We start from the raw sequence: 451,053 nt of genomic DNA on the forward strand, positions 1-451,053 counted from the left end.
CAGCTTGGCCGAACCCTTGATGATGGGGGTGTCGTCGCCGGGGAAGTCGTACTTGGACAGCAGCTCGCGCACTTCCATTTCCACCAGTTCCAGCAACTCGGCGTCGTCCACCATATCGCACTTGTTCAGGAACACGATGATGTACTTCACGCCCACTTGGCGGGCCAGCAGGATGTGCTCGCGGGTCTGGGGCATCGGGCCGTCAGCGGCCGAGCACACCAGGATCGCGCCGTCCATCTGTGCGGCGCCGGTGATCATGTTCTTCACATAGTCAGCGTGGCCGGGGCAGTCCACGTGAGCGTAGTGGCGGTTAGCCGTCTCGTACTCGACGTGGGCGGTGTTGATGGTGATGCCGCGAGCCTTTTCTTCGGGTGCTGCGTCGATCTGGTCGTAGGCCTTGGCCTCGCCGCCGAACTTGGCCGACAGCACGGTTGCGATTGCAGCCGTCAGCGTGGTCTTGCCGTGGTCAACGTGACCAATGGTGCCGACGTTGACGTGCGGCTTGGTACGTTCAAACTTGCTCTTTGCCATTTCTGCGCTCCTGCGAGGGACTCTGATCAGACCAGAAGAAAAAAAAGAAAGCGAAAGACTGAGGAATTGTGGTGCCCATGACGCGGATCGAACGCGTGACCTCTCCCTTACCAAGGGAGTGCTCTACCACTGAGCCACATGGGCATCGACACGGGTTTGCAGACCTGAGATGCAAACCAACAAACCGGTATCGACGACTACTTCCGGCATTTGCTAACGACACCGACCCAGACGCTGGAGCGGGAAACGGGAATCGAACCCGTGTCATTAGCTTGGAAGGCTAAGGTTCTACCATTGAACTACTCCCGCCCGGGAGCCTTACCTTATCTCTCAATCTCTGAAGATCGAGTCGCCAGAACTTCTGGCGACTCGAGTCAAGCGATTGGTTTGCCTTGGTGGAGGAGGCTGGATTCGAACCAGCGTACGCGTTAGCGGGCAGATTTACAGTCTGCTGCCTTTAACCACTCGGCCACCCCTCCTAGGCAAGCCCGCAACTATAGCAGAGCTTTTCAGGCTCAGCCAAGGTTTTTTGAAAAAGAATTGAAGAAGCCAGCCCACCAGACACCCCAAGCCAGCCGCAAAGCCCCTGGTCATGGGACTTCCAAGCCCTTCACAAGGCCAAGCCACGCCCCAAAAAATTTTCACATCCAAAACGCCAGGCCCATGCCCACAGCCAAGCGCTTGAAGCCCCCTCCTCGCCACCCCGAGCAAACCCTGGCATCGCAGTCCACTGCAGACCAGCACCCCAGCACTTTGCGGCAAAGCGCCAATACCAATTCCCTACCAAGCCCGGACGGCTTCTATTAGTGGTCCTACACCGCAGTAGCAGGCCAGTGAGCAGATTTCAAGGGGGTGGCGGCGCTGCGACAGCAGGGAAAACACGGCCCCGAAACTGGTAGCAAAGTGGCACTACTGAATCGTATAGTGGCATGGCATTGGTTGCATTCGTATGAAAATTGGGGGCATCAGGAACACACCATCCCTCGGATTGGTATGAGCCTGGTTCCGTTAGAAACTGGCCAGTTGCGAGAGTCAAGGCCACATCGAGGAGCATTTATGAAGATCAAACCAAGTCCGATCGCTGCCGCGGTCACCATGACGCTACTGAGCGTCGCATTCGCCGCCCAGGCGCAACAAGCAGACAAGGCCCCGGCTGCCAAGTCCGAAGCCGCTCAGCTCGAACAAGTGGTGGTGACGGGCATCCGTGCTTCGCTGCAGTCGGCCACCAATATCAAGCGCAATTCCACGGCCGTTGTGGATGCCGTGTCGGCCGAAGATGTGGGCAAGCTGCCTGACTCGGACGTGGGCGAATCCCTGGGCCGTCTGCCCGGCATTACCGTGGGCCGGGCCTTCGGCCAAGGCGCTTCGGTGTCCGTGCGCGGCTCCGACCCCCAAATGACCTATACCACCCTGAATGGCCAGACCGTGGCCTCGACAGGCTGGTACGACCAGGCGACCGTTGATCGTTCGTTCAACTACAGCCTGCTGCCCTCCGAATTGATCGGCGGCATGGAGGTCTACAAGTCCTCGCAAGCCGACCTGACCGAAGGCGGTATCGGCGGCACCGTGATCGTCAAGACCCGCAAGCCTCTGGACCTGAAGGCCAACACGGTTTTTGGCAGCGTCAAGTTCGGCAAGGGCACGGTCAGCACCGATCTGTCCAAGGACGTGGCAGGCCTCTACAGCTGGCGCAATGAGGGCAAGACTTTCGGCGTGCTGGTGGCCGGCGCGCGCGAGAACAGCCAGTACATCCGCCGCGGCATTGAGTCCGACGCAGGCTGGGCCGGCGACGTCGCCCCCGCCACCTTTGTGCAAGATCGCAAACGCTCCGCCATCAACCTGACCCTGCAGGCCAAGCCGACGGACAGCATCGAACTGGGCCTGAACTATCTGAGTCTGGAACTGACCGGTGACAACACCAACAGCAATCTGTACCTGTTCACGGGCCAGAACGATCCCAATGCCGAGCAACCCAACGCCATCACCAACTGCGTGCAGAAGAACGCGGCCGGTCTTTGCGTGAAGGCAGAAGCCGGCGCCAACAACCCCGTCAACACCTTCATCCAAACCTGGGCCCGCCAAGGCAAGATGAGCTCCGACAGCCTGGTGCTGAATGGTGCCTTCAAGGGCGACTCCTTCAAGCTCGAAGCCGTGGCCGGTGAAACCAAGGCCAAGGGCGGTACCAGCCACACCATGAACTACGGCGTGGGCTGGTGGGATGCGGGCCAGAGCCTGCCCAAGTTCAAAGGCACCATCGACGCGACCGGCAAGCAAATCAGCATTTCCCCCAGCGTTCCCATGGACGTCAGCGTGTCGAACTTGCCCAAGCAATTGGCACCGACCGGCTGGGCCACCGACCAGCAGCAACCGAATTCGGACAAAGAGCGCTTTGGCCAACTCGACGCCACCTTCGACTTCGACTGGGCAGGCCTGACCGCCTTCAAAACCGGCCTGCGCACGACCAGTCACAAGTACGCGCAAAGTGCCTTGCGCGCCAAGTTCAACAAGGACGTGACACTGGGCAACGCCAGCGATCTGTACAGCGGCGGCACCATCAAGATGGGCCCCAATGGCTGGGACTTCCCCAAGGCCAATCTGTCCGCCATGGCCGACCTCTATGTGAAGAACACTGCGTCCTGGACCGAGCAGCGCTCCTCCTTCGCCGAAATCGAAGAGAGCAACTCGGCCGCCTACGGCATGTTCGAATTCGAGAAGGCGGGCTGGCGCGGTAACTTCGGTCTGCGCTACGTCAAGACCGATGTGAGCTCGCGCGGCTACAAGTTTGACGGCACCCCCTTGGCCGCCAACGACGTGCCCAATAACGACGGCTGGGGCCGCTCGATCGACGAGCAAAAGGCCAGCTATAGCGACTGGCTGCCGAGCCTGAATGCGGCCTACAACATCGACAAGAACTTGGTGCTGCGCATCGCTGCGGCAAAGGCCATCACCCGCCCCAACTTCGAGTACATGTTCCAAGCCAAGCAAGCCGGCTACAACGACGACCGCGCCGGCAACCTGTCCATGACCATGGGCACGGTGAGCCTGAAGCCTCAGTCGTCCAAGCAGTTTGACTTGGGCCTGGAGTACTACTATGGCCGCGGCAATATGGTCTCGGCAGCGGTGTTCCACAAGACCATTGACAACTTCGTGACCGCTCAAGTCCAGACCGGCGTGGATCTGAAGGTCTATGACCCGCGTTTCCCTGCCGACCGCTGGACGGTCAACAACTACCTGAACGCAGGTGGTGGCAAGATCAACGGTCTTGAGGCTCAGATCAACCACAGCCTGGACAACGGCTTCGGTTTTGCTGCCAGCTACACCTATGCTGACGCCAAGGCTCCCGGCACCAGCTACCCCGACCGTCTGGCCTTGTTCACGCAATCGTCCAAGCACACCGCCAATCTGGTGGGCTTCTACGAGAACGAGGTCTACTCGGCACGCGTCGCCTACAACTGGCGCTCCAAGTACATGATTCGTGAAACGGGCTACTACAGCTACCGCATGCACGATCCCTATGGTTCCTTGGACGTCAGCGCAGGCTGGAACATCAACAAGAACCTTCGCTTGAGCCTGGAAGCCGTCAACCTGCTGAAGCAGGATGATGTGCAGTACGGTGCCGCCGATGCGTCGAACACCAATGTCAAGGGCAGCATGCGCGCTGGCTATCCGGCTTGGTCCTTCATGGGCGAAACCACCTACCGCGTCGGCCTGAGCGCCAAGTTCTGATCGAACTGATCGCCGACAACAGAAAGGGCACCCGGTTCAATCCATATCAATCTGGCACTGAGCCGAAGGCCTGAAGACAATGCCCTGCAGCGTGAGTTGCAGGGCATTTTTCTTATGGTTATGGGATACCCAAAAATAGCGTTGAACGGCCAGGCGACGTAGCCTCGGCACACCCACGACAACGGCGCTGCGCGCTGGTGTTTCTGACGCCTGCAAGCAAAAAAACGCCCCGAAATCTCGGGGCGCTTGGCTATCGGCGCGGTCGATCGCGCCCGTTTGGGCTCAAACTGGATGGGGCGCCCTTTGCCAGGGTTCCGCACGATCCGCAAAAGGAGCAGACCCGCCCGCAGCCCACTATCGCACTCACCGCCGGTGGCAGATCGACGCCGCCGGGTCTTCAGCAGCAGCCATGACGCCAGCCTCCGGCAATGCACCTACCGTGCTAGCAATAGCCGATGAAGCCAGGCGTTTGGGCCGAGTGCGTGCCGACTTGCGCCCTCTGCTCAAACCTTGATGTAAACGCCCCGCTTGTCCAGCACCTTCACGATCAAGGCCCACACAGCCACAAAGGCCAGGGCGAAGGCCAGGGATTGGCCATACGGCCCGACCAGAGGCTGCAGCCAGCCAAAGCCCTGGGCGTACAAGGGCGCCATCAGCCCCAAACCCTCCAGCAAGACGGTACACATCCAGGCCCCCGCATAGGCCGCGATGGCGTTGACGCCGAAAGCGCGACCTACTGGCGGCAGGCCGCGGCGGTCGATCAGCCAGTGCGCCAGGGCCAGGGCCAGGCAGGCCAGGCCGCCGGTCCACAGCACGAAGGAGGCGGTCCATAACTGCTTGTTGAGCGGCAGACCCAGCTGGTCCAGCAGCAGGCCGGCCAGGGCAGCCACCGCGCCAAAGGCCAGCAGCGGGCGCAGCGCCGCCCGGCGCAGCCATTCACCCGCGCGCAGGCCCAACAAGGTCGTGGCCAAGGCGCCCAGGGTACTGACCACGCCTTCCGGATCATGGCCCAGGCCGGTCTGCGCATTCCACTCGTAGCCGAAGCGGCCCAGCAGCCAGGCATCGGTTTGCGAGGCGATATTGCCCACCTTGTCCAGGCTGCCGCCCCACAGCAGCAGGCCGGCATAAGCCAGCAGCAAAGCGGCGATCAAGCCCCATTGCGCGCGCTCGCGCAGATAGATGGCGGCCAGGCCGGCCAGCGCAAAACAAATGCCGATGCGCTGCAAGACGCCGGGAAGGCGCAGCTCCGACTTGCCCATGATCCACCAGGCCAGCAGATGCAGGGCCAGACCCAGCAGCAGGATGCGGCCGGCGCGCTTGAGCACCGTCGCCGCCATCGGCGCCGCCGGCGCGCCGGCGGCGATGCGCCCCCCCATGGCCAGCGCCAGGGAGACGCCGACGATGAAGAGGAAGAAGGGGAAGATCAGATCGGTGGGCGTGCAGCCATGCCAGGCCGCATGCTCCAGCGGGTCCATCACATGGCCCCAGTCGCCGGGATTGTTGACGAGCAACATGCCCGCCACCGTCAGGCCCCGCAGCGCATCCACCGATGCATAGCGCTTTGTCGAGCTCATCGCCCACCTCTCACAAAAACTCAAAAATCACAAAGGCTGGGCAAGGCCGGCTGGGCGGCGGGCACCGTATCCATCTGCTTGACGCCGGCCGCACGCAAGCGCTTCACCTCGGCCAACACCTGCTTGGGGCTCAGGACCTGATTGCGGGCATGGAAGACCCAGTCCACATCTTCCTCGTAGACCCGCGGCTGATCGCTCTTCTCCAGCAGGCCATCGGGCGAGAACCAGAGATTGAAGTTGATGGACATCAGCGAAACCGGGTAGTTGCGCCCGCCATGCTGGGCCAGCAAGCGGCCGTCCAGATAAAGCCGGGTCTTGCCCCCGGCGATCTGCATCATCAGCACATGCCAGCCATCCAGCGAGCCCATTTCCTCGTGGCTCTGGTTGAAGGCCTGCCAGGGCTCAAGCTGCACCGTCTGCCAGCTGATGCCGTACAGCCGCGTCTTGTCGCTGCCCCAGCCGCCGTTGGGCAAGTACTCGAAGTCCAGCTCCGAGAACAAGGGGTCGAAGTCGTGCCTGAGCGGGCTGACGACGTAGAAGGTCTGGATCACCGGGTCGCCATCCAAGCCGCTCAAGGGCTGGTCGCTGAAGCGCACCCGGGCGGCATAGGTGCCCTCCAGATACTTGCGCGCATGGCAGAGCTGGGCCTGGCGGCTGCCGGCGCCCGTGCCGTCGGTCTGGGCCCGCATGCGCAAGAGGCGGTTGCCCGGCTGCTGGGGGTCGGCCACCAGGCTGAACTGCTCGGCCGACCACAGCGCGCCGGGCACGCCCGGGTGGCCGGGCTTGCTGCGGGGGGTCCAGCCGGCCGCGCTCAGGGCCGCCAGATCGGGCTGCGAGAAGTCGTCAAAAAAAACCTCGGCCTGGGCCGGCAGCATGAAAGACAACAAGGCCGCAGCAGCGGCCTTGCAGCAACGCGAAGACAGAGACATGCAGAACACTCAGCTTGAAGAGGCCGCCGCCGCAGGGTCGGCGGCCGCGGGTTCGGCCGCCTGGGGCTTGGGCATCTTGACGAAGAACAGCAGCACAAACACCGGCAGGCCGCACAGAATCGTCCAGAGGAAGAACTGCTCATAGCCCATGGCCAGCTGGATATCGCCGCTGATGGTCTTGGAAAAGATGAAGCCCAGCTGCATGATGCCCGTGCCCAGCGCGTAGTGCGCGGTGGAGAACTTGCCCGGCGCCAGCACCTGCATGATGAACAGAATCATGCCGACAAAGCCGAATCCATAACCAAACATCTCCACGGTGACGGCGGCGCCGATGTGGAACAGGTCCGGCGGCATGGTGGAGGCCAGGTAATAGAAGGTCAGATTGGGCACCAGCATGGCCAGCAGCAGGATGGGCATGGCCCGCTTCAGGTTCAGCCAGGAGGTGAAGTAGCCGCCGGCAATGCTGCCGGCCAGAAAAGCCGCCGTGCCGAAAGTGCCGTAGATGCCGCCCACCTGTTCGGTCGTCAGGCCCAGGCCGCCCTTATCGCGGGCCTCGATCAGGAACAGCGGCCCGATGGTCTGCACCTGGCCCTCTGCAAAGCGGAACAGCACGATGAACAGAATCATCAGCCAGATGCCGGGCTTTTTCAGCAGGTCGGCAATCACCTCTTGCAAGGTGGCGGCCACGCTGGCGGCGCTGACCTTGCCCGCCGCCGCATTCAGCACATCGGGCAGGGCGCGGGCGTTGTAGGCGGCCAGGCCAGCCAGCAGCAGGGCCAGGGCCGCGAAGATCACGCTCCAGGCATTGAACACGCCCAGGCTTTTTTCCATATGGCCGGCCAACACCAGCAGGCCGCCCAGGGTGAGGAATTTGGAAGCGTTGAAGAAGGCACCCTGCCAGCCCGCATAGGCCGCCTGCTGCTTGCTGTCCAGCGAGGCGAGGTAAAGCCCGTCGCAGGCGATGTCGTGCGTGGCGGCGGCGTAGGCGATCAGGAACAGCACCGCGATGCTGGCAGCGAAATACATCGGTACTTGCACGGCCAGAGCCATCAGCGCCAAGCCCGCCGCGCCGGTGAACTGCATGGCCACGACCACGCGCTTCTTGCTGCGCGCCAGCTCCAGAAAAGGGCTCCACAGCGGCTTGACGGCCCAGGCCAGGCCCAAGAGGCCGGTCCAGCGGGCGATCTGGTCGTTCGGCACGCCCATATTCTTGAACATCAGGCCGGCCAGCAGCATGACGACGAAGAACTGCATGCCCTGCACAAAGTACAGGCTGGGCACCCAGCTGATGGGTGAGCGCGGCGCGCGGGCCGGCGTTTGAACTTGGGACATGGGCGTTTCCTTGTGCGGGGCTCAGGCGAGCTTCAAAGGCTGACGGGCGACTGCGCCGTGGCCTGGGCTCGGCCCTCCAGCCAGGCCTGCAAGCCGGCCAGCGCACCCTCGGCATAACCCCAGGTGACGACGGTCGGTGCTTTCACATCCAGGGCCTGGAAAGGATTCCACAGCACCAGATGCAGATCGGGCTGCCAGCCCGCCGCCGCGCCGTTGTAGCGGGCACGGTGGTTGGAGGCCAGCACATTGAGGCGGCCATCCAGCGGCACCTGGGCCCAGTCGAGCGCATCGATGCTGTCCAGGGCCACAAACTCCACATCGCCGAAGCCCGCGAACAGGCCGCGCACCAGCTGGCCCGAGGGGCCGGCCTCGGAGACGCCGTCGCTGTCCACGCTGGCCTGGGTGTAGACGCGCAGGGGCCGGTCCAGCGCCGGCGCCTGCGCGCCATGCAGGGCGGCCAGACCGGCGGACCAGGCGGCGCGCATCAGCTGGTCGTCCAGCTGGCGTTGCTCGAACTCGTAGTCGTCGTGACGCACCGGGTAGGCATTGGCCAGGGCGTCCAGGCGAGCACGGGCGCGCTGGCCCTGTTCGGCCGTCAACTCGCCCTTGGCAAAGGCCTCGTGCAAGGCCTGGATGGCGGCGGCCTGCTCCTGCAGATCGCCCTGGGCCAGAATCATGTCGGCGCCGGCCTGGATGGCCATCACGGCGGCGCGGGCGTAGCCATAGCGCTCGTAGATGGCCTTCATCATCAGCGCGTCGGTGATGACCACGCCCTCATAGCCCCACTCGCGGCGCAGGATGTCGCCGAGGATCTTGGTCGACAAGGTGGCCGGATGCTCGGGGTCGATCTGCGGGTAGACGATGTGGGCCGTCATCACAGCGGGCGCTTCATCACGCAGGTCCTTGAAGGGGCGCAGCTCCAGCGCGTCCAGCTCGGCGCGGCTCTTGTCCACCGTCGGCAGGGCGAGGTGCGAATCCACATGGGTGTCGCCATGGCCGGGGAAATGCTTGACGCAGCAGGCCACGCCCTCGGCCAGGGAGCCGCGCATCCAGGCGCCGGCCAAACGCGTCACCTCATCGGCATCCTCGGAGAAGCTGCGCTCGGCGATGACGGGGTTGGCCGGGTTGTTATTGATGTCCAGCACCGGCGCGAAGTTCCAGTTGATGCCGATGGAGCGCAGGCCGCGCGCCACGGCCGCACCGACCTGCTCGGACAGGGCCGCATCACCGGCGGCGCCCAAGGCCATGGCCGAGGGGGCTTGCGGCAGAAAGGTGGCGCGCACGACCGAGCCGCCCTCTTGATCGAGGCCGATCAGGGCTTGCGGGCCCATCACATTGCGCAGATCGGCGGTGAGCTGCTTGACCTCGGCTTCGGTGCCCAGGTTTTTGCGGAACAGGCAGACGGCACGCACCTTGTTGACGCGCAGAAACTCGGCCGTCGCAAAGTCCAGGCTCTTGCCCTGGATGTCGACCATGACCAGCTGGCCCGGGTGAAAGCCGGAATGAAAATCGCTCATGAACAGGTACTCGGGCTAAATCAATGCGTCTTGGTGACCTTGGCCAGATGGGGCGGCTGATCGGGGTTGCGGCCGCGCGCGCGGGCCAGGGCCTCGACCATGGGGTAGAAGCTCTGCACGACGGCGATGGCGTCCAGGTCCTCATTGCCGGTGCAGGCCAGGGGCAGCTCGGCACCGGGCGTGCCGGCCGGTGCAGCCAGCAGCACGCGGGCGCCACGGCCACGCATCTCCTCGGCCAGGGCCAGCAGGCCGGCCTGGGCCGGGCCACGCGGCGCGAACACCAGCATGGGGTAGCCCTCCTCGATCAAGGCCATGGGGCCATGCTTGACCTCGGCGCCCGAGAAGGCCTCGGCCTGGATGCCGCAGGTCTCCTTGAACTTCAGCGCCGCTTCCTGGGCGATCGCCAGGCCGGTGCCGCGGCCGATCACGAACAGGCGGTTGGCCGGGGCCAGCACGTCCACGGCCACGTCCCAGCGCTGGGCCGCGGCCTGGCTCAGGGCGTCGGGCAGTTGCTGCAGGGCGGCTTGCAGGTCTTCGTCCTCCCCCCAGGCGGCCACCACACGGGCGCCGGCCACCAGCTGGGCGATATAGCTCTTGGTTGCCGCCACGCTGGTCTCGGGCCCGGCGTGCAGCGGGAAGACGTATTGCGCCGCCTCGGCCAGGGGCGAGCCCTCGGCATTCACAAAGGCCACGGTGCGGGCTCCGCCGGCACGGAAGAACTGGGTCGGCGCCACCAGGTCCGGGCTCTGGCCGGACTGCGAGAAGGCCAGGGACACCAGACCCTCGCAGGCGATCTTGCTTTGATACAGCGTCACCAGGGACATGGGCAGAGAGGTGACCAGACGGCCCATGCGGGCCATCATCAGATAGGCCATGTAGTGGGCGGCGTGGTCGGAGCTGCCGCGGGCCACGGTCAGCAGCGAGGTGGGCGGCTGCTCGCGCAGGGCGGCGCCCAATTCGGCATAGGCCGATTGGTCGGCGGCCAGCTGGCGCGCCACCACATCGGGGGCGCTGAGGGCTTCGGCCAGCATGCGCGTCTTCAAATTCGCCAACGAGGAATCAGGCAAGGTCAATTTCTTCTCCTTCAACAAGCACCCGCTGCAACTGCAGCTCACGGTCCAAGACCACCAAATCAGCCCAAGCACCGACCGTCAACTGACCCCGATCACTCAAACCCATGTATTCCGCCGCGTTGCTGGAGACGCGCCGCGAGGCGTCTGCGATCTCCAGCCCCAGGCCGACCAGATTGCGCAAGGCCTGGTCCATCGTCAGCGTGCTGCCCGCCAGCGTGCCGTCGGGCAGGCGCACGCCACCCATGCACTTGGTGACGGTGTGGCGGCCCAGCTTGTAGTCGCCGTCCGGCTGGCCGGCCGCGGCCGTCGAGTCGGTGACGCAGAACATGCAGGGAATGGCCCGCAAGGCCACGCGGATGGCGCCCGGGTGCACATGCAGCAGGTCCGGAATGATCTCGGCATAACGCGCATGGGCCAGGGCGGCGCCCACCATGCCGGGCTCGCGATGGTGCAGGCCGGTCATGGCATTGAACAAATGGGTGAAGCCTTGGGCACCATGGGCCAGGGCGGCCACGCCGTCCTCGTACGTGCCCAGAGTGTGGCCGATCTGCACCTGGTAGCCGGCCGCGCGCAGCTCGGTGATCAGCGCAAGATTGCCCGGCAGCTCGGGCGCCAGCGTGATCAGCTTGATGGGGGCCAGGGCATTGAGCTCGCTAACCTCCTGCATGGCCGCGGGCTTGGCGAAGTCGGGCTGCGCGCCCAGCTTGCCGGGGTTGATGTAAGGGCCTTCCAGATGCACGCCCAGCACGCGCGCACCTTGGCGGTCGCGCTCGCGGCAGACGGGGCCCAGGGCGGCCAGGGCGCTGCGGATCTCGTCCATCGGCGCCGTCATCGTGGTGGCCAACATCGAGGTGGTGCCGTGGCGCACATGCAGCTTGGAGATCTCGCGGGCGGCCTCACCGCCTTCCATGGTGTCGTGACCGCCGCCGCCGTGCACATGCACGTCGATGAAGCCGGGCAGCACGATGGGCAGGGCCGGCTGATCATGCCTGACCTGGGCTTCCGACACCGGCTCGCCGCTGATGGCTGTGATGCGCCCTGCGCTTTGGCTGAGGCGTCCGCGTACAAAGCCTTGCGGCGTCAGCACATAGCCATCAATGTGTTGGAAATCCCCCATCCCTGCCCTGCTCCTCTTGTCTTGTTCAGTCTTCGCGCCGCATCTCGGCGACGAAGTCGTAGTAATCGCTGCGGCAATAGGAATGCGTCAGCTCCACCGCATGACCCGATTCCAGATAGCCCACCCGGGTGATGAACAGCACCGCCTGCCCCACCGGCACCTCCAGCAAGCCGGCCAGCTTGGCATCGGCATTGATGGCGCGGATGTGTTGCAGCGCGCGCACCGGCGCGCCACCCAGGGTTTGCAGATGCTCGTAAAGCGAGGCCTCGACGGCCTGCGGATCGGGCAGCACCGCCTCGGGCAGCACGCTGACCTCGTAAGCCATCACCACCGTGTCGGCCAGGCGCAGGCGCTCCAGGCGCGCCACGCGGCCGCCGGTGGAGAGGCCCAGGCTCAGCTGCTCATCGGGCGCGGCCGGCGTGAAGCCGCGGGCCAGCCAGCGCGAGCTGGGGCGGAAACCCCGCTGCTGCAACTCTTCCGAGAAGCTGGTCAGGCGCGACAGCGGCTGCTCCAGCTTGGGCGCGATGTAATTGCCCGAACCGCGCTTGCGCACAATCATGCCCTGCTCGACCAGACGGTCTATGGCCTTGCGCGCGGTCACGCGCGAGATCTCCAGTTGCTCCGACAGCACCCGCTCCGAAGGCAGGGCCTCGTCGGCCAGGAACAGGCCCTCACGGATGGCCTGGGCCAGCTTTTGCGCCAGCTGCATGTACAGCGGCGAGGCGGCTTCGTGGTCCGGCTTGAATTTGAATGGCATGGCGGTCAATTTCCCAATCGTTGGAGGACGCTGCGAATCAGATGCAGCGCGCCGTCGGCGGAATCACCCTGGGGCGAAACGCAACGGCCGGCCATGGTGCCTGAGAAATTGGGAGCCAGACGCAGGGCGATGCTGCCGCACAAGGCCAGGGGCAGCTCGGCCGCCGGGTCCAGCGCCAGCGCCAGCCGCTCCAGCTCGGCCACCGCCTCTTGCACAAAGCCGACCGCCACCGGGTCGATGTTGTCGCCCTCGGCATGGTCGAACACCAGCCGGGCCAGGCTGGCATAAGCATGCTGACCGGCCTGGGCACACCAGGCCAGGATGGGCTCGCGCTCCGCGCCCACGACCGCAAACACCGCGCGGGCCAGCGGGCCCACCGGCACCCGGCCGTCCTGCGCCTGATGGGCGTGGCGCATGGCCTTCAGGCCCAGCCAGGCACCGCTGCCTTCGTCGCCACAAATCCAGCCCCAGCCGCTGATGCAGGCGCGCGAGCCGTCGCGGCGCAAAACCTCGCCCACCGTGCCGGTACCGGCCGCCACCACGGCGCCGGGCCGGCCGCCATGGGCGCCCAGGACGGTGGTGAAACCGTCGCCATCCAGCGCCAGCAAGGCAAAGCCGGGCTGCAAGGCCAGAAAAGCCTCGACCTGGGCGGGCACGCTGGCCCCGGACAAACCCAGGCCGATGGCGCAGTGCGACCAGTCCAGTGCCTCCACCCCGGCCAGCGCCTGCGCCTGGCGCGCGGCCAGCACAATATGGGCCCAGGCCTGCTCGGCCCCCTGCCCCAGGGCGGACGGCCCGGCCTCACCCTGGCCGAGGATGCGGCCGCTCAGATCGCTGAGCCGCACCCGTGTCCCGGTGCCGCCGCCATCAACGCCCAAGAAAAAGCGCACCGAGGCCTTGGCAGATTCCGCACCGAGTGGACAAAGAGTGGTCGTATTCATATTAATACCAGTCTAGTACCAAATTAAAGCCGCCGTCAATGCGGGTTCTACCCTTGTTGCACATTCATTGCAGCCCGATTAAGTGACAAAGACGAGCCCGGAACGGCCATACCAATTTAGAACCAAGATGGCAATCCCAGGCCAACCCTAGGCCGGGGTTTCGCAGTCCGATTGAAGACCTTTTGTGCGGCACGCAATGTCCACAAGGCTCAGGCCGCACAGAGGCGGCTATCCTTGCGCCAACCCCTGGAGCCCCTAGACCGTGAATTTCCTCGCCGCATCCGACGCCGGCGCCGCGCTGCTGCGGCGCCTCAACCATCTGGCCGAACGCCATCCGCAGATTGCGTTGCAGTGCCTGCAAACGCTGGAACAGCGTTGCCGCGCCGCGGGCAATCTGCCTGCGGCACTGGATGCACTCTATGCCCGCTTCTATCTGCTGGAGCATCGCGGGCGGGCGCTGGACTTGCAGCACGCGCTGCGCGCGGCCCTGCTGGAGTCCGCCGGCCTGGCCCTGCAGGCAGCCCGCATCCACGAGGCCCTGGGCCGCCTGGCCTATCAGCAGGGCGAATACGCCGAGGCCGCGGAGCGCTGGGCCCAGGCCATCACCCTGAGCCAGCAGACCGGCGATGTCTGGCTGAGCGTGGCCGCGCGCATCGGCAAGGGCCAGATCCACTACGCCATGGGCGCCTGGGCGCAGGGCCGCGAGCTGCACCGCGAGGCCGCCACGCTGCTAGGCCCGCTGCAGGACAGCTATCTGGCCGCCAAGCTGGCCCTCAATATCGGCGTAGGCTATTTCGAGACGCAGCAGCACGATGACGCCGAGCGTTATTTCAGCCACGGCCTGGCCGCGGCGCGCAGCGGCAAGCATCGCGAATACGAGGCGGAAGCGCATTGGCATCTGGCCCGCGCCGCCCTGGTGCGCGGCCGCCTGGACTGGGCCACGACGGACTGCCGCATCGCCCTGAACATCGCCGGCAAGCTGGGCCATAGCTGGCTGGAAAGCGTGGCCAGCCAGACCTGGACCGAGATCGCCCTGGCCCGCGGCGATGTGGCCGGCGCCATCCTCAGCAGCCAGCACAGCCTGGCGCTGGCCCGCCGCATCCACTCACGCCCGCAGGAGGGCCAGGCCCATCTGCAGCTGGCGCGCATGCTGGAGCGCCAAGGCGATCTGGCCGCCGCCCTGAGCCATCTGTGGCAGCACCTGGCCCTGCGCAATGAGCTGGACCGCCTGGGCAGCAGCGCCCTGCCCCAGCGGCTCGGCGAGGCTCAGGCAATCGCCGGATAGCTCCCCGTACCGTCGGGCCAGGGCGTCAGCACCTCGAAGCCCGCAGGGGTCACCAACACCATATGCTCCCACTGGGCCGACAGGGAATGGTCGCGGGTCACCACCGTCCAGCCGTCGGCCAGATCCTTGATGTCGCGCTTGCCGGCATTGATCATGGGTTCGATGGTGAAGATCATGCCCGCCTCCAGACGCAGGCCCTCGCCACGCTTGCCGTAGTGGAAGACATGGGGCTCGTCGTGGTAAATCGTGCCGATGCCATGGCCGCCGTACTCGCGCACCACGCTGAAGCCCTCCCGGTGCGCCACGCTCTGGATCGCGTGGCCCACATCGCCCAGGGTGGCGCCGGGCTTGACCGCGCGTATGCCCGCCACCATGGCCTCGTAACAGCTGTTCACCAGGCGCCGCGCCAAGGTGCTGGGCTCGCCGACAAAATACATGCGGCTGGTATCGCCGAACCAGCCGTCCTTGATGATGGCCACGTCCAGATTGACGATATCGCCCTTCTTCAGAATCTTGGCCGCCGTCGGGATGCCGTGGCAGACCACATGGTTGACCGAGGCGCACAAGGTCTTGGTATAGCCGTGGTAGCCGATATTGGCCGGCGTCACGCCCAGGTCCTTGATGATGAACTCGCGGCAGATATCGTCCAGCGCCTCGGTGCTGACCCCGGGCTGGACATGGGGCGCGATCATCTCCAGCACACGGGCGGCCAGCTGGCCGGCCTCGCGGGCTTTGACGATCTCTTCGGGGCTGCGGAGGGCGACCTTGCGTTTGCTGCTGCTCATGGTTTGCGGATCTGGTTGATGGCGTATTTTCACCCATGCCGCATCCGCAGCCGCCGCCAACCCAGCCAGACCCCGCTGAGGCAAAGCGCCAGGCCGGCCAAACCAAAACCCAGCATCCAGCCATCCCACAGCGGCCGCAAGGCCAGCAGCTGGGGCAGATCGAAGCTGTGCAAAAAGGCGAACAGCCAGCGCTCCAATCTTTGCCGGCTGTTGCTGGTTTGCAGCAGGGCGCCGCTGGCCGGGTCCAGCACCACCCAATGCGCTTGGGCATCGTCAAACACCAGGCGCAAGGCCGGCAGCGGGCGCTCGCGCTGGCCCGTCATGGTATGGGGCTCGCGCGCGTAGTAGTAGGCGTCATAACTGCGCAGCCACTCGCGCCCCTGAATGCGCGCCTGCGGCAGCATGGGCGCGGCGGCGGCGACCAAGGCCGCTTCATCCAGGGCCTGCAGCGGCCGGGCCTGGGCGTCCAGCAGCATGCCGCCGGCCGGGCTCTGCGCCCACACATACTGCCGGCCACCCACCCGCCGCCATTCCAGCGTGCGGGCCGCAAAGCCCCGCTCGGCCAGGGTCGCCAGCACCGCCTCGGCCGAAGGCCCGGCCTGTGCTTGCAAAAGCCCACCGGCATAAGCCCGGCTATCCAGCTTGGGGCCCCCGGCCTCAAACACCCGCCAGGGGTTCAGCGAAAGCAGGCCGCTCAACACCCAGGTTAGCGCCAGTAAACCGCCCACCAGCCCCAGCACATGATGCCAACGCGCCAGCGGCGCGCGGTAGGGCGAGCGCGAGCCGCTCTTGTAGCGCCCCTTGAAGCGCCAGCGCCAGATGCCCACGGTCAGCCCGCTCAGCCCCAGCACGCAGCCGGCCAGCGACAGCGCGATGACGATGTCCGTCCACCAAGCCCCCAGGGCTCCGCCGCGGAAGATGTAGAGCCAGTGCAACCAGGCGCCCAGCCAGCCCCAAGTTCGCTCGGTGATGCTGGCGTCGCGTACCACCTCGCCGCTGACGGCGCTGACATACAGCCAGTTGTGCGCCGCGTCCGCCACGGCGACCCGGTGCAGGGGCCGATAGGCGTCGAGGGCGCGCGAATGGGTCCAGGCGTCCTCCTGCACCGGGCCCAGGCTTTGGCCGTCCACGCCCGCGGCGAAATGGCGGGCCGCGGCCACGGCCTCATCCTCGCTAACGGACGAAATCCGTTGACCCGTCAAGGCATCCACCGCCACCAGGGTCTTGCGGCCATCACCAAAGAAGTAGCGCGGCTGGCCGGCCACGCTGGCCAGCCGCCATTGCCGGGGCTCGTGCAGGCCCGAGGCTTGCAAGGCCTGCTTCAGCGGCACACAGCAGCCCTGCGTGGGCAGGGGCGCCAGCCCGCGCAACTGCTCGGCCGGCGTCAGCTTGGGGTAACCCACATAAAGCATCACCAGGCCCGAGACAAACCACAGCGCCATCACCAGGCACAGGGCAATGCCGGCCCAGCGGTGCAGCAGATAAAGCCAGCGGCGCGCGCTCATCAAAAGCGCCAGTCCAGTGCGGCCGTGGCGCTGCGCGGCGCCCCCAGATAGGGCAGGCTGCTGCTCAGATTGGCGACGTAGCGGGTATTCGTGAGGTTGTCCACCCGCAGGTTCAGGCTGAGGCGCGGGTCCAGCTGCAGGCGGGCGCCCAGGCCCAGCAGTTGGTAGGCGCCGTCCCATAAATCATTGGCCGCGTTGGCATAGCGCCGGCCCACATAGCGCCAGTCCAGGCTCAGGCCCAGGCTGGCCCTGGCCTGCCAGTCCAGCGCGGCGCCGGCCACCCAATCCGGCACATTGGCCGGGCGCTGGCCGGCGCGCGAAACGGGCTGGCCATTCAGCGGTTCGACAAAGTCCTCGTAGCGCGCCCGCGTATGGCTCAGATGGCCGCTCAGGCTTAGCGCGCTGCTGGGCTGCCAACGGGCGGCCAGCTCCAGGCCCAGGCTGCTTTGCTCGCCGACCGGGATCACCTTGGTTTTGTCGCTAGGGTCGGTGATGGCGATATGGCGGCGGCGGATCTCATAGACCGCCGCCGTGGCCGAGCCCCGCCCGCCGTCAAAGCTCAGCTTGCTGCCCAGCTCGAACTGGCGGCCGCGGGTCAAATCAAAATCGCGCAGGGCGCTGAACCCGGCCGTGGCGAGCAGGCCGGCCGGTGGATCGGCGGCCGTGCTGGCCTGGGCATAGATCTGCCAGTCGGCGCTCAAATCCTTCACCAAGCCCAGGCGGCCGGTGAGGGGCTTGAAGGTGGTGGCGAACAGCGCCGGGCTGCTGGCCGTGGCTGTGCGCAGATTGCGCGCCAGCAGGCTGATGCGGTCGAAGCGCAGGGCGCTCACCAGGGCGAAGCCAGCGCCCAGCACCGTGCGGTTCTCGGCGAACAAGGCCAGGCTGTGCAACTGGTTGCTGGCGCCCGGCGTATAGCCCGGCAGCAGACCCGAGGCCGGGTAGAACTGGGCCGCTGCGGGCGCGTAGGGGTCGACCAGATCAAAAGGCTTTTTGATCACCGCGACCGAGTTGGGGAAGCGGGTCTGGCGGTTATAGCTCCAGTCCAGGCCCAGCGCCGAGTCGGAAGCCCGGCCGGCCAGTTGGCCACTGTGGCTCAGCTCCCAGCGGCTGCCCCAGACCTGCTGGTCATGGCGCTGCAGCAAGGCGTTGGAGCGGGCCACCTGGCTGTTGCCGTTCTTGAAGGTATAGGTCTCGACGTTCTCGAAATCGCGCAAGGCGTCGTAGTGATACAGGGTGTGGCGCAGCTGGCTGTGCTCGTTCAGGCGCCAGTCCAGCAGGGAACGCAACCAGGTCACATCCTGCTGGTAACGCCCATCTTCGACGTTGTAATTGATGCCCAGGGTGGCGGGATCAAAGCGCAGTTGGCCGGCCACCGCGCCGCCGCCCAAGGGCTGCAGCATCGGCGTGCCCCAGTAGGGCTGGCTGACTTTCTCGTGCTGGCGCTCCACGGCCAGGGTGTGGCTCACATTCTGAGCCAGGGGCAGCAACCAGGAGGCCGCGAGCTGCCAAGCCTGGCGATCACGCCCCTGCGTCCACAGCGCGCCTTCGCTGCGATTGAGCTCCAGGCGCAAGACCTGCTCGGCCACACCGCGCTGCAGGCTCAGGGCCGCCTGGCCGCGGCCGCTATCGCCAAGGCCGAAGCGGAGCCGACCCTGATCGCCGCTGCGGTCGGCGATCTTGGTGATCACATTGAGCGTGCCGCCGACGGCGCCCGAGCCATTCAAAAAGCTGGAGGGCCCGCCTATGGCCTCCACCCGCTCGACGATCCAGCTGTCCACCGGCCGGGCGGCGATGGCGTCGTACTGCACGCTGATGCCGTTGTAAAGCTGGGACAGCGAGCCCGAGCCAAAGCCGCGGTAGAACACCGTGCCGGCCGAACCCGGTGGGTCGGCAAAGATCAGGCCGGGCACGCTCTTGAGTATCTCCTGGGTATTGCTGGCGCCGCGCAACTCGATCTCTTCGCGGTCGAGCACGCTGACGCTGGCCGGCGTCTCGCGCAGGCTCAAACCCAGGCGGGAGCTGCTGCCCGCGTTTTCATTCAAGCCGGTGGCGGCGATGGCGCTGCCGGTGACCAGCACGGGCGGCAGCTTTTGCAGCGCTTCTTTTTCCTGGGCTTGAACTGGGCAGGCGCAGGCGAACAGGGCCAGGCTCAGAGCCTGAGCCAGGGGAGAAAACTGATATTTCATAAGACAGGAAATGGGGATGCAGCGGCGCGGCGCGCAGGCCTTGGCAGGCCTGCGGCCGGGGCCGGGCATGGAATCGAGGAGGGGCGCCGCCGCTATGGGCTGGGCGTCGAGGATCGCGCGCTATTCAGCGCGGCGGCGCGCGCGGCTGGGCACTGGCCCAAACGTGCAAAGTGCGCGGCGCATGCAGGAACAGGGCCGGCAGGGCCTGGCCCAGCTGGGGCAGCAGAAGCAGGGCTTGATCGGGCGGGGCGGGTGGCAGGCCCAGCTCATGGCTGTGCAGCGAGCAGCAGGGGCAATGCTTGAGGGTTTGAATCTCGGCAGGAGAGCCCGAGGAGCTTGCTGCGCCATCCGGCGCCAACAGCACGAGCTTGGCGCCGGTGACGGTACACACCTCCGTCCAGCCCGAGCCCGGCCCCTGGTTCAAGCCGCTTTGCAGCGCGTGGGAAATCGAAGGTGCAAGCGCGGCCCACAGCATGGCGAAACATGCGATCCAGGCACTCAACAATTGATGACTTCGCTTGAAGACCATGGTGGGAAATTCTAGGGCGGGCTTCGGTCGCGGCAGGGTAGCGAGTGCGCAGATCGAAGCCCATTTGCTTTGCCGCAAAAAGTCTGCAATCAGACTCGCTCCAGTGCACGGTGAGGCAAGGGGGGCAGCAGCACCCGGATAGCATCCCCGGGACGCACAAGACCGGAGTTGAGCACCACGGCCATGATGCCCGCCTTGCGAATCAGGCGCCCATCGGCCGCACGCTCCAGCACGGCGGCCAATAGGCCGGCCTGGAATTGCTCGATCTGCCCGCAGGGGTTGCGCAGGCCGGTGACCCGCAAACGCGCAGAGTCGCCAATGCTCAAGACCGTGTCCACGGGCAAGGCCAGCAGGTCCAGGCCCTGGGTCGTGAGGTTCTCGCCCATCTGGCCTGGCGAGACTTGGAGGCCCTGCCTGCTCAGTTGCTCAAACAGCTCGGCCTGTATGAGGTGAACCTGGCGCAGATTGGGCTGGGTCGGATCTTGCGCCACACGCGAACGGTGCTTGACCGTCTCGCCGCAATGCACATCACCCTCCACGCCCAAGCCGGCCAACAAGTTCAGCTGCGGCATGGCCGATTTGGAAAAGCTATGCGTCTGGCTGCGATGCAGGGCAAGAACTTGGGCAGTCATGGCTTCCGGGTCTAAAAAAGAGTGTTGCCGCAGGCCGCGCTCAAGCCCCAGTCGAGCTCCACGCCCCGCGCTCCCAACCAGGCCTGCGCCTGCGAGAAATGCCCGCAGCCGATAAAGGGCTGGGGCGGCCGCAGGGCCGACAGCGGCGAAGGATGGTTGGCTTGCAGAATCAGATGCGCGCCCTGCCCTGCTGCCTCAATCAAAAGCGCTTTGGCTTGCGCATGAGCGCCCCAGAGCATGAAGACCTTGGGCGCGGCGTCCTGGGCCACGGCCTGGATCAGGCGGTCGGTGAAGGCCTCCCAGCCCTTGCCCGCATGGCTGGCGGGCGCACCGTCCTCCACCGTCAGCACGGTGTTGAGCAGCAGCACGCCGCGCGCGGCCCAGGGCTTGAGCGAGCCCTCCATCGGCGGCTGCTGGCCCAGATCGCGCTGCAGCTCCTTGAAGAGATTGCGCAAGCTGGGCGGGAATTTGCAGCCGGGTGCCACCGAGAAGGCCAGGCCCTCGGCCTGGCCCGCACCGTGGTACGGATCCTGCCCCAGGATCACGACGCGGCAGGCCGAGAGCGGGGTCAGCCGCAGGGCGGCCAGAGGGTCGGGCGGATAGATCGCGGCGCCGGCCTGGTGGCGTGCGTCCAGGTAAGCGCTGAGCCCAAGACCCGCCGGGCTTTGCGCCCAGGCTTGCAGCAGCGGCTGCCAGCCTGTGTCCAGCGGTGCGCCCCAGTCCATCAGACGATCAGGCGAACAGCGCCGCCAGGGCCTCGCCCGGCTCGGGCGCGCGCATAAAGGCCTCGCCGACCAGGAAGGCATGCACATTCGCCGCGCGCATCTTCTGCACATCGGTGTGGGCCAGGATGCCGCTCTCGGTCACCAGCAATTTGTCTTGCGGCACGCGCTCCAGCAGGCCCAAGGTCGTGTCCAGCGTGACCTCGAAGCTGCGCAGATTGCGATTGTTGATGCCTAGCAGCGGGGTCTTCAGCCGCAGGGCGCGGTCCAGCTCGGCCCCGTCATGCACCTCCACCAGCACATCCATCTGCAGGCTCAGGGCCAGGGCCTCCAGGTCGGCCATCTGCGCGTCGTCCAGGCAGGCCGCGATCAGCAGAATGCAGTCCGCCCCCATGGCGCGCGCTTCATAGACCTGGTATTCATCGACCATGAAGTCCTTGCGCAGCACCGGCAGGGCGCAGGCGGCGCGAGCCTGCTCCAGAAAGGCTTGCGAGCCCTGGAAGAACTGCGCATCGGTCAGCACGCTCAAACAGGCCGCGCCGTGCTGGGCATAGCTCTGCGCGATCTGGGCGGGGCGGAAGTCGGCGCGCAGCACGCCCTTGCTGGGGCTGGCCTTCTTGATCTCGGCGATGACGGCGCTCTGGCCCGCCGCGATCTTGGCGCGCAGCGCGGCCTCGAAGCCGCGCGTGTCGCGGCGCGCCTCGGCCTCTTCGCGCTGGCTGGCCAGCGAGCGGGCCTGGCGAGCCAGCTTCAATTCCTCGTGCTTGACGGCGACGATGCGGTTCAGGATGTCGGACATAGATCGTTTCACTTGGTTTGGCGCTGCCAAACGGCCTGGCATATCAGGCCGTCCTCAGCTCGTTCAACAGGTCCGGGTGCCTGTCCAGCAATTGGAGCAGCTTCACCAGGGCCAGCGGCGGTTTGGTCTTGCCGGTTTCATAACGCGAGAAGGCATTGACACCACCACCAAAAATTTCAGCGGCCTCGCGCTGGTCCAGCGCCAGCTTCTTGCGCACCTTGACGATGAAGTCGGGGGCCACGCTGGCCGCATTCACCTGCTTTGCAAAGCTGCGCATGGCCTGCATGACGCGCTCCGACTCGGCGGCATCCAGAATCGACTCACCACAAGCCGGGCAGAAATCCCCCCTGACGGCCGCAATCGACAGGTGTTCGCCCTTGTAGGTATAGGGCTGGTCGCGGGTGTCAGGGATCAGTTCGGCCGCGCCACAAACAGGGCATTTCATGCTCATAGCTCCTTGAAGGACACGATCAACACATCGTCCACGACCGTCAATTTCAGATACACATCACCCAACTGAGTGCGCGGGCGGTAGACGTCTTGCCAGATCGTATGGTCGGCATGGGTGGTCATGCTTTTGTAAAAATCCTGGGACGAAAGCGCCATCACCACCGCCAGCAAGCCAGGGAAGTCAAAACCCAGTTCTGCGGCCCCCAGTCGCGCCCCATGGGTAGTGCGAACCCGGCCCGCCTCGACCAAAGCCTTGACTACGCTCAGCTTGCAGTGCGGTGAGCGTTTTTCCATGCCGGGAATAATAACCTACTTGGTTAAATCAAGTGGACTTGCCGCCAGTTCGTTTAGGCCCCACCCAGGCGCTGAGTAGCGGAAACAAACTGATCCAGCTTGGCACGCGCCGCGCCGCTGGCAATCGCCGCGCGGGCGCGCTCAATGCCATCGGCTATCGAGCTGGCCACATTGGCGGCGTAGAGCGTGGCACCGGCGTTGAGGATGACGATGTCGCGGGCGGCGCCGGCCTGGTTGTCCAGCGCGCCCAGCAGCATCTGGCGCGATTGCTCGGGGTTGTCGACCCGCAGCGTGCGGTTGGAGACCATGGCCAGGCCGAAGTCCTCGGGGTGGATTTCGTACTCGCGCACCGCGCCGTCCTTCAGCTCACCCACCAGGGTGGAGGCGCCCAGCGAGATCTCGTCCATGCCGTCCTTGCCGTAGACCACCAGCGCATGCTCGGCGCCCAGGCGCTGCATGACGCGCACCTGGATGCCCACCAGATCGGGGTGGAACACGCCCATCAGAATGTTCGGCGCACCGGCCGGGTTGGTCAGCGGGCCCAGGATGTTGAAGATGGTGCGCACACCTAACTCTTTACGCACCGGGGCGATGTTCTTCATGGCCGGGTGGTGGTTGGGCGCGAACATGAAGCCGATGCCGGTCTCCTGCACGCTCTGCGCCACCTGCTCGGGCTGCAGCATGATGTTGGCGCCCAGGGCCTCCAGCACATCGGCGCTGCCGGTCTTGCTGGAGACGCTGCGATTGCCATGCTTGGCCACCTGCGCTCCGGCCGCGGCGGCCACAAACATGGAGCAGGTGGAGATATTGAAGGTGTGCGAACCGTCGCCGCCCGTGCCCACCACATCGACCAGATGCTTGCCCGGCTGCAGCGGCACCTTGTTGGACAGCTCGCGCATCACTTGCGCGGCGGCGGCAATCTCGCCAATGGTCTCCTTCTTGACGCGCAGGCCGACCAGCAGGGCGGCGGCCATCACCGGCGGCATCTCGCCGGCCATGATGCGGCGCATCAGGGCCAGCATCTCGTCGTGGAAGATCTCGCGGTGTTCGATGACGCGGGTCAGCGCTTCGGCATTGGTGATGGACATGGTCTTGTCACTCCAGGATTGCAGCGTTGAAGGAATCGATCAGTAAATCAGTAAGGGCCGGTCGCCGCCTTGGCCGCGGCCGGCTTGGCCGGATCGGCAAAGAACTCGCGCACGGCGGCCAGGGTGCGTTCTATGCCCTCGCAGTCCACATCCAGATGCGTGACAAAGCGCAGGCCTATCAGGCCGGTGGCCCAGATGCCGCGCGATTTCAGATGCGCCAGCAGATCGGCGCCGAGCCCATCCGCCACATCGACGAAGACGATATTGGTGGCGGCCGAACGCAGGCTCAAGCCGGGGATGGCGCTCAAGCCCTCGGCCAGCTGGGCCGCCAAGGCATGGTCCTCGTGCAGGCGCTGAACATGGTGGTCCAGCGCATGCTCGGCCGCGGCGGCCAGCAAGCCCACCTGGCGCATGCCACCGCCCACCATCTTGCGCAGGCGTTTGGCGCGGGCGATCAGCTCCTCGGAGCCGCACAGCACCGAGCCCACCGGCGCGCCCAGGCCCTTGCTGAAGCAGACCGAGACGCTGTCGAAATAACTCGTGATGCGGGCGAGCGCGGCAAACACATCGCCGCCCGGCCCGGCATCGGCCGCCGCGGCATTGAAGACGCGCGCACCGTCCAGATGGCAGGCCAGGCCGTGCTGGCGGGCCAGGGCCGTGGCCTCGGCCAGATAGCTGTGCGGCATGACCTGGCCGTTCCAGGTGTTCTCCAGGCAGAGCAGGCGGCTGCGGGCGAAATGCGGGTCGTCCGGCTTGATGGCGGCGGCGATATCGGCCAGGGCCATCTGGCCCCGCGCGTCCTGCAGCAGCGGCTGTGGCTGGATGCTGCCCAGCACGGCCGCGCCGCCGCCCTCGTAGCGGTAGGTGTGGGCGAGCTGGCCGACGATGTATTCATCGCCGCGCTGGCAATGCGCCAGCATGCCGCACAGATTGCTCTGCGTGCCGCTGGGCATGAAGAGCGCGGCCTCCATGCCGGTCAGGGCGGCGACGCGCTGCTGCAGGGCCAGCACGCTGGGGTCGTCACCGAACACATCGTCGCCCACCTCGGCGCGGGCAATCGCCTCGCGCATAGCGGCCGTGGGTCGGGTAACGGTATCGCTGCGCAGGTCGATGATCTTCATGAGCTCACAAAGCCAGGTTGAGGAAGTTCTTCAACATGGCATGGCCATGCTCGGACAGTATGGACTCGGGGTGGAACTGCACGCCCTCCATGGGCGTGGCCGTGCCGGCCAGGGCGCGGTGGCGCACGCCCATGATCTCGCCGTCCTCGCTGCGCGCCGTGATGTCGAATTCCTTGGGGCAGGAGGCTTCTTCGATCACCAGGGAGTGGTAGCGGATGACGCTGAACTCACGCGGCAGGTTCTTGAACACGCCTTTCTGATCGGTGCTCAGCATGCTGGCCTTGCCATGCATCTGGGTCTTGGCCCGCACGATCTTGCCGCCCAAGGCCGCACCCATGCTTTGATGGCCCAGGCAAACGCCCAGGATGGGCAGCTTGCCCATGAATTCCTGGATGGCGGCGATGCAGATGCCGGCCTCGGCGGGCGAGCAGGGGCCGGGCGAGAGCACCAGATGGTCGGGCTTGAGCGCGGCAATCTCGGCCAGTGTGATCTCGTCGTTACGGGCGACCTGGACCTCGGCGCCCAGCTCACCGAAGTACTGCACCAGATTGAAGGTGAAGCTGTCGTAGTTGTCTATCATCAGCAGGCGCATGATTCGGCTCCAAAACAAAATGCAACCACAGAGGCACTGAGACACAGAGGCTTTGAGTTCATAGCGCCACCCTCTTCAGCCCTTGACGCAATTGCGCGCAATTGAAATTGATCAACAAACCTGTAGGCAAATTCAGCAGCTTCAGATAGGTCAATAGCTGCGCGGTATGAACCGCCTCCAATCGTTCAACTGCCTTCAACTCCAGCACCAAACTTTCCTCAACGATCAAATCCACCCGATAGCTTTGAGCCAGGGGGACGCCCTTGTAGACGATGGGCATTTCAATCTGACGCCGAAACTGGATGCCTCGCAATGCAAACTCGGCGCACAAGGCAGCTTCATATGCAGCTTCAAGAAGCCCTGGACCTAACTCTCGGTGAACCTCAATGGCCGCACCTATCGTGAGCTCGGACACATCAAAACTCTGTGCCTCTGTGCCTCTGTGGTTGCATTGATTGGAGCCCATCAAAACCCCTCCTCAACGAGTTCAGCCGCGCGTATCAAAGCGCGAGCCTTGTGTTCGGTCTCGGCCCATTCCAGCTCGGGCACCGAGTCGGCCACCACGCCGGCCGCGGCCTGCACATAGAGCACCTGGTCCTTGACGATGCCGGTGCGGATGGCGATGGCCAGGTCCATATCGCCGGCAAAGCTGATGTAGCCGCAGGCACCACCGTAAAGCCCGCGCTTGACGGGTTCCAGCTCATCGATGATTTCCATCGCGCGGATCTTGGGCGCGCCGCTCAAGGTGCCGGCCGGGAAGGTGGCGCGGAACACATCCATATTCGACAAGCCCTCGCGCAAGCCCCCCTCGACATTGCTGACGATGTGCATGACGTGGGAGTAACGCTCCACCGCAAAGGCGTCGCTGACCTTGACCGAACCGGTCTTGGCGATGCGGCCGATGTCGTTGCGGGCCAGGTCGATCAGCATCAGATGCTCGGCCAGCTCCTTGGGGTCGGCGCGCAGCTCGGCTTCCAGGGCCTGGTCTTTCTCAAGCGTGCCACCGCGCGGGCGGGTGCCGGCCAGCGGGCGAATCGTGACCTTTTGTCCCTCGGGCGTGGGCTCCTGGCGCACCAGGATCTCGGGCGAGGCACCGACGATCTGGAAGTCCCCCATGTCATAGAAGTACATGTATGGGCTGGGGTTGAGCGAACGCAGGGCGCGGTACAGGCTCAGCGGCGACTCGGTATAGCGCTTGCGCAGGCGCTGGCCGATCTGCACCTGCATCATGTCGCCGGCGGCGATGTATTCCTTGGCCTTGAGCACGGCGGCGAGGTAGTCGGCCTTGGCGAATTCGCGCTCCACCGGATGGGCCTGGCCGCGCTTGACCTGGGGGGCGCTGACGCTGTAGCTGAGCTGGTCGCGCAAGGCCGTCAGGCGCTTCTGGGCGCGGAAATAGGCCTCGGGCTGGGCCGGGTCGGCGTAGACGATGAGGTAGAGCCGGCCCGAGAGGTTGTCGATCACCGCCAGCTCCTCGCATTGCAGAAGCATCACATCGGGGGTATCAATGCCACCGGCCTTGTCCGTCTTGGCCAGCTTGGGCTCGATATAGCGCACGGCGTCGTAGCCGAAGTAGCCGGCCAGGCCGCCGCAAAAGCGCGGCAGGCCGGGGCGCAGCGCCACCTTGAAGCGCTTTTGATAGGCCTCGATAAAGGCCAGCGGGTCGCCCTCGTGGCGCTCCTGCAATTCGCCGTCGCGCAAGACCTCGGTGAGCCGGCCCACGCTTTTAAGCACGGTGCGGGCCGGCAGGCCGATGAAGGAGTAGCGGCCGAAGCGCTCGCCGCCCACCACCGACTCCAGCAAGAAGCTGTTCCTGCCGCCACCGGCACCGCCGGCACAGAGCTTGAGGTAGAGGGAGAGCGGCGTTTCCAGATCGGCGAAGGCCTCGCTGATCAGCGGAATGCGGTTATAGCCTTGGGCGGCCAGGCTTTTGAATTCAAGTTCGGTCATCACGAAACCCAGTTCTTGGATTTGCGGCGGCCCCGGGCAGAGATGGCTACAGGGGCGCCGCTGGATTCATTCAGGGCGCTTGGCTGACGGATTTTCACGCGCAGGAGGGCGTTTTTGGCGCCGGGTGTTCAGGCCCTCGCGGCCAGGGCACCCGTGCATGCGTACAGCATCAAGCGGCTTCAGCGTTTGAAGTCGTGCAGCGGACGACGCCAGGGCCAGGCTCCCCGGTCATGCGACCCTTTGATGTGCTTGCGCGTGATGAACATGGGGCGGAGTGTAGCAGCGCCCTTGCAGCTCGGCGCAGCGCCTTGCCGGGGCGGCGTAAGGGCTTGTCCCGTCGAGACGCGGGGTTTGACCGATACTCACGGCCTCAGGGATCTTGCATCGGCCTCGGCAGAAGGCCGTCAAAATTGGAGACTAGGAATGCGTGCATTCTTTGTGGCGGCGGCCCTGACACTGGCGGCCGCCATGGCCTGTGCCGAAACGGTGGAGGTGGCCGGCGTCAAATACGAAACCGAGGTCGAGATCGGCAAGCAGCCGGCCCATCTCAACGGCGCGGGCATACGCTACAAGGCCGTGTTCAAGGTCTACACGGCGGCGCTCTATCTGGGCAGCAAGAGCAGCAATGTCGAGACGGTGCTGGGCAGCAATACCGTCAAGCGCATGCACATCACCATGTTGCGCGAGGTTGATGGCACCGAACTGGGCAAGCTCTTCACCAAGGGCATCGAACAGAACGCCACCCGGGATGAATTCACCAAGGCCATCAACGGCGTGCTGCGGGTGGGCGAGATCTTCTCCAGTCGCAAGAGCCTGGCGGCGGGCGAACATTTCTCGGTGGACTACATCCCCGGCACCGGCTCGGTGATCCAGCTCAACGGCAAGGTGATGGGCGCGCCCATCAAGGAGCCGGAGTTCTACGCCGCCTTTCTGCGCGTCTGGCTGGGCAAGGCCCCCGCGGATGAATTCCTGAAGGACGCCTTGCTCGGCGTGCCGCGCGGCCGCCAGCGTTGACGGCGCGCCCATCTGGATTCAGCCCAGGCGCAGCTGATCCAGGCGATCCAGATGCTGCAGGGCCGGCACGGCCTGTATCGGCTCGCCGTGGTTATAGCCATAGCTCATCAAGACCACCGGGCAGCCGGCCGCACGGGCGGCCTTGGCATCGTTGCTGGAGTCGCCAATCATCCAGGTCTGCTCGGGCCTTGAGCCCAGGGCCTCGCAGGTCTTAAGCAGGGGCATGGGGTCGGGCTTTTTGCGCTCGAAGCTGTCGCCGCCGAAGACCTGGTCAAAATAGTCCAGCAAACCCTTGCTGGCCAGCAAGTCCTTGGCGAAGGCCGCCGGCTTATTGGTCACGCAGGCCATGGGCAGGCCGAGCGCGCGCACCCGCTCCAGGCCCTCGACGACGCCGGGGAAGACGGCCGAGAACTGGCCGTTCAATTCGCGGTAATGGGCTTGGTAGGCGGCCCAGGCCGGCTCGTACAGGCCGCGCTCGGCACCCACATGGGCCAGGGTGCTGCGAATCAGGTGCTCGCTGCCCTGCCCGATTGTCAGCGCCACAAAATCGCGCGCCACCGCCGGCAGGCCCAGTTCGGCCAATACCCGGTTGAGCACCACGACGAAATCACCCAAGGTGTCGACCAGGGTGCCGTCGAGATCGAAGATGGTGGCCCGGGGGCGGGCAAAAGATGAGGGCGTCGCAAGGGCAGAGTTCATGGGCTTGGCGTCGTGCTTGGGAATGGCACGGATCCTAGCCGCTGGGGATGGCCGGCCGCGCCGGCACCCCGAATGCCCTTGCGCGGGCCTGCCTTAATCCCGGCCTGGGCGGCGGCGTAAGGCCAGCAAGGCCAGGCCGCCCAGCGACAGCAGCGCCCATGCGGCGGGCTCGGGCACCGGCTGCAGCTGGAAGCTGACCTGCGCCTCGTGGCTATAGCCCTGGGCCGGGATGGTCATGAACTCCACATTGGCCGCCGGCGACAGCCATTCCGCAAAAAACACATTGGCATAGCTGCCCGATTGGGTTTGGTAGCCGAAGCCCTCGCCCGTCAGCTGGCCATCGGCCTTGATCCAGTTGTCCACCACAAAAGGCTCGTTGCCGGGAATGGCCGTGCCGGCGGGCTGCAGGCCGATGATGAGGTCGCCATTGCGCTGGCCGCTGATGGACAGGATCTCGTAAAAGCCCGCGCTGTTGACGCTCAAGCTGGTAGTTAGCGTGCCGGCGGCCGCAATGCCGCTGCCGCTATAGCTCCAGTTCCACAGCTGCACCGGCGTGGCCGCCGAAACCGCAGTGGTGGCCATCAGCCCCCCCGCCAGGAAAAGACTCGCCGCGGTCCGGCGCAGCAGCGCGCTGGATGGCTTGCCTGCGATGCCTGAAAAATATGTCGTCATGGTTTTCTCCCTGAGTTTTGTGATTGAAGCCTGCAAAGGCAGCGTGAATATAGCCCGCGCTCTCGGCCACTTGGCGGGCAAGCTGTCCCCTGTTTGCGCTTGGTCAGGGATGGAAATTCAAAAGACGTATATTTCATACACCTTTAAAGGCGCCCCAAAAAACGGCGGCGCGCGCTGGCAAACCCGGCCGCAACGCCCTCCTCAATCACATGGACTACCTCCTTCTCAAAACCCTGCACCAGAGCCTGGTGACTCTTTCCATCGCCGGCTTTGCGGCCCGCGGCCTTGGCAGCCTGAATGGCGCGGCCTGGGTGGGCCGTCCCCTGGCCAAACGCCTGCCGCATCTGGTCGATTCCCTGCTGCTGCTCTCGGCCCTGGCGCTTTTGTGGATGCTGCAGCTCAATCCGCTGAGCAGCCCCTGGCTGCTGGCCAAGCTTTTAGGCTTGTTGCTCTATATCGGCCTGGGCGTGCTGGCCTTGCAAGCCCGACGGCCTGCTTGGCAAAGAACCCTGGCCTTCGCCGCGGCCCTGGCCACCGTGGGCTGGATGGTGTCGGTGGCGATCAGCAAAAGCCCCTGGGGTTTCTTTCGGCTGATGCTGCAATAAACAATTGTCCCTTCAGAAGGACAATTGTTTTACAGTCCGGCCATGGATTCAAAGAAAGAACGCCTGCTGGGCCTGGTGCGCGCCAACCCCTTCATCGGCCAGCAGGAGCTGGCCGATGCCCTGGGCTTGTCGCGCTCGGCCGTGGCCGGCCATATCGCGGCCCTGACGCGAGAGCGCCGCCTGCTGGGCCGGGCCTATGTGCTGCCCAAGGAGCAGCCCATCGTCTGCATAGGCGGCAGCAATATCGATCGCAAGCTACGTGGCATCAAGCCCCTGTACCTGGGCAACTCCAATCCGGCCAGCCAGAGCGAGAGCTTGGGCGGCGTGGCCCGCAATGTGGCCGAGAACCTGGCCCGCCTGGGCCTGCCCGTGCATCTGCTGACGGCCGTAGGCCAGGACGCCGCCGGCCAGGCCTTGCTGGCCCATGCAAGACAGCTGGGGGTGGACACCCGCGGCAGCCTGAGCGCGGCGGACGTCCCCACCGGCAGCTACACCGCCGTGCTCAATCCCGATGGCGAGCTGCTGCTGGGCCTGGCGCAGATGGATTTGTGCGAGCGCATGGACCCGGACTTTCTGCGCCAGTGCGCGGCCCAGCGCGCCCAGGCCGGCCTGCTGATGCTGGACCTGAACCTGCCCCGCGACTCGGTGGCGGCCCTGCTGGCCGAGAGCCGGGAAAGCGGCACGACCTTGCTGGCCGTGGCCGTCTCCGGCCCCAAGATGGAACGCCTGCCCGAGGACTTGCAGGGCCTGGACTTGCTGCTGCTCAACCGCGATGAATTGGCCGCCGCCACCGGCATCAGCCTCAACTCCGAAGCGGCCCTGAACCGCGCACGCAAGCAGCTCGGCCAACGCGGGCTGCAGCGCCTCTTGCTGACGGATGGCGGCGAGCCCCTGCGCTTTTGCGAGGATCTGCTGGGCGGCGACTGGCAGGTGCTCAAGCCGCCCAAGCTCAAGTTGCGTGAAGTGCGCGATGTGACCGGGGCGGGCGATGCCTTTGCCGCCGGTGTCTGCGCCGGCCTGCACCAGGACCCCGCCGATCTGCGCAGCGCCTGCCGCCTGGGCCTGCGCCTGGCGGCACTGACACTGCAAAGCGAGCACAGCGTATCGCCCGAACTCAGCCCTGCCTTGCTGGAACGCTAAACATGAAACCCAACGCATCCTTTGAACGCTTCCTCGCCTGCTCCGACGAGGTGGCCGCCGCACGCGCCGCCGGCCTGCCCCTGGTGGCGCTGGAGTCCACCATCATTTCGCACGGCATGCCTTACCCGCAGAATGTGCAGACGGCGCGCGCGGTCGAGGCCATCATCCGCGCCGCCGGCGCGGTGCCCGCCACCATCGCGGTGCTGGGCGGCAAGATCCGCATCGGCCTGTCGGAGGCGGAGCTGGAATTGCTGGGCCAGTCGCCCGAGGCCATGAAGCTGAGCCGCCGCGACCTGCCCTTCGCACTGAGCCAAAACAAGATCGGCGCCACCACCGTGGCGGCCACCATGATTTGCGCCGAGCTGGCCGGCATCCAAGTCTTCGTCACCGGCGGCATCGGCGGCGTGCATCGCGGCGCCGAGACCTCGTTTGACATCTCCGCCGATCTGCAGGAGCTGGCCCGGACCTCGGTGGCCGTGGTCTGCGCCGGGGCCAAATCGATTCTGGACATCGCCCTGACCCTGGAATACCTGGAGACCCATGGCGTGCCGGTGCTCAGCGTGGGCCAGGCCAATTTCGCGGCCTTCTACACCCCGGACAGCGGCCACCGCGCCGACTTCCAGATCGACAGCCCCGCCGAGCAAGCCCGCTTTCTGCGGACCAAATGGGGCTTGGGCCTGAGCGGCGGCGTGGTGATCAGCAACCCCGTGCCCGCCGCCGAGGCCATGCCCGGCGCCGAGATCGAGGCCATCACCCAACAAGCCCTGCAGGAAGCGGCCGCCCAGGGCATTCAGGGCAAGGCCGTCACGCCCTTCTTGCTGGCCCGCATCAAGGCCTTGACTGGGGGCCGCAGCCTGGCCAGCAATATCGCCCTGGTGAAAAACAATGCCCGCGTGGGCGCGGCCCTGGCGCTGGCCCTGCAACAAGGTCAAGGGCTGGCTCAGGCCCGGCCCAAGTAGGCGCGCGCCAGGACTTGGTCGCCCGTGACAGGCGGCAAGCTACGCTCAGGCCGCGCTTTGCGCCTCTGCCGCCCGGGTCTGACTGTCGATCAGGCCTTGCAGGCCTTGGCCCAACAGGCCCAGCACCCGGTCGAACGCGACCACGGGGCTGAAATACGGGTCAGGAATCTCATGCCCGGCCAGGCCAGGCGCGTAGTCCAGCAGCAGCTTGACGCGCGACTGCAGATGCTGGGGGCACAGGCGGCGCAGATCGTCCAGATTTTCCAGGTCCATGGCCAGCACCAGGTCGAAGCGTTCGAAGTCCTCGGGCACGACGCGGCGGGAGCGGAACTTGCGATCCGCCTTGAGCCCGCTTCTTTGCAGCGCGGCGGCGGCACGGGCGTCCACGGTCTGCGGGCGCGGCGCGGCACGGGTGCCGGCCGACTCGACCCGGTTCGGGTCCAGCGGCGCGGCCGGGCCCATGGCGATCAACAAGGCCTTCAGCACCGTCTCGGCCATGGGCGAGCGGCACAGATTGGCTGTGCAGACCAGCAGCACCGAGGGCGTGGCCACGGTCAGCGCACCAGTTCCTGACGCATGGCGTCGATCACGGCCTTGTAGTCGGGCTTGCCGAAGATGGCGGAGCCGGCCACAAAGGTGTCGGCGCCGGCGTCGGCAATCTGGCGGATATTGTCGACCTTGACGCCGCCATCGATCTCCAGGCGGATGTCGCGGCCGCTGCGCTCGATGATCTTGCGGGCCGCTTCCAGCTTCTTCAAGGCGCTGGGGATGAAGCTCTGACCGCCGAAGCCGGGGTTGACGCTCATGATCAACACCAGGTCGACCTTGTCGATCACCCACTCCAGCACGTCCAGCGATTCGGCCGGGTTGAAGACCAGGCCGGCCTGCTTGCCCTCGGCCTTGATCAGTTGCAGGGTGCGGTCCACATGCTTGGAGGCATCGGGGTGGAAGCTGACCAGATCGGCACCGGCCTTGGCGAAGGCCACGGCCAGGCTGTCCACCGGCTCCACCATCAGGTGCACATCGATGGGGGCGGGCGTGCCGTCGGGCTTGACCGAGTGCTTGCGCAAGGCCTCGCAAACCATGGGCCCGAAGGTCAGATTGGGGACGTAATGGTTGTCCATCACGTCGAAGTGGATCCAGTCGGCCCCGGCCGCCAGGACATTGCGCACCTCCTCGCCCAGGCGGGCAAAGTCGGCCGAAAGAATGCTGGGGGCGATGCGGAATGTCTTGTTCATGGCGATGGGCGGACCAGGGAATATGTGCGCGAATTCTAGGGCCTGCGCCCACCGCCACGAGCCCGCCAGTTCAAGCGGGGATCTTCAGCCCCCGCTGCACGGCGGGCCGGGCCAGAAAGGCGCTCAACACCCGCTGCACTTCGGGGAAGTCGGCAAAGCCCACCAACTCGCCCGCGGCATAGAAGTCGATCAGATTGTTGACCCAGGGGAAGATGGCGATATCGGCAATGCTGTAGTCCGCCCCCATCATCCAGGCGCGGCCGGCCAGGTGCTGGTTCAGCACCGCCAGCAGGCGGCGCGACTCGGCCGCATAACGATCGCGCGGGCGCTTGTCCTCAAAGTCCTTGCCGGCGAATTTGTGGAAGAAACCCAGCTGGCCAAACATGGGGCCCACGCCGCCCATCTGGAACATCAGCCACTGAATCGTCTGATAGCGCGCCGCGGCCTCGCGAGGCAGCAGCTGGCCGGTCTTCTCGGCCAGATAGATCAGGATGGCGCCGGACTCGAACAAGGCCAGGGGCTGGCCGCCGGGGCCATCGGGGTCGACGATGGCGGGGATCTTGTTGTTCGGATTGAGCGACAAAAACTCCGGCGTGAGCTGATCCTGGCTGGCAAAGCTGAGCAGATGCGGCTCATAGGCCAGGCCGGTCTCCTCCAGCATGATGGAGACCTTGACCCCGTTGGGCGTGGGCAGCGAGTAGAGCTGCAGGCGCTCGGGGTGGCGGGCCGGCCATCTGTCGCTGATGCGGGGACGAGCCTGGTGATCTGGCGCTGCGGACATGGGTTCTCTCCTGGGCAATCGTGCAAGGTCGGCCGATTGTCAGCGCCCCGGCAAAGCCCTTGCCCGACCCAGGGCTGTCACGCAGCCCCGGGGCCAGAGTCTCAGCGCCCCATTTCCTTCAGATAACGCTGGCGTGCGTCAAAGGCGGTGCCGGCGAAGTCGCTGAACACACCGTCCACACCGGCGCGGTAATAGGCCAGGTACTCGGCCACCGGATCGCCTTGATAGACGCCGGCCAGGCGGCTGGCCTCGCTGCGGAAGGTGTAGACATGCACGATCAAGCCGGCCTTGTGCGCATCGGCGATCACGCTGCTGGGCGTGACCTTGTTGACGGCCTTCAGCCCGCCCGTGCCATCGGGCGTGGTGTGCAGCATCAGCTGCGGCTTCCAGGGGCCGATGCCGTCGGCATAGGTTTTGATCTCGGCCAGGCCGGCCGGGGTCAGCAGAACGCCGAAGTAACGCGGGTCACCGGCGACGGTCCAGCTATAGGGTCGGCCGGAGATGAAGTTCCACTCGTCCGGCTGCTGGTAAATCATCTCGCCGGTCTTGTAGTTGACGTCATTGCCGTCGATCAGCTGCACAGCGCGCGCCTGCATGCCGGCGGCGCGCAGGTATTTGAGCGTCGGCGGGTCAAAGCTCTGCACAAAGATGGGGGCATCGCGGCTGTCCAGCTTGTTGTCGCGAATGACCTTGAGGAAGATGTCCTCGAACGGCCGCTCGCCCGTGCCGCAGCCATTGGCCTTGGCCTGAGCGTTGTTCCAGACCGGGTTCTTCAGCTCGGGGTAGACGCTCAGCTTGCGACCGCTGGCCTTGCTCTTGGCCGCGGCAATATCGATCACCTCCTGGAAGGTGATGACCGGGTATTTGCCGTTCTGGGCCGTGGCCTGCACCCGGTCCTTGGCGTTGTCATAGCTGGTGCCGCCCAGCCATTTCTTCAGCTCGGCCGCCGTGAAGTCGCTGATGGACCAATCGCCCGTGTGGTCTTCGCCGTCGACCACCAGGGACTTCAGCACCGACTTGGGATCCTTGGGGTCGGTCAGGTCACTCAGATAGAAGGCCGGGCCGCCGTAGACGGCCACATCGTATTTGACCGGCACCTTGACGCCGGGCACCGTGCGCTTGCGGGCGGCCACCTCGGCATTGCTCTTGGCGACCTCGGCGATATTGGTGTTGTCGCTGAGCCAGGGGTTGTGGCGGGCGATCAGCTGGCAGTCCTTGCTGAGGTGCAAGTCCAGCTCCAGCGAGTCGGCGCCGGCATCGGCCGCGCCCTCGTAGGCCGGGCCGGTCTCCTCGGGGAACAGACCCGGCAGGCCGCGATGGCCGATCACCAGCGGGTCCGCGCCGCCCAGCGTGGGCAGGGGCGTGAGCACATCGCCGCCGCCACAGGCCACCAGGCCCAGGCTTGCGGCCAGGGCCGACAGCGCCAGGCCGCCACGGGCCAGGTATTGATTCTTCTTGAGGGAGGGCTGGGTTTTCATGCGATCTTCAGGGCAAGCCAAGGGATGGTCACAGTGTGCCCAGCCCAGGTGTCCAGCGCATGACAGTGTCACAAACGCATCAGCGCGGTCGTTGGAAGGCCGCCCGGGCCTTGGCCGTCTGCTCCCGGATCACGCAACCATGAGCATGGTCGTTGATCAGGCCCATGGACTGGATGAAGGCATACATGGTGGTGGGGCCGACAAACTTCCAGCCGCGCTTCTTCAAGTCCTTGGACAGGGCCTTTGATGCCTCGGACTCCGTCAGCGACTGCGGCTCGGGCTCCTGGCCACCCTGCTGCTGCGGCTCGAAGCGCCAGATATAGCGGGCCAGCGAGCCCTGCTCGGCCACCAGCTCCAGGCAGCGCTGTGCATTATTGATGGCGGCTTCGATCTTGCCGCGGTGGCGCACGATGGCGGCGTCCTGCAGCAGGCGCTCCACATCGGCCGGGCCGAAACGCGCGACCTGCTCGAAGTCAAAGCCAGCGAAGGCGGCGCGGAAGCCCTCCCGCTTGTTCAGAATCGTGCGCCAGGACAGGCCGGACTGAAAGCCTTCCAGGCACAGCTTCTCGAACAGGCGCTTGTCATCGCCAACCGGGAAGCCCCACTCCGTGTCGTGATAGCGCAGATAAGCCTCGTCCCCGGCCGCGGCCGCGCACCAGCGGCAACGTGGCCAACCATCGGGAGGCAGATACAGCGTTTCAGAACTCATGGGCGGCTCGCGGCAGGAATAAGCAGACCTGCCAGCATAGCCGCGCAAGCACCCAGAAGTTTGTCGGGATCCTAGAATGCAGCCATGGCAAATCCTCAATTCACATGCAGCGTCCAGGTCGCAGTCCTGGCCGAACAGACGCAAGTCGAGCAAGGCATCCATGCCTATAGCTACACCATCACGATTGAGAACACGGGCGATATCGCGGCCCAGCTGATCGCTCGCCACTGGACCATCGTCGACGCCCGCGGCCACGAGCAGACGGTGGACGGCCTGGCCGTCGTCGGCCACCAGCCCCTGCTGGCGCCGGGCCAGTCCTTCAAATACAGCTCCTGGGCGCAGATCGCCACACCACAGGGCAGCATGCGCGGCCGCTTTCTGTGCGTCAGCGAAGAGGCCGAGGTCTTCTACACCGAAGTGCCCGAGTTCATGCTGGCCGACAGCAGCACTCTGCATTGAGCCTGCTGTCGCCCATGCTGATCCGTCCTGCCAAGACCTGGGACCTGACGGCCCTGCTCAATGCCGCCGACCCACGCGCCCAGCTCGCCGCTCGCAATCTGTGGCTGGCCCGCTTGCTGGAATGGCTGCGCCACCCGGCCGAGCGCGAAGAAAAAGCCAGCCAGACCCCACTGCCCCTGCTGCGGCTCAAGCACCTGCTCAATGTGCTGGACCGCCACCCCGAACATGCCAAGCCCATCGCCGAGCTGCTGAACAGCATCTGGCGCGATGTGGAGGCCGTCGGCCTGTTCACCGATGTGGGCTTTGCGCCGCGCGTGGCCTTGTGGAGCGAGTGCCTGCACCGCCTGCGCCAGCACCTGCTGCCCCGCAGCGCCGACACCGATGATCTGGGCGAGCTCTTCGACCTGCTCTTCCCCGACGAGGCGGACGAGCAATGGCTGCTGGCCATGGACGAGGACATGATCCAGCGCCTGAGCGATCTGCTGGCCCTGGGCCGCTCGGCGCTGCACACCACGGAGCCCAAACCCTGGACCATGCCCATGATCAGCGGCCTGACGGCCCTGGTCAGCGCCGTGCGCGCCTCGGGCCTGAACGGCAGCCTGCGCCGGCGCATGAGCGAAGAGCTGCTGGCCACCAAGCCCTTCGAGCAATTGGCGAGCGCCTGCGACGCCCTGGTGCAGGCCCTGCACGAGCAGGACCCGGCCGCCACCCAGCAAAGCCTGCAATACCTGCGCGCCCTGCTGGAGGCCTGCCACCGCGCCGCCGCCAGCGTGCCCGAGCATCTGGAGCAGCATGGCGTGTCGGTGGACATCATGTTCGCCGTCGAACAGCTGCAGGCCCGCATCCAGCGCATTGAAGCCCTGCTGGACTGCCTCTGCAGCGAGCAGCCCCAGCGCGAGCTGCAGCGCCTGTTGGCCAGCCTGGTGCGGGTGGACCATGAACGGCGCAGCATCCGCACCCTGTTTGCCAGCCATTACTCCCTGCTGGCCCGCAAAGTGGCCGAGCGCAGCGCCGAGACGGGTGAGCACTACATCACCCGCGACCGCGCCGACTACCGCCTGATGCTGAACCACGCGGCGGGCGGCGGCGCCATCATCGCCGGCACCACCTTCGTCAAATTCCTGGTCATGGCCCTGGGCCTGAGCGCCTTGTGGGGCGGCTTCTGGGCCGGCGTCAACTACGCCGCCAGCTTCGTCATCATCCATCTGCTGCACTGGACGGTCGCGACCAAGCAACCGGCCATGACGGCACCGGCGATGGCGCAAAAGCTGGAGCACATCGAGACCGAGGAAGGCCTGCAGAGCTTTGTCGACGAGGTGGCCAATCTGCTGCGTTCGCAGATGGCCGGCATCCTGGGCAATCTGGCCGTGGTGGCACCGCTGGTGCTGGGCGCGCAAGTGCTGAGCCAGCTGATCTTTGGCGCGCCCCTGGTCGGGCCGCAGCAAGCCCACTACGTCCTGCACAGCCTGACCCTGCTGGGCCCCTCGCTGCTGTTCGCCGCCTTCACCGGTGTGCTGCTGTTCAGCAGCAGCCTGGTGGCGGGCTGGGTCGAGAACTGGTTTGTCTTCCACCGCCTGGATGCCGCCATCGCCTGGAACCCCGGCCTGATCGCCCGCCTGGGCGCCGCCCGTGCCCAGCGCTGGGCGCAGTGGTGGCGGGCCAATATCAGCGGCATGGCCGCCAATGTCTCGCTGGGCCTGATGCTGGGCCTGGTTCCGCCGGTGCTGGGCTTTATCGGCATCCCGCTGGATGTGCGCCACGTCACCCTGTCCACCGGCCAGCTGGCCGCGGCGGCCGGCGCCCTCGGCCCCGAGGTGCTGAAGATGGGCGCCTTCTGGTGGTGCGTGGCCGGCATCGCCTGCACCGGCGTGCTGAATCTGGGCGTCAGCTTTTACCTGGCGATGAAGGTGGCGCTGCGCTCGCGCGGTATCCGCCTGGCCGACCGGGCGCGGGTGACGCGCGCTATCTGGCAGCGCCTGCGCGAGCAGCCCCGCAGCTTCTTCCTGCCGCCCAAGCAGAGCTCATGAATCGCTGCCCTCATCGCGCCGCTCCCCGCCCTTGCGCCCCGAGAACATGGTCCACCAAACAATAAAAATCAGCAGTGCCAAGGCGGCCAAGGCCTCCAGCAAAATCACAGCCATCGTTTTCGCCCCATCCACAAGATTTGCAAGGTTTGCAAGCCTGCGCCCAGCCGCAGCGCTGGCGATTCTAGGGCTGCTGGCGGCCTGCTCGACGCCGCCGCCCAGCAGCACCGCGCCGGGTAAAACCGCCCCCAGCCTCGGCGAGGCCCGCAGCGCCGAGGCCGAGGCCACGCCGCAACGCAGCCGCCAGGTGCTGCTGCGCGAACGCTCGCGCTGGGTTGCCGCCGATTGGAGCGAGTTGCCCGGCTGGGGCGAGGACCGCGCCAGCGAGCTGTGGCCGGCCTTGCTGCAAGGCTGTGCGCGGCCCGCGCCCGGCTGGGCCGAGGTCTGCGCCCAGGCCCGTGTGGAAACACCACAGAGCGATGCCGAAGCCAGCTTGTGGCTGATGCAGCATCTGCGCCCCTACCGGGTGGAAAGCCTGGAGGGCGAGGGCCAAGGCCTCTTGACCGGCTATTTCGAACCCCAGCTGGAGGCCAGGCGGCGGCCGCAAGGCGCCTTCCAGGTGCCGGTGCATGCGGCGCCGGCCGATCTGCAGCAGCGCCGGCCCTATTTCACCCGCCAGCAGATCGAGAGCGAGCCGCAGCTGCGGGCGCGCCTGCGCAAGCATGAGCTGGCCTTTCTGGACGACCCGCTGGATCTGCTGGTGCTGCAGATCCAGGGCTCGGGCCGGCTGCGCATCAGCGGGCCGGACGGCGCCGAGCAATGGGTTCGCATGGCTTTTGCCGGCCACAACGACCAGCCCTATCAATCGGTGGGCAAGGCCTTGATCGAACGCGGCGAGCTGCGCCCCGGCGAGGCCTCCTGGCCGCAGATCCGCGACTGGCTGCGCCGCAACCCGCTGCGCGCCAGCGAGGTCCTGTGGAGCAATCCGCGCTATGTCTTCTTCCGCGAGGAGCCCCTGGGCGATCCGAACAAAGGCCCGCGCGGCGCCCAGGGCGTGCCCCTGACGCCGGGCCGCTCGGTGGCGGTGGACCGCGCCAGCATCCCCTACGGCACACCCTTGTGGCTGGACAGCCTGGACCCCATGAGCCTGCTGCCCCTGCGCCGCCTGACCATGGCCCAGGACACCGGCAGCGCCATCACCGGCGCCGTGCGGGCCGACTACTTCTGGGGCTGGGGCCGCGAAGCCGAGGCGCAGGCCGGCCGCATGAAAAACCCGCTGCGGCTGTGGGCGCTGTGGCCGGCGACCGAGGCCGGCAAGACCCTCTATTGATATGCGCCTGGCGCTGGCGCAGCGCGCCGCTTGAGACTACAGTTAGAGCGTCGGAGGACAGGGAGCCATCGCCTTTTTACCAAGGAGCTCATCATGTCCAGGCAAAAACTCCACGAGTATTCCGAAGGTGGCTTGCATATGGCGCTCTTGATCGCCGTGCTGCTCATCTTTGCCGGCGTCCTGCTCAAGGCCTTGTTCCTCGACTCCGAAGCGAGCCAATTCCTGCTCGGGCTGTTCGAGGCCGCCGTCAACAGCCGCTCCGGCTGACGAGCTGCGTTCAAGGCAGGATCTGCACGCCCTTCCAGAAGGCGTAACGGCCCTTGATTTCGGCAGCAGCCTCCGTGGGCTCGGGGTAGAACCAGACCGCGTCGGGGTTCATCTCGCCATTGACGAACAGGCTCAGGTAGTGCGCCTGGCCCTTCCAGGCGCAGCCCGTGCGATGGTTGCTGAATGTGGTGTATTCGCGCTTGAGCGAATCCGCCGGGAAATAGTGATTGCCTTCCACCAGCACGGTGTCGGCGCTCTCGGCGAGCACCACGCCATTCCAAACTGCCTTCATCAGCAGAGCCTCCTTGTTGTTTGCCTGGCGGACTATAGCCATGGCGGACAATGGGCGGGTGAAACGCTACCACTCCCATCTCGGCAAAGACATCTTCATCACCGCCGGCTCGGCCAAGGAATTGGCCCCCGGCAGCTTCGGCGTCTGCGCCATCGGCGGCGGCGCCGAAGGCTGGTCCGTCGTCCACATCGGCCCGGAAGGCGATGTCGCCGACCTGGGCGGCGAGTACTACTTCGGCACGCCGGAGGAGGCGCTGGAATTCGTCAAGGAGTTGATCGAAATCATGACAACCTGAGTTGCCTGGCGCTAATAAGCAACAAAATGTACGTATCGCATAACGCATATCTTGAGCGCACAAATACACACATAAGATCCGCGCTCCCTGAATGAATGCGAGCTTCTCAAGGTATGGAACTCGCGCCAACAGATACGCCGATGAACACCTGCCTGCTCTATTTCCTGATCGTCTTCGCCAGCACCGACTGGCACAGTGCCACCGTACTAAAGGAATTCAGAGAAGCAGACCGCTGCGAGGCGATTGAACGCCAGCTGGAGAAAATTGAAGGCGGCAGCCGACACTACCGCTGCATGACCATGGTCACCATGGAAGACAAGGCTTAGGCGGAACCCGCCCGCGTTCAGCCTTAAGGCCCCAGCAGATCCCGGCCCAAGGCCTCCGCCACCTCGATGCCATCCACCCCGGCCGACATGATGCCGCCGGCATAACCCGCACCTTCACCGGCGGGGTACAGGCCTTTGACATTGAGACTTTGGTAGTCGCGCCCGCGGGTGATGCGCAGCGGCGAGGAGGTGCGGGTCTCGACACCGGTCAGCACCGCATCGGCCATGCTGAAGCCCTTGATCTGACGCTCAAAGGCCGGCAAGGCTTCGCGGATCGCGTCCAGACAGTAGCCGGGCAGGCTGCCACGGCCTTTTTGCTGCAGATCGGTCAGCGTCACGCCGGGCTTGTAGCTGGGCTCCACATTGCCCAGAACCTTGCTGCGCTGGCGCTTGATGAAGTCGCCCACCAGGGCGCCGGGGGCTTTGTAGCCGCCCTCGCCCAGCTCGTAGGCGCGGCTCTCCCAGATGCGCTGGAAGGCCATGCCGTCCAGCGGGCTGACCGGGCCTTCCGTCTTGCCGTCCTGGCGATAGTCCTGCGGGCTGATGCCGACCACGATGCCGGCATTGGCATTGCGCTCGTTGCGCGAATACTGGCTCATGCCATTGGTGACCACGCGCTCGGGCTCGGAGGTGGCCGCCACCACGGTGCCACCGGGGCACATGCAGAAGCTGTAGACCGAACGGCCGTTCTTGGCGTGATGCACCAGCTTGTAATCGGCGGCGCCGAGGATCTCGTTGCCGGCGTTGGGGCCGAAGCGGGCGGCGTCGATGATGCTTTGCGGATGCTCGATGCGATAGCCGATGGAAAAAGGCTTGGCCTCCATGAAGACGCCGCGCTCGTGCAGCATCGCGAAGGTGTCGCGGGCGCTGTGGCCCAGGGCCAGCACGACGTGATCTGCGGCGATCTGCTCGCCCGAGGCCAGCAGCACACCGCGCACATGGCCTTGCTCGATCAGCACATCCGAAACCTTTTGCTCGAAACGGATCTCGCCGCCCAGGGCCTCGATATCGGCGCGCATCTTGATCACCATCGAAACAAGGCGGAAGGTGCCGATATGGGGCTTGCTGACGTACAGGATCTCCTCCGGCGCGCCCGCCTTGACGAACTCGTTCAAGACCTTGCGGGTCAGGTGGCGCGGGTCGGAGATCTGGCTCCACAGCTTGCCGTCGGAGAAGGTGCCGGCCCCGCCCTCGCCGAATTGCACATTCGACTCCGGGTTCAGCTCGCTGGTCCGCCACAGGCCCCAGGTGTCCTTGGTGCGTTCGCGCACGGGCTTGCCGCGCTCCAGCACGATGGGGCGCAAGCCCATCTGGGCCAGGATCAGGGCCGCAAAAATGCCGCAGGGGCCGAAGCCGACCACCACCGGCCGCGGGCGCTGCTGAGCGTAGAAATCTGCCGGCGCGTGGCCAACAAATTGGTAATTCGTATCGGGCGAGGGCTTGATATGCGCGTCACCCGCATGGCGCTGCAAAAGCTCCGCCTCCAGGCCCGCCGCCAACTCGCAATCGAGGGTGTAGATCAGCTGAATGGCCGACTTCTTGCGCGCGTCATAACTGCGCTTGAAGACGGTAAAACCCAGCAGCTGCGCCGCAGCGCCCAGACCCAGGCGTTGCTCGATGGCGGGGCGCAGGGCGTCCTCGGCATGGTCCAGCGGCAGGCGGAGTTCGGTGATGCGAAGCATGGCGGTGATTCAGTGAGTCAGCAAAACAGGCGGGGCCACAAAACAGGATTGGCGCGCTCAAAAAAACACAGGCCCTGCCGAATGGTAGGGCCTGTTGTTCTCAGCTCGGGCGCCCGATTCCGCAAAGAACCGGAGCCGCAAACTGGCAAGGGCTTAGCCGCCGTTGCTGCAACGCTTGCCGGGGTTCTTCTTGCTGCGGGTGTGCGAACCGCGCTCCAGGCTGACCTTTTGGCCGCGGGGAGCCGTGAAGGTCACGCCTTTGGGAGCGGCGGGACGGGGGGTAGCGCGACGTGCGGCTTCGGTGACGATTTTGTTGCCCATGAATGGCTCCGGTACAAGGAATTGGATGCTGATAAAAGCAGACGATATCCAACCCATTGGTTGGAATGAACTGCGCATTTTACGGTGTTCTGAGCTTGCCTGGCCCGAAGCCTGCAATTCGGGCCCGCTGCATCAGCTCCAAACCTGTTTACGATCCTCACCATGCACACCCACAAAGTCATCGAGGAGCCGGACGACCCCAGCATCAGCCCGCAGGAGAAGGTGGCCGCCGCCTCGCGCAGCACCTGGGTCAGCGTCGTCGTCAATGTGATCCTGAGCAGCATCCAGATCGTCGTCGGCGTGCTGGCCAAATCGCAGGCCCTGGTGGCGGACGGCATCCATTCGCTCTCGGATCTGGTGTCGGACTTCGTCGTGCTCTTCGCCAACCACCACAGCCAGAAGGACGCCGATGCGGACCACCCCTACGGCCACCACCGCTTCGAGACGGCCGCCTCCCTGGCCCTGGGCCTTTTGCTGCTGAGCGTGGGAGTGGGCATGTTGTGGAGCGCGGCGGCCAAGCTGCAGAACCCCGAAGCCATCCCGACCGTACACGGCCTGGCCCTGTGGGTGGCCGGCATCGCCCTGGTGGCCAAGGAGACGCTGTTCCGCTACATGCTGACTGTTGCCAAGCGGGTCAAGTCCAGCATGCTGGTGGCCAATGCCTGGCATGCACGCTCGGACGCCGCCTCCAGCCTGGTGGTGGGGCTGGGCATCGTCGGCAATCTGGCCGGCTATCCCTTGCTGGACCCGATTGCCGCGCTGATCGTGGGCTTTATGGTCGGCAAGATGGGCTGGAGCTTTGGCTGGAGCGCCCTGCATGATTTGATGGACCGCGCGGCCGACGACGAGGAGGTCGCGGCCATACGCCAGACCCTGCTCGAGACCCCCGGCGTGCGTAACGTCCACGATGTGCGCAGCCGCAAGATGGGCGACATGATTGTGGTGGACGCGCACCTGGAGGTGGACGCCCAGATCACCGTCGAGGCCGGCCACGAGATCTCGGTGCTGGCGCGCCAGCGCGTGCTGCAGCGTCACCGCGTGCTGGACCTGATGACCCATCTGGACCCCTGGAGGCGGCCCGATCTGGATCACGCGATCAAGCCAGGCGGCTGAAACCTCCGCTCAGTGCGGGCCTAATGCCCATTCCATGCGCAACCCCAGCACGGTGCTCGACTCGCCCGGCCTGCCGCCGGGGCGCCAGATCTGTTGCAGCAGGGGCTGGACGCTCAGCTCGGTGCCCAGCAACCAGCGCAGGCCCAGTTCCAGGGCGATTTCACTGTCAGCTTGCGCTTGACCCAGGGCTTGCTGGGCATCGCGATAAGCCCGGCCATAGCGGACCACGGCCAGGCCGGCGGTGAAGGACGCAGGCGCCGCCTCGGCCAGGCTGGCAACCTTGGCGAAAGGCTGCTCCACCAGCACCCCCAGATCAAATGCCAGATCGATCTGGTTCATGCTGCGCTGCGCCAGGCCGGCGCGCGCAAAGCCCAGGCTGCGGCTGCCCCCACCCTCGTGCAACAGGCCTTGCAGCAAGCCGTAAACACCTTGATTGCGACGCAGCTGCGCGTCATTGGGAACGCGTGACTCGGTGGCACGGCTGTAGGCCCAGGCGCCCAAAGCCCATTTGCCCGGGCCATTGACCTGCGCCTCGCCTTCGCCAGCACGCGACTGGTAGCCAAACTCCAGCACCGCCAGGGCACCCTCTTCCGAGCTCAGCTTGAAGGTCGTGCGGCCAGGATGCATGGGGTCGCCCGGCACCCCGTCCAGGATCACGCCCTGCACATAATGATGCATGCCCACGGTCTGGCGCATGCGCAGGCCCAGACCCAGATTGGGAAAGATGGAGGGGCCGTTGGGGCCGCTTTGCGAGGCATCGGGCCCGATGCCGAAGGAAGGATGGATGAGCTGGGCCGAGGCCTCGGTGGCGTAGAAATCGGAGTTCAGGTCGTAAAGGCCAAACAGCACGCGGGTGCCGCTGTCCTTGAACTCCCGCTCGACCCAAGTGGCGTAGAGCCGGGCGGCGGCCTCGGCCACCTCCAGATTGCTGACGCCCTGGCTGCTGCCTATGCGCTGGTTGGGCCGGCCGCCGTGGTTGAGCAAGGCTTCAACGTGGAGGTGGGTGTCCGTCCAGGCCCATAGCTTGTCCAGATCGGCATCGGCATGCAGATTGAGGTGGCCGATCCAGGTGTTCAGGCGGGGCGTGCTGATGTGCAGGGCGTCGGCCTTGTAAACACCACCCCATTGCCAAGCCTTGCCCTCCTCGGGCGCCGCAGACGCGGCCAGGGCGGCGGCGGCCAGCGCAATGCCCGTGAGACGCTGTGTCAATAACTTCATTGGGCAAACTGTAGTCACGGGAAGGGGGCCGACAGCCGCCAAAACCCGCACTTTCACGGCCTTTTTTCTGGCAACACGCCGCGGCCGTCAGGGCAGCAGCAGATTACCCACCCCAAAATTCATGGCATTGAGCAGGTCGCCGTTGTCCTGGCTCAGCTCCCAGGCGAACACCCCGCCCAGGCCCAGCTGCTGGACGAAACGGCCCTTGGCGATCACGGCACGCGGGTCTTCATAGCCCAGATAGAGCTTGAGCTTGGGGTTGTACAGATGCCAGGCCTGGGTGACGGGGTCAAGTCTTGCCTGGAAGCCGCGCAGACCCCGGCCTTGCGGGCCCAGATAGTCGCGCGCAATGCTGCGGTAGGCGATGGAGCCGTCGGCGCCGGGGAAGGGCCCCGTCTTGGCCGCTCCGGTCTGCGCCTTGCTCACGCCGGCAAAGCCGCGCCCATACATGGCCACGCCGGCCACCATCTTGGCGCGCGGCACACCGGCCCGCTCCAGATTGCGCACCGAGCGCTCCAGGCTGTCGTCGGCCTCCGGCGCACTGCTGCGCAGGGCGGCATGGTGGCCCAGGCTCGGCGACCAGCCACCGTAGAAGTCGTAAGTCATCATGAAGACATGGTCCAGCACCGGGGCGGCGGCCTTGAAATCAATGCGCTCCACCACCGGACTGCCGGTGTTGACGGCGATGCTCAGCTGATAGGGGCGGCCGGTCTCGGCCGTCAGCCGGCTCAGGCCCTGGCGCAAGTCCTGCAAGAGCAGGGCGTAATGCCGGCCGTCCTCGGCGCTGCCCAGTTGCACGCCGTTGGCGGCGCCGTTATTGCCGGGGTGTTCCCAGTCGATGTCGAGGCCGTCAAAGCCGGGGTGATCGCGCAGGAACTGCAAGCTGGACTCGATAAAAACCTCGCGTTTGAGCGGGTCGCCGGCCATGTGGAAGAAGGGGTCGGAGCCGCCCCAGCCGCCCACCGAGGCCAGCACCTTGATGTGCGGGGCGCGCGCCTTGAGGCGGCCGAAGGCGGCGTCAAAGCGCTGCTCCACCGGGCCGCTCGTCAGCTCAAAGTCCTTTTTGCCGGCGCAGCGGGCGGCGTCCTGGCCCAGGGCACCGGGACCGCAGAGACGCAAAAAGGCGTAGAGCAGATGGGTGACGCTATCGCCCTGCAGGCGCTCCACCAGGGCCACCGGCTCCCACATGGGCGTGTACACGCCGACCACCTTGGCGTTGGTCCGCTCCACCCGCAGGGGCTGGGCGCCGAACAAGAGGTAATTGGGCGCCGGAGCGGCCGTGGCCTTGGGCAGCTCCGCTGCGGCTTGCGCCGGGCGCGCACCGAAGACCAGGGCCGCCAGCGCCACGCTGGCCAAACAAAGAAACCGTCCTTGGCTGAAATTCATGCAATCAACTCCCGAGAAGTTTCGAGAGCCTAGCACCCAAAAAGGCCAATCAAATACCAGTTGCGCCGTCAAACGCCCGCCCATCAAGGCGCCAAATCAAGCCTGATCTGTAGCTCGCGGCTGGCCCGGCCCTCGGCATCGCGGCTGCTCAGCATGCCGCGCTCCTGCGCCTCGGCCCTGAGGCCGCTGCGGGCAATCGTCAGCCACTCGCCCAGCGGCAGCAAAACGGTGCTCTGGATCTGCGTGCTCTGGCCGGCCTGGGCATGGGTGGCAGGGTTGATGGGCGGGGCCGGCTCACCCGCAACACCGGGCGCGCGCCCCTGCTGCACCTGCAGGCTCAGACGCACCGGCTGACGCCCGCCCGGCCATTGCGGCGTAACGCTGAATTCCGACAGCATCTCGACCGAGGCGCTGCGCGGCAAGGCCAACACTTTGGCGCCCAGCGCCTGGCCCGTCTCCAGTTGCAGGCCGTAATCCAGCCACTGCACCGGCAACTGCTCGCTCAGGCGCACCCGGGCCGTGCTGCCATTGAGCACCAGCAAGCGCTGCAGCTGGCTGCTGCCATTGCTTTCACGCCGGGTGCTCAAGCCCAGGCCGCCGCGTGGCGACACCGAGCCGGCCGTGCCCACCACCACCGCGCCCTCGCGCACGCCGCTCAGGGCCGCATTGCTGAGGCTGCTGTCCACCCAGCGGATGTCCACCCACAGATTGCGGCGCGGGCCGCTCTCGGCCCGGGCCGGCAAGGCCAGGAACAGCAACACACAGACAAGGCCGGACAGCAAGGACTTCATGCGCTCAGCATACGCGCCCGCGCCAGCGGCCACAGCAGATTGAGCGCCAGGCCGCTGAGCACCAGGGCGGCGGCGATCAGCTTCCAGGCCGGCAGGCTTTCACCCAGGGCCCAGGCCGCTGTACTCATGCCGAAGACGGGCACCAACAAGGCCATGGGCACGATGGTGGCCGCCGCGTGGCGGGCCAGCAGCCAACCCCAGACGCCATAGCCGAACAAGGTATTGCCCAGGGCCTGCCAGAGCACGGCCGCCCAGGTGACGCCATCGGCCCGCGCCAGGCCTTGGCCCATCAGGGCCGGGCCCTCGAACAGCAGGGACAGAATCAGCAGCGGTGGCACGGCGAACACGCTGGTCCAGACCATATAGGCCAGCATATTCACCCGCCCCGCCCGCTTGCCCACCATATTGGCGCAGGCCCAGGAAAAGGCCGCCAACAGAATCATCAAAAGGCCTAGCGGCGTGGCGCTGCCGTCGGTATGGCTGGCGATCACGCCTATGCCCGAGGCGGCCAGGCCCAGGGCCAGCCACTGAAAGGGCTGCACGCGCTCCTTGTTCACCCGCATGGACAGCATCAGCGTGAAGAAGACTTGCGTCTGAATCACCAGCGAAGCCAGGCCGGGCGAGATCTGGCTGCGCATGGCCAGGAAGAGCAGGCCGAACTGGCCCACGCCGATCAAAAGCCCGTAGGCCGCCAGATTGCGCCAGGGCAGGTCCGGCTTTTTCAAAAAGAAAATGGCCGGCAGCACCGCGAAGCTGAAGCGCAGGGTGGCAAACAGCAGCGGCGGCAGGGCATTGAGCCCCAGGCGGATGACGACGAAATTGCTGCCCCAGATGGCGACGACGGCCAGGGCCAGCAGGAAGTGCTTGAAAGGCAGGCGGGCGGAGAGGGTGTGGGGCATGGGGCGGTGTTCTCAACGGCGGTACCCCATTGTGAGGGCCAGCGTATCAGCCCAGCTTCACCGCCGTGCCACTCACGGCCACCATCATCATGCCGTTGGCCTCGCCCAGAACCTCGTAATCGAAGTCGATGCCGATCACGCCGTTGGCGCCCAGCTCCTTGGCCGCGTCGATCAGCCCTTCCAGCGCCGCATCCCGCGCGCCCGACAAGGCCCGCTCATAGCCGCCGGCCCGGCCGCCCACCACATCGCGGACGGAGGAGAACATGTCACGGAAGATATTGGCGCCGATGATGGCCTCGCCGTTGACCACGCCCAGATACTGGCCGATGGCGATATCGGGCGGCGTGGTGGTGGCCAGGAAAAAACCGTCCGTGCTTTTGGAAAACCAGCCCATTGGGAGCTCCTTGGGGAAAGTGGTGTGGGGGGATTCTCACCTAGCCTGGACGGCTGCATTGGGCCATCCACCGCAGCAGGGCTAAGAGCGGCTAACAAAACTCTCCTGGCTGCATTGCGTTGCCTTGCCAGGACCGCTTCGCTGAGTTTTGTTAGCCGCTCTAAATCCCCGCAACAGCTTCGACAAGCTGGCCCGCATCATTGAAGCGCAGGCCGAGGCGGCCAACCCAAAGATAACCCTCTTTCTCAAAGGGCTCAGAAGAGGGCCAGGCCTTTTGTGCTGCGGCAACAAGCTCGGCGCGTGAGGCGCCGTGAGCGGCCATGGCATTGATGATGGCGAGCGCCTGTGAAAAGCCCTGCCGGTTGTCCTCCAGCGAGATGGCTTGATAGCTGCGCGAGATACCCGCGTCCAATGCGCGGTAAGCCCACCATGCATTCGAGGCGAGGAGCGTCGCGCTCAAAAGCGCGATGGCGAGGGTCGTTCTTCTCATGGCAGTTGCCTTGCCGACAGCGGCTGATTTTGGAAAAAGTGGACCAAGTCGCGGACAGTCTTGACCCTGCCGAAGTAAGGATTGAGCACAAAGCTGCCCATGGGCCGTCCGGTCCGCATTGAAATTTCATGCGCAAGATCCAAGTCCAAATCATCGTCGTCGAGTCGCAAATCCTCCTTCAGCCTGTCATCCGCGCGGACTGGAAAAGATGGAGCTGCGTGATTGAGCTGACCCTGTATTTGCTCGTACACGGCACGGACGACCCAGGTGTCTACGGCCCGGGTCTCGAAGTCCCGTGCGAATTCGCAAATGGTTTGACCTTCGCGCAAGGATGCGAGAGCGCGGAGCTTTTGTGCATCACGGCGATACTCGATCCCCGCTAGACAGAGAAGCGCGGCAAACACGCCCAGCACAGCAAGGAATGCCTTTAAATCCACGAGCGCAAGGTACGCGAGGCCGGCTGCGACACAAGCCAGAAGCAACCATGCAGGAAAGCCCAAGGGCCGGCGAAGAAACTTCGGCATATGACGAGAGGCAAGGCGCATGGCTGGCAATGTACTACTGTAGTGTTCGACGCTGTTTGAAACTTAAGAGCATGTTGCTGAATTCGGTCGGACGGCGAATGTCAGCTAGGTTTAACGCCCTGTCGAGGCGGTGCGTAGCGCCATCACCTAATTTTCTTTCTCGACGGCCCAGCCGGGAGTTCGCCCCGGCAGGCGACCTCCTTTCTTTGCTTCGCCAAAGAAAGGAGGCAAAGAAAGGCGACCCGAAGCCTGGCCCCTGACGGGGTGCGTTGCGGTGCTCAGCTTCGCTGGGCCGCGCCCAACTCACTGCGCTACGCTCCGTTCAGACAAGGGGCGCGAGTCAGACAACGAAGTCGCTTCGCGACGCCCAGCGAAGCTTGCGCTCCTCACCCAGGCTCAACGGGACCGACCCCCGTCACGCCTCGCTGCGCATCGGCTTGAGGGGCTGCGCGCGCCAAGCGCACGCAGCGACAGCTGCGGCGCTATCGAGGCGACGCGCAGCGAGCCGTGTGGGCTTCGCATTCCCCGTGTTGCCTGGGCTGCGGCGCTTGGCTTTGGCGGGCGTCGCGAAGCGACTTCGTGAACTGACTTCGCGCCCCCTGTCTGAACGGAGCGTAGCGCAGAGAGTTGGGCGCGGCCCGGCAAAGACGAGTGCCGCAGCGGACCCCGAAGGGGCCAGGCATTCGGGGCGGTTTCTTTGCCTTCTTTCTTGGGCGCCCAAGAAAGAAGGTCGCCTGCCGGGGCGAACTCCCGGCTGGGCCTAGGCAGAGGGTGAGGCTGCAAACAACCAGCACCACCCACTCCAAGAACGAGACACTGATAAGTTCACACAAGAATCAACCACTGCACTACCGTGCCCGCAAGCCTCAGCGGCCCGGATGCCTGCCGCCGCCCCCGGGCCTACATCTCCCTGAACAAATGCAGATAGCTGCGGCTCACCGGCAGGCGCTCGGGCCGGCCCTTGAGCAGGATCTCGGCGGTCTCGTTATCGCCGCGCAGCACGCTCTGGATAAGGCTTAGATTCACCACCACGGCCCGGTGGACCTGCACGAACTGCGTGCCGTCCAGCTGCGCCAGCAGCTCCTTGAGCGGCAGGCGGATCAAGGCCTCGGCGCTGCTGCCGTCGTCCTCGCGCCAGGCCACCAAGGTGTATTTGGTGTCGGCACGCAGATAGGCGATGGCCTCCACCGGGATCATGCGCAGGGCGCCGGCCACCGTGGCGCGCACCCAGCGCAGCGGTGCCAGCCCGGGGCTGGCCTCGCCGGCCGCCCGCGCCAGTTGGGCCGCCAGTTGCTGCAGCAGTTGCTCGGAATGCACGGGCGCTTGCGCATAGTCCAAACGGGCTTGCAGGCGCCGCACAGTCTCGGCCAGGCGGGTCGGCGTCACCGGCTTGACCAGGTAGTCCAGCACGCCATGCTCAAAAGCCTGCAAGGCGTATTGCTCGAAGGCGGTGACGAAGACGAGATGGGTCTGCCGCCCCGGCAGCTGAGCGATCTGCCGCGCCGCCTCCACACCCGACAGGCCGGGCATATGCACATCCAGAAAACACAGCTCGGGCTGCAGAAGCCGCACCTGCTCGATGGCCTCGCGCCCGTTGCGCACCTCGGCGACGATTTGCAGCGCCGGCCACAGCTCGGCCAGGCGGCGCCGCAAGACCTCGCGCAGCAAGGGCTCATCGTCGGCGATGAGGGCGCGCGGATTCAAACGGCCACCTCCTGCGCCGGCAGGTCCAGCTCGACGCACACGCCATGGGGTTCAACGGCGCGCAAATGCATGGCGACATCGCCGTTGAAAAATAGCGTTAGCCGTTCGCGCAAGCTCTTCAAGCCCGTGCCCAGGCCGCTGCCGCTGGCGCGCAGGCCCACACCGCTGTCCTGCACGCGCAGCAGGTAGCGCGGGCCCACGCGGCGGGCGCTGATGTCGATGCGCCCACCCTCCTCGCTGGGGTCGATGCCATGGCGCACGGCGTTCTCCACCAGGGTCAGCAAGCACATGGGCGGGCAGCGCAAGGCCGCCAGGCCCGGCTCGATCTGCAGGGCGTAGCCAAGCCGATCGGGGATGCGCATCTGCATCACGGCCAGATAGGCGCGCACCAACTCCAGCTCCTGGCCCAGGCTGGCCTCGCCCTCGTCCAGGCGGGGCACAGCGGCGCGCAGGTACTCGATCAGGTTCTCCAGCACCGGCGCGGCGCGGGGTGAACCCGTCTCCACCAGGGCATGGACATTGGCCAGGGTATTGAACAGAAAATGCGGCTGCACCTGGGCCGTGAGCAGGCGCATGCGGGCGTCCAGGGCCTGGCGGGCCAGCTCGCTACGCTCCAGCTCGAAGGCCAGGGCCTGCTCGCGCGCCCAAGCCTCGCGCTGGCGCACCAGGGCGGCCAGCGCGATCCAGGGTGCCACCAGCAAGGGCAGCAGGGTCAAGGCCAAGAAGCCACCCACCCGGCGGCCCTCCCGCCAGAAGGGCGGAGCACCGGGCTCGGTGCCGTACACATACAGGGCGGCGGTACACAGCGGTATGGCCAACGCCACCGCCAGCACCTGCAAGGCCCAGCGCGCCAGCCAGGGCGGCAGGCGGTACGGCCATTGTTCGGCCAAGCCGAAAGCCAACATGGCGGCCAGGCCGGTGACGAAGGCGCGCAGGAAAAATACGGTCTTGCTGTCCTGCCAGGCCAGGCTCATGGGCAGGGCCAGAATCAAGGTGGCGATGAAGGTGGTGCGCAGGCGGCGGCGATTGAACAGCAGCGCCAAGCTCTGCCTGCGGGAGCGTTGTGGATGGGCTGGGGTGGCAGGATTCACAGCGCTACGCTAACTCATACCAGGCGCGGCCACCACATCAAGGCGCTCGCCGCCGCAATACCGCCCGCCGTGGCCAGCAGCAGCAGGGCCAGGGTGGCGCTGGCCGCCCATTGCTGCGCGGGCCGCTGGCTGGCCTGGGCCCACAGCACGCCTTGCAAGACGGCCAAGGGCAGCAAGGTCTGGGCAAAACTCAGGAAGGTGAGAAAAGGGCCCTCAAAAGTCTTGGGATCAAAGCCGACCGGCCCCTGGTTCACCACCAGCCACAGCATCAGCCCGATGCGGAAGAACCAGACGCCGCCCACCACCAGAAAGAGGCGCAGCATCCAGCGCCGATGCTCGGCCATGCGCCGCTGGCGGGCCGCCCGCCAGCCCAACCAGGCAAAAACCAAGATGAACAAGGCGTTCAGGCTGATGCCCAGATGCTGGCCGAGGCCGCCCAGGCCCACACCCTCGCGCGTCCACACCATCAGCAGCCCGCCCAGGCTCAGGATCAGGGCAGACAAGAGGTAGAAGCGGCCGTTCCAGCGATGCAGGCCCGGTGCCTTGTGCCGCAAGCGCGGCCACAGCTGCAGGCCGCCGCCCAACAGAATGGTGATGGTGAACAGCAAATGCCCCGCCAGCACGCTATTGCCCCAGGTGTGGCCGGCCCGCCAGCCATGGGGCAAGACCTGGTTCCACAGCTCGGGCTGGCCGGCCAGGGCGTGCCGGCCGTAAAAGCCCAGCACGTAGATCACAAAGACCAGCTGACCCAGCAAGGCCAGCAGCAGCCAGGCGGCCGAGACCCGCGCCAGCGTGCGGCCGGCAAGGCCCGTGCCGAGCCACGCGAGTGCGGGGGAATGGGAAGTCATGGCAGCTTGCATGGCAAAGCCTTTCGCAGTGCGTGGAAGATGGGGCGGACTGTGCCCCGCCTTGCTCAAGCGCTGTGACTCGACCCGACGAAGCCCCGGCCAGCTCGACCGAAGCGCCGCAGACCGCGACCAGCCACGGCGGCCTGACACGCAGGCCGCTTCAAGTGTCCGGATAACGCCGCCGCGTCGCCGCGATGGACGCCTGGACGAGGGCCTCCAGCACCGGCAGTTCGACATCCGCCAGCCGCTTGATGTAGAGGCAGGCCTTGCCGGTTTTGTGCTTGCCCAGGCGGGCCAGCAGCTCGGCGCGGGCCTCGAATTCGGCCGCCAGGTAGAGGGCGATCTCGGCCTTGCGGGAGGAGAAGCCGACCAGGCAGGCCTCGCCCTCATGGCCGCTGTCGTAGCGGTAGTGGTAACGGCCAAAGCCGACGATGCTGGGCCCCCACAGCGTCGCCGGGGCCTGGCTCAGGCCCTGCATCAGCGCGATGAGCGCCTCGCAATCCGCGCGCCGGCCGGCGTCCTCGATCGCGTCGAGGTAGGCCTGCACGCTGGCCTGGCTGGGCTGGGTTTTCAGATCCGCCGATTTCGCCATCGCGGCCTCCAGGGCTGATGAATGTCCATCATCGCTCAGCGCCCCCCAGATGCCCCAGCGGCGTCACCCCGCCCGCCTTCACCTCGCCCAGCGAAAAACTGGTGTGCACATCTTTGACATTGGGCAGATTGAGCAAGGTGTCGATGGTGAAGCGGCTGAAGGCGTCCAGATCGGTGGCCAGCACCTGCAGCTCGAAAGTGCCCGCGCCCGAGATGTAGTGGCAGCTGATGACCTCGGGCTGCTGGCGCAGCGCGTCTTCCAGGGCCTTGGTGGTGGCGCCGTTATTGCGGTCGGCATCCACCCGCACAAAGGCCAGCACGCCCAGGCCTATCTTGCGGCGGTCGATCTCGGCGCGGTAGGCGGTGATGAAGCCCTGCTCCTCCAGCCATTTGACCCGCCGCCAGGTGGGCGCGGCCGACAGGCCGACGCGGGCCGCCAGCTCGGCATTGGACAGCCGCGCATCGCGCTGCAATTCCCTCAGGATGGCGATGTCGTAGCGATCCAGGCCCCCGGCGGACGAGGGCGGCCGGCCGTCCGCCGGGGCTTGTTCGGCAGGCCCTGGGGTTTTCACTGAATTTTGATTCTTTGAAATGCTTCTCATGATTCAGGCCTTTGTTTAGCAAGATTATTGCTCACAGCTCCCGGCTTGAGCCTGAATTCGCAAGCACCAAACGCGGGGCTTTTCATACACTCCCGTACCCGTTAAAAACCGGTGAAAAGCCGGAAGGACGGCCCTCGCCCGCGCCACAAGCGCCTTGGCCGAGCGGCCGCATGCCAAGCCCTCACACCCCTGGAGTCCAGCCCCGATGAACGCCCCCTTGCCCGATCACATCTTGCGTGCGCTAGAAACCGTCACGCTGGACGATAAATACGCGCTGGACAACGGCCGTGCCTTCATGAGCGGGGTGCAAGCCCTGGTGCGCCTGCCCATGCTGCAGCGCACGCGCGACGCGCTGGACGGCCTGAACACCGCCGGCTTTGTGTCGGGTTACCGCGGTTCGCCGCTGGGCGGCTATGACCAGGCCTTGCAAGCGGCCAAAAAACATCTGGCCAAGCAGAACATCGTGTTCCAGCCTGGCGTCAACGAGGAGTTGGGCGCCACCGCCGTCTGGGGCACGCAGCAGCTGGACCTGTTCAAGGAAAAGGCCAAGTTCGACGGCGTGTTCGGCATCTGGTACGGCAAGGGCCCGGGCGTGGACCGCTGCATCGACGTGTTCAAGCACGCCAATATGGCCGGCACCTCCAAGCATGGCGGCGTGATCGCCGTGGCGGGGGATGACCACATCGCCAAGAGCTCCACCGCCGCCCACCAGAGCGACCACGTCTTCAAGGCCGCCGGCTTCCCGGTCTTCTTCCCCAGCAGCGTGCAGGACATCCTGGACATGGGCTTGCACGCCTTTGCCATGAGCCGCTTCTCGGGCCTGTGGTCGGGGCTGAAGACGATTCAGGAAATCGTCGAGTCCTCGGCCTCGGTCAGCGTGGACCCGGACCGCGTCAAGATCATCCTGCCCGAAGACTTCCCCATGCCCGAGGGCGGCCTGCACATCCGCTGGCCCGATGTGCCGCTGGAGCAGGAAGCCCGGATGATGGACCACAAGTGGTACGCCGCCCTGGCCTATGTGCGTGCCAACAAGCTGAACTACAACGTCATCGCGTCCAAGCAGGACCGCTTCGGCATCATCGCCAGCGGCAAGGCCTGGAACGACACCCGCCAGGCCCTGCACGACCTGGGCCTGGACGACGACACCTGCCGCCGCCTGGGCATCCGCCTGCACAAGGTCAATGTCGTGTGGCCGCTGGAGGCCACCATCACCCGCGACTTTGCCGACGGCCTGAAGGAGATCCTGGTCGTCGAAGAGAAGCGCCAGGTCATCGAATACCAGATCAAGGAACAACTCTACAACTGGCGCCCCGATGTGCGCCCCCATGTGCTGGGCAAGTTCGACGACGACGGCCAGAGCGAAGAAGGCATGGGCGGCGAATGGGGCCTGCCCAACCCGAGCAAGAACTGGCTGCTGCGCCCGCAGGCCGACCTGACGCCGGCCATCATCGCCCGCGCCATCACCAAGCGCCTGAAGAAGCTGGGCGTGGACGCCGATGTGGCCGCCCGCCTGGACGCCCGCATGGCCATCATCGACGCCAAGGAAAACGCGCTCAAGGCCGAGGCCCAGACCGCCGGCGGCGCCGACCGCACGCCCTGGTTCTGCTCGGGCTGCCCGCACAACACCAGCACCCGCGTGCCCGAGGGCTCGCGCGCCGTGGGCGGCATCGGCTGCCACTATATGGTGACCTGGATGCCCGGCCGCAACACCGCCACCTTCACCCAGATGGGCGGCGAGGGCGTGCCCTGGACCGGCCAGCAATGGTTCACCGACGAGAAGCACATCTTCTCCAATCTGGGTGACGGCACCTACTTCCACAGCGGCATCCTGGCCATACGCCAAAGCATCGCCTCGGGCGTGAACATCACCTACAAGGTGCTGTACAACGACGCCGTCGCCATGACCGGCGGCCAGCAGGTGGGCGAGCGCGCCGAGGGCCACTCGGTGCTGCAGATCATGCAGAGCCTGATCTCCGAGGGCGTGAAAAAGCTGGTCATCGTCACCGACGAGCCGGCGAAGTACCACGGCGTGTCCCTGCTCGCCGGCGTCACCGTGCATCACCGCGACGAGCTGGACGCCATCCAGCGCGAGTTCCGCGAGATCCCCGGCACCACCGCCATCATCTACGACCAGACCTGCGCCACCGAGAAGCGCCGCCGCCGCAAGCGCGGCAAGCTGGTGGACCCGGCCAAGCGCGTCGTCATCAACGAGCTGGTCTGCGAGGGCTGCGGCGACTGCTCGGTGCAGAGCAACTGCCTGTCCATCGAGCCGCTGGACACCGACTTCGGCCGCAAGCGCCAGATCAACCAGAACAGCTGCAACAAGGACTTCTCCTGCGTCAAGGGCTTCTGCCCCAGCTTCGTCACCGTCGAAGGCGGCGCGCTGAAAAAGCCCAAGAAGGACAAAAAGCTCAGCCCCTTCGACAGCGCCGCCCTGGGTGCCCTGCCCCAGCCTGCCGTGCCTAACGCCGAGCGCGCCTGGGGCATCGTCGTGGCCGGCGTAGGCGGCACCGGCGTCATCACCATCGGCCAGTTGCTGGGCATGGCCGCCCACCTGGAGGGCAAGGGCGTGATCACCCAGGACGCGGCCGGCCTGGCGCAAAAAGGCGGCGCCACCTGGAGTCATATCCAGATCGCCAACCGGGCCGAGGACATCCACTGCACCAAGGTCGGCACGGCCGAGGCCCGGCTGGTGATCGCCTGCGACTCCATCGTCGCCGCCAACAAGGCCAGCCTGGCCGTGATGCGCGAAGGCCAGACCTATGTGGCGCTGAACACCCATGGCTCGCCCACCGCCAATCTGGTCAACGATGCCAACTGGAGCTTCCCCGGCGCCGCCTGCGAAAGCGCCGTGCAAGCGGCCGTGGGCGCCAGCCATCTGGGCATGTTTGATGCCGAGGAAGTGGCGGTCAAGCTGGTCGGCGACTCGCTCTACACCAACCCCCTGATGCTGGGCTATGCCTGGCAGCAAGGCCGCATCCCGCTGAGCTATGCGGCCCTGATGCGCGCCATCGAGTTGAACAATGTGCAGATCGAGAACAACAAGATCGCCTTCGAATGGGGCCGCCGCTGCGCCCATGATCTGGCCGCCGTGCAAGCCTTGTTCGCCGCCAGCCAGGTGATCAACTTCGTCAAGCGCCAAAGCGTCGACGAGCTGGTGGCCAAGCGGGTGGACTTCCTCACCGGCTACCAGAACGCCGCCTACGCCGCCAGCTACAAGGCCTTGGTCGACCAGGTCGTGGCCGCTGAAAAGATCCTGGGTTCGCACAAGCTGAGCGAGGCCGTGGCCCGCTACCTGTTCAAGGTCATGGCCTACAAGGACGAGTACGAAGTCGCCCGCCTGCATACCGACAAGAGCTTCACCGACAAGGTGGCCGCCCAGTTCGAGGGCGACTACAAGCTGGTCCACCATCTGGCCCCGCCGCTCTTGGCCAAGAAGAACGCCAAGGGCGAGCTGATCAAGCAGCAGATGGGCGCCTGGGTGCGCCCGGCCTTCGGCCTGCTGGCCAAGCTGAAGGGCTTGCGTGGCACGGCGCTGGACCTCTTCGGCCACACCGAGGAGCGCAAGCAGGAGCGCGCCCTGATTGCCGACTACCGCTCGGCAGTAGAAGCCATCCTGGCCAAGGGCCTGACGGCGGAGCGCTTGAACCTGGCCGTGGAGATCGCCCGCATCCCCGAGGAGATTCGCGGTTATGGCCATGTGAAGGAACGCCACCTGAAGGCGGCCCGGGCCAAGTGGGAGGGGTTGACGGCGCAGTGGAAGCAGGCTGCTTGACGCTCAACCACGCCAGCTGCCGCTGAGCCGGTTAAGGAAAAGTACAAGGCCCACCAGGTCGTGAGACATGGCGGGCCTTGTCCTTTGAAGCATGGCTTGGGCGTCATGCCCGCTTCATGCAGACTCCCAGCCGATTTGCGCCTGCCATTGGCGCTCAAAACCTTCCCCTGCGGCCATCGCCTTCAAAGCGGGCAGGAGGAAAGCACGCAAGGCTTCGATCACCGTCGCCAGCGCCATCGGCTCCAGTGCGTTCTTGCGCAGAAAGGCCGTCCATTGCAGGTTCTTCTGTGCATCCTGCGCAAAATCGTCCCTGAGGCCAAGCGGCAAGTCCACGGGAAGAACCGTCCCGCGACGATTGAAGGTGGCATGGAGGGCACGGGCCAGCACAGCACCTTCAAAGGCGCAATGCCGCGCCAGAACCCATAGGTCAAAGTAGTCCTTCATCCGGCTGTTGAGCATGCCCAGCTTGACCATGGCCTCAAATTTTTCGGCGATAACGGTGTAGCGCGGATAGACCCGCAGCTGTGCTGAAGGCATCCCTTCCAGCATCGTCGGATACTGCGCATCCTCCGGGCCAGGGACGACGACATCGCCAAAGCCAATATCGACCTGCACCAAGCAGCGTGCGCCGTCAAGCAGGCCCAACAGCGTGACACGCACACCGGCGTAATTCGCATCCTTCCGGATTTCGGACGCTTTCACGGTATCGGCCTGGAACACGATGCCGTCATCGCCATCGATCTGGCTGATCTGGCGGAACAGTGCCGCCATCTGTGGAATATCGGCAGAGCCAAAGCCCAGCAAATCGGCATCGCGGGTTGGGCGCTGTGGCATATCGAACCAGAGGTCGAACAGCAAAGCGCCCTTGAGTAGGAATTGGTCTTTCCGCTCGGAGACGCTCAGGCGGTACAGCATGCGCTCCAGCGCATAGCGTGTCAGCAGCAGATTGAAATCCAGCTTTTCAGCACGGGCTTTGTTGAGCAGGCGGGCGCGGACCGAGGGCGCGCTGTTGTGGCTGGCTTTGCGCGAATTCATGCCAGCAGGCTGTCCAGATAGGGTCGCATCACCTTGGCCATACGATCAACCTTGGCGCAATGCCAGATCTCATCGCTGGTGAAGCGTTTGGCATGCCAGCCCTCGCGCAGCGCTTCCAGCGCCACGTCCAGCCCGATCTTGTTCCTGTACTTGAAGCAGTCCGCCACCGTTTTTGCCACACTGGTGACGCGGACGGTGACGCCATCGACCACATGCTCTTCGACGCCTTCGGCCAGGGCCGGCCCGGAGAAACGCAGGAGACGCAGCGGCGGGTAGTCCAGCTTCGGCGTCGCCGCCTTGTTGGCGATGGCCAGCCAAACCTCGAAGGGCGACTGCGTCGTGAGTTCATGAAAGCTCAGCGCCGACAGCAGGCAGACCACGCCCTTGGGGACACGGCACGCAACCTCGGCCAGCGTGCCATGGGCCGACACCGGACGCGCCATCAGGCCATACAGCCCGCGACTCACGCGCTCCAGCTGACCGGCCTGCACCGCTCTTGTCAGGGTGACCCGCGGAATGCCCAAAGGGGCCAGATCCCTGGGGCGCACGAGGCCACGCGAACGCGCGAAATCGATCAGCTTGTCGGCATGGGTGTTCATCAGCGTCACATTGTTCCAATTAATAGGCTTATGTCAATAACACCCTATCAATAGGAACATGTATCTTTGGCGGATCCAGTCTCGCGGCCTTGCTGCCGAGCCAGCAGTGGGAGTGCAGGCTGCCGCATCCAGACGGCACGCGAGAGATTGATCGCTTCGGCGTCAATTTCCGCTGATCCGCTCGGCCGCCAAAAACCGCCCCACCCGCTCCAGCACCTCCGCCTCGCGCTCCCGATGCGGCACATGCTTGCAGCCCTCGATGATTTGCACCTGCGTCTTGCCGCCCGACCATTGCCGCAGCAGCTCGGGGTGGCGGGTGGAGCCGTATTCATCCTCGCTGCCATGCAAGGCCAGGTGCGGGCAGGGCAAGGCCTGCATGGCTTTGCGCAAACTCCAATCGGCGAAGCCGGGCGAGAGCCAGGTCTGGACCCAAGCATCCAGCACCCAGCGGGCCTTGCCCTCGGTGTGATAGCGGCCCAAACGCTGCAGCTGCACGGGGTCGGCAAAACCGGCCTTCGCTTCCGCCACGCCGGCAAGGGTGCGGTCCTCCACAAAGGCCTGGGCGGACTCGGTGATCAGGCCCAGGCAATGCCGGGGGTGGTGCGCGGCGCAAAACGCCGCCATGCCGCCGCCCACGCTGTGGCCGAAGGCGATGAATCGCTCCAGCCCCAGGCCCGCGCGCAGGGACGCAAAGCCGCCAAGCGCCTCGTCCTCGACAAAGCCGGGCGGTAGCGGCAGAGGATCGGGTCTTGCCTGCGAGCGCCCGAAGCCCAGGCGGTCGTAGGCCACGACCGGCCGGCCTGTGCTGCGGGCCAAGGCGGCGGGGAAGTCGCGCCACAACTCGACGCAACCCAGGGAGTCGTGCAGCAGCACGATGGGCACATGGGCGGCCAGTCGTGGCTCAAGCGCGGGCGGCCACCAAATCTTGGCAAACAGCTGCCCGGCCGGGCTGGGCAATTGATGAGTCTCGGAAACCAGGCTTGGGGCTGGCGGCATGGGTGGCACTCGTCGTCACGATGAAGCCGCCACGATAGCAAGATCAGGCCAGGGCCGGCCGCCGGCTGCGCGCGCCCGACCACAGCGTCACCAGCGCCGCCAGGGCCAGCCAGGGCAGTACCAGCCATTGAATCGTCTCCCAACCCCAGCGGCTGTAGCTGGCGCCGGCCAGCAAGGAGGCGGCGGCTACGGCAGCAAAGGTGATGAACTCATTGGCGGCCTGGGCGCGGGCGCGGTCCTGGGGCGGGCTGTCGGCAAAGCTTTGGGCCAAGAGCGTGCTGCCGCCCACAAACATCAGGTTCCAGGCCAGGCCGTTGAGGGCCAGCGCCAGGCCGAAATGCGGCAGGGTGAGGCCGCTCAAGGCCACCGCACTGCCCAGGGCAAACAAGGCCGCGCCCAGCAGCAGCACAGTCCGCACACCCCAGCGCGCGATCAGGCGGCCGCTGAAAAAGCCCGGCGCAAACATGGCGAGCAGATGCCACTGGATCACCGCCGCCGCCTCCCCCACACCCAGGCCGCAGCCCAGCACGGCCAGGGGCGTGGCCGTCATCACAAACATCATCACGGCATAGGACACCAGGCTATTGCCCGCCGCCGCGATAAAGGCCGGGCGGCGCAGCAAGCTCAACCAGGGCGTGGGCCGGGCCTGGCCGGCGGCCGGCGCGGCGGGCTTGTCCATGCGCGCCCCGGCCAGCACCAGGGCGGACAGCAGGGCCGCGCCCAGCACGCCCAGATAGGAGCCGGCAAACGTGTGCGGCGCCAGCGCATCGCGCGCCCAGGCCGCGAGGCCCGGGCCCAGCAGGGCGGCCAGCACGCCGCCGCCTATCACCCAGGCGATGGCGCGGCTGCGGAAGGTCGCCGCCGCCACCTCGGTGGCGGCAAAGCGGTAGTACTGGGCGCTGGCCTGGAACAGGCCTTGCAGCAAACAGGCCAGGCAGAACAGCGCAAAGCTGCTGCGCACAATCGCCCAGGCCGCCAGGCCGCCGCCCAGAGCGCCGCAGGCGCAGCCGAGCAGGAACAAGGGCTTGCGCCCCCAGCGTGCCATGGCCAGCGAGACCGGGATGGTGCTGAGGGCCGTGGCCACGGTCACCAGGGCAAACGGCAGGGTGGCCAGGCCGGCGCTGGGCGCCAGCTGCAGGCCGACCAGGCCGGTCAGGGTCAGGCCGATGGCGGAGGCGCAGACATACAAGGCCTGGGCGGCGATCAGCAGGGCCACGGGGCGCTGCTGCGGGGCGAGGATGGCGGGGGTTTTCATGGCCTCAGTCTAGGATTTACCATCATGTCTGTTCCGACATGATTACCGCAATTTCTGCCATGAACTCAAAACCCAGTCGTCTCGTTGTGCTGCTGGCCTACCCGGGCTGCCAATCGCTGGATGTGAGCGGGCCCTGGGAGGTGTTCAGCAAGGCCGCCGCCCATGCCGCCGACCTGAACGGTGCCGGGCCACCGGCCTACCGCCTGCAGCTGGCCTCGCCGCTGGGCGGCCCGGTGCGCTGCAACTCGGGCCTGCAATGGGCGGACTCCACCGCCCTCGCCCGCCTGCGCGGCCCGCTGGACACGGTGCTGGTGGTGGGCGGCGATGCCGGCGCCTTCGAGCCCGGCGGCGCGGCCCATGGCCTGCTGCCCTGGCTGCGGCGCAAGGCGCCCGAGGTGCGCCGCATGGGCAGCGTCTGCACCGGTGCTTTTGCGTTGGCGGCGGCCGGCCTGCTGCAGGGGCGGCGCGCCACCACGCACTGGCATTCCTGTGCCGAGCTGGCGCTCAAATACCCGGGTATTCGGGTGGAGCATGACGCCATCTTCGTGGCCGACCCGCCGCTCTACAGCTCGGCCGGCATCACCGCCGGTATCGATCTGGCCCTGGCCCTGGTGGAGGATGATCTGGGCCAGGCCGTGGCGCTGGCGGTGGCGCGCGAGCTGGTGCTGTATCTGCGCCGGCCCGGCGGGCAATCGCAGTTCTCGGCCGGCTTGCAGGCCCAGGCCAGAGCCTCGGACCGTTTCCAGGCCTTGCTGGCCTGGATGCAGGAACACCCGGCGGCCGATCTGAGCGTGGGCGAGTTGGCCGCGCGCATGGCCTTGAGCGAGCGCCATTTCGCCCGCCAGTTCCAGCAGCAAACGGGGTGTACGCCGGCCCGCTTCGTCGCGGCCCTGCGCCTGGAGCGGGCCAAACACCATCTGGAGCAGACCCGCTGGCCGCTGGAGCGGGTGGCGCAGAAAGCCGGCTTCGGCTCGGTGGACAGCCTGCAGCGCAGCCTGCGCCAGCAGGCCGGCATCACGCCCGAGCAGTACCGCCAGCGCTTTGCGCGGCTGGCTTAGCGTGGCAGGTGGAAAGCATTGCTGCGCACCGGCGAGCGCTTCAACTCCAGCGGCACGCCGCCCTCAGCCGAGCGCTTGACGCTGAAGCCCTTGGCCAGTTGTGGTGGGCAGACCCCGTTGATGCGGTGTTGCAGGGCTGCGGCCAGCATGGCTTCTTGCGGGGCACCCAGGGCGTTGCCGAGGTCGTCGGCCACCAGGCAACCGGGCACGCCGGTGGGGCCGCTGCCGGCGGGCACAAAGCCGTCGGAATAATCGCCAAAACCCTTGGCATTGACGCCGCCAAACTCGATCGGGAAATAGCTCATGCCGCAGTTGTCCTTGGCGACGAAGCCGTAAGGCTTGCCGCAGGTCTTGCCGCCGATCAGGATCACCTCGACGTCCACCCCGCGCAAGCCGTTGATGAAGGCCTCGCTGGCCGAGCAGGTGCCGCTCTGCGCCAGCACATAGACGCGCTTGAGGTTCAGGCTGGGCAGGGGCTGCTCCAGCGTGCATTTGTAATTGGCGTCCAGGAGGCAGGACTGGTTGAAGAAGGCGTAAGAGAAGTTGTCTTTCTGGCGGCGGCTGTTGTAGCGGCTGGTCTCGAAGATTTTGTTCGCGGTCTGGGCCGAGCCCGCCACCATATAGGCCAGCTCGCTGGCCATGAAGAGCAGGCCGCCGCCGTTGTAGCGCAGGTCCACCACCAAATCAGACACGCCGGCTTGCTGGAAGCTGTTGATGGCCGCGATCAGCTGGGCCTCGCCCTTGGCGATGTGGTCGTTGAAGACCATGTATCCGACTCGCTTGCCATCCATCCCGGTCAGCACCTGGCTCAGCGGCACGGGGACCTTCTCCACCTCGGCGCTGAGCAGGCTGGTGTTGATGGCCTGGCCCAGGCCATTGCCGCGAGTGAAGGAGAACACAAAGCTCTTGCCCACGGCATCCGGGCTCAAAGCGTCGTTCAGCGTCACCAGGCCGGCGCTGTCATTGGTGTCGGCCGACACGCCGTTGACCGTAGCCAAGGTGTCGCCGCGCATCAGGCCGGCGCGTGAGGCCGGGCTGTTGGCGGCCACCGCGGCAATGCGGATCTGGCGCGGCGGCGTGCGCGAGCCCATGGTCCATTCGATGCCGAAACCGGCATCTACACCCGCCCGGGTCTCCTGATCCCATTTGGCCGTCGGGAGGGTGAAGCTGAAGCGATCGCGCTGGGCGCCGCTGGCCGTGCGTGCGGGCGTCAGCAAGGCGTCGAAATAGGCCTCCAGCGAGGCCTGCACATTACCGGCATTGCTATAGCTGGCCTCAGCGGGATTGACCACGGGCACCTCGTCGCGCCAGAGATAGGCTTCGTCGAAATAACTGCGCATCCACTGCTTCTCGACGCTCAGGCTGCCCACCCGCGAGGCCTGGGGCGCCAGGCTGTTTTCGGGCGCGCATTGCTGGGCATAAACGCTGCTGGGCTGCAGGCTGGCCGGTGGCAAGGGGCTGGGGGCCGGAGCGGGCGCAGGCGCGGGCTCGGGGCCGAACTTGGGCGTGCCGGCGTCCCCACCGCCACCACCGCAGGCCAGCAGCAAGAGGCTGGCGCTCAGCGCGGCAATGGTGGCCAAGGGCGAAGGGCAAACTGATCTCATGCATTCCTCCTAAAACGGGCGGTTCTTGGGGCGCCTCGCGAACAATTCTTTTTTTTAGAACAAAGGCCTGCTGCCAAACGGGGAGACGTTTTTACACCCGCTGCGCGGCCTGGCCGGCCAGATTCCAGGGTAAATATCGCCGGCCGTCGATCAATCGCCCGCCAGTTTCTGCTTGGCATAGGCCGCGCCCGGTCCGTTGGGCAGCAGGGCCAGATAGGTGCTGTAGGCTTTTTTCGCGCCTTCGGCATCGCCGCTCCTGGCCCGGGCGTCGCCCAGATTGAGGTAGGCGATGGCGCGCGAGCGGTCCATCTGGATGGCGTTCTCGAACCAGCGCGCGGCCTCCTTGAACTTGTCCTGCTTGTAGAAGACAAAGCCCAGATTGTTGGCGGCCAGCGCGAAGTCGGGGCGCAGCTTCAAGGCCTCGGTGAACTCGCGCTCGGCCTCAAGGTAGCGCTTTTCCTTGAAGTGCTGCAGGCCGCGGTCATTGGCGCGCTGGGCCAGCTGGCGCATGGAGCTGGGCATGGCGGCCGGCGTGACCAGTTTCTGGTCCTGGCCCTGCAAGTCCTTCAGGACCACGGTGGTGCTGACGGGCAGTTGGGCCGGCTTGTCGCCACCGGCCGCGGCCTGCGGCGGCGCGGCCACGGCATCGAGCTTGCCGTTCAGGGCGATGGCGTCGCTGGGCAGTTGCGAGGTCTGGGCGCTGATGAATTCGTCGTTGGCGGGCAGCTCAAAAACAAAGTCCCCGCCCTCCGATCCCGGCAGGCTGCCAAAGGCCGGCGTCTGCCGCGAGACGGCCGAGACGGCCGGCCCCACATAGGCTGCCAGCTCGGTGGCGGTGATCAGGCCGTCGCCGTTCAGATCGCCCTTGCCGGCCAGGCCTTGCAGCAGGGTCCAGGTGAAGACGGAATGGCCGTTCGGCCCGCCGTCGGCCACCAGTTGGTCGGCACCGCCGGCGGTCAGCATCTGGCGGCCGATGCGGCGGGCGTTGTCGCGCAGGAAGTTGGCCGAACCGCCGCCGCGCGTCAGGCCCAGGCCGCTGTAGCAGGCGTCCATGATGAAGAGCGCATGCTTGGCCGTCAGGCTCTCGGCGATGTTCTGCAGCTCGGTCATGGGGATGGCGTCGGTGGCGATCTTGCCGGGGTCGGAGTCCACCGGGATGATGTAGCCCAGGCTGCGGCCCGAGCTGAGCTGCAGGGTCGCGCCATGGCCGGCGAAGAAGACCAGCAGGCGGTCGTTCTTCTTCATGCCGCTATGCGCCAGCTTGTCGTGGAAGGCGCCCAGAATGCCCATGCGGGTGGCGTCCTGGTTGTCCAGGCTGATGACACGTTCGGGCGCGAAGCCGAACTTCTGGATCAGGGTCTCGCGCATGGCCTGGGCGTCGCGCACGGCGTACTGCAGCTTGGGCCATTTGGCGTAGTCGTTGATGCCGATGACGATGGCCCAGGAGTCGGCATAAGCCGGCGTCGCGACGGCAGCCGCGGGTGGCGCCTCGCGCTTGACGCTCTTGAACTTGGCGCCGTCCCAGCCGGCGAACTGATAGCCCTGGGCGCTGAGCTTTTCCAGGATCAGGGGCAGGGCCTTGACGGTGCGCTCGTGGATGTCGTGGAAGAGGATGATGCCGCGGCCCTCCTTCTCCACCGTCTTCAGCACCCGCTCGGCGATGGAGCTGGGCACCGGGTCGGCCCAGTCCATGGAATCGATATTCCACATCACCGAGCGCAGCTTGGCCTGGCCCAGGATCTCCATGCCCTCGGCGTTACGGGCGCCGTAGGGGAAGCGGAAGATGGGCGAGCGGCGCTTGTCCACCGCCTGCAAGAGGCTGTCGGTGCCGAGGATCTCCTGCTTCAGCGCATCGCCCGTGCGCTTGGACAGCTGGGCATGGGTGAGGCTGTGGTTGCCGATGGCGTGTCCCTCGTCCAGCAAGCCCTGGCTGATCTTGGCCAGGCCGCCCAGCTGGGGCTTGCCTTGCGCATCGAGCCGGCCCAGATTGCTGCCCACCTGGAAGAACACGGCCGGCGCGCCGTACTGCTTGAGGATGGCGGTGATCTCCTCGGTATAGCTGCGGTGCGGGCCGTCGTCGAAGGTCAGCACGATGGTTTTGGGCGGCAGCTCCTTGCCAAAGACCTCGGCGTTTTCGCCCTCCTCCGAGGCGCTGGCCTTGGCCGTGGGCGGCAGGGGGTAGGGCGTGACGACGCCGTAGTCCTTCAGGATCTGCTCGCGGCTCAGGCTCTTCTTCAGCTGGGCGACATAGTCCTCCCACTTCTCGCGCTTGAGCTCGATGGCGCGGCTGCCCTCGAAGCGGCCGAAGATGCGCTGGATCTCCTTGTCGTAATTGCGCTCGATCTCGGCCAAGGCGTCCAGGTCCTCGCTGATGCGCTTGTGCAGCTTGATGGCCGGCAGGGTGGAATCCTGGGCAATATCGGTCTTGAGGCTGCGCAGCACTTCCACAAAGGCCAGACGGTCGGCGTCGAAGAGCTGGGCATCGCTCTCCATATAGTCCAGCAGGCCGGCGATCACGGCCAGGCGCTGGGCCTCACCGCCCTGGATCAAGCTGCGCAAGCGTTCTTCCAGCGCCAGCACCCGGGCCTGGTTCTCGTGGAACAAGGCCTGGCCCACGGGCTTGGCGCGCTCGGCCACCTCGGGGCCAGCCTTGGCCTCGTCGGCAAACAGCACGATGATTTTTCGCTGCGCCTGCACCAGGGCGCGGGCCTGCTCCAGCAAAGGGGTCAAGACCTGAGCCTCGGCGCCCGAGGCACTGGCGGCGCTGGCGGCGACGGCCTCGGGGGCCTGAGCGCGGCCAGCCTTGGGCTGCAGGAATAAATGCCAGGCGCCGGCGCCCAGGCTGAACGTGGCCACGGTGGCCAGGGCGGCAATCAGAGTCTTTTTCTTGGCGAGCATGCGGGCGGGATCTGCGGCGAGCGCTTCAATTCAAACCTCGTCATCATCGCCGCAAGTCGGCGCTAAATTTTGCCGCCACTCAAGAACTTGCCAGCGGCTTGCGCGCCGCCGCCAGGCTCTCGGCCATCTGATTGAACATGGCCTCCTGCAAGGCCAGCTTCTTGCGGCCTTCGGAGCGTTTCTTGGACGGCATGGCCTCGATGTCGATGAAGGGCGCGGCCAGGCTGGGCAGCTGGTAATTGCCGTCGGGGCGGGCCTGCGCCTCCATCTCCGTCCACATCTGGTCGTAATTGGAGCTGATGTGCCAGCGCCGCCAGAGATTGATGCTGATGCGGTTGACATTGCTCACCAGCAGCAGCTGCGGGCAGCCCAGCAGATGGGCAAAGTGCCGCGCCGCCAGCACCAGCAGGCCGGCCGGCCGGGTGCTGAAAAGGTCGCGGGTGGCCTCGCGCACCATCTCGCGGGCGGCCTCGGTGGCCTTGCCCTGCAGGCGGCCCAGCATCAGGCAGGGCTCGCCGTCCTGGCGGAAGAACACCAGGGAGGCGGCAAAGAGGTACTCACCCTTGTAGACCAGGCGCAGGCACAGCTCGCCCTCGCGGTGGCCTTCGTGAATGGCGCTCAGCTCCAGGCGCATGGGCGCGCCGGACTTGCACTCCAGCTGCGCCAGCAGCACGGGCTCTTGCGAGGCCTGGCGCACCCAGTCGGCCAGGCCGAATTCGCTCAGGAAGCGATAGTGGGCGATCAGCACATCGACCCGCCTGGCGCAGCTCAGGCGGGTGGACAGATAGGGCCGGTAGATCTTGCTGTGGGCGAAGGGGAACTGGCCCAGCTTGTCGTGCAGGATATCGCTCTCGCGGATGAACTGCGTCCAGCGCTGCGTCTGCCTGGGGTGCAGCAGGCTGCCGATCAGGATCTTGGCGCGGTCCTTGGGTTTCATGGCGACCCGGGCAGGTTTGGATTTCATGGGCAGAGGGCGGCGCAGGCGGAAGGCTTGGGGGGGGTCCAAGTGAATTGGGCGATAGGCAGTCAATCTGCAGGTAGCGGATTGTCTCTGAGTTTTCCGCTGCCCAAGCATTGCCGGGCAGCGCGCGCTGCTACCCTTGCGCGCCTGCATCCCCAAGAACGCCCGGAAGCCAAGAACAATGCACCTGATCCCCGCGCTGCGCCTCACGCTCACCCTGAGCTTGCTCGCCCCGGCCCTCAACCTCCAAGCCCAGACCAAGCCCGCTGTGCAAGCCGGCTTGGCCGCCTTGCACAGCGTCGAAGGCATCAGCGAATACCGCCTGCCCAACGGCCTGCAGGTACTGCTGGCGCCCGACCCCTCCAAGCCCAGCACCACGGTCAATATGACCTACCGGGTGGGCTCCAAGCACGAGAACTACGGCGAGACGGGCATGGCCCATCTGCTGGAGCATCTGGTCTTCAAGGGCTCGCCCCGCCACCCCAATCCCTGGGCCGAGTTCAGCCGCCGCGGCCTCAATGCCAATGGCACGACGGACCTGGACCGCACCAATTACTTCGCCAGCTTCGCCGCCGAGCCCGAGAACCTGCGCTGGTATCTGGCCTGGCAGGCCGACGCCATGGTCAACAGCCGCATCGCCCGCCGCGACCTGGCCACCGAGATGACGGTGGTGCGCAACGAGATGGAGATCGGCGAAAACAAGCCCGATAACATCTTGTTCGAGCGCACTCTGGCCGCCATGTACCAGTGGCACAACTACGGCAAGAGCGTGATCGGTGCGCGCGCCGATGTGGAGAATGTGGACATCCCGCGCCTGCAGGCCTTCTACCGCCGCTACTACCAGCCGGACAACGCCACCCTCATCATCAGCGGCCGCTTCGAAGCCCGGCAGACCCTGGCCTGGGTGCAGCAGAGCTTTGGCGCCATCCCCGCCCCCAAGCGTCGCCTGCCCAAGTTCTACACCCTGGACCCGGCCCAGGACGGCGAACGCGCCGTCACCGTGCGGCGCAGCGGCGGCGTGGCCAGCCTGACGGCGGCCTATCACGTGCCGGCCGGGCCGGCGCCGGACTATGCGGCGATCGAGCTGCTCCGGGGCGTGCTGAGCACGCCGCCCGCCGGCCGTCTGTACCAGCGCCTGGTGGCCGAAAAAAAGCTGGCCAGCCAGGTCAGCGCCTTCAGCATGCCGCTGGCCGAGCCGGGCTTTCTGCTGCTGGGCGCCGAGCTCAAGGCCGGCGCCGAGCTGAGCGAGTTGCAGGCCGAGCTGCTGCGCGTGCTGGAACTAGAGCTGGCCAGCGCGCCCATCAGCACGGCCGAGCTGGAGCGCGCCCGCACACGCTGGCTCAATCGCTGGGAGCAGCAGTTCACCGACGCCGAGCAGGTCGGCCTGGCCCTGTCGGAGAGCGTGGCCCAGGGCGATTGGCGCCTGTTCTTCCAGCTGCGCGACCGCGTCAAGGCGCTCAATCTGGCCGATCTGCAGCGGGTGGCGCAAAGCTATCTGCGCCCGGCCAATCGCACCCTGGCCAGCTATCTCCCGACGGCGCAGCCGCAGCGCGCGCCGGCCCCGCAGCTGCTCGATGCCGGCGCGCAGCTGCGCGACTTCAAGCCCGGCCCGGCGGCCGCCGCCGTGCCGCCCTTCGAGGCCTCGCCGGCCGAGGTCCAGCGCCTCAGCCAGATCGACCGCCTGGGCAACGGCCTGCGCCTGGCCCTGCTGCCCAAGCCCACCCGCGGCGGGGCGGTGCAAAACCTGCTGAGCCTGCAGATGGGCGACGCCCAAAGCCTGCGAGGCCAGGCGGCGGTGGCCGAGCTGGCCGCCGCCCTGCTGGACAAGGGCACGCAAAGCCTGGACCGGCAAGCCCTGCGCGACCGCATGGACGCGCTGAAGATGGAGCTGCAGATCAGCGCCAGCGCCGAGAACCTGAACCTGGCCTGGAGCACCCGCCGCCCCCATGCCGAGCAGGCCCTGGCCCTGGTCGCCCAGCTGCTGCGCCAGCCCCGCTTCAGCGCCGACGGCCTGGAAGAGGTGCGCGCCCAGGCCCTGGGCCAGTTGCAGGCCCAGCGCGACGACCCCGAGGCCCTGGCCGGCAATGCCCTGAACCTGCTGTTTGACGGCGGCGCGGCCTGGCCGCGCTTTGATGTGCGCCACGCCCGCAGCTTTGCGGAGATGGAGGCCGATCTGCAGGCCGTCACCCTGGCCCAGGTGCAGGACTTCCAGCGCCGCTTCTACGGCGCCGCCCAGGCCCAGTTCGCCGCCGTGGGCGACTTCGACGCCCAGGCCCTGCGCCAGGCCGCGGCCCAGGCGCTGGGCGATTGGCACGCCGCCCAGCCCTATGCCCATGCCCCCCTGCCCTACCGCGCCTTGCCCGGCCAGCGAAGCCAGCTGCTGACGCCCGACAAGCAGAACGCCGTCTTCAACGCCCGCCTGGGCCTGCCCCTCAACGAAGACCATGCGGACTATGTCGCGCTCAGCCTGGTCAACCAGATGCTGGGCGGCAGCAGCGACTCGCGGCTGTGGAAGCGCATCCGCGAGCGCGAGGGCCTGTCCTACAGCGTCTGGTCATTCCTGAGCTGGGGCGAGCAAGACCTGAACAGCAGCTGGCATCTGGGCGCCTTGTTCGCGCCGCAAAACCGCGCCAAGGTCGAACAGGCCTTTGACGAGGAACTGGCCCTGGCGCTGAGCCAGGGCTTCAGCGCCCGCGAGCTGCGCGAGGCCCAGCAAGCCATGCTCAGCGACCGCCGCCTGGCCCGCGCCCAGGACCCGCTGCTGGCCGCCACGCTGGCCCAAAACCTCTTCATGGGCCGCGATGCCCTGCGCTCGCAGGCGGTGGACGAGGCAATCGCCAAGCTGAGCCTGGAGCAGGTCAATAGCGCCCTGCGCCGCTACCTCAAGCCGGCCGATTTCCAGCGCCTGTGGGTGGGCGACTTCAAGTAAGGGCGGACTCAGGCGGCAACTGATCCCAGTACGGCCATTCCAGATCGAAGCGCTGGGCCAGAAAGTCCACAAAAGTCCGCAACAGCAAGGGTTGGTGGCGGCGGCTGGTGTAGACGGCATGCAGGCCCAGGCGCTCGGGCTCGTAGTCGGGCAGCAGGCGGACCAGCTCGTCACGCGCCAACGCCGGGCCGACCAGATAGGTGGGCAGCAGTGCGATGCCCGCGCCGGCCAGCACGGCCTGCTGCAGCACCGTGGTCTCGTTGGCGCGCAGACGCACCTCGGGCAGGGCGATCACCAGCTCCTCCTCGCCGCGCCGCAGCCGCCACTCGTCGCGGCCGAAACGGGCATGGCCCAGGCAGGCATGCCGGGCCAGCTCGGCCGGGGCCTCAGGCCGGCCCTGGCGGGCCAGATAGCTGGGCGCCGCGCACACCACCGAGCGGCACCAGCTCAGGCGTCGGGCGATCAGCTGCGGGTCCAGCTGATTGCTGATGCGCAGGGCCAGGTCGATGCGCTCCTCCACCAGATTGACCGTGTGCTCCAGCGCCATCACCTCGATCTGGGTCAGCGGATGCAGCTGCAAGAACGCCGCCACCGCCTGGGCCAGATGGATTTGCGCGAAAGAGGAGCTGGCGGTGATGCGCAAACGCCCCTGCACGCTGCGCAAATGCTCGCCGGCGGCCTGGCGCGTCTCCTCGGCCAGCTCCACCATCTGGCGGCAGCTGCCCAGGGCTTGCAGGCCCGCGTCGGTGAGGCTCAGGCGCCGGGTGCTGCGCTGCAAGAGGCGCGCACCCAGCCATTGCTCCAAGGCCTCCAGATGGCGCGAAGCCATGGCGCGCGACAGCTCCAGCGCCTCGGCCGCCGCCGTCAGGCTGCCGCGGTCCACCACCTCCACAAAAACCTGCATGGCTCGCAGCCTATCCATGGTTCACACGCCTTTCGCCCGCCTTGATTCGCTCAGTTTATGCAACAAACCATCTTCAAAACCGCTGTTTATCAAATGAGTCGGCGCAAATAAAGTTCATCCCATCGCAACACACACCGGATGAACACCATGTCTTCACGTCAGCAATTCCCCCGCTTCAGCAATGTTTTCAAGGCCCTCAGCCTGAGCCTGCTGGCCGCCACCAGCCTGATGGCCGTGCAGGGCTCGGCCGCCGCGGCCGAGGCCGCCGCCCCGCTGGCCCTGACCGTCATCAACCATGGCCCGGCCAGCTTCCACGTCAACTCGGTGCTGGTCAGCGGCGCCAAGGAAGCCGTGCTGCTGGACAGCGGCTTCACCCGCGCCGACGCCCTGCGCGTGGCGGCTGCCGTGCTGGACAGCGGCAAGAAGCTGAGCACCATCTACGTCTCCGCCGCCGACCCCGACTACTACTTCGGCCTGGAAGTGCTGCATGCCGAATTCCCCGAAGCCAAGATCGTGGCCAGCGCCCAGACCCTGAAGAAGATCCAGGCCTCGGTCGCCGGCAAGGTCCAGTTCTGGGGCCCCAAGCTGGGTGGCAACGCACCTCGCAAGCCCGTCCTGCCCGAGCTGATGGCCGGCAACAGCCTGCAGCTGGAAGGCCAGACCCTGGAAGTGCGCGGCCTGGATGACAGCCTGGCCCACCGCAGCTATGTGTGGATCCCGTCCATCAAGGCCGTGGTCGGTGGCGTCAACATCTTCGGCGGCCTGCATGCCTGGACGGCCGACACCCAAAGCGCCGCCGAACGCGCCGCCTGGGTCGCCAAGATCGATGCCATCAGCGCGCTCAAGCCCCTGACCGTGGTGCCGGGCCATATGCTGCCCGGCACGGCGCAGGACGCCTCCAGCCTGGCCTACACCCGCGAATACCTGGTCCGCTTCGAAAACGAGCTGCCCAGGGCCAAGGACGCCGCCAGCCTGATCGAGACCATGAAGAAGGCCTACCCGCAAGCCGGTCTGGGCATCGCGCTGGACATCGGCGCCAAGGTCAACAAGGGCGAGATGAAATGGTGAACCAGCTCCCCGCCACGCTGCACTACATCTACGACCCCATGTGCGGCTGGTGCTACGGCGCCGCGCCCCTGGTCCAGGCGGCGGCCCAGCTGCCCGGGCTGACGCTGCAGCTGCATGGCGGGGGCATGTTTGCCGGCAGTGCCCGGCGCCCGGTGACGCCGGAGCTGCAAGCCTATGTGGCCCCGCATGACCGGCGCATCGCCGCGCTCAGCGGCCAGCCCTTTGGCAGCGCTTACACCGAGGGCTTGCTGAAGGATCTGGGCGCGGTGCTGGACTCCGGCCCGCCCATCACGGCCATCCTGGCGGCACAGCAGCTGGGTGGTGCCCAGCAAGGCCTGGCCATGCTGGGCCGCATCCAGCAAGCGCACTATGTGCAGGGCCGCCGGGTGGCCGAGGCCGAGGTCTTGCAGACATTGGCGCTGGCGCAGGGCCTGGAGGCCGAGGCCTTTGCCACAGCCTTCCAGGCCCTCAGCGGCCCGGCCACGCTGGCCCACCTCGCGGCCAGCCGGCAGCTGATGCAGGCGGCGCGGGTGCAGGGTTTCCCAAACCTGGTGCTGGAGCGCGCAGATGGCCGGCTGCAAAGCTTGGAACTGAGCCGCTTCCACGGCCAGCCAGCACCATGGGCCGACTATTTGCGCGGCACCCTGCAGGCGGACGTCACGCCCGCCTGAAGCCCGGCGGCCCGCTCTGAGGGTGTGAACTTTTGTAGCGAGCGGCTGCCAGGCTAGGCGGACGGAGCGCAGGAACCGGAACGTACTTCCTGTACGTGAGGATTCCGAGCACCGCCCAACGACGCATGGCGGCCGCGCAGCAAAAAGTTCTCATCCTCTCAGGCCGCCGCCAAGGCCGTCTTGATGGCGGCCACCAGCTGCGCCTCCAGCACCGGCTTGTGCAAGACCTGCAGGCCGGCCGCGCTGGCTTCCTGCAGGCGCTCGGGGCAGGTGTCGCCGGTAATCAGAATGGCGGGCAGGCCGGGCAGCGCGCCACGCAGGGAGCGCACCGCCGACAGGCCTTCATCGCCGCCTTGCAGGCGCAGATCGGTCAGCACGAGATCGGGCCGGCGCTGCAAGCTCTTCACCACCGCCTCGCGGGCGCTGCGCGCCAGGCTGACGTCGCAGCCATGGCTGTTCAGCAAAGCCTGCATGGCGACGCGCACCGGCTCCTCGTTGTCCAGCACCAGCACATGCAGATGCGGCAGCTGCGGGCCGGCACCGTCGCTCTGCGCGGCGGCGTGCAGGATGGGGTCGCAGACGGCGGCAATGCTGAGGCTGAAGCAACTGCCCTCGCCCGGCGCCGAGGCCAGGCTGAGGTGCAGGTCCAGCAGGTCCACCAGACGGTTGACGATGGACAGGCCCAGGCCCAGGCCCTTGGCCCGGTCGCGCTCGCCGCCGATCTGGTAGAACTCCTCGAAGATCTGGGCCTGCTCGGGCGCCGCGATGCCGGGGCCGGTGTCCTGCACATCGATGCGCCACAGACCCTCGGTCCCGGCGCCGGCCCTTTGCACGCGGATGTCGATGCGGCCGTGGGGGGTGTATTTGATGGCGTTGTCGACCAGATTGCGCAGCACCCGCTCCAGCAGCAAGGGGTCGGACTCCACATACACATCGGCCGGGCAATCCAGGCCCAGGTTCAGGCCCTTGCTCTGCGCCGCGGCCTGGAATTCCTGGCTCAGGCGGGTCAGCCACAAGCTCAGCGAGAACACCTGGTTCTCCACCCTCACCACCTGGGCGTCCAGCTTGGAGATGTCCAGCAGCGCATCCATCTGCGAGGTCAGCGACTGCAGGGCCTGATTCATCTGGCCCACGATGGTGGCCGAGCCAGGATCCAGCGACCGCCGTGCCAGGGCCGAGCCGAACAGGGACAGGGTGTGCATGGGCTGGCGCAAATCATGGCTGGCCGAGGCCAGGAAACGGGTGCGCGAGAGCATGGCGCTCTCGGCCTGCTGCAAGGCCAGGCGCAGCTGCTGATTGCTCTTGATCTGGCTGTGCCGTATCGCCACCGAGTCCACGAAGACGCTGTAGGCATCGCGGGCCAGAAAGGCCAGCACCCAGGCAAAGCCGAGAATCAGAAAGCCCAGCGCCCAGTCCAGCCAGCGCGCCTCATACATGCCCGAGTGGCCCAGCCAGGCCACGCAATTGGCCAGCGAGACCGGCAGCAGAAACATCAGCAAGACCGGCCAATAGCCGGCCGTCGAGGCCACCGCGCCGGCGCACAAGCCCAGCAGGATGATGGTCTGCACCATGCGCTCGAAGTCGCTCATCCAGGGTACAAACACCAGGGACAGGCTGAACAGCAGGCCGCTCAGCGCACTCAGCCACACGGCCCACTGCAGGCGGCGCGCCACCGGCACATGCTGCAGATGCGGCAAGCGCCCCAGCACATACCAGCGCAGAGCCAGCGACGCAAAGACCAGACCCACCCACAAGGCGCTGAGGAGCTGGATCGGCCCCGTATTGCCCTTGCCGACGATGACCCCGATCATCAAGGCGCTCAGCCCCACCGGCAGCGGCATGCGCCGGCCTTGCCGGGCCAACAGGCTCAGCAACTCTTCTTCGATGGGAACGTTGTCCTGTGCGGGCTTGGCGCTCATGCGCGCCCCGCCATGGCCGCGCCCAGCGGCCAGCCATTCGCCATGCACGTCGCCGGACCGGCACTCGCGCAATGATTCATTTGGGTCCACCCTCTGTTCTTGCAGGGTGGAAGCATACTGCCCCGGCGCAGCAGCGATTGCGCGCCCGACGGGCATATGTTTCCCAAAACGACCGGCTTGTTTTTCAAAGCACCCCGGAGCTTCCCGGAAGTCGGCAAGGACTTGAGCTAACTCAATATTCAAGCGCACAAAAAACTAGGCCGACAATCGCCGCCCTTGCGAGCATTGATTGTCGGCATAGCACTCCTCCCCTCGATCAACACGCCGAGGTCCAGGCGGCGCATCAATCTGGGACGCAGTATTGCTGCGCCCTGCCAGGCTCGCTATCCCCCTCAAGAGGGATGCCGAAAGGCATGGGTCTTGAATCCGGGTAATAGGAACATTTTTGGCTCAGGCCCCATCTAGGCCAACATCACCCGCGCAGGCTGGCGGCGCTCGCGCAGCACATCGTCCAGCAGGTCCAGGTAGTAGGCCAGGGGCGGCGTGCGCTTGCCCGGATGCTTGGCCAGATCATCCCAGCGGCGCAGCTGCAAGGCCTGGGCCGCGAAGGGCCGAGCCAGGAAGCGCAGGCGCTGCTCGGCATTCATCGGACCGCCCTGCAGCTCCAGCGAATAGCGTGAGGCCTGGGACAAGCCCTCGCGATAGCTCGCATCGGTGGCGACCAGATAACGCTTGGCCTGCACATGCAGGGAAATCGGCTCCAGCACCTCGGGGCCAAAGCCACCCGAGCGCAGCAGATGCAGGGCCCGCAACTCATGTCTGTCGTCGCGCAGCTCGTCATTGGCCGCGCCATCCATCAGCTGCCCCAGATCATGCAGCAGGGCCGCCGCCACCAAGGCGTTGTCGGCATAGGCCCACTCGGCCAGCTGCGCACATTGCAAGGCATGTTCCAGGGCGCTGACGCTCTCCCGCAGCTCCAGGCGTTCGCCGGTGTAGAGCGTCGCACCGCGGCGCTCAAACAGGGCTTCAATCTTGCAAACAACATCCATGCCATACCTCAGCTTCGGTCAGGGCTTCATCTTCCCCCACCGAGCATGACCCTGGCGTGACAAGCAGAAAAACCTGGTTTCAAAATGAATATGCAGAACTGTTCAAAATCGGTGAACCTTGGCATCAAGCAAGCTGAACCCGCCCAAGCACGCCTGGGTCCACACTTCAGGCATTGTCGAAACGAGCACGCATACCTCCCCATGCAAAACCAGCGCCAACAAATCACCCCGACCAGCAGCCGCTACAGCGGCGTCGCCATCGCCTTCCACTGGCTGCTGGCCGTCGCCATCGTCGGCGCCTTCGGCATGGGGCTGTATATGGCCGACCTGCCGTTCTCGCCCAGCCGGCTGAAGCTTTACAACTGGCATAAATGGGCCGGCATCACCATCCTGGCCCTGTCGGCCCTGCGCCTGCTGTGGCGTCTGACGCACCGCCCGCCGGCCGATCTGCCCATGCCGCGCTGGCAAGCCCTGGCCGCTCATCTGACCCACGGCCTGCTCTACGCCATGTTCTTCGCCGTGCCCCTGGTGGGCTGGGCCTACAGCTCGGCGGCGGGTTTCCCCATCGTCTGGTTCGGCGTCCTGCCCCTGCCCGACTTCGTGCCGGTGGACAAGGCCCTGGCCGAAATCCTGAAGAATGCCCACGAGCTGCTTGCCTGGGTGCTGGCCGCCCTGGTGCTGGCCCATCTGGGTGCCGCCCTCAAGCACCATTTCATTGACCGCGACGGCCTGCTGCAACGCATGCTGCCGACCCGCCGCTGAGCGGCGCTCCTCTCAAGAAAGCATTTATGACCCTGATCCGCTCCCGCCACCTCGCCACCTTCGGCGCCCTGGTCCTGCTGGCCGGCGCCCCCGCCCTGAGCCTGGCCCAGGCCAAGGCCGCCGCCAAGCCCGCAGCCGCCGCCGCTGCGGCCACCACGCCCCAATTGCTGGCCGCCCAAAGCGAGTTGAGCTTTGCCGCCAAGCAGATGGGCGTGCCGGTGGAAGGCCGCTTCAAGCGCTTCGAGGCCAAGCTGGCCTTCGACCCCAAAAAGCCCGAGGCCGGCAACGTGGCCTTCCAAATCGATCTGGGCAGCGCCACCCTGGGCGCGCCGGAGTTCGACGCCGAGCTGGCCAAGCCGGCCTGGTTCGACAGCAAGAAGCTGCCCCAGGCCACCTTCCAGAGCACGGCCATCAAGGCTCTGGGCGGCGGCAAGTACGAGATCGCCGGCAAGCTGAGCATCAAGGGCCAGAGCCGATATCTGAGCGTACCCATCAGCCTGCACCAGGCCGCCGGCACGACGACCGCCACCGGCGCCTTCGTGCTCAAGCGTCTGGAGTTCAAGATCGGCGACGGCGAATGGGCCGACACCTCCATGGTCGCCAACGAGGTACAAGTCAAGTTCAAACTCGCGTTCAGCGGCGTCGCCCCGCTCTGAACACCTTTTCATCACATCCACCACCACCAGCAAGGAAAGACCCTGCCATGAAGAAGCTTCTGATCGTTGCCGCCGCCCTGGCCGCTGCCAGCCTGGCCCAGGCCCAGACGGCGACCTACGCCATCGAGCCCACCCACACCTTTGTGACCTACGAGATCAGCCATTTCGGCACCTCCACCAACCGCGGCCGCTTCGACAAGAAGGAAGGCACGGTGCAGCTCGACAAGGCGGCCAAGACCGGCCGCGTCGAGGTCACGTTCGACATCGCCTCGGTCAACACCGGCGTCGCCCCCATGAACAAGCATCTGCTGGGCGATGATTTCTTTGCCGCCGACAAGTTCCCGACCGCCAAGTTCGTCGGCGATAAATTCGTCTTCAACGGCGACAAGGTCAGCGAGGTGCAGGGCCAGCTGACGCTGAAGGACAAGACCGCCCCCGCCACCCTCAAGGCCACCAACTTCAACTGCTACCAAAGCCCCATGCTCAAGCGCGAGGTCTGCGGCGGCGACTTCGAAGCCGTCATCGACCGCACCCAATGGGGCATCGACTACGGCCTGGCCTGGGGCTTCCCCAAGAACGTCAAGCTGGTCATCCAGGTCGAAGCCGTCAAGCAATAAGACGACAGCCCCGTCAAGTCAGCGCCTGCTGACCTGAGCCCCGGCCCGCCCGCTGCCTGCAGCCGGCGGGCTTTTGCTTGCCCCCCGGACTGTCGCGCTTCGCTGCAATTCGGCCCGGTGATGCGACGGCGCATCGCTTGGGCTGCGACCCGGCCCCAAGGCTTGCGTACAGTCCAGCCCATTGCAAACAGGTCCAGCCGATGAACGCGACAACGACAAACCACAAGGCGACCAGCCCCTACGAACGCTGGCAGGCTTTCTCGGCCGCCGTCGTGCAGGGCTTTCATGTCTATGCCAGCTGGCTGGTCAGCATCAGCTGGCGGCGTTTTGTCATCTTGTCCCTGGCCCTGATCTTCGCGGCCAATATCCTGCAAGACCTGCCCCCCTTCACCTGGCGCATCAACGAGCAAGTCTTGTTCGACGAGCCGGTCAGCCCGCCCGAGCCGCCGGCCCCGATGGCGCCCAAATCGCCGAAGCAAAGCGGCAAACCCCATATCTCGCTGGACAAACCCATCCACTACGAGATCAGCATCGACGACAAGGGCGTGCGCATCACGCCGCGCAAGCCGCTGAGTGCGAGTCAGGCCGCCAGCGCCGCCTCCATGCCGGCGAGTGCGGCCAGCGCTCCGGGCGAAATGGAGCTCGACCCCAGCCTGCCCTCCATCACCGTGGGCCTGCCCAAGGACGCCGACACGGAAAAAATCCGTCAGGCCATCGAGGAGGCCCAGCAATCCATCGAGGAATCGGTAAAGGACGCCCGCGAGGCCGCCGAGCAGGCCTCCCAGGACGCCAAGGACGCCGTGCGCGAGGCCACCCGCAGCGCCCGCAAGCGCACGACGGTGGTTCGCCTGGGTGACTTCCTGCCCAATCTCGCCGTGCTGCTGGTGCTGGCCTCGGCCGTCATCAAGATCACCTACAAGGGCCGCATCCAGGCCGAGGTCAAGGCCGCCCAGGCCACCGAAACGGCCGAGGCCGAGTCGCTCAAGCGCCAGGTGGTGGAGGCCCGCATGGCCGCCATGCAGGCCCAGGTGGAGCCGCACTTTCTGTTCAACACCCTGGCCTCCATCGACCATTTGATCGAGACCGACCCGCCGCGCGCCTCGCAGATGCAGAAGAACCTGATCGCCCTCTTGCGCGCCTCCATGCCCACCATGCGCGAGGCCAATGCCAGCGGCGTGCGCGATCTGGGCCGCGAGCTGGCCGTCATCAAGCCCTATCTGGAAATCCTCAAGGTGCGCATGGAAGAGCGCCTGCAGACCGAGATCGACGTGCCCGAGGGCCTGCAATCCGCGGAGTTCCCGCCCATGATGATCCAGAGCCTGGTTGAGAACGCCATCAAGCATGGCCTGGAGCCCAAGGCCGAGGGCGGCACGCTGAAAGTCAGGGCCGAGATCCTGCACGGCAAGCTGGCCGTCAGCGTGGCCGACACCGGCCTGGGCTTTGGCCGCGCCGCCACCGGCGGCACCGGCGTGGGCCTGGCCAATATCCGCGAGCGCCTGGGCCTGCTCTACGGCCCCAAGGCCTCGGTGACGGTGGCCGAGAACCAACCCTCGGGCTGTGTGGTGACCATCACCGTGCCCTACCGCAGCCGCGTCCATGAAGGAGCACAAGCATGAGACTGATCTTCCGACGTTTGCTCTTGCTGGGCCTGCTGATGCTGGCCCTCACGGTGATGGCCGGCGGCAGCCTCTGGCATCACTTCGGCGACTTCGCCGCCGACCCCGGCTTCACGCTCAGCATCAATGGCGAGGACGTGGACCTGAGCGGGCTGCAGGACTTCGAAGGCCCGGGGCTCGGGAGCTTGCTGCTGGCGGGCCTGGTCGTCGCGGTGATCGCCTGTGTCGTCGTCCCCCTGGTCCTGCTGCTGAGCGTGGGCCTGCCCTTGCTGATCCTGCTGCTGGTCTTGGGCGGCCTGGCCCTGGGCGCCGTCAGCCTGGGCGCGCTGGTGTTCTCGCCCATCTGGCTGATCGTGCTGGTCTTGTGGCTGCTCTTGCGCTCACCGCGTGCGAGCAGAAGATAAACCCGGTAGAACTACCCGCCAAGGCGGAGGGGAAGGTCATGCAGAACGAATCTACACTGCCGCCTGTCGAAACCAGTCTGCACACCATGAGCGCGTCTTCGTCCGCTAGCACCAAACCCGTACGGGCCATCCTGGCCGATGACGAGCGCCTGATGCGCGAGCAGTTGCGCAGCCGGCTGACCGAGGTCTGGCCCGAGCTAGACATCATCGCCGAGGCCAAGAACGGCATCGAGGCGGTCGAGCTGGTGCGCCAGCACCGCCCCGACCTGGTGTTCCTGGACATCCGCATGCCCGGCCTCACCGGCGTCGATGCCGCCCGTCAAATTGCCCAGTTACCTGAGGATGACGACTGGCTGGTGCCGGAGATCGTCTTCATCACCGCCTACGACCAGTACGCCGTCGAGGCCTTCGAGCAAGGCGTGGCCGACTATGTGCTCAAGCCCGCCGAACGCGAGCGCCTGCTGCTGACCGTCGGCCGCATCAAAAAGCGTCTGGCGCTCAAGCAGGGCGACGAGGTGGAGCAAGGCGGCAGCACGGCCCCGCTGCAGCAACTGCTGCACAAGCTCTCGGCCCAGCTCAACCCCGGCGCCGCACCCAGCTATCTGCAGTGGATCCAGGCCACCGTGGGCAGCGTGCTGCAGATGATTCCGGTGGAAGACGTGCTCTTCTTCATCAGCGACGAAAAATACACCCGGGTGCAGACCGCCCGCGTCGAGGCCCTGATCCGCAAGCCCATCAAGGAACTGGTGGACGAGCTGGACCCGGCCCTGTTCTGGCAGATCCACCGCTCCACCCTGGTCAACGCCCGCGCCATCGATGGCATCACCCGCGACGAACGCGGCCGCCAGCTGGTGGGCGTCAAGGGCTTGAGCGAGAAGCTGGAAGTCAGCCGCAGCTACACCCACCTGTTCAAGGGCATGTGATCAGGCGCCCCGCTTGGGGCTCAACCAGCCCGCGATGCAGACCTGGGCCGTCCAGTACAGGCTCAGCACCCACAAGCTGGCCAGCGGCAGCGGCCCGGCAAATTTATTGATGGCCAGGCAGGTGTCCGACAGCACGAACAAAAAGCCGCCCAGCGCCAGCAGCGCGCCGCGGCCGCCCTCCGGCGTGCCGCGCGCCCGCCAGCCCAGCACCGCCGCCTGCGCGCCCATGGCCGTCAGGCACAGGACGTAGACGATCACCGGGCCGCGCAGCTCGGCCGGCACACCGGGCCAGAGCTGGCTCAGCACCGCCGCCGCGAACAAGGCGTAGACGCCGAAAGGCCATAGCCAATCACCCAGACGCCGCACCCGAGTGAAGGCCCAGAGGTAGCAGAGGTGGGCGCACAAAAAAGACAGCAGGCCGAAGATGAAGCCCTGCTCGGGCCACAGCAAAGCCACATCGCCGCCCAGCGAGAACCAGAGGCCGCGCAAGATCCAGGGCCGGGTCTGCGCTTCCACTGGCAAGACCTGACCCCGCGGCATCGCGAAATAGATGATTAGCAAGGTGCTCAGCGGCTTGAACACAAACAGCAAGGCCGTCTGCCCCCACAAGGCCCCGGCGATGGCGACCGCGGCCGCGGGGATCAGCAGGAGCAGCAGCAGGGGCAGTCGCATCGTCGGCATGGCAGGGCTTATTGGTGGTGAGGTGAGGTGAGCGTCGGCGGCGGGCCGGGGCGCATCATTGTGACCAGACTATGTGCCCGCGCGCCGCTTTGGAGCGCCCACTCTAAAAACGCGCAAAACGTCGCAGCGCGGCGACGCGGCTCGGTTCATACCCGCAGAGGCTTTTTTGCGCGCGCTCTCAGAATGGGCGGCTAAGCAGCACGCCCTGCCCCAAGAGAGGCATGCTGACCTCGAATGAGAGCGACAACAGGAGACTCCCCATGCCCCGCCCCAGTCCTACGCGCCGCCGGCACCCCGCCTTCCCCCTGCTCCTGCTGTGCGCCAGCCTGAGCCTGGCCGCCGCCAGCGCCCAGGCCTCCGGCTACCGCTTCGGCACCCAGAGCGCCGCCGCCGAAGGCACGGCCAATGCCAATGGCGCCGAGGGTGCCGACGCCAGCACCCTGTTTGCCAACCCCGCCGCCATCACCCGCCTGAAAGGCTGGCAGTTCTCCGGCGTGCTGGACTATGTGAACCCCACGGTGCGCTTCAGCGATGCCGGCTCGATCATCAGCCTGCCGGGCTCGGGCTTCCAGCCCCGGCCCATCTCCGCGGTCGGCGACCAGCAAACCCCCACCAAGGCCACCGTCGTGCCGCATGCCTATCTGAGCTACCAGGCTTCGGATGAGCTGGCCTATGGCCTGGGCCTGTTCGTGCCCTCCGGCGCCAAGCTGGACTACGCCCAGGGCTGGGGCGGCCGCTACAACCTCAACTCGGTGGAGCTGAAGGCCTTTGCACTCAACCCCAATATCGCCTGGAAGCCCAGCCGCCAGGTTTCGCTGGCCTTTGGCCTGACGGCCGAATACATGCAGGGTGATCTGTCGCGCGCCGTGCCCTATGGCTCGGCCTACGCGGCCGGCCTGCTGGCCGCGGCGCAGCAGGCCGCCACCGGTGGCGCACCGGGCCTGGCCCAGCAGCTGCAGCAGCAGGCGGGCCAAGTCTTCGGCAACGCGGCCTTCGACGGCAATGTGGCCATCCACGGCAAGGACTGGGCCCTGGGCGCCAATCTGGCCCTGCTGTGGGAGGTGAACGAAGCCACCCGCCTGGGCCTGGCCTGGCGCTCGGGCATCTCGCACAAGCTCAAGGGCACGGCGGACTGGACCCAGCCCGCCAATCTGCCGCCCGCGGTGCTGGCCGCCGTCACCGGCGCGCCGTATGACGGCCATGGCAAGCTGGATCACAACGACTCCGGCGCCAGCGTGTCCGTGAAGACGCCCGACTCGGTCTCGCTGCAGGCCTTCCATCAGCTCAACAGCCGCTTCGCCCTGATGGCCGATGCCACCTGGACCCGCCAGTCCACGCTGCAGCAGCTGCGCATCGAGTTCGACAACACGACCGCCCCCTCCATCACGGCCGAGCATTGGCGCGATGTCTGGCGCCTGTCGCTGGGCGCCAGCTGGCGTGCCACACCGGAGCTGCTGCTGCGCGCCGGCCTCTCGCATGACAAATCGCCCGTCTCGGCCCAGTGGCGCAGCCCGGCCCTGCCCGACTCCGACCGCAGCTGGTACGCCCTCGGCGCCAACTACCAGCTAACGGCCAACACCAGCGTGGACCTGGCCCTGGGCTATGTGAAGCTGCGCGACGCCCCCATGCAGGCGATCGATGACGCCGAAGGCATCACCCCCTGCAACTGCTCCTACGCCACCGTGCGCGGCAACTACAGCAGCTCAGCCACCAGCGTGGGCCTGCAGCTGAACCACAAATTCTGAGTCGCTGACGGCTCAAATCAAGAGATCACACCCATCATGGATAGACGTCAATTCCTGCGCCACTCGGCGCTGCAAGCCGGTGCCCTGATCACCGCCAGCTCAGTCCTCTCAGGCCTCAGCGGCTGCGGCGGCGGTGGCGCCGACGGCCCCACCATCCTGCCGCTGCCCGACACCTTCCCCGGCAGCAGCACGCCCCTGCCCGACACCCCGGCCGCCAGCGGCGCCTACAAATTCCCGCAAAGCGTGGCCTCGGGCGACCCCAAGCCCGACGGCGCCCTGCTGTGGGCCCGCATCGTGCCGGCCGCCGCCGACGATGTGACCACCAGCGCCACGCCCGCTAACTTCAAGGTCAAGCTGCGCATCAGCAGCGCGGACAACAGCGCCGCGCTGGGCAGCAACGCCACCCTGAGCGGCACGCTGGAGGCCGAGGTCGAGGTGCCCGTCTACGCCTTCTACGACAACAGCCTGCGCCACCGCATCAGCGGCCTCAAGCCCGCCACGGTCTACTACTACCAATTCACCGCGGGCGACAGCCGCTCCAAGCTCGGCCGCTTCAAGACCGCGCCGGCGGCCGATGCCGACATCGACAGCCTCAAGTTCGCCTACATGACCTGCCAGGACTGGAGCGTCAACCACTGGGCCGGCATGACGGCGCTGGCGCAGGAGAACCTGGACTTCATCGTCCACCTGGGCGACTACATCTACGAGGCCGTCGGCGCCAGCTACCAGGCCGGTGCGGTGGAAGCCAGCCACACGGCCCTGACTCTGCCCGCCGGCGGCGCGCTGGAGGGCGGCGGCAAGTACGCCAGCACCCTGGAGGATTACCGTTACCTCTACAAGCGCTACCGCAGCGACCCGCGCCTGCAAGCCCTGCACGAGCGCTTTGCCTTTGTCGCCATCTGGGACGACCACGAGTTCTCCGACGACTGCTGGCAAGACCGCGAGACCTATGACAACGGCAGCTACAACGCCACGACCGGCGGCGACAACACCGCCCAGCCCAGCCGCCGCCGCGGCGCCAGCCAGGCCTGGTTCGAATTCATGCCGGCCGATGTCTCCTTCAGCCTGGACGCCGGCCTGGGCATCAGCAATATCCGCATCTACCGCGACCTCAAGTTCGGCCGCCTGATGCATCTGGTGATGACGGACGAGCGCCTCTACCGCGCCGACCACCTGATCCCCGAGGCCGCCCCCAGCCCCCTGACCGGCCAGCCCCTGGGCTCCATCGGCGCGCGCTATATGGTGCCCGAGGCCAGCTTGGCCGATGTGGAGGCGCAGAAGATCGCCGGCGCCACCGCCAAAGGCCTGCCCGATCCCTACACCCTGGTCAGCGTGCTGGGCACTAGCCAGCGCCAGTGGTGGATGGACACGATGAAGGGCTCCACCGCCCTGTGGAAGATCTGGGGCAATGAGACCTCGCTGCTGAAGATGAGCGTGGACGGCGCCAAGCTGCCCACCGCCCCGGCCGCCTTCAAGACCCGCTTCATCCTCAATGCCGACCAATGGGACGGTTATGACGCCGAGCGCAAGCTGCTGATGAAGCATCTGGCCAGCAACAAGATCAGCAATGTGGTGGCCGTAACGGGCGATATCCACGCCTTCTTCGCCGGCGTGGTGATGGACGACTACAAGGCCGCCACGCCCACGCCGGTGATGGTGGACCTGGTGACGGCCGGCATCTCCAGCAACTCCTTCTACAGCTACTTCCAGGGTGCGGCCAGCCAGCCCGCTTTTGCCCCGGTGCAGCCCCTGGTGCAGACCAGCGAAGCCGGTGCCGAAGGCATTGCCATCCAGATGCTGTCGGCCGCCATCGCCCTGGGCGCGGGCGTCACCGACCTCAGCAATACCGCCGCCGTGCAGGCCGCGGTGGGCGGGGCGATTAGCGCCGGCATCATCCCGGCCGCGGCGGTGCGGGCCACGGCCGGCCTGAGCACGGCCGCCATCAACACCTTCGACGAAACCCTGGCGGGCAATATGGGCGGCGTGATCGCAAACACCATCGCCGCGCTGGCCGGTGCTTCCAAATCGGCGGCGGCCATGACCTTGTACGGCCTGATCCGCCAGAAGCTGGCCACGGCGCTGGGCATCCCGGCCAACTTCGTGCCGGCGGGCGAGATCGTCAAACGCCTCAACCCCTTCGCCAACAGCACGACCGGTGTGCCGCCCGCGGTCAACAACCCCTGGCTGCGCCTGGCCGACTGCGACGCCCAAGGCTTCGCCGTGGTCAGCCTCAGCAAGACCGAGCTGCTGTGCGAGTTCCGCAAGGTCGCCAAGCTCAACGCCGGTGTAGCCCCCACGACACCCGTCGCCTCCGTCACCCAGCTGCGGGTGCCGGTGGGCAAGGTGGAGGTGAATATCGGTTGATGGAACGACGCCTTGGGGTGGCGCGCTACGCCCCACCCCAAGCGCTTGACAAACGATGTCCTGACATTAAAGTGATATCACCTTAATGGAGGACGTCATGTCTGCTGCTCAACAAGAATTGCGAGTCGAAAAAGCTGCCCGCACCCACAACGGCTACATCGCCGTCGCCCTGGGTCTGGGCAGTTTTGCTTTGGGTGTTGCGGCGCTGATCAGCAGCCTCAGCCCGGCATCCGGAGGCACGGCCCCGCTGCTGGCCGGCCTGGCCTTATTGCTTGCGGGCTCGATCACATTGCTGGGCCTCTATATGCAACAGCCCAACGAGGCACGCATCCTGACCCTGTTTGGCCGCTACTGCGGCAGCGACCGCAGCGAAGGCCTGCGCTGGGCCAACCCCTTGATGATCAAGCGCAGACTCTCGCTGCGCTCGCGCAATTTGAACGCGCCCATCCTGAAGGTCAACGACAAACGCGGCAACCCGGTGGAGATCAGCGCCGCCGTGGTCTGGCGCGTGCAGGACACGGCCCGCGCCGTCTTCGAGGTGGACGACTACGAAGCCTATGTGCGCATCCAGGCCGAGGCCGCCATCCGCCACCTGGCCGCGCAATTTGCCTACGACGAAGGCGATGAAGTGCATGCCAAGGAAACCACCTTGCGTGCGGGTCAGGACGAGGTCGCCGCCGCCCTGATCAAGCAGTTGCAAGAGCGCCTGGGCGATGCCGGCGTGCAGGTGCAAGACGCCAAGATCACCCACCTGGCCTACGCCGCCGAGATCGCCCAGGTGATGCTGCGCCGCCAGCAGGCCGAGGCCATCATCAGCGCCCGCAAAAAAATCGTCTTGGGCGCGGTCAGCATGGTGGAAGAAGCCCTCAAAGGCCTGAGCGAGCGCGCCATCGTCGAGCTGGACGACGAACGCAAAGCCGCCATGGTCTCCAATCTGCTGGTGGTGCTGTGCTCCGACAAGGAAACGCAGCCCATCGTCAACACGGGCACGCTGTACAACTGAAAACCCTTCCGTCACCTGCTCTGAGCCCATGGCCAGCCCCGACAAGAAAAGCTTCGCCCTGCGCCTGGACCCCGCGCTCTGGGCCGAGATCGAACGCATGGCCGCGCAAGAGCTGCGCTCGGCCAATGCCCAGATCGAATACCTGCTGCGCGACGCCCTGGCCCGGCGCGGCATCAAGCCGGCGGTGAACCGCAGCCCGCGCGGCAGGCCGCCGAGGCAGGCGGCGGGCGGCGATGAGGAAAGCAGTTAGGACTCCGGGTCGAACATGAACTCCCGCAACTCCTGCGAGCACTGGCAGGCCGCAGCAATCCTCGCGGCCCAGTGTTCGGCCTCTTCGCGAGAGGCAATCTTGAGCACGCAAAAGCCGCCATTCAAGCGGCTCGTCTCGGGGTAGCTTCCAGGTGTCGCCCTGCCCTCGCCGCTCACCAAGACTGGCGGGACGGTTTCGGCTATGCCGCCACCGAACACATACACACCCGCCGTCTTGGCCTCGCGAATCACGGCGCGGGCGGCATCGCCGACCGAGGGCAGATCCTCGGCCGCGATGTGGCTCATGGCCGAACTGGGGAAGGAGATGAGGTAGTGGTTCATTGGCGAACACCTGACATCAAGCGAGCTTGCGCCCCATTCTCGGCGAATCGCCCGATGCGGCATCAGTGGGGAACCTAGACCCACCAATCCCAGCTTCCGTCCAAGCCGGTAGCGCCTTTGAAGGGGCTGTTGGATGGGGGCCTAACCCTCAAGCCGCTTACTCTGTGGGAGGGGAAATGGAAGACCTGATCCTGCCCCGTGGTGACCCTGCCCCGTGGAACTCGTCGTGACGTTGCTCACCTACGTGCGCACCTATAACCATCGAATTCCTCAGCGGGCGCTCGATCATCAGACGCCAATTCAAGCACTCAAACAGTGGAGAGCACGCTCACCGGAGTTGTTCCGAAAACGGGTTCACAATCACCTGGGGCTGGACAGCTAGGGTCGGATCGCACGCCTTGGCGTCTATGCATCTATTTTGCACCCCGAATGAAGAGTATTTTCCCATTGCCAGTTGCATTCAGAGTGTACTCCCCTACTTGTTGGATAGCGCCTTGTCGTGAGGCTTCTATGGCTACTGAATCACGAACAAACTGGGCAAGTTCCGAAAATTTTATTACTCCGTCATGGTTGTAGTCAGCGTCTCCAGAGAGACCTTTTATTAGGGCCGACGTGAATATGCCGCCATCATTGTATATTGCCGGCTGATCTTCTGTCCCCGCAACAAGGAAATTTCGGGCCCTACCGGTTGTGTCATTTCGAATGGTGCTTAATGTTTCGAAACTCAAGGACGGTGCCGCCTGCGCCCCAAGATGTCCTTGCAGCACTAATCCCGAGGCGCATGCGTCAATCGCTACAAGCATGTGCTTTGCTGTAACTGCATCTGTTTGCCGCGTAGAGAGGTCGCGCATTAAAAATCCTGTTTGCGTTGGCCTGTTTTTATCAAAATCGTAAGTGACTAACACGCCCAGCCCTTCCGAAGTAATGCCGTGCCCACCGAAATAAAAAAATAGGCGCTCGACCCCACTACTTGCGCCACCTTTCCAGAATTTTTTCAATTCGGCCTCAATAGCCTCAGAAGTTGCATCTTGGTCGTACAACTCTGAAATATTCGCGGGGGAAAAACCTAATTCAATCAAAGCTGTGCGCAACTCCCCAGAGCGCTGCCTCATTCTTTTCAACTGAATGAATCCAGTTTTTCCACGATTCAATTTATCCTTGGTGCGATCATAATCGTCTATTGCAACCAAAATTGCAGCACTTGATTTATATGGCTGAGAAAAAGTTTTAAGCCTTTGATCTTCTCTCCAATATAAATATTTTTCTTTCGCGCTTTCAATTATCGCTACTCCAGATTTTATTATTGAAGGCGCCCCCAAGACAATAAGCTCCCGTCGTGAGGACTTGGCTTGATCGACCGTAATATCCCACCCATTGAGCTTAAGTCCGGCTGCCGTTAGCAAATCCGCAGGCACCTCCTCTTCAAAGATAAGGTCTATAGTGGGCGAAGGAACTTGCACGGTTTTGGCGTGAGGCGATTCCCCGTTTGCCCCTGTTACCGACGGAGGACTGGCAGGCAATAGGGTTGCAGCAGGGGTGACTGATTTGATATTTGAATTAAGTCCATCTCTGAATTGAGTCGATGTACTGACGCCTGCCAATACGTCGACTTTCTCTACCGAAATTGTTGGGGCGACTGTTATTTTTTTGACTTTGCCACCGAGGAAGCTTTCGCTCCACGAAGCCAAATTATTTTCAAATAGGCTTTTGGAGATTCTTGCATTCCCATCCTTTATTACGATTGCGCAAGTACACGAATTGGGGATTGCCGATCTGAGAAGTTGCTGCCGGCAGCCGGCATTGGCCACTTCATCTCTGGCGTTTGAGTAATAATCAATGCCCGAGCTGATGTTTATTCCTACGCCCACAGCGGGAGGGCATATTTCACTGTTTTTTGATACGGACATGGATATGGTGTATAGCCCATGCGCGGGCAGCCACTTATCTCCGCGCTCAGAGGCCACTGATAACTCCCTATATTCACTGGCGCACGCGAGGGAACCATCGGTAAATAATATCCTTTTAACGGAAAGGCATTCTGATGCCAAGACTGGGCCTGAGCAGGAGATGCTCGCCAGGAAAAAAATTAATACAATAGCGATAGTGCTAAATAATTTTTTATGTCGCATCGAATCCACCTCGCGAAGATTTATGAAAAAATAGTGCGCAGAGAGAGGTCTCAAAATATGCACTATTGATGAGTCAACCACACGGCTAGTACGTAGTGCGACGTCGGTAGTGACGAGAATCACGGAAGGCGATGTCACCTAATGGCAGCCCAAAGGGTGAATTTTTCAGACTGAGTTGAGATAGGTTACCAGTCAGAAAATAGAACATTTTTGAAAAAAATATTGTTGACAGGCCCTTCTTGTCTTCCAATTTGCAATTGGAGCTTAATTGGATCGATTCCACCGTTTTTGGTTGACGTTGCATTTTTGCACCAGCAAACCTGATAGAAGTCGCGAGGGAAAACCCTTGATCAATAAATTTTCTTTTTTCTCAACTATAGTGGATGCTCATCGATAATTGCAGGGGCTGATGATGCAATCAGAAGCTTGGCTTGGCTACTCCATTGCAGGAGTTATCGCTACAAGTGTTTTATGGGTCGTCCAGCGACGTAGGTGGGCACCTGTCGCTCGATTAATCATAGTTCTGCTGTTGCTGGTACCTGGCCTATTTTTTGCATACTTTGAATATGGACCTCACACACTTGGAGAAGAGGTTGGTGCTGTAGCTTGGTACGACTTGAGTCCATGGAGGGAGTCTTTATCCTTTGGATTGATGTTGCTGGGCATGGTGGCCCGCTATTTCACTCAAGCCATTGAACTGCGCCGAGCAAAGATTGAACGCCTTTCGAATGATGGCAAGCCATTCGACAAGCCTAAGCTTGAGTTCGATGCATGGGAGTTCGCATACCCCTTCTTCATTTCAATGATTACCTATGGTGCGCTGGCCGCTCAGATGGATGACGCGAAATTGAAGATAGCCACCATTACGCTATGTTTCCAGTGTGGCTTCTTCTGGCAAACAATTCTCGGTGCAAAGCAAAAGGCTACAGGGGTTGAAAATGAAGGCCGTCAGCAGAGTTAGTTAGGCTACCGAGCATCCTTGGCCCTTGCAGCAGGAATCGCTCGCCCAAAGACTGAACTCAGCGGTGCCGCCAAGCATCCGCTGAGGTTGCAGGTCAGGTGGAATCCGTCAGGGCTGGCCACAGGCCACGCCACTCGTACGTATTCACGGGGTCGTTCACACGCCCCCGAACAGGCGCAGCCCCATCCGCTTCGCCCGCATGCACGGCATGCCCACCACCTGACGCGTCAACCGAGAATTACCTTGCGAATTGACTTGTAAGCCCTTGATTCTTTTGTGGCACTCACCGCCATGCAAGGTGTACCCCAAGTTGACGGACAGGTCATCGATGCGAGCACGCCCGCCAAGCCGGACACGCTGGCGCAATGCCATGCGGTGATCGCGCTGCTGGCCCTGGAGGTGGAGGGCTTGCGGCTGCAACTGGCCTCACAAGCGCAGGCACTGGCGGCCCTGCAAGAGCGGCTCAAGCTGGACTCCAAGAACTCCTCCAAGCCACCCTCATCGGACGGCCCGGCCAGTCCCAACCGGGCTCAGCGCCGCGCCAGTGGCCGCAAGCGTGGGGCGCAGCTGGGCCACAAGGGCAGCGCCCGGGCCATGCTGGATGAAGCGGAGGTTGACCAGATCATCGACTGCGCACCGGCCGAGCTCTGCGACTGCGGCGCACCGGTCACCGTGGTGGCCGAGGAGCCCATTCGCCACCAGGTGTTCGATGTGCCGCCCGTCAAGGCGCAGGTGCATGAATACCGCCGTTATGCCGGACGTTGCACGGGCTGCGGCAAGGCGCACAGGGCGGCGCTGCCTGCGGGCGTGCCCAGTGGTCAGATCGGCCCGCGAGCCCTGGCGCTGGTGGGCACGCTGGGGACGCACTACCACCTCACGCAGAACAAGATTCGCGACCTGCTGGCCCGGGTTTTGGGGGTGGACTTCTGTGTCGGCGCCATCTCGCAGGCGCACGGCAAGATGGCGCAAACGCTCAAAGCCCCGGCCGCGCAGATCGGCCAGTATGTGCGCCAAGCGCCTGTCAAACACATGGACGAGACGCGCTACCCGCGCGAGGGCGCGGGCAACTGGGCGTGGGCCGTACTCACGCCCGAGGCGGTGTGCTACAGCCTGCTGCCTTCACGGGCGCGCTATGTGGCCACCAGCCTGGTGGGTGAGTCGTTCACCGGCATCTTGGTGTCGGATCGCTATGCGGTCTACGACTATGTGAATGTCCACAAGCGCCAAGTCTGCTGGGCACATTTGCTGCGCGACTTCACCCGCATCGCCCAGCGCGACGGCCTGGCCGGACAAATCGGGCGCGGCCTGCTGGGGGCGGGGTTCGTGCTGTTTCGCTGGCACACGCTGGGCAAGACGGCCGCGCAGTTTGATCCGCTGCGCCGGCGCATCAAACGCTTGCTGGTGCAAGGCAGCGGCCTGACCCAATGCACGCGCACGGCCAACACCTGTGCCAATCTGCTCACGCTGTGGCCGGCACTGTGGACGTTTATCGACAACCCCGCCGTGCCGCCCACCAATAACGCGGCCGAGCAGGCGCTACGTGCCCTGGTACTCAAGCGCAAGATCTCCGGCCCGACCCGATCCCGGCGCGGCGATGAGTTCCTCGCCCATGGCTTCAGCGTCTACGAGACCTGTCGCCGCCAGGGCCGAGACCTGTGGGACTATATGCATCAAGCCGTGGTGGCCTGGATCAACAAGACCACCGCCCCGAGTTTGTTGCCGCCTGGAGCGGTCCTTGCACCTTCAGGGTAGGCCGGCGACGCTCCGCCTCATCGGGATTGCTTGTGTCCTCTGTCCTGCTGTTGGGCAGGGTGGACTACCCCGTGAATATGTACACGCCACTCAGCCTGAGTTTGGCTGGCCCGCTTGACGGAATGAAGGCAGGAACGCCTACGGCGCCAGCCTCAAGCTGCGGCAGCCGTCGACGCTTGCCGCTGCTCCGCATAGGCCTTCAGCGAGCGCATGGTGTGGGGCAGGCCCTCGCGCACCTGCTTGGCGACACCCGGGCCGAAGAGAAAGGCGAGCGCGCCGCTGAACTGCAGGCGGTGGACGACTTCCGAGCCGCCAGGCACTGCGGCAACGGTGTGCTCGAAGTGCATCCTGAACAGCGGGATATGGCCCTCCACGGTGAAGGAGCGGCCCTCGCTGCGCTCGGTGATGAGCATCGGCACGCCCATGCCTTTGCGCGGAGTGATACGCCCTTTTGACCCGACGGCGAACGGCCCCTCAAGCGAGGCCTGCTTTGTGTCCGGGTCCCAGAGATGCCAGCGGTCGACCTCGCTCCAGATCTGCTCAATGAGCGAGGGCGGAACTGCAATGCGGATACGTTCTTCGATAAGCATGGAAGTAAAGCCGTCGCACCGCCGCGCTGCCGAGGCCGCCGCAAGGTTCCAACAAGCCCTGTTTGGTTGATCGACGGAGGGTGCTTGGGCGCCCTGACGCCCGGCTTACTTTTTCTCCGCCTGCTGCGCCGCCGTTCCCTTGGCTGCACAGGCTTCTCGCGGGCACCCGGAACCCATGCCTATTGGCGGCCTGCGCCGTACTCAGGATCTCGGTTCTGATGCCGCACAACAAGGATGCGAATCTCTCCGCCTTCCGCCTTGTAGAGGATGGAGTAGGGGAAATCGGTCAGCGGATGAGCCTGCCGCCCCTCGTTCGTGGGCGTTCCCAAACCTGGGTACTGCTCCAACAACTTCACAACGCGTTCAAACTCAGCCAGAAAGCGCCGTGCCAGCCCGGCGCCCGCCTCCGTCTTGTAGAAGCGAAGGGCTTGTGCAAGATCCTCCGCAGCGAGGCGGTGGATTGTCCGGCTCACGGCACTTCCGCGCGTAGCCCCGCCAGCACCTCATCGAGTGCGAGCAGCACCGACGGATCTTGCCTCGCCTCAGCATCCCTGCCTGCAGCCACTGCATCCCAAGCGGCGTCGCGTGCCGCCTCTGCATCCAGGCTGGCGACCACGCGATCCAGCACACGAATACGGTCCGCCTTCGGCAGTTGCAGAAGTTGGGCTTCAAGGACTTCGATTGGGGTTCCCATACCTGCACTCCATCATCAGACGCAGTAGCTTGCCACAACTTCCCCCAGCCAACCCAGCTACTTCCGCTCCGCCTGCTGCGCCGCCGAGCTCAAAGCGCCCTTGGCCGCAAAGGTCTCCCGCAATCGCTTGAGCTTTTCGCGCGGGTCTTCCTTGCTGTCGCCCTCGTTCAAGCGCATCTCGGTGATGAAGCGGCTGGGCACGCCCATCACCAGCTCGCGGCTCTTTTTGCGGCGGCGCAGGGTGCTCACGGCTAATGTGGTACGTGCACGGGTGATGCCCACATACATCAGGCGGCGCTCTTCCTCCAGGCGCTGGGCGGTCATCTCTTCGTCGTCGGCCTTGAAGGGCAAGAGCCCTTCGTTGACGCTGGCCAGGAAGACATGGGGCCACTCCAGGCCTTTGGAGGCATGCAAGGTAGTCAGCGTGACCTGGTCCTGCTCGTCGCCGCGCTCGGCCATGGAGAGGATGACGCTGATGGTTTGCGCCACCTGCAGCACGGTCTGCTTCTCGCTCTCGAAGGTGGCGCCGCCGTCCTGGCTCAGCTCGCCGCCGCAGCGCTTGGCCACCCAGTCGACGAAGTCCAGCACATTGTTCCAGCGCGCGGCGGCAACCTTCTCGTTCTCTTCGTTGTCGTAGAGGTGCTGCTCGTAGGCGATGTCTTTGAGCCATTCCAACATCATGGCCTTGGCTTCCTTGGCGCCGCTGGTGTGCTTGGCCTTGAACTCCAGATCGGTGATGAAGCGGCCGAACTCGTGCAGCGAGCCCAGGGCGCGGGTGCTCATATGCGCGGCCAGGCTTTCGGCGAACAGGGACTCGAACATGCTGCACTTCCAGCGGCCGGCGAACTGGCTCAAGCTGCCCAGCGTTTGATGGCCGATGCCGCGCTTCGGGGTCGTGATGGCGCGCAGAAAGGCCGGGTCATCGTCCTGATTGACCAGCAAGCGCAGCCAGGCGCAGAGGTCCTTGATCTCGCTCTTGTCGAAAAAGCTCTGGCCGCCGCTGACCTTGTAGGGGATCTCGGCCCGGCGCAAGGCCTGCTCGAAGATGCGCGCCTGGTGGTTGGCGCGGTAGAGGATGGCGAACTGCTTGAACTCGCGGGCCTTGCCCTCGGCCATCAAGGCCTGGATGCGGCTGACGGCGCGCTCGGCCTCGTGCTCCTCGCCGTCGGCCTCGATCAGCTGCACCGGATCGCCGTCGCCGAAATCGCTCCAGAGCTTTTTCTGGAACAGCTTGGGGTTGATGGCGATGACGTTGTTGGCGGCGCGCAAGATGGCACCGGTGGAGCGGTAGTTCTGCTCCAGCGGGATCACCTTCAGATTGGGGTAGTCCAGCGGCAGGCGCTTCAGGTTCTCGATCGTGGCGCCGCGCCAGCCGTAGATGCTTTGGTCGTCGTCGCCCACGGCCGTGAACATGCCGCGCTTGCCCACCAGCTGCTTGAGCAGGTCGTACTGCACGGCATTGGTGTCCTGGTACTCGTCCACCAGCACATAACGCAATTGGTCCTGCCACCGGCCGCGCGCCTCGGCGTCTTCGGTCAAGAGGCGCAGGGGCAGGCTGATCAGGTCGTCGAAGTCCACCGCCTGATAGGCGGCCAAGCGGTCCTGGTAACGCTCCATCACCAGGGCGGCGGAGCGTTCGTGATCGTCCTTGGCGGCCAGCAAGGCTTGCTTGGCCGTCAGGCCCTGGTTCTTCCACAGCGAGATGGTCCATTGCCAGGAGCGGGCTTGGTTGGCGTCCACCGTACCGCCGGCATCGCGCAGCAGGCCCAAGACATCGTCGCTGTCGAGAATGGAGAACTGCTCCTTCAGCCCCACCCGCGTGCCCTCCTGGCGCAGGATGCGCACGCCCAAGGAATGGAAGGTGGAGATGACCAGATCCTTGGCCGCGCGCGCGCCGATCAGATGCTTGGCGCGCTCGCGCATCTCCTGCGAGGCCTTGTTGGTGAAGGTGATGGCCGCGATCTGCTTGGAGGCGTAGCCAGCCTGCAGCAGGCGGGCGATCTTCTGGGTGATGACCCGCGTCTTGCCCGAGCCCGCGCCGGCAATCACCAGGCAGGGCCCGTTCAGATGGTGCACGGCCTCCATTTGGGCGGGGTTCAGGGTATTCACGGCTTCGGACATGGCGTCGGATCAGGCAGGCAAGAGCGGCTGGGGAAAGAAAGAAGGAAGGAAGAACGGGACCGCTCAATTGTCGGTGCAAGCCGCCATCGCTTCCTGGGCGCCCGGGTAAGTGCCCGAGGGGCGCTTGCGGCCGCAGAAGTCCAGCGGCACGGCGGGCAGCGAGGGGATGCGCTCCGGCGCCACCCGCCAGTCCATGCGGAAGTTGTCGGCCGAGCCGAACACCTCGGCCGCCTTCATGGGCTGCTCCATCTCGGCCCTGGCCTTGCCGTCGTTCTTGATCAGCAGCTTGCCCTCGTAGAGATTGCCGTAGAGCTGGGCCTGGCTGCCCTCGCCGCGCAAACCCATGCCGGCCGTGTTGACCAAGGTGTTGTGGGCCAGCAGGATGTGGCGGGCGTGGTTCACATCCAGGCCCACATCATTGCAATGGGCGACGATATTGTTGGCGGCCAGGCCGGCGCTGTGCTCGTAGCGCTCGCAGCCCTTGTCCCGGCAGAAGCCCGGGTCGCTGCCCCCGCCGCCGAAGGAGATGCCCACCCGCACGCCGGGCCGCGAGATCTCGTTGGGCGAGCAGACCACCAGATTGCGCTCGATCTTGGCGCCCTCGCCGCCGCCCTTGACGAAGATGCCGTAGGACACTTTGTCGCCCTCGCCCTTGACGAAGTTGCGCACCAGGTTGTCGCTGATGCGCCAGAAATTGGCGCCCACCAGGTCCACCGGCGTGACCGAGCGGGCGGTCTGGCGCGGGTGCTCATTGCTCAGCGTGTTGCGGCTGATCAGGCCGTGGTCGGGCCAGCGGCCGTCGACCCCGTTGATCTTGAGATGGGCGTTGAAGTTCTCCAGCCAGCTATTGCGCAGCTCGAAGAAATCGGCCCCGGCCACGATGTGGAAGGCGTGCTCGCAATCGCGGTCGCTGGCGCAGACGCCGCGCACCCGCAGGTCCTCGAACACCCAGTAGGGCTGGTCGACCAGAAAGCCCTCGGCGGTGTTCATCTCGATCTGCGTCGCCTTCGGCTGGGCGGCGCGCACGCGGATGGGCGCCAGGCCCGAGCCCGGCCCGCCCAGCTTGAGGCCTTGCTCAAAGCGGTAGCGGCCCGGCGCCAGCTCGATCACATCGCCGGCCCGGGCCTGCAGCAAGGCCTGGCGCAGCTCGGCCGCGGTCTTGACCGGCAGGGTGGCGGGCGGGCGTTCGTCCGGCAAGCCCGGCGTGGCCTCGACCCAGCGATGGCCCTTGCCCAGATTCGGCAAGGGGATGCTGCCGGTGGGCCGCTCCACCCGGCGCTGGGCCAGCAGCAGCAGGGGGCGCAAGAGGGCATGCAATTCCTCGTGCTCCAGCAGGGCTGCGTCGGCATAACGGATCAGCTCCTGCGGGCTGCGCCGGTCCAGCTCGGCCAGGGCGCGGCTGGGCGTGGTGTGCAGCACCGCCAGCGCGCCCCACAGCAGCAGGCCGGCCAGCAGGAGCAGGCCCAGCAAGGGGTAGAGCAGCCAGGTCTTCAATCTCATCGTCAGGCTTCTTTGGACTGGGGGGAGCTTGCTTCACGCTCGGGCCCGGCCTGCAGGCACAGGGCAAACAGCAGCAAGGTATAGAACATCAGGCCGACCCGTGGCGCGTCCAGCAAGCTATCGGCCGCGCCCACCACCAGCAGGCCCAGCAGGGCGGCGGCCAGGGCCGGGGCCAAGGGGTGTTGGCGCCCGGCCCCCAAGCTCAGGTTCCACAGCGCCAGCGTCAGCGCAATGCCGAACAAGCCCAGGCCCAACCAGCCCTGCTCGAACAGCAGGTGTACGGCCAGGTTCTTGGCATGCCAGGCCATGTGGAAGCGGTCGCTGGAGAAGAACCAATGCGCCATCTGCTGGCTGAAGTCGCCATTGGCGAGCAGGGAGCGGCCCTGGCCGTCGCGAAGGCCCAGCTCGGCAATGTCCAGCTGGCCCAGGGGCGTGGCCACGGCCAGGGCGAAAGCGACCATGCGCGGGGCATAGGCCGGCCCGCTCTTCAGCGGCGCATTGCCCAGCTCCAGCTGCAGGGGCTGCCAGTCCGCGCCGGCCGGTATTTCGCGCTGCTGCACCAGGCAGTTGTCGGGGTAGATCAGATGGCGCTCGCATAACTCGATATGCAGCTGCAGCGTCTGGCTCGTGCGCAGGCGCAGCTGCAGGCTGACCGCGCCCTGCGGCATGTCCACCCGCTGCCAGATGCGGAACATCTCACCGCTGCCCAGCATGTGCTGGCCGGCGCTGAGGCGCAGATAGTTGCGGCCCTCCTCCTGGCGCAGCCGGTAGTCGCCGACATGCGAATCATTCAGGCCGCTGAAGTATTGCTGGGCCAGAAAGCGCCCCGCCCCCTTGCCCAGCAACTGATCTTCGGCGCTGCCGAGCAGGCCCAGGCTCTGGCGCCAGTGCTGCATGCGGAACTGGGAATCAGCCTGGCTATTGCCGACCCGGTGCAGCAGATAGTTGCCGCCGTCCAGCGCCGCCACGCCGGCCGCGCCTATCAGCAAGGCGGTCAGGGTGAGGCCACGGCGGCGCCAGCTATTGCGGTCTTGCGAGGTCCAAGGCCAAAGCGAGGGCCTTTGCAACATCACCAAAAAAAGCAAGGCCAGGGTCAGCACCGCCACGCCCGCCATGGCCCCGGCCACCCACCCGCCCCAGTACCCCGCCACCACCACCACACAGCCCAGCAAGCACATCCAGGCCCCAAGCACCAAGGTGGCGCCCAAGGTGTCCAAGAAAGGCGGCCGCTGACTGTGCCAAACCAGCAGAGCCAGATTCAGCAGCAAGACCAGTGCATACAAAACATAGGCCGACTTCGGCACGACCTGGGCCAAGAAGGCGCCCAAGCCAAGCAACAAGCCCGCAGCCGCCAGCGCCAGCAGCCAAATCATGCGTCGCTGCGCAGGCAGCTGCTGCCACAAAGCGGGCGGAAGACCCAAAGAGAGCAAGGCCGCACCCATCAAAGCGGCCAAGCCCCGATAGCCCCCGCCCACAAACACCAGCACCGCCGCGCCCAAGAAGCCCAGACCCCACAAGGCCAGACCTAGGCGCTGCTCGGACGCCAGGGGCGCCGAGACTTGGCTGTGACCCGGCATCCGCGCCTGCCTGGCCCGCAGGCCCAGCAGCAGGGCAAAGCTCAGCGGCAAGGCCAGGTAGACGATGCGCGAGAAGGTGCTCATGGCCACATAGGCCGCCATGAGCCCCAAGCCCATCAGCGCCAGGAACTGCCAGGCCCGGCGTGCGCGCAGCAGGGCCAGCAAGGCGAAAGGCGCCGTCATCGCCAGGCTGGCGTCCAGCGCGGCGCCGCCCACATGCATCTCCCAGAACAAGGCCGTCGTGCGGTAGTCGCTGGAGAAGTTCAGCAGGCCCGGGAAGGCCAGGCGCTCCCACAAGGCCGCCAGGCCGATGCCCAGCAGCGCCAGCACCATGCCCCATTGCAGGCTTTGGCTGAGGCGCCGCGGCTCGCGTGCCGCCGCCTCCAGCCACAGCGGCAAGAGCAGCAAGGCCAGGAAAAAGCTCTTCAGCACGCGCCAGCTATTCATCGGCTCCTGATAGCCCTGGAACCAGCCAAAGGCAAAGCCGCCCGCATCGGCAAAGCCGCGCTGCAAGGCCAGCAGCATGGCGCCGGCCCAGAGCAGGAGCAGCAGGCCCAGGCCCGGCGTCAGCAGGAGGCCACGGCGGCTGACGGCCAGGTGTTTGCGCCGGCTCAGCGGATGCAGGCCCCAGGCCAGATAGCCGCCCGCCGCCACGGCCAGGGCGAGCAGATCCATTTCCTCGAAGCTGATCCAGCCGCTCCAGGGCGCCAGGCCCAGCAGGGGCAAAAAGCCCAGCAAGATCAGCGGTGCTTGCAGCCAGAAGCGCGCCGCCAGGGCGGCCAGGGCCAGCCAGGCCAGCACGGCGCCCCAGCTCGACAAGGGATGGTGGGCCGCCAGGCCCAGGCCGGCAGCGGCACAGCACAGGGCCAGCAGCCCCGGCACGAGGGCAAAACGCCGGCGGGCCGCCTGGGTCTGGGCTGGGCTATTCATGGCTGGGCGTCGTTCAAGAATCGTCATGCTGGCGAGGCATCATAGCCAGCGCACAAGACCGGGCCGCGGGGAAAACCCGGCCGGTTTTCGGCCGGACGGGATGGGCGGGCAGGCAGGCAGGCAGGCAGGCAAACGCTCAGCCATGCCGCTTGTATCGCGGCCTGGCCTTCGCCAGCCACAAGCCCCTTCCGGGCCTGTGCGCGGGCTCAGAGCCCTTGCTCGTCGGCAGCATTGCCGTTCACCGGCTCAAGCGGCTCGGCGCGGGCCTGTTGCTGCGGCTCGCTCACCGCCGCGGGCAGAGGCGGCCTGGGCTTGGGCCTGTAGGGCGGGGGCTGGGGCTTGGACAGGCCGGAAGCAGCCGGAGCGGGCAAGGCCGCCAGGCTGGGCAGCAGCTGGGGCAGGTCTTCGTCATGGCCTATTTGCCTGGGCTGCCGCGGCTCCGCCTGGATCGGCGCGGCCGGCCGCGTCTGCACCCGGGCCGAGGCCTCGCCCGCACCCAGCTTGACCCACAGGCCGCGCAAGACATCGCGCTCCAGCCACAAGCCCAGCAGCATCAGCCCGCAGAGCAGCACGCTGGCCGCCACGGCGCGTCCGCCCCAATGCGCGCTGCCGCCCGACCACTGCCTGGCGGCGCGCGGCGTCATCAAGCGACCTTGCGGCTCGGGCATGGGCTGCAGGCGCAGGGCCGACATGCTCTCCCCCGCCAGCCAGGCTCGCAGGTCCTGGGCCAGGGCCTCGACGCTGGAGTAACGGCGCTCGGCCTGCGGCGCCACCGCCTTGTGGATCAGCGCGTCCAGGCTGAAGCGCTGCGCGGTGTTGAGGGCCGCCCAGGAGGCCGCGGGCGACAGCTCCTGCAAGCTGGGTGCCGCCTCCGGCCGGCTGGGCGACTGGGCACAGCCTTCGACCAGGGCCCGCAGCAGCACGCCGACCCCGAACACCTCGCTGCGCAGGCTGGGCGACTCGCCCGCCTCGATCTCGGGGCTGGCATAGCCCGGCGCCGAGCTTAAGCCCATCACATGCTCCAGGGGGCTGATGGGGTCGGGCATGCGCAGCAAGCCCAGCGCCATCAGCTTGAGCTTGCGGTCCCGCCCCAGCCAGAGCATGGCGGGATCGATCTCCGCCCATTGCCAGCCCTGGCGGTGGGCGGAGCCCAGGGCCTCGCACAGCTGCAGCACCAGGCTCAGGCGCTCACGCAAAGCCAGGGCGGCGGCGGCCCGCAGCAAGGGCTGGCCGGCCACGCCCTCAAAGATCAGATAGGGATGGCCCTGGGCCGTGACCCCGCTGTCGGTAGGCATGCAGAGCGCGGGATGCTGGAAGGCTTCGAAATCGGCGGCCAGATCGCCGAAACGCAGGATCGCGCCCATCGCGCGCTCGCTGCGCGGCAGCACCAGCACGGCGCCGAATTGGTCGGCCGCCAGCACATGCCTGGCCTCGTACCACTGGGCGGCCTGCACCGCCTGGCCCGCGGGGGTGCCGGGCTCGCTGCCAACACCTTGCAGGGCAGCGCGCAAACGCCAGACGCCCAAGGCCGTGCCCTCGCTCAGCAGGGCTGTGGCGGCGGGAGGCGGGAGGGCGAGTTCTGGCATGCGCATAGGACTTTTGCCGTTATGTTAGGGCCCTGCCGAAGCAAAACCGTGACACGGACTCCCCGCATCTGGGGGGCGGCAAGCGACGATGTGGGGGCCAGCGCGGCCGTGCTTTGGCGGCCATGACGACCGGCGCCGGCCCTGCGAGGCTGGCATCATCCCTGCTTTCGCGCCCAGCGTCGGCCCAAGGCCGGCCCTTCGCCATCCCTAAAAAACAAGTCCGATGGAAATACCCGCCATGCACCACGCCCGCCCGATGCCGCGTCGGCCCCGCCAATTGCTGCTGGGCACCTTGTGTGCCCTGAGCCTGCTGGGCCAGGCCTGGGCCACGCAAGCCCAGGCGAGCAGCGACTACCAGCAGCCCTCGGCCGCCGTGCGCGAGCTGCTGGACGCGCCCAATCTGCCCCGCCTGCTGATCTCCCCCGAGCGCCGGACCCTGGTCCAGCTCAGCCAGCGCCGGCTCAGCCCTGTGGAAGAGCTGGCCCGCCCCATGCTGCGCCTGGCCGGCCTGCGCTTCGACCCCGGCAATGCCAGCCCGCAGGCCGGCACGCCGCTGCAGTCCCTGAGCCTGCGCCCCCTGCTGGACCCGCAGGCGCCGGAACGTGAAGTTGCGCTGCCCGCCGGCGGCGCCTTCCATGCCTTCCACTGGTCGCCCGACGGCCAGCGCTTTGTGCTCAGCCGCCGCACGGCCCAGGCCACCGAGCTATGGGTGGGCGAGACGGCCGGCGGCCCGCTGCGCCAGATCAAGGGGCTCAGGCTCAACCTGGTGCTGGCGCCGCTGGAGCCGGTCTGGCTGAGCCCGCAGGAGCTGCTGGTGCTGGCCCTGCCCGCCTCGCGCGGTGCCGCGCCCACCCCGCCCAAGGCTCCCAGCGGCCCGACGGTGCAGGAAAGCTTTGGCCGCAATTCACCCGAGCGCACCTACCCCGATCTGCTGAAGAACAGCTTTGATCAGGCCTTGCTGGACTACCACGCGCGCAGCCAGATCACCGCCGTCAATCTGGCCACGGGCGGCCTGCGCGCCCTCGGCGAACCCGGCTTGTTCAGCGCCCTGAGCATCAGCGGCGAAGGGGCGCAGGCCGTGCTGCTGAGCGAGCGCCTGAGCCGCCCCTTCAGCTACAGCCAGCCCTGGGAAGACTTCCCGCGCACGGTGGAGCTGCGCCGGCGCGATGGCACGCTGCTGCGCGAGCTGGCGCGGGTGCCGCTCAAGCAAGGCGTGGCCCTGGAAGGCGTGGTCACCGGCCCGCGTGCCTTCTTCGCCGCCCCGGGCAAGGAGGCGGCCGTGTTCTGGGTCGAAGCCCTGGACGGCGGCAACCCGAACAACAAGGCCAGCCACCGCGACCGCCTGATGCGCCTGGACCCGCCCTTCAAGGGCGAGGCCCAGGAGGTGCAACGCCTGGCCCAGCGCTTTGTGCGCCTGAGCTTTCTGGACGACGGGCAAAACGCCTTGCTGACCGAGCTGGACCGGCAGAAGTCCTGGCTGCGCACCTCGCTGCAGCCGCTGGCCGGTGGGCCGGGCAAGACCTTGTTCGACCATTCGCTGCGCGAGCGCTACCGCCACCCCGGCGTCCCGCAAACCCGCATGCTGGCCAATGGCCGCCAGGCCGTCATCGCGGCCCATGGCGAGCTGCTGCTGGCCGGCCCCGGCGCCAGCCCGCAGGGCGAGCGGCCCTTTCTCGACCGCCTCAATCTGAAGGACCTGAGCGTGCAACGCCTGTTCCAGTCGGACGAGAACGCCTACGAGCAGGCCCTGGCCGTCCTGGACAGGGGCCGCTTGCTGACCCAGCGCGAAACCGCCAAGCAGCCGCCCCAGCTGATCCTGCGCAGCGGCAGCGGCTTCGAGGAGGAGCGGGTGCTCACCCAGGCCAAGGACCCCAGCCCGCAGTTGCGCAAGATCCGCCGCGAGCTGGTCAGCTTCAAGCGGGCCGACGGCGTGGACCTGAGCTTCTGGCTCTATCTGCCGCCCGACTACCGCGCCGGCGAGCGCCGCCCGGCCCTGGTCTGGGCCTATCCGCTGGAGTACACCGATGCCGGCACGGCCGGCCAGGTCAGCGGTTCGGCCAATCGCTTCAGCAGCTTCGCGCCGCTGAGCCCGCTGATGCTCTTGATGGACGGCTTTGTCGTGCTCAGCGACGCCACCATGCCGGTGGTGGGCGATCCCAAGACGGTCAACGACACATTTGTCGAGCAGATCACGATGAATGCCCGCGCCATCATCGACAAGGCCGAGGAGCTGGGCGTCGTCGACCCCAAGCGCATGGCCGTGGGCGGCCACAGTTATGGAGCCTTCATGACGGCCAATCTGCTGGCCCACACCAAGCTGTTCAAGACCGGCATCGCCCGCAGCGGCGCCTACAACCGCACGCTGACGCCCTTTGGCTTCCAGAGCGAGCGGCGCTCGCTGTGGGAGGCGCAGGACGTCTATCTGAAGCTCTCGCCCTTTTTGTACGCCAACCAGATCAAGGAGCCGCTGCTGCTGATCCACGGCGAGGCGGACAACAACTCCGGCACCTTCCCCATGCAGAGCGAGCGCCTCTACCAGGCTTTGGCAGGCACCGGTGGTTCGGTACGTTACGTCACCCTACCCTTCGAGTCGCACGGCTACACGGCGCGCGAGTCGGTCGGCCATGTGCAGTGGGAGATGAGCCAGTGGCTGAAGGCGCAGCTGGGGGATCCGCGCGCCCCGCGCTAAAACGCCAACGCGCGCCCGGCCTTCAGTAACTGCCGCCGAGCTGGGAATCGCCCCCGGCCCGCGCCGGCAGATAGATGTGGAAGATGGCGCCGCCGCCGGCCTGGTTGGCGGCGCTGATGCGGCCGCCGTGCACGGCGATGATCTTGCGGCAGATGGCCAGGCCCAGGCCGGTGCCGCCGGCGCCGTCCTTGGTCTGGCTGGATTGCACAAAGGCCTCGAAGATCTTGTCCAGCTCCGAGGCCGGAATGCCCGGCCCCTGGTCGGCCACCGAGATATGCGCCTCGCCGTCCGGCAGCGCCTCGGCATGCACCCGCAAGCTGCCGCCGTCGGGCGAGAACTTGATGGCATTGGCCAGCACATTGCGCATCACCTGCTGGAAGCGCAGCGGGTCCACCTGGGCGGCCAGGGGTTGCGCGGGCAGCTCCACATCGAGGCGCAGCTGGCGCCGGTCCATCAAGGGCATCAGCTCGCGCAGCACCGGCTGAATCAGGCCGCGCAGATCGGTGCGCTCCAGATCAAAAGTGCCGACCGAGCTTTCGATCTTGGCCACATCCAGCAAGTCGTTGACCAGGGCCAGCATGCGCTGGCCGGAGGCATGGATCTCGCCAAACATTTCCAGCAGCACCGCGTTCTCGCGCGCCCGCTTCAGGCCCAGCTCCGAGAAGCCCAGGATGGACTGCAGGGGCGTGCGCAGCTCGTGGCTCATATTGGCGACAAATGCCGACTTGGCGCGTGAGGCCTCCTGCGCCACATCGCGCGCCTCGCGGGTGGCACGCTCGGCATCGCGGAATTCGCTGACGTCTACCAAGGTGCACAGCACGCCCAGGATGCCGCCCTGCTCATTGGGCACCAGCACCTTGGTGAGGACCATATCGCGGCGCCGGCCGTCCCGGTTCAGCAGCTGGGTTTCGTAGCGCAGGCGCCCGCCCTCGGCGGGCAGCTTGGCGTCCTGGGCCCGGTGAAAGGCCTTCTCTGCTTCCGACAAGCGCTGTCCCAGAGGTCTGCCTATCACCTCGCTGCGGCTCAGGCCGGTGAATTCCTCCCAGGCCTGGTTGACCGTCAGGTACAGGCCCCGGGTGTCGTACATGCACACCGGCTGCGGGCTCATCTCCAGCAGCAGGCCGGTCAGGGCCAGTTGCTGCTGCAGGCCTTGGCGGGACTCGGTGCGCTCGGTCACATCCACGGCACTGCCCGCGAAACCGACCAAGACACCCCGGCCATCGGCATCGCCATCGCCATCGCCCTGCGCGAACAGGGGCACGACGGCCACATCGAAATGCAGCAAGCGCCCGTCCGGCGCACGCACCGAGATGGCGGCCGAGCGCACCGGCGCCATGTCCTCGCGGCTGAACAAGGCGGTGACGCGCTGACGCTCGGCGGCCTCCACCAAGTCTTCCAGGCGCTGACCAATCGCCTGATCGCTGCTGGCCTGGCTGAGCGCCGACCAGCGCGCGTTGACGTAGGTGATGGCGCCGCCGGCATCGGTGCGGAAGATCAGCTCCTGCAGGCTGCGCAGCAGCACCTGCATCTCGCGCTCGCGCTGGGCCACGCGCTCGTGGGCATGGTCCAGCGCGTGGCGGGCCCGCTCACGGGCGCTGAGGCTGCGCAAGGCGACCGCGGTGGCGCCGGCAATCAGCAATAAAGCGCCCGCGGCAAGCGCGACGAGCCAGCGCAGATTGTCCCGCCAGCCCTGCAGAGCATCGGACTGATCCAGCTCCACCGACACCAGCAAGGGCCGGCTGCGCGAGACCCGGAAGGCCACCACCTGGGTGCCGGGCATCACGCCCGCGCCGATATAGCTGCCGTACTCGCGCTCGGGCAGCCACTGGCTGAAGATGGGATGCCGGGGTAGCTCCGCGCCGGGCTCCAGGCTGACGGCCTCGGTGGCGGCCAGCAACTGCCCCCCATAGCTGCTCAGCAAGGCCTGGCCCTTGCTGCCGGCCAGGGTCAGCTGCTGATGGTTGGCCAAGGCTTCGGGGTTGATCAAGGCCAGCAGATACAGGGGCTGGCCGCTGGCCGCGCGCAACTGGCGCAAAAGAGGCAGCACATTCACTTTTTGAGGCGGGCGCAGGCTGCCATCGCTGCTGGGCACCAGATCGGCAATGCCACGGCCCGGCATCAAGGGCAGCAGTTTCTCCGCCCCGGCGCGAGGCAGGGCGCCAAAGCGCTCCAGGTCCAGGCGCAAGCCGAGCTCGGTCGCTACCGTGCTGGCCAGCACAATGCCTTTGGCGTCCAGCACGGCCAGACCACGCAAAAAGGGCTGACCTTGCAGGGACTGGTTCAGCAGGGGCCGCAGGTGCTCGGCATCGGCCGCGGGCTGGTAAGCCATGCTTTCCGCCACCGTGCGCAGGGTCAGAGCCGTGGCGTCCACCGTGCTGGTGGCGTGTTCGACCAGAACCCGGGCCAGCAATTCACCCCGGGCCACAGCCCCCTTCAAGGCTTCGCTGCGCTCGAACCAGGCCAGGGCCAGCACGGCGAAAAGCACCAGGCCGCTCAGCACCGCCGAGGCCAGCAGCACCAGGCGGCCGGAAGTCTGCCTCAGGAGGGGCGGCGCGGCCAGCTTGAGCCCAGGCTCCGGCAAGCCGCCGGCGCCGACTTCGGCGGCTTGACCGGGCCGGCCAGACGGGTTCAACAGGATTCCCGACATGGCAGGCGCATCAATTCACCAGGATTTCGGTCAGGCCATTGCGTTTGGCTGCGGCCTTGAGTCGGCCATCGCGCTTGATGGCGGCCACAAACTCATCCACACGGGCCAGCCAGACGGCGTCGCCCTGCTTGACGGCATAGGCGTAGGGCAAGGTGAAGAAGGGGCTGGGCGGCGAGATCAGGCGCGCCCAGTCGGCCTTGTCCAGCAGGCGGCGGCTGTAGGGGTAGTCGGTCATGAAGACATCGACGCGGCCGCTTTCCAACTCGGCCTCGCGGCTGGCGGGCGGACGCACGATCACCATCTTGGCGTTCTTGAGCGCCTGGCCCATCACCGGTTCCATAAAGGTGCCGGCCTGCACGCCGACGACGACACCGGGCTTGTCGATGTCCGACCACTCCCGCACCATGCGGCTGGCGCGGGTGGTGACGCCGTAGATATCGCTGCGCAGATAGGGTTGGCTGAAGTTCAGATGCTCTTTGCGCTGCGGCAGCACGCCCACGGCAAACATGGCCACATCGCAGCGCTCGGCCTTGACGTCCTCCACCAGCTGCGGGAAGGAGGTTTCCACATACTGCAGCTGCACCTTGAGATCGCGGGCGAACTCGGCCGACAGCTCGATGTCGATGCCGCCCAATTGGTCGCTGCGGGGATTGCGGAAAGTAACCCCGTAATAGTCCGGCCAGATGCAGACGCGCAAAATGCCGCTGCGCTGCACCCGCTCTAGGACGGAGGCGGTGGCGGCCGATGCCGCCCCCGTGGTTCCCGCGGCGGCGCTCAGGGACAGGAACACCATACCCAGGCCCAGGGCCTTGCGCCCAGCAACTCGAATCTTGTCCAAAATTCTTGTCATAACGTCATCCCTGTTCGCATACCGGAGATGCGCGGCGTCATGCCGCTTCGGCCAAAGACTTCAGGCCCGATGGATGATCGGCGATGCGATGGCGCAATGCAATGAACTCTGTTGCATTGTCGAGCCGCCTGCCGGCCGGCGGCGGAGCTGAAGGCTGCCTTGCGCCGCCAAGGCCTTATCAAGCCCAAGGCCCAGCTCGTACGCGGCGCTGTTGCGCTGCTGACACATCACCCCTAGATCGGCAATGCCGCGGCCCATCGGCGTGGCGGCCGCATCGCCGAAACTGCGGCCTCGAATTCAAGCAGGCATCGGCAGGAGCGCAGGCCGCCGTTACCGAGAAGCCCGTTCAAGCCGCCATGCCTCAGGACCGGCTGGCAGGCCACCCCGCGGTCGCGGGCATCAGGGCAACAAGTAACACAGTACCTGGACGCAATAATCAAACGGTATGCGGACCCGCTTGCGGCTGGCGATGCCGTCATCGGCGACGAGACCCTGCCATCTGGCTGGGTTTCAATGAAATGTGATTTTCACCATTCATATATATCAAATTCATCGAATCAACAGCCTAATTTCCGCGCCACACGCATAGAAATTTCGGCAAAATCGCGCAATGCCCAACCATAAAACTCAAACTGTTAGCCAGAGCCCGGATTGCAGCACGATGGAGGTGGCGCGCATGTTGGGCTTGGCCGTCCGTTCGGTCCAATTGATGGTGGACCGGGGCGACCTCACGGCCTGGAAAACACCGGGTGGGCATCGCAGGATTTCCCGCAGCTCGGTGGAGGCCTGGACGGCCCAGCGTTCGGGCGCCATGGCCCAAGGCCATCACCGCATCGAACGCCTGCGCGCCGAGGGCCCAGGCAGCGGCCACGGCCCGGCCCCGCGTGCCCGCGCCGGCCGCCCGGCGCGCAGCGCCCACACGCCGCGCCTGCTGGTGATCGAAGATTCGGTCCATTTCCAGAACCTGGTTTCGCTGCTGGTCGGGCAGGAGTTCCCGGGCGTCGAGCTGCATCTGGCGCATGACGGCATCGTCGGCCTGGCCATGTGCGGGCAGTTGCTGCCCGATGTGCTGATCGTCGACATCCTGCTGCCCGGCATCGACGGCGCCACCCTGATCACCAGCCTGCGCTCGCAGCCCCAGTTTGCGCAAAGCAAGCTGATCGTCGTCACCTCGCTGGACGAAGAACAGCGCGCGCCCTACGCCTTCGCCCTGGCCGGCGTGCCGGTGGTGCACAAGCCCGATCTGGTGCGGCAGTTGCCCCGGCTTTTGCGCGAGGCCCTGGCCGAACATCTGCGGCCGCAGGAATCGAACGAAGCCGGCTCATGAGCCTGCCGCGCGTCCTGTTGGTGGAGGACAACGCCTCCTTGCAACATTTTGTCAGCTCCGCTTTTGCCGATTTGGGCGTGGAACTGACATGTTGCAGCCATGTGGACGAGGCTTTGGCGCGCTTGCGCGAGACGCAAGTCGTCTTGATTCTGACCGATCTGATGATGCCCGGCCGTTCGGGCTATGACTTGATCCAATGCCTGGCCGACGAGCCCGCGCTGCAGGGCGCGGCCCGGCTGGTGGTCTTCAGCGCCGGCCTGAGCCACCAGGTGCGCGAGCGCCTGAACCAGCCCCATGTCTGGCGCCTATTGGCCAAGCCCTGCTCGCTGGCCGATCTGCAAGCCTGTGTGGAGGATGTGCTGGCCGAGCTGGCACAGAAGGGCGGCCCGCCCAAGGCGGCCCCCGCTCAGGCCACCGCCCTGCCCGGCAGCAAGAGCACGCGGGCGCTGGATGAGGCGATCGAACACAATTTCGGCGGCGACCGGGCCTTTTACGCCAGCTTCCGCAGCGACTGCCTGAAGCAGTTCTTCGTGGACATCGCCTCCGGCGACAGCGCCTGCGAGCGCGGCGATGCCCAAGGCCTGCGCCTGGTGGCCCACAGCCTCAAATCGGTGCTGCTGATCCTGGGCCACAACGCCGAGGGCGAGATCGCCCGCCGGCTGGAGCAGGCCGCGGCCCTGCAGCAGTGGGAGCTCGCGCGCCAAGGCTGGCAGGACTTGCGGCAGATCCTGCAGGACTTGCAGGCGGCCCAGCGCCTAGCCGACCCTAAATAGCCAGCGGATCCACATCCACCGCCCAGCGCAGCAAGCCCTTGTGCTCGCGCTTGAGCGCATGCAGCTCCGGCATCCAGTGCCAGAGCAGGCGTTGCAGGGCGCCGCGGCTGCCGGCCTCGATCAGCATCTGCATGCGCTCCACATTGGCCACCCGCGCCACGCTCATGGGGATGGCGGGGTAGATCAGCACCCCCATGGCCTCGGGCAATTGCTGGGCATAGGCCGAGGCCGCATCCAGAAAGCCCTGGGCCGCCGCCACCGTGCGCCCCTCGGCCCGCAACAGAGCCAGATGGGCATAGGGCGGCAGGCCGGCGGATTCGCGCTCGGCCAGCTGGCTTTGCGCAAAGGCCTCGAAATCATGCTTGGCCAAGGCCTTGTACAAGGCGTGCTCCGGGTGCCAGGTCTGCACCCACATCTCGCTGCGGGCGGCTTGGCTCGCATCGCGCCCGGCACGGCCGCCGGCCTGCATCAGCAGGGCGAACAGGCGCTCGGGCGCGCGGAAGTCGCTGCTGAACAAGGCCCCGTCCGGGTTGATGGCCGCCACCAGGGTGATGCCGCGGAAGTCGTGGCCCTTGGTGATCATCTGGGTGCCGACGAGGATGTCGACCTCGCCCGCGTGCACGGCCTGCAACTGGGCTTCCAGCTCGCCCTTGTGCTTGGTGGAATCGGCGTCGATGCGGGCCACCCGCGCCTCGGGAAAGGTCTCGGCCAGTTGCTCTTCCAGCCTCTCGGTGCCGCGGCCCAGCGGCGCGATGTCCTGGTTGCCGCAGGTCGGGCAGGCCGAGGGCACACGCTCGGTAAAGCCGCAGTGGTGGCAGCGCAGCGTGCGGTCGCCCTTGTGGAAGACGCGCCAGGCGCTGCAATGCGGGCAGTCGCTCTTCCAGTTGCACTCGCCGCAGTGCAGCACCGGGGCGTAGCCGCGCCGGTTCAGAAAGATCAGGCTTTGCTCCTTGCGCTCCAGCCGGGTGCGCAGGGCCTGGATCAGGGGCGCCGTCAAGGCCGTGGTAACGCCCTTGCTCAGCGGCAGCAACTTCATATCGAACAGGCGCACCTGCGGCAAGGTGCCGCCGCCGATGCGGCCCGGCAGGGCCAGGCGTTTGTAGCGGCCCTCGTTGGCGCGCTGCCAGCTCTCCAGCGAGGGCGTGGCCGAGCCGAGGATGACGGGCAGCTTTTCCAGGTGGGCGCGGTAGACGGCCAGATCGCGGGCCGAGTAGCGCGCGCCGTCCTGCTGCTTGTACGAGGGGTCATGCTCCTCGTCCACCACGATCAGGCCCAGGCGCGGCATCGAGGCGAACACGGCCAGGCGGGTGCCCAGCACCAGATCGGCCTCGCCCAGATGGGCCGAGAGCCAATGGCGCAGGCGCTGGGCCGGCGTCAGGCCGCTGTGCAGCGAGACCAGGCGGCGGCCCGCAAAGCGCTCGGCAAAGCGGGCCTCCAGCTGCGGCGTCAGATTGATCTCGGGCACCAGCACCAGCACCTGGCGGCCCTGCTTCAAAGCATGTTCGGCGGCGCGCAGATAGACCTCGGTCTTGCCGCTGCCCGTCACACCGTACAGCAGCACGGGCGGCGGCGCGGTGCGCTCGCGCGGCGCGGCCAGCAAGGCATCCAGCTGGGCCAGCACCTCGGCCTGGGCCGGGCTCAGGGTCGGCAGGCCGGGCGCGGGCGTCTCGCCGGACCCCGAGTTTTGGGCCCCCAGCTTGGCGGCCCGCTTCATGCGCAGCTTGAGCTTGGGCCCGTCCAGCTCGCGCAACTGGGGCGGCAGCACCGATAAAGCCACCTCGCCCACGCTGCGCTGGTAGTAGTTGGCGGCGAATTCCACCAACTGGCACCAGGCCGGGCTCAGCGGCGGCAGGCCGTCCAGGCTGGACAAGATGGGGCGCAGCAGGGCCGGGTCGGTATCGCCCGAGGGCTCGCCCGGCCAGACGATGCCCAGCATCTCGCGCCGCCCCAGGGGCACGCGCACCAGGCTGCCGGGCGGCAAGGCCTGGGGGCTCAGATAGTCCAGCGGGCCGCTCAGGCCGCTGTGCTGGGGCGTATCCACCGCCACACGGATGCGCGGCGGGGCCGGCAGGGAAGGCTGGGCTGCTTCAGTCATCACTCATGCGCCGGGCCATAACTTATCCACAGCAAGGGCAGCTGCCAGCATGCAGCCGCAGACAGGACTTTCAATTCACTTGCTAAGTGCATGATTTTCAAGGCCGGCAGCCGCTGTGATTTAGCCTGTGGATAACTTTGTTGAAAAAGTGCTTGTAAAAGGCCAGAAGCTGCGCTGTCACCCAAGGGGCCGACTGGCGACGATCTGCTTGCCAAAATTAACAAGCCCTTCTAAATCAAGCACTTAGCGAAAAACAGGGAAAACCATAGGCTGTGCATAAGCTGGAAATTGCCTGATTCCAGCCCTGCCCTATTTTGGGGATAAGTCCTTACCCTGAGTGCTTACTTCACGTTTTGTCGGCATCCACACAGGGGATGCCGAGGCAGGCAGGGCCTAAGCGCCACGCAGCTTGCGGGAATGGCTGTGGACTTCGTCCACCAGAGCCGTCACATGCTCTGGCGGGGTGAACTGGCTGATGCCGTGGCCCAGATTGAAGATGTGGCCGTCCCAGCCGCCATCGGCGCGCTGCGGGCGGCCAAAGCTGTCCAGCACCGTGCGCACCTGGCCACGAATGGCCTCCGGCGGCGCGAACAAGACGTTCGGGTCCAGATTGCCTTGCAGGGCGACCCGGCCGCCCACCTGGGCACGGGCGCGGCCGAGATTGGCCGTCCAGTCCAGGCCCACGACGTCGGCACCGGCATCGGCGATCTCGTCCAGCCACAGGGCGCCGCCCTTGGTGAAGAGGATGCGCGGGATGCGCTGGCCCTCATGCTCGGTCTTCACTTGCGCCAGCACGCGGCGCGAATAGTCCAGGCTGAATTGCTGGAACATGCCGTCGGCCAGCACACCGCCCCAGCTGTCGAACAGCATCACGGCCTGGGCGCCGGCTTCGATCTGGGCATTCAGATACAGGGCCACGGCATCGGCATTGATCTGCAGGATGCGGTGCATCAGATCGGGTCGGGCATACATCAGGCTCTTGACCTGGCGGTAATCGTCGGAGCCACCGCCCTCGACCATGTAGCAGGCCAGGGTCCAGGGGCTGCCCGAGAAGCCGATCAAGGGGACACGGCCATTCAGCGCCTTGCGGATGGAGGACACCGCATCGAACACGTATTTCAGCTTGTTCATGTCCGGCACGGCCAGCTCGGCCACGGCGGTTTCGTCACGCACCTGCTTGGCGAACTTGGGCCCCTCGCCGATGGCAAAGCTCAGGCCCAGGCCCATGGCATCGGGCACGGTGAGGATGTCGCTGAAGAGAATGGCGGCGTCCAGCTGGTAGCGCTCCAGCGGCTGCAAGGTCACCTCGGTGGCGTAGTCGCGGTTGGTGGCCAGGCCCATAAAGCTGCCGGCCTTGGCGCGGGTGTCGCGATACTCGGGCAGATAGCGGCCGGCCTGGCGCATCAGCCAGACGGGGGTGTAATCGGTGGGCTGGCGCAGGCAGGCGCGCAGAAAGGTGTCGTTTTGCAGTGGTGCGCTCATGGCGGTGGATTATCCTTTGCTGCGGCACGCAAGGGCATGGTGCTAAATCAAGCGCGCGCCGAATCCGCCATTCTCGACTTGATTTGCCCGGCCCCATCGCCATCTACCGAGCGGCACTCACGCACTCGCACGTTCAAGCAACATCTGGAGGAATCTTCATGAGCTCTTTGACCCAACGCGGCGCCCTGGCCGCCACCGTTCTGGCCGCCACCGTGGGCCTGTCTGGCTGCGGCTATAACGAGTTCCAGCGTCTGGATGAGCAGGTGAACGCCAGCTGGTCCGAGGTGCTGAGCCAGTACCAGCGCCGCGCCGACCTGATTCCCAATATCGTCAACACCGTCAAGGGCGAGGCCAATTTCGAGCAGGAGACCCTGACCAAGGTGATCGAGGCGCGCGCCAAGGCCACCAGCATCAATGTGACGCCCGAGCTGGCCAAGGACCCAGAGGCGCTGAAGAAATTCCAGGCCGCCCAGGGCGAGGTGAGCAGCGCGCTCTCCCGCCTGCTGGTGGTGAGCGAGAACTACCCTAACCTCAAGGCCAACCAGGGCTTCCAGGACCTGCGCGTGCAGCTGGAGGGCACCGAGAACCGCATCACCGTGGCCCGCAACCGCTACATCAAGAGCGTGGCCGACTACAACGTGCTGACCCGCAGCTTTCCCAATAATCTGACCGCCAAGGTGATGGGTTATGAGGTCAAGCCCAATTTCACCGTGGAAAACGCGGCCGCCATCAGCACGGCGCCCTCGGTGAGCTTCGACGCCAAGCCGGCCAGCCCCGCGGCCTCCAAATAAACCCGCCGCAGCATGCGTCGGCTTGTACTTGGCTGCTTGCTGTGGCTGGGCCTGACCTGGGCCCTGCCCGGCCTGGCCCAGGATCTCTTGCCCGTGCCCGCCCTGAGCGGGCGGGTGATAGACCAGACCGGCACGCTCAACCCCGCCCAGCAAAGCGCGCTGGAGGCCAAGCTCGCGGCCTTTGAGCAAAGCGCCGGCTCGCAGCTGGTGATTCTGATCGTGGCCAGCAGCCAGCCCGAGGACATCGCCGCCTACGCCCAGCGCGTGGGCGACAGCTGGAAGATAGGCCGGCGCGGTGTCGGCGATGGGGCCCTGCTCGTCGTCGCCAAGGATGATCGCAAGGTTCGCATCGAGGTCGCCAAGGCACTGGAAGGCGCCATCCCCGATCTGGCGGCCAGCCTCATCATCCGCGAGGCCATCACGCCGGCCTTTCGCAAGGGCGACTATGCCGGCGGCCTGAATCTGGCGGTGGACCAGCTGAGCGCCAAGATCCGCGGCGAGGACTTGGCGCCGCCCAGCCAGGGCGGGCGAGGCAAGGCGGCCGCGCCTCAGGGCTTCAACTTCGAGGAGCTGGGCGCGCTGTTCTTCATCGGCGTGCCGGTGCTGGGCGCGGTGCTGACGGGCATCTTCGGCCGCAAGCTGGGCACGCTGCTGACCGGCGGTGCGGCCGGTGTCATCGGCTGGGTGGTGGTCAGCAGCCTGATCGCCGCCGGCTTGGCCGCCGTGCTGGCCATGATTCTGGTCGGCCTGATGGGTGGCTCGGGCGCCGGGCGTCGCGGTGGCGGCCCCATCATCTTTGGCGGCGGTGGTGGGGGCGGATTTGGCGGCGGCGGAGGTGGTGGCGGAGGTGGCTTCTCCTCCGGCGGCGGCGGCGACTTTGGCGGCGGCGGCGCCTCGGGAGATTGGTGATGATTCGACGTTTGTTAAAGCACCGCTGGACCGAGCACAGCGATGTGCGCCGCGCCCTGCCGCCCGCGGCGGAGCAGCAGCTGGAGGCCCAGGTGCAGGCCAGCGAGACCCGCCACAGCGGCGAGATCTGCGTCTGCGTGGAAGCCAGCCTGCCCCTGTCCTATCTGTGGAAAAAGCTCAGCGCCCGGCAGCGCGCGGTCACGCTGTTTGGCAAGCTGCGGGTCTGGGACACCGAGGCCAATAACGGCGTGCTGATCTATCTGCTGCTGGCCGACAACGCCATCGAGATCGTGGCCGACCGCGGGCTCAACAGCCGCGTCAGCGCTGCGCAATGGCAGGGCGTGGTCCAGCGCCTGCGCGAGCATCTCGGCCAAGGCCGCTTTCAAGACGGCCTGCAGCAGGCCGTGCAGGAAGTCGATCAGTTGCTCGGCACGCACTTCCCGCTAGCGCCGGGGCAAAGCAATCCGAATGAATTGCCGGACCGGGTGATCCTGCTCTGAATCAGAGTGGTCAGAGCAGGGTCAGGTCTTGCCGGCCCACCCAGGACTCACCGGCCTGCAGGCGGATGGGGTGTTCGATGGTGGCCGCCTCGATGCACAGGAATTTGCGGTAATCCGCATCCGGCACATCGGCCAGGGCCGCACATTTCTCGGCGCCCGGGTTCCAGACCACGGCGTCATCAAAACCCTGGTGCTGAATCTGCAGGCGGCGCTCGGTGCTGATGCCCTGCTCGCGCAGCAGCAAGGGCTCTTTGACTTGGTGGTAGATGCGGTCCAGATCGCCCGTGGGCAGCAGCAATTCGACCCGCTGCTGTTTTTCCACTGCGGCCACCGCGTCCCAGTAATGCAGGCCGGCCAGGCCCTGGACACTGGCTTCATCGAGATCGTTGATGGCGAAGTAGCTGTGCAAGGCCGTGCTGAAGTCAAAGGCTTGCTCACCCTTGTTCTCGCAAGCCAGCTCGATCTGCAGGCTGCGGCCGCTGACGCGCAGGCTCAGCTCCAGCTCGAAGGCATGGGGCCAGACCATGCGCGTCGCCGCATCGTCCGTCAGGCGCAGCACGGCCAGGGCGTCGTCCGCGCCCTGCTCGGCCATCACCAGTTGCCAGGGCTTGCTGCGCGCAAAGCCATGGCGCTGCAAGGGGCCGCGCGCCGAGAACTGCGGAAAGATCACCGGCACCCCGCCACGCACGGGCTGGCCCAGCGCAAAAGCCGAATCCGGCGAAACATAGAACTGCTCCACCCCGCCGGCCGGCACCCAGGACAGCACATGGCCGCCATGCAACAGCACCGTCGCGCTGGCGCCGTCCGGTGATTCGAGTTTGATGGCGTCTAGGCCTTGGTGGCGGGAGAGGGGGATGGGTTTGGACATGGCAAAAGCATAGCGAGCGAACAGAAACGGAAAAGCCCACCGCCGAGCAAGACTCGGCGATGGGCATCGGTGACAGGCCCCGAGTTTAGGGCTTTCCGTAATTCGGCGAGCGTGGCCCGTAAAGCAGGCCGTTAGGCCGCCCGGCGGTCAGCAGTCGCTGGCCCGTGATGCCGGCAATCTGGAAGCTGCGGTCCGTCGTGCTGGCCACAATTTGATCAATCACTGCCTTGACCAACATACCCACAAGCCCCCCTTGGTTGCCCCCGCTTTGTTCCGCGCTGGAGGCCGATGCGGAGCCCGTCCACAACTCCACGCCGCTGCGAAGATCCACCAATCGAGCCTGAACTTCAACCACCGTGTCACTGCTCAGCACGGTATAGACCGAGCCATATCTTTTGACCGACAGATACAGACCAGCATCGGCTCCGAAAATTTCGTTCAATTTCGCGGTGCGAATTTGATGCACGTCGGCGGGGCTTGTCATGCCATTTTGACGCAGCGTTTCGTCCACCAAAGAAACGGGCAGCACGTAATAGCCTGACTCCGCCAGTGGTAAGGTCATCTGAGCCAGCACGCCATAGGTTGCATCGACATCCGGCGTTTGATTCAAGGGCGGCAAGACCAAAATGGAAGCCGGTTTGCTGGCGCGATAGGCAGTGTAGTCATGCGGCGGCGGTGGCGTCGCACAGCCGACCAAAGCGCTCGTGATCAAGACAACTGCCGCCGTACCCAGAGAACGGAATGGTTGAGTAAGAACTTTAGAGATCATGAGTGGAATCCAACTGGCTTAGGAGTCTGACTTGGGCCGATTGGCGTTCTTCAGCAAGAAGTCAATATAGGGGGCGCTCTCAGGAAACAAATTGCGCTCCGCAAGCAGGTTCTCACGTGCAGCACCGTCATTACCCAACTTGCTGTACAGCAACGCCAGATGCGCATGCAGGCCCGGCGGTGACAGCTCACCCATGGCCTTGTTCTTCTGCAACTGCGCCTCAAGCAGCGATATTTGTTCTGCGGCGCTGGCCCCGTTATCTTTGAAATATTGATAAACCGGCCCTTGATAGTTACTCCACTGATAAAGAGGCTTTGGTGCCGTCGCACAGCCTCCCAACCCGAGGGCCAGACTCAAGACCACCCATTTATAAACGACTGTTTTCATTTCGATGCAGTCTTTCTTTGTTTTACTTCTGAACGCGCCAGGCGCCTGAATCCATCCCGCTGACGAGGCTGTTGACTGCCTCGCGGATGGCCAGATCCAGCACCTTTCCGTTCAAAGTGCCGTCATAGCTGGCGGTGCTCCCGAAACCCACCACTTCGCGCTCGGAAAGGCTGTATTCGCCGGCACCTTGCACCGAATAGACGACCTCCGAAGTTGCACTATTGACAATATTCAGGGTCACCTTGGCGTAGGCAATTTGCGACTTGCCTCGGCCCAGAATACCAAACAATTGCTTGTCACCGACATCCTTGCGGCCAAACTCGCTGACCGCACCGGTGACCAGATAGTCAGCACCTTTGATATTCTGGGTCACCGACTTGTACTGCGCCTCTTGCTGCGCCTCCGCGAGATTTTCACGATCCATCACATTGAAGCGCTGCGACTGCTGCAGATGCGAAATCAAGATGGTTTTTGACTGTGTGCCGAGTTGGTCCAGCCCATCCGAAAAAATACCGCGCATGAAATTTGAACGATTATCAAACTTCCCCACGACGATAGGCGCACGCACCCCCTGATATGGCGCGGCTGCTGTCGCCACCTTGCTCACTTCGATACTGCGAGACTGCTCAGTCGTAGCACAGCCGCTCAGCAACGCTGCAGCCGTGCCGAGCAGCAAGAACAGGGAATTTTTCGACAAAGGCATCATTTTTTCCTAGGGGTGGATTCATTCCAATTGACGCAATTGTCAACCGAAAAAACATTAGCTTACACAAATTCAAGACGAATCAATGGCCGGAAGTCACGGACCGCACAATGGCGGCAGTGTAAAAATTACCCCGACCCGACGGCAACCCAAACTGCTCCAGAGCTGGACGCGATTATGCAGGGTCTGGGCATTGCACCGCGCCACCACCACCGAGCTTGGCTCGAAGCAGTAGCACCCATGGGCCAGCCGGTCGGAGTAGCGCCCCCGGTTACCGTGGATTTGATCTGCCTTGGCCGCCTATGCATCCCACCGGCGGCCCGACCAAGCCCAGACTCCATCAGCGAACAAGCGCGGCTCCCTACCGGCGTTCACAGCGACACCTCAACGAAAGAATTCAGCAGTCAAGGCAAGTTCCTGGGTACGCGTCTGCCGCAAGGACAGGCCCAACACCATGGCAGTTGAGACTCGCCGCTTCAGCTCAAGCTGAGCACTGCGTTGCCCCTGTCCACGGTAGCGCCAGCGTGCTTGTGCCCGCCAGTCGCCCTGCGCCCACAGCAGGCCCACGTCGGGCACCAGGGCCAGGCTGGCAGGCTGGCCACGCGCCTCAAGATCGACAAAGCCATAAGCGACCCAGCCGCCGCGCGGGCTGTGCCAGGCCTTACCCAAGCCCGCCGATGCCTGCGCACGCAAAGGCGCAGCAAAGTCCTCACGCTCGGCACCAACGTTGAGCTGCCAAGCATAGTCAAATTCACCCGGCAACTGGGCACCGGCCAAGTTCAGTTTGCGCACCGAAATAAACGTCAGCCCCTCCAATCGGATGTGCTGCTCAGGGCCGCGAGCCAAGCGCACATCGGCTATGCGCAGTTCTCCATCGGACATGCGATGAAAGCCGTTCATATCAAATGCCACGCCGGTCCAACGCAAGCTCGGGTCAAACTGCCCCTGCTGCCCCTGCAGACCCACCGCCCAACGCTGGGGTCGTGTGCCCAGGGCGGGTGATATGAGCGCCTGCACGGGCTGCAAGCTGGCCGCACCCGGGGCCAGGCGCAGCCGCGTGTGCAGCAAGTTTTGCTTCAGAGTTTCGATCGCGTGGTCGCGCCGCTTGGCCGTTTCACCCAAGGGATTTTTCCAATTGATCCAGTCCAGGGCGACTTCAATAACCCGCTGGCTTTGTGTTGAAGTCAAGCCCTGCAGCGCAAGTTCGGGCGCAGCCTCGGGAGCCGCCAGGATGCGCTCAAAACTGGCCAGCTCCTGACCCCTGAGCTGCGCCACATGGTTCACGAGCAGGCGCTGGGCCGAAGGCTCGAAGCTGACCTGACGAACCGCCGCCAGGCCTTGCTCGCGTGCCGCTTCCAGGCGGTGAAACAATTCAACCGGGATGTACCAAGCTTCGCTGGCACCCTGGCGAAGTGAGACTGGCAGCACCAACTCCAGCAACTCGGCCAGACGCCAGGCGCAGTTCTCACTTAGAAAGTAGTAGGTGAATTTGCGCCCCGCAATCTCCCACACATGCAGGGCGAGCAGGCGCAGCTGCCAATCGTCCAGCGCCAATTCGTAGCGCCACATGTCGCGATTTTCGGTGCGCGCGTAGACCCTGTCGTGCTCAAAAAACTCCTTGTCCGAGAAGCCCGCCTGATAGCCTCCCAACATGCCCATCACAATGTAACGCGGCATGGCCTCATGCTCGGGCACCATGGCACCAAAGTTGATGCTCACATCATTCAAACCGCCAGAGGCTTGTGTCCCGCCGGTGTCAAAGCGCAACAAGGCGTGGCCGAAGCTGGAGGCCGGGTTGCCAAAGTAGCCGCTCACCAGACTGACCGAGGCCGAGCGCAAGCGCTCCAAATCCATCCAGCGAGAAATATTGAGGCAGCGCGCGTCCACCCGATCCCAGGCCGCCACACCCAGCTGTCGGCCCAACCACAGTTGCCGGGCCGGAAATCTGCAACGGGCATGACGAGCGATATCTTGGTCGTGCGAAGGTGCAAGCTGCAAAGCAGCCAGCGTGGCCAGTAGTTCCGCCGTTGCATCTTCATGCCCATTGGCGGCCAGAAAAAAATCGGCATCCAACACCTCGCTCACCCGTCCCGTCTTGGGGATATGGAGCAGTCTTTGCCAGCCTGGCAGGGCTGCCAGCGCCTGGGCTTGCTGGATTCCAAGCGGTGGCACAGGCTGTTGCGCAAGCGCCGGCTCGCCGCCGGCCCGCGCCGACTGGCTGAGGCCCAAACACAGAGCCAGACAGACGCCTGCAAGGGCGCGAACTGAGGACATCGCCGAGCGCATTTTTTGTGTTTCAATAAGCAAGCGGCCCGCCTGCCTGAAGCAGACGGGCCGCTAGATTGGTGCTCAGATTAGATGGTGCAGCTGGCGGCGCGTGCCTGGGCTTCCACCACCGTGTACAAAGCGGCAGCCTTGTCCATGCGGCCCGATTCGGCATAGCCTGACTTAGCAACCAGGGCGGCGAAATCTTGCCGCAGCGCCACTTGGAATTGCGTGCCGGCTTGGGCCGTGCAGCCGGCGGCATCGCTCAGAGCAGCGAGGTGTTGACCTTCGCCTTTGGCCAGGTCGGTTTCCAACTGAGCATAAGAATTCAGAAGCAAAGACGCCACCTTCTTTTGCCCCCCCTTGCAGGTGTCGGCAGAGGAGACATTGGACGAAATGGCGGTGGTGCCCAAGTCCCAGGTGACGTTGGTGATGGCTGCAACAACGGCGTTGTTCGGCGCGATCATCGCGCCCAAGCCGCACTCGGTGTAAATATCGGCAAATTCACGAGCTTGCACAGAGCCGGCAAAACCAGTAACGGCCAAAGCGGCAACCAGAATAGCTTTTTTGTTCATGGAATCTTCTGAAGGTGAAATGTGAACTCGACCAGGCCGAGCAATTGAGTAGGATTTCCTTGAAGATACCTCCTCCCCAAGGAAGGCCGATTATCCTGTTGGCTCACAATCTCGCCGCCCGACATACCGTCCGAATTTAACGTTAGTCGCGTTCACACGACACCACGGGTGTCCATCTTTACCGGAGTTTCAAATGGAAAACGCCCGTCTGACCTGGGTCAAACGGGCGTTTTTTTCAATCAAGGCGGGGCCTGGAACCGCAAAAGTAATTAGTTACTTTTTACGAAACTTCTGCAAGGCGGCGATCTGCGCGGCCATGACGGCGAATTCGCTTTGAGCGGCGGCGAAGTCGATGTCGGACTTGGCGTTCTTCATCGCTTCTTCGGCCAGCTTCTTGGCTTCGCTTGCCTTGGCTTCGTCCAGATCCTTGCCGCGGATGGCGGTGTCGGCCAGCACGGTCACGGTGCCGGGTTGCACTTCCAGAATGCCGCCGGCCACGAAGACAAATTCTTCGCCGCCATCGGCCTTCTCGATGCGCACCGCACCCGGCTTGATGCGGGTGATGAAGGGCGTGTGCTTGGGCAGGATGCCCAGCTCGCCGCTTTCGCCCGGCAGCGCAACAAACTTGGCCTCGCCGGAGAAGATCTGCTCTTCGGCGGAGACCACATCCACATGGATAGTTGCCATATCAATCTTCCTTAGCGTTCAAAAGACTCGTCTTTGGGGACAGCCCGGTGAAGGCTGCCCCGCAAAGCCTTAGGCCAGCTTCTTGGCTTTTTCGAACGCTTCGTCGATGGTGCCAACCATGTAGAAGGCCTGCTCGGGCAGGTGGTCGCATTCGCCGGCCACAATCATCTTGAAGCCGCGGATGGTTTCCTTCAGGGGCACGTACTTGCCGGGCGAGCCGGTGAAGACTTCGGCCACGTGGAAAGGCTGCGACAGGAAACGCTGGATCTTGCGAGCGCGGGACACGGCCAGCTTGTCTTCGGGAGACAGCTCGTCCATACCCAGAATCGCGATGATGTCGCGCAGTTCCTTGTAGCGCTGCAGCACTTGCTGCACGCCACGGGCGGTCAGGTAGTGCTCTTCGCCGACCACGTTCGGGTCCAGCTGACGCGAGGTCGAGTCCAGCGGGTCCACGGCGGGGTAGATACCCAGCGAAGCGATGTCACGCGACAACACGACGGTGGAGTCCAAGTGGGCGAAGGTCGTGGCAGGCGAGGGGTCGGTCAAGTCATCCGCAGGGACGTAAACGGCCTGGATGGAGGTGATAGAACCAACCTTGGTCGAGGTGATGCGCTCTTGCAGACGACCCATTTCCTCGGCCAGCGTGGGCTGGTAGCCCACGGCGGAAGGCATACGGCCCAGCAGGGCGGACACTTCGGTACCGGCCAGGGTGTAGCGGTAGATGTTGTCCACGAAGAACAGCACGTCCTTGCCTTCGTCACGGAAGGACTCGGCGATGGTCAGGCCGGTCAGGGCCACGCGCAGACGGTTGCCCGGAGGCTCGTTCATCTGGCCGTAGACCATGGCAACCTTGGAGTCTTCGAGCTTCTCGAGGTTCACGACGCCCGAATCGGCCATCTCGTGATAGAAGTCGTTGCCCTCACGGGTACGCTCGCCCACACCCGCAAACACCGACAGACCGCTGTGGGCCTTGGCGATGTTGTTGATGAGTTCCATCATGTTGACGGTCTTGCCCACGCCGGCGCCACCGAACAGACCCACCTTGCCGCCCTTGGCGAAGGGGCAGATCAGGTCGATCACCTTGATGCCGGTTTCCAGCAGCTCTTGCGAGGGGCTCAGCTCGTCGTAGGCCGGGGCCGCGCGGTGGATGGACGCGATTTGCGTCTGTGCCACGGGGCCGCGTTCGTCGATGGGCGAGCCCAGCACGTCCATGATGCGACCCAGGGTGGCTGGGCCTACCGGGACCTGGATGTTTTCGCCGGTGTTGAAGACTTCGGTGCCGCGGCGCAGGCCGTCAGACGAGCCCAGCGCAATGGTACGCACCACGCCGTCGCCCAGCTGCTGCTGGACTTCCAGCGTCAGCGTAGAGCCTTGCATCTTCAGCGCGTCATAGACCTTGGGCATCTGGTTGCGGGGGAACTCCACGTCCACCACCGCGCCAATGCACTGAACGATCTTGCCAACGGCGTTGGTTTGAGTGTTCGACATATCGATTCCTTAAACAATCAGTATTCGTTGCGTATGAGGTGCAGCATCAGCCCACGGCTGCTGCGCCGCTGACGATCTCAGACAGTTCCTTGGTGATGGCGGCCTGGCGGGTCTTGTTGTAGACCAGCTTGAGCTCACCAATCAAGGTGCCGGCGTTGTCGGTCGCGGCCTTCATCGCCACCATGCGTGCCGATTGCTCGGACGCCATGTTCTCTGCCACGGCCTGGTAGACCAGCGCCTCGGTGTAGCGCAGCAGCAGCTCGTCGATCACGGTCTGAGCGTCGGGCTCATAGATGTAATCCCACGAGTGCTCGCCGGCGCCCGTCTTCATGCCTTCGGTGCTCAGCGGCAAGAGCTGCTGAACCACCGGTTCCTGCTTCATCGTGTTGATGAATTTGGTGTAGCAGAGGTAGACGGCGGACAGCTTGCCTTCGGCATACGCGTCCAGCAGCACCTTGACCGGGCCGATGATCTTCTCGATATGCGGCTGATCACCCATCTGGGTGACATGAGCCACCACCTTGGCGCCCACGCGGTTCATGAAGCCCAGGCCCTTGTTGCCGATGGCAACGACCTCGGCCTTTTGACCGACGGCTTCCAAGTCCTTCAACTTGGTCGTCGCAGCGCGCAAGAGATTGGTATTCAAACCACCGCACAGACCCTTGTCGGTCGTCACCACCACAAAACCGACCGCCTTGGCACCTTCGTTCTTGACGAGGAAGGCGTGCTGGTACTCGGGATTGGCCTGGGCGAGATTGGCGGCGATATTGCCGATCTTCTCGCTGTAGGGACGGGCCGCGCGCATGCGCTCCTGCGCCTTGCGCATCTTGGAGGCAGCGACCATTTCCATGGCCTTGGTGATCTTCTTGGTGTTCTCGACCGACTTGATCTTGCCGCGAATTTCTTTGCTTGATGCCATGATTTCTCCTGTTAGGTCCGGGCTGCTCTTTGCATCACAGCCCGGTCATGGTTCATTAAGCGAAGGACTTTTTGAAGGTCGTGATCGCGGCGTTCAGCTCGGCTTCGGCGTCCTTGTCCATGGCCTTGTCGGCTTCCAGCTTGGCCAGCAGGGCGGCATGGCTGGTTTTCAGGAACTGGTGCAGGCCGTGCTCGAAAGCCAGAACCTTCTTCACGTCCAGGCTGTCCATAAAGCCCTTGTTGACCGCGTACAAGGTCGCGCCCATCAGGCTGATCGGCAGCGGCGAGTACTGAGCTTGCTTGAGCAGCTCGGTCACGCGAGCACCACGGTCCAGCTGCTTGCGGGTGGACTCGTCCAGATCGGAAGCGAACTGCGCGAAGGCAGCCAGTTCACGGTACTGGGCCAGGTCGGTACGGATACCGCCGGACAGGGACTTGATCAGCTTGGTCTGGGCAGCACCACCGACGCGCGACACCGAGATACCGGCGTTGATGGCGGGGCGGATACCGGCGTTGAACAGGCTGGTTTCCAGGAAGATCTGACCGTCGGTGATCGAGATCACATTGGTCGGCACGAAGGCGGACACGTCGCCGGCTTGCGTTTCAATGATGGGCAGCGCGGTCAGCGAACCGGTCTTGCCCTTCACTTCGCCCTTGGTGAAAGCTTCGACATAGTCGGCGTTCACGCGAGCGGCACGCTCCAGCAGACGGCTGTGCAGATAGAACACGTCGCCAGGATAGGCTTCACGGCCCGGAGGACGGCGCAGCAGCAGCGAGACCTGGCGGTAGGCCACGGCTTGCTTGGACAGATCGTCATAAACGATCAGCGCGTCTTGACCGCGGTCGCGGAAGTACTCGCCCATCGTGCAGCCCGAGTAGGCCGAGACGTACTGCATGGCAGCGGATTCAGAGGCCGAGGCGGCCACGACGATGGTGTATTCCATCGCGCCATTGGCTTCCAGCGCGCGCACCACGTTCTTGATCGACGAAGCCTTCTGGCCGATCGCAACGTAGATGCAGGTCATGTTCTGACCCTTCTGGCTGATGATGGCGTCGATGGCGACGGCCGTCTTGCCGGTCTGGCGGTCGCCGATGATCAGCTCGCGCTGGCCACGGCCGACGGGCACCATGGAGTCGATGGACTTCAGGCCGGTCTGCATCGGCTGGTCCACGGACTTACGGGCGATCACGCCGGGAGCGACCTTTTCGATCACGTCCGTCATCTTGGCGTTGATCGGGCCCTTGCCGTCGATGGGGTGACCCAGGGCGTTGACCACGCGGCCAACCAGTTCGGGACCGACCGGCACTTCCAGAATGCGGCCCGTGCACTTGACGGTGTCGCCTTCGGAGATGTGCTCGTAAGCACCCAGAATCACGGAACCCACGGAGTCGCGCTCGAGGTTCAGGGCCAGACCGTAGGTCGGCTGACCATCGGCGCCGGCGGGGAACTCCAGCATTTCGCCTTGCATCACGTCGGACAGACCATGGATGCGGCAGATGCCATCGGAAACGGACACGACCGTGCCCTGGTTACGGACGTCGGTCGAAGCGCCAAGACCCTCAATACGGCTCTTGATCAGTTCGGAAATTTCAGCAGGATTCAAATTCATTGCTATGGCTCCCACCTGGACTAGCGTCTGTTTCCAGAGCCGGGCACAGGGATGAACGGTTAGGTGTCGTCATGCGTTTGCCGCCAATGCGCGTCAAGCGCCATTAAGCGGTGAGCGCCACTTTCATGCGTTCCAGGCGGTGCTTGACCGAGGTGTCCAGCACCTCATCGCCAACCACCACACGGATACCACCGATCAGCGACGGCTCCAGCGTGACTTGGGGCAAGAGCTTGCGACCGAAACGCTTCTCCAGCGATGCCAGCACCTCGGCCAGCTGCGCTGGCTCGATCGCATAGGCACTGAAGATGTGCGCATCAGCCACGCCCGCTGCGGCATTGGCCAGAACATGGAATTGTTCGACCACAGCCGGCAGCGCCGTGAGGCGGCCATTGGCAATCACCGTCTGCACGAAGTTCTGCAACTCCGCGCTCAGGTTTTGCTTGGCAGCGGCCGTCAAGACGGCCAGCACCTGCTCGGGCGTGGATTTGGGGCTGTCAGCGAACTGGCGCAGGTCGGCGTCTTGCGCCACCTGAGCCAGCACGTCGAGCTGGCGACCCCAGGCTTGCACATCATGCTTCTGGGCGACTTGGAAAAGCGCTTCAGCGTAGGGGCGGGCAATGGTTGCGAGCTCAGCCATGATTACAGCTCCGTCTTCAGACGGCCCAGCAATTCGGCATGCACGCTGGCATTGACCTCACGCTGCAGAATCTGCTCGGCACCCTTGACGGCCAGCGCAGCCACTTGCTCACGCAGGGCTTCACGGGCACGCACGGTCTGCTGCTCGGCCTCGGCCTTGGCAGCAGCGACGATCTTGGCGCCTTCTTCTTCTGCACGCTTCTTCGCGTCTTCGACGATGGCCAGGCCGCGCTTTTCGGCGTCGGCCAATTGCTTGGTCGTCTCGGTGCGCGCTTGGCTCAATTGCTCGTCAACGCGCTTGTTGGCGGTGGCCAACTCGCTCTTGGCCTTGTCGGCCGCAGCCAAGCCATCGGCGATCTTTTGCGCACGCTCATCCAATGCCTTCGTGATCGGAGGCCAGATGTAGCGCATGGTGAACCAGACAAGGATCGCGAAAACGATCGCTTGCAGGAACAGAGTTGCGTTGATATTCACAGCACGATCCTTTCAACCGTGAAAGGTTGGCCGTTCAATTAGATGGCGAAGGGCTTGGCGAAAGCGAACAGCAGAGCGATAGCAACGCCGATCAGGAAGGCCGCGTCGATCAGACCAGCCAAGATGAACATCTTGGTTTGCAGTTCGTTCATCAGCTCAGGCTGGCGAGCCGAAGATTCCAGGAACTTGCCGCCCATCAGTGCGATACCGATCGAAGCGCCCAGAGCGCCCAGACCAACGATGAGACCGCAAGCCAGCGCGACGAGACCGAGGATGTTTTCCATGATTTGCTCCTGAATGGATTTAAGAAAGAAAGGGAAAAAAGAAAGGTAAAACTAGCGAGAAAGGATTTTGATCAGCTTTTCGATCAAGCCCTTCGTACCAAGCGCTTGCTTAGTGCGAATCGTGAGCTTGGCCGGTGTAGATCAAGGTCAACATCATGAAGATGAAGGCCTGCAAGGTGATGATCAGGATGTGGAACAGGGTCCACACCGTGCCCGCCACCAGATGGCCGACGCCCAGCCAGAAGCCACCCGACAGGGGGTTCAACTCCCAGGCCCAGACGCCACCCATCAGCGCGATCAACATGAACACCAGCTCGCCAGCGAACATATTGCCGAACAACCGCATGCCGTGAGACACGGTCTTGGCGGCAAACTCGATCATCTGCATCAAGAAGTTGACCGGGTAGAGGAACCACTTGTCGCCGAAGGGCGCGGCCAGCAACTCATGCGTCCAGCCGCCGATGCCCTTGATCTTGATGCTGTAGAAGAAGCACATGATCAAGACGCTGGTCGACAGGCCCAGGGTGGTCGACAAATCGGCCGTGGGCACGACACGCATATAAGCGTGGTGTGCATCATGGCCCATGGAAGCGTAGACATGGGTCCAGGCGCTGGGGAGCAGGTCCACCGGCAGCATGTCCATGAAGTTCATCAGGAAGATCCAGACAAACACGGTCAGCGCCAGCGGCGAGATGAGCTTGCGGCTCTTGGCGTTGTGGATCACGCCCTTGGCCTGGTTCTCGACCATTTCGGACAGGATTTCCACCGCGGCCTGGAAGCGGCCCGGCACACCCGAGGTGGCCTTGCGGGCGGCACGCCACAAGATGAAGCAGCCCAGCACACCCAGGATCACCGAGTAGATCAGCGAGTCCAGATTGAACAGGCTGAAGTCAACAATGCTGGTCTGCTTGACTGCTTCGCCAGAGAAATTCATCTGCATATGCTGCAGATGGTGCTGGATATATTCGCCCGCGTTCGGTGCGTGTCCTTCGGCTGCCATTGTCAGTTACCGTCCCGCTGTTTTTGTTTCAAGCGACCCTGCCAAAGCAGGGCCAACCAATTAACTTTCAAGCACCCGATCAAAGCCACCAGCAGGGCCGGCCAACTCAGATCAGGCATCCATCTCACGATCGCTGCAAGCATTGCAACGCTCGACATAATCTTGATCAACTCCCAGAACATGAATCCCAGCACCTCGGCGCCAGGAACCGCTCTGGAGAGCCCGGTCATGCCCCAGGCCATCATGGCATTGGGCAAAACCACGGCGGCCGCGCCCGCAAGTGCCGACCACCCTTTGCTGCCTTGCCCGGTCAACAAAAACCAGAGCAGGGCCATCACCCCCCCCACCACCGCTTGCGCGATGACCACCCGCCACGGCGACAGCGGCGGATGCTTGGCCCGCAAGACCTGCGCTTGTTCTCGCGTCAGGGGCTTGAAAGCCTCGTCTTCAACCTCATCATCATCCCAAGCCTGGGCGGACGCATGATTCTGCACACCCTGGCTTACAGCCGGATTTCGCCGCACAAGTACAGACCCAGGCGCGGACTCTTGCCTTGCTTCCGGGACCTCCCCGGCCACTGCATCCTGTTCGGGCAGCGGCCGCGCATTGCTTGTGTGTTCACCCATGACTTTTGGAACGCCCGGCGGCAAAACCCAAAGATTATATGTGGAAACCCGCAGCTTTAGGACAGGCCCTGCTCTCGCCGAGCCGTGGCGGCATCGGCGGGCGCACAGATTGGCGGCGTAGCCGCCGCAAAAAACGGCAACTCAGGCCTTGAGCCGCACCCGCTGCGGGGCCAGGCCCGGCACATCGACGCGGACCTTGAGCACGCAACCGGCCCAGGGCTGGGCGGCCAACTCCTCGGCGGGCCGCTTCTCGCGCGCCGTGGTGATGTAGAGGGTGCGCAGATCGCTGTCGCCAAAGCTGGGCATGGTCGGGCAGGCCACCGGCAGGCGCAGCTCGCGCAAGACCTGACCCTCGGGTGAAAGCCGCAGCAGGCGCTGGCCCTCGAACATGGCCACCCAGTAGCAGCCCTGCACATCCACCGCCGCACCGTCGGGCCGGCCGCCGTAATCGGCCAAGGCCTGCCCGGGCGCACGCTGGGGGAAGCTGGCAAAAACCCGGCGCTCACCCAGGCTGCCTGTCCGCGCATCAAAGTCCAGCTCATAAATCTCGTGGGCCTTGGTGTCCGACCAGTACAAACGGCTTTGGTCCGGGCTCCAGGCCAGGCCGTTGGAAGTCACGATGCCGCCGGCCAGGCTTGCAAACTCACCGGCTACATAACGGTATAGCCCAGCGTGTGGCTGGCGCGCGTCGTCGATGCTGCCGACCCAGAAGCGCCCCTGCGCGTCGGGCTTGCCGTCGTTGAAGCGCTGGCGGGCCGAATCAAAGGGCGCGGCCGCGAGTTGGGTGTGCGCGCCGGATACGGTGTCGAGGCGCCACAGGCCGTTGCGCTGGGCGACAAGCAAGCCGCCGCCCTGCTCGGCCGCAATCAGGGCGATGCAACCCGGCTCGCTGTCCAGTTGCCAGTGCCGCAGCTCCCCGCTGGCCGGATGCAGGCGCAAAACCTGGCGGGCCGCGATGTCCACGTAATACAGCACCTGCTCCTGCTCATGCCACAGCGGCGACTCCCCCAGGATGGCGGGCGCGGGGCCGGCCAGATCAATCTGGAACAAGGTGTCAGCAAAAGATGAGCTCATGGACAGGCAAAGGGCAAGGGAAGGCAGAGAAGCGCCATCCTAAGCTGGTAACCGCCTGAAACTCAGGCGCACCCCGTCAGGCCAGTTCGACCTTCAGATAATGCGCGCCGGCAATCGGGTTGAAGTAGTAAGGCGGCACCGCCTCAAAGCCCAGGCTTTCGTAGAGGCCGCGGGCGGCCTCCATATCGTCCAGGGTGTCCAGCAGCATGGACGAATAACCCGCCTGCGTGGCGGCATCCAACAAGCCCTGGGCCAGCACGCGGCCGAGGCCGAAGCGGCGGAAGGCCGGACGCACATACAGGCGCTTCATCTCGCAGGCATTGGGGTAATCGACCTCGGGCAGATTGCGGAAGCCTCCGCAGCCCGCGACCGCCCCATCCACCAGCGCCAGCAAAAAACCGCCCGAGGGTTCGGCGTATTGGCCGGGCAGATCGAGCAACTCCTGCTCAAAGTCCTGGAAACCCAGATGCACGGACAGGCTGGCCTGGTAGTCGCACAGCATCTCGCGCACCAAGCCCCATTCCTCGGGCGTGCTGGGGGTGACGATGGCGATCTCGGGTGGGGTCATGGTGCTTGGATGCAGGGACTGCAGGCGCAGTGTACCCAGACCTCCCCGAAAACAGTGCTGTCAGGCTTCGGCTGCCTGGGCAAAGCCCAGGATGACCCTGCGGGTCATGGCGGGCACATTCTGGTGATCACCCACATCCGCTGCGCGGATATGAGTGCTCCCCGAAGAAAAGTGCTTCAGGCTTCGCCTGCCTGGGCAAAGCCCAGGATGACCCTGCGGGTCATCGCACTTTTCTTCTCAATCTTCGTCACCACGACTGAACCGATTTCGGCGGTGTTGCTCACATGCGTGCCCCCGCAAGGCTGCAGGTCCACGCCCGCCACCTCCAGCAAGCGCACCCGGCCCGTGCCGCGCGGCGGCTGCACGCTCATGCTGCGCACCAGGCCAGGATTGGCGTCCAGTTCGGCATCGCTGATCCAACGCTGACTCACCGGATGCGCCTCGGCAATCAAGCGGGCCAGGCCGGCCGTCAGCGCCTCCTTGTCCAGCGGCTCGTTCATATGGAAGTCCAAGCGCGCGTACTGGGCCGTGATGGAACAACCATCGACCGGATGCGGCACCAGGGCGCACAGCAGATGCGTGGCCGTGTGGAAGCGCATATGGGCGTAGCGGCGCGCCCAGTCGAGGCGAGCCGTTAGCGCCTGGCCCGGGGACAGCAGCGCCAGCAAGGCCTCCTGACCCGGCAGGGGCAGATGCAGGACCTCGCCCGCCGCCAGACCCTTGCGGGTATCGGCGATCTTCAGCACCGCGCCATCGGGCAGAAGGAGATCGCCCGCATCGCCGGCCTGGCCGCCGCCCTGCGGGTAAAAAACCGTGCGGTCCAGCAGCAGGCCCTGTTCATCGACGCGAAGCAGGCGGGCCAGGCATTCGCGCATTTGCGCGTCTTCTCGAAACAGCTCTTCGCTCATGGCCACCCTTGATTCGCTGGGGAGCTAACTACAAACGCACCTGGCCTTCGATCAGCGGCGTCACATCGCCACCGATCCAGACCTCCTCACCCTCGCGCTGCACATGGATGCGACCCGCCCGCGCCAGGGCCGCGCCTTGCGCCGCCACATAACGGTCGGGCGCCAAACCTGCACCCTGCAACCACAGGGCCAGGCCGGCATTGAGGCTGCCGGTGACGGCGTCCTCGGGCACACCCAGGCCGGGCACAAAGGCGCGCACCTCGAACTGCTGCGGCGAACCCGCCGGATAAGCGCCCACCACACCCAGCTTGAGGCCGGCCATGGCCTGGAAGTCGGGCCGCAGGGCCAGCACGGCCTCGGCACTTTTCAGGCGCGCGGCCATCCATTCGGGGCCGTTGTCCACCCACTGCACGTCCAGCACGTCTTCCGCCTGCAAACGCAGGGAGCGCAGCACCTGGGCGTACAGCTCGGGCGCCACCGGGCCGGAGCGGCGCAGCGGCGGCGCGGCAAAAGCCAGGCGCTCCTTGTTGCGATCGGCCGTGCGCTTGATGCGCACCAGGCCGATGCCACATTCCTGCACCAGCATGCTCTTGTTCTTGGGCAGGCCTCCGCTGGCCAGCCAGCAATGCGCCGTGCCCAGGGTCGGGTGACCGGCAAAAGGCAGCTCGCCACCGGGGGTGAAGATGCGCACCCGGTAATCGGCGGCCGCATCGCTGGGCGGCAGGATGAAGGTGGTCTCGCTCAGATTGGTCCAGCGCGCGAAGGCCGCCATGGCGGCATCGCTCAGGCCCTCGGCGTCGATGACCACGGCCAGCGGATTGCCCCGCAAGGCCATGGCCGTGAACACATCCACCTGGGCAAAACGGCGGGATTGCAAACTCATGGCGCGTGTTCGGCCGACCCGTCCATGGCCTCACGCAAAACACGCCCCAGAATCGCCACGCCTTCGCCGATCTGCGAAGGCGTCAGCGTCACAAAAGACAGGCGCAATGCACGCGGATCGGGCGAAGCTGCGTAAAAGGCCGCGCCGGGCACAAAGGCGATGCCGGCGTCCACCGCCTTGGGCAGCAGGGCCATCGCATCCAGCCCGGCCGGCAGGCGGATCCAGAAGAACATGCCGCCCTTGGGCATCTGCCATTCGCAACCGGCCGGCAGATGCTGTTTGATGGCCTCGGCCATGGCATCACGGTTGGCCTTGTAGAGGGCGCGGATGCGCGGCACATGCTGGTCGAGGAAGCCCTCGCGCACCACCTCGTAGACCACGCGCTGGTTGAAGCCCGGCGTGTGCAGATCGGCCGCCTGCTTGGCTTGCAAGAGCTTGGGGTAGAGCTCGGGCGGGGCAATCATGTAGCCGAGGCGGAAGCCGGGCGTCAGCACCTTGGAGAAGGAGCCCAGATAGATGGAACCTTCGGGCCACAGGCTGCTGAGCGAGGGCAGGGGCGGCTCGTCGAACCACAGATCGCCGTAGGGGTTGTCTTCCACGATGGGCACGCCGGCAGCGCGGGCCGCGGCCACCGCCTCCTCTCGGCGGCCGGCGCTCATCACCCGGCCGGTGGGGTTCTGGTAATTGGGCAGCAGATAGGCGAAGCGGGTGCCCGGCGCATCGTGCGGCAGGCGGGCCAGGGCAGCGGGCGAAACGCCTTGCTCATCGCTCTCCAGGCTGGCGAAGATGGGCTCGTAAGGCGTGAAGGCCTGCAGCGCGCCCAGATAAGTGGGCGTCTCCACCGCCACCGGCGCACCGGCGTCACACAGAATCTTGCCGACCAGGTCCAGGCCTTGCTGCGAGCCGCTGGTGATCAAAACCTGATCGGGCGACACCGTCATGCCCAGCGCGGCCGAACGCGCCGCCACCCATTCGCGCAGCGGCGCGAAGCCCTCGCTGGCCGCGTACTGCAAGGCCTCGCGCGGATTCTGCGTCAGCACCCGATCGCAGGCCGCCTTCAGCTCGGCCACCGGGAAGGTGTCGCTGGAGGGCAGGCCGCCGGCCATCGACAAGATGCCGGGCTTCTCGGTGACCTTGAGGATCTCCCGAATGATGGAAGGATTCATGCGCGCAGCGCGGCGGGCGAGGTGGAAGGCGCTGGGGTTCTTGGACAACATCGAGCTTGTCTCCGTTTTTATGCAAAAGGGCGTGAGGATTTTGAAAAGTGTGCCTGATTGTGGGGCCTCTCAGGTCTGCAACATAGGCCAAATGGTGAGCAGCAGGGCCAAGGCCATCACCGTGTTGAAAGCCTTGCGGCGATCCGGCCGGGCCAGCCAGCGGCTCAGCCGGGCACCGGCATAGGCCCAGATGCTGACACAGGGCAGATTGACCGCCGCACAAACCAGGGCCAGCAGCCACAGGGCGCTCCAAGCGCCTTGCGGGCCGACAAAGCCGGCAATCGCGCCCAGCGCCATCATCCAGGCCTTGGGGTTGACCCACTGGAAGGCGGCCGCGCCCCAGAAGCCCAGCGGGCCGCTGGCGGCCTTGGCCGGCGCCGCGCTCTGCGGGTCGGGCGCGGCATCGGCCCGCCACAGCTTCCAGGCCAGCCAGACCATATAGTCGGCGCCCAAGATCTTCAGGCCCAGATGCAACTCGGGCCAGCGCTGCAGCAAGGCCCCCAGGCCCAGACCGGCGGCCAGCAGAAGCAGCAGGAAACCGGCGCTGATGCCCAGCATATGCGGCACGGTGGCGCGGAAACCGTAGTTCACGCCCGAGGCCAGCAGCATCATATTGTTGGGGCCGGGCGTGACCGAGGTCACCGTGGCAAAAGCCACTGCGGCAATCAGCGTGTGCATCTCCATCGGGCGTCCTGATGATTTCTGTTGAGGCAAAGTCTAGGTTGCCAAGCAATACAGAACCAGTACACTTTTACGAACAAGCACCGCCTCTGTATCGGCATGAACACCAACACAGCCCTGCCCCGCAGCGCCCGGCTTTCGCTGGCCCAACAGCTGGCGGCACGCTATGCCGAGCAGATCCAGCAGCGCCTGATCCTGCCCGGCGCCCGTCTGCCCTCGGTGCGCGAATGCGCCCGCCAGCACGGCATCAGCCCCTACACGGTGGTGGCGGCCTATGACCAACTGCTGGCCCATGGCCTGCTGGAAGCTCGCAAGCAGCGCGGCTTTTTTGTGCGCGAGCCTGCCGGCAATAGCGCGGCGCTCAAGCGCCCAAGCGGCAAACCCGATCTGAGCCCCAATGTGGGCGAGCCGGTCGATGCCAGCGCCCTGATACGCGGCATGTTCCAGGCCGACGCCAAGCGTGCGCCCGGCCTGGGCACCCTGCCCGGCGAATGGCTGGACCTGCCCATGATCCAGACCGCCATGCGCCAGGTGCTGACCCAAGGCAATGCCCAGGATCAGCTGGCCCTGCACTACGGCGAGCCCGCCGGCGATGCCCGCCTGCGCCAGGCCCTGGCTCAGCGCATGAGCGACCTGGGCATCGCGGCCGAGCCCGGCCAATTGGTCACCACCGTGGGCGCCACCCATGCGCTGGACCTGATCACCCGCAGCCTGCTGCAGCCCGGCGATGCGGTGCTGGTGGACGACCCCGGCTGGGCCATCGAATTCGCCCGCCTGAGCCAGGCCGGCATGCGCCTGCTGCCGGTGCCGCGCGGCGCCGAGGGGCCGGACCTGGCGGTGATGGCCCAGCTGATCGCCCAGCACCGGCCCAAGATGTATGTCACCGTCTCGGTGCTGCACAACCCCACGGGCAACAGCCTCTCGCTGGCCAATGCCCATCAGCTGCTCAAGCTGGCCGAAGCCGCCGACCTGCTGATCGTCGAGGACGACACCTACGCCTTTCTGGCCCCCAACCACGCGCCGCGGCTCTCGGCCCTGGACGGGCTGCGGCGCACCATCTACGTCTCGGGCTTTTCCAAGATACTCACGCCCGCCTGGCGGGTCGGCTATGTGGCGGCCAGCGCCGACAAGATCGCCCCGCTGACCCAGCTCAAGCTGATCAGCACCCTCACCACCAGCCCCATGCTGGAGCGCGCCGTCGCCCATTGCCTGGAAAAAGGCCAGTTGCGGCGGCACGCCGAGCGGGTGCTGGCCCGGCTGGACGCCGCCCGCCAGCGCAGCATGCGCCTGGCCGAAAGCGCGGGCTGCCGCGCCCTCACCCCGCCCACCGGCCTGTTCGGTTGGATAGACACGGGGCTGGACACCGAAACACTGGCCCAGCGCCTGATGATGGAAGACTGGCTGATCGCGCCGGGCGCCCTGTTCAGCCCGACGCGCCGGCCCGGCACGCTGATGCGCATCAACTACGCCACCTCGCAAGACGCGCATTTCTGGCGATTGCTGGAAAAGCTGCGCAAGAACAATTGACAAAGCTTTTGCTGAGGCATGATGCACGCCCTCCGATCCCAAACACCAACACCCCGCCATGCCCAGCACCTCCCCCGTCATCACCGCCCTCAACCATTTGCTGAGCCACGAGCTGGCCGCGCGCGACCAGTACTTCATCCACTCCCGCATGCTGGCCGAATGGGGCTTTGCCAAGACCGCCGCGCGCATCGCCCATGAGATGGAGGACGAGACGGCGCATGCCGACGTGCTGATCAAGCGCATCCTGATGCTGGGCGGCCTGCCGGCCATGCAGGCCAGCGCGCTGAACATCGGCTTTGATGTGCCCAGCATGCTGGCCAGCGACCTGGCCGTGGAGCAAACCGTGGGCCAGCTGCTGCGCGAGACCATCGCGCTGTGCGAGCAGACGCGCGATTACGTCAGCCGCGATTTGCTGCTACCCCTGCTGGTGGAAACCGAGGTGGACCATGCCCATTGGCTGGAGCAGCAGCAGCGCCTGATCACCCAGCTGGGCCTGGCCAACTATCTGCAGTCGCAAACGGCCTGAGCCCATGATCCCGGAACTTGAACGCCTGGACGGCGCCATCGCCCAGCTCAAAGCGACCCACAAAGCGGATGAACCGGGTTTCTGCCTCGCCCTCGTTCATGAGGGTCAGGTCTTGCGCCAAGTTCATCACGGCATGGCGCATCTGGAGTGGCAGCAGCCCATTGCCGGCGATACCCGCTTCTACCTGGCCTCGGAGTCCAAGCCTTGGGTGGCGGCCCTGGTGATGCGAGCGGTTGCGGCCGGGCGTCTCAGGCTCGGCGACGACGTGCGGCCCTGGCTGCCCGCGCTCAAGTCCTACGAACAAGCGATACAGCTGGGCCACTTGCTGCGCCACAGCAGCGGCATTGCCGACTACTTGTTTCTCTGGCACGCCCAACTGGGCCGGCATGAGCACGACATCGTCACCCAGGCCCAGGCGCTGGAGCTGATCGCCCTGGCCGATGACGTGCAGTTCAAGCCCGGCACACGCCATGAGTACAGCAATAGCAACTATGTGCTGCTGGCCGAACTGCTCAAGGCCGTCGAAGGCGCCGAGCTGGCCGAACTCCTGCACCGCCATTGTTTCGAGCCCTGGGGCATGGCAGATAGCAGCGTCGAGAGCCAGCCCGGGCGTGTCATGGCCCGGCGCGCACGCAGCTATGTGCGCGATGAAGGCGACAAGGCCCTGCCCGACGCCTGGCTGGATGCGCCGGTTGCCCTGGCCAGTTGGGGCGACGGCGGCATCTGGTCCACGCTGGACGACCTCATCCGCGCCGAGCCCTTTTGGCAGGCCCAGGCCGGCAGCGAACCCAGCCTGCTCACCCAATGCTGTGCGCAGGACGAGCACTTCGCTCCAGCGGACACGGCCTACCGCCTCGGGCTGGAAGTCGTGGCGCATGGCGAGGAGCAGCTGGTGTTCCACGGCGGGGGCTACGCCGCGTTTTCCTCGCTCATGCTCAGAAACCCGCGGCGCGGCCTGAGCCTGATTGTGCTGAGCAATGCCGAGGGCTTTGAGACCGACCTGTCCACCTGGGCGACGCGACTTTGGGCGCCCGCTGCCGAGCTGACGTAGGATTCGCTCCTGCAAGAAACGCCAGCAAGCCCTCCCGTCAGCCAGCCTTCGCTCCCTCACTCCAAAAGGACGCCTGACATGACTGACTCCCGAGACGAAACCGACTCCTTCGGCCCCATCGCCGTCGCCAACCATCACCTGTGGGGCGCGCAGACCCAGCGCTCGCTGAGCAACTTCGAGATCGGCGCCGACCGCTTCCGCTGGAAGTTCCCGGTCATCCGCTCGCTGGGCATTTTGAAGAAGGCCGCAGCCCAAGCGAATTCGGAGTTAGGCCAGCTGGCACCCGAGCTGGCCCGCGCGATCGAGCAGGCCGCCGACGAGGTGATTGCCGGCCGGCTCACCGAGCATTTCCCCCTGGTGGTGTTCCAGACCGGCTCGGGCACGCAGTCGAATATGAATGCCAACGAGGTCATCGCCAACCGCGCCAGCCAGCTGCTGGGCGGCAAGCTGGGAGCCAAGAGCCCGGTCCACCCCAACGACCACGTCAACTGCGGGCAGAGCAGCAACGACACCTTCCCCACCGCCATGCACATCGCCGTGGTGGCGCAGCTGGAAGCCCAGCTCTTCCCCAAGGTCCAGCAATTGCGCGACACGCTGGCGCAAAAAGCGCAAGCATTCGAGGCCGTGGTCAAGACCGGCCGCACCCATTTGCAGGACGCCACCCCCATCACCCTGGGCCAGGAAATCGGCGCCTGGGTGGCCCAGCTGGACTACGCCCTGGCCACGCTGCGCCGTGGCATGCCCGAGCTCTACGACTTGGCGATTGGCGGCACGGCCGTGGGCACGGGCCTGAACGCCCACCCGCGTTTTGGCGAGCGCTGCGCCGCCTTCATCGCGGCGCAGACCGGCCAGCCCTTCCGCGCCGCCGACAATAAATTCTTCGCCCTCTCGGCCCATGACGCCCTGGTCACGAGCTCGGCCAATCTGCGCACCCTGGCCGGCGCCCTGCTCAAGCTGGCCAACGATGTGCGCTGGCTGGCCAGCGGCCCACGCTGCGGCATCGGCGAGATCAACATCCCCGAGAACGAGCCGGGCTCATCGATCATGCCGGGCAAGATCAACCCCACGCAGTGCGAGGCGCTAAGCATGGTGTGCGTGCAGGTATTCGGTAACGATGCGGCCACCGCTTTCGCCGGCAGCCAGGGCAATTTCCAGCTCAATGTCTACAAGCCGGTGATGGTGCACAACGTGCTGGAAAGCATCGATTTGCTGGGCGATGCCTGCGCCTCTTTCGATATGCATTGCGCGCGCGGGATTGAGCCCAATCTGCCCGTCATCGAGGCCAATCTGGCCAAGAACCTGATGCTGGTGACGGCGCTGAACCGCCATATCGGCTACGACAAGGCGGCCAAGATCGCCAAGACCGCCCACCAGCAAGGCAAGAACCTGCGCGAGACGGCCATAGAGTTGGCCTACACCACGGCGGATGAGTTCGAGCGTTGGGTCAGGCCGCTGCAGATGACGCACAGCAGCGAGTAGCCGCGCTGTCGCGGCGGCGAGACGCGGGCTGACCCGGCTATCGCTGCGCCTTGCCTGCGCCTGAGAATGGGGCGCAAACGCAATGCCGGAGCTCTCGATGACAAACCCCCCGCAAGCCCTGGCCGCCGCCACGCATTCCCTGCGCCAGCGCGGCTCAGCGGGCCCCAAGGTCAGCTTTGCCGAGCTGTTCTTTGACCTGGTCTACGTCTTCGCCGTCACCCAGACCTCGCACTATCTGCTCGCCCATCTGAGCTGGGAGGGCGCGCTGCAAACCCTGCTGCTGTGGTTCGCCGTCTGGCTGGGCTGGCAATACACCTGCTGGGTCAGCAACTGGTTCGACCCCGAGACCCTGCCGGTGCGCAGCCTGCTGTTCGCCGCCATGCTGGTGGCCCTGCCCATGGCGGCCGCCCTGCCCCATGCCTTCGAGCCCGGCGGCGGCTGGGTCTTCGCCGGCTGTTTTGTGACCCTGCAAGTGGGGCGCACGCTCTGGGTCCTGCATATGCTGGGCCCGCGCCATGCGCTGACGCCCAACTTCCAGCGCATCCTGGGCTGGACCCTGATCGCCAGCGCCTTCTGGCTGGCCGGCGCCGCCTGCGACGACGGCCATGGACGCATGGCGCTCTGGGCCCTGGCCGCCGGCAGCGAGTATGTGGCCCCCATGTTCGGCCTGTGGCTGCCGGGCCTGGGCCGCTCGCAGACCCGCGACTGGACGATTGACGGTGGCCACCTGGCCGAACGCTGCCAACTCTTTGTCATCGTGGCCCTGGGCGAGTCCATCCTGCTCACCGGCGCCACCTTCAGTGAAGCCAAAACATGGGACAGCTGGACCGTGGCCGCCTTTGCCTGCGCCTTCGTCACCGCCCTGGCCATGTGGTGGCTCTACTTCGACACCTCCAGCAAGGAGGCCAGCCACGCCATCGAGCACGCCGAGGATCCGGGCCGGCTCGGTGCGTACTTCCACTACATCCACGTCCTCATCGTGGCCGGCATCATCGTCGCAGCGGTGGGCAGCGAGTTGCTGATTGCCCATCCGCATGCCGCACTGGAAGGCAAAAGCCTGGCCGTGATGCTGGGGGCCTTTGTGTTCTTCATCGCAGGCAATGCCTTGTTCCGCCGCATCGTGTTTGGTCGCTGGGCACCGTCCCTCTTGCTCAGCCTGCTGATCCTGCCCCTGCTGGCTTGGCTGGGGCATGGCTGGCCCTTGATCTGGGTGGCCGGCCTGTTGACCCTGCTGATCGCCGGCGTGGCCTTGTTCGACAGCTGCCTGCAAAGGCATTGATTTCCGGGCGCAGAAGAAATTCATGAACAACACCAAGCCTCAAACCCTGGCCGCCGCCCTGGCGCAAGCTTGGACAGAAGGCCTGCTCCTGCCCTCCGGCGGCTGGCTTGCCGCCCTCAACAGCAGCGAGGACGCCTATCTCACCCAGGACTTGCTGGCCCATCGTCTGGCCTGGGCCGATGTCACCACCGGCCAGGTGCGCTGCTGGAAGTCCGGCGGCCCCTCACGCAGCGCCGAGCTGAGCCATGCGCCGCTGGCACCAACAGGGGTCCGCATGGGCAAGGCCGATTTTTCCGATCTGCAGCTACGCGCGCCCGGCGTCGAGGCCGAGATTGCCCTGCGCCTGGGCGAAGAGGTCAGCCCGGCCCGCGCGGCCAGCCTGGGCTATGAAGAAGCAAGCCGCTTGATCGAGGCCTACACCGTGTCGGCCGAGTTGGTCTGCTCGCGCTGGCTGGAGGCGGGCGAGGCGCCGCCCCTGCTGCGCCAGGCGGACTGCCTCTCGCATGGCGCCTTGGCCCTGGGCGACTGGATCCCTTGGTCCGCCACGGCCCTGCCCGACTGGAGCCGACTGGACTGCTGGATACAGCGCAACCAGGAAGCGCCGCTGCGCGGCCAGGGCGGCCACCCCCTGCAAGACCCGGCCTGGCTGCTGCCGGGCTGGCTGCGCCACCTCAGCCGCAAAGGCATGACGGTGCCCGCCGGCACCGTGGTCACCACCGGCGCCTGGCTGAGCTGGGCCGAGCTGAGCCCGGGGGATAGCGTGCGCCTGGGCTTTGAGGGCCTGGGCGAGATCAGGCTGAGCTTGTGAGCCTCACCAGGCAAAGAGCCGGTACAGCGCAAGCGCCAGCAGGATCACATAGCTGCAAGCCAGGCTGGGCCGCAGGGCCTGGCTCAGGTATTGAGCCAGCAAGCCACCCACGCCGGGCCGATGGGCCTGCCACTCGCTGTGCAGCTGCATGCCAAGGCTGGGCAAGCCCCCCTCGCGCAGGCCTTGCTCCACCTTGAGCAGGCGCTCACCCAGGCGGGCCTGGTAAGTCTTGAAAATGGCCTCCTGCAGCCACAGCAAGGCCAACAGCACCAGCACCAAACGCCCCGGGCTCAAGACCAAGAAAACACCCAGAGCGGCGAGCTTGTTGAACAGGGCCAGGAACTCGTACTGCTCGTACTTGTTCTGCAGCGCCACCCATTCCTGTTGGAAGATTTGGTTCATTGCAGACTCCGCCTCCAGCGCTGCCTACTTGGCGTCCAGCACTTCCCAGCGCTCCATCAAGGCCAGCAACTGCTCGTCGATTTCACCGGCACGGGCGGTCACCTCGGCGATGCGGGCCGCCCCCTGGCTGTACAGCTCGCTGCCATTCAGCAAGGCATTGAGCTGCGTCTGCTCGGCCTCCAGCGCGGCGATTCTCTGGGGTAGCTCGTCCAGCTCGCGCTGCTCTTTGTAGCTGAGCTTTTTAGGCTTGGCCACGACCAGGGCGTCGGGTGAGGCCACGGGTGCGGGCGCGGGGGCCGGTGCGCTGGCCACGGCAGCCGGCTCGTTCTTGGCGCGCAGGGCCGCGGCCCGCTTGCTTTGGATCAGCCAGTCCTGCACCCCGCCTTCGTACTCGCGCCAGCGGCCATCGCCTTCATTGACGATGGTTGAGGTGACGACGTTGTCCAGGAAGCGTCTGTCATGACTGACCAGGAAGACGGTGCCGTCGTAGTCGGCCAGCAGCTCTTCCAGCAGTTCCAGGGTCTCGATGTCCAGGTCATTGGTGGGCTCGTCCAGCACCAGCACATTGGCGGGGCGGGCGAACAGACGGGCCAGCAGCAGGCGGTTGCGCTCGCCGCCCGACAGGCTCTTGACCGGCGAGTTGGCGCGCGCGGGCGAGAACAAAAAGTCGCCCAGATAACTTTTTACATGCTTGCGCTGGTTGCCGATCTCGATCCACTCGCTGCCGGGGCTGATGGTGTCGGCCAGGGTGGCGTCCAGGTCCAGCACATCGCGCATCTGGTCGAAATAGGCCACATTGATCTTGCTGCCCATCTGCACCTTGCCGGTGTCGGGCGCCAACTGGCCGAGAATCATTTTCAGCAGCGTCGTCTTGCCGGCGCCGTTGGCTCCGACCAGGCCGACCTTGTCACCGCGCAGAATGGTGGCGCTGAAGTCGCGCACGATGGCGCGGCCGCCATAGCTCTTGCTGACCGTATCCAGCTCGGCCACGATCTTGCCGCTGGCGCCACCGGTGTCGATGTCTAACTTGACCTTGCCCTGCACATCGCGGCGCGCCGCGTGCTGCAAGCGCATGGCTTCCAGGCGCTGGATGCGGGCCACGCTGCGGGTGCGGCGAGCCTCGACGCCCTTGCGTATCCAGATTTCTTCCTGCGCCAGCAGCTTGTCGAAGCGCGCATTGAAGAGCGCCTCGTTCTCCAGCTCATAGGCCTTGGCGGCGGTGAAGGCGGCGAAGTTGCCGGGGTAGCCGCGCAGCTGGCCACGGTCCAGCTCGACGATGCGGTTGGCCACATTGTCGAGAAAGCTGCGGTCGTGGGTGATCAGCAGCAGCGAACCCTTGAAGCCGTTGAGCAGCTCCTCCAGCCAGGTGATGGCGTCCAGGTCCAGGTGGTTGGTGGGCTCGTCCAGCAAGAGCACGTCGGGCTGGGCCACCAGGGCGCGGGCCAGGGCCACGCGCTTCTTCAAGCCGCCCGAGAGCGCGCCGACGATGCGCGAGCCGTCCAGATTCAAACGCTGCAAGGTCTCTTCGACGCGCTGCTCCCAGTTCCAGGCGCCCAGATGCTCGATGCGCTCGGCCACCCATTCCAGATCGTCCTCCGGGTCGTGGATCTCGTAGCGCTCGCGCAAGGCCTTGGCCTCGGCCACGCCCTCGCTGACCACGTCGAAGATCGTCGCCTCGGGCCGCAGCTCGGGTTCCTGCGGCACGTAGACGCTGGTCAGGCCTTGCTGCAGCTGCAAGAGGCCGTCGTCGAGCTTGTCGATCTGGGCGAGGATTTTCAGCAGCGACGATTTGCCGGTGCCGTTGCGGCCGATCAGGCCGACACGCTCACCCATTTCGAGTGAGAAGGAGGCGCCATCCAGCAAGGCGACGTGGCCGTAAGCGAGATGGGCGTTGGAGATGGATAGGACTGCCATGGCCCGATTGTCGCCGCAGCGGCGAGACGCGCCGCCAGGCGCCGATTCCAGCCTCACCAGGCACGGACAAATAATCACCCATTCAAGCGGCTTTTGAGGCGCCCGGGCCGACTCCCTTTGACTTAGGGGGAGGGCGGGTTTTCACGGAAATGCAATCCCGCGTGAAATGACTCCAATGGTTTCGCCGCTCCGATTTCATGCGCTTGCATCGAATGGAACACCGTCCAGCAAGGGCTTGTCGAGCGAGTGAACCTTCCCCGTCAATCACAAAGGAGAGGAATCCCATGTTCGCACCCAAGACCCTTGCCCGCCACACCGCCCCCGCCCTGCTGGCCTCCCTGGCCCTGGCGGGCAGCGCCTCGGCCGCCAGCCTCAGCGAAGGCTTTGACACCGTCACGCCCGCCGGCTGGACCGTGAAAAACAATAGCGCTCCCCTCGGCTCGATCTCCTGGTTCCAGGGCAATACCGCAGTTTTCTCGGCCCAGGCCGGTGCCGCCAATTCCTACGCCGGCGCCAACTTCAACAGCACCGGCAGCGTCGGCGATATCAGCAACTGGCTGATCACCCCCACCCTGAGCTTCAACAACGGCGACGTGGTGAGCTTCTACACCCGCACCGCCACCGGCTCGCAATGGCCCGACGCCCTGGAGCTGCGCTTCAGCAATGTCGGTGGCACGGATGTGGGCAATACCAACACCAGCGTGGGCAGCTTCACCTCCTTGCTGCTCAGTATCAATCCGGCGCTGGACGTTGGTGGATACCCGGAAAGCTGGACGAAATACAGCGCCACCATCAGCGGCCTGTCCGGTGCCACCAATGGCGCCCTGGCCCTGCGCTATCTGGTCAGCGACGGCGGCTCCGCGGGCAACAACTCCAACTACATCGGCGTGGACAGCTTTGCCATCACCGCCGCCGTGCCCGAACCCGGCAGCTACGCCCTGATGGGCCTGGGCCTGCTGGCCCTGGGCCTGCGGGCACGCCGCGGCGGCAAGGCACAGTAAGAGCCTGCGCCCTGGCACCCCAAACCCGGCTGCTGCCGGGTTTTTTCATTGGCGCCCTAATTTCCTGAACCAGCGTGCTGAAGCTGCCAGAATCTGCAGTCTTGGGAGGCTGTCCAGCCACCGTTGCCAATGGAAAGCAATAACGATATGAAACGCAGAACGATGCTGAATGCCGGCGGCCTGGGCCTGCTGGCCGCCACACCCCTGGCCAGCCTGGCGCAAGCCAGGGCCAAGTCGACGAACACAGCGCCGCTGGATTCCCTGCGCCTGCTGGTGCCGGCCTCGCAGGGTGGCGGCTGGGACCAGACCGCCCGTGCCATGGGCAATGCCCTGCAGGCCAGCCGGCTGGTCGACAAGGTGGAATATGAATACAAGCCCGGCAAGGGCGGTGTGCCCGGCTTGGCCTATTTCGTCGAGAAGTACGCCCGCCAGCCCAATACCCTGATGTTGGGCGGCATGGTCATGCTGGGCGCCATCGCCCTCAACCGCGCCCCCATCGACCTCAGCCAGGTCACGCCGGTGGCCCGCCTGACCTCGGACGCCCTGGTCATCCTGGTGCCCAAGGCCTCCCCGCTGCGCAACCAGGCCGAATTGAACGCGCGCATCCGCAGCGACGCCGCCACCCTCCGCTTTGGCGGCGGCAGCGCCGGCGGGGTGGACCATATGTTGATGGGCATGATGGGCCGCGCCCTGCAGGTGGACGCCAGCAAGCTGCGTTACCAGCCCTTCTCGGGCGGCGGCGAATTGGTCGCGGCCCTGCAAAAAGGCGATCTGGACATCGGCATCAGCGGCTACTCCGAGGCCATGGAGGCGATCAATAGCGGCAGCGTGCGCGCCCTGGCCATCTCCAGCCGGGCCGACACGGCCGGCCTGCGCTCCCTGCGCAATCAGGGCGTGGCCACCGACCTCAGCAATTGGCGCGCCGTCTTCGCCCCCCCGGGCCTGACGCCGGCCCAGGCCGAACGCATGACCCAGCTGGCCACGGCCTTGAACGGCAGCAGCGCCTGGGCGGCCGAACTGCAGAAGAACCGCTGGAACAATGCCTTCATGACGGGCAAGCTGTTCAGCGAGTTCCTGGAGACCGAACAGACCACCGCCCGGGTGGTGCTGCATCTGCTCAAGCTCAGCTGAGCGAACCTTGAAGCCGGGCGCCGCCAGGGCGCCACGGCTGCTCCATATTCGGGCAAGCCAGCGCAGGACCGATGAACAGGGGCTTCTCGGCCCCTCTCCAAGCGCCATCCCCAAACTTGCCCACAGGCTCTGTGGACAGTGCCCAACACGGCCGCGCGATCAGCGCCCCGATGCGGGCGGCAATCGCCCGAAACTGGGCGATCAGCAATCCAATCTGCCCTGTTTTTCAGCAGGCCAGAGCCCACAGCTGCGGCCCAGGCAGGTACTCTTGCTGCGCAGCGGCGCTTTGCCTTGATTTGCAGCAAGCCAGGGAATCCGCGATGGATAGAGGCCTTGGCCACATGCTCCCGCAGACATCCCCAGGCTTGCCCACAGACACTGTGGACATTCAGCCAAACCACCGAGCGCGCAATGCGCCCAACACGGGGCGAAATTCGCACAACAGGCGATGGCGAGCAAATCGCTCGCAGCAATGCAGCTGCCGAGTTTTTACGCAAATCCAAGCCGGGCCTTTTTGTCCACAGCCCCAGTCCGAAAGGAATCGACTCCCGGGCGGTCCCCCTGCCCCATCTTCGAGCAAGCCAGGGAAATCGCGATGGACAGAGGCATCGCCCACGCACTCCAAGGCCCATCCCCAAACTTACCCACAGCGACTGTGGACATAAAGACCCAAAAATCGCGCGGCCTGCGCACCATCACGGGCGACAGCCGCCCAAAGCCGGGCGTATTGCGCGCAAAGCGGCAGATGTCATCCACAACAGGGCCGCTGGGCAGCCCAGACGCCGACCGAAGCTGCCGCAAAATAAAGCAGCGATCTGCCGCGCCGAGAACCCGGCCTGGCGAGCCCCGGTTTTCGCGCCCCCAAGCCGCCTGCCCGCATTTGATGCAGGCCAGGGAATCGTCGATGAACAGGGGCTTCTGAGCGATTCCCCCACTCGCGTCCCCAAGCTTGCCCACAGCCTCTGTGGACAGGCGCCGCAGGATGAGAGGACGATTTCAATTGAAATCGACGCTTTTGCGCGCACTGCGCACCGACTCGAACGCCGCCCGCAAATCCCGCCGCCAGGCCGCCGTTCAAGCCACCCATCCGCAGGGGAATTGCCGCTGAATCGCCCCGTTCTTGCCACAGGCCAGCGCTGCCGCGCCGCGCATTCGCGTCCGAAATTGACGCTTTTCGGCCCCGGCCGAGGCGGCTGCCGCATATTCGGGCAAGGTCTTGACGAGCCCATGAACAGGGGCTTGGGCGCGATTCCATCGCAACACTCCCCAAGCTTGCCCACAGGCGCTGTGGGCAACGCCGACCTAGATACGCGCGCCTGCCGCCCCGCCCGGGGCGCGTGCCGCACAAGGTGAATGGTGGGCAAGTGCGACCCGCCGTCAGGAGCCCCCCCATCGCCTCCCTATACTGGGCCGCCCCGTCCAAGCCGACTGGGCAGACCCCGAGCTTTCAAGCCAAACGATCCCTATCCGCGGAGTCCATTGATGCGACTGAGAACCACCTCTTACCTGATTGCTGCTGCCCTGGGCAGCCTGGCCCTCTACCCTGCCGCCTGGGCGCAAACCAGCGCGGCGCCGGCCGCTGCGGCCGCCCCTGCCCCGCAGGCTCAGAAGACGCAGAAGCATGCAGCGGTGGAAGGCATCACCGAGTACCGCCTGACCAACGGCCTGCGCGTGCTGCTGGCCCCCGACGCCTCCAAGCCCACCACCACGGTCAACATCACCTATCTGGTCGGCAGCCGCCACGAGAACTATGGCGAGACCGGCATGGCCCATCTGCTGGAACATATGGTGTTCAAGGGCACGCCCACGCGCGGCAACATCATGCAAGAGCTGGGCAAGCGCGGCATGCAGTTCAACGGCACGACTTTTTACGACCGTACCAACTACTTCGAGACCTTCCCGGCCAGCGATGAAAACCTGACTTGGGCGCTGGAGATGGAAGCCGACCGCATGGTCAACAGCCATGTCGCCCGCAAGGATCTGGAGACCGAGTTCTCCGTCGTGCGCAATGAGATGGAGTCGGGCGAGAACAACCCGCAGCGCTCGCTGTGGCAGGCCATGGCCGCGGCCGCCTACGACTGGCACAACTACGGCAAGAGCACCATAGGCGCGCGCAGCGACGTCGAGGGCGTCAAGATCGAGAATCTGCAAGCCTTCTACCGCGCCCACTACCAGCCCGATAACGCGGTGCTGCTGGTGTCCGGCAAATTCGATGCGGCCAAGACCCTGGCCCAGATCGAGCAGGTGTTCGGCGCCATCCCGCGCCCGGCGCGCCAGCTGCAGCCCACCTACACCCTGGACCCGGTGCAGAACGGTGCCCGCGAGGTCAGCGTCAACCGCGTCGGCGACACCCAGCTGGCCGCCGTGCTCTACCACACGCCCGCGGCCAGCCATGCCGATTCGGCCGCCGTGGCCGCCCTGGCCGAGATCCTCGGCAACTCGCCCAATGGCCGTCTGCACAAGCTGCTGGTCGAGGGCAAGAAGGCCGTCTCCGTCGCCCCCTGGAACTTCGAACTGGCCGAACCCGGCTACCTGCTCTTCATGGCCGAGCTGGGCAAGGAGCAAAAGCTGCCCGAAGCCCGCAAGGCCTTGCAGGAAGCGCTGGAAAACATCAAGAAGAACCCCATCACCGAGGCCGAACTCAAGCGCGCCAAGGCCAGCTGGCTGAGCGACTTTGACAAGACCTTGAACGACCCGCAACGCCTGGGCGTGCAGCTGTCCGAGTCCATCGCCTCCGGCGACTGGCGCCTGTTCTTCCTGGCCCGTGACCGCATGGAAGCACTGAGCATCAAGGACGTGCAGCGCGTAGCCGAGAACTACTTCAAGGAAAGCAACCGCACCTACGGCCAGTTCGTGCCGACCAAGGCGCCGGACCGCGCCGTGCTGCCCGCGCCGGTCGACGTGGCCAAGCTGGTCGAAGGCTACCAAGGCCGCGCGGCCGTGGCCGAGGGCGAGAACTTCGACGTCAGCCCCGCCAATATCGACAAGCGCACCGTCCGCAGCGCCCTGCCCAATGGCATGAAGCTGGCCCTGACGGCCAAGAAGACCCGCGGCGAGACCGTGCACGGCGTCTTGCGCCTGGACTTCGGCGATGCCAAGAGCCTGTTCGGCCAGGCCAGCACCTCTGGCCTCACCAGCGATCTGCTGAGCCGCGGCACGGCCAAGCTGAGCCGCGCCGAGCTGGCCGCCAAGCTGGACGAGCTGAAGGCCCGCCTGACCGTCTCCGGCAGCGGCCAGAGCGTCAATGTGCAATTCGACACCGTGCGCAAAAACCTGCCGGCCCTGCTGGAGCTGCTGCGCGATGTGCTGCGCACCCCCAGCTTCCCGGCCCAGGAATTCGAGCTGGCGGTGAAGGAAAACCTCACCGCCATCGACGCCCAGCGCAGCGAACCCCAAGCCCTGGCCTCGCAAGCGCTGGCCAAGGCCCGCGACGCCTACCCCAAGGGTGATGTGCGGGCCTTCCAAAGCTTTGACGAAAGCGCGGCCCAGCTGAAAGCCTTGAAGCTGGAGGATGTGAAGCGCTTCTGGAGCCAGTTCTACGGCGCCGACAACGCCAAGCTGGCCCTGGTCGGCGACTTCGACAATGCCGAGGTGCAGGCCCAGCTCAAGACCCTGTTCGGCGACTGGAAGAGCAAGAGCAAATACGCCCGCCTGAGCAGCGAAGCGGCGCAGATCAAGCCCGGCGCCATCCTGCTGGAAACGCCCGACAAGGCCAATGCCTTCTACATCGCCCTGCTGCCGCTGACGCTGAAGGACGACGCCCCCGACTATGTGCCCCTGTCCATCGTCAACAAGGTGCTGGGTGGTGGCGTCAAGTCGCGCCTGCTGGACCGCCTGCGCCAGAAGGAAGGCATCAGCTACGGCGCCGGCAGCCAACTCAGCGCCGGCAGCTTCGAGCCCGTGGGCGCCGAGCTGCTGTTCGCCATCTACGCGCCGCAAAACCTGGAGCGCCTGAAGACCGGCGTCGCCGAGGAGCTGAACCGCCTGGTCAAGGACGGCATCAGCGAGGCCGAGCTGCTTGATGCCAAGAAAGCCCTGCTGGAGCAGTCCAAGATCGGCCGCGCGCAAGACGCCGCCCTGGCCGGCGGCCTGGTCGGCCAGTTGCACACCGGCCGCACCATGGCCTTCTCGGCCGAGCGCGAGGCGCAGATCGAGAAAGTCACGCTGGACGAGGTCAACCAGACCCTGCGCCGCGCCATCAAGCCGGCCCAGTTCCTGCACATCTACGCGGGTGACTTTGCCGGTGCGGCGAAGAAGGCGGCCGAGGCCGCGGCGGCCAAGTAAGAAGCAAGAAAGAAGGCGCGGGGGCGGGCCGCGGCCCGCCCCGCAAGGCTGCACGATGAAACACCTGGCCCTGTTACTGATCCGCGCCTACCAGCGCTGGCTGTCACCGCACAAAGGCTTTGGCTGCGCCTACCGCCTGCACTGCGGCCGAGCCAGCTGCTCGGCCCTGGGCTACCGGGTGATACGCCGCCACGGCTGCTGGTCGGGCCTGGCCCTGCTGCGCCAACGCCTGCGGCTGTGTGGCGTGGCACATCGCCGTTATGGCAGCGTGGCTTCAGCTCGCCTGAGCCATGCCGGGCAGCGCGGGCTGTGCGATCCGGGCTGCGATCTGCCCTGCGATCTTCCGGGCGGACATAGCTCCTGCGGTGTCTGCGATGCCTTCAGTTGCTTCGACTGCTGCGATTGGCCCAGCCGCAAAAAGTATCGAAGCCAAAGCCCGCGCGAGCGCTGGGCGGAACGGCGCCGGCACTTGCCGCCGAAGCGCCCCTTGCCCTAACTCCAGATCCGATAGGCCACTCCAAGGGACAGACTTTGGACAAGGCCTATCAACTACCCGATGAATCATGGCCGATCGCCCTGACTTGCTCGACTATGTGCTGTTCTTCGAAACGGAGCCTGAGTGGGTCCACTCCGAAGGCTGGTACTACGGCGCCAGATTCAGCACCCAGCGGGGCATGGACAGAATCATTGCCACCATCGCGCCGGATGAGGCGGAGTTCTCGTTCGAATGGTGGCAGGGGGAGCTGTTGCGAGTGCGCCTGAGCTCGGTGATGGCAAGCGGCTGGGAAATCGAATCAAGCGCTGCCAAGGAGCTGTTGCGTGTGTCCTTCAACGATGAACGAGTCAAGTTCTGCGAACTGCAACTCAAACCCCATGTCCGGGTCGAATGGGGAATGAGCTGGTGAAAGCCCCGCCCTAACTCCAGATCCGATAGGCCCAGAACGCCTCCTGCGTTTCGATGCGCTGGCGCAAGGCCTCGGGGCTGAAGCCGGTGACGCGGCGGGTCTCGCGGCAGAGATGGGCCTGGTCGGCATAGCCGGAGGCATAGGCCAGATCGGTCCACACCACCTGGCCGCGCTCCAGCGCCTCGCGGACGCGGAAAAAGCTCTGCTCCGCGCGGCTCAGCGATTGCAGCTGGCGCATCGATTGCCCGCTCCACTGCTTGATGCGGCGCTCCACCTGGCGCAGGCTGCGCCCCTTGCCCGCGGCGATGGCGCGCACGGCCAGGGCCTCCATCCAGTCGCGGTAACGCGGTAGCTCATGGCCACCCTCGAGGCGGGCGCGCTGCCAGCGCGGCTGCAAAAAGTCCTCGAAGATTCGCACCCGTGCCGCATCATCGGCGGCCGTCTGCACGGCCGCGGCCATGGCCTGCCAATCGGCGTCCAGGTGCTCGCTCAGCAACAGCACCGAGTCCTGGCATTGCTGCAGGTCCAGGCCGGTCAGCAGCTTGAAGGCATCGGGCATCAGCACCGCGACAAAGCTATGGCCAGGGCCAAAGGTCCGGAACTTGGCGGGCCGGCTGTGCGGGCCGGCCAGAAAGGGCTGCTCGGGCAGGAAGCGCAGGCCGCGCTCCTGTTCGGCCTCTTCCTCGCCCGGCGCGCACAAGACCTCGGCGCACTGGCCCTGCAGAAACCAGCTGATGGTGCAGACCGGCGAGACCGGGAACCAGGTGCTGCGCTGTGCCGGGCTCAGCCCGGGCGCGGCGCGCAGATCACGCACCATAAAGCCGCGCAAGCAAGCGCCCAGGCTCAGGCGCGGCGGGATCAGGCGGGCCAGCGTCAGCGGGTGGATGCAGGGATCCCCCAGATCCACCGGGCCGACAGGGCGTTCGATTTCGGCATGCATGATGACGCCAGTGTAGAAGCATGGCTTGGCCGCGCGGCCATGTCGTTTTCGTTCAAGACAGGCGCCGCCCTGGCGGCCAGGATGGCTGGCATGAACTCGCTCAGCAAAACCAAGACACAGCCCGCCAGGCAAGACCTGCCCCCCGGCCCACCCTGCCGCTTCTTCGGCCTGCCCGAGCTGCGCGCCATGGGGCCGGACTATCTGGGCTTTCTGCAAGCGCAGCAGCGCCAGCATGGTGATGTGGTCTATATGCGGCTGGCGCAGTACCGCGACTACAGCTTCTTCCACCCCGAGCAGGTGCGTGAGCTGCTGGTGGCCGCGCACGAAGGCCTGATCCGCTGGGAGCGCGGCATCGAGTGCATGGCCTCGGCCCATGGCCATAGCGTCTTGATCGCCGAGGGCGAGGCCTGGGCCCGCAAGCGCCGCATGCTGCAGCCGGGTTTTGCCCCCAAGCGGGTCGCGGCCTTCGCCACACTGATGGTGCAGGCCGGCGAAGAGGCCTTGGCGGCCTGGCCCCAGCAGGCCCAAGCCGATATGCCTTTTGAACACGCCATGACTCAGCTGACCATGGACGTTATCTTGCGCACCCTGTTCAGCAGCCATGCGGGGCCGCAAGCCCGCGCGGCCGAGCAGGCCTTGCGCACGCTCAGCGTGATCGCCTATCGCGAGATGTTCTGGCCCGCCAGCGCGCCGCTATGGGCCCCGTGGAAAGCGCCCAAGCGCCGCGCCTTGAAGGTCTTGAACCAGTTGATCGAAGGCCAGATTGCGGCGCGCCGCGCCCATATCGCCGCCGGCGGCGCAGACAAGCCCGACCTGCTCGATATGCTGCTCAAGCTGCAGGACGAAAACGGCCAGCCCCTGAGCGATAGCGAGCTGCGCGACGAATGCATGACCACCTTTCTGGCCGGCCACGAAACCAGCGCCGGCGCCCTGACCTGGTGGGGTTGGTGCATGGCCACCCACCCTGAGGCCGCCGCGCAGGCAGCGGCCGAAGTCGACGCCCAGTTGGGCGGCCGCAAGCCCGGCGTCGAAGACATCGCTCAACTGCCCTTTCTGGGCCAGACCATCAAGGAGGCCTTGCGTCTCTACCCGCCCGCACCGGCCTTGCTGACCCGCAAGAGCACGAAAGCGATGGACATCGCGGGTTGGCACTTGCCTGCGGGCAGCATGCTGCGCATCACGCCCTATCTGATGCACCGCGATGCGCGCTGGTTCCCCGCGCCCGAGGCCTTCAGGCCCGAACGCTTCGGCCCCGCGGCGGCCGAGATCCCGCGGGGTGCCTATCTGCCCTTCGGCGCCGGGCCGCGGGTCTGCCTGGGCCAGCATTTCGCGCTGACCGAGATCACGCTGATCGCCGCGCTGCTGCTGCAGCGCTATCGGCTAGTGCCCGTGCCCGGCAGCGAGCCACCCCGGCCCACGCTCAATATCACGTTGCGGCCGCATCAGCCGCTGCGGCTGCGGCTGATCAAACGCGCCTGATCTTGTAGCGCCAGGCCAGGGCCAGCAAGGCCAGCAGGCAAAAGCCGGCGCCGGCGTAAAAGCTGCTGGCGGCGCCAAAAGCGTCCCACAGCCAACCCGCCGCAGCGCTGGCCAGTAACAGCGCCAGGCCACAGACCAGATTGAAGAAGCCGTAGGCCGTGCCGCGCAGATCGGCCGGGGCGGTGTCGGCCACCAGGGTCGCCAGCAGGCCCTGGGTCATGCCCAGATGCAGACCCCACAGGCCCACGCCCAACAGCAGCGAAGCCCAGTGCTGGCTGGCGGCCAGCACCAGATCGGCCAGCGCCAGGACCAGCAGCCCCAGGGCCAGCAGGGCCGGCTTGCTGATGCGATCCGAGAGCTTGCCAAAAGGGTAGGCCGAGGCCGCGTACACCGCATTCATGGCCACCATCACCAAGGGCACCCAGGCCAGGCCCACGCCGACCTGCTGGGCCTTGAGCACCAGAAAGGCTTCGCTGAAGCGGGCCAGGGTGAACAGGGCCGCGATCAGCACCACCGCCCAGAACGCGGGGCTCAGGCGGCGCAGGTTTTCGCGCCGAATGGGATTGACGCGCGCCGGCTTCCCGGTGGCATCCGGCTCTCTCACACCCAGGGCCAGCAGGGCGACGGACAGCAGGCCAGGGATCAGCGCCACCCAGAACACGGCACGAAAATCATTCGCCCACAGCAGCATCAGGCCCACGGCGATCAAAGGCCCCAGAAAAGCGCCCACGGTGTCCAGCGATTGGCGCAGGCCGAAGGCCGCGCCGCGCAGCTCGGCCGGCGCCAGGTCGGCCACCAGGGCATCGCGAGGCGCGCCGCGTACACCCTTGCCCACCCGGTCGATCAGGCGGGCCGACACCAAAAGGCCCAGGCCGCCGGAAACGGCGAACAAGGGCTTGCTGAGCGCTCCCAGGCCATAACCCAGCAAGGCCAGGCCTTTGCGGCGGCCCAGATAGTCGCTCAGGGCACCGGAGAACACCTTGACGATCAGGGCCGTGGCCTCGGCCAGGCCCTCGATCAGGCCCACGGTCAGGGCGCTGGCCCCCAGGCTGCCCACCATGAACAGGGGCAGCAGGCTGTGGATCATCTCGGACGAGATGTCCATCAAGAGGCTGACAAAGCCCAGCGCCCAGACCCCGCCGGGGATCTTGCGCAGGGTGGTGAAGCGGCTCACGTGAACTTACCGCAGCAGCTGAGCGGCGTGGTGGCGCAGATGGTCTTCCATAAAGCTGGCGATGAAGTAGTAGCCGTGGTCATAGCCCTTGTGCCAGCGCATCGTGACCGGCTGGTCCACAGACTTGCAGGCGGCCTCGAAGACCTCGGGCAGCAGCTGCATCTCCAGCAGGAATTTGTCCGACATGCCCTGGTCGATCAGGATGCCTGCAGGGAAGGGTGGGCGGGTCTGGCGCTTCATCAGCTCGCTGGCGTCATGTTCGGCCCAGGTGTTGGTATCCGCCCCCAGATAGCCGCCGAAGGCCTTCTTGCCCCAGGCGCATTGACTGGGCGCGGCGATGGGCGCAAACGCCGAGACCGAGCGGAACAATTGCGGATGGCGCAGGGCCAGCGTCAAGGCCCCGTGGCCGCCCATGGAGTGGCCGAAGATACCCACCCGCTCGGCCGGCAGGCCCAGCTCCGCCAGGACCTCGGGCAGCAGCTCCTCGGTCAGATAGCTCTCCATGCGCCAGTGCCGGGCCCAGGGCTGCTGCGTGGCGTCGAGATAGAAGCCGGCGCCGACGCCGAAGTCCCAGCTCTCGGCCTCGCCGGGCAGATTGGCACCGCGCGGGCTGGTGTCGGGCATCAGCAGCGCCAGGCCCAGCTCGGCCGCCACCCGCTGGGCGCCGGCCTTGATGGTGAAGGTCTCTTCGCTACAGGTCAGGCCGGCCAGAAAGACCAGCAAACCCTTGGCCTCGGGCGGCACAAACAAGGCGTAGCGCATGGGCAGGCCGATCTCGGCCGACTCATGGCGGCAGAACAGCTGCTGGCCGCCAAAACAAGTGTGGCTGGACAGGATTTCCATGATCAGAACTCCACCACCGAGCGGATGGACTCGCCGCGCTTCATCAGCTCGAAGCCTTCGTTGATCTGTTCCAGCTTGAGCTTGTGGGTGATCAACTCGTCGATCTTGAGCTTGCCGTCCATATACCAGTCGACGATCTTGGGCACGTCCGTGCGGCCGCGCGCGCCGCCGAAGGCACTGCCCTCCCATTTGCGGCCGGTCACCAGTTGGAAGGGGCGGGTGCTGATCTCGGCACCGGCCTCGGCCACACCGATGATGATGGAACGGCCCCAGCCCTTGTGCGTGCACTCCAGCGCCTCGCGCATGACCTGGGTATTGCCTATGCACTCGAAGGAATAGTCGGCCCCGCCATCGGTCAGCTGAACGATGGCGTCCACCACATTCGCATGCTCCTTGGGGTTGATGAAGTGGGTCATGCCGAAGTCGCGCGCCATCTTCTCGCGTGCCGGGTTCAGGTCCACGCCGATGATTTTGTCGGCGCCCACCATCTTGGCGCCTTGGATCACGTTCAGGCCGATGCCGCCCAGGCCGAACACCACCACATTGGCGCCCGCCTCCACCTTGGCGGTGAACAGCACCGCACCCACGCCGGTGGTGACGCCGCAGCCGATATAGCAGACCTTGTCAAAGGGCGCGTCCGCGCGGATCTTGGCCAGGGCGATGCCGGGCACGACGATGTGGTTGGCAAAGGTCGAGGTGCCCATGTAGTGGAAGATGGGCTGGCCGGCGATGGAGAAGCGCGAGCTGCCGTCGGGCATCAAGCCCTTGCCCTGGGTCGGGCGGATGGCCTGGCAGAGATTGGTCTTGCGCGAGAGGCAGAACTTGCACTGGCGGCATTCGGGTGTGTAGAGCGGGATCACATGGTCGCCGGGCTTGAGCCAGCTCACGCCCTCGCCCACCTCCAGCACGATGCCCGCACCCTCATGGCCCAGGATGGCGGGGAAGATGCCTTCCGGGTCGGCGCCGGAGAGGGTGTAGTAATCGGTATGGCAGATGCCGGTGGCCTTGACCTCCACCAGCACCTCGCCGGCGCGCGGGCCCTCGAGCTGGACGTCTTCGATCGTCAAGGGGGCACCGGCCTTCCAGGCCACGGCTGCGCGGGTTTTGATCATGCGTTGACTCCGGAGGTGTTCAAAAGAGGGGATGGGGGGCAGCATAAACGCGGGCCGGCCGCTCTCAAGCCAGCAAGGCCCGCTCCAGCGCGTCGACAAACATCTTGGCCACGTCGAAGCCGGTCTGATCGGTGATCTCCTGGAAGCAGGTGGGGCTGGTGACATTGATCTCGGTGAGGCTGCCGCCTATCACGTCCAGGCCCACCAGCAGCAGGCCGCGCGCGGCCAGGACGGGGCCCAGGGCCGCGGCGATTTCGCGGTCGCGCTCGCTGATGGGCTGGGCCACCCCCTTGCCACCGGCGGCCAGATTGCCGCGCACCTCGCCGCCCTGCGGAATGCGCGCCAGGCAAAAAGGCACGGCCTCGCCGCCGATCACCAGCACGCGCTTGTCGCCCTGCAGGATCTCGGGCAGATAGCGCTGCACCATCACGGTCTCGGCGCCATTCTTGTTGAGGGTCTCGATGATGGAGCCCAGGTTCAGGCCGTCGGCGCCGACACGGAAGATGCCCGCCCCGCCCATGCCGTCCAGGGGTTTGAGGATGATGTCACGGTGCTCGGCATGGAAGGCGCGTATCACCTCGGCGGAGCGCGTCACCAGGGTCGGCGGGCAGAACTGCGGGAACTCCATCAGCGCCAGCTTCTCCGGGTGCTCGCGCAAGGCCGCGGGCTTGTTGAAGACGCGCGCGCCCTCGCGCTCGGCCTGGCCCAGCAGATGGGTGGCGTAGAAGTACTCGCTGTCGAAAGGCGGGTCCTTGCGCATCAGCACGGCGCCGGTTTCGGCCAGCACCAGCTCCTGCGTCGCGAGCACGGTGAACCAGTCCTTGGCGTCGCCTGTCAGCGCCAGCGCTCGGGCCTTGCGCGCCACCACGCGCCCGCCGGAGCGCCAGACCAGATCGCCCACCTCGCAGGCCCAGATCTCATGGCCGCGCTTGGCGGCCTCGCGCATCATGGCGAAAGTGCTGTCCTTGTGGGTCTTGAAGGTCTCGATGGGGTCGGCGACGAAGAGCAGAATCATGGCGTTTGGGTTTCTCAAGTTTGCAAATTTCAGCGGCTGCGCAAGTGTTGCACCAATAGCGCCACCGTGCCCGCCACCACGCCCCAGAAGGCCGAGCCTATGCCCAGCAGAGTCAGGCCCGAGAGCGTGACCAGAAAGGTCAGCATGGCGGCGTCGCGGTGCTTGGCCTCGGCCAGGGCGCTGCTCAGGCCGCCGGCAATGGTGCCCAGCAAGGCCAGGCCGGCGATGGCCGCGACCAGCTCGCGCGGGAAGGCCGCCAGCAGGCCCACGACGGCACCACCGGCCAGGCCCAGGGCGATGTAGAACAGGCCGGCACAAGCCGCGGCCAGATAGCGGCGCTGCGGGTCTTCATGCGCCTCGCGGCCCATGCAGATGGCGGCGGTGATGGCGGCCAGATTGAAGGCATAGCCGCCAAAAGGTGCCAGCACCAGGCCAGCAAGACCGGTCACCGTGATGCTGCGTGAAACCGGCGTTTGGTAGCCCGAGGCGCGCTGGGCGGCCACGCCGGGCAGATTCTGCGAGGCCATGGTGACCAGAAACAGCGGCAGGGCCACGCCGATCAAGGCGGCCAGGCTGAAGGCGGGCGTGGTCCAGACCGGCTGGGCCCAGGCCCAGTCCACCGCGCCCAAGTGCAAACGGCCCTGCAGCGCCGCCACCACCACGCCCACGGCCAGCACGCCGGGCACGGCATAGCGCGGCCACCAGCGCTTGCCCAGCAGATAGGCCAGGGCCATGGCCAGCACCAGCAGGGGCGCCGTGCCCAGCGTCAACACGGCGTCCAATCCAAAACGAGCGAGAACACCGGCCAGCAAGGCCGAGGCCACGGCCAGGGGAATGCGGTCCATCAGGCGCTCGAACCAGCCGGTGATGCCGAACAGGACGATCAAGGCGCTGCTGACCAGGAAGGCGCCGATGGCCTGCGCCATGGGCAGGCCGGCGGTGGCCGCGATCAAGGCCGCGCCGGGGGTGGACCAGGCCGTCAGCACCGGTTGGCGGCTCCACAACGACAGACCCAGGCTGGTGACGCCCATGCCCAGGCCCAGGGCCCACATCCAGGAGCTGCTCTGGGCGGGCGTGGCGCCCAGGGCCTGGGCGGCCTGGAAGACGATGGCCACCGAACTGGTGAAGCCCACCAGCACGGCCACAAAGCCGGCGACCACGGCGGAGATGGAAAGCTCGCTGAGCCAAGTCTTGTGCGCTGTCATGGCAGGCAGCATAACCAAGGCCCGCGAAACGGACTGCGCGAGGGGCAATCGGAGGTGATTCGTGAAAAAGGTCGAGAAGCGGCCGAAACATCGCATTTCTACGGAGTCAGCGGCTGCCAACTCGCGCGCAAACTGGGGCCATGTGCCGTTTCCTCGCCTATCTGGGTCCGTCCATTTTTCTGGATGAGTTGGTTTGTACGCCGCGCCATTCCCTGGTGCGGCAATCGCTGCGGGCCGATGAGGCCAAGGCCGTCACCAATGGCGATGGCTTCGGCATCGGCTGGTACGGCGAGCGCGAGCACCCGGGCATCTACCGCGAGGTGATGCCGGCCTGGTCGGACGAGAACCTGCTGGCCTTGTGCGGCAATGTGCGCTCCGGCCTCTTCTTCGCCCATGTGCGCGCCGCCACCGGCACCGGCATCGCGCGGCAGAACTGCCACCCCTTCCACTACGGCCCCTATCTCTTCATGCATAACGGCCAGATCGGTGGCTACGGCCAGCTGCGCCGCAGCCTGGAGTCGCGCCTGCCCGACCACCTCTACGCCCACCGCAAGGGCGCGACGGATTCCGAGCTGCTCTTCCTGATGATCGTCAACCACATCGAGAGGGGTGAGACGATCGCCCAGGCGGTCAGCCAGGTCCTGCACGAAACCCAGGCCATGATGCAGGTGCTGCGCATCAGCCAGCCGCTGCGCTTCTCCGCCGCGCTGGCCGACGGCAAGGCCGTCCACGCCTTCCGCTTCTCCAGCGATCTGCATGCGCCCACGCTGTATCTGCACCGCCACGGCGAGCAGGGTCAGGTGATCGCCTCCGAGCCGCTGGAAGACGGCCACGAGGGCTGGGAGCTGATCCCGCAGGGCACGCTGGTGCATCTGACGGCCGAGGGCTGGCGCAGCGAGGATCTGGGCTGAGATTGCCTATCATCCTGAAAAGTTCCGCAACAAGGGATGCCATGCGACCGTCCATCGTGCTTGAGATGAAACGAGCTGCCGTACGCGAAACGGTGGGCCGCTTCCCCGCCGTGAACCCGCGCGTCTTCGGCTCGGTGCTGCATGGCACCGACCAGGACGGCAGCGACCTTGATCTATTGGTCGACGCCCTGCCCGGCGCGACCCTGCTGGACCTGGGCGGCCTGCAAGTCGAGCTGGAGTCACTGCTCGGCCTCTCTGTCGATCTGCTCACACCCGGCGACCTGCCGCCAAAGTTCCGGGCCCAGGTGCTCGCGGAAGCGCAGCCCGTATGAGCGACAGCCGCTTGGCCGACTATCTCGGCCATATGCAACAGGCAGCAAGCGATGCATGCTGCTTTGTGGAAGGCCTGGCCAAGGAAGATTTCCTCAGGGACAAGCGAACCCAGCAAGCCGTCATCATGAGTCTGGTCATCATTGGCGAGGCCGCCACGAAAGTGATGGAGAGTCATGACGAGTTCGTCCAGTCCCATGCGCAAGTGCCGTGGCGCAATATGCGTGGCATGCGCAACCGCATCGCCCACGGCTACTTCGACATCAACCTCGATGTGGTGTGGGACACCGTGCAAGCAGCACTACCCAACTTGCTCAAGCAACTGCCCGTCCTGCGCCGGGATGCCGACGCGGCGTCCTGACAGGAAGTTCAAGCCCACCGGCAATTCAGGGGGCATAAGCACTGGCCTTGAGCAGCGCTGCCAAATCATCGTCCAGGTCGATCAATCGGCGTATTGCGGCAGGCTTGTCGGCGGCACGGGCCACATAGCTTTGAGCGATGCGCATGCCCACCCAGTAGCCGGCCTCGCTGGGCCAGTCTGGCGGCGCGCTGCCGGCGTTGGCAAACCAGCGGTGCCAGGTTTTGCTTGCCGCCGGGTTCATCTCGCCCTGAGCGTCCGTGCCGGCCTTGACCGTCTGTGCATCGCGTAGAAACTCCTGCCAGAGCACCGCCTCGCGCGCCCTGGCCCAGGCACCCCGTTCGGGCATGGGCACCTGGCCGGTGACCAAGCTGGCCAGGTAATCACACAGGCCCTCATTGAGCGCGGCCCAGAGCATGGGATCGCGGCGCTGGGCGGGCGTGGCGTCTTTCTGCCAGGTGTGTACCGTCTCGTGCGCGAAAAAGCCGCGCAGAGTGGTGCGGAACTGTTCGGGCGTCGTGCCCACGGGGCACAAGACCTCCAGGGCCAGGGCCTGGACATGCGTCTCCGCCGAGGCCGTGCCACCCGAGTTTCCCGCACCGAAAATCACCTGGATCTCGGGCAAAGGCCGTTCGGGCTGCAAGCCCGCAAAGGCCAGGTAGATGGCGCGTAAATCGCCGGTCAGGGAAGGCAGCTGCGGCAGGCAATGCTCGATGGCATAGCGGTAATGCTGGCCCCGCCTGGCCACCACACGGGCCAGGTTTTGCGCATCCTGAATGCGGCCGGGCATGAAGACCGCCACACCGGGCCCGGCCTGGTCGAGATAGCCGCGCTGCAACTGCTCGGCACTGGGCCGACCCTCAGCCGCCAGAAACACAGCAGCAAAGCGCTGGGCGTCCTTGGCTTGGATCTCGACAGTCAGCGGGTCGGCCACAGCTCGGGCCTGACCCGTAACGCAAAAACTTAGCAGCACGGACGCCAACAAACGCCGCATGAATCAGATCTCGACCTTGGACCCCAGCTCCACGATGCGGTTGGTGGGCAGGTGCAGGAAGTCGGCGGCCGCCGCGGCATTGCGGTGCATGCTGGCGAACAGCTTCTCGCGCCACAAGGCCATGCCCGAACCTATCGTGGGGATGACGATGTCGCGCGAGAGGAAGTAGCTGGTCTCCATCTCGTCCAGATGCACGCCATGCTGCTTCATCAGCTTCAAGGCCTCGGGCACATCGGGCTCGTTCTTGAAGCCGAAGTTCAGGCTCACCATCCAGCAGTCATTGCCCAGGGGCTCGTAGCGCACCCGCTTGTCGAAGCCGACCCAGGGCACTTCGTGGTGCTTGACGGTGACGAACAGGTTTTGCTCGTGCAGCACCTTGTTGTGCTTGAGGTTGTGCAGCAAGGCATTGGGCGTCACACCGGCCTCAGCGGCCAGGAAGACGGCGGTGCCGGCCACCCGCGTGGGCGGATTGACGAAGATGGCTTCCAGAAAGCTCTTCAGATCGATGGCGTCTTCGCGCAGCTTGTTGCTGAGCTGACGGCGGCCCTGCTTCCAGGTCAGCATCAGCGTGAACATGCCTATGCCTATCATCAGCGGGAACCAGCCACCGGCCAACAGCTTGAGCATATTGGAGGCGAGGAAGGTCAGGTCGATGACGAAGAAGAAGCCGGTGGCCAGCAGGCACAGAGGCAGCGGGTACTTCCAGCCATGGCGGATGACGAAGAAGGTCATCACCGTGGTGATGGTCATATCGATGGTCACCGCGATGCCGTAGGCGCCGGCCAGCTTGCTGGAAGAACCGAACAAGACGACGGCCAGCACGATGAAGACGAACAGGCCCCAGTTGACGAAGGGCACATAGATCTGGCCGGTGTCGCGCACCGAGGTGTGCAGGATGCGCATGCGCGGCAGGATGCCCAGCTGCACCGCCTGCTTGGTGACCGAGAAGGCCGCCGTGATCAGGGCTTGCGAGGCGACGATGGCCGCGCAGGTGGCGAGCAGGAAGAGCGGGATCTCGGCCCAGTCCGGCGCCAGCAGGAAGAAGGGGTTCTTCACGCCCTCGGGGTTGTCCAGCAGCATGGCGCCCTGGCCGAAGTAATTGAGCACCAGGGCGGGCATGACGACGCCGTACCAGGCGATGCGGATGGGCTTGCGGCCGAAATGGCCCAGGTCGGCGTACAGCGCCTCGCCGCCCGTCACCACCAGCACGACGGCGCCCAGGGCCACGAAAGCCACCCATTTGTGCGCCAGGCAAAAGGCCAGGGCATAGGCCGGATTGACGGCCACCAGCACATGGGGGTTGTCCAGGATGTGGGGCAGGCCCAGCGCCGCCAGGGCGCCGAACCACAGCACCATCACCGGCCCGAAGGCCCGGCCTATGCCGCCCGTGCCAAAGCGCTGCACGGCGAACAGGCCGGCCAGCACCAGCAGGGTCAGTGGGAGTATGGCGTCATGGAACTGGGGCTGGTAGACGTCGATGCCTTCTACCGCGCCCAGCACCGTCATGGCCGGGGTGATGACCGCGTCGCCGTAGAAGATGGCGGTGCCGAACAGCCCCACCAGCAGCAGGCCACGCCGCAGCTGCGGCTTGTCGTTCACCGCATTGGTGGCCAGGGCCAGCATGGCGATCAAGCCGCCCTCGCCGTTGTTGTCGGCGCGCAGGATCAGCAGCACATATTTGACGGAGACGATGGTGGTCATCGTCCAGAACAAAAGGGAGAGCACGCCCAGGATGTTGTCGGCCGTAGGGGCTACATGGCCGCCATGGAACACTTCTTTGAGTGCGTAGAGCGGACTGGTGCCGATGTCGCCATAGACAACGCCCAGCGCACCCAGGGTCAAACCGGCCAGGGCCGATTTGGATTGAGGCGTGTTATTGGAACTCACGTGATTGCAGACGGGCCCCGTAGAGCCCGCTCAAGCCAAAACAGCTATTTTGCCCCTCGTTTGCTGCATTGCATCAGAAATTGCCGGTTTGCAAACTGTTGTTGCCAAGCACGCGACGCACGAATTCCAGCGTGGCCTGGTTCAGGTATTCGCGGTTGCTGGCCTTGGTGAAGCTATGGCCCTCGTCCTCGGCGCTCAAGAACCAGACCGGCGTGCCCACGGCACGCACCGCGGCCACCATCTGCTGGGCCTCGCCGTAAGGCACCCGCGGGTCATTGCGGCCATGGACGACGAACAAGGGCTTGCGCACCTCGCCGGCCCGGGCCAGCGGCGAGATGCGCTGCAAAAAGGCCCGCATGGCGGGGTCGCGCTCGTCGCCGTACTCGGCGCGGCGGTTGTCGCGCCGGTAGCTCTCGGTGTTCTCCAGAAAGGACACGAAATTGGCAATGCCCACCCGGCAGATGCTGCCGGCAATGCGCTTGGACTCATGGGTCGCCACCGCCAGCGACATATAGCCGCCGTAGCTGCCGCCGGCCACCACCACGCGGCCGGCGTCCATATCGCTGCGGGTGGCGATCAGATCCAGCAGGGCGCTGATGTCCTTGACCGAGTCCTCGCGGCGCAGGCCGTTGTCCAGGTTCAGAAAGCGCTGGCCGAAGCCGTCCGAGCCCCGCACATTGGGCAGGATCACATGCATGCCCAGCTCTTCCACCAACTGCCGCAGCAGCCCCGACAGATAGCCCGGCCGCGACTGCGCGGACGGCCCGCCGTGGATGCTGATGTAGACCGGCCGCGGCCCGCTGAAGCGCGCCGGCGGTGCGATATGCAGGCCGGAGATGGCCTGGCCGTCGAAGCTCGTCCACTGCAGGCTGGCGTATTCCACCCCGCCAGCCGCGCCCTCGTGGCCGGCCCAGAGCTGCAACTCATCGGTCTGGCTGTTGTAGGCATAGATGCGGCCCGGGCTCTGCGCCGAGGCATGCTCGAAGCCCAGCAGGGGCAGGCTGCCATGCCAGCGCAGATTGCGCATGACGCCGGCCGGCAACTGGCCGGCGATGCGGTGCGGCTGGGCCTGGGCCTGCAGGGGATCGAAGAGGCGCAGCACCGAGATGCCCTGCTCGTTGTTCAGCAAGGCCAGGGGGCGGCCGTCGGCGCGGGGCGGCACGGCCAGCGCCTCCAGGTCCGAGTGCATCTGCGTCAGCCAGGGCTGGCGCTGGCCGCTGTCAAGGTCCAGGCGGACCAGATGACGGTAGTCGGACTTGAGCGCCTGGCGGCGCCACAGCGCGTCGGCGGCCGGCGCCGAGGCCAGCTTGGGGGCCTCCTCGGCATCGTCCTCCGCCCTGGCCTCGACCGCGCCCAGCGGCCGGCCGGGCTTGCCGTCCAGCTCGTAGCGCAGCAGCTGGCTGCGACCCTGCACGGTGCGCTTGATCACGATGCTGCCGCCGGGGCTGACGGCCAATTCGGTGAAACGCCCTCCCTCCACCGCCGCCAACTCGCGCGGGCGGGCCGGGTTTTGATCGGGGTCCACCCACATCAGCCGGCTCAAGGGCTTTGCCGCCTTGGCTCCGGCCTCGGACTGGCGGTTCAAGCGCTCCCACAGATAAACCAGGCCGCGGCCTTTGGGCAGGAACTGATAGTCGCTGACCCGCCCTTCGCTACCGCTCAGGCTCAGCGGCTGAGCCAGGGGCTCGCCCTCCCCGGCCGGGCTCAGGCGGTAGAGCTGGTAGGCCTCGTCGCCGCCCTGGTCGCGGCTGAAGACCAGATACTCACCACGCTCGGGCTCCCAGCTGGCCTGGGCCACGGCATCCCGCCCCTCCGTCAAGACTAGCGGCTTGGCCCCCGCTGCTTTGAGCAGATGCAGCTGCTGGCGGCCGCCGACTTGCGCCAGCACCAGCATCTCCCGTCGCAGGAGATGCCAATCCACAAAACGCGGGCTGGCCGCTTCTTTGGCCGCCGGGCGGCTGGGCTGAAACAGCGGCGGCATCCCATCGGCCACCAGGCTGGCGCCAGGCTCCAGGCGGCGCTCCTGCGCCAAAGCCGGGCCCAGCGCGGCACCCAGCAGCGAGACCGCAGCCAGCCAGATCCTCAGGGATTTTTGATACTTCTTCATGCGCGACTCAATTTCCGGCGCAGCGCGCGGCTGCCCCAATCAAAGAAGGGCCAACGCCCCAGGCATTGACCCTTTGCATCAACGGCCACCCCGAGCTGACCCGGCAGCGGCGCTCGCCATCACTCAATCGAAAGAATAGTTGGCGCTGATGGTGTAGCGGCGGCCCAGCTGATCGGTCGCGCCTTGGTCGTAGTAGTTGAACACCGAAGGCACGCCGGAGCTGAAGCCATAGGTGCCCATCACATTCAAGACCGTGGCCGACAGCGTCACATTCTTGAAACCGCGATAGGTGGTGCCCAGATCCAGCGACTGCTGCGGCGTGTTGTAGCAATAACCATTGCCACGCAGCAAGGTGTTGGAAGCCGATGTCGAGCTCAGGCAGGTGTCGGTGGTCGAGCGCTTCAGGCCGTCGGAATGCGAGATGCGGGCAAAGCTGTCCCAGTCCGCGGCCTCCCAGTTCAGCGTCAGCTTGACCTTGGTCTTGGGCATGTCCGAATTGGTCGTGCCCGCGGCGTAGACCACGTCGCTGCTGTCCAGGATCTTGTAGTCGTAACGGCGGGTGTAAGTGCCGTCGACCTTGAGCTTGAAGCGGCCCAGCTCGGTGTCGGGGAAGCGCACGGTCAGGTCATAGTCCAGGCCGCCGGTCTTGGTCCAGTTGTAGTTGCCGTACTGGCGCACCGCCATCAGGATGGGGCCGCTATTGGGCACGCCGGGCAGCCAGGTCTGCGGATTGGGGTCACGCACCAAGGAGGCGTTAGGTGCCGTGGGGTTGCGGTTGGCGTCCTCCATGATGTCGACCGCGCGCTGGCTGCGGATCTCGTTCTGGCGCTCGATATACCAGGCGTCCAGGCTCAGATCCACCGCCTTGCTGGGCGAGAACACCAGGCCCAGGGTGGCGGACCTGGAGGTTTCCGGCTTCAGGTCGGGATTGGCCGCGATGGTGCTGGCCAGGCTGCCCGGGTTGGGCGTGCGCGAGCTGAAGCCCAGCACATTGCAATCGCGGTTATTGGCCGGGTCGGCCTTGCTGACCGGCTTGGCGGGATTGCTGGTGTCGCAGCGCAGGGCGTCCACCACGGCATAGGAGGAGAAGGAGGTGAAGGACGAGGCGTAGGACTTGCCGATCTGCGAGATCGAGGGCGCACGGAAGCCGGTGGCCGCCGTACCGCGCATCAGCAGCACCGAGGGCACGGCCATCCACTTGAAGCCCAGCTTGCCGGTATTGGCATTGCCGAAGTCGCTGTAGCGCTCGGCGCGCAGGGCGGCCTGCACCTCCAGGTCTTTCAGCACCGGCAGGCTCAACTCGCCGAACAGCGCGGTGGAGTTGCGGCTGCCCGAGGCCCCATTGGCCACCAGGCCGATGAAGTCGCCGTTTTGATAGGCCTCATTGGGCGCCGACTCCAGGGTCTCGCGGCGGAACTCGGCGCCCAGGGCCACACCGGCCTTGCCACCGGCCATCTCGAACCAGAGGCGGCTGGCGCGCAGATCGACCGAGGCGATGCTGGCCTTGCCGTCGATGACCGCGTCCGAAGCCACGCTGGCGATGGCCGCCGCGTCATTGGGCTTGCCGAAGCGGTAGGTCTTGTCGGCAATGGCCTTGCTGAGCAGGGAGGCACGCAGCTCATTGCCGCGGATGCGGCTCATGTCCTGCTTGCTGTACAGCAGGGCGCTGTCAATGTCCCAATCGCCCAGCGTGCCCTCCACGCCCAGGGTGAAGCGTGAGGCTTGCAGCTCGGTGGTGTCGCTGCGCTGGATGTCGGCGAAGCGATAGAGCAGCTGTACGGCCTCGGGCTTGGCCAGACCGTTGGTCGGGTTGTCCGGGTGGCCCACCGGCAGCACCAGGGCCGGGAAGCTCTGCAACGAGCCATCCAGCTTGGGCCATTGCACGGCATTCTTGGCGGTGCTCTGGGTAAACAAGCTGGTGGTCAGGGCGCGCGGCGCCGACAGGGACTCGGTCGTGGTCTTGGACAGCATCACGTCGGCATACACCGTCAGGTCCTTGCTCAAGGCGAAGCTGCCGCGCAGCGAGCCGCCGATACGGTCCTGCTTGGAGATGATCTCGGTGGCGCTGTCGAGGTCGTAGCGGCACATGCCCTTGGGCATATTGGCCGTGCCGTAATCGGTGCCGGTGCCGGCGGGCAAGAAGCCCGGCAGGCGCTGGGGCAGGCCCTTGCCGACCAGCATCTCATCGGGGCAGCCGGCCAGGCTGCCGAGGAAATTCACACCCGAAGCGCTGTTGTTGGCGACGCTATAGCCGTCAATCACCGTACGGCCGGACAGGCTGGCGGGCACGCGGTAGTAATTGGCATAGGGCGAAGCCACCGAGCTGGGGGCGAAGCGGGACAGGCTGCCGTCCAGGTTCAGCACCTGGTCGGCCAAGGCCTGATTGCCCTGGTTGCGCAGCTCGGTCGCCATGACGCGATCGCGCTTGCTGACCTCCAGGCCGCCGTAGATATTGAAACGCTGGGTGCCCAGATTGCCGAAGCCGAAGGCCGCATTGGCCGACTTGGTGCCGCCCACGCCATCGTGGTTGACGGTATAGCTGCCACCCAACTCACCACCCACATAGTCCTTGCGCAGGATGTAGTTGACGACGCCGGCCATGGCGTCGGAGCCATACATGGCCGAGGCACCGTCTTTCAGGATGTCGATGCGCTCGACCGCGCCCTTGGGGATGGTGTTGACGCTGACCAGATTGCCACGGCCGAAGTTGACGTCCACCGCCGCGGCGGGCGCCAGGCGGCGACCATTGACCAAGGTCAAGGTGCCTTGCGAGCCAAAGCCCCGCAGCGAGACGGTGGACAAGCCCGAGACAAAGCCCGAACTGGCGCCGTCGCCGATGGAGGAACTGTCCACCGCGCTGACGGTGCGCAGCATCTCTTCGATGCTGGCGTAGCCCGATTTACGGATGTCCTCACGCGAGATGCTTTGCACCACCGAGGGCGTTTCCTTGTCCACGCGCTTGATCAGGCTGCCGGTCACCTCGACCCGTTCGATCTTGGCAGGCGTGGCCGCCTCTTGCGCGAATGCCGTGGCGCAGCAGCTGATCAGGGCCAGGGTCAAGAGATTGTGGCGATGCTTCATGGGTTCCTTGTATGGATGCCTTGCTGATATTTGCTGCGCCCGAACAAGTCCGGGTCGCAAACGAAGCCCGCACATTAAGAGGCCATGAAAAGGGATTTATGACATTTGGTTTGCTAGAGTATTCCGATGGTTATGTCGAGTTCCCCCACCGCCGATCCCCAACTGGCCGAGGCCTTCGTCGCGCGGCGCCTGAGCCTGCGCCATCTGCGTCTGGTCCTGGCCTTGTATGAGGGGAAGAGCATCAGCGCAGCGGCGGAGTTATTGCACGTCACCCAGCCCGCCGTCAGCAAGTCTTTGGCCGAGCTGGAGCAAGGCCTAGGACAAACCCTGTTTGCGCGAAGAGGCCGCGGTTTTCATGCCACAGCCCTGGGTGAAAGGCTGCTCGCCCTGGCCCGCAAACTGGAGTCGGACCTGCGCCGCGGCAGCGAAGATGTGGCCTCCATCGTGCGCGGCACCCACGGCGAATTGCAGATCGGTGCCACCAATGCCGCCCTGCCCCAGCTCCTGCCCGATGCCATGGCCTTGCTGAAGCAGGAGCGCCCCCTGGTCACCATCAGCGTGCGCACCCATGCGCTCAGCGACCTGATCAACGAGCTGCGCCAAGGCCGGCGCGATCTGGTGCTGGCGCGTGTGCCGCCGATCGAAATGCCGCCCGATATCGAGGGTCAGGTCTTGCTCAAGCAGCGCGAGGTGGTGGTGATCAGCTGCATCCACCCGTTGGCCAAGCAGCGCCAGCTGGCCTGGGCGCAGCTGCATGAACAGGCCTGGGTGGGCCATCTGCCCGGCACCCGCATGCGTGAGCTGATGGACCGCATGTGGCAGGAACTGGAGCTGGCGCCGCCCTGCAATCTGATCGAGACCGGCGACATCATGCTGGCCCTCAGCATGATGAAACGCCTGCCCCTGCTGGCCATGATGCCCCAGCATGTGGCGCGACTGGCGGCCCAGCAAGGCGTCGTCAAGATCCTGCCGCTGGAGGCCAGGGTGGGCCTGGCCGACCTGGCGCTCTGGCATCTGCGCGAACCGCAGTCGGAGCTGGTGGAACGCTTCAAGCAGCTGCTGCACCAGGTCGCCGCGGACTATGTCCGGCGCGAGTCAGCTCAGGCGTAAACCTCGGCCTCCGGGTCGGTGACTTCCAGCTCATAGCTGGCGGCCAGCATGCCCAGCCGGGCAATCACGCCGTACATATAAAAGCGGTTGGGGGCGCTGGCGCCGGGCTTCTCGCCCGGGCGGGGCAGCTGGGAGGCCTGCGAGAAGGCCAGGGGCACATAGCTGGCGCCGGGGGCGTTGAGGTTCTCGTCCATGCCACGGTCGGCATGGATGCGGTAGAAGCCGCCCACCACATACCGGTCCATCATATAAACCACCGGCTCGGCCACGGCGTCGTTGACCCGCTCGTGCGTCACCACGCCCTCCTGCACCAGCACCTGGTGCACGGCCTGGCAGTCCTTGCTGACGCTCATCTTGTTGCGGCAGCGGCGGCTCAACTCCAGCACCTCCTTGGCATCGCGCACCGTCATCACCCCCATGCCATAGGTGCCGGCGTCGGGCTTGACGACGACAAAAGGTTTTTCCTGGATGCCGTATTCCTTGTACTTGCGGCGGGTCTTGCTCAACACCGCGTCCACATGGGTCTGCAAGGCTTCCAGGCCCTGGCCCTCGCTGAAATCCAGGCCTTCCACCGGCACCGAGAGCGGGTTGATCAGCCAGGGGTCCATGCCCAGCAGCTTGGAGAATCTCTTGGCCACGTCTTCATAGGCCTTGAAGTGCTGGCTCTTGCGCCGCAGGGCCCAGCCGGCATGCAGGGGCGGCAGCAGGTATTGCTCATGCAGATGCTCCAGCACGCGCGGGATGCCGGCGCTGAGATCGTTATTGAGCAGGATGGTGCAGGGGTCGAAGCCCTTGAGCCCCAGGCGGCCACGAGTGCGCAGCAAGGGCTCGACCGTCAGGCTGCTGCCGTCGGCCAGGGCCAGCTCGGTGGGGGCGGTGATGGCTTCGTCCAGGCTGCCCAGGCGCACATTCAGGCCGGCTTGGGTGAAGATGCGGATCAGGGTCGCGATATTGCTGAGATAGAAGCTGTTGCGCGTGTGGTTCTCGGGGATCAGCAGCAGGTTCTTGGCCTCGGGGCAGATCTTCTCGATCGCCGACATGGCCGCCTGCACCGCAAACGGCAGCATCTCGGGCGTCAGATTATTGAAGCCGCCGGGAAAGAGATTGGTGTCCACCGGCGCCAGCTTGAAGCCGGCATTGCGCAGATCCACCGAGCTGTAGAAGGGCGGTGTGTGCTCCATCCACTCGAGCCGAAACCAGCGCTCGATGGCCGGCATGGACTCCAGCACGCGCTGCTCCAGTTCATTGATCGGGCCAGTCAGTGCGGTGATGAGGTGAGGGACCATAGGGGGGGCCAGTGAAGGGAGGTGGAGCTATTCTAGGAGTCTGCACTTGGGGTCTTTCCTGGCAAAGCCAAGCCCCGGCGCGGCAGTAATATCCCAGCCTTCTCCCCGCTCAAGCATGGCATCGAAAATACTCGTCATCGAAGATCAGGCCGAGATCCGCCGCCTGATCTGCTGGTCCCTCGCCGAAACCGACCATCAAGTCCAGGAGGCGCCCAACGGCAGCCTGGGCCTGGCCATGGCCCAGGCGATCAGGCCGGACCTGATCTATCTGGACGTGATGATGCCCGGCGAGATCGACGGCATCGAGGTCTGCCGCCAGCTGCGCCAAGACCCCGCCACCGCCGCCATCCTGATCGTCATCCTCAGCGCCGATGCCAGCCAGGACAACAAGGCCCGCGCCCTGGCGGCCGGCGCCAATTTCTTCCTGCCCAAGCCCTTCAGCCCCGCCAAGCTGCTGGAGCTGACCGAACTGCTCTTGCGCAACAAGGTGAAGGCCCCGGAAGATCCCGAGGCCCCCTGAACACAAGAGCCGGCCCGGCTTATTTGTGATACGCCGTCTCGCCGTGCGAGCTGATGTCCAGGCCCTCGCGCTCTTCCTCTTCGCTCACGCGCAGGCCTATCGTCAGGTCGACGATCTTGTAGGCGACCAGCGAAACGATGCAGGACCAGATCACCGTCACGCCCACGGCCTTGGCCTGCACCCAGACCTGTGAGGCGATCGAGTAGGCATCGGGCGTGATCATGGAGGCCGTGACCCAATCACCGACGGCGCTGGGGCCGCCCAGCGCGGGTGAGTTGAACACACCGGTCAGCAAGGCGCCGACGATGCCGCCCACGCCGTGCACGCCGAACACGTCCAGCGAGTCGTCCGCACCCAGCAGCTTCTTCAGGCCGGACACCCCCCACAGGCAGGCGAAGCCGGCGATGGCGCCGATGATCAAGGCGCCGCCCACGCCGACATTGCCGGCCGCCGGCGTGATGGCCACCAGACCGGCCACCGCGCCGGAGGCCGCGCCCAGCATGGAGGCCTTGCCCTTGTGCAGCGCCTCACCCACCGACCAGGCCAGCACCGCGGCGGCCGTGGCCACAAAGGTGTTGATGAAGGCCAGGGCGGCAAAGCCATTGGCCTCCAGGGCCGAACCGGCATTGAAACCAAACCAGCCCACCCACAGCAGGGAGGCGCCGACCATGGTCAGGGTCAGGCTGTGCGGGGTAAAGGCTTCCTTGCCGTAGCCAACGCGCTTGCCCACCATGAAGGCGCCCACCAGGCCGGCCACCGCGGCATTGATGTGCACGACGGTGCCGCCGGCAAAGTCCAGCGCGCCCCACTGCCAGATCATGCCGGCCGTGCTATTGACCTGGTCGACCACGGCGGCGCTGGTGTAAGCGTCCGGGCCGGCCCAGAACCAGACCATGTGCGCGATGGGCAGATAGCTGAAGGTGAACCACAGGGCCAGGAACATCAGCACGGCGGAGAACTTCACCCGTTCGGCAAAGGCGCCGACGATCAGGCAGCCAGTGATGCCCGCAAACGTGGCCTGGAAGGCGGCAAACACGATCTCGGGAATGACCACGCCCTTGCTGAAGGTGGCGGCGTTGGCAAAGGTGCCGGCGACGTTGTCCCAGATGCCCTTCATCATCAGCCGGTCGGTGCCGCCGATGAAGCGATTGCCCTCGGTGAAGGCCAGGCTGTAGCCGTACAAGACCCACAGCACGACGATCATCGAGAAGGCCACCATCACCTGCATCAGCACCGACAGCATATTCTTGCTGCGCACCAGGCCGCCGTAGAACAGGGCCAAGCCGGGCACGGTCATCATGATGACCAGCAGGGTGGACAACATCATCCAGGTGGTGTCGCCCTTGTTCGGCACGAGCACCGGGGCGGAGGCAGGCGCCGCTGCCGCGGGGGCCGAGGCCGCCAGAGCCTCGGGCACGGCCGCGCTGGCGACGCTCGCGACCGCGGAAGCTGCGGCGGAAGCGGCATCCTGGGCCCAGGCCGCGGGTGTCAGCACCGCTGCCGCCAGGGCCAGACAGGCAAAGAGTTTCTTCATTTGGATCTCCAAAAGGAAGAGAAAGCGAATCTTGATGAGGGGAGCGATGAGAAGCGAGCCGCGCTAGTTACAGCGCTTCCCGGCCCGTCTCGCCGGTGCGTATGCGCACCACCTGATCCAGCGGCGACACAAAGATCTTGCCGTCGCCGATCTTGCCGGTCTTGGCGGCCGTCTCGATGGCTTCGATGACCTGATCCACCACGGCGTCGTCGACGGCCGCCTCGATCTTCACCTTGGGCAGAAAGTCCACCACGTATTCGGCGCCGCGATAGAGCTCGGTATGGCCCTTCTGGCGGCCAAAACCCTTGACCTCGGTGACGGTCAGGCCTTGCACGCCGATGGCGCTGAGGGCCTCGCGCACCTCGTCCAGCTTGAAGGGTTTGATGACGGCGGTGATCAGTTTCATGATGGTTTTCCTCGCGGATCTATGGGAGTTCAGAAGGTTTTCTTGACCGACAGCACCAGGGCCGTCCTGCCCAGGTTCTTCAGCGCATCCGGGCTGGCGCCGCCTTGGTAGGCCTCGGTGTCGGTGCCGATCACGGCCGCGCCAAAGCTGAAACCGGCGTAGTCCTTATTGAGCGTCAAGGCGTAATCGGTATAGCTGCCAGCGCTGTTGTTCCTGACCTTCTGGTAGCCGATATGCGGCGTCAGGGTGAAGCCCTCGCCCAGCTCGAAGCTGGCCGAGACGTCCAGATAGCCGCTGCCCTTGCTGTCGGCCGTGCCGAACAGATTGCTCAGGCTGTGCGAGTACTTGGCCGTCAGCGGGCCGAAGCTGGCGGCGGCGTAGATCTCGGTCGTGTTGGCGCTGGGGTCGAGCTTGTTGCTGGGGTAGACATAACTCAGCACGCCGACGTCCAGTGTCAGGCCCTTGGCCACTTCGGTCTTGTAGCCGCCGTAGAGATCGATCTCGACATTGGCGCCGCCCTTGTAGGGCTCATCCTTGATCCATTGGATGGTCGAGCCCCAGGCGCCGAGGTAGAAGCCGCTGGCCGCGGCATAGTCCACCCCGGCTTGCAAGGCCGGCTGCAAACGCGACTGGGCGATGCCCCGGTAGCGGTACTCGCTGACCAGGCCCAGATTGAAGCTCAGCGGGCTGGCCGCGGGTGCAGCCGCTGCCCCAGCCTCTTCGGCATGGGCCGGCAGAGCGCTGGACACTAGGGCGAGGGCAAGCAAGGCATACACAAGCGTCTTCATCGCGAAACTCCTGGCAAGGTTTTGGACAAATACAAAAAGGGAGGCAAGGCGAGCCGAGCCCGTTTGCGTCTGGCATTGCAGCTTCCGTGCCAACTCGCGCCCAACACAGGGTTTGACCTGGCGGCACGCTGCCAAGCATGGGCCGCGCTCCATGACAAAAGACCCGGCCCTGCTTGGCGAAGAATTCACCAAATCGCGGCACAGCCAGCAGAGGGGGCGCGACCCGCGAGCGCATTCTTTTGGTGCATGCACCGCTTATGGGCGCACGAAGCCGAGCGGGGCTCGCCCGCAGGCCGTGCAAAAGGCAGAATCGGCCCGACATGCCGCACAAGGAAAGGTAGAGCCGATGTCCCTGGCCCTGGTTCACAGCCGCTCGCTGGACGGCATCAGCGCCGCCGCCGTCAGCGTGGAGGTGCATCTGGCCAACGGCCTGCCCAGCTTCACCCTGGTGGGCCTGGCCGAGACCGAGGTCAAGGAGTCGCGCGATGATCTAGATGAATAAATACCGTCCCCTTGCGCCCTGGGAACCGGGATTCTGAAAAATGACCATCCGGCCCGTCCAAGCCCCCTCCTCGCCCATCTCCCTTTGTGCAAGCAAAAATAAATCCTGTTTACGCTGAGAGCTCAGCCCGTCATTCGGCGTGCCTGCACTTACCAGCAAGGCGATTGCTGCAAGCTTCTCGATCAAGCCAGCAGGAATACTGACCGCAACACGGCCAGAGCGGCTTCAACCTTCTCAATTGAGCTGTACTGTTGGCTTCGGATGAAGTCAGGGACCGACTGATTGCGCTCCCTTGCTTCGTACGCGTCGCGAATCAAGCGGACGTCATCGTGGCTGACACGCCTTCGGACCTCGCCATAGCGAGACCACTGCTCGAAGGCTTTACCGCCCCCAAACGTCCAGTTCTTGCCGAGGGCCGGCTGTAGGGCGACTTCGCGCTCCAGGCGCAGCTTCTCTTTGTCCGCATCCCTACGTTGCTTTTCTGCGAGTGCTTCAGCCTGGTTCCGCGCTAGTTGTTCCTCGTGAAGCTCCCTGGTTCGACGAGTTGCGTACGCTAGGGTGCCGCGCGCTTCATTGGAAAACGCCTCGCCAAACTCCGGAAAGAGCAGCCGGAGCGCCTCGTCGTACTTGGGAGGGCATGCATAGGTCGTCGACCCAGACTCGACCAAGCTCAGAACCCTACGAGCCTCATCGCTCACCCGACCTCGCAGCTCCAGGTCGGGGGTCCGCGCTCCGGATATCCGCAGGCAGGTGAACAGCATGGGCAGGTAGCACCGCAGACTCAACTCGGCCGCAGCCGCAGCGGATTCCATGGCGCGGTATGCATCGGTGCCGCGCAAGTCTTCGCCTTGCCGTCGGGGCGCTGGACCCATAGCATTGCGCATCGTGTAAAGAAGCACGAGTAGCTTCTGAAGGGTCATCTCGGCCAACGAGCTCTGTCCCTTGCCCGCGAACGCTGAGAGATAGGCTTCGTGCGTCTCATCCCGCCATTCCGGGTCCGTGATCACATTGCGGATCCTGATCAACTCTCGGAAGTAGTCCCGCGTTAGCTTCTCAAGCGACTTAGCGCCGAGCTCCCTCCTAAACTGCTGCTGACGCTCCACCCGTGCACGAGCTTCTCGCTCCCGAGCGAGAGCGGCAATTGCCTTCTGTGCTTTGATCTGCTCCTGCCTGACATGCTCGCGTTCCAAACGCGACCGCTCTAGCGCGACCCGCTCGTCGAACTTCGGGTTGTATATCCATGTAAACGCCTCCGGGGAGGTCTGCACGAGGTTGCGCAGGGCGTCGATCGTCAATCTGCGCGGCCCGGCCAGGCGCGTTGCATCCAGCTCAATGCACGGCGTGCCCCGTGCTCTGATCTTGCCGCGCTTGATCTCATCCACGCGATGCGTAACCGCGATTTCTACAATCAGCTCGGACTGATCGAACAAACCAGCCGCCTCGCTCGCCTGGCAAATCACATCGGGCACAAGATTTCCCAGATGCTGCTCGAGCCGGACGTCAGAAAGCGTCAACACGCTCGCAGGCAGCGAAACCCAATGGCTAACTGCCGGCCCGCTCTTAGGGTGATATGTCGCTAGCACCGCATGAGGACCAACACGGACCTGCGGTACTTCTGCTAGCAAGTTCTTCAGGATACGGTGGAGAAGAGTTTCCTGACGCTCAGCTTCGGTCAACATTGCAAGCCATACCTGATCAGAATAGTGTGATTCGCCAGCCTCGGAATGCACCTCTTCCGCTTGATCTTCAGCCTCAGGTTCGGTGTCGCAATAGAGGACGGCTTCTTGCAACGCCAGCGCGTCTGCCTTTGCTTGGACGGACTCTTGGTCCCAATGCTTCTCCATGCACACCCAGTCGGCATCCAACTGCGCCATCGACAAGAGCTTGTCACGATCCCAGGCTGCGATCTCGGGGTCATCGATCAGAAAAGTGACGATTGCATCAACCGATGCATCGACATATGTCTCAGCACGCAGCTGGAACCGAACTCGTCTGCCGTCCGGCAGTGTGATCAGCGCATTGTGGGTGTCTATCCATATGGCCGACTGGATGGGTTCATCGATGGGGTCACCGCAGGCCTGCTTGACGTACTCATCGCCGCGATAGCCTTTATGGCGTCCGATTGCTCGATAGCCAGGCAGCTGCAACCTCCCCGAATCGAGCCAGAGTTGCAGCAGCGCCGCCCGTGATGCAATGCGTAGACACTCGCCGCCTTGAGATCCTGCGTGATGGCGGAAGGACATCCGATGGGCCCGGGGCTTTAGGAAGTGTTCAGCCGGTCGCCCTGGATTTACAGCCTCGAGCTGTCCGCCACAGCCAGCACAGAGGCATCGGCAACCCCGCCCCTTCTCTTCGCGGGTGAACATCGATACATGGACGATGCGGCCGTCTTCCTCGCGTCTGGCCCACGCCATTACCGGCTCAGGCGGATCAGATCGCTTGGAGTTTTCAGACCTGGCAGTCACGATGCTTTTCTGCGGCTAGGAAAAGAAGGGGTCGGGTAACAATTCTTGGCAATGCGGAGACTCACATGAGCGCTCTGGCCGGCCTCGCTGAAGAGTTCGCGAAGCTGGCTAGACGAAGCGCTGCTTGTAGATATCGTCCGCCATGTAGATTGGCATCGATCCCATTCGATCATCCGCAGCAGTAGCTGCCCGGCGACGGCGCTCCTCCTGGTTCATGCCGAGGAGGAGGTAGATCAGCGCCGACCTAGCCAACTTCAGCATGCGCAAAGTGCGTTGCTCCAACTCAGCTACGGTCAACGAATGCGCGAGATCGTCCTTGAACAGGTCGAAGGGCTCGGACGTCGACGCTAGTTCCGGCTGCATCATCAAGTGGAGCTTGAGGTACTTGTGTTCCAGGTGATTGCGCAGGTCATGGCAGGCGCGGGCCTCTGGCTCCGTGGTGTCCTTCAAGTCCGGATCAAAGAAATCCTTGCTCAACCAGTACAACCCACGAAATGCCAGGTTCTCGGTGTTCTCGAACGCGGGCCGAAGCACACCGGTCTTCTTGTCTCGCCAGATGTGCCTGAAGGAGACCTGTGTCACCGGGATGCCCAACTTTAGATAGTGGTTGAGGAAGAAGGCGATCTTGTCAAAGAGGGAGTAGCTCATCCGAAAGGTTACCTTCACCTTTTCCGCAGCCAAGCCCAACGCCGGGTAGTCAAGCGTGTTGTATAGCGCCACATCCCGGTCAGAAAAGTGCATGCCTTGGGTCGTGATGCCTTCGAAGTAGAGCCATCGCGCCGAGACGAACTCTTGCTTCAACTGATTGAAGAGACCCAGCACCACCGGCTTCTCATCGAGCGCCGTCGCGAAAGTCGGGAGCTGCATCACATCACGCGCAGCAATCGAGTGTGGACCGGTGTCGTTCAGCGGATTCAGGAACAGGCAGTGATCCAAGCACCACTTCCGATAGGCCTGCTCGCCCGCGTCATCGCCCAGCGAAGACCCCTCGGCGTCGTACCCTGCCGCGAAGGAGGCCAGGTCGACGTGCTCGGCAATCTGACTGGCCACTGCCACGAAGTTCCTCCTCAATCGCGGATCGCCGTAATGGGGATGCGAATCAAGGTCGGTGATTGCATCAGTCATGTCCGTGTGAGCACTCAAAGCAAGCGCGCATCGGTGGCCGTCGTCGTACAGACACCGCGCATACGCCATCAAGCCATTACCTCGATTGAACCGGGCCATCCAGAATTTCGGCAGCGTAGTCACGGCACGTGACCACAGTTCACGCGCCTCAATAAACCGCCCGACAAAGCTCAGCTGATTGCCGAGATTAGTGAGGATCTGGCATTGAACATGACTGGGGAGATCCTCAAAGGTCACGCGATTCAGTGCGCGCCGGAGCAGCAATAGCTGTTGCTGCAAAGGTTCCTGATCCCAGGCCCATGCCCGGGTGCAGTCTTGGCGTGCTTCGTTGTGGCGATTGGCCCAAGCGTTGGCCCGGTAGTAGTCCAGCAGAGCAAGATCGGTGTCAGCCGTCAGCCTTGACTCGAGTCGATCGGCCCACCCAAGTGCCCGGGTCGTCATCTCCGGATCAACTGTGTCCATCGCATAGTCGACCAGCAACGCAATTGCACCCAAAGCCTCAGTCGGCTCGACATCTTCCAGGGTTTCCAGCGCTAGTATCGATTCAAGATCCAACATTGCACCTCTTCAAGGGAGTGAATCGCCCCGCGCTTGGTGGAGCGCAGTTGATTTGAGTTAGGCCGGCATGGCATCGACCTGCCCAGCAAGTTGCTGATCGTATTTCTCTTCAACGTCAGCCGGCGCCCTACGCCTTTGCGTGTTCATTTTTCAAGCGCAGACTTGCCTCTAGGCACACAATCAATGCCGCACAGCATTTCCCGGAAGACTCATCCAGTGCCGCATAGCCGCGCCCACCGCGCGGCGCAGGGCTCGCAACGACGATATTGACGCTGGGAGAAGCTGCTCGACTGGCATTCCTGTGAATGTGCCCTGCGGGACGTCCATCTCTCGCTCGATATCTGCAACCACGAACTTAGCGACATGCAGTAGCTCTCTCCGTGTTGGTCGCCTGATCTCGTGTTCTCGCAATCGACTGCGAAGCGCTTGCGAGAGCCAAACGCTCGAATTGCAGGTCAGCACGAAGACGAAGTTGCTCAGATCGCATTCCGCCTGCAGATAAACGTCTCGCCAATGCCTGCTCTCGGACGGCTCAAGCAGTGCCAGCAAAGCGTTCTGAACAGAGGGGCTGCCATGTACGCTGTCTGCTGCTTTGTCCACTTCGTCCAGCGCAACAAGGACCGTCGCGTTCCCCTTGAGGAGAGGTCGCAGGAGCGGGCTCGGCTGACCCGTGCTCCACCCCCGAGCAGTGCCAAGGATCGACATGGCATCACTTGCTCCAGCGAGCGACGCGGAATAGCACTCAAGCCCAAGAACTTCGGCCAATCGACGCGCGAGATGCGTCTTGCCGGAGCCCGCCGGGCCGGTCAGCAAGATGTGCTGGAAATGAAGTTTGACCGCGCCGATCTGCCGTCGCCCCACAAGTTCGTCGAACACTGAGTTGATGGCGTTTGAGCCCCAAAGGAACTCATCGAGCAACTGCGTTCGCCGGAGCTCAAGGTCAACGACCTCCGGCAACGCGGCCACCGGCATGGGCCTGCGCAAGACTTCAAACTCTTTGAGCATCAGTTTGTCGGCATCATCTTTGCCCGGCGGAAAGCTACCCGCTACGACGGTATGCATCAGCCGGTGCGGGGTTGGTGTCGGTCGAAGAACGCGAGAGGGGTTCTGTACCGCAGACGCGATTTCCGCCCGGCAGTTCTCGTCCAATAAGCGCGCAAGCGCAGCCACAGCTTCAGGCCCGTAGATTGCGGCGTCCCGGTCAGCATATTCAAATTTGCTCAGCCTGAGCCAGATCGGCTCGGCGCGCTGCCGGAAGAAATCAACGCGCGCTCGAAGCTTGCTCCCGCCTCCTATTGGCTCGCAATAGCGGCTGTAGAGACGCAGTAGCCTGATCGCAGCGCGCGCCTCTGAATCTGGCAAGTCACGCTGGGCATCGGGGGCCATCCTTTCGAGAATCTCAAACGCCCATTGCATTGCAACCAGTGCACGCCTCAGCTTTACCGGATCGCTGGGTTGGAGAACCGGAACGCCAGCCCCTTCATGGGTGGCTTGATATTCATCAATGATCACCCCTTCGCTCGACAGATACGCCCAGACTGACCATTCCACAACATCAAAGGAGAATTCGCGCTCGAGTGCACGGTTCGCAACTTCGATCAAGAACTCCAATCGCTCATGCATGTCGCCGTACTCGGTGTCGTAGAACGACGCAATTCGCATGATCGCAGCGGCTCGACCCTCATGGTTCTGATCAGGCCTCAACGCGTGATAAGTCTGGATTTGAAGCTCGACATACTCTTCAGGCGAGGCCCAGCTGTAGGGCATCAGCCGGAGGAACAGATGCCGCCGGCTATAGGGCAGCGCCCGATAGATCTCGGGGGCGGAGATGCCTTTATGCGTGTCTTGGTACCCGTCCATGATGACCTCTGCATGCAAAAGGCCAGCGTAACCAACTGATAGCTCACTGGATGAGCTAGCATCAGCGGACCGATAGCCAACCACGCACGATCGGCGGCACGCAGTAGAAAGGCATGTCAGCGAACGCGGTCGCCCCTGACGTAGGTTCCGGAAGCTTGTCTTTTCATTCAATTTCAGGTCACAGTAAAAACGACGGACGGCACCGTACGTGCCTGTCGTCACGAGCTATCCGTTTGACTACAGGTCAGCTATCGGCACATCGTCGTCAGGCTGCTGGTGTCTCGCCAACTACGCCGAGCCATGGTACGGTGGACGCTATGCCAAAGCGCCAGCGCAAGAAAAGTACGGCTGTCGATCGGGATGACGCACGACAACCGACAAGCTCGCTGCACCTCGATACGGCGCTTCACTTGCGCCTCATGGCAGAAGGCGGGACCCGCCCTTCCACCTATGCATCTGCCATGGCTGCACTGCAGAGAATCCGCCTACGACGTCTGCGCTAGCGCATTTCTCCAGAGCGGTATCCGATTGCGGGTAATTGCGGCGAGATCCCGCAATTGCACCTTCGGACCGCAATCAGTGCCTCGCCACCGGCTTTTGCGATCATGGACTGCTGCCGTTGAGTAGCTGAAAGTCGGCGTCGCGTATGCGACGGTCCGGTGTGCCATGGCAGTAGTCCTTCGCGTCGCGCCTCTGACCGGCTTCTCACGGCCAAGAAACTATCAATAGGCAGTGCTCTTTGACGTTGGCGGCCCCGCTCAGGGAGGAAAAGCAGGAGAACTTGTGTTCACGGACAACCATATCGCCATGGTTACGCGGGCCGCTTCGCGAAGCCGACCAAATAGTTGATGAGCGCAATCGCTTTGAGACTGTTCGACTGCGTGCCGTAGTCAACTGACTCGCCATGCAAAACCAAATGTCGATTGAGCTCCCGCCAGGTGGGCAGGCCCTGATCTTGAATCATGCGATCTCGCTCCCTTTCGCTCGCATTGATGGGCAACACTTGGGCCAAGGGACTCAGCAGCGCGGCGGAGAACGCGTCAAGAGCAGCGTCGGCGGCGTGTCGAGCCACTTCTGGCAATCCGAGCCTTCGATCCTTGATGAACAGATAGAACCCGGTCAATTCCAGGCACACGCCGTCCGACTGCGCGAGCAATGTCGGAACCGAGAGGACGAATTCGCCGCGCCCGTGCGCGGCGAAAGCCGCTCTCAAAATTGCCTCCCTCGCCGGCAACGCCTTGACCAGTTCATCTTCAATTTCAGGCAGCCGGCTTTCGAAGTGAGCAATCAAAGCGGCATCGACCTTGTCCACGTCGCCAGCAGCGAGCCATTCTTCCAACTTCCACAGTTCGGAAAAACCGAACTGGCCGTCCATATACCACCCGCGTTTGCCCAGCTCCAATAGAGCCGCCTGAATCCTTGGAGGCATTTCGCGGTATGCCGCGGCCATCTGAGTGATGACGGGACTCAAGAGGGCGGAAACGTCCTTCTGCCATTGGCCGAACTGCCTGATCGCGTCGGGCAGCTTGGCAAGCATCGGCCTCATCTGCTCCGCGACGCGCGAGAAGGTCTCGCGCACTCCTTGGAACGCCTCCTGCAGTTTCTCTCGGGCGGCCACAAGTTGCCGACGCTCTTCGTCGCTGATGGGCAAGCCCTCATTCAACCGGCGTTCGAGCTCTATGACTTGGCCAACTTTCAGTGGCCTGGGAGCAGAGTCAGCAGAGTCCATTCGGTCAAGATCAAGCCGCTCCACTTTTTTTTCGTCTCCAACTGGTTTCTTCGACAAGGCCGCTCCTCCGTAAACGCACGCGCCGCTTGCGAACGCCTGTCAACGTGAACTCGCAAGGCTTATGAACTGCATAAAAGCGCAAAGAGCCAAACATATCAAACGTCTGCCCCCAATCCCTTGGCGGGCAGCCCCAGCCGGCGAACCGGCTATAAACGACGGTCAAGCGAGCCACAGAGCTCTTCAATAACTGAATTCAGGGGCGTTCATGTTTTTCTATGTGGATGAGAGCGGGCACACGGGCTCGGAGTTGTTCGACGCGACCCAACCCGTCTTGTATTACGGGGTCATATCGAGCGACGTAAACCTCGACGTGCTGGCCGATGAGCGGTTGGTCCCGTTGCGCAAGCGCCTTGGCGTGGACCGGCTGCACGCTGCGCAGCTTGGCGTCGGCAGGCTTGCCACCATCGCTGGCGAGCTGGTGGCCATGCAGAAGAAGTTTGACTTGCGCTTCGACCTCTACCGGGTGAACAAGCCGGACCACGCCGTCATCTGCTTCTACGACCAAGTCTTCGACCAAGCCATGAACCCGGCCGTCACTTGGACCAGCTATTGGACGCCGCTGCGATACATCCTGCTGCTGAAGCTCGCTTCCTTGTTCGAGGAGGACGATGCCCGGCTCGCATGGTCCGCCCGAACCGACACAAACCGCGCGCGCTCCAACGGGAAGTTGATCGAGGTTTGCCAACGAATCGCGGCGCGCGTCGGCGAGCTCCCCGACGCTCGCTCGCAACAGCTGATCGGCGACGGCCTCGCCTGGGCCGCCCAGAACCCCGACGCGATTGGCTACAACGTGGATCACGCGGACGACATCAAGCAGATCAGCCCCAACATCATCGGATTCCAGTTCGTCATGCACGGCATCGCCAAGCGCATCATGCAGCGCGGCAAGGGGGCCTCGAGGATTGTGGTGGACCGGCAGTCCGAGTTCAACAAGGCGCAGAGGACTCTCTCGGAGTTCTTCGCTGCCGCGTCGGGCATCGAAGGCGCCACAGGCCCCGGCATGCCAAAGGTCAGCTTCGCGGGGATGCCCAAGACACCCATCGAGTTCGCGGCCGGCACCAACAGCGCAGGACTCGAGCTTGTCGATGTCTACCTCTGGATTTTCAAGCGGCTCATCGACGGCAAGGATATGGCCCCGGAGCTGATGCCGCTGGTCTATGCCCAAAAGCATCGCGGCAACACTGACGAGGTGTCCTTGCGGGCCATTGAACATCGTTGGGAGCAGCACTTCGCCAACATGCCCCCGCTTGAGGACATGCCGCCTGAACAGCTCGAAGCGGCGCGGGAGATCATGGCCAAGGAAGAGCAGCGCAGGCAGGTTGCAGTCCAAAGCCTGCTAGGGCCGCCAGATGCCGCCACGCCCGCTTGAACGGGGCCGTTTTCCCTGCCGATCATCGACGAAGCTCAGCCGCCAAGCGCAATTGAGCCGTAGACGGTTTGACCTCTGACCTCGCTAGCATTTCCGCATGGACACGCGACAAAACATAACGCCAGAAGACGATGGGATGCAGGTGGCGATTCGCTTACCCGATGGCTTCCCGGTTGAGGACATCGAGCAGCTTTGCTCGCTGATGGCCGACGCCGACCCGTTCGTTCCCGCCTTTAAGCCTTCGAGCTATGGGCTCTACAGCCTAATCGGCCAAGTTTGGTCTCTTCAAGTCGAACAGATCGAGACGATCCTACTTCCAGACCGGAACGTCGCCTCCCGCATGGCTCAGATTGCCAAGGGCATGGCAATCGGCAAGGAAGCCCAGCTCATCGCCGGCATCAATGCCTTTGCTCATTTCTTCGACATCCTCATGGAACCAAGCATCGGATTTCACGAGCTCGCGCGGAGGGATGGCAATGAGGCGGCGCTTCAAGAGCTTGCATGGTTTCGGGCCGCCGACCATGGCGACAAGTTCGATTGGCTCGAGGTGGCCCTTGGGCGCGCTGAACGCCTTGCGCGCCCCGAGAAAGCTCGCGCGCTCGAATCGCACGATCTGGCGGCAGGACTGCGTGACTGGAGCACTGGCTACGGCGCCGTGCTCAAACTGGCGGAGGTTGAGTTGCTCCATCCAGGCGAGCCCATTGAAAAGATCATGGCCCTGTTGGAGTGGCTGCATCGCGATTACTTCTTCGCCGGCCAGGTCGCCACCATGGCTTGCGTTTACTTCGCGCCGATCAACGCGCCCAAGGCCGGGCTTATGAAGAGCCTGCGCTCGCCGAATCGGGAAAAGGCCATTGACGGGGCGAAGAATGCCGCTTGGGATGCGCTCTACCTGAGTTCTCTCATCTCCATGGTCAACAAGGCGGCAGGCGGCCCCAAGCGCTACATCTACGCGAGCCTGGATAGGCGCGCGCGGTTGATCGCCCGCATGGCCACGGCCTTTGGCGGCGATGGCCCCCACAGGGATGCCATGGCGGCCATGCTCGGCGAATGGTGGGCCAAGAAGCATGCGGAAGCCATCGCCGACAAGCTGACTACGATTGCGTTCGACATTGACTTGCCTGAAATGGCCAAGAAGCGACGCAAGGCCGCCGAGAGCAAACAGCAAACCACCGCTTCTGGTGAGAAGGTCATACGCGACTGGTTGCCAAGCCCTTGAGCCATCGCGCGGTGTTCGACAGGCTCACGCGCAGACGCCTTGGCGGCCGGGGCGAGCAGCAGTCGCCATAGAGCGGAGCCCTCCTCACGCTGCTTAGAATGATGCCAAGCGTGCATATCTTTATCAAAACGCAGGAGGATTGAATGTCATACCAAGCGCAGATCAGCCGGACCAGCCCGACCGCATTTCTTTTCGTGGTCGATCAATCTGGCTCCATGGCCGACAAAATGTCATCCGGCCGCTCCAAGGCTGAGTTTGTCGCCGACGCGCTCAACCGTACTTTGGTCAATTTGGTCACACGCTGCTCGAAATCCGAGGGCGTGCGCGACTACTTCGATGTCGGCGTGATTGGCTACAGCGGCACGACCGTCGGCAACGGCTTCGCCGGCCCCCTGGGCGGGAAAATTCTCAACGCCATCTCCGAGATCGAACGCAATCCACTGCGCGTGGAAGACCGCAAGCGCAAGATGGACGACGGTGCCGGCGGCATCATCGAGACGTGCATCAAGTTCCCCGTGTGGTTTGAACCGCGAGCCGATGGCGGCACGCCGATGCACGCGGCCTTAACCAAGGCCGCCGAGGAGCTTGTCGCCTGGTGCGACGCGCACCCGGAGAGCTACCCGCCGACCGTGCTGCACGTCACCGACGGCGAGTCCACCGACGGCGACCCGGAAGCCGTCGCCTCCCACCTGGGCCAAATCCGGACCAACGATGGCGAAGTCGTCGTGCTCAACATCCACGTCAGCGCGCTCGGCGCCGAGCCCATCCGCTTCCCGACCTCCGAGTCCGGCCTCCCCGACAGCTACGCCAAGATGCTATTCCGCATGTCGAGCCTGCTGCCCAAGCACTTGGTCGATTTCGCCAAGGACAAGGGCCACGCCGTGACCTCGGAGTCGGGCGGCTTCATGTTCAACGCCGAGGCGGCTGAAATCGTAGATTTCTTCGACATCGGAACCCGAGCGTCGCAACTGCGCTGAGCCCGCCGATGAAGCGGGAGTTTGCGGGCACCTGCCCCAAGGAGCCGCAGGAGCCCGCCTCGAACGAGGACCGGAGCGCATTCTCCGAGGACGGCGCGCGCTTCGCCCTGTGCGACGGCGCCAGCGAGTCCTACAACTCGCGCCTCTGGGCCAAGGTGCTCGCGGAGAAGTTCGCGGCCAACCCCGCGTTTGGCCCCGAATGGCTCGCCGAGGCGCTCCGGGACTACATCGTGGGGCACGACTTCGAGGCGATGACCTGGTCGCAGCACGCGGGCTTTGACCGCGGGAGCTTCTCGACCCTGCTAGGCGTCGAGTTCGACTCGGCCCACCGAACCGTGGACACGCTCGCCATCGGCGACTGCGTGGCCATCTTGGTCGATGGCGAGCGCTTTGTCGAGGCCTGGCCCTTCGCAGACCCCGAGCGGTTCAAGGAACATCCAACCCTGCTCGCGACCAAGTCCGAGCACAACGCCTTTGTGTCGGAGCTAGGCTTTTGGACCAATAGCGTCAAGACGTTCCACCTAGATGCATGCGAGTCTCCGCGCCTGGTATGCATGACCGACGCCCTGGCCGAGTGGACTCTGCGCGGCGTCAGGGACGGCGAGCCCACCTTGAGCCGGCTGCTAGGCCTGGCTTCCGAGGCGGAGCTCGCCGAGCTCGTGCTCGAAGAGCGCGCGGCCAAGCGCATGCGCGTTGATGACTCGACCCTGATCGTCGTCTCCTTCCCCAACCCGAGCAGCAGCGATGTCCTACCCGTCGCTTGAACAATACAACAACGCCTTTCAGCGCCACGCGACGCTGCTGGCCGACGCCGAGCTCAAGGGCGGGACGCTCTCGACCACGAGCTTTGGCTTGCCGCTGGCAATCAGCGGCGGCTTCGCGCTGACCTACACCATCACCGCCGGGCCGAAGAAGTACGCGGTCCGCTGTTTCCACCGCAAATCCAACGAGCTCGAGCGCCGGTATCAGTCCATCTCCAAGCGCCTGGCCGCGCTGAGGTCGCCCTACTTCCTGGACTTTCAGTTCCAGCCGCAGGGCATCCGCGTCGATGGCGGGATATATCCCATCGTCAAGATGGCCTGGGCCAAGGGCGAGACCCTCGGCGAGTTCCTCGAAGACAACTGCTCCAACGCGGTGGCCCTGGGCAAGCTCTCCGACGCGCTCGTGGCCATGGCGGCCATGCTGGAAAAGGAGCGCATCGCCCACGGCGACCTGCAAACCGGCAACCTCATGGTTTCTGGCGGCGGCTCGTCGGTCCAGCTTATCGACTACGACGGTATGTATGTCGATGAGATCAAAGACCTGGGCAGCGCCGAGGCCGGGCACCTCAACTTCCAACACCCGCAGCGCAAGTCGGCCAACCCGTTTGGGCCGACGCTCGATCGCTTCTCGCTGATTAGCCTATACGTCGCGCTCAAAGCCCTGCGCGCCGACCAGTCCCTTTGGCGCACGACCAACTCCGAGGTCGATGCCATCCTGTTTCGGGCCAACGACTTCGCCGATCCTCGCTCCTCGCCGGTCTTCGCGCTACTCGCGGCCAACAGCGCGCTGGCCGCCGACGCCAAGAACTTCGCGGTGGTTTGCATGGCCTCCATTGCCAACGCGCCGAGCTTGGCCGACTTCATCGCCGGCCGCAGCATCCCGCAGACCACCTCGGCGATTGCGTTCAATGGCACCGCCGCCAACGCGCCGAAGCTCGGATACATCGGCGCATATGACGTGCTCTCGGGCTCCGACTACGAGCAGTGCTTAAAGCATGTCGGCGACAAAGTCGAGGTCATCGGCAGGATCGTCGAGGTCAACCTCGCCAGGATCAAGGGTTCCAACAAGCCCTACATCTTCGTCAACTTCGGCAACTGGCGAGGCCAAATTTTCAAGGCTGCCATTTGGCCGGAGGGCATGGTTGTTTTGAAGAACCGTCCCGACAAGTCATGGGAGGGCAAGTGGGTCAGCATCACCGGCATGATGGACCCGCCCTACTCCAAGACCACCAGCAGATTCAGCTACACGCACTTGTCGATCAATATCACTGCCAACGGGCAAATGACGTTGATCTCCGAGGCGGAGGCTCAGCGCCGCTTGGCCGGGCCAGGTGTCGGCTCGCGTGTGCCCATCGCATCCAACCAAGACGCCCTCGCGCGCATCAAGGACCAAGCGATGCCCACCAGGGCCGCGCCCGCGCCGAGGCCTTCGGCGCCAGTTCCACGATACGCCGCGCCGACTCCCCGGCCTACATCGCCACCGCTCACGCCCAACGAGGCCATCCTGGCGAAGATTCGGGCGACCGCGCTGCAACCCATGGCTGGCCATCAAGCGCCATCAGCTCCGCCGGCCGGCCAGCCTCGATACACCCAGCGGCCGCCGATGCCGTCGAGCCCGGGCAGCCATCAGCAGCACGAGGGCTTCCTTTCCAAGCTGTTCAAGTTCCTGTTCAAGTAGGCCGCCATTGGCCTACGCGCGTCTTCCCATCTTCTCCATGAAAGGTGGGCCGATTTAACCCCACGAGCCGAGCCATGACGCAGACCACCGAAAACGACCCGGCGCAACTTCGCGCGGACATCCACAAGAGCCTGACCGAGCGCATGGAATGGTTCATGGCACGCTATGACGTTGTCAAAATCTACGCCTTCCATCCGGGCAGCGAGCGCGTCTACCTCGGCGACAAGGCCAACGACGTAAAAGGCATCGGCGCGCATCGATCCCGCTGATCCGATCTTGAACTCCACCGCCTGCACGCACTCCCCGAGGCGTTGCGCTGCGGCTCGTCGCTGGCATAGGCGACGGACAGGGCTGTCTGGCTCTTGAGGTTCGGCGCTGCCGCGATCAGCCCCGTGACCTCGTCGCGGCTGAGCACGACGGGCAGCTTCTTCGGCACGCGCACGGTCTGCATCTTGAGCAGCAGCTCGCTCTGACCGAGCGTGATGCCGAAGAAGAACTTCAGCACACGAGCACCTTCATGCGATTGGCTCTGCGATTGGCGAACAGGTAGGCGTGATGAGGCCGAGCGGCGCCGAAGCCCTTCACGAGGGCGAGCCACACCGTATCAATGCGGATCAACGCAGCAGCTCTGGCACCGCCGGTACAACGGCAGATGGTCTGCGTACTTGCTGACCAGCACATGGGCCAGCTAGCCTGCGCCGGCCATGCCGCGCTCCACCGATCGGCTCGGCGCTGCCGCCTGCGCGATGGTCTTGCAGTTGGTGCAGGCCAGTCGGGGCCGCACATGGCGCACGACGTGGAAGCTGCCGGGTTCGTAGTCCAAGACTTCGGAGAAGTCTTGACCGATCTCGCGCAGCGCCCGCCCGCAAGCCCGGCAGTCGCAGCCGCCATCAGGGCCCGACGGCGGGGCGTGCACGACGGTGCGGCGCGGCAAGTGCTCGGGGAACTCGCGCAGGCCGGGGCGTACCTTGTCCTGGCGCGTCTTGCGGCCAGCTTCAATCGAGGTGACGTTCGATACCGGGTCGGGGATGGGCACCACGACCATGCCGCCGACAAGTTCAAGCTGGGCGTGTTCGAGCTGTTCGCTGGAGCGGCCGTACTTCATGCGCCGCAGGTAGGCCAGCTCGATCTTGAGCTTGTCGATGGTCAGCAGGGCGATCTTCAAGGACTCCTGCGCCCGCCGCACTTCGCCGCTGAGAGCGACGTTGTTGGCGAGCAGGTCTTCGGATGTCATGACCCTGACTGTCGCAGCACACCTTGCTGCTCACAACGGGAGAAGTCCCGTCAACCGGCGACCGGCAGCATCACCGCATGGCATCTACGCGGCAGCGCGTGGCTGCCACGTGCGTTCGGGCCGCCGCCAGTCGATGCCTTCGAGCAGCATCGACAACTGGGCGGCACTCAGCGCGACACTGCCCGTGTCGGCTTGTGGCCAGACGAAGCGACCGCGCTCCAAGCGCTTGGTCAGCAGGCACATGCCGTCGCCATCACTCCATAGCAGCTTGACCAGGTCGCCCCGGCGGCCACGGAAGGCGAAGACGTGGCCTGCAAAGGGATCCTCGGCCAGCGTGGTCTGCACCTTGACCGCCAGGCTGTCGATGCCGCAGCGCATGTCGGTGATGCCTGCGGCCAGCCAGACCTTGGTGCCCGCGCGCGGGCCGATCATGCGCTCTGGCGCAGCGCACACAGCACGCTGCAAAGGCTGGCCTCGTCAATGGGGCCGCGCAGCCGCAACTGGGCGCCGGCAATGTCGAGTTCGATGACACCGGAGCTTCGAGCCACGCGCTGGGTGACCACCGTCATCGGGGCGATGCTTGCGGCACGACCAACGGCTGCAAATGAGCGGCGCTGGCAGAGCTCTGAGCAACGTGCACGGGAACCAGCACGGCCGACGACGATGCCGCACCGCTCAGCTGCTTCGTGCGCAGGTGATCGCGCCTCCACTTGAACAGCAGGTTGGCCTTGATGCCACCGGCTAGCGCGATGGCCGCCACCGATGCGCCCTGCATCAGGCATTGCTCGACCAACTTGGCTTTGAACAACCGCTCGTGCTGACGTCGCGGCGCCTCTCCTGCGATCCCTGTGACTGTCTTCATGGTATGCACCATCTCCTGTTGGTGCACACCATCAAGGGTCTGCACGCTTCAGGTCAGATACTGGCTTGCCGACGCTGGCGGCGCAAGAACGGGGTTCGTCGGACTGTTACTTTGATTCAACACGTCGCGCAAGAGCAGACCCTCGATGAAGGCTGGCCATCAGTCGCGCGCGTAGTAACACGGCGAAGCCGCTCCCTGGACCGGCGCTCCGCTGTCAAAGGGGGCAAATGGCACTCACCCTAAGTAGCCTTAACGGCCCCGGACGAGTGCTTCTTCCGATAGATTGACGCTGGTGGTCGTGTGATGTTTTTCGGAGACTCGATGCTACGAGTCTTTGCGATGGCCGCTTCAAACAGCGCAGGCAGCTGGGCCTCTGACTCACCATGATATTGATTGGGAAATAGAAATGCGTCAATGGAAGCTTTTGATTGACCGCAGCCTAGTTCGCAGGCTGCGGGCTGCCTCTATCCCCTTGGTGGGCATGCACATTGCTCTATCGCCGTGTATGTTGACCTATGCGCAGACTTCACCTGCAGAATCGGCAAAGACCCATGTGATCAGAAGCACCGTTCCCGCAGATCAGGCCCGAGCAACCCTGGAGTTTGAGGTGGTGGCAAATGGTGACTCTGGCAACAAGCGGGAGAACATCTTGAGCTTTTCTTCGATGCGAAGCACAGCCAGCATTTCGATGGTTAGCTTGATTGATCCTTTGCAGCGCGTGATATGGCGCAAGACGCCAGAGGAGTTGGGCATCATTTCCAGGGATGTCTCTAGCCATCCTGAGTTGGGCGATGCCATCCTGTTGCCCGAGCTACGAGACGCGACACCAGGGCGCTGGCATTTGAGTCTTGAGCGCAACCTTCGCTCCACAGGAACTGTTCAAATTCTGTTTTCTTATCGACTGCTCCCCCGGTTCCAACTGAGCATGACGAAATTGGACGCCAGTGTCGCTGCTGGCCAACCGTTTCTGATTGAGCTTAGGCCGACTGACTATGGCGCCCCGGTTGTAGGCTTGGGGAAAATCGAACTGAACGTTTTCGATGCCAACGGGGCGCGGGTCGCCACGTACGAAGCACAGGAAAATGCGCGTTCACCGACAGGCATCCGGATCAGCACGGAATCGGGGGTCTACATTTCTCGTGTCAGCCTCGCCAAGGCTGGGGACTACCGGCTCGCAGCCCAACAGAACTTTCGAGGACTGTATGGGCCACTGAGTGCCTCCGCCGCAATGGGTTTAAAGACAGGTCTTAGCGGCGGCGCGGTGGCACTCAGCGATGTCCGATTTGAGACTCGGCATGGCCCCCCCGGGAAGACCACGGCAACATGCATCAATGCAGTCACTTTTGACTTTGCGGTTGACGTTGCGTCTGCGGGCATTTACGTCGGCAATGTGGCCCTGACGGCACAAGGCTCGACTGAGCGTCGATTTGTCAGTGCATCCGCCCAACTTCCTGTTGGATCCGGCCGCATTTCGGTCAAGGCAAACGCAACCACCTTGCTTGCCTTGGGGGCACCATTAATGCAACTGAGTCAGGTCGGGCTGATCCGCTATGGCGAAAACGGTGGGTTGATCGCAGAAGCAAGAGATGTGCCCTTGACTACGGCGCAGAGATACGCATTGGCACAAATCTGCAAAGAGTAGGTAATTCATCGCTTAGCCCGCACGGGAGGTGTTGGCTTGGGCTTCTTCGACATCGTGTGACCAAGTAGCACGCTGGCTGCCGCGCGTCTTTCACCGACCGCGCTTTGCTCCCTTTGTTGGCGCCATGCCCATTTCTTTCAAAGCGGCATGCGCTGCTCTGCTGGTTACAACTGAGCGCGACATGCTGGCGATCTGCGCTTCGGTGCCGCCAGCCTCATTCAGTTCAGGCATCTGGAGGCTCGACATGGCACCCACCACACGGCTTCGCACGCCACGATTGGGATCGCATCCTGCGGATTGCAGCAATCCCGGACAGCCATTTCAACGTGATGGCGGACAGCGTTTCAAACTGATCGCGGACAGATCGGGCGCGCGCAAGTGCCTCAGTTCATGGTAGCTCAGGTGCCGATCAACGCCCGGCCAGCAACTTCGCGCCGCCCTCGCCAGCCAGAAAACTCTTGACGACCTTTAGCTTGAGCTCCGTTTTGTACTCCTTCATGAAACCTCTTGGAGTTCGTCCACCTTCTGGAGGCCAGTTCAAAAACCGGGGCGGTTCAGTCGTGTGCATCGTCAGCGCTCAATCAAGGCCCTGAAATTTCGCCGGGTCCACCAATTCGTGAAGTGGAATGCCGATGGCACGCGCCAAAGAATCCGCGCTATCGATCGATAGGTTGATCCCGCCGCGTTCGACACGACTCAAGTAGGCGCGCGGGACGCCAGCGTCCAAGGCCAGACTCTCTTGAGTCAAGTCCTTGAGACGACGGGCTCGACGAAGGTTTCTGGCGAATACCTCTCGGGTGGTGAGTTGCGGCTTGGTGCTGGGCATAGTCGAACAGCATCAAGTTTGGCGACCTCTGTCTCCACATTACATGAAGTACATTTGGTATTCTTTGTGAATCATTAAGGTTCATAAGAAGTCCTACCTGATCATCATCGAGCACGAATCACATTACATGAACTACCTGGGAGGTCAAGAATGACGTCGAAACCACACCCCGCCGTCTTCGTCGCGGCGGCTCTGCTCTGTTCAGTCGCGCAACGTGTCTCTGCCGCACTACCGGCCAAGGACGCCGCGAAGCCGGCGGTCACGGCCGCGACACAGCAGCCTGCCGTTCCACGCGCAGTACCTAGCCCGTCTGACCCGGGCATCAATCGGGCTGCCGAATCGGCGCGCCGCGACCACGACCCAGGCCTCAATGGCTCTGCAAAGGATGTGAGAGCGGCTTCGACTAAGCCCTGACCTGCCGAATCCTAAATACCGCCGCAATCACCTCAAGTTTTGCCGATGCCAGCACATGCCGCGCGCGTTGCGATTACGGCTGCGTCGCAGGCGCCTCCATTCACGACAACACCAAAACAGCCAACATGCAATTCACCAGCCCCCTTCAATCCATGACTTGTATCGCTGCGCTCGCAGCCGCCTGCACCGCTTTAAGCCCCGCCCACGCGGGTACCAGCAAGGCGGTCGACACCAACGGATCCATCCAGAACTTCGACATCCTGGGCGTCAAACTAGGCATGACCGAGGCACAAGCAGTTGCAGCCATCAAGGAACGTTTCCCAGCAGGAACAAAGGACAGCCGCGGCCGCGTCATAGCATTAAAGCAAACCGAGTACACGCTGCAGAATAGAACCACCGGCAAGCCCGTCCGCGCCGGTGTGCGCTTCGAGTTCTATCCGGACCAGAAAACCAACTACGACTTTGTCAAGATTCTGTTTAACGATGGCAAGGTCTGGGCGGTCTGGCGTGACGACACCACGTCCACGTATGCCTACGAAAAGACCATCGGCGACATGAGCTCCAAATACGCTGGCGCCGCGGCGATAGAAGACTACTTTGACATCCTGATCAATGGCCAGCGCACGAGTGACGGCAGCAAGGCCAAGAACGGCTTCGAACTCTATCAAGGAGCCTGCGCCGACAACGCCCTGCCGTTCAAACGCGTGAACCAGGGTGATGGCATCAGCCTGCAAAGTTCCTGCAGCAAGGCCTTCCAAGTGAAATACGGCGTCCTGCAGACTAACGGAGCCAAGAGTCTCGGCAACGGCTACGCGCAACTGGTCGACCTCGATGCCGGACGCATCTTCATGCAGTCGCTGAATGATGCTCCCGCTGCCACCGCAGGCGCCAAGCTATAACGCACGCCCTCGATGTCGACAGGCGGTGTGGCATATCCATCCACACGAAGCGAGCAATTCACTTGCTTCTTGCCTCGGCAGTCAGCGAGGGTCGTCTGGCGGGATGTTGCACCAAGCACGCGCCGATTCTGGATTCAGTCGTTTCCATTGTTCGAGATCCCTGCCAGTCAACCCCCAGTTCCCTGGCTTCGTATCGAGCAGCGGCCCGTCGGCTCTGTCGGACTGCGGTTGCTCGGCTACGAACCGTGCCCGCCGTCTTTCTGGGACTGAAGGGTCAACGAACATCTGTTTCTGAGGATCCCATTTTGTGACGTTGACGCTGCCGAGCTTGCCGAATGGCTTTGCCAAGCCCGCAGCCATCTACGGAAAGAGCAGTGAGAGCACCCGGTTATATGCCGGATCCCGGAGGTAGGTGGTTTCACCGTCACGAATGCTCTGCCTGACCTCCTCGACCCACTCGTCGAACCAAGTCTCTTGCGCAGGACTGAGGCTCAGCGGATACGCCCTGGCCGCGATGAAATACACGGACAGTGTGGAGCGGCGCACGCCATTGACAAGGCGCATGGCGTTCAAAACGCTCACCAAATCGGGACACCGATAGCCCTACGCTCCCGGGCCTGAAGCCGATATCGGACCTCAATGCGCAGACTGACAGATCTGCCGCGACGGCGGCGAAGTGCTCGACTCATGCCGCGCGCGTTGTTCGCAGGTTCGATGACCCGGTAGGGTTGCGACTTGCAAGCCGCTACTCGCTCTCGACAACCTACCGGAATGACAGCGTCGGCTCCCGGCTCGTAAGGGCATTGTTCCAGGAGCAAAGGCCCAATTCTGGCTGAGTGCGGTGCAAACTGGCCGCTGCCTGCAGCACGTAGTTGCTGAGCGACCTGCAACCCAATCTGTCAACCCCGGACGTCTTGGGAACGGTCCACATCGAGGCTGAGCTTCAGCGCGGGCACGTAAAGCTTGTCTCCGACCAGCTCATATGACAGCACACGTTCTTCGACCACTGCACGGGAGCTCGCCCATTCGCGATACTGGTCGTTGCTGATCACTGCGCTGCGGGGGGCTTCCGCGTGCAACAAGATGATCTCGTCGGCCTCCCTCTTGTTGCGGCAAATGTGGACTCTCGCATACCGCTCGTAGCGAGCGGCGAGCGCCTTCTGGTTCGTCGACAAGCGGTAGCGGATCGAGCTGTCAAACATGAGCGTCACGCGGTACCTCTGGGAGATGGCCGGGACCAAGACGTCCAAGGCAGCCGTCCCGAACAAGGTTCCATGGTCGTAGCAAAGGTTGTTGCCGTCGATGACGAAATGCTCGATGGTGGTGGTGGTCTTGATGAGGCCCTTCACCTGCTTTTCAACCTTGCCGACTAGCTCCTCCAGTTTTGTCTGCTTGAACTGCGACCGCCCCAGGACGGCGTTGGGGTCACGATCATTAAACGCCTGCTCGCATTCTTCGTGAGTACGCCATTTGTCGCTGCGGCTGAAGGAGTTCTCAAGGGCTACCTTGAAGGCTTTGCAGCGCCGGATCGTGTCTTGCACGCGATTCAGTTCGAGCTGCAGCTCATTGAGCTGGCGCACAGGGCCGGCGATCGCCGCTACCAGGTCCTCGTTACGCGCTCGGATGGCGTCCAGCCTCGGACGGGTGCGGTCCACCACCTTCTGCAAGGCATCGATGGCCGCTTGGGCAAGTAGCGGATCGAACTTCCTGACGCGGTCGATTTCACTCTTGGCCTCCCGCAAAGCGCGTTCCGCAGTCAACTTCCTGGACTTGAGATCCTCTACGGATTGCTTCTGAGCACTCAGGCTTTTCTGTAACTGCTCGACGTGGCGTCGGGCAATGGTTCTCTCAGGCGCGAACCAGGTGCGTGGGTTGAAGCCAATGCGAAGCTTGGGCTCGGTGAGCTCGATCTCGGACTCCAAGCCGCTCTCTGCCTCATGCGCTCCCTGCAAGGCTGCAGTGGCCGCTGCGAGGTCGCGTTCGCACTGGTGCAACTTGGCATTTGCAGATTCGAAGTCAAATGTCTGGAAGTTGGCCAGCATCGTCTGCCAGTGAGGCAGTTTGCTGTTGGCTTCACGCAGCTGGGTTTCCAGCGCTTCGATCTCTTCTTCGAACGGATTGACGATCACTGAGTGCTCCATGTGGGGAATGGGTCGGGCCTGCTGGTCGCGATGCAAACGCGCTGAATTTAGGCAGGGGCGCTGGTATCGGCCGGGCCAGCCGGCTTGATGGGCGCCGGTTTGATGGTGGAGCGACTGGACTTGCGCCAGGTCTTGGCGACCACTGCGCCGGCAGCAAAGGTCAGGGCGTAGGAGACCAGCAGACGCAGGGGGTGGAAACGATGACGATCATGGGCTGCTCCTTCTTGGTGGATAGGTGGTGATAGATCAGATGGAATCAGCGGCCTCGGTGCCAGAGATTCCATCCTCTAGCAGCAGCAAGGCCGTGATCGGCGTGCCGCACTTGCCGCAGAAGTTCGCGCTTGGCGACGCCGGCGTGGCGCAATTGGGGCAACTGCGGAGCGCTGCCTTCTGGCGCATGTAGGCGATGTGCAGGACACAAGGGACGGTGACTCGGTAAGCCGGGCTGCCCAGGTCGAAGACGGTCCACACTGCCGTCAGAGCCCATCCGATCGGACCAGCAAACGCGCCCAGAGCACGCATCAGGGCTGCATTTCCTGCGAACGTAAGTCCTCGGCCAAGGATCGCCTTGGACAGCGCATTGACCACAATCAGCGTCACCCTGAAGGAGCCAAAGCCGGAGGCCTTGATCAACCCCTGCAAGACCGCAAAAGCTGCTGGGCCAGCGCCAGGCTTGTAGACGCCACCAAACTCCTTGAACATCTCGTCGCGCTGTTCTTCGGTCATGTCTTCGAACGCCTTCTTGAGCACGACCATGATGATGGTCGCCTCCATCGACTCACAGGATTCGTCCTTGTTCGTCTTCACGTCCATATGGCTGGCCACGTCGCGAACAATCTCTCGGTACGGGACGCCCTCGCCGCCTCGGAAGAAGTTCATGACGGTGTGGCCACCGTAGCGCTTGAGCACCTCCACGAGCAGAGCTCGGCTCTGGGGGGAGACGTAGCCTACCTCCTTGGACGCGACCAGGGTGCTGAGTGTGTCGGCAGCCAGCGATACCCGACCCTTGCCCTGATCGGTGACGTAATCGATCAAGGCTGCGATGTCTTCGAATTCGGCGTTGTCGATCAGGTCGGCCAGATCGATGTCGGCAATGAGCGATGCCATGGGGTAGGTCCGTTTCAAGCGTGGTTGGAGTTCTTCGCTGCAGCAACGGCTGCGGCGTGTTGATTGGTGAGCGCGGAGCCCAGCGAGGCGGCCAGAGCCAGCATTTGGGCGACCTTCTCGCTTGAACCGCCTGCTGCCATAAGCGACAAGGCGCCCAGCGACAGCGTCGTTCGTCGGCGAACTTCGTTTTGTTCGTCCATGGTCTTGCGTTGCTCGGGCGAGGGTTGCTGGCCCCTCGGGGGAATGTCCGGATGAACCTGGTTCTTCTCCAGCACCCGGACTGCCATGGAGACTTCGCCCATGCTGTCGCCCACGATCTGACGCGCAGCCGCGTAATTGGCAGAGTAGGCCGTGACCGCCGCAACGAGAGCGCGCCAGTCACTCGGGGTCATCAGGAGGAAGGCAACCGGAATTCCAATCGCGTCAGCCATCTTTTGGACCGTCTCCAGATTGGGAGCGCGCCGATCGGGGCCCGCCTTCTTTGTTTCGAGCAGCGGGCGAATCGTGGTCCGCGACATCTGCGTGGTGCGTGCAATGTCGATCGGGCGCATCTTGCTCGGCGTTCCGTCCTGATCAGGGCCGGCGACTCGAAGTGTGGCCTTAACGTTCTGGGCGATTTGCTGGAGCGACAACGAAGTTGCGTTGACCGGCGGTTGGAAGTGACTCATTTCGGTTGAGAGCGACGCTGTTTCAATGTCCGCAGATTACCGTGACGCAGCCACCCAAACAACAAAATGGATCGAAAACAATCCATATTCACAATTAGTGGATCGTCTACTGATCATTCGTATCGAAATCGATCCATTTCAACCGATCGCCGCAGACGGGCGAATGCACCAGGCTCCAACTTCGGGCAGGCAAAGGCACAAGCCCATGGCCGCTCAACGCCCCTTCGCCGACATGGTATCGCCTACGTTGGACCGTTTTAGGTCGACGGCGCGAGACCGCCGGGGCGGATAGCAGTCGTTCGATCGGGCCGCTGATGTGCTGCGGCGGAAGGGCTGGTGTCGGAGGTGGAGCCGACAGTTGGGGTGGGCGGCTATGAATGATCGGTCTTCGCGGGCGGCGGCGGTGCCTGCCTGACGATCACCTACAACCCCATGGTCCTGCCCAAGGGCGTGGAGCCTTCTGCCGATCCGATGATTGCTGCCCGGGCAGCGCCCTACGCCGTCGGGCTCGGCCGGCGCCTGGTTGAGGGAGCCAAGCAGCAGTAGCCACGATGCAAGTCTGCACGGCTCATTGAAGTGCGGCCGATCATCCGTCACCCCAGTCCCGATTGACGTCCTCTTGAGTAAGGGATGGTTTGCTGGCCTTGGGCTTAGGCACAGCTCCCCGCTTCGGACTTTCTCGGCCTTGCGCTGCTACCGATCGAGGGCGTCGAACAGCATCAGATTGCACAAGTGATGTCGAGTCGGACGGGGACTGGTCGGCTTGTTGGCCAGCACGATCATCGGGAGTGATGGAGTCCATCAAGTTTGCCAAGTTCAATCTGGCCTTGCGCGCATCTGCCGCAAGTCGCAACTGCTGCTGTGCTTGCTTGTCCGTCAGATCAAATGGACAGCGGAGGTCCTCCCGGATCTTCTTCCCTTCTTCGAGGTGACTCCGGACCAGTTCGACCCGCGTGCGAAAGGCTGAGAACTGCGTAGACATGTACGCACTTCTCATTTCCTCCACCCCGATTTTCACGTCACGGCCTCTCTTCGATTCCCGCTCTATGGAGTACGTCAACTCGATGAGCGAGACGATGATCCGTTTGACACCGTTAGACATCCAATGAATAGCGCGCGCCTCCGTCTCGGGATCAAACGACAGCAATTCACCGCAGGAGTTCCGGAGCGCCTTCAGATACGCAATGAAGTCCTTATGCTCGGAATGTTCCGGAAACATGATGACTGGCCGATGCGTGAAGCGTTGCATGTCCTGATCATGTTGAGCCATGAGGCGATGGCCAAAGTTGTAGTTTCCGATCGCGAAACTTGGCACCTTCAGTTCCCGCATCATGTGAAGCATCTGAACGGCATGGGCACCGGAGCCCTTGCCTTGCGTGATGCTTTGGATCTCGTCCATCACCAAGAAGAAGCAACCCTCACGATAGAGCTTCCTCCTCAACGTTTGCTTCGTCCTGACATCTGCCCTTTTGAAGTCAAAGCCGCCACCAAGTTGGCCGTGAATCAAGTTGAGCATGTCGATGGAGGTCTTCGCAGTGTGTGCCTTAAAGAAAACACCCCCGATGATCGGGAGCGGCCCACAGTCGGGCGTAGCAGTCTGGCTCGCTGTTGGTCCAAGAACGCGCTGGATAGCCCCACTGAGCGACGTCTTTCCGACACCGGCCTCAGACGTAATGATCGTGGTGGATGGCTCAGGCAAGCTATCCAGGTAGTCCACGGAGTTGATCGTGCCCACAAAGGCCCGCTCATCTTCGTAGTAACTTCTGACGTGCGATCTGGCTTCGCCCAGCACCCGGCGCACCACCTGAACATCTTGATCGGTTGGTTCGTAAACGCTGTCCAGGTGTTTTCTCAGCGTCCTGGTTGCATCTTCGAGGTCGAGTTGCTCGATCGATGGCAGTATCGGAAGGGGAATGCGCATCCTTTCAACAAGCGCCTCATCCGAGATATCAGGAAGTAGGTACTGCATCCAAGCAGAGTTCGATTGTTTCGGCATTCCAGTCCTCAAAGCTTCGCGTCGCTGGTCTCTTGCTTCGCCGCACCCTTCTTGGCCTTTGGCGTGCCCTTGCGAATTTCCTTCTTGCTTCTCTGTCCAGTCTGGTTCAGCAACTCAATCTCCGCGTTATTCACTTCTGCGTCCCTGGTACTCACGATTTCAGTCAACGCCGACGCGTACATCGACTCATAGGCCTCGTGCTCGGACATCGTCATCGAGTTCTCAAGCGCACTGCCGCGAACCCTGTCGACCCATTCGACCTCGTACATCTTTCCGCCGAGCAGAATCCACATTACGCGGGTGCTGATATCAAGCCCATAGCCGACCAACCTCTTGCCTTCGTTCTTCATCAGCAGGCGTCCGAAATCGGCCCGCTGGTCGGGGTCGAAAGGCTGATAGCGCGCGCCGCGGAATCGCAATGCCTTCTTGTAGACCTTGAACTCGACCTTCTGCAGGTACATCGTGACGAGTTCTTCAACCTCCAAGATTTGCCCCGCCAACCGACCGCGCTCCTTGAGATCAGCGTACAAATCGTGGGAGGTGAAGATTCCACGGGACAGTTCATTCGGCGTCGCCCGATCGCGGATGTCCCTCGACTTGTTTCCTGCAATGAGCTTCAAGAAGTGCTCACGGGCCATTTGCAGTGGAGATTGATTGGAGATGATGTAGGTCGGCGCACCGCTCATCTTTTTCTCTCGATCATGAGTTGATTCCGACTGGGCGTTTCCGCGCGGGGTGTAAGCCGGCGGCATCTCGTGGGAGACCGGCGAATGCAGGCTTTTGTGAAGGTTCTTGATGGACGCCGCGCTGCCAGCACCGCCGTCGTGCTTCAAGGCCAAAGGCGAAATTCGTACGGGCCAGTCGTCATCCGAGATCTTGAGACCCAGGATGCGGGCGTATAGCGACTTCGGTATTCCCATGCAGAAGAGCGCTTGCTTGTACGCTCTGTCAGCCTCGACCCCATGGGTGTACGAGACACCCAGCACCTCTGCGCTGAGGTGGCAGATGATTTGAACAATGCACTGCTTCTGCAGCACATAGCCCTCCAACGTGCTGCGCGGATGCGCAATGCTGTAGCTGGCGTCGTAGCTGACGCGCTCGGCCAAGTCCTGAACTGCTTGCGAGAATGATCCCTGATGCGGTTGGTACTTCTGACGGAACTCCTGCTCTGTGAGCAAATACTTGTAGACCTGCTCTTCGCCAAGCACTTTGAAGAGCTGGTAGTCGTATTGACCGTACGACGGAAATGGCTTTCCCTGTGGGTGGTAGCTCTCCCGTCTCCCCCTTCTCTTGGGCGCGCGTTGAACCACCCTGGTCAAACATCCGAAATGTGAGATCAATGCTCTACGATAGACAGCGCGCAGGGTCATGCCGATCTCTGCATTGCTTTCGAAAGACTTGACGATGGTATTTCTCACTTCAGGGGTCACGTCAAATCCGTGCTCCCGTCCGTGAGACGACGACCGGCCAAGCCGAACAGCAAAACCGGTCTCGGGATTGGGAGGTCTATCGTCGCGGCTGTACGTGCCCCGACCATTGGGTGCAGGCAGCAACGCCCATTTCTTCTTCCCGAAGGCCAAGTACACGATCAACCAGGTCCGGAACCTCTGCCTGTTTTTGTCGCATTGATTCGCATACCGGTTCATGGCCGAGATGGGGTCCACGTCGCCGAAGATCAGCTCGTAGTCCATCGCTGCGGCAGATATGACGGCGGCGCGCCGCTCTACCCGATCCTGAGGCGTCTCTATGGTTTTGCCATCGATATCGGGACGCGGCTTGGTAAAGCGATCCGCGGTATCGAAGTGAATCCCTGAGTAGTCGCTCAGCCAAGGAGGCACCTTCTTCCGATTGGCAGCATCAACCTCCTTGAGGCGCCCCGCGCGAAGACCCTTCGTGAAGGACTCGAGCGCGACATAGTGCAACCGCCCTTCCCGCGCCTTCCTGTCCGCATCCTCGAAGCTGGTGAGCACCACTCGCCCAGCCTCCTGGTCGGTGTAGATCTGGTAATAGATCACCCCTTTCCGAAGTTCCCCGAAGCCACTCGGCGCGATCAGCTGTGTAGCAAGCGTCATGCTATCGCCCGAACCAATGGCTGAACTCCTCCAGAACGTCGCTGCATTCGGGCTGGAGGGCGTGGTCGAAAAGTACGGGGATGTGAAGATCGACCCGGACGATGCGTTGCCAGACCGCATGGTCGAGCAGGGTCTTGCACGCCAGGATGTGCTTCTCGCCGGAACCGTACTTGAGGGCGATGCTGAGTGGTGTGTGGCCGGTGTTCACCGCTTCCTTGTAGCGGTGCACCAACTCTGCAACCATGGAATCCGGCAGGTTGACATGCAGCGCCGCGGTTCTGCACAGACGCACAAGGTTCCAGCCCAGTTTGTCGCCGATGTCATCACCTTGGGCTCGGACGATCGGAACCTCGAGCTCATCCATGTACCGCATGTAGACCAAGTCTCGGGCTTGTGCCTTCTCGATCTCCCGCGCGCTGCGTTGACTGCGTGCTGATCCACCAGGAGTCCCGTGCTGTCCCCCGCGTGCCTTGATGTCCCAACTGATCGTGTAGACGTCGGGATCAACTCTCAGATAGATGAGCCCGTCCCCGATCCAAGCCCCCGCGCGCGCGGCACGGACGGTCTGCACATTCCCATCTTGATCTGCAGGCCCCGTGGAATCGACCCACCACTTCGGATGCCATTTCTGAAGGCCCAAGGCCTCGGCAATGGCAAAGGTTCCAGTCGTTGATGGCCAGTCCAGGCCCTTCCAAACAGGGTGGTAGGCCAGCGGATGCTGCTTCGCGACCGGATACATGATGTGTTGATCGTGGACTTCGATGACTTCGGGGTTGTAGAGGGCCAGCGCAAAGCTCCACAGCTCCTGATCGGACATCGCTTGAAGCTTGCGCATGAGCCGTGGATTTGCGAGTTGGTTCTGATTTCCGTAGTTTCGGGATCCCTCGCCCATCTGAAGTGCGGGCTGGTACTCCGATCCCCAGCGAACGGTTCCTTGACGTTGTTTCAGTCGTTCAAATCGGCTTGGATCATTGAACGTCTTTAAGGTACTTCGCACGCGCAATTTCATTCTCCGAGCATGCCCAGCCATGGGATGTTCGCCAAGAACGGATCCCATTCCAACATTGAGGCAATGCGTCAGATACAAATGCGCACTCTATGCCCATGTTCAATACCAAATTTCATATTTTTTTGAGTTCTAAGCTATTGATTGAAAAGGTATTTTTTGCCAATCAATCATTCACTTTTTATGAAATTTCACGTTTAAAGATGTATTTATAGAGCCACCCAAACAAACCCACACGTCTAAACGTGTAAACCCAATTCATGGCCGGATAGACATGAATATAAAACCCCGTATAGTTGCGCAGCAGCATATTAAGAAGCCGCTCTCTGAAACCAACTCCCATGGCATCGCGTACGTCCCCGCCCAGGTTTCCCGACCCCAAGCCGGGCGAGACCATTTACGGTGTCTGTTCGCGATATCACGCCCAGAACGGCTTCCACAGTCATGACGCGAGCTCCCTGGCGCTGTTGGGCACACGCATGGGTCGATCAAAGTTTGAGCTTCCATATGGTCTGGGGCAGTTGGAGATCGCCTCTAACGGGCGCATCAAGGCGTCAATGGAATGTCTGAGGGAGCGGACCGTCTTGTGCACTGCGATCCCATTCATGCACTCATCGGAACGCGCCAACCTCTTGCGGATGGTCCGGAGCAGCGACCACGACGCCGTCAGCATGGCAAAGCTGCAGTTGTCCAGAGAAGGGTGGTCCATCACACACGAGTTGCGGCTATGCCCCGAATGCCTGAAGGAGGACCGCGACCGCTTTGGTTTCGCGATCTGGCACACGACACATCAGGCGCTCGGGGTATGGGTGTGCGCGCGCCATTGCTCGCCTCTTTGCGGCGTTCCTCCGCGCCAGCGACCTCGCGGTTGGCTCACGGCCCAGGATGCATCACGGCTCAGCGTCACGGTGGCTGCCAGTGCGAGAGGACTGGAACTGCTCTCACACATTGCCTTCTGTTCGGCCTGGATCGCTCAGCAGCCACACCTTGAGCATGAGGCGTTGGGGTCCATGGTTCGTCGTCGGCTCACGCGGCTTGGAGTGGTCAGCTCCGAAGTCAATACGTCTAAGGCGGAACTCACCGCTTTTGCGCAGGAGGTCTGGTGGGAGGCCTGCTCGCTGCCGTCACAGCACTTTGGGCGCTTCGCTGACACCTCCTGGGTACGAAAGACGCTCTTGTTCAAAGACTATTCGCATCCCTTGAGGTGGTGCGTCCTCGTCGGAGCTACCTCATTTCTGCAGTGTCTGACCCGCCCTGTCAGTCCACGCATCGAGGGCCACATCTCTGCTCTGGCGATCACCCGCGCATTGGCTGCTGAGTACGCGCAAGCGATTCGGGAATTGCCAGAACGGAGCCTCTTCTCAGAACTCAAGACGGCTCATCGTGCCGCCGCTCCAGCGGAGCTGTATGAAGCGATGTCATCGGGCGGCTCCCTCTCCGATGCCGCGGTCGGCACGGGCATGTCATCGCAAGAGGTAGCCCGCTGGCTCAAAAGAGACAGCCTACTGCGTGATCACTGGAAATCCAGCGTAGCCGTGTCCAAAGTAGATGTGGCGAGCCGCGAAATTGTTGAGTTCTTGGATGCACATCCAGGAGCCACTCGACAGGATGTTCTGGCGTCCTGCCTACCGGCCGTCCGTCGCTTGGAATGGTACGACCGCAGCCGCCTCGAGGCGCTGCTCCCCCCTGTGGTCGCGAAGTACGACCGTCAACGCCGGCTGCAGTTCACATAAAGACGATGCAATGAAGGAATGGCCTATCCAGGAAGATGAGTTCCTCAAAGGGTACCGAGGACGCATCGCGCTTTACAACGACTGCTCAACGGTTGCAGACATCCATCGCAAGTTGATGAAAAGGCTCGGCCTCAAAGGAGAGCCTAAACATCATTGCTTCCTGGAGAACGTCGCCTCTGCCTTGGAGACGTCGCCTAGAAATGTTCTCGACCGACACACTCTATGGCCGCTTCTTGCACCATTTATCGAGAACCTGTCTGACTCGACGAATCAGATGAAGATCTTCGCGTCATCCACAATTGGCGCAGGTTTGAGACTCTGTCCCGAGTGCGTTGAGGCAGACTTGCAGCGCCTGTTCTTTTCCTACTGGAGGCGATCCCACCAGACGCCGGGGCAGTTGTCTTGCGCCGAGCATGGCTGTCATCTACTCCGATACGAAGAGAGCACCCTATGCCTTGAACAGCCGGCAAACGTCCTCACGCAAAGCCACCCAGTTCCGACGGAACTTGCAATTGCTTCGACAGAAAACTGGCGGATAAGACTTGCGCTGGGCATCGCCGCACGAATCATGGAAAAGCAAATAGCACTTGATCGCCGTCAGTGCTCTCGTGCCATCAGCACCCAAGCGGAACGGATTGGCCTGAATCCAAGTGCCCCTCGGGGGGCCTACGCGCTGTCGAGGTTGGCCGAGGACTGCTTCTCGCTGGATTGGATATCCGAGGCAATGCCGATGTCCAGGCTCAAAAGCGGTTCTATTTTCAATTTCGTAACAGGGGCCTTCTACGATCAAGGCCCGCGGACGTCGGCCATGTCGATTGCGATTTGTGCAGCCATGGTGTTTGACGATGTTCCGACTGCGATGCGAGCGCTGGGAACAAGGACGCCTACGAAGTCGATTCAGGATGGTTCTCTGGATTTCGACAGTGGCCCAGGTTCTGCAGGGCCGCCAGCGTAGATCAACTCCTCTACGGAGAATGTCTTGAACCGAGGAAAAGGCCAGTCAGGTGGCGCCACATTCAGCGTGACCCGAGCGCCTTCGCGCACCACCTCAACGTAAGGAAGCTCGGGCTTCCAACCGCGGACGAGATAGATGCGCTGGATCCTGCTCATGCCATGAGTTTCGTTCGTCGGCGCGCGATGTCAATGCAGAGGATGGAGAGCCGCCGCCACCGCGGTAGCAAGCAGACGAAAACTCTCACAACTGTGCCTCTCGGTCCGCAGCAATGTCCTGCCCAGGTGCCACGCCTGGTCGCCGACTTTCAAACCGCGGGCTCCCTATTTCTCAGCGATGCGCCGGAACTCCCATGGCGGCGTTGGTCGGGCATCGATCCATAAGCCCGTGCTCGCCAATCTCGCCGCGTTCTCGGCTTCGGCGTAGGCTGAGCGGTCAGCCGGAGTCTGCTCGCGCTCGTAGGCTTTGTAGTGCCAAGCCAGTCCCAGCTCGATCTGCCGCAGACCGCAATCGATGCTGTCGACCGTGAGCTTGCCGATGGCTCGGCCGTACCGGTCGAGCTTCTTCCAGTCGACGCTGGCCACTTGGCCGAACGCGCAGTCGGACATTACCTTCTTGGCGGCTTGGCCGAACGCCTGGCCTTTCTCGGGAGCATCGATACCGGCAATACGGACTTTCACCTGGCGAGGCCCTTCGGTCAACACGGTCACCGTGTCGCCATCGGCCACGCCGATCACCTTACCGGTGACAGTTTCGGCGTGCGCTGTGAACGCAACAATCAGCGCAGCAATTGCGGCATGGACAGTGGTTCGAGAGATGTTCATCTGGGCCGGCTCCTAAGAGGCGCCGCTGTCGCACCTTGCCGGCAACTTCACCAGAACTGATAAGGACGCAGACATCAGTTGCAAGTGCAGGTGCACATGGCGCTACAAAACCTTATCGCGAATGACCTCGTGACCGCAGAGCACTGCATTGATGAGCACTGCTGCGAGTCGAGGCGTCAGGGTGTTCGCCACCAGACTTTGAGAAGAAGAGTTCAGTCCACTTCGTTTCGATCGGTGGGCTGAATTTCTTGACGAGACGATTTACGTTGCCAGCGTGGCGTTGGCTGCGGCAGTCTTCGTCGCAGCAGTGCCCGACTTAGCCGAGCGCTTCTTTGGCGTGTTGACTTTGCTCCCAGACGTAGCTTTAGTCGCGACACTTTTTGCGGTTTTCTTTGCCGCTGGCTTCGGTGCGGCTTTGCTGGTCGTTTTCACGAGCGGCTTGGTGACCTTCTTTGCCGCAGTCTTCTTCTTGGCAGGCTTTGCGCTCACGGCCTTGGACACAGAGGCCACTGCCTTGTTCGCGCTGGTCACCAGGAAGTCATCAATCTGCTTGCCCGCATCCAATGCACTTTTCAGCCAACCTGGTCGCTTGCCCATACCGCTCCATGTATTGCCCAACTCATCGGCGAACTTGGCAACCTTCTTGCTGATCGATTTCGTGGACACACGCCTGGAGGTCGTCTTGTTCGGCGCCCCACCAAACAACTGCTCAACGGTCAGGCCATGCTGAGCAATATCGCGGCGTATCCGGTCGATTACGTTGGTTTGAATGTCTGCAGCCTTCTTTTGCAGCTTCTCGATGTCGCTCATGAGGCGAGCGTAGGACTTGTTCATGCAATCTCCTGTCACTGTGCTAAAGCCGCAACCAACGGGTTACGCAGGCAGGACGATAACACCGCAGCTATTGTCTGTGAGTGGCCGGCAGTTGGCTGGACTTCGGCACTGCAGCGGCTGCGGTCAGTCATCCCCACCCGCCGAACTCACGCTGTCCGACACCAAGCAGTCGCTGGGTGCGGGCGCCGGGCGCTTGTTCGAACGGCGGCTCTACGAGGTACTGCGGTCGAAGCATCCTGGGGGCATTACCCTCACCGCGTGAGGGACCGCTTCTTCCTTGCTTGAACTGGAAGTCCCGACCCGGTGTGATCCTAGGGTTGCTTCGATTCGGCTCCGCAAAGCCGCCATTCAATCAACGTTGAAGGTGTGCGGCGGACCGAGGTTGCCATCGTGCTTGGCATGCAACTCAAGAAATCGAGGAAGGTGGCCTCGACCTTGACGGAGGTCGTTGCAGGAATGCACTTCTGAACGCTCTCCGAGCGCGGGGCCAAGATCCAGACAGCGCTAAGTGGCACGAGAGCTTCAGTGCCGCAATTAGTCGCGAGTTTCCGCTGGAGTGGCTTCTGTACACATTCCCGAGAGCTCGATTCCAGCCGGCACGAATTCGTAGCTTCCACATTGGATTGCTCTCTGATCAACCCACCGCTGTGTCGTGTGCAGCGCTCGCCATCATTGCAAGCATGGTGTTTCTGAGCGCGGAAGTTGCGGTTGCCGAGTTGCGTGCGAATTGAGCCATGTGGCGTGCATTGCTCTAAGACTACCCGGAACGTTGCGAGGCAGCAGCCACGACCCCCGCGTCTGGCAACGACGGGTATCCTGCTGCGCAGCAAGGGATCGCGCCTCGCTAACAAACTCAACTCCCTCCAGAACCATCCTCGGCCGCTGGCGCTCCTTCGAAATTGCGCGTGGGACATGCTCATTCCGCGACTTCTCGACGGGCTCACGGCTGTGACGTCGGCGGATCCTCTGGGGCTCGACTTCTATGTGGCGGAATTGCTGAGCTTGGATGGCGATGTTGCGGACATCATCAACACTACGAAACTTAGGGCACTGGCAGTGCATCGTCCATCAAGGATGAGCATGCCCTTCTTTGACAACGAGGTGGCAGAGTGGCTCGGCAACCGCGTCGGATCCAAGCAGCTGGATGGACTGCTCGACTCGCTCGATTCCGCCGCGGCGCTTGAGCGCGCCGCGCGCAGACCGTCGATTTCCTTCGAACGCATCCTGCAAGGGGACCGGGCTCATCTGATGCGGCTGATTGCTGAGCGCAAATGCTGAACATGGGGCTGCCTAGCCATAAGGGCCGCGCGACCAGATCGACGAACGATCAAGGGGACCGGCCGAGGTGCGCTGAAGATATCCGGGCGACGGATCGAACCGGTGGGCAGCCATGCATGCCCGTGACGTCGCGAAGGTGATCCTTCAGGCGCTGGAGAAGGGAGCCGCTGGAAGGAATTGGCATGAGGCTGTCGAAGACCCAGTCCCTTATCGCCAGTTCGCTGAAGCCATCGCCAACCTACTGAACCTACCCCGAGTCGGGAAGGTTGCCGATGACGAGATTTAGATCGCTAACCCGGCCAGTAGCTGGTCGCGGACGCCGTGCGTGAGTGCGGCAGCCTGGACATCCTTATGAGTAACGCGGTCCGGCAGCAGAGCCCCGAGTCCATTTTTGACATCAGCACAGAGTAGTTCGACTGCACCTTCAAGACCAACATTTACCACCGCTCTGCCTGTACAAGGCGGCGATCTCTCATTTACACGAGGGAAGTTCGATCATCCACGCTGAACCGCCCCGGTCTTAAACTGACCCCAGAAGTTGGACGGCTGGAAGCTAGCAGGCCAATGCCTGAATTCGGTACTGGACCGGGCTCAAGCCATTGAGTTTTAGCTTAATGCGTTGATGGTTGTAGTAGTGAATGTAGCGGCGTAGGCCCCTCTTCATGTCTTCGATGTCAGCGAATTTGTTGAGGTAGAAGAACTCGGACTTGAGCGTGCCGAAGAAGCTCTCCATGGCGGCGTTGTCCAGGCAATTGCCTTTCTCGACATGCTTTGCGTCAGCCTTGGGCGCTGAGTTGCTTGCGATACGCAGGCATCTGGTAGTGGGCGGATTCAACCGGCCGTCGCAACACCTTCAATCAAGGAGGTGTTTATGGGACGACCAGCGGGGTGGATGCAGAAGTTGACGGGACGAGGTCCGATGCGCTCGCCGGGTGCACCGTCGCATCGGCGCGAGACGGAACACCAGTTCTGGAGGCAGATCGCAACCGGAATCACAAGTGAGAAGGCAGCCGAGGCTGTTGGCGTTTCGCAGCCAGTGGGTACTCGCTGGTTCAGGCATCGTGGTGGAATGCCATTGTTTATGTCGAAGCCGGTCTCTGGAAGGTATCTCTCGTTCGCAGAGCGAGAGGAGATTGGGGTTCTGCGAGCTCAGGACGTCGGTGTGCGCGAGATCGCTCGCCGCATTGGACGAAGCCCCTCAACTGTTTCGCGCGAGTTGACACGCAACGCTGCAACTCGTGGCGGCGTGCTCGAGTACCGGGCGTCGGTCGCGCAGTGGAAGTCAGAGCTTGCAGCCCGCAGGCCCAAGCCGGCCAAGCTGGTGAAGAATCCACGCCTGCGCCAATATGTCCAAGACCGCCTGGAGGGCAAGATTCATGATGCTCAAGGGCGCGAGGTTGCGGGGCCTCAGCAAGCCCCTTTCATTGGTCGCAATAAACCACATCGCGGCGACCGCAAATGGGTCAATGGCTGGTCGCCGGAGCAGATTGCCAACCGGCTGCAAGTGGACTTCCCCGAAGATCAGTCCATGCGCATTTCTCACGAAGCAATCTACCAGGCGCTCTACATCCAGGGGCGAGGCGCTCTCAAGCGCGAACTGGTGAGCTATCTGCGCTCTGGGCGCGCTTTGCGCGTTCCACGAGCAAGGGCACAGGCCGCGGCATGGGCTCATGTTAACGAGGAAGTGATGATCTCCAACCGCCCGGCAGAAGTGGAAGATCGCGCTGTTCCTGGTCATTGGGAAGGCGACCTAATCATCGGCTTGGGCAGGTCTGCAATCGGGACGCTAGTCGAGCGATCAAGCCGCTTCACCATGCTCGTGCACCTGCCGCGCGAGGAAGGCTATGGCCTCACACCGCGGGTCAAGAACGGCCCCGCGCTGGCGGGGTACGGCGCGATCACGATGACCAACGCGCTGAAGAGAACAGTGGCCAAGCTGCCTAGTCAGCTATGGCAATCATTGACTTGGGATCGAGGCAAAGAGCTGTCCGACCATGCTCGGTTCACCATCGAATCGGGAGTGAAGGTCTTCTTTGCCGATCCACACAGTCCATGGCAGCGCGGCACAAACGAGAACACGAACGGGCTGCTCCGCCAATACTTCCCCAAGGGCACTGACTTGTCTCGGTGGAGTGAGCAAGAGATACAGGCCGTGGCCCGGACATTGAACAATAGGCCCCGCAAAACGCTGGGTTGGAAGACACCGGCTGAAGCACTGAATGACTACCTAAAATCGGCCGCGTAATCCGGTGTTGCGACGGCCGGTTGAATCCGCCGTGCCATCCCTGGTCGGAGTGCAGGAGCGGCGTGGCGTTCTGCCCCCTAAGCTTCGCGAGCGCCTTGTTGAGCATGTTCCCGACAAGTGAGTAAAGGGGGCGCTGCTGCATCTCGATTGTCACGATTTCACCGTTGTACAGGTCCATGACAGGTGACAGGTACAGCTTTGCGCCGCGCACTCTGAGTTCGGTCACGTCAGTCACCCATTTCTCGTTCGGCCGCGCTGCATCGAACTGGCGATCGAGCACGTTCGGCGATGAGGCCAACTCGCCCCGGTAGAAGCAGTAGCTCTTCGGCCGAACCAGCGATTTCAGGCCGAGGCCGTTCATCAGGCGCTGCACTGTCTTGTGGTTCACTGCCTGGCTCGCATGACGCAGCTCAGCGGTGATGCGTCGATAGCCGCAGCGGCCTTTACGGCGCTCATAGACGCCCTTGATGCTTGACTTCAAACCTGCGTACCTGTCAACGATCTCCAAGACCTTGGCTTGGTAGTAGAACGTGCTTCGCGACAAGCCCGCGACGGTCAGCAGCATCGACAACGGGTAGTCTGGCCTCAGCTCGAGGACGGCTAGCGCTCTTTCTGCGCGGCTTGCCGATTGGCTCGAACCAAGGCCTCCAATTTTTTAGGTAAGCCACCTCCGGGCGCAGTCTTTCAACCTCTTCACGCAACGCACGGTTTGAGCTGGTGTCGTCCGTGTCCGGTGGCTCTGGATTTGGCTTGTCTGCCTTCATAGGATGCGCTGGTCTCCTGCCTTCCAGTGCCGCGACACCGCCGCCGTCGAAGGCGCGCCGCCAGACGACAACCTGGTTAGGATTGCGAATATCGCAGATCGCAGCAACCTGCCGACTCGAGAGTCGTTTGCGATCTTGATGCGTCAGCACGTGGAGCTTTAATTCAGCAGTGTACGCACCGCGTTTCGGCTGTAGTGCGGCAACTCCGTGCAGTCGGTAGTGATTGACCCAGGTCCGAATCTTCTCCTCAGGCTGACCAGCGCCGGGCAAGCAGCTTCGCGCCGCCTTCTCCAGCCAGAAAGCTCTCAACAACCTTGAGCTTGAACTTTGTTTCGTACTTCCCATGGGACCCCTTGAAGTTTGTCCAACTTCTGGGGGGCAGTTCAAACCCGGGGAGTGTCACACCTCCTATTGGGCCTTCGTTCTAAGGCTCGGAGAGATCCAGCGAACCTGGGGCGATTCACCTGAGGCCTCCATCCCTAAATCACTATCGGATCGAAACGGTGGCTCAGATTTGCAACGGCCTGGATATCGCCGAGCTTCAATTGAGGGCATGTGTGTCGGTCGTTCCACACCGATGGCCCCTTTGGCCGCTATCTGGTGCCGTTCTTGTCGACAACACCAAAGGTGTTCCCTTCAGGGTCTTGGTAATGGACCCAGCGGGTTCCCAAATAGTCACCAATCTCACTGCTGGGCCGAACGCCCTGCTGAAGGAGCCACGCCATGGCGGGCTCAAGTCGGCCCACGGCGAATGAAAAACGGCTGGATTGCTGCGCGGGCGTCTTCTTTGTGGAGGAGGCAACGCCGCCGGACCAGATTTCGAGGAGCGCTCCGCCGCCAATGCTGAAGATGTGACACCCGTCGTGCTTCTCGAGTGCGTCGAGGCCGACCTGTAGCTCATAAAAGTTGGAGACGAGGGTCAGGTCGGCAACGCGAAGCCCGACGTGGGCGATTCCATGTGAATGAAGCATGGCCAGGATTGTTATGCCATGACCGACTTGGTGCAAGTCCGACTGCGAACTTTGACAGTGGTCATGACTGGGGGGCACCCCTATATTGCGGAACATTGCCTGGCGTGCCGTGCGTCCAGATCGTTCATTCAATCCGCAATTTCCTTGATGCGTCATCGTCATTTCGGCCTCCAGGAGGTCCGCAACGCCTATCAGGCACCTGGCTCCGGAAGCCACCCACTGCGAGATAGCCGCGACAACGTAATCTCTTCCAGGTGGGTGGCGCTCTCCCTCCTGTTCACTTGCGTCGAATTACTGGCAGCCGAAGCAGTGGCGCCGCAGCCCGCGGCGTCCGTGCCGGCTGGCGCCGCGCAGCTGGTGCAACGTGTCGAAGTGTCCGGCCATTCTGAAGTGAATGAGCGACGTGCCGCCGTTGGAAGCAAGGAAATCCTGACATCCGCAGAATTGACCCGCTATGGGGACGCAACGCTCGCCGAAGCGCTTCGCCGAGTGCCTGGTATCACGGTCCAGGTCTCTTCCGGCGGCAACGTTCAATTTGGCATGCGCGGGTTGGGCGCAGCCTATACCCAGCTGATGATCAACGGGTTACCCGCCACGTCCGGTGTCAACATTGGCAGCATCGCGCCGGAGCTGATTGAGCGGGTCGAGGTGCTCCGCACTCCCACTGCGGCGCTAGGCACCCAGGCGGTCGCAGGAACAATCAATATCGTCCTCAAACAGGCCGGGGTGAAGTCGCAGAGGAAGCTCAAGGCGCTCATGGGCATCCAGGAGCGTCAGGCAGCCGAAGCTGCCTCGCTGCAATGGACGGAAGCAAGCGGGCCTTCATCCTATGCCGTTGGTCTTTCGCTCAATCGCGACGGTGCGAAGCAATCCGAGCATCAAGCACTGAGTTCGACCGTCGAGGGGAACAGCGTGGGTCAGCAATCCACGTCCAAGCGGTCGAAGCAAGCGACGACTCGTGGCGACGCAACGCTTGGTACACAGTGGACCCTGTCCCCGACGGAAAAGCTCAGCCTGAATCTGCTCGGCAGGCTCCAACGCTACACCGATGATTCAGCACAACAGACGGTCACGGTGCTGGGCGCGGAACCCGACCTGCCGAATGCGGATTACAGCTACGTTCAGGACTATCGGCTCCTGCGCGCAAACGGCGAATGGAAACGCAAGATTTCTGAAAGGTCCGATCTGACGGTCACCCTCGCCGGCGACGGAGGACACCGCGCCACCACGGCCCCGCTGTCAGGCTTTCTGTCGAATGACGATATCGTCCTGCTTCAGATGGATAAGGGAAGCATCACTGAGCGTACATGGTCGGCCGCAGCCAAGTATTCAAGGGATATCAGCGAGTCTCACGAGGTCGATGTCGGGGTGTCGATGAACGACAGTCGCCGGCAAGAGTCGCGAAAACGCGAAGAGACGACCTGGGGAGACCGTCAACCCAATTCCTTCTCGGAGTCGTACGAGTCGGTCATTCAACGGCGGAGCGTTTATCTCCAGGACGAATGGACCGTTGAGAAAAACCTGTTGCTCTACGGCGGTCTGCGCTGGGAAACCGTATCCACCCGTGCCCAGGACGAATCCCTGGCAACCATCAAGCGGAGCACGCAGGCCACAAGTCCGATCCTTCAGGTCGCCTGGACCCCGCCCGGCCTTACCAAGGACCGGCTTCGTCTGTCGGTTGCGCGGACCTTCCGTGTTCCAACGGCTCGCGAACTCGTGCCGCGCCGCTACACCATGGTGAACAACAGCCCCGTCATGCCAGATACGCAGGGCAACGCGTGGCTGAAGCCCGAGCGTGCGTTGGGCCTGGATGTGTCTTACGAACATGCACTGTGGACGTCAGGGAGCGTAGCGATCAGCAGCTACGCGAAGAGAATTCAGGACGTCATCATGACGCAGCTGAGCGAGGTCAATGGCGTCTGGATTTCGCAGCCTGTAAATGCGGGCATCGCCCGGATGTGGGGTCTGGAGATGCAGGCAAGGTTTCCTTTGAAAGAATCACAGCTTCGGTGGCCGATCACCCTTCACGGCGCAGTTTCTCTCAACAGGTCGGAGGTCTTGTCTGTATCCAAGCCTGATAACCGCCTGGCATCGCAAGCGCCCTACACTTTGAACGCGGGCGCTACCTATGACGCCTCCCAAGCGCTGACGCTGGGGGTCGATCTTTCTCTCCTTGCGGCCACTAGGGCTCGAATCTCAACCATCGAAACGAGCTATCGGTCGATCCGTAAAACCCTGGACGGCAGTGCGCTCTGGCGGTGGCGCAAGGATGCGGACCTTCGATTGACAGTGTCCAATGCCCTTCAGCCTGACGCCGTCACAGAGCTGCGCTACCAGAGTGGAAACAGAGCCTTCCTGCAACGGACGACAAGCTCCTCCAACCCCGGTTTCAAGCTCGCGCTGGAAATGCGCATCTAGCCCTGAACACCGACGAAATGAGTGGGTGATTCACGTGAGTGATTCAATGCCGATGTCTTGACGATGCAGCCAGGGGCGGGTGTATGAATGCAACGTGGCCATGGCGGCTCGCCATGGACGAAGCGACACGGGCCATTGGCCTGTCCGATCCCAATCCGCGTGTTGGTTGCGTCATTGTCGGAATGGACGGCGCCACGATTCTTGGGAAGGGTTACACCCAGCGGGCAGGAGGCGCGCACGCGGAGGTGATGGCGCTGCGTGATGCACAGGCGAAGGGCCATGACGTGCGTTGTTCCACCGCCTACGTGACGCTGGAACCGTGTGCCCATTTTGGAAGGACACCGCCGTGTTGCGACGCACTCGTAGCGGCCGGCCTCGGTCGGGTGCATATCGCCGTGCAGGACCCCAACCCGGCCGTCCAAGGTCAAGGTGCAGCTCGATTGCGGGCGGCGGGCATTAGGGTCGAATGGGCGCCAGAGGATATCGAACGTGAATGCCGGGGGCTGAATATCGGCTTCTTGTCGCGCATGGAGCGCGGACGCCCCTGGGTGCGGATGAAGATGGCCGTGACGCTGGATGGGTATTCCGCCCTGACGGATGGACGCAGTCAATGGATCACGAGCCCCGATGCACGGCAGGACGGGCATCACTGGCGCAGTCGTTCGGGCGCGATCCTGACAGGCATCGGCACCGTTCTGCGCGACGATCCGGCCATGACAGCCCGCCTCGAAGGCCATAAATGTGAGCAGCCGCTGCGCTGCGTCGTGGACGCCCGGCTAGAGATGCCGCTGGACTCGAAACTGCTGAAGCAAGCAGGGCCGGTGCGAATCTATACGGCGTGTGGAGATAGGGAGCGACGCAGGGTGCTGAAGGATCGCGGTGTTAGCCTGGTTGACGTGCCGACCGATGGCAAGGCTCGGCTGGATCTACCTTCCGTATTAGCGGACATCGGCAATTTGGCCGTGAATGAATTGCACGTCGAAGCAGGAGCTCGACTCAGCGGTGCACTGTTTCAAACAGGGATGGTGGATGAGTTGCTGATCTATATGGCGCCTCGGCTGCTGAGCAAGGGCGCAGGACTCCTGGCCCTGCCCGTCCCAACAACACTGGACGAAGCGCCGCACCTTCGTTTCGAATCGCTTGCCATGATTGGGACTGACGCCCGTTTACAGCTTCGTGTAGTTCCCGCCCCGCCTGGAACCCCCTATCCAGGGGTCGGACCCTGTTAAGTTTGACAGTTTGTTGAAAGGCGAAGGCCGTGCAACATAGACCTGTACCCAAGGTTACGTCAAAGTCCGATGAAGTTCATAAGCGCTGGCCGTTCCACACTATCCTCCCATCAACATGTTGCATTAGCCGCCTATCGCCATCGCGTTTTTGTGGACCGTTTGGGTTGGTCGCTCCCGGGTGAACCCGGGTATGAACAGGATCAGTTTGATCGCGAGGACACGGTGCATGTGCTCGCTTTGGGCGAAGAGGGTGAAATCGCTGGATACGCCCGTTTACTGCCGACCACTGGTGCGTATCTGCTGGACAGTGTTTTCCCCCATTTACTCGACGGCATAACCCCTCCCCGTAGTGAGCGGGTGTGGGAATTGTCAAGGTTTGCGGCCATGAAGCCCGGTGGTTCTGCAAAAAGGAGAATCAGCCGATTCATGTCCGAGAATCTGCTCCTGCATGTCGCGCGATATTGTGCAGCGCAGGGCGTTGAGACTTTGCTCGCGGTGGCAACCCTGCCTGTTGAACGGCTCATGCAGCGGGTGGGTGTCTCCATGTGCCGCCTTGGACCCCCATCGGTGGGTGCTTCATCTCCCATCGTTGCCATGTCCATCGACCTGAATTCAGTGACGTTCGAGGCCCTGTCGCGTTTTGAGACCAGCAATAGCCAGCCCCACGGACACCTGCGAATACGGTGTTCTCGGGAGACGAAGGTCTGCACGCTGGGTGAATGGGTGGCCGCGTCCGCTGCGTGACGTGGATCCGTATGCGCGCAGGGTGGTGACCCGCGCGCTTCATGCCCGCTAGGGAAGGTCTGCAAAACACGATCTGCGACGTGTCGAGAGTCGGCTGGCGCCTCGCAGTCGTCTGTCTACGTTCGGGTAAGCTCTTGAGCACCCTCGGTCGCACTGCTTGGCCGCAGTTCTCAGCGTCTGAAGCGGCCGCTTTGGCCACTTTAATGTGGAACACATCGCCAGCCGAGCGTGGCAGGGCCTGACCTGACTCCGGCCTGATCGGTGAGACGCGAAGGGGAAGTGCTCAGCCGGCTGCGTGCGGGGCGATTAAGCCGTGCTTTCGCAGCATCTTGAGTCAACGCGGGGCGTTGCGTGCCACGTTCAGCGGCTCGTAGGCGGACCGTTCTTGGCCTTCGAGTAGTACGGGTCCAGGACCTGCACCAGCACGCCCCACGGCACCACTTGCTCCATCTCTTCCAGGAACTCGCGCTTGCATGTCTTCTTCGTGGAGAGGTTGAATCCAAATCCGAGCTGCTTCATGTGCGGCATGCTCCCCGAACCGTCACGCTCCTGCAAGATCAGTGCGGGGTTTTGCAGAGTCTACTTAGAGCCTCATCAATGAGCGAGCAAAACGCTGCCTCGACAGTCAGTCACCACAGCAAGCCGAGCATCGACGCACGCGCGACCGCGCTTGTCTTGTTGTTAACGCCCAGTTTTTGCACCACGCTATTGATGTGAAACGCGACGGTGCGCTCGGATATATTCATCAGCGCGGCGATGATCGCGGCTGATTTTCCATCTGCGGACCATCTCAATACCTCGACTTCCCGGCCTGAGAGCAATGGCATCTTTTCATTGATGACCGGATCGCTACAAGCTTGTTTCGCCAGAAAATGGCTCTTGCCGAGCAGCCAGCTCAAGCGCTCCTCTTTGTCCCGCAATTCCTCAATGTCCAATGCGGGTCCGGAACGAGCGAGCACCAGCATGCTGTAGATGCCCTCCGGATCCCGTCTTGATTGGGCCCATCCATACCGCAATCCATAGGACTGGGCGGTCTGCCAGAATTCTGGAACAGTGGAGAAGAATTCATCCGACCAGACAATGGCGCTCGATGAGCGCATGCCGTGCAGGACGGTTGGGTCGATTTCCAGGTATCCGCGCTCGCGATACAGGCGTTCCCATTCGGGAGGGTAATTGGTGTAGAACACAGTGCGGGGCCGTGTCACGGGGACAGGCATTCGCAGCCCGTGGCAGCAGTGTTCGAACCCCAGTTCCCTGGCAAATTCGGCAATTTGTTCAAATGCGGCCCGCGACTCTACATTGTCGTCAAGCACGGTCGAATCTTCTTTATCCATTCCCCCACCCACTCTTCACCGGCAACGGCCTGCAGCATTGCGGTCGTCGTCCTGGTGTCCGAACGCAGTTTATCGTTGCCTTGCCCAGAATAATCGGACACCCTCCTGAAAGTGACGGATCAATCGAGGGGACATGCAGGGATTGACAGTTTCTTTCCGTGGCGGCACGTAAGAACATCTGGCTCTCGCCCGTTGAAATTGAAGCCATGCCTGCCGTTAATCGTTGCTATCTGGACAGCTATCTAAGCGACCTCTGCGTGGGCCTCGGCCGATCCACACGAGCCGAAGCATTGCGCGCGTATTGCTCCAAACTGGCGGCGAAGATGTCGCCAAACCTGTATTTCTGGACTGATTCCAACGAAAGTACCGCACGGAGTCAGGCCATGCACCATTTCGTTGCAAATGCTCAGTGGTCGGAGTCCGCCTTGCTCGAGCGGGCTTGGCGTAATCTGCGCGGCCAGCTGTCCGACCGCATTAGGTATCTGTCACTCGATTGCGTTGGGATCAGGCGAGGGGGCTCGCATTGCGTCGGCGTTGCCAGACAATATGCATCCCACGCCGGCAGACACGATAACTGCCAGGTGGCTATCACCCTGTCACTGGTGCTGGACGATGATGTCGTCCCCATGAACTGTGGGCTCTATCTCCCTCGGGAATGGATGGAAGCTTCCAGTCGACTGGCCCGTGTAGGCGTTCCTGCGGACGTGTGCTATGCCACCCGTTCTCAGTTGGCGACCAGCCGCTTGTGTGAACTTCTCAATCAGGGAGTGCCCGCACGCACCGTCATCGCGGATGAATGTCTCGGCGATGACGAAGCGTTTCGGCAAGCGCTTGATGCGATAGGCGCCACCTACACCGTGGCGGTCAGTGCTTCAACACAGGTGCGCAAAGATTCGAGTGCACTGCTGGCCGTCAGTGATCTCGCATGCTCACTGCCGCACGAGCGAATCTTCCTGATGGGAACGAAGGACCGCTCCGGACGCATGGGCATCGGGAAGTTCGCGATGGTCAGGGTGAGGCCAGTGGAAGTCGCTGGGAACGATAATCGGTGGCTCATCGTGAGGTGGGATGCGGGGGGGCGCTCACCCAGGTCTTACGCATTGTCGTCCTTGCCGGCGGACGCGTCGCCCCGGGAGCTCGTCCAATCCATTCGCCCTCACTCCGATCGGGAGGAGGATGCCTCCATGCTGCTCGAGAGGCTGAACCTGCCCGAATATGACGGACGCAGCTGGCGAGGTTTTCACCATCATGTTGCGCTAGCCATGGCGACGTACGCATTTCTCGCCGCTTCGAGGTGCCGTGATTCGCAAAATCGCCGTGTGATGGAGCACAGCGGCTTGCATCATTTGCTGCGCGACGAGCACGGAACTACAGCGTTGGCCAGCCACTGACCGACGGGGGCGCGCCACGCAGCTCCCGCTGGCAACGTGACCAATTCCCGCGGCGTTCGTCCGAGGCTGAGCGCCTTCGTCTGATCCCCAGCCCAACGCTTCCATTGCTTTCGCGTTCTTGATTTGAAACCTGCCTCAGCTTGATTCCTGATGTCCCGTTTGGTGATTGCTTTGGTACGTGCCACATCCACGATAAGGTTGGCGAGTAAGCCTCGCAGGTCAAAGCGTCGATTGAACCGGTAGGCAAAGGCTGCAAGGTAATGGCCACCGTACTTGCGGTAGCTCAACGCATGGAAGGCGCCAGCCAATGTGGTCTTGAGGTTGCCCAGCATGGTGTTGACCCACATGAAGTCAGGCAGGTCACGCGGCTTGAGGCCGCCGACGACTTTGGGGTGGTGGACGCAGCCAGCATCAACCACCGCCGCGAAGCACGCGAGTCCATCGCTAACCACCAAGCTGCCCGGCACCAGACTGGCCTTGGCCCAGTTGGCAATGGCTTGATTGGAGAAGGCGCTGACCAAGCTGAGCTTAAGAAATTTTGGATAGCCCTTGGCATCGACCGACACGGCGGCCACGAAGGGCACCTTGTTCTCGGAGCCTCGACCGGGCTTGCCGCCGGAGCGCTCGCCACCCAGGTAGGCATCGTCCAACTGCACAACGCCGCCCAAGGGATGACTACCATCCTGCTGTGCCATGGCGCTGTTGATGCGCTGGTGCAGCAACCAGGCCGTGGGGTAGCTCACGCCCAGTTGGCGCTTGAGCGCCAGGGCTGACAACCCGGTCTTGGCTTGGCTGATCAGATAGATGGCAAGAAACCAGGTCGTCAGTGGCAACTTGGTGTGCTCCATCAAGGTACCGGCAGTCAGCGAAGTCTGATGCCGGCAAGCTTGGCACTGAAACAACTTGCGAGCCCCGTGGCCGACAACATAGTGCTCAGCCACTGCACATCGCGGGCAACGAAATCCATCAGGCCAGCGCGCCAAGGTCAAAGCGTGTGAGCACTGTGCTTCGGCGCCGAACCTGCTGAGGAACTCTGGGATCGACATGCCGGGTTGGAACTGGATTTGGTGGCTGGACATGGGCAAACTCCTTGTTCGAAGTCCCCACGTTATGACCTCACTGGCTCAGGAGATGAGCCTGCTGAGGCAGGTTTCCAATCAGGTTCGCGTTTGCCAGATTCGCCGCTGTATTGCAGCGGCGGCAGGGGAACGTTCGAGCGCCACGGCGCTCAGAGGTTTGATTTCCTCGATTCCAAGGTCAGCGTGATCCGAGCGGGACAACGGCGCTAGGGATGGTCTGCACAAAGCACAGTCAGTTGCGCTCGATGCAGTTTGAAGGAGCCTCGTGAAGCCCGCGACGCCATCGCGGGTTGCGCCATCGCGAATTTCGGGGCCAGCGGGCCACCGATTTGGCAGATTTCGCGCTTTGCAGGCGCACTCATGCCTGCACCCCGCCCAGTTGGCGACGTGCCATCCACAGGTTGGACAGCGCGAACAGCGTATGCAACTGCGCCGTGTTCTTCGCCAGCCCGCGATAGCGCACCTTGACGTGGCCGAACTGGCGCTTGATCACGCGGAACGGGTGCTCCACCTTGGCCCGGATGCTGGCCTTGAGTTTCTCCAACGCATCGATCAATCGGTTCGACTCCCGACTCTTGTCCAGCGCCCGGCGCTTGCCCGGGCGCATCGCAATGTTCCAGCGCACATCCGGCCGGGCATCGGGCCGCTTGGCTGCGCCCTGGTAGCCGGCATCTCCAAAGGCTTCGGCTTCTTCGCCATGCAGCAGTGCGTTGGCTTCGAGCACATCGTTGACGCTACCGGCCGTGCCCCGCACCGTGTGCACCAGACCCGACTCAGCATCCACGCCAATGTGGGCCTTCATGCCGAAGTACCACTGGCTGCCCTTCTTGCTCTGCATCATCTCCGGGTCACGCTCGCCCTCAGCGTTCTTGGTCGAACTGGGTGCTGCGATCAGCGTTGCGTCCACCACCGTGCCCGCCCGCAGCATCAGGCCCTTGGCTTGCAGCAAGTCGTTGATCGTCTGAAGGAGCTTGGGTGCCAGCTTGTGCTTCTCCAGCACGCGGCGGAAGCGCAGGATCGTCGTCTCGTCTGGCACGCGCTCATCCCAGCCGCCCAGACCGGCGAAGTCCCGGAACAGCGCCATGTCGTGCAGTGCTTCTTCCATCGCCGGATCGCTCAGGTTGAACCACTGCTGCATGAAGTGAATCCGCAGCATCACGTCCACCGCAAACGGCGGCCGGCCACGCCGGCCCTCGGGCATGAACGGACAGATCAAGGCGACCAGCTCCGACCACGGCACCACGCGATCCATCTCTTCGAGGAACACGCGCCGGCGCGTACGCTTGCTCGACTGCCCAAGCCCCAAACTCGTCTGCTTCATGCCGGCCATCGTCTCAGCTGTTCGGCCTGCGCGGTAGCTGATTTGCCCGGGGGTTATGCAGACCTTCCCTAGGCGCCTGAGTCACGAATGCCATTTCGCTGAAGGGTTATTGAGTGAATGGCTCCACCAGTCGGTCAGCGTGACAGATCGATTCTCCGTAAATGACATGTTGATCGCCATACTTGACAGAACACCCCCCAAATTCGAATGCAAGGCTAGATTAGGTGCTTACCCGCAATGGTCCTTGCCCCTCCCCGTCGTAATAATCATTTGTCCGGGGCGTTTCCCGGGCATCAACCTCGAAAGGAAAATCATGCTGATCAAAAAGCAAAACCTCGCCGCAAAGCAATTCACCGAGAAGAAGGTGTACGTTCCTCCGGTTGACGGCACGGGTAACAACTAATAAATAAACCCGCGCCGGCTCAACTCGGTGCGGGTTTTTTTGCCATCCGCCTTTTTGCTAGATCGATCAGTCATGACTTCAGCGAATCAAGCGCAGCTGCGAACCCGGTTCACCAACGCACTCTATGACAAGTCCCGGAATGCAATCTTCGCAGTCGACGACAAAGGATTGGTTTACCGGATGGATTCCGAACTTCGCCTGGTTTCAAAGTCCGCCAACACTTTGCACGGTGTCGCGCTTCATGGCATGTGTGACGACGACTTGTTCATATACACCCGCGACGTCGCCGGAAATGTCGTGCGCTGGTGTAAAAACACGCTCAATCCCCTGAACTTCCTGCTTTCGGGCTACCTTTCCGATTCAGCCCAGGAACATCTCCCGCCAGTCCCCTCACCGTCACATGCGATCGCATGCACGGAGGATCTACTGGTAGTGTGCAACGCGCGGGGATGTTTGAGTGCACTGTCCCGCAAGGAGATGACCTATCAATGGGCGGCAGATGTGTCGTCACGTGCGTTTCTCGAGCATGTGAGCGTCGATCCAAGCCATGCCGACGGGTCATTACTCGTCATTGACGTCACCGGCACCCTTTTTCGCTTCAATACGGTCACGCAAGCCGCGAAGCCGCTCCTGGAACTCCGCTCCGGCGTCAGTCATTCCCTGCGTTATGACAGCCGATTTGACCGATATTGGATCACCAGCGACGTTGGCGGGGGAATCACGCTGTTCAGTGAAGAGCCCGCCAGAACCACGCATATTCGGTTCACGAACGACGATGTCGAGGAAATTGTCCTGACCTCCGACGCCTCCACCGGCTATGTGGCCTGCTTCGACCACCACATATATGTCTTCGAGAATGATCTGGTTCCACGCTTGACCGGTCGGATCGGTCCCTTCAAGTTTCAAGTGAACCATCTGAAGCCTATGGACGATCAGCGCCTGCTGGCCCTGCTCGAATCAGGTGAGCTCTACATCATTGATAGTGCGAGTGGAACCGTGGCGGCGGCAGCCGGTGGTACCACCACCTATTGGGACTTTCTCCTTGACCACCATTCGCTCAGCGCATTCTCCGAGAGCGGCATTGTCGACCGGTATCGATTGGTGAGCCAATTCAAGGATTTTGCCTTCGTCTACGAGGACGAAATCCACGTTTCAGGCACCGAGACCCGCATGCGGATGGGGGCTCGCCTCGGTCGCGATTACTTCAGCATCTGCACCGACGGAAGCGCCTTGCGGTTTGACGAAACCGGCTTGGTGCGGTGGAAGGTTCGTATCGACGGCATTCTCCGCGATGTCTCGGTCACGCCTGCTCAAGATCGCGTGGTCCTCTGCAGCGAAACCGGCTGGCTGGTGGAGCTGGCAGCGGACACCGGCGAGGTGTTGTGGCGCTTCAAAAACAAGCGTCCGATCTGGTGTGTCCAGTATGTCGATGACGGGCGGACGGTCGTCTACGGTGAGCGCGAGCTTCGTCAGGAAGAGGCCGCCCGAACCCCCTCACGACTGGTGTTCTTCGACATACTAACCCAGGTGGTCGTGGGTCAGCTGCCGGATATGGGCAACCACAAGCGCCTGCGCCTGTGTGACGATCAGCGGCTCTTGGTTAGCGGCAATGGCAACAACGCGGTCCAGATCGTGGATATCGGCAGCAGAACCGTACTGAACAAGTTCAAGGAATGGCAAATCAATACACCTGAAAATGCCGTTCTCCACGGTGATTTTGTTTATGTCGCCACCTACGGCTACCAACTTCTGACCTATTCCATCGAAACTGGCGAATTGCTGGACGGGCAGCACGTTCTTGAAGGCTATCCCGGAGGTCTGCAGCTCTGGCGAAATGAGGCCGGCGTGCCGTTTCTGCTGCTCTCCGTGCGAAATGCGCTGATGGCATTTTGCATCGCCTCGGGATCGCCCGAGCTTGTGGCCACCCGATATCTCTATGATAGGTTTTATCGTGATAACCATGCACGCGTGAGAATGCAGAAGGAGCTGCAGGCGACCAACTGGGAACTCACCACCGCGCTCGAAGATCTTCAACCCGCTTAAGACCAATATGAATATCCTCATCATCTCGGGCAGTCCGCGCGTGGGCTCAAACTCGGAAAAAGTCGCCAAATATCTTGCCGGAGTTTTGGAGGGTCAAAGTGGCGTGGCCGCCGATATCCTGCAGCTACACGAAGGAGCGCCACGACCCTGGACCTCTTCGTTTTGGGATGCGAATTCGAACGAAGCCGTCGAGTGGAAAAAATTGTCCACTCGCCTGCAGTCAGCAGATGGCTTCGTGATCGTGAGTCCGGAATATGCGGGCATGGCGCCGCCCGGGCTCATGAACCTGATCCTCAAATGTGGAATACCCGAAACGGGTCATAAGCCAGCACTGCTTGTCGGGGTTTCTTCCGGCTCTGGGGGTGTATATCCGCTTGCCCAACTTCGGCAGTTTGGATTCAAGAACAATTTTCTGTGCATGCTCCCCTTCAGTGTGATCGTTCGGAACGCCAATGACGCTTTGGGTGGGCACGAGAAATCTGAGCGATCCGATGCGGAACTCTCCGCGAGGTTGGGCCATGGATGCGCGTTGTTATGCGCCTATGCCCAGGCGCTTGCGCAGGTTCGAGCGAGCGAGATCAACTTTTCAAAATACCCCTATGGCCAATGATCCCAATCCAGGCAGTCGGCCCCCGTGGATCTCCGGTCCATGCATACGGTGTGCAGACATTCCGATCGCCAGGCGTTGGAGCTGCGAGTGTCAGCGCTCGCCGAAGCCGTCCAACCCTCCCACCTCGACATTCTCAAAGGTGCATCCATGAATGAAGTTTCTGCCACTCCTGCAAGTCGGTTCTCTTCCATGGAGGACGATTTGCATCTCTTCGCGCTGCTTCGCTCGTCCGACGATCTCGGGCTGACCCACCAATTGATGCAAGCAGCTTCCAACTTGACTGAGCTCCAGACATCGCTGGGCACAAACGCTGGGACGCTGTCCCAGATTCTCGATGGCCTTCAGGGGTTCGGAGTGATCGGCCAACGGGCCGATGCCTATGAGATCAACGAGGAATGGAAAGCGTATCTGGGGAGTGCCACACGCCATCATCAATCCGCAGGCGTGCGTCGCGGCCTGCAGGCTGTGGATCGCTGGCGTCGGTTGCCGGAGATTGCGAAAGACAAGCTGCAAGCCGCCGAGAAGAGCGCCGAATCCCAGATGTTTGGTTCGGGGATCCATCTGGAGCAGTATCTGCTGGCGGTCCGTGACGAAAATACCGAACATGCCCGCACCCTTGCCCATCAGCTGGCAGAACGCCTCCAGACGAGCGAAGGTCGGTTTCTTGATATGGCGGGCGGCCATGGGAAATATGCGTTCGAGCTGCTGAATCTGTGCCCGCACGCAATCGGTACCCTGGCAGACCTGCCTCAGACCTTGGCCGTCTTTGAGCGGCTCAGTGCCGAGGAACCCGCGCGCAACCGGCTACGCGCGATGGTCTGCGATGCAACTCGGGACGAGTTGCCTCAGCAAGCCTTCGACCTCATTTTGATGAATGACCTGCTTCATTCATTTGACCGCCAAACGAAGGTCGAGGTTCTGCGACGCGTTGCACGGGGGCTTGCCCCAGGCGGCGTGCTCGTGGTGAGCAAGTTCGGCTATCAGGATCCCGCTAAGGAAGTGGAGAACGCATTGTTCTCCTTGAGGCTGCATGTGAACTCTCACGGCGGATATCTGGAGAAGGATGGTGAGATGCCCGGCTTGTTCGAAGCGGCAGGTCTGAAGATTGATTCCGTGTTGCAGCTGGGCCCGAAGTTAAGCTACCTGCTGTCTGGGGTCACTGTCAGCCAAGAGGTGCATTGAGATGATGGTCACTTCGCCTACCTTCAATCCAGTGCAAGATCAGCAACTGGTGGAGCGCGCCCGTCGGTTTGGTCGGCACATCGGTGGATACTCTCGGAGCGGCGTCCTGATCGCCGCGTACAAGTTGGGCATATTCGCCCGCTTGAGTCACTCAAGCTTGAATCGGCAGGCGCTGGCCGCTGCGCTTGAGGTGGATCAGACCGGCATCAGCCTGGTTGTCGACACCTTGATCGCCATGGGCTACGTCACCGAATGTGGTGAGACGGACGCGGTCAGCATTCACCCCGACTGGCGGGAGGCCTTCACCGAGGGGCCGTGCAGTCTGCTTGCCGATCTTGAAGCCGCCGAGATGGCGAGCAGGGTGTGGAACTCGCTGGCCGACGTGATTAGTCGAAAGCAGGAGACTGAAGAGGCCTACCGTCAAAGTCTGTTCGAGGGTCGCTGCCATGAGTATCGGGCTCTGCAGGCCTACAACCGTTTACAGGCCAATCAGGTCATTGCGGCTGTACTGCCTTTGCTGGTCAATGCCAACCAGATCCTGGACATTGCCGGTGCTGACGGCTACATCGCGGACGAAATCCTGCGCCGGACCGAAACGCCGACCATCACGATCGTTGATCTGGGGAAGGCGAATTCCAAATGCAAAGAGATCTTCGCAGGGCACGTTCAGTCGGGCCGACTGAAAACCGTGAACCAGGACGTGCGTGATCTGGCTCTGGGGAAGCGGTTCGACGTGGTGCTTATGACCGAAGTGACGGAGCTGTTTGACGTGAGCGAAAAGCGAAAAGTGCTGCAGCGAGCGCTCGATCATGTGCAGGAAAACGGAACCCTGATCGTCACCAAGCTGTCCATGCCGAAGATCGGAGGCTCCGAAGCACTGAGCATCTTCTCTTTGAAGATGTACATCAAGGGCAATGGAAGCTATCTGGAGACGGATTGTGAGCTAGCTGGCTTGATTGCTGAGCTGCAGATCCAGCACCAGCAACAGGTCATTGCCGACAAGGTGGTCTTTGTCTGTCAGCGTCGAGGCGCTTCACAGGCAAAGTGAAAGGAGCATCCATGGCTCGCTTGTTTCCTCGCTTTCCTCCAGCCGGCTCGGAGCGGGACCAGCCCTCCGTGCGTAATTCGGTCAGTCTTCCGATCGCGCTCGCGGATGGAAGGATGGTCGTGGGTCGGATGCATAGCTTCGACGGGCTCAGCGATGAAGGTGAACACTTCGCGCTGGAGTTGGCACCACGAACCTTGAGCGGCGCGGTGCCCCTCGTGCGAGTTCACTCCGAATGCGTGACGGGCGATGTGCTTGGTTCCCTGCGCTGCGATTGCGGCGCGCAGATGCGGGAGGCGTTGCAGCGGATTCATGATGATGGCGGATTCATCCTTTATCTGCGCCAGGAAGGGAGAGGCATTGGTTTGTACCGCAAGCTCGATGCCTACCGGCTACAGGAACAAGGCCTGGACACGTTCTCCGCCAATCGAGCGCTGGGTCGCGGGGATGACGAGCGCCGCTTCAACGTGGCCGCCGAGATGCTCTCGGCGCTGGGAGTCCCGCGAATTCGCCTGTTGAGCAACAACCCTGCAAAGAAACTTCAGCTGATCGATTGCGGGATTGCGGTGGACACGATGGAGCTGACAGGTGTGCATGTGAGCCGCCATAACCGGTCGTATCTGGAGGCGAAGGTTCTCCACACCCAGCATCAGATTGCACTGGATTCAGAGCTACCGGAGAAGCAGGTTCCATGATTCAACATCAATCGCCTATCAGCGGCGTTGCGGCATTTGCTGGCAAATTCATTGCGACAGCGGGCTACGACAATCAACTGGTCCTGTGGCGTGCAGATGAGCATCGATCGGTCGCGAGAGCGTGGCACGACCATCTTGTCAACCAGACCAGCTTCTCCAGCTGTGGACGCTTCCTGGTGACCGCCTCCAGTGACCACACGGCCCGCCTTTGGGCCGTCCCAGAGCTCAAGTTGCTGGCGGTGTTCTCCGAGCATGACGACGACGTCGAGATGGCTGTCATTCATCCGACGGAGCCGCTTGTTGCGACGGCGTCCCGCGACCATTGCGTTCGAGTCTTCGGGTTCGACGGCAAGCTGGTGTGGCGGTTGCAGGGGCACACCGCAGATGTCATCTCGGTGGTGTGGTCCAAGGACGGCCGGCATCTTGTCTCCTCCAGCGATGATGGGACGATCAAGCGCTGGGCGCTTCACGACGGCACCTTGATCGAGAACATCGATCTGCAAGGGGTCGAAACGGACACGGTCGCCATTGCGCAGGACGGCACGATCTTCGCGGGCAACGACAACGGATCGCTGATCGTGGTCCGCAATGGCCTGCCGCAGACCTTCGAGGCCCATTCAGCCGGGATCAAGCGCCTGGTTTTGAATGACGAGACCTCCCGCCTGGTCTGCATTAGTTATGACCGCACCCTGAGCATCTGGGACGTTAGCGCAGAGGTGCCTGCGCTGCTGAGGACCAGCAGCCTGCCAAGCGTGGTCTGGCCCAGGTCTTGCGCATTCGTGGGGCAGGACACACTCGTCTTCGCCACCTTCGGTAGCACCTACGCCACCTGGGACTCGACGTCGGATCAGTGGGATGTTTCCCGCGTGGGTCCGACTGGAGGGATGAATGCGGTGACGGTGCGAGGCGGACGACGCTACACCATTGGTGATGCCGGGCGGCTCTATCAGGATGGCGTCGTGGTACAGGATATCGGCAGCCTTTGCAATTTCCTGCTGTTGGTGGGGCCTCTGATGCTGACAGGCGGGCAGATCGGGCAAGTCTTCGATGCATTCACGGGACGCGTGTTGCATCAGCATCGGTCACCGCTCAATTGCGGCGTCGCGTTCCCGCGGGATGGTGGTTGGTACGCAGTGATTGGGACCTACACCGGTGAAGGCCTTGTGTTTGAGATTGACGAAGACGGCGCCTGCCGCATGACACGCGAGCTTACCCTGCATGCGAATGCGGTGAAGTCTCTTGCGGTCCATGGCGAACAGCTGTTTTCTGTCTGCGCAGATACCAGCGTGGCCTGGCTTTCAACTCGCGAATTTCGTGAGATGGCCCGCATGGAGGGGGCGCACGACCGCATTTCCAACGGTTGCGCGTCGCTTGCGGATGGGCGTTTTGTCAGTGTGGGCCGAGACCTTCGGATGCGTCTGTGGAACATTCCCGGTGTGCCGGAGGTGGTGGCCACGCCCCACAACCGATCGATCAAGTGCGTGGGCACCTCTCCGGATGGGCGTCTTGTGGCGACCGGTTCCTACGGCGGGAGTGTTGCCCTCTACGACGTCGAGCGAAAGGAGTGGCGGCCGTCTCAGCGTCCGACGACGGCGGGCATCTCATCGATCTGCTTTGACAGCACCAGGGGCTGCTTCGTTGCAGCGTCATACGACGGACGAACCTATGAGGTCAGTGCATGAATCCCAACGATCTACCCGTCAGGGAAGCCATGGGGCTGCCCGCAGGTTTTGTCGATCGACTCGGGCTGGATGTCTTTGTCCGGCATCACCACCTGTTCAGTCGCAGCACGGACGAACTCATCGCGTTGTTGGAGGATCCCGCCGAGCCTTTCGTCCGACGTTACGCGGCTGGCCATGCTCTGGCCCTGCTTGGGGATCCCAGGATCCGTGTTGACGAACCGGAGATGGTCAGGCTGCCTGAAGCGACAGCAACGATGGGCACCCAGGAAGAGGCCGTTGCAGGTGTGGTCGCCCGTTGGGCTAAGGTACATGTTAAGCAGGAGTGGATCGAGAAAGAGTGTCCCGCGCACACTGTGCAGTTGAAGCCGTTTGCGTTAGGTCGATATCCGGTCACCAACCTCGAATACAGATGCTATCTGGAAGATGCGCAATCCTCGGAATTGCCGACCTCCTGGAGGTTTGGAATTTACCCAGCCCATCTGGCGAATCACCCGGTGTGGACCGTGCCGCCAGAAGCCGCCGACCACTACGCGCAGTGGCTCTCGCGTCGTACCGGGCGCCAGTATCGTCTCGCGACAGAGGCGGAATGGGAGTATGCGGCGAGCGGGGGTGACGGCCGGGAGTACCCATGGGGCAGTGACTTCGATTCGGCGCGCGCTAACACGGTGGAAGCTGGTCCTCTAGGCACCACGCCGGTGGGGATGTATCCAGGTGGGCGCAGCCCCTTTGGGCTGGATGACATCGCTGGCAATGTGGAAGAATTCACGGCCAGTCCTTACGCACCTTATCCAGGCGGGCGATTGATTGAAGACGATCTACACCAGGCCGCTGGTTCGACTTACCGGATTTCACGCGGGGGGAGCTTCTCACGCTTTGGGGATCTGACGCGCTGTTCACGACGTCACGGGCTCTACGCTGCAGAAATCTACGCAATTGGCTTCCGACTGGCGATGGACATTGTTTAACCCTTGCGACGACCTTCATGAACAGCTACGTTGAACACGCACAGATCTTTGTCGTTGATCTCGATCGAACAGCGACTTTCTACCTGGAGCTCTTCCCCGAATGGCGCATCCGCGGGCGGGGTCGTGAGGTGGCAGGAAGCCGACGCTACAACTGGATCCACATCGGTGACGATCACACCTATCTTGCCTTCAGAGGGGGATACGAGGGGATGTCCGAGCCGGCGCCATCCGTCGAGAAACAGTGCAATCACGTGGGTATCGTGGTGCCCGAAATTGCGGAAAAGGAACGCGTGCTGCGACAGTTGGGCGCCCCCATGGTCAGGAGCACTCATCCGGCCCGGGTCCGTGTCTACACGCGTGACCCTGACGGCTATGAAATCGAATTGATTCAGTACCTCAGCGAGGAAGTCGGTGCTCGCAATGACTACGACTGGTGCGTTCGAAACGGCATTACCGCTCCGGTGACTTGATTCAAGCAGCCATCATGCACGGTGTCAGTCATCAGCCAACGCTTTGGCGTTTGGTTCTTTCCCAGCCCCGCGCCTTTGCGGGGGCCACGGCGTGGTCCGTGACCAATACCTTTTTCGATTTTCTGCCGGAAGTGATGGTCGGCTTGGCCGTCGACTCCGCAGTGCAGGGCCAGAAATCGCTTCTGGGATCCATGGGTATTGTCGACCCGTGGCACCAGATCTTGCTCATCACCGCGGCTGCATTTCTGGCTTGGGGGGTCGAATCCTGGAGCCAGTACCGCTACATGATCGCTTGGCGCAGCCTTGCTCAGAATCTGCAGCATCAACTCCGACAGCGCTTGGCTCGGCATGTGCTGGGTATGCGTATGGACGTGTTTGAGCGGCGGTCCACCGCCGACCTCACCACGGTGATGAATGACGACGTCAACCAGATCGAGCGTTTCATCAGCGACGGGATCCATTCAATACTTTCACTGATCGTCGGATTCTGTCTGGTCTTTGCTTTCTTTGCGACCATGTCACCGGTCGCGGCCATGTTGGCTGTACTGCCAGCGCCCTTGGTGGTGATCATTTCGCGGCTGTATCGCCGCCGGATCGACAGCCGGTTTCTGAGCCTGCGAAGGTATTCCGGCGCCATTAGCGACGCAATTTCGAACGGCTTGCGCGGATTCATGACGATCCGCGCCTTTGGTCAAGCGGACTGGGAGGTGGAAAGAATCTCCCGCCAGAGCGCCACGTATCGCCAGGCCGCCATTGCTGCGGCCAGGCTCAGCGCAGGATATGTCCCCGTGCTGCGAATGGCCATCGTCTTCGGGTTCGCGGGAGTTCTGCTTTACGGGGGGCATCTGGCCGTCTCGGGGGAGATTGCGGTCGCCGCCTATGGGACCCTTGTGTTTCTGACCCAGCGCTTGCTCTGGCCAATGGCGTCGATGGCACTCCTGGTCGAGGGTTATCAGAAGATGCAAGCGTCTCTCGTGAGAATCGGGGAGCTTCTTGCGCTTGACATTCATTGTCCCATTTCGAAGATGCCTGACCGAAATCATGAAGGGGGACCGGTACTGATAATCGACGACCTTACGTTTGGATATGAAAAATCCAATCCGTTATGGACATTGAATCTCAATGTATCAGCCGGTGAGCGGGTGGCGGTCGTCGGACGAAGTGGCTCCGGAAAAAGCACGTTGCTGAAGATCATTCTTGGTTTTTATGAGCCGACGGTGGGTCAGGTCATCGTGTCGCACCACGGGAAGCCGGCGGCCGGGGCAAGCGGGATCAGCTACGTGGGGCAGCATCCCTACATGTTTTCAGGGTCCATCGCGGACAATCTTCGCTATGGCAACTTGACGGCCACGGACGAGGAATTAGTGGCCGTATGCAAGGCGCTGGGTCTTCACGACTTCATTTCGGCATTGCCCGACGGCTACCGGTCTGCGCTGGGTGAAGATGGCTGCCTGCTATCAGGCGGCCAGCGCCAACGGCTAGCTATTGGCCGGGCGCTTTTGCGGCAGTCCAGTGTGCTTTTGATGGACGAGCCGACGTCGGCGCTGGACCGCGACTCTGCCCAGCGCGTGTTCGAAGCTCTGCGCCGGCACTGCCAAGATCGGGCGGTCATTGTGGTGACGCATCGCGCGGACGAGCATTGCGAATTTGACCGCGTTGTCGATGTGTCCGCTTAGTTGTTACGGCCAACTGAAAACTGAGATTCATCTGAGGGTTGTGCCGACCTGAAACTGAGCCAGACGTTCGACCTACGCTGCCCGGTTTATCCATAGCGGGCGTGGTGTGCTGAATCGCCCCGGGGTCGTTGCGACCTCGCGTTTGGACGTCGCCAGAAGCTCCGGCGCGCTACAGACGGTCAAGCGTTGGGAAGTGAGCCTTGAGGCTGAGCATTACGGCGTGCGCGAGCGTCAGCACCTCTACCGTACCCGCATCGGCAATCTGCCCCGCAACGTCCAGACGCTGGCTAAGGAAAACGAGGCAGTCGTGCTGGCTGAGCTTGCAACGCAGCTCGAAATCCAGAAATTATTCGACGCAATGGCCACGCCTGCGGACAGGAAAAAGCGCTCAGACTCCCAGTTAATAAGCGACGCGATTCAGCGCGCCCATCAGGACTCCATTGAACGTACGGTGGTGGACCAGATTGAGGAGCGCAACGATGTGCGCGCCGCGGCTGTCCTGTGGGGGCTGCTGAAGGCTAATGACAAGGTGGCGCTACAGTTGTTGCGCCAGATCGACGGTGCACTTGCCGACGCGCACGAAGCCTTTGAGAAGGGGGCGATGCTGCTGGTCAACTTCTTCGTTGCTGCGCGAAACCTGCGCCAGTCCGAAGGCACGGTGTCCTACTACCATCCGCGGGTTGAGGCCGGGATTGAACAGGCGCTGAAGCGGGCCGAGAACGTTACGGTCAAGTCGCTGCGGCTTCTCATTGAGACGCTCTCTTCCTCGAATGGGCCAGACGAATCGTGGGGCATTGCCGCTTCCGCTAGCTGTCTTTGACCGGCCCAGCGACTCACCAGGCGCAAGCATCGGTGAGTGGCCGGTCCCGGTGGTTCAGCAGTCGTTCGGTCCGCGAACCGTTCAATGACCGTTGCCGCGGACAGTTGCCATTGGATCGCAAAGTCTGGGTGACAGCAGCCAGCCTGTTGAGGAAGCACGCCGAGACCTTGCACAAGCGCTGCAGCGCTGCACGGGGTAACAAGTTCAAGTTCGCAACTTGGCGACCAGCTTATATTTCGTGCCGAACAGCATTTATTCACTTAGATCAGCGAGCGGGTGCGGGCCGCCTTGCAGAACAGCGGCCTCGCCTTCCCCCACAACAAGCGCATCACCGTCAATCTGGCGCCGGCCGAAGTGCCCAAGGAGGGTGGCCGCTTCGATCTGCCGATCGCCTTGGGCCTGCTGGCCGCCAGCGGCCAGATCGACGCCCAGCGCCTGGCCGGGCTGGAATGCGCAGGTGAGCTCTCGCTCAGCGGCGAGCTGCGCCCGGTGCGCGGCGCCCTGGCCATGAGCCTGGCGCTGCGGCGCGAAGGCCTGGCGCGCCAACTGCTGCTGCCCCAGGCCAGTGCGGCCGAGGCCGCCTTGGTCGAGCAGGTCTCGGTGCTGAGCGCCCAGCATCTGCTGGAGGTGGTGGCCGCCCTGCAGCCAGGCAGCCAGCAGGCGCTGCCGCAGGCGCGGGCCCAGGCGGCAGCGCCGCCGGCCGGCGGCCCCGATCTGCGCGATATCAAAGGCCAGGCCGGCGCCAAACGGGCGCTGGAAATCGCGGCCGTGGGGGAGCATTCCCTGCTGCTGGTGGGGCCGCCGGGCACGGGCAAGTCCATGCTGGCCCAGCGTTTGAGCGGGCTGCTGCCGCCGCTGGACGATGAGCAGGCGCTGGAGTCGGCGGCGGTGCTGAGCCTGGCGGGCCAGTTCCAGCCCGCGCGCTGGGCGCAAAGAGTCATGCGCAGCCCCCACCACACCGCCTCGGCCGTGGCCCTGGTGGGCGGCGGCTCGCCACCGCGGCCGGGCGAGATTTCCCTGGCCTTGCACGGCGTCTTGTTCCTGGACGAATTGCCCGAGTTCAATCGCCTGGCCCTGGAGGCCTTGCGCGAGCCCATGGAGACCGGCCGCATCCTGATCTCGCGCGCGGCGCGGCAGTCCGAGTTCCCGGCCCGCTTTCAGCTGATCGCGGCGATGAACCCCTGCCCTTGCGGCCACCACGGCAATCCCTTGCGCGAATGCCGCTGCTCCCCCGATCAAATTGCGCGTTACCAGGCCCGCTTGAGCGGCCCCTTCCTGGATCGCCTGGATCTCTTGATTGAGGTCCCCATGCTGCCCCCGACCGAGCTGGCGGCCCTGCCCTCGGGCGAGAGCAGCAGCACGGTGGCGGCCCGGGTAGCCACGGCGCGGGCCTGGGCCCATGAACGCCAGGGCTGCAGCAATGCGCGCCTGACGGTGGAGCAGTTGGACAGACTCGCGGCACCGGAGCCGGCCGCCCTCGCCTTCTTGCAAAAGGCGGCGGAGAAGCTAGGCTGGTCGGCGCGCGGCTATCACCGGGTGCTGCGGGTGGCCCGCAGCATCGCCGATCTGGCCGGCAGCCCAGGCCTGCGGCAAGCCCATATGGCCGAGGCCATCCAGATGCGGCGCGGGCTCAAGCACTGAAATTAGGGGCGGATCAACTCGCCGTCGCGCACCCGCACGACCTCGTCGACCCTAACGCCGGGATCGTGGGTGAACTCGAAGCTGCGCGTGCTGGCATCCGAGAAGGCCACCCTGACCCGCCAGACCTGATGGGCCTTGTGCTTCTTCTCCATCTCATTGCCGAAGTAGCCACCGGCCGCGGCGCCACCCACGGTCGCCAGCGTCTTGCCATTGCCGCCCCCGACCTGGTTGCCCAACAGGCCGCCGATCACCGCGCCACCCACGGCGCCCAGGCCGCTGGCCTCGCCGGCTCTTTGTTCCTGCCGGACCGAGAGCACGGTGGCGCACTCATTGCACAGGGCCGGCTTGGCCGCTGCCGCGGCGGGTTTGGCGGGGCTGCTGGCGGCCGTTCTTTCGGCTTTCTCGACGGGCTTGGCTGGCTTGACGCCGTGTGCCTCGGCCTTGGCAGGCGGCGTCTTGGGCTCGACGCTCAGCGTCGACGAGGCCGGGCTTGCCAGCGCCTGCGCCGTGGTCGCGCTCAAGCTTGCGGCCTCGCTGCTGGATGCGGGAATGCCGCTCATGTCCTTGCTGGACTGTGAACGCCCGAGAGCGTAAACGCCGGCCAGCGCGGCAGCGAGCAGGGCGACGCCGATATAACGTTGAGAGCTAGTGACAGAACTATTCATGGGGGAGAAGGGAGAGCGATGGCCTGCCGCGGCGCCGGATGGCGCTGCGTTTCATTTCCAGCATGCCATGGCCAACGCAAAAATCGGCCCGCCGCAGGGCTGCGGGTGTAAGCACATGCAATCCAGACCGGCCGCTCACGGCCATGGCCACTCAAAGCAGCGGCGCCAGCGCCCGCTCGGCGGCGACCTTGTCCAGCGCCATGCGCCGGCCCCAGTCGGCCAGCTGATCGGCGGCGATGCGGCCGACATTGAAGTAGGCCGCTTGCGGATGGGCAAAGTAAAAACCCGAGACGCTGGCGGCCGGGGTCATGGCCATGGACTCGGTCAGGCCCATGCCGATCTCCTCGGGCGCCAAGGCCTTGAACAGATCGCGCTTGACCAGATGGTCGGGGCAGGCGGGGTAGCCGGGCGCGGGGCGGATGCCGCGGTATTTCTCGGCGATCAGATCCTCGGCCGTCAGCGCCTCGTCGGCGGCATAAGCCCAGAACTCGGTGCGCACGCGCTGGTGCAGGCGCTCGGCAAAGGCCTCGGCCAGGCGGTCGGCCAGGGCCTTGAACATGATGGCGGAGTAGTCGTCCAGATCGGCGATGAACTGGGCTTCTTTTTTCTCCACCCCCAGGCCGGCCGTCACCGCAAAGAGGCCGATGTAATCGGGCACGCCGCCCTTGGGCGCGATGAAGTCGGCCAGGCAGCGGTTCGGGCGCATCACGCCATCGACCACCGGCCGTTCCGACTGCATGCGCAGGCCATGCCAGGTCATCAAAACCTCGCTGCGCGTCTCATCGGTGTAGATCTCGATATCGTCATCATTGACCTGGGCCGCCGGGTAGAGGCCGAACACGCCATTGGCCTGCAGCCAGCGGCCGGCCACCAGGCGCTGCAACATGCGCTTGCCATCGCTGTAGACGCGCTGGGCCTCGCTGCCGACGATCTCGTCCTTCAGGATGGCCGGGAAGGGCCCCGCCAGATCCCAGGTCTGGAAGAAGGGGCCCCAGTCGATGTGCTCGGCCAGCTCGGCCAGGTCGTAATTGCGGATCAGGCGGCGGCCGATGAACTTAGGCTTGGGCGGCTGGTAGGCGGCCCAGTCGATCTGCGCCTTGTTGGCCCGTGCCTGGGCCAGCGTGACCAGGGGCGTCTGCTTTTTATTGGCATGCAGCTGGCGCAGCTGTTCATAGTCGGTCTTCAGCTCGGCAATGAAGCGGCTGGCGCGCTCGTCCGAGAGCAGATCGCTGCACACGCCCACGCTGCGCGAGGCATCGGGCACATAGACCACCGGGCCTGCGTAATGCGGCGAGATCTTGACGGCCGTGTGGACCCGGCTGCAGGTGGCGCCGCCGATCAGGAGCGGCGTGCCGCGCGAGCTGAAGTACTCATCGCGCTGCATCTCCGCCGCCACATGCTGCATCTCCTCCAGGCTGGGCGTGATCAGGCCGGAGAGGCCAATGATGTCGGCCCCCTCTTCCTTGGCCTTGGCCAGGATGTCCTGGCAGGGCACCATCACGCCCATATTCACGACCTCGAAGTTATTGCACTGCAAGACCACGGTGACGATGTTCTTGCCGATATCGTGCACATCGCCCTTGACGGTAGCGATGACGATCTTGCCCTTGGGTTTCGCCTCGGCGCCGGCCGCGATCATGGCCTGCTTCTCGGCCTCGATATAGGGCAGCAGATGGGCCACGGCCGACTTCATCACCCGCGCGGACTTGACCACCTGGGGCAGGAACATCTTGCCCGCGCCGAACAGATCGCCCACCACATTCATGCCCGCCATCAGCGGGCCTTCGATCACATGCAGGGGACGGCCGCCCTTGGCGGCGATGGCTGCCCAAGCCTCTTCCGTGTCGGCGATGATGAACTCGGTAATGCCATGCACCAGGGCGTGGCTGAGGCGCTGATCCACATCGCCGGCCCGCCAGGCCAGGCGGGCCGTGTCGTCGATGGCCATGCCTTTGGCACGCTCGGCCACCTCGATCAGGCGCTCGCCGGAGTCCGCACGGCGGTTCAGCACCACGTCTTCGACCCGCTCACGTAACTCGGCATCCAGATCGTCGTAAACGCCCACCATGCCGGCGTTGACGATGCCCATGTCCATGCCCGCTTGAATGGCGTGGTAGAGGAAGACGGTGTGGATGGCCTCGCGCACCGGGTCGTTGCCGCGGAAGCTGAAGCTCACATTCGAGACCCCGCCGCTGACCTTGGCGCCGGGCAGGTTTTGCTTGATCCAGCGCGTGGCCTCGATGAAGTCCACCGCGTAATTGTTGTGCTCCTCGATGCCGGTGGCGATGGCGAAGATATTGGGGTCGAAGATGATGTCCTCGGGCGGGAAGCCCACCTCGTCCACCAGCATGCGGTAAGCGCGCTCGCAGATCTCGATCTTGCGGGCATAGGTGTCGGCCTGGCCGGTTTCGTCAAACGCCATCACCACGGCGGCCGCGCCATAACGCCGCACCAGCTTGGCCTGGCGCTTGAACTCGGCCTCGCCCTCCTTGAGCGAGATGGAATTGACGATGCCCTTGCCCTGGATGCACTTGAGGCCGGCCTCGATGACGCTCCATTTGGAGCTGTCTATCATGATGGGCACGCGGGCGATCTCGGGCTCGCCGGCGATCAGGTTCAGAAAACGCACCATGGCGGCCTGGCTGTCCAGCATGGCCTCGTCCATATTGATGTCGATGACCTGGGCGCCGTTCTCCACCTGCTGGCGGGCCACGGCCAGGGCGTCTTCGAACTGGCCGTTCAGGATCAGGCGCGCAAAAGCCTTGGAGCCGGTGACATTGGTGCGCTCGCCCACATTGACGAAGAGCGTGCCTTCGCCGATCAGCTGGGCCTCCAGGCCGGAGAGCTTCATCGCAGGAGGGGTGGGGATGGCAGACGACGACATGGCGGACCTCAAATTTCGGGGGCCGCGCACTCACCGCGGCCCAGACAAAGGGATTCGGTGAGCGCCGTTACGGGGCGGCGCGACCCTGCGCTCACCCTTGTTCAAGCCTGGCCCACCCGGGGGTGAGTCGCAACGCTCCTTGAACCAGTGGGGGATTTTAAGCCCAGCGCGCCCACTAGCGCGCCATTCCTGCCCTAATCCTCAAGCTGCGCGGCTCAAGCGCCGACAATCCGTCAACGATCAAGGCCTGCAAACTCCTGTCGCGGCCCAGGTTCTGCGGTCAAGACCTATCTCTTATCTCCCACTGCGAGCTCGATTTGGACCTGATTCCCTGCCCCGCCATCGCCCTGCGCTTCGGCCAAGCCCTGCCCTACGCCATCCGCGATGCGGAGGGCAAGCTGCTGGTCGCCAAGGGCCAGGTCTTGCATGACAGCGAGCCCGTGCGGGAGATGATTGCGCGCGGCGTCTGGGTCCGCACGGTGGAAACCAAGGAATATCAAAAAGCCCTGGCCCACAAGATGGACACCTTGATGCACCAGGGCGCGGCCCTGGGCGAGATCATCAAGGCCGAGGCCGAGCTGCGCCCCGAGCGTGCCGGCGCACGGGCGGAGCTGGGCCAGCAAGAGGCCTGGGCCGATTTTCTGGTCAATGCCGCCAGTTTTTTGCGCGAGCCCCGGGTGGACGATTTCCGCCCGCGCTTCCAGCTGCTGCATCAGGAAGCCCTGGCCCGGCTGCAGCGCCAGCCCGACGCGGTCTTGATGTTGCTGATCTTCGAAAGCAGCCTGGACTTCCATCAGTACAGCGCCCGCCATGCCTTGCTGAGCCTGGTGCTGGCCGACTTGTGCGGGCGCCAGCTGGGCCTGGCCGAGGAGGAGCAACTGGCTCTCGGCCAAGCCGCCCTGAGCATGAATATCGCCATCACCGCCAGCCAAGACCGCCTGGCCAATCAGAGCGACCCGGCGGCCGACTACCAGCGCAAGGAATTGCTAGGCCATGGCGACCGCAGCGCCGAGCTGCTGTTCGCCCTCGGTGTGCGCTCCGAGCTATGGCTGCAAACCGTGCGCCTGCACCATGAGGCCGGCCCGGGGTCGCTGCAAGAGCGCAGCCCGGCCGAGCGCCTGGCCCGCCTGCTGCGCCGCATCGACAGCCTGGGCGCCAAGCTGAGCCCACGCCGTTCCCGCCAGGCTTTGTCGGCCGCGGCGGCGCTGCGCTCGGTCTATCTGGACGAGTTGAAGCAGCCCGATGAAGCCGGCGCCGTGCTGGTCAAGACCCTGGGTCTCTACCCCCCCGGCAGCCTGGTGCGCCTGGCTAACGGCGAGCTGGGCATGGTGTTCAAGCGCGGCCATAACGTCACCGAGCCCTGGGTCGCCTCGCTCTTGGGCAAGAGCGGCAGCCCCTTGAGCGAGCCCGTGCCCCGCGACACCCGCCTGGCCAGCCAGGCCATCAGCAGCAGCCTGGCCCCGCACGAGATGAAGCTGCGAGTGAATATGGAGCGCCTGCTCAGGTTGTGAGCAAGGCGCTGAAGAACTTGTCCCCGCAGGCCCGCGGCTGATAGGCCGAGACCTGGGCCGCAATCGCCGCGATATGGGCGGGGGTGGTGCCGCAGCAGCCCCCGGCGATATTGAGGAAGCCGCTCTTGGCGAACTCGCTCATCAGGCGGCCGGTGACCTCGGGCGTCTCGTCAAAACCGGTGTCGCTCATGGGGTTGGGCAGGCCGGCATTGGGGTAGCAGCTGATCGCCGTGGCGCCGGCCGCCTTGGCCAACTCCTCGATATAAGGCCGCATCAGCGTGGCGCCGAGTGCACAGTTGAGGCCGATGGCAATCGGCTTGGCATGGCGCACCGAGTGCCAGAAGGCGGTGACGGTCTGGCCCGAGAGGATGCGGCCCGAGGCATCGGTGACGGTGCCGGAGATGATGACCGGCAGGCGCTCGCCCGTGTCCTCCATCAACTCGTCCAGGGCAAAGATGGCGGCCTTGGCGTTGAGGGTGTCGAAAATCGTCTCGACCAGGAACAGATCCACCCCGCCCTCCAGCAAGCCCTTGGCCTGCTCGTAATAGGCGGCGCGCAAGGTGTCGAAGTCCACATTGCGGGCGCCGGGATCGTTCACATCGGGGCTGATGGAGGCGGTGCGCGGCGTCGGGCCCAGGGCGCCGGCGGCAAAGCGGGGTTTGTCGGGGCTGCTGTATTTATCGCAAGCCTGCCGCGCAATTTGAGCGGCCGCCACATTCATCTCATGGGCCAAGGCTTCCAGGCCGTAGTCCTCCTGCGCCACCGAGGTGGTACCGAAGGTATTGGTCTCGATGATGTCGGCGCCGGCGGCCAGGTATTGCTCGTGGATCTCCAGGATCACGTCCGGCCGAGTCAGCACCAGCAGATCGTTATTGCCCTTCAAATCCTTGCCATGCGCGGCAAAACGATCGCCACGGAAATCCGCCTCCGTCAGCTTGTAGCGCTGGATCATGGTGCCCATGGCACCGTCAAGAATAGCGATGCGCTGCTGCAGGATGGCGGGCAGGGCCGCGCCACGGGTAAAGGCGGATGACGTCGTGTTCATGCCCGCATTGTAGAAACGAAGCGCAAAACCCCTCAAAACAAACGCCCGCTGCCAGGGCGGCAGCGGGCGTGGGCCGGCGGTTCCGGCGCGTCAGGAAGCCTGGCGGCGGCGGCGTGCCAGGCCCAGCATGACGGCCGCACCGGCCAGCATCAGCGCATAGCTCGAAGGCTCGGGCACGGCCGCAGCCACGCCGTTGATGGCGAAGGGCAACTCGGCCGTCAGGCCCGAACCCGCGTCGGTCCAGGTGGAGAAAATGCCGCTGGAGGCGGTGGTGGCTTGCATGGCATTGCCCGTGCGACCGTCGGAAACCGGAGGCTGCCAGGGGCCGGAGGCGGCAGTGCCCGTCAGGCTCCAGCTCAGCCAGTAATGGCCGGCGCCCAGGCTGAAATCGGCCACATCGGCCTGTGCCTTGTAGATGCCGCGCTGGGTATTGGTCAGCGTGGTGGGCGTCACGCGGTAACCCTGCAGGCCGCCGTTCGTGAGGTTGGTGACGCCCGAGGCCATGATGGTGCCGGTATTGGCGTCCCCGCTGCGGATGGCCCAGGTCGCTTGCTGGAAGGTGAAGCCTGTGGCACCGGTCTGGTAGCTGAAGAAGTCCAGGCTGCTGACATTCCAGCTACTGCCGGCGGCAATGGTGAAGTCGTCGGCCACCGAGTTGCCAGCACTGGTTTGAGCACCAATGCCCAGGCCCGTGGACGGTGAGGTCAGCACCGACTTGCCGCTGCTGTTCACCACCGGGCCGTTGTTGTAGAGCTCGGCCGCCTGGGCCGCACCAACGCTGATTGCCGCTGCGGCTGCAGCAAGCGTCAAGAGTGCAAATCGTTTCATCGTCTGTCCTTTGCTCGTCGCCATCGTTTCCACAATCCCCAGCAAGCACTACCGGACCGGGGTCTCAGGGCTTGGCTGGAGCTTGACACGCACCGGCGAGAACAAGCCCGGAGCTATGCGAGTGATGACGATAGCAATAATGCAGAACGACGCTAACCCCCTATTCTTGGCCCAGGAAAACCCCAGGAGCCAAGCCGCAAGAAATAGGCGTTAGACCTCAGCGCCCAGGGCGATTGCGAGGACCACGGGGGGCGCGCTCGCCGCCCTTGCTGTCGCGGGTCTCGCGAGCATCGCGCGGGTTCGGCCGCGCATTGCGCGGTGCGAATTGCGGACGCGCTTCACGCGCGGGCTGGGCGGCACGCTCGGCCTTGGCGATTTCCAGCAGACCCGGCAGCTCTTCTTCCGTCACACCCTTGAGCGCGCAGAAATTGGCCAGGGTCAGGGTGGTGCGCTCGTAGTCATGCAAGAGACCGGCACGGTTGCGGGCCTGGGTCTGCTCCAGCTCCACGCGCTCTTGCTGCAGGGCACGGCGGCGCGCCAGCTCTTCGCGCGCGGCCGCGCGGTGCTCTTCGCTCAGCTCACCCGCCTGCTCGCCATCCAGGTCGAAGCGATGGGTGGCGCGGCCCAGGGCGATCAGATAGCCCGTGTTGCCGGTGTAGCGGCGCAGAAAGCCCGAGAGCTGGGCCTTGCTGAATTGGCCCGGCGCACGCGCCTGGATATCGACCTGCACGCGCAGCTTGACCGGCTTGAAACCATTGCCACCGAACAGAGCCGGGAACAAGGTCTTGAGCTTGGCGGCCACGGCGGCGGGCGAGAGCTCGGCCGCGGGCGCAGAAGGCAGGGGAGCTTCAGCAGCCTCGGCGGCCACATCAGCAGCCACAGGCGCAGTGCTCGGCTGAGCGTCCGAATTCAGGGGGGACGCCGGATCCGGCATCACGGGAGAAGTTTCATTCATGGGCTGCGCGCAAACACTTCAGGAAAAAGTTCAAGCCCCTATTGTCCACTGCCTTGAGCTCATTTTTCGCGCGCGCCTCGCGGCCCCGCTTCAGCCGAAGACCTTCTTCAGCAGGGCGCTGCCCGTGCCCACCGGATCCTTGCGGATCTTGCGCTCCTCCTCGGCAATCATCAGGAACAAGCCGTCCAGGGCCCGGCCCGTCACGTATTGCTGGATGTTCGCGTCCTGGCCACGGATCAGGCCCAGGCCCGCGGCCTTGCCGGCCACCGCGTTGTACTTGTCGGCCAAGGCCACGCGGTCAGTGGCCTGGGTGACGATGGGCAGGAACTTCTGCGCCAGGGGCTCGCGCGTCTTGCCGGCGAAGAACTGCGTCGCGGCATCGTCGCCGCCCTGCAAGATGCGCAGGCCGTCTTCCACGCTCATGGACTTGATGGCCGCGAGCAGCAGCGGCTTGGCGGCCGGCACGGCGGCCTCGGCCGCGCGATTCATGGCCGTCACCAGCTCGTCCACCTGCTTGCCCTGGCCCGTCATCTTGAGCAGATTGGCGCCGTCCTTCAAGTAACCGGGCAGCTCGATGCGCACGGCGGCGTTGCCCAGAAAGCCATCCTTGCGGCCCAGTCCGTCGATGGCCACGGCCGCGCCACGCTCCAGCGCGGCGCGAATGCCCGAGGCGGCATCGCCTTCGCTCAAGGCCGCGGCCCGCGCCCAGGAGGCCAGGGCCAGGCCTGCGCAAGCGGCGGGAACAATAAGCAGGGCACGACGTTGCATGGTTTTCTCCTCAACAAGGTTCAAACAGTGCCGTCGACTGTAGCCTCGTGCAGGGCCACCACATCCTGATCGATGGCCCCGAACACGCTGAGCCCATCGCGGCCTTTCATCTCGATGCGTATGCTGTCGCCAAACTTCATGTACTCCGTTTTGGCGACGCCGCCCTCGATCGCTTCGATCGCGCGCTTCTCGGCAATGCAGCTGTAACCATGGCTCCAGTCCTTGTTGCTGACGCTGCCCGAGCCGACGATGCTGCCGGCCCGCACATTGCGGGTCCTGGCGAGGTGCGCGATCAGTTGGCCGAAGTGGAAAGCCATCTCCGGCCCGGCCTCGCACTGGCCCACCTTGCGGCCGTTCCACATCGATTGCAGGCTCAGATCCACCCGCCCGCCACGCCAGGCCGCGCCCAGCTCATCGGGCGTCACCGCCACCGGGCTGAAGGCGGTGGCCGGCTTGCTCTGCAAAAAGCCGAAACCCTTGGCCAGCTCGGCCGGGATCAGCGTGCGCAAGCTCCAGTCATTGGCCAGCACAGCCAAGCGCACGCCGTCCAGGGCCTGGTCCGGGCTGGCGCCCATGGGCACATCGCCGGTGATGACGGCCAGCTTGGCTTCGAAGTCGATACCCATGGCCTCGGAGGCAAAACGGGCCGGCTCGCAAGCGCCCAGAAAGTCATCGCTGCCGCCCTGATACATCAGCGGGTCGAGGCCATAGCTTTCCGGCAGCTCGGCACCGCGCGCCTTGCTCAGCAATTCCATATGGTTGAGATAGGCCGAGCCATCCGCCCACTGGTAGGCCCGCGGCAGCGGCGCCATGCATTGCTTGGGCTCGAAATTGAAGGCGTGGCGCAGCTTGCCCTGGTTCAGGCTGATGGACAGCTCCTCCAGCTGAGGCGACAAAAAGCCCCAGTCGTCCAGCACCTGCTGCAGGCGGGTGGCGATGCCATTGGCGTAATGCGCCTGGCTGAGGTCGCGGGAAACGACGACCAGCTGGCCGTCGCGGGATCTGTCGTGATAGGTGGCAAGTTTCATCGGAGCTGCGGCTTGAAACCGAAATAGGGGCAAAGCAATGGCAGCATTGTCCAATGCACCGCATCATGCGCTCCCGAATCACCCCCACCCCACCCGCCAAAGCCCAGGCGCTGCGGGCCTTGGGCTACGCCCTGGGCCTGAGCCTGCTCGGGCACGCCGGCCTCTTGCTGCTCAATTCCACGGCAGAACCCGCCCCGGACGCAGGCGCAGGCAAGGCCAAGCACTCGCCCCAGCTCATCGCCAGCATGCAGACACGCCCGGCCGCGGCCCCCGAGCCGGCGCCTGAACCGGCACGCAGCAAGCCGACCGCAAGCCCGACCCCGGCAGGGCGGCCGGCACAGCAAGCCGACCAGGCCGGCCCGGCACCGGAAGCACACCCACCCAGCGACGCAGCCGGGAGCGGCGCAGCCTCGCCCGCTCCCGCGCTGAGCAGCCTGCCCAGCGGGGAATGGCATTACCAGCTCAGCCAATTTGGCCGCGAGGGCCGGGCCGTGCTGCGCTGGGATCTGCAGGCCGACGGCGCCTATGCCCTCAGCCTGGAACGCGAGCTGGGTGGCCGCCCCCTGCCGGGCTGGCGCAGCCAGGGCCGGCTGGAGCCCCAGGGCCTGGCGCCGCAACGCTTTGTGCAGACGCTGCGAGGGCGCGAACGTGCGGCCCTCAATTTCCGCCGCGAGGAGGGCTTGCTGAGCTTCTCGGCCAGCGATGACTTGCTGCCGCTGGAGCCCGGCTTGCAGGACCGCCTGAGCTGGTGGCTGCAGCTTGCCGGCCTGGCGCAAAGCCAGCCCGAGCGCTTCGCGCCGGGGCGTGAAATCACGCTGCGTGTGGCCGGCCTGCGCGGCCAGCCCCATGACTGGATCTTTGAAGTGCTGCCGCTGGAAACCAGCGGAGCCGGCCCCTTGCTGCATCTGCGTCGTCAGGCGCTGGGTGAGTACAGCGGCGAGGTCCACCTCTGGCTGGACCCGGCTCGCCAGCATCTGCCCGTCCGTGTGCTTTTTCAGTTACCCGACGAGCGCAGCTGGAGTCTGCAGCTGATGCCTGCCCCGGCTGGGGAAAGCTCGGCCCCCGATTCCAGGGAGGCACCGTAACTTTTTTGCATAGGCAGCACAAATATTCTTGCGCCAAGGCGCCGAACAGGGCTGGCTTCTGACACTATTTGTTCACGGCCGGAGCGATGAGATGCCGATAAGGCTTGAATACAGGGTGGCTGGCCGCAATTGATGCTGAAAGGAGCTTTCCATGCACATGCTTTACAACTCCCCCAGCTTCAGTGTCGTCAAGTTCGACATTCAGGTGGCCGAGCCCCAGCTTGGAGAATTCTTGACCGCCAATCCCGAGCTGCAGCTGCAGCGCGGGGGCTACGAGATCGTCGACAAATTCAGCCGCAAAGAGATCTTCATCGAAGGCGCCCTGGCCCAGCAGTTCCAGGACGGGGTCGAGGCCTTGATCGAGCAGGATCCCAGCGAAGAAGACCTCGATGACTTCATCGAAAGCTATGCCAGCATGGGGCATCAGCCGGTGGTGATGCACTGAGTCCGCGTACCCATCCAGCGCCTGCGGCGACCCGGCACCGAGCATACTCAGGCGATGGCAATGGGCTCTTGTACTGCGGGCGCTGCTAGGCCAAGATGCGGCAGCGCCACGCGGTCTGTGGCGACTTGTCCACGAGGGATGCCATGGTGAAGCGCATTACAAGCTCCCCCACCCCGCCGGCCCATGCGGCGGCGCTCAAAGCAGGCGGGCGTTCGCGCTCAAGCGCCGCGAACGCCGGCTTCAAATCCGAGAGCAAGTCCGACAGCGCCGTGCTGCCCTCGCCCGGGCTCAAGCAAGCTCCGGTACTGGACCGCATGTGCTCGCAATTCGTGCTGACGCTGACCGTCAAGCATGCAGGCAAATTCAATCTGCGCCGCGACTTCAACGGTCTGCTGTCCTTCACCGGCCGCCACCTGGTCTGGCCTGTGCGGGTGCTTGGCCGGCTGCGCGACTATCTGCGCCAGCGCTGCCAGGGCAATGAGCTGTGGAATGGCCACGAGGCCTTGAGCCACGAAGACTTTCTGCAGCGCTACGGCGTCTGGACCGGCCCCTTCACCGAGTCCACCCTGTTCTTCTATCTGGACGAATACGTCAAGGACGCGCCCAAGGACATGCTGGCCCTCCTGGCCACCACCAGCGAATGGCTGGACCGACAGCTCAAGCGCGAATCCACCCTGGTCGAAACCAATATCGACGCCCTGGGCAATCTGCTGCAGCTCAACCCGGCCGAGCGCGCCCTGCTGCTCTACGGCACGCTGGCCCGCTACCAGCGCGAATTGCGCGGGGCGCTGGTGGAGTTCAAGGTCAATACCGCGCAAGAGGCCTTCGCCACCATCGCCGCCGTGGCCGGCGTCAATGCCCAGGAGGTCGCCGAGGCCTTGCGCGCCGGCTCGCGCCTGGAGCGCATCGGCATGGTGGAGAACCTGATCTCCGAGCACAACATCACCGACCTGGCCGATCTGATGAAGGTCAGCGACCAGCTGCCGCCGGTGCTGATGCGCGAGTACAAGGGCCCGCACGACTTGATGGCCGTGTTCACCCGCCCCGCCAGCAAGAGCCCGCTGCAGGCCGCCGATTTCGACTTCGTGGCCGAAGACCTGGGCGTGCTGGAAAACCTGCTGCGGCAGGCCGTGGCCCAAAAGGGCGCGGGCGTCAACATCCTGCTCTACGGCCCGCCCGGCACCGGCAAGACCGAGCTGGCCAAGGTGGCCGCCCAGGCTGCCGGCCTCGATCTCTACGAGGTGGAATACGCCGACCGCGACGGCAACAGCCTGTCCGGCCGCGACCGCTACCGCTCGCTGCAGATCAGCCAGGTCTTTTTGAAGGCCAGCGCCCATGTGGCCCTGCTCTTCGACGAGGTGGAGGATGTGTTCCCGCCCCTGTCCAGCGACACCGCCCAGCTGATGGCGCGGCTGGATGCCAGCGTGGACGCGCCCAGCTCGGGCTCGGTCAGCGGCAAGGCCTGGGTGAACCAGATCCTGGAAACCAATCCGGTGCCGGTGATCTGGGTCACCAACCGCATCGAGCAGATCGACCCGGCCTTCCGACGCCGCTTCCAATACCACCTGGAGCTCAAATCGCCGCCGCCCGGCGCGCGTCTGCGCCTGGTCAGCACGGCCCTGTCCGACGTGGAGGTTGGCGCCGGCTTCGCCGCCCAGCTGGCCGAGCGCCGCGGCTTGACGCCGGCCCAGGTGCGCACGGCGGTGCGCTTCGCCCAGCTGGCCGGCCCGGCCGAGGACTGCGAGCGCCTGATCCTGCGCCAGTTGGAGAACGCCGACAAGGCCCTGGGCCATCTGAACCCCGAGCGGGGCGCGCGGCCCATGGTCACGCAGTACGCGCTCGAGCTGCTCAACTGCGAATCGCGTTTCGAGATCCCGCGCATCGTCGCGGCCCTGCAAAAACGCAGCAGCGGCAATCTCTGTTTCTACGGCCCGCCCGGCACCGGCAAGACGGCCCTGGCCGAGCACATCGCCCAGTCGCTGAAGCGGCCGCTGATGATCCGCCAGGCCAGCGATCTGGCCAGCAAATTCGTCGGCGAGACCGAGCAGAATATGGCCCGCATGTTCGAGGCCGCCGGCGCCGAGGGCGCGGTGCTGCTGCTGGACGAGGCCGACAGCTTTTTGCGCAGCCGCCGCATGGCCGAGCGCAATTACGAGGTCAGCGAGGTCAACGAGATGCTGGCGGGCATGGAGCGTTTTGCCGGCATCTTCATCTGCACCACCAATCTGTTTGAAGACCTGGACGAGGCGGCGCTGCGCCGCTTCGCCTTCAAGATCCAGTTCAAGCCTCTGCTGGCCGAGCAGCGCGAACGCATGTTCCGCCGCGAGGCTTTGGGCGATGAGGCGGCCGAGTTGGATGCCATGCAGCGCGAGCGCCTGCAGGCCCTGGACCTGCTGACCCCGGGCGACTTTGCCGCCGTGCGCCAGCAGGTGGAAATCCTCGGCGAGCCGCTAGTCCCCGACGAATTCCTCTCCCAGCTGGAGGCCGAGCACCGCGGCAAGCCGGGGGTGCGCACGCGGCGCCATATCGGCTTCGGCAGCCTGCACTGAAATTTCTGGCATCGTGTCGGGATGAGCTCCCCTGCCGAACTGCCCAGCCATTTCAAACTCGTCACCCTCTGGCTGCTCCTGCTCCTCGCCGTCTTTCTGGGCTTCAAGGCCTGGGAACACCAGCAGCAGCAAAGCCGCATCTCCGTCAACGCGGGTGAGATCCGCCTGCAGCGCGGCCCCGACGGCCACTTCCACTGGCCGGGCCGGGTGAACGGTGTGGCGGTGGACTTTCTGGTCGACACCGGCGCCACCCGCAGCGCCCTGCCCCAGGCCCTGGCCGAGCGAGCCGGCCTGGTCTCTGAAGGGCTGGTCGCCTCCAACACCGCCGGCGGCCTGGCCCAGGGTTATAAGGCCCGCGCCACGATCACGCTGCAAGGCGGGGTTAGCGCCGAGCGCCTGAGCGTCACCGTGCTGCCCGCCCTGGACGCCCCCCTGCTGGGCATGGACATGCTGTCCAAGCTCAGCTTCACACAAGAAGACGGCCAGCTCTTGATCCGCGCCGCCCAGCCCTGATGCCCATCAAAAAAACCATGCTGCGCGCGGCCAGCCTTCTCAGTCTTTTGCTGCTTGCCAAAGTCGTTTTTGCCGCGCCGACCTGCCCGCCGCAGCCGCAAGCGCCGACGGCCTCGCAGATTCAGCAGCTCTCGGCCAGCGCGCCGGATCGCGGCTTTCTCTACCGGCTGAGCCGCGACGGCCACGACTCCTACCTCTACGGCACCGTGCACCTGGGCCGTATGGAATGGATCTTCCCCGGCCCCCAGCTGCGCCAGGCCATGGGCCAGGCCCAGCACCTGGCGCTGGAGCTGGACCTCAGCGACCCCGCCACCCTGCAGACCCTGAGCCAGCCCCCGGCCCATGCCCAGCCCTTGCAGCTCAAGCCCGATCTGCGCCGCCGCCTGACGGCCCAGGCCCGGGCCGCCTGCCTGCCCGTCGCCGCGCTGAGCCATGTCCACCCCTTGCTGCAGCTGAGCCAGTTCAGCGCCCTGGCGGCGCGCTGGGACGGCATGGACCCGGCCTTCGGCCAGGAGCTGATGCTGGGCGCCTGGGCCGGCCAGCGCGGCCTGCCCGTCAGCGGGCTGGAGTCGGCCGCAAGCCAGCTGCAGGTGCTGATCCCCAGCGACCCGGAGCAGGCCCAGACCAGCCTGCGCAAAGGCCTGGAACAGCTGGAGAAAAATCAGCTGCGCCCGGTGCTGCGCCGCCTGGCCCAGGCCTGGGCGCAGAGCGATCTGGACACCTTGGCCAGCTACGAGCGCTGGTGCAATTGCGTGGCCGAGCCCCAGGACCTGGCCGATCTGCGCCAACTCAACGATGACCGCAATCCCGGCCTGGCCCAAGGCATCGCCGAGCTGCATGGCCGGGGTCAGGTCTTGCTGGCCGCCGTCGGCAGCCTGCATCTGACCGGCGACAAGGCCTTGCCCCGCCTGTTGGAAGATCTGGGTTTCAAGGTGCAAAGACTGCATTAGCGTCGTACCATCGGCCGGGCCCACCCAACAGCACAGGAGCAAACCCCCATGGCCGACAGCAGCAGCAATAGCTTCACCAAATTTGTCCCCGGCTTTGACTTCTTGCAAGGCCTGGTCAAGAACGCCGGCGCCGCCCTGCCCGGCATCGGCCAATGGGTGGCGCCCACGCTCAACCCCGAGGAGCTGGGCAAGCGCATCGAGGAGTTGCGCACGGTGCAGTTCTGGCTGGAGCAAAACGCCCGCATGCTGGGCGCCACCATCCAGGCCCTGGAGGTGCAGCGCATGACCTTGTCCACGCTGAAATCCATGAACGTCCCCCTGGCCGAACTGGGCAATGCACTGAAGCTGCCGACGGCCGAGGCCGCCAACCCGCCCGCTTGGCCCGGCGTGCCGCCCGAGATCCTGGCCGCCGCGGCCAAGGCCATGCCTGCCGCAGCCACCAAGGCGCCGACGGCCAAGCCCGCCGCCAAGGCCAAGACGGCCAAGGCGGCCGACACCGCCGCGCCCGCAGCCGTCGACCCCTTGCAATGGTGGGGCGCCCTGAGCCAGCAGTTCACCCAGCTGGCCGCCAATGCCATGAAGGACTCGGCCACCGACGCGGCCAAGAACCTGGCCGGCGCCATCGTCAAGCAGTCCTTCGACGCCGCCGGCGAGACCCTGCGCAAGGCCGCCAGCGTGCCCGGCGCCGTGGCCGGCAGCATGGTGGACACGGTGGCCAAATCCCTGGCCACCAAGCCCAAGGCCGCGCCCGCCCACAAACCCGCCTTGCGCACCGCCGCCAATGCGGCAGCCAAAACCCCGGCGGCCCGCAAGCGCAAGAGCTGATGAAGCCGAGCCCGACCGTCGACCCCGCTCAGCGCTATCAGGCCCAGGCCAGGCTGGTCGAGGCCCTGGGCCAGGAACTACCCGCCCACACCCTGCTCTGGCATGCCGAGGACACCACGCCCTATGAGTGCGATGGCCTGAGCGCCTACCGCCAGCGCCCCCTGCTGGTGGCCCTGCCGGAGACGGAAGGCCAAATCGCCGCCCTGCTGCGCATCTGCCACGGCCTGCAGGTGCCGGTGGTGGCGCGCGGCGCGGGCACGGGCCTGTCGGGCGGGGCCATGCCGCATGCCGCGGGTGTGACCCTGGGCCTGGCCAAGTTCAAGCAGATCCTGCAAATCGACCCGCTGGCCCGCACGGCCCGGGTGCAATGCGGCGTGCGCAATCTGGCCATCTCCGAAGCCGCCGCCGCCCATGGCCTCTACTACGCCCCCGACCCCAGCAGCCAGATCGCCTGCACCATAGGCGGCAATGTGGCCGAGAACTCCGGCGGCGTGCACTGCCTCAAATACGGCCTCACCCTGCATAACGTCTTGCGTGTGCGGGGCTACACCATGGCCGGCGAGGCCGTCGAATTCGGCTCCGAGGCCCTGGATGCGGCCGGCCTGGACCTGCTCAGCCTCGTCGTCGGCAGCGAGGGCATGCTGGCCGTCATCACCGAGGTGACGGTCAAGCTGACACCCAAGCCCCAGCTCGCCCGCTGCCTGATGGCCAGCTTTGACGATGTGCGCAAAGCCGGCGAGGCGGTGGCGCAAATTGTCAAAGCCGGCATCATCCCGGCCGGCCTGGAGATGATGGACAAGCCCATGACGGCGGCGGTGGAAGACTTCGTTCACGCCGGCTACGACCTGGCGGCCGAGGCGATTTTGCTGTGCGAGAGCGACGGCACGCCCGAGGAAGTGGCCGAGGAGGTGGGCCGCATGGAGGCGGTGCTGCGCGCCAGCGGCGCCGCCCGCATCGAGGTGAGTGCCGATGAGGCCCAGCGCCTGCGCTTCTGGAGCGGGCGCAAGAACGCCTTCCCCGCCTCGGGCCGCATCAGCCCCGACTATATGTGCATGGACTCCACCATCCCGCGCAAAAACCTCGCCGCCATCCTGCTGGCGATTCAAGAGATGGAGAAGAAATACCAGCTGCGCTGCGCCAATGTCTTCCACGCTGGCGACGGCAATCTGCACCCGCTGATCCTGTTCGACGGCAGCGACCCCGATCAATTGCGCCGCTGCGAGGAATTCGGCGCCGAGATCCTGGAAACCAGCGTGGCCTTGGGGGGCACGGTGACCGGCGAGCACGGCGTGGGCGTCGAGAAGCTGAACAGCATGTGCGTGCAGTTCTCGGCCGAGGAACGCGAGCAGATGTTCTCCATCAAACGCGCCTTCGACCCGGCCGAACTGCTCAACCCCGGCAAGGTCATCCCCACCCTGCACCGCTGCGCCGAGTACGGCCGCATGCATGTCAAACGCGGCCTGCTGGCCCATCCCGAGTTGCCGAGGTTTTGATGCAGATAGCCGAATTGCAGGAGCGCGTGCGGGCCGCCGCGGCGAGCGGGCAAAAGCTCTGCATCCAGGGCCAGGGCAGCAAGGCCTTCTACGGCGAGGCGCCACAGGGCGAGCCGCTGAGCCTGACCGGCTTCAGCGGCATCAGCAGTTATGAGCCGAGTGAACTGGTCGTTACCGTCAAGGCCGGCACCCCCATTGCCGAGCTGGAGCAGGCCCTGGCCGAGCAGAACCAGCATCTGGCCTTCGAGCCGCCGCGCTTTGGCGGCCAGGGCACGGTGGGCGGCATGGTGGCCACCGGCTTGAGCGGCCCGGCCCGCATGAGCCAGGGCGCGCTGCGCGAGCATGTGCTGGGCATCACCCTGCTGAACGGCCGCGCCGAGGCGCTGAGCTTTGGCGGCACGGTGATGAAGAATGTGGCGGGCTATGACGCCTCACGCCTGATCGCGGGCTCGCTAGGCATTCTGGGCCTGATCCTGGAGGTCTCGCTCAAGGTGCTGCCGCGGCCGGTGGCCCAGACCACCCTGCGCTTCGAGATGGCCCAGGCCCAGGCCTTGCAAAAACTCAATCAATGGGGTGGCCAGGCCCTGCCCCTGCACGCCAGCGCCTGGTGGGACGGCGCCTTGGTGCTGCGCCTGGCCGGGGCCCAGGCCGCCGTCGATGCGGCTCGGCACAAGCTGGGCGGTGAGGCCATCGCGCCCGAGCAGGCGGAACCCTTCTGGACCGGCTTGCGCGATCACGGCGACGAATTCTTCCAAGCTGCGGCGCGCGCGGTGCGAGGCGGCGCCAGCCTGTGGCGCTTGTCGCTGCCGCAAACAGCGCCAGCGCTCGCCCAGGTGCATGGCGAGCAGCTGATCGAATGGGGCGGTGCCCAGCGCTGGCTCACCACCGCCATGCCCGCCGCCGCTCTGCGCGAGGCCGCCGCTCAGCTGGGCGGCCATGCCACACTTTTCCTGGGCCAGGACAAGCGCTGCGGCGCCTTCGCCCCGCTCCCACCGCCCCTGCTGCGCATCCACCGCGAATTGAAAAAGTCTTTTGACCCGCAGGGGGTGTTCAACCCCGGACGACTGTATGCCGATCTCTGACGCCGAACTCTCCCGCCACCAACACATGCCGCGCTACTACGCCCAGCGCGCCAAGGAATACGAGCGGGTGTTCGACAAGCCCCATCGCCAGCCCGATCTGGCGCGGCTGAAGCAGTGGCTGGCCGAGCAGTTCAGCGGCCGCCATGTGCTGGAGATCGCCACCGGCACCGGCTACTGGCTGCCCGCCGCCACCTCGGCCGCGCTGAGCTGGCTGGGCACCGATATCAACCCCGAAGTGCTGGCCGAGGCCAGGGCCAAGCCCTTGGATCAGACCCGCGTCAGCTTCCGCCTGGCCAATGCCTATGCGCCAGGCATTGTGGCCGCGGGCGCGGCCTCGCCTTTTGACGCCGGCTTTGCCGGCCTGTGGTTCTCCCATGTGCCCATAGGCCGCCAGCGGGAATGGCTGCAAGGCCTGCACAGCCAGCTGCAGCCGGGCGCGCGAGTGCTGCTGATCGAGAACCGTTACGTCGAAGGCGATAGCACGCCCGTGCACCGTTATGACGCCGAGGGCAATGGCTATCAGCTGCGCCACTTGAGCGATGGCAGCGAGCACGAGGTCATGAAGAACTTCCCCAGCGAGGCCCGCATGCAAGCGCTGCTGGCCGGCCTGGGCCAGGACCTGGTCTGGCGCGAGCTGGACTATTTCTGGACCCTCAGCTACCGCAAGATTTGATCTGCTGCCACCCAAGCCCCTATGCAAACCCAGCTCAGCGAAGAATTCCAGGCCAACCCCGAGGGCAAGGCGGCGGCGGCCATCCTGAGCCGCTGTGTGCATTGCGGCTTTTGCACCGCCACCTGCCCTACCTACCAGTTGCTGGGCGATGAGCTGGACGGGCCGCGCGGCCGCATCTATCTGATCAAGCAGGTGCTGGAGGGCGCCGAGCCCACGCGCAGCACCCAGCAGCATCTGGACCGCTGCCTCACCTGCCGTAACTGTGAATCCACCTGCCCCTCGGGCGTGCAGTACGGCCAGTTGCTGGAGATTGGCCGCGGCATCGTCGAGGCCAAGGTGGAGCGGCCCAGGCGCGAGCAGGTGGCCCGCTGGCTGCTCAAGGAAGGCCTGACCTCGCCCGCCTTTGGCCCCGCCATGGCCCTGGGCCGCAGGCTGCGCCCGCTGCTGCCGGCCGCGCTGCAGGACAAGGTGCCCGGCCCGGCGCCCAGGAGCGCACACGACTGGCCCAGCGGCCAGCATCCGCGCAAGATGGGCCTGCTGCTGGGCTGTGTGCAGCCCGGCATGGCGCCGAATATCAATAGCGCCACGGCACGGGTGCTGGACGCCGCCGGCATCCAGACCCTGGTGGCCGACGCTGCTGGCTGCTGCGGCGCCATCCGCAGCCATCTGAACGATCACGAGGGCGGCCTGGACGATATGCGCCGCAATATCGATGCCTGGTGGCCCTTGGTCGAGGGCCTGACCGAGCACGGCAAGATCGAGGCCCTGGTGATGAATGCCTCGGGCTGCGGCCTGACCGTCAAGGACTATGGCCGCGCCCTCGCCCATGACCCCGCCTACGCCGAGAAGGCCGCGCGCGTCAGCGCCATCACCCGCGACTTGAGCGAGTTGCTGCCCCAGCTGCTGCCGGCGCTGCAGGCGCGCCTGGCCGACAAGCCCGCGGCCCCCCTGCCCAAGCTGGCCTACCACCCGCCCTGCACGCTGCAGCATGGCCAGCAGCTGCGTGGCGGCGTCGAATCGGGCCTGCAGGCCCTGGGCTTCGACATCCGCCAAGCGCCCTGCGACGCCCATCTCTGCTGCGGTTCGGCCGGCACCTACTCGGTGCTGCAGCCCGCGCTGTCCAAGCAGCTGCGGGAGCAGAAGCTGCAGGCCCTGGCGCCCTTGCGGGCGGACCTGATCGTTTCGGCCAATATCGGCTGCATCCAGCATCTGCAAAGCGGCAGCCCGGACACGCCGGTACGGCATTGGGTCGAGGTGCTGGACGATCAGCTGAAGTAATCCGCTTGTTCGACATGCGCCCAAGCAAGGGCAAACGATAGGCCCACTGTCATACCGATTCCAGAAAATACCGGCTGAACAACGGGGGGAGGAGCCTTTGTGGCCCCCGGGCAAGCCAGGCATCGCTCTCAACAGCCATTGCCAAGCCAGGACCAGACCGGGCACCGCCGCAGCGGTGTCCGGTCATTTTTTTGGGTCCCTGCCAGACAAGGCACACTGCGAGCCATGTGGACAGGTCTTTTCTTCGCCTTGGCTGCCGGCCTGCTGTGGGGGCTGGTCTTCGTCGCCCCTTTGCTATTGCCCGATTACCCGGCCGCCCTGCTGGTCGTGGGCCGCTATCTGGCCTTCGGCCTGATCGCCCTGCCCCTGGCCTTGCTGGACCGCCGCACGCTGCGCGAACTGGCGCCGGCCGATTGGCTGGAGGCCGCCAAGCTCAGCGCCATTGGCAACTTCCTCTACTACCTCTGCCTGGCCGCCGCCATCCAGCGCGCGGGCGGGCCCCTGCCCACCGTCATCATCGGCACTTTGCCGGTGGTGATCGCGCTCTGCTCCAATCACCGCAACCGGACGCGCGACGGCCAGCTACCCTGGGGCCGGCTGGCGCCCTCGCTGCTGCTGATCCTGCTGGGCATCGCCTGCGTCAACCAGACCGAGCTGCAACGCCTGGCCGCCAGCCCGGACGGCGATCTGCGCAAATATCTGGAGGGTGGGCTCTTGGCCGTGGGCGCCGTGGCCTGCTGGACCTGGTACCCGATACGCAATGCCGACTGGCTGCGCGAACACGCCGACCGCAATCCGCGCGCCTGGGCCACGGCCCAGGGCCTGGTGACCCTGCCCATGGCCTTGGCTGGCGGCCTGCTGCTCTACGCCGCCCAGGCCTCAGGCCTGCCCCTGCTGGGCGCCGACTTCGCCCTGCCCTGGGGCCCGCGCCCGGCCGCCTTTGTGGGCCTGATGCTGGCCGTGGGCCTGCTGGCCTCCTGGGTGGGCACGCTGTGCTGGAACGAGGCCAGCCAGCGCCTGCCGACGAATCTGCTCGGCCAGTTGATCGTGTTCGAAACCCTGGCCGCCCTGAGCTATGCCTTTGCGCTGAGCGGCCATGCGCCGGCGCCGCTGACGCTGTTGGGCATCGCCCTGCTGATCGCCGGCGTGCTGTGGGCCCTGCGCATCAAGCCGCAGTAGCGAGTTTTGTCTCGTCCAGCATCAGTTGCGCGATGGCGCCGATGCGGCGCAAGGCCGCCGGGTGCTCGTCCCCCCAGCGCCCGCCCACGCCCAGGCGCACAAAGGAGCGAAAGCGCGGGCTGGTGCTGAAGAGCTGGCCGGGCGCGATGCAGATGTTCTCCTGCAGGCAGGCCTCGTAAAGCGCCACCGCATCCAGGCCGCCGGGCAGCTCCACCCACAGGATGTAGCCGCCGGCCGGGTCGGTGACCCGCGTGCCCTTGGGGAAGCTCTGGGCGATCAGGCCACGCGCCTCGTCCACCCGCGCCGCCACGGTGGCGCGCAGCTGGCGCAGGGCGGCCTCGTTGCCGGCCTGGCTCAGCAGCTCGGCCAGGGCGATCTCCAGCACGGCCGTCTGCGCGCCGGACTGCACGTCCTTGATCTTGCGCAGCACCGCGCCCCAGCGGCCCGCCTCCACCCAGCCCAGGCGCAGGCCTGGCGCCAGGGTTTTGTTGAAAGAGCCGCAGAGCATCACATGACCGCTGGTGTCATAGGACTTGACGGCGCGGCGCTTGTCGTCCTGCTCGGCCAGGTCGTTGTAGATCACGTCCTCGATCAAGGCGATGTCGTGGGCCGCCACCAGCTGGGCCAGGCGTTTGCGCTCGGGCAAGGGCATGCAGGCCCCGAGCGGGTTGGACAAGGTGGGCACCACCAGCACGGCCTTGACCTCCTGGGTCTCCAGCGCCAGCTGCAAGGCGTCGACCGAGATGCCGTGACGCGGATGGGTGGGGATCTCCAGGGCGCGCAGATGCAGGCTTTGCAGAATCTCCAGAAAGCCGAAGTAGGTGGGCGACTCCAGCGCCACCACGTCGCCGGGCTGGGTCACGGCCTTCAGGCACAGGGTGATGGACTCCATGCAGCCATTCGTCATCACCACATCGTCGGCATGCAGGGAGCAGCCCAGATTGAGGGCGTGGCGGGCCACGGCGCGGCGCGCTTCCACGCGGCCGGCCCCCAGGGGGTAGGCGCAGAGCAGGTCGCGATGCCGCTGCACCGCACGGTTAAGGGTGCGGCGCACCCGCTCCTGGTCAAACATCTCGGGCCCCGGGCAGGCGGCGCCAAAGGAGATCATGTCCTGCTGCATGGCCAGGCCCAGCACCTCGCGGCCCAGCTCGCCCATCGCGACCTGGCGCGACTGCACGCCGGGGCGGGACTGGCGTGGCTCAGGTAACTCGCTAGGCCGACTGGCGACGAAATAACCCGAGCGTGGCCGCGCGGTGATCAGGCGCGCATCCTCCAGCCAGTGATAGGCCTGCACCACGGTGGATTGGGACACCCCCTGCTGCCGCGCCAGCTCGCGCACCGAGGCCATGCGCTCACCGCGCGCCAGCGTGCCCGAGCGTATGCAGCGCGCCAGGCGGTCGGCAATCTGCAGATACAGGGGCTCGGTGGATTCGGTCGCGATGAGATTGGCGTTCATGCCTCATTCTGTACGGTGCCGTCGCGCGCAGACCAGTACAGATGAGCGCCAAACCGGCCAACACAGTACCGCTTTTGTTCCTGCCTGTGTGGCACACAGTGCCGGCGCACTGCATCTGTCGGGGCGGCGGGATGGCGCGCAAGCTTCGGGCCATGGATATCTCACTCAGAACCGCAAGAACAGCCGCGCTGCCGGGTTCACAGCGCAAGACATGGTCCCACCAAGCCTTGACCGTAGCGCTGGAGCAGGCCCCGCAGGCCCTGCACTTGCGCGCCTGGGAGTCCGCCCATCTGCGGGTTCGCGGTGGCACGCTGTGGCTGACCCAGGACGGCAAACCGGACGATCTCTTCCTGGCCAGCGGCCAGCAACTCCTGCTGCTGGGTCCGGCCTGCTACCGCCTGGGGGCGCTGGACCGCTCGGGGGCCGAGCTGATCCTGCAGAAGAACTAGATTTTCGGGATGCGGATGCGGCTGACCATCAGCGAGCCCGAGACGGCATACATCAGCACCAGGGGGTGCAGATAAAAGCCGGCAATCTCCAGCTTGCCAAACCAGAGCTGATCGCCCAGAGCGCCCTGCCAGGCCGCCACGGCCAGGGCGATCACCAGGACCAGGGAGGTCGGGATGGGCGTGCCCTCGAAGTACTTGACCTTGTTGCCGCCGGCGCTCAAGGCCTCGGCCGTGATATTGAAGCGGGCCAGGCGCGAGACGCCGCAGGCGACGAAGAAGACCAGCACGATGCGGTCGTACAAGCCCTGCATGCCGCAGCCGTAGGCGATCACCGCAGGCGCCACGCCGAAGGAGATGATGTCGGCCAGCGAATCCAGCTCGCGGCCCAGGATGGACTGCTGCTGGCGCCAGCGCGCGATGCGGCCGTCCAGCACATCAAACACCAGGGCCACCGGAATCAGGCCGCAGGCGTAGAGCAGGTGCAGCACCTCGCCGGTCTGCAGATAAGTCATCACCGAAAACAGGGCGCCCATGCCGGCGAAGGCATTGCCCAGGGTGAACCAGTCGGCGAGATGGAACTCGCGGATCATGGCGAAAGGCTTGTTGTGCTTGCGTTCAGTCATGGGCAAAGCATAAGCCAATCGTCTGATCCTATTCCTCCGGCTCGCGCCGCAAGGCCTTGGTCGCTAAATGCCGGATCAAAAGCCCGGTGGGCATGCGCATCCAATGGGCACGCAGATAGAGCAGGCGGCGCGCGGCGCCCGTCCAGGCGTCCTCGCTGCTGGGATGGTCGGGCTGCAGGGCTCGCAGGAAGAGGCCGTCCATCCAGGCCAGCAGGGCGGTCGCCGGCGCCAGATCGCGCAGGGCGCGCGAGGCCTCGGGCGGCACCGGCGTCTGCAGGATCTGGGCGCTGTAGCGCAGGGCGTAGAACAGCACCCGGCCCAGACCCAGCGCGCGCGCGCGCGCCTGCAGATCGGGCCAGAAATACGGCTGGCCGCCGAAGTGGCGCAGCAAGGCGTCCAGATCGACCAGATCGCGCAGCCCCTTGTCGAACTCGCCGTCTAGAAAGAGATGGCAGGCGCTGTGCAAGACCAGGTCCACATCGTCCAGGCGGTACAGGCCCGGCCAGCCGGGGATGGGCACGGCCCGGGCCAGCAGCAGGCGGGCGTCGACGGCCAGGCGGCTGCTCAGGGGCAGGATGTTGTGGTGCACGTCGATGACGGTGTCACGGCGCTGATGGCGCATGGGCGGGATCTCGTGCATCCACTCGCGGTAATAGCGCTGGTCGTAGGCGTCGTGATGGATGTTCTGCCAGCCCTCGGCCTGCAAGGAATACTCCGCCGCCTCCAGGCGCTCACGCGGCAGCAGGATGTCCACATCGGCAAACAGCCGGTTCTGCGCCGCCGGCAGGCCGGCCATCACATAGGCCGCCCCCTTCAGCAAGACCACCGGCGCACGCAGATCATGCAAGGCCATGGCGATCTGGCCGACCTCCCAGCGCACGGCGCGCTGCTGGCTGTCCGCCACTTTTTGCACCGCGTCGAAATGGCGGCGCGGGCCGGCCGGCACCTGGCTCAGCAGGCCGGCGCGCTCAAAGCCCAGGGCCAGGCGGGCCAGCAGATTGGCGCGGCGGGCCTGCTGCAGCAAGGTCTCCCAATCGCGCACATCCCAGAGCAGGCAGGCGGCCGGGTCGACCAGGGCGCGGCTGAGCAGGCTGATGCCGGTGCTCATCGCAGCGCCTCTTTGGCGTCCGCAAGCGCCGTGAAGTAGGCGCAGGCCTGCTCCAGATCGCTGTACTCGAAGCGCAGGCAGTCGGCCGCCGCCACCCCGTCGCAAAGCGTGTCAAAGCCCTGGCGGCCATGCAGGTGGTAGTTGAAGGCGTTGTCCACCAAGGCCATCAAGGCCTCGCCACGCGCCAAAGGCCGGGGATTCAGGGCGCTGCCGGCCATATAGCGCGGGAACACCACCCAGCCCAGGCGGGCGCTCTCGGTATCGCGCTGCACGCTGGCCGCGGGGGGGCGCATATGCGCGACCGTGCCCTTGACCGTGTCCCGGGTCAAAGGCCCGAAACGCGCCGCGGGCGCAAAGGCCTGGATCACCTCGATCGACTTGTTCTTCAGGCTGACCGGCCGGGCCAGGGGCAGCAGCTCGCCGCTGGCCGGGTCGATCAGGGTCAGCTCGTCCGACAAGAGCCGCCAGCCGCGGTTGACCAGGCCGGCGCACAGCGTGCTCTTGCCCGAACCCGGCGGCGCCGGCAGCACCATGACGCGACCACCCCGCTCCACCGCGGCGGCATGGATGATGATGTATTGATGGCTGTGCGAGGACACGCACCAGTTCAGCCCCCACTCCATCATGGCCGAGGCATGAGGCAGGGCCATGGGCTTGAAGGGCTTGAGCGCATCGAACAGAAACTGGGCCTGGGGCCGCAGCCAGCGGCGCGGGCCGCTGACGGCGTCGATGCGCACATCGAAATCGCAAAAAGGCTGGGGCTGGCCGGCGAGCAAGCTCTCTTGCTCGGCATACAAGGTGGCCAGGGCGCCGGCCACCGAATCCAGCTGGGAGGCGATGCGCAGCCAGAAAGGCCCAGTTCGCAGCAGCAGGCCGGGGCCGCGCAGACGCGCGCTCAGCTCGGCAGGATCAAGCGCCGCCAGCTTCACGGCAGCACCGGCGCGATCAAACCCAGTTGCTCAAAATGACGGAGGCTGCGCTCCAGCGACAGGCACAAGTCGGCATCCTCGGCCTCGCCCAACAAGGCCTGGGCCAGCGCCTGGGCCGACCAAGCCTGGGCATCCTGCTCGCTCAGGAACTGCAGCAGCTCATGGCCGCTGGCGGAGAGAAGATGGGTGTCGCCGCTGGCCGCGTTGAAGACCAGGTATTGATCGTCCAGCTGCCGCAAGCACAGCGGGCTTCCGGCCTGCAAGCGCCATTGCAAAGGCATCAACAAACAGTCAATCAATCAATCAATCAGGGGAAGGTGACCGCAATGCCCATGGTGTATTGCAGGTACTTGATGATCTTGGTGGCGGACCAGACGGCCTCGCCGCCGGGGGCGAAATTATTGCCCAGATAACCGGTCCAGACGGCGCGCACCTGGGTGGCGCTGGGCACGGTGGTGGAGGCGGTATTGAGCAAGGCGGCCACCACCAGCTGAGCGATCAGCTTGTCATTGGCGGTGCCGGTAGTCGGGCCGGCCAGCACCTGCGCCAGCGTCAGCGCGGCATACAAGGTGGTGCCAGGGAAGGCGGTACCGAACAACATGGTACGGCTGAAGCCGGCAGGCCAGGTCACGCCCGCGGCGGCCCAATCGGCAGGGCGCTTGCGGGTGCCGCAAGCCGGGTCGGCGGCTTGGCCCACCAGACGGCTGACATTGGCCGACTGGAAGCCGGTCGGGCCATGGCATTCGATCGCGCCCAGCACCGGGCGGCTGGTGACGGTCAGAGCAACGGGAGCCGCGGCCAGGCCGCCTTTCAGCAAACGCCTTCTGGCCTCACGGCGAGAGGCGGCCGCATCGCCCGCAGGGCATGCAGCGGAGCCGGGCTCGCGCGGACTTTCGGATGGCTTGTTCATGACTTCATCTCCCTAGTGACGATCAGCCCCTCGCTCGCAGCCAGGTCACTGAGGTCAAGCAGCTTCAACTTTGGCGAAGTGTTTCATACAACACCCCGGACAGCCACCTCCGTCACCCCCCTTGAACGGGTGGTGAGTGGCTTCAAACGGTAAAACTACATGATCCAGGCGTGGATTTGATGACGAGATCGCGACGCCTGGCCTCTGTAGCGGCAAGCCCCGCTCAAACGGGGCCGGTGGCGAAAGTATCGCAGGCCTTCAACTCGCCGGCCTCCAGACCACGCCGGAACCAGCGCACGCGCTGCTCGCTGCTGCCGTGGGTGAAGCTTTCCGGCACCACCGTGCCCTGGGAGCGGCGCTGCAAGGTGTCGTCGCCGATCTGGGAGGCGGCATTCAGCCCTTCTTCGATATCCCCCTGCTCCAGCCAGCCCTTGCCTTGCTGGGACAGCTTGGCCCAGACGCCGGCATAGCAATCGGCCTGCAACTCCAGGCGCACGCTCAGAGCGTTGTAGTCTTTCTCCGAGACACGTTGGCGGGCCTTGTCCATCTTGGCCGTCGTGCCCTGCAGATTCTGCAAATGGTGGCCGACCTCATGGGCGATCACATAGGCTTGGGCGAAGTCGCCGGGCGCGCCCAGGCGGTCCCGCAAGGTGTCGTAAAAAGCCAGATCGATGTAAACACGTTGATCGGCGGGGCAATAGAACGGCCCCATGGCCGCCTCGCCCATGCCGCAGGCCGTCGCCTCGCGGCCGCGAAACAGCGCCAAGCGCGGCGGCTGGTATTGCTGCTGGCGGGCGGCGAAGTAGCGCCCCCAGACATCCTCGGTGTCGGCCAGCACGATCGAGGCGAAACGCCCGCCAGCGTCTTGCGGCTTGGTCCCGGGCTGGTGGGGGGCTTGCTGCGAGGGCGCCTGGCCGCCGCTGTCCATGCCGCCGAGCACGCCCAAGACCGTCATGGGATTGATGCCAAATGCCCAGGAGGCCAGCAAGGCGATGACGATGCCGCCCAGGCCGATGCGGCCGCCGCCCAAGCCCATCCCGCCACGGCCACCACCCCCGCCACCGCCCTCGCGCAGGTCGTCCACATTGTCACTTTCTCGCTGGCCTTCCCATTTCATGCAGGGCTCCTCGGGTGAAATATTTGCCGTCTGTGCCGCGGATTGTGCATCCCGTCGCGCACATCTTGGCGGCCGGCGGCCGTCACCAGACACTGCGCCCATTCTTCACCGCTTTGAGGACGAGAGCATGATGAAAACACTGAGCCTGTGTAGCGCCTTGCTGTGTCTTGCCGGCAGTGCGCTGGCCGCCGACGCGGGCAATGAATGGCAGCTGCGCATCAAGAACCATGGCAATAGCTGGACGGCCAGTTTCAGCGGCCCGGTGGAATACGGTGCCCCGGGCAAGCGGGTGCGCGGCTCCGGCCTCATCGTCGAAAAGGCCCGCGCGCTCGCGGCCTTCAGCAAGATCCGGCTCGACGGCCCGATGAATCTGCGCCTCAGCCAGGCCGGGGCCGATACGGTCAGGGTTTCGGCCGACGACAATATCGAACCCCTGATCGAAACCGTGGTGGAGGGCGACACCCTGGTGCTGCGCCTGCAAAAAGGCGCCGGCCTGACGAGCCGCCATGCGCCCACGGTGCTGGTGGAGAGCAAATCCCTGCAGGCACTGAGCATCCATGGCTCGGGCGATGTGAGCCTGGACAGGTTCAAGGGCGACAAGCTCAGCCTGGCCCTGGCCGGCTCCGGCGATCTGCGCATCGGCCTGCTGGAGGTCAAGGAGCTGATCGCCAGCGTTTCCGGTTCCGGCGATGTGGAGGTGGCCGGCCAGGCCGACAGCCAGCAATGGCAGCTGCAGGGCTCGGGCGATGTGAACGCGCGCAGCCTCAGTGGACGTAGCGTGCAAGCGCAGCTGACGGGTTCCGGCGATATGTCCATCGGCGTGACCCAGAACCTAGACGTTACCCTGCGCGGCTCGGGCGATCTGCGCTACGCCGGCCGGCCCCAGTTGCGGCAAACCGTCACGGGCTCGGGAGAAATCAGCGGCCGCTGACGCAAATCTGGTCAGTCAGCCGCCGGATTGCCGCAGAATGCGGCCCATGGAGGTGGCGATGATCGAGCCCCGTGCGCCGCAATCTGACGATCCCGAGAGTCTGGCCAGCACCTTGCTGAGCCTGCATGAAGACAGCCCCCTGCTGGTGGCCTTGTTCGATGCCGACGACGTGCTCCGTTACGCCAACAGCGCCTTTCGCCAGGCCTATTGCGTTGCGCCCGATGGCCGCCTGAGCTGGACCGACATGATGCGCGACAACCATGCCCGCAAACGCGGCGCCGCCATCGAGACCAAGAACATCGAAAACTGGCTCGCCTCGGTGCGCTCGCGCCGCGGCAAGCTGGCCTTTCGCGCCTTCGAGGCCGACCTGGCCGACGGCCGCTGGGTGTGGATGACGGAAACCACCCAGCGCCAGGGCTGGATGCTGTGCGTGGCCAGCGACATCAGCTCCTTGCGCCAGGACAGCCGCGCCCTGCGCCAGGCCCATGGCAAGGCCCTGGTCGCCTCGCAAACCGATGCCCTGACCGGCCTGAGCAACCGCCGCCACGGCATGCAGCTGCTGGAGGCAAGCCTGCAGGACAGCGAACTCTGGCCGCTGTGCCTGGCGGCCCTGGACCTGGACGGCTTCAAGCGCATCAACGATGGTCTGGGCCATGCCGCCGGCGACGCGGTGCTGAGCGACTTCGCCCGCCAGCTGCAGGCCGGCAGCCGGCGTGAGGACGGCTGCCTGCGTTTGGGCGGCGACGAGTTCCTGCTGATCCTGCCCTCGGCCGGCCTGCCCCAGGCCGAGGCCATCATCGAACGGCTGCTGGCGCGGGTGCGACGCGCCCGGCCCATCCCGACGGCGCCCGAGCAAGGCTATAGCTGCTCGGTTGGCCTGGTGCAAGCCCAATGGGGCGAGGGCGGGGAAGCCTTGATCGCCAGGGCCGATGCCGCCCTCTACCGGGCCAAGCAGGCCGGCCGCAATCGCCTGGAGATCGGCGACTGAGGAGGCCGGCTCCGCCCCTCAGGCCGCGGTCGGGCCGGCCGCGTACCAGAGTGCGGCGAAGAAATGGCAGACACTGCCGCCCAGCACAAACAGATGCCAGACGAAGTGGGCGTAGCGGATGCGGTGGTCCAGCAGAAACACCACCGCGCCCAGGGTATAGGCCAGGCCTCCGGCCACCAGCCAGGCCAGGCCGGCGCTTTCCATGCGGACGATCAGCGGGCCCATGGCGATGATGACCAGCCAGCCCATGGCCAGGTAGAGGCCGGTGGACCACAGCGGGTGGCGCAGGCGGTTGAACATCTTGGCCGTCACGCCGACGGCGGCGCTGGCCCAGACCAGGGCGAACAGCGTCCAGCCCCAGGCGCCATGTAGCACGCCCAGGGCAAACGGCGTGTAGCTGCCGGCGATGAAGAGGTAGATCGCCGCATGGTCCAGCCGGTTCAGCCACAGCTTGGCACGACCCTCGGGCACGGCGTGGTACAGGGTGGAGACCAGATAGAGCAGCATCATGGTCACCGAGAACACGCAGGCAGCCACTACATTGCGGGTCTCGCCCTGCTGGGCGGCCGAATAGGCCAGGATGGGGAGCGAAGCCACCGCCAGCAAAAAGCCCAGGCCGTGGCTGATCGCATTCGCGATCTCTTCGCCAAAGGATTGATTTCGTGTCGTCATCCGGGCATTCTGCTCCTGTCCCGTGGCAGAACATGTCACGGCAGCTCGGCACATGCCGGCGCCCGCCTCGGCCACCTTTTCAAAGACTTGCGGTCCATCTTGAACTCTCGCCCTGTGTCCCTGCCGCCCTCGCCCAGCAACACGGACTTGCGCCGTCGGCTCCTGGCGGCTTGCGCCCTCTTGCTGACCCTGCCCGGCCAGGCCCAGACCAATGGCGGCGAGGACGGCAGCGAAGGCATTCTGGTGATGATGGAAGAGCTGCAGCCCTTCTCCTTCCTCGACGAGCAGCGCCAGCCGGTGGGCTATGCGGTGGAGCTGGCGCGCGAGTTGCTGACGCGGGCCGATATGCCCGGCAACTTTGAGATCGGCTCCTGGACCCGGGTGCTGGCCAAGGGGCGCAGCCGCAGCGCGGTGCTGATCCCGGCCATCGTGCGCCTGCCCGAGCGGGAGCACGAGTATTACTGGCTGGGCAGCATCGCCCGGCGGCGCGGCATGGTCTACCGGTTGAAGCGCCGGCAGGAGATCAGGCCGCGCAATTTCGAGGAGCTGCGCCAGTACCGCACAGCGGTGGTGATAGGTGACGCCTCGGAGCGCGAGATGCTCAGGCTGGGCCTGGCGCCCGACCTCCATCTGGACCGCTGCGCCGACTACGCGGTGGCGCTGCGGCGCCTGTTCGCCGGGCGGGTGGATCTGCTGTCCGTCAGCCAGGGCGTGGCCCCGGCCGTGCTCAAGCAATACGGCTATCCCTTCGAGGCGCTGGAGCCGGTGCTCAAGCTGCCCGAATCCCTGCCCTCCATGGCCCTGAGCCTGGCCACCGACACCACCACCCGGCAGAAGCTGCAGCGGGCTTTCGACGCCATGAAGCGGGACGGCCGCATGGCCGAGATTGCGGCGCGCTACCCCACGCTGCCGCAAGACCCCTGAGCTTGAATCAGCGCGGGGCCGCCACCGGCATCAGAGGCAGGGGCAAGACCTGACCCTGGGCCTGGGCGGGCGCACGGACCTGCAGGATCTTGGCCAGGGTGGGCGCAATATCGGCCACCTCCACCGGCGTTTTCACCTCGCCCTGGCCCAGCCAGGCCGGACCCCAGCCGAGGATGGGCACATGGGTGTCGTAGGCATAGGGCGTGCCGTGCGAGCTGCCGCCCACGCGTGAGCCGAACAGCCAGCCCGGCTTGACCACCACCTGCACGGGTGCGGCACGCTGCGGATCCCATGACTTGCGCATGGCCGCCAGATACGGCGTCTGCCTGTCATCGCCACGCAGCTGGGCCTCGGTGAAGGCATCGGCCACGCCGGGCAGTTGCAGCAGCAAAGCCTTGGTCTCGGCGTAGACAGCCTCGGGCTGCAAGCCCTTCTGGGCGATCAGCTTCTGGTCGAACAAGATGCCGGCGGCCGAGAAGGCCGTGGCCCAGCGGCCCTCGCCGAACTTTTTCACCAGGCCGGTATTGACCCAGGCCATCATCTGGCTGGGGTTGAGGCGCTCGGCGTCACGGCCCTGGCTCTTGGCCCATTCCGGCGTGTCGGCAAAACCGTGGTCAGCGGTCAGCACGACCATATAGTTAGCAGCACCAACTTTGCCATCCAGATACTGGAAGAAGCCCTGCAGATAACGGTCCAGATGCAGGAAGTGATCGTGCGAGAGGCGCGACTCGGGCCCGAAAGCGTGGTTGACGTAGTCGTGGCTGGACAGGCTCACCGACAGGATGTCGGTCTTCTCGTCCACGCCCAGCTGCTCGCCCTCCAGGGCCGCCCGGGCGAAGGCCAGGGTCAGCTCGTCGCCAAAGGGCGAGGGCAGGATATTGCCGTAGAACAGCGGGCCGGGCTTCTCATGCTTGTCGCCCAGGACGGCGGGCAGCTTGTTGCCGTTGCCGCCGGTGTACTGCCAGCTCTGGCCGTCCGGCACCGAGCGGGCATAGGCCGCCTCGGGCAGCAGCGGCGCCCAGGCCTTGCCGAAGAAGGCGTCGGCCGGCTTGGCGGCGTTGAAGTCCTTCACCCATTGCGGGTGGCTGGCCATGTAGTAGGTGCTGGAGGCGAACTGACCGGTGGCGCCCATATACATATAGGCCACACCCTTGTGGCCGGCCGGCAGAATGGCGCCGCGGTCCTTGCCCGAGACGGCGATCACCTTGGACGCCGGGTCCACCGTGCGCAGCACATCGCCCACCGTCTCCACCTTCAGATTGCGCGGGCTGGTGCCGGCCAGGGGTTCGGTCTTGTTGTCGATATAGCTATAGGCCGCGTCGCTGGTGCAATAGACCGCCTCGCCGCTGGCCGGGTCGCGCCACTCATTGCTGATGATGCCGCTGCGCTGCGGGTAGGCGCCGCTGAGCATGACCGAATGGCCGGCCGCCGTCACCGTGTGGCCATGGCCGTAATGCGCGTTGGCGAACCAGGCGCCGCGGTCCAGAAAACGCTTGAAGCCGTCGGGCTGCAGCTGGTCGCGGTAGGCCAGCACCTGGCGCATGGGCAGGCCGTCGACGACCATGAAGACGATCAGCTTGGGACGCGAGGCCTGCGCGGCGGCGCCGGCCACCGGCATGGGCGCCAGGCTGGGGGTGGAGGAGCAGCCCAGCAGCGCAAAGGCCAGGGGCAGGGTCGAAAGAATCCGGGGAGCAAATTTAGACATGGTCGGAACGGGCTGCGATCAAGCCCCCGAGCTTAGTGCATTGCGAGAGCCGGGCTCAGGGCGCCGTCAAGGGAATGCGGATCTCGAAGCTGGTGCCCTCGCCCGGCTCGCTGCGCACCGTGATGCTGCCGCCCAGTACCGCATTGACGATGTTGTAGCTGATGTGCAGGCCCAGGCCGCTGCCGCCCTGGCCCAGCTTGGTGGTGAAGAAGGGCTCGAACACATGGCCCAGGCTTTCGGCATGGATGCCGCGGCCGTTGTCATGCAGCTCCAGTCGCACCCAGTCGCCCGGCAGGCGCTGGGCCCGCAGCTGCAGCTGGCCCTGGCGCCGCCCTTCGAAGCCGTGGACGATGGCATTGAGGATCAGATTGGTCAGCACCTGGCCCAGGGCGCCGGGGAAGCTGTCCATGCGCAGCTCGGCCGGCACGTCCAGCTGCAACTCATGGCCGTCCTTGCGCAGTCGGTTGCCCAGGGTCAGGGCCAGCTCTTCACACAGGCCGCGCAGATCGAACTGGCGGCGCTGGTCCGAGGTCTGGTCCACCGCCAGATGCTTGAAGCTGCTGATCAGGCTGGCCGCGCTGCCCAGGCTGCGCACCAGCAGGCTGCTGGCCTCCTCGGTGCCCTGGCAGTAACGCTCCAGTTCCGAGCGCCGCAGCGCGCCCTCCCGCACCGTGGCAAGAAAGCGTTTGCTGTTGTCGCGCAAGGTGCTGGCCATCAGCAGGCTGTTACCGATGGGCGTGTTCAGCTCATGGGCCACGCCGGCTACCAGGGAGCCCAGGGCCGCCATCTTCTCCTGCTCCACCAGCCGGGTCTGGGCCAGTTGCAGGCGGCGGTAGGCCTCGGCATTGTCCAGCGCCACGGCGGCATAGGCGCCCAGGGTGCGCAGGATGTCGAGGTCGCCATTGCCAAAGGCACGCGGCCGCTTGTTCAACACGCTGATGACGCCGATCACCACGCCCTTGATCATCATGGGCACGTAAAGAGCCGAGCGCGACAGCGCCGGCTCCGCCCCGTCCTGCAGGGTGATGCGGCTGGCCTCCGCGGCGCCGGGCCGCGTCAGCAGGCGGTTGTCCTGGCCCAGCTCGTCGAGCAGCAGCTCACGGCCATGCAGCGCGCATTGCACCGCAGGCTGATCCAGCGAGTCCAGGCTGCGCTGATAGGGCAGCAAGGGCTCGCCCTCCTGCATCACATAGTCAAACGCCACCACCCGCGCCTGCCAGTCCACCAGGCCCACGCCAAAAACATGGGCCTCGATCAGCCCGTTGACATGGCGGTACAGGGTTTGCTGGATGGCCTCCAGCTCCAGCGAGGCGGTGATCTGCCGGCCGATCTCGCTCAGCAGGCCGATATCACGCCGGGCCTTCTCGGCCGCCATGCCCTGGGCCACGGCCAGTTGCTTCTCATGCGCCAGCTGCTGCTGCTGATCCAGCAACTGCTGGGTGCGCGAGCGCACCTCGCGCTCCAGCCACTGGCGCGACTGCTGCAGGGCCCGCACCCGCAGCCGGTAGGCCGTGCCCAGCAGCAATAGCAGCAATAGCGCGGCGGCGGCGCGCGCCCACCAGGTGGCCCAGAAGGGTGGTGCCACCACCACGCTGAGCAGCTCGCGCGGCTCGCCCCACAGACCATCGGGGTTGGCGGCCTTGGCCAGCAGGCGGTAGCGGCCGGGGTCCAGATTGGTATAGGTCGCCAGGCCGGCATCGCCCTCGCCAAAAATCCACTCGCGATCAAAGCCCTCCAGCTTCCAGGCATAGCGGTTCAGCCGGCTTTTATCGAACTGCAGGGCCGAGAGCTCGAAGCTGACCATATTCTGCTTATGCGTCAGCTGCAGGCTGCGCGCCAGGTGCAGAGGGCCGCTGATGCCCACATCACCCAGGCCCGGGCCCTGGCCGGCCGCATGGGGCAGCAAGGACTGGTTGAACAGGCGCAGATCGCTCAGCACCAGCTCGGGCTTGAGCGGGTTGTCGTGCAACTGCTCGGACCGCACCCGCAGCACGCCGGAGCCGCCGAAGAAAATGCTGCCATCCGGTCCGCGCGCCACCGCGCCGAACTCGAAGCCGCCACCAAAACGCGCAAAGCCGGGGTAGAAGCGCGCCCGGCCACGCGCGGTTTCGACCCGGGTCAGGCCCAGTTCACTGCCCAGCCAGAGATCGCCATTGCCGGCGTCCTGAATCGACTCAAAGGACGCGGCGGGCAGGCCCGGCAGCTCGGCCATGGATTTGAGCTCCCAGCCCTCCCCCTGGCCCACCAGCTCGAACAGGCCCTGGGGGCTGGCCAGCCAGATGCGGCCTTGGTCATCCTGACGCAGGCCCTGCACCGCCAGACGCTCGGGCCGGGGCAGCACCGCATTCGCCCGCAGCGGCTGCGAGAAGCGTTCACCGACGGGGTCCCACAGATGCAGGCCGCCCTTGCTGCCCACCCACAGGCGGCCCGCGTGGTCCTCCAGCAAGCAGTCCACCGTGTCGCTGGCCAGGCCGCTATTGCCATCGGCGCGGAACCAGCGCATCAAGCGGTCCTGCCGGTCAAAGCGGTACAGCCCCACCGAACTGCCCGCCCACAAGCTGCCCCCGCGGTCGCGCAAAAGGCTGCTGATGGACAGCTTGCCCGTCAGCACCGTCTGGCTGCGGCCGCGCCGGCTGTCGTAGCGCAGCACCCCGTTCTCGCCGCCCACCCACAACTGGCCGGCGTCGCCGGGCAGCAAGACCTTGATCAAGGGCATGGGCAGGTGCGCCAGCGGGATGCGCTCGCTGCGCCCGCTGCCCAGGTGGACGCGGTTCAGGCCGCCGCCATAAGTGCCCACCCACAGGGATTCAGCACCGTCCGGCGCCACCGCCCCCACCTGCGGCCAGGACAGCGTCTGCGGCTCGCCCGGCAGATTGACGTAGCGGCTGAAGCCGCCCGAACCGAGATCGGTGATGCTCAGGCCCGCCCCCCAGCTGCCCACCCACAGGCTGCCGTTGCGGTCCTGCATCAGCGAGCTGACCAGGTCCGAAGCCAGGCTGCTGGGCACGGCGTCGTAGTGGGCGAAGTGGCGGACCGTCTCGCTCCCCGCGTGCCAGCGGTGCAGGCCGGCGCCTTGGTCGCCATTCATCGTGAACCAGATATTGTTCTCCGCATCGCGCAACAAGTTCACCACACGGGAGCGCGGCAGCTGCAGCCGCAGTTGCAGGGGGTCAGGTCTTGCCGGCTGGCCGTCCGGCTGCAGGCGCCAAACCTGCATGCCGCCCATCAGGCCCAGCCACAAGCGCCCCTGACCATCGAACACCAGCGCCCGCGCCTGCAGCTCGATCTCGCTCAAGGCCTGGGCGCCCAGGCCCCGGCGGGTGTCGATGGCCTCGGCCAGGCTGTGGTCGGCCCGCACATGCAAGGCGTGGTGGCCTTGCAGCAGCCACACCCCGCCCTGGCCATCGCCCACCATGCGGCGGATCGGGCCGCTGGCCGGCTGGGCCGCGCCCTGGGGCGGCGCCCAGGGGCGGTAGGCCGCAAGCGCCTTGTCGAACAGATACAGCCCGCCCGTGCTGGCCACCCACAGGGTTTGCGCATCCGCCACCGCCAGGCCCACCACCCGCCGCTTGCCTGCCGCCAGCTCGGGCGGCGAGGCATGGCGGCGCAGGTGGTCGCTGCGCAGGTCCACCTGGTTGAGCCCGGCATCGGTGCCCACCCACATGCTGGCCGTGCGCTCATCCTCCAGCAAGACCTGCACCACCGGATGGTCCAGGGCCTCGGGGCGGTCCAGATCGGCGGCAAATTTCTTGAAGTGGCGGCCGTCATAACGCAGCAAACCATGGGTCGTGCCTATCCAGACCAGGCCCTGCCTGTCCTGGTAGGTGCTCAGCACACCCAGGCTGGGCAAACCCTCCTCGGCGCCCAGGCGGCTGAAGCTCAGCTCCAGCAAGGCGGTGGGTTGCTCGGCCCGCGCCAACAGGCCCGAAGCCAGCAAAACCCCCATCAGGGCCAGCCGAGCAAACAGGCAAATCTTGGTGAAAACTCCGGGCACAGGCATCGAACCATCAAATCCGCAGGGCGTGGATCTGACAGCGTACCCCCCGGGCCAGGCTCAGACAATCAGGCCCGGCCACACTTCGCCAAATGCTGGCGAAATTGGCGCCATCCAGGCCGGCGCGGGCCAGTGCATGGGCCGGCGCACGGGCCTCAGTTGCGGTGCCTGCTGCGGCGCTCTTCCGCGACCGGGCCCTGGCCCTCGGCTTGCAGGGCCGCATCGGCGGCTTGCAACAGTTCTTCGGCGCTCAGGCGGCAGCGCTCGCTCTCCTGGCCGCCCCGTTCGCTACGCGCCCAAGCCATATTCAGGGCCAGGCTCAGGCACTCGTGGCGATGCTCGTAGGCCCCACTCAGCTGCTGCTGCAAGCGCTGCTGCACGGCGCCGGGCTTGGCCCCCGCCATATTCTGCAGCACCACGCCGAAGCGCCGGGCGCCGATCTGCACCACCACATCGTTGCTGCGCACCCGCGCCCGCAGGCGCTCACCCATGGCCGTCAGCACCGCCTGGATCTGCTCGGCATTCGCCGCGCGGGCCTCCACGACCAAGCTGCGCAAGCTCATCATCAACAAGGCCGGCTCGGCCCCGTTGCGCCGGGCACTGCCCAGCTCGCGGTTGAACAGGCTGGCAAAGCCCTCCAGCGTCGGCACCCGGATGAGCTCGGGCGGTGCCGGCCGCAGCCGCAGAGGCAGGGGCACGCTGACCACGAGCTGGCTGACTTCGGGCTTGGAGCTGTTGATAAACATGGCGCTGCGTCTCTTTTGGGTTGCGGGACACGTCGGACAAAAAAGGTGAGGGCAGCGCCAATGACACATGTTCTCCGAACGCGGCCTCCCCAGACCTTGCGCCAATGTCATGCCCTCATTGTTTAAAACGGAATCCCGACGGCAAACCCGACATGCGGCTCGCACAAATTTGCAAATAGCTGCGGTGCCACCACGTTCAGCCGCTAGAGTCGCTAACCTGCCAGCCATGCATTAAATGAGAGGCCCGGCCAAGCCGGGAGCCAAGGACGTGAGGACCAGCGAGGATCAGCCGCCCGCCGCCAGGAGCGATGCCAATGAAATCACCGTGCTGCTGCGCGCCGCCAGCGCGGGTGATGCCCTGGCCGGCGAGCGCGTCATCAGCCTGCTCTACGCCGACCTGCAGCGCCTGGCGCGCAGCCGCCTGCGCCAGGCCGGCAATGCCGGCGGCCTGACCCTGCTGGACCCGACCGGCCTGGTACACGAGTCCTATCTGCGCCTGCAGCAAGGCGGCAGCGGCGGCGTGCTGGACTTCCCCGACCGCAAGCATTTCCTGGCCTACGCCGCGCGGGTGATGCACAACCTGGTGGTCGATATGGTGCGCGCCGCCCAGGCCCAGCGCCACGGCGGCGAGTACGAGCACATCACCCTGGGCACCACCATCGCCGGCCTGCCCGCCGTGCAGAACGATGCGCAGATCCTGGGCGTACACGAGGCGCTGCAAGAGCTGGCGGCCTTTGACCCGCGCCTGAGCCAAGTGGTGGAAATGCGTTACTTCGGCGGCCTGAGCGAGCGCGAAATCGCCGACAGCCTGGGCCTGACCGAGAGAACCGTGCAGCGCGACTGGCAGAAAGCCAGGCTCTACCTCTCCATCGCCATGCAGAAGTAAACAAAAAAGGAAAGAATCCAAGGCATGCGGGAAATCGACAAAGCACGCTGGCCCCGGCTCAGCCCCTTGCTGGACGAATTGCTGGACCTCGACGAGGCCGGCGCCCGCGCCGCCCGCCTGCAGCAGCTGCAGGCCGCGCACCCCGAGCTGGCCGAAGACCTGGCCGAGCTGCTGCGCCGCCAGGCCGAGCAGGACGCTGCCGACTACCTCGCCCCGCCCCTGCTGCAAGGCCTGGCCGCCGCCGAGCCCGGCCCGCGGCTGGCCGCCGGCCAGAGCGTGGGCGCCTACACCCTGGAGCGCATCATCGGCCAGGGCGGCATGGGCGCGGTCTGGCTGGCCCGCCGCACCGACGGGCGCTATGACGCGCAAGTAGCGATCAAGTTCCTCAGCACCGGCCTGGCCGGCCGGGGCGATGCCGGCCGCTTCGCCCGCGAAGGCCAGATCCTCGCCCGCCTGGCCCATCCGCATATCGCCCGCATGCTGGACGCCGGCATCGCCCAGCTGGACGGGGGAATAGCCGGCACCAGCGCCGGCCGCCTGCCCTATCTGGTGCTGGAATACATCGAAGACGGCCAGCCCATAGACCGCTTCTGCGAGGCCCAGCAGCTCGATCTGCGCGGCCGCGTGCAGCTGTTCCAGAGCGTGCTGGCCGCCGTCGCCCATGCGCACAACCGGCTGATCCTGCACCGCGACTTGAAGCCCTCCAACATCCTGGTCACCCCCAGGGGCGAGGTCAAGCTGCTGGACTTCGGCATCGCCAAGCTGCTGGACGAAGGCGAGGACGAGCACGCCCTGCCCAGCGGCACGGCCTCCGAGCTGACCCAGCAGGCCGGCCGCGCCTTCACCCCGCGCTACGCCTCGCCCGAGCAGGTGCAGGGCGGCGAAGTCACCACCGCCACCGACGTCTACGCCCTCGGCGTGCTGCTCTACCTGCTGCTCAGCGGCCGCCACCCCACCAGCACCAGCGACAACGAAGCCAGCACCACGCCGCTGGAACGCATGCGCGGCATCGTGGAGGTGGAGCCCAGGAAACTCTCCGAGACCGTGCGCGCACAAGGTGGCGAGCGCGCGAAGAAATCCGCCCGCGACTTGCGCGGCGACCTGGACACCATCGTCGCCAAGGCGCTCAAGAAAGCCCCGGCCGAACGCTACGCCAACGCCGCCGAGCTGAGTGAGGATCTGCGCCGCTGGCTGGCCCATGAACCCATCGCCGCCCGGCCCGACAGCGCCTACTACCGCACGGCCAAGTTTGTGCGGCGCCATCGCTGGGGGGTGGCGGCGGGCACTTTCGCCAGCCTGGCCGTCGCGGCGGGCGCCGGCCTCGCGGTCTGGAAAGCCCAGGAGGCCCACGAACAGCGCATGCAGGCCGAAAGCCTGATCGAGTTCATGCTGGGCGATCTGCGCAAAAAGCTGGAGCCCGTGGGGCGGCTGGATGTGCTGGACGCCGTGGGCGAAAAAGCGCTGGGCTATTACTCGCAGCAAGACGCCCGCAGCGCCTCGGCCGACTCCTTGGGGCGGCAGGCCCGGGCCTTGCATCTGCTGGGTGAGATGGCGGACGCGCGGGGCGAGCTGGACCGGGCCGAGCAGATGTTCAAACAAGCGGCGCAAAGCACCGCCGAGCTGCTGGCCCGCAACCCCGGCGAGGAGGCCCGTGTTTTCGAGCACGCCCAAAGCACGTACTGGATGGCCTATGCCGCAAGGCGCCGCGGCGACCTCCAGGCCGCGGCCGCGCAGTTTGAGGCTTACCGGCAGCTCGCCGCCCGGCTGACCGCGCTCAACCCCGGCAAGCCGGAATGGCAGATGGAACAGGCGGCGGCCGAATCGAATCTGGGCATTCTTCAGCTGGAGCGCAACCAGGCGCTGGAAGCCCAGCAAGCTCTTACCAGATCCAGCGAGCTGTGGCGCCAGGTGCTGGCGCAAAGACCCGCCGCCCGGCTGGACTACGCCTCGACCTTGGGCTGGCTGGCCAATGCCCACCAGGCCTTGGGCGATTACAAACAGGCGCTGGCCGCCCAAGCGGCCAAGGTCGCCTTGTTTGACGATCAAACCAATGCATCGAGCAATAGCGAGGTCCGCCATATTCAGGCCACGGCTTCTTTTTACTCCGGCCAGCTGCTGCTGCTGATGGGCCAGCTCGACCCGGCCCTGGGCAAGAGCCTGGAGGCCGTCGTCCGGCTGAAGGCCTTGCAAGCCCTGGAACCCGGCAATCTGGAGTGGCTGCAACATCTCTGCTTTGCCCAGTTGCTGGTCGCCGAAATCCATCTCGCCCAGGGCGACGCCCGGGCCGGGCGGCTCGCGCTCGCTGCCGTGCAGGCCGATACCGAGCACTTGCTGCGCCAGGATGCCAAGCGGCTCGCCTGGCAGGTCAAGCTGAAAGGCATTCAGCTGACCTTGTCGGCCCGCCTGGCCTTATTAGAGGGCAAGCCTCTTCAAACCGCGCCATTGCTCAATTACCTGGACGGTGTCCGCACATTCGAGGGTGGCGGCAAACGGCTGAAGCCGGAGAACAACCGCGTCGTTGCCGAAGCCCAGCTACTGGCGGGCGACGCCCTGGTCGAATCTGGCCAAGCTGTCGAAGCCCAAACTCTGTGGCTGAACCTGGTGAATCGCCTGCAGGCACAGGTGACGAATCGCGACCAAGACGCGATGGCCCTGCAGGCTCTTGCCTTACTCAGGCTGGACCGGCCTCAAGAAGCGCTGCATCTGGCCGAAACATTGGCAGCCACGACGTACCGGCACCCACGCCATGCCGAATTGGCCGCGCTGATCAAAAAATAAGGCCAGCCAAGTCGGCACCGGCTGAACCCACCATCCACAGCAAGAAAAGGGAAGAAAACCATGACGACGACACAGAACGATACGGCCCTGAGCATCAGCGTCGATGTATTGGAAGAAGGCGGCAAGACCACCGTGGTCTGCTCGCCCGAGGTGCTGGCGGTGAGCGACCGCAACTCGCTGATCGTGTTCAATCTGCTCAACCCCGACTACGAGTTCCCCGCCAGCGGCGCCATCGTCTTTGCCCAGGGGGCTGGCGAGTTCCCCAATAGCTGGTATCTCGACCCCGCCTATGTGGCCGTGCGGGATCGGCGCTTGACGACGGGCGAGTACGCCTACACCGCCACCGTGCAACACAGGCAAACCAAGGAACAGCACTCGGTCGATCCGGTCATCAAGAATATGAACGAATAGGTCCATCCGCTGCAGCGAGGCCTGGCAACCAGGTAGGGAGGGTCTTGCCCCGCCCTACGGTAGGCTCGGGGAATGGTGCATAAACACAGCAATTCCCCGGCCTCATCGCTGGCCGCCCCGGCCAATGCCGAATTCGGCAAACCCCTGCGCGGCAACACCCTCATCTTCGAGGCCGACACCCGGGCCGGCCGGGGGCCTTTGACAAGCCTGGTCAGATACCCCAGGATGCCATCATGCCCATCGACCCCATGAATGTCGCACTGCCAGAGTCGCTGCGCGCCTACGTGAGCCAACGAGTCGCATCGGGACAGTACGGCGACGCCAGCGAGTACCTGCGCGAGCTCATCCGCAAGGATCAGCGCGAACAAGAGCTTGTGTGGCTGCGCGCACTGGTCGAGCAGGGCCTGAGCAGCGGCCCGGCTGCGCCGGATACGCCAGAAGACTGGGCTGAGCTGCGGGGCATCGCAAGCGGCCATATCGAGTGAGCACCCTCGCGCTCACACCGGCAGCCCGGCAGGATCGCCGCAACGAAGTCAGGCCCTAGCTTCGCCCGGGGCTGCGTTAGGCTTGGCTCATGTCACGCGAACCCCTGCCCTCCTCCACCGGCCCCGAATTCGGCAAACCCCTGCGCGGCTGGCGGCTGCGCTGCTACACCATCATCTTCGAGGCCGATACCCGCGCCGGGCGCAACTTCGACCTGCTGCTGATCCTGATGGTGCTGGCCAGTGTGGCCCTGGTGATGCTGGACAGCGTGGGCGGGCTGCGCGCCCGCTACGGCCCCTGGCTGAGCGCGTTCGAATACTTCTTCACCGCCGCCTTCACGGCGGAATACCTATTGCGCCTGGCCTGCGTGCGCCACCCGCTGCGCTATGCGCTGAGCTTTTACGGCCTCGTCGATTTGCTGGCCGTGCTGCCCACCTACCTCGCGATTCTTGAGCCCAGCCTGTATGCGCTGGTGGATGTGCGGGTGCTGCGCCTCTTGCGGGTGTTCCGCATCCTCAAGCTGCATGCCTATATGCAGGAGTACATCAGCCTGGGCCGGGCGCTGCGGGCCAGCGCGCGCAAGATTTTTGTCTTCCTGTCGGCGGTGCTGATGGTGGTGCTGATCATGGGCACGGTGATGTTCATCGTCGAGGGGCCCGAGCATGGCTTCACCAGCATCCCGGTGGGGGTGTACTGGGCCATCACCACGCTGACCACGGTGGGCTATGGCGACCTGACGCCCAAGACCGATCTGGGCCGATTGATTGCCTCGCTGATGATGTTGCTGGGCTGGGGCGTGCTGGCCGTGCCCACCGGCATCGTGACGGCCGAGATGAGCGCACAGCGCTTCCAGTTCCCGCCCCAGACGACCACGCGAACCTGCCACGACTGCTTGACCGAAGGCCATCTGCCCGATGCAAAATTCTGCCGCAACTGCGGCGCCAAACTGCCGCGCTACCAGCGTGAATGAGGATGAAGACTTTGACCGCCGAACAACTCGCCCAGGCCCAGCTGCTGGCCTATAACGCCAAGGATCTGGAGGCTTTCGTGGCCTGCTATAGCGAGGATGTGCAGGTCTGGCGCATGCCCACGGCCACGCCCCAGGTGCAGGGGCACGCGGCCTTTCGCGAGAGCTATCGCCAGGGCTCGTTTGCCGCGCCAGCGGTGCAGGCCGAGATCACCCAGCGCATGGTGATGGGCGACACGGTGGTGGACCACGAGCGCGTGCATGGCCGGCCCGGCGGTGTCAGCGAGGTGGTGGTGGTGTACCGCTGCCGCGAGGGCCTGATCGCCGAGGTGTATTTCTTCTCGCCCTGATCGCGGCCGGCCCGCTGAATTTGCTTATTACCAATGAGTTCTTGGGGATTCTAGGGTTTTCACTAGGATGGCGGCCTTGCCCCGCTGCCTCCTGAAGAAACGCCCGTGATCGAACTCCAAGACATACACAAACACTTCGGTAATGGCGAGGGCCCACGGATCAAGGCCCTGGACGGCATCAGCCTCGGCGTCAAGGCGGGCGAGGTGTTCGGCATCATCGGCCACTCGGGTGCCGGCAAGTCCACCCTGCTGCGCGTGCTCAATCTGCTGGAGCGGCCCGATAGCGGCAGCCTGCGCGTGGCCGGCCAGGACCTGCTGAGCCTGGACGATGCCCAGCTGCGCGGCGCCCGCCAGCGCATCGGCATGATTTTTCAGCACTTCAATCTGCTGGGCTCGCGCACCGTGGCCGAGAACGTGGCCTGGCCGCTGCGCATCGCCCGCTGGCCGGCGGCGCAGATCGCCCCGCGCGTGGCCGAGTTGCTGGCCCGCGTCGGCCTGGCCGAGCAAGGCCACAAATACCCGGCCCAGCTCTCGGGCGGGCAGAAGCAGCGCGTGGGCATTGCGCGCGCCCTGGCCACCGGGCCTGAGCTGCTGCTGTGCGACGAGGCCACCAGCGCCCTGGACCCGCAGACCACCCGCGCCATCCTGGACCTGCTGGCCCAGCTGAACCGCGAGTTAGGCCTGGCCATCGTGCTGATCACCCACGAGATGGATGTGGTGCGCCGCATCTGTGACCGGGTGGCGGTGCTGGAGGCCGGGCGGGTGGTGGAGACGGGGCCGGTGGCCGAGGTCTTTCTGCACCCGCAGCATGCGGTGACGCGCCGCTTTGTGCAGGAGGCAGAAAACATCGACGAGAACGAGCAGCACGAGGACTACGCCCAGATCCACATTCGGCCCGGCCACCTGCTGCGCCTCACCTTCCAAGGCGAGCGCACCTACGAGCCCTTGCTGGGCGAGGTGGCGCGCCGCAGCGGCATCGACTTCGGCATCCTGCACGGCCGCATCGATCGCATCAAGAGCACACCCTACGGTCAGCTGACGATTGCCGTCACCGGCGGCGACCTGGCCGGCGCGCAAGCCCTGCTGGCCGAGCGCGGCGTGCGCGTTGAAGTGCTGCGTTAATCCAAGAGACGAGACATGAGCGAAATTCTGCTGAACATGGACTGGGCCGAGATCGGCCTGGCCAGCGCCGACACCTTGCTGATGCTGGGCGGCGCCCTGCTCTTCACCGGCCTGCTGGGCCTGCCCCTGGGCGTGCTGCTCTTTCTGCTGGACCGCGGCCAGCTGCTGGACTCGCCGCGCGCCTATGGCCTGCTCTCGCTGCTGGTCAATGTGCTGCGCTCCCTGCCTTTTGTGATCCTGCTGATCCTGCTGATCCCGTTTACCTTGGCGGTGACCGGCACCTCGCTGGGCGTGGCCGGTGCCATCCCGCCGCTGGTGGTGGGGGCCACGCCCTTCTTCGCCCGCCTGGTGGAAGCGGCCTTGCGCGGCGTGGACCGCGGCGTCGTCGAGGCCGGGCAGGCCATGGGCGCCAGCCCGCGCCAGATCGTCAGCCAGGCGCTCTTGCCGGAAGCGCTGCCGGGCATTCTGTCGGCGCTGACGGTGACGGCCATCACCCTGGTGGGCTACACGGCCATGTCGGGCGTGATCGGCGGCGGCGGCCTGGGCGACCTGGCCATACGCTTCGGCTACCAGCGCTTCCAGACCGAGGTGATGCTGGTCACCGTGGCCCTGCTTTTGATCCTCGTGCAGCTGTTGCAGATGCTGGGGGACTGGGCAGTTAGACGCCTCAACCACCGCTGAGTCTTTTGTTTTTTTGTGTTTCCAAAACGAGGAGTGAAACCACCATGCAACGCCAATCCTTCATCACCAGCGCCGTCCTGGCTGCCGCCCTGCTGAGCCTGGGCGCCAGCGCCTGGGCTGAGAAGCTCAGCGTGGCCGCCACCGCCGTGCCGCATGCGGAGCTGCTGGAGTTCGTCAAGCCCGGCCTGGCCAAGCAGGGCGTGGAGCTGGAGGTCAAGGTCTTCACCGACTATGTGCAGCCCAATGTGCAGGTGGCCGAGAAGCGCCTGGACGCCAACTTCTTCCAGCACAAGCCCTATCTGGCCGAGTTCAACAAGGGCAAGGGCGCGAATCTGGTGGCCGTGGCCGCCGTGCATGTGGAGCCCTTCGGCGCCTACTCGGCCAAGCACAAAAGCCTGGCCGAGCTGCCGGTGGGCGCCACCGTGGCCCTGCCCAACGACCCCAGCAACGGCGGCCGCGCCCTGGTGCTGCTGGCGCGGGCCGGCGTGATCAAGCTGAAGGACATCAACAACATCCTGGCCACCCCCAAGGACGTTGTCGAGAACAGCAAGAAGCTGAAGTTCCGCGAGATCGAGGCCGCCACCCTGCCCCGCATCCTGCCCCAGGTGGACCTGGCCCTGATCAACACCAATTACGCGCTGGAAGCCAAGCTCAACCCGGCCAAGGACGCCCTGGCGATCGAAGGCGCGCAATCGCCTTACGCCAACATCCTGGTGGCGCGGGCCGACAAGCAGCACAGCGAGGGCATCAAGAAACTGGCCGCCGCCCTGCAAACGCCCGAGGTGAAGAAGTTCATCGAGACCCAGTACAAGGGCGCGGTGGTGCCGGCGTTCTAAGTTTCATGATGCGGGGCAGCGCCCCGGATCATGGAACACTTCCACATTAAGCCGATGTCTTGACGGCCGGCAAGGCCAGGCGCTTGCTGCTGCGCGCATCGATCACCACCGTGTGCGCCGTCTTGTCTTGGATGGCTTGGCGGTTGCTGTCCCAGAGCAGCTGCAAAAAGCCCGTCATGCCGGTGGCCATGCCGGCCGCATAGCCGCCGTAGCGCTTGAAGCAAATCATCGGCGTCAGGGGCTTGCCGGTCAGCTCCACCACGCGCAGGCCCAGCAGCTTCTTGCCCAGGGTCTGGCCGCTCAGCAGCACCGGCAGGATGGAGAAATACAGCAGGGCCCAGAAGTAGCTCAGGCCGATCTCGTTGACCAGGCGCTTGAATTCGGCGCGCGGGTCGAAGTGCTGCTGGCCGAGCTGGGCTTGCTGCGCCTTGAGCTGCGCCTCCAGCTCGGCGATGCGCCGGGCCTGCTGCTGCTCGGCCGCGGCGGGCGCTGCCGTGACGGCAGCCTCCTCATCATCGGCCTCGGACCGGCTCGCGCCGTGCTTGGCCGCGCCGGGCTCGCGCCAATCGTCCCAGGCCTGCGAGCCCCCCAGCGCCAGGCTGATGGCCAGCAGGAGCCACAGCCCGCGCCGCCGCCCCGCGCTCAAGACCTTGCCAGCGGCGCCGGGCCGGCGTATCCACAGCAGCAGCGCCGAGCCGCCGGCCAGCAGCAAAAAGAAATTGCCCAGATTGGAGAGCGGCGCCAGCACCGCCAGATCGATCGCCATCGCGCCAAGGCGCTGCTTGGGCGTGGCCAGGGGCAGGCCCAGCAGCTGGGGCGCAACGTTGAGGTCCTCCGGCGTCACCCAGGCGCGCGGATCGTAGGCAGGCGTGAGCGAAGTGGGCGAGGCGGGGCTGGGCAAGATGGCGGCGATCCGGGCAAAGAAGCCGCAAGCGTAGCGCAAGTACAGCCGGCCCAGGCTGAGGCCAAGCCGCTATTTACAAGCCGCCTGGGCTGCGCTTAACTTGCCGCATCCGCAGCCTTTGAGACGCTCACATGCCCCGAATCCGCGCCTGGCGCGCCCCGCTCCTGGGCCTCTTGTTTTCGCTGCTGATCCACCCCCTGGCCCCGGCCCTGGAGGCCCCGGAAGGCAAGGTGGTGCTGATCCTCAGCGGCAAGGTCGGCAGCCCCAACCGCAGCGACAAGAGCGCCGCCTTCAGCATGGCCATGCTGGCGCGCCTGCCCCAGCACAGCTACACCGTGCAGACCCCCTGGTACCCCAGGCCCATGACCTTCACCGGGCCGCTGATGCGCGATGTGCTGGCGGCGGCTGGCGCCCAGGGCGAGAAGATCATCGCCGTGGCGCTGAACGACTACCGGACCGAGCTGCCCTTCAGCGACGCGACCCAGCTGGAACCCATCCTGGCCCGCCTGCTCAACGGCAAGCCGATGGCGGTGCGCGACAAAGGGCCTTTATTCATCATCTACCCCAGCCATCTGCACGCCGAGCTGAGCAGCCAGCTCTACTTCAACCGCTCGGCCTGGCAGCTGAGCCAACTGCTCGTGGAGTGAAGCGCCATCGACGCCAACCCCGATCTCCCCCGCGCCCACCTGCTGCAAGGCCGGCGCCTGCTGGCCTTGCTGATCGCCGGCCTGCTCTTGCTGTACACGGCCATCGGCGTGGTGCAGCTGCGCCAGCATCAGGCGCTCAGCCAGGTGTCCCAGCGCAGCAGTCAGGAAGACGCCTTTGTGCTCTGGCAGCTGGAGATGGAGTACCAGCGCTTCAGCGAGGCCCTGACCCAGCGGGTGATGGCGCCGCAGGAGCTGGGGCTGGAGGAGCTGAAGCTGCGCTACGAGCTCTTCGTCAGCCGCATGCTTTTGCTGGACGCGCCCACCACCCGCCAGCTGCTCAAGGACCAGGCCTTGCTGCAGCGCAGCCGCGCGGACCTGGAGCGCTTTGTGCAGCAGGCCGATACGGTGCTGGGCGAACAAGCCATTCAAGCGGCCAGCCAGGCCCGCCTGCAAACCCTGCGCGCGCCCCTGGCCGGCTTGCGCGAGGGCATCCACGCCATGTCCCTGGACGCCGTCACCTCGGCCGCGCTGGCGGTGGACGAGCGCACGGCCCAGGTGCACCAGCAGTCCATCATCACGACGGCGCTGACGGTCTTGCAAGGCCTGCTGACCCTGGCCCTGCTGCTGGCCATGATGCGCCAGTACCGCGCCCGTTCGGCGGCCAAGGCCGAGGCGGAGGCGAACCGCCTCTCCCTGCTGGAGACGGCCGCGCGCCTGCAGGCCGAGAGCATCCAGCGCGCCGCCCGCGACGAGCTGCAGGCCATCACCGACGCCCTGCCCCTGCTGGTGTTCCGCCAGCAGCGCACGCCGGGGGAAGCGGCCCGCTTCACCTATGTCAGCGGGCGTGCCCAGGAGGTGCTGGGCCTGGGTCCGGCCCAGTTGCTGGAGCAGTATGAGCTGCTGGCCGCGCTGATCCACCCGGAGGACCGCGAGCGCATCGCCGCCGCCTCGGACTTCGCCCTGCGCGAGCGGCGGCCGCTGCGCGAGGAGTTCCGCATCTGCCAGCCCGGCGGCGGCGAGCATTGGGTCTACTGCGAGTCACAGAGCCGCTTGCAGGACGATGGCCAGCTGATCTGCACCGGCTATATCCAGCTGATCGATGAGCAAAAGCGCCGCGAGCGGGCGCTGACCGAGATCACCGAGCAGCAAAGGGTGATCTTCGAGAACGTGCCCTCGGGCCTGATCTTCTCGGCCGATGGCGCGATCCGCCAGTACAACAGCAGCTTTGCCGCCATGCTGGGGGTGGAGGGGGCGAACCTGATCGGCAGCTCGGCCAGCATGCTATTCCCCGACCGCCATGCCCACGAGCAGTTCAACGCCCAGGCCGTGCCCCTGCTGGAGCTGGGGCTCAAGGTGGTGGTGGAGCGCGAGTTCAGCCGCATCCGCGGGCCCAATTTCTTCGGCCGCATCGTCGGCAAGCGGGTGCCGGGCGGCGAGTACAGCAAGGCCACCATCTGGGTGCTGGAGGACATCAGCGAGCAAAAAGCCAGCGAGCGCGAGCTGCGCCGCGCCCGCGAGATGGCCGAGGAGGCCACGCGCCTGAAGGGCGACTTCCTGGCCAATATGAGCCACGAGATCCGCACGCCGATGAACGCCATCATCGGGCTCTCCCACCTCGCGCTGAAGACCGAGCTGAGCCTGCGCCAGCGCGACTACCTCGGCAAGATCCTGCAGTCCAGCCAGCATCTGCTGGGCATCATCAACGACATCCTGGACTTCTCCAAGATCGAGGCCGGCAAGCTGACGCTGGAACAGCTGCCCTTCGAGCTGGACGCCCTGCTGGGCCATGTGGCCAATGTGACGGCCGACAAGGCCGCGCTGAAAGGCCTGGAGCTGATCTGCGATGTGGCGCCCGATGTGCCGCAGCAGCTGATCGGCGACTCCCTGCGCCTGGGCCAGGTGCTGATCAACTACGCCAATAACGCGATCAAGTTCACCGAGCAGGGCGAGGTGATCTTCCGCGTGCGCCGCCTGCCCACGCCCGCCGCCGCCGCGGACTTCGGGCCCGATGAGCTGCTGCTCAGATTCGAGGTCAGCGACACCGGCATCGGCCTCGGCCCCGAGCAGATCGGCCAGCTATTCCAGAGCTTCAGCCAGGCCGACAGCTCGATCTCGCGCAAATACGGCGGCACCGGCCTGGGCCTGGCCATCTGCAAATCCCTGGCCGAGGCCATGGGCGGCGAGGTGGGGGTGCAAAGCCAGCTGGGCCGGGGCTCGCTGTTCTGGTTCAGCGCCCGCCTGCGCCTGGGCGAGGCCATGCCGCCGCGCGGCCTGCCACGCCACCCGGCCAGCGCCAGCCGCCAGGTGCTGGTGGTGGACGACCACCCCAATGCCGCCGCCGTGCTCTGCGGCCTGCTGCAGGCCCTGGGCCACCAAGCCCAGGCCGCGCACTCCGGCAGCGCCGCCCTGGCTGCACTAACGGCGCAAGCCGACGGACCACAACCCTTCGAGCTGGTGCTGCTGGACTGGCAGATGCCCGCGCTGGACGGCGCCGCCACGCTGCGCGCCATCCGCCGCCTGCCGCTGCAGCCGGCGCCGCACTGCATCATGGTCAGCGACTACGGCCGCGAGGACGCCCTCCGCAGCGCCCAGCACCTGGGGTTGAGCGAGGTGCTGATCAAGCCCGTCAACGGCGCCGCCCTGCTGGGCGCGCTGCGCCGCATCAGCCACGACCCGCCGGTACCCAGCGAGGCCGAGGCGCTGCGCCCATTCCGCGGCGCCCGCCTGCTGCTGGTGGAGGACAACGAGCTGAACCAGCAGGTGGCTTGCGAGCTGCTGGGCGATGTGGGCTTTGCCGTCGATGTGGCGGGCGATGGCCTGCAGGGCGTGCAACAGGTGGCACAGGCGCGGCGCGAGGGACGGCCCTACGAGCTGGTGCTGATGGACCTGCAGATGCCGGTGATGGACGGCATCCACGCCGCCCTTGAGATGCGCAAGGACCCGCACAACGCCGCCCTGCCCATCGTCGCGATGACGGCCAATGCCATGCCGGCCGACCGCGAGCGCTGCCTGGCCGCGGGCATGAACGACTTTGTGGCCAAGCCCATCGAGCCCGAGCAGCTGTGGCGGGCGCTGAAGACCTGGGTGGCGCCCCGCCCCGGCCCGGAGCCGGGCCGGGCCGCCAACGCTCCGGCCGCCCAGCTGGACGCCGGCCTGGCCCGGCTGGCGGCGGTGCAGGGCCTGGACGTGGCGCAAGGCCTGCGCCTGGTGGCGGGCAAGGAGCGTCTGTACCGCAGCCTGCTCGGCCGTTTCATCGCCGGCCAGAGTGGCGTGCCGGCCGCCATTGCCGCGGCCGTGCAGGCGGGCGAGCACGCCGCCGCCGAACGCCTGGCCCACACGCTCAAAGGCCTGGCCGGCAGCATAGGGGCGGAGGGCTTGCAGGCCTTATCGGCCCGGGTGGAGCAGGCCGTGCACGAGCAGCCGAGCCATTTGCCGCAGGATCTGCAAGCCCTGGAGCTGGGCATGCGCGAGCTGCTGCAGGCCCTGGGTCCGCTGCTGCAGACCGCCGACGCCGAGCTGCCCCTGGCCGCCGAGCCTGGCCAGACGCAGACCCAGGCGCTGGCGGAAGCGCCGGCGCAGGTGCTGCTGGCCCTGCGCCGGCTGCTGCACGACTGCGATGCCTCGGCGCTGGAATATGCGCAGAGCCGGGGCCCGGTGCTGCGCGCCCTGCTGGGCCGGCGCAGCGCGGAGCTGGAGGAGCTGCTGCTGGACTACGGCTTCGCCGAGGCCTTGCGCCTGCTGGACGAGGCCGCCGCCGAGGCGGGCTTGCGGCCGGACTGAGCCCCGGCCTTGCCGGCCGCCGCCTCGCCCAGCAAGGCGATGAAGGCCTGCAGGGCGGGCGTGCTTTGCTTGCCCCGGTGCCTGACCCAGTAGCAGGGCCGGCTGCGGGCCGGCAAGGGCGTGGCTAGCACCTGCAGCTGGCCGGCGGCCAGGGCATCGGCCAGCACCCAGCGCGACAGGCAGGCCAGGCCCAGGCCGGCCACGGCCAGGCGCTTGATGGCCTCGGAGCTGTTCAGCTCCACACTGCGTTGATAGGCGTGCAGCTGGGGCAGCAGCCATTGGTCGGTGGCCTCGCGGGTGCCGGCGCCGGGTTCGCGCAGCAGCCAGAGCTGCTCGCGCAGTTGTTGCAGGCTCGGCGGGCGCCGTGGCTCGGCCAGCAAGGCATGGCTGGGCGCGGCCACGATCAGCAGCTCGTCCCGCAGCCAGGGCTGTACCGCCAGATCGGGCTCGTGGCAAGGGCCCTCGATCAGGCCGATGTCCAGCTCGAAGCGGGCCACGGCGCGGCAGATCTGCGCGGTATTGGCGATGCTCAGGCGCGAGGCCCAGGAGGGCGCCGCCGCGGCCTGCTGCTGGGCATAGAAGCGCGCCAGCAGATCGGGCAGCACATAGCTGCCCAGCGTGGTGCTGGCGCCGATGCGCAAGGCCTGGGCCTGCACATCGCGGCGCCGGGCCAGGGCCTGCACATCGGCCGCGCCGTCCAGCAGGGCCAGGGCGCGCGGCAGCAGGGAGCGGCCGTTCTCGTTCAGCTGCAGGCGCTTGCCGACGCGGTCGAACAGGGGCTGGCCCAGCAGGCGCTCCAGCTGCTTCAGGGCCGAGCTGGTGGCCGATTGCGAGAGCGCGATCGCCTCGCTGGCCGCCGTGGTGCTGCCGCTGCGCGCCACCGCGGTAAAGACCTGCAGCTGCCGCAGGCTCAGATGCAGGGCAGTCATGGCTGGCTCCTTTCATATCGATTCAATCGATAGATATTAACCAAACTAACTGTTTTACAGATGAACTGCGGCTTCCTAAAGTGAGCACACAGCCCACACTCAAGCCCTCGCATGAATCCCTCCGCCTCCTTCCCGCTGCATCATCACGGCAGCGGCACGCAGCAGCCGCCGTGGCAGCGGCTGCTGCCCGGCCTGGGCCTGGCCGCCCTGCTGGCCGCGCTGGCCCTGGGCCTGGCCGAGATCGCCTGGCTGAGCGAGCACGGCCTCAGCGCCCTCAGCCTGGCCATCGTGCTGGGCATGGCGCTGGGCCATACCGTCTACCCCCGCATCGCCGCCCGCAGCGGCGCGGGCGTGGACCTCAGCAAAGGGCTTTTGCTGCGCCTGGGCATCGTGCTCTACGGTCTGCGCCTGACGCTGCAAGACCTCGGCCAGGTCGGCCTGGCGGGGCTGTTGATCGACAGCCTGGTGCTGGGCTCTACCTTCGGCCTCGCCTATCTGCTGGGCACGCGCTGGCTGGGCCTGGACCGCGCGACCAGCTTGCTGATAGGCGCGGGCAGCTCCATCTGCGGCGCCGCGGCGGTGCTGGCGGCCGGGCCGGTGCTGCGGGCCCGCGCCGAGCAGCTGACGGTGGCCGTGGCCACGGTCGTGGTGTTCGGCACCCTGGCGATTTTTCTCTACCCCCTGCTGCATCAGCTGAACCAGGCCTGGGCCTGGTTGCCCGGCGGCGAGCGCGGCTTCGGCATCTATGTGGGCGCCACCGTCCACGAGGTGGCCCAGGTGGTGGCGGTGGGCCGCTCGCTCAGCCCCGAGGCGGCCGACGCGGCGGTGATCGCCAAGATGCTGCGGGTGATGCTGCTGGCGCCGGTGCTGCTCGCGCTCTCGGCCTGGATGGCGCGCGGCCAGCCCGGCGCCGCCGGCAAGCCTCGCCTGGCCATGCCCTGGTTTGCCTTCGGCTTTGCGGCCCTGGTCTGCTTCAACTCCCTGCAATGGCTGCCGCCGAGCTGGGTGGCGGCCCTGTGCATGCTGGACACCTTTCTGCTGGCCATGGCGATGGCGGCCCTGGGCCTGAGCACCCATTTCTCGGTGATCCGCAAGGCCGGTTCCAAGCCCTTGCTGCTGGGCCTGGTCCTGTTCGCCTGGCTGCTGGCCGGCGGCAGCCTGATCCACCGCGCCAGCAGCCTGTTGCTGGCTTGATCGCAAGCCGCCAGCGCGGCCGGGATGGCTTAGCATCGGGGCTCCCACACACGGCCAAGCCAAGCCTTTCGCCCCGTTTGGCCGCCGCCGTTTAACCTAGATTCGGCAGTTGGACGCGCCCGAAGGGCTCGCCAGGCGGTGCGATGGCAAGACGCGACGACGCAGTGGGCGACTGCCCACAAGGAGGAGCAACGCAGCCAGCGTGCCGTTTGGCGAGACAGGCGGGCGTGTAGCGCTGTCACCCCAAGGGTGATCGCCGTTAACGGACGAGAACACAGTAGGCATCGATGTTTCCAGGTCAGAGCGAGCGGTCAACTGCCGAATCTAGGTTTAAAGCCCTGGGTGTTCGATCCATGCTCCACCCGCCTTGCCCACTGCCCAGCCCCGCCGACGCCCAGCCCCTGCGCGCGCTGGCGCGCCAGGCCTTGCTGATCTGCTGGCTGCTGACGGCCGGCCTGCTGCTGACGGGCAGCGCGCTCGCCCACCGCGAACGCACCCAGGGCCCCGGCATGTTCGCGCCCGACTTGCACTGGCTGCTGCAAAGCCCCGACCCCGCGCTGGAGGCCTTGCTGGAGCAGCAAGCCGAGGGCCAGGAGCCGCAGCTGGCCGCCGCCGTCCAGGCCCTGGCGGACCTGCCCTTGTCGGCCTGGTCCGGGCCCGCGGCCCTGCCCAATCTGGGCTACCAGCACAGCGCCTGGTTCCGCTGCGCGCTGCGGCTGCCGCCGGCCGGCCCCGGCCTGCCGCCCAGCCGCTTTGCCGGCAGCGCCGAGGCCTTGAATGAGCTCGGGCTGGGGCATGAGCATATGAGCCAAGGCGAGGACTGGTTGCTGGAGATCGCCAACCCGGTGCTGGACCAGGTCGATGTGTTTGTGCAGCTGCGCCGCCCCGGCGCAGCGGCCCCGACCCGCTTCAGCCACTGGCGGGTGGGCGATCGCTTTCCCTTCGGTCAAAGGCCGATCCCGCACCGCAATCTGCTGATCCCCATCGAGGCCAAGCCGGGCGACGAGGTGCTGGTGCTGATGCGGGTCAGCAGCGACAGCGCCTTGCTGGTGCAGAGCAAGTTCTGGCGCGCCGATGCCTTGCGCGCCCGCGACGCCCAGGTCTTTCTGGGCCAGGCGGTGTTTCTGGGCTTTATGTTCGGCATGCTGCTCTACAACCTGATCCTCTACATCAGCGTGCGCGAACGCATCTACGCCCACTACGTGATCTGGGTGCTGAGCATCAGCCTGTTCTTCTTCGCGGCCACCGGCCTGGGGGCCGAGTTCCTGTGGCCCGAGGCGCTGCACTGGAATGACCGCGCGCCGGTGATCCTGCTGGGCCTGGGCAGCTTCGCGGTCTGGAACTTCGTGCACGACTACTTCCACGATGTGCCGGGCCTGCGCACGCCCACCCTGTCCTCCCAGGCCATCATCCTGGGCTATGTGTTGGTGCTGGGCCTGGGCTGGGCCCTGCCCTTCAGCTGGGGCGTGCTGCTGGCCATGGCCGTTTCCATTGCGGTGATGTCCCGCACCCTGCTGCTGTCCTGGCGCGGCGCCTGGCAGGGCTATAAACCGGCCTATGCCTTCCTGGCCGCCAGCCTGCCTCTGATGGCCGGCGGCCTGCACCTGATTCTGCAAAGAGTGGGCCTGGTGGCGGTGAGCGACAGCAATTTCACCGTGACCCAGCTGGGCGCCTGCCTGCAGGTGGTGCTGCTGTCCCTGGCCCTGGCGGTACGCCTGACCCAGATGCGAGCCCTGCGCAAGGCGGCCGAGGAGATGCAGGCCTTCAACCGCGCGCTGGAGGCCTCCAACGTTGCCCTCGCCTCGGCCAATCAAGCGCTGGCCAAGTCCATCGATCTCTCGGAAGAGCGCAGCCGCGCCGTGGTGGAGATGAAGGAGCGCCTGCGCGAGGAGGCCGAGCAGCGCAACCGCGACAAATCGCGCTTTCTGGCCCATGCGGTGCACGATCTGAAGCAGCCCCTGCAGGCGGTGGCGAATGCGCTCGCGCCGGTGGTGCGGCAGATCCGCAGCGGCGCCAGCTTCCACGCCATCGAGCTGGTGGAGCTGGCGCAAAAAGCCACCCGGGTGATGCGCGAGCAGGTCGGCGGGCTGATGGATCTCTCCAGGCTGGAGTCCGGCCTGGTCAACCCCAAGATCGAGGCGATCAACGCCGAGGCCCTGCTGCGCGATGTGAAGGCCCAGCTGCATGACTACGCCCAGTCCAAGCAGGTGACGCTGGCGCTGGAACTGGCGCCGGGCACGCAAGCCCTGTCGATACGCAGCGACCGCCAGTTGCTGCGCCAGGTGCTGGTCAATCTGGTCGGCAACAGCATCAAGTACGCCGACCCGGCCAAGCCGGGTCGGCGCTTCGTCAAGCTGGCCCTGGGCCTGCAGGAGCCCGGCGCCGAGGACGGCGAAGGCGCCTGGCTGCATGTGATGGACAACGGCCTGGGCATTGCCGAGGAGCATCTCGCCAGCGGCGCGGTGTTCAAACCCTTTGTGCAGTTCAACAACCAGTTGCCCGAGACCGAGAAGGGCGTGGGCCTGGGCCTGTCCATCGTCAGCGCCGTGCTGGCCCTGCTGCCCGGCCACCAGCTCAAGGCCAGCTCGCAGCTGGGCCAGGGCAGCCAGTTCAGCCTGCGCCTGCCCATCTCGGCGCAGGCCGCCCAGCCCTGGCGGCAAGATGCCAGCCTGCAGCTGGCCCACACCGAAGGCCTGGCCGGCGCCTATATCTGGCTGGTGGAGGACGATATGCTGGTGCGCCTGTCCACCGCCGCGCTGCTGGACTTCCACGGTGTGCTGCACGAGGACTTCGCTTCCCTGGCCGAACTGGAGTCCTGCCTGCCGACGCTGGAACGCCAGCCCGATGCCGTGCTGAGCGACTTCCGCCTGCCCGATGGCAAGACGGCGCTGGACGTGCTGCGCCTGGTGTTCGAGGCCTGGGGCCCGGTGCCCACCGTCATCATCTCAGGCCAAGGCCTGGAACCCGGCCCGCTGAGCCTGGAGGCCGCCGCCATCGGCAGCGGCGTGGAAACCATGATTTGCGCCCTGCTGAAAAAACCCCTGCCCCCCGACCTGCTGCTGGCCAGCCTGGCGCAAGCCTGCCAGCGCAGGCCCAGCCGAGAATCGACATGCCTGCCCTGAACCCAGCCACTTTGCTGCTAACCCACAATCTGCGCGCCAAGGCCTTGGGCCTGGCCGCCCTGCTGCTAGGCCTGGGCGGCTGCGCCCAGCTGGACGGCCTGGCCCAGCTCAAGCCCGGCCTGAGCACGGGTGCCGATGTGCAAGGCCGTTATGGCCCGCCCAGCCGCATCTGGCCCGAGCCCGGCGGCGGCCAGACCCTGGAATACGCCAGCCAGCCCTTCGGCACGCGCTGCCCCATGATCACGCTGGACAAGGACGGCCGCGTCAGCGCCGTCGTCGACGGCCTGGAGCCGGCCCAGCGCGCCCGCATCCTGCCCGGCATGCGGCCGGAGCAGGTCAGCCGCATCCTGGGCCGCGAGCGCTCGCGGGTCTTCTTCGAGCTGAGCGGGGAAGAGGTCTGGGACTGGAATATCCAGCCCGACCAGGCCGGCTACCCCATGCGCTTCAATGTGCACTTCAAGCAGGGCCTGGTGTTTCGCACCAGCCAAAGCATGGTGTTTCCCAGTCGCTTCGGCTTCAGGGATGACTGATCAGAACTTGTAGCTCAGGCCCACATTGGGCATCGCGCCAAAGCCGACTTCCTTCTTGCGGGTCTTGTAGTCGGCCGAGTACTGGTAGCCCTCCACATTCTCGTGGCCGTAGGCATTGATCAGCTCGAAGAAATAACTCAGGCGGGGTGAGACCGTCCAGTCGGCGCGCAGGTCCAGGCGGTGGTAGTCGGGCAGGCGCTCGGAGTTGATGTCGCCGTAGACGGGCAGGATGCGGCCGTTCGCATCCGTGCGGCTGCCCAGCACCGGGGTGTAACGGTTGCCGCTGTGATAACTCCATTTGGCGCCGAACTGCCAGCGCTCCGAATGCTTGTAACTGCCCACCAGATTGACCACCACCGGCTGGTCGTACTCGAAGCGGAACTGCTGGCCGCTCAGATCGTTCTTGCGCTGCGCGCGCGACAGGCTGACCGAGGCCCAGCCGGAGAACTTGCTGTTGTTGATCGCGTCCTTCTTGACGAAGAGCTCCAGGCCGCTGGCGTCGCCGCTGCCGCCGTTGATGTAGTTGAGCGTCGGGTCGCTGATACCAAAGCCGGTGAGCTTCTTCACATAAGCCTCGGCCTTGACGGACCAGCCCTCATCCAGGCGCTGGTTCACCCCCAGCACCGCCGCCCTGGCCCGCACATGCTCCAGCTTGGGGTTGCCGATGCCGGGCAGCACCTGGGCGCCGTCGGGGAACTCGTTGTGCTTGCCCAGGGCCAGGGTCAGGGTGGTGTTCTTCAGCGCCCGCCATTCCAGGCCCAGGCGCGGCTCCACATAGTTCTGCTTGAGATAGCCGTCACGGGTCAGGTGCAGGCCGACGGTGGCCGCCAGGTCGGAGCTGATCTGCCAGCGGTCCTTGGCGTACAGATTGGCGTAGTTGACGCTCAGGTTTTCCTGCAGCTTGACGCGCTGGCCGCCGCTGATGTCGCAGCTGGGGTCGAACTCGGTGCAGCGCGCATCCAGCATGTCCAGGCCCAGCTTGTACTTCTGCGAGAACAGAATCGTGCCCAGGGTCAGCTCATGGTCCTCGGCCACGCGCAGGCGCAGCTGCTCGCGCAGAAAGAGGTTCTCGGTCTTGATGTCCACATCGGCCGCCAAGCCCGCCTTGCTGCGATTGCTGGAGGACCAATGCCCCAGGGCCAGCTTGTTGCTGATCTGCGGGCTGATGCGGCTGTCCCAGACCAGGGCCTGGGTATTGCTGCCGTACCTGGCCGAGGAGTCGCCCACCAGGGCCGGCTGCTGCTGGCCCAGGCGGGTGTCGGCGGGCACCGAGTAGCTGATCTGATCCGCCGCGCCCAGGGCGTAGAAGCTCAGCTCGTTATCGGGATTGAGCTTCCAGAGATAACGGCCCTGATAGTCGTGGTACTTGGGCGCGGCGTAAATCAAACCGCTGTCCTCATCGGTCTTCTTGCCGCGGATGAAGAGGTCGAAATAGCTGCGCTTGGCGGCGAAGTAAAAGCTCTGCTTGTCGTTCACCGGGCCTTCGAGCAGCAGCTCGGCGCCGGTCAGGCTGGTGTTGATGGCGCCGCCGAATTTGTCGCTGCGCGGCTTGCGCAGCTGCACATCCACGATGCCGCCGTGCACATCGTCGTACTCCGGGCCGAAGGCGCCGGTATAGAGGTCGAACTGCTGCACCAGATCGCTGTGCACCGTGCTGACAAAGCCGCCCAGATGGAAGACATAACCCACCGGCAGGAAGTCGATGTAGTAGCTGTTGTCGCCGGGGCGCGAACCGCGGATGGCGGGCGCGGCATTGCCATCGCTGGTGGCCACGACACCGGGCAGGGACTGCAGGGCGCGCACCGGGTCGCCGCCCGCGCCCGCCACCTTGCTCAGCTCCTCGCCGCTGATCTGCAGACGGCCGGCCTGCACGCGGCTGCCGGTGACGGACACCGGGGCCAGTTTCTCGGGCTTTTGCTCGGCGGCGGGCTTGGGCGGCGCCTCCTCGGGCTTCAAGTCCTCGGCCCGCGCCAGGCCGGCCGCGCCGAGCTGATAGGCCGCCAGCAGGCCCAGCAGCAAGGGCTTGAGCGTGTGCAGCGGCCGAGGCCGTTCGGCCTGTGCTTTGATATTCATGGGACTCCCTGATGTGAACGACGAGGCGCGAGGCGCGGATCTGGCCTTGGGCTCTCGCAACGGGGCGCAGTCTCTCAGGAAGCTCGCCATGCCGGTAAAGGTAACGCGCAAGTGCCACGGCATGGCCCGCTCGGTAGCAGAATCCGCGCCTCGCACAAAAACCAGACCCAGCGGCATGCATGAGGAAAGTCATCCGGGGACGGAGGGGCGTGGAGGGGCTAGCAGGTAAAAAAAAGCCCCGCCAAAAGCCGGCGGGGCTCGATTGCGACCAGCTTTGCTGGCGCTTGCGGCGCAGGACTTATTTGAACTGGTAAGTCACATTGCCGTAGAAGAAACGGCCGCGCGGGTCGGTGAAGGAGGCGGCATAGCCGGCTGCGTGGGAGCCGTAGGACGACGAGGCCACATAAGGCGGCTCGGCATCCAGCAGATTGCGCACGCCCAGACGCACGGTCAGGTTCTTGATGCCCTTGTACATGCCGGACAGATTGAAGCGGCTGCTGTCCTTCACCTGGTGGGCCTGATCGACATAGATATTGGCATTCACCGAGGCGGCCGATTCCAACCAACCACGGGTGTACACATGCTCCAGGGTCAGGCCCAGATTGCCGTACAGCCATTCGGCGCTGGCCACATGCTGCCAACGCGGCACGGGAGCGACCGAACCATCGCCGCCGGTGCCGGCAAAGCTGCCGAAGGGACCACCAGCGTACTTCTGCGCGTCGTACTTCATCACATAAGTGCCGGCAATGCCCAGATTCATGCGGCCGGCCTCGCCCAGATTCATGCGGCTGCGCACATCCAGATCCAGGCCCGAAGTCTTGAGCTCGCCGAGGTTGTCCACCGGCGTCTCGACATAAAGGATGAAGCGGGCGGCATTGCGTTTGACGCGGCTGCCGAAACGGCTCAGCAGATCGGGCGTGGTCAACAGCGTGTCGGCAGCGATGACGCCGATCTGATCCTTCTTCTGGATATTCCAGTAGTCCAGGGTCATGGACAGATCGCGGGTCGGCTCCAGCACCATGCCGAAAGCAAACTGGCGGCTCTTTTCCGGCTTCAGATCGGGGGCGGGTGAGGACTGCGTGGGCAGCTGCGATGCACAGCGGCCATTGACCTCCTTGGGATCCGGGCAGGCCGGATCTTGCACACTGTCGGCCGTGTTGGAGAAGGAGGTCGGCGAGTTCACATCCCACAGCGTCGGCGCACGGAAGCCGGTACCCATCGAAGCACGCAGCATCAGCTCACGTGTCGGCTGGTAACGCAGCGAAGCGCGGGGATTGAAGGTGTTGCCGAAGTCGCTATACCTGTCGTAGCGGGCGGCCAGGGAGGCTTCCCAGCCCTTGGCAAAAGGCAGGGACAATTCGGCGAACAGCGCCGCCAGATTGCGCGAAGCCTTGGTGCGCGGCACGGTGCCTTCTCCGCCGATGTGCTTGCCCGCCGCGTACTCGGCATTGAGCGGGTTGTCGTCGGCCTTTTCCTGGCGCAGATCGCCGCCAATGGCCAAAGCCATGCTGCCGCCGGCCATGGCCATCAGCTCCTTGCTGAACTTGACGTCGACCTCGGTGGTCGTGCTGGTGGACTTGCGCATATCGCCTTCCATCGCAGCCGAAGCCCACAGCGCCGCATCGGTGGCATCGCCAGGGCCGAAGGGGTTCAGATTGCCGGTGGCCAAGGCCTTGAGAAAGCGGTCCTCATTGATATAGCCCTTGTAGTTCAAGAGGCCGGTGGCACGGGAGTAGTTGAAACCACCCTCGTAATCCCAGCCCCCCACCACGCCGGACACACCGGCCACAAAACGCATCTGCTCATTGGTATTGTTGTTGATGCGATTGCCGGCAGGGATGGCGCGCAGGCCTATGCCCACCATGCCATTGGCATCGGCACCGTAGTCAGCAGCGGTGTAACCCAGCTTGGTCAGCAGGGCGGTCGGGAAATACTTGCTGGTGACGGGCATCAACACCGGTTCGAAATCGAATTTGGTGGCGTTGAAAGGGCCGAAACCATAGCGGATCGGCGTCGGTGCGATACGCCCTATGCTGGCATTGCGGGCATAGGAAGCCTCGACAAAGGCCTGATGGTTCTTGCCCAGGTTGAAGGTGGCCCGGCCAAAGGCATCGGCCTTGTCGGTGTCGGGCAGATTGTCCAGGGTGGCTGCGTAAATAAAGCGGCAGCTGCGCTGTTCCATGCCATTGGGCGTCTTGCCCTTGATGACCGTGTAGGAGTAGGGCGCACCACAGGCTTCATAGGCGCTACCCGGGTTCAGCTCGGGATAGGCGCCCGGGGCGATCAGGCCTTCGATGAAGCCGGGGAAGGGGGCGCTGGACGACGGGGGCGCGGAGCCCGGTACCTCGCTCACGCCACGGTTGTAGAACGCCTGATCAATGGCCTTGAGCCGGCTGTTCTTCTGCACATTGCCGGTCAGCAGCACATTGAAACCATCGGCGGCCAGATCACCAAAGCCAAACGCCAGCGATGCACCTTTTTCAGTGCCACCGATACGGGCCTGGGTGTCGCCGTAGCGCAGCACGATTTCGCCGTTACGGTAGTCCTTGCGGGTGATGAAATTGATCACGCCGCCGATGGCATCGCTGCCGTACACGGCCGAGGCACCATCACGCAATACCTCGATGCGATCGATGGCGGCGAAGGGGATGCTGTTCAGGTCGACCGAGGCGTTGCCGCCGCGATATTGCCAAAGGGGTGGTTGGCCAAACGCCGACCATTCAACAGCACCAGCGTGGAATTGGCACCCAGGCCGCGCAGATTGGCGTTAGAGGTGGCGTAACCCGCACCCTGGGTCGAGTCGGACACCATGGCCGAATTGGCCGAGATGCGCTTGAGCAAATCCTCCGTGCTGACGGCACCGCTGCTTTCGATCTGCGCCCGCGTGATGACGGACACCGGCAGCGCTGTTTCCGATTCCAGGCGCTTGATGGAGGAGCCGGTCACGGTGACTCGTTCCAGGGATTCTTGCGCTTGCAGCATGGGGCTGAACCCCGCGGCGTATATCAGTGCCAGGGCACTGCAAAGACGGGTCGTTTTCATCCAGGCTTACTCCGTAGTACTTTTGCTTGAACAGCAAGATCGGTTGAAGGGTGTACAGCAAAAGCCATGCCCAAGGAGGCACACGCTCCACTGCCGTGGGCAGGATTCTTCTCCTGGCGGACACGGACATCGCACAGGGACAAACCCTTCGAGTTGCCTTTTCGCATCAAGCCGTGTGAATCATGCGTTTCGACACCCTCTGCCGGTGCGAAAGCCTGCTACGAGCGTTCTCAGGCGCCGGCCCTGGCCGTATAGGCCTCGTGCCAGCTCACGATGCTGCTGACCATGGGGGCGATCTCGCGGATCAGGGCGGTCAGGGCGGCGGGCACATCGGTGGGGTCGCCGCGGCTGCCGGTGGCGACTTCCAGGCGTTCGGCACAGCGCGACAGCTGCAAGAGGCCCAGATTGCCCGACAAGCCCTTGAGCCGGTGGGCCGCGCTGCCCAGCGCCGGCAGGCCGCCGATGCGGGCCTCCTCGAACACGCTTTGGTACTGCGCATACTGCTTGGCAAAAGTGCCCAGCAGCTTGGCCAGCAGTTCCTGCCTGCCGGCGCAACGGGTCAGGGCGGTGTCGAAGTCGGTGCCGGGCAGATCGGGCCAGATCAGGCTGCGCGGCTTGGGCTGAGTCTCGGCAGCCAGCTCGTCCAGCGCGGCGAACTGCGAGGCCCGCATGCCCCCGGGCCCGCGTCGCTCCAGCGGCTCGGCCTGTATCAGCAAGGTGCGCATCAGCTCGACCTGATCGATGGGCTTGCTGATATGGCCCTGCATGCCGGCCTCGGTGCATTTGCGCTTTTCCTCCGGCAGGGCATGGGCCGTCAGCGCGATGACGCGCAGCTGCGGCGCCAGCTGGTGCAGGCAGCGGGTGGCCTCGTAGCCGTCCATCTCGGGCATTTGCACATCCATCAGCACCAGGTCGTAGCCATCGGGCCCGGCCTCCTGCACCCGCGCGATGGCCTGCGGGCCGCCGTCGGCACTCATCACCTCGGCGCCGGCCAGGGCCAGCAGGTCGTGCAGGATCTCGCGGTTGATGTCCACATCGTCGACGATCAGGATGCGCAGGCCGCGCAGCAGGTCGGGGCCCGTCATACGCATCGGCGCCGCTTCGTGCTGGTCCTCGGGCTTGACCTGCACCCAGGGCAGGCGCAGGGTAAAGCAGGAGCCCTTGCCCAGGGTGCTGGTGACGGTGATCAGGCCGCCCATGGCCTGGGCCAGGCGGTTGCTGATGCTCAGGCCCAGGCCGGTGCCGCCGAACTGGCGGGTGATGGAGCTGTCGGCCTGCTCGAAGGCCTTGAAGATGCGCGACTGCTGCTCGGGCGCGATGCCCACGCCGCTATCGCTGACGCTGAGCAGCAAGGTGTCGTCCTGCTGGCTCATGCTCAAACGCACCTCGCCCTGGTCGGTGAACTTGATCGCATTGGCCAGCAGATTGACCAGGATCTGCGTGACCCGCAGCGCGTCCAGCGCCACCCAGTCCTCCAGCAGCTTGTAGTCCAGCCGCAGGCGCAGATGCTTGGCCTCGGCCCGCTCGGCCACCAGGCCTATCACCTCCTTGCTGAGCTGGCTCAGATTGGCGGGCTGGCTGTCGATTTCCAGCTTGCCGCTTTCCACCTTGGAGTAGTCGAGGATGTCGTTGATGACGCTGAGCAGATGGCGGCCCGAGCGCACGATGCGCTCAAAGCCATTGCGCGCCGCCGCCGGGTCGGCGCTGCGCCCTATGCCCAGCTGGGCCAGGCCCAGCACCGCGTTGAGCGGGGTGCGGATCTCGTGGCTCATATTGGCCAGGAACTCGCTCTTCACCCGCGCCAGGCGCTCGGCCTCGTCCTTGGCCTGGCTGAGCTCGCGCTGCAAGCGTTTCAGCGAGGTCACATCGGTGCCGAGGTTGAGCACGGCATAAGGTTTTTTGCGGCCGTCCAGCAGGGGCACGGTGACGATCAGATAGTCGTGTGCGCCCTCCATCGGGTGGATGAACTGGCTCTCGGTCGTGGCGCTGGCCGCGCCGGCCATCACCTGGGCATCGGTGTCGGCGATCTCGGCCGCCATCTCGGGCGTCAGGAAATGGCGCGCGCTGAGGCCCAGCACCTGGTCGCGGCGCTGGCCCGAGGCCTGCTCGAAGCTGCGGTTGATCAAGGTGTAGCGGCCCTGCAGGTCGCGGATGCTGAGGGTGATGGGCAGGGCCTCGATGATGTCGAGCAGGCGCTGCTTTTCCAGCATCAGCTCGCTGGTGCGTTCGCGCACCTGCTCCTCCAGCCGGCTGCGCTGGATGCGCAGCTCGGACTCGGCGCGCACCCGCTCGGTGATGTCGTGGCCAAAGCTGACCACGCAGGACTCGCCGCCGATCAAGAGCCGGTCCAGCTTCAGGTCCCACCAGATCGGGCTGCCGTCGCTGCGCCGCGACTGCCATTCAAAATACTGCGCGCCCTGGTCCAGCGTGCGCCGCACCCACAGCATGGCCTGCTCGCGCGAGTAGGGGCCGCCGGGGAAGAGCAGGCTGCTGTCCAGCTCGCTGGCGCGCTCGCAGCCGAAGGTCTGCAGGGTTTGCGCGTTAGCGAAACGCAGCGCGGCGGTCTCGCCGTCGAGGATGACGATGCAGGACAGGGAGTTGTCCAGCAGCACGCGCAGGCGGTCCTCGCTCTCACGCAGGTCCTGCGCCGCCAGCTGCTGGGCATGCAGGGTCTCGGCCAGCAGCTGGCGCGAGCTTTCCAGCGAGGAAATGACCTCCCAGAACAAACTGCCGTAGCGCAGGCTCAACCAACCCACCACCAGGCAGCTGACCATGAAGACCACCGCATAGCTGGCCAGCGGCGGCAGCATGGCGGGCGCCGGCGGGCCGATCAGGCCCTGCGCCTCCAGCTGCCACAGCAAGAGGACGCCCAGCAAGGCAAACGGCGTGGCCCATTTGGCAGCCCGCGGCCCCACCAGCAAACCCATCACGACCAGCAGGCAGACCACGGCCACCATGCCCGAGGAATGCAGGCCCAGGCCATAGAACAGCGCCGAGCTGAACTGCAGCAGCATGGCCACGCAACAGAAAATCCCCACGCCCAGGCGCACGCTGTGGCGCTGGATCAGGAATAAGGACAGCGCCGCCACCGCAAAGAACAGCCCGCCCGGCGCCATGCGCAGCACGCGCTGATCCCAGGCCTGCTCGAACTGCAGGGCCAGCGACAGGAGCTGGGCCGAAGCCCCCAGCATGACCAGCAGCAGCAGGCCGCTGGCGCTGCGCTTGGCGGCCGCGTCCAGGTGCCGCCGGAAGTCCTGCAGAGACTGCGCAGCCGCCTGCATTTCAGGAATATTGATTGAGCTTGAGAATGACGCGCGCCAGGAAGTCCTCCACCTCCTGGCTCTTGCCCATGCTGGTCAGCACGGCCTCCATATGCTGCTTGAGCAAGGTGCTGAGGAAGTCTTCCTGTGAGTGGGTCAGGCCCAGATGCAGAAAGCTGGATTCCACCTCGGCGTTGAGGCTCTCGAAAATGGCCTTGACCTCGTCCTTCTGCGCCTGGCTGCGGGCGGAGATATCGGTCAGCGCATTGCGCGTCATGCTGACCAGATGGCGCACATCGGCCAGCTCGCGCGCGGCCATCTCGGTATCCAGTGCCGAGACCCGCACGATGGCCCCTTCCACCAGCATGGCCACATTGTCGATGGCCCGGCCCATGCGCTCCGACACGGCCTTGTCCATGGCCTCGCCGCGGTCCATGCGCAGATCGCGCACGAACAGCAGCACGCTGCCGTAACTGAAACCGGTATGCGCGCCCAGCGGCCGTATGCGCGGGCCCTCGGTCTGGGCCTGCAGATGGTCGAGGATGGAGTTTTCCAGTGCGCTGCAAGGGCTGCGCGCATTGAGCGACAAGGCCGCCGCCCGCCCGCGTATGCGCAGGCAGCCGTCGAGGCCGTAGCGCTGCAAGGCCTCGAACAGGGCGCGCGCCACCTGGGCATAGTCGGCGCAGCTGGCCAGCTGCCGCTGGTACTCCAGCACCACCCCGGCCTCGCCCACCATATCGGCGGTGGAAAGCACCGCATTCATCACCTCATCCAGCTGGCCCGCCAGCTCGCGCTGCTTGTCGCGATTGGCCAGCACCAGGCTGATCTTGGCCTGCAATTCCGTCGGGTCAAAGGGTTTGGCGAGATAGTCCGCGCCACCCGCCGCATAACCCTGCAAACGCTCGTCAATACTGACCTTGGCCGAGTGAAAAATCACCGGGATATCGGCGCTTTGAAAATCGGCCTTCAGGCGGCGGCAGGTCTCATACCCGTCCAGACCGGGCATGTCCACATCCAGCACCACCAGATCGAAAACCTCGTTGGCGCACAGCGCCAGGGCTTGTTCACCGCTGGTGACGCAGACCACCTTGAAGGCGTCCTCCAGCGTGGCTTCCAGCATCTGAAGGGTCAACTCATCGTCGTCGACCAGCAGCACTCGTGAAGACAAGGTCATGGCAACTCCCCTGGAACCGATGGTGCACACCGGCATGCACTATTTCAGCGCATCGGCATATTCGCATGGTTCTTGAGTTGCTGGGGAGTCTTGGCGTTAGTACGCCGCCACAGGGCAGTGGTCAAAATCCCAGTCCCGCCCCCAGGCCCAGCAAGGTCGCCGCACCCAGGGCGGCGAAGATCAGCGCGGCCACGCCATGCACCAGCCGCACCGGCACCCGGCCGGCCATGCGGTCCCCCAGGAAGACGGCCGGCACATTGGCAATCATCATGCCCAGCGTGGTGCCCGCCACCACCGCCACAAAGGCGTGGAACTGGGCCGCCAGGGCGACGGTGGCGATCTGCGTCTTGTCCCCCATCTCGGCCAGGAAAAAGGCCACGATGGTGGTGCCCAGGACGCCCAGCTTGAGCTTGGCGCCGCCCTCTTCTTCGGCGTCGATCTTGTCGGGGATCAGGATCCAGACCGCCATGGCCAGAAAGCTCAGCCCCAGCACCCAGCGCAGGGTTTGCGGGCTCAGCTGAGTGGTGATCCAGGCGCCGAGCGCACCGGCGCCGGCATGGTTGACCAGGGTGGCGATGAAGATGCCCAGGCAGATGGGCAGGGGCTTGCGAAAGCGCGCGGCCAGCAAAAAGGCCAGCAACTGGGTCTTGTCACCGATTTCGGCCAGGGCGACGACGCCGGTAGAAACGAGGAAGGCTTCCATGGGGTGAATCACTTTCTTTTGTTTTTCTCGCGGCCGGCGTGTTGCGCTTCAACACCCCAACAAAATCCTTGTGACCATGCACCCACCGGCCGCTGTAGCAGGAGGGCATGGTCAAAGGTCTTGCCAGGTTAGACAACTGCGCGCGCCATGGTCCGCCCAAGCAAAAACAGCGGTCCAAGTGTGTTGACGCGGGCCCGTGAATATTGCCGAGCACTTGCTGCTCCATTCACGGCGGCTACTCCCCAATGACGGGCGAGAGTTTAACCGAGAGCCCTGCTGACACGCGCTAACAGACCCTGGGCTGCAAGGCTCAAAGCAGAGGAGCCCCAATGAACTTCGCCTACACCATTGTCTACGTGGCCGACGTCGCCGCATCGCTGGCCTTTTTTGAACAAGCCTTCGGCCTCAAGCGGCGCTTTCTGCACGAGTCGGGCGCTTACGGCGAGCTGGACACCGGGGCCACGCCCGTCAAAGCGCCGCTCACCAAGCCCTGGGGCCAGACCGTGGCCTATGTGCGCTGCCCCGACGGGAGCTTGGTGGAGCTGTGCACCCCGATGGGCTGAAGCGGGCCTAGAACAGGCCAAGCCCCACCCATATCAGGCGGTCGACGAGGCCGGGCCGATCAGCGAGGGCGAGGCCTCAGCCATGCTTGTGATCATGGCCGTGATTGCAGCCAGGCCCGTGCACATGGGGCGCAGGGGCGGCAGCGGCCTGGATGGGGATGCTCAGGGGCCTGGCGGCCGCGGCGGGTTTGTGCTCGTGAGCATGGTCATGGCCACAGCCCGGGCCATGCACATGGGGCTTCTTGTCTGCCGCAGCCTGACCATGACCGGCCGTCTGGGCGGCCGCGCCCTCGGGCTCAAAGCCCTCGCTCACCTCCTGCACGCTGAGATGCATGGCGCGCAGCATCTCGGCCAGCACAGGGTCGGGCAGGATCTTGAGGTGCTCGGGCTTGATCTCGACGGCCACATGGCGGCGGCCCAGATGGTAGGCCGCTAGGCTCAGGTCAAAGGCCGAGCCATGCTCGCTGCAAGGCGTGATGCGCAGCAGGGCCTGGGGCTTGGCCAGCACGCGGATCAAGGAACCGTCCTCGGCCACCAGCACATCACCGCCGCGCACCAGGCTGCCCAGGGGCAGGAAGACAGCGAGCTCGCGGCCCTCGCCGTCAAAGGCCTGGAAGCGGCTTTTCTGCCGTGTGTCCCAGTCCAGCTCGACAGCGGCCGCCCGCTTGAGCAGCACGGGGGCCAGGCCTTGCCCTTGGGCCAGCAGTTTGGAAACTTGGATCATGGTGTGGGTGCTTGACGCGAGTGTTCGGAACAGGCCTGAATTATCAGGGCCCAGGCGCGGACAAGGACAGGCTCATAAAGCAGCTGTAGGGGTCGGGCCCGTAATCGGCAAACGGCCCGCAGGCCTGAAAGCCATGGCGCTGATAAAGCTTGCGGGCCGGCTCGAAAAATGGCTGCGGCCCGGTCTCCAGGCTGAGGCGCTGAAAACCCATGGCGCGGGCCTGCTCCAGCGCATGCAGCAGCAGCGCCCGGCCTAGCCCCCGGCCGCGCAGCTGGGCGTCGCAACGCATGGATTTGAGTTCGGCATGGCCGGCATCCAGGCGTTTGAGCGCCACGCTGCCCACCAGTTGCTCGCCTTGCCAGGCGCTCCAGAAAGAAATGCCGGGCTGGCGCAAGGCCTGCAGGTCCAGGGCATGCACGCTTTCGGGGGGCGAGACGCGGCGCATATCGGCCAGATGCTCGCCCAGGAAGCGGGCGAGGCGCGGGTCGTCCAGATGCGGGTCGAGGCGGATTTCAAAACTCATGGCAAAGACTCACAAAACAGAAAAGAAGGCGTCGCGCCCTCGGCGGCAACGTGACCGGCCTGCAATTAGCAAGCCCCGTGCCGCCGCAGGCATGGGTGCTGCCATGCCCTTGGAACGTGTCTACGATCCCAGCGGGGCCGCGCCTGGCGGGCATCACGCACCAGCTTGGCCGGCAACCGGACGGCGCGGGCCTTGATCTGCGCATATTTGGTGCGGCGCCCTGCTGTCCCAGGTGCCAGGCCGGCCTGCGCCCGGTCAGCGCAGCCATTGCGGAAAGTAGCCCAGCGCATCTTGCGCCCGGCTGTCATGCGCGGGCAGCAGGCGCAACTGGGGTGTTTCTTGCATGAGTTGCTGCAACTGCCCCAGCACGCGCTGGGTCTGCGCCGCATCGCCGTCCACCAAGGCCCCGGCCGCCCAGAATTTGGGGGCCGCCGCCCGCAAGGCATCCACCGTCCAGGCGGCATCCCCGATGAGAAAGTAGAGCGCCCCCGAGTCCACCGTCAGAAACAGGCCCAGCGAACCCGGCGTATGGCCGGCCAGATCGACCAGCACCGCGCGGCCATCGCCAAACAGGTCCAGGCTGCGCGCAAAGCCGCGGTAGGGGATGTTCTGCAAATGCAGCAATTCCCAGCGAAGCGCCGGATTGGCGAGCTGGCTCGGCCAGCTGCCGCCCGGGCCCCGGCTGGGTGCCTGAACCAAGGCCATCTCCGGCGCGGCGATGGCAATGCGTGCCTCAGGAAAGTCTTGCAGCGCCGACGCGTGGTCCCAATGGCTGTGGCTCAGGATGATGCGCTTGGGCAAGGCCTGGCCGGCCTGCTCCAGCTGGTCCCGCGCGGGCCGGACCGGCTTGTCGTAGCTGAAGAACAGGCGCCAGAAAAGCGGCATGTCCTTGCCGTACTGCGCGTCCACCTGGCGGCCCAGGCCGGTGTCGAAGAGAAAGGTGTCTTCCCCGTGCTTGATCAAAAAAGCCGAGAAATTGCTGTCGATCTCCCGGCCCCAGCTCGCGCCTGGCACCAGCACAGCTTGGCGCACCGCCACCCTGGCGGTCTTGATGATGGCGAAGCCGTACTGCGGCGGCGCCTCGGTTTGCGCCTGGGCCCCAGGGTCCGCGGCGACGCAGGGCAGGACGAATGCAAGAGAGAAGACAAGGGCGAGGCTGATGGTTTTGAGCATGGCGACAAAAGCGGCGATGGATGACGAGAAGCGCAGCCTAAAGTCGGGTCTATCCTCCAAGGTCAAGCCCCGGCGCGGCCTTCTCCGTCTTCTGCTTGCCTGCCATGAATATCAGCCAACTCGCCCTTGCCAGCCAGCTCACGCCCGATACCTTGCGCTACTACGAAAAGCTGGGCCTGCTGGCGGCGGCGCCCCGCCAGGCCAATGGCTATCGGCGTTACACGGCCGCGCATCTGGAAACCCTGCAGTTCATCCGGGGTGCGCAGGCCCTGGGTTTTTCCTTGAAGGAGATTCAGGCCGTGCTGAGCCGGCCACAGGCGGGCGGACTCAAACGACCGGAACTGGAGGCCTTGCTGGGCGCCAAGCTGCAAGAGATCGAGCGGCAACAAGCGCAGCTGCAGGCGCTCAAACTCAGGCTGAACGACACCCTGGCCTCCTTGCGCTGCCCGCCCGAAGCGGAGCTGCAATTGCGGGACAGCAGGTCGCCGCAGGAAGCCCCTGGAGGGCCCGGCGTCAGCATGCTCAAGCGCAGTTTTCCCAAGCGCCGGACACCCGGGGCGGCCTGACAAGCGAACGGCCAGGGCCCTCGGTACTTTCCCGCGTAAACAGCCCGGTACCACCATTGGGCGGGAGCTGCGCGCAAGATAAGGGCAAGCCCGCGCCTCTGTTGACGACGGGCACGCCAGGAGACAGGCCATGCCAGCAGACCGCCAGCCCTTTGTGCCCATTCACGCCCATGCAGCAGCAGTGGCGCCGCCCCGCCCCGCCCTGCCCCTGACGCGGCGCGAGTTGCTGCAGGGCTCGGGGCTCTTGCTGGGCCAGCTGACCCTGGGCTCTACGCTGGCTTCGCTGGCACCCTCCACCGCCTGGGCGCTGGAGCTCAAGACCCTCAGCACCGAAGAGGGTCAGGTCTTGATGGCCATGGGCCGGGTGCTCTACCCGCACAAGAAATTGCCCGACGCCGTCTACGCCCTGCTGGCCAAGGATCTGGATGCCAAGGCCGCGGCCGACCCGGCCAGCGCCAGGCTTTTGCGCGCAGGCATCGCGCATCTGAAGGAGCAAGGCTTTGTACGAGGCAAGGCTGGCCAGCGCCTGCACATCGTCAAGGCCCTGGAGGGCGAGGCCTTTTTCAATCTGGTGCGCGGCCAATGCGTCACCTCGCTGTACGACAACGAGATGGCCTTCGCCGTCTTCGGCTATCCCGGCTCGGCCTGGGAGAAGGGCGGCTACATCAGCCGGGGTTTTCAAGACCTCAAATGGCTACCCGCGCCGCCGCTTGAGGCCAGCCCGCCGCCCTACTTCGGCTGAAGTCCAGCGCAGCAAGAAAAATACGGAGACAAGACCATGGCAAAGATCTCGTACGACGACGACAGCGCCGTCCTCATCATCGGCTCCGGCGCGGGCGGCGGCACCCTGGCCAATGAGCTGTGCCAGCAAGGCATCAAGGTCATCGTGCTGGAGGCGGGTGCATTGCAAAGCAACGCCACCTTCATCAACGACGAATGGAAGAGCTTCAGCCAACTGGCCTGGCTGGACCCGCGCACCACCTCGGGCAGCTGGCGGGTCGCCAAAGACTTTGCCGGCCTGCCGGCCTGGATCTGCAAGACCGTGGGCGGCACCACCACCCATTGGGCCGGTGCCTCGCTGCGCCTGCAAGCCCATGAGCTGAAGGCCCGCACGACTTACGGGGACATCGCCGGCGCCAATCTGATGGACTGGCCGCTGAGCCTGGACGAGCTGGCCCCCTACTACAGCCGTGCCGAGGACAAGATGGGCGTGACGCGCACCCACGGCATCCCTGGCCTGCCGGGCAATAACAACTTCAAGGTCATGTATGCCGGGGCCAAGAAGCTGGGCTACAAAGACGTCAGCACCGGTCATATGGCCATCAACAGCCAGCCGCGTGACGGCCGGGGCCGCTGCATGCAGCTGGGCTTTTGCTTCCAGGGCTGCAAGAGCGGCGCCAAGTGGAGCACGCTCTACACCGAGCTGCCCAAGGCCGAAAAAACCGGCCTGCTGGATCTGCGCCCCGAGAGCCATGTCAGCCGCATCGAACACGACGACAAGGGCCGCGTCAATGCCGTGGTCTATTTCGACAAAGAGGGCCGGGCGCAGCGGCAAAAAGCCCGCATCGTCTGCGTGGCCGGCAATGCCATCGAGACGCCCCGGCTCTTGCTGCTGTCCGCCTCCAATCTCTTCAAGGACGGCCTGGCCAACTCCTCCGGCCAGGTGGGGCGCAATTACATGCGCCATATGACGGGCTCGGTCTACGCCCAGTTCAAGCAGCCGGTGCATATGTACCGCGGCACCACCATGGCCGGCATCATCCGCGACGAGGCCGGCCACGACAGCCGGCGCGGCTTTGTCGGCGGCTACGAGATGGAGACGCTGGCCCTGGGCGTGCCCTTCATGGCCGCCTTCCTGAACCCCGGCGGCTGGGGCGCGGACTTTGCCGACTATCTGGACCATTACACCCACCTGGCCGGCATGTGGCTGGTGGGCGAGGACATGCCGCGCGAAAGCAATCGCATCACCCTGAACAGCCAGGTCAAGGACCGCTGGGGCAATGCCGCACCCAATGTCCATTTTGACGATCACCCCAATGACGTCGCCATGCGCGAGCATGCCTTCACCCAGGGCCAGCGCGTCTACGAGGCGGCCGGAGCGATCAAGAGCCTGCGCACCCCGCCCTACCCCTCCACCCACAATCTGGGCAGCTGCCGCATGGGCGCCTCGGCCAAGACCAGCGTCTGCAATGCCTATGGCCAGACGCATGACATCGCCAATCTCTTCATCTCGGACGGCAGCCAGTTCACCACCGGCGGGGCGGAGAACCCCACGCTGACCATCGTCACCTTGGCCATACGGCAGGCCGAGTACATCGCCAAGCAGATGGCGGCGCGCTCGATTTGAGGAGCAACAAACCATGTGCGAATTCTTCGTCAAGGCCGACCCCATCCAGTACGAGCAACGCTCGCGCAGCCTGCGCATCCACGGCGTGCTGACCAGCTTGCGGCTGGAGAATATGGTCTGGGACATCCTGGCCGAAATGGCCGAGCAGGAGGGCTGCACCACCAATGCCTTGATCGCCACCTTCCACGACGAGATCCTGGCGCAGCGCGGCGAGGTGCCCAACTTCGCCTCCTTTCTGCGCGTGACCTGCATGCGCTATCTGCGCCGCAGCCTGCAGGCGGCCGAGAAGGCGCTGGAAAACCCGCCCCGACTGACCGTGGTGGCAGCCCAGGGCGGCGGCAAGCTCGGGCGGAGCGCCGCATGAGCTTTGGCACCGAACAGCAGCCCGGCATCTGCACCCAGCCCGAGGCCCTGACCCGCGACTTTGTCTTCAACCACAGCATGCTGCGAGTCAAGGACCCGGCCCTGGCCCTGGACTTCTACAGCCGCGTGCTGGGCCTGCGCCTGCTGCGCAAGCTGGACTTCCCCGAACTGCGCTTCTCGCTCTACTTCCTGGCCCAGGCGCTGCTTGCCGAAGACGCGCCGGCCGAGGCGGGCGCACGCACAGCCTGGACCTTCGCGCAGCGCGGCGTGCTGGAGCTGACCCACAACTGGGGCAGCGAGACCCAGGCCGGCTTCAGCTATCACAACGGCAATACCCAGCCTCAGGGCTTTGGCCACATCTGCTTCTCGGTGCCCGATCTGGACGCCGCCGTGGCCTGGTTCGACCGGCAGCAAGTGCCCTTCGTCAAGCGCCCGGAGCAGGGCAAGATGAAGGATGTGGCCTTCATCCAGGATCCCGACGGCTATTGGATAGAGATTGTCGAGCCCGCCCGTTTGACTCGACTCGGACAGCAATAGACTTTTCAGCCGTTCGTTGCAAATGCGAGTCATTCGCATTAAAATGATTTCTCACCGCGAATTCCGGAACAGCCAGCCTCCTGCCCGCCAGCTCCTGCCCTCCTGCCCCATCTCTGGATGAGGCCTGCCTGGGGCCGGCCGGCTCGCTCTGGAGGCTTTGCATTCTTGGATCACCAGCACAACCCATCAAACCCCGGTGGCGCCCACGGCCCCGCCCTGCCCCTGGCCAGCAATAGCGTGGGCGCCGTCAGCCTGTGCAACTGCGGTGTACTCACCCTGCACCTCAGCTGCTTCAGCGTGCGCCTGGAGCCCGGGGCCTTCCAGGAACTGCACAAGCTGCTCGGCCTGGCCTTGCATGAGTTGCGCATCCCGGCCGCCGCCAGGCCCGAGTTGGGCGCTAGCGCAGCCGAAGCCGAACCCACCATCAGCCACGGCGAAGCCCTGCACTGAAGCGCGCCAGCCCCGGGAGAACCACCATGTGCGAGAAAGAAGAAAACTGCCAGCACGGCAGCGCCCTGCGGATCGAGGGCTTGCACGGCGAGCTGCGGCAGGAGTTCGTGCTGCCCCCGCCCGCGACCTCGTCCCGCCGCCGTCGGCTCTGGGAGTTAGGCCAGCACGCGCTCTGCCCCGTCATCGGCGTCTGCATGCCCATGCCGGCCCTGCGCCGCCTGGCCGACAAGGTGATGGGCGGCCAGGTGCAGGCCGATGACTACGAGCTGCACTGCGGCGTGATCTCAGAGTCCCGCCAGCGCGGCAAGGTCGCCGAGGCCTTGCAAAAAGAACTGGATCGCCGCTACACCCTGAGCCTGCAGGCCACCGCCAAGCTCAAGAGCAGCGAGGCCCTGGCGCAGTGGTGGCAGGAGGCCCAGAACGGCAGCCGCGAGCTGGCCGGCAGCTTCTGGGCCGTGCTGACCCATGCCCGCTGCGACGACGCCCTGGAGCACAAGGTGCTGGGCCAGGTGCATATGCTGCAGCACCAGATCGGCGTCGGTGCCCGGGTGGACCAGGGCCGCTTCGAGGCCTTGTTGCAGGAAAACTCGGTGCTGAGCCGCGAGCTGGCCCAGGCCCAGCAACGCCACGCCAAGCAGGCCGCCGCCCAGGCCCGCCAGCAGGAAACCCAGGAAGCGATGCTGATGCGCAGCCGCGCCGAGCTGATCAGCTGCCGCAGCGTGCTAGCCCAGACCCTGGAACAGCTGCAGGCCTTGCAGGCCGAGATCGAACAACCCGCCCTGCGCCAGGCCCGCGAGCGGCGCCAGCAACAAATGGCCCAGCGCCTGGAGACGCTGGAACCGGCCCTGCAAGCCGCCCAGCGCGAAGCCCGCCAGCAAGCCCTGCGCGCCGATGCGGCCGAGGCCGCTCTGCAGCTCTTGCGAGAGCAGGTGCCGGCAGCGGAGGAGGCGGCCGGCCCGCAGGCAAGACCTGACCCCATGCTGCAACAGCGCGCCGTGCTCTGCGTCGGCGGCCGTCCGGCCAGCGTGCCCATCTACCAGCGGGTGATCGAGCAGACCGGTGGCCGCTTCCTGCACCACGATGGCGGCGAGGAGGACAACCCCGCCCGCCTGGACGCCACCCTGGCCGCCGCCGATCTGGTGATCTGCCAGACCGGCTGCGTCAGCCACAACGCCTACTGGCGGGTCAAGGACCACTGCAAGCGCACCGGCAAGCAATGCGTGTTTGTCGAAACGCCCAGCATGTCGGCGCTCAAGAAAGCGCTGACCGAGGTGTGCGCGATCCATGGCAAAGCGGTGGCCGACAGCGACTGAAGCCGGCTCAGCCGCGCCATTCCAGCGCCAGCTTCAGTTGCAGGGGCTGGGCGCGCTGCTTGATCTGTTCCTGCCACTGCCCACCCTGCTGCCACTGGCTGCGTTCCCAAAAATCCTGGGCCAGCGCGTTTGCCAGGCTCAGGCGCAGCGTGCTGTGCGGGCCGAGCTTGCGCGAAGCGCTCAGATCTAACTCACGAAGTCCAGGGCTTTGGCTGCGCGAGTTGAGAGCATCCGGGCTCCAGCCCGCCCGGCTCAGCTTGATATTGGCGGCCAGACTCCAGCCTTCAAACGCCTTCAGGTCCAGCCCCAGATTGAGCTGCCAGCCCGCGTTCACCTCCGCTTGCAGGGCGCTGTGCCGCAAGGCGGCACGCTGGGTCCAGCTGTACGTCAGGTTGTAGCGCAGCGCCAGGGCCGCGCTGGCCAGCCAACGGCCATCGGACTCTAGCCCCCAGGTCCGGGCCGCGCCCAGATTGGCCGGGCGCTGCACCCAACGCGAGTCCAGCTGAACCAGCTCGACCATTTTGTGATCCTGCTGCTGGCGCGCGAACAGGCCCAGATTGAAAGCATGGCCGGCGGCGCTCTCCTTTTCGTAGGCAAGGTCCAGGCCCCAGGCGGTCTCGGGGCGCAGGCCGGGGTTGCCCTGGTAGTCGGGCGTCAAGGGGCTGTTGTTCGTGCTGGTGAAGGGGCGGGGCAGCAGCTCGGCCGCCGTCGGGGCGGCAAAGCTGCGCGCCAGGGCCAGGCGGATGCGGCCTTGGTGCGCGGGCAGCTGCCAGCGCAGCTGCGAGCTGGGCAGCAGCAAGTGCGCGCTATGGCTTTGCGCCTCGCTGCGGGCCAGCCAATGTTCCCAGCGCAGCCCGGCGCTCACAGAGAGCCGGTTTGATAGCGTCCATTCGTCCTGCAGATACAGCGCCGTCCGCGCCAGCGTGGTCGAGGCATCCAGGGCGCTGTCGGCGCGGCCCGCCAGGGTTTGCAAGCGCGTCTCGCGGCGCGCCTGCAGGCTGGCTTCGCTGCCCAGGCTGAGCCTGTGCTCCGCCGCCGCGTCCCAGCTCAGCTGCAGGCGCTGGCTGAGTTCGCCCTGGCGCAGATCGCCCCAGGTGTGGTCGTCCAGCCCCAGGCCTTGGTCCGTGAAGTCGGCATGCTGGCGATGCAGGCCCGCGGCCAACTCCAGGCTCAAGTCGCTCTCGGGGCCCAGCAGCCAGGACTGCGAGGCATCCAAGCGCAGCTTGTGATAGCGCTGGGCATAGCTTTCCTGGTGCTGAGGATGGGCCGGTGCAGGGCCCGCCAGCGTCAGGGTCTGCAGCGTGGAGTCGCGCCGCAAGCGCCCCAGCTCCAGGCTGCCCGCCCATTTGCTGCCATCGCTGGCGCTGAGCTGGGGCGCCAGCCTCAGCACATCCAGCACGCCTTCTCGCCGCTCGCCGGTCTGGTGTTGGCCGAAGCTGCCCTGCTCCTCGCTGCGGATCAGATTGTCGAAACGCCTGCTTGAGAGCTGGGCTGCCCAGGCGAAGCTGGCGGCAGAGCCAAGCCAGGGCCCGCTGCCCGAGGCTTGCAAGCGGGTTTGAGTCTGGGCGGCGCTTTGCGCAGAGTCCACCTGGGCCTGGCGGCTGGGCGTGGCGCTGGCCGGCCTGAGCACGATATTGATGCTGCCCGCCAAGGCCTCGGCGCTGTGCTGGCTGCTGGCGGCGCGCAGAATCTCCACCCGCTCGACCTGCTCGGGCGCGATTTCGTCGAGGGAAAAACCCGCTGGCGCCCGGCGCCCGTTCAGCAGGATCTGGGTATAGCCCGCCGCCAGGCCGCGCAGGCTCAAGACCGGCGGCTGACCGGGGGCGCCGGGCACGCTGCTGACGCCGGGCAGGCGCTGCAAGGCCTCGCTCAAGAGGCTGTCGCCCAGGCGCAGCAGCTCGGCCTGCGGCACGACGATTTTCCCCTGGGTCTCGGTGACGCGGGCGTCCTGGCGCTGCGCCTGGATGCGGACCGCCTCCAGGGTCTCCGATGCGCTTAAATTTGCAGTTATGCAGGAAAGCAAAAATATAGCCGTGAGTCGCATTTTTGGGTCTGAAACAGGCAGCGCTCCGCCTGCCCCGGGGCACGGGAGCTGGCGGCAGAACGCTGGGGGAGTAGGTAGGGAGGGAGGGAGAAGGAGCGGCTTAGCCGCCGCTGAACGTTTGGCTTAGGGCCTGGCGTATGGCTTGCAGATCGCGCAGGCGCTCCTGCCTGTCGGCCGCGGCCAGCAGCACCACGGTGTGGGGTTTGCCAGCCAGCATGAGCTTCACGGCCACGCAGCCGCCGGCGGCCTGGGACGAGCCAGTTTTGGAGAGCTGGATGTCCCAGCCCGGCTCGCCGACCAGGGGATTGGTGTTGTGCAGCAGGGCCGGGTGGCCGTTCAAGGGCACGCGGGCGGCGGCGCCGCTGGTGATGCGGGCAATGGCCTCGTAGCGCTCGGCAGCAGCCAGCAGGCGCGCCACCTCCTGCGCGGTGGAGCGGTTGGCGTCGGAGGCGCCGCTGGCGTCGCGCAAATCGGTATGGCTCAGCCCCAGCGCCCGGGCCTTGGCCACGGTGGCGCGCTCAAACGCCGGCAGGCCGCCGGGGTAGCTCTGGGCCAGCAATTCGGCGGCGCGGTTGTCCGAGGCCAGCAGGGTCAGCGTGAGGGCGCCGCCCCGCGTCAGGCGGGTGCCGGCCTTCAGGCCTGCATTGCTGAAGCGGTGCTGGGCCACCAGGGCCGGGCTGACGCGCAGGGGCTCGTCCATATCGGCACCGCTGTCCAGCACCACCATGGCGGTCATCAGCTTGCTGATGGAGGCCACGGGCACGACGGCCTCGGCGTCCTTGGCCGCCAGCACCTGGCCGCTGGCATCGTCCAACACCAACATATGCCGGGCACTGACCCCGATGGGCAGCAGGGCCGCCGCCGGGCTGGGCGGCGTGGCCGGCGCGGCCTCGGGCTCCTGCGTCCGGGCCTGCACCATCAAGACCGTGCCCGCCAAGGCCAGGGCCGCGGCCAGCAGGCGCCAGCCCGGCCGCTGCGCCTCGGGCCGCAGCAGGCCTTTGATGCGCGCCAGCAGGTCGCCGTCGCTCGCGGCCAGCGCGGGCTGCGGCTGGCTCAGGCCATGAGCCAGCTCATTCAGGGCCAATGCCAGCTGGCGCGGCTCGCCCAGAACCTGGGCGGCCAGGGCGTCGGCGATCAGCTCCCGCTCGGCGCGCATGCGGCGCGACAAGCACCACACGACCGGGTGGAAGAACAGCAAGGCCTCGACCATGCCTTGCAGCAGATTGAACACATAGTCGGCCCGCCGCACATGGGCCAGCTCATGCGCCAGCAAGGCCTCCAGCAGCGCGGGCGGCAAGCCGGTGAGCAGGCTGGCCGGCACGATCACCACCGGCCGCCACCAGCCCACCGTGAGCGGGCTGGGCAGCTCGGCCTTCACCACCCGCAAGACCACGCGGCCGCGCAGGCCCATGTCTTGCGCCAGGCGGTCCAGGCGGGCTTGCCAACCCGCCTCTAACTGCTCGGGCCAACGGCGCAAGCGCGCCACCCAGACCAGGCCCAGACCCAGGCGGGTGAACATCAGCAGCACGCCCAGGCCCCAGGCCGCCACCAGCCAGGGCAGCGCCGCCTGCAGACGCAGCAGCCAGGGCGATAGCTGCGCAAACGCCTGGCCTTCTTGCCAGGTCAAAGGCGCTTGCAGCTCGGCCAGCGTCAGGCAGAGATGCCGCACGGGCAGGGCCACGCACAGCAGCAGGGCCGCGCCGCACAAGGCATAGCGGCTGGCGGCGCTGGCCCGGCGCAGCGCATGCAGCAGCAGCGCCGTGACGCCGCCAACCAACAAGCCCTGCCACAGAAAATGCAGCAAGGCCCAGCCCAAGGCATAAGCCCAGGCGGTCATGATTGATCCCCTTCCAAGAGCTTGGCGATCTCCGCCCGCTCTTTCTTGCTGACCTGGGTGCGCAGCGCCGCCAGCACCAAGGCTTTGCCCGAACCCGCGAATACCTTGGACACCAGATCCTTCAGCAGCTGGGTCTGCAACTGGTCCTGCGCATGCACGGGGGCATAAACATGGGGGCGCTGGCCCTCGTCGCGCTGGAGCAAGCCCTTGGCATGCATGAGCTGCAACTGGCGCAGCACGGTGGCCTCGTTCAGCTCGGGGCGCTCGGCGCTCAGCGCTTCATGGGTCTGCTTGGCGCTGGCCGGGCCTATGCGCCACAAGGTGCGCAAGAGATCGAGTTCGGCGGCGGTGGGTTTGGGGGCGGGGGTGCTCATGGATTCAGAATAAATGTTCTAGAACAAAATGTCTAGAACATTTATTCTGAAGTTCACTCAAGTCCGCCAGCCGGGCAGCCGCCAGTCGCGCCAGATGGCCACAAAGCGGCCGCCGGCGATGAAGCAGATGCAGGCAAACAGACTGAGCCAGTCGGGCGCGTGCAGCCGCTCCAGCAGCAGGTAGAGCCAGCCGCCCAGAAAGGCCAGCAAGGCATAGGGCTGGTGGTCGCTGAAGGCCTGCGGAATCTCGTTGCAGACGATGTCGCGCAGCACGCCGCCGAACACGCCGGTGATCACCCCCATCAGCACGCAGATCAGGGCCGGCATGCCGGCGGCCTGGGCGGCGTCCACGCCCACGGTGGCAAACAGGCCCAGGCCCAGAGCATCGGGCAACTGGATCAGGCGGCGGGTGGGCTCGTAATGGCGCTTGCGCATGAAGAGCACGGCGCCAAAGGCGAGAGCAAAGATCAGCCAGACCACATGGACATTGCCCACCCAGTAAAAGGGCCGGCGGTCCAGCAGCAGGTCGCGCAAGGTGCCGCCGCCAAACGCGGCCAGGAAGGCCACCACGCACACCCCCACCGGGTCCAGCTTCTTGCGCGCCCCGGCCAGCATGCCAGAGGCGGCAAAAGCCAGGGTCGCGGAGAACTCGATGCCCATGCGCAGGAGCTGGCTGTAGTGGTCGATGGCGGCGTGATTCATCTTCTTTGGGGCGGGGGCAGAGGCCGGCATTGTCTCCGGCTTAGGGGTTATCACAGCTCAAGACCAGGGCTATGGTCAGCCGTCCGGTCGGTGGGGCAGCGGCCACCGCCCGGCCCCATCGTCCCCGCTGCGTTTGCGGAGAAACTTGCCATGAAACTGAAGCCAATGCTGGCAACCACCCTGCTGGGCCTGAGCCTGAGTGCGCCCGCCTGGGCCCATACCTATGTGTTCGACGTGATCCTGTCGGGCCTGGCGGAAAGCCCGCCCAATGCCTCGCCCGGCAGCGGCGTGGCCACCGTCACCTTCGACATGGATCTGGCCACGCTGCGCCTGCAAACCAGCTTCAGCGGCCTGACGGGCACGACCACGGCCGCCCACATCCACTGCTGCACGGCCGCCGCCAACGCCGGCAATGCGGGCGTGGCCACCACCACGCCCAGCTTCCCCGGCTTCCCCACCGGCGTCAGCGCGGGCAGCTATGACCATACTTTTGATCTCACCCAGGCCAGCAGCTACAACGCCGCCTTTGTGACGGCACAAGGCGGTGTTGCCAACGCCATGAATGCCTTGCTGGCCGGCGCGCAGAACGGCAAGGCTTATCTGAACCTGCACAGCAACACCTTCCCCGGCGGCGAGATCCGCGGCTTTCTGCAGGCCGTGCCCGAGCCCTCTAGCTACGGGCTGATGGGTCTGGGCCTGGCGCTGCTGGCCTGGCGGCTGCGGCGGGCTTGAGCGAAGGCCGTTGCGCGGGACAAAAGCCGCGCGACGGAGTCGCCGTGCAGACGCCTAACGCTTCGTCTGCGCAGCGACGGCCGCCCGCACAATGGCTCGAATCCCTTGCGTCAAGGTCGCAGCGATGCCGGGGCCGGGTTTGACGGCTTCGGCCATCAGCGGGACGGGTCTTTGCAGGAACACCTCGTCGGCAAAGATCACATCGGGCCGGCCGTCGCCATTGACATCGCCCACAGCCAGTACTCCTGAATAGGCACTGAACCCCTTGAATTTTGCCGGGTAGCTGGCTGCAGCCGTAAAGCTACCGTCGCTCGCTTGCAAACGCGTCGTGATGGCATCGGTAAACAAGCCGCCCATGACCATGTCCAGGCGCCCGTCACCATTGATATCCGCCAGCAGCAACGGCTGGCTGCCATCGCCCATAGGCTGAGCCTCGCCCAACAAGCCGTTGCTGCCTTGGTGCATGAAGGCCAGACCACTGGCGCGGAAGTACAAAACCAGATCAGCGCGGCCGTCGCCATTGATGTCACCGATGGCAAGGCTTTGCGCCGTTTCATTCAGGCCGCCCGGCCTCAGCAAGACCGGCGCCGCGAGATGAGCATCCGCCCCTTGGTAGAACAGCACAGCCGCAACGAAACTCTCCAAGCTGGCGCCAAATACCGCGACATCCGCTCGGCTATCGCCATTCAAATCACCGACGACCAGATCCAGGCCTCCCGTATATCTGACGGGCACACTGACAGAATCATTGAGCACCCAAGTACCCGCGTTGTTCAACCAAACCAGCAGCAGGTTGTCGGCCCCGCCTACGCTGACAATGTCCAAGCGACCATCGCCATTCATATCGGCCAGCTTCACAGCCGCGCCAGCCAATGCAGGATTCTCGATCGTGCTGTCCATCTGGAGTGTGCCGAGCGCAGATTGGGTAAGGATGGCAAGCCCGCAGTTCCCTCGATTCACGACCAGATCTGGGCGTCCGTCTGCGCTGACATCGCCAATCGCCAAGCCCGCAATCTCGCAATTGCCGTTCAAATGAATGGGGACACCTTTTGCCAAGCTGCCATCGACTTGCTGATAGAACACTTCCACACCGTAACGCCAAGCCGTGTCGAAATTGCGGGTACTGGCGACGACATCGATCCGGCCGTCACCATTCAAATCGCCGGCAGCAACATACTCTCCCACTTTCGTCATGGCCGCTGAAGGCGTCAGGCGCAGCGCCGGGCCAAATCGTCCCGGATCGGCCGTGAAGCTCAGGCGCTGATATGCAAGCGCATTGCCTGCCAGGTCTTTGAGTTGAGAGAACTCCACCGAAACCTTGCTGCCACGCGGCAAAGGCTTGGCCAGCCGCAGCGTGATCTGCGCACCGCTAACGGTCAGATCAGACAGCGCCTGATGGGCACTTGTCGCATAGACGCGGATATTGTCCGTATTGGCCGACGCTGGATCCACCGGCTCGCTGAAGGTCAAGGCAATGGCGCTTGCCAGAGGCACGTCCACGGCCCCCTCGATGGGTGAGGAGGCCAGCAGCGTCGGCGCCGTCGCATCCACCGAGAAGCTCCATTGCTGCGCCGCTGCCAGCGCATTGCCCACCACGTCCTGCGCCTGTGTACCCAGCTTGGCGACGTAAGTTCCGCTCTGCCAGGGACTGCTGGGCAGGAACTTGATGCTGCGCTCGCCCACCGTGATGCTGCCTGCCACCGCTTGGCCCTTGGCATCCAGCACCGTCAGCGCCGTCGCCAAAGTGCTGCTGTCCATCGCTTCACTGAACGCAATGTCGACCGATGCTCCCGGCCCCAAGGGCTGGCCTGTGCCCAAGCCTGGCGCTGTTGCGCTAGGCGCCATGTACTCGCTGCGCAAGCTGCCCACACCGTAAGCCGTGACTGTTTGATTGCTTTTTTGAGTGACGCCCTCGCTGCTCACGGTGGTCTCGCTGCGCACCTGGCCCACGCCAGGAGCCCGCCAGTCATCGGTCACCGAGTTGACGACGATGGCCCGTTTCAGAATGCTGGATTGCACCGTCACCGTGCCCGAGGTTCGGGTGTGCAGGCAATCCGCCAAACGGCCGGCCGGGGTGTCGATGCTTTCCAGGCCTATGACCTGGGTTTCGGCCCGGATGCTGATGGCGTCCAACACCCCATCGCCGTCAAAGTCGATCACCGCACCGATGTTTTTGTCCAGCGTCAGGAAGCTATCGCCCACCCGCAAGGGGTAGCGTAAGAGCTGTATCGGGCCACCCGCCAGGGACAAGGGGTCGGCATTATTGCCAGGGAACTGGCGCACGCCGTCCTTGTCTTCCAGCAAGACCGTCTCACCCTCCTTGGGGTCGGTGGATTGCATGATCGCGCCCGTACCGCCCGCCACGCTGCGGCTGCCGGTGATCCGGTTGATGACCAGCGCCGTGCTGTCCGAGGCCTGGTAAATCCAGCGCGCGCCGGGCGTCGTGGGCAGGTAGTTGCGGGCCGAAAGATCGGGATTGGCAGGCAGGGCCGGCTCAGGCGTGCTACCGCCTCCGCCCCCTCCACCTCCGCCGCCACACGCCACCAGACTGACCAGCACACTCAGGGCCAGGCTCGCGGCCAGACCCCGACGGGTCTCAAGAACTTGCTGCATTCGATCTCCTCCAGCCGACAAGGCCGCCGCAGTACACCCTATGCTTGTTCGGCCGTACATCCCTCTTTCTGGGGCTTGCTGGACAGGGCCTCAACCCAAGCACTTGTATCGTGCTTGGGGCCTCGTGCGCAGCCTCAGTTCTCGCCCCGCTCGTAGACGACGTTAGCCCGGCCCACCAGCAACGGGTCCAGCTGGCCGATCTTGTCCAGGGCCTTGTTGGCATAGGGCAGCTGGTGCAGCACATGGCGCATGGCGTTCAGACGTGCGCGCTTTTTGCAATCGGACTTGACCACGGTCCAGGGCGCCTCGGCGATGTCCGTGTGATAGAACATGGCCTCCTTGGCCTTGGTATAGCTCTCCCATTTGTCCAGCGAGGCCTTGTCTATGGGTGACAGCTTCCACTGCTTGAGCGGATGGGCCTCGCGTTCCTTGAAACGGCGGCGCTGCTCCTCGCGGCTGACCGAGAACCAGAACTTGATCACATGCATGCCCGAGCGGGTCAGATTGCGCTCGAACTCGGGCGCCTGCCGCATGAACTCGTTGTACTCGTCATTGCTGCAGAAACCCATCACCCGCTCGACGCCGGCGCGGTTGTACCAGCTGCGGTCGAACATGACGATCTCGCCCGCCGTCGGCAGATGCTGCACATAGCGCTGGAAGTACCACTGGCCGCGCTCCACATCGCTGGGTTTTTCCAGCGCCACGACGCGCGCGCCGCGTGGGTTCAGATGCTCCATAAAGCGTTTGATGGTGCCGCCCTTGCCCGCCGCGTCGCGGCCCTCGAACAGAATCACCACCTTGGCCCCGGTGGCCTTGACCCAGGCCTGCAGCTTCAGCAACTCCACCTGCAAGCGGTACTTCTGCTTCTCATAGGCCTTGCGAGACATCAGGTTCTTGTAGGGATAAGCGCCGCTGCGCCAGTGCGCCGACAGCTCTTCGTCCGGATTGATCAGGCCCGCGCTTACCGGCCCGCTGTGCAGCTCGGCCAGCAAGGCCTGGGCGTCATCGGGCGAGGCGCCTTTGACCATGGCCCGCAGCGACTGCGCCACCGCGTCGGCACCACCGCCGGCCAGCACATCCTGCAGCGCCACCAGCTCGCGCGCCTGGGCCTTGTCCACCGCGTCCTTCACCACCCGGCGGGCGATGCGCTCCTGGTCCAGCGAACCCGCCGTGTCCCCGCTGCGGCTGCGCCTGGGTTTGGCGACGCCCGCCGGGGCCATGCCATTAGGCGCCGAAGACTTCTTGCCCACACCTTTGACGGGGCTCTTGGCCGGCTTGGCGCGGGCGGCTCGTACAGGACGAGGGCTGTTTGTGCTCATGGTGTTTTCAGCGTTGAGGGTTGATCGGTCATGAAGCTGTCACGTTGACACTGCCGTCGCAAAGCATCCTTGATGCAGCTCAAGACCTGCTGCCGAAAACAGCCTCGGAACAACGTCGGCTTTCTTTACATTTGGATGAACTACCTCGACTCGTCTTTTCTTAATGACTTGAATCGCAAGGAGATTTTTCCAGTGGCTCGCAAATTGCTCATCTTGACTTAGGGCATTGAATCTGCCGATGCCCGAGGAGAGTTGACATGAGCACACTTCGCCTTCGTCGCTTTACCAAGATCCTGGCAATACCGGCGGCAATCACCCTCAGCATGTTTGCCGTACAGCCCGCTCTGGCAAGTCCCGTCAGCTGTGGCAACACCAGTTTGGGGATCCGCATCGTGACCGTCGATCCGGGTTTGGTGGGCGGTTACTGCTACGCCACCAACGGCAATCTGGATCTTTCCTTTCCAAGCGGTCTGGACCTGATCAGCAAGAACGGCAACAACTCCTTGTTGACCTATTCCCAAGCCAGCGATGGCCTGTCAGGGAGCTTCAGTCTGGACGGATCCCTGTGGTCAAGCTACGAGCACCTCTACCTGGGTTTTCACTTCGGCAACGCGGGTGACACCAGCGCGAGCAATCCAGATTCGTTCATTGTTGAGCTCGCCCGTGCCAATATCTCCGGCACTTGGGCCTTGACTGGCACGGACCTGAATCTGGTCAAGCTCAATGCCTTGTCCAATATTTATCTGTTCAAGCAAGGCGACAACGTCGGCATTCCGCCCTCCGAGATCCCCGAGCCCAAGACTCTGGGCCTGGTGGGCTTGGCCTTGCTGGCGGCCGCGCTGAAGCGCAAGAAGTGAGCAAAAAAAAGCCGCTATCGAAGCGGCTTTCTGGCTGAGGTCTACTTGCTGACCGAAATCGTCGCCGTGGATGAGTTGCCCGCTGCATCGCGAGCAATGGCCTGGATGGTGTGCGCCCCGGCCGCCAGCTTCCGGGTATTCCAGCTATAGCTCAGGCTGCCTCCGCTTGCGCTGGCAACCTTGACCCCGTCAATCAACAAGGTCTGGCTGATTCCGGCGCTGCCGCTGTCATCCGTGGCGCTCACCTGTACCGACAAGGTGCCGCTCACCACGCTGCCATTCTTGGGATTGCTGATGCCGATCACAGGGGGGCTGGTATCGGGCACGCTCTTGCTTGAGTTGCTGACGTTGACGATTAGCTCCGAAGAGTTGGCGCTATTCCCGGCCCCGTCGTAGGCAGTTCCAACCAGCTTGTTGAGGCCATTGGGCACCGCTGTCGAGTCCCAGCTAAAGCTAAAAGGTGCGGCGGTGTCGGTACCCACGAGCACACCGTTGGCTCGCAACTCGACCTTGCTCACACCGACATTGTCGGTCGCGCCAATATCCACCTGCACCCATCCGCTGACCGTGCTGTTGGCGAGTGGCGCCCCAATGCTCAGGGTTGGGGCTTGCAGGTCCGCTGTTGAAATCGCTGCGGCGGCGGCCCGGACCGCCGCGTCCGCATTGACACGTCCATAGCCAAACTCGATGTCGCGCCCGCTCGCGCCCAAATCAGCGGCGGTAGAGAACAGCAGGCTCTCCACCTGCGTATTGGGCAGCGTCGAATTGGCCGCCATCATCAAACCAAGAACACCCGCCGTCACCGGCGCAGCAAACGATGTCCCCGAGACCGCGCTGTAGCCCCCCCCACTGGTGCTGGTCCAGATCAACACCCCGGGAGCGGCCACCGTGATGCTGGGGCCATAGTTGGACCAGCTGGCTCGCACATCATTGCTATCGGTTGCCGACACCACGACCATGGACGTGGTCGCCGGGGTGCTCGAATTCAGGCCACTATTGCCGGCCGAATTGGCAACCAAGCCGCCCTTGCTGCGCAGATAGTTGGCGGCACTGATGACCGAGGCAATGCCCGCCACCTCGAAGCTAACATTGGCCACACGCACACCGTGATCGGCGGCCCAGGTCAGGCCCTGGGCAATCATGCTGGCGTAGGCATAGCCCTGCAGATCGGTCACCCGGATCGGCATGACATTGGCCTGGCCCGCCACGCCCGCCACGCCAATCCCGTTGTTGCCAATCGCCGCGGCAACCCCGGCCACCTTTGTCCCGTGACCAAAAACATCGGCGGTATTGGAATTGTTGTCGTAGAAATTCCAGCCCGGCACCAGTCGCGGAGCCAGGTCTGGATGACTGGGGTCAACCCCGCTGTCCAACACGGCGATCGTCACCCCAGCGCCCTGGCTTCGATCCCAGGCGCTGGCCGCATTGATCTTGGCAAGATGCCATTCACTGCCCAGATAGGGATCGTTGCTGACGAATTGAGGCGCGATGCGCTGATCGGGTTCGGCAGCCTTTAGATGAGGGTTCTTGGCCAGCACGGCGGCAATCGCCGTTTCAGACGCGCTGGCCGGCAAATCAACGATATAGAGATTGCTTTTGCCGATTTGCCGGGCCTTGCCACCATGCGCGTCAAGAATACTGGCCAAATTTCCACGCGAAAGGCCGGCCCGGGCTTCCACAATGATTCGCCCCTTCACCACGGTCGGTGCGCCGCCGGGGCCCGCGCTTGAAGGATTTCTCTGCAAATCCTCGAGCGCCCGGGCAACTTCGTCGGAGGCCTGATGAGGGGCAATGCTGCAAGCGGAAAGTGCGGCAATGAGGGCGCCGAACGCCAGCCCATGAGTTACTGACATAGCGATTGGTCCTGTTGAGATGAGAGGAGATGGGCAGGGTTCCGCCCAGGAAAATTTTTTGCGCAGAGTCACACCGAAGGCAGTCTAGAAAGCGCCGACATTCGCAGCAATCGTGTCGGCGGACGTTTACGCGCACTTGTTGGCGCTCAGCCAGCAAGTGCGTGATGCGCAGAAGTTGGCACACCGCAGCCGCTGCCTTCGATGTATGGACCCGAGCGGCCAGTTCATCCGATTGGACCCAAAACCGAGCGCCGGCATTCACCCAATAGCACCGATTTCCCCCCGCACTGGCGCCTGGAAAAACAGCGGCTTATGACCTACTGACGATTCAGTTTGGTGCCCGATCAAGCGGGTTCGCACCAAACTCAAGCCAGCGTCAGATGCCTCGCAAAAAAAGCCCCTGGCTTTTGGCCAGGGGCTTGAAATCCACCCAGGGGCGGTGGAGGAGACAACTGAAGTTAACCGGGCTACGCAGGAAGCGTGCCAAGTTATGAAAACAGGCCACCCTCAAGGCAGCAAATCCAGCTGCGCCCCCAGCAAGGCCCCCGCCACCACGCCGTGCAGATGGCCCGTGCCGGCCTCCACCAAACGCTCCGCCCAAGCGGGCTTGAGCCGGCTCAGGGCCGTGCCGAACAAGGCATAGCAGTCGGCGCCGAATTGCTGCGCGGAGCGGTAGACGATGCCTTCAAAGCCATGGCGATAGGCATCCAGCGCCAGCGCCTGGGTGTGCTTGAAACGCAAGGACTGCAGCACCGGCCAGCTGGAAGCGTGCGGGCGCAGGTCGAGCAAGCCCATGCCCGAGAGAGTCTGCAAGCACAGCAGCGAACGCTTCTCCAGCTGGGTGAAGGAGACGGCCAAGGCCTCGCGGCGGCACAGGGATTCGAACACCGCGGCCTCGGGGCTTTCGGCGAAGTAGCCGACCGGCACGCCGGGCAGATCAAAACGACCCGAAAGCAAATGGCTGGGCGCCAGGCGCAGGGCGCCGATGCGCACCGTGCCCGGGCGGGCGCGGGCCAGCTGGATGCGGAACAGGGCTTGGCCGGCGCTCAGGTCCGACTGCGGCGCGTACTGGAGACTGGCTAATTTCACGGCTCAGAGGCTATGAGTGTTTTGGGGTGCCGAGCGGGCATGATGGAAAAGCTCGCAGTCTCTCAGCTTGCCTCGACGCCGGCCAAGGCCAGCACCCGTTCCAGCTGGCCTTGCTCGATGGCCTGGCGCGGCGTCTTGCCGCTCAAGCCGCCCAGCGGCGTCTCCAGAAAAGCCAGCAAGGCCCAACCTTCCACCGTGCCCAGGGCTTGGGACAAGGCCGGCAAGGCGGCCCAGCATTGCGGCTCGAACTGCCAGCGCGGCAGGCGAAAGCCTCGGCGGGTCTGCGTCAGGCCGATGGCGCGGCCCTTGGCGATCCAGGCATTGATGGTGACGCGGCTGGTGCCGGCCAGGGCCGCCGCCTCATCGGTCGAGACCATATCCTCGGCGCTCAGGCGCTCCATGCGGGCGGCCAGGCTGTTGGCAAACAAGGCCTTGGTCTGCGCGCCGGACAGATAGGGCGAAGGCCGCTGCGGCGCGCGCGGGCTGCGCGCTGATGAGGCCGCAGCGCTGCCACGCGCCACCGGGCTAGGGGCTGAACTCTGGACGGGGCTTTTCATGGGGAGCGGCTGCCTTTCTTCCTGATCCTCTTCCTGACTTCGGGCAAGTCTTGCACAGCACTTGGACCCTGAAAAGTTCGGAAGGTTCGTAAAGTTGGATTATGCCAGCCCAAGCCGGGTTTTGCCAGCGCTTCGCCAGTGCCAGGGCGGTCGCCAGCCGCGGCCGCTGAATCCCCCGCGGCACCAACAAGATCCTGCGCGCCGATCTGCACAAGCAGAATTTTTCGCAGCATGGAAAATGCCGGCCCTTGTCTTAGGGGGGTACCTCGGGTAAACCTTGACTTCGCCCCCGCGGAGCTTCAGAGTTGCCCGCCAATCAGCTGGGCCTAGCTGTTAGGCCACTCGGCAGTATCGAATACAAAATCCAATAAGAGGGAGTGAGTGATGATCAAGCAGACCAAGACTCTGCTAGCGCTTGTCATGAGCGGTCTGATGGCCTCCAGCGTCATGGCGGCCATCGCGCCTTCCCTGCGCTGGAACAGCCCAGGCGGCCTGGGCTCTTTTGCGGAGCCCAAGAGCAAGCACGCGTTCAGCTTCGAGCCGGGCGGCCTGAGCGCCGCTTTCAACGGCCAGGCCCTCAGCACCGCGCTGAACCTCGGCTCGGCCCAGTCCTCGGCCGGCTTTGACAGTTGGTACTTCAGGGCCAGCGATTTGAGCCATGGCTTGCGCCACTTCAGCTTGACCGGCCAGTCCTTGGGCGGCGACCTCAAGGACCGGGACAAGGGCAGCGCGCCCCCGGCGCCCATTCCCGAGCCCAGCAGCTACGCTTTGCTGCTGGCCGGCATGGGCGTGGTGACCCTGGTGGTGCGCCGCCGCGGCCTGCAAGGCTGATCCCACAGCGCCGGGCTTGCTCAGCCCTGCTGCGGCTTACGGCGGCGCGCCAGCAGGCCCAGCGCGCCCAGGCCCAGGGCCATCAAGGCATAGGTCTGCGGCTCGGGCACGGCGGCGGCGTGCAGGACCAGGGAGAGATTGTCGGCATAACCGTCGTTGTCGCTGGAGTTCAGGCGCTCCATGCTGAGCGAGAGCTGGATCTGGGTCGTGCCGCTGGGCACATAACCGCTCACCTCACGGAATAGCAGGCCGGTCCGGTTGCCGCGATCGGCCGGGGTGACCGGGCCCAGGGTGGCGGAGCCAAGCTCGGTCTTGGCGGCGTCCATGAAGGAGAGGTAGAGCTGGGCGTTATCGCCCTGATTGGTCCAGCCACCCAGATAGCCGCTCAGATCAAAGGCCAGCTTGCCGGTGCCGATCTGGGTCGCCAGATTGCTCAGGTCCAGCATCTGGAAGCCGGCCGAGAAGGGGCTGGACTGGCCGGCAAACAGATAGCTGCCGCGGTTGACCGGGCCCGGCTCATTGGGCTTGACCCAGTTATTGCCGTATTTGACGGCCTGGAACAGGTCCGTGCCCTCGAAGGCGGTCCAGCCGCTGGCGCTGCCGGTTTCGGCATTGCCGTTGGCAATCAGATTGCTGCCCAGCGAGGCGGCGGCTTGTGCGCCCAGGCTGCACAGCAGCAGGGAGGCGAGGGCGATGAAAGACTTTTGCATGGGGCAATTCCTTGGCGATAAAAAGATGGGCGAAGAGCGGGTTCAAACGCGGTACTGATCCAGCAGCGCGGGGCCGGCCATGGCCGGGTCGCTGATGGAGGGCTGGCCGTTTTCCAGATGGCCGGCGAAGCGGCGGCTGTACTCGGGCTGGCCTTGCACACGGACGCTGAAGTCGTACCAGTTGGCGCTGTCCTGCAAGGGCAGGCGGATGCTGGCGCTGGCGCGCGGGCCCAGCTGCTGCTGGCGCGGCGTGCCGTCGAAGTATTTGTTCGCCACCAGGCTGAAGCTGCAGGCAAAGCTGCCGCTATTGCTCAGCTCCACGATCAGCTCGCCGTTGACGGCGTCCAGCCTCACCCTCACCTCGGGGTTAGGCTGAGCGGCGGCGGCCACGCGGCGCGAGTTGCCGGTGAAATGGCGGTGGAAGCCATTCGGGCCCAGCACCCACAGATCGTAGGCACCGGCGGCCGTGGGCGCCCAGCTGTCGCTCAGCTGCTTGCCGGCTTCCACCGTGTAGCGGCGCGGGATGGCCGTCAGATTGAGACGGTCGTAAACATGGAAGACCGCGGCCGCCTCGCCGCTATTGGCGAATTGCAGCTCGACGCGGGTGGAGCCCACCCGGCCCGGATTGACCAGCACCTTGGCCGTGGCGTGCAGCTCGTAAGGCAGGGCGCGGGCCGGGCGCACGCCGGCGGCCTGCACCGGGGCGCTGAGGGCGGCCGGCGTCGGCGGCGTGCTCGTGCCCGGCAGGGCGCGGGCGCGGGTCGCCAGGGCCACGGTATTGGGCAGGTTGGCGAAGAAGGCGCTGTCCTCCGGGTCCTTGAAGTTGAAGGCCGAAGTCAGGTCGCCGCAGACGGCGCGGCGATGGGCCGTGATATTCGGCTCCATCACACCGAAGCGGGCCTCGATGAAGCGGATCACCGAGGTGTGGTCGGCCACCTCGGAATTGACCCAGCCGCCCTTGCTCCAGGGCGAGATCACATACATGGGCACGCGCGGGCCGGGGCCGTAGGGCTTGTGCAGATGGGTTGCCACGGCGCCGTTGAGGATGTGCTGGTACTCGCCCGTGGTGTCCACCGTGGAAGCGCCGGCCAGCTGGGCCTTGGCGGGGTCGGCGTCCCAAGTCAGATAGGACGGGGCCGAGGGCGGCGGCATATGGTCGAAGAAGCCGTCGTTCTCGTCGAAGTTGACGAACAGCACCGTCTTGCTCCAGACCTCGGGATTGGAGGTCAGCGCGTCCAGCACCTTGGCCGTGTAGTCCGCGCCCTGGGCGGGGCTGGAGGGGCCGGGGTGCTCGGAGCCCTCGGCCGTGGCGACGATCCAGCTGACTTGCGGCAGCTTGCCCGCCTGCACATCCTGCTTGAGCTTGTCCAGATCGCGGGTGTTGATGCCGCGCGCCGCCAGCTCGGCCGAGTAGCCGGGGCGCTGGTAGTAGGCGTCGCGGAAGGGCCGGAAGCCGAACAGCGCGTTGTCGGTGAAGTTGTCGTTCAGGTTTTGATACACCTGCCAGCTGATGCCGGCGGCCTGCAGGCGCTCGGGGTAGCTCGTCCAGGTGTAGTCGTCCAGCGGATTGGGGTTGAACCACTCGTGGCTATTGTCGGTCGAGGGGCCGTTGCCCAGGCGCAGCGGGTCATTGCTGCCGCTCCAGAGGAAGAGGCGGTTGGTATTGGTGCCGGTCTGCGAGCCGCAGTGGTAGGCATCGCACAGCGTGAAGGCATTGGCCATGGCGAACTGGAAGGGCAGCTCGGCCTCCTTGAAATAGCCCATGGAATGGTTTTGCTTGGCCTTGGGCCAGGCATTCATGCGGCCGCTGTCCCAGGCGGCCTGGGCGTCCGGCCAGGAGTGCGGCGTGCCCGAGACGCGCATAAAGGCGAAGTTCTGCGCCGTGTTCAGGTGGAAGGGTGCCAGCGCCAGCGGGTTGACGGGCGGGCGGCCCGGGGCGGCCGTGGCCGCATTGGGCTGCACCCAGACGCTTTTGCCGCTGATGCCGGTTTTGTCGGCCACCGGCACGGGGAAGGGGTCGGCAAAACCGCGCACGCCGTTGAGGCTGCCGAAGTAATGGTCGAAGGAGCGGTTCTCCTGGGTCAGGATGACGATGTGCTCGACGTCCTGAATGCTGCCCGTGCGATTATTGGCGGCGATGGCCAGGGCTCGCTGAATGGCGGGCGGGAAGCTGGCCAGGGCCAGGGAGGCACCGGTGCCGGCGGCGATATTGCGCAGAAAGCTGCGACGATCTTGTTGGCTCATGATGGGATGCGTGGTCGGAGTGGAAGAGGCGGCGGCGCTGTTTGCGATCTCAGGCCTGTTGCGCCGGCTTGCGGCGGCGGGCGATGGCGCCCACGGCCAGCAGGCCGGCAAACATCAGGGCATAGCTCTGCGGCTCGGGCACGGCCTGGGTGAAGGCAAAGTCGTCCATGACGAACTCGCCGTGGTTGGCGCTCTTGACCACCACGGTGTCCACCAGGCCTTGGTAGCCGCTGGCCAGGAAGCTGGGCGTGCGGCTGGGGTCCAGGCTGGCCGAGCGATGCACCTGCTTGCCCTGGTAGTACAGATCAAAGCTCAAGAGCGCGCCGCCCAAACCGGCAAAGTAAGCGCCGTCAAAGAAGGCCCCGCGCGGGCCGAAAGAGATCACGCTGGCGGCATCGGCCGCCATGAAACCGGTGGCCACGCGGCCGGCACCGGAGTGGGCGCTATAGGGCTCGGCCGGGGTGGAGAAAGCCGTCCAGCCCGCCGCCGACCAGTCCAGGCCGCCGTAATTCAGGGGCACTTGGCCATCGGCCAAATCATCGAAGTTCAAGACCGTCGCCAGCGCGGCCGGCAGGCTGGCGAGCAAGGCGCCGCCCAGGACGAATGAACGCGTCAAAACCAGAAATTTCCTCATCGAACCCTCCTTCTGTGTGGATTCGAGGCAATTTAGTGGGGAAATTTGGCGGCTTGATGACAGGGAAAAGTCGCTAACTCTTCTCTTGAGCGGCTAATCCGTCCCCGGTTTGGCCTCGGTCTCGGCCCCGCCCGCCGGCTCGGCAATCACGCGGGCATAACGCTGAAAACTCAGATAAGCCCAGGCCCAGTCCATCAAGACCACCAGGCGGTTGCGGAAGCCGATCAAAAAATAGACGTGCACGAAGAGCCAGAACAACCAGGCGAAATAACCCGAGAACTGGAAGCGCCCCACATCGGCCACCGCCGCCTTGCGGCCTATCGTGGCCAGGGCGCCGTAGTCGATATAACGAAACTTCTGCGCGGACCTGCCTTGCAGGCGGGCCAGGATATTGGCCGCGGCCAGCCGCCCCATCTGCTTGGCCGCCGGGCTGACACCGGGCACGGGCAGCAGGCGGCCGTCCCTCTCATGGCTTTGCGCCGCGGCCAGGTCGCCGATGACGTAGAGCTCGGCATGGCCGGCCACCGAGAGCTCGGCCTCGACGATGACCCGCCCCGCGCGGTCCAGCGGCAGGCCCAGGCTGCGGCCCAGCGGCGAGGCCGCCACGCCGGCGGCCCACACCACGGTGCGCGCCGGAATGTGCCGGGTTTGGCCGTCCTGCTCCACCCGCACGCCCTCGGCGCCGATGTCCACCACCTTGCAGCCGCATTGCACCTGCACGCCCAGGGCCTCCAGCTGCTGGCGGGCCTTGGCGGAGAGTTCGGGCTTGAAGGCCTGCAGAACCCGCTCCGAGCCCTCCAGCAGCAGCACCTGGGCGCTGGCCGGGTCGATGCGGCGGAACTCGTCGCGCAAGGTGTGGCGGGCGATCTCGGCCAGGGTGCCGGCCATCTCCACACCGGTGGGGCCGCCGCCGATGATGATGAAGTTCAACCAGGGCGCGCGCGCCTCGGGCGCCCGTGTTTTTTCGGCCTGCTCGAAAGCCAGCAAGATGCGCGCCCTGAGTTTGAAGGCATCGGCCAGGGTCTTGAGGCCGGGCGCATGCCGGGCCCATTCATCCCGCCCGAAATAACTGTGCGTGGCCCCGCTGGCCAGAATCAGGGCGTCGTAGTCCAGGGCCTGGCCATCGCTGAGGCGGACCCGCCGCGCGGCCTTGTCGATGCCGCTGACCTCGGCCATCAGCACGGTCACATTGCGTTGGCGGCGCAGCATATGGCGTATCGGCGCGGCGATCGAGGGGGCCGACAGGCCGGCCGTGGCCACCTGGTAGAGCAGGGGCTGGAAGAGGTGGTGGTTGCTGCGGTCGATCAGGGTGATGCGGACGCGCGGATGCTTGAGCGAACGGGCCGCCTCCAATCCAGCAAAACCGCAACCAATGATGATGACGTGATGCAGGGCGGCAGGGGCTGGCTCTGTTTGCATGCCAAGCATTGTGCCGGCCCCGCCCTGCCCCGGCGGCGGCATGGCCTATGCATTGATCGAATGGGCTCAGGCCTTGCCGGCATCAGGCGGGAGCAGCTCGCCTACACATAGGGCCGCTGGCGCAGCCATTTGGTGGCGATGTACTTGACCCCGGCAATCACCGGCATGCCCGCGTGCAGGGAGGCCGGGTCTTCCACGCCCTGGCCGTCCACGCTGGCGAAGTACAGCGCGGCACCGCGGCTGGGCCGCACCTCGAAGCCCAGGCTGGGGAAGCGGGTGCCGCCGCCGGCCTCCACCTCGTCCAGATACAGGATGCAGGTCCCCACCCGCTGGCCGCCGCTTTGCAGATGGCGCTGACTGCCGGGCAGGCTGGGGTTGAAGTAGTCGTAGTGGGCGCGGTACTCGCCGCCCACGCCATAACGCAAGACCTGCATGCCTTCACCGCGCTCCACCGGCCAGTGCAGCAGGGCGGCCAGGCGAGCCTCGATGCGGGCCAGCAGCTCGGACTCGCCGCGCTGGAACCAGGCGCCGGCGCTGGTGCGCGCCGCATGCGCGCGGGCCTCGCCCAGCTGCTCGTCCACCACGGTGGAGCGGCTCAGGCGGGTCTCGGCCAGGGCAATCAGCTGCTCGCATTCCTCGGGCTTGAGCATCTGCTCAAACAGCACGATATGCGGATGGTCCAGCACGGCGGCGATATGCACCCGCTGCCCGTCGGCTGCCTGCAGGCTATTGGCCTGCAGCTCGACAAAAGGCCGCAAGCCCGCGCTCTGCGCGGCGCCGGGCAGCAGCGGCGCCTGCTCCTGCGCCCTGGCGGCCAGCCGGGCCAGGGCCGAGGGCTGGGCCTGGCCCGGCCGCTGCGCCGCCTGTGCCTCGGCAATCGCCTGCGCCGCCACCGCGGCGGCATGGCCGCCCTGCAGCAGGAGCTCTTGCAAGGAGGCGGCCGTGCAGCCTCTTGCCACGTTCTCGTGCACCCAGGTTTGCCACTCGGGTTTCAATTGCTGCAATGACATGGCACTCCTGGCTCGGCTTGCGGAATTGCAAGAGCCACTCTACTGAAGAAACGCTGGGCGGCGATGACAGGCAAAAGGCAACAAGCACAATGTCGCCCATGCGCCGCGCCGACCGTCTCTTCCAAATCGTCCAATTGATACGCGGACGCCGCCTCAGCACGGCCGACTTCCTCGGCCAGCGCCTGGCGGTGTCTGCCCGCACCGTCTACCGCGATATCGCGGCCCTGCAGCAACAGGGCGTGCCCATCGAGGGTGAGGCCGGCGTGGGCTACCGCATGCGGGCCGGCTTCGATCTGCCGCCGCTGATGTTCAGCAAGGACGAGGCGCAGGCCCTGGTGGCCGCCGTGCGCCTGGCCCAGCCGCAGCTGGACGCCGTGCTGGCCACGCAGGCGGATGGGGCGCTGTCCAAGATCCTGGCCGTGCTGCCCGCGGCCGAGCGCGCCGCCGCCGAGAGCCTGGCCCTGTTCGCCCCGCTGAGCGGCCTGGGCACCGAGATGCGCGAGCGCCTGGCGCGCCTGCGCGAGGCCATCGAGCAGCGCCAACTGCTGGCGCTGGACTATCTGGATCTGGCGGGTGCGCCCAGCCAGCGCCGGGTGCGGCCGCTGGCCTGCATGTTCTGGGGTTCCTCCTGGACCCTGGCCAGCTGGTGCGAGCTGAGGCAGGATTTCCGCAGCTTCCGGGTCGACCGCATCCAGGGCCTGACGGTGCTGGCGCAGCGCTTCCGCGACGAGCCGGGCAAGACGCTGGCGGATATGCGGCGGGCCTGGGACAACGATCTGTAAAACCTCAAGCGAGCCCTCAAAAAATGACTCTGACCCCAATTCAGGAAGCGGCCTTGCTGGAGCTCTACCCCGCGGTGGCGCAGCTGCCGACGGCTTTGCGGACGGCGGTGCTGGGCGGGCAGGCGGGCTGGATGCGGGCGCCGCAGGGGCTGACGATGTTTGCCGAGGGCCAGGCCTGCCAGGGCTTCCCCATGCTGCTGAGCGGGGAGATCCGGGTGGCGCGGGGCGCGGCCAATGGGCGCTCGCTGGAGCTGTACCGGGTGCAGCCGGGCAATCTCTGCGTGGCCTCCACCGCCAGCCTGTTCGGCCAGCAACAGCTGGCGGCGCAGGGCGTGTGCGTGCAGGACTGCGAGTTCGTGCTGCTGAGCCCGGCCGGCTTTGCGGCCTGGACGGCGGACGCGGGCTTCCGGTCCTATGTCTTCGGCATTTTTTCCGACCGCCTGATCGAGCTGATGGCCCTGACCGAGGCCGTCGCCTTCCAGCGCCTGGACCAGCGCCTGGCCGCCGCCCTGCTGGGCCATGGCCCGGTGCTGCACCTCACGCACCAGGCCCTGGCCGACGAGCTGGGCACGGTGCGCGAGATCGTCACCCGCCTGCTCAAACGCTTCGAGCGCGAGGGCTTGCTGAGCCTGGGCCGGGAGCGCATCGAGCTGCTCGATCCACAAGCCCTGCGGGCACTGGCTATGTGACCGAGGTCACAGACTCGGCGGCCCGGCCCTGCGACATTGATGCCCTCACATCACACGAGGAGCTCCCATGTTCAAAACCAATGTCGGATCCCTGGACCGCGGTGTCCGCATCGTCGCCGGCATCGCCCTGCTGGCCCTGGCCGCCAGCGGCCATATCGGCGCCTGGGGCTGGCTAGGCATCGTGCCGCTGCTGACCGGGGTGTTCCGCTTCTGCCCGGCCTACCTGCCTTTCGGCCTGAGCACCTGCGCGCTCAAGAAGCCTTGAGCAGGCCGGCCTGGCCCAGGCCCAGACCCAAGCGGCTGCTGGGCAGCTCGACCCAGCGGTAGAACGGCAGGGCCGCCAGATTGGACAGGCCCCAGGCGGCCAGCAACATCAGCACGCCCGGGCCGCCACCCGCCATGTCCTGGTGCGCGAACACCGCGTTGACCAGCAGGCAGATGGGGAAGTGCACGAGGAACAAGGCATAGGACTGCGTGCCCAGCTGGACCACCGGACCGGCGCAGAAGCGCGGCAGCAGGGGCTTGCCCAGGCGATGGCGCTGCTGCCACCCAGCCAGAACCAAGGCCGTGGCCAAGGCCAGGGCGATGCGCTCGCGGAACTCCAGCACGAGGGCCAGACTCACCAGTGCCGTCAGCATCAGCAGGCCGGCGCGGCGGTAAGGGCTCAGGCCCAGCCAATGCACCAGGGCTCCCAGGCCGTAGGCGCCGAAGAAGTACGGCGCCCAGACGTCCAGGCCGGCGTCGCGGTTGAAGACAAAGAGCGAAGCCAGACACATCAGCAAGACCAGGCCGGGCGCCAGCACGGCGCGCAGCCCGTGACCGGCCCCGGGCTGCTGGCGCGGCGGCTGCAGGCGGCGCGCCAGCCACAGCAGGCCCAGCAAGAAGGCGAAGAGCTGGAAGTCCATGGCCACATACCAGGCCCCCACGGTCAAGGCCTCATAGCCCAGCACATCGTGCAGGAGCAAGCCATGGCTGAGGAGCTGGGGCAGGCTCACCGTGGCCGGCGTCAGCTCGGGCAGCCAGGGCCGCACCAGCCAGGAGCAGGCCAGGGTCAGGCCCAGGGCCGCCAGAAAAGGCAGGACCAGGCGCAGATAGCGGCGCCACAACAGCTCGGGCAGGCTGCCCCCCAGCAACTGGCCGCGCGGCGCGAGCCCGCGGGCGCTCAGAAAGCCCCCCAGCACCAAAAACAGCTGCACGGCCATGCGGCCCTCGTGGAAAAGATGGTCCATCAGGCGCGGAAACCAGGCCGCCACCGCATCGGCAATGGGGCCGTAGGCCGCCAGATGGTGCAAAACAATCAGTTGCGCGGCCAAGGCCTTCAAGGCATCGACATGCAGCAAACGCGACTTCGGGACCGGGGAACTCATGGGGGAAACAGCGGGGCACAGCCAAAAAAACAAATGCACCGAGCCAGGGGCAGCGGTGCACAAAAGCGGCGGACAAAAAAGCACCGCGATTGTAGGCCGCCGCCTGTGGGCAAGTCCTTGCGCGCGAGCGGCTCGATCGGCAGCGTCGCAAGCCCAGGCCCGGGCCAGGCCGCGAGAGCGGCACTTTGTCACGACAGCTCTATTTGCAAAAAACGATTCAATCACGAAGCGCGCCCGGCCCGCCAATCTGTGCTCCTGAATCTCCCATTTCTGTCGATATGGTTTTATGCTAACTCTCAGAGCTGATGCACCGCTTCGACACCAACAGAGCTTGGTCAGGAGCAAGAAGTAGCACGATTTGGGAGATGGGAGGAAAAGGACTTGGCCTCAGTGCAGCCAAGTCCTGCTGTCGTCGTTCAGCACACCAATTCAGGAGACCTCTCATCATGCGCAGCTTGAAACAAATGTTTCAGTATCTGGTGCTGGCCCTGCTTTTACCGGCCTTGTTTCTGGGCTATTCGCTCTACAAACTGGGCGTTGTCAACGAACAGCTGGCCCAGGTCAATCTGGACCGCTACACCTCCTATCTGCTGGCCGACGAGTTGCGGCAAAGCTCGGACGACCTGACCCGCCTGGCCCGCACCTATGTGGTCAGCGGCAACCCGGAATGGGAAAAACAGTACTTCGAAATCCTTGACATCCGTAATGGCAAGAAGCCACGGCCCAAGCAGTACGAGAAGATCTACTGGGATTTCCGCGCCGTGGGCCAGGACCCCAATCGCGGCAGCGATGCCGCTGTGCCGCTGCAAGACTTGATGAAGCAAGCCGGTTTCACCGAGGCCGAGTTCGCCAAGCTCAAGGAGGCCCAGGGCAATTCCGACGATCTGGTCAACACCGAAACCGTGGCCATGAATCTGGTCAAGGGCCAGCTGGCCGATGGCAAGGGCGGCTTCACGCTGAAGGGCGAGCCCGATCTGGCCAAGGCCCGCGAAATGATGCACGACAAGAACTACCACGCCTTCAAGGCCAAGATCATGAAGCCGGTGGATCAGTTCCTGAGCCTGGTGGACGAGCGCACCGCCGGCGCCGTGGCCCATGCCGTCGAGCAGAAAAACCTCTGGTACCGCCTGCTGGTGGGCAGCATCGTCTTCTTGCTGGTGGTGGCCATCACCTTCCTGGCCGCCATCGTGCGCGTCCTGATGGGGCGCTTTGGTGCCGACCCCCTGGCCGTTCGCCATGCCGTGGAGGCCGTGCGCGCCGGCGACCTGAGCGCCGACATCCCCGTCCGCCTGGGCGACACCAGCAGCGTGATGGCGGCCTTGAGCGGCATGCGCGAGCAACTCTCCAAGGTGGTCAGCGATGTGCGCCAGGGCTCCCATGCCGTGGCGCTGGCCTCCAAGGAGATCGCCCAGGGCAATATGGATCTGTCCAACCGCACCGAGGATCAGGCCAGCGCGCTGGAAAAAACGGCCAGCCATATGAATGAGCTGGGCGCCCAGGTGAAGCAGAACGCCAGCAGCTCCTACCAGGCCAATGAGCTGGCGCAAAACGCCTCCAAGGTCGCCACCCAAGGGGGCGAGGTGGTGGCCCAGGTGGTGGAGACCATGAAGGGCATCAACGACGCCTCGCGCAAGATCTCGGACATCATCGGCGTCATCGACGGCATCGCCTTCCAGACCAATATCCTGGCCCTGAACGCGGCGGTGGAAGCCGCCCGCGCCGGCGAGCAAGGCCGCGGCTTTGCCGTCGTGGCCTCCGAGGTGCGCGCCCTGGCGGGCCGCAGCGCCGAGGCGGCCAAGCAGATCAAATTGCTGATCAGCACCAGCGTCGAGCGGGTCGAGCAAGGCACGCATCTGGTGGATAGCGCCGGCAGCACCATGACCGAGGTGGTCACCGCCATCCAGCGCGTGACGACCATCATGAGCGAGATCAGCACCGCCACCAGCGAGCAGGCCGAGCGGGTGGCCCAGGTCGGCCAGGCCGTCACGCTGATGGACCAGAGCACTCAGCAGAACAGCGCCCTGGTCGAGCAGATGGCCGCCGCGGCCACCAGCCTCAACACCCAGGCCTCGGACCTGGTGCAGGTGGTGGAAGGCTTCAAGCTGAGCAGCCGCTCGTAGGACGGCTCACGCCCCGCCCTACTTGAAGATACGGCCCAGCCAGCCCAGATACCAGTCCAGAAATTTCTGCCAGGCCGATTTGGCCTCGGCAGTGGGCGGCGGGAGCGCTTCGGCAACTGGCGGGTATTGGGCCTGCAAGGCCGTGTTGAAGGCGGCGAAGAAGTCGCTCGCCATCTTCTGCGCCGCCATGTCCACCAGGCGCGAGCCGATCTGGGCGATCTTGCCGCCCACGCTGGCCTGCACCTCGTAGTGCAGCACGGTGGGCGCGGCCTCGGGCGCGGCGGACTCCAGCCGCACATGGGCCAGGCCCTTGCCATGGCCGGCTGCGCCGCCCGAGCCTTCAAACGCAAGCTGGTAACTATTCGGCGCTTGCAGATCGGAGAGCTTGAGCCGGCCCTTGAATTTGGCCTTGACCGGGCCTATCGCCACCGTCAGCAAGGCCTCGTACTCGGGCTCGGCCGGGTTCTCGCCCAGCCGGGTCAGGGACTCGCAGCCGCTGATGGCGGCCTTGAGCATCCCGGTGTCATTCAGCGCCGCCCAGGCCTGGGCCTGGGTGACGGGCAGGGTTTCTTGTCCGCTGAGATTCATGATTACTTTCCGAAGGGCCGCGCCAGCAGCTCGCCGAGCTGCTCCAGGCTGGCCAGATTGTGCACAGGCAGGTGATGCGTGACCTCGGGCAGCAGCGCCCGCACGCCGGCCGCCTTGGGCTCGAAGCCGGCAAAGCGCAGCAAGGGGTTGAGCCAGAGCAGACGGCGGCAGGACAGGCGCAGGCGGCGCGCCTCGAAGCCGAGCTGCCGGCAGTCCGGGTCGCCGTCCTCGCCCTGCTGCAGGCCGTCGCTGACCAGCAGCACCGTCGTCTCGCTGCTCAGCACGCGGCGCGCCCAATGCTGGTTGAACTCGTGCAGGCAGGCGCCGATGCGGGTGCCGCCCGACCAATCCGCCACCGCCGCCGAGACCGCCGCCACGGCCAGATCGGGGTCGCGCTGACGCAGCAAGCGGCTGATGGGCGTGAGCCGGGTGCCGAAGACAAAACTCGTCACCCGGGGTCTTTGACCACTCTGCTGCGATTGCGGGTTGGTCAGGCCGTGGGCGAGGTGCAAAAGCATGCGCGAGTAGCGGCTCATCGAGCCCGAGATATCGGCCAGCAGCAGCAGGGGCGCCGGGCGCTCGCAGCGCTGCCGGCGCTGCAGGGGCGCGGCCTCGCTGCGGCCTTGCGCGCGCAGGCTGGCGCGCCAGTCCGCTGCGCCCCTGCCGGCGCTGCGCCAGCGGCGGGTGGGCCGGGCCACCAGCAAGGGCTGCAGGCGGGCGAGCAGGCGTTTGGCGGCCGCCCATTCCTCGCCCGTCATGGTGTCGAAATCGCGCTGGCGCAGCAACTCGCGCTCGCTCCACGTCAGCGGGGCGTCCAGCTCCAGGCGCTGTTCCGGCGCGGGGGGCTGGCGCTGCGGGGCATGGGGAAATAAGGCGGCAGCCAGACGGCGATTCTCGGGCGGCGGCGGCCTGCCGACGCGGCCTTCGGCACGCGGCAGCAGCAGGGCCATCACCCGCGCCAGCAGCTGCGGGTCTTGCCAGAAGATGTGGAAGGCCTGATCGAACAGGGCGCGGTGCTCGGCCCGGTCCAGCAGGCAGGCGGACAGGGTGGCATGAAAGTCCTGGCGCGATTCCAGCCCCGCCAGCGGTAAGGCCTGCAGCGCCAGGGCCACCCGGTCCGTTCCCACGGCCAGGCCGGCCTCGCGCAGGACGCGGGCGAAGTGCATCACGTTGTCGGCCAGGTAATGAGTCATCAGCGCTGAACTTTGATTTGCGCCAGCAGGCGCGCCGCCTCCGAGCCCTGCACGCGGGCGATATCGTCCTGGTACTTGAGCAAGACGCCCAGGGTGTCGTGCAGCGTGGCGGGGTCCAGCACCAGGGCGTCCAGCTCCAGCAAGGCGCGCGACCACTCGATCGTCTCGGCCACGCCGGGCCGCTTGTAAAGCTCCAGACTGCGCAGGCCCTGGATGAAGGCGACGATCTGGCGCGCCAGGGCCGCGGGCGCGCCGGGCACGCGCAGGCGCAGGATCTCCAGCTCGGCCTGGGCATCGGGGAAGTCCACCCAGTGGTAGAGGCAGCGGCGCTTGACGGCGTCGTTGATCTCCCGCGTGCGGTTGGAGGTGATGATGACGATGGGCGGCTGCAGCGCGCGCACCGGGCCCAGCTCGGGGATGGTGATCTGGAACTCGCTCAAGACCTCCAGCAAAAAGGCCTCGAAGGGCTCGTCGGCGCGGTCCAGCTCGTCGATCAGCAAGACGGGTGCGACGGTATTGGCAGGGTCTATGGCCTGCAGCAAGGCGCGCTTGATCAGAAAGCGGGGGGCGAAAAGGTCGCGGCTCAAGTCCTCCCGCGAGGCGCCCTCGGCCAGCTTGATCTCCAGCATCTGGCGCGCGTAATTCCATTCATAAGCGGCGGCATTCAGGTCCAGGCCTTCGTAGCATTGCAGGCGGATCAGCGGCCGCTGCAGCAGCGTGGCCAGGGTCTTGGCGATCTCGGTCTTGCCGGTGCCGGGCTCGCCTTCCAGAAAAAGCGGGCGCTGCAGACGCAGGGCCAGAAAGACCGCCGCCGCCAGCTCGCGCCGCGCCACATAGCCCAGGGCCTGCAGCGCGGCAACGGTTTCACCGATGCTTTGAGGGAGGCTGGCCACGCTTCAGGAAGCCGCCACCGCGCGACCGGCCAGCACCGGAATCAAGGCCGCCCGATACGCGGCCGAGCCGTGCAAATCATTGTTCAAGCCCTCGGCACTGACACTCACAGCCGCCGTGGCGGCCGCGCTCCAGCTGCCGGCCAGGGCGGCCTCCAGCGCGGCCACGCGGAATACACCCGCGCCCGCGCCGGTGACGGCCACCCGCGCGCCTGACCCCGTCTTGGCGACAAAGACGCCGACGATGGAAAAGCGCGAGGCCGGCTGCTTGAACTTCTGCCAGCCCGCCCGCTCGGGTACCGGGAAGCTGACCGAGGTGATGATCTCGCCGGGCTGCAAGGCCGTCTCGTACAGGCCTTTGAAGAAATCATCGGCGGCGATGCTGCGTCTCTCGGTATGCACGGTGGCACCCAGGGCCAGCACGGCGGCGGGGTAGCAGGCGGCCGGGTCGTTATTGGCCAGGCTGCCGCCCAGGGTGCCGCGGTTGCGCACCTGGCGGTCGCCGATGCGGCCGGCCAGATCCGCCAAGGCGGGAATGGCCTGCTGCACCTCTTTGGAGGCCGCCACCGTGGCATGCGTGGTCATCGCGCCGATGTGCAGCTTGCCGCCTTCGAGACGTATGCCTTTGAGATCGCCCAGGGCGCCGAGGTCGATCAAGGCCTCGGGGGCCGCCAGGCCCAGCTTGATGGCGCCCAGCAGAGATTGGCCGCCCGCAATCAGCTTGACATCGGCGTTAGCGCCCGCGGCCCGGGCCGCCTCGGCCACCGAGGCCGCTTGGGTATAGGTGAAACTCATGGTGCTTGTCTCCCAATTGTTGCGTCAAGCGGCCGGAATTCCGGGCCGAGCGCCGGGCCGCCCCAAGCCGGCCCGCGCTGGCGATGTGCTTGGCGGTCGATCCGCCAAGCATCGCCGTCCCCTCGGGGGACCGGCCAAGGTACTCCTTGGACGAGGGGTTTCATGTTGTCAGCGTGCCGCCTGGATCGCCTGCCACACGGTGTGCGGCGTGGCGGGCATGGCGATGTCTTTCAGCCCCAAGGCATCGCAGATGGCGTTGATGACGGCCGGCGGCGAACCGATGGCCCCGGCCTCGCCGCAGCCCTTGACCCCCAGCGGGTTGTGGCTGCAGGGCGTGCCCTTGGCCGTGCGGATCTGGAAGTTGGGCAGGTCGTCGGCGCGCGGCATGGCGTAGTCCATATAACTGCCCGTGAGCAGCTGGCCGCTGTCCGGGTCGTAGATGCCGTGCTCCAGCAAGGCCTGGCCTATGCCCTGGGCGATGCCGCCCTGCACCTGGCCCTCGACAATCATCGGATTGACGATATTGCCGAAGTCGTCCACCGCGCTGAAGCGGTCCACCCGCACCTGGCCGGTGGCCGGGTCCACCTCGACCTCGCAGACATAGCTGCCGGCGGGGTAGGTGAAGTTTGTGGGGTCGTAGAAGGCGTTCTCGTTCAGGCCGGGCTCCAGCTTGTCCAGCGGGTAGTTGTGCGGCACATAGGCCGTCAGCGAGACGGCGGCAAAGGGCACACTGCGGTCGGTGCCCGCCACCTTGAAGACGCCTTGCTCGAACTCGATATCGGTGTCGGCCGCCTCCAGCAGATGGGCGGCGATCTTCTTGCCCTTGGCGATCACCTTGTCCACCGCCTTGACGATGGCCGTGCCGCCGACCGAGAGCGAGCGGCTGCCATACGTGCCCATGCCGAACAAGACCTTGGCCGTGTCGCCGTGCTGGATGTCCACATCCTCGATGGGGATGCCCAGCTTGGCCGCCACCACCTGGGCAAAGGTCGTCTCATGGCCCTGGCCATGGGAATGCGAGCCGGTGAACACCGTCACCTTGCCGGTGGGGTGGACGCGCACCTCGCCCGCCTCGAACAGGCCGGCCCGCGCGCCCAGGGCGCCGGCGATATTGCTGGGCGCCAGGCCGCAGGCCTCGATATAGGTGGAATAGCCCAGGCCACGCTTCAGTCCCTTGGCCTCGCTGGCGGCACGGCGGGCGGCAAAGCCCTGCACATCGGCCAGTTCCTGCACGGCATCCAGCGTGGCCTCGTAGTCGCCCACGTCATAGGTGAGGCCCACCGGCGTGGCATAGGGGAAGCTGCGGATGAAGTTGCGGCGGCGCAGCTCGGCCGGGTCCATCCCCAGCTCCTTGGCCGCTGTTTCCACCAGGCGCTCCACCACATAGGTCGCCTCGGGCCGGCCGGCGCCGCGATAGGCATCGACCGGCGCGGTATTGGTGAACACGCCCGTCACCTCGGCGTAAATGGCCGGCGTGCTGTACTGGCCGGCCAGCAAGGTGGCGTAGAGGATGGTGGGCACGCTGCTGGCAAAGGTGGACAGATAGGCGCCCAGATTGGCCGTGGTGTGTACACGCAGGGCGAGAAACTTGCCTTGCGCGTCCAGGCCCAGCTCGGCCACAGTGGCGTGGTCGCGGCCATGGGCGTCGCTGAGAAATGCCTCGCTGCGATCGGCCGTCCATTTGATCGGCCGGCCCACCTGCTTGCTGGCCCAGGTCAGCGCCGTTTCTTCGGCGTACAAAAAAATCTTGGAGCCAAAGCCACCGCCCACATCGGGCGCCACCACGCGCAGCTTGTGCTCGGGAATGCCCAGCACAAAGGCGCACATCAGCAGGCGCGCCACATGCGGGTTCTGGCTGGTGGTGTAGAGGGTGTAGCTCTCGTCCGCGGCGTTGTAGCTGGCGTTGGCGGCGCGCGGCTCGATGGCATTGGGGATCAGGCGGTTGTTGCGAAAGGCCAGCCGCGTCACATGGGTCGCCTTGGCCATGGCCGCGTCGGTGCTGGCCTTGTCGCCGCAGCCCCAGGTGTAGCAGACATTGTCGGGCGCTTCCGCATGCACGGCGCTGGCGGCGGCCTGGGCCTTGGCCGTTTCAACGACCGGGGCCAGGTCTTGATAGTCCACCTCGATCAAGGCCGCCGCCGCCTTGGCCTGGGCATAGGTCTCGGCCACGACCAGGGCCACCGTCTCGCCCACATAACGCACCTTGCCATCGGCAAGAATGGGGTGCTTGGGCTCCTTCATCGGCATGCCGTCCAGGCTGTTAATCAGCCAGCCGCAGGGCAGGCCGCCGACGGCGCGGAAATGCTCGCCACTGAAGACGGCCAACACGCCCTCGGCCGCCGCCGCCGCGGCCGTGTCGATGGCGGCGATCTGGGCATGGGCATAGGGCGAGCGCAGAAAGAAGGCATAGCTCTGGCGCGGCAGCACGATGTCATCGGTGTACTGGCCGCGGCCGGTCAGGAAGCGCGCGTCCTCACGGCGGCGCACGCTCTGGCCTATGGGGTTTTGCACGGGCGTGTTCATGGCCGCTCTCCCTTCATGGCGGCGGCGCCGACCTGCACCGCGCGCACGATGTTCTGGTAGCCGGTGCAGCGGCAGATATTGCCCTCCAGCGCCTCGCGCACCTGGGCCTCGGAATGGCAGCCATGCTGCTGCACCAGGTCCACCGCGCTCATCACCATGCCCGGGGTGCAGAAGCCGCATTGCAGGCCATGGCATTCCTTGAAGGCGGCCTGCATGGGGTGCAGCGTGCCGTCGGCAGCGGCCAGGCCCTCGATGGTGGTCAGCGCCCGGCCATCGGCCTGCACGGCCAGCAGGGTGCAGCTCTTCACCGCATGCCCGTCCAGATGCACGGTGCAAGCCCCGCACTGGCCGGTGTCGCAGCCCGTGTGGGTGCCGGTCAGGGCCAGGGTCTCGCGCACAAACTGCACCAAGAGCTGATCGGGCGCAACCTCGCGCGTCACCGGTTTGCCATTCACCTTGAGTGTGACTCTCTGGCTCATCTCGTCTCCTTAGGGTTCCGAAGGCAGCAGCAATCCTCGCGGCTGCACCGTGCCAGCGCCATCCGCCGTTTACCCGCATGTACGGATATACAGCCGAGCCATTCACCCCCGGGTTATCACCAGAGGGCGCGCCGCCGCCCGGGCCTGGCTTAGCATCCCGCCATGGACAATCTCGACTTGAGCGTTTTGCGCCAGGTGGCCGCCTGGCTGAACCAGGACCGGCGCGTGGTGCTGGGCACCATCACCCGCAGCTGGGGCTCGGCGCCAAGGCCGGTGGGCTCGCTGGTGGCCGTGTGCGATGACGGGCAGATCGCCGGCTCGGTGTCCGGCGGCTGCATCGAGGACGATCTGATCGCCCAGGTCCGCGAAGGCGCGCTCAACAGTCTCGCCATGCCCCATTTGCTGCGCTACGGCGTCGGCGCCGAAGAGGCCAAGCGCTTCGGCCTGCCCTGCGGCGGCACGCTGGAGCTGCTGCTGGAACCCTTGAATCCCGCCTCGCAGATCGAAGCCCTGCTGGCCCGCCTGGCCTGCGGCGAACGGGTACAGCGCGTGCTGGACCGCCAGACCGGTGCGGTGCAATTGCTGGCGCCTCAAGCCGGGGCCGATGTGCTGGTCTTGAGCGAGGCCAGGCTGATCACGCAACACGGCCCGCAGTGGCGCCTGCTCATCATCGGCGCAGGCCAGATGACGCATTACCTGGCCGGCATGGCCCTGGGCCTGGACTACCAGGTGCTGGTCTGCGACCCGCGCGAGGAATACGCCCAGGGCTGGGCCCTGCCCGGCGCCCGGCTCAGCCGCGAGATGCCCGACGACGCGGTGACTGCCTTTGCCCCCGATGGCCACAGCGCCATCGTCGCCCTCACCCACGACCCCAAGCTGGACGATCTGGCCCTGCTGGAAGCCCTGCAGAGCCCGGCCTTTTACGTCGGCGCGATTGGCTCCCGTGTGAATCAAGCCAAGCGCAAGGCACGCTTGCAAGAGCACTTCGGCCTCAGTGAAGACCAACTTGCCCGTCTGCATGGGCCGGTGGGCCTGAACATCGGCGCGCGCACGCCACCGGAGATCGCCTTGGCGATCTTGGCGCATATGACGGCGGAGCGGTATGGGGTGAAGCTAACGAGTTCGGCTAGCGGGGTGAGTGGGGAGAGTGGGTGTGTGGTTTAGGCTTGGGCTGCGTTTGCCCAAGCAATGGGCAATAGGGGCCGCGCAGGCGCCACTCTCACGAAAAGAAGTCGTCCTTTCAATTTCAGCCAGGCCCAAGGGTCAGGCAGCTTGGAGGATGCGAAGCTCGACTTGCAGGCCAGCGGCGGCGGCCATATTGACCAAGGCATCCAGGCCAAAGAGATTGATCTTGCCCCGCACCAGGTCGGACACGCGCGGCTGAGTCACGCCGAACAGCTCGGCCGCTTGCGCCTGGCTGATTCCGCTTTGGGCGATGCGATCCTTCAACGCGCTCATGAGTGTCGCGCGCAGCTTCATATTCTCGGCCTGCTGGGGCGTGTCCTCGATGGCGTCCCACACGCTGGCGAATCGTTGTTGGTCGGTCATGGCTTCAACTCCTGCATCAAGTCACGGAAGCGCCGCGCCGCCAAGTCCAAATCTGGTTTGCTGGTCTTCTCGGTCTTCTTCTGGAAGCAGTGCAGGACGTACACGGCATCGGCCAGCTTCGCCACGTAAATCACCCGGAAGGCACCGGCAGCGTCCCGAACACGAATTTCCCGAACGCCTGAGCCCACCGTATTCATCGGCTTCCAGTCGTCTGGATCGCGGCCGCCTTGCACCAAGTCAAGCTGATAGCCCGCCTCGCGTCGGGCATCCAAGGGGAAGGCGCGCAGATCATCCAGGGAACTACCCCGGAACTCGATAGGTTTCGCTCACGCATGAACAATACAAATTCTTGTATGTTGGCGCAAGCGTTTCCCACGGAAAACGGCCTCGCCCGTTCTGGCAAACAAGGAAGTCCTGTACACCCTTGCAAGGTGCAAAAGCTGCAATTGCTTGAGTCAAAATTGGGATGGGTGCACCAGACTTTCCTTGTTCAGATGAATCCGTATGTCCGGGACACTCATGCAAAAGTTGCAATTGAGTCGGCAAAAATTTAGGTGGATGTCCCAGACCTTCAATCAGTCCCCAAGTTGCTGAATTGGGTACAAATTGTGAAATTCACTGATCTAGTCGGACGAGAGTTGCTGTCGCTGAACCTGTTGAGCACAGGCTTACATCCAGCTTGGATGGATAGCCGTTCGCCTCAGATCGCCACATACGCGGCCAACCTGGAGCTAGCAGAAGCAGTGTCAGTGCAGATTCGACCTTGCGAAGTACCGAATCCCAACCAATACCCGGCTCTGGGGATTGAGTTGATCGACTGGACTGAACCGCCGGGAATTCAATGCTGGCCTGGTGCTCCGGCGTTCGCTGTTTCTACTCCGACGGAAGTCGCCCCCCTCCTCCCAGCCACCATTTCGAAAATTCTGCTTTGGGACTCATTGGGTGAAGGACCCGTATCTGCAATTGACCTTCTTCTGAGCACAGGTCCCACGCTGACGCTTCGGCATGTATATCCTCCGATGATGCTCGGGCTCGATATCCATCCTGAAGGGCGTCCGCCATGACTCCCAACTGTTCGCTAAGCGCGAACACACGACAGCAGAATGCCGCGACGCGGCGCTTGGTGAGTTCCGTAAATTTTCAACGCTATGCGCGGGAAGCCCTGCCCGCGCCTAAGCTTTCTACGACACTGCACCGCAACTCCCCATGCACTCACGCCTGAGTCCGGCCCTCCTCCTCAGCCTCGCCCTGAGCCTGCTGCCGCTTCAAGCCTCGGCCCTGGCCTCCATCCGCGACCAAGAGATCGCCGAATGCCGCCCCGGTGAGATCGCCACCTGGGGCGATGGGCGTGACCGGCCCGCCGTGGCGGCCAAGCTGGTGTTTGTGTACGAACATCGCGGCGCACCGGCCTGGATCAGCGAGCTCCTGGTGATGCAGTTGCTGGAACGCGCGGTACAGGCCTGGGCGCCCTGCGGCGTGCCGGCGGTGGTGCTGCGCGGCGTGATGACGCCGGCGCTGATGGCGGCCGAGCCGGGCCATATTCAGGTGCTGTGGGACGAGGCGGCGGCGCGCGGCAGCTTTGCGCTCGCCAATCTGACGCAGCGGCAACTGGCGATCAGCCCGGCCGGCTTTGCGCTGCTGAAGCAGCGCAACCCCAGGCATCCGTTTCAGGAGACTTTGCAGATGGTCATCTCCCACGAGATGGGCCATCTCTACGGCTTGATGGCGCACTCACGCCGCTGCGTGGACGTAACGTCTTACTACCACAACGGCCGCGGCGAAACCTGCTACGCCCGTGACCGCAGCCAGCTCAAGAGCGTCACCGAGTACCGCTCCATGCTGCCCACGGCCTGCGATCTGCAGCGCTGCCGGGCGGCGAATGGCAAGAATGGCAAGGCCGGGCCTTGAGCGGACAAGTGCTTGCGGGCGATCGGCAAGACCGCCCGCCAAGCCGCATCAGTTCAAGCCCAGCTTGACCTGATAGCCCGCCTGGTTCTTTGGGTGGGCCTGGTTGGAGAACACGGTGCGGTCCGACTTCAGCACGATGACTTCGAAGAAGGGGCGGAAGCGCTCCTCGCTGACGCCGAAGGCGGTCATGAACTTGGCCAGCATTTCCTGCTCTTCGCGCTCGGGCTGGCCGTCGGCCAGCGAGGAGTCGACCAGATTGATCAGGATGCACATCTTCTGCGCGTCGGTCAGCAGGGGCGCGGCTTCGGCCAGGAAGGTGTCCAGCGGGTTCTTGCGACGGTACTTCAGCGCCGAGTCCAGCAAGGCCTGGTTCTGCGCGCCCACACCGATGCTGCCGCGGCCATCGTCCTTGCCGCCCAGCACGGACAGCAGATGGCCCACTTCCTCGGCATCCATCTCGCCGTCGGCCGACATGATGTAGATCAGCGAGGTGGTGAAGGCCAGCGCCGGCGTCATCTTTTCGCCGGCGTCGGTCTTGAACATATCGAACAGGCCCATGGGGAATCTTCCTTCCTTGTTAGTCAATCCAGGCGCAGCGGATCTGCGGCCAGGGGTGCCAGGCGATCTTGGGATGGGGGCCTTGAATGCAAGGCGCGAAGGCGCTGTTTTCGCGGCCCGCCGCTCACGCTTGTGCGTCAGGCGATGGAAGAGCACCGACGCGCCGGAGATCGCCCGGCGCAAGCGCAGATCGCCCTCTTTTCAGGTGACTTTGCTGCAGTGCACAATAGACCTTATGCAATACAGCAAGGGAGCCTGGCATGCGGCGTGTGGTGTTCAATCAAAAAGGCGGGGTGGGCAAGTCCACCATCAGCAGCAATCTGGCCGCCATCGCGGCGGCGCAGGGCTTGCGCACCCTGGTGGTGGATCTGGATGCCCAGGGCAACACCAGCCGTTATCTGCTGGGCGAAGCGGCCGACGAGGCCGCGCAGGGGGCGGCGGAGTTTTTTGAGTCCACCCTGAGCTTCAGCGTGCGCCCGCCCAAGCTGGCCGATTTCATCAGCGCCACGCCCTGGGAGAAGCTGCACCTGATGCGCTCCAGCCCGGTGCTGGATGAAATCCACAGCAAGCTGGAGAGCCGCTACAAGATCTACAAGCTGCGCGATGCGCTGCAGGCCCTGGCGAAGGACTACGACGCCATCTGGATCGACACCCCGCCGGCGCTGAACTTCTACACCCGCTCGGCCCTGATCGCGGCCGACAGCTGTTTGATCCCCTTCGACTGCGATGATTTCTCGCGCCGCGCCCTCTACGGCCTGCTGGAAAGCGTCAAGGAGATCCAGGCCGACCACAACCCCGATCTGCTCGTGGAAGGCATCGTCGTCAACCAGTTCCAGCCGCGCGCCAGCCTGCCCCAGCGCACGGTGCAGGAGTTGATTGACGAGGGCCTGCCGGTGCTGCAGCCCTATCTCAGCGCCAGCGTCAAGATCAAGGAATCGCACGAGCTGGCCCGGCCCATGATCCATCTGGACGCCCGCCACAAGCTGACGCAGGAGTATCTGGCGCTGTTCGAGGCGCTGGCGGCTTGAGGGCCAATGGGGCCTTCAGTCCGCCGTGCCGAAACTGATCATGGGTCGAGGGTCTGAGGGGGTACGTGTGACCAGCACACGAGCGTGCTCTACCGGCACGCAAATCTGCCTGCGGAAGTTCGCGGGCACCGTTTCAGCCCTTTTGAGGAGCGTGCCTTCGTTGATGACGTCATAGCCGCCCTGCTTGAAAAGCAGTTGCTCGATGCCCGCATCGCCGGCGGGGCTCGGTTTGACGATGACAAGCGACCACTGGCCGTCCTCGCCTTTGAATTGCTTGCGCTTCAAAAAGGCATTCACCCGCTCGCCGTCAGCGCCTCCTCCTGGCGGCAAGGAGTCCTGGTATGGCGTGAGCGGGCATAGCAAGCTGCCGGCCGGCCAATCCAGGCCCGTCAGCGCCGCTATCGTGACGGGGCGCAGTTGGGACAATTGCTGGTCAATCGGGTGCTTGGCCGGCGAGCAGGCGGCCAGCGTTGCCAGCAGCAAAAGGCCAAGAGGTCGGAGCAAGGCTTGGGTCAAGACGGGGCCTGTTCAAAAAAGGCCGGCCCCCTTGATCCACCAGGGAAGCGGGTGCCAGCCAGAGTTTGGAAGATGGAGGGCTGGCGCAAGGCTGGCAAGCGTGAGCGCTCTTGGCATGCTGTGCCAAGCATCCGCTGACGCTTGGCATTATGCCCGGCCGATGGCAAGCCTCGGACACCCATCGCTGGCCCTTCTGTACAGTTGGCCCTCGCCCCAAGCCCAAGGATCCGCCCCCATGCTCAGCCTCCACTACCACCCCAGCGACGCCAGCCTGATCCCCCACATCCTGCTGGAGGAGCTGGGCCTGCCCTTCGAACTCAGGCTGGTGGACCGCGCCAACAACGCGCAGAAGTCGCCCGCCTATCTCAAGCTCAACCCGAATGGCCTGATCCCGGTGCTGGAGGACGGCGAGCTGGTGGTTTACGAGACGGCCGCCATCCTGCTGCACCTGGCCGACCGCCATCCGCAGGCCGGCCTGGCCCCGGCCCTGGCCAGCCCCGAGCGGGCCCATTACTACCAATGGATGCTCTGGCTCAGCAATACCTTCCAGGCCGATTTCAAGACCTTTTACTACCCGCAGCGCTATGTGGCCGAGGGCAATGCCAGCGGCGTGGCCGAGGTCAAGGCCCTGGCCGAGCAGCGCCTGAACGGCGTGCTGGATCAGCTGGACGCGCAGCTGCAGAGCAGCGGCGGCCCCTGGCTGCTGGGCGCCGACTACAGCGCCGCCGACTGCCTGGCCTTTGTGCTGTGCTGCTGGACCCGCAGCTTCGCCCGCCCGGCCCGCGCCCTGCCCCAGCTAGGCCCGTATATGCGCCGCATGCTGGCGCGGCCGGCGGTGCAGCGGGCCTTTGCCACCGAGCAGCTGGCGCCCAACTTCCACGGCCTGGCTTGAGGGCCGAACAGCAGCGCCGCCAATCGCGCAGCCTCAGCTGTTTCGGGCCCCTGATACCGGCTCAGACAGCAGGCCCTGCTCTAAACTCCGGGCGAACATAACGCGACAGGCAAGTGCCGCGTGACCAGCGGTGCTGGAACAAGTCGCTTCGGAGGAGTTTTCAATACCATGCGCTACCACTCGCGCATCGATGCCTGGCTGCTGCTGGTGTTTGCGGCCATGGTCGCCCTGCCCCTGCTGCTGGACGTGCTGATCACCCCGGGCCCGGTGCCTCTCAAACCCAGCTCGATGCTGCTCAGCGGCCTGACCCTGGGGCTGGCCGTTTACTTCTGCTTCCCCTGCTATTACGAGCTGGAGCAGGACGGCCTGCTGATCCGCTGCGGCCGCCGCGAGCAGCGCATTGCCTACCGCGACATCGTCGCCCTGGCCTATAGCCGCAACCTCGCGGCGGCACCGGCGCTATCGCTGCGACGGGTGCTGATTCGCCATGGCCGCTGGTCCGGCCAGCTGGTGTCGCCCCGGGACCGCGAGGGCTTTATGCGCGCCCTGCAGGCGCGGGTAACGCAGGCCCAAGCCCCCGCAGCCCTTCAACGCCAGGAATGAAAGAAAGGCCATGAGGACCCGCCCCAGTGAATCCGCCGCGCTCGAAGGCGGCTGCCAATGCCGCCCGGTGCGCTTCCGCCTGCCCTGGCTGCAGCTCAGCGATGGGCTGCCCCGGCATGCGGCCTTCCCACCCATGGCGGCGGAATGAGCCGGGCCATGGAGGCAAGCACGCTGCGTTTGCAAACCTCCCTCCAGGCGCTGGACTGGGATGAGTTGCACGCCCTCTACCAAAGCGCCGGCCTGGGCAGCAAGACAGCGGCCGAGCTGCAGCTCGTCTTCGGCAACAGCCGCTACGTTTGCTTCGCCCTTGACGGCGAGCGGCTGGTGGGCGCGGCCCGCGCGCTGTCCGATGGATTGGATGTCGCCTATCTGGCCGATATCGCCGTACTGCCCAGCCACCAGGGCAGCGGCCTGGGCAAGCGCATGGTGGAGGATTTGCTGCAGCGCCTGCATGGCCACCGCAAGATCATCCTCTACGCCGCGCCGGGCAAAGAGCCCTTCTACAAAAAGTTCGGCTTTCAGAAAATGCTCACCGCCATGGCCCTCTTCGCCCAGCCGCAGCAGGCCCAGCAGCGGGGCTATACCGAGCCGGACTGATCCGGGCGCTGCTGCTCGGTCCGGATCAGCACATAAAGAATGGGGATGTGGGCCGCAGCGTCCTCGCCCTCGACCGGCGGCGGCGGCGGGGGCCCGAAAACCGGGGCCGCCGGCGCCAGCGCGAACAGGCGCAGGGGCGCGACGCTGTACCGCAGCAGCAGCGCAAGCCCCGGGCTCAGCAGGGAGCGCAGCCAGAGCTGCAGCGGCCGCAAGACCCCGCCGTACTGGTAGTCGCCGGTGTCGATCAGGCGTGGGACGGCCTGCCCCGTCATGGCCTTGAAGCGCCCCAGGCTACGGTCCAGATAACGCAGCCCCAGGTTCTGCGCCAAGCGATCGAACTCGCGCTCCACCGCACTGCCGCCGGCATCCAGGCGTGTACCCAGCAGCGGCCAGGCACTGGACAACTCGCTCAGGCCCAGCAAGGCCGCGCCCATGCCGGTCGTGCGGCCACCCGCCGCCGTGCGCGCGCTGGGCCATAGCAGTTGGTAGGGCGGCTTGTGCCTACCCTTTTTCCTGTACTCCGCGATCTGCAGATAGCGCGCCAGATGCGCCAGGCCCAGGCGCCCCGGCTCCTGCAGCAGATAAGGGCCGCCGGGCAGCCGGGACGATGTGCTGGCGGTGCCCACGGTGATGTCCAGGGGGGAGCACAGCAACTCCAGCAGATTGCGCTCGCTGACCGTGGAGGAATCGCCGTAGCCGGGGTCGAGCTGGTCCACATCCGCCGCCACCTTGGCCTGCAAGAGCAGGCCGCGCTGCGACACCGTGGCCCCGGAGCCCTTGCCGCACTCGGTGCGCACCACGATCAGGAGGTCGGCCAGCTCGCAGTCAAAAGGCTGCGGGACGCCGCCCGCGTCATAGCTGCCATGGGCTTGCGGCGTGTGATCCACCCACAGCGAGGCCAGGCGCACCCGCACATCGGGCGCCACCAGGGCCAGGCGGGCGCACAGCCACTGGGCCAGCTGGCGCATGCGGACCTCTTGCTGGTGGGCGCGCAGATGCCAGCGCTCTCTTTGCATCTTGAGCGGGTCACCGCCCTTGGCCATCCAGTCCCGCTCGACATGCTTCCACAGCGACCAAGAATAGATCTTGCCCTGCGGCGCCTGGCTGAATTGCTTGGGGCTTGCCATCGGCCTTGCTTTAGAACCTGTTCATCAGGGCTTAGCCAGCTGGGGCGGGGCCGTCCCCAGCCCGCGGCGGCGCCAGTCGCATTGCCCCAGCGGGGTGGGGTGGCCGAAGAAATAACCCTGCGCATGGGCGCAGCCCATCTGGCGCAGCAGCAAGGCATCGGCCTCGGTCTCCACCCCTTCGGCCACCACATCGACGCCAAAGCCCTCGGCCATATTCAGCACCGCGCTGACGATGGCGGCGTCCTGGCTGGAGTGGCCCAGCTTGCGCACAAAGCTCTGGTCGATCTTGAGGCAGTCGAAGGGCAGGCGGCTCAGATAAGCCAGGGAGGAGTAGCCGGTGCCGAAATCGTCGATGGCGATCTTCACGCCCAGGGCGCGGATCTCGCGCAGGCGCGCCTCGATCGCCGCATCGCCACCGAGCAGCAGGGACTCGGTCAGCTCCAGGGTCAGGTGTTGCGCGGGCAGGCCGCTGTCGGCCAGGGCCTGGCGCAGCTGCTCGACGAAGTCGGACTGGATCAATTGCCGGGCCGAGAGATTGACGTGCAGCTCGAAGCCCGCCGGCAGATCGTGCAGCTGGGCGGCGATATCGCGGGTGGCCTGGCGCAAGACCCACAGGCCCAGGCCCAGGATCAGGTCGGACTCCTCGGCCACCGGGATGAAGACCGCGGGCGGCACCATGCCCCGCTCCGGGCTCTGCCAGCGCAGCAAGGCCTCGGCACCGGTGGCTTCGCCGCTGGCCAGCGCGATCACCGGCTGGTAATGCACCAGGAACTGCTGGCCCTGCAAGGCATGGCGCAGCTCCTGAGCCAGTTGGGCGCGCTGGCGCGAGGCCTCCATCATGCCGGGCTCGAACAGCACCACCGAGCCATGACCGCGCCGCTTGGCCTCGCCCAGGGCCACACTGGCATTGCGCAGCCATTCGGGCAGGGCCTGGACCGCCAACTGGCCGCCGACCAGGCCGACCGAGGCCGACACCAGCACCTCGTCGTCGCCGGAAGCAAAGGGCTTGCCGAACAAGGCATGGAGGCGCTCACCGGCGGCGAAGGCGGCGGCGCTCGCCGCTTCAGCGGGCGGCGCGGGAAAGTCGAAATACAGGATCACGAACTCGTCCCCCCCCACCCGGGCCATCAAGGTCTCGGGCGCTTGCGACTCCCGCAGGCGCTGGGCAACGGCCTGCAGCAGGCTGTCGGCCGTGCCATAGCCCACGTTGTCGTTGATGGCGCGGAAGGCGTCCAGGCCGACCAGACACAGCACGGCGGGCCGCTCCTGCATCCACTGCGCCTGCTCCAGCAGGCCGCGGCGGGTCAGCAGCTGGGTCAGGCCGTCGTAGCGCAGCTGGTCGCGCAACTCGTCGAAGGAACGCTGCAGGCGCTCGGACATCTGGGTGAAGGCATGGACCAGGATGGCGGTCTCCTGCAAGCGGCCATGCTCGATATGGGGTGCGTCCCAGCGGCCCTGCGCCAGCTGGTTGGCCGCCGCCACCGTGTGGTGGATGGGACGGGTTACCCAGCTCAGCACCCACAGCCCCAGACCCAGGCCCAGCAAGGCCACCAGCACCACCAGCCAGGTCACGCGCTGGCCGGCCTCGCGTGCATCGCCCAGCAGATCGCTTTCGGGCAGCAGGGCGACGATGCGCCAGTCCAGGCCGCGCGCATCGAAATATGGGATGACCCGGCAGAAAAACCGCTCGCCGCCCAGGCGCAGCTCAAACTCATGGCTCTGGCCCGCCGGGCCCGCGTCCACCTGGGCGGCGGCGGCACGCACCAGACGCGAGGGGCTGTCCGACATGCGCAGGCGCTCGCTACCGTTGGAGCCGGTGTTTTCCTCGGCCACCACCGAGCTGCGTTCCGAATGCGCGACCAGGCGGCCCAGCTTGTCGACGATCAGCAGCACACCCTGGCCGCGCAAGGGCTCGTCGATCAGGAAATGGTTGAGCCCGGCCAGATCCAGATCGGCCTCCATCACGCCCAGCAGCTTGCCCTCGCGCAACACCGGGGTGGCGGCCGAGAGGGTGATCTGCTGACGCTCGTCACGGTTGGTGTAGAGCGGCGTCCAGCCCGCCTTGCCCTGCTGGGCGATGGGTGCGTACCAGGGGCGGCCGCGCGGGTCGTAATTGGGGAAGCTGGCCGTCACCGCGCCGCGCTGGGGCCCCGCGTAAATATGCAGTTGGCCGGCGGTGCTGCGGTCCTTGAGCATCAGGCTGAAGTCCTCGCCCTCGCGCCGCAGGCCGACGTACTCGCCCGCCTCGCTGCCGAAGCTCAGCACGCTGAGCTGGTGCTGCGCCGCATACAGGTCGCGGTAAACACCCAGCAGATGCTGGTGGATGGGCTGCAAATCGCCCGGCTTGTAAAGCTCGTGGCGGCCGATGGCATCGGCGATATCGCGCTGGATGTGGAAGGGCTCGTCCAAAAATAGCGCCAGGCGGTCGCGCGAGCTATTGGTCAGGGCGGCCAGCAAGCGGTGGCCTTCCTGGTCAACCAGATCATTGACCTGCTGGTGCCGCGTCAAGGCCTGGAAGCCCACGGTGAAGCACAGGATCAGCGCAAAAGGCACGGCGATGGCCGTGCGCAGCGAAGGCCGGTAGCCCGAGATGGCCAGCGCCGCCGGCACGCGGGTGTCTTGCGCCGGCCGCGATTTCATGGCCGGGCCTCGGTGGCAGCGGGCTTGGCTTCGGCCAGGGGCAGGGCCAGCAGATAGTCGCGCAGCTGCGTGGCCAGGGCTTCGCGCTGGGCCTGGGGCAGGCCGGGCGGCAGCGGCGGCATGCTGGTGCCGGGCTTGACAGCGGCCGGCTCCAGCAGCCAGCGCTGCCACTGGCCCGCCTCGATCTGGCGCGCCCGCAAGGCCAGATTGAGCGGCATCTTGTCGCCGCCATAACCATTGATCTGATGGCAGCTGAGGCAGTAGGTCTGCGCCGCCCGCGCCTGCTCGGCCCAGCGCGCCGCCATGCCGGCGGGCAGCAGGGCCGCCTGGCTGGAAGGGCGCAGCTGGATCTGCACCACCTGGTAAGGCCATTGCGCCCCGCCCTCGGCGCGCAGCTGGGGCGCGGCGATGTTGTCCCAGATCAGGTAGTAAGGGCCTAACGGCACCTGGCGTTCGTTCTGCCCGTGGTTATCGACCTGGAAGGCCTGGCCGTCGGCCCGTGCAAAAGCCAGGAAGGCGGGGAACCGCAGGAGCTGCGCCACCGGGATGCGGGAGACAAAGCCGTCCAGCGCGCGGAACTCGATTTCCGCCTCGGGGCTGGCCCGCCAGGCCCGGCCCAGCAACTCGTCCAGCAAGGCCGGCGCCGGGTAGGCGCGGTAGCTACGACGCACATCGCGCCCGGCCTGGCTCAGATGGGGCTCGATCACCCTCACCACCTGGGCCTGCAGCCGCAGCCGGGCTTGCAGCTCGGCCGGCTGGGGCAGGACCAGGGCCGCGGCCTGTACGGGCCCGCCCAGCCATAGGGCAGCAGCAAGCAAAACGGGAGGGATCAGGCGCAGAGACATAAACAACTCTCAGGGTTGGGGTCGCAGCAGCAGGCGGCTGCGCGTGTGGGCCGCCACATCCGCCTCCAGCAGATGCTGGCTGCGGTACTGACCCTGGGCATGTAGCTTGGATTGATCGGCGTAATGCGCGTCCCCCCACACACCGCTCTGCCCCACCGGGTTGATGCCCAGCGACTGGCCGGGCTGGCCGAAGTCGATGATGCGGCGGGTCGAAGGGCCGGTCACCACGGCCCAGGGCGCGGGCCCCAACCGTGCATCCAGATTGTTAGGCAGCTCGCGCGTGCCCGGCACCGGCCAGGGGCCGACATTGAAAATCTTGTCCAAAGGCTGTTGCTGGCCCAGGGGATGGGGGTGAGTCAGGGTGTGGGCGGCGCCCCAGCTCCAGGTCTTGCTGTCGGCACCCAGGGTCTTGCGCAGATGGGCCAGAGTGGCGGCCCAGGCCTGCTGCACGATCTGGGCCCGGGTCTCGACCGCGGGCGTGCCACGCTTGTCCCACCAGGGCGAGTCCGGGTCGGCCAGCAGGCGCGGCAGGGCGGGGTCCAGCACACGCGTGCGGCGCAGGTTGTCGAAAGCTTGCTCGCCCAGCTCGTCGGCCAGGGCGGCATGGGCCAGCTCGTAGAGGAATTGCTGGAACAGCACGGGCGCGCGCGGCGCCAAGCTGAACTTGCCGTCCCAGGCGGCCAGCTCCTCGACCAAGGCCTGGTCCGGCTCGCTCTGCGCCGCCGCCCGCAGCAGCGGCAGGACCGGGCGCAGGATGCGCTGGTGATAGCCCGTCTGCACATCCAGCTGCAGGGCGCGGGTATTGGCCGGCGCCCAGCGGATGCTGCTGTCCCGCAACAGCGAATCCAGGCGCTCGGCCCGGTCCCAGAGGTTGTAATAACCCGGCACCGGCTGCGCGCCGGCGGGCTGGTGATTGGCCGAGACGATGTAGCCGCGCGCCGGGTTCTCCTCCTGCGGATTGGCGCTGAAGGGCAGAAAGCCCGGCTTGTCCGCCTCGCCCGAGGCGCCGTCCAGGATGAAGTTCGGGTTCACGCCGGCCGGCCGCTGCGGCAGCCTGGCCGCGGCCCACCAGCCGATATCGCCACCCGCCCCGGCCCACACCACATTCAGACCCGGCGCATGGATTTGTGCGGCGGCCTGGCGGGCCTTGTCCAGCGTGTCGGCGCGGTTCAGCTCGTAAAAGGCTTGCAGCACGGGGTTCTCGGTTTCCAGCAAGGCCCACCACATCGCGATGGGGGTCGCACCCACCGCGCCGGCCAGGGCGTCGTTGATGATGGGGCCGTGGGGCGAGCGACGCAGCCTGAGCTTGAGCGGCTCCGCGCCCTTGACCACAATCGTCTCCTCGCGGCTTTGCATGGCCACCCAGGCACCTCGGTACCAGACCTGGTTCGGATCGGCGGGGTTGAGCTTTTCGGCCACCAGGTCGATGTCATCGTTCTGGAACATGGTCAGGCTCCAGGCGAATTTTTCGTTATGCCCCAGCAGAGCGGCCGGGTTGAGGGCCTGGAAATGGCCGTAAAGCTCGAAGCCCGGCGACCGCAGATGCGCCTCGTACCAGACTGCCGGGGTGGAGAACTGGATGTGCGGGTCGCCCGCCAGCAAGGGCTTGCCGCTGAGCGTGCGCCTGCCGGCGATGGCCCAGGCATTGCTGCCCTCGAACACCGGCTGACCGGCCGCCTCCAGCGCGTTCTGGCTCAGCCGGGCCAGGCGGCCCAGATCCTGCCAGTCGCCCGGGCGCAGGCCCTGGCGCAGCACGCCGTCGGGCCGCCAGGCCAGGTCGAAGATGGGCAGATAGGCGGCACCCAGCTGGTCGCGGATCTGCGTCAGCACCGGCTCGGTGCGGAAGGCGGCGGCAAAGCTATAGGCCAGGTAACCGGCCACGCTGACGGTATCGGCCGGCGTGAAAGGCCGCTTGGGCAGGCCCAGAACTTCGAATTCCAGCGGCGCCGGCCGCGTGGCCTGGTACTGGTTGATACCGTCCAGATACGCCATCAGCGAGCGCTTGGCCGGTGTGTCGATCTGGGCGAACTCGCGGGCCACATAGGCATCGGCATGGGCGCGAATCCCCAGGGTGCGGAACAGACGGTCGGTCTCCAGCAGCTTGGGGCCCAGCACCTCGGCCAGCTCGCCGCGCGCCAGGCGGCGCAGCATCTCCATCTGGAACAGGCGGTCCTGGGCGTGGACATAGCCCAGGGCGCGGTAGAGATCGTCCTCATGGGCGGCGCTGATATGCGGCACGCCGAACTCGTCGTAACGCACACTGACCTCGGCCCGCAGGCCGCTCAGCGCCAACTCTCCCTCGCGCTGCGGCCGTTTGCCGCGCAGATGCAGGGTCAGCAGCAGGGCGGCCAGCAGCAGCAACGCCAGCAAGAGCAGCAGCGATTTCTTCAGCATGGATTTCATGGCCCCATTGCAGCACAAGCAGCTCAAATACACTGCTGGCGACTCTGACAGGGTCAGGTCTTGCCCGGAAGACCCGGCCTATTTCTTGGGCAGGCTGGCCAGGGTCTCCACGCGTTTGAGCAGTTCGCGGTCATTCCAGGGCTTTTTGAAGATGCCGTAAAGGCCTTGCACCTGATGGACCCGGGTCTGCAACTCCTCGTGGCCGGTGATGGCGATGATGGGCAGGTCTTCGGTCGCCATGCCGCCCTGCACGGCGGCGATCAGCTCGAAGCCGTCTTTATTGGGCATTTCCAGATCGGTCACCAGCACGGCAAAGCGCTGCTCGGCCAGGCGATCCAGGGCTTCCACCCCGTCGCGGGCCAGCGTGACCTGGTAGCCGGCCGCCTCGAACAGCTTGCCCAGCTTGGCGCGCGCCACGGCCGAATCGTCCACCACCAGCAGGGCGGCCGGGCCCACCGCTGCGGCCGGGGCGCTGGGCTGGGCCGGCGGCGCAGCCACGGCGGCATCGCGCGGCTCGCTGCGGCGCTCGCCTCGCCTGGCCTCGCGGCGGCTGGCGGGCGGGTTGTCATCGCCGCGGCGGGCGCTGATGAAATAGACCACAACGGCCAGGGGTACGGCAATCAGCGCCGGCAGCAAATAAGGGCCCAGCAGTTCTGGCAGGTCAAAAGACATGGTGATCTATCCTCCGGACGCATTTATTCTCTTCAAGAGGGGCCCGATCGAGCCTTGTTTGCGCGGAGCCCAATCTAACACCGCTATTCGCCGTTCCAATTAGAGAAAAAACCGAGCTTGGCCCCCGCATTCCGGCGAGCGGCAACAAAAAAGCCGACCCTGGGGTCGGCTGTCATGCGGGCAGTTGCGGCTTAGCGCTGCTGCTCACCTCCCACGAAACGGTAGGCCAAAGCACCCAGCACCGCACCCACAATGGGCGCGAGCCAGAACAGCCACAGCTGCTGCACCGCCCAGCCGCCCACATAGATGGCGACGGCCGTGCTGCGGGCCGGGTTGACCGAGGTATTGGTCACCGGGATGCTGATCAGGTGGATCAAGGTCAGACCCAGGCCGATGGCGATGGGGGCAAAACCGGCCGGTGCGCGCTTGTCGGTGGCGCCCATGATGATGAGCAGGAAGAAGGCCGTCATCACGACCTCGGTCAGCAGCGCGGCCTGGAAGCTGTAGCCGCCGGGCGAATGCTCGCCATAGCCGTTGGAGGCAAAACCGCCGGCCAGATCAAAGCCGGCCTTGCCGCTGGCGATCAGGTAGAGCACGCCACCGGCGGCCAGGCCGCCCAGCACCTGCGACACGATGTAAGGCAGCAGCTGCGAGGCCGGGAAACGGCCACCCACCCACAGGCCCACCGAGACGGCCGGGTTGAAATGGCCGCCCGAGATATGGCCGACGGCAAAAGCCATGGTCAGCACCGTCAGGCCGAAGGCCAGGGACACGCCGTGCAGGCCTATGCCCACGCCGGGGAAGGCGGCGGCCAGGACCGCGCTGCCGCAACCGCCCAAGACCAGCCAGAACGTGCCCAGAAACTCAGCACCGTATTTATTCATCGTCATGACCCTCTTGTTGAATCTCGATCCAGGTTCGTGAATTTGCCGCGGAGCAGCCGCCCCGGCAGCGCAGGCCATGATGGCGGATGCGCTATGACAAAACAAGCGTGGATTGTCTGGCTGCCCCGGCCGCAACCAGGCCGGGCGGGCCACCTCACCGTCGCTCAATGACGGGACAGGCCGAAGGAAAGCGTCCGCAGGCGTGACTTTGTTGGCGTCCGGGCCGGTGCCGCTGAATTTGTCATTTAGGGCCAGGGGCCGGCCAGTGCTGCAGAGGCTTACCAGCCCACGGCGGGCAGCAGCGCGCTGGCGGCGGCGGTGAGTGCCAGCGCGGTGGCGGCCGCGGCGCCGGTGAAGGCGGCGGCCTCGGCCAGGCGGGGCGACACGCCGGGATCCTCGGCCAGGCAGGCCATGGTCTCGCGGATATGGCTGCGGCTGAGCGCCTCGGCCTCGGCGGCGCGGCCGTTCTTGATCGCGTCCACCACCTTGCGGTGTTCATCGATGGCCAGGCTGGCGCGCTCCGGGCTGATCAGCACCGTGGGCGCGAAGATCGTCGAGGTCATGCGCACCAGACTCATCTGGCCGCGCAAGAACTCATTGCCCGAGAGCTCGATGATGCGGGCATGGAACTCCACATTCAGGCGCACATACTCGGCCGGCTGCCAGGGGCTGATGGCGGCGCGCTGCCGGGCCACCAGGCTACCCAGCTCGGCCTCGGCGCGCTGGGCGCCGCGCTCGGCGGCCTGGCGGGCGGCCAGGCCGTCCAGCATCTCGCGCAGGGCAAAGGCATTCAGCAGGCGCGAGCCCTCCAGGCGCACGACGCTGACGCCACGCGCGCCCTCGGGCACGACCAGGCCTTCGCTTTGCAGCAGGCGCAAGGCCTCGCGCAAGGGCGTGCGGCTGACGTTCAGCTCTTCCGACAGCTGCACCTGGCGCAGCAATTCGCCGGGCCGGTAAATGCTGCCGTAAATACGCTGGCGCAATACATGAGCCACCTCCTCGACCAGGCCGGCGCGGCCGGATCCGGACGGATCAGGCTCGGCGCACTCGGTGCCATGGGCGGCATCCGGGTCAAACACAAGGGTGGGGGCTCTCAAGAAAAAATCCTTGGCAACAGCAGGGCTGGGCATTCTGACCCACAAAGCGCCCGGCGGCAGGCGCTGCTCGCACGCTCAGGGTTTGTTCTGGGTGGATTTGGCCTTGCCGGCCGTCAGGGCCTGGGCGGCCTTCAACATCGCCGCCACATGGCCCTCGGCGTTCAGGCTGGCATGGACGGCGACGATGCGGGCCTCGCTGCTGATCAGATAGGAGATGCGGTCGGCCGTGCCCGGCATCAGCAGCAGCTTGGCGTCGTAGTCCTTCATCACCCGGGCACCGGCGTCGGCCGCCACGGCAAATTTGTTGCGGCAGGCCTCGACCGAGAACTTCGTCAAGGTCTCGATGGAATCATTGGAAATGCCGATGACGCTGGCGCCGAGTTGCTCGAACTGCTCGCTGGCCTCGGCAAACTGATGCGCCTCCAGGGTGCAGCCGCTGGTGAAGGCCTTGGGGTAGAAGTACAAGACCACCGGGCCTTTTTTGAGGGCCTCGGCCAGATGGAACGGAAAGGGCTTGCCGGCCAGCGCGGCCTCGGCCCTGAAGTCGGGCGCCGGCGCGCCCACGGGCAGGGCGGCATAGACCGGCAGAAACGGCCGGCTCAGGGCCGCCAAGCAGGCCCAGCGGCGGGCCAGGGCGGTGGGGGTCAAGGGCTTGGGCATGGGCGGGCTTTCAGAAGAAGCTGGATCATGCCTGTTTGCCCGCCTACGCGTTGAAAACCCGCCGAAAGACCTTGGCATCCGCCGGCTCAGTCCGGCAGCCAGGCCTTGATCGACATGGCCTGCACCGCCTGCAAGCCACCGAAAGGCATGGCCAGGGCATTGACCTGCTCGGTCTCGGCCGCGTCCAGGGCCTGGGCCATCTGCAGATAGGGTGCCCAGGGGCCGGCCTGCGCCAGCAAGGCCTGGCTGGCCTCGGCGGGCAGTTGCAACATCGCGGCCGCCTCCGCCGGGCTGCAGTGCAGCAACTGGGGCAGGACCGAGGCCAGGCCCAGCAGGTACAGCGCCTCGGGCCGGGCATCACCGGCGGCGCGGGCCAGCATTTCCAGCAGGCGGGCGCGCGCCAGGGCCAGGGCCTGCAAGGCCTGCACGGCGGGGCGGGCGGGTGAGAGCCGGATCAGCATCTGCGAGGTCCAGCGGTACAGGGCGTCGCGGCCCAGCACCATCACCGCCTGTTCGATGGACTCCAGCGTCCGGCCCGGCGTGGCCCCCGCGCTGTTCAGGTATTGCAGCATGCGCACGCTCAGCGCCGCATCGGCCTTGATGTCGGCGGCCAGCAGGGCCACGTCTTCGTCGCGCACCAGGCGGGCCAGCAACTGCATCAGGGCGCGCGCCTGCGGCGGCAGCACATGGCCGGCGGCGAGCTCGCCGCTCCCGGCGTCCAGCCGGCAGGTGGCCAGGGCCACGGGCGGGGCCAGCAAGGCCTCCATCGCATCCACATCGGGCAGGTCCAGCAGCAGCAGGGGCAGGCCCGGCGTCTGGGGATAGCTCTGGCCGGCCAGGCGCAGGGCATGGCGGCGCGCGGCCTCGCTCATCTCGCCCTGACCGGTACCGCCGTTCTGCAGGACCGGGACGATGAAGTCCGGCCGGCCCAGGGCCGCCAGGGCGGGCGCATGCTCCAGGCGCCAGCCCAGCAGGGCGCCGCCCTGGCGCAGCCGTCCCAAGAGGGCTTGCGCCTGCTCGGCGGCCGGCATCTCGGCGCCGGGGCGGATCAGCAGATACATGCCCGGCAAGACCACGCCGGGCTGCTCGCAGCGCAGCAACCAGGCCAGGGGCAGCTCGGTCAAGGCCACAAAGCCCTGCTGTATGCACTGGCGCATGGCGGCCAGCAAGGCCCCGCACTGGGCGGCTCCGGCGGCGGCATCGCGGCGCTGCAGCAGGCGGGCCAGCAAGGCCTCACCCAGCTGGAAATCAAAACCGGCCAGGGCGCCCTTGGCCGAGACCAGGGGGCGGCGCGCGCCGACGACGGTGCATAGGCCGGCCTCGCCGTTCGCGGCGGGCTTGGGCAGGGCAGTTCGCACCGGCAGGGCTGCGGGCGCGGGCGCCGGCGCAGAAGGCCGGGGGCCGCGAAACAAACGGACGAGTCGAGTCAGCATCATTGGCGCTAGCGTCGCATCTGGCGCGCCCGGGCAAAGCCCGAGAAAGCCCTCGGCAACCGGGCATTTGTGCGGCCAGAGGGCGGCCGCGTGAAAAAAGTCCAAAAACACCACACTAGACTGCGGGCATGAACGCATCGCCACTGCCCCCGCTCTCCATCCTCGACCTCGCCCCCATCGTGGAGGGCGGCGATGCCGGCACGGCCTTGCGCCAGAGCCTGCGCCTGGCTCAGCATGCCGAGACCCTGGGCTACCGGCGCTTCTGGGTGGCCGAACACCACAATATGGAGGGCGTGGCCAGCTCGGCCACGGCCGTGCTGGTGGGCCAGCTGGCGGCGGCGACCCAGCGCATTCGCGTGGGCTCGGGCGGCATCATGCTGCCCAACCATGCGCCGCTGGTGATTGCCGAGCAGTTCGGCACCCTGGCCACCCTCTTCCCCGGCCGCATCGACCTGGGCCTGGGCCGCGCGCCCGGCACCGACCAGGCCACCATGCGGGCCCTGCGCCGCCACCTCAGCAGCGCCAGCGAGGACCGCTTCCCCGAGGACGTGCTGGAGCTGCAAGCCTATCTGGCCCCGGCCCGCGAGGGCCAGGCGGTGCGGGCCATCCCCGGCCAGGGCAGCGAGGTGCCGATCTGGCTCTTGGGCTCCAGCCTGTACAGCGCCCAGCTGGCCGCCTATCTGGGCCTGCCCTTTGCCTTTGCCTCGCATTTCGCACCCGAGCTGCTGCAGCAGGCCCTGGACCTCTACCGCGCCCAGTACCGGCCCAGCGCCGCCCAGCCCCAACCCCAGACCATGGTGGGGCTGAATGTGGTGGTGGCCGACAGCGATGCCGAGGCGGCCTACCTCTTCAGCTCCTTGCAGCAGCGCTTTCTGGGCATGCAGCGCGGCCAGCGCGGCCCCCTGCCGCGGCCGGTGGACAGCATGGACGGGCGCTGGAACGAGGCCGAAAAAGCCGGCGTGGCCCGCATGCTGGCCGAGTCCATCGTGGGCTCACCCCTGACGGTGCGGGCGGCCCTGCGCGCCACCCAAGCCCGCACCGGGGCGGACGAGTTCATCGTCGCCTGCGCCGTGCATGATGCCGACGCCAGGCTGCGCTCCTACGAGCTGCTGGCAAGGCTGAGCCAAGACTGATCCGCCCACGGGCAGGGCAGAATGCGCCGGCCGGCCAGGCCGGTCCATCGCCACAAGAAAGTCCTGCGCATGCCCGAAACCGCCCCAGCCCTGCCCCAGGAAGAAACAACAGGCCAGGCGCTGGCCAAGCTGCCCGGCCTGCTGTGGCTGATACGCCTGCGCAGCCTGGCCGCCGCCCTGCTGGCGGCCGGCCTGCTGGCCCTGCCGGGGCTGCTCTGGGCGCCGCGGCCCTGGGCCTGGTTGGCCCTGACTTTGCTGCCCCTAGCCGCCGCTTGTAGTTGGCGTTATGCCACCCGCTATTTCGCCGCCTACCAGGCGCGCTGGCTGCCCGAGGAGGGCGTGGTGCTGAACCAGGGCGTGTGGTGGCGCAGCGAGGTCTGGGTGCCCATGGCCAGGCTCCAGCATCTGGACCTGAGCCAGGGCCCGCTGGACCGCCGCTGGGGCATGGCCAGCCTGAGCCTGCACACGGCCGGCACGCACGATCACAAGACCCGCATCCACGGCCTGCCCCTGGCCCAGGCCCAGGCCTTGCGCGAAGCCTTGCTGCCGCGGCTGAAGGCGGCGCCCGAGCATGACTGAGCCGCTCGCCCCAGCCGCTCCGGAGCCAGGGCGGCTGCATCCCCTGTCCTGCTTGTTCGGCATGGCCGGCATGCTCAAGGAACTGGCCCTGCCCCTGATCGCCTTCCTCTTCCTGGGCCGGCGCGAGGAGGCCTGGGTGATGTGGGCGCTGATCCCCTTGGTCGGCCTGGCCCTGTGGTCGCTGCTGCAGGCCTGGGTCTATCGCTACGAGCTGCATCCGGGCGAGCTGCTGATCCGCGACGGCCTGCTGGACAAGACCCAGCGCCACGTGCCCTTTGCCCGCATCCACAACATCCATCTGCGCCGCAATGCCTTCCACCGCCTGCTGGGTGTGGCCGAGTTGCGCCTGGACTCGGCCTCCGGCGGCAAGCCCGAGGCGGTGATGAAGGTGCTGGGCATGCAGCAAGCGCTGGCCCTGGAGGCCTTGCTGCGCGGCGCGGGCGAACAGCCGGCACAGCCGAGCCCAGCCAGCAGCGGCCCCACCGCCCGGCCCCTGCTCCAGCTGCCCACGCCCGAGCTCTTGCGCCTGGGCCTGATCTCCAACCACGGCATGGTGATGGTGGCCCTGCTGACGGGCGCGCTGATGCATAACGAGGCCGGCCGCAAGCTGTTCTTCAATCAGATCGAAATGCCGCTGCGCTGGCTGCGCCAACAGCTGACGACCGAGCTGGCGCTGCAGCATTGGCAGGGCCTGGTCCTGGCCACGCTATTGGGTCTGCCGGCGGCGCTGATTCTGTTGCGCGGCCTCTCCGTGGCCTGGGCCTTGCTGAAATACCACGACTTCCGCCTGGAGCTGGACGGTGAAAAACTGCTGGCCCGCCACGGCCTGCTGACCCAGGTGCGGGCCGGCGCGCGCTTGCCGCGCCTGCAGCGCTTCGAGCTGGTGCAGAGCTGGCTGCACCGCCGCTTCGGCCGCTGCCGGCTGGAGGTGCAGGTGGCCGGCGGCAAGCTGGGCAAGGAGCATGGGCTGGAAAGCTCGGGCCAGTTGCATGAGCTGGCCCCCATCGCCACACCGGCCCAGGCGCAGGCCTTGCTCAAGCTCTGCCTGCCGCAGCTGGACTGGCCGGCCCTGCAGTGGCAGCCCCTGCACCCGCGCACGGCCCAGCGCCGGCTCTTGGGCCAGGCCCGCTGGCTGCTGCCCCTGCTCTTGCTGCTGCTGGCTGTTGCAGGATGGCGGGACTGGCCCGCCCTGCCCCTGGCCGGCGGCCTGCTGCCGCTGACGGGGCTGTGGGTCTGGCATGCCATCGCCTGGGCGCGCTTTGCCGCCTGGGCCGAAGTGAGTGAAGCGGAAGAAGTGGGTGAAGGCAGCCTGCTGCTATTCCGCAGCGGGGCGCTGACGCAGCGCTGGGTCATCGTGGCGGCCGCGCGCCTGCAGAGCCTGCGCCACTACAGCTCGGGTCTGGATCGTTGCTTCGGCATGCAGCATCTGCAGACCGACACCCAGGGCGGCAGCAGCCAGCGGCGGGCGCTGGACATTCCCTTCCTCCCCGCCGACGTAGCGCAGGGCCTGCGCCAGCGCCTGTGGGAGCGGCTAGGCCGCTAAGCCGCCAGCAGACCCTCGGCCACCCAGCCGCCCAAGGCATCGAGCACGGCTTGCGCGGCGGCTTGCGGAGGCTGGCCGGGGGGCAGATCGGCCAAGGCCAGCTCGCACAGGGCGGCAAAGGGCTGGCCCGCCGCCACGGCCTGCAGCAGTCTGGCCTCGGCGGGCGCCAACGAGCGCCAGCGCGTCTCCAGATCCTGACGCCAGACCAGCAGCACATGGGCATGGGCTTGCGGCTCGGGCAGCTCGGGCGCGGCATCAAAGCTATCGGGCTCCCAGGCGCGCAGCAGGCGCCAGCTGGGCTCTATCGCCCAGCCCAGGCGCAGCAGTTGCACGCTGGGCTGCAACTCAAACCGCAGGCCGGCCCAGGCCTCGGGCGCCAACCCGGCCAGGCTTGCGGCCTGGAAGGGCGGCGCATGCGGGCCGTCGAAAGCCGTGCGCAAGGCCCAGTCCATGCGGGCGAAATCGATCAGGGCCGGATGGACCCGCTCGGCCTCGTACAGCGGCCCGGCGAGGAATTCGACCAGCTTGTCACCGAACCAGCGTATCGAGGGCTGGCGCGAGGGCAGGACCTGCAGATAGCGCAGGGCCAGCTTGTCAAAGTCCTCATCGCCCAGCAGGCGCTGCAGCACGGTGTAGTTGTCACGCAGGGCCGCCACCAGGCGAGCCCGGTAGGCCTCGCGATAGGCCAGCAGGCCGGCGCTGCCCTCCCTGCCCGGCCGCAGCAGGGTCTGGCCCCGGGCCAGGGCCAGATCCGTCTCGGGTTCTTGCAGGCATACACGCAGGGCCTGCTGCTGGTTTTGCAATTCGCTCATGCCGGGCTCAGGTCTTTGGGGCTGAGGCTGCGCCGCGGCTGGGCCAGGGCATGGGCGGCCAGCTGGCGGGCCTGGTTCAGCTCCTGCAGCAGCTCGTGCAGGGGCGGGATCTTGTCGTCGCGCTCGATCATGGTGGGTTTGGGCCCCAGGCGCAGCAAGGTGTAGACGTAGAGCTGCCAGACGGCCTCGCAGACGGGGGCATCGTGGGTGTCCAGGATCATCTCGCCGCGGTCCTCGTGGCCGGCCAGATGGATCTGCACCACCTGCCCGGCCGGCATGCGGTCGATATAGGCATGGGGGTCGAAACCATGGTTGCGGCTGGAGACATAGACATTGTTGACGTCCAGCAGCAGTTGGCAGCCGCTGCGCCGTAGCAGCTCGGCCACAAACTCGGCCTCGCTCATCTCGTCGGCGGCAAAACGGACATAGCTGGACACGTTCTCCAGCACCAGGGGGCGCTGCAGAATTTCCTGCACCTGCGCAATGCGCGGCAGCAGATGGGCCAGCGCGGCCTGGGTATAGGGCATGGGCAGCAGATCGTGCAGGTTCTGATGGTCCACACCGGTCCAGCAGAGGTGGTCCGACACCCAGGCCGGCTGCACGCGCCGGGCCAGGGCCTTCAGGTCGCGCAGATAGTCCAGATCCAGCGGGTCGCTGCTGCCAATCGACAGGGACACGCCGTGCATGACCATGGGGTAGTCGCGCCGGATGCGATCCAGGTGGTGCAAGGGCTTGCCGCCCGGCACCATATAGTTCTCGGAAATGATTTCCAGCCAGTCGGGCCGCAGCCCGGGGGCCAGGGCCTCGCCGAAATCCGCATAGTGTTCGGTCCGCAAACCCAGGCCGAAGCCTTGCAAGAGGGCGCTGTTGAGCGGCGGGGTGGGCAGAGTCGGTTTCATACGGATCGCGGTGAGGCCTTGGGGGCGCGCCTTACTTCAGGACCTTGCCGCCGTCCTTGGCGCATTCTTCGGCCGACTTCTTGCCGACCCAGCCCTGGCCCTTGCAGCTGTTGTGGCCCTTGCACTCGCTCTTGGCGGTCTTGCACTCCGACGTGCCCTTGCAGCTATTGATGCCCGAACACTTGACCATGCCTTCGTCGGCGGCCTGGGCGGCGGTGCTGAAGCCGGCGCCGGCGAACAGGGTGGCGGCGGCCGCGGCCAGGCTCAGGCCGGTGGCCAGGGACTTGAAGGAAGCGGATGTGGTGGTGGTGGTTTGCATGGTGAGATTCCGTTAGAAAGTTGGGAGGGATCGAGGTCTTCTTTGCAGCTGCAGGAATGCGTCTGCGGGACTTCTGTCGCCACAGGCCGGGCCCGCCTTACAGCGTTTGCAAAAAAACTTTTGGGCCCGCCACCGGCGGACGGATGAGCTAGGGTTATGAGCGCCGCGCCGCTGATGATTGGCGCAAGCACGGCCCTGTCACCAGAATCCGGCCAAGCCCGCTTCTTTCTTTCTCTTTCCTCTTGCCGCCATGCTGAATACCGAACAAGCCAGCAGCCTCCACACCGAGCTGGACCTCTACGCCCTGCCCGAGCTGGTGGACGCTTTTGTGCAAGACCAGCTGCAGGCCGTGCAGGCCGTGCAAGCCGCCGCGCCCCAGCTGGCGGCGGCGGTGGCGGCCGCCCTGCCCCGCATCGCCGCCGGCGGCCGGCTGATCTATGTGGGCGCCGGCACCTCGGGCCGGCTGGGCGTGCTGGACAGCGTGGAGCTCTACCCCACCTTTTCCTGGCCGCAGGAACGCGCCTTGGCCTTGCTGGCCGGCGGCCGCTCGGCCATGTTTGTGGCGGTGGAAGGCGCCGAGGACGACGGCCCCCAGGGCGCGGCCGATCTGGCCGGCCTGCAGCCCGACGCCAACGACGTGGTCTTGCTGCTGGCCGCCTCGGGCGCCACGCCCTATGTGCTGGGCGCCTTGCGGGCGGCCCGCGCCGCCGGCGCCCTCTGCCTGGGCTTTGCCAACAACCCCGGCGCGCCGCTGACGGCCCAGGCCGATATCGGCATCACCCTGGACACCGGGGCCGAGGTGATCTCGGGCAGCACCCGGCTGAAGGCGGGCAGCGCCCAGAAGATGGCGCTGAACACCTTCTCCAGCGCCCTGATGGTCAGGCTGAACAAGGTTTATGGCAATCTGATGGTGGATCTGCGACCCAGCAATGCCAAACTGCGGCAGCGCGCCCTGGCCCTGACAATGCGGGCCACGGGCGCCGACCCGCTGCGTGCGGCGGCCGTGCTGGCGCAGTGCGAACACCATGTCAAAGTCGCCATCGTGGCCCTCAAATTGGGGCTGACGGTGGCGCAGGCGCGCGCCGCCCTGGATGCTGCCCAGGGCAGCGTGCGCCAGGCCTTGCAACATCCTTCATGAACAAGAACATAGAACACAACAGCCCCTGGCGCTGGATCCCCAGCCTCTACTTCGGCCAAGGCCTTCCCTATGTGGTGGTGATGACGCTGTCGGTCATCATGTACAAGAACCTGGGGTTCTCGAACACCGATATCGCGCTCTACACCAGCTGGCTCTACCTGCCCTGGGTCATCAAGCCGCTGTGGTCGCCGCTGATCGAGCTCTTCCACACCAAGCGGGCCTGGATCGTGGCCCTGCAATTCCTGATCGGCGCGGCGCTGGCCATGGTGGCCTTGACGATACCCGGCCCGCAGGCCTTCAAGATGACACTGGCCGTGTTCTGGCTGATGGCTTTTGCCTCGGCCTCGCACGATATCGCCGCCGACGGCTTCTATATGCTGGCCCTGCCCCAGCACCAACAAGCGGCCTTTGTCGGCGTGCGCTCCACCTTCTACCGCCTGGCCAATATCGGTGGCCAGGGCGGCCTGGTCTATCTGGCTGGCGAGTTACAAGAGCGCAGCGGCAGCATGGCGACGGCCTGGGCCCTGGTGTTCGGCGTGCTGGCGGCCTTTTTCGTGGCCATGGCCGTCTACCACTTGTTCTGCCTGCCCCGCCCGGCGGCCGACACGCGCGGCCAGGGCAGCCAGGACGCGGGGGCTTTGATCCAGGACTTCTTCAAGGTCTTTGCCGAATTCTTCCGCAAGCCGGGCATCTGGGTGATCCTGGGCTTTTTGCTGCTCTACCGCTTCCCCGAAGCGCAGCTGCTCAAGCTGGCCTCGCCCTTTTTGCTGGACAGCACAGCCGCCGGCGGCCTGGGCCTGACGACCAAGGAGGTGGGCATCGCCTACGGCACCGTCGGCCTGACCGCCCTGACCCTGGGCGGCCTCAGCGGCGGCTGGGTGATCTCCCGCATCGGCCTCAAGCGGGCGCTCTGGCCCCTGGTGCTGGCCATGCATGTGCCCAATCTCGCCTTTGTACTGCTGGCCCTGCATCACCCCGGCAGCCTGGCCTTGATCAGCATCGCCCTGGCCGTCGAGCAATTCGGTTATGGCCTGGGCTTCACCGCCTATCTGATGTATATGATTCTGGTGGCGGAGGGCAAGCACAAGACGGCCCACTACGCCATCTGCACCGGCTTCATGGCCTTAGGGATGATGATCCCAGGCATGTGGAGCGGCTGGCTGCAAGAGCAGCTGGGCTATCTGCACTTCTTCATCTGGGTGCTGGTGGCCACCATCCCCTCCTTCTTCATGGCCAGCCGGATCCGCGTGCCGGAGGGGTTTGGGAAGAAAGAGGCTTGACTCAGCCCAGGCAGAAGACGTTGAGCTTGTTGCCGTCCAGATCACGGAAGTAGCCTGCGTAAAAACCCTCGCCGCGCGGGCCCACGGCGCCCTCGTCCTTGCCGCCCAGGGCCAGGGCCTTGGCGTGGACGGCCTGCACCTTCTCCTTGCTGTCCACCACCAGGGCCACCATCACGCCATTGCCCACGGTGGCGGCCTGCTCGTTGAAGGGCGTCATGACGCCGAAGCCGGGTTTGTCCATGCCCGTGCCCCAGGCATAGCCACGCCCGAAATCCATGATGCGCTTGATGCCGATGACGGCAAACAACTCATCGTAAAAGGCCGCAGCGCGGGGCAGATCATTGGTGCCAAGGGTGGTGTAGCCAATCATGCGGGACTCCTGGTGAGCTTGAGGAAGGCACAGCTTAGCTGCGATCAAGCCTGTTCGTCGTGATACGCAACAAAGCCATTTACCTGGCGTTGGGCATGCTGCCCGATGGCACGCGCGACAAAGCTCAAGGCGCGCGCCGTCACACCAATTGCTCCAGCCAAAGCACGACCACCAATGACTCGAATTCCGACGCCAATTGCGACGTTTGCGTAGAGTCCTTGCTGGTCCGTAAATCTCAGCGGATTCCCCCCCGACATATGCATACGTGTTGTCACCGGCCAACCCGAGGGGCTCAAGGGCATTCACCGGCAGAGCCCCAGTCAAGCAAACACACAGCAACCGCCGAGTAAGACAACAGCAGTACGCCAACTGCAAGCATTGCCAAACCCGCAAAAATAGCGCCCCAGCCTCTCAGGTAGAAGGAAGGCGCTTGCCCTTCAACACCCACCGGCACGGACCGCCGAAATATCCACAGGAGCCCGGTCGCCACGCAAGCAACACCTAGAACTTTCACAGCCGCCTTCGCGCCGAACATGAAATGCGCGGCAATAAAGGCAACAAAGACGCTTGCTCCGGCGTACCACTCAACTCGATGACGCATCTCTGGATTCATGGCTTACCAGAGTAAATGGTGATCTGCGCCCCCACGTTCGCATTGGCGTTCAAATTCCAAATGGACCCGCTCCCAAGCCAACCGTTGCTGAATCGACCGTTACTTGAGAACGGGGAAATCATTGAGGACGTGCCGTTGTTGTAATTGCGGGCACCACCGACCTCGGCGCTGGCCTGAAGTGGCCCAGCGTTGAAGCTCGCCTTTGCGCTGCAAGCTGCAATGACTCCTCCCTTCGAAGGATCTTCAGGTGCTTCTCCGGGCAATCCACCCTTGGGGTTGTAAGAAAAGCCACCTCCAGCCCCAAATCCGACACGTACCGTCATAAAGCCGTTGCCATTTGCATTTCCGCCGGTAATTTGAAACCCAGGGCCTGCATACGCACCAAAGGTAAACGACCACAGTCCTTCAGGATCAATGCTGCTCACGGGATTTCCCCCAACATATGCATACGTATTGATCCCCCCCGCCAACCCAATCGGATCACTCTGCAAATACCTCCCCAACTGCGCGTCATAGTAGCGATGCCAGTTGTTCCACAGCCCTGTCTCGTTATCGAAATACTGCCCCGGGTAGCCAATGTTCATGCCGCCGATGGAGTCTTGAACGACTTGTCGATCAAAGGCCGTGTTCACGGCCCGCCAAGCCACTTGGGCAGCAGCGTTGGTGATGACTTCGGGGCGGCCCAGATGATCGTTGTGGCTGGCATAGAACTGGCCGTTGCGGACCAGGCCCAAGAGTTCTCCACCGAGCCAGACATAGCTTGTGGTGCTGGGGCCGATCTCGGCCAGCAGTTCGCCGCCAGGGCCGTAGACATAGCGGGTGTAGGTGGACGGTGTAGCTTTGATAACGCGCTGGTTGAACGCATTCTGGACGTACAGGTTCAAGGCCCCGTTGATCGTGGCGCTGTTCATGCGGTTGAAGCTGTCGTAGCCAAAAGTTCGGTTGCCGTCCCAGCGACTTTCTATGGAGACATTGCCCACCGCGTTGTACCCGAAATTGCGCCACTGCCCGCCGCTGACCGACATCAGGCGGTTGCTGTTGCTGGCCATGCCGTGGCTGAGGTAGCCGCCTGCGGCGGTCTGGCTGCTGCGGTTGCCCACACCGTCCCAGGCAAAACTGTGGCTGCCCATCGCACTATTGCTGCTGGCTGCGGTGACGCGATCGTTGGCGTCGTAGCTCAGGGTGTTGGTCTGTCCACCGTAAATGAGGTCGTTGATGCGCCAGACGGTGTCGTTGTTGTTGTAGTCGTAGCTGAGCTTGTGGGCGCCTTGGCTGTCGAGTTGGCTGATGCGAGCGTCAGTGTCCAGCGTGATCAGGCGCGGCAGGCCGTTGCCGAAGCGCCAGGCGTAGCGCCGGTCTGTGGCGGGCTGGTAGAGGAAGTTACTGGCCAGGCTGCTCCAGCTGCCCGTGTGGTTGCTGCTGATGCCGCTCAAGCGGCCGTAGGTGTCGTAGCTGTAGCTGAGTGACAGGCCGGTGGGATAGCTCATGCCGGTGAGGCGGCCTGCAGTGTCGTAGTTCCAGCTCGTAACCAGGGTCTGGCCGGCCGTTACCTGGGTTTGCTTGATCAACTCGCCAGCGGCACTGTATTCGTAGCTGGTGTTGCCGGAGGCGTCGCTGAAGCTGGTAAGGCGGCCTTTGCCGTAAGCGCCGGCATCGTAACCAAAGGACTCGGTGACACCACCCGAACTGCGCGAAGTCATTCGGTTCAGCGCATCCCAAGCATAGCTGGTGACCTGGCCATTGGCCTTGGTCTCGGTGAGCATGCGGCCCCAGTTGTCATAGCTGTAGTTGGTGGTGCCGGTGTCTGGACTGATTTGCGAGAGCTTGTCGCCAAAACCATTGTAGGTATAGCTAGTGCGCAGGCTGCGGGGGTCATCCACATATTCAAGCTGACCGCGGGCGTTGTAGTGCATGCGCGTGGTGTCGCCGTTTGGCGCGATGCTGGTGATCAGGCGGTTCTGTGCGTCGTATTCATAGCGACTGGTGTGACCTGCCGCATCGCTGCGACTGGTGAGGTTGCCGTTAACGTCATAGCCATTTGTAATTCGCTGGCTGGCGTTGCCGTTGACCTTCCATATGCGACCAAGACTGTCACTTTGGCTGCTTGCCAAAAATTCCCCTTGATTGGAGGAGGAAGGCTGGCCTCCAACCACATAGGGAGTAGCTCGATTGGAGGCAACACTACTTGTATTGGAGGGCACATCGATGTCCAAGCGAGCAAACTCCTGGAGTGCATTCCCAATACGATTCAATCGAAGCGAGTCGGTATAGCGCAAACTCTGGACACGGCCATCTGGGTAGCGAATATCCAACACCTGACGGGAGCTGTTATAGCTGTAAGTCACTTGACGATCACCGCCCGGTAGCCTTCGCACCGCGCTCGTCAAGTTGCCCATGGCGTCATAGCTAAAGTCGGTGGTCACGCCATTGACGTCGACCATGCGCCCGGCTTTTCCTAAGCCGTTGTACAAACTCCAGCTAGTACTTTGGCCGAGCGGATTGGTCACAGTCGCAAGGTTACCCAAAGCGTCAAAGGTCTGTGTCCACACTCGACTCCCCTCGTCGCCGGACTCCGTGGAAACAACGCTAGCTAGCCCTGTGTTTGGATGGTAGCTGTAGTCGAAATGAGTACGTCTGAGTTGCCCGCTTACTGCATCAATCTCGGTACGCTCAGTCAAACGGTCAAAGTCGGTGCTACCAGCACGTGGGGTCAACTCAATTCGCGAAACTTCTGTCCCTTGAGCATCCAAGAAACGGGTGCTGGTGAGCTTAGATGCGACCCAACTATTGATTTGCGTAACCGCCAAATTGGTTCCGGCAGCGGTAGTCTGCTCAATCAATCGACCACTCCCGTCGAAGCGATAGTTCGTACGATTCCCTTTCCAATCAATTTCGTACTCAGGATAACCATTACCGTCATAACCTATCTGAGCAGCGGCTGCGCCACAACTGGCCGTAGCCGCCCTAGAAGTGCCAATAAGCTTGGTATTTCCAGCAACACTTGCAAAAGCATACGTGGTCGTTTGCCCTTGTGCATCAAGCACGGTTGTTTGGTTGCTGGCATAGCTGAATCTATCGCGTACTTCTCCGCCTGCCAAGGAGCTTTCCTTGACCCGCCGATCCGAATAGTAGTCATAGCTACTGTAGCGCCTGCCATTGAACGAAACACCTGTCAACAGTTGCGCGTCAACTGAGCTTTCGTAGAAATACTCACGCACATCAGATGCAGCTCCCCCAACACTAGGCGCCCATACCTTCCACAGCATACCGTTGGGTTTATATTCATAGCGCCAAATCCCACTGAATGAATCAACGATTTGAGTGACATGATCGTCTTGCCAAGTCAGACTGACCGACTGCCCAGTGGTAGTGCTGATCTTTAACACTCGATATGGTACAGCGGCATCATAGGTAAAACTCTGAAGCAATGCCCCTCGCTCATCGTATACCCGCTGAATATAGCCAGCATCTGAGTACACATAAGTTCGACCCTTTTCCTGCAAATTCCAATTACCCCGATATCGATGAGTCAAACTCCCTAGCGGTTGCGGACGGTCGTCGCTATAAACAAAGGTCGTTGGGCTTCGCGCCAAGGCTCGATCATCAACCCCGTCTTCAAGTCGAGTATCTGCATCAACCTGCTCATCACCATCCCCTCTGGCAACGGCATCTACTCGGCGCAAAAAAGCTTCATTCTGCGTGCGTGCGCTCAAAGCAATGCACTGTCATTCAGGCGGTAGACACGCTCTACGCCGTCAATATCTACGACCGTTGCAGATACGGGAATACAACCCCAGTCCGGATCTATAGTGCATCCAGTCTTAGTGATGCGTAAAGGCCTAATTTCCAGCCCTGAAAGCCAACGCGGCCCAAACATCCAGCCTGAGCCTTTGACACTGCGGTAGGTTCGCTGCAAGCTAAGCCCATATAGGCCCGATGCGGAAAAATCTTGTTGGCTTAAGTATTTTTCACCACTCGACAGCACGACTGGATTACCGCTACGTGGACAATCATCCGAATTATTGCTTGGCTTTGCCGCCAAAACTCCTGGGCTAGCACCGAAAGCACGCTCACCAATTCCAGTGCCATTGTGTCGGGCATCCAACTCCCGATTCATGAATTCCATAGATATTTCGGCATGCCGTCTCCAGTCAAACGGCTCAACACTCTTGCCTTTGATCTCCTCCCTAGGAAAATGAACTGGTATTTGTGACTCGCTACCTGGCTTCGGAATAAACTCTGGATCGACAGCCAAAACAGCTTCGGGATAGGCCAGAAAAACCGACAGAATGCCGCAAGCCAACCATCCAAAATGGCCGAATTGCTTTGGTACTGGCATACAAAATCTCACGCCTTTAATCAAAGTACTGAAATTCACTGAGCCCCCTAAATAATACTAAATTACCATGATCCGGTCCTAAACGATGAATTTCACTTGGATCAGGCTTGCGCAATTCACCCCAAATCAATTGCCGACTGACATCGATGACCGAAAACATCTGCCCTCACAATAAGGCTTGAATTGCACGCACCGATCCTGTCAACCATGACAGTTGCGCATCCAGAAATCTGAGGTCAAGCAATTCCACTTTGAGCGCCCAGCGCGATCCCGGTTCTAATCCCCCCATGCTCACCCGCCGTACCCTCCTGACCTCCTCCGCCGCCGCCACGCTGGCCGCCTGCGCCGGATCGCCTTTTCAGCTCGGCCCGGCCGTGCCGGCCTTGCGGCCCGCGCCGGAGTTGGCAGACCAGACGCCGCCGGTGCCGCGCGAGTTCCGCGCCGCCTGGGTGGCCACCGTGGCGAATATCGATTGGCCCAGCCGCAAGGGCCTGAGCACGGCCGAGCAGCAGGCCGAGATGCGGGCGCTGCTGGACACCGCCGTGGCGCTCAAGCTGAATGCGGTGATCCTGCAGATACGCAGCAGCGCCGATGCCTTCTACGACTCGAAGCTGGAGCCCTGGAGCGAGTACCTCACGGGCACGCAAGGCCAAGCGCCCCTGCCTTTTTACGACCCGCTGGCGCTGTGGATTGCCGAGGCCCATGCACGTGGTCTGGAGCTGCATGCCTGGTTCAACCCCTTCCGCGCCCGCCAATCCACCGCCCGCTCGGAGCCGCATGTGAACCATCTGAGCCAGAGCCAGCCGCAATGGGTCAAGCGCTATGGCGACCAGCTCTGGATAGACCCGGGCGAGCCGGCCGCGGCCGAGCACACCCTGGCCGTCATCACCGATGTGCTGCAGCGTTATGCGGTGGACGGCATCCATATCGACGACTACTTCTACCCCTACCCCGTCACCGAGCCCAGCAACGCCAAGCAGGAGATCGACTTCCCCGACGAGCCCAGCTGGCAGCGTTATCTACAGGGCGGCGGCACGCTGACCCGGGCCGATTGGCGGCGCCGCAATGTGGACCAGCTGGTGCAGCGCATCCACACCGCGATACGCCAGAGCAGCAAGCCCTGGGTGCGCTTCGGCATCAGCCCCTTCGGCCTGCCCAAGCCCAGCTTGCGGCCGGCCGGCATTGCCGGCTTCAGCCAGTACGACAAGCTCTACGCCGATGTGGAGCTGTGGCTGGAGCAAGGCTGGCTGGACTATCTGGTGCCCCAGCTCTACTGGCCCATGGCCCAGACCCCGCAGGCTTTTGGCGTGCTGCTGAACTACTGGCGCGGCCAGAACCCGCTGCAGCGCCATGTCTGGCCCGGCCTGTTCACCAGCAAGGTGACCGACAAGGCCGACAGCTGGCCGGTGGAGGAGATCAGCGGCCAGATCCAGCTGCAGCGCAGCCTGGCGCCGGCCAGCGGCCATGCCCACTTCAGCATGGTGGCGCTGCGCCAGAACCGCCGCGGCCTGGCCGATCATCTGAAAAAGACGGTGTACACCGAGCCCGCCCTGGTGCCGGCCACGCCCTGGCTGGAGGCCGCCCCCCCGCCCGCCCTGCCGCCGGCCTTGCTGATGTCGGCCACCTCGCCCGGCGCGCCGCCCGACCCGGCCCGCCCCCTGGCCTGGCGCCTGGGCTTCACGCCCGCGCCGGTGCCCGAGCAGGAGGCGCGCCGCTATCTGGTCTGGTGCCGGCATGGCGAGCGCTGGAGCCTGCTGAGCGGGGCCGACATCCTCATCCCGGCCGAGGGCCTGAACGCTGTGGTCGTCTCGGCCCTCAGCCTCTGCGGGGTGGAAGGGCCGCGCAGCGCCTACCGGGTGGGCTGATGGCTCGGCCTCAGACCAGCCACTGCAGCCAGCGCCCATGCGGGTGCGACCAGGCCAGGGCTTGCTGGCGCAGCTGCCCAGCCTCACACCACTGCAGGGTCCACAAGGTGGCGGCATCGGCGCGCAGCCCTGCTGCCAGCGGCGGCAAGGGCAGGCCCGGCGGGGCTTGGGCGGGCGACTCCGCGCTGAGCCAGACCAGGCCATAAGGCCGCATCAACTCGGCCACGCGGGCGCGATGCTGAGCCAGGGCCGCGGGCTCGAAGTAGTACAGCACCCAGCTATTGAACAAGACCGGCTGGCTGGCCGCCCAGGCCGGGTCCTGCGCCAGCCGTTCGGCCAGCAGGCCCAGGGCATCATCGCTTTGCCGCAGCTCGGGCGCCTGGCCGCGGGCCAGGTCCACGGCCTGCTGCAGGCGCTGCGCTCGCTCGCGGTCATACGGCCACAAGCAGGCCCGCAACCAGCGCAGGGCGGCGGGGTCGCGCAGATCCACCGGCGCCAGATCCAGGCCCAGGCGCTGCTCCAAACGCCAGACATGCGCGGACGGCGGGAGCGCATCGCCCAACCAATCGCATTCGATCTCGGGCACGCCGGGGCCGGCGGCTGCACCCAGGCTGAAATGGGGGTAGCGGTAGCGATAGCGCTCGACGCCCAGATTCAGGCCGGCGCTGCAGCCGAAGTCGATCAGGTTCAGCGCCGTGCAGCCGCGCAGTTTGGCAATGTGCTGCAGGGCCGGCCAGAGCACGGCGCAGCGGCCGATCTCATTCGTCTGGGTCCGGCTGTGGCGCAGATGGGCTTCGAGGGCCGAGCGCTGGGCGCGAGCAAAGTCCAGCAGCAGGCCGGCAAGTTGCGCGTCCGGCATGCGCGCCCCGCCGACGCTGGGAAAGTAGGCCGCCAAGCCATGCGGCACCCCGGTCAAGATGCGCTCGTGGATGGCGGCCAGCAGCAGATTGACCTTGGCCTGCTCCGGCGGTGCCTGGCTCATCAAAGCCAGCAGCTCGGGCGCGGCGGCAATGGCCTGGCATATCGCCACGTAGAGCGGGTCCTGCGGGCAGTCCACTTGCGCGAAGTGGCGGAAGCGCTGGGCCCAGACTTGGCTTTGATCTTGATCATCCATGCACCTCAGCTTAGTGGGCCCGCCTGGTTTGAAATGTAAAGTAGCCGACAAATGCCTGCCGATTTCACAAGCGCCGCTACCGAGGAGAACTGGCAGCCCCTGCGCCAGGTGCTGGCCCACAACTTCCCCGATCTGGCCCTGCCCGAGGCCTTGCTGCGCCAGGCCGGCCGCCTGATCCCCAGCCGCCGGCTGAACCGCGGCCGCAGCCTGTTCGGCCAGGGCCAGGCCACGCGGGCCTTCTACGCGGTGCTGGAGGGCGAAGTCGAGGCCCGCTTCACCGGCCTGGACGGCACGGTCTCGGTGCTGGAGCTGCTGCAGCCCTTGCAGCTGTTTGGCCTGGCCGCCTTTGTCACCGAGCGGGCTCAGCTTTATGAGGCCCTGGCCCGCCAGCCCAGCCGGGTGCTGCTGATAGGCCCCGAGGCCTATGCCTTGCTGATGGACGAGTGGCCCGGCTTTGCCCGCGCCTTGATGCGCCACTTCGCCCAGCGCTTTGAGGGCAATCTCAGGCTGCTGGAGGCGGCCCGGCACCACTCGGCGGCCGAGCGCTTTCGGCTGGCTTTGCAGCAGCTCGCGGCTCAGCGTGCGCTGCCGGCCAAGGCCGCGGGCGAGTGGCTGGGCTTGCGCGCCACCCAGGCCGAGCTGGCGGCGCTGGCGAATCTGTCCCGCCAGACCGTCAACCAGCTGCTGGCCCAGGCGGAGGCGCAGGGCCAGCTGCGGCGCAGCTATGGGCGTTTGTGGCTCAAGCCGGTGTGATGCGCGGCGGCGTCGAACGGCCCCAGCACCTGGGGCGTTTGCCCCGGCCGGTAGACATAACTGCCCAAGAGCTGGGTCCACAATTAACAGCGCCAAGCCATCAAAAGAGCGTGGTAATTTGCCACGCATGGCATCAAATTCCATCCGTATTGAGGCAAGTCTGTTCGAGGCTGCGCGGGCCGAAGGCTCGGTCCAGTCTCGTTCCACGGCCCAGCAGATTGAACACTGGGCCAAGCTCGGCGCTGCGCTGGAAAGCTGTGGGCTGACGGTGGCTCAAGTTGCTTCGCTCCTGAGGGACTCGCGCCAGGGTGCCGGTGACGCGGATCTGTGGGCCTTCAAGAGGCACAGGCAACAAGCCGATATGGCTGCAGCCGCAGAGGGCAAGATCAGCTCAGCTGGTTCGCAGGCGGCAAGGCCCGCCATCTCAAGCTGATCGGCTCACCGTACTGAAACGTGGCGACCCAGCCCATGCTCGCTGCGGAGGACGCGCCACTGGATCCAGCGTCGGTGGACCTGCTGCTCTCCCATCTGGGAACGGACATGGTCTTGGTGGGCGGCCAGGCACTCGGCTTCTGGATGAGCCGTTTCGACAGCCAGGTGGGCCGCAGGCTGTTGAAGACCCATCAAATCGAGCTTCTCGACGCGACCGACACGGATGCCGCTCAGACAACTGGCGCCGCAACTCCAGCAGCAGCTTGAGGCGGTGGAACTGGCGCGTGACGAACGCCGAGACAAGAAGTCCTCACAAGCTGGCGTGCGCTGAAGACGCAAGTCAGCGCGCCCCTGGTCTCCCCGCCGGCAAGCTGGGATTCGATCAAGCCTTCAGCGCGGCCTCGATATCAGCGCGCATCTTCTCCGGCGCATCGTTGGGTGCGTAACGCTTGATCACCTGGCCGTCGCGGCCGACCAGGAATTTGGTGAAATTCCATTTGATGAACTCGCTGCCCAGCAGGCCGGGCTTTTGCGCCTTCAGCCATTGCCACAGCGGGTGGGCGTCGGCGCCGTTGACCTTGACCTTGGCCATCATCGGAAAGCTGACGCCGAAGTTCAGCTCACAAAAGGACGCGATCTCCTCATTGCTGCCCGGGTCCTGGCCGCCGAATTCGTTGCTGGGGAAGCCGACGATCACCAGGCCCTGCTCGCGCAGCTCCTGCCACAGGGTCTCCAGACCTTTGAGCTGGGGCGTGAAGCCGCAGGCGCTGGCCGTGTTGACGATCAGCAAGACCTTGCCCCGCTGGCTGGCCAGATCGGCCGGCTTGCCCGCTATCGATACCGCCTGGAAGTCGTATGCGCTCTGAGCCATGCCATCTCTCCTTGTTCAACAGGCGGCTATGGTAGCCGGGGCGGCCGGCTCATTTGAGCTGCTTGCGCTCCAGCGCCGCCAGCAGGGCGGCGGCCAGGATGCAGGCGCCGCCCAGGCCGGTCTGCAGATCCAGCCCGCCGCCGCCCAGCCACAGGGCCGACAGCGCAGCCACCGGCACCTCGGTCAGCATGATGATGGCCGTCACATTGGCCGGCAGGCGGCTGGCCCCGTATTGCAGGGACAGATTGGAGAAGAAGAACAACACGGCCATGCCGGCCAGCGGCAGCAACCAGGCGGCGCTGGGCAGGGCCGGCCAGGCGATCAGGCCGCCGCCGGCCATCAGCGTGGCCGCCACCCCGGCGATGCCCACACCGCCGCCAAACATGGCCAGGGCGCGCGCCTCGCCGCTGCTGCCGGCCTGGCGGCGCAGCATCACATTGTTGCAAGCGAAGGTGAAGCCGCCGAACACGCCCAGCCAGTCCGCCAGGCTGGCCGGCAGCGGCCAGCCGCCGCCCTCAGGGGCCAGCACCACGGCCGCGCCGCCCAGGGCCAGGGCCATGCGCAGCAAGGCCAGGCGGCTCAGGCGCTCGCCCAGGATCAGGCGGGCCAGCAGCACGGCCCACAGCGGCATCAGATAGAACAGCAGCACGACGCGCACGACGTCACCCGTGGCCACACCCCAGTTGAAGGCGGTATTGGTCAGGCCGGCCGCGGCCATCACCAGCCACAGGGCCGGCGTGGCCAGGAACTCGCGCCAGGCCTGGCGTTTGCCGATGCTGATCACCAGCAAGGACAGGACGTACAAGGCCACCGTCGTCCACAGCGGATGCATGCCCGCCGCCTGAAACTGCCGAAACGGCCACCACGAGAGCCCCCAGACCAGGGCGTTGAACATCAGGGCAAGAACAGCCATCAAAAAATTTCGCAGGGACGACATTTATGGGCTTGAAAAAGCCCGACGGGGGAGCTACAAGACAGCGCGGCCCAGGGCGGCGTTATGCGAGAGCGGGAGGCGGAGCGACCGGAGGTTGGTCGGCCGCAACAAAGCCGGGTTAGGCGCCCAAAAAGCGCCAAAAAAACACCCGAAACGCTGGCAGACGCAAGCCTGCCGGCCAACAATGCCCGAGGTTTATAGCACGCGGCTTTGGCCTGGCACTAGCGCCCAGGCGGGCCGCTGAGCTAACGTCGAATCTGCTGTCATCTGTTCTTGCAACGCTCTGCACATACAAGGGAGAGCCTCACTTGGATCATCTGGCTTGCTTTACACCGGGAGACCTGCAATCCCACCCCGCCCCCGACCTGGCACGCTTTCGCTGGCGCTTGCTGGCCCAGGGCGATTCCTGGTTCTCCACCGCCGACGACAAGATCAAGGCCCATGCCAATCTGCTGCAGGAAATGGTCTACAAAGACCCCAGCTGCGCCGTCAACTGCGCCGGCAAGGGCGGCGCTCTGAGCCATTTGGTCGATCTGGAGTCGGCCCCCGACTTCGTGCGCCTGCTCAGCAGCCCGGACGCGCCGGCCTGGGACGGCGTGCTGCTGTCCATGGGCGGCAATGACCTGATCTCGGCCGCCCAGACCCCCGCCCACCAGGCCGACGGCCAGCGCGTGCCCCTGCATCTGCGCCTGCTGCGCCACCAGACCGAATGGGGCGCCCCCTCGACCGGCGTGGCGCGCTATTTCTCCGAGCCCGGCTGGGCCACGTACAGCGAGTATCTGCGCACCAATGTGCGGCACCTGCTAACTCTGCGCGACCAGGGCGCCTCGGTGGGCAAGCCGGTCTTTATGCACTGCTATGCCGTGCCCATGCCGCGGCCGGCCGGCAGCGACGATGTGGGTCTGGGCGCTGATCAATTCAGCGGCCCCTGGCTCTACCCGGCGCTGAAGGCCTATGCCTTGCCGGCGGCGGACTGGGCGGCGGTCAGCCGGCTGATGGTCTTCCATCTGGCCCTGCTGCTCAAAAGCATGGCGGCCGACAAGGAGCAGTTCCCCGGCCTGCATGTGTTCGACTCCACCACCGTGCCCCTGGCCCCGGCCACGCCCGGCAGCAGCGGCAGCAGCGGCGACTGGCATAACGAGATCCACCTCAACCACAGCGGCTGTTTCAAGATCGCCCGCGCCTGGTCCGAGCATGTGGAGGCGGTGCTGAACGGGGTCAAGACGGTGGAGCCGAGCAGCAAGCGGCGCAGCTGAGGCCGGCGGCTCACAGAGGTTGCAGATCAGCCCCGCGCAGGCCCACCAGCAAGGCCCGGCCATCGGCATCCACTCGGAACTCGCCGAAGCGGGCCTGGGCATAGCGCTCGGCCTCGCCTTCCTTGAAATAAAAGGCGTCGGTGACCAGAATCCAGCGGCCGTTTTTCAGCACCAGTTGCAGGCGCAGCTCGTCGGCGGCCAGGGCGCCACCTGCATCGGGCCGCTGGGCCACGGCCACGCCGCGCTCGTCCAGACGCAGGATCAGCCGCGGCTGCTCGCTCGATAGATCGACCATGGCCTCGCTGCGGCCGGCAAGATCGGCTCGGCCCACTTGCAGATTCAGGGCCATAAAGTCGCCCTGCATCAGCGAGCGCGGGTCCACCGGCGCCAGCGGCACGAGGATGGGCCGGCCCTGGGCGATCAGGCGCTCCTTCTGCCAGATGCCGCCGTTGGCCACGGCCAGGGTCAGCAGCACGCCCACACCGACGCCCAGCCAGGCGCGCCTGGCCGAGGGCGACGCGGCCAAGGCCAAGGCCAAGCCCGGCCCGGCGGGGCTGGCGGCGGCCTCGGCCCGCTGCGCCCACCAGGCCACCACCGCCAGCAAGGCGCCCACGGCCACCAGCACCAGGGCCTTGTCGGCCAGGGGCCAGCTCAGCTGGTAGTAAAAAGCGCTGATCATCCAGACGCAGGCCAGGCCGGCCGCCGCGGCCAGCCGCCAGCGCCCGCTGGCAGCGCAGACGGCCAGCGCCAGCTGCGCCGCACCCAGCCAGGGATTGAAATAGGCCAAGGCAGCCAGGCCCAGGGCGGCCAGCATCCACCAGGCCCGGCGCAGCTGCGGCCAGGCCCGCAGCAGCCAGGCCGCGCTGAGCAGGCTCAGCAGGCTGGAGAGCAGGGGCCAGAACTGCAGGAAACCGCCGCCCGCGGGTCGGCCGTAGAACAGGCTGTGGATTTCAGCCAGCTCCCCCACACCCCGATTGCCCGCCAGCAAAAACGCCGTGCCCGAGCCGAGAGCCAGGCCTGCCAGGCAAAGCAGCAGCCAACCGAGGGCCAGGCTCTCCAGCGCCGCCGCATGGCCGGCCAGGGGGCCGCCGCGCAAGAGCCGCTGCTGCACCAGCAGCATCAGTAACCAGGCCAGCACACCCAGATGCAAGCTGGCGATCAAGGCCAGGCCGCCGCCATGGCCCAGGCCATCCAAGGGCTCATGCCCCGGCTGCACCATCAACAAAAACAACAAGGCCGCCCCCGCGCCCAGCAAGACACGCAACCAGACCTGGGGCAGCAGGCGCAGCAGGAACAAGGCCAGTGCCAGCAGCAGGCCCATCCACAGCTTGTAAGAGAGCTTGAGCCCCTCGGCAAAACCAAAGGCCAGCAGGCAAAAACCCGCCAGCAGGCCGGCCAGGGCCAGTTGCTGGACGAAGAGAGCGCCGCTGCTATCGGCAGCGGCGCCGGTTTTGGCAGCATCCTCCCGCAGCAGCAGGGTGGCCCCGCCCAGGAGCAGCGCCCCCAGCAGCACGGCGCCCGCGCCCCGCAGCAGCTCGTGCAAGAGCAGGCCCAGCAAGACCAGCAGGCACAAGGCCACCATCCAGGCGCCCAGGCCCGTCATCAAGACCACCGGCCAAGGCCGGCTGGCGACGGGCTGGGGCGGCTGGGCGTCGGCGGGCAGCAAGCCCTCGGCGCTGGCGGCGACCCAGAGCTGCTGAATTTGGGGGTTATTCGAAGTGATCATTGCGCCACCCCCTGAACCAGCGGGGCCTCGTGCCGCCGCGACAAACCCAGCAGCCATTTGACCGACAGGGCCAGCAGGCCGGCGGCCACCAGGGTCAGGATGAAGAACTCGCCAACCGGGTCGCCATGCCTATCCTGCAGCAGCAGGCGGCCCAGGCCGCAGACCAGCAGCACATTGAGCGCCAGCGTTAGCAGGCTGAGGCCGTAAACCTCGAACCCGTGCGGCCGGCTCAGCAGCCAGGCGCCCAGGCCCAGCAAGCCCAGGGCCAGCAGATAGATGGGGCTGAGCTGCTGCGAGAACAAGCTCAGCAAGCCGGTGAAACCGAGGTTGAAAACGGCCAGGCTCAGGGCCAGGCGCCAGGACCAAACGCCCGCCCCGGTCCAGGGCCGCAGCGGCGCGGCCAGGGCCAGCAAGAGGGCGAAGGAAAAGCCCCAGCTCAGCAGATAAACCTGCCAGGCGCCGGGCGCAAAATGCCAGGCATGGCCCAGGCGGTTGGCGGCCCAGAGCGAGACGGCCGTCATCGCCACCAGGGCCCAGGGCGTCCACAGCACATCGCTGCGCAGGCCCAGGGCCAGGGGCAGGGCCAGCAAGGCCCAGAGGGCGAAGAGCTGCCAGGGGTCGGCGCCGGTCTGGTAGGTCTGGCCGAAATAGGCGAACAAGCCGCCCTGCAGCAGCAAGACCATCAGGCCCAGGGCGGGCGCCAGCGCTGCCCGCCGCCTGCCCAGGCTGCAAGCAGCGATACCCAGTAACAGCAGCAAGGCCTCCAGCAGGCCGAAGCGGCCAAAGCGGCCCAGGCTTCCCCAGTTGGCGGCCAGCCAGAGGATGAGGCCAAAGCCCCCCAGGCCCGCGGCCAGCACCGCCAGGCCTTGGCGCATGCGGCGCGCCAGCGCGGGCGGCTCGGCGCCCAGGCCGGCCAGCTCTTCCAGCCGTGCCTGCTGCGCCGCGTTCAGGCCATGCAGGCCCACCCATTGATACAAAGCCAAGCGCAAATCCATGCCTCTCCTCGCTGCCGCTGTTCTCCGGAGGGCATGGTAAGCGCTGCCTGCTCAACTCGGTTTCAGTGAACCTCGTCGCTGCGCGCCAGCGTCAGAAGGCGCTCGACCTCATCGCGGTGATTGACGCAGTTGCTCTGATGCCAGCGGCGCACGATCCACATGGTCACCGCCACCAGGCCGCCAAAGATGGCGATGGCGCTGAAGGCCGACAGGCCCAGCCGGGTCATGCCGGTGTAGAGCGCGCCCAGGGCCAGGATGCAGGCCTGCTCGTTGAAGTTCTGCACCGCGATGGAACGGCCGGCCCCCATCAGATTGTGGCCACGATGCTGCAGCAGCGCATTCATGGGCACGACCAGGAAGCCACCGATCACGCCCAGCAAGATCAGGAAGGGGACGGCCGCCCACAGATTGGTGATCATGTTCAGGCCGATGATGAGCCCGCCCATCAAGATGCCCAGCGGGATCACCCGGGTGGCGCGATCCAGCCGCATATAGACCGAGGCCGCCACCGCGCCGACCGCCGTGCCCACGGCCACGACACCGGCCAGATTCGAAGCCTGGGTGGTGTTGTAGCTCAAGGCCGCCGCGGCCCAGGCGAACACGATGATGCGGAAATTGCCCGAAGCACCCCAGAACAAGGTGGTGGTGGCCAGCGAGATCTGGCCCAGCTTGTCCTGCCACAGGCGCGAGTTGCAGGCGGCGAAGTCGCGCACCAGGGCCAGCGGGCTGTGAGCCAGGGGCTGCAAGGCCGTCTGGGTGCGGGGGATGTAGAGATTGAAGCCGGCGGCGATCAGGTATAGCAAGACCATGCTGGCGATGGCCGCCTCGGGCGGGGTGTCGACGCCGGTGTCGATAAAAGGCATGTCGAAAGACAGCAGGGCCGGCGCCAGATGCGGGCCCACCAACTGCCCGCCCAGCAAGATGCCCAGGATGATGGAGGCAATCGTCAGGCCCTCGATCCAGCCATTGGCCTTGACCAGTTGCGAGGGCGGCAGCAGCTCGGTCAGGATACCGTATTTGGCCGGCGAGTACGCCGCCGCACCGAGGCCGACGATGGCATAGGCCAGCAGCGGATGGGCGCCGAACAACATCATCAGGCAGCCGATGATCTTGATCAGATTGGCATAGAACATGACCTTGCCCTTGGGCACCGCATCGGCAAACGCGCCGACAAAAGGGGCCAGGAGCACATAAAACAGCGCGAACATCGGGCCCAAGGCCGGGATCTGCCAGGCCGGGGAACCATTGGTCTTGAGCAGTTCAATCGCCCCGACCAATAAAGCCTGATCAGCCAGCGAGCTGAAAAACTGCGCTGACATGATGGTGGAAAAGCCTTTTTTCATGTGCCCAATCAAAACTGCGGGGAAGGAGGCATGCGGGCGCTGCGGGGGGCGTGCGGGCACCTGCATCCTGAGGAATGCTGCGGGTTTATAGCACGCAGGCCCCGGCGGCCCAGGCCACGCGGGCCGCGGCAAGGGCAGGCGATGCCACAATTCGAACCATGCCGCGTCCTATTGAAGCCCTCATCCACGTCCCCGCCATCGCCCACAATCTGGCCCGCGCCCGCCACTTGGCGCCCGACTCCAAGGTCTGGGCCGTGGTCAAGGCCAATGCCTACGGCCATGGCATCGCCAATACCTTTGAAGCCGTGCGCAGCGCCGACGGCATCGCCCTGCTGGACTTTGCCGAGGCCAAGCTGCTGCGCGAGCTGGGCTGGCGCGGCCCCATCCTGCTGCTGGAAGGCTGCTTCGAGCCGCGTGACCTGGAGCTGTGCTCCCGCCTCAAGCTCTGGCACACCGTGCATTGCGAGCAGCAGATCGACTGGCTGGCCATGCACAAGACGCACGAGCCGCACCGCGTCTTCCTCAAGCTCAATAGCGGCATGAACCGCCTGGGCTTTGGCCCCCAGGCCTTCCGCGCCGCCTGGACCCGGCTGAACGCCCTGCCTCAGGTGGACGAGATTTCGCTGATGACGCATTTCTCCGATGCCGATGCCCAGCGCCTGGGCCAGTGCGGCATCGCCGAGCAGCTGAGCGTGTTCGAGAAAGTGGCGGCCGATCTGCCGGGCGAGCGCTCGCTCAGCAATAGCGCCGCCACGCTGCGCCACAACAGCCGGGTGCGCAGCGACTGGGTGCGCGCCGGCATCATGACTTATGGCGGCGTGCCCGACTTCCCCGAGCACGACCAGGCCTTCTGGGATCTGCGCCCGGCCATGACGCTGCGCTCCAAAATCATCGCCGTCCAGCATCTGCAGCCCGGTGACACCGTCGGTTATGGCAGCAGCTTCACGGCCGAGCGGCCCATGCGCATCGGCGTGGTGGCCTGCGGCTATGCCGACGGCTACCCCCGCCACTGCCCCAGCGGCACGCCGGTGCTGGTGGACGGCAAACGCAGCGGCACCGTGGGCCGGGTCTCCATGGACATGCTGGCCGTGGACCTGAGCGGGCTGCCGCAAACCGGCTTTGGCAGCGAGGTCACGCTGTGGGGCCAGGGCCCCAAGGGCGCGCTGCTGTCCATCGACGAGGTCGCGCTGGCCGGCAAGACGATTGGCTACGAGCTGATGTGCGCGCTGGCGCCGCGTGTGCCGGTGACGGTGCAGCACGCCGATTGATACGGGCCGGCCATGCTGAACTGGACGCCGGCGGCCTGGGAGCTGGAGTTCAGCTTCATCCGCGCCAGCGGCCCCGGCGGACAGAACGTCAACAAGGTCAGCAGCGCCGTCCATCTGCGCTTTGACATCCGCCGCTCCAGCCTGCCCGCCCCGGTCAAGGCCAGGCTGCTGCAGCTGGCCGACCAGCGCATCACGCAAGACGGCGTCATCGTCATCAAGGCGCAAGAGTCGCGCAGCCAGGAGCAGAACCGCCTGGACGCCGTGGCCCGCCTGATCGAGCTGGCCGAGGCCGCCGCCCATATCCCCAAGACCCGCCGCGCCACCAAGCCCACTTACGGCTCCCAGCAGCGCCGCCTGCAAGGCAAGGCCTTGCGCAGCGGCATCAAGGCGGGGCGGGGCAAGGTGATCGACTGAAGAAGCGCCCATGCGCCAGGCATGACGTTTGATGCGCCGCCGGCTGCAGCCCATCGCAAAGCGGCGGCATCAAGGCCGGCGCGCGGGCAGACTGCGCTCAAGGTCAAACCAAGGAGCCCCTCATGTCCTTCAGCAACGATTTTGAAAACCTGGCCGATCTGCACCAGCGCGGTCTGCTCAGCGACGAAGAATTCGCCCGCGCCAAGGCCAGGCTGCTGGACGGCATGCCGCAGAGCCCTCGCCAGCCAAAGGCCGCCGGCGATCTGAGTGCTGCACTCAACGCCCTGCGGCGCAGCCGGGACGATCGCTGGCTGGGCGGGGTCTGCGGCGGCCTGGCCCAGATCAGCGGCCTGGCCTCCTGGATCTGGCGCCTGATCTTTCTGGGCCTTTTGTTCTGCAGCGGCACGGGCTTGATCGCCTACCTGCTGCTGTGGCTGGTGCTGCCGGAGGAAAGCGCCACACCACGCCTGGGCTGGAATGGTCATCAGCAGGGCGGCAGCAAGCCCTGAGGACCGGCGCTCAGCGGCGGCCCAGGGCCTAGGCCCTAGGTCAGCGGGCTGGAACACACGATGCGGTTGCGCCCGCCATGCTTGGCCTGGTAGAGCAGCACATCCGCCCGCTGGTAGAGCGAGTCGCTGTCATAACCGGGCTCCCACATGGCACAGCCCACGCTGACGGTCATATGGGGGGCCGTGCCCGAGCCGGCGTGGGGAATCGCCAGGCGCCGCAGCTCCTCGATCAATTCCTGCCCCAGCTCCTGCACGCCGGCCGCCGGGCTGCCGTAGAAGATCAGGGCCATCTCCTCGCCCCCCACCCGGGCCGCCATGTCCAGCGGCCGGCGGGCCAGTTGGTGCAGCAGCTGGGCCAGGGTGCGCAAGGCCTCGTCGCCCATCTGGTGGCCGTAGTAATCGTTGTAGAGCTTGAAGTGGTCGACATCGATCAGCAGCAGGGCCAGGGGCTGGCGCTCGCGCTGAGCCAGGGCGATCAAGGCATCCAGCTGATGCTTGAACATGCGGCGGTTGTAGATGCCGGTCAGCGGGTCGCGGTTGGCCAGCCATTCCAGCTCGCGGCGCAGCATGAATTGCTGGCGCTGGGCATGCTCGCGCAGATAGGCGCCGGTGGCGGCCAGCACGATGGTGGCCCCCATCACCACCACCAGATGCAACTCGACGGCACGGGCCTCGCCCTCCAGCATCAGCACGCTCAAGCCCGCCAGGGTCAGCGTGCAGGCCAGGGCCAGGCCCAGGCTTTGCAAGAGGCTCAGGCCCAGCGGCATGAAGATGCCGATGATCACCAGCAACAGGGCGCTGCGCTCCAACGAGGCCCCCAGGATCTGGTAGCAGATCAGGACCACGCTGGTGCCCAGGCTCAGCGCATACAGCACGGCCATGATGGTCGGGGGCTTGCGAAAGCGTTCCAGCCCCGCAAAGTAGGCCACGGCAATCGCCAGCAGCAACACGGCCATCACCAGGCCCCGCATGATCAGCACCAGCCAGACCTCCCGGGGCCAGCGCGGGTACAGCGCCAGCAGGTTCAGGCGCGGCAGGTCCAGGGCGGAAAACAGCAGCCAGATCAGCGCGGCGCTGACCGAGGTCAGCAGGCTGGCGCGACGCAGCTGGGCGCGCATGCGGCCCTGGTAGATCTCCTCCTGCTCGGTGTCGAAGCGCAGCTCGTGCACAAAGCCCCAGCGCCGCCGGCTGGGCACCTTCAGCACGGCGGCCGGGTCCTGATGCCCGTGGCAGGGTGAATCGGTCTGCTGATCCATGGCAGGCTTGCTGGGACGGCTGCGACCCATCGAATATACGTGGAGACGCCCAGCTTCCAAGCGCCCAGACCGGGCAAATTGCTAACTGCAGATCAGCGCGTGTTTGCAGGCCCGGCGCAGCCAGCTGCCGAGGCTCTGTCACACCGAGGTGCTCAGCCTCAGCCAGGCCTCGGGCAGGCGCTCGTTGACCTGGGTCTCCAGCCATTTGTCGGCGCCGCTCAGGATCAGCAGGCCCAGCAGCAGCAACAAGGCGCCAAACAGCTTCTTGCTCTGCTCGCCATGGCTGAGCACCCATTGACGGACCCGCGCAAAGCCCTGGCGCGAGGCATAGGCCGCCGCCACCAGGGGCAGGGCCGCGCCGAGGCCGAACAGCCCGAGGATCAGGGTGCCGCGCGCGGCCCCGCCCTCGCTGGCCACCAGGCTCAGGGCCGAGCCCAGCAGCGGGCCCGAGCAGGGGCTCCAGACCAGGCCCAGCAAGGCGCCGGTCAGCAGGGCGCCGCGCAGGCTGCCGCCGTCCACGCCCTGGCCCAGGGCGTCGGCCAGGCTGGCCAAGGGTGAGGTCAGACGGCTGAAGCGGGCATTCAGGGCCGGCACCCACAGCACCAGGCCGAAGGCCACGAACAGCCAGGCCGAGGCCATGCGCACCCGGCCCGGGTCCAGGCCCAGGGCATCACCGGCCACACCCAGCAGCAAGCCCATCAGCGCGAAGGACAGCACCATGCCCAGCCCCATCACCAGGGGCGCCGCACGGTTGCGCTGCAGGGCCGAGCCCAGCACCAGGGGCAGGATGGGGAAAACACAGGGCGAGAGCGTGGTCAGGCCGCCGGCCAGCACGCTCAAGCCCAGTTCAGACCAGGCCGCCATGGCTCAGAACGCGCTGCGCAGCGTGGCACGGATATCGTCCGGCGCCGAGCTGCCGATCTGGCGCGCCGTCTCCTTGCTACCGCGGTAGACGATGAAGGTGGACTGGCTGCGCACCTTGAGCTGCTTCTTCAGCTCGCTCTCCTTGTCGTAATCCACCACCCAGACGGTCAGGTCCAGATGCGGTTCGGCCTTCAAGGCCTCCAGGGTCTTGGCCTGGGCCCGGCAAGTCGGGCACCAGCTGGCGTGGAATTGCAGGGCCAGGGGCTGGCCGGCGGCCTGGGCCTTGGCCACGGCGGCGGCGTCATAGGGCTGGACGTTCAAGGCCTGGGCCAGGGAGGCGGCCAGCAGGCCGGCGGCGAGAACGGTGGCAGAGAGAAGCGAGCGTTTTTGCATGACAGAACCCAACAGTAAAACCATGGGTCGCCGCAGCCCCGCCCTTCCTTACACCCGCCGCCGATAGCCCAGCCAGGCCAGCCCCAGCACCAGGGCCGTGAAGGGCAGGATGGGCAGGCCCAAACTCAGCAACTGCGCGGCATCGGCGCCGCGGAACAGCTCGGCCCGCAATGCGCGCAGGAAATGCGTCAGCGGCAGCGCCTCGCCCAGGGCCCGTGCCCAGGCCGGCATGCTCTCGAAGGGAAACAGAAAGCCCGACAGCAGGATGGAGGGTAGATAAAAAAACACCCCCAGCTGCAAGGCCTGCAGCTGGCTGCGCGCCAGCAAGGACAGCGCCAGGCCCAGGCCCAGCTGGCCCAGCATGAAGAGCAGCGCCAGGCCCCAGAGCCAGGGGCTGGCCCAGGGCGTGCCGAACAAGGCGGCCCCCAGGCCTTGCAGCAAGGCATACAGCAGCAGGCCCAGGCCGGCATAGGGTGCCAGCTTGCCGGCCACGATATGGCCGGCGGCCAGCGGCGTGCTGCGCAAGGCGTCCCAGGTGCCGCGCTCCTGCTCGCGCACCACGCAGAGCGCGGCCATCAGGGTCAGCGTCAGCGTCAGGATGACGCCGCTGAGCGCGGGCACCAGATAAGCCCCTGCCGTGCCAGGCAGTGGGTAGCGGCCCTGCAACTCCAGGGCCAGATCCAATGGGCCGCCCAGCCGCAGCGGCAGGGGTTCGGCCTGGGCCTGGGCCAATCTCTGCGCCAGGCGGTGGGCCAGGCCATCACCCAACTGGGCCACCAGGGCCTGGGCGTGGGGATCGGAGAGATCGGCCTCCAGGCGCAGCGGCAAGGCCTGGCCTTGCAGCAGATAGGGCGAAGGCCGGGCCGGCCAGGCCAGCAGCAGGCGCAGCTCGCCGCGCTGCAGCTTGGCGCGGGCCAGCGTGGCGTCCATGGGCGCGTCGGCGATCTGCAAGACATCGCCCTGGCGCAGCCGACCCAGCAAGGCCTGGTTGATTTGCTGATCCAGCGCCGCGTCCCCCGGCACCGCCGGCTGGGGCAAGGCCACCCAGGCAGCCGGCAAGTGCCTGGGGCTGAGCGTGATGGCAAAACCGAACAACAGGATCTGCGCCAGCGGCACACCCAGCAGCAGGCCCAGGGTCAGGCGGTCACGGCGCAGCTGCTGCCACTCCTTGCGCGCCACGGCCGCGAAGCGGCGCCAGTGACGCCGCATCTCGACGGTGCACGAAGACCCCATCATGGCGCTTGCACGCCCGCACGCAACAAGGCCCGCAGGCCGGTGCCCAAGCTGCCATATTCGGCCACCAGCGCCTGCACCGGGCCCTGGAAGCACAGCCGCCCCTGGGCCAGGGCCAGCAGCTGCTGGCATTGCAAGGCGTCCTCGCTGTCATGGCTGCTGACCAGCACGCACACACCCGCAGCCCGCAAGGCCTGGACGCGGGCCCAGATTTGCGCCTTGGCCTCCAGGTCCACGCCGGCCGTGGGCTCGTCCAGCAACAGCAGCCGGGGTGTGGCCAGCAAGCTGGCCGCAAAAGCCACGCGTTGCCGCCAACCGCCCGATAGCTGGCCGACCCGCTGCCCCCACACCGACTGCAGGCCATGGGCCTGCGCCTGCTGCAGGGCGCTTGTAGCGGGCAGGTCCAGCACCTCGGCGCGGAAGTGCAGGTTCTCGGCCACGCTCAGCTCCTCGTACAAGCCGCCTTGCTGAGGCATATAGCCCAGCTGGGCCCGCTGCGCCGCGCGCCGGCCCCATAGCGGCAGACCCAGCACCTCGCCCTCACCCTGCATGCGCAGGCCGGCCTGGCCCTCCAGCAAGCCGGCCAGCAGCTTGAGCAGGCTGGACTTGCCCGCCCCGTTGGCGCCATACAGCAGATAGACCTGGCCGGGCCACAGGCTCAGGCTCAGGCCCTGCAGAAGCTGGCGGCCCGCCCCGCTGCGGCAAGCCAGCTCGCGCAGCCACACGCAGGCCTCAGGCGCGCTCAAGCGCAAAGCCTCCGTAGCTGTACTGGGTGGCCTCGGCGCCCAGAAAAAGCAGGGGCCCCGGCGGGGCCGGGTCGCTCATCAGATGATCCAGCGCGGCCCAGATGCTGGCGCTGCCCAGATTGCCCACCTGGGCCCCATGGCCGCAGACCCGCTCCGGGGGCAGCGCCCATTGCCGCGCCAGCCAGGGCCCGACGGCCCCGCCGGCCTGGTGCGGCACCAGCCAGGCCGCCCGCTCCAGCGCCCAGCCCGCCTGCGCCAGCGCCGCCCGACCCTGCTCCAGCAGGTACAGGCCGTGCAAGGCCACGGCCGCGTAGTCGTGCTCGAACTGCAGCGCGCCGCTGCGCAGCATGGGGCAGTCCGAGCCACCCATGCGCAGGCGCAGGCCGGGCGCCGGCGCCTGCTGGCATTGGCCGAAGAAGACCGCTTGCAGCCAGGGACCGGCCCCGCCCTCGGCTTCATCCGGGCCGATGATGACGGCGGCCGCCCCGTCGCCCATCTGCAAAAAATTGACCCATTGCTCGGGCTGGTCCTGCAGGCTGTAGGGATCAAAAAACACCGAACCCGTCTCCACGCCGACGATGCCCACCGGCGCGCTGCCGGGCTCGGCCGTCAGCGCAAAAGCCAGCTGCAAGGCATTGGCAAAGCCCGTGCAGGCCTGGCGTAACTCCAGATGCGCGCCCTGGTGGCCGACGAGACGGGCGATCTCGGCCGAGCCGCCCGGCAAGAGCAGGGCCGGCGTGCAGCTGTGGCTGATCAGATAGCCCAGCGCATCGGCGCCCAAGCCGGCCCGCCGCTGGGCCGCCTGCAGCGCGCGGGCGGCCAGCTCGGGATTGCGGTCGCCGGGCCGCGGCGCCTCCAGGGCCTGGGCGAAGTCGCGGCAGAGATGGCGGCTTTGCACGCCCAAGCGCCCGGCCAGCACACGGGCCAGCCGGTCTTGGCGCTGGCCGAAGCGCTGCGCCACGATTCGGCACAGATCCTCGGTGGCGATGGCCGGGCCGGGGTAGGCCGAGCCCCAGCCCAGCAGGCGCCGCCGCCCCCGGGCCAGACGCACGCGCCCGGGCCTCATGCCTCGCGAACCTGGGCCAAGGCCTGCAGGCTGGGACGCACCGGCGCCAACAAGGCGTCCAGGCGGGCGCCCAGCTGCTGATTCAGCTCGGCCTGGCGCTGCGGGCTGCAGCCCAGTTGAAAGGCCAGGCCGCGGGCCAGGCGCACATGCCTGGCCTCGTCGCGCCGCAGCCGGCACAAGGCCTGGTGCAGCAGAGGCGCGGCCGCCAGGCCCGCACCCCGGCGTAACAGCGGCTGCAGCAGGCGGCAAACCGCCAGGTCCAGGGCCGCCACCCGCGCCAGATGCTCCTCGGCCCGGGGCGTCTGCAGGCGTTTGAAAAAGAAAGCCAGCTGGCCGCTGCCGATGCGCTCACGCGGCCTGGGCAGTAGCCGCTGCAGATGCTCCAGCAAGGCGGCGTGGCGCCGCTCGTCGGCGGCAATGCCTTGCAGGGTAGGCCCCATCGCGGCCGGCAGCGCCGCCAGCAGGCTGCCGCCAAAGACATGGGCGGCCGACTCCTCACCGCAGGCCAGAAAGGGCAGCAGATCGGCCAGGTCCTGGCGCTGCGCGGGCCCCAGCCCTTCGGCCAAGCCGGGGGGCCAAGCGTCCTCCCCGGCAAGAACCGGGACCGGCGGACGGAAAAAACAGCGGGTGGCAGGGCGGACGGCGGGCGTGGTGAGGTCTGAGCAATAGGGCATGCAGCTTGGTCGCCCCAGGCCTGGATTCCTTACACCGCCGCAGGCCTGCGGGTCGCCACAAAAATACTGCCCAGGCACAAGCCCATGCCCAGCAGCGCCTGCAGGCTGAGCTGCCAGCCTTCCAGGGCGGCCGAGATCATCAGGGCGATGACGGGAATGATGACGCCGGTCAGCGCGGCCCGCGCCGGCCCCTGGCGCTGGGCCAGCTTGAAATACAGCACAAAGGCGATCACCGAGCCGAATACCGAGAGATAGAGCAGGGACAGCAGATAGGACGGCCGCCAGTCAAACCGCAGGCCCACGCCGCTGCCCAGGGCCAGCACGATCAGGAAGAGCGCGCCATAGCCCATGCTCCAGGCCAGGATGGGCAGCAGGGGCAGGCCGCGGCGAGTCAGGGTCAGCGTCAGCACATTGCCGGTGCAGGCCGCCAGCACGGCCAGCAGGCCCAGGCCCAGACCCAGGGCCGCGCTGGGGCGGGCGCCGGTCGAGGCGATCTCGGGCCAGAAAATCATCACCACCCCGGCCACCCCGCCACTGGCCGCCAACAAGAAGCGCCGCGTCACCTGCTGGCCAAAAAAGAGCCGGCCCGACAAGGCATTGCCAAACACCATCAGGCAGAACAACACCGCCACCAGGCCGCTGGGGATGTGACGCTCGGCCTCATAGACCGACCAATAATTGCCGCCGTACTGCACGATGCCGGTGGCCAGCATCAGGCCGTGGGCGCGCCAGGGCAGGCGCAGGCTCTCGCCCCGCCACAAAGCCAGGCCCGCCAGCAGCACGGCGGCCAGAGCAAAGCGCCAGGCCACCGAATTGAGCACCGGCACCGGGGCGGCCAGCTGATAAAGAATCACATGCCAGGTGCTGGCCCACACCAGGGTGGGGCCCCAGAACAGCCAACGGTCGGAGATTGCAGACTTCATGAAACAAGGGGCAAAACAAGCCGCCCGCACGATGCTCCGATCGGCAGGGGCGGCATGAAAAGAAAGGTCAGGCCTGGCGCTTGAAGGCCGATAGCAGCAGGCCCGCCCCGATGAAGAGGCCGCCAAACGTGCGGTTCATCAGCTTGATCTGCTGCGGTGAGCGCAAGGCCTTCAGCACCTTGGCGGCCAGGGCTGTGTAGCCGGCCATCACCACCAGATCGGTGAACACCAGGGTGGCGGAAATCGTCAGGTACTGGGGCAGCAGCGCGTGCTTGAGGTTGAGGAACTGCGGCATCACCGCCAGCAGAAAGACCGTGCCCTTGGGGTTGACGGCGTTCAGCATCCAGCCGCGCAGCACCAGCTGGCGGCGCGTCACCTGCGGGCCCTCGTCCTGCTCGGCCACCAGGGGTTTGGCGGGGGCGCGCCACTGTTGCACCCCCATCCAGATCAGATAGGCCACGCCGGCCCATTTGACGATGGCGAAGCCCAGGCTGGAGGCCGCGATCAGCGCACCCAGGCCCACGCCCACCAGCAGGATCTGCGTCAGTATGCCCAGCACCAGGCCCAGGGTAGTGAAGTAGCCGCGCCTGAAGCCATGGTTCAGGCCCGAACTCATGGCGGCGATGGCGCCGGCCCCGGGTGACAGGCTGATCGCCCAGGACGCCGCGAAAAAGCCCAACCAAACCGAGAAGTCCATGCCGCCCTACTCCATGCAATGAGGGGCAGGTTTTATCACGTCGCGGGCAGCTCGATCAGCGCCCGCTGCAAATCCGCCAAGGTGACGGCCAATACTCCATGAGGCAATGGATAACTGTCAGCGCCAGCGTGTACGACATAGCGCGCCGTGGCTTCGAGATCGGCGGCGGCCAGGTGGAAGCCACGGCTGACCGTGGGCGCGCTGCTGCGCTTGATCTCGATCGCCCAGCGCTGGCCCTGGGGCAGTTCCAGCAGCAGATCGATCTCGGCCCCGGCCGAGCTGCGGTAGAAAAACGCTTGCGTGGCGGGCGGGGCCACGGCCAGCAGGTTCTCGATCACCCAGCCCTCCCAACTGCCGCCCACGACCGGGTGGCCCAGCAGCGCGTCAAGGTCGCCCAGACCCAGCAAGGCATGGGCGAGGCCGCTGTCGCGCACATAGACCTTGGGCGTGCGCACCAGGCGCTTGCCTTCGTTGGCCGCCCAAGGCCGCAACCGGCGCACCAGCATGAGGTCGCAGAGCAGGTCGATATAGCGCGCCACCGTCTGACCGCTGACCGCCAGAGATGCCGCCAGCTTGGCGGCGTTGAGCATCTGGCCCTGCTCATGCGCGAGCATGGTCCACAGCCGACGCAGGGTCTCGGCCGGAATGCGCGGGCCCAGCTGTGGGATGTCGCGCTCCAGATAGGTGGCGATGAATTGCTGACGCCAGCGCAGGCTGGCGGCGTCGCTGGCCGCCATGAAGGACTCGGGGAAGCCGCCGCGCAACCACAGCGCCAGAGACTGGGCTGCGGGCACTTCCACGGTGATCAGGGGCGGCAGTTCCAGATAGGCAATACGGCCGGCCAGGCTTTCGGCCGACTGCGCCAGCAAGGCGCCTGTGGCCGAGCCCAGCAACAAAAACTGGCCGCTGCGTTGCCCGGCGCGGCGGCGCTGATCGATGACGCCACGCAGGGTGGCGAAGAGCTGAGGTGCGCGCTGCACCTCGTCGATGACCAGCAAACGCTCGGCATGGGCGGCGAAGTAGGCGGCCGGGTCGGCCAGCTTGGCGGCATCGGCAGGCGACTCCAGGTCCAGGTACTGCATGGTGGGCAGTTGCTTCGTCAGCGCCAGGGCCAGCGTGGTCTTGCCCACCTGGCGCGGGCCCAGAATGGCCACGGCCGGGAATTCGCTCAGCAGCTGTTGCAGAAAAGGCAGTTGGCGACGAGGGTACATCCTTGCAATTATTCCAACGAGCAGAAGATTTGCAAGGTTTGTTTTTAGATACCCCAAACCTGGCAAGCAGCCTCGCCCGGCGACAATCCGCCCATGGCGACCAAAGACAAATCCATCTACACCTGTTCCGAATGCGGCGGCACCAGTGCCAAATGGCTTGGGCGGTGCCCCAGCTGCGGGGCTTGGAACACCTTGGTAGAGGGCGTGGCCGAGGCCGGCGGGGGCGGCAAGAACCGCTACCAGGCCCTGGCCAAGAGCCAGCCGGTGGCCACCTTGTCCGAGATCGAGGCCACCGATTTCGAGCGCACGCCCACCGGCCAGGAGGAGTTGGACCGGGTGCTGGGCGGCGGCATCGTGGCCGGCGGCGTGGTGCTGATAGGCGGCGACCCGGGCATAGGCAAGTCCACCCTGCTGCTGCAGGCGATCGACCATCTGTCGGCCCAGATGCCGGTGCTTTACGTCAGCGGCGAGGAGTCGGGCGCGCAGATCGCCATGCGCTCGCGCCGCCTGGGCCTGGCGGGAGCCAAGGTGCGGGTGCTGGCCGAGATCAGCCTGGAGAAAATCCTCGCCACGCTGGAGGCCGAGCGGCCCGCTTTCTGCGTCATCGACTCCATCCAGACGGTCTACTCCGAGCACCTGTCTTCGGCCCCCGGCTCGGTGGCCCAGGTGCGCGAATGTGCCGCTCATTTAACGCGTACGGCCAAGGCCACGGGCTGCGCCATGGTGCTGGTGGGCCATGTCACCAAGGAGGGCGCGCTGGCCGGGCCGCGAGTGCTGGAGCACATCGTCGACACGGTGCTCTACTTCGAGGGTGATACCCACAGCAGCTTCCGCCTGGTGCGCGCGATCAAGAACCGCTTTGGCGCCGTCAACGAGATCGGCGTCTTCGCGATGACGGAGAAGGGGCTGAAGGGCGTGGCCAACCCCAGCGCCATTTTCCTCTCCACCCACGGCGAGCCGGTGCCGGGCAGCTGCGTGCTGGTGACGCTGGAGGGCACGCGGCCCCTGCTGGTGGAGCTGCAGGCCCTGGTCGATGCCGGCGGGCCCAATCCACGCCGGCTCTCGGTGGGCTTGGAGAAAGACCGTCTGGCCATGTTGTTAGCCGTGCTGCACCGCCATGCCGGCGTGGCCACCATGGATCAGGATGTGTTCATCAACGCCGTGGGCGGCGTGCGCATCAGCGAGCCGGCGGCCGACTTGGCCGTGCTGCTGGCGATCCAGAGTTCGCTGCGCGGCAAGCCGCTGCCGCGCGGCTTCATCGCCTTTGGCGAGGTGGGCCTGGCGGGCGAGGTGCGGCCGGCGCCGCGCGGCCAGGAGCGGCTGAAGGAGGCCGCCAAGCTGGGTTTCAGCGTGGCCGTCGTGCCCAAGGCGAACGCGCCCAAAAAACCCATCGAGGGGCTGACCGTCCACGCGGTGGAGCGCATCGAGGACGCGATGGAGTCAGTCCGCGGCCTGTGAGCCCATGCCGCCGGCGCTGCCCTGCAACGTCGGCTGGGCCGACATCAGGCGGCGGCCCGCGCGCTTGTTGCGGTACATCGCATCGTCGGCGTATTTGGCCAGGCTCAGCTCGTCCACCCCGTCCTGCGGGTAGAGGGCCAGGCCCAGCGAGCAGGTGATCTCCAGCTTGACCCCGTTCAGCTCCATGGGCAGGGCCACCTGGTTGAAGATCTTCTCCAGCACCAGCTGGGCGGTCTCCGGCGTCACCGGCCCGGTCAGCAGGACGACGAACTCGTCACCGCCGATGCGGCCCACGGTGTCGGTCTCGCGCACCGAGCCGCGGATGCGCTTGGCCACCGTCTGCAAGAGCAGATCCCCCACCGCGTGGCCATGCTGGTCGTTGATGGGCTTGAAGCGGTCCAGGTCCAGCAGGATCAGGCCCAGGCTCTCGTTGTAGCGCCGGGCATTGGCCAGGGCGAAGTGGAAGCGCTCGTCGAAATGTGCGCGGTTGGCCAGCTCGGTGAGCGGATCGTGCAAGGCCATGAAGCGCACCCGTTCCTCGGACTGACGGCGGGTGTTGATGTCCGACAAGGTGCCAATCACGCGCAGCGGCGCCTGCTGATCATCCCGCTCCGCCACCATGCCGCGCGAGAGCACCCAGTTCCACTGCCCCTGCGGGCCGGCCACCCGGTATTCGCTGACCAGGGTGCTGGCCTGGCCGTCCAGACATTGCTGGAACTCGGACTTCACCCGCGCCAGGTCTTGCGGATGGACCCGGGCGCAGAGCAGGCTCAGGTTCGGATCGGCCAAGGCGGGGTCCAGCCCCATGATGGTTTTCCAGCGCAGCGAGCAATGGATATTGCCGCTGCTCAAATCCCATTCCCAGACGCCATCGCCCGCACCCTCCAGGGCAAACGCCCAGCGCCGCTCGCTCTCGCGCACGGCAAGCGTCATGCGCTCGGCCAGCTGTTGGGCGCGGTCGCGCGAGGTCAGCAGCAGCCAGGCCAGCAGGCTCAGCAACACGCTCAAGAGCCCGCCTACCCAGGGCACGGCGCGCAACTCGCCGGCCCCGAAGCGCTCGGCAAACTCGGGCCCGGCGCTCAGGCGCAGCGTCCAGTCCTGGCCCTCCAGATGGAGCCGCCGGTCTTGGCTCTGCTGGCCCGCGGCCGGCGGCTCGCCAAGGGCCAGGGAGGAAGCGCGAAACAGCAGGCGCGCCTCGCTCGCCGGCGCACCGTCGTAAAAAGTCAGGGCCAGGCCGGGCGGAATCTCGGCGTACAGGCCGGCCAGCAGCTCCTGGCTGTTCAGCGCGGCCAGCACCCAGGCGGCGGGGGGCTCGGCCGCCCCGCCATCCAGGCGGCCCGCAAGAGGCCCTTCATGCCAGACCGGCAGCGCCAGCAGATAGCCCTGCCCCCTGCCCAGCTGCAAGGCCTGCAGATCGAGCAGGCCCGAGCAAGTCAGGCGCGCCCGGCCCTGGGCCCGCAACAGCAGGTCTTGCAGCGCCGGCAGCGCCATCAAATCCAGGCCCAGGGCGCGGCGGCTGGGGCTGTGGCCGGGCTCGACCTGCGCGACCCTGAGCCCGCCCGGGCCGCTGCGCGCCACCATCAAGCCCTGCAGGCCGGCGAAATCACTGTCCAGCGGCAAGGCCTGGATATAACGCCGCAAGGCCGCCTCATCGGCCTGGGGCTGGGCCAGCAAAAAACCCTGCACGCCTTGCATCAGCTGGCGCTGCGCGCCCAGCTGCAGCAGGAAGCGCTGGCCCAGGCCACGCATCTCGCTCTCAAAGGCGCGGCGCTGGCTGGCTTGGGTTTGCTGCCACTCGAAACGCCAGTAGCCGAGGGTGAAAAACAGGCCGGCCAGCAGGATGAGCAGGGGCAGGGCGCAGCGTGAGGGCAGCCCCCAGACCCGCACATGCTTCACTAGCCACGCCGGCTTGCCGGACCCCGACATTCGCATCGCCACTCCTTCTTGAATGGCTGGCCCCCCGCGCTTGCGCTGGGGCCGGCCTTGGCGTGGAGCCCCGCAAACCACGCACAATGGCGGTGTTCAAGCACTCCTGCAAGCTTGCAAGAATACGCCAAGACCATGACAAAACAGAAAATTCTTTCACAGCCGCCGGCCGGTTTGGCGGCACTTTTCGAGACGCCGTATTACGCCGTTATGTTCACCAGCCAACGGCGTTCTGGCGATGCGGGCTATGGCGATATGGCCGATCGAATGGTGGCACTTGCCGCCGATCAAACGGGTTATCTCGGCGCCGAGAGCGTGCGCGATGCCGAAGGCCTTGGCATCACTTTGTCCTACTGGCGCAGCGAGGCCGACATCGCCGCCTGGCGCCGCCATGCCGAGCATCAGCTGGCCCGCGAGCAAGGCCGGGCCGATTGGTATGAGCATTACGCCGTGCGCGTGGCCAAGGTGGAACGCAGCTACGGCTGGGCGCGCAGCGACGGCCCGGCCGATCCGCAACCGCCGGCACAGTCCGGGCACGCGGGAGGCCGGTCATGAACCCCTGGATCGGAGGAGCCCTGGCCATCGCCGCCATGTTTGTGGGCGGCGGCCTGTGGGGCTGGAAGGGCGTGATCCTGGCCCTGACGGTGGTGGTGTTCTGGCTGCTGCTGCAGTTCTCGCGCCTGATGCGCTTGATGAAGGCCGCTTCGGAAGGCCCGCTGGGCCAGGTGGACAACGCCGTCATGCTCAATGCCCAGTTGCAGGCCGGCATGCCGGTGGCCGATGTGATCGCCCTGACCCGCAGCCTGGGCAAGAAGCTGGGCAGCGCGCCCGAAACCTTTGGCTGGCAGGACAGCGGCGGCGCCCGCGTCGAGGTGATCGTTAACAAGGGCCGGGTCGAGAGCTGGCGCCTGCTGCGCCTGGAGGCCGGGCAGGCCGAGGCGGCGTGAAAGCCACAGCTCACGCGACGTCACCCGGGTTTCCACGCTGCAAAAATACACGCCCGTTCGCGCCCAATGCCTCAACGCTTGGGGCGGCGTCGGCCCCGGGCGTCCCCCCTATTCCCGACGCGAGGTGACAAGAACGATGAAGCCTTACTCCCTTGTTCTGCGCGGCACTCTGGCCGCCATCGCCCTGGCCGCTGCGGGCGGCATCGGCGCTGCCCGGGCCGCCGATACCTATGCCCAGACCCGCTATCCCATCGTGCTGGTGCATGGCATGTCGGGCTTCGACGCCATCGGCCCGGTGAATTACTTCTACGGCATACCCGATACCTTGCGGGCCAGCGGCGCGGTGGTCTTCACCCCGGCCGTCTCGGCCTTCAACTCCAACGAACAGCGCGGCGAGCAGTTGCTGGCCACGCTGCGCCAGCTCAAGGCGGCCTATGGCTATGACAAGTTCAATCTGATCGGCCACAGCCAGGGCGGCACCACCTCGCGCTATGTGGCGGCGGTGGCGCCCGAGCTGGTGGCCTCGGTCACCACGGTGGGCACGCCGCACCAGGGCAGCAAGGTGGCCGATGCGGTGGCCGGCCTGGCGGGCGCGAGCGGCAGCACGGGCTGGGCCGCCGCCATCGCCAGCGCCCTGGGCCAGGCGATCTCCTGGCTCTCGGGCAACCCCAACCTGCCGCAGAACGCCCTGGGCACGCTGGGCTCGCTGAACACGGCCGGCGCGCAGAGCTTCAACGCCAGCTTCCCGCAAGGCGCCCCGACCTCGCCCTGCGGCCAAGGCCCTGAAGTGGCCAATGGCATCCGTTACTACTCGGTGGGCGGCACGGCGGCCGTGACCAATCTGCTGGATGTGACGGACGGCTTTCTAGGCCTGAGCAGCACGGTCTTCTTGGGCGAGGCCAATGACGGCCTGGTCAGCCGCTGCTCCAGCCATTGGGGCCTGGTGCTGCGCGACGACTACCCCTGGAACCATCTGGACGAGGTCAACCAGGCCTTCGGCCTGCGCGGCTGGTTCACGCCGGACCCGCTGCAGTTCTACCGCTCCCAGGCCAACCGCCTGAAGCTGCTGGGGCTTTGAAGCCATGAAGCAAGCCCCGCAAGCGTCCGGCCGCCAGCGGCTGAGCCTGGGCCTGAGCGTCCTGGGCCTGGGCTTGCTGGGCGGCTTGTGGTGCTGGAGCCCGCTCAGCGAGGCCTCGCACGAGGCGGTGCAACTCAAGGTTCATGCCGACACCGAGCCCAGCGCCGCTGCCGCGCCCAGCGTCGGCTTGGCAAGGCCAATGCCCCCAGCGTCCAGCGCTTTCGCGGATTGGCTGCATCAGCACAGCGTCCTGCGCGGCACCGAGCTGGACGGCGGCTGGGGCCTGGGCGCCAACGGCGACTTGCAGCCCAGCCTGGCGCTGCGCCGCCGCTTCGACTATCTGCTGCAGCTGCAGGGCCAGCGCAGCCTGGACGAAATCGGCGCCTATCTGCGGGAGCTGGCCGGCCAGCAACTCTCCGTCGCCAATGCCGAGGCGGTGATGGCCGTCTGGCGACCGTATCTGCAGCTGCAGCAAAGCCGCTGGCGCCACAGCGTCAATCCGCAAGACCCGAGCACGCTGGCGCCCGCCCTGGCCGAGCAGCAAGAGGCCAGGCGCCGCCTGCTGGGCCCGGCCTGGGCGCACGCGTTTTACGGCGAGGACGAAGGCCAGGTCGCGGCCCTGATCCAGGCCTCGGCCGAGGCCGGTGGCCAGCCCGCGCGGTCGGCCGAACTGATCGACCGCAGCCGCCTGGACGCCGCCGCCCTGGGCCGCCTGCAGGAAGAGGAGGCCGCCCAGGCGCGCTGGCAGGCCCGCCTCAAGGCCGCGGCGGCGCAGCTCCAGGCCCTGCGCCAGGACAGTCAGCTGAGCGAGCTCCAGCGCCGGCAAGCCATCCAGGCCTTGATCGAACAGAGCTTCGAGGGCAGCGAGCGCCTGCGCGCCCGCGCCTTGTTGGGCGCGGGCGGCCCCCCGTAGAATTCGGCTTTCCCCTGAAAGAATCCGACCATGAGCGACGCCAAGTCTGTTGTTGAAGTGACCGCCCACGATGTGCAAGGCCCCGGTGTGGTGGCCTGCCCCAATCCCAAGATGGCGCTGTGGAGCAGCCATCCCAAGGTCTTCATCGACATCAGCCACGACGGCCAGGGCAAATGCCCGTACTGCGGCACGGTCTACCAGCTGAAGGCCGGCGAAGTGCTGCACAGCCACCACTGAGCTCCGCCACCCCATGCACGACCCCAAGGCCCGCAACGCCGCCCTGCTCGCCTCGCCCGAGGACACGGAGCAGCAGTTCTACGAAGCCCTGCAGCAAGCCGATCTGGAGCGGCTGATGGAGGTCTGGGCGGACGAGGAAGACATCTCCTGCGTCCACCCCGGTGGGCCGCGGGTGCTGGGCCGGGGCGCGATACGGGCCGCCTTCGAGACGGTATTCATGCAAGGCGCGATCCCGGTCACGCCGGAGCGGGTGCGTCGCATCAATACCGGCGACACCGCCATCCACCAGGTGCTGGAGCGCGTCCAGGTGCAGGGGCCGCAAGGCCCGCAAAGCGCCTGGGTGATCGCCACCAATGTCTATCTGAAGACCGGCTACGGCTGGCGCCTGGCCGTGCATCACGCCAGCCCCGGCACCGCGCACGACATCCAGGAAGTGGTCGAAGAGCCCTCGGTTCTGCACTGATTCACCGCGGATGGATTACCACGCCCCCTGGTGGCTGCCCGGCGGCCACGCCCAGACCATCTGGCCCGCGCTCTACGCCAAACGCCACCAAGGCCCGCCGCCCCGGTTCAGGCGGGAACGCTGGGACACGCCGGACGGCGACTTCGTCGACGTCGATTTCCTCGCCGCGCCCGCCCGGCCCGACCAGCCCCTGCTGGTGCTCTTCCACGGCTTGGAGGGCAATTCGCAAAGCCAGTATGTGCAGGCCCTGGCCGACCAGGCAGGCGCGCGTGGCTGGGCTTTTGCGATGCCGCATTTCCGCGGCTGTTCGGGCGAGCTGAACCTGGCGCCGCGCGCCTACCACTCGGGCGATTTTGAAGAGGTGGGCTGGATGCTGGCGCGCCTGAAAGCCGCTCACAAAGGCCCGCTGCTGGCCGCCGGTGTCTCGCTGGGCGGCAATGCCTTGCTGCGCTGGGCCGAGGAGATGGGGGCCAGTGCCGCAGCCACGGCCCGCGCTGTCTGCGCCGTCTGCTCGCCGGTGGATCTAACGGCCTCGGGCCATGCCATCGGCCGGGGCTTCAACCGCCAGGTCTATACCCGCATGTTCTTGCGCTCCATGCTGCCCAAGGCCATGCGCAAACTGGCCCAGCACCCGGGCCTGTTCGACGGCGAGCGCCTGCGCGCGGCGCGCGACCTCTACGAGTTCGACAATCTCTTCACCGCTCCGCTGCACGGCTTCCGCAACACCGACGATTACTGGCAGCGCGCCTCGGCCAAGCCGCATCTGCAACAGATCCGCATCCCCGCCCTGCTGCTGAATGCGCGCAACGACCCCTTTGTCCCCGCCGCCTGCCTGCCCACGGTGCGCGAGGCCGGCACCTGGGTCACACTGTGGCAGCCGGCCCAGGGTGGCCATGTGGGCTTCCCGCAGGGCCGGCCACCCGGCCATGTCTTCACCATGCCCCGCCAGGTCTGCGACTGGCTGGGCCAAACCCTTTGAGTCCATGGACCCCATCGTCGAAGCCGCCCTGAAGAAATGGCCCCATGTGCCGCACTGCTACGGCTGGCTGGCCCTGGACGCACGCGGCGACTGGTATATGCGGGACGAGCGCATCCAGGCCGCCGGGCCCTTTCCGAAAGTCAAGGGCAGCCGGGTCACGCACGAAAAGCTGCGCGAATTCATCCAGCGCAATTACGCCCACGACGAGCGCGGCTGCTGGTTCTTCCAGAACGGCCCGCAACGCGTCTATCTGCAGTTGGAGGCCGCGCCCTGGATCTGGCGCCTGGACGAACAGCTGCTGCAGGACGGCACGCTGCGCAGCCACACCGGCCTTGCCACCGTGGCGCTGGCCAGTTATCTGGACGAGCAGGACCGGCTCTTCATCGCCAGTGAGCTGGGCCTGGGCCTGGTCCACAGCCTGGACATGTTGTGGGCGGCCGAGGCCGTGCAGCAAGGCCGGCTGGCCCCGGAATCACGCTTGTTCACCGAACTGCTGAGCGAATTTCAAATCGTCTTGCAGCCCGTGGCGCCAGGCGCCTGAGGGCGGCCAGCAGCGGGCACAAAAAAGCCGAGGCTGAGCTCGGCTTTTTGCATACGGGGGGCGAAGAATCAGTTCGCGGCGGCGGAGGCGGCCGCTGCGGGCTCCTTGGGTTCCTCGAACTTGGCGCCGCCCTGGTTGGCCAGATAGACCACGGCGCGGCTGATTTCGAAGTCGCTGAAATCGCCGCCGCCCTGCGGCGCCATCGCGCCCTTGCCCTTGAGGGCATGGTCCACCAGGGTTGCAAAACCCTGGCCCAGGCGTCCGCCCCAGGCGCCGGCATCGCCCAGCTTGGGTGCACCGGCCGCGCCGGTGGCATGGCAGGCCGCGCACTGGGCCTGGAACACCTGCTCGCCGGTACGCAGCACGGCGGGGCCGCTGGCATCCTTGATCTCGATGCCGCCGATGGGCTGGATGCGAGCCGCCACGGCCATCGCCTCCAGTGCCTCGGTGCCAGCGGCAGGCTTGCTGTCCGCCGTCACGTAATTGGCCAGCATGATGATCGCGACGATGGGAATCACAAAGGCGAAGAACACCGCCCATGCGAGCTGCTTGGGCGTCTTGATCGGCCCGGTGTGCGCATCTTCATCAAAGTGCTGGTTCGCGTGGTCTGGGGTTCCGCTCATGAAATCCTCGTTGGCTCAGGCTGTGGCTGGATGAGGCGCCCGCCATAGCGGCGGCGCAAAACGGCAGCAGTATAAATCGCCAATCGCCCGCAAAAGCCCCGCCGGCAGGGAGCAGACAAACCCTTGTCCTGCGTCAAATCGGGCCGAGCAAAAGGGTCTGCGGCGAACACTGCAGCCATCGGGTTAGAATGCGGCTCTACCCCGGCGACCGTGGTGAAGTGGATATCATTGGGCCCTCCGAAGGCTTAGGCGCAAGTTCGATTCTTGCCGGTCGCACCAAATCAGTGAATCAGGTGGATTCACAAAGAATCAAGCCCCCAAGTGAATCAACGACTTAGGGGCTTTTTCTTTATCAGGTTGCATCACGTTGAAGCTTTACAGCGCAGGCAAGGCGGGGGAACATGCGGGGGAACGAGACGTTATTGATCCCGCATTCTGCCGACCTGTTCCCCCATGCTGACTGATCCTGCCTGCAAACAAGCCACCTGCCCACAAGACAAGCCCCGAGTTCGCCTCGCTGACGAGCGAGGGCTCTACCTTGAAGTCGCCCCCAACGGCTCCAAGCGTTGGTTCTTCAAGTACCGATTCGCTGGGAAAGAAAAGCGCCTAGCTCTGGGCAACTACCCCGAGGTGACTCTGAAGGTGGCGCGTGAAGGCCGCGACGATGCGCGCAAAACAAGGGCAGCAGGCACTGACCCGGTTCAGCAGCGCCAACAAGACAACGCCAACAAGCAGGTCAGCAGCGCCAGCACCTACGAAGCCGTAGCACGAGAGTTCCACTCCATCCAAGCGGCGGCCAAGTGGAGCAGCGGCCACGCCCGCAAGTGGCTACGGACTCAAGAGCTTTACCTGTTCCCCGAGATCGGGACTCTTCCCCTATCAAGCATTCGGGCAGCGGCAATATTGAGGGCGCTCCGCAAGGTGGAGGCCAAAGGCATTGTCAACACGGCGCATGAGCTGCGGACGATGGCGGGCCAAGTATTCCGGCATGGCGTCGTGACCGAACGCTGCGAAAAGAACCCCATAGCCGACCTGAAAGACGCTTTGACGGCACACCATGTCAAGCACTTTGCTGCGGTACTGGACCCTGTGGAGGTGGGGGGGCTGTTGAGGGCCATTGACGGCTACACCGGTCAGCCGGCTACGCGGGCGGCGCTGCAACTGTCCGCGCTGATATTCCAAAGGCCGGGCAACATCCGGGCTATGGAATGGGAATGGATCGACTTGGATGCCGCATTGCTTACGATTCCAGCCCAAAGCATGAAGCTCAAGACCAAGGCCAAAGTGAACGGCAGACCGCACCTTGTTCCTCTGGCGCGGCAGGCAGTGGGAGTACTCAAGGAAATTCAACCGCTCACCGGACACTCGCGCTATGTGTTCCCTGGCGCGCGCGACCACGCCATACCGATGAGTGACGGAACGGTAAACGCAGCGCTTCGTCGATTGGACTTTGGTTCAGACGATCACGTCGCGCATGGCTTCCGTGCCATGGCCCGCACGATGCTTGCCGAGCGCATTGCGGGTATCTCGTCCGACATGGTGGAGGCCCAACTCGGCCATGCCAAGACCGGCGCAAATCCTGGAGCCTATGACCGCGCCGAATATGCAGACCAGCGTCGCCTGATGATGCAGACTTGGGCTGACTATCTGGATCAATTGCGGACTGGGGCGCAAGTTATTCCATTCAAGGCTACATCGGCGCGGTAGGCGCGCCCCCCTTTCTTGGCGGAAAAATGGAGCGAGCGTTTGATGCCAAATACCGATTTATTGCTAACTCATTGATTTATTTGAATTTATTCGGTCATTCAAATTTTGGAAACTGCACGAAAAAGCAGCACAACTGACGACAGAAGATGCCTCCCGTTAACTCAATGGGAAGCATATGAACGCACCGTCAATCCAAAGCAATCACGACAAATCAAGCCAACCTCTGCACGCTCTTCAACTGCAAGATGCCTTGCTGCGGATGCAGACCGTCACCCAGGCCACCGGGCTATCGGCTGCAACGATTTACCGAAAGGTAGCCGCCGGCGAGTTGCCGGTTGTGAAAATGGGCAAGCGCTGCACCCGCTTTCGAGCCTCCGATGTGAGGGCCTTCATTCAAGCGCAAGGGGTTTGACTATGGGGGGCCATGGTCAAAGGGCTGTCAGCTGCATTCTTCGGATGCAGCCGTTGAACCGCAAGAGAGGCAATCAGATCCTTAGCACGGCAGCAAAACACAATCGTCGCGCCAACGCGGCTGAAGTGAGGGCATCACCAAACATCAATTCGGCCCGCTCGCACTTCAATGAAACTCTGGCTGGGCCTGAAACCGCTGATGGAGTCGCGGCACTGGCGAATCAAATGATGAAAGCCGCCGGGGTAATGCCGCGAAAGGATGCAGTCCTCGCCATTGAACTGGTCTTCAGCCTTCCCAAAGACCATCAAATTGATGATCGAGCATTTTTCATCGACTGCACTAAATGGGCGGGTAGCCGCTTTGGCGGTGAAGCGAATGTTCTCAGCTCAGACATTCACAGAGATGAAAAGCACCCACATTGCCACGTGCTTGTGCTGCCACTTCTGAACGGCAAGTTATCCGCATCAAAGTTGCTCGGCAACCGCGAACAGATTGCCGCTACCCAACAGAATTTCTTTGAGGCTGTGGCCTCAAACCATGGACTCACAAAACCCACTGCAAGGCTCTCAGGGGACGCAAAAAGGGCGGGGGCGCAGGCGGTACTCAAGAGGCTCCGCGAAGTTAGCGATGGAGCTATCGGAAGCCTAGTTTGGGGTGCTTTGCGTGATGCAATTGAGCAAAACCCGGAACCATTTATTTTGGAGCTTGGGATTGATTTTGCTGATGTGAAAGCCTTTGCGACGGCGACGAAGGTGGAGAAGCCGAGCCGGACATTTGCACAAATCATGACCGGAAAGGGCCGTTCAACGGCTGAAGACAAGAATCCCTATAGGACGTTTGACCACCCGAAGGTTGAAACTTCCTATAGGACACCAATCCCGAAAAATGCAAACGTCCTACCTTGTGTAGGGCGCACACAAAAGTCAACATTTGCACAGCCAACAGTTCCGCCCCCTGTCACTTCATTGCCATTGCCAGTGGCCCAAATTGAGCACCTAGTCTGGAAGCGTGAAAGGGACTCCGAGCGGCCGGCCTCAGCTTTTGACAGCGAGACCGGTGAATATGTCGAGGCACCTCAAAAGCTCAACCTGCAAAAGGGTAAGGCAAGGGCGTATGTAGCCGACGTACTGGGGAGAACAGGACGCAGATGCTAGAGCCTGAGTTGCGTTCGGCAGCAGCGTGACCGACAAAGTCCCAAGAGAAGAAATGAGGCTAGCGCTGCTGGCCGAACTGCCCGGCAAAAAGCCGAAGCTGCCGAGCGGCACCTATAAAACAGACTTGGCGTAGAGCGCCCCTCCCGGGAGGCTAAGGTTGCCCCCCAGCGAGACGCAAAGGCGTCATCTGAGCGACGATGCGCTGCTGGTGCACATCAAGGCTGTTCACGTCCAGAGTCGTGGGGGTTACGGCTGGCCGCGCGTCTGGAAGGAGCTGCTCGCACGGAGCATTCGTGTGGGCAAGAAGCGATTCAAGGTTACGACGGACAGCAACCATGCGCTGCCGATCTCGCCCAATCTACTCAACCGCGAGTTCACGATGAGCGAGCCGGACCGAGTCTGGGCTGGCGACGTCACCTACATCGCCACGGACGAGGGCAGGCTGTTCTGGCCGTTGTGATCGATCTGTTCAGCCGGTAAGTGGTGGGCTGGTCGCTGCAAGAAACCATGACGCGAGGCCTTGTCATCGACGCGCTGCGCATGGCCTAGTTCAAGCGGTAGCCGTGCAAGCCATTCTCAGCTCGGTTATGGGATACGGGTTCCAGGGGCAAGGTCATTCTTCGGGACAAAAGCGGCTTCCTTCAAGCTATCAATCAAGGGTCTACAGAGCGAGCAGACCGAAGCCGATGGATCAACGACTGACATGTTCGACGGCGGTTAACTACCAACTGGCTCGTCCGATGATCTACCTTGCATCCCGGATGCAACTACTTTGGCGCCCTACGCTTGGACTTACCGAGAGAACTAACAAGGCGTTGAATGGCTCACATGAATCGGTACTTGTGGCAAAAATGCGTCGCAACGATTGCCCAATACAAGATGTGGGGAAATGCTCGGTTTTGCCGAGGTAATCGAACTAAGGCGGGGGAACAAATGGGGGCACACGCCGATATGGAAAACGTAGATCACCGTGTTCATCGATGTTATCTAGCAGCATTGGATTCTTGCCGGTGCACCATCATTGCCCAGGCGCGGGATGCGCTATTGGCAAGACCGCCGCGATGGCCGCGAAGGCCCTGGCAAAACCTCCCCAGCTGAAACGCAAGCTCAATGCGAATTCGACTCTCAAGTGCGTCGCCGAGTACAGCTACGTCGGCACAAGATGGCGGTCTATAACTTCGAGAAGGCCAAAACCCAGTTGGCGGACAAGCTGGCCTTCAGATCCTTGCTGGCAGGGGCGAACCAGGTCATCGACTCAAACAAGCACACGGTACTCACAAGCTATCGAAGCCCTGATGACCCGGGTGTCGTCGCCCGTTTGCTTACGCCGAGCAGTCGCCAGCTTGAAGTGCCCCGAGGCCCTTTCTACACGGCCCAGTACGAAGCGCGGCCAAGCTGAGCCGCGAGTCCACCGGCCCGCAGGCCACCTCTATTCGGGCAACTCAGCCTCCAGGCGCTGAATTTCCTCCTGCAGAGTGCCGCGGCTGCGGAAGTTCCTGCCCGCCTTGCCATACCAGTATTCGGCGTCTTCGAGGTCGCCCTCCTGGAGATGCAGGATGCCGTGCAACCAGGCCGCCTGCGGCGAGTCCTCGGACTGCACCCGATGGTGGGCTTCGTTCCAGCGCCCCTCGTGCAGATGCAGCAGAACTTCACGAATCGTACTCATGGGCAGACTCCTTCGTCACAGAGCACGGGGCCGGGCTCGCCTCATTCCGGCTTGGCCGGCGCCGCAAACCAGGCGCTTTTGGGCACGAACTTGGCCTGGGCCGGGTCGGCCAGATAATGCGGCGACATGATTTGCACGCCGTACTCATTGAACACGTCCTGGATATGGGCATGCAACTGGCTCAAGACCATGGCGCGCGGCCGTGGTTCGCTGGGGATGGCCTGGCAGACCAGGCGGTATTCCGGGTAGAAGTCTGACAAAGCCGTTTGATAGACCTGGGGCGCAGGCGCGGCCAGCACACCGTTGGTGCGGCGAGCCGCCTCGATCAGCATGGCCTCGACCTGGCGCCAGGGCGTGTCATAACCGATGGTCACCGTGGTGTCGACGATGAAGCCGGGGCCGCGCACGGTGCGCGAGTAGTTCTTGGTCACCGTGCTCAGCACCAGGGAGTTGGGCAGGGTGAGTTCCTCGCCCAGGCCGGTGCGTATGCGGGTGGTGAACATGCCCAGCTCGGTGATGGTGCCCTCGTGATCGGCGATGCGCACGAATTCGCCCACACGGATGGTGCGGGAGAACATCAGAATCATGCCGCTGGCGCCCTGACCGACGATGCTGGAGGCACCCAGCGAGATCATCAGACCCAGCAGCACCGACATGCCTTTGAAGGCCTCGCTGCCCGAGCCGGGCAGATAGGGATAGGCCATCACCAGGGCGAACAACCAGATGGCGATGCTGATGATGCGGCGCGAGGCGCGCACGGTATCGCAGTCCAGCCAGCCCAGCGTGGCCTCGCCGCGTTCGATGCGGTCGAACACCGGCCGCAAGATATTGATGACGCCGCGGGCCATGGCGAAGATCACCAGGGCAATGAAGAGATCGGGCAGGGCGTGCAGGATGCCGCCGCCTATGCGCTTGGCCACCTCGATGAGGTAGCCGCTGAGCTGCTCACCCCAGGGGCGGGTGTAGGGAAACTGGCTCAGGCAGAAGCTCAGCCACTGGTAGCTGAGCAGGGCCAGGATCACCCAGCTGAACAGGCGCACGGCCAGGCGGGTCGCGGTCAGCAGCTTGTCGCGCTGCAGCAGCTGGGCACCGGCAATCTGCAGGCTGGCGCCGGTCTTGCTCATCAGGGCCGCCAGGCGGATGCTGGCCAGGCGGCGCCCGCGCAGCAGCAGGACCACCAGACCGGCAAAGGCCAGCGTGGCCAGCAACACGGCCAGGGCCGCATGCCAGAGGCGCTTGCCCTCGCGGCTTTCGCGCGTTTCGGCAATCAGTTGTTCGATCTGGTGCTTGGCGGCGGCCGTGGCGGCATCCAGGGTCTCGTGATGGTCCAGATCGACGTCGTCCGGCGCGAGGATGAAGACCATCTCCCCGTCCACCATCAGGACGCGGCCCTGCGCCTCCTTGCGTACCGTCACCACGCCCTCGCCGACACGGGCCAGCACCTCATTCATCACCAACTGGGCCCGGCGCGCCCGGTCGGCCGCCTGGGTGCCCATAAAGCTGGCGCGGAAGCTCGTCAGCTGGCGATTGAAGACCCGGACCGGCACCCCCTCTGCCACCGCCGCGACCACCGCCTGGCTGGCGGCCTGAGGCGGCGGCGCCACATCCTGCGCCAGGCAGACCGTCCCTGCTAACAAGGACAAGGCCAGCAGCGCCAGCCCCCTCGACACGGCCCGTGGCCAGATCCATCGCTTCATTGATTGCTGCCCTAAGTTGAATTCCGTATGGTGCGATGCACCCAGATCCCTCAAGCTGAGTCGGCATTCTTTACCCACGGGTACGGGACTTGCAAGAGCCTTGTTTCCCTCGTTTGCTTCCCCCGGAGTCTTCAGCCATCATGCACGCGCTCACCCTCCCCGCCCCGGGCCATTACGACGAGATGCTGCTGGACAGCGGCGCCCTGCGGCCGCATTACCAGCCCTTCGCCAACTGGCTGCACGCGCAAACGCCGGAAGCCCTGGCCAAGAAGCGCGCCGAGGCCGATCTGCTCTTCCACCGGGTCGGCATCACCTTCGCCGTCTACGGCGACGAGGCCGGCGCCGAGCGCCTGATCCCCTTCGACACCGTGCCCCGCATCGTGCCCGCCTCGGAGTGGCAGATGCTGGAGGCCGGCCTGCGCCAGCGGGTCAGCGCGCTGAACAAGTTCTTGTGGGACATCTACCACGGGCATGAAATCATCAAGGCCGGCCTGATCCCGGCCGAGCAGGTGTTTGCCAATGCCCAGTACCAGCCCGCCATGCAGGGCCTGGACCTGCCGCATGGCATCTACACCCATATCACCGGGGTGGACCTGATCCGCCACTCGGACGGCGGCTACTACGTGCTGGAAGACAATCTGCGCGTGCCCTCCGGCGTGTCTTACATGCTGGAAAACCGCAAGATGATGATGCGGCTCTTCCCCGAGCTGTTTGCCCGCTACCCGGTGGCGCCGGTGGCGCACTACCCCACCCTCTTGCTCAACACCTTGCGCCACGCCAGCGTGGCCGAGCAGCCCACCGTCGTCGTGCTGACGCCGGGCCCCTTCAACAGCGCCTATTTCGAGCATGCCTTCCTGGCCCAGCAGATGGGGGTGGAGCTGGTGGAGGGCCAGGACTTGTTCGTCAAGGACGAGTACCTGTATATGCGCACCACCGTGGGGCCGCAGCGGGTCGATGTGATCTACCGCCGCATCGACGACGCCTTCCTCGACCCGCTGGCCTTCCGCGCCGATTCGATGTTAGGCGTGCCGGGCCTGCTCTCGGTCTACAAGCAAGGCCATGTGATCCTGGCCAATGCCATCGGCACGGGCGTGGCGGACGACAAGTCCATCTACCCCTATGTGCCGGACATGATCCGCTTCTACCTGGGCGAGGAGCCCATCCTCCACAATGTGCCGACCTGGCAATGCCGCAAGCCCGCCGACCTGGACCATGTGCTGGCCAAGATGGGCGAGCTGGTGGTCAAGGAGGTGCATGGTGCGGGCGGTTACGGCATGCTGGTGGGGCCGGCCTCCACAGCCGCAGAGATTGCGGACTTCCGCGCCCGCGTCAACGCCAACCCCAGCAACTACATCGCCCAGCCCACGCTATGCCTGTCCAGCTGCCCGACCTTTGTGGAGAGCGGCATCGCGCCCCGCCACATCGACCTGCGCCCCTTTGTGCTGACCGGCCGTGAGGTCACGATGGTGGCCGGCGGCCTGACCCGCGTGGCGCTCAAGCAGGGCTCGCTGGTGGTGAACAGCAGCCAGGGCGGCGGCACCAAAGACACCTGGATTCTGGAGAACTGACTCGACATCTAAAGGCAACCACAGAGTCACGGAGACACAGAGCAAATGCTCTTTTTTCGGCCTCAGTGCCTCAGTGCCTCTGTGGTTGCATTTCTGCATTCGTGTCAGCTGACCTGGATGACACGTTGCGCAATGGAGAACTGCATATGTTGTCAAGAACCGCCGCCCAGCTCTACTGGATGAGCCGCTACGTCGAACGCGCCGAGAACCTTGTGCGCATGCTGGACGTGACCCATTCCCTCTCCTTGCTGCCGCAGTCGCGCGGCGCCATGACCGAGCTGGCCGCGCCGCTGGCCGTTACCGGCACGCTGGAGGCTTATCACCACATCCACCAGACCCTGGAGGCCAATCGCCTGTTCAACTTCATGGCGCTGGACCTGAACAACCCGGCCTCGGTGCTCAGCTGCCTGCGCCAGGCGCGCGAGAACGCCCATGCCGTGCGCGGCCAGATCACCAGCGAGATGTGGGAGGCCATCAACGCCACCTGGCTGGAGGGGCGCGAGATGCCCAAACGCGGCGTCGCCGATGTCTCCAGTTTTTACGACTGGGTGAAGGAACGCTCCCACCTGATACGCGGCGCCACCCAGGGCACGCTGCAACGCAACGAGGCCTATCACTTCATCCGCCTGGGCACCTTCATCGAGCGGGCCGACAACACCGCCCGCTTGCTGGATGTGAAGTCGCAGCTGATCGAGCCTGCCGAGGCCGGCCTGGTGCCGGTGGACGTGCCGGTGGAGAGCGCGCCCGACTTCTACACCTGGAGCGCGCTCTTGCGCTCGCTCTCCGCCTTCGAGGCCTACCACGCCGTCTACCGCGACCGGCTGGATGCGCGCCGGGTGGCCGAGCTGCTGATCCTGCGCCCCGATGTGCCGCGCTCGCTGCGCGCCTGCTGCGACGAGATCCGCGACATCCTGCCCCATATCGAAGCGCGCAGCGGCTCGCTGGACGCCGGCCGCATCGTCAAGCAGCTGGCCGGCCGCATGGCCTTGCGCCTGGAGCATGGCACGGTCGACGAGGTGCTGGAGCTGGGCGTGCACCACTGGCTGACCACGTTCTTGCAAAAATCCGCGCAGCTGGGCGACGCCGTGCGCGAAGCCTATTTCGAAGCCAACTGAAGCAGGCCCGCCGTGCAGCTCAGCATCCACCACGAAACGGTTTACCGCTACGCCAGCCCCGTCAAGCGCAGCACCCAGTACCTGCGTTTGACGCCGGTGGACGGGCCGCGCCAGCGCGTCCTCCACTGGAGCCTGAGCCTGCCGGCCCAGGCCAGCCGCTGTCTGGACGCCTACGGCAACACCATGCATGTGCTGACCCTGGACAAGCCGCATGGCGAGATCCATCTGCTGGCCCAAGGTCTGGTCGAGACCGAGGACGGCCCGCCCGCGCCCGAGCCGCAGGACGGCTTGTTCCCGCCCCAGGTGTTCCTGAAAGACTCCGCCCTGACCCAGGCCGATGCCGCCCTGCAAGCCTTTGCCGCCGAGCATGCCGCCGCCATCAAAGCCGAACCGCTGCAGGGCCTGCAGGCGCTGATGCTGGCCCTGGCCGCCCACATGCCCTACACCCCCGGCACGACGGATGCCGCCACCCCGGCGGCCGAGGCCTTTGCCCGCCGCCTGGGCGTGTGCCAGGACCATGCCCAGGTGTTTGCCACCTGTGCCCGCCTGCTCGGTGTGCCAACGCGTTACGTCAGCGGCTATCTGGCAGCGGATGCAGAACATGTGGCCAGCCATGCCTGGGCGGAAGTTCGCCTGCCCGAAGGCTGGTTGGGCTTTGACGTCGCCAACCAATGCCTGGCCGATGCGCGCTACGTCAAGCTGGCCATGGGCTTGGACTATCTGGACGCCAGCCCCGTGCGCGGCATGCGCCTGGGCGGCGGCACCGAAGCCCTGCAGGCCGCGGTCCAGGTCACGCTGGCCCAGAGCCAGACCCAGGCATAAAAACAGGCGCCACCGCCTGGGCTGGGATAATTCCGCGTCTCCCCTTTTGCATCAAGCCTGCCCTGCCCTATGACTTACTGCGTCGCCATGCGCCTCAATGCGGGCCTGCTGTTCGCCTCTGACTCCCGCACCAATGCGGGCGTGGACCAGATCGCCACCTTCAAGAAGATGAGCATCTTCGAGGTACCCGGCGAGCGCCTGATCACCTTGCTGAGCGCCGGCAATCTGGCCACCACGCAAAGCGTCGTCAGCCTGCTGCGCCAGCGCCTGGAGGTCGAGCGGGAGCACCTCTACAACCGCCGCTCCATGTACGACGTGGCCGAGCTGGTGGGCAAGACGGTGAAGGAAATCGTGGCCCGCGACGCCAATGCCCAGAGCCTGGGCCAGGGCGTGGACTTCGGCGGCAACTTCATCGTCGGCGGCCAGATCCGTGGCGAGGCGCCACGCGTCTTCCACGTCTATGCCCAGGGTAATTTCATCGAGGCCACCGAGGACACGCCCTATTTCCAGATCGGCGAATCCAAATACGGCAAGCCCATCATCGACCGGGTGGTGAATATGGACACCTCGCTGGCCGAGGCCGCCAAATGCACCCTGGTCTCCTTCGACTCCACGATACGCAGCAATCTCTCGGTCGGCCTGCCCATCGACATGCTGCTCTACAAGACCGACAGCTTCGCGCCCGCCGAGCCCCACCGCATCACGGCCAGCGACCCCTATTTCAACCAGTTGCGCGAGGGCTGGGGCGGCGGGCTGAAGAAGGTGTTCGCCGGCCTGCCGGACGAAGACTGGTTCAATAAATAGACCCGCTCAGAGCGCCCCATCCACCCGCATCGAGTAGTCCACCGCCCGCACATCCTTGGTCAGGCGGCCGATGGAGATGCGGTCCACGCCGGTGGCGGCGATCCAGCGCAGCTGCTCCAGGGCCACACCGCCCGAGACCTCCAGCAGGGCGCGACCTTGCGTGAGCGCCACGGCCTCGCGCATCTGCGGCTCGCTGAAGTTGTCCAGCAGCACGCTGGTGGCACCGGCATCGAGCGCCTCCTGCAGCTGGGCCAGGGTCTCCACCTCGACCTGGATGTCCACGCCCGACTGCAAGGCCTGGGCGGCGCGCAGGGCGGCGGCCACGCCACCGGCGGCGGCAATATGGTTTTCCTTGATCAGGATGCCGGCATACAGGGCCAGGCGCTGGTTGGCGCCGCCGCCCACCCTAACGGCATATTTCTGCGCCAGGCGCAGGCCGGGGATGGTCTTGCGCGTGTCCAGCACCACGCAGCCGCGCGGGTTGGTGCTGGCGCCGGCGATGGCCTGCACATGGGCATGGGTCAGCGTGGCCGTGGCCGAGAGCAGTTGCAAGAAGTTGAGCGCCGGCCGCTCGGCCGACAAGAGGGCGCGGCCATCGGCCTCGATCCGGCAGACGAGGCTGTCGGCCTGCATCTGCGCGCCCTCGGCGTACAGCCATTCGATGCGGGCGCTGGTGTCCAGCGCGGCGAACACGCCATCGAACCAATCGCGCCCGCACAGTACCGCTTGCTCACGCACCCGCACATGGGCGCGCACCCGGCGGCCGGCCGGCACCAGCTGGGCGGTCCAGTCGCAGACCCCGATGTCTTCCATCAGCGCCTCATGGATATTGCGGGCGCGGGCTTGTTCCAGGGTTTCGTTATGGCTGAACATGGGGCGGAGGCGGTTGATAGCGAGGGAGGCGAATTTTAGGCGGGCTCGCCAACCGTGAGCGAGATGCCGCCGACGCCCTCGATCTCGCCCCGGATCACATCGCCCGGCTTGAGCGGGCCGACGCCCTCGGGCGTGCCGGTGTAGATCAGATCGCCCGGCTGCAGGTGGTAGAGCTGGGACAGGTTGGCGACGATCTCGGGCACCTTCCAGATCATGTCGGCCAGATCGCCCTGCTGCTTCGTAACGCCATTCACCGCCAGACTGATGCGGCCGCGCGTCAGCGGGCCGCTCTCGCTGGCGCGCACCAGCTCGCCGATGATGGCCGACTGCTCAAAGCCCTTGGCCGTGTCCCAGGGCCGGCCGGCGGCCTTGGACTCGGCCTGCAGATCGCGGCGCGTCATGTCCAGGCCGGCGGCATAGGCCCAGACGGCGGCCTGCGCGGCCTCGGGCCTCACTTTGAAAACCGGCGCGCCGATGGCGATCACCAGCTCCATCTCGTAGTGGTAGTTCTGCGTGCCCGGCGGATAGGGCACGGTGCTGCCGGAGGGCGTCAGGGCGCTGGCCGGCTTGGTGAAATAAAACGGCGGTTCGCGATCCGGGTCGCTGCCCATCTCGCGGGCATGGGCGGCGTAATTGCGGCCGACGCAGAAAATCCGGCTGACGGCATAGCGGGCGCTGCTGCCGCGCACGGCCACGCTGGCCTGCTCGGGCGGGGGAAAGACATAAGAGCTCATCTGAATCTGCCTTGCTCGGTGATGAAGTCTCAGAAGCGGCACAGCATACATACTTGCGCCCATGCGATATTTTTCTTCCCCAGCCCCCCAGTCCCGACTGGTCGCGCTGAGCATTGCGATGGCCTGGGCCCTGAGCCTGGGCGGCTGCGCCAGCCGCGCGCCCAGCAAACCCAGCTCCGGCCCGGCCACCAAGCGCCCGGCCCCGGCACCCAGCCCCGACAAGGACGGCCCCGAGGCCACCATCCCCGCCAATCTCGAACGTGTGCCCAATGCCAGCCCGCAGCTGGAGCCCATACGCAAGGGCGGGCCCAACAAGCCTTACGAGGTGCTGGGCCAGCGCTACGAGCCCATCACCGAGGACAAGCCCCTGGTGGAAACCGGCCTGGCCTCCTGGTATGGCAAGAAGTTCCACGGCCGCCCCACCTCCAGCGGCGAAATCTACAATATGTACGCGATGACCGGCGCCCATGCCACCATCCCCATCCCCAGCTACGCGCGGGTGCGCAATCCGGCCAATGGGCGCGAGGTGATCCTGCGCATCAATGACCGTGGCCCCTTCCACAAGGGCCGCATCATCGACCTCAGCTACACCGCCGCCCTCAAGCTAGGCGTCTTGCACGGCGTGGCCAAGGTCGAGGTGGAACGCATCACCTACGAAGATATACGCAGCGGCGCCTGGCAGCGCAGCGGCGCCTGGCAGCGCAGCGGCGATGAAGCGCCGGTCTACGCCGCCGCCGAGCCCGTCGGCGCGCCGCAGCAGACCCGTACCGAACAGCTGGCAGCCCCTCCGCTGGCGGGCCCGGTGGCCGATGTGCCGGTCTCGGCCGGCAATCCCGCCCCCATGCCCAGAGTGGCGGCGCCGGGCTTCTGGATTCAATTCGGCGCCTTCAGCAAGCTGGACGGGGCCGAGTCCTTCCGCAAGAAGCTGGTGCAGGAGGCCGACTGGATGGCTCCGCTGCTGGCGGTGTTCAAGGACCGCAGCCTGCACCGCCTGCAGGCCGGCCCCTACGCCAGCCGCGACGACGCGCGCCAGGCCGCCGAGCGGGTGCGCCAGGCCCTGGCGGTGCAGGCCGTGGTGGTGGAGCGGCGCTGAGACGGATCCCGGTTGTCGATCGATAACCAGGCAATTCAACGGAGGCTTGTGCAAACAGAAGCGACTGGTGATGATGGGGCTCAGCCCATGTTCTCCCGCGCATTCGATGCCGCCTTTTGACGCCAACACCTTGATGCTGGTCACCGCCGTGTTCAACGGCTTCATGGCCCTTGTCTGGCTGGTGCTGGGGCGTTTATTCCGCATCGCCCCCCAGGCCAGCCTTTTGCTGCTCGCCGCCAACCTCGTCTCCATCCCCGGCCTCTACTGCCCCGGCTGCTCCAGGCTGTGGCCGGCCGCCCTGGGGCCCTGGATGAATGAGCTGGCCCTGGTGATCAGCATGGCCTTGCTGGCCCTGGGCGTGCGCAAGCTGATGCGCCTGCGCTTTCGCTTTGCCGCACTGACGCTGCTGCTGGCCGCCGCGCTCCTAGGCAGCCTGCTGCTGAGCAGCCAGGGGCATGCCGAGGCAAGCCTGGCCTTGCTGTCGCTGAGCATGAGCGCGCTGACCCTGTCGGCCTGCCGCGACGTGCTGGTGGGCCGCGCCACCGGCCAGCCCCTGGGCGTCACCCTCTTGCTGAGCATGCCGTTCGCCCTGTGGTCGCTGATGATGCTGGCCCAGGCCCTGACCTTGCTGTGCCTGCCGCAGTGGCGCGACTGGTTTTTGCACGAAGACATCCCCAGCGTGCCCCTGGCCTGGGCCGATCTCTTCATCGAGCTCTGCATAGGCATCAGCCTGGTCGGCCTGGTGGTGGCCCGCCTGATCGATCGGATCACGCACATGGTTCTGCGCGACAGCCTGACCGACACCCTCAACCGCCGTGCCCTCCGTGGGGAGCTGCGCCGCCTGCAAGCCCAGGTGGCGCGTGGCCAGCATCATTGCCTGGCCATGATCGATGTGGATCATTTCAAACGCTTCAACGACCAGCACGGCCACGCCTGCGGCGATGCCGCGCTGCGCCATCTGGTCCAGGTGCTGCGCACCAAGATGCGCGCGCTGGACCTGCTCGGCCGCGTGGGCGGCGAGGAGTTCTGCCTGCTGCTGCCCCACACCACCCTGGCGGATGCCCAGAAAGTCGCCGAACGCATGGCCCAGGCCCTGCGCAGCGAGCCCCTGCAATGGCAGGGCCAGGCCTTGCGCATGACGGCCAGCTTCGGCCTCATGCCCTGCTTGCAGGACGACCCTCTGGGCGACAAAACCCTGGCCATGGCCGACGGCCTGCTCTACCGCGCCAAGGCCCTGGGCCGCGACCGCGTCTGCGCCGAGGCCCCGGAACCACAGGTGGCCCCGCGATGAACAGCAGCCCGCTCGCCACCGACCCCTTCACCCTGCTGGCCGCCATGGTGCTGATCCTGCTGCTGGCCGGCCTGTTCTGGGCCGCCATGGCCAGTTCCTTGAAGGTGGTGCCCAAGGTCTCGGCCTGCGTGGCCCTGGCCAATCTGCTAGTGGCCGGCTCCTTGGCCGCCCACGCCTTGCGCGGCGTGGCCCCGGACCTGCTGACTTTCTGGGGTTCGGACGCCATGTCCCTGGCCGGTCTGGCGGCCTTGCGCGCCGGCATGCCGGCCTTGAGCCAGAAGCCCCTGGCCTGGCGCAGCGGTCTGGCCATCTGGCTCTGCGCCGTCGGGACGCTGGCCACCCTGCCTTATGCAGGCGATCTGCACCCGCACAGCGGCATCGTGTACAGCGGCCTGGCCTTGCTGGCCGGCCTGGCCGCCCTGGACACCTGGCGGCAGCTGCGCAGCCGGGTCAAGCCCGGGCTGAGCGCGCTTCTGTCGGGGCCGCTCTTCATCATCTGCGCCCTGCTGGCGCAACGGGCCCTGGCGTCCTTCTTGCAAGGCGAGGCCTACGCCCCCGATCTGCTGGATGCCGATCACAGCAATCTCGCCTTTCTCTGGGCCACCCTGGCCATGAATCTGCTCATCAACGCCACCCTGGCCTTTCTGGTGCTGATGAAGCTGATCCTGCAGATCCAGCAGCTGACCCGCCAAGATCCGCTGACCCGGGTGCTGAACCGGCGCGCCCTGCAAGAAGCGATCGAGACCGAGCACCAGCGCATGCAGCGCGGCAAGCCCTATGCCCTGGTGATGATCGATATGGACCACTTCAAGCAGCTCAACGACAGCCTGGGCCATGCGGCCGGTGACGCCGCCCTGCAGCGCCTGGTCGAGGTGCTGGGGCATTCGGTGCGCGATGTGGACTGCATGGGCCGCATGGGCGGCGAGGAGTTCTGCGTGCTGCTGCCGCTGACCGATCTGGCCGGCGCGGCCCTGGTGGCCGAGCGCATGCGCTGGACGCTGGAACAAAGCCAGTTCAACTGGCAGGGCCAGCCCTGGCCGCTGACCGCCAGCTTCGGCATCGCCGAGGCCCTGCCCAGCAACGCCAATGCCGATGCGGTGCTGCACCGCGCCGACCAGGGCATGTACCGGGCCAAGGCCCAGGGGCGCAATCTGGTGCAGGCGCGGGAAGACGAGGGCTAAGCCAAGGCGACGCGGTTGCGGCCCAGGTATTTGGCGCGGTACATGGCGCTCTCGGCCCGCGCCACCAGCAGATCGGTGGCATAGGGCGGGGCATTCGCCAGGCCTATGCTCAGCGTCACATCCAGCTCGGGCGCCAGCTGGGCCCAGGGGAAGCATTCCACCGCCTGGCGCAGGCGTTCGCAGACCTCGAAAGCGCGGTCGGCCACCGTGTCGGGCAGCACGACCAGGAATTCCTCGCCGGCCCAGCGCAGCAGCAGATCGCTGCCGCGGGTGTTGTCGCGCAGCATCTGGGCCAGCTCCTGCAGGACCCGGTCGGCCACGGCCGCACCGTGCTTCTCATGGATGGACTTGAAGCGGTCCACATCGATCAAGGCCAGGGTCAGGGCGCCACCGCCCTGCTCGGCTTGGCGGATCAGGCCCGGCATCCGGGCCGCCATGCAGCGCAGATTGCCCAGGCCGGTCAGCGGATCACGCAACAGGCTTTCGTCCTCCTCGGAGGCGGGCCGGGCCAGCGGGCCGCTGCCGGCCGGCGCCAGCTCCAGGGCCCGTTCGGCCTCCATGCGGCTGAAGAAAAAGCGCGCCTGGGCCATCAGCTGGGTGACGCTGCGTTCACGCTCCAGGCCCTGGTAACGCTCCAGATGGCCGAGAGCTGCTTCGATCCGACCCAGGCGCTTGCAGGCCCGGTAGGCCGCATGGTGCAAGCGCATGGCCAGATTGGCCCGGGCCCGGCCGGCCGATTCGGCCAGCACCTCGTCCAGCGTACGCATGGCCTGCTCGGCCTCGCCCTGGGCCAGGGCTATCTCGGCCGCGATGCAGCGCATGCGCCAGATCAGGGCCATATAGCCAAACTCATGAGCATGGGCCAGCACGCCCTTCAAAAGCGCCTGAGCCTCCACCAGCTCGCCCTGGTGCAGCAGGATCTCCGCGCCATTGGCGTCGCTCAGCGCCAGCAGATAGCTCTCGCCCAGGGCCTGGGCATGGGGGCGCACCGCCTGGGCATGGTGGTAGCCGCGCTGCAAGGCCTCGTTGCGCTCACCTTGATGCTCGGCCTGCTCGCTGTGGCGCAACAGATTGAACATGCCCAGGGCCACCGTGGCCAGATTGTTGTGCGAGACCATGCGCTCGTAGTCGCCGGCGGCCTCACCAAGCAGGGCCGCGGCCTCGGTCATCAAGCGCTCGGCCTGCCAGGGGTCGCCCATGCGCTCCAGGCAGGCGCCGACGGCGTTCAGGGCCACGGCGATCAGGCGTTTATCACCCAGCTCACGGGCGCGGGCCAGGCTTTCGTTGACCGCCGCCAAGGCCTCTTCAAACAGGCCCAGATCGGCGGCGGCGAAGGCCATCCAGCGCAGCAGCTCGCACAGGCGCGGCGTGCTGCCCTGCTCGCGCAACATGGGCAGCAGCTTGTGGCTGGCGGCCAGCATTTCCTCCATCTCGCCACGGCGGTACAAAAAGAAGGCGCGCAGGCAAGCCGCCTCCAGATGCTCGGCCAGATAACCCTGCAGCCGAGCGGCATCGCAAGCCAGGCTGGCCAGCTTCAAACCCAGCTCGACATTCGCCTGGCGCTGCGCATTGGCCGCGGCCAACCATTGGTGGATTTGTTCGCAGGAAACCTCGCTGCCTTCGACTTCTTGCATGAGCGGCCTCTAGCCCCAAGCTTGGCGGATCGCATAGCGTAGCCGAAGTCGCGCAGCCATCCTCACGCTTGTGGACGGCCCGCCACTCAAAGCGGGGGGTGTGCGCAAAGCGCCCGCCTGCCAGGCCGGGCCGGACTCAGCGGCTTTGCGGCATCACGAACTCGGCCCCCTTGGCCACGCTGGCGGGCCAGCGTTGCATGATGCTTTTCTGCTTGGTGTAGAAGCGCACGCCCTCCTCGCCATAGGCATGCATATCGCCGAACAAGCTCTTCTTCCAGCCGCCGAAGCCCTGCCAGGCCATGGGCACGGGGATGGGCACATTGATGCCCACCATGCCGACCTGGACGCGGCGGGCGAATTCGCGCGCCACATTGCCGTCGCTGGTGTAGCAGGCCACGCCGTTGCCGAATTCATGCGCGTTGACCAGGTCCAGCGCCTGGGCGAAGTCGGGCACCCGCAGGCAGGCCAGCACCGGGCCGAAGATCTCTTCCTTGTAGATGCGCATCGTGGGCTGGACGTGATCAAACAAGGTGCCGCCGGTGAAGAAGCCTTGCTCAAAGCCCGCCACCTGGTGGCCGCGGCCGTCCACCACCAGGCGGGCGCCCTCGGCCACGCCGGTGGCGATGTAGTTTTCGATGCGCTCACGCGCCTCGGCCGTGACGATGGGGCCCATCTCGGCGTCCAGCTCCATGCCGTTCTTGATCTTCAGGCTGCGGGCGCGCTCGGCCAGGCGGGGCACGATCTTGTCGGCCACATCGCCCACCAGCACCGCCACCGAGATCGCCATGCAGCGCTCGCCGGCCGAGCCATAGGCCGCGCCGATCAGGGCGTCAACGGTTTGCTCGATGTCGGCGTCCGGCATCACCACCATATGGTTCTTGGCCCCGCCCAGAGCCTGCACCCGCTTGCCTTGCGCCGCGCCGGTCTGGTAGATGTACTGAGCAATGGGGGTGGAGCCCACAAAGCTCAGCGCCTTCACATCGGGATGCTGCAAGAGGCCGTCGACGGCCAGCTTGTCGCCCTGCAAGACGTTGAAGACGCCATCCGGCAGGCCGGCCTGCTTGAGCAGATCGGCGACAAATAAGCTGGGCGAAGGGTCGCGCTCGCTGGGCTTCAAGATGAAGCAATTGCCGGTGACCAGCGCCATGGGCGCCATCCACATCGGCACCATGAAGGGGAAGTTGAAGGGCGTCACGCCCGCCACCACGCCCAGGGGCTGGCGCAGGGTCCAGTTGTCCATGCCGGTGGAGACCTGGTCACTGAAGTCGCCCTTCAGCAGCTGCGGTGCGCCGCAGGCAAATTCGACGATGTCGATGCCCCGCGCCACCTCGCCCAGGGCGTCGGTGAAGACCTTGCCATGCTCGGCGGTGATCATGGCGGCCAGGGCGTCCTTGTTTTGATTCAACAACTCCAGGAACTTGAACATCACCCGCGCCCGGCGCAGCGGCGGTGCATCGGCCCAGGCCGGGAAGGCGGCTTGAGCGGCAGCCACGGCGGCGTTGACATCCTCCTGGCTGGCCAGTTGCACCTGGCGGGCGACGGCGCCGGTCGCCGGGTTGTAGACGGCCTGGCGGCGGCCCGAAGTGGCGGCCTGCGGCCGGCCGTTGATGAAATGGCTCAGCTCGGCCGTGCGGGTGTAGGGGGCGGTTGGGTTCGTCATCAAGGTCTCCAGAATGGGCCAAAGTCTAGGCAGGGGGGGCTCATCTGCCAATCCATTCCCGCCGATTTGATTGTTCGATAATCCGAACAATCATGAGCAAGCCCCCCAGCAAAAGCGCCGAAATCCGCCACGATGTGCTGTGGGGCCAGCTGCATGCCCTGACGGTGATCGCCCAGCTGGGCAGCTTCACCCAGGCGGCCCAGCGCCTGGGCCTGTCCAAGGCGGCGGTGAGCCAGCGCATCGCCGAGCTGGAGCGGGCCATGGGCCAGACCCTGGTGGCGCGCACCACCCGTTCGGTACGCCTGAGCGAGGCCGGCCAGCGCCTGGTGGCGGAGACCGAGGCCAGCTTTGCCCACATCACCCGCAGCCTGGGCGCGGCGCGCGACGCCGTGGGCCAGGCCCGCGGCCTGATCCGCCTCAGCGCGCCGGTGGCCCTGGGCCGCCAGCATGTGGCACCCCTGCTGAACAGTTTTTTCAAGCGCTATCCCGAGATCCGGGTGGAGCTGGACCTGTCCGACCGCCTGGTGCCGCTGACGCAGGAGGGCTTTGATCTGGCCATACGCCACACCAGCGCCCCGCCCGACAGCCATGTGGCCTTCAAGCTCTGCGCCTCGCGCGCCCTGCTGCTGGCCAGCCCGGCCTATCTGCAGGCGAACCCGGCGCTGCAACACCCCGAGGACTTGGGCCGGCATGCCTGCTTGGCCTATCTGCGGCCGGGACCGGCGGTCTGGTTGTTTGAACACCGCTCGGCGAACGCGCAGCGCCAGCGCATCCCCGTCCAGGGCCCGCTGCGCGCCGGCAATAGCGAGATCCTGCGCGACGCCGCCCTGGCCGGCCTGGGCCTGGCGCTATTGCCCGACTTCAGCGCCGCCCAGGCCTTGCGGCGCGGCGAACTGGTCGAGGTCTTGATCGACTGGCGGCCGGTAGGCTTTTTCGGCGATGCCGTCTACGCCATCCACCCCTGGAGCAGCACGACGCCCCGGCCGGTCAAGCTGCTGATCGAGCATCTGCAGCAGGGTTTGAAGAGCGGCTTTTGAGCTGCTCCAGCCAATCGGCGGGACAATACGGCCATGAGTTCACCCAAGCCCCCTCGCCCGCCCTCCCCACACCGAGCGGCCGCTGGTCGCCCCGGCCCCAAGGGCCCGCGCCCTGCCCAGGCGCCCAAAGTCCCCCCCGCAGCCAAGCCGCAAATCCAGCCGCTCAACGAGGCGGAGATGGCCCAGCTCGAACAGCTGCTGGACCGCGTGCCCGCCCCGCTGGAGCCGCTGGACATCGGCATGCTGGACGGCTATCTGGTCGGCGTGCTCTTGCAGCCCAAGGCCGTGCAGGCTTTTCAGTGGACGCGCTATGTGCTGGACAGCGAGGGCAGGCCCCTGCCCGAGGGCTTCGACAGCCGCCCGCTGCTGACCCTGGTCAAGCGCCGCTACCAGGAGCTGAACCAGGCCATCACCCAGCGCCAGTGGTTCGACCCATGGGTGTTCGAGCTGGCCTTTGACGAAGACGACGAAGAGGCCGACGAGGACCCCAATCCCTCCGAGCTGGTGTTCTCCTGGGTGGCGGGCTTTGCCCTGGCCACCGACGTCTTCCCCGATCTCTTGCGCGAGGATGCGGCCGATCTGCTGGAGCCCCTGGCCAGCCTCTTCATGCATCTGGACCCCGAGGATCTGGAAGACGCCGACGATTTGCTGGAGGAAATCGAGACCCTGGAGCCGCCCAAGGATGCGAGCGAGGCGGTGGAGAGCCTGGTCGTCGCCACGCTGATGCTGGCCGACGTCAGCCGGCCGCAGCCCAAGACCGCCGCGCCGCAGCGCCCGCCGGCCCGCCGCGGGCCACCGCCGAGAAATCGAACCCGCTAAATCAGTTGGGGACAGAGCTACTCGGGGCTACCCTCGGGCGGTCTGTCCCGCAATGTCATTGGCTGAACAAGCGGGCTGCATGCAAGCCCAAGCCCGTGGCCACCGAGGCAAAGCGGTCGCCGCGCACCTGGGTGGCCTGCGGGTAATCGGCCGCGATGCGCTCGGCCAGCAGGCGCAGGCCGGTGGAGCCGCCGGTGAAGTAGAGCGCGTTGATCTGCTCGGGCTTCAAACCGGCCTGGGCCACGGTCTCGCGGCCGGCCTGGACGATGCGGCCGATATCGCCGTCCAGCGCCGCCACCGCCACCTGTTCCGACAACTCAATCTTCAGCCCGGTCTCGACCACGCCCAGATCGATGACGGTGTCGCCACCGCCCGAGACGGCGATCTTGGCACCCTCGGCGCGTGCCGCCAGCTCATGGCCCAGATGGTCTTCCACCACCGTCATCAGGCGCTGGTGATGCTGCAGATTGCCGTAGAAGCTGCGCATATTGCGCAGCTCGGCGACGCGCTGCGGGCTGTAGACGGTGTTGATCAGATGCCAGGTGGCGAGGTCGAAGTAGACGCCGCTGGGCACCTCGCGCGCCGGCGAACCCACGCGCTGCGGGCCCATGGAACGGTAGCCAAACTCGCGCAGCACGCTGGCCAGTTCGACGTGGCGGTCGAAGTCGGTGCCGGCGATGTGGACGCCGTGATTGGCCAGGATGTCCTCGCGGCGGTCCAGGCGCTGGGCGCGCTGCGGGCCCACGCGCACGACGGAAAAGTCCGAGGTGCCGCCACCGATATCCGCCACCAGCACGATCTGCTCCTGGCTGCACTGGCTTTCAAAGTCGAAGGCCGCGGCAATCGGTTCGAACTGGAAGAACACCTCGTCAAAGCCGGCCGCATGGGCGGCGGCCTCCAGCGAGGCCTGGGCCGCAGCGTCGCGCGCGGGCTCGCCGTCCACAAAAAACACCGGTCGGCCCAGCACCACTTTGTTGAGCGGCGCGGCAGCACCGGCGGCCAGGGCCTTGCTGCGCAGACGCTTGAGGTAACCGGCCAGGATGTCGGCATATTTGACGCCGCGGCCAGCGCCCACATCGGTGCTCTGGTCGATCAGGCCCGAGCCCAGGATGCTCTTCATCGAGCGCATCAAGCGTCCGTCCGCACCCTCGATATAGGCGGCCACGGCCGCGCGGCCGAAGGCGCGCGGCGGGCCGTCGGCATCATGCTTGCCGTCGGCGTAATAAAACACCGCCGTGGGCATGGTCAGATGGCCGGGCTCCAGCTCCACCAAGGCCATGCGGGCTGAGCCCGGCGCAGCGGGGCTGGGAATGGCGATGGCCGAATTCGAGGTGCCGAAGTCGATGGCGCAGAAAGAAGATGGAGTGGACAAGGGCGTGCAGGCTGGAATTCTTGGGAGGGGCGCGATTGTAGAGGGCACCCCGCCCCGGCCGGCCTGCCCGTTCAGCCGCGCGGGCCGTAGAAGCTGAAATCCATCTCCGGGCGGCGGCCCGCCATCAGCTCGGCCAGGGCCAGGCCGGAGCCGGCGCCATGGGTCCAGCCCAGGGTGCCGTGGCCGGCATTGATCCACAGATTGCCGGCCTTGCGGCTGCGGCCGATGTAGGGGATGTTGGTCGGCGTGCTGGGGCGCAGGCCGGTCCAGTAATTGCGCTCGCTCAGGTCGGCCACGCCGGGGAAGAGCTCCTCATAACGGCGCACCAGAGCGTCACAGCGCACCTTGGCCGTGGGGCTGTTGAGATTGGTGTCAAAGCCCACCAACTCGGCCGTGCCGGCGATGCGTATGCTGTCGCCCAGACGGGAGATGGCGATCTTGCGCGTGTCGTCCAGCAGGCTGACCACGCTGGCGGCCGCGGGTTTTTTCAGCTTCAGCGTGGCGGAATAGCCCTTGGCCGGGTAGATATTGAGGAACTCGCCCAGGGGTTTGAGCAGGGCCGGGGTGTAGGAGCCCATGGCCGCCACAAAGGCGTCGGCCTTGAGGTCTTGCTTGGCGCCGGTCAGCAGAGAAGCGATCTGCACTTGGTCGATCGCATCGCCCTGGCGTGACAGCGCCAGCACCTCATGCTCCCACAGGAACTGGGCACCGCGCTGCTGACAGAGCTTGGCCAGCTTCTGGGTGAACACGCAGGCGTCGCCCGACTCGTCGCTGGGCGTGAAGGTGCCGCCGTGGATATTGGCGCCGAAGGCGGCCAGGGCCGGTTCGACCTTGAGCACCTCGTCGCGGCTCAGGACGCGGCGGTCCACGCCGTGGCGGCGCATCACCTCGGCGCCGGCCGCACCGGCTTCAAAGTCGGCCTGCGAGGAGAAGAAATGCAGGATGCCGCGCTCCAGGCGCTCGAATTCAATACCGGTCTTGGCCGCCAGCAGCTTGTGATTGGCGTGGCTGTAACGGCCCAGCTGCACGAGTTGCTCGACATTGCGCTCGAAGGCGGCGGTCGTGCATTGGGTCAGGAAGGACAGTCCCCAGATCCACTGCTTGGGGTCCAGCTTGGGGCGGAACAGCAGGGGCGAGTCGTCGCGCATGAGCCATTTGGCCACCTTGAAAGGGGCGCCGGCATTGGCCCAGGGCTCGCAGAAGCTGACGGAGATCTGCGCTCCGTTGGCAAAGCTGGTCTCCAGCGCGGCGTCTTTCTGACGATCCACGACGATCACCTCATGCCCCTGCTCCAGCAGATACCAGGCGGTGCTCACGCCGATGATGCCGGCTCCCAGGACAACAACTTTCATTGCAACAACTCCATAGACATAGATATCAAGAATTCTTTTCGGCTCAGGCCAGCGGCCTTAAAGCCAGTTGCAGGCCCAGCACCCACATCAGCAAGGCCACCAGTGCATCGATGGCACGCCAGACCCAGGGCTTGCGCAAGGCCTCGGCGGCGGCCGCCGCACCAAAGCCCAGCAGGCTGAACCACATCAGCGAGGCCAGGCTGGCGCCCAGGGCAAAGGCCCAGCGCTGCCCGGCCGCGATCTGCGCCCCCAGCGTGCCCAGCAAGACCACGGTGTCCAGATAGACATGGGGGTTCAGAAAAGTCAGCGCCGCGGCCGTCAGCAGCGTGGCGCGCAAGGCGCTCGCATTCGCGCCGGCCTGCAGGGCCGCGCCGCCCGCCCAGGCTCGCTGCGCGGCGCGCAGGCCGTAAAGAATCAAAAAAGCAGCACCACCCCAGCGGAACAGATTCAGCACCCAGGCATTGCTGGCGATCAGCGCGCCCAGGCCGAACACGCCCAGGCAGATCAGCAACACATCGGCGACGGTGCAGAACAAGACCACCGGCGCCACATGGCTGCGCATCAAGCCCTGGCGCAGCACCAGCGCGTTCTGCGCGCCAATGGCCATGATCAGGCTGGCCCCGGTGAGCCAGCCCTGCATCAGCAAATGGAATGGGAGGGGCTGCTCGGGCGTCATTGGGCGCGGATTGTCGGCAGGATCAGGGCAAACTAGAAGACGGATTCATATCTCTAGTCGTACATTAGCAAGACTTATGAAAGACCTCGACTCCTCCGCCCTCGATTGCCTGGCCGCCTTGGCCGACGAGCGCAGCTTCGAGCGCGCCGCCCAGCGCCTGGCCATCACGCAGAGCGCCGTCTCCCAGCGCCTGCGCAGCCTGGAGGCCCAGGTCGGCCAGTTGCTGGTCGTGCGCTCGCGGCCGCTGCGCCTGACCGAGCCGGGCAAGGTGCTCTTGCGCTACGCCCGCCAGCTGCAGGCCCTGCGCACCGATATGGCCCGCGAGCTGGGCAGCCGGACCGCCGGCAATGAGCGCATAGGCATTGCCGTCAACGCCGACAGCCTGGCCACCTGGGTGTTGCCGGCTCTGGACGGCGTGGTGCAGGCCGGCCTGAAGGAAGGCTTCGGCCTGGAGTTGGTGGTGGACGATCAGGACTTCACCCACGACTGGCTGCGCCAGGGCGAGGTGCTGGGCTGCGTCAGCACGGTGCGCCAGGCCTTGCGCGGCTGCGTGGTCCAGGCCCTGGGCGTGATGCCTTATGTGGCGGTGGTGAGCCAGGCCTATCTGCAAGCCCGGCTGCCCGCGGGCCTGAATGAGTCCAGCTTCGCCAACACGCCCTTCCTGGTCTACAACCGCAAGGACGACACGCCGGCGCTGTGGGTCAGCAAGGCCCTGGGCCTGCGCAGCCCGCGCCTGCAGGAACGCTATGTGCCTTCCAGCGAAGGCATCGTCCGCGCCGCCCTGATGGGCTGGGGTGTGGGCGTGGTGCCCGAGTTGCAGGTGCGCGGGCTGGTAAGCCGCGGCGAGCTGATTCAGCTGCGGCCCGAGGTGGGCGTGGACGTGGCCCTGTACTGGCACCAGTGGAAGCTCTTGTCGGAATCTTCCGCCGCGCCGGCCCGCGTGGCCTTGCTGGACCTGATTGGTCAGGCCCTGGCAGCAGGCGCCAAGAAGGCCCTGATTTGAGGGGTGCCTCGTGACATTTTCCCAACTAAGCCCAAATTCACCCCCAGCTTAGGGATTCGCGCAGTCATCGCCTGAAGCACACTGAACTCGCCAGGACCAGATCGCAACAAAGCGACGCCAGCAGCAGTTTGAGACAAGCGAGGTTTGATATGCGATTCACGCCATCACTGCGATTCTTCCGCCGCAACCCCGCCACCTCGCCCGAAGCCGACCCCGCCGATATGGGCACAGCCTTCGGCATGGAAGCCAGCCTGGACGGCAGCGAGGACTATCGCTACGCCAGCGTGGAACCCGAGCTGGAGTCCCAGCGCCTGGCGCGCACGCAGGAGTCGCCGCTGGCCTGGCTCAGCGCCAAGCGGCATAACTGAAGATCAGCGGATCAGCAGCACCGGCTTGCTGCAGTTGGCCATGACCTTGGTGGCCACCGAGCCCAGCACCAGATTGCGCAGGGCGCTCTGGCCGTGCGAACCCAGGATCAGCAGGTCAAAGTCGCCCTTCTCGGCCGTGGCCGCGATCACCTCGCCGGCCGCGCCGACCTTGGAGACAAACTCGGCCTGGATGTTTTGCTTCTTGAAGAAGGTGCGCAAGGTCTTCAAGACCTTTTCGCTTTCGTCCTGGTAGTAGCCCTTCAGGACTTCCTTGTCCAGCACCGCGGCGGCGCGCGGCGGCACGGCGGGCACCACATGCAGCACGGTGTATTGATGGGCATCGCCCAGCCATTCATCATGGGCGGCCAGATAGGCCAGCATACGCTTGGTGTAACTGCTACCGTCGACGGGTACGAGAATCTTCATGGACTTTGCCTCCTTGGCTTGACGAAGCCGTTAGCGTGGGGCCAGTCTGGCAGGAATCAAGCCGCCAAGCTTGATCCGCATCAATCAAAAACCGCGATCTGTGCGCGTGGCGCAAAACCCGCCGGCTCGCCCTTGCGGCCATGGCCGCGGGCATTGCAGACCACCCGGGTCGAGCGCCCGTCGGCATGCATCACTCGGTAGTCGCTTTGGCAATGCAGATGGCCGTGCAACCACAGGCGGGCGCCGGGCAGCAAGGCCTCGTCGTCGTTGCAGAAGCTGGCCGTGCCGGGCTGCTTGCCGTAACGCGGGTCGGCGCTGCGCAGCGAGGGGGCGAAATGGGTGATGACCACGGTGGCCTCCCAATCCGGGCCTTGCTCACCCCGGGCCAGCTCGGCGGCCAGCCAGTCGCGGCAGCGCAGGCCTTGCTCGCGCACGGCGGCGGCGTCAAAGGGCGCGCCATGGCGGCTGGCACCCATCACTTTTTGGAAATAGCCGGCGGCCCGCATGGCGCGCTCGCGCTGGCTGGCGCCGAAGGTATCGAAATCGCTCCAGCGCGTGCTGCCCAGAAAGCGCACCCGGCGGCCCTGGGCGTCGCTGCGTATGCAGGTGCTATCGTCCAACAAGGTGAAGCCCAGCTGCGCGGACAGCTCGTGCAAGCCGGCCCGAGCCTGATCGAAATCGCGCCCGTCGTACTCATGGTTGCCGGGCACGAACAAGACGGGCACGGGCCAGTCTTTGAAGCGATGCAAGGCCTGCCAGCCGCTGTCGATATCGCCGGCCAGCACCAAAAGCTCCGCACCCTCGGCCGGCTCGGGGTCGAAGGTCTCGGTTTCCAGATGAAGATCGGACAGCAGTTGCAGGCGCATAGAGGAGCGATCACGCGCCCGTCACTCGTCAGTTGGCCCCATGGCACTGCTTGTACTTGCGCCCCGAGCCGCAATGGCAGGGGTCGTTGCGGCCTAACTTCGGGCCTTCGCGGCGCAGGGTCTCGACGCGGTAGCGCTGCTCCTGCGTCAGGTCGCAGAGGTCGGCCACGGTCACCACCATCTCTTCGATGGCATCGTCCAGATCCTTGAGCGGATGTTCGCGGTCCAGGGTGGCGACCACTTCTTTTTCTTCCGGCGTCTCGGCCGGCAGATGGCGGTAGAGGCGGGCCAGGGCCGTCATCACCGCATCGTCGTCCATCTCGGACAACTCAGGGAAGCACAGCGCTGCATGTTGAAAGCCGGCCACCCAGGGCATCAGGGTGCGCGATATCAGGCTCATGCCGTCGTAGGTGGCGCGGGCAGCGGCCTGCTCGGGGTCTTCGTCGGCGGCGGGGGCGGCGGCTTGCTCACCCTCGGCTGCTTCGCTCAGGTCCAGCACGACGGGGTCAAACCAGCCATCCTCCACCATGGCGCGGTTCAGCGCGGCATGGCGTCTCTCGGTCAGTTCGCGGATGCGGGCCAGCCAGGTCTGGTCAACTTCCTCGGGCAGCATGCCGCCGTCGTAGTCAAAGATATTGGGCAGCCATTCATCGATGTCGATCAGGCGCGGTTGCACCAGCACACCGCAGAGATAACCGTCCAGCATGGAGGCATCCAGGGCTTGCAGGGGTGCCGGTGTGGTGGCAAGAAGTTCGTCGAGTTCGGCGAACTCGGATTCGGTCAGGTCTAGGCTCATGGCCCGATTGTCGCCGCAGATCGCCAATTTGCGGCGCCCGCCCGACCTCAAGCGGGCGGCAGCGGCTGGGACAACTGGGCTTGCTGGGCCTGGCGCGCCGCCTCGATCAGACGCTCACGCATCCAGCGCTGGGCGCTGCGGCTCTCGCTGCGCAGATGCCACAGCATGTCCACATTCACCTTGGACAGCGCCACCGGCAGCGGCCGCTCCAGCAACTGCGCCTGGTAGCCCGTGGCCTCGACAAAGGTAGCGGGCAGGACGGTCAGCAGATCGGACTGCGCCACCACCCGCCCGGCGGTGAAGAATTGGTTCACCGTCAGCACGATGCGGCGGCTGCGGTTCAAGGCATTCAAGGCCTCGTCCACAAAGCCATGGGGCCGGCCGGAGAAGCTGACCAATAGATGGTGGGCCGCGCAGTAAGCATCCAGATCCAGCGGCTGCTGGCTCAGGGGATGATCGCGGCGCATCACGCAGACGTACTCGCTGTCGTACAGGCGATGCTGACGTATCGGCGACTGATTGCCCTGCGACTGCAGGGCCGCCACCGCGCTGGGAAAGTAGCCCACGGCAAAATCCACCTCGCCCTGCTCCAGCAGCGTGCGCGGGTCGCGGGTGGTCAGCGGCAGCACATGGACATTGGCCAGGGCGCGCGCTTCTTCCAGCTGAGCCACCAGAGGCGGCAGCAGCAGGGCGGCGGTGGCATCGGCCATGGCGATGCGGAAGGTGTATTCCTCGATCTCGGGCCTGAAGTCGCCCGGCACCAAGAGCGTCTGCAAGCGCTGCAGGATCAACCTGAGCTCGGGCCACAGACCTTCGGCCCGCGAGGTGGGCTTCATGCCAAAGGCCTGGCGGACAAACAACTCTTCGCCCAAGGCCTCGCGCAAGCGCTTGAGCGCATGGCTGACGGCCGGCTGGCTCATGGCCAGGCGTTCGGCGGCACGGGTCAGATTGCGCTCGGCCATCACGGCATCGAAGACCCGCAGCAGGTTCAGATCCAGATTCAGGAAGTTCATTGAGCCGCTCCGCCTGGGTTTTCAGGGCTTGCTTGGTGACGTTATGCGCTCCATTTATATCTTAGATTCAAACAATTCATTGGCGACATTCCTAGGGTAAACCCCATAATTCGCCCATCGGTTCAAGAAACCACCCATCACCGCAGTCCGATTGCCCAGATAACGCCGACCCGTCCTCTGATCAACGAACTCAAATCAAGGAAGAGAATCATCATGAGCGTCGCTACCCAAACCTTCGGCCGTCCCCTCAGCTACAACGTTCGCAACAATGTGCGTCACGGCGGTTCCGTGGCCTCCATCGGCGCCCGCGTCTGGCTGCGCCTGATTGCGTCGGTCAAGGCCCGCATGGCCGCCGCCGCCGATGCCCGCGCCGAGCGTGAAATCCTGGCCCTGGCCAAGGAATACGAAAGCAGCATGCCTTCCTTCGCCGCCGAACTGCGCGCCGCTTACTGCCGTCGCTGATTCAAGACCCGGGCGCCAAGCAGGCGTTCGGCTCTGGTCCGGTCCACCGGACAAGGCGAAGAAAAAGCCCGCCCGATTGTTCAATCGGCGGGCTTTTTGTTTGGCGACTTTACTTTTTGCTGGCACCAACAGCCGGCCTCCACCGGGGAGGCCAGCGGTCCAAGCGGTTTACTCCGCCTGCAGGCGTGCCTCGATGCTGGCCTTGGTAGCGGGCAGCTCGGCCGGCAGGTGGTAGGCCAGTTGCTGGAACAGCTCATCGTGCAGCTTCATCTCGGTCGCCCAGGCGGCCTTGTCGATGTAGGTGGTGATGTCGAACTGCTCTTGGCTGAAGTTAAGGCCCTGCCAGTTGATGTCCTGATAGCGCGGGGTCACGCCGAAGGCGTGCTCGACACCCTGGCCCTGGCCTTCAACGCGGTCCAGCATCCACTTCAGCACGCGCATATTCTCGCCATAGCCGGGCCAGACGAACTTGCCGTCGGCGCCCTTGCGGAACCAGTTGACGCAGTAGATCTTGGGCAGCTTGGCACCCGTCGTGGCGCACAGGGCTTGCAGCTTCTTGCCCATGTCCAGCCAGTGCTGGAAGTAGTCCGCCATGTTGTAGCCCATGAAGGGCAGCATGGCGAAGGGGTCGCGGCGCACCACGCCTTGCTGGCCGGCGGCGGCGGCGGTGGTCTCGGAGCCCATGGTGGCGGCCATGTAGACGCCTTCCACCCAGTCGCGCGCCTCGGTCACCAGGGGCACGGTGGTGGAGCGGCGGCCACCGAAGATGAAGGCATCGATGGGCACGCCGGCGGGGTTGTCCCACTCGGGGTCCAGGGCCGGATTGTTGACGGCCGAGACGGTGAAGCGCGCGTTCGGGTGGGCGGCCTTGGCGCCGGTTTCCTTGGCAATGGCGGGCGTCCAGTCCTGGCCCTGCCAGTCGATCAGGTGGGCGGGCGGCGTGTCGCTCATGCCTTCCCACCACACATCGCCATCGTCGGTCAGCGCGACATTGGTGAAGATGACGTTCTTGTTCAGGCTGGCCATGCAGTTGAAGTTGGTCAGCGTGTTGGTGCCCGGCGCCACGCCGAAATATCCCGCCTCGGGGTTGATGGCGTAGAGGCGGCCATCGGCGGCCGGCTTGATCCAGGCGATGTCGTCGCCGATGGTGGTGACCTTCCAGCCCTCGAAGGCGGCCGGCGGGATCAGCATGGAGAAATTGGTCTTGCCGCAGGCGCTGGGGAAGGCGGCGGCGAAGTGGTACTTCTTGCCCTCGGGCGAGGTCACGCCCAGGATCAGCATGTGTTCGGCCAGCCAGCCTTGGTCGCGACCCATGGTGGAGGCGATGCGCAGGGCGAAGCACTTCTTGCCCAGCAAGGCGTTGCCGCCATAGCCCGAACCGTAGGACCAGATTTCGCGCGTTTCGGGGAAATGCACGATGTACTTGGTCTTGTTGCAAGGCCATTTCACATCGGCCTGGCCGGCTTCCAGCGGCGCGGCCACGGTATGCACGCAGGGCACGAAGACGCCGTCTTCACCCAGCACATCCAACACGGCACGGCCCATGCGGGTCATGGTGCGCATATTGACGGCCACATAGGGGCTGTCCGACAGCTCCACGCCGATATGGGCGATGGGCGAGCCGATGGGGCCCATGCTGAAGGGCACGACGTAGAGGGTGCGGCCCTTCATGGCGCCCTTGAACAAGGCCTTGTCCCCGGTCTGCAGCAGCTCGCGCATCTCGGCCGGAGCCATCCAGTTATTGGTCGGGCCGGCATCTTCCTTCTTGGCCGAGCAGATGAAGGTGCGGTCCTCGACGCGGGCAACGTCGCTGGGGTCGGAGCAGGCCAGATAGCTATTGGGGCGCAGCTCGGGGTTGAGTTTCCTGAAGGTACCGGCAGCCACCAGCTGGGCGCAGAGGCGGTCGTACTCGGCCTCACTGCCGTCGCACCAGTAAACATCGCGCGCCTGCGTCAGCGCGGCGACCTCGGCCACCCAGGCGATCAAACGCTGGTGTTTCACATAGGCCGGCACATTCAAGCGCAGGCCTTCCATCACGGGCTGATTCATAGCTTTCCCAATCAAAGTTAAGTCGTATTGGGTCAAGCTCGTCAGCAGGCACTCACCTCAACGGTCAGCGCTGCAGGTCGGGCCTGACCCAATGCAGCTCATGGCTTCGCCCAGGATGGCGATTCGAAGCAGAGAGAAAAAAGGCAAAGCCGACGCGGGATGAGGTTCGGTCTTCAACAATCTTGGGCACCCGGTGAGGTGCCGCAGCTTCGATTGTCACCCCAATGTAACCATGCCGTAACTCGCACAGAGCCTGGGTTTATGCATTTGCCGAATGAAGTTATGCCCGAGTCTGCATTTATTCGCGGCTTGGGCGGGGAGGCATTGATCTGAAAGCTATCTACAGAAACCCTAGGCCCCGCCACCGCTTGCGCCCCAATTGAGCCTTAGCATGCGCGGAACTTTGACAAGGGCGGGAGGAGCCAGAACATGCAAGACATCAAGTGCCCGCACTGCGGGAAGGCCTTCAAGATCGATGAGACCGGCTATGCCGACATCCTGAAGCAGGTGCGGGACGGCGAGTTTGAGCAGCAGTTGCACGAGCGGCTGGAGTTGGCGGAGCAGGACAAGCGCAATGCCGTCGAACTGGCCACCACCCAGGTCGCCGCTGAATTGAAGATGGCCGCCGCCACGAAAGATGCCGAGATTCAGAACCTGCTGGCCAGGCTCGATGCCAAGGAGCTCGCGCAAAAGCTGGCCGTGGCCCAAGCGCTCAGCACGGTGGAAAAGGAACGCGACGGGCTCGCGAATGAACTCGCGCAGGCCAGGCATGACAGGCAATCAGCGAGCAAGCTTGCCGAGGCGACGCTGATGAACGAGCTGCAAAAAGCCGCCGCCGCCAAGGACGCCGAGATCCAGGGTTTGCGGGCCAGGCTCGATGCCGTGGCGCTGAGCCAGCAGCTGGCGATCTCGGAGGCGGTCGGCCCGGTCGTGAAGGAGCGCGACGAGTTGAAGAACGGGCTCGAGCGTGCAGCGCTGGAAAAACAACTCGCCGAGAAGTCGCTCAAGGACAGGTACGAGACGCAGATCAAGGATCGCGACGATGCGATCGAGCGCCTGCGGGATATGAAGGCCCGCCTGTCCACCAAGATGGTGGGCGAAACCCTCGAGCAGCATTGCGAGACCGAGTTCAACCGCATCCGGGCGACGGCCTTCCCCAAGGCCTATTTCGAGAAGGACAACGACGCGCGCAGCGGCAGCAAGGGCGACTACATCTTCCGCGACCTGGATGCGGCGGGCACCGAGATCGTCTCCATCATGTTCGAGATGAAGAATGAGAGCGACCGCACGGCGACGAAGAACCGGAACGAAGACTTCCTCAAGGAACTCGACAAGGACAGGACGGAGAAGGGCTGCGAGTACGCGGTCCTGGTCTCCCTGCTGGAGCCCGAGAGCGAGCTCTACAACACCGGCATCATCGATGTGTTCCACCGCTACCCGAAGATGTACGTCGTGCGGCCACAGTTCTTTCTGCCCATCATCACGCTGCTGAGAAATGCGGCGCTGAACTCGCTCAAGTACAAGTCCGAGCTGGCCCTGGTCAAGGCGCAGAACATCGACATCACCAAGTTCGAAACCGAGCTTGATTCATTCAAGACCGCATTCGCGCGCAACTACGACTTGGCCTCCGGGCACTTCCAGAAGGCCATCGCAGAAATCGACAAATCCATCGACCACCTGCAAAAAACCAAGGATGCGCTCTTGGGCACCGACCGGAATCTGCGGCTGGCCAACGACAAGGCACAAGACGTGACGATCAAGAAGCTGACGCGGGGCAACCCGACGATGGCGGCCAAGTTCGCGGAGCTGAAGGATCGCGGCCCAGGCCTTCCTGAGTGAGGCTGCGGCGGCTCAGGCCAGCGCCTCCCCCCGCAGCGCACTCAGCAGCAAGGGCCATAGCGCCTGATGCGACTGGCGGAACCAGTCGAGATGGCCGATGCTGCGCAAGCCGTGTTCATCGGGCCGAATCTGGTGAGCGACGCTGGGGGCGGCGGGCAAGGTGCGCAGCAGGTCTTGCACGGTCACGGTATTCGCAATGTCGTCGTCCGAGGCATAGAGCACCGTGATGGGCGTGCGCACCTGGGCGTGGAAGTCGGCTGCGGCCTGCAGGCGCACGGCATTGGTGGCGTAGCCGCCCGCCGCGCACCACTGACCCCATTGGCGGGCAACGGCGGCCGGCAGGTTCTCGCCCAGGCCTAACCAGGAGGTCGGTGCATAGCCCAGCACCCGCGTGCCCAGGGGTATCAGCAGGCCCAGGCCCAGGCGCGCCTTCAGCGCAAAAGCGGGCCGCATGCCGCCGAACCAGCCGGTGGAAGCGGCCACGCCCACCAGGCGGGCGATGCGTTCGTGCTTGGGCAGCAGGCCAATCATCTGCCCGCCCGCGCTATGGCCCAGCAACAAGGCCTGGTCGGCCCCGCTGCGTTCCAGCAAATACTGCAGGGCGGCGACCTGGTCCAGGCGACCCCAGTCCAGCAACTGCGCCTTGCAGGCCGACAGCTTGCCCTCCAAGGACAGGCCGATGCCGCGGTAGTCGAACACCAGCACCTCGTAGCCATGGCCGGCCAGCCAATCGGCAAAGCGCCAGTAGAAATGCTGCTTCACCCCGGTGGCGGGGGAGAGCAAAACCGGCTGCGCCTGAGGCTCGCCCCGGGCCGCGAACACATGGGCTTGCAAGCGCTGGCCGTCGGCACAAACCAATTCCACAGGCTCGGGTTTGGACAGGGCCGGCCTGGGCGAGGCCGTCGATGACTTGCTCATCCTCATTCATCCTCTCCCAGGTTTTGCACATGCTCCAGCCAGCGGGCCACGGTCTGCAACTCGGCCTCGCTGAAGGACTGCGCCAGGCGCTCGTTGATATGGCCCAGGGCCTTGCGCAGCGCGGGCAGTTGTGCACGCCCGGCCTCGTTCAGCCAGACCCGCTGGGTGCGGGCATCGAGCTCGCAGGCCTGCCGCCGCAACCAGCCCAGCGCCTCCATGCGCTGCACCAGGCCAGACACGGCCGAGGGCGCCAGATCCAGCTGCTGAGCGATCTCACCCATGGTCACACCGTCCTGGCGCGCCAGGATGAAGAGCAGGCCGCCCTGCACCGGCGAGGGCGCGCTTTGCCCCTGCCGCGCCGCACGGGCCTGCTCGGCCGCCATCCATTGCTGCAGCCGGCGCTGGGCACTACCCAGCAGAAAAACAAAACGAGCGGTGGCCGAGATGCACTCCAGATTTATTTCGCATACGAAGTATATGCAGCCTCTTCAAGCCCAGCACTGGAGTTCGGCCCCTAAAAACGTGTTTGCGCCCCCCCCTGATCCAGCGCCCGCCTGGGCCAGAATCGTCACCAGAATTCCAAGCTTTGGCCCTGACAATGGAGCGGATGCGATTCATGCCAACCTCAGCGCTGCGACCCGATCCCATGCCGGCCCGGCAAGCCCTGCGCGCGGGCATGACCCCGGAGTTGCGGGCTCGATGAGCGCGCTCGCCCTCGACGTTAGGTCCGCTGCGCAAGCAGATCGCCGGCGCCCGGGGCAAGCCCTGCTGCTCTCCTTGCTGCTGCATGGGCTGATTCTGAGCCTGTCTTTCGGCGGCCCGGGCCTGGGCCTGCCCGGCCTGAGCCTGCCCTGGCAGGAGCGGCGGGCCGAGGTGCCGGATCTGCGGGTGGTCCTCGCTCCGCCCACGGCGCCGGCGCCAGCACCCGCTCCCGCCGAAGCAACCGCGCTCCCGGAAGTGCGCCCCGCTGCGCCCACTCCGACCCCGGCGCCCATAGCCAAAGCCCTGCCGCTTGAAACGGTGGCCGAAGCCCCTGTATCGCTAGCGCCAGCACCCGTTCCACCGCCCGCCCCTGCCCTGCCCCCGCTGATCGCCATGGCCAAGACCGAGGCCGCCAGCTGGCTCGTCCCGCCCGCGCCCCTGACCCCGGTGCCCAGCGCGCCCAGCCCTCAGCTCGCGGCGTCCGCCCCGCCTGAGCCCAGCGAAGACGCCGCCGCACAAGCGCTGCGGCAACAACAGCAATTGAAGCAACAAGCCTTGCTCGCCGCCGCCAAGCTGGAGGCCGAACGCCAGGCCGCGGCCAAGCAGGAATTGGCGACGCGCGAGGAAGCCGCCAGACAAGAAGCCATCAAGCAAGAGCAGGCCAGGCAAGAGGCCGCCCGTCAAATGGCCGCCAAACAGGAAGCAAGGCAGGAAGCCGAACGGCTGGAGGCGGCACGGGCAGAGGCCGCCAAACTTGAAGCCGAACGCCAGGCGGCAGCCAAGCTGGAAGCCGCGCAGCAGGAGGCCGCCCGACAGGAAGCGGCCCGGCAAGCCGCTGCGACGGCAGCGGCGGCAACTGCAGCGGCAGCCAACGCCGCCAAGCAAGAAGCCGCACGCCAGGAAGCCGCCAGGCAGGAGGCCGCGGCTCGCCAAGCCGCGGCGGCCAGGGCCGAGGCCGCGCGTCAGGAAGCGATCAAGGCGGAAGCCGATTTGCGCGAGGAAAAGCTCAAGGCCATAGGCCGCCAGCTCAACGAAGAAGCCGCCAGGCGCGATGCCGCGGCGGCCGCCGCAGCCAAGCGCCAAGACCCGCTGGCCGGCCCCTCGGCCAGCCCCCTGCGCCGCGGCCGCATGTTCGGCCGCATCGACTCGAATGCCGAGATGCAGCTCTACGCCGAGGCCTGGGCACGCAAGATCCAGCTCAACCGGACTTTTGAGATGGTGCGCGAGGCGGCCAAACAGCCCCATATCGCCCCCCTGGTGACCGTCGCGATCCGCGCCGACGGCTCGGTGGAGTCCATCACCTTTGTCCGCTCCAGCGGCGTGCCGGCCATCGACGAGGCCGTGCAACGCATCATCCAGAGCCAGGCCAATTACCCGGCCTTCACGCCCGCCCTGGCACGCGACTACGACGTGATCGAAATCCGCCGCAGCTGGCACTTCGATATGGCGGTCCGTTTGCAGTAGTTGGCGCGCGAAGAGCTCAGCCCCTCAGCCTGGGCTTCCGTCCCAGCAGCACCCACAAAAACGCTTCGCCGAAGCGCCCGCTATCGGCAGCAGGCTTGTGCATCTGGCGCAGCTCCAGCACTTGCAGCACCGGGGACCAGATGGCGCGCAGCTGTGCCTCGGTATAGCCCAGGCCGCCGCCCAGGCTGTGGCGGGCGTAGACCTCGGCGTCGCTGAAACCGCTGCCACCTTCCGGGCGGAAAGCACAAAGCCCAAACCAGCCACCGGGTTTGAGCGCGCGCAGCACCCGCGCCACATAGGTAGCGCGCCGATGCGGAGCGATGTGATGGAAGCAGCCGGAGTCGTAGATGAAGTCATAGCCGGCTTCGGGCAGGGCCAGCTCAAAGAAATCACCCTGCCGCAACCCCACCTCGGCGCCCGAAGCCGCCACCCGTTCCTTGGCCCAGGCGATGGCTTGGGCGGAATAGTCCAAGGCATCGACATGGAATCCGCTGCGCGCCAGATGAATGGCATTGCGCGCATTGCCGCAGCCCAGGTCCAGGGCACGGCCTCGGCCGGCGGGGATCAGTGCCTCGTCAGCGAGCCAGGCCGCCAGGCTCTCGTCCGGCTGCTCGCCGAAGAAGGGGCAGGGCTTGCTGCGGTCCTGGTAAAAGGCGTCCCAACGTGGGCTGTCCTGGGCCTGGAGCGAGGCGTCCAGCACGCGCAGATCCGCCTCGCTCAGGGCGCCGAAGTCTTGCAGCGAGTGACTCGCATCTGGTGTTATGAGCATCATCTTGAAGGCTTGTTTCGTCATCCTTGCCGGCCTCAGTATGCCTGCTGCCGCCGCGTCTTTACGGCGCCGGAACCGTAGCGAAACAACGTTATGAATTCCCACCAAACCGGCCCACCCACATACGGCGACAATCCCCCCATGGCTCAAGGAAAACGGATTTCTGCAGACATTGACGGCGAAGCCCTCCAGGCGATCAAGGACCTGGGCGCGGCCGCAAGGCAAGCGCGCACGCGTGCGGGCGAGGGCCAGGCCGCCGCCGCCGCGCGCCTGGGCGTGCATGTGCAGACCATAGGCCGCATCGAGGCCGGCGAACCCGGCGTGGCCATCGGCCATGTGATGGGCCTGCTGGCGCTCTACGGCATCAAGACCCGGCTGCAAACGGCTGACGACCCGAGCTGAGCCCGCCCGTGCTGGCCGAGTTGCGGGCCGCGCTGGACGCCGAGCTGGCGGCCACGCCCGAGTATTACGACTTCAAGGTGCTGCGCAGCGAGCGCGACGGCTCGCTCTGGCGCGTCACCCTGGTGCCCGGCTATGTGTTCGCCGAGGGCCAGCGCCCTGGCCAACACTCTGCCCAAGCCCTGCTGGACGACAGCCTGGACGGTGCCTCCGCCTGGTGGGGTGCGCCGCTCAAGGGCGGCGCCAGCGTGCTGGCCGTGGTGCCCGAGGACGAGCAGCTGGTGCTGCAAAACGCCAGCAGCCCGCCGCCGGGTGCGGACTGCCTGATCCGCCTCTACCCCACCCGCTATCTGAACGCCCTGGCCGACGCCTGGTGGGACACACCCTGGGCCGAACGCGCCCTGGCCTGCCTGCCCGATCTGGCCCGGCCGCAGGCGCTCGACACCACCGCCCCGCCCCTGAGCGGCGCCCCCTTCCGCTGGCTGCGCAGCGCCCAGCGCCAGGCGCTGAGCCTGGTCGAGCACAGCAGCGCCTTTTTGTGGGGCCCGCCGGGCACCGGCAAAACCACCACCCTGGGCGTGCTGCTGGCCGAGTATCTGGACAGCCGCCCCCAGGCCCGCGTGCTGCTGCTGTCCACCACCAACCAGGCGGTGGACCTGGCCACCCTGGCCGTGGACAAGGCCTTGCAGAAAGGCCGGCGCGAGCATTGCCGCGCCGCCGTGCAACGCCTGGGCACCCGCTTCGACGCCGCCGCCTACGCCGGCCGCGAGCACCTGACCCCCCCCGGCGACCAAGGCCTGATCACCCGCTTGGCCCGCGCCGAGGCCGCCCGCCCCACGGCCCGCGACGCCGCCGCACTCAAGGCCTGGGCCGAGCGTGTGGCCGGGCTGCGCGAGCAACTGCGCGCCGCCAGCCTGCAAGTGCTGCAGCGCTGCCGCCTGGCCAGCATGACGACGACCCGCGCCGCCTTCACGCTCAAGACCCTGCGCGAACTCTCGCCCGATGGGGAGCCGCCCTTTGACCTGCTGGTGTTTGACGAAGCCAGCCAGCTCAGCCTCGCCCACGCCCTGGCCCTGATGCCGCTGGGCCGTGCCCGGCTGTTTGCGGGCGACCCGCAGCAGCTCTCGCCCGTACAGCGCAGCCCCGACCGGGCTGCGCGTAAATGGCTGGGTAGATCAGCGTTCTCTGAGAAGCCGCGCCAGGGCCCCTCGGTCGCGCTGCTGGACGAGCAATCGCGCATGGCCGGGCCCATCAGCGCGCTGGTCAGCGATCTGTTCTACGAGGGCGCGCTGCGCGTGGCGGCCGACGCGCAAGCCGCCCCCGCCTGGGCCCAGGCCCGCCGCCGCGCCCTAGGCGACATCGGCGCCGACACCCATGTGCATGTGCATCGCTTGCAGACCAACGGCGCCTGGTCCGCCGCCGAGCGCGGGCCGCTGCGGGCCGAATCCGCCGAGGCGATTGCCAGCACGGTGGCCGCCGCTCTGGGCCTGGGCAATGGCGATGAAGCCGGCGCCTGGCAGCCCCACGAGCTGATCGTGCTCACTCCCTTCCGCGCCCAGCGCGCGCTGATCCGCCAGCACCTGCGGGCACATGGCGTGCCCGAATCCGTCAAGGTCAGCACCGTGCATCGCGCCCAGGGCAGCGAGGCGCCGGTGCTGTTCTTCGACCCGGTGGACGGCAGCCAGCCCTTTTTGCAGACCGAGGAAGCGCAGCGCCTGATCAATGTGGCGCTCAGCCGCGCCCAGGCCAAGATCCTCGTCTACCTGTCGCCGGCCGACGCCGCCAACCCCTTGCTCGCCCCCATCGTGCAGCGCCTGCGCCTGGCCGGCGATGCGCGCGCGGTCACGCCCCTGCTGGCACTGGCCCGCCAGCCCGACTTCCCCGCCAACACCCTGGGCCGCCGCGTCAGCGCCGGCCGCCACACCGGCGAAGTCAGCCACCTCAGCCCCGACGGCCAGGCGCTCTGGCTCATCAATGAACGCAGCGGCGCGAGCCAGGCGATTGATGTGGGGTTTTGGAGGAGGAAGGCGGGGGAGACCACATAAGCGCCCACCGGTTTCTTCAAGCAGTCGGGGCCGATCCCTCAGCCTCCGCCTGCCTTGCCCGCCAGGCCCGCAGCGCTTGCCGGTAGGCGTCCATCTCCAGATCGTACAAATCAAAAATACAGGGCTCGCAGCCATTGCCGCAGCAGGCATCGAGGTCGGGCTGCACAGGCGGCTGGGGCATGGGGTCGGGGTCAGGTCTTGCGGCGGCGTTCATGAGGCGATTGTCTCGCGGCCATGGCGGCCGGGCGGGCTGGCCGCTCAACTACGATGGCACCCCCTACAAACACGCTCAACAGGAGCCCATGCCCGTGAACACAGACCTCCCCCCTCGCCTGCTGGAGTTCGTTGACGAACGGGTGTTCAACTTCGCCCAAGGCGCGCAACGCCATTTCGGCAGCAACGATCTGGTCGTGCTGCTGGACTTCAGAGAAGAAGTCCCCGGGCTCGAAGCCCTGCCCCGCCAGCGCCTGGCCGAGGCCGATGAGTTGCCGCTGGACCTGCGCCTCAAGCTCGCAAAGCCAGTCACTGATCTCAAGCCCGAACTCGGCGCGCCGGATCAATCCTTCTGGTATCTGGTGATTTTTGAGGACGAAGACTTCGCATGCGGGGAGATCAGCTCGGCCCTGCTGGCGGGCGGAGGCGCGATATAACGACTCAGCCCGACGGCCAGCAGCAGCCCGGCGACGACATCGGCCACATGGTGCTGATGGGTCAGCAAGACGGAGGCCAGCAAGGCGGCGAACCACAGCCCCAAGGCCAGACGCTGCCAGCGGCCGGCCCAGGGCCAGACGGCCTGCAGCGTGAGCAGGCTGAGCGCCACATGCAGCGAGGGCAGCAGATTGAAACGCCCCGAAACCCAGCCCGCCAGATGGGCCAACGCCTGCCACCCGCCCGGGTCGGCCGGGGCATAGCCCGACTCGACCGGCCAGACGAGGAAGCACAGGCCCGCCAGCCCCACTGCGGCGGCCATGCGCAGCTCCCAGCGGCGCAGCTGCGCCAGGTCTGGCAGCAGGATCAGCGGGAGAAAAGGCAGGGCCAGCACGCTGAAATAGACCAGCCAGGCCGGCGGCCAGTAGGGGATGAGTAACTCCCAATCCAGATGCACCCGGGAGCGCGCCGGGCGCAGCGCGGCCAGGGCATCGGTGGTGTAGAAGACCAGGGCAAACCACGCGCTCAGGCGCAGCGCGGCCCAGGCGAAGGCGCGCCGCAGGGCGGCCTTGTCGGTGACCCTGCTCACTTTGCG

General features: G+C 65.4%; 409 protein-coding genes, 4 tRNA genes, 10 pseudogenes and 2 riboswitches (1 of these 425 only partly in view). Of the genes and pseudogenes, 178 read left to right on the forward strand and 245 right to left on the reverse strand.

Going from position 1 to position 451,053, the window contains the following annotated elements; genetic code table 11:
* The 4 genes from HNP55_RS07600 to HNP55_RS07615 form a co-directional block, all read right to left on the reverse strand.
* Nucleotides 1–531, reverse strand: a 531-nt coding sequence (locus HNP55_RS07600) for a GTP-binding protein (protein ID WP_184297896.1), incomplete at its 3' end; no start/stop codon positions are given.
* Nucleotides 532–600: 69 nt separating this feature from the next.
* Nucleotides 601–675: transfer RNA gene (locus tag HNP55_RS07605), tRNA-Thr, on the reverse strand.
* A 91-nt stretch (nt 676–766) separates the two neighbouring features.
* Nucleotides 767–840 (reverse strand) — tRNA-Gly (locus HNP55_RS07610).
* An 84-nt stretch (nt 841–924) separates the two neighbouring features.
* Nucleotides 925–1,010: transfer RNA gene (locus tag HNP55_RS07615), tRNA-Tyr, on the reverse strand.
* A 577-nt stretch (nt 1,011–1,587) separates the two neighbouring features.
* Here HNP55_RS07615 and HNP55_RS07620 point away from each other — a divergent pair.
* Complete coding sequence (locus HNP55_RS07620; RefSeq protein ID WP_184297897.1) at nt 1,588–4,257, forward strand: TonB-dependent receptor; 2,670 nt, start codon at nt 1,588–1,590, stop codon at nt 4,255–4,257.
* A gap of 503 nt (nt 4,258–4,760) precedes the next feature.
* On the opposite strand, the gene HNP55_RS07625 is transcribed toward HNP55_RS07620, so the two are convergent.
* From HNP55_RS07625 to HNP55_RS07660, 8 genes are read right to left on the reverse strand one after another with little or no spacing between them, the layout of a single operon-like run.
* Nucleotides 4,761–5,831, reverse strand: coding sequence for an acyltransferase family protein (locus HNP55_RS07625; RefSeq protein ID WP_184297898.1), 1,071 nt, complete (start codon nt 5,829–5,831; stop codon nt 4,761–4,763).
* A gap of 20 nt (nt 5,832–5,851) precedes the next feature.
* The gene (locus HNP55_RS07630) at nt 5,852–6,760 is read right to left on the reverse strand and encodes a glycoside hydrolase family 16 protein (protein WP_184297899.1); all 909 of its coding nucleotides are present in this window, start codon (nt 6,758–6,760) and stop codon (nt 5,852–5,854) included.
* Between the two features lie 9 nt (nt 6,761–6,769).
* Complete coding sequence (locus HNP55_RS07635) at nt 6,770–8,092, reverse strand: MFS transporter (protein WP_184297900.1); 1,323 nt, start codon at nt 8,090–8,092, stop codon at nt 6,770–6,772.
* Between the two features lie 32 nt (nt 8,093–8,124).
* On the reverse strand, nt 8,125–9,609 hold the full coding sequence (nagZ, locus tag HNP55_RS07640) for a beta-N-acetylhexosaminidase (RefSeq protein WP_184297901.1): 1,485 nt from the start codon (nt 9,607–9,609) through the stop codon (nt 8,125–8,127).
* Between the two features lie 20 nt (nt 9,610–9,629).
* On the reverse strand, nt 9,630–10,640 hold the full coding sequence (locus HNP55_RS07645) for an SIS domain-containing protein (protein WP_184297902.1): 1,011 nt from the start codon (nt 10,638–10,640) through the stop codon (nt 9,630–9,632).
* 28 nt (nt 10,641–10,668) lie between these two features.
* Nucleotides 10,669–11,799, reverse strand: a complete 1,131-nt coding sequence (gene nagA, locus HNP55_RS07650; protein ID WP_184297903.1) for an N-acetylglucosamine-6-phosphate deacetylase — start codon at nt 11,797–11,799, stop codon at nt 10,669–10,671.
* Between the two features lie 25 nt (nt 11,800–11,824).
* Complete coding sequence (locus HNP55_RS07655) at nt 11,825–12,556, reverse strand: GntR family transcriptional regulator (protein WP_184297905.1); 732 nt, start codon at nt 12,554–12,556, stop codon at nt 11,825–11,827.
* Nucleotides 12,557–12,561: 5 nt separating this feature from the next.
* The gene (locus HNP55_RS07660) at nt 12,562–13,497 is read right to left on the reverse strand and encodes a BadF/BadG/BcrA/BcrD ATPase family protein (protein WP_184297906.1); all 936 of its coding nucleotides are present in this window, start codon (nt 13,495–13,497) and stop codon (nt 12,562–12,564) included.
* Nucleotides 13,498–13,759: 262 nt separating this feature from the next.
* Between HNP55_RS07660 and HNP55_RS07665 the strand changes: the two genes are divergently transcribed.
* The gene (locus HNP55_RS07665) at nt 13,760–14,782 is read left to right on the forward strand and encodes a hypothetical protein (RefSeq protein WP_184297908.1); all 1,023 of its coding nucleotides are present in this window, start codon (nt 13,760–13,762) and stop codon (nt 14,780–14,782) included.
* Here the strand turns inward: HNP55_RS07665 and map are convergent.
* The 14 genes from map to trpE all read right to left on the reverse strand — a co-directional run bounded on the left by map (nt 14,764) and on the right by trpE (nt 27,438).
* Nucleotides 14,764–15,567, reverse strand: coding sequence for a type I methionyl aminopeptidase (map, locus tag HNP55_RS07670; RefSeq protein ID WP_184297910.1), 804 nt, complete (start codon nt 15,565–15,567; stop codon nt 14,764–14,766). The two genes, HNP55_RS07665 and map, sit on opposite strands and share 19 nt — an antisense overlap.
* Before the next feature lie 29 nt (nt 15,568–15,596).
* A complete protein-coding gene (locus HNP55_RS07675; RefSeq protein WP_184297912.1) occupies nt 15,597–17,072 on the reverse strand; it encodes a PepSY domain-containing protein in 1,476 nt (491 codons plus the stop codon).
* Entirely contained in the window at nt 17,072–19,258 is a 2,187-nt protein-coding gene (locus HNP55_RS07680) for a TonB-dependent receptor (protein WP_221439508.1), read from the reverse strand. Before HNP55_RS07680 ends, HNP55_RS07675 begins: the two co-directional genes overlap by 1 nt.
* A gap of 124 nt (nt 19,259–19,382) precedes the next feature.
* Complete coding sequence (locus tag HNP55_RS07685) at nt 19,383–19,760, reverse strand: DUF2946 domain-containing protein (protein ID WP_246448283.1); 378 nt, start codon at nt 19,758–19,760, stop codon at nt 19,383–19,385.
* 116 nt (nt 19,761–19,876) lie between these two features.
* Nucleotides 19,877–20,419: an MOSC domain-containing protein gene (locus tag HNP55_RS07690; RefSeq protein ID WP_184297918.1), complete on the reverse strand. Its 543-nt coding sequence runs from the start codon at nt 20,417–20,419 to the stop codon at nt 19,877–19,879.
* Nucleotides 20,420–20,430: 11 nt separating this feature from the next.
* Nucleotides 20,431–21,144: a uracil-DNA glycosylase gene (locus HNP55_RS07695; RefSeq protein WP_184297920.1), complete on the reverse strand. Its 714-nt coding sequence runs from the start codon at nt 21,142–21,144 to the stop codon at nt 20,431–20,433.
* A gap of 7 nt (nt 21,145–21,151) precedes the next feature.
* Entirely contained in the window at nt 21,152–21,940 is a 789-nt protein-coding gene (gene trpC, locus HNP55_RS07700; RefSeq protein WP_184297922.1) for an indole-3-glycerol phosphate synthase TrpC, read from the reverse strand.
* A gap of 43 nt (nt 21,941–21,983) precedes the next feature.
* Nucleotides 21,984–22,385 (reverse strand): type II toxin-antitoxin system MqsA family antitoxin, encoded by a 402-nt coding sequence (locus tag HNP55_RS07705; RefSeq protein WP_184297924.1) that lies wholly within the window; start codon nt 22,383–22,385, stop codon nt 21,984–21,986.
* Between the two features lie 2 nt (nt 22,386–22,387).
* Nucleotides 22,388–22,684 carry a type II toxin-antitoxin system MqsR family toxin gene (locus tag HNP55_RS07710; protein WP_184297926.1) on the reverse strand — a complete coding sequence of 99 codons (297 nt, stop codon included), beginning with the start codon at nt 22,682–22,684 and terminating at the stop codon, nt 22,388–22,390.
* Nucleotides 22,685–22,737: 53 nt separating this feature from the next.
* Complete coding sequence (gene trpD / locus HNP55_RS07715; RefSeq protein ID WP_184297928.1) at nt 22,738–23,772, reverse strand: anthranilate phosphoribosyltransferase; 1,035 nt, start codon at nt 23,770–23,772, stop codon at nt 22,738–22,740.
* Between the two features lie 47 nt (nt 23,773–23,819).
* Nucleotides 23,820–24,893, reverse strand: coding sequence for a low-specificity L-threonine aldolase (gene ltaE, locus HNP55_RS07720; RefSeq protein WP_184297930.1), 1,074 nt, complete (start codon nt 24,891–24,893; stop codon nt 23,820–23,822).
* A 4-nt stretch (nt 24,894–24,897) separates the two neighbouring features.
* Nucleotides 24,898–25,485: an anthranilate synthase component II gene (locus HNP55_RS07725; RefSeq protein ID WP_184297932.1), complete on the reverse strand. Its 588-nt coding sequence runs from the start codon at nt 25,483–25,485 to the stop codon at nt 24,898–24,900.
* A gap of 58 nt (nt 25,486–25,543) precedes the next feature.
* Complete coding sequence (locus HNP55_RS07730) at nt 25,544–25,951, reverse strand: GxxExxY protein (RefSeq protein ID WP_184297934.1); 408 nt, start codon at nt 25,949–25,951, stop codon at nt 25,544–25,546.
* Entirely contained in the window at nt 25,951–27,438 is a 1,488-nt protein-coding gene (trpE, locus tag HNP55_RS07735) for an anthranilate synthase component I (protein ID WP_184297936.1), read from the reverse strand. Before trpE ends, HNP55_RS07730 begins: the two co-directional genes overlap by 1 nt.
* A gap of 420 nt (nt 27,439–27,858) precedes the next feature.
* On the opposite strand from trpE, the gene HNP55_RS07740 reads away from it, so the two are divergent.
* Complete coding sequence (locus HNP55_RS07740) at nt 27,859–28,449, forward strand: chalcone isomerase family protein (protein ID WP_184297938.1); 591 nt, start codon at nt 27,859–27,861, stop codon at nt 28,447–28,449.
* An 18-nt stretch (nt 28,450–28,467) separates the two neighbouring features.
* Here the strand turns inward: HNP55_RS07740 and gph are convergent, their stop codons facing one another.
* On the reverse strand, nt 28,468–29,148 hold the full coding sequence (gene gph / locus HNP55_RS07745) for a phosphoglycolate phosphatase (RefSeq protein WP_184297940.1): 681 nt from the start codon (nt 29,146–29,148) through the stop codon (nt 28,468–28,470).
* A 93-nt stretch (nt 29,149–29,241) separates the two neighbouring features.
* Nucleotides 29,242–29,820 carry a PEP-CTERM sorting domain-containing protein gene (locus HNP55_RS07750; RefSeq protein WP_184297942.1) on the reverse strand — a complete coding sequence of 193 codons (579 nt, stop codon included), beginning with the start codon at nt 29,818–29,820 and terminating at the stop codon, nt 29,242–29,244.
* 209 nt (nt 29,821–30,029) lie between these two features.
* On the opposite strand from HNP55_RS07750, the gene HNP55_RS07755 reads away from it, so the two are divergent.
* The 3 genes from HNP55_RS07755 to HNP55_RS07765 are packed head-to-tail and all read left to right on the forward strand — an operon-like array spanning nt 30,030 to nt 32,524.
* Complete coding sequence (locus HNP55_RS07755) at nt 30,030–30,425, forward strand: SirB2 family protein (RefSeq protein ID WP_184297944.1); 396 nt, start codon at nt 30,030–30,032, stop codon at nt 30,423–30,425.
* Between the two features lie 42 nt (nt 30,426–30,467).
* Complete coding sequence (locus HNP55_RS07760) at nt 30,468–31,565, forward strand: carbohydrate kinase (RefSeq protein ID WP_184297946.1); 1,098 nt, start codon at nt 30,468–30,470, stop codon at nt 31,563–31,565.
* Between the two features lie 2 nt (nt 31,566–31,567).
* Nucleotides 31,568–32,524 carry a pseudouridine-5'-phosphate glycosidase gene (locus tag HNP55_RS07765; protein WP_184297948.1) on the forward strand — a complete coding sequence of 319 codons (957 nt, stop codon included), beginning with the start codon at nt 31,568–31,570 and terminating at the stop codon, nt 32,522–32,524.
* A 45-nt stretch (nt 32,525–32,569) separates the two neighbouring features.
* On the opposite strand, the gene HNP55_RS07770 is transcribed toward HNP55_RS07765, so the two are convergent.
* From HNP55_RS07770 to HNP55_RS07790, 5 genes are all read right to left on the reverse strand, one after another.
* Entirely contained in the window at nt 32,570–33,076 is a 507-nt protein-coding gene (locus tag HNP55_RS07770; protein ID WP_184297950.1) for a low molecular weight protein-tyrosine-phosphatase, read from the reverse strand.
* Between the two features lie 2 nt (nt 33,077–33,078).
* Entirely contained in the window at nt 33,079–33,762 is a 684-nt protein-coding gene (gene rpe / locus HNP55_RS07775; protein ID WP_184297952.1) for a ribulose-phosphate 3-epimerase, read from the reverse strand.
* 70 nt (nt 33,763–33,832) lie between these two features.
* Nucleotides 33,833–34,543, reverse strand: coding sequence for a glutathione S-transferase N-terminal domain-containing protein (locus HNP55_RS07780; protein WP_184297954.1), 711 nt, complete (start codon nt 34,541–34,543; stop codon nt 33,833–33,835).
* Nucleotides 34,544–34,644: 101 nt separating this feature from the next.
* Complete coding sequence (locus HNP55_RS07785; protein ID WP_184297956.1) at nt 34,645–36,021, reverse strand: glycerophosphodiester phosphodiesterase family protein; 1,377 nt, start codon at nt 36,019–36,021, stop codon at nt 34,645–34,647.
* 79 nt (nt 36,022–36,100) lie between these two features.
* Complete coding sequence (locus tag HNP55_RS07790) at nt 36,101–36,730, reverse strand: DNA-3-methyladenine glycosylase I (RefSeq protein WP_184297958.1); 630 nt, start codon at nt 36,728–36,730, stop codon at nt 36,101–36,103.
* An 84-nt stretch (nt 36,731–36,814) separates the two neighbouring features.
* On the opposite strand from HNP55_RS07790, the gene apaG reads away from it, so the two are divergent.
* The 4 genes from apaG to HNP55_RS07810 all read left to right on the forward strand — a co-directional run bounded on the left by apaG (nt 36,815) and on the right by HNP55_RS07810 (nt 40,810).
* Entirely contained in the window at nt 36,815–37,189 is a 375-nt protein-coding gene (gene apaG / locus HNP55_RS07795; RefSeq protein ID WP_184297960.1) for a Co2+/Mg2+ efflux protein ApaG, read from the forward strand.
* 14 nt (nt 37,190–37,203) lie between these two features.
* On the forward strand, nt 37,204–39,216 hold the full coding sequence (locus tag HNP55_RS07800) for a site-specific recombinase (protein ID WP_184297962.1): 2,013 nt from the start codon (nt 37,204–37,206) through the stop codon (nt 39,214–39,216).
* A gap of 190 nt (nt 39,217–39,406) precedes the next feature.
* Nucleotides 39,407–40,543: a murein transglycosylase A gene (locus tag HNP55_RS07805; protein ID WP_246448309.1), complete on the forward strand. Its 1,137-nt coding sequence runs from the start codon at nt 39,407–39,409 to the stop codon at nt 40,541–40,543.
* Nucleotides 40,544–40,636: 93 nt separating this feature from the next.
* On the forward strand, nt 40,637–40,810 hold the full coding sequence (locus tag HNP55_RS07810; RefSeq protein WP_184297966.1) for a hypothetical protein: 174 nt from the start codon (nt 40,637–40,639) through the stop codon (nt 40,808–40,810).
* Between the two features lie 10 nt (nt 40,811–40,820).
* Here the strand turns inward: HNP55_RS07810 and HNP55_RS07815 are convergent, their stop codons facing one another.
* Nucleotides 40,821–41,102 carry a DUF427 domain-containing protein gene (locus tag HNP55_RS07815; RefSeq protein WP_184297968.1) on the reverse strand — a complete coding sequence of 94 codons (282 nt, stop codon included), beginning with the start codon at nt 41,100–41,102 and terminating at the stop codon, nt 40,821–40,823.
* Nucleotides 41,103–41,115: 13 nt separating this feature from the next.
* On the opposite strand from HNP55_RS07815, the gene HNP55_RS07820 reads away from it, so the two are divergent.
* Together HNP55_RS07820 and HNP55_RS07825 are read left to right on the forward strand one after the other, a co-directional pair.
* The gene (locus HNP55_RS07820; RefSeq protein ID WP_184297970.1) at nt 41,116–41,397 is read left to right on the forward strand and encodes a hypothetical protein; all 282 of its coding nucleotides are present in this window, start codon (nt 41,116–41,118) and stop codon (nt 41,395–41,397) included.
* A gap of 140 nt (nt 41,398–41,537) precedes the next feature.
* Nucleotides 41,538–41,723 (forward strand): hypothetical protein, encoded by a 186-nt coding sequence (locus HNP55_RS07825; RefSeq protein ID WP_184297972.1) that lies wholly within the window; start codon nt 41,538–41,540, stop codon nt 41,721–41,723.
* Nucleotides 41,724–41,746: 23 nt separating this feature from the next.
* On the opposite strand, the gene HNP55_RS07830 is transcribed toward HNP55_RS07825, so the two are convergent.
* Nucleotides 41,747–43,405 carry an NAD(P)/FAD-dependent oxidoreductase gene (locus HNP55_RS07830; protein WP_184297974.1) on the reverse strand — a complete coding sequence of 553 codons (1,659 nt, stop codon included), beginning with the start codon at nt 43,403–43,405 and terminating at the stop codon, nt 41,747–41,749.
* Nucleotides 43,406–43,558: 153 nt separating this feature from the next.
* The gene (locus tag HNP55_RS07835; protein ID WP_184297975.1) at nt 43,559–43,726 is read right to left on the reverse strand and encodes a hypothetical protein; all 168 of its coding nucleotides are present in this window, start codon (nt 43,724–43,726) and stop codon (nt 43,559–43,561) included.
* Between the two features lie 162 nt (nt 43,727–43,888).
* On the opposite strand from HNP55_RS07835, the gene HNP55_RS07840 reads away from it, so the two are divergent.
* On the forward strand, nt 43,889–44,839 hold the full coding sequence (locus HNP55_RS07840) for a cation diffusion facilitator family transporter (protein ID WP_184297977.1): 951 nt from the start codon (nt 43,889–43,891) through the stop codon (nt 44,837–44,839).
* Nucleotides 44,840–44,848: 9 nt separating this feature from the next.
* Here HNP55_RS07840 and HNP55_RS07845 read toward each other — a convergent pair whose 3' ends face one another.
* The 12 genes from HNP55_RS07845 to HNP55_RS07900 all read right to left on the reverse strand — a co-directional run bounded on the left by HNP55_RS07845 (nt 44,849) and on the right by HNP55_RS07900 (nt 55,377).
* A complete protein-coding gene (locus HNP55_RS07845) occupies nt 44,849–46,057 on the reverse strand; it encodes a carbohydrate porin (protein ID WP_184297979.1) in 1,209 nt (402 codons plus the stop codon).
* Between the two features lie 87 nt (nt 46,058–46,144).
* The gene (locus tag HNP55_RS07850) at nt 46,145–47,443 is read right to left on the reverse strand and encodes a glycoside hydrolase family 18 protein (RefSeq protein ID WP_184297982.1); all 1,299 of its coding nucleotides are present in this window, start codon (nt 47,441–47,443) and stop codon (nt 46,145–46,147) included.
* Nucleotides 47,444–47,526: 83 nt separating this feature from the next.
* A complete protein-coding gene (locus tag HNP55_RS07855) occupies nt 47,527–48,234 on the reverse strand; it encodes a hypothetical protein (RefSeq protein WP_184297983.1) in 708 nt (235 codons plus the stop codon).
* Complete coding sequence (locus HNP55_RS07860; protein WP_221439524.1) at nt 48,231–49,109, reverse strand: EamA family transporter; 879 nt, start codon at nt 49,107–49,109, stop codon at nt 48,231–48,233. Before HNP55_RS07860 ends, HNP55_RS07855 begins: the two co-directional genes overlap by 4 nt.
* A 70-nt stretch (nt 49,110–49,179) precedes the next feature.
* A complete protein-coding gene (locus tag HNP55_RS07865; protein WP_124452121.1) occupies nt 49,180–49,527 on the reverse strand; it encodes a heavy metal-binding domain-containing protein in 348 nt (115 codons plus the stop codon).
* 160 nt (nt 49,528–49,687) lie between these two features.
* Complete coding sequence (locus HNP55_RS07870) at nt 49,688–50,017, reverse strand: hypothetical protein (RefSeq protein ID WP_184297987.1); 330 nt, start codon at nt 50,015–50,017, stop codon at nt 49,688–49,690.
* Nucleotides 50,014–50,562, reverse strand: a complete 549-nt coding sequence (locus HNP55_RS24200) for a hypothetical protein (protein WP_246448284.1) — start codon at nt 50,560–50,562, stop codon at nt 50,014–50,016. Before HNP55_RS24200 ends, HNP55_RS07870 begins: the two co-directional genes overlap by 4 nt.
* Before the next feature lie 879 nt (nt 50,563–51,441).
* On the reverse strand, nt 51,442–52,245 hold the full coding sequence (locus tag HNP55_RS07880; protein WP_184297989.1) for a LytR/AlgR family response regulator transcription factor: 804 nt from the start codon (nt 52,243–52,245) through the stop codon (nt 51,442–51,444).
* Nucleotides 52,242–53,288, reverse strand: a complete 1,047-nt coding sequence (locus tag HNP55_RS07885; RefSeq protein WP_246448285.1) for a sensor histidine kinase — start codon at nt 53,286–53,288, stop codon at nt 52,242–52,244. The genes HNP55_RS07880 and HNP55_RS07885 overlap by 4 nt, the downstream gene beginning before the upstream one ends.
* Nucleotides 53,289–53,350: 62 nt before the next feature.
* Nucleotides 53,351–54,184, reverse strand: a complete 834-nt coding sequence (locus tag HNP55_RS07890) for a DUF2306 domain-containing protein (RefSeq protein WP_221439510.1) — start codon at nt 54,182–54,184, stop codon at nt 53,351–53,353.
* Between the two features lie 160 nt (nt 54,185–54,344).
* The gene (locus HNP55_RS07895) at nt 54,345–54,776 is read right to left on the reverse strand and encodes a DUF1801 domain-containing protein (protein ID WP_184297993.1); all 432 of its coding nucleotides are present in this window, start codon (nt 54,774–54,776) and stop codon (nt 54,345–54,347) included.
* Nucleotides 54,777–54,804: 28 nt separating this feature from the next.
* The gene (locus HNP55_RS07900) at nt 54,805–55,377 is read right to left on the reverse strand and encodes an Lrp/AsnC family transcriptional regulator (RefSeq protein ID WP_184297995.1); all 573 of its coding nucleotides are present in this window, start codon (nt 55,375–55,377) and stop codon (nt 54,805–54,807) included.
* A 205-nt stretch (nt 55,378–55,582) separates the two neighbouring features.
* Here HNP55_RS07900 and HNP55_RS07905 point away from each other — a divergent pair, with 205 nt between their 5' ends.
* A complete protein-coding gene (locus HNP55_RS07905) occupies nt 55,583–59,152 on the forward strand; it encodes an indolepyruvate ferredoxin oxidoreductase family protein (protein ID WP_184297997.1) in 3,570 nt (1,189 codons plus the stop codon).
* Nucleotides 59,153–59,266: 114 nt separating this feature from the next.
* Here HNP55_RS07905 and HNP55_RS07910 read toward each other — a convergent pair whose 3' ends face one another.
* The 4 genes from HNP55_RS07910 to HNP55_RS07925 all read right to left on the reverse strand — a co-directional run bounded on the left by HNP55_RS07910 (nt 59,267) and on the right by HNP55_RS07925 (nt 63,037).
* Nucleotides 59,267–60,187, reverse strand: coding sequence for a nucleotidyl transferase AbiEii/AbiGii toxin family protein (locus tag HNP55_RS07910; protein ID WP_184297998.1), 921 nt, complete (start codon nt 60,185–60,187; stop codon nt 59,267–59,269).
* A complete protein-coding gene (locus tag HNP55_RS07915; protein ID WP_184298000.1) occupies nt 60,184–60,786 on the reverse strand; it encodes a type IV toxin-antitoxin system AbiEi family antitoxin domain-containing protein in 603 nt (200 codons plus the stop codon). Before HNP55_RS07915 ends, HNP55_RS07910 begins: the two co-directional genes overlap by 4 nt.
* 162 nt (nt 60,787–60,948) lie before the next feature.
* Entirely contained in the window at nt 60,949–61,782 is an 834-nt protein-coding gene (locus HNP55_RS07920) for an alpha/beta fold hydrolase (protein ID WP_184298002.1), read from the reverse strand.
* A gap of 43 nt (nt 61,783–61,825) precedes the next feature.
* The gene (locus tag HNP55_RS07925; RefSeq protein WP_184298004.1) at nt 61,826–63,037 is read right to left on the reverse strand and encodes an MFS transporter; all 1,212 of its coding nucleotides are present in this window, start codon (nt 63,035–63,037) and stop codon (nt 61,826–61,828) included.
* Between the two features lie 59 nt (nt 63,038–63,096).
* Here HNP55_RS07925 and HNP55_RS07930 point away from each other — a divergent pair, with 59 nt between their 5' ends.
* Nucleotides 63,097–64,095, forward strand: coding sequence for a GlxA family transcriptional regulator (locus HNP55_RS07930; RefSeq protein WP_246448286.1), 999 nt, complete (start codon nt 63,097–63,099; stop codon nt 64,093–64,095).
* Here the strand turns inward: HNP55_RS07930 and HNP55_RS07935 are convergent.
* From HNP55_RS07935 to HNP55_RS07945, 3 genes are all read right to left on the reverse strand, one after another.
* A complete protein-coding gene (locus tag HNP55_RS07935; protein ID WP_184298007.1) occupies nt 64,092–65,699 on the reverse strand; it encodes a S41 family peptidase in 1,608 nt (535 codons plus the stop codon). The genes HNP55_RS07930 and HNP55_RS07935 overlap by 4 nt on opposite strands.
* A gap of 150 nt (nt 65,700–65,849) precedes the next feature.
* Nucleotides 65,850–68,597 (reverse strand): polysaccharide deacetylase family protein, encoded by a 2,748-nt coding sequence (locus HNP55_RS07940; protein WP_184298009.1) that lies wholly within the window; start codon nt 68,595–68,597, stop codon nt 65,850–65,852.
* 79 nt (nt 68,598–68,676) lie between these two features.
* On the reverse strand, nt 68,677–69,561 hold the full coding sequence (locus tag HNP55_RS07945) for a DUF535 family protein (RefSeq protein ID WP_184298011.1): 885 nt from the start codon (nt 69,559–69,561) through the stop codon (nt 68,677–68,679).
* 178 nt (nt 69,562–69,739) lie between these two features.
* On the opposite strand from HNP55_RS07945, the gene HNP55_RS07950 reads away from it, so the two are divergent.
* The gene (locus HNP55_RS07950; RefSeq protein WP_184298013.1) at nt 69,740–72,487 is read left to right on the forward strand and encodes a M16 family metallopeptidase; all 2,748 of its coding nucleotides are present in this window, start codon (nt 69,740–69,742) and stop codon (nt 72,485–72,487) included.
* Here the strand turns inward: HNP55_RS07950 and HNP55_RS07955 are convergent.
* Nucleotides 72,480–73,409: a LysR family transcriptional regulator gene (locus HNP55_RS07955; protein ID WP_184298016.1), complete on the reverse strand. Its 930-nt coding sequence runs from the start codon at nt 73,407–73,409 to the stop codon at nt 72,480–72,482. The two genes, HNP55_RS07950 and HNP55_RS07955, sit on opposite strands and share 8 nt — an antisense overlap.
* A gap of 210 nt (nt 73,410–73,619) precedes the next feature.
* Here HNP55_RS07955 and HNP55_RS07960 point away from each other — a divergent pair, with 210 nt between their 5' ends.
* Nucleotides 73,620–74,459 carry an MBL fold metallo-hydrolase gene (locus HNP55_RS07960; protein WP_221439526.1) on the forward strand — a complete coding sequence of 280 codons (840 nt, stop codon included), beginning with the start codon at nt 73,620–73,622 and terminating at the stop codon, nt 74,457–74,459.
* Nucleotides 74,453–75,130 (forward strand): DsbA family protein, encoded by a 678-nt coding sequence (locus HNP55_RS07965; RefSeq protein ID WP_184298020.1) that lies wholly within the window; start codon nt 74,453–74,455, stop codon nt 75,128–75,130. Before HNP55_RS07960 ends, HNP55_RS07965 begins: the two co-directional genes overlap by 7 nt.
* A 158-nt stretch (nt 75,131–75,288) precedes the next feature.
* Here the strand turns inward: HNP55_RS07965 and HNP55_RS07970 are convergent, their stop codons facing one another.
* A complete protein-coding gene (locus HNP55_RS07970; RefSeq protein WP_184298022.1) occupies nt 75,289–77,049 on the reverse strand; it encodes a hybrid sensor histidine kinase/response regulator in 1,761 nt (586 codons plus the stop codon).
* 461 nt (nt 77,050–77,510) lie between these two features.
* Nucleotides 77,511–78,098, reverse strand: a complete 588-nt coding sequence (locus HNP55_RS07975) for an HD domain-containing protein (RefSeq protein WP_184298024.1) — start codon at nt 78,096–78,098, stop codon at nt 77,511–77,513.
* Nucleotides 78,099–78,299: 201 nt separating this feature from the next.
* Between HNP55_RS07975 and HNP55_RS07980 the strand changes: the two genes are divergently transcribed.
* The 6 genes from HNP55_RS07980 to HNP55_RS08005 all read left to right on the forward strand — a co-directional run bounded on the left by HNP55_RS07980 (nt 78,300) and on the right by HNP55_RS08005 (nt 83,076).
* Nucleotides 78,300–78,860, forward strand: coding sequence for a cytochrome b (locus tag HNP55_RS07980; protein WP_184298026.1), 561 nt, complete (start codon nt 78,300–78,302; stop codon nt 78,858–78,860).
* Nucleotides 78,861–78,886: 26 nt separating this feature from the next.
* A complete protein-coding gene (locus HNP55_RS07985; RefSeq protein WP_184298028.1) occupies nt 78,887–79,516 on the forward strand; it encodes a YceI family protein in 630 nt (209 codons plus the stop codon).
* Between the two features lie 47 nt (nt 79,517–79,563).
* Entirely contained in the window at nt 79,564–80,133 is a 570-nt protein-coding gene (locus HNP55_RS07990; protein ID WP_184298029.1) for a YceI family protein, read from the forward strand.
* 200 nt (nt 80,134–80,333) lie between these two features.
* Complete coding sequence (locus HNP55_RS07995) at nt 80,334–81,749, forward strand: histidine kinase (protein ID WP_184298031.1); 1,416 nt, start codon at nt 80,334–80,336, stop codon at nt 81,747–81,749.
* Complete coding sequence (locus tag HNP55_RS08000; protein WP_184298033.1) at nt 81,746–82,153, forward strand: hypothetical protein; 408 nt, start codon at nt 81,746–81,748, stop codon at nt 82,151–82,153. The genes HNP55_RS07995 and HNP55_RS08000 overlap by 4 nt, the downstream gene beginning before the upstream one ends.
* Nucleotides 82,154–82,239: 86 nt before the next feature.
* Complete coding sequence (locus HNP55_RS08005) at nt 82,240–83,076, forward strand: LytR/AlgR family response regulator transcription factor (RefSeq protein ID WP_184298035.1); 837 nt, start codon at nt 82,240–82,242, stop codon at nt 83,074–83,076.
* Here HNP55_RS08005 and HNP55_RS08010 read toward each other — a convergent pair whose 3' ends face one another.
* Nucleotides 83,077–83,757: a lysoplasmalogenase gene (locus HNP55_RS08010; RefSeq protein ID WP_184298036.1), complete on the reverse strand. Its 681-nt coding sequence runs from the start codon at nt 83,755–83,757 to the stop codon at nt 83,077–83,079. It abuts the gene before it with no gap.
* A 260-nt stretch (nt 83,758–84,017) separates the two neighbouring features.
* On the opposite strand from HNP55_RS08010, the gene HNP55_RS08015 reads away from it, so the two are divergent.
* The 4 genes from HNP55_RS08015 (at nt 84,018) to HNP55_RS08030 (ending at nt 89,119) form a co-directional block, all read left to right on the forward strand.
* A complete protein-coding gene (locus HNP55_RS08015; protein WP_184298038.1) occupies nt 84,018–85,502 on the forward strand; it encodes an OmpP1/FadL family transporter in 1,485 nt (494 codons plus the stop codon).
* A gap of 36 nt (nt 85,503–85,538) precedes the next feature.
* A complete protein-coding gene (locus HNP55_RS08020; protein ID WP_246448287.1) occupies nt 85,539–87,866 on the forward strand; it encodes an alkaline phosphatase D family protein in 2,328 nt (775 codons plus the stop codon).
* 97 nt (nt 87,867–87,963) lie between these two features.
* Entirely contained in the window at nt 87,964–88,869 is a 906-nt protein-coding gene (locus tag HNP55_RS08025) for an SPFH domain-containing protein (RefSeq protein WP_184298040.1), read from the forward strand.
* Nucleotides 88,870–88,897: 28 nt separating this feature from the next.
* Nucleotides 88,898–89,119, forward strand: coding sequence for a hypothetical protein (locus HNP55_RS08030; protein ID WP_184298042.1), 222 nt, complete (start codon nt 88,898–88,900; stop codon nt 89,117–89,119).
* Here HNP55_RS08030 and HNP55_RS08035 read toward each other — a convergent pair.
* Nucleotides 89,116–89,460 (reverse strand): YciI family protein, encoded by a 345-nt coding sequence (locus HNP55_RS08035; RefSeq protein WP_184298044.1) that lies wholly within the window; start codon nt 89,458–89,460, stop codon nt 89,116–89,118. The two genes, HNP55_RS08030 and HNP55_RS08035, sit on opposite strands and share 4 nt — an antisense overlap.
* A 217-nt stretch (nt 89,461–89,677) precedes the next feature.
* On the opposite strand from HNP55_RS08035, the pseudogene HNP55_RS24205 reads away from it, so the two are divergent.
* Nucleotides 89,678–89,842, forward strand: a pseudogene (locus tag HNP55_RS24205) (IS481 family transposase); the annotation flags it as partial.
* Nucleotides 89,843–89,873: 31 nt separating this feature from the next.
* Here the strand turns inward: HNP55_RS24205 and HNP55_RS08040 are convergent.
* Nucleotides 89,874–91,367, reverse strand: coding sequence for a caspase domain-containing protein (locus HNP55_RS08040; protein ID WP_221439511.1), 1,494 nt, complete (start codon nt 91,365–91,367; stop codon nt 89,874–89,876).
* A gap of 631 nt (nt 91,368–91,998) precedes the next feature.
* Between HNP55_RS08040 and HNP55_RS08045 the strand changes: the two genes are divergently transcribed.
* On the forward strand, nt 91,999–92,550 hold the full coding sequence (locus HNP55_RS08045) for a hypothetical protein (RefSeq protein WP_184298047.1): 552 nt from the start codon (nt 91,999–92,001) through the stop codon (nt 92,548–92,550).
* Nucleotides 92,551–92,841: 291 nt separating this feature from the next.
* The gene (gene tnpC / locus HNP55_RS08050; RefSeq protein ID WP_184298049.1) at nt 92,842–94,302 is read left to right on the forward strand and encodes an IS66 family transposase; all 1,461 of its coding nucleotides are present in this window, start codon (nt 92,842–92,844) and stop codon (nt 94,300–94,302) included.
* A gap of 152 nt (nt 94,303–94,454) precedes the next feature.
* On the opposite strand, the gene HNP55_RS08055 is transcribed toward tnpC, so the two are convergent.
* From HNP55_RS08055 to HNP55_RS08085, 7 genes are all read right to left on the reverse strand, one after another.
* The gene (locus HNP55_RS08055) at nt 94,455–94,892 is read right to left on the reverse strand and encodes an SRPBCC family protein (RefSeq protein ID WP_184298051.1); all 438 of its coding nucleotides are present in this window, start codon (nt 94,890–94,892) and stop codon (nt 94,455–94,457) included.
* A gap of 179 nt (nt 94,893–95,071) precedes the next feature.
* Entirely contained in the window at nt 95,072–95,365 is a 294-nt protein-coding gene (locus HNP55_RS08060; RefSeq protein WP_184298053.1) for a type II toxin-antitoxin system RelE/ParE family toxin, read from the reverse strand.
* Complete coding sequence (locus tag HNP55_RS08065; RefSeq protein WP_184298055.1) at nt 95,362–95,586, reverse strand: addiction module protein; 225 nt, start codon at nt 95,584–95,586, stop codon at nt 95,362–95,364. Before HNP55_RS08065 ends, HNP55_RS08060 begins: the two co-directional genes overlap by 4 nt.
* 57 nt (nt 95,587–95,643) lie before the next feature.
* Entirely contained in the window at nt 95,644–97,707 is a 2,064-nt protein-coding gene (locus tag HNP55_RS08070; protein WP_184298057.1) for a UvrD-helicase domain-containing protein, read from the reverse strand.
* Between the two features lie 63 nt (nt 97,708–97,770).
* Nucleotides 97,771–99,207, reverse strand: a complete 1,437-nt coding sequence (locus HNP55_RS08075; protein WP_184298059.1) for a hypothetical protein — start codon at nt 99,205–99,207, stop codon at nt 97,771–97,773.
* A gap of 2 nt (nt 99,208–99,209) precedes the next feature.
* Nucleotides 99,210–101,714, reverse strand: a complete 2,505-nt coding sequence (locus tag HNP55_RS08080; RefSeq protein WP_184298061.1) for a hypothetical protein — start codon at nt 101,712–101,714, stop codon at nt 99,210–99,212.
* Nucleotides 101,715–101,920: 206 nt separating this feature from the next.
* Entirely contained in the window at nt 101,921–103,300 is a 1,380-nt protein-coding gene (locus HNP55_RS08085; RefSeq protein ID WP_184298063.1) for a hypothetical protein, read from the reverse strand.
* Nucleotides 103,301–103,538: 238 nt separating this feature from the next.
* Here HNP55_RS08085 and HNP55_RS08090 point away from each other — a divergent pair, with 238 nt between their 5' ends.
* Nucleotides 103,539–105,989, forward strand: a complete 2,451-nt coding sequence (locus HNP55_RS08090; protein WP_184298065.1) for a prolyl oligopeptidase family serine peptidase — start codon at nt 103,539–103,541, stop codon at nt 105,987–105,989.
* Between the two features lie 22 nt (nt 105,990–106,011).
* Here the strand turns inward: HNP55_RS08090 and HNP55_RS08095 are convergent, their stop codons facing one another.
* Both HNP55_RS08095 and HNP55_RS08100 read right to left on the reverse strand, forming a co-directional pair.
* Nucleotides 106,012–108,636: an ATP-binding protein gene (locus tag HNP55_RS08095; protein WP_184298067.1), complete on the reverse strand. Its 2,625-nt coding sequence runs from the start codon at nt 108,634–108,636 to the stop codon at nt 106,012–106,014.
* A gap of 10 nt (nt 108,637–108,646) precedes the next feature.
* Nucleotides 108,647–109,486 carry an ABC transporter substrate-binding protein gene (locus HNP55_RS08100; RefSeq protein ID WP_246448288.1) on the reverse strand — a complete coding sequence of 280 codons (840 nt, stop codon included), beginning with the start codon at nt 109,484–109,486 and terminating at the stop codon, nt 108,647–108,649.
* Nucleotides 109,487–110,162: 676 nt separating this feature from the next.
* Between HNP55_RS08100 and HNP55_RS08105 the strand changes: the two genes are divergently transcribed.
* Nucleotides 110,163–110,813 carry a response regulator gene (locus HNP55_RS08105; RefSeq protein WP_246448289.1) on the forward strand — a complete coding sequence of 217 codons (651 nt, stop codon included), beginning with the start codon at nt 110,163–110,165 and terminating at the stop codon, nt 110,811–110,813.
* A complete protein-coding gene (locus tag HNP55_RS08110; RefSeq protein WP_184298071.1) occupies nt 110,810–111,586 on the forward strand; it encodes a response regulator in 777 nt (258 codons plus the stop codon). Before HNP55_RS08105 ends, HNP55_RS08110 begins: the two co-directional genes overlap by 4 nt.
* On the opposite strand, the gene HNP55_RS08115 is transcribed toward HNP55_RS08110, so the two are convergent.
* Nucleotides 111,579–113,681, reverse strand: a complete 2,103-nt coding sequence (locus HNP55_RS08115; protein ID WP_184298073.1) for a primosomal protein N' — start codon at nt 113,679–113,681, stop codon at nt 111,579–111,581. The genes HNP55_RS08110 and HNP55_RS08115 overlap by 8 nt on opposite strands.
* 393 nt (nt 113,682–114,074) lie before the next feature.
* The gene (gene hemE, locus HNP55_RS08120) at nt 114,075–115,163 is read right to left on the reverse strand and encodes a uroporphyrinogen decarboxylase (protein ID WP_184298075.1); all 1,089 of its coding nucleotides are present in this window, start codon (nt 115,161–115,163) and stop codon (nt 114,075–114,077) included.
* A 158-nt stretch (nt 115,164–115,321) separates the two neighbouring features.
* On the opposite strand from hemE, the gene HNP55_RS08125 reads away from it, so the two are divergent.
* The 3 genes from HNP55_RS08125 to HNP55_RS08135 are packed head-to-tail and all read left to right on the forward strand — an operon-like array spanning nt 115,322 to nt 117,363.
* Nucleotides 115,322–115,954 carry a LemA family protein gene (locus tag HNP55_RS08125; protein WP_184298077.1) on the forward strand — a complete coding sequence of 211 codons (633 nt, stop codon included), beginning with the start codon at nt 115,322–115,324 and terminating at the stop codon, nt 115,952–115,954.
* A 12-nt stretch (nt 115,955–115,966) separates the two neighbouring features.
* On the forward strand, nt 115,967–116,863 hold the full coding sequence (locus tag HNP55_RS08130) for a TPM domain-containing protein (protein ID WP_184298079.1): 897 nt from the start codon (nt 115,967–115,969) through the stop codon (nt 116,861–116,863).
* Nucleotides 116,863–117,363, forward strand: a complete 501-nt coding sequence (locus HNP55_RS08135) for a TPM domain-containing protein (RefSeq protein ID WP_184298081.1) — start codon at nt 116,863–116,865, stop codon at nt 117,361–117,363. Before HNP55_RS08130 ends, HNP55_RS08135 begins: the two co-directional genes overlap by 1 nt.
* A 10-nt stretch (nt 117,364–117,373) precedes the next feature.
* On the opposite strand, the gene HNP55_RS08140 is transcribed toward HNP55_RS08135, so the two are convergent.
* The 21 genes from HNP55_RS08140 to HNP55_RS08240 form a co-directional block, all read right to left on the reverse strand.
* Complete coding sequence (locus HNP55_RS08140; protein WP_184298083.1) at nt 117,374–118,231, reverse strand: D-hexose-6-phosphate mutarotase; 858 nt, start codon at nt 118,229–118,231, stop codon at nt 117,374–117,376.
* 85 nt (nt 118,232–118,316) lie between these two features.
* Nucleotides 118,317–119,000 carry a DUF799 domain-containing protein gene (locus HNP55_RS08145; RefSeq protein ID WP_184298085.1) on the reverse strand — a complete coding sequence of 228 codons (684 nt, stop codon included), beginning with the start codon at nt 118,998–119,000 and terminating at the stop codon, nt 118,317–118,319.
* A gap of 18 nt (nt 119,001–119,018) precedes the next feature.
* Nucleotides 119,019–119,387, reverse strand: a complete 369-nt coding sequence (locus HNP55_RS08150; RefSeq protein ID WP_184298087.1) for a DUF4810 domain-containing protein — start codon at nt 119,385–119,387, stop codon at nt 119,019–119,021.
* Nucleotides 119,388–119,409: 22 nt separating this feature from the next.
* Entirely contained in the window at nt 119,410–120,090 is a 681-nt protein-coding gene (locus HNP55_RS08155; RefSeq protein ID WP_221439512.1) for a CsgG/HfaB family protein, read from the reverse strand.
* 384 nt (nt 120,091–120,474) lie between these two features.
* Nucleotides 120,475–122,397 (reverse strand): DUF4105 domain-containing protein, encoded by a 1,923-nt coding sequence (locus tag HNP55_RS08160; RefSeq protein ID WP_184298090.1) that lies wholly within the window; start codon nt 122,395–122,397, stop codon nt 120,475–120,477.
* 47 nt (nt 122,398–122,444) lie between these two features.
* Nucleotides 122,445–122,930, reverse strand: coding sequence for a DUF3015 family protein (locus HNP55_RS08165; protein ID WP_184298092.1), 486 nt, complete (start codon nt 122,928–122,930; stop codon nt 122,445–122,447).
* A gap of 273 nt (nt 122,931–123,203) precedes the next feature.
* Nucleotides 123,204–123,617 (reverse strand): F0F1 ATP synthase subunit epsilon, encoded by a 414-nt coding sequence (locus tag HNP55_RS08170; RefSeq protein ID WP_184298094.1) that lies wholly within the window; start codon nt 123,615–123,617, stop codon nt 123,204–123,206.
* A 69-nt stretch (nt 123,618–123,686) separates the two neighbouring features.
* Entirely contained in the window at nt 123,687–125,111 is a 1,425-nt protein-coding gene (gene atpD / locus HNP55_RS08175; RefSeq protein ID WP_184298822.1) for a F0F1 ATP synthase subunit beta, read from the reverse strand.
* A gap of 40 nt (nt 125,112–125,151) precedes the next feature.
* On the reverse strand, nt 125,152–126,024 hold the full coding sequence (gene atpG / locus HNP55_RS08180) for a F0F1 ATP synthase subunit gamma (RefSeq protein ID WP_184298096.1): 873 nt from the start codon (nt 126,022–126,024) through the stop codon (nt 125,152–125,154).
* A gap of 55 nt (nt 126,025–126,079) precedes the next feature.
* Nucleotides 126,080–127,633 (reverse strand): F0F1 ATP synthase subunit alpha, encoded by a 1,554-nt coding sequence (atpA, locus tag HNP55_RS08185; protein WP_124452829.1) that lies wholly within the window; start codon nt 127,631–127,633, stop codon nt 126,080–126,082.
* 103 nt (nt 127,634–127,736) lie between these two features.
* Nucleotides 127,737–128,270 (reverse strand): F0F1 ATP synthase subunit delta, encoded by a 534-nt coding sequence (locus HNP55_RS08190; RefSeq protein WP_184298098.1) that lies wholly within the window; start codon nt 128,268–128,270, stop codon nt 127,737–127,739.
* 2 nt (nt 128,271–128,272) lie between these two features.
* A complete protein-coding gene (locus HNP55_RS08195; RefSeq protein WP_124452833.1) occupies nt 128,273–128,743 on the reverse strand; it encodes a F0F1 ATP synthase subunit B in 471 nt (156 codons plus the stop codon).
* 38 nt (nt 128,744–128,781) lie between these two features.
* On the reverse strand, nt 128,782–129,027 hold the full coding sequence (gene atpE / locus HNP55_RS08200) for a F0F1 ATP synthase subunit C (protein WP_058721792.1): 246 nt from the start codon (nt 129,025–129,027) through the stop codon (nt 128,782–128,784).
* Between the two features lie 109 nt (nt 129,028–129,136).
* The gene (atpB, locus tag HNP55_RS08205; protein WP_184298100.1) at nt 129,137–130,027 is read right to left on the reverse strand and encodes a F0F1 ATP synthase subunit A; all 891 of its coding nucleotides are present in this window, start codon (nt 130,025–130,027) and stop codon (nt 129,137–129,139) included.
* Nucleotides 130,028–130,029: 2 nt separating this feature from the next.
* Entirely contained in the window at nt 130,030–130,653 is a 624-nt protein-coding gene (locus HNP55_RS08210) for an ATP synthase subunit I (RefSeq protein WP_184298102.1), read from the reverse strand.
* A 141-nt stretch (nt 130,654–130,794) separates the two neighbouring features.
* On the reverse strand, nt 130,795–131,727 hold the full coding sequence (locus HNP55_RS08215) for an SMP-30/gluconolactonase/LRE family protein (protein ID WP_184298104.1): 933 nt from the start codon (nt 131,725–131,727) through the stop codon (nt 130,795–130,797).
* 76 nt (nt 131,728–131,803) lie between these two features.
* On the reverse strand, nt 131,804–132,295 hold the full coding sequence (locus HNP55_RS08220) for a GNAT family N-acetyltransferase (RefSeq protein ID WP_184298106.1): 492 nt from the start codon (nt 132,293–132,295) through the stop codon (nt 131,804–131,806).
* A gap of 176 nt (nt 132,296–132,471) precedes the next feature.
* Nucleotides 132,472–133,203, reverse strand: coding sequence for an alanyl-tRNA editing protein (locus tag HNP55_RS08225; RefSeq protein WP_184298108.1), 732 nt, complete (start codon nt 133,201–133,203; stop codon nt 132,472–132,474).
* Nucleotides 133,204–133,231: 28 nt separating this feature from the next.
* A complete protein-coding gene (locus HNP55_RS08230) occupies nt 133,232–134,080 on the reverse strand; it encodes a PhzF family phenazine biosynthesis protein (protein ID WP_221439529.1) in 849 nt (282 codons plus the stop codon).
* Between the two features lie 2 nt (nt 134,081–134,082).
* Complete coding sequence (locus HNP55_RS08235) at nt 134,083–135,303, reverse strand: PLP-dependent aminotransferase family protein (protein WP_184298112.1); 1,221 nt, start codon at nt 135,301–135,303, stop codon at nt 134,083–134,085.
* A gap of 69 nt (nt 135,304–135,372) precedes the next feature.
* Entirely contained in the window at nt 135,373–135,987 is a 615-nt protein-coding gene (locus HNP55_RS08240; RefSeq protein WP_184298114.1) for a LysE family translocator, read from the reverse strand.
* A gap of 96 nt (nt 135,988–136,083) precedes the next feature.
* On the opposite strand from HNP55_RS08240, the gene HNP55_RS08245 reads away from it, so the two are divergent.
* From HNP55_RS08245 to HNP55_RS08270, 6 genes are all read left to right on the forward strand, one after another.
* The gene (locus tag HNP55_RS08245) at nt 136,084–137,511 is read left to right on the forward strand and encodes a PLP-dependent aminotransferase family protein (protein ID WP_184298116.1); all 1,428 of its coding nucleotides are present in this window, start codon (nt 136,084–136,086) and stop codon (nt 137,509–137,511) included.
* A 58-nt stretch (nt 137,512–137,569) separates the two neighbouring features.
* A complete protein-coding gene (gene bfr / locus HNP55_RS08250) occupies nt 137,570–138,037 on the forward strand; it encodes a bacterioferritin (protein WP_184298118.1) in 468 nt (155 codons plus the stop codon).
* Nucleotides 138,038–138,041: 4 nt separating this feature from the next.
* A complete protein-coding gene (locus tag HNP55_RS08255) occupies nt 138,042–139,088 on the forward strand; it encodes a serine hydrolase domain-containing protein (RefSeq protein ID WP_184298120.1) in 1,047 nt (348 codons plus the stop codon).
* Nucleotides 139,089–139,166: 78 nt separating this feature from the next.
* On the forward strand, nt 139,167–140,567 hold the full coding sequence (gene fumC / locus HNP55_RS08260; protein ID WP_184298122.1) for a class II fumarate hydratase: 1,401 nt from the start codon (nt 139,167–139,169) through the stop codon (nt 140,565–140,567).
* A gap of 97 nt (nt 140,568–140,664) precedes the next feature.
* Nucleotides 140,665–141,846, forward strand: coding sequence for a low temperature requirement protein A (locus HNP55_RS08265; RefSeq protein ID WP_184298125.1), 1,182 nt, complete (start codon nt 140,665–140,667; stop codon nt 141,844–141,846).
* A 22-nt stretch (nt 141,847–141,868) separates the two neighbouring features.
* Nucleotides 141,869–142,654, forward strand: a complete 786-nt coding sequence (locus tag HNP55_RS08270; RefSeq protein WP_184298134.1) for a fumarylacetoacetate hydrolase family protein — start codon at nt 141,869–141,871, stop codon at nt 142,652–142,654.
* A gap of 3 nt (nt 142,655–142,657) precedes the next feature.
* Here HNP55_RS08270 and HNP55_RS08275 read toward each other — a convergent pair whose 3' ends face one another.
* Nucleotides 142,658–143,056: a hypothetical protein gene (locus tag HNP55_RS08275; RefSeq protein WP_184298136.1), complete on the reverse strand. Its 399-nt coding sequence runs from the start codon at nt 143,054–143,056 to the stop codon at nt 142,658–142,660.
* A 24-nt stretch (nt 143,057–143,080) separates the two neighbouring features.
* On the reverse strand, nt 143,081–144,970 hold the full coding sequence (locus tag HNP55_RS08280) for an ATP-binding cassette domain-containing protein (protein WP_184298138.1): 1,890 nt from the start codon (nt 144,968–144,970) through the stop codon (nt 143,081–143,083).
* A 284-nt stretch (nt 144,971–145,254) separates the two neighbouring features.
* Here HNP55_RS08280 and HNP55_RS08285 point away from each other — a divergent pair, with 284 nt between their 5' ends.
* The 5 genes from HNP55_RS08285 to HNP55_RS08305 all read left to right on the forward strand — a co-directional run bounded on the left by HNP55_RS08285 (nt 145,255) and on the right by HNP55_RS08305 (nt 152,291).
* Entirely contained in the window at nt 145,255–145,971 is a 717-nt protein-coding gene (locus HNP55_RS08285; protein WP_184298140.1) for a choice-of-anchor J family PEP-CTERM protein, read from the forward strand.
* Nucleotides 145,972–146,118: 147 nt separating this feature from the next.
* The gene (locus HNP55_RS08290; protein ID WP_184298142.1) at nt 146,119–147,102 is read left to right on the forward strand and encodes a Bug family tripartite tricarboxylate transporter substrate binding protein; all 984 of its coding nucleotides are present in this window, start codon (nt 146,119–146,121) and stop codon (nt 147,100–147,102) included.
* Nucleotides 147,103–148,584: 1,482 nt separating this feature from the next.
* Entirely contained in the window at nt 148,585–151,386 is a 2,802-nt protein-coding gene (locus HNP55_RS08295) for a M16 family metallopeptidase (protein ID WP_184298144.1), read from the forward strand.
* Between the two features lie 55 nt (nt 151,387–151,441).
* Nucleotides 151,442–151,882 (forward strand): membrane protein insertion efficiency factor YidD, encoded by a 441-nt coding sequence (gene yidD / locus HNP55_RS08300; RefSeq protein ID WP_184298146.1) that lies wholly within the window; start codon nt 151,442–151,444, stop codon nt 151,880–151,882.
* A gap of 67 nt (nt 151,883–151,949) precedes the next feature.
* Nucleotides 151,950–152,291: a hypothetical protein gene (locus HNP55_RS08305; protein ID WP_184298148.1), complete on the forward strand. Its 342-nt coding sequence runs from the start codon at nt 151,950–151,952 to the stop codon at nt 152,289–152,291.
* Nucleotides 152,292–152,301: 10 nt separating this feature from the next.
* Here HNP55_RS08305 and HNP55_RS08310 read toward each other — a convergent pair whose 3' ends face one another.
* A complete protein-coding gene (locus HNP55_RS08310; protein ID WP_184298150.1) occupies nt 152,302–153,231 on the reverse strand; it encodes a helix-turn-helix domain-containing protein in 930 nt (309 codons plus the stop codon).
* 90 nt (nt 153,232–153,321) lie between these two features.
* Here HNP55_RS08310 and HNP55_RS08315 point away from each other — a divergent pair, with 90 nt between their 5' ends.
* Nucleotides 153,322–154,710 carry a cytochrome P450 gene (locus HNP55_RS08315; RefSeq protein WP_184298152.1) on the forward strand — a complete coding sequence of 463 codons (1,389 nt, stop codon included), beginning with the start codon at nt 153,322–153,324 and terminating at the stop codon, nt 154,708–154,710.
* Here HNP55_RS08315 and HNP55_RS08320 read toward each other — a convergent pair.
* The 5 genes from HNP55_RS08320 to HNP55_RS08340 form a co-directional block, all read right to left on the reverse strand.
* The gene (locus HNP55_RS08320) at nt 154,697–155,884 is read right to left on the reverse strand and encodes an MFS transporter (RefSeq protein ID WP_348648679.1); all 1,188 of its coding nucleotides are present in this window, start codon (nt 155,882–155,884) and stop codon (nt 154,697–154,699) included. The genes HNP55_RS08315 and HNP55_RS08320 overlap by 14 nt on opposite strands.
* Before the next feature lie 6 nt (nt 155,885–155,890).
* Nucleotides 155,891–156,727 carry an S-formylglutathione hydrolase gene (gene fghA / locus HNP55_RS08325; protein WP_184298154.1) on the reverse strand — a complete coding sequence of 279 codons (837 nt, stop codon included), beginning with the start codon at nt 156,725–156,727 and terminating at the stop codon, nt 155,891–155,893.
* A gap of 2 nt (nt 156,728–156,729) precedes the next feature.
* Nucleotides 156,730–157,836, reverse strand: a complete 1,107-nt coding sequence (locus tag HNP55_RS08330) for an S-(hydroxymethyl)glutathione dehydrogenase/class III alcohol dehydrogenase (protein WP_184298826.1) — start codon at nt 157,834–157,836, stop codon at nt 156,730–156,732.
* A 67-nt stretch (nt 157,837–157,903) separates the two neighbouring features.
* Nucleotides 157,904–158,854, reverse strand: coding sequence for a glutathione synthase (gene gshB, locus HNP55_RS08335; protein WP_184298156.1), 951 nt, complete (start codon nt 158,852–158,854; stop codon nt 157,904–157,906).
* 29 nt (nt 158,855–158,883) lie between these two features.
* Nucleotides 158,884–160,059: a benzoate/H(+) symporter BenE family transporter gene (locus HNP55_RS08340; protein ID WP_184298158.1), complete on the reverse strand. Its 1,176-nt coding sequence runs from the start codon at nt 160,057–160,059 to the stop codon at nt 158,884–158,886.
* Between the two features lie 140 nt (nt 160,060–160,199).
* Here HNP55_RS08340 and HNP55_RS08345 point away from each other — a divergent pair, with 140 nt between their 5' ends.
* The 3 genes from HNP55_RS08345 to HNP55_RS08355 are packed head-to-tail and all read left to right on the forward strand — an operon-like array spanning nt 160,200 to nt 161,661.
* On the forward strand, nt 160,200–160,970 hold the full coding sequence (locus HNP55_RS08345; RefSeq protein WP_184298160.1) for a class II glutamine amidotransferase: 771 nt from the start codon (nt 160,200–160,202) through the stop codon (nt 160,968–160,970).
* Between the two features lie 41 nt (nt 160,971–161,011).
* Nucleotides 161,012–161,302: a nucleotidyltransferase family protein gene (locus HNP55_RS08350; RefSeq protein WP_184298162.1), complete on the forward strand. Its 291-nt coding sequence runs from the start codon at nt 161,012–161,014 to the stop codon at nt 161,300–161,302.
* The gene (locus tag HNP55_RS08355) at nt 161,299–161,661 is read left to right on the forward strand and encodes a DUF86 domain-containing protein (RefSeq protein ID WP_184298164.1); all 363 of its coding nucleotides are present in this window, start codon (nt 161,299–161,301) and stop codon (nt 161,659–161,661) included. Before HNP55_RS08350 ends, HNP55_RS08355 begins: the two co-directional genes overlap by 4 nt.
* Nucleotides 161,662–161,686: 25 nt before the next feature.
* Here the strand turns inward: HNP55_RS08355 and HNP55_RS08360 are convergent, their stop codons facing one another.
* From HNP55_RS08360 to HNP55_RS08375, 4 genes are all read right to left on the reverse strand, one after another.
* Complete coding sequence (locus tag HNP55_RS08360; RefSeq protein ID WP_184298166.1) at nt 161,687–162,652, reverse strand: hypothetical protein; 966 nt, start codon at nt 162,650–162,652, stop codon at nt 161,687–161,689.
* Nucleotides 162,653–162,655: 3 nt separating this feature from the next.
* Nucleotides 162,656–164,539 (reverse strand): KUP/HAK/KT family potassium transporter, encoded by a 1,884-nt coding sequence (locus tag HNP55_RS08365; protein ID WP_184298168.1) that lies wholly within the window; start codon nt 164,537–164,539, stop codon nt 162,656–162,658.
* Between the two features lie 73 nt (nt 164,540–164,612).
* Nucleotides 164,613–166,646 (reverse strand): S9 family peptidase, encoded by a 2,034-nt coding sequence (locus tag HNP55_RS08370; RefSeq protein ID WP_184298170.1) that lies wholly within the window; start codon nt 166,644–166,646, stop codon nt 164,613–164,615.
* A gap of 123 nt (nt 166,647–166,769) precedes the next feature.
* Nucleotides 166,770–169,727 carry a TonB-dependent receptor plug domain-containing protein gene (locus HNP55_RS08375; RefSeq protein ID WP_184298172.1) on the reverse strand — a complete coding sequence of 986 codons (2,958 nt, stop codon included), beginning with the start codon at nt 169,725–169,727 and terminating at the stop codon, nt 166,770–166,772.
* A gap of 132 nt (nt 169,728–169,859) precedes the next feature.
* Between HNP55_RS08375 and HNP55_RS08380 the strand changes: the two genes are divergently transcribed.
* Complete coding sequence (locus HNP55_RS08380) at nt 169,860–170,837, forward strand: LysR family transcriptional regulator (protein ID WP_184298174.1); 978 nt, start codon at nt 169,860–169,862, stop codon at nt 170,835–170,837.
* Here the strand turns inward: HNP55_RS08380 and gshA are convergent.
* Nucleotides 170,828–172,123, reverse strand: coding sequence for a glutamate--cysteine ligase (gene gshA / locus HNP55_RS08385; protein ID WP_184298176.1), 1,296 nt, complete (start codon nt 172,121–172,123; stop codon nt 170,828–170,830). The genes HNP55_RS08380 and gshA overlap by 10 nt on opposite strands.
* 115 nt (nt 172,124–172,238) lie before the next feature.
* On the opposite strand from gshA, the gene HNP55_RS08390 reads away from it, so the two are divergent.
* Nucleotides 172,239–172,643: a response regulator transcription factor gene (locus HNP55_RS08390; protein WP_184298178.1), complete on the forward strand. Its 405-nt coding sequence runs from the start codon at nt 172,239–172,241 to the stop codon at nt 172,641–172,643.
* 19 nt (nt 172,644–172,662) lie between these two features.
* Here the strand turns inward: HNP55_RS08390 and amt are convergent, their stop codons facing one another.
* The 3 genes from amt to HNP55_RS08405 form a co-directional block, all read right to left on the reverse strand.
* Entirely contained in the window at nt 172,663–174,177 is a 1,515-nt protein-coding gene (gene amt, locus HNP55_RS08395; RefSeq protein ID WP_184298180.1) for an ammonium transporter, read from the reverse strand.
* A gap of 67 nt (nt 174,178–174,244) precedes the next feature.
* Nucleotides 174,245–174,583 carry a P-II family nitrogen regulator gene (gene glnK, locus HNP55_RS08400; RefSeq protein ID WP_184298182.1) on the reverse strand — a complete coding sequence of 113 codons (339 nt, stop codon included), beginning with the start codon at nt 174,581–174,583 and terminating at the stop codon, nt 174,245–174,247.
* A 29-nt stretch (nt 174,584–174,612) separates the two neighbouring features.
* Nucleotides 174,613–175,371: a TorF family putative porin gene (locus HNP55_RS08405; RefSeq protein ID WP_184298184.1), complete on the reverse strand. Its 759-nt coding sequence runs from the start codon at nt 175,369–175,371 to the stop codon at nt 174,613–174,615.
* A 346-nt stretch (nt 175,372–175,717) separates the two neighbouring features.
* Here HNP55_RS08405 and HNP55_RS08410 point away from each other — a divergent pair.
* Nucleotides 175,718–175,858, forward strand: a pseudogene (locus HNP55_RS08410) (magnesium chelatase domain-containing protein); the annotation flags it as partial.
* A 197-nt stretch (nt 175,859–176,055) separates the two neighbouring features.
* Here HNP55_RS08410 and HNP55_RS08415 read toward each other — a convergent pair.
* The 4 genes from HNP55_RS08415 to HNP55_RS08430 form a co-directional block, all read right to left on the reverse strand.
* Complete coding sequence (locus HNP55_RS08415; RefSeq protein WP_184298186.1) at nt 176,056–178,116, reverse strand: hypothetical protein; 2,061 nt, start codon at nt 178,114–178,116, stop codon at nt 176,056–176,058.
* Nucleotides 178,117–178,446: 330 nt separating this feature from the next.
* Nucleotides 178,447–180,021 (reverse strand): LA2681 family HEPN domain-containing protein, encoded by a 1,575-nt coding sequence (locus tag HNP55_RS08420; RefSeq protein ID WP_184298188.1) that lies wholly within the window; start codon nt 180,019–180,021, stop codon nt 178,447–178,449.
* Nucleotides 180,022–180,201: 180 nt separating this feature from the next.
* On the reverse strand, nt 180,202–181,881 hold the full coding sequence (locus tag HNP55_RS08425; RefSeq protein WP_184298190.1) for an AAA family ATPase: 1,680 nt from the start codon (nt 181,879–181,881) through the stop codon (nt 180,202–180,204).
* 811 nt (nt 181,882–182,692) lie between these two features.
* Complete coding sequence (locus HNP55_RS08430) at nt 182,693–183,667, reverse strand: hypothetical protein (RefSeq protein ID WP_184298192.1); 975 nt, start codon at nt 183,665–183,667, stop codon at nt 182,693–182,695.
* A gap of 208 nt (nt 183,668–183,875) precedes the next feature.
* Between HNP55_RS08430 and HNP55_RS08435 the strand changes: the two genes are divergently transcribed.
* From HNP55_RS08435 to HNP55_RS08460, 6 genes are all read left to right on the forward strand, one after another.
* Nucleotides 183,876–185,039, forward strand: coding sequence for a DUF3800 domain-containing protein (locus tag HNP55_RS08435; protein WP_184298194.1), 1,164 nt, complete (start codon nt 183,876–183,878; stop codon nt 185,037–185,039).
* Nucleotides 185,040–185,136: 97 nt separating this feature from the next.
* Nucleotides 185,137–186,258, forward strand: coding sequence for a hypothetical protein (locus HNP55_RS08440; RefSeq protein WP_184298196.1), 1,122 nt, complete (start codon nt 185,137–185,139; stop codon nt 186,256–186,258).
* A 143-nt stretch (nt 186,259–186,401) separates the two neighbouring features.
* The gene (locus HNP55_RS08445; RefSeq protein ID WP_184298198.1) at nt 186,402–187,235 is read left to right on the forward strand and encodes a vWA domain-containing protein; all 834 of its coding nucleotides are present in this window, start codon (nt 186,402–186,404) and stop codon (nt 187,233–187,235) included.
* An 8-nt stretch (nt 187,236–187,243) separates the two neighbouring features.
* The gene (locus HNP55_RS08450; protein WP_184298200.1) at nt 187,244–187,999 is read left to right on the forward strand and encodes a hypothetical protein; all 756 of its coding nucleotides are present in this window, start codon (nt 187,244–187,246) and stop codon (nt 187,997–187,999) included.
* The gene (locus tag HNP55_RS08455; RefSeq protein ID WP_184298202.1) at nt 187,980–189,674 is read left to right on the forward strand and encodes a serine/threonine protein kinase; all 1,695 of its coding nucleotides are present in this window, start codon (nt 187,980–187,982) and stop codon (nt 189,672–189,674) included. Before HNP55_RS08450 ends, HNP55_RS08455 begins: the two co-directional genes overlap by 20 nt.
* 74 nt (nt 189,675–189,748) lie before the next feature.
* The gene (locus tag HNP55_RS08460) at nt 189,749–189,943 is read left to right on the forward strand and encodes a hypothetical protein (RefSeq protein ID WP_184298205.1); all 195 of its coding nucleotides are present in this window, start codon (nt 189,749–189,751) and stop codon (nt 189,941–189,943) included.
* Between the two features lie 59 nt (nt 189,944–190,002).
* On the opposite strand, the pseudogene HNP55_RS24835 reads toward HNP55_RS08460, so the two are convergent.
* The 5 genes and pseudogenes from HNP55_RS24835 to HNP55_RS08485 form a co-directional block, all read right to left on the reverse strand.
* Nucleotides 190,003–190,176 (reverse strand): annotated as a pseudogene (locus HNP55_RS24835) (integrase); the annotation flags it as partial.
* A gap of 186 nt (nt 190,177–190,362) precedes the next feature.
* Nucleotides 190,363–190,908: an IS66 family transposase zinc-finger binding domain-containing protein gene (locus HNP55_RS08470; protein ID WP_184298207.1), complete on the reverse strand. Its 546-nt coding sequence runs from the start codon at nt 190,906–190,908 to the stop codon at nt 190,363–190,365.
* 84 nt (nt 190,909–190,992) lie between these two features.
* Complete coding sequence (gene tnpB / locus HNP55_RS08475; protein WP_184298209.1) at nt 190,993–191,340, reverse strand: IS66 family insertion sequence element accessory protein TnpB; 348 nt, start codon at nt 191,338–191,340, stop codon at nt 190,993–190,995.
* A complete protein-coding gene (locus HNP55_RS08480) occupies nt 191,337–191,477 on the reverse strand; it encodes a hypothetical protein (protein WP_184298211.1) in 141 nt (46 codons plus the stop codon). Before HNP55_RS08480 ends, tnpB begins: the two co-directional genes overlap by 4 nt.
* Nucleotides 191,474–191,770, reverse strand: coding sequence for a transposase (locus HNP55_RS08485; RefSeq protein ID WP_246448291.1), 297 nt, complete (start codon nt 191,768–191,770; stop codon nt 191,474–191,476). The genes HNP55_RS08480 and HNP55_RS08485 overlap by 4 nt, the downstream gene beginning before the upstream one ends.
* Before the next feature lie 505 nt (nt 191,771–192,275).
* Between HNP55_RS08485 and HNP55_RS08490 the strand changes: the two genes are divergently transcribed.
* Entirely contained in the window at nt 192,276–193,412 is a 1,137-nt protein-coding gene (locus HNP55_RS08490) for a hypothetical protein (RefSeq protein ID WP_221439515.1), read from the forward strand.
* Nucleotides 193,413–193,502: 90 nt separating this feature from the next.
* On the opposite strand, the gene HNP55_RS08495 is transcribed toward HNP55_RS08490, so the two are convergent.
* Both HNP55_RS08495 and HNP55_RS08500 read right to left on the reverse strand, forming a co-directional pair.
* Nucleotides 193,503–193,643, reverse strand: a complete 141-nt coding sequence (locus HNP55_RS08495; RefSeq protein ID WP_184298215.1) for a hypothetical protein — start codon at nt 193,641–193,643, stop codon at nt 193,503–193,505.
* 346 nt (nt 193,644–193,989) lie between these two features.
* Nucleotides 193,990–194,238 (reverse strand): helix-turn-helix domain-containing protein, encoded by a 249-nt coding sequence (locus HNP55_RS08500; RefSeq protein WP_184298217.1) that lies wholly within the window; start codon nt 194,236–194,238, stop codon nt 193,990–193,992.
* A 539-nt stretch (nt 194,239–194,777) separates the two neighbouring features.
* Between HNP55_RS08500 and HNP55_RS08505 the strand changes: the two genes are divergently transcribed.
* On the forward strand, nt 194,778–195,551 hold the full coding sequence (locus HNP55_RS08505) for a hypothetical protein (RefSeq protein WP_184298219.1): 774 nt from the start codon (nt 194,778–194,780) through the stop codon (nt 195,549–195,551).
* A gap of 360 nt (nt 195,552–195,911) precedes the next feature.
* Here the strand turns inward: HNP55_RS08505 and HNP55_RS08510 are convergent, their stop codons facing one another.
* The 7 genes from HNP55_RS08510 to HNP55_RS08540 all read right to left on the reverse strand — a co-directional run bounded on the left by HNP55_RS08510 (nt 195,912) and on the right by HNP55_RS08540 (nt 204,370).
* A complete protein-coding gene (locus tag HNP55_RS08510; protein ID WP_221439516.1) occupies nt 195,912–196,133 on the reverse strand; it encodes a hypothetical protein in 222 nt (73 codons plus the stop codon).
* 317 nt (nt 196,134–196,450) lie between these two features.
* Nucleotides 196,451–197,680 carry an NYN domain-containing protein gene (locus tag HNP55_RS08515; protein ID WP_184298223.1) on the reverse strand — a complete coding sequence of 410 codons (1,230 nt, stop codon included), beginning with the start codon at nt 197,678–197,680 and terminating at the stop codon, nt 196,451–196,453.
* Between the two features lie 258 nt (nt 197,681–197,938).
* Nucleotides 197,939–198,799 (reverse strand): zinc ribbon domain-containing protein, encoded by an 861-nt coding sequence (locus tag HNP55_RS08520; RefSeq protein WP_184298225.1) that lies wholly within the window; start codon nt 198,797–198,799, stop codon nt 197,939–197,941.
* Between the two features lie 14 nt (nt 198,800–198,813).
* Complete coding sequence (locus HNP55_RS08525) at nt 198,814–199,467, reverse strand: helix-turn-helix transcriptional regulator (protein WP_184298227.1); 654 nt, start codon at nt 199,465–199,467, stop codon at nt 198,814–198,816.
* A gap of 586 nt (nt 199,468–200,053) precedes the next feature.
* Nucleotides 200,054–201,463, reverse strand: coding sequence for a hypothetical protein (locus HNP55_RS08530; protein WP_184298229.1), 1,410 nt, complete (start codon nt 201,461–201,463; stop codon nt 200,054–200,056).
* An 8-nt stretch (nt 201,464–201,471) separates the two neighbouring features.
* The gene (locus tag HNP55_RS08535; RefSeq protein ID WP_184298231.1) at nt 201,472–203,535 is read right to left on the reverse strand and encodes a hypothetical protein; all 2,064 of its coding nucleotides are present in this window, start codon (nt 203,533–203,535) and stop codon (nt 201,472–201,474) included.
* A gap of 1 nt (nt 203,536) precedes the next feature.
* Entirely contained in the window at nt 203,537–204,370 is an 834-nt protein-coding gene (locus HNP55_RS08540; protein WP_184298232.1) for a hypothetical protein, read from the reverse strand.
* 512 nt (nt 204,371–204,882) lie between these two features.
* On the opposite strand from HNP55_RS08540, the gene HNP55_RS08545 reads away from it, so the two are divergent.
* Nucleotides 204,883–206,274, forward strand: coding sequence for a TniQ family protein (locus HNP55_RS08545; RefSeq protein ID WP_184298234.1), 1,392 nt, complete (start codon nt 204,883–204,885; stop codon nt 206,272–206,274).
* Between the two features lie 10 nt (nt 206,275–206,284).
* On the forward strand, nt 206,285–207,229 hold the full coding sequence (locus HNP55_RS08550; RefSeq protein ID WP_184298236.1) for a TniQ family protein: 945 nt from the start codon (nt 206,285–206,287) through the stop codon (nt 207,227–207,229).
* Between the two features lie 320 nt (nt 207,230–207,549).
* Here the strand turns inward: HNP55_RS08550 and HNP55_RS08555 are convergent, their stop codons facing one another.
* Together HNP55_RS08555 and HNP55_RS08560 are read right to left on the reverse strand one after the other, a co-directional pair.
* Entirely contained in the window at nt 207,550–208,050 is a 501-nt protein-coding gene (locus HNP55_RS08555) for a thermonuclease family protein (protein WP_184298238.1), read from the reverse strand.
* Nucleotides 208,051–208,311: 261 nt separating this feature from the next.
* The gene (locus HNP55_RS08560) at nt 208,312–208,884 is read right to left on the reverse strand and encodes an H-NS family nucleoid-associated regulatory protein (protein ID WP_184298240.1); all 573 of its coding nucleotides are present in this window, start codon (nt 208,882–208,884) and stop codon (nt 208,312–208,314) included.
* Nucleotides 208,885–209,796: 912 nt separating this feature from the next.
* Between HNP55_RS08560 and HNP55_RS08565 the strand changes: the two genes are divergently transcribed.
* Complete coding sequence (locus tag HNP55_RS08565; protein WP_184298242.1) at nt 209,797–210,162, forward strand: hypothetical protein; 366 nt, start codon at nt 209,797–209,799, stop codon at nt 210,160–210,162.
* Between the two features lie 553 nt (nt 210,163–210,715).
* Here the strand turns inward: HNP55_RS08565 and HNP55_RS08570 are convergent.
* Nucleotides 210,716–210,983: pseudogene (locus tag HNP55_RS08570) on the reverse strand (IS3 family transposase); the annotation flags it as partial.
* A 71-nt stretch (nt 210,984–211,054) separates the two neighbouring features.
* On the opposite strand from HNP55_RS08570, the gene HNP55_RS08575 reads away from it, so the two are divergent.
* The gene (locus HNP55_RS08575; protein WP_184298243.1) at nt 211,055–212,407 is read left to right on the forward strand and encodes an IS30 family transposase; all 1,353 of its coding nucleotides are present in this window, start codon (nt 211,055–211,057) and stop codon (nt 212,405–212,407) included.
* Between the two features lie 43 nt (nt 212,408–212,450).
* Here HNP55_RS08575 and HNP55_RS24840 read toward each other — a convergent pair.
* Together HNP55_RS24840 and HNP55_RS08585 are read right to left on the reverse strand one after the other, a co-directional pair.
* A pseudogene (locus HNP55_RS24840) lies at nt 212,451–213,059 on the reverse strand (IS3 family transposase); the annotation flags it as partial.
* Nucleotides 213,060–213,764: 705 nt separating this feature from the next.
* Nucleotides 213,765–214,304, reverse strand: a complete 540-nt coding sequence (locus HNP55_RS08585; protein ID WP_184298245.1) for a VOC family protein — start codon at nt 214,302–214,304, stop codon at nt 213,765–213,767.
* Between HNP55_RS08585 and HNP55_RS08590 the strand changes: the two genes are divergently transcribed.
* The 3 genes from HNP55_RS08590 (at nt 214,290) to HNP55_RS08600 (ending at nt 218,533) form a co-directional block, all read left to right on the forward strand.
* Complete coding sequence (locus HNP55_RS08590) at nt 214,290–216,560, forward strand: TonB-dependent receptor plug domain-containing protein (protein WP_184298247.1); 2,271 nt, start codon at nt 214,290–214,292, stop codon at nt 216,558–216,560. The genes HNP55_RS08585 and HNP55_RS08590 overlap by 15 nt on opposite strands.
* A gap of 113 nt (nt 216,561–216,673) precedes the next feature.
* On the forward strand, nt 216,674–217,789 hold the full coding sequence (ribD, locus tag HNP55_RS08595) for a bifunctional diaminohydroxyphosphoribosylaminopyrimidine deaminase/5-amino-6-(5-phosphoribosylamino)uracil reductase RibD (protein WP_246448292.1): 1,116 nt from the start codon (nt 216,674–216,676) through the stop codon (nt 217,787–217,789).
* A 69-nt stretch (nt 217,790–217,858) separates the two neighbouring features.
* Entirely contained in the window at nt 217,859–218,533 is a 675-nt protein-coding gene (locus HNP55_RS08600; protein WP_184298251.1) for an acyl-homoserine-lactone synthase, read from the forward strand.
* A 372-nt stretch (nt 218,534–218,905) separates the two neighbouring features.
* Here HNP55_RS08600 and HNP55_RS08605 read toward each other — a convergent pair.
* Nucleotides 218,906–219,052 (reverse strand): annotated as a pseudogene (locus HNP55_RS08605) (IS5/IS1182 family transposase); the annotation flags it as partial.
* 110 nt (nt 219,053–219,162) lie between these two features.
* Nucleotides 219,163–219,867, reverse strand: a complete 705-nt coding sequence (locus tag HNP55_RS08610; protein ID WP_184298253.1) for a LuxR family transcriptional regulator — start codon at nt 219,865–219,867, stop codon at nt 219,163–219,165.
* Nucleotides 219,868–220,025: 158 nt separating this feature from the next.
* On the opposite strand from HNP55_RS08610, the gene HNP55_RS08615 reads away from it, so the two are divergent.
* A complete protein-coding gene (locus HNP55_RS08615) occupies nt 220,026–221,258 on the forward strand; it encodes an IS701 family transposase (RefSeq protein WP_184298254.1) in 1,233 nt (410 codons plus the stop codon).
* A 146-nt stretch (nt 221,259–221,404) separates the two neighbouring features.
* On the opposite strand, the pseudogene HNP55_RS08620 reads toward HNP55_RS08615, so the two are convergent.
* Both HNP55_RS08620 and HNP55_RS08625 read right to left on the reverse strand, forming a co-directional pair.
* A pseudogene (locus tag HNP55_RS08620) lies at nt 221,405–222,337 on the reverse strand (IS1595 family transposase); the annotation flags it as partial.
* A 358-nt stretch (nt 222,338–222,695) separates the two neighbouring features.
* Nucleotides 222,696–223,658: an IS5 family transposase gene (locus tag HNP55_RS08625; RefSeq protein ID WP_184298830.1), complete on the reverse strand. Its 963-nt coding sequence runs from the start codon at nt 223,656–223,658 to the stop codon at nt 222,696–222,698.
* A gap of 475 nt (nt 223,659–224,133) precedes the next feature.
* On the opposite strand from HNP55_RS08625, the gene HNP55_RS08630 reads away from it, so the two are divergent.
* From HNP55_RS08630 to HNP55_RS08680, 11 genes and pseudogenes are all read left to right on the forward strand, one after another.
* Nucleotides 224,134–226,104, forward strand: coding sequence for a PQQ-binding-like beta-propeller repeat protein (locus HNP55_RS08630; RefSeq protein WP_184298255.1), 1,971 nt, complete (start codon nt 224,134–224,136; stop codon nt 226,102–226,104).
* 7 nt (nt 226,105–226,111) lie between these two features.
* Nucleotides 226,112–226,714 carry an NADPH-dependent FMN reductase gene (locus tag HNP55_RS08635; RefSeq protein ID WP_184298256.1) on the forward strand — a complete coding sequence of 201 codons (603 nt, stop codon included), beginning with the start codon at nt 226,112–226,114 and terminating at the stop codon, nt 226,712–226,714.
* Nucleotides 226,715–226,861: 147 nt separating this feature from the next.
* The gene (locus HNP55_RS08640; RefSeq protein WP_184298257.1) at nt 226,862–227,896 is read left to right on the forward strand and encodes a class I SAM-dependent methyltransferase; all 1,035 of its coding nucleotides are present in this window, start codon (nt 226,862–226,864) and stop codon (nt 227,894–227,896) included.
* A 1-nt stretch (nt 227,897) separates the two neighbouring features.
* Nucleotides 227,898–228,944, forward strand: a complete 1,047-nt coding sequence (locus tag HNP55_RS08645) for a class I SAM-dependent methyltransferase (protein WP_184298258.1) — start codon at nt 227,898–227,900, stop codon at nt 228,942–228,944.
* A gap of 113 nt (nt 228,945–229,057) precedes the next feature.
* Nucleotides 229,058–229,636 carry a GTP cyclohydrolase II RibA gene (gene ribA / locus HNP55_RS08650; protein ID WP_221439531.1) on the forward strand — a complete coding sequence of 193 codons (579 nt, stop codon included), beginning with the start codon at nt 229,058–229,060 and terminating at the stop codon, nt 229,634–229,636.
* Nucleotides 229,633–231,318, forward strand: a complete 1,686-nt coding sequence (locus tag HNP55_RS08655; RefSeq protein ID WP_184298260.1) for a WD40 repeat domain-containing protein — start codon at nt 229,633–229,635, stop codon at nt 231,316–231,318. Before ribA ends, HNP55_RS08655 begins: the two co-directional genes overlap by 4 nt.
* Nucleotides 231,315–232,283 (forward strand): formylglycine-generating enzyme family protein, encoded by a 969-nt coding sequence (locus tag HNP55_RS08660; RefSeq protein WP_184298262.1) that lies wholly within the window; start codon nt 231,315–231,317, stop codon nt 232,281–232,283. Before HNP55_RS08655 ends, HNP55_RS08660 begins: the two co-directional genes overlap by 4 nt.
* 17 nt (nt 232,284–232,300) lie before the next feature.
* A complete protein-coding gene (locus HNP55_RS08665; protein WP_184298264.1) occupies nt 232,301–232,753 on the forward strand; it encodes a VOC family protein in 453 nt (150 codons plus the stop codon).
* A complete protein-coding gene (locus HNP55_RS08670; protein ID WP_184298266.1) occupies nt 232,750–234,429 on the forward strand; it encodes an ABC transporter ATP-binding protein in 1,680 nt (559 codons plus the stop codon). The genes HNP55_RS08665 and HNP55_RS08670 overlap by 4 nt, the downstream gene beginning before the upstream one ends.
* 106 nt (nt 234,430–234,535) lie before the next feature.
* Nucleotides 234,536–235,249, forward strand: a complete 714-nt coding sequence (locus tag HNP55_RS08675) for a hypothetical protein (RefSeq protein WP_221439517.1) — start codon at nt 234,536–234,538, stop codon at nt 235,247–235,249.
* 270 nt (nt 235,250–235,519) lie between these two features.
* A pseudogene (locus HNP55_RS08680) lies at nt 235,520–236,890 on the forward strand (YifB family Mg chelatase-like AAA ATPase); the annotation flags it as partial.
* 2 nt (nt 236,891–236,892) lie between these two features.
* On the opposite strand, the gene HNP55_RS08685 reads toward HNP55_RS08680, so the two are convergent.
* Both HNP55_RS08685 and metH read right to left on the reverse strand, forming a co-directional pair.
* Nucleotides 236,893–237,555: a glycine zipper 2TM domain-containing protein gene (locus tag HNP55_RS08685; RefSeq protein ID WP_184298270.1), complete on the reverse strand. Its 663-nt coding sequence runs from the start codon at nt 237,553–237,555 to the stop codon at nt 236,893–236,895.
* A gap of 151 nt (nt 237,556–237,706) precedes the next feature.
* On the reverse strand, nt 237,707–240,439 hold the full coding sequence (gene metH / locus HNP55_RS08690) for a methionine synthase (protein ID WP_184298272.1): 2,733 nt from the start codon (nt 240,437–240,439) through the stop codon (nt 237,707–237,709).
* A 52-nt stretch (nt 240,440–240,491) separates the two neighbouring features.
* Nucleotides 240,492–240,586, reverse strand: a riboswitch (S-adenosyl-L-homocysteine riboswitch).
* 170 nt (nt 240,587–240,756) lie between these two features.
* Between metH and HNP55_RS08695 the strand changes: the two genes are divergently transcribed.
* Nucleotides 240,757–241,950 carry a hypothetical protein gene (locus HNP55_RS08695; protein WP_184298274.1) on the forward strand — a complete coding sequence of 398 codons (1,194 nt, stop codon included), beginning with the start codon at nt 240,757–240,759 and terminating at the stop codon, nt 241,948–241,950.
* Here the strand turns inward: HNP55_RS08695 and HNP55_RS08700 are convergent.
* From HNP55_RS08700 to HNP55_RS08720, 5 genes are all read right to left on the reverse strand, one after another.
* Nucleotides 241,940–242,995: a homocysteine S-methyltransferase family protein gene (locus tag HNP55_RS08700; RefSeq protein ID WP_184298276.1), complete on the reverse strand. Its 1,056-nt coding sequence runs from the start codon at nt 242,993–242,995 to the stop codon at nt 241,940–241,942. The two genes, HNP55_RS08695 and HNP55_RS08700, sit on opposite strands and share 11 nt — an antisense overlap.
* Before the next feature lie 90 nt (nt 242,996–243,085).
* Complete coding sequence (locus HNP55_RS08705; protein WP_184298278.1) at nt 243,086–243,823, reverse strand: PEP-CTERM sorting domain-containing protein; 738 nt, start codon at nt 243,821–243,823, stop codon at nt 243,086–243,088.
* Between the two features lie 217 nt (nt 243,824–244,040).
* The gene (locus HNP55_RS08710; protein WP_184298280.1) at nt 244,041–244,703 is read right to left on the reverse strand and encodes a ProQ/FINO family protein; all 663 of its coding nucleotides are present in this window, start codon (nt 244,701–244,703) and stop codon (nt 244,041–244,043) included.
* Between the two features lie 165 nt (nt 244,704–244,868).
* The gene (locus HNP55_RS08715; RefSeq protein ID WP_184298282.1) at nt 244,869–245,546 is read right to left on the reverse strand and encodes a DUF4197 domain-containing protein; all 678 of its coding nucleotides are present in this window, start codon (nt 245,544–245,546) and stop codon (nt 244,869–244,871) included.
* 20 nt (nt 245,547–245,566) lie between these two features.
* Nucleotides 245,567–246,574, reverse strand: coding sequence for a fumarylacetoacetate hydrolase family protein (locus tag HNP55_RS08720; RefSeq protein WP_184298284.1), 1,008 nt, complete (start codon nt 246,572–246,574; stop codon nt 245,567–245,569).
* 65 nt (nt 246,575–246,639) lie between these two features.
* Between HNP55_RS08720 and HNP55_RS08725 the strand changes: the two genes are divergently transcribed.
* The 11 genes from HNP55_RS08725 (at nt 246,640) to HNP55_RS08775 (ending at nt 258,646) form a co-directional block, all read left to right on the forward strand.
* Nucleotides 246,640–247,659, forward strand: a complete 1,020-nt coding sequence (locus HNP55_RS08725; RefSeq protein WP_184298286.1) for a DUF3108 domain-containing protein — start codon at nt 246,640–246,642, stop codon at nt 247,657–247,659.
* 151 nt (nt 247,660–247,810) lie between these two features.
* Nucleotides 247,811–248,104 carry a DUF3567 domain-containing protein gene (locus HNP55_RS08730; protein WP_184298288.1) on the forward strand — a complete coding sequence of 98 codons (294 nt, stop codon included), beginning with the start codon at nt 247,811–247,813 and terminating at the stop codon, nt 248,102–248,104.
* Nucleotides 248,105–248,247: 143 nt separating this feature from the next.
* Entirely contained in the window at nt 248,248–250,653 is a 2,406-nt protein-coding gene (locus tag HNP55_RS08735; protein ID WP_184298290.1) for an ATP-binding protein, read from the forward strand.
* Between the two features lie 21 nt (nt 250,654–250,674).
* Entirely contained in the window at nt 250,675–251,166 is a 492-nt protein-coding gene (locus HNP55_RS08740) for a TIGR02281 family clan AA aspartic protease (RefSeq protein WP_184298292.1), read from the forward strand.
* Nucleotides 251,166–252,116: a TraB/GumN family protein gene (locus HNP55_RS08745; RefSeq protein WP_184298294.1), complete on the forward strand. Its 951-nt coding sequence runs from the start codon at nt 251,166–251,168 to the stop codon at nt 252,114–252,116. Before HNP55_RS08740 ends, HNP55_RS08745 begins: the two co-directional genes overlap by 1 nt.
* 48 nt (nt 252,117–252,164) lie before the next feature.
* Nucleotides 252,165–252,941, forward strand: a complete 777-nt coding sequence (locus tag HNP55_RS08750; protein ID WP_184298296.1) for a PhaM family polyhydroxyalkanoate granule multifunctional regulatory protein — start codon at nt 252,165–252,167, stop codon at nt 252,939–252,941.
* On the forward strand, nt 252,941–254,434 hold the full coding sequence (locus HNP55_RS08755; RefSeq protein WP_184298298.1) for an FAD-linked oxidase C-terminal domain-containing protein: 1,494 nt from the start codon (nt 252,941–252,943) through the stop codon (nt 254,432–254,434). The genes HNP55_RS08750 and HNP55_RS08755 overlap by 1 nt, the downstream gene beginning before the upstream one ends.
* Nucleotides 254,434–255,516: a glycolate oxidase subunit GlcE gene (glcE, locus tag HNP55_RS08760; protein WP_184298300.1), complete on the forward strand. Its 1,083-nt coding sequence runs from the start codon at nt 254,434–254,436 to the stop codon at nt 255,514–255,516. The genes HNP55_RS08755 and glcE overlap by 1 nt, the downstream gene beginning before the upstream one ends.
* Nucleotides 255,503–256,189, forward strand: a complete 687-nt coding sequence (locus HNP55_RS08765) for a class I SAM-dependent methyltransferase (protein WP_246448294.1) — start codon at nt 255,503–255,505, stop codon at nt 256,187–256,189. Before glcE ends, HNP55_RS08765 begins: the two co-directional genes overlap by 14 nt.
* A gap of 21 nt (nt 256,190–256,210) precedes the next feature.
* Nucleotides 256,211–257,467 (forward strand): glycolate oxidase subunit GlcF, encoded by a 1,257-nt coding sequence (gene glcF, locus HNP55_RS08770; protein WP_184298302.1) that lies wholly within the window; start codon nt 256,211–256,213, stop codon nt 257,465–257,467.
* A gap of 225 nt (nt 257,468–257,692) precedes the next feature.
* Complete coding sequence (locus HNP55_RS08775) at nt 257,693–258,646, forward strand: DMT family transporter (RefSeq protein WP_184298304.1); 954 nt, start codon at nt 257,693–257,695, stop codon at nt 258,644–258,646.
* On the opposite strand, the gene HNP55_RS08780 is transcribed toward HNP55_RS08775, so the two are convergent.
* The gene (locus HNP55_RS08780; protein WP_184298306.1) at nt 258,633–260,102 is read right to left on the reverse strand and encodes a PLP-dependent aminotransferase family protein; all 1,470 of its coding nucleotides are present in this window, start codon (nt 260,100–260,102) and stop codon (nt 258,633–258,635) included. The genes HNP55_RS08775 and HNP55_RS08780 overlap by 14 nt on opposite strands.
* Nucleotides 260,103–260,329: 227 nt before the next feature.
* On the opposite strand from HNP55_RS08780, the gene HNP55_RS08785 reads away from it, so the two are divergent.
* Nucleotides 260,330–260,551, forward strand: a complete 222-nt coding sequence (locus HNP55_RS08785; RefSeq protein WP_184298308.1) for a DUF2917 domain-containing protein — start codon at nt 260,330–260,332, stop codon at nt 260,549–260,551.
* Here HNP55_RS08785 and HNP55_RS08790 read toward each other — a convergent pair.
* From HNP55_RS08790 to HNP55_RS08815, 6 genes are all read right to left on the reverse strand, one after another.
* Nucleotides 260,548–261,174 carry a CDP-alcohol phosphatidyltransferase family protein gene (locus HNP55_RS08790; protein ID WP_184298310.1) on the reverse strand — a complete coding sequence of 209 codons (627 nt, stop codon included), beginning with the start codon at nt 261,172–261,174 and terminating at the stop codon, nt 260,548–260,550. The two genes, HNP55_RS08785 and HNP55_RS08790, sit on opposite strands and share 4 nt — an antisense overlap.
* A 28-nt stretch (nt 261,175–261,202) precedes the next feature.
* Entirely contained in the window at nt 261,203–262,282 is a 1,080-nt protein-coding gene (locus HNP55_RS08795; RefSeq protein WP_184298312.1) for a nucleotidyltransferase family protein, read from the reverse strand.
* Nucleotides 262,279–263,211, reverse strand: coding sequence for an HprK-related kinase A (locus tag HNP55_RS08800; RefSeq protein ID WP_184298314.1), 933 nt, complete (start codon nt 263,209–263,211; stop codon nt 262,279–262,281). Before HNP55_RS08800 ends, HNP55_RS08795 begins: the two co-directional genes overlap by 4 nt.
* Nucleotides 263,208–263,492 carry an HPr-rel-A system PqqD family peptide chaperone gene (locus tag HNP55_RS08805; RefSeq protein WP_184298316.1) on the reverse strand — a complete coding sequence of 95 codons (285 nt, stop codon included), beginning with the start codon at nt 263,490–263,492 and terminating at the stop codon, nt 263,208–263,210. Before HNP55_RS08805 ends, HNP55_RS08800 begins: the two co-directional genes overlap by 4 nt.
* 26 nt (nt 263,493–263,518) lie before the next feature.
* The gene (locus HNP55_RS08810) at nt 263,519–264,121 is read right to left on the reverse strand and encodes a hypothetical protein (protein WP_184298318.1); all 603 of its coding nucleotides are present in this window, start codon (nt 264,119–264,121) and stop codon (nt 263,519–263,521) included.
* A 223-nt stretch (nt 264,122–264,344) separates the two neighbouring features.
* Entirely contained in the window at nt 264,345–265,238 is an 894-nt protein-coding gene (locus tag HNP55_RS08815; protein WP_184298320.1) for a neutral zinc metallopeptidase, read from the reverse strand.
* A gap of 127 nt (nt 265,239–265,365) precedes the next feature.
* Here HNP55_RS08815 and HNP55_RS08820 point away from each other — a divergent pair, with 127 nt between their 5' ends.
* Together HNP55_RS08820 and HNP55_RS08825 are read left to right on the forward strand one after the other, a co-directional pair.
* A complete protein-coding gene (locus HNP55_RS08820) occupies nt 265,366–266,169 on the forward strand; it encodes a head GIN domain-containing protein (RefSeq protein WP_184298322.1) in 804 nt (267 codons plus the stop codon).
* Between the two features lie 58 nt (nt 266,170–266,227).
* Nucleotides 266,228–267,157 carry a GGDEF domain-containing protein gene (locus HNP55_RS08825; RefSeq protein WP_184298323.1) on the forward strand — a complete coding sequence of 310 codons (930 nt, stop codon included), beginning with the start codon at nt 266,228–266,230 and terminating at the stop codon, nt 267,155–267,157.
* An 18-nt stretch (nt 267,158–267,175) separates the two neighbouring features.
* Here the strand turns inward: HNP55_RS08825 and trhA are convergent, their stop codons facing one another.
* A complete protein-coding gene (gene trhA / locus HNP55_RS08830; RefSeq protein WP_184298325.1) occupies nt 267,176–267,829 on the reverse strand; it encodes a PAQR family membrane homeostasis protein TrhA in 654 nt (217 codons plus the stop codon).
* Nucleotides 267,830–267,928: 99 nt separating this feature from the next.
* On the opposite strand from trhA, the gene HNP55_RS08835 reads away from it, so the two are divergent.
* Entirely contained in the window at nt 267,929–268,753 is an 825-nt protein-coding gene (locus HNP55_RS08835) for a substrate-binding periplasmic protein (RefSeq protein ID WP_184298328.1), read from the forward strand.
* Nucleotides 268,754–268,760: 7 nt separating this feature from the next.
* Here HNP55_RS08835 and HNP55_RS08840 read toward each other — a convergent pair whose 3' ends face one another.
* The 3 genes from HNP55_RS08840 to HNP55_RS08850 form a co-directional block, all read right to left on the reverse strand.
* A complete protein-coding gene (locus HNP55_RS08840; protein ID WP_184298329.1) occupies nt 268,761–270,458 on the reverse strand; it encodes an alkaline phosphatase family protein in 1,698 nt (565 codons plus the stop codon).
* A gap of 55 nt (nt 270,459–270,513) precedes the next feature.
* On the reverse strand, nt 270,514–274,452 hold the full coding sequence (locus HNP55_RS08845; RefSeq protein WP_221439518.1) for a two-component regulator propeller domain-containing protein: 3,939 nt from the start codon (nt 274,450–274,452) through the stop codon (nt 270,514–270,516).
* Nucleotides 274,453–274,607: 155 nt separating this feature from the next.
* Entirely contained in the window at nt 274,608–275,198 is a 591-nt protein-coding gene (locus HNP55_RS08850; RefSeq protein WP_184298334.1) for a diguanylate cyclase domain-containing protein, read from the reverse strand.
* A gap of 268 nt (nt 275,199–275,466) precedes the next feature.
* Here HNP55_RS08850 and HNP55_RS08855 point away from each other — a divergent pair, with 268 nt between their 5' ends.
* The 9 genes from HNP55_RS08855 (at nt 275,467) to HNP55_RS08895 (ending at nt 283,712) form a co-directional block, all read left to right on the forward strand.
* Nucleotides 275,467–276,084 carry an ECF-type sigma factor gene (locus HNP55_RS08855; protein WP_184298336.1) on the forward strand — a complete coding sequence of 206 codons (618 nt, stop codon included), beginning with the start codon at nt 275,467–275,469 and terminating at the stop codon, nt 276,082–276,084.
* 24 nt (nt 276,085–276,108) lie between these two features.
* Nucleotides 276,109–278,862, forward strand: coding sequence for a protein kinase domain-containing protein (locus HNP55_RS08860; RefSeq protein ID WP_184298338.1), 2,754 nt, complete (start codon nt 276,109–276,111; stop codon nt 278,860–278,862).
* A gap of 60 nt (nt 278,863–278,922) precedes the next feature.
* Entirely contained in the window at nt 278,923–279,273 is a 351-nt protein-coding gene (locus HNP55_RS08865) for a hypothetical protein (protein ID WP_184298340.1), read from the forward strand.
* A 233-nt stretch (nt 279,274–279,506) separates the two neighbouring features.
* Nucleotides 279,507–279,758, forward strand: coding sequence for a type II toxin-antitoxin system ParD family antitoxin (locus tag HNP55_RS08870; RefSeq protein ID WP_184298342.1), 252 nt, complete (start codon nt 279,507–279,509; stop codon nt 279,756–279,758).
* An 89-nt stretch (nt 279,759–279,847) separates the two neighbouring features.
* On the forward strand, nt 279,848–280,726 hold the full coding sequence (locus HNP55_RS08875; RefSeq protein WP_184298344.1) for an ion transporter: 879 nt from the start codon (nt 279,848–279,850) through the stop codon (nt 280,724–280,726).
* Nucleotides 280,727–280,728: 2 nt separating this feature from the next.
* Nucleotides 280,729–281,073 carry a nuclear transport factor 2 family protein gene (locus HNP55_RS08880; RefSeq protein WP_184298346.1) on the forward strand — a complete coding sequence of 115 codons (345 nt, stop codon included), beginning with the start codon at nt 280,729–280,731 and terminating at the stop codon, nt 281,071–281,073.
* A 105-nt stretch (nt 281,074–281,178) separates the two neighbouring features.
* A complete protein-coding gene (locus tag HNP55_RS08885) occupies nt 281,179–282,195 on the forward strand; it encodes an ATP-binding cassette domain-containing protein (RefSeq protein WP_184298348.1) in 1,017 nt (338 codons plus the stop codon).
* Between the two features lie 15 nt (nt 282,196–282,210).
* Nucleotides 282,211–282,876: a methionine ABC transporter permease gene (locus HNP55_RS08890; protein WP_184298350.1), complete on the forward strand. Its 666-nt coding sequence runs from the start codon at nt 282,211–282,213 to the stop codon at nt 282,874–282,876.
* A 44-nt stretch (nt 282,877–282,920) separates the two neighbouring features.
* Nucleotides 282,921–283,712 (forward strand): MetQ/NlpA family ABC transporter substrate-binding protein, encoded by a 792-nt coding sequence (locus HNP55_RS08895; RefSeq protein ID WP_184298352.1) that lies wholly within the window; start codon nt 282,921–282,923, stop codon nt 283,710–283,712.
* A gap of 46 nt (nt 283,713–283,758) precedes the next feature.
* Here the strand turns inward: HNP55_RS08895 and HNP55_RS08900 are convergent, their stop codons facing one another.
* On the reverse strand, nt 283,759–284,613 hold the full coding sequence (locus HNP55_RS08900; RefSeq protein WP_184298354.1) for an RDD family protein: 855 nt from the start codon (nt 284,611–284,613) through the stop codon (nt 283,759–283,761).
* 134 nt (nt 284,614–284,747) lie between these two features.
* Here HNP55_RS08900 and HNP55_RS08905 point away from each other — a divergent pair, with 134 nt between their 5' ends.
* Both HNP55_RS08905 and HNP55_RS24635 read left to right on the forward strand, forming a co-directional pair.
* A complete protein-coding gene (locus HNP55_RS08905) occupies nt 284,748–285,263 on the forward strand; it encodes a molybdopterin-dependent oxidoreductase (RefSeq protein ID WP_184298357.1) in 516 nt (171 codons plus the stop codon).
* A 66-nt stretch (nt 285,264–285,329) separates the two neighbouring features.
* On the forward strand, nt 285,330–289,043 hold the full coding sequence (locus tag HNP55_RS24635; protein ID WP_184298359.1) for a response regulator: 3,714 nt from the start codon (nt 285,330–285,332) through the stop codon (nt 289,041–289,043).
* On the opposite strand, the gene HNP55_RS08915 is transcribed toward HNP55_RS24635, so the two are convergent.
* A complete protein-coding gene (locus HNP55_RS08915) occupies nt 288,974–289,972 on the reverse strand; it encodes a LysR family transcriptional regulator (protein WP_221439519.1) in 999 nt (332 codons plus the stop codon). The two genes, HNP55_RS24635 and HNP55_RS08915, sit on opposite strands and share 70 nt — an antisense overlap.
* Nucleotides 289,973–290,083: 111 nt before the next feature.
* Between HNP55_RS08915 and HNP55_RS08920 the strand changes: the two genes are divergently transcribed.
* The 3 genes from HNP55_RS08920 to HNP55_RS08930 all read left to right on the forward strand — a co-directional run bounded on the left by HNP55_RS08920 (nt 290,084) and on the right by HNP55_RS08930 (nt 294,818).
* Complete coding sequence (locus HNP55_RS08920; RefSeq protein ID WP_184298361.1) at nt 290,084–291,166, forward strand: YeiH family protein; 1,083 nt, start codon at nt 290,084–290,086, stop codon at nt 291,164–291,166.
* A gap of 353 nt (nt 291,167–291,519) precedes the next feature.
* The gene (locus HNP55_RS08925; protein WP_184298363.1) at nt 291,520–294,288 is read left to right on the forward strand and encodes a 7TM diverse intracellular signaling domain-containing protein; all 2,769 of its coding nucleotides are present in this window, start codon (nt 291,520–291,522) and stop codon (nt 294,286–294,288) included.
* Nucleotides 294,276–294,818: a hypothetical protein gene (locus HNP55_RS08930; RefSeq protein WP_184298365.1), complete on the forward strand. Its 543-nt coding sequence runs from the start codon at nt 294,276–294,278 to the stop codon at nt 294,816–294,818. The genes HNP55_RS08925 and HNP55_RS08930 overlap by 13 nt, the downstream gene beginning before the upstream one ends.
* Here HNP55_RS08930 and HNP55_RS08935 read toward each other — a convergent pair whose 3' ends face one another.
* From HNP55_RS08935 to HNP55_RS08960, 7 genes and pseudogenes are all read right to left on the reverse strand, one after another.
* A complete protein-coding gene (locus HNP55_RS08935; protein ID WP_184298367.1) occupies nt 294,819–296,891 on the reverse strand; it encodes a TonB-dependent receptor plug domain-containing protein in 2,073 nt (690 codons plus the stop codon).
* A gap of 298 nt (nt 296,892–297,189) precedes the next feature.
* Nucleotides 297,190–299,487, reverse strand: a complete 2,298-nt coding sequence (locus HNP55_RS08940) for a TonB-dependent receptor domain-containing protein (protein WP_184298369.1) — start codon at nt 299,485–299,487, stop codon at nt 297,190–297,192.
* Nucleotides 299,488–299,502: 15 nt separating this feature from the next.
* Nucleotides 299,503–299,550, reverse strand: a pseudogene (locus HNP55_RS24845) (hypothetical protein); the annotation flags it as partial.
* The gene (locus tag HNP55_RS08945; protein ID WP_184298371.1) at nt 299,547–299,933 is read right to left on the reverse strand and encodes a TonB-dependent receptor plug domain-containing protein; all 387 of its coding nucleotides are present in this window, start codon (nt 299,931–299,933) and stop codon (nt 299,547–299,549) included. The gene HNP55_RS08945 and the pseudogene HNP55_RS24845, both read right to left, overlap by 4 nt.
* A 230-nt stretch (nt 299,934–300,163) precedes the next feature.
* Nucleotides 300,164–303,214, reverse strand: coding sequence for a PAS domain-containing sensor histidine kinase (locus HNP55_RS08950; RefSeq protein ID WP_184298373.1), 3,051 nt, complete (start codon nt 303,212–303,214; stop codon nt 300,164–300,166).
* 1 nt (nt 303,215) lies between these two features.
* Nucleotides 303,216–304,367: a PleD family two-component system response regulator gene (locus HNP55_RS08955; RefSeq protein WP_184298375.1), complete on the reverse strand. Its 1,152-nt coding sequence runs from the start codon at nt 304,365–304,367 to the stop codon at nt 303,216–303,218.
* Nucleotides 304,368–304,488: 121 nt separating this feature from the next.
* Nucleotides 304,489–305,070 (reverse strand): TMEM165/GDT1 family protein, encoded by a 582-nt coding sequence (locus tag HNP55_RS08960; RefSeq protein WP_184298377.1) that lies wholly within the window; start codon nt 305,068–305,070, stop codon nt 304,489–304,491.
* 51 nt (nt 305,071–305,121) lie between these two features.
* Nucleotides 305,122–305,326, reverse strand: a riboswitch (yybP-ykoY riboswitch).
* Between the two features lie 73 nt (nt 305,327–305,399).
* On the opposite strand from HNP55_RS08960, the gene HNP55_RS08965 reads away from it, so the two are divergent.
* Nucleotides 305,400–305,633, forward strand: a complete 234-nt coding sequence (locus tag HNP55_RS08965; RefSeq protein WP_184298379.1) for a hypothetical protein — start codon at nt 305,400–305,402, stop codon at nt 305,631–305,633.
* 76 nt (nt 305,634–305,709) lie between these two features.
* Here the strand turns inward: HNP55_RS08965 and HNP55_RS08970 are convergent, their stop codons facing one another.
* The 3 genes from HNP55_RS08970 to HNP55_RS08980 all read right to left on the reverse strand — a co-directional run bounded on the left by HNP55_RS08970 (nt 305,710) and on the right by HNP55_RS08980 (nt 308,053).
* Nucleotides 305,710–306,357, reverse strand: coding sequence for an urease accessory protein UreE (locus HNP55_RS08970; RefSeq protein WP_184298381.1), 648 nt, complete (start codon nt 306,355–306,357; stop codon nt 305,710–305,712).
* Nucleotides 306,358–306,400: 43 nt separating this feature from the next.
* Complete coding sequence (locus tag HNP55_RS08975; protein WP_184298383.1) at nt 306,401–306,880, reverse strand: GNAT family N-acetyltransferase; 480 nt, start codon at nt 306,878–306,880, stop codon at nt 306,401–306,403.
* 255 nt (nt 306,881–307,135) lie between these two features.
* Entirely contained in the window at nt 307,136–308,053 is a 918-nt protein-coding gene (locus HNP55_RS08980) for an MBL fold metallo-hydrolase (protein ID WP_184298385.1), read from the reverse strand.
* A 104-nt stretch (nt 308,054–308,157) separates the two neighbouring features.
* On the opposite strand from HNP55_RS08980, the gene HNP55_RS08985 reads away from it, so the two are divergent.
* The 7 genes from HNP55_RS08985 (at nt 308,158) to HNP55_RS09015 (ending at nt 313,629) form a co-directional block, all read left to right on the forward strand.
* Nucleotides 308,158–308,619: a MerR family transcriptional regulator gene (locus HNP55_RS08985; protein WP_184298387.1), complete on the forward strand. Its 462-nt coding sequence runs from the start codon at nt 308,158–308,160 to the stop codon at nt 308,617–308,619.
* Nucleotides 308,620–308,749: 130 nt separating this feature from the next.
* Nucleotides 308,750–309,361: a tat (twin-arginine translocation) pathway signal sequence gene (locus tag HNP55_RS08990; protein ID WP_246448297.1), complete on the forward strand. Its 612-nt coding sequence runs from the start codon at nt 308,750–308,752 to the stop codon at nt 309,359–309,361.
* A gap of 36 nt (nt 309,362–309,397) precedes the next feature.
* A complete protein-coding gene (locus HNP55_RS08995; protein ID WP_184298389.1) occupies nt 309,398–310,966 on the forward strand; it encodes a GMC family oxidoreductase in 1,569 nt (522 codons plus the stop codon).
* Between the two features lie 13 nt (nt 310,967–310,979).
* Nucleotides 310,980–311,330 carry a ribbon-helix-helix domain-containing protein gene (locus HNP55_RS09000; RefSeq protein WP_184298391.1) on the forward strand — a complete coding sequence of 117 codons (351 nt, stop codon included), beginning with the start codon at nt 310,980–310,982 and terminating at the stop codon, nt 311,328–311,330.
* Nucleotides 311,327–311,866, forward strand: coding sequence for a lactoylglutathione lyase (gene gloA, locus HNP55_RS09005; protein ID WP_184298393.1), 540 nt, complete (start codon nt 311,327–311,329; stop codon nt 311,864–311,866). The genes HNP55_RS09000 and gloA overlap by 4 nt, the downstream gene beginning before the upstream one ends.
* A gap of 165 nt (nt 311,867–312,031) precedes the next feature.
* Nucleotides 312,032–312,316: a hypothetical protein gene (locus HNP55_RS09010; RefSeq protein ID WP_184298395.1), complete on the forward strand. Its 285-nt coding sequence runs from the start codon at nt 312,032–312,034 to the stop codon at nt 312,314–312,316.
* A gap of 26 nt (nt 312,317–312,342) precedes the next feature.
* On the forward strand, nt 312,343–313,629 hold the full coding sequence (locus tag HNP55_RS09015) for a DUF2325 domain-containing protein (RefSeq protein WP_184298397.1): 1,287 nt from the start codon (nt 312,343–312,345) through the stop codon (nt 313,627–313,629).
* A 7-nt stretch (nt 313,630–313,636) separates the two neighbouring features.
* On the opposite strand, the gene HNP55_RS09020 is transcribed toward HNP55_RS09015, so the two are convergent.
* The 4 genes from HNP55_RS09020 to HNP55_RS09035 all read right to left on the reverse strand — a co-directional run bounded on the left by HNP55_RS09020 (nt 313,637) and on the right by HNP55_RS09035 (nt 318,586).
* On the reverse strand, nt 313,637–315,673 hold the full coding sequence (locus HNP55_RS09020) for a TonB-dependent receptor plug domain-containing protein (RefSeq protein WP_184298399.1): 2,037 nt from the start codon (nt 315,671–315,673) through the stop codon (nt 313,637–313,639).
* 100 nt (nt 315,674–315,773) lie between these two features.
* On the reverse strand, nt 315,774–317,510 hold the full coding sequence (locus HNP55_RS09025; RefSeq protein WP_184298401.1) for a M56 family metallopeptidase: 1,737 nt from the start codon (nt 317,508–317,510) through the stop codon (nt 315,774–315,776).
* Nucleotides 317,507–317,884: a BlaI/MecI/CopY family transcriptional regulator gene (locus HNP55_RS09030; protein WP_184298403.1), complete on the reverse strand. Its 378-nt coding sequence runs from the start codon at nt 317,882–317,884 to the stop codon at nt 317,507–317,509. The genes HNP55_RS09025 and HNP55_RS09030 overlap by 4 nt, the downstream gene beginning before the upstream one ends.
* A gap of 57 nt (nt 317,885–317,941) precedes the next feature.
* Nucleotides 317,942–318,586 (reverse strand): trimeric intracellular cation channel family protein, encoded by a 645-nt coding sequence (locus tag HNP55_RS09035; protein WP_184298405.1) that lies wholly within the window; start codon nt 318,584–318,586, stop codon nt 317,942–317,944.
* Between the two features lie 150 nt (nt 318,587–318,736).
* Here HNP55_RS09035 and HNP55_RS09040 point away from each other — a divergent pair, with 150 nt between their 5' ends.
* Entirely contained in the window at nt 318,737–319,318 is a 582-nt protein-coding gene (locus tag HNP55_RS09040) for a CHRD domain-containing protein (protein WP_184298407.1), read from the forward strand.
* Nucleotides 319,319–319,372: 54 nt separating this feature from the next.
* Here the strand turns inward: HNP55_RS09040 and HNP55_RS09045 are convergent, their stop codons facing one another.
* Nucleotides 319,373–321,877: an FG-GAP-like repeat-containing protein gene (locus HNP55_RS09045; protein ID WP_184298409.1), complete on the reverse strand. Its 2,505-nt coding sequence runs from the start codon at nt 321,875–321,877 to the stop codon at nt 319,373–319,375.
* Between the two features lie 188 nt (nt 321,878–322,065).
* Nucleotides 322,066–323,250: a polyphosphate kinase 2 gene (gene ppk2 / locus HNP55_RS09050; RefSeq protein ID WP_184298411.1), complete on the reverse strand. Its 1,185-nt coding sequence runs from the start codon at nt 323,248–323,250 to the stop codon at nt 322,066–322,068.
* A gap of 257 nt (nt 323,251–323,507) precedes the next feature.
* On the opposite strand from ppk2, the gene HNP55_RS09055 reads away from it, so the two are divergent.
* The gene (locus tag HNP55_RS09055) at nt 323,508–324,107 is read left to right on the forward strand and encodes a PEP-CTERM sorting domain-containing protein (RefSeq protein WP_184298413.1); all 600 of its coding nucleotides are present in this window, start codon (nt 323,508–323,510) and stop codon (nt 324,105–324,107) included.
* 41 nt (nt 324,108–324,148) lie between these two features.
* Here the strand turns inward: HNP55_RS09055 and HNP55_RS09060 are convergent, their stop codons facing one another.
* The 3 genes from HNP55_RS09060 to HNP55_RS09070 form a co-directional block, all read right to left on the reverse strand.
* Nucleotides 324,149–325,960 (reverse strand): S8 family serine peptidase, encoded by a 1,812-nt coding sequence (locus HNP55_RS09060; RefSeq protein WP_184298415.1) that lies wholly within the window; start codon nt 325,958–325,960, stop codon nt 324,149–324,151.
* Between the two features lie 507 nt (nt 325,961–326,467).
* Nucleotides 326,468–327,049 carry an RES domain-containing protein gene (locus HNP55_RS09065; protein ID WP_184298417.1) on the reverse strand — a complete coding sequence of 194 codons (582 nt, stop codon included), beginning with the start codon at nt 327,047–327,049 and terminating at the stop codon, nt 326,468–326,470.
* A gap of 62 nt (nt 327,050–327,111) precedes the next feature.
* Complete coding sequence (locus HNP55_RS09070; RefSeq protein ID WP_184298419.1) at nt 327,112–327,606, reverse strand: hypothetical protein; 495 nt, start codon at nt 327,604–327,606, stop codon at nt 327,112–327,114.
* Between the two features lie 384 nt (nt 327,607–327,990).
* Here HNP55_RS09070 and HNP55_RS09075 point away from each other — a divergent pair, with 384 nt between their 5' ends.
* Nucleotides 327,991–328,437, forward strand: coding sequence for a PEP-CTERM sorting domain-containing protein (locus HNP55_RS09075; protein WP_184298421.1), 447 nt, complete (start codon nt 327,991–327,993; stop codon nt 328,435–328,437).
* A 20-nt stretch (nt 328,438–328,457) separates the two neighbouring features.
* Here the strand turns inward: HNP55_RS09075 and HNP55_RS09080 are convergent, their stop codons facing one another.
* From HNP55_RS09080 to HNP55_RS09100, 5 genes are all read right to left on the reverse strand, one after another.
* Complete coding sequence (locus HNP55_RS09080) at nt 328,458–329,147, reverse strand: PEP-CTERM sorting domain-containing protein (protein ID WP_184298423.1); 690 nt, start codon at nt 329,145–329,147, stop codon at nt 328,458–328,460.
* A 42-nt stretch (nt 329,148–329,189) separates the two neighbouring features.
* On the reverse strand, nt 329,190–331,391 hold the full coding sequence (locus HNP55_RS09085) for a phosphocholine-specific phospholipase C (protein WP_184298425.1): 2,202 nt from the start codon (nt 331,389–331,391) through the stop codon (nt 329,190–329,192).
* Between the two features lie 49 nt (nt 331,392–331,440).
* Entirely contained in the window at nt 331,441–332,025 is a 585-nt protein-coding gene (locus HNP55_RS09090; protein ID WP_184298427.1) for a PEP-CTERM sorting domain-containing protein, read from the reverse strand.
* Nucleotides 332,026–332,118: 93 nt separating this feature from the next.
* On the reverse strand, nt 332,119–333,444 hold the full coding sequence (locus HNP55_RS09095; protein WP_246448299.1) for an NAD(P)/FAD-dependent oxidoreductase: 1,326 nt from the start codon (nt 333,442–333,444) through the stop codon (nt 332,119–332,121).
* Between the two features lie 101 nt (nt 333,445–333,545).
* Nucleotides 333,546–334,454 (reverse strand): 2OG-Fe(II) oxygenase, encoded by a 909-nt coding sequence (locus tag HNP55_RS09100; protein ID WP_184298429.1) that lies wholly within the window; start codon nt 334,452–334,454, stop codon nt 333,546–333,548.
* A gap of 98 nt (nt 334,455–334,552) precedes the next feature.
* On the opposite strand from HNP55_RS09100, the gene HNP55_RS09105 reads away from it, so the two are divergent.
* The 3 genes from HNP55_RS09105 to HNP55_RS09115 all read left to right on the forward strand — a co-directional run bounded on the left by HNP55_RS09105 (nt 334,553) and on the right by HNP55_RS09115 (nt 336,190).
* Nucleotides 334,553–335,236, forward strand: a complete 684-nt coding sequence (locus tag HNP55_RS09105; protein WP_184298431.1) for a helix-turn-helix transcriptional regulator — start codon at nt 334,553–334,555, stop codon at nt 335,234–335,236.
* A gap of 23 nt (nt 335,237–335,259) precedes the next feature.
* Entirely contained in the window at nt 335,260–335,925 is a 666-nt protein-coding gene (locus HNP55_RS09110; RefSeq protein ID WP_184298433.1) for a Crp/Fnr family transcriptional regulator, read from the forward strand.
* A 67-nt stretch (nt 335,926–335,992) separates the two neighbouring features.
* Entirely contained in the window at nt 335,993–336,190 is a 198-nt protein-coding gene (locus HNP55_RS09115; protein ID WP_184298435.1) for a DUF2892 domain-containing protein, read from the forward strand.
* On the opposite strand, the gene HNP55_RS09120 is transcribed toward HNP55_RS09115, so the two are convergent.
* The gene (locus HNP55_RS09120; RefSeq protein WP_184298437.1) at nt 336,177–337,292 is read right to left on the reverse strand and encodes an acyltransferase family protein; all 1,116 of its coding nucleotides are present in this window, start codon (nt 337,290–337,292) and stop codon (nt 336,177–336,179) included. The two genes, HNP55_RS09115 and HNP55_RS09120, sit on opposite strands and share 14 nt — an antisense overlap.
* A gap of 446 nt (nt 337,293–337,738) precedes the next feature.
* Between HNP55_RS09120 and HNP55_RS09125 the strand changes: the two genes are divergently transcribed.
* Complete coding sequence (locus HNP55_RS09125; RefSeq protein WP_184298439.1) at nt 337,739–339,412, forward strand: methyl-accepting chemotaxis protein; 1,674 nt, start codon at nt 337,739–337,741, stop codon at nt 339,410–339,412.
* Nucleotides 339,413–339,430: 18 nt separating this feature from the next.
* Here HNP55_RS09125 and HNP55_RS09130 read toward each other — a convergent pair whose 3' ends face one another.
* The 6 genes from HNP55_RS09130 to HNP55_RS09155 all read right to left on the reverse strand — a co-directional run bounded on the left by HNP55_RS09130 (nt 339,431) and on the right by HNP55_RS09155 (nt 345,880).
* Nucleotides 339,431–340,000, reverse strand: a complete 570-nt coding sequence (locus HNP55_RS09130) for a CoxG family protein (RefSeq protein ID WP_184298441.1) — start codon at nt 339,998–340,000, stop codon at nt 339,431–339,433.
* Nucleotides 340,001–340,002: 2 nt separating this feature from the next.
* Entirely contained in the window at nt 340,003–341,193 is a 1,191-nt protein-coding gene (locus tag HNP55_RS09135) for a vWA domain-containing protein (RefSeq protein ID WP_184298443.1), read from the reverse strand.
* Nucleotides 341,193–342,086, reverse strand: a complete 894-nt coding sequence (locus HNP55_RS09140) for an AAA family ATPase (RefSeq protein ID WP_184298445.1) — start codon at nt 342,084–342,086, stop codon at nt 341,193–341,195. The genes HNP55_RS09135 and HNP55_RS09140 overlap by 1 nt, the downstream gene beginning before the upstream one ends.
* Before the next feature lie 3 nt (nt 342,087–342,089).
* On the reverse strand, nt 342,090–342,878 hold the full coding sequence (locus HNP55_RS09145) for an FAD binding domain-containing protein (RefSeq protein ID WP_184298447.1): 789 nt from the start codon (nt 342,876–342,878) through the stop codon (nt 342,090–342,092).
* A 168-nt stretch (nt 342,879–343,046) separates the two neighbouring features.
* The gene (locus HNP55_RS09150) at nt 343,047–345,401 is read right to left on the reverse strand and encodes a xanthine dehydrogenase family protein molybdopterin-binding subunit (RefSeq protein WP_184298449.1); all 2,355 of its coding nucleotides are present in this window, start codon (nt 345,399–345,401) and stop codon (nt 343,047–343,049) included.
* Nucleotides 345,398–345,880 (reverse strand): (2Fe-2S)-binding protein, encoded by a 483-nt coding sequence (locus HNP55_RS09155; protein ID WP_184298451.1) that lies wholly within the window; start codon nt 345,878–345,880, stop codon nt 345,398–345,400. Before HNP55_RS09155 ends, HNP55_RS09150 begins: the two co-directional genes overlap by 4 nt.
* A 162-nt stretch (nt 345,881–346,042) precedes the next feature.
* On the opposite strand from HNP55_RS09155, the gene HNP55_RS09160 reads away from it, so the two are divergent.
* Nucleotides 346,043–347,044, forward strand: coding sequence for an XdhC family protein (locus tag HNP55_RS09160; protein ID WP_184298452.1), 1,002 nt, complete (start codon nt 346,043–346,045; stop codon nt 347,042–347,044).
* Between the two features lie 99 nt (nt 347,045–347,143).
* Here HNP55_RS09160 and HNP55_RS09165 read toward each other — a convergent pair whose 3' ends face one another.
* Both HNP55_RS09165 and HNP55_RS09170 read right to left on the reverse strand, forming a co-directional pair.
* Entirely contained in the window at nt 347,144–347,428 is a 285-nt protein-coding gene (locus HNP55_RS09165) for a helix-turn-helix domain-containing protein (protein ID WP_184298454.1), read from the reverse strand.
* A complete protein-coding gene (locus HNP55_RS09170; protein ID WP_184298843.1) occupies nt 347,425–347,745 on the reverse strand; it encodes a type II toxin-antitoxin system RelE/ParE family toxin in 321 nt (106 codons plus the stop codon). Before HNP55_RS09170 ends, HNP55_RS09165 begins: the two co-directional genes overlap by 4 nt.
* Before the next feature lie 889 nt (nt 347,746–348,634).
* On the opposite strand from HNP55_RS09170, the gene HNP55_RS09175 reads away from it, so the two are divergent.
* Nucleotides 348,635–349,336 carry a hypothetical protein gene (locus HNP55_RS09175; RefSeq protein WP_184298456.1) on the forward strand — a complete coding sequence of 234 codons (702 nt, stop codon included), beginning with the start codon at nt 348,635–348,637 and terminating at the stop codon, nt 349,334–349,336.
* A 48-nt stretch (nt 349,337–349,384) separates the two neighbouring features.
* On the opposite strand, the gene HNP55_RS09180 is transcribed toward HNP55_RS09175, so the two are convergent.
* The gene (locus HNP55_RS09180) at nt 349,385–349,894 is read right to left on the reverse strand and encodes a TerB family tellurite resistance protein (protein ID WP_184298458.1); all 510 of its coding nucleotides are present in this window, start codon (nt 349,892–349,894) and stop codon (nt 349,385–349,387) included.
* Nucleotides 349,895–350,154: 260 nt separating this feature from the next.
* On the opposite strand from HNP55_RS09180, the gene HNP55_RS09185 reads away from it, so the two are divergent.
* On the forward strand, nt 350,155–350,922 hold the full coding sequence (locus HNP55_RS09185; RefSeq protein WP_184298460.1) for a ParA family protein: 768 nt from the start codon (nt 350,155–350,157) through the stop codon (nt 350,920–350,922).
* A 15-nt stretch (nt 350,923–350,937) separates the two neighbouring features.
* Here the strand turns inward: HNP55_RS09185 and HNP55_RS09190 are convergent, their stop codons facing one another.
* Nucleotides 350,938–351,438 carry a hypothetical protein gene (locus HNP55_RS09190; protein WP_184298462.1) on the reverse strand — a complete coding sequence of 167 codons (501 nt, stop codon included), beginning with the start codon at nt 351,436–351,438 and terminating at the stop codon, nt 350,938–350,940.
* Nucleotides 351,439–351,673: 235 nt separating this feature from the next.
* Between HNP55_RS09190 and HNP55_RS09195 the strand changes: the two genes are divergently transcribed.
* From HNP55_RS09195 to HNP55_RS09210, 4 genes are all read left to right on the forward strand, one after another.
* Complete coding sequence (locus HNP55_RS09195; protein ID WP_184298464.1) at nt 351,674–352,330, forward strand: glutathione S-transferase family protein; 657 nt, start codon at nt 351,674–351,676, stop codon at nt 352,328–352,330.
* A gap of 168 nt (nt 352,331–352,498) precedes the next feature.
* On the forward strand, nt 352,499–352,933 hold the full coding sequence (locus HNP55_RS09200; RefSeq protein WP_184298466.1) for a PH domain-containing protein: 435 nt from the start codon (nt 352,499–352,501) through the stop codon (nt 352,931–352,933).
* Between the two features lie 10 nt (nt 352,934–352,943).
* Nucleotides 352,944–353,081 (forward strand): hypothetical protein, encoded by a 138-nt coding sequence (locus tag HNP55_RS09205; RefSeq protein ID WP_184298468.1) that lies wholly within the window; start codon nt 352,944–352,946, stop codon nt 353,079–353,081.
* A gap of 8 nt (nt 353,082–353,089) precedes the next feature.
* On the forward strand, nt 353,090–353,530 hold the full coding sequence (locus tag HNP55_RS09210; RefSeq protein ID WP_184298470.1) for a GNAT family N-acetyltransferase: 441 nt from the start codon (nt 353,090–353,092) through the stop codon (nt 353,528–353,530).
* Here HNP55_RS09210 and HNP55_RS09215 read toward each other — a convergent pair.
* The 9 genes from HNP55_RS09215 to HNP55_RS24780 form a co-directional block, all read right to left on the reverse strand.
* Nucleotides 353,512–354,657, reverse strand: coding sequence for a hypothetical protein (locus HNP55_RS09215; RefSeq protein WP_184298472.1), 1,146 nt, complete (start codon nt 354,655–354,657; stop codon nt 353,512–353,514). The genes HNP55_RS09210 and HNP55_RS09215 overlap by 19 nt on opposite strands.
* A gap of 24 nt (nt 354,658–354,681) precedes the next feature.
* Nucleotides 354,682–357,297, reverse strand: coding sequence for an EAL domain-containing protein (locus HNP55_RS09220; RefSeq protein WP_184298474.1), 2,616 nt, complete (start codon nt 357,295–357,297; stop codon nt 354,682–354,684).
* The gene (locus HNP55_RS09225; RefSeq protein WP_184298476.1) at nt 357,294–358,142 is read right to left on the reverse strand and encodes a cytochrome c family protein; all 849 of its coding nucleotides are present in this window, start codon (nt 358,140–358,142) and stop codon (nt 357,294–357,296) included. Before HNP55_RS09225 ends, HNP55_RS09220 begins: the two co-directional genes overlap by 4 nt.
* Before the next feature lie 9 nt (nt 358,143–358,151).
* Entirely contained in the window at nt 358,152–360,545 is a 2,394-nt protein-coding gene (locus tag HNP55_RS09230) for a penicillin acylase family protein (protein WP_184298478.1), read from the reverse strand.
* 78 nt (nt 360,546–360,623) lie between these two features.
* Nucleotides 360,624–361,217, reverse strand: a complete 594-nt coding sequence (locus tag HNP55_RS09235) for a PleD family two-component system response regulator (protein WP_184298480.1) — start codon at nt 361,215–361,217, stop codon at nt 360,624–360,626.
* A 191-nt stretch (nt 361,218–361,408) separates the two neighbouring features.
* Entirely contained in the window at nt 361,409–362,101 is a 693-nt protein-coding gene (gene aqpZ / locus HNP55_RS09240; protein WP_184298845.1) for an aquaporin Z, read from the reverse strand.
* A gap of 278 nt (nt 362,102–362,379) precedes the next feature.
* The gene (locus HNP55_RS09245; RefSeq protein WP_246448300.1) at nt 362,380–363,198 is read right to left on the reverse strand and encodes a GntR family transcriptional regulator; all 819 of its coding nucleotides are present in this window, start codon (nt 363,196–363,198) and stop codon (nt 362,380–362,382) included.
* A gap of 75 nt (nt 363,199–363,273) precedes the next feature.
* Complete coding sequence (locus HNP55_RS09250; RefSeq protein WP_184298484.1) at nt 363,274–363,858, reverse strand: peroxiredoxin; 585 nt, start codon at nt 363,856–363,858, stop codon at nt 363,274–363,276.
* An 86-nt stretch (nt 363,859–363,944) separates the two neighbouring features.
* Complete coding sequence (locus HNP55_RS24780; RefSeq protein WP_184298486.1) at nt 363,945–365,216, reverse strand: HDOD domain-containing protein; 1,272 nt, start codon at nt 365,214–365,216, stop codon at nt 363,945–363,947.
* Between the two features lie 218 nt (nt 365,217–365,434).
* Here HNP55_RS24780 and HNP55_RS09260 point away from each other — a divergent pair, with 218 nt between their 5' ends.
* The 3 genes from HNP55_RS09260 to HNP55_RS09270 all read left to right on the forward strand — a co-directional run bounded on the left by HNP55_RS09260 (nt 365,435) and on the right by HNP55_RS09270 (nt 368,546).
* A complete protein-coding gene (locus HNP55_RS09260; RefSeq protein ID WP_184298847.1) occupies nt 365,435–366,424 on the forward strand; it encodes an LLM class flavin-dependent oxidoreductase in 990 nt (329 codons plus the stop codon).
* A gap of 69 nt (nt 366,425–366,493) precedes the next feature.
* Nucleotides 366,494–367,003 (forward strand): PH domain-containing protein, encoded by a 510-nt coding sequence (locus tag HNP55_RS09265; protein ID WP_184298488.1) that lies wholly within the window; start codon nt 366,494–366,496, stop codon nt 367,001–367,003.
* Entirely contained in the window at nt 366,996–368,546 is a 1,551-nt protein-coding gene (locus HNP55_RS09270) for a PH domain-containing protein (protein WP_184298490.1), read from the forward strand. The genes HNP55_RS09265 and HNP55_RS09270 overlap by 8 nt, the downstream gene beginning before the upstream one ends.
* Here the strand turns inward: HNP55_RS09270 and HNP55_RS09275 are convergent.
* Genes HNP55_RS09275 through HNP55_RS09285 form a run of 3 tightly spaced genes read right to left on the reverse strand, consistent with a single transcriptional unit; the run spans nt 368,543 to nt 370,576 of the window.
* Complete coding sequence (locus tag HNP55_RS09275) at nt 368,543–369,358, reverse strand: DNA-binding domain-containing protein (RefSeq protein ID WP_184298492.1); 816 nt, start codon at nt 369,356–369,358, stop codon at nt 368,543–368,545. The two genes, HNP55_RS09270 and HNP55_RS09275, sit on opposite strands and share 4 nt — an antisense overlap.
* A complete protein-coding gene (locus HNP55_RS09280; protein WP_184298495.1) occupies nt 369,355–370,257 on the reverse strand; it encodes a DUF692 domain-containing protein in 903 nt (300 codons plus the stop codon). Before HNP55_RS09280 ends, HNP55_RS09275 begins: the two co-directional genes overlap by 4 nt.
* A gap of 31 nt (nt 370,258–370,288) precedes the next feature.
* On the reverse strand, nt 370,289–370,576 hold the full coding sequence (locus tag HNP55_RS09285) for a hypothetical protein (protein WP_184298497.1): 288 nt from the start codon (nt 370,574–370,576) through the stop codon (nt 370,289–370,291).
* A gap of 250 nt (nt 370,577–370,826) precedes the next feature.
* Here HNP55_RS09285 and HNP55_RS09290 point away from each other — a divergent pair, with 250 nt between their 5' ends.
* Nucleotides 370,827–371,714 (forward strand): N-acetylmuramic acid 6-phosphate etherase, encoded by an 888-nt coding sequence (locus HNP55_RS09290; protein WP_184298499.1) that lies wholly within the window; start codon nt 370,827–370,829, stop codon nt 371,712–371,714.
* Entirely contained in the window at nt 371,711–372,994 is a 1,284-nt protein-coding gene (locus tag HNP55_RS09295; protein ID WP_184298501.1) for an AmpG family muropeptide MFS transporter, read from the forward strand. Before HNP55_RS09290 ends, HNP55_RS09295 begins: the two co-directional genes overlap by 4 nt.
* Before the next feature lies 1 nt (nt 372,995).
* On the opposite strand, the gene HNP55_RS09300 is transcribed toward HNP55_RS09295, so the two are convergent.
* From HNP55_RS09300 to HNP55_RS24785, 4 genes are all read right to left on the reverse strand, one after another.
* Nucleotides 372,996–373,364 (reverse strand): VOC family protein, encoded by a 369-nt coding sequence (locus HNP55_RS09300; protein ID WP_184298503.1) that lies wholly within the window; start codon nt 373,362–373,364, stop codon nt 372,996–372,998.
* Nucleotides 373,365–373,656: 292 nt separating this feature from the next.
* Nucleotides 373,657–373,977 carry a hypothetical protein gene (locus HNP55_RS09305; RefSeq protein WP_184298505.1) on the reverse strand — a complete coding sequence of 107 codons (321 nt, stop codon included), beginning with the start codon at nt 373,975–373,977 and terminating at the stop codon, nt 373,657–373,659.
* Nucleotides 373,974–377,690, reverse strand: a complete 3,717-nt coding sequence (locus tag HNP55_RS09310) for an RHS repeat protein (protein WP_184298507.1) — start codon at nt 377,688–377,690, stop codon at nt 373,974–373,976. The genes HNP55_RS09305 and HNP55_RS09310 overlap by 4 nt, the downstream gene beginning before the upstream one ends.
* Entirely contained in the window at nt 377,687–378,355 is a 669-nt protein-coding gene (locus HNP55_RS24785) for a DUF6531 domain-containing protein (RefSeq protein ID WP_184298509.1), read from the reverse strand. The genes HNP55_RS09310 and HNP55_RS24785 overlap by 4 nt, the downstream gene beginning before the upstream one ends.
* Nucleotides 378,356–378,603: 248 nt before the next feature.
* On the opposite strand from HNP55_RS24785, the gene HNP55_RS09320 reads away from it, so the two are divergent.
* On the forward strand, nt 378,604–380,181 hold the full coding sequence (locus tag HNP55_RS09320; protein WP_184298511.1) for a glycoside hydrolase family 10 protein: 1,578 nt from the start codon (nt 378,604–378,606) through the stop codon (nt 380,179–380,181).
* A gap of 10 nt (nt 380,182–380,191) precedes the next feature.
* Here HNP55_RS09320 and HNP55_RS09325 read toward each other — a convergent pair whose 3' ends face one another.
* A complete protein-coding gene (locus HNP55_RS09325; RefSeq protein WP_184298513.1) occupies nt 380,192–381,295 on the reverse strand; it encodes a DUF2332 domain-containing protein in 1,104 nt (367 codons plus the stop codon).
* A 51-nt stretch (nt 381,296–381,346) separates the two neighbouring features.
* Here HNP55_RS09325 and HNP55_RS09330 point away from each other — a divergent pair, with 51 nt between their 5' ends.
* The 3 genes from HNP55_RS09330 (at nt 381,347) to HNP55_RS09340 (ending at nt 382,747) form a co-directional block, all read left to right on the forward strand.
* Entirely contained in the window at nt 381,347–382,048 is a 702-nt protein-coding gene (locus tag HNP55_RS09330; RefSeq protein WP_184298515.1) for a Crp/Fnr family transcriptional regulator, read from the forward strand.
* A gap of 127 nt (nt 382,049–382,175) precedes the next feature.
* Nucleotides 382,176–382,481: a TA system antitoxin ParD family protein gene (locus HNP55_RS09335; RefSeq protein WP_184298517.1), complete on the forward strand. Its 306-nt coding sequence runs from the start codon at nt 382,176–382,178 to the stop codon at nt 382,479–382,481.
* 74 nt (nt 382,482–382,555) lie between these two features.
* Nucleotides 382,556–382,747, forward strand: a complete 192-nt coding sequence (locus HNP55_RS09340) for a hypothetical protein (protein ID WP_184298519.1) — start codon at nt 382,556–382,558, stop codon at nt 382,745–382,747.
* 115 nt (nt 382,748–382,862) lie between these two features.
* Here the strand turns inward: HNP55_RS09340 and HNP55_RS09345 are convergent, their stop codons facing one another.
* Together HNP55_RS09345 and HNP55_RS09350 are read right to left on the reverse strand one after the other, a co-directional pair.
* Nucleotides 382,863–383,351 (reverse strand): glutathione peroxidase, encoded by a 489-nt coding sequence (locus tag HNP55_RS09345; protein WP_184298521.1) that lies wholly within the window; start codon nt 383,349–383,351, stop codon nt 382,863–382,865.
* A gap of 49 nt (nt 383,352–383,400) precedes the next feature.
* Nucleotides 383,401–384,264, reverse strand: coding sequence for a DMT family transporter (locus HNP55_RS09350; RefSeq protein WP_184298524.1), 864 nt, complete (start codon nt 384,262–384,264; stop codon nt 383,401–383,403).
* A gap of 329 nt (nt 384,265–384,593) precedes the next feature.
* Between HNP55_RS09350 and HNP55_RS09355 the strand changes: the two genes are divergently transcribed.
* On the forward strand, nt 384,594–385,541 hold the full coding sequence (locus HNP55_RS09355; protein ID WP_184298526.1) for a hypothetical protein: 948 nt from the start codon (nt 384,594–384,596) through the stop codon (nt 385,539–385,541).
* 10 nt (nt 385,542–385,551) lie between these two features.
* Here the strand turns inward: HNP55_RS09355 and HNP55_RS09360 are convergent, their stop codons facing one another.
* From HNP55_RS09360 to lplT, 3 genes are all read right to left on the reverse strand, one after another.
* Entirely contained in the window at nt 385,552–387,267 is a 1,716-nt protein-coding gene (locus HNP55_RS09360) for a GDYXXLXY domain-containing protein (RefSeq protein ID WP_184298528.1), read from the reverse strand.
* Nucleotides 387,264–388,262 carry a DUF2157 domain-containing protein gene (locus tag HNP55_RS09365; RefSeq protein WP_184298530.1) on the reverse strand — a complete coding sequence of 333 codons (999 nt, stop codon included), beginning with the start codon at nt 388,260–388,262 and terminating at the stop codon, nt 387,264–387,266. The genes HNP55_RS09360 and HNP55_RS09365 overlap by 4 nt, the downstream gene beginning before the upstream one ends.
* A gap of 62 nt (nt 388,263–388,324) precedes the next feature.
* Entirely contained in the window at nt 388,325–389,605 is a 1,281-nt protein-coding gene (lplT, locus tag HNP55_RS09370) for a lysophospholipid transporter LplT (RefSeq protein WP_184298532.1), read from the reverse strand.
* A gap of 158 nt (nt 389,606–389,763) precedes the next feature.
* Here lplT and alr point away from each other — a divergent pair, with 158 nt between their 5' ends.
* From alr to HNP55_RS09385, 3 genes are all read left to right on the forward strand, one after another.
* Entirely contained in the window at nt 389,764–390,873 is a 1,110-nt protein-coding gene (alr, locus tag HNP55_RS09375) for an alanine racemase (protein WP_184298534.1), read from the forward strand.
* A 12-nt stretch (nt 390,874–390,885) separates the two neighbouring features.
* Nucleotides 390,886–391,287, forward strand: coding sequence for an alternative ribosome rescue aminoacyl-tRNA hydrolase ArfB (gene arfB, locus HNP55_RS09380; protein WP_184298536.1), 402 nt, complete (start codon nt 390,886–390,888; stop codon nt 391,285–391,287).
* A 122-nt stretch (nt 391,288–391,409) separates the two neighbouring features.
* Nucleotides 391,410–391,796 carry a PspC domain-containing protein gene (locus tag HNP55_RS09385; RefSeq protein ID WP_184298538.1) on the forward strand — a complete coding sequence of 129 codons (387 nt, stop codon included), beginning with the start codon at nt 391,410–391,412 and terminating at the stop codon, nt 391,794–391,796.
* 35 nt (nt 391,797–391,831) lie between these two features.
* Here the strand turns inward: HNP55_RS09385 and HNP55_RS09390 are convergent, their stop codons facing one another.
* The 10 genes from HNP55_RS09390 to HNP55_RS09435 form a co-directional block, all read right to left on the reverse strand.
* On the reverse strand, nt 391,832–393,052 hold the full coding sequence (locus HNP55_RS09390; protein WP_184298540.1) for a sensor domain-containing diguanylate cyclase: 1,221 nt from the start codon (nt 393,050–393,052) through the stop codon (nt 391,832–391,834).
* 138 nt (nt 393,053–393,190) lie between these two features.
* Nucleotides 393,191–393,916, reverse strand: coding sequence for a cytochrome c biogenesis CcdA family protein (locus tag HNP55_RS09395; RefSeq protein WP_184298542.1), 726 nt, complete (start codon nt 393,914–393,916; stop codon nt 393,191–393,193).
* Nucleotides 393,917–393,919: 3 nt separating this feature from the next.
* Nucleotides 393,920–394,309: a thioredoxin family protein gene (locus HNP55_RS09400; RefSeq protein ID WP_184298544.1), complete on the reverse strand. Its 390-nt coding sequence runs from the start codon at nt 394,307–394,309 to the stop codon at nt 393,920–393,922.
* 48 nt (nt 394,310–394,357) lie between these two features.
* Entirely contained in the window at nt 394,358–395,545 is a 1,188-nt protein-coding gene (locus tag HNP55_RS09405) for an ABC transporter permease (protein ID WP_184298546.1), read from the reverse strand.
* Nucleotides 395,542–396,288, reverse strand: coding sequence for an ATP-binding cassette domain-containing protein (locus tag HNP55_RS09410; RefSeq protein WP_184298548.1), 747 nt, complete (start codon nt 396,286–396,288; stop codon nt 395,542–395,544). The genes HNP55_RS09405 and HNP55_RS09410 overlap by 4 nt, the downstream gene beginning before the upstream one ends.
* A complete protein-coding gene (locus tag HNP55_RS09415; protein ID WP_184298550.1) occupies nt 396,275–397,354 on the reverse strand; it encodes a 3-oxoacyl-[acyl-carrier-protein] synthase III C-terminal domain-containing protein in 1,080 nt (359 codons plus the stop codon). Before HNP55_RS09415 ends, HNP55_RS09410 begins: the two co-directional genes overlap by 14 nt.
* Complete coding sequence (locus HNP55_RS09420; protein WP_184298552.1) at nt 397,351–397,920, reverse strand: 3-oxoacyl-ACP synthase; 570 nt, start codon at nt 397,918–397,920, stop codon at nt 397,351–397,353. Before HNP55_RS09420 ends, HNP55_RS09415 begins: the two co-directional genes overlap by 4 nt.
* 137 nt (nt 397,921–398,057) lie before the next feature.
* A complete protein-coding gene (locus HNP55_RS09425) occupies nt 398,058–398,951 on the reverse strand; it encodes a DMT family transporter (RefSeq protein WP_184298555.1) in 894 nt (297 codons plus the stop codon).
* A gap of 67 nt (nt 398,952–399,018) precedes the next feature.
* On the reverse strand, nt 399,019–399,648 hold the full coding sequence (locus HNP55_RS09430) for a LysE family transporter (RefSeq protein ID WP_184298557.1): 630 nt from the start codon (nt 399,646–399,648) through the stop codon (nt 399,019–399,021).
* 35 nt (nt 399,649–399,683) lie between these two features.
* The gene (locus tag HNP55_RS09435) at nt 399,684–400,859 is read right to left on the reverse strand and encodes an ATP-binding protein (protein WP_184298559.1); all 1,176 of its coding nucleotides are present in this window, start codon (nt 400,857–400,859) and stop codon (nt 399,684–399,686) included.
* Between the two features lie 93 nt (nt 400,860–400,952).
* Here HNP55_RS09435 and radA point away from each other — a divergent pair, with 93 nt between their 5' ends.
* Nucleotides 400,953–402,317: a DNA repair protein RadA gene (gene radA, locus HNP55_RS09440; protein ID WP_184298561.1), complete on the forward strand. Its 1,365-nt coding sequence runs from the start codon at nt 400,953–400,955 to the stop codon at nt 402,315–402,317.
* Here radA and HNP55_RS09445 read toward each other — a convergent pair.
* Entirely contained in the window at nt 402,300–404,249 is a 1,950-nt protein-coding gene (locus tag HNP55_RS09445) for a diguanylate cyclase domain-containing protein (RefSeq protein ID WP_184298563.1), read from the reverse strand. The two genes, radA and HNP55_RS09445, sit on opposite strands and share 18 nt — an antisense overlap.
* Before the next feature lie 108 nt (nt 404,250–404,357).
* Here HNP55_RS09445 and HNP55_RS09450 point away from each other — a divergent pair, with 108 nt between their 5' ends.
* The 8 genes from HNP55_RS09450 to HNP55_RS09485 all read left to right on the forward strand — a co-directional run bounded on the left by HNP55_RS09450 (nt 404,358) and on the right by HNP55_RS09485 (nt 409,401).
* Nucleotides 404,358–404,798, forward strand: a complete 441-nt coding sequence (locus tag HNP55_RS09450) for an antibiotic biosynthesis monooxygenase (RefSeq protein ID WP_348648681.1) — start codon at nt 404,358–404,360, stop codon at nt 404,796–404,798.
* The gene (locus HNP55_RS09455) at nt 404,795–405,190 is read left to right on the forward strand and encodes a hypothetical protein (protein ID WP_184298566.1); all 396 of its coding nucleotides are present in this window, start codon (nt 404,795–404,797) and stop codon (nt 405,188–405,190) included. The genes HNP55_RS09450 and HNP55_RS09455 overlap by 4 nt, the downstream gene beginning before the upstream one ends.
* Before the next feature lie 136 nt (nt 405,191–405,326).
* On the forward strand, nt 405,327–406,268 hold the full coding sequence (locus HNP55_RS09460) for an esterase/lipase family protein (RefSeq protein WP_184298568.1): 942 nt from the start codon (nt 405,327–405,329) through the stop codon (nt 406,266–406,268).
* 4 nt (nt 406,269–406,272) lie between these two features.
* Entirely contained in the window at nt 406,273–407,181 is a 909-nt protein-coding gene (locus tag HNP55_RS09465) for a lipase chaperone (protein WP_184298570.1), read from the forward strand.
* A 30-nt stretch (nt 407,182–407,211) separates the two neighbouring features.
* Complete coding sequence (locus HNP55_RS09470; protein WP_184298572.1) at nt 407,212–407,418, forward strand: zinc-finger domain-containing protein; 207 nt, start codon at nt 407,212–407,214, stop codon at nt 407,416–407,418.
* 13 nt (nt 407,419–407,431) lie between these two features.
* Nucleotides 407,432–407,881 (forward strand): YybH family protein, encoded by a 450-nt coding sequence (locus HNP55_RS09475; RefSeq protein WP_184298574.1) that lies wholly within the window; start codon nt 407,432–407,434, stop codon nt 407,879–407,881.
* Between the two features lie 10 nt (nt 407,882–407,891).
* Nucleotides 407,892–408,860 carry a YheT family hydrolase gene (locus HNP55_RS09480; RefSeq protein WP_184298576.1) on the forward strand — a complete coding sequence of 323 codons (969 nt, stop codon included), beginning with the start codon at nt 407,892–407,894 and terminating at the stop codon, nt 408,858–408,860.
* A gap of 4 nt (nt 408,861–408,864) precedes the next feature.
* Entirely contained in the window at nt 408,865–409,401 is a 537-nt protein-coding gene (locus HNP55_RS09485; protein ID WP_184298579.1) for a DUF2946 family protein, read from the forward strand.
* A gap of 68 nt (nt 409,402–409,469) precedes the next feature.
* Here HNP55_RS09485 and HNP55_RS09490 read toward each other — a convergent pair whose 3' ends face one another.
* On the reverse strand, nt 409,470–410,024 hold the full coding sequence (locus tag HNP55_RS09490; RefSeq protein WP_184298580.1) for a c-type cytochrome: 555 nt from the start codon (nt 410,022–410,024) through the stop codon (nt 409,470–409,472).
* Nucleotides 410,025–410,228: 204 nt separating this feature from the next.
* On the opposite strand from HNP55_RS09490, the gene HNP55_RS09495 reads away from it, so the two are divergent.
* The 5 genes and pseudogenes from HNP55_RS09495 to HNP55_RS09515 form a co-directional block, all read left to right on the forward strand.
* A tRNA-Arg gene (locus HNP55_RS09495) sits at nt 410,229–410,303 on the forward strand.
* Nucleotides 410,304–410,477: 174 nt separating this feature from the next.
* Nucleotides 410,478–411,731: a tyrosine-type recombinase/integrase gene (locus tag HNP55_RS09500; RefSeq protein WP_184298582.1), complete on the forward strand. Its 1,254-nt coding sequence runs from the start codon at nt 410,478–410,480 to the stop codon at nt 411,729–411,731.
* A 175-nt stretch (nt 411,732–411,906) separates the two neighbouring features.
* Nucleotides 411,907–412,143 carry a helix-turn-helix transcriptional regulator gene (locus tag HNP55_RS24230; protein ID WP_246448301.1) on the forward strand — a complete coding sequence of 79 codons (237 nt, stop codon included), beginning with the start codon at nt 411,907–411,909 and terminating at the stop codon, nt 412,141–412,143.
* A 44-nt stretch (nt 412,144–412,187) separates the two neighbouring features.
* On the forward strand, nt 412,188–413,297 hold the full coding sequence (locus tag HNP55_RS09510) for a plasmid recombination protein (protein ID WP_348648682.1): 1,110 nt from the start codon (nt 412,188–412,190) through the stop codon (nt 413,295–413,297).
* 178 nt (nt 413,298–413,475) lie between these two features.
* A pseudogene (locus HNP55_RS09515) lies at nt 413,476–413,843 on the forward strand (DDE-type integrase/transposase/recombinase); the annotation flags it as partial.
* An 883-nt stretch (nt 413,844–414,726) separates the two neighbouring features.
* Here the strand turns inward: HNP55_RS09515 and HNP55_RS09520 are convergent.
* Together HNP55_RS09520 and HNP55_RS09525 are read right to left on the reverse strand one after the other, a co-directional pair.
* Nucleotides 414,727–414,963 carry a hypothetical protein gene (locus HNP55_RS09520; RefSeq protein ID WP_184298586.1) on the reverse strand — a complete coding sequence of 79 codons (237 nt, stop codon included), beginning with the start codon at nt 414,961–414,963 and terminating at the stop codon, nt 414,727–414,729.
* 41 nt (nt 414,964–415,004) lie between these two features.
* Nucleotides 415,005–416,660, reverse strand: a complete 1,656-nt coding sequence (locus HNP55_RS09525; protein ID WP_184298588.1) for a mechanosensitive ion channel family protein — start codon at nt 416,658–416,660, stop codon at nt 415,005–415,007.
* A 140-nt stretch (nt 416,661–416,800) separates the two neighbouring features.
* Between HNP55_RS09525 and HNP55_RS09530 the strand changes: the two genes are divergently transcribed.
* The 4 genes from HNP55_RS09530 to HNP55_RS09545 all read left to right on the forward strand — a co-directional run bounded on the left by HNP55_RS09530 (nt 416,801) and on the right by HNP55_RS09545 (nt 420,969).
* Nucleotides 416,801–418,228 (forward strand): circularly permuted type 2 ATP-grasp protein, encoded by a 1,428-nt coding sequence (locus HNP55_RS09530; RefSeq protein ID WP_184298590.1) that lies wholly within the window; start codon nt 416,801–416,803, stop codon nt 418,226–418,228.
* 146 nt (nt 418,229–418,374) lie between these two features.
* Nucleotides 418,375–419,343: an alpha-E domain-containing protein gene (locus HNP55_RS09535; RefSeq protein ID WP_184298592.1), complete on the forward strand. Its 969-nt coding sequence runs from the start codon at nt 418,375–418,377 to the stop codon at nt 419,341–419,343.
* Between the two features lie 12 nt (nt 419,344–419,355).
* The gene (locus HNP55_RS24240) at nt 419,356–420,165 is read left to right on the forward strand and encodes a transglutaminase N-terminal domain-containing protein (protein ID WP_184298594.1); all 810 of its coding nucleotides are present in this window, start codon (nt 419,356–419,358) and stop codon (nt 420,163–420,165) included.
* A 69-nt stretch (nt 420,166–420,234) separates the two neighbouring features.
* On the forward strand, nt 420,235–420,969 hold the full coding sequence (locus HNP55_RS09545) for a proteasome-type protease (protein WP_184298597.1): 735 nt from the start codon (nt 420,235–420,237) through the stop codon (nt 420,967–420,969).
* 6 nt (nt 420,970–420,975) lie between these two features.
* On the opposite strand, the gene nadC is transcribed toward HNP55_RS09545, so the two are convergent.
* Together nadC and HNP55_RS09555 are read right to left on the reverse strand one after the other, a co-directional pair.
* Nucleotides 420,976–421,842, reverse strand: a complete 867-nt coding sequence (gene nadC, locus HNP55_RS09550; RefSeq protein ID WP_184298599.1) for a carboxylating nicotinate-nucleotide diphosphorylase — start codon at nt 421,840–421,842, stop codon at nt 420,976–420,978.
* 35 nt (nt 421,843–421,877) lie between these two features.
* Entirely contained in the window at nt 421,878–422,576 is a 699-nt protein-coding gene (locus HNP55_RS09555; protein WP_184298601.1) for a fumarylacetoacetate hydrolase family protein, read from the reverse strand.
* Nucleotides 422,577–422,637: 61 nt separating this feature from the next.
* On the opposite strand from HNP55_RS09555, the gene HNP55_RS09560 reads away from it, so the two are divergent.
* The 3 genes from HNP55_RS09560 (at nt 422,638) to HNP55_RS09570 (ending at nt 426,141) form a co-directional block, all read left to right on the forward strand.
* A complete protein-coding gene (locus HNP55_RS09560; protein WP_184298603.1) occupies nt 422,638–423,669 on the forward strand; it encodes a septal ring lytic transglycosylase RlpA family protein in 1,032 nt (343 codons plus the stop codon).
* Between the two features lie 106 nt (nt 423,670–423,775).
* Nucleotides 423,776–424,960, forward strand: coding sequence for a GGDEF domain-containing protein (locus HNP55_RS09565; RefSeq protein WP_184298605.1), 1,185 nt, complete (start codon nt 423,776–423,778; stop codon nt 424,958–424,960).
* Nucleotides 424,957–426,141, forward strand: coding sequence for a sensor domain-containing diguanylate cyclase (locus HNP55_RS09570; protein WP_184298607.1), 1,185 nt, complete (start codon nt 424,957–424,959; stop codon nt 426,139–426,141). The genes HNP55_RS09565 and HNP55_RS09570 overlap by 4 nt, the downstream gene beginning before the upstream one ends.
* Here HNP55_RS09570 and HNP55_RS24645 read toward each other — a convergent pair.
* Both HNP55_RS24645 and HNP55_RS09580 read right to left on the reverse strand, forming a co-directional pair.
* Nucleotides 426,138–427,775: a tetratricopeptide repeat-containing diguanylate cyclase gene (locus tag HNP55_RS24645; protein WP_184298609.1), complete on the reverse strand. Its 1,638-nt coding sequence runs from the start codon at nt 427,773–427,775 to the stop codon at nt 426,138–426,140. The two genes, HNP55_RS09570 and HNP55_RS24645, sit on opposite strands and share 4 nt — an antisense overlap.
* Nucleotides 427,776–427,911: 136 nt before the next feature.
* Nucleotides 427,912–429,435, reverse strand: a complete 1,524-nt coding sequence (locus HNP55_RS09580; RefSeq protein ID WP_184298611.1) for a CoA-acylating methylmalonate-semialdehyde dehydrogenase — start codon at nt 429,433–429,435, stop codon at nt 427,912–427,914.
* 92 nt (nt 429,436–429,527) lie between these two features.
* Between HNP55_RS09580 and HNP55_RS09585 the strand changes: the two genes are divergently transcribed.
* Both HNP55_RS09585 and HNP55_RS09590 read left to right on the forward strand, forming a co-directional pair.
* Nucleotides 429,528–430,472, forward strand: coding sequence for a LysR family transcriptional regulator (locus HNP55_RS09585; RefSeq protein ID WP_184298613.1), 945 nt, complete (start codon nt 429,528–429,530; stop codon nt 430,470–430,472).
* A 177-nt stretch (nt 430,473–430,649) separates the two neighbouring features.
* Nucleotides 430,650–431,291 (forward strand): YecA family protein, encoded by a 642-nt coding sequence (locus HNP55_RS09590; protein WP_184298615.1) that lies wholly within the window; start codon nt 430,650–430,652, stop codon nt 431,289–431,291.
* Between the two features lie 55 nt (nt 431,292–431,346).
* Here the strand turns inward: HNP55_RS09590 and HNP55_RS09595 are convergent, their stop codons facing one another.
* The 3 genes from HNP55_RS09595 to HNP55_RS09605 all read right to left on the reverse strand — a co-directional run bounded on the left by HNP55_RS09595 (nt 431,347) and on the right by HNP55_RS09605 (nt 434,655).
* Nucleotides 431,347–432,663, reverse strand: coding sequence for an Hsp70 family protein (locus tag HNP55_RS09595; RefSeq protein ID WP_184298617.1), 1,317 nt, complete (start codon nt 432,661–432,663; stop codon nt 431,347–431,349).
* 71 nt (nt 432,664–432,734) lie between these two features.
* Nucleotides 432,735–434,015, reverse strand: coding sequence for a D-amino acid dehydrogenase (locus tag HNP55_RS09600; protein WP_184298619.1), 1,281 nt, complete (start codon nt 434,013–434,015; stop codon nt 432,735–432,737).
* Nucleotides 434,016–434,058: 43 nt separating this feature from the next.
* Nucleotides 434,059–434,655 (reverse strand): LysE/ArgO family amino acid transporter, encoded by a 597-nt coding sequence (locus HNP55_RS09605; protein WP_246448302.1) that lies wholly within the window; start codon nt 434,653–434,655, stop codon nt 434,059–434,061.
* A gap of 112 nt (nt 434,656–434,767) precedes the next feature.
* On the opposite strand from HNP55_RS09605, the gene HNP55_RS09610 reads away from it, so the two are divergent.
* Both HNP55_RS09610 and HNP55_RS09615 read left to right on the forward strand, forming a co-directional pair.
* Nucleotides 434,768–435,694: a LysR family transcriptional regulator ArgP gene (locus HNP55_RS09610; RefSeq protein ID WP_184298623.1), complete on the forward strand. Its 927-nt coding sequence runs from the start codon at nt 434,768–434,770 to the stop codon at nt 435,692–435,694.
* 149 nt (nt 435,695–435,843) lie between these two features.
* A complete protein-coding gene (locus HNP55_RS09615) occupies nt 435,844–436,062 on the forward strand; it encodes a hypothetical protein (RefSeq protein WP_184298625.1) in 219 nt (72 codons plus the stop codon).
* A 3-nt stretch (nt 436,063–436,065) separates the two neighbouring features.
* Here the strand turns inward: HNP55_RS09615 and HNP55_RS09620 are convergent, their stop codons facing one another.
* From HNP55_RS09620 to HNP55_RS09635, 4 genes are all read right to left on the reverse strand, one after another.
* Complete coding sequence (locus HNP55_RS09620; protein ID WP_184298627.1) at nt 436,066–436,488, reverse strand: universal stress protein; 423 nt, start codon at nt 436,486–436,488, stop codon at nt 436,066–436,068.
* A gap of 80 nt (nt 436,489–436,568) precedes the next feature.
* Nucleotides 436,569–437,354, reverse strand: a complete 786-nt coding sequence (locus tag HNP55_RS09625) for a metallophosphoesterase (RefSeq protein ID WP_184298629.1) — start codon at nt 437,352–437,354, stop codon at nt 436,569–436,571.
* Between the two features lie 28 nt (nt 437,355–437,382).
* Nucleotides 437,383–438,150 carry a YecA family protein gene (locus tag HNP55_RS09630; RefSeq protein ID WP_184298631.1) on the reverse strand — a complete coding sequence of 256 codons (768 nt, stop codon included), beginning with the start codon at nt 438,148–438,150 and terminating at the stop codon, nt 437,383–437,385.
* Between the two features lie 47 nt (nt 438,151–438,197).
* A complete protein-coding gene (locus HNP55_RS09635) occupies nt 438,198–439,163 on the reverse strand; it encodes a LysR family transcriptional regulator (RefSeq protein WP_184298633.1) in 966 nt (321 codons plus the stop codon).
* A gap of 213 nt (nt 439,164–439,376) precedes the next feature.
* Between HNP55_RS09635 and HNP55_RS09640 the strand changes: the two genes are divergently transcribed.
* The gene (locus HNP55_RS09640) at nt 439,377–439,625 is read left to right on the forward strand and encodes a hypothetical protein (RefSeq protein WP_124449895.1); all 249 of its coding nucleotides are present in this window, start codon (nt 439,377–439,379) and stop codon (nt 439,623–439,625) included.
* A 168-nt stretch (nt 439,626–439,793) separates the two neighbouring features.
* Here HNP55_RS09640 and HNP55_RS09645 read toward each other — a convergent pair whose 3' ends face one another.
* Nucleotides 439,794–441,674, reverse strand: coding sequence for a phosphoenolpyruvate carboxykinase (GTP) (locus HNP55_RS09645; protein WP_184298635.1), 1,881 nt, complete (start codon nt 441,672–441,674; stop codon nt 439,794–439,796).
* A 429-nt stretch (nt 441,675–442,103) separates the two neighbouring features.
* Between HNP55_RS09645 and HNP55_RS09650 the strand changes: the two genes are divergently transcribed.
* The gene (locus HNP55_RS09650; RefSeq protein WP_184298637.1) at nt 442,104–443,513 is read left to right on the forward strand and encodes a DUF2130 domain-containing protein; all 1,410 of its coding nucleotides are present in this window, start codon (nt 442,104–442,106) and stop codon (nt 443,511–443,513) included.
* Nucleotides 443,514–443,525: 12 nt separating this feature from the next.
* On the opposite strand, the gene HNP55_RS09655 is transcribed toward HNP55_RS09650, so the two are convergent.
* Both HNP55_RS09655 and HNP55_RS09660 read right to left on the reverse strand, forming a co-directional pair.
* A complete protein-coding gene (locus HNP55_RS09655) occupies nt 443,526–444,431 on the reverse strand; it encodes an alpha/beta fold hydrolase (protein WP_184298639.1) in 906 nt (301 codons plus the stop codon).
* A gap of 2 nt (nt 444,432–444,433) precedes the next feature.
* Nucleotides 444,434–444,814: a MarR family winged helix-turn-helix transcriptional regulator gene (locus HNP55_RS09660; protein ID WP_184298641.1), complete on the reverse strand. Its 381-nt coding sequence runs from the start codon at nt 444,812–444,814 to the stop codon at nt 444,434–444,436.
* Between the two features lie 316 nt (nt 444,815–445,130).
* Here HNP55_RS09660 and HNP55_RS09665 point away from each other — a divergent pair, with 316 nt between their 5' ends.
* Nucleotides 445,131–446,597 carry a TonB C-terminal domain-containing protein gene (locus tag HNP55_RS09665; RefSeq protein ID WP_184298643.1) on the forward strand — a complete coding sequence of 489 codons (1,467 nt, stop codon included), beginning with the start codon at nt 445,131–445,133 and terminating at the stop codon, nt 446,595–446,597.
* Between the two features lie 16 nt (nt 446,598–446,613).
* Here HNP55_RS09665 and HNP55_RS09670 read toward each other — a convergent pair whose 3' ends face one another.
* Nucleotides 446,614–447,366 (reverse strand): class I SAM-dependent methyltransferase, encoded by a 753-nt coding sequence (locus HNP55_RS09670; RefSeq protein WP_184298645.1) that lies wholly within the window; start codon nt 447,364–447,366, stop codon nt 446,614–446,616.
* 141 nt (nt 447,367–447,507) lie between these two features.
* On the opposite strand from HNP55_RS09670, the gene HNP55_RS09675 reads away from it, so the two are divergent.
* A complete protein-coding gene (locus HNP55_RS09675; protein ID WP_184298647.1) occupies nt 447,508–447,768 on the forward strand; it encodes a helix-turn-helix domain-containing protein in 261 nt (86 codons plus the stop codon).
* Nucleotides 447,769–447,776: 8 nt separating this feature from the next.
* On the forward strand, nt 447,777–449,810 hold the full coding sequence (locus HNP55_RS09680) for an AAA domain-containing protein (RefSeq protein ID WP_184298649.1): 2,034 nt from the start codon (nt 447,777–447,779) through the stop codon (nt 449,808–449,810).
* A gap of 16 nt (nt 449,811–449,826) precedes the next feature.
* Here the strand turns inward: HNP55_RS09680 and HNP55_RS09685 are convergent, their stop codons facing one another.
* On the reverse strand, nt 449,827–450,024 hold the full coding sequence (locus tag HNP55_RS09685; RefSeq protein WP_184298651.1) for an oxidoreductase-like domain-containing protein: 198 nt from the start codon (nt 450,022–450,024) through the stop codon (nt 449,827–449,829).
* Nucleotides 450,025–450,118: 94 nt separating this feature from the next.
* On the opposite strand from HNP55_RS09685, the gene HNP55_RS09690 reads away from it, so the two are divergent.
* Nucleotides 450,119–450,460, forward strand: a complete 342-nt coding sequence (locus HNP55_RS09690) for a hypothetical protein (protein WP_184298653.1) — start codon at nt 450,119–450,121, stop codon at nt 450,458–450,460.
* On the opposite strand, the gene HNP55_RS24255 is transcribed toward HNP55_RS09690, so the two are convergent.
* Nucleotides 450,367–451,047, reverse strand: coding sequence for a phosphatase PAP2 family protein (locus tag HNP55_RS24255; RefSeq protein ID WP_184298671.1), 681 nt, complete (start codon nt 451,045–451,047; stop codon nt 450,367–450,369). The two genes, HNP55_RS09690 and HNP55_RS24255, sit on opposite strands and share 94 nt — an antisense overlap.
* Nucleotides 451,044–451,053, reverse strand: the 3' portion of a protein-coding gene (locus HNP55_RS09700; RefSeq protein WP_184298673.1) for a hypothetical protein. The gene runs 710 nt beyond the window's last position; the window shows 10 of its 720 coding nt (coding positions 711–720); its start codon lies beyond the right edge, outside the window — the gene reads right to left on this strand; the stop codon is at nt 451,044–451,046. The genes HNP55_RS24255 and HNP55_RS09700 overlap by 4 nt, the downstream gene beginning before the upstream one ends.

It is taken from the genome of Roseateles oligotrophus (genome assembly GCF_014204525.1).
Classification (GTDB): Bacteria; Pseudomonadota; Gammaproteobacteria; order Burkholderiales; family Burkholderiaceae_C; genus Paucibacter_A; species Paucibacter_A oligotrophus_A.

Bases quoted from the DNA above. Each gene is read 5' to 3' on its own strand.
- HNP55_RS09365 (WP_184298530.1), bottom strand. From the start codon at position 388,262: ATGGATTTGCGCTTGGCTTTGTATCAATGGGTGGGCCTGCATGGCCTG.
- HNP55_RS07840 (WP_184297977.1), top strand. From the start codon at position 43,889: ATGCACACCCACAAAGTCATCGAGGAGCCGGACGACCCCAGCATCAGC.
- HNP55_RS07765 (WP_184297948.1), top strand. From the start codon at position 31,568: ATGAAACCCAACGCATCCTTTGAACGCTTCCTCGCCTGCTCCGACGAG.
- atpE (WP_058721792.1), bottom strand. From the start codon at position 129,027: ATGGAAAACATCCTCGGTCTCGTCGCGCTGGCTTGCGGTCTCATCGTT.
- gloA (WP_184298393.1), top strand. From the start codon at position 311,327: ATGAGCTTTGGCACCGAACAGCAGCCCGGCATCTGCACCCAGCCCGAG.
- HNP55_RS09565 (WP_184298605.1), top strand. From the start codon at position 423,776: ATGCCGCCTTTTGACGCCAACACCTTGATGCTGGTCACCGCCGTGTTC.
- HNP55_RS07955 (WP_184298016.1), bottom strand. From the start codon at position 73,409: ATGGATAGGCTGCGAGCCATGCAGGTTTTTGTGGAGGTGGTGGACCGC.
- HNP55_RS08520 (WP_184298225.1), bottom strand. From the start codon at position 198,799: ATGGCATCGCTCATTGCCGACATCGATCTGGCCGACCTGATCGACAAC.
- HNP55_RS07865 (WP_124452121.1), bottom strand. From the start codon at position 49,527: ATGGGCTGGTTTTCCAAAAGCACGGACGGTTTTTTCCTGGCCACCACC.
- HNP55_RS08240 (WP_184298114.1), bottom strand. From the start codon at position 135,987: ATGGAGATGCACACGCTGATTGCCGCAGTGGCTTTTGCCACGGTGACC.
- HNP55_RS09220 (WP_184298474.1), bottom strand. From the start codon at position 357,297: ATGAAATCGCGGCCGGCGCAAGACACCCGCGTGCCGGCGGCGCTGGCC.
- HNP55_RS08035 (WP_184298044.1), bottom strand. From the start codon at position 89,460: ATGAACCACTACCTCATCTCCTTCCCCAGTTCGGCCATGAGCCACATC.
- HNP55_RS09335 (WP_184298517.1), top strand. From the start codon at position 382,176: ATGGCATCAAATTCCATCCGTATTGAGGCAAGTCTGTTCGAGGCTGCG.
- HNP55_RS09675 (WP_184298647.1), top strand. From the start codon at position 447,508: ATGGCTCAAGGAAAACGGATTTCTGCAGACATTGACGGCGAAGCCCTC.
- HNP55_RS08625 (WP_184298830.1), bottom strand. From the start codon at position 223,658: ATGAAGCAGACGAGTTTGGGGCTTGGGCAGTCGAGCAAGCGTACGCGC.
- HNP55_RS08630 (WP_184298255.1), top strand. From the start codon at position 224,134: ATGACTTCAGCGAATCAAGCGCAGCTGCGAACCCGGTTCACCAACGCA.
- HNP55_RS08720 (WP_184298284.1), bottom strand. From the start codon at position 246,574: ATGAAACTTGCCACCTATCACGACAGATCCCGCGACGGCCAGCTGGTC.
- ltaE (WP_184297930.1), bottom strand. From the start codon at position 24,893: ATGAAGATCATCGACCTGCGCAGCGATACCGTTACCCGACCCACGGCC.
- HNP55_RS09015 (WP_184298397.1), top strand. From the start codon at position 312,343: ATGTGCGAGAAAGAAGAAAACTGCCAGCACGGCAGCGCCCTGCGGATC.
- HNP55_RS09150 (WP_184298449.1), bottom strand. From the start codon at position 345,401: ATGAACACGCCCGTGCAAAACCCCATAGGCCAGAGCGTGCGCCGCCGT.
- HNP55_RS08865 (WP_184298340.1), top strand. From the start codon at position 278,923: ATGACGACGACACAGAACGATACGGCCCTGAGCATCAGCGTCGATGTA.
- atpA (WP_124452829.1), bottom strand. From the start codon at position 127,633: ATGAATTTGAATCCTGCTGAAATTTCCGAACTGATCAAGAGCCGTATT.
- ppk2 (WP_184298411.1), bottom strand. From the start codon at position 323,250: ATGAGCACAAACAGCCCTCGTCCTGTACGAGCCGCCCGCGCCAAGCCG.
- HNP55_RS09070 (WP_184298419.1), bottom strand. From the start codon at position 327,606: ATGAAAAGCCCCGTCCAGAGTTCAGCCCCTAGCCCGGTGGCGCGTGGC.
- HNP55_RS08945 (WP_184298371.1), bottom strand. From the start codon at position 299,933: ATGAAAACGACCCGTCTTTGCAGTGCCCTGGCACTGATATACGCCGCG.
- HNP55_RS08470 (WP_184298207.1), bottom strand. From the start codon at position 190,908: ATGACATCCGAAGACCTGCTCGCCAACAACGTCGCTCTCAGCGGCGAA.
- HNP55_RS08075 (WP_184298059.1), bottom strand. From the start codon at position 99,207: ATGAGATTGAAGACCTGGCTGCTCTACCCCTTGCTGGGCCTGCTCCTG.
- HNP55_RS24230 (WP_246448301.1), top strand. From the start codon at position 411,907: ATGAACGCACCGTCAATCCAAAGCAATCACGACAAATCAAGCCAACCT.
- HNP55_RS09360 (WP_184298528.1), bottom strand. From the start codon at position 387,267: ATGATCACTTCGAATAACCCCCAAATTCAGCAGCTCTGGGTCGCCGCC.
- HNP55_RS07835 (WP_184297975.1), bottom strand. From the start codon at position 43,726: ATGGGCAACAAAATCGTCACCGAAGCCGCACGTCGCGCTACCCCCCGT.
- HNP55_RS08245 (WP_184298116.1), top strand. From the start codon at position 136,084: ATGAACACCAACACAGCCCTGCCCCGCAGCGCCCGGCTTTCGCTGGCC.
- HNP55_RS08685 (WP_184298270.1), bottom strand. From the start codon at position 237,555: ATGAATAGTTCTGTCACTAGCTCTCAACGTTATATCGGCGTCGCCCTG.
- HNP55_RS09215 (WP_184298472.1), bottom strand. From the start codon at position 354,657: ATGGCAAGCCCCAAGCAATTCAGCCAGGCGCCGCAGGGCAAGATCTAT.
- HNP55_RS08310 (WP_184298150.1), bottom strand. From the start codon at position 153,231: ATGCATGCCGAAATCGAACGCCCTGTCGGCCCGGTGGATCTGGGGGAT.
- HNP55_RS09165 (WP_184298454.1), bottom strand. From the start codon at position 347,428: ATGACCGACCAACAACGATTCGCCAGCGTGTGGGACGCCATCGAGGAC.
- HNP55_RS08745 (WP_184298294.1), top strand. From the start codon at position 251,166: ATGCCCATCAAAAAAACCATGCTGCGCGCGGCCAGCCTTCTCAGTCTT.
- HNP55_RS08480 (WP_184298211.1), bottom strand. From the start codon at position 191,477: ATGACGGTGGTCACCCAGCGCGTGGCTCGAAGCTCCGGTGTCATCGAA.
- HNP55_RS08825 (WP_184298323.1), top strand. From the start codon at position 266,228: ATGATCGAGCCCCGTGCGCCGCAATCTGACGATCCCGAGAGTCTGGCC.
- HNP55_RS07895 (WP_184297993.1), bottom strand. From the start codon at position 54,776: ATGGCGAAATCGGCGGATCTGAAAACCCAGCCCAGCCAGGCCAGCGTG.
- HNP55_RS07690 (WP_184297918.1), bottom strand. From the start codon at position 20,419: ATGACTGCCCAAGTTCTTGCCCTGCATCGCAGCCAGACGCATAGCTTT.
- HNP55_RS08415 (WP_184298186.1), bottom strand. From the start codon at position 178,116: ATGTCCTTCCGCCATCACGCAGGATCTCAAGGCGGCGAGTGTCTACGC.
- HNP55_RS09480 (WP_184298576.1), top strand. From the start codon at position 407,892: ATGGATTACCACGCCCCCTGGTGGCTGCCCGGCGGCCACGCCCAGACC.
- HNP55_RS08750 (WP_184298296.1), top strand. From the start codon at position 252,165: ATGGCCGACAGCAGCAGCAATAGCTTCACCAAATTTGTCCCCGGCTTT.
- HNP55_RS08985 (WP_184298387.1), top strand. From the start codon at position 308,158: ATGAATATCAGCCAACTCGCCCTTGCCAGCCAGCTCACGCCCGATACC.
- HNP55_RS09670 (WP_184298645.1), bottom strand. From the start codon at position 447,366: ATGCTCATAACACCAGATGCGAGTCACTCGCTGCAAGACTTCGGCGCC.
- HNP55_RS08375 (WP_184298172.1), bottom strand. From the start codon at position 169,727: ATGAAGCATCGCCACAATCTCTTGACCCTGGCCCTGATCAGCTGCTGC.
- HNP55_RS09570 (WP_184298607.1), top strand. From the start codon at position 424,957: ATGAACAGCAGCCCGCTCGCCACCGACCCCTTCACCCTGCTGGCCGCC.
- HNP55_RS09205 (WP_184298468.1), top strand. From the start codon at position 352,944: ATGAGGACCCGCCCCAGTGAATCCGCCGCGCTCGAAGGCGGCTGCCAA.
- ribA (WP_221439531.1), top strand. From the start codon at position 229,058: ATGGTCGTGGGTCGGATGCATAGCTTCGACGGGCTCAGCGATGAAGGT.
- HNP55_RS08525 (WP_184298227.1), bottom strand. From the start codon at position 199,467: ATGAGTCACTTCCAACCGCCGGTCAACGCAACTTCGTTGTCGCTCCAG.
- HNP55_RS09650 (WP_184298637.1), top strand. From the start codon at position 442,104: ATGCAAGACATCAAGTGCCCGCACTGCGGGAAGGCCTTCAAGATCGAT.
- HNP55_RS09185 (WP_184298460.1), top strand. From the start codon at position 350,155: ATGCGGCGTGTGGTGTTCAATCAAAAAGGCGGGGTGGGCAAGTCCACC.
- HNP55_RS08065 (WP_184298055.1), bottom strand. From the start codon at position 95,586: ATGGGAACCCCAATCGAAGTCCTTGAAGCCCAACTTCTGCAACTGCCG.
- HNP55_RS09000 (WP_184298391.1), top strand. From the start codon at position 310,980: ATGTGCGAATTCTTCGTCAAGGCCGACCCCATCCAGTACGAGCAACGC.
- HNP55_RS09645 (WP_184298635.1), bottom strand. From the start codon at position 441,674: ATGAATCAGCCCGTGATGGAAGGCCTGCGCTTGAATGTGCCGGCCTAT.
- HNP55_RS08990 (WP_246448297.1), top strand. From the start codon at position 308,750: ATGCCAGCAGACCGCCAGCCCTTTGTGCCCATTCACGCCCATGCAGCA.
- HNP55_RS08450 (WP_184298200.1), top strand. From the start codon at position 187,244: ATGAAGCGGGAGTTTGCGGGCACCTGCCCCAAGGAGCCGCAGGAGCCC.
- HNP55_RS07905 (WP_184297997.1), top strand. From the start codon at position 55,583: ATGAACGCCCCCTTGCCCGATCACATCTTGCGTGCGCTAGAAACCGTC.
- HNP55_RS08640 (WP_184298257.1), top strand. From the start codon at position 226,862: ATGAATGAAGTTTCTGCCACTCCTGCAAGTCGGTTCTCTTCCATGGAG.
- HNP55_RS08860 (WP_184298338.1), top strand. From the start codon at position 276,109: ATGCGGGAAATCGACAAAGCACGCTGGCCCCGGCTCAGCCCCTTGCTG.
- HNP55_RS07925 (WP_184298004.1), bottom strand. From the start codon at position 63,037: ATGAAAACCCCCGCCATCCTCGCCCCGCAGCAGCGCCCCGTGGCCCTG.
- HNP55_RS08635 (WP_184298256.1), top strand. From the start codon at position 226,112: ATGAATATCCTCATCATCTCGGGCAGTCCGCGCGTGGGCTCAAACTCG.
- HNP55_RS08405 (WP_184298184.1), bottom strand. From the start codon at position 175,371: ATGAAGACGCTTGTGTATGCCTTGCTTGCCCTCGCCCTAGTGTCCAGC.
- HNP55_RS08960 (WP_184298377.1), bottom strand. From the start codon at position 305,070: ATGGAAGCCTTCCTCGTTTCTACCGGCGTCGTCGCCCTGGCCGAAATC.
- HNP55_RS08110 (WP_184298071.1), top strand. From the start codon at position 110,810: ATGAGCCTGCCGCGCGTCCTGTTGGTGGAGGACAACGCCTCCTTGCAA.
- HNP55_RS08435 (WP_184298194.1), top strand. From the start codon at position 183,876: ATGTTTTTCTATGTGGATGAGAGCGGGCACACGGGCTCGGAGTTGTTC.
- nagA (WP_184297903.1), bottom strand. From the start codon at position 11,799: ATGGGGGATTTCCAACACATTGATGGCTATGTGCTGACGCCGCAAGGC.
- HNP55_RS09040 (WP_184298407.1), top strand. From the start codon at position 318,737: ATGAAACTGAAGCCAATGCTGGCAACCACCCTGCTGGGCCTGAGCCTG.
- HNP55_RS08070 (WP_184298057.1), bottom strand. From the start codon at position 97,707: ATGTCCGAAGCCGTGAATACCCTGAACCCCGCCCAAATGGAGGCCGTG.
- HNP55_RS09665 (WP_184298643.1), top strand. From the start codon at position 445,131: ATGAGCGCGCTCGCCCTCGACGTTAGGTCCGCTGCGCAAGCAGATCGC.
- HNP55_RS09425 (WP_184298555.1), bottom strand. From the start codon at position 398,951: ATGAAGTCTGCAATCTCCGACCGTTGGCTGTTCTGGGGCCCCACCCTG.
- HNP55_RS08020 (WP_246448287.1), top strand. From the start codon at position 85,539: ATGGATAGACGTCAATTCCTGCGCCACTCGGCGCTGCAAGCCGGTGCC.
- HNP55_RS08090 (WP_184298065.1), top strand. From the start codon at position 103,539: ATGCACCACGCCCGCCCGATGCCGCGTCGGCCCCGCCAATTGCTGCTG.
- HNP55_RS07810 (WP_184297966.1), top strand. From the start codon at position 40,637: ATGTCCAGGCAAAAACTCCACGAGTATTCCGAAGGTGGCTTGCATATG.
- HNP55_RS07755 (WP_184297944.1), top strand. From the start codon at position 30,030: ATGGACTACCTCCTTCTCAAAACCCTGCACCAGAGCCTGGTGACTCTT.
- HNP55_RS09125 (WP_184298439.1), top strand. From the start codon at position 337,739: ATGCGCAGCTTGAAACAAATGTTTCAGTATCTGGTGCTGGCCCTGCTT.
- HNP55_RS08920 (WP_184298361.1), top strand. From the start codon at position 290,084: ATGAATCCCTCCGCCTCCTTCCCGCTGCATCATCACGGCAGCGGCACG.
- HNP55_RS07740 (WP_184297938.1), top strand. From the start codon at position 27,859: ATGCGTGCATTCTTTGTGGCGGCGGCCCTGACACTGGCGGCCGCCATG.
- HNP55_RS09035 (WP_184298405.1), bottom strand. From the start codon at position 318,586: ATGAATCACGCCGCCATCGACCACTACAGCCAGCTCCTGCGCATGGGC.
- HNP55_RS08105 (WP_246448289.1), top strand. From the start codon at position 110,163: ATGTTGGGCTTGGCCGTCCGTTCGGTCCAATTGATGGTGGACCGGGGC.
- gshB (WP_184298156.1), bottom strand. From the start codon at position 158,854: ATGATTCTGCTCTTCGTCGCCGACCCCATCGAGACCTTCAAGACCCAC.
- HNP55_RS09660 (WP_184298641.1), bottom strand. From the start codon at position 444,814: ATGGCGGCCGAGCAGGCCCGTGCGGCGCGGCAGGGGCAAAGCGCGCCC.
- HNP55_RS08025 (WP_184298040.1), top strand. From the start codon at position 87,964: ATGTCTGCTGCTCAACAAGAATTGCGAGTCGAAAAAGCTGCCCGCACC.
- HNP55_RS08495 (WP_184298215.1), bottom strand. From the start codon at position 193,643: ATGCCTGAACTGAATGAGGCTGGCGGCACCGAAGCGCAGATCGCCAGC.
- HNP55_RS09295 (WP_184298501.1), top strand. From the start codon at position 371,711: ATGAACAAGAACATAGAACACAACAGCCCCTGGCGCTGGATCCCCAGC.
- HNP55_RS09510 (WP_348648682.1), top strand. From the start codon at position 412,188: ATGCAGCCGTTGAACCGCAAGAGAGGCAATCAGATCCTTAGCACGGCA.
- HNP55_RS09455 (WP_184298566.1), top strand. From the start codon at position 404,795: ATGAACCCCTGGATCGGAGGAGCCCTGGCCATCGCCGCCATGTTTGTG.
- aqpZ (WP_184298845.1), bottom strand. From the start codon at position 362,101: ATGAATAAATACGGTGCTGAGTTTCTGGGCACGTTCTGGCTGGTCTTG.
- glcE (WP_184298300.1), top strand. From the start codon at position 254,434: ATGCAGATAGCCGAATTGCAGGAGCGCGTGCGGGCCGCCGCGGCGAGC.
- HNP55_RS08345 (WP_184298160.1), top strand. From the start codon at position 160,200: ATGTGCCGTTTCCTCGCCTATCTGGGTCCGTCCATTTTTCTGGATGAG.
- HNP55_RS08055 (WP_184298051.1), bottom strand. From the start codon at position 94,892: ATGCTTATCGAAGAACGTATCCGCATTGCAGTTCCGCCCTCGCTCATT.
- HNP55_RS09415 (WP_184298550.1), bottom strand. From the start codon at position 397,354: ATGAGGCCCGGGCGCGTGCGTCTGGCCCGGGGGCGGCGGCGCCTGCTG.
- fumC (WP_184298122.1), top strand. From the start codon at position 139,167: ATGACTGACTCCCGAGACGAAACCGACTCCTTCGGCCCCATCGCCGTC.
- HNP55_RS08265 (WP_184298125.1), top strand. From the start codon at position 140,665: ATGACAAACCCCCCGCAAGCCCTGGCCGCCGCCACGCATTCCCTGCGC.
- HNP55_RS08130 (WP_184298079.1), top strand. From the start codon at position 115,967: ATGCGTCGGCTTGTACTTGGCTGCTTGCTGTGGCTGGGCCTGACCTGG.
- HNP55_RS08970 (WP_184298381.1), bottom strand. From the start codon at position 306,357: ATGATCCAAGTTTCCAAACTGCTGGCCCAAGGGCAAGGCCTGGCCCCC.
- HNP55_RS09525 (WP_184298588.1), bottom strand. From the start codon at position 416,660: ATGAAGCGATGGATCTGGCCACGGGCCGTGTCGAGGGGGCTGGCGCTG.
- HNP55_RS09400 (WP_184298544.1), bottom strand. From the start codon at position 394,309: ATGCAAAAACGCTCGCTTCTCTCTGCCACCGTTCTCGCCGCCGGCCTG.
- HNP55_RS07790 (WP_184297958.1), bottom strand. From the start codon at position 36,730: ATGAGTTCTGAAACGCTGTATCTGCCTCCCGATGGTTGGCCACGTTGC.
- HNP55_RS09630 (WP_184298631.1), bottom strand. From the start codon at position 438,150: ATGAGCCTAGACCTGACCGAATCCGAGTTCGCCGAACTCGACGAACTT.
- HNP55_RS08215 (WP_184298104.1), bottom strand. From the start codon at position 131,727: ATGAGCTCATCTTTTGCTGACACCTTGTTCCAGATTGATCTGGCCGGC.
- HNP55_RS09080 (WP_184298423.1), bottom strand. From the start codon at position 329,147: ATGCAAAAGTCTTTCATCGCCCTCGCCTCCCTGCTGCTGTGCAGCCTG.
- HNP55_RS08560 (WP_184298240.1), bottom strand. From the start codon at position 208,884: ATGAACAAGTCCTACGCTCGCCTCATGAGCGACATCGAGAAGCTGCAA.
- HNP55_RS08590 (WP_184298247.1), top strand. From the start codon at position 214,290: ATGCGTCATCGTCATTTCGGCCTCCAGGAGGTCCGCAACGCCTATCAG.
- HNP55_RS09270 (WP_184298490.1), top strand. From the start codon at position 366,996: ATGACTGAGCCGCTCGCCCCAGCCGCTCCGGAGCCAGGGCGGCTGCAT.
- HNP55_RS09590 (WP_184298615.1), top strand. From the start codon at position 430,650: ATGGCCCAGCTCGAACAGCTGCTGGACCGCGTGCCCGCCCCGCTGGAG.
- HNP55_RS09535 (WP_184298592.1), top strand. From the start codon at position 418,375: ATGTTGTCAAGAACCGCCGCCCAGCTCTACTGGATGAGCCGCTACGTC.
- trpC (WP_184297922.1), bottom strand. From the start codon at position 21,940: ATGTCCGACATCCTGAACCGCATCGTCGCCGTCAAGCACGAGGAATTG.
- HNP55_RS08500 (WP_184298217.1), bottom strand. From the start codon at position 194,238: ATGCCCAGCACCAAGCCGCAACTCACCACCCGAGAGGTATTCGCCAGA.
- HNP55_RS07785 (WP_184297956.1), bottom strand. From the start codon at position 36,021: ATGAAAACCCAGCCCTCCCTCAAGAAGAATCAATACCTGGCCCGTGGC.
- HNP55_RS08115 (WP_184298073.1), bottom strand. From the start codon at position 113,681: ATGACTGAAGCAGCCCAGCCTTCCCTGCCGGCCCCGCCGCGCATCCGT.
- HNP55_RS09580 (WP_184298611.1), bottom strand. From the start codon at position 429,435: ATGACGAACCCAACCGCCCCCTACACCCGCACGGCCGAGCTGAGCCAT.
- HNP55_RS08505 (WP_184298219.1), top strand. From the start codon at position 194,778: ATGCAATTCACCAGCCCCCTTCAATCCATGACTTGTATCGCTGCGCTC.
- HNP55_RS07980 (WP_184298026.1), top strand. From the start codon at position 78,300: ATGCAAAACCAGCGCCAACAAATCACCCCGACCAGCAGCCGCTACAGC.
- HNP55_RS07725 (WP_184297932.1), bottom strand. From the start codon at position 25,485: ATGCGCCTGCTGATGATAGACAACTACGACAGCTTCACCTTCAATCTG.
- HNP55_RS07710 (WP_184297926.1), bottom strand. From the start codon at position 22,684: ATGGAAAAACGCTCACCGCACTGCAAGCTGAGCGTAGTCAAGGCTTTG.
- HNP55_RS07730 (WP_184297934.1), bottom strand. From the start codon at position 25,951: ATGGGCTCCAATCAATGCAACCACAGAGGCACAGAGGCACAGAGTTTT.
- HNP55_RS07660 (WP_184297906.1), bottom strand. From the start codon at position 13,497: ATGAATACGACCACTCTTTGTCCACTCGGTGCGGAATCTGCCAAGGCC.
- HNP55_RS08165 (WP_184298092.1), bottom strand. From the start codon at position 122,930: ATGAACAAAAAAGCTATTCTGGTTGCCGCTTTGGCCGTTACTGGTTTT.
- HNP55_RS08145 (WP_184298085.1), bottom strand. From the start codon at position 119,000: ATGATCTCTAAAGTTCTTACTCAACCATTCCGTTCTCTGGGTACGGCG.
- HNP55_RS24645 (WP_184298609.1), bottom strand. From the start codon at position 427,775: ATGCAAGAAGTCGAAGGCAGCGAGGTTTCCTGCGAACAAATCCACCAA.
- HNP55_RS08645 (WP_184298258.1), top strand. From the start codon at position 227,898: ATGATGGTCACTTCGCCTACCTTCAATCCAGTGCAAGATCAGCAACTG.
- HNP55_RS07915 (WP_184298000.1), bottom strand. From the start codon at position 60,786: ATGAACACCCATGCCGACAAGCTGATCGATTTCGCGCGTTCGCGTGGC.
- HNP55_RS09640 (WP_124449895.1), top strand. From the start codon at position 439,377: ATGAGCGTCGCTACCCAAACCTTCGGCCGTCCCCTCAGCTACAACGTT.
- HNP55_RS08850 (WP_184298334.1), bottom strand. From the start codon at position 275,198: ATGTTTATCAACAGCTCCAAGCCCGAAGTCAGCCAGCTCGTGGTCAGC.
- HNP55_RS08210 (WP_184298102.1), bottom strand. From the start codon at position 130,653: ATGGGTGAACACACAAGCAATGCGCGGCCGCTGCCCGAACAGGATGCA.
- HNP55_RS07975 (WP_184298024.1), bottom strand. From the start codon at position 78,098: ATGGATGTTGTTTGCAAGATTGAAGCCCTGTTTGAGCGCCGCGGTGCG.
- HNP55_RS09325 (WP_184298513.1), bottom strand. From the start codon at position 381,295: ATGGATGATCAAGATCAAAGCCAAGTCTGGGCCCAGCGCTTCCGCCAC.
- HNP55_RS07630 (WP_184297899.1), bottom strand. From the start codon at position 6,760: ATGTCTCTGTCTTCGCGTTGCTGCAAGGCCGCTGCTGCGGCCTTGTTG.
- HNP55_RS09520 (WP_184298586.1), bottom strand. From the start codon at position 414,963: ATGAGTACGATTCGTGAAGTTCTGCTGCATCTGCACGAGGGGCGCTGG.
- HNP55_RS08490 (WP_221439515.1), top strand. From the start codon at position 192,276: ATGTTGACCTATGCGCAGACTTCACCTGCAGAATCGGCAAAGACCCAT.
- HNP55_RS09110 (WP_184298433.1), top strand. From the start codon at position 335,260: ATGACTCTGACCCCAATTCAGGAAGCGGCCTTGCTGGAGCTCTACCCC.
- HNP55_RS08010 (WP_184298036.1), bottom strand. From the start codon at position 83,757: ATGCCGACGATGCGACTGCCCCTGCTGCTGCTCCTGCTGATCCCCGCG.
- HNP55_RS09385 (WP_184298538.1), top strand. From the start codon at position 391,410: ATGTCCTTCAGCAACGATTTTGAAAACCTGGCCGATCTGCACCAGCGC.
- HNP55_RS09265 (WP_184298488.1), top strand. From the start codon at position 366,494: ATGCCCGAAACCGCCCCAGCCCTGCCCCAGGAAGAAACAACAGGCCAG.
- HNP55_RS08715 (WP_184298282.1), bottom strand. From the start codon at position 245,546: ATGCAACGTCGTGCCCTGCTTATTGTTCCCGCCGCTTGCGCAGGCCTG.
- HNP55_RS08890 (WP_184298350.1), top strand. From the start codon at position 282,211: ATGAGCGAAATTCTGCTGAACATGGACTGGGCCGAGATCGGCCTGGCC.
- HNP55_RS08135 (WP_184298081.1), top strand. From the start codon at position 116,863: ATGATTCGACGTTTGTTAAAGCACCGCTGGACCGAGCACAGCGATGTG.
- HNP55_RS08045 (WP_184298047.1), top strand. From the start codon at position 91,999: ATGATGCAATCAGAAGCTTGGCTTGGCTACTCCATTGCAGGAGTTATC.
- HNP55_RS08815 (WP_184298320.1), bottom strand. From the start codon at position 265,238: ATGAAATGGGAAGGCCAGCGAGAAAGTGACAATGTGGACGACCTGCGC.
- HNP55_RS08270 (WP_184298134.1), top strand. From the start codon at position 141,869: ATGAACAACACCAAGCCTCAAACCCTGGCCGCCGCCCTGGCGCAAGCT.
- HNP55_RS08360 (WP_184298166.1), bottom strand. From the start codon at position 162,652: ATGCGGCGTTTGTTGGCGTCCGTGCTGCTAAGTTTTTGCGTTACGGGT.
- HNP55_RS09685 (WP_184298651.1), bottom strand. From the start codon at position 450,024: ATGAACGCCGCCGCAAGACCTGACCCCGACCCCATGCCCCAGCCGCCT.
- HNP55_RS08665 (WP_184298264.1), top strand. From the start codon at position 232,301: ATGAACAGCTACGTTGAACACGCACAGATCTTTGTCGTTGATCTCGAT.
- HNP55_RS09060 (WP_184298415.1), bottom strand. From the start codon at position 325,960: ATGTCAGTAACTCATGGGCTGGCGTTCGGCGCCCTCATTGCCGCACTT.
- glnK (WP_184298182.1), bottom strand. From the start codon at position 174,583: ATGAAACTGATCACCGCCGTCATCAAACCCTTCAAGCTGGACGAGGTG.
- HNP55_RS07760 (WP_184297946.1), top strand. From the start codon at position 30,468: ATGGATTCAAAGAAAGAACGCCTGCTGGGCCTGGTGCGCGCCAACCCC.
- HNP55_RS08190 (WP_184298098.1), bottom strand. From the start codon at position 128,270: ATGGCTGAGCTCGCAACCATTGCCCGCCCCTACGCTGAAGCGCTTTTC.
- HNP55_RS09530 (WP_184298590.1), top strand. From the start codon at position 416,801: ATGCACGCGCTCACCCTCCCCGCCCCGGGCCATTACGACGAGATGCTG.
- HNP55_RS08660 (WP_184298262.1), top strand. From the start codon at position 231,315: ATGAATCCCAACGATCTACCCGTCAGGGAAGCCATGGGGCTGCCCGCA.
- HNP55_RS07695 (WP_184297920.1), bottom strand. From the start codon at position 21,144: ATGGACTGGGGCGCACCGCTGGACACAGGCTGGCAGCCGCTGCTGCAA.
- HNP55_RS08610 (WP_184298253.1), bottom strand. From the start codon at position 219,867: ATGGATAAAGAAGATTCGACCGTGCTTGACGACAATGTAGAGTCGCGG.
- HNP55_RS08545 (WP_184298234.1), top strand. From the start codon at position 204,883: ATGGCATCGCGTACGTCCCCGCCCAGGTTTCCCGACCCCAAGCCGGGC.
- HNP55_RS08100 (WP_246448288.1), bottom strand. From the start codon at position 109,486: ATGACAAGAATTTTGGACAAGATTCGAGTTGCTGGGCGCAAGGCCCTG.
- HNP55_RS07620 (WP_184297897.1), top strand. From the start codon at position 1,588: ATGAAGATCAAACCAAGTCCGATCGCTGCCGCGGTCACCATGACGCTA.
- gshA (WP_184298176.1), bottom strand. From the start codon at position 172,123: ATGGTCCCTCACCTCATCACCGCACTGACTGGCCCGATCAATGAACTG.
- HNP55_RS08440 (WP_184298196.1), top strand. From the start codon at position 185,137: ATGGACACGCGACAAAACATAACGCCAGAAGACGATGGGATGCAGGTG.
- HNP55_RS07945 (WP_184298011.1), bottom strand. From the start codon at position 69,561: ATGAAATCCAAACCTGCCCGGGTCGCCATGAAACCCAAGGACCGCGCC.
- bfr (WP_184298118.1), top strand. From the start codon at position 137,570: ATGCCCAGCACCTCCCCCGTCATCACCGCCCTCAACCATTTGCTGAGC.
- HNP55_RS08735 (WP_184298290.1), top strand. From the start codon at position 248,248: ATGGTGAAGCGCATTACAAGCTCCCCCACCCCGCCGGCCCATGCGGCG.
- HNP55_RS09285 (WP_184298497.1), bottom strand. From the start codon at position 370,576: ATGCAAACCACCACCACCACATCCGCTTCCTTCAAGTCCCTGGCCACC.
- HNP55_RS09160 (WP_184298452.1), top strand. From the start codon at position 346,043: ATGGACAATCTCGACTTGAGCGTTTTGCGCCAGGTGGCCGCCTGGCTG.
- HNP55_RS08555 (WP_184298238.1), bottom strand. From the start codon at position 208,050: ATGAACATCTCTCGAACCACTGTCCATGCCGCAATTGCTGCGCTGATT.
- HNP55_RS09095 (WP_246448299.1), bottom strand. From the start codon at position 333,444: ATGCAAACAGAGCCAGCCCCTGCCGCCCTGCATCACGTCATCATCATT.
- HNP55_RS08875 (WP_184298344.1), top strand. From the start codon at position 279,848: ATGTCACGCGAACCCCTGCCCTCCTCCACCGGCCCCGAATTCGGCAAA.
- HNP55_RS09030 (WP_184298403.1), bottom strand. From the start codon at position 317,884: ATGAGCACCCCCGCCCCCAAACCCACCGCCGCCGAACTCGATCTCTTG.
- HNP55_RS08140 (WP_184298083.1), bottom strand. From the start codon at position 118,231: ATGTCCAAACCCATCCCCCTCTCCCGCCACCAAGGCCTAGACGCCATC.
- HNP55_RS07900 (WP_184297995.1), bottom strand. From the start codon at position 55,377: ATGAGAAGCATTTCAAAGAATCAAAATTCAGTGAAAACCCCAGGGCCT.
- HNP55_RS09290 (WP_184298499.1), top strand. From the start codon at position 370,827: ATGCTGAATACCGAACAAGCCAGCAGCCTCCACACCGAGCTGGACCTC.
- HNP55_RS09250 (WP_184298484.1), bottom strand. From the start codon at position 363,858: ATGCCCAAGCCCTTGACCCCCACCGCCCTGGCCCGCCGCTGGGCCTGC.
- HNP55_RS09235 (WP_184298480.1), bottom strand. From the start codon at position 361,217: ATGTCTTTTGACCTGCCAGAACTGCTGGGCCCTTATTTGCTGCCGGCG.
- HNP55_RS09350 (WP_184298524.1), bottom strand. From the start codon at position 384,264: ATGGCTGTTCTTGCCCTGATGTTCAACGCCCTGGTCTGGGGGCTCTCG.
- HNP55_RS07910 (WP_184297998.1), bottom strand. From the start codon at position 60,187: ATGAATTCGCGCAAAGCCAGCCACAACAGCGCGCCCTCGGTCCGCGCC.
- HNP55_RS09300 (WP_184298503.1), bottom strand. From the start codon at position 373,364: ATGATTGGCTACACCACCCTTGGCACCAATGATCTGCCCCGCGCTGCG.
- HNP55_RS07930 (WP_246448286.1), top strand. From the start codon at position 63,097: ATGAACTCAAAACCCAGTCGTCTCGTTGTGCTGCTGGCCTACCCGGGC.
- HNP55_RS09025 (WP_184298401.1), bottom strand. From the start codon at position 317,510: ATGACCGCCTGGGCTTATGCCTTGGGCTGGGCCTTGCTGCATTTTCTG.
- HNP55_RS08390 (WP_184298178.1), top strand. From the start codon at position 172,239: ATGGCATCGAAAATACTCGTCATCGAAGATCAGGCCGAGATCCGCCGC.
- HNP55_RS08810 (WP_184298318.1), bottom strand. From the start codon at position 264,121: ATGAACAAGCCATCCGAAAGTCCGCGCGAGCCCGGCTCCGCTGCATGC.
- HNP55_RS09555 (WP_184298601.1), bottom strand. From the start codon at position 422,576: ATGAGCTCTTATGTCTTTCCCCCGCCCGAGCAGGCCAGCGTGGCCGTG.
- HNP55_RS09625 (WP_184298629.1), bottom strand. From the start codon at position 437,354: ATGCGCCTGCAACTGCTGTCCGATCTTCATCTGGAAACCGAGACCTTC.
- HNP55_RS09600 (WP_184298619.1), bottom strand. From the start codon at position 434,015: ATGAAAGTTGTTGTCCTGGGAGCCGGCATCATCGGCGTGAGCACCGCC.
- HNP55_RS07985 (WP_184298028.1), top strand. From the start codon at position 78,887: ATGACCCTGATCCGCTCCCGCCACCTCGCCACCTTCGGCGCCCTGGTC.
- HNP55_RS08840 (WP_184298329.1), bottom strand. From the start codon at position 270,458: ATGTCTAAATTTGCTCCCCGGATTCTTTCGACCCTGCCCCTGGCCTTT.
- apaG (WP_184297960.1), top strand. From the start codon at position 36,815: ATGGCAAATCCTCAATTCACATGCAGCGTCCAGGTCGCAGTCCTGGCC.
- HNP55_RS09120 (WP_184298437.1), bottom strand. From the start codon at position 337,292: ATGAGTTCCCCGGTCCCGAAGTCGCGTTTGCTGCATGTCGATGCCTTG.
- HNP55_RS07625 (WP_184297898.1), bottom strand. From the start codon at position 5,831: ATGAGCTCGACAAAGCGCTATGCATCGGTGGATGCGCTGCGGGGCCTG.
- HNP55_RS08255 (WP_184298120.1), top strand. From the start codon at position 138,042: ATGATCCCGGAACTTGAACGCCTGGACGGCGCCATCGCCCAGCTCAAA.
- HNP55_RS09435 (WP_184298559.1), bottom strand. From the start codon at position 400,859: ATGTACCCTCGTCGCCAACTGCCTTTTCTGCAACAGCTGCTGAGCGAA.
- HNP55_RS08455 (WP_184298202.1), top strand. From the start codon at position 187,980: ATGTCCTACCCGTCGCTTGAACAATACAACAACGCCTTTCAGCGCCAC.
- HNP55_RS08370 (WP_184298170.1), bottom strand. From the start codon at position 166,646: ATGAAGAAGTATCAAAAATCCCTGAGGATCTGGCTGGCTGCGGTCTCG.
- HNP55_RS09210 (WP_184298470.1), top strand. From the start codon at position 353,090: ATGGAGGCAAGCACGCTGCGTTTGCAAACCTCCCTCCAGGCGCTGGAC.
- HNP55_RS09655 (WP_184298639.1), bottom strand. From the start codon at position 444,431: ATGAGCAAGTCATCGACGGCCTCGCCCAGGCCGGCCCTGTCCAAACCC.
- HNP55_RS08950 (WP_184298373.1), bottom strand. From the start codon at position 303,214: ATGCAGGCGGCTGCGCAGTCTCTGCAGGACTTCCGGCGGCACCTGGAC.
- HNP55_RS07960 (WP_221439526.1), top strand. From the start codon at position 73,620: ATGGCCGTGCAGGGCTCGGCCGCCGCGGCCGAGGCCGCCGCCCCGCTG.
- HNP55_RS09090 (WP_184298427.1), bottom strand. From the start codon at position 332,025: ATGAGGAAATTTCTGGTTTTGACGCGTTCATTCGTCCTGGGCGGCGCC.
- HNP55_RS09605 (WP_246448302.1), bottom strand. From the start codon at position 434,655: ATGCAGGGCTGGCTCACCGGGGCCAGCCTGATCATGGCCATTGGCGCG.
- HNP55_RS09305 (WP_184298505.1), bottom strand. From the start codon at position 373,977: ATGAATCCAGAGATGCGTCATCGAGTTGAGTGGTACGCCGGAGCAAGC.
- atpB (WP_184298100.1), bottom strand. From the start codon at position 130,027: ATGGCAGCCGAAGGACACGCACCGAACGCGGGCGAATATATCCAGCAC.
- HNP55_RS07935 (WP_184298007.1), bottom strand. From the start codon at position 65,699: ATGAGATCAGTTTGCCCTTCGCCCTTGGCCACCATTGCCGCGCTGAGC.
- HNP55_RS08355 (WP_184298164.1), top strand. From the start codon at position 161,299: ATGAGCGACAGCCGCTTGGCCGACTATCTCGGCCATATGCAACAGGCA.
- HNP55_RS09180 (WP_184298458.1), bottom strand. From the start codon at position 349,894: ATGGGCCTGTTCGATATGTTCAAGACCGACGCCGGCGAAAAGATGACG.
- tnpB (WP_184298209.1), bottom strand. From the start codon at position 191,340: ATGATCGGCCCGCGCGCGGGCACCAAGGTCTGGCTGGCCGCAGGCATC.
- HNP55_RS08820 (WP_184298322.1), top strand. From the start codon at position 265,366: ATGATGAAAACACTGAGCCTGTGTAGCGCCTTGCTGTGTCTTGCCGGC.
- radA (WP_184298561.1), top strand. From the start codon at position 400,953: ATGGCGACCAAAGACAAATCCATCTACACCTGTTCCGAATGCGGCGGC.
- HNP55_RS09135 (WP_184298443.1), bottom strand. From the start codon at position 341,193: ATGACTCATTACCTGGCCGACAACGTGATGCACTTCGCCCGCGTCCTG.
- HNP55_RS09615 (WP_184298625.1), top strand. From the start codon at position 435,844: ATGCGATTCACGCCATCACTGCGATTCTTCCGCCGCAACCCCGCCACC.
- HNP55_RS09430 (WP_184298557.1), bottom strand. From the start codon at position 399,648: ATGGACTTCTCGGTTTGGTTGGGCTTTTTCGCGGCGTCCTGGGCGATC.
- HNP55_RS09395 (WP_184298542.1), bottom strand. From the start codon at position 393,916: ATGGCGGCCTGGTCTGAACTGGGCTTGAGCGTGCTGGCCGGCGGCCTG.
- HNP55_RS09490 (WP_184298580.1), bottom strand. From the start codon at position 410,024: ATGAGCGGAACCCCAGACCACGCGAACCAGCACTTTGATGAAGATGCG.
- HNP55_RS08225 (WP_184298108.1), bottom strand. From the start codon at position 133,203: ATGAGCGAAGAGCTGTTTCGAGAAGACGCGCAAATGCGCGAATGCCTG.
- HNP55_RS08095 (WP_184298067.1), bottom strand. From the start codon at position 108,636: ATGTCGGGAATCCTGTTGAACCCGTCTGGCCGGCCCGGTCAAGCCGCC.
- HNP55_RS07845 (WP_184297979.1), bottom strand. From the start codon at position 46,057: ATGAAGTTATTGACACAGCGTCTCACGGGCATTGCGCTGGCCGCCGCC.
- HNP55_RS09200 (WP_184298466.1), top strand. From the start codon at position 352,499: ATGCGCTACCACTCGCGCATCGATGCCTGGCTGCTGCTGGTGTTTGCG.
- tnpC (WP_184298049.1), top strand. From the start codon at position 92,842: ATGCAAGGTGTACCCCAAGTTGACGGACAGGTCATCGATGCGAGCACG.
- HNP55_RS08150 (WP_184298087.1), bottom strand. From the start codon at position 119,387: ATGAAAACAGTCGTTTATAAATGGGTGGTCTTGAGTCTGGCCCTCGGG.
- HNP55_RS08780 (WP_184298306.1), bottom strand. From the start codon at position 260,102: ATGAACGCCAATCTCATCGCGACCGAATCCACCGAGCCCCTGTATCTG.
- HNP55_RS08535 (WP_184298231.1), bottom strand. From the start codon at position 203,535: ATGACGCTTGCTACACAGCTGATCGCGCCGAGTGGCTTCGGGGAACTT.
- HNP55_RS09620 (WP_184298627.1), bottom strand. From the start codon at position 436,488: ATGAAGATTCTCGTACCCGTCGACGGTAGCAGTTACACCAAGCGTATG.
- HNP55_RS08880 (WP_184298346.1), top strand. From the start codon at position 280,729: ATGAAGACTTTGACCGCCGAACAACTCGCCCAGGCCCAGCTGCTGGCC.
- HNP55_RS08540 (WP_184298232.1), bottom strand. From the start codon at position 204,370: ATGCGCAAGCTTCAAGCGATGTCCGATCAGGAGCTGTGGAGCTTTGCG.
- HNP55_RS08170 (WP_184298094.1), bottom strand. From the start codon at position 123,617: ATGGCAACTATCCATGTGGATGTGGTCTCCGCCGAAGAGCAGATCTTC.
- HNP55_RS08905 (WP_184298357.1), top strand. From the start codon at position 284,748: ATGCCCCGAATCCGCGCCTGGCGCGCCCCGCTCCTGGGCCTCTTGTTT.
- trhA (WP_184298325.1), bottom strand. From the start codon at position 267,829: ATGACGACACGAAATCAATCCTTTGGCGAAGAGATCGCGAATGCGATC.
- HNP55_RS08930 (WP_184298365.1), top strand. From the start codon at position 294,276: ATGCCTGCCCTGAACCCAGCCACTTTGCTGCTAACCCACAATCTGCGC.
- HNP55_RS08085 (WP_184298063.1), bottom strand. From the start codon at position 103,300: ATGCCAGAACTCGCCCTCCCGCCTCCCGCCGCCACAGCCCTGCTGAGC.
- HNP55_RS09155 (WP_184298451.1), bottom strand. From the start codon at position 345,880: ATGAGCCAGAGAGTCACACTCAAGGTGAATGGCAAACCGGTGACGCGC.
- HNP55_RS09175 (WP_184298456.1), top strand. From the start codon at position 348,635: ATGCACTCACGCCTGAGTCCGGCCCTCCTCCTCAGCCTCGCCCTGAGC.
- HNP55_RS08870 (WP_184298342.1), top strand. From the start codon at position 279,507: ATGCCCATCGACCCCATGAATGTCGCACTGCCAGAGTCGCTGCGCGCC.
- HNP55_RS08895 (WP_184298352.1), top strand. From the start codon at position 282,921: ATGCAACGCCAATCCTTCATCACCAGCGCCGTCCTGGCTGCCGCCCTG.
- HNP55_RS08700 (WP_184298276.1), bottom strand. From the start codon at position 242,995: ATGAACACGACGTCATCCGCCTTTACCCGTGGCGCGGCCCTGCCCGCC.
- HNP55_RS07995 (WP_184298031.1), top strand. From the start codon at position 80,334: ATGAACGCGACAACGACAAACCACAAGGCGACCAGCCCCTACGAACGC.
- HNP55_RS09390 (WP_184298540.1), bottom strand. From the start codon at position 393,052: ATGGATCAGCAGACCGATTCACCCTGCCACGGGCATCAGGACCCGGCC.
- HNP55_RS08425 (WP_184298190.1), bottom strand. From the start codon at position 181,881: ATGGACGGGTACCAAGACACGCATAAAGGCATCTCCGCCCCCGAGATC.
- glcF (WP_184298302.1), top strand. From the start codon at position 256,211: ATGCAAACCCAGCTCAGCGAAGAATTCCAGGCCAACCCCGAGGGCAAG.
- HNP55_RS08805 (WP_184298316.1), bottom strand. From the start codon at position 263,492: ATGCCTTTGCAATGGCGCTTGCAGGCCGGAAGCCCGCTGTGCTTGCGG.
- HNP55_RS08295 (WP_184298144.1), top strand. From the start codon at position 148,585: ATGCGACTGAGAACCACCTCTTACCTGATTGCTGCTGCCCTGGGCAGC.
- HNP55_RS08565 (WP_184298242.1), top strand. From the start codon at position 209,797: ATGCTCATTCCGCGACTTCTCGACGGGCTCACGGCTGTGACGTCGGCG.
- HNP55_RS07855 (WP_184297983.1), bottom strand. From the start codon at position 48,234: ATGAAGTCCTTGCTGTCCGGCCTTGTCTGTGTGTTGCTGTTCCTGGCC.
- HNP55_RS09470 (WP_184298572.1), top strand. From the start codon at position 407,212: ATGAGCGACGCCAAGTCTGTTGTTGAAGTGACCGCCCACGATGTGCAA.
- HNP55_RS08220 (WP_184298106.1), bottom strand. From the start codon at position 132,295: ATGACCCCACCCGAGATCGCCATCGTCACCCCCAGCACGCCCGAGGAA.
- HNP55_RS08155 (WP_221439512.1), bottom strand. From the start codon at position 120,090: ATGCCTTTGTCGAAAAATTCCCTGTTCTTGCTGCTCGGCACGGCTGCA.
- HNP55_RS09105 (WP_184298431.1), top strand. From the start codon at position 334,553: ATGCGCCGCGCCGACCGTCTCTTCCAAATCGTCCAATTGATACGCGGA.
- HNP55_RS07750 (WP_184297942.1), bottom strand. From the start codon at position 29,820: ATGACGACATATTTTTCAGGCATCGCAGGCAAGCCATCCAGCGCGCTG.
- HNP55_RS08705 (WP_184298278.1), bottom strand. From the start codon at position 243,823: ATGAAACGATTTGCACTCTTGACGCTTGCTGCAGCCGCAGCGGCAATC.
- HNP55_RS09330 (WP_184298515.1), top strand. From the start codon at position 381,347: ATGCCTGCCGATTTCACAAGCGCCGCTACCGAGGAGAACTGGCAGCCC.
- HNP55_RS08925 (WP_184298363.1), top strand. From the start codon at position 291,520: ATGCTCCACCCGCCTTGCCCACTGCCCAGCCCCGCCGACGCCCAGCCC.
- HNP55_RS08015 (WP_184298038.1), top strand. From the start codon at position 84,018: ATGCCCCGCCCCAGTCCTACGCGCCGCCGGCACCCCGCCTTCCCCCTG.
- HNP55_RS08040 (WP_221439511.1), bottom strand. From the start codon at position 91,367: ATGTCCGTATCAAAAAACAGTGAAATATGCCCTCCCGCTGTGGGCGTA.
- HNP55_RS09485 (WP_184298579.1), top strand. From the start codon at position 408,865: ATGGACCCCATCGTCGAAGCCGCCCTGAAGAAATGGCCCCATGTGCCG.
- yidD (WP_184298146.1), top strand. From the start codon at position 151,442: ATGAAACACCTGGCCCTGTTACTGATCCGCGCCTACCAGCGCTGGCTG.
- HNP55_RS07850 (WP_184297982.1), bottom strand. From the start codon at position 47,443: ATGAATTTCAGCCAAGGACGGTTTCTTTGTTTGGCCAGCGTGGCGCTG.
- HNP55_RS09280 (WP_184298495.1), bottom strand. From the start codon at position 370,257: ATGAAACCGACTCTGCCCACCCCGCCGCTCAACAGCGCCCTCTTGCAA.
- arfB (WP_184298536.1), top strand. From the start codon at position 390,886: ATGCTGAACTGGACGCCGGCGGCCTGGGAGCTGGAGTTCAGCTTCATC.
- HNP55_RS09055 (WP_184298413.1), top strand. From the start codon at position 323,508: ATGAGCACACTTCGCCTTCGTCGCTTTACCAAGATCCTGGCAATACCG.
- HNP55_RS07780 (WP_184297954.1), bottom strand. From the start codon at position 34,543: ATGTCCGCAGCGCCAGATCACCAGGCTCGTCCCCGCATCAGCGACAGA.
- HNP55_RS09545 (WP_184298597.1), top strand. From the start codon at position 420,235: ATGACTTACTGCGTCGCCATGCGCCTCAATGCGGGCCTGCTGTTCGCC.
- HNP55_RS08000 (WP_184298033.1), top strand. From the start codon at position 81,746: ATGAGACTGATCTTCCGACGTTTGCTCTTGCTGGGCCTGCTGATGCTG.
- HNP55_RS08955 (WP_184298375.1), bottom strand. From the start codon at position 304,367: ATGACCTTGTCTTCACGAGTGCTGCTGGTCGACGACGATGAGTTGACC.
- HNP55_RS09635 (WP_184298633.1), bottom strand. From the start codon at position 439,163: ATGAACTTCCTGAATCTGGATCTGAACCTGCTGCGGGTCTTCGATGCC.
- HNP55_RS08005 (WP_184298035.1), top strand. From the start codon at position 82,240: ATGAGCGCGTCTTCGTCCGCTAGCACCAAACCCGTACGGGCCATCCTG.
- HNP55_RS08550 (WP_184298236.1), top strand. From the start codon at position 206,285: ATGAAGGAATGGCCTATCCAGGAAGATGAGTTCCTCAAAGGGTACCGA.
- HNP55_RS09130 (WP_184298441.1), bottom strand. From the start codon at position 340,000: ATGAATCTCAGCGGACAAGAAACCCTGCCCGTCACCCAGGCCCAGGCC.
- HNP55_RS07645 (WP_184297902.1), bottom strand. From the start codon at position 10,640: ATGCTGGCCGAAGCCCTCAGCGCCCCCGATGTGGTGGCGCGCCAGCTG.
- HNP55_RS07655 (WP_184297905.1), bottom strand. From the start codon at position 12,556: ATGCCATTCAAATTCAAGCCGGACCACGAAGCCGCCTCGCCGCTGTAC.
- HNP55_RS07825 (WP_184297972.1), top strand. From the start codon at position 41,538: ATGAACACCTGCCTGCTCTATTTCCTGATCGTCTTCGCCAGCACCGAC.
- nagZ (WP_184297901.1), bottom strand. From the start codon at position 9,609: ATGAGCGATTTTCATTCCGGCTTTCACCCGGGCCAGCTGGTCATGGTC.
- HNP55_RS08655 (WP_184298260.1), top strand. From the start codon at position 229,633: ATGATTCAACATCAATCGCCTATCAGCGGCGTTGCGGCATTTGCTGGC.
- HNP55_RS09115 (WP_184298435.1), top strand. From the start codon at position 335,993: ATGTTCAAAACCAATGTCGGATCCCTGGACCGCGGTGTCCGCATCGTC.
- fghA (WP_184298154.1), bottom strand. From the start codon at position 156,727: ATGGAAATCCTGTCCAGCCACACTTGTTTTGGCGGCCAGCAGCTGTTC.
- HNP55_RS09585 (WP_184298613.1), top strand. From the start codon at position 429,528: ATGAGCAAGCCCCCCAGCAAAAGCGCCGAAATCCGCCACGATGTGCTG.
- HNP55_RS08980 (WP_184298385.1), bottom strand. From the start codon at position 308,053: ATGCTCAAAACCATCAGCCTCGCCCTTGTCTTCTCTCTTGCATTCGTC.
- HNP55_RS09460 (WP_184298568.1), top strand. From the start codon at position 405,327: ATGAAGCCTTACTCCCTTGTTCTGCGCGGCACTCTGGCCGCCATCGCC.
- HNP55_RS07675 (WP_184297912.1), bottom strand. From the start codon at position 17,072: ATGAGCGCGCGCCGCTGGCTTTATCTGCTGCACCGCTGGGCCGGCATT.
- HNP55_RS08975 (WP_184298383.1), bottom strand. From the start codon at position 306,880: ATGAGTTTTGAAATCCGCCTCGACCCGCATCTGGACGACCCGCGCCTC.
- HNP55_RS07965 (WP_184298020.1), top strand. From the start codon at position 74,453: ATGGTGAACCAGCTCCCCGCCACGCTGCACTACATCTACGACCCCATG.
- HNP55_RS09225 (WP_184298476.1), bottom strand. From the start codon at position 358,142: ATGTCTCTGCGCCTGATCCCTCCCGTTTTGCTTGCTGCTGCCCTATGG.
- ribD (WP_246448292.1), top strand. From the start codon at position 216,674: ATGGACGAAGCGACACGGGCCATTGGCCTGTCCGATCCCAATCCGCGT.
- HNP55_RS09075 (WP_184298421.1), top strand. From the start codon at position 327,991: ATGATCAAGCAGACCAAGACTCTGCTAGCGCTTGTCATGAGCGGTCTG.
- HNP55_RS08275 (WP_184298136.1), bottom strand. From the start codon at position 143,056: ATGAACCAAATCTTCCAACAGGAATGGGTGGCGCTGCAGAACAAGTAC.
- nadC (WP_184298599.1), bottom strand. From the start codon at position 421,842: ATGTTCAGCCATAACGAAACCCTGGAACAAGCCCGCGCCCGCAATATC.
- HNP55_RS08530 (WP_184298229.1), bottom strand. From the start codon at position 201,463: ATGCCGAAACAATCGAACTCTGCTTGGATGCAGTACCTACTTCCTGAT.
- HNP55_RS08380 (WP_184298174.1), top strand. From the start codon at position 169,860: ATGTCGAGTTCCCCCACCGCCGATCCCCAACTGGCCGAGGCCTTCGTC.
- HNP55_RS08080 (WP_184298061.1), bottom strand. From the start codon at position 101,714: ATGAATAGCCCAGCCCAGACCCAGGCGGCCCGCCGGCGTTTTGCCCTC.
- HNP55_RS08790 (WP_184298310.1), bottom strand. From the start codon at position 261,174: ATGACTGAACGCAAGCACAACAAGCCTTTCGCCATGATCCGCGAGTTC.
- HNP55_RS08575 (WP_184298243.1), top strand. From the start codon at position 211,055: ATGCAGAAGTTGACGGGACGAGGTCCGATGCGCTCGCCGGGTGCACCG.
- HNP55_RS08285 (WP_184298140.1), top strand. From the start codon at position 145,255: ATGTTCGCACCCAAGACCCTTGCCCGCCACACCGCCCCCGCCCTGCTG.
- lplT (WP_184298532.1), bottom strand. From the start codon at position 389,605: ATGAAAAAAGGCTTTTCCACCATCATGTCAGCGCAGTTTTTCAGCTCG.
- HNP55_RS09445 (WP_184298563.1), bottom strand. From the start codon at position 404,249: ATGCGAATGTCGGGGTCCGGCAAGCCGGCGTGGCTAGTGAAGCATGTG.
- HNP55_RS08935 (WP_184298367.1), bottom strand. From the start codon at position 296,891: ATGAATATCAAAGCACAGGCCGAACGGCCTCGGCCGCTGCACACGCTC.
- HNP55_RS07950 (WP_184298013.1), top strand. From the start codon at position 69,740: ATGCACCTGATCCCCGCGCTGCGCCTCACGCTCACCCTGAGCTTGCTC.
- HNP55_RS08585 (WP_184298245.1), bottom strand. From the start codon at position 214,304: ATGACGATGACGCATCAAGGAAATTGCGGATTGAATGAACGATCTGGA.
- HNP55_RS09610 (WP_184298623.1), top strand. From the start codon at position 434,768: ATGAAAGACCTCGACTCCTCCGCCCTCGATTGCCTGGCCGCCTTGGCC.
- metH (WP_184298272.1), bottom strand. From the start codon at position 240,439: ATGTCGTCGTCTGCCATCCCCACCCCTCCTGCGATGAAGCTCTCCGGC.
- map (WP_184297910.1), bottom strand. From the start codon at position 15,567: ATGAGCAGCAGCAAACGCAAGGTCGCCCTCCGCAGCCCCGAAGAGATC.
- HNP55_RS09345 (WP_184298521.1), bottom strand. From the start codon at position 383,351: ATGGCTCAGAGCGCATACGACTTCCAGGCGGTATCGATAGCGGGCAAG.
- HNP55_RS07800 (WP_184297962.1), top strand. From the start codon at position 37,204: ATGCTGATCCGTCCTGCCAAGACCTGGGACCTGACGGCCCTGCTCAAT.
- HNP55_RS09560 (WP_184298603.1), top strand. From the start codon at position 422,638: ATGCGATATTTTTCTTCCCCAGCCCCCCAGTCCCGACTGGTCGCGCTG.
- trpD (WP_184297928.1), bottom strand. From the start codon at position 23,772: ATGTCCATCACCAATGCCGAAGCGCTGACCCGCGTCATCGAACACCGC.
- HNP55_RS09195 (WP_184298464.1), top strand. From the start codon at position 351,674: ATGCTCAGCCTCCACTACCACCCCAGCGACGCCAGCCTGATCCCCCAC.
- HNP55_RS08460 (WP_184298205.1), top strand. From the start codon at position 189,749: ATGACGCAGACCACCGAAAACGACCCGGCGCAACTTCGCGCGGACATC.
- HNP55_RS07990 (WP_184298029.1), top strand. From the start codon at position 79,564: ATGAAGAAGCTTCTGATCGTTGCCGCCGCCCTGGCCGCTGCCAGCCTG.
- HNP55_RS07890 (WP_221439510.1), bottom strand. From the start codon at position 54,184: ATGACTTCCCATTCCCCCGCACTCGCGTGGCTCGGCACGGGCCTTGCC.
- HNP55_RS09500 (WP_184298582.1), top strand. From the start codon at position 410,478: ATGCTGACTGATCCTGCCTGCAAACAAGCCACCTGCCCACAAGACAAG.
- gph (WP_184297940.1), bottom strand. From the start codon at position 29,148: ATGAACTCTGCCCTTGCGACGCCCTCATCTTTTGCCCGCCCCCGGGCC.
- HNP55_RS08915 (WP_221439519.1), bottom strand. From the start codon at position 289,972: ATGACTGCCCTGCATCTGAGCCTGCGGCAGCTGCAGGTCTTTACCGCG.
- HNP55_RS08125 (WP_184298077.1), top strand. From the start codon at position 115,322: ATGAGCTCTTTGACCCAACGCGGCGCCCTGGCCGCCACCGTTCTGGCC.
- HNP55_RS08730 (WP_184298288.1), top strand. From the start codon at position 247,811: ATGCACATGCTTTACAACTCCCCCAGCTTCAGTGTCGTCAAGTTCGAC.
- HNP55_RS07870 (WP_184297987.1), bottom strand. From the start codon at position 50,017: ATGAGAAGAACGACCCTCGCCATCGCGCTTTTGAGCGCGACGCTCCTC.
- rpe (WP_184297952.1), bottom strand. From the start codon at position 33,762: ATGAACAAGACATTCCGCATCGCCCCCAGCATTCTTTCGGCCGACTTT.
- HNP55_RS07970 (WP_184298022.1), bottom strand. From the start codon at position 77,049: ATGAGCGCCAAGCCCGCACAGGACAACGTTCCCATCGAAGAAGAGTTG.
- HNP55_RS08740 (WP_184298292.1), top strand. From the start codon at position 250,675: ATGAGCTCCCCTGCCGAACTGCCCAGCCATTTCAAACTCGTCACCCTC.
- HNP55_RS09020 (WP_184298399.1), bottom strand. From the start codon at position 315,673: ATGCGACTCACGGCTATATTTTTGCTTTCCTGCATAACTGCAAATTTA.
- HNP55_RS08485 (WP_246448291.1), bottom strand. From the start codon at position 191,770: ATGAAGACAGTCACAGGGATCGCAGGAGAGGCGCCGCGACGTCAGCAC.
- HNP55_RS08340 (WP_184298158.1), bottom strand. From the start codon at position 160,059: ATGACAGCGCACAAGACTTGGCTCAGCGAGCTTTCCATCTCCGCCGTG.
- HNP55_RS07815 (WP_184297968.1), bottom strand. From the start codon at position 41,102: ATGAAGGCAGTTTGGAATGGCGTGGTGCTCGCCGAGAGCGCCGACACC.
- HNP55_RS07635 (WP_184297900.1), bottom strand. From the start codon at position 8,092: ATGTCCCAAGTTCAAACGCCGGCCCGCGCGCCGCGCTCACCCATCAGC.
- HNP55_RS07705 (WP_184297924.1), bottom strand. From the start codon at position 22,385: ATGAAATGCCCTGTTTGTGGCGCGGCCGAACTGATCCCTGACACCCGC.
- HNP55_RS09320 (WP_184298511.1), top strand. From the start codon at position 378,604: ATGCTCACCCGCCGTACCCTCCTGACCTCCTCCGCCGCCGCCACGCTG.
- HNP55_RS08030 (WP_184298042.1), top strand. From the start codon at position 88,898: ATGGCCAGCCCCGACAAGAAAAGCTTCGCCCTGCGCCTGGACCCCGCG.
- hemE (WP_184298075.1), bottom strand. From the start codon at position 115,163: ATGAGCGCACCACTGCAAAACGACACCTTTCTGCGCGCCTGCCTGCGC.
- HNP55_RS09145 (WP_184298447.1), bottom strand. From the start codon at position 342,878: ATGAGTTTCACCTATACCCAAGCGGCCTCGGTGGCCGAGGCGGCCCGG.
- HNP55_RS08775 (WP_184298304.1), top strand. From the start codon at position 257,693: ATGTGGACAGGTCTTTTCTTCGCCTTGGCTGCCGGCCTGCTGTGGGGG.
- HNP55_RS08280 (WP_184298138.1), bottom strand. From the start codon at position 144,970: ATGGCAGTCCTATCCATCTCCAACGCCCATCTCGCTTACGGCCACGTC.
- HNP55_RS09275 (WP_184298492.1), bottom strand. From the start codon at position 369,358: ATGAGCGAATTGCAAAACCAGCAGCAGGCCCTGCGTGTATGCCTGCAA.
- HNP55_RS09405 (WP_184298546.1), bottom strand. From the start codon at position 395,545: ATGATGGGGTCTTCGTGCACCGTCGAGATGCGGCGTCACTGGCGCCGC.
- HNP55_RS08420 (WP_184298188.1), bottom strand. From the start codon at position 180,021: ATGTTGGATCTTGAATCGATACTAGCGCTGGAAACCCTGGAAGATGTC.
- HNP55_RS08795 (WP_184298312.1), bottom strand. From the start codon at position 262,282: ATGAGCACCGGCATCAGCCTGCTCAGCCGCGCCCTGGTCGACCCGGCC.
- HNP55_RS24200 (WP_246448284.1), bottom strand. From the start codon at position 50,562: ATGCGCCTTGCCTCTCGTCATATGCCGAAGTTTCTTCGCCGGCCCTTG.
- HNP55_RS07940 (WP_184298009.1), bottom strand. From the start codon at position 68,597: ATGCTCGCCAAGAAAAAGACTCTGATTGCCGCCCTGGCCACCGTGGCC.
- HNP55_RS09230 (WP_184298478.1), bottom strand. From the start codon at position 360,545: ATGAAATCCATGCTGAAGAAATCGCTGCTGCTCTTGCTGGCGTTGCTG.
- alr (WP_184298534.1), top strand. From the start codon at position 389,764: ATGCCGCGTCCTATTGAAGCCCTCATCCACGTCCCCGCCATCGCCCAC.
- HNP55_RS08290 (WP_184298142.1), top strand. From the start codon at position 146,119: ATGAAACGCAGAACGATGCTGAATGCCGGCGGCCTGGGCCTGCTGGCC.
- HNP55_RS08995 (WP_184298389.1), top strand. From the start codon at position 309,398: ATGGCAAAGATCTCGTACGACGACGACAGCGCCGTCCTCATCATCGGC.
- HNP55_RS08305 (WP_184298148.1), top strand. From the start codon at position 151,950: ATGGCCGATCGCCCTGACTTGCTCGACTATGTGCTGTTCTTCGAAACG.
- HNP55_RS09085 (WP_184298425.1), bottom strand. From the start codon at position 331,391: ATGAGCCAACAAGATCGTCGCAGCTTTCTGCGCAATATCGCCGCCGGC.
- atpG (WP_184298096.1), bottom strand. From the start codon at position 126,024: ATGGCATCAAGCAAAGAAATTCGCGGCAAGATCAAGTCGGTCGAGAAC.
- HNP55_RS08315 (WP_184298152.1), top strand. From the start codon at position 153,322: ATGAACTCGCTCAGCAAAACCAAGACACAGCCCGCCAGGCAAGACCTG.
- HNP55_RS08755 (WP_184298298.1), top strand. From the start codon at position 252,941: ATGAAGCCGAGCCCGACCGTCGACCCCGCTCAGCGCTATCAGGCCCAG.
- HNP55_RS08350 (WP_184298162.1), top strand. From the start codon at position 161,012: ATGCGACCGTCCATCGTGCTTGAGATGAAACGAGCTGCCGTACGCGAA.
- HNP55_RS09475 (WP_184298574.1), top strand. From the start codon at position 407,432: ATGCACGACCCCAAGGCCCGCAACGCCGCCCTGCTCGCCTCGCCCGAG.
- HNP55_RS07920 (WP_184298002.1), bottom strand. From the start codon at position 61,782: ATGCCGCCAGCCCCAAGCCTGGTTTCCGAGACTCATCAATTGCCCAGC.
- HNP55_RS09465 (WP_184298570.1), top strand. From the start codon at position 406,273: ATGAAGCAAGCCCCGCAAGCGTCCGGCCGCCAGCGGCTGAGCCTGGGC.
- HNP55_RS09100 (WP_184298429.1), bottom strand. From the start codon at position 334,454: ATGTCATTGCAGCAATTGAAACCCGAGTGGCAAACCTGGGTGCACGAG.
- HNP55_RS08235 (WP_184298112.1), bottom strand. From the start codon at position 135,303: ATGTTGTCCAAGAACCCCAGCGCCTTCCACCTCGCCCGCCGCGCTGCG.
- HNP55_RS08965 (WP_184298379.1), top strand. From the start codon at position 305,400: ATGAACTTCGCCTACACCATTGTCTACGTGGCCGACGTCGCCGCATCG.
- HNP55_RS08445 (WP_184298198.1), top strand. From the start codon at position 186,402: ATGTCATACCAAGCGCAGATCAGCCGGACCAGCCCGACCGCATTTCTT.
- HNP55_RS07830 (WP_184297974.1), bottom strand. From the start codon at position 43,405: ATGCTTCGCATCACCGAACTCCGCCTGCCGCTGGACCATGCCGAGGAC.
- HNP55_RS08765 (WP_246448294.1), top strand. From the start codon at position 255,503: ATGCCGATCTCTGACGCCGAACTCTCCCGCCACCAACACATGCCGCGC.
- amt (WP_184298180.1), bottom strand. From the start codon at position 174,177: ATGAAGAAACTCTTTGCCTGTCTGGCCCTGGCGGCAGCGGTGCTGACA.
- HNP55_RS08725 (WP_184298286.1), top strand. From the start codon at position 246,640: ATGCGCTCCCGAATCACCCCCACCCCACCCGCCAAAGCCCAGGCGCTG.
- HNP55_RS08600 (WP_184298251.1), top strand. From the start codon at position 217,859: ATGAAGTTCATAAGCGCTGGCCGTTCCACACTATCCTCCCATCAACAT.
- HNP55_RS07680 (WP_221439508.1), bottom strand. From the start codon at position 19,258: ATGAAATATCAGTTTTCTCCCCTGGCTCAGGCTCTGAGCCTGGCCCTG.